Here is a 357,614-nt window from a genome sequence, read left to right on the forward strand (position 1 = left end):
CTCGACGATGGGCTGGAAGGCCGTTTCGATCACCAGCTTGGCAAGGGTGACGATCTCGCCATCCCCGAAACGGCGTAGGGCGAGCAATTCGGCGGCGGACATGGGCGGCTCCGAGGCGTGAACTTATGCCACGAAGTGTTCTCCGGGATCGCTGAAGAATCCGTTTCCGTAATGTGACAGTTCGATGAAAGTTCAATGACTACAAGGAGTTGAAAAAGGAGCGACTCATATAGGCAAAGCCAGCAGCAAGGCCCCGCCGCCGATCATGACCACAGCCAGCCAATGGGCCGGCGAAAGCTGCTCGCCGAGGAACAGAACGGCGAAGACGGCGACCAGAACGACGCTCAGCTTGTCGACAGGCGCGACCTGGGCGGCCTTGCCGATCTGCAGCGCGCGAAAATAGCAGAGCCACGAAGCGCCGGTCGCCAGGCCCGAGAGAATGAGGAAGATCCAGCTCCTTGCCGGCACCGTGCCGGGCGCTTGCCAGTTGCCCATGAGCGTCAGCATGAGGGCGAGCGCCAGCAGGATGACCACGGTGCGCACGAAGGTCGCGAAATCGGAATTGACCTCGGCAATGCCGATCTTGGCGAAGATCGCCGTCAGCGCCGCGAAGACCGCCGAGCCGAGCGCCCAGACCTGCCAGGATGTGAGAAGCGCCTTCACATTGCACCTCCTGCGAGCATATAGCGTGACAAAGCAAGCCCCGCCGCCACGGCGAGCAGCGAAAAAATCACCGAGGCGCCGACATAAAGCGCGGCCAGCCCCACCTCGCCGCGCTCCCAGAGCAGCGCCGCATCGAGCGAGAAGGCCGAAAAGGTGGTGAAGCCGCCGAGGATGCCCGTCGTCAGGAACAGCCGCAGCTCTTGCGGCAGGTGGCCGCGAAAGGCGAAGGCCCCGGCAATCAGCCCCATCACCAGGCAGCCGAGCACGTTGATGACGAGCGTGCCGGCCGGAAAGCCCGTGCCGAACAGGCGCGCCGACAGCACGTTCACCCCGTGGCGCCCGGCACCGCCGATGCCTGCGCCAAGAAAGACGATCATATAGTTCATGTCCGTTGCCCTCAAAGTCCGTTGCTGCGACATCCGGACAACAAAAAACCGCCCACGGGCGGTCGCCAAACACGCGCCCGCCATCGACGGCCATTGCTGGCCGGTTCTGGCAGGCGCTATCAGCCGGTAAACGGCGGTTGTCGGGGAGCACCATCCCCATCCCACGGTGAAATTTTTAGCGCGCTGGCGTGGCCGCTGTCAAACGGCGTTGATGTGGTCGACTGTGCCAAAAATTTTTATTGATTGATCACTCAATTAAAAATACGCTTGACGAAAATCAGGGGAACCACATGCCGAAGGTTGGAATGGAGCCGGTGCGCCGCAAGGCGCTGGTGGACGCGACGCTGAGGGCGGTCGGCGACCACGGCTCGCTGACCGTCACCATGTCGGAGATCGCCCGCCATGCCGGCGTGTCGGCGGCGCTTGCGCATCACTATTTCGGCTCCAAGGAGCAGCTCGTCATCGAGACGATCCGCAGCCTGTTGCGCCAGCTTCGTGCCGACGCCGTGGCCGCGCTGAAGGCCGCGGCGACGCCGCGGGAAAGACTGTCGGCGGTGATCCGCGTCAATTTCCAGGCGCACCAGTTCGCACCGGAGACCGTCGCCGCCTGGCTCGCCTTCTATTCGGAGGCGCAGCGCTCGGAGGAAGTGCGCCGCCTGCTCGTCGTCTATGCCCGGCGGCTGAACTCCAACCTGCTGGCGAGCCTCAAACAGCTCTGCCCCGCCGCAACCGCCTCGGACATTGCCGATGGGGCGGCGGCGATGATCGACGGGCTGTATCTGCGCCAGGGGCTGAAGTCGGCGCCGGTGAGCATCGAGTCTTCGATTGCGCTGACGGAGGGGTATGTGAATGCGCAGCTTCAGGCTTGCGGGGGAAAGCCGGCATGATCCGCGCCCGTCACACCCCCCTCTGCCCTGCCGGGCATCTCCCCCTCAAGGGGGGAGATCGAATCGCGGCAAGGTCTCGCCCATCGCAACCGCTGCCGAAAAAGCGGCGCCCTTTCGCCCATCCAATCTCCCCCCTTGAGGGGGAGATTGGATGGGCAGAGGGGGGTAGTGCCGCTATCTCCCGCATCCCATTCGAAACGCCAAGGACCCATCCGTGACCGCCAGCAAGCCGAATATCCTGATCATCATGGTCGACCAGCTCAACGGGAAGCTTTTCCCGGATGGCCCGGCGGACTGGCTGCATGCGCCGCACATGAAGGCGCTGGCCGCGCGTTCGGCGCGCTTTCGCAACAACTACACCTCCTCGCCGCTCTGCGCCCCCGCCCGCGCCTCCTTCATGGCCGGGCAATTGCCGAGCCGCACGCGGGTCTATGACAACGCGGCGGAATACGTCTCCTCCATCCCGACCTTCGCGCATCACCTGCGCCGCGCCGGCTATTACACGGCGCTGTCGGGCAAGATGCATTTCGTCGGGCCGGACCAGCTGCATGGCTTCGAGGAGCGGCTGACCACGGACATCTATCCGGCCGATTTCGGCTGGACGCCGGACTACCGCAAGCCCGGCGAGCGCATCGACTGGTGGTATCACAATATGGGTTCGGTGACGGGCGCGGGTGTCGCCGAGATTACCAACCAGATGGAATATGACGACGAGGTCGCCTTCCTCGCCAACCAGAAGCTCTACCAGCTTTCGCGCGACAATGACGACATCTACCGCCGGCCCTGGTGCGTCACCGTCTCCTTCACCCATCCGCACGATCCCTATGTGGCGCGCAAGAAGTTCTGGGACCTCTACGAGGACTGCGAACACCTGATGCCGGAAGTCGGCATGCTGGAGGAGCAGGACCCGCATTCCGCGCGCATCCTGCATTCCTGCGACTATGCCGCCTTCGCCATCAGCGGCGAGAACGTGCGCCGCTCGCGCCAGGCCTATTTCGCCAACATCTCCTATCTCGACGAGAAAGTCGGCGAGCTGGTCGACACGCTGACGCGCACGCGCATGCTGGAGAACACGCTGATCCTGTTCTGCTCCGACCATGGCGACATGCTGGGCGAGCGCGGCCTGTGGTTCAAGATGAACTTCTTCGAGGGGTCCGCCCGCGTGCCGCTGATGGTGGCCGGCCCCGGCGTCACCCCCGGCCTGCACCTCGCCCCCTCCTCCAATCTCGACGTTACGCCGACGCTCGCCGACCTCGCCGGCATCTCGATGGACGAGATAATGCCCTGGACGGACGGCGAGAGCCTGGTGCCCGTCATCAACGGCGCGGAGCGGACGTCGCCCGTGCTGATGGAATATGCGGCGGAAGCCTCCTATGCGCCGATCGTCGGCATCCGGGAGGGCAAGTGGAAATACATCCACTGCGAACTAGATCCGGAACAACTCTACGACCTCGACGCCGACCCACTAGAGCTGACCAATTTGGCGACCTCGGAAAATCCAGTCATCAAGACGACGCTGGAGGCCTTTAGACAGATGCGCGAGGCGCGCTGGGACATGGCGGCGTTCGATGCGAGCGTGCGCGAAAGCCAGGCGCGGCGCTGGGTGGTCTATGAGGCGCTGAGGAACGGTGCCTATTATCCCTGGGACCACCAGCCGCTGCAGAAGGCATCCGAACGCTACATGCGCAACCACATGAACCTCGACAATCTCGAGGAATCCAAACGCTACCCGCGGGGAGAATAAGATGAGAGCCCAACCGAAAGCCTCGCATTTCATCGATGGCGAATATGTAGAAGACGCTGCCGGCACGCCCTTCGAGAGCCTTTACCCCGCCACCGGTGAGGTGATCGCGAAGCTCCACGCCGCGACGCCCGCGATCGTCGAGAAGGCGATTGCGTCCTCCAAGCGCGCCCAGAAGGAATGGGCGGCGCTGAGCCCGACCGCGCGCGGCCGCGTGCTGAAGCGCGCCGCCGAGATCATGCGCGCGCGCAACCGCGAGCTTTCGGAACTCGAAACGCTCGATACCGGCAAGCCGATCCAGGAAACCATCGTCGCCGACCCGACCTCGGGCGCCGATGCCTTCGAATTCTTCGGCGGCATCGCGGCCGCCGGCCTCAACGGCGACTACATCCCGCTCGGCCAGGACTTCGCCTTTACGAAGCGGGTGCCGCTCGGTGTCTGCGTCGGCATCGGGGCGTGGAACTATCCGCAGCAGATTGCCTGCTGGAAGGGGGCGCCGGCGCTGATCTGCGGCAATGCGATGGTGTTCAAGCCATCCGAAAACACGCCGCTTGGCGCGCTGAAGATCGCGGAGATCCTCGTGGAGGCCGGGCTGCCGAAGGGGCTCTACAACGTCATCCAGGGGGACCGGACGACCGGGCCGCTGCTCGTCAACCATCCGGATGTCGCCAAGGTCTCGCTGACCGGCTCCGTGCCGACGGGCAAGAAGGTGGCAGGGGCTGCCGCCTCCGACCTCAAGCATGTCACGATGGAGCTCGGCGGCAAGTCGCCGCTCATCGTCTTCGACGACGCCGACCTCGAAAGCGCCATCGGCGGCGCCATGCTCGGCAACTTCTACTCGACCGGCCAGGTCTGCTCGAACGGCACCCGCGTCTTCGTGCAGAAGGGTATCAAGGACAAGTTCCTGAGCCGCCTCAAGGAGCGCACCGAAAAGATCCTGATCGGCGACCCGATGGAGGAAGCGACGCAGCTCGGGCCGATGGTCTCGAAAGCCCAGCGCGACAAGGTTCTCGACTATATCGAAAAGGGCAAGGCGGAGGGTGCGACGCTCGTGACCGGCGGCGGCATCCCGAACGACGTCTCCGGCGACGGCTACTACATCCAGCCGACCGTCTTTTCCGACGTCACCGACGAGATGACCATCGCGCGCGAAGAAATCTTCGGCCCCGTCATGTGCGTGCTCGATTTCGACCATGAGGACGAGGTGATCGCCCGCGGCAATGCCACCGAATTCGGCCTCTCCGGCGGTGTCTTCACCTCGGACATCACCCGCGCCCACCGCGTCGTCGACCAGCTCGAAGCCGGCACGCTATGGATCAACACCTACAACCTCGCCCCCGTGGAAATCCCTTTCGGCGGCTCCAAGCAATCCGGCTTCGGCCGCGAAAACTCGCTGGCGGCGCTGGAGCACTATTCGGAGCTGAAGACGGTCTACGTGTCGATGGGCAAGGTTGAAGCGCCGTATTGAGGCGTTGCCGAGCAGATGGCTGATGAAAGACTAGCTGGGGCAGCAATGCATATGACAGGCAAAATCAGTGGCGAACCCGGTTTTGAGCCATCTGCCGGCCTGCTATTCGCGGCGCTTCCAGGTGAAGAAGACATATGCCATGGCGAAAGAAGCGTACAGAAGTCGGTAACCGCCGTGGAGCATGACAAGGCAGAGCACGAGAATCCACAAGGCAAACAGGACCGGCGAGTTGTTCAGCGCCAGCAAAGCGATCAGCACGCAGACCAATATTTTTGCCCCAGCTCTAAGGTCTTGGCGCAAACTCCACAAAGCGTGGCGTCGAATGTCGCTCCATATGGCGCTTTTGGGGCGTGGCGCACTTTTCTTGCGCACAGCTTCGGCTTCCAGGCGAGCACGTTCAAGCACGCTCAACCTCAGCAGCAGCTTATCCTGGAAACCTTCGCGGATCATTCTGCGCGCGCAGCCTTGAGTGTGAACGACAATACACAGGTCGCATCGCTCTCTCGAATTTTCAACCGAGGCGTGCCATCCGGCATCAAAAACGTAAACCATGCCTAACAGAACTTAAGCGGGCCAACACCATGCAGAACGCAGACTACATCATCGTCGGCTCCGGCTCCGCCGGTTCGGCGCTCGCTTACCGGCTTTCGGAGGATGGCAAGCATACGGTCATGGTGCTGGAATATGGCGGGTCGGATATCGGGCCGTTCATCCAGATGCCGGCGGCCCTTGCCTGGCCGATGAGCATGAAGCGGTACAACTGGGGGTATCTTTCCGAACCGGAGCCGAACCTCAACAATCGGCGCATCACCGCGCCGCGCGGGAAGGTGATCGGCGGGTCGTCGTCGATCAACGGGCTGGTCTATGTGCGGGGCCATGCGGAGGATTTCAACCGCTGGGAGGCGCTTGGCGCGCGCGGCTGGGCCTATGCGGATGTGCTGCCCTATTACAAGCGCATGGAGACCTCGCATGGCGGGGAAGCCGGCTGGCGGGGCACGGACGGGCCGCTGCATGTGCAGCGCGGTCCGGTGACCAATCCGCTCTTCCACGCCTTCATCCAGGCGGGCAAGCAGGCGGGGTTCGAGCTCACCGAGGATTATAACGGCTCCAAGCAGGAAGGCTTCGGCCTGATGGAGCAGACGATCCACAATGGCCGGCGCTGGTCTGCGGCCAATGCCTATCTGCGCCCCGCCATGAAGCGGCCGAACGTTTCGCTGGTGCATTGCTTCGCGCGAAAGATCGTCATCGAGAACGGGCGGGCGACCGGCGTCGAGATCGAGCGCAACGGCAAGATCGAGGTGGTGAAGGCGAACCGCGAGGTGATCCTGTCGGCCTCCTCCTTCAATTCGCCGAAGCTCCTGATGCTGTCCGGTATCGGGCCGGCCGCTCATCTGAAGGACATGGGCATCGAGGTGAAGGCCGACCGGCCGGGCGTCGGCGCCAATCTTCAGGACCATATGGAATTCTATTTCCAGCAGGTCTCGACGAAACCCGTCTCGCTCTATTCCTGGCTGCCCTGGTTCTGGCAGGGGGTGGCGGGCGCGCAGTGGCTCTTGTCCAAGGGCGGGCTCGGCGCTTCCAACCAGTTCGAGGCCTGCGCCTTCCTGCGTTCGGCGCCGGGGCTAAAACAGCCGGACATCCAGTATCATTTCCTGCCGGTCGCGATCTCCTATGACGGCAAGGCGGCGGCGAAGAGCCATGGGTTCCAGGCGCATGTCGGCTTCAACCTGTCGAAGTCGCGCGGCAGCGTGACGCTGCGGTCCGGCGATCCGATGGCCGATCCGGTGATCCGCTTCAACTATATGAGCCATGCGGAGGACTGGGAGAAATTCCGGCATTGCGTGCGGCTCACGCGCGCGATCTTCGGCCAGAAGGCCTTCGACGAATTCCGCGGGCCGGAAATTCAGCCGGGCGCCGGCATCGAGACGGACGAGCAGATCGATGCCTTCCTGCGCGAGCATCTGGAGAGCGCCTATCACCCTTGCGGCACCTGCCGCATGGGGGCGGCGAGCGACCCGATGGCGGTGGTCGATCCGGAAACGCGCGTGATCGGCGTGGATGGGCTGCGGGTCGCCGACAGTTCGATCTTCCCGCATGTCACCTATGGCAACCTCAATGCGCCGTCGATCATGACCGGCGAGAAAGCGGCCGACCACATCCTTGGCAGGCAACCGCTGGCGCGCTCCAACCAGGAGCCGTGGACCAACCCGCGCGCTGCGGTGAGCGACCGGTAAAAACTTGGGAACCAGAACGGTTCCAAGGGGTTAAGGCGGGCAACCGTTCCAAGGGGAGCCCATGACCGTCTACCAAAAGGTTTCGCGCATCGACATCAGCAAGGAGACCGATCTCGTCGTCACCTTGATCCACGGCATCACCGGCCCCTGCGCCTTCATCACCGATCCGGCGCAGGCGCAGGACACGATTCCGCTTCCCGCCGAGGAAGCGCTGACCGACGCCCGGCGGCTGATCGCCGGCGACGTCAACCCGCGCAATCTCGTCGTCGTCGACGAGGAGGACCTGTGGGACGAGCGCTGGGGCAGGCTCGTGCCGCATCCCGATCGCGGCGTCAGATAAAGCCGATCCAGCGCCCCGCCAGGACGGCGCCAATCCAGATCACGAGAGAGAACGCTGCCTGCACGCGCAGGGCGAGCGTGGCGCTGTCCGTGGACATTGCCATGTGCCACCCGCTGCCCAGATGCAGGACCAGGGCATTGACGATGCCGAGCGCGACGAGCCCGACCTTTGCCAGGAAGGCCGGGTTTTGCGCGTATTCCTGCGGCCGGACGGAGAAGAGACAGAGGCCGGTCGCGACTGCGAAGACGATGCCTGTCGCCGCGGTGCGCGACAGTAGCGGGCCGATGGCCGCGATCGGTGCTGCGCGGGCCACGCCGATCAGGCGCAGGTCGAGCGGCAGGATCGCCCCGACGATGAGGCCGATCGACAGGATGTGGGCGGCGTTGACGACGAGATAGAGCGTGCCGGACGCCTTGAGCACCATGGCGACCGGCGTCGTCGAGAGCCAGCCGAGCGCCTCCATGCGGGCCGCCCGTCAATTCGTCTCGATGCGGTCGGGATAGATGTCGAAGACCTTGCCCGCGACGGTGATGCGCACCGCCTTCATGCGCTTCTCGTTCTGGTCGAGCGAACGGTTGCCGAGTACGACGATCTCGTCGCCGGGTTTCGCAGAGCCTTCCACGAAGCCGGAGCGTTCGGTCTGGCGCGGATTGCCGAGTTCCACTTTCCACACGCCGTCCGAGGCTGTCTCGACCTCCAGTGCGGGATGCGGCGGCGCGATCATCACGGTGCGGATGGTGCCGGTGAGTTCGGTCTGCTTTTCCTCGGCCCAGGTCCAGCCATGGTGGGCAAAGGCAGCGAAGGCGGTCATCGTCGCGGCGGCGGCGAAGGTGACGATCCGGATGGTTTCGGTTTGCACGGCTTTTTCCTCCGAGGGTCAGCCCCGAAGGCAGGATACACCAAGCCGCCGGCGAGGCCGTTCAAGGATAGTTGAACGGGTCGCGCAAACGGAAAAGGCCGGGCAAACGCCCGGCCTTCCTGTCTGCTTCCGACCGGAGGCTCAGAAGAAGAAGAAATCGTTGGCGTGCAGGTCGGCCTTGTCGACGCCGGCAAGCTTGATCGTGTTGTTGCCGTAATCGATGACGACGCCGCTGGACGAATCGTCGGCATGCGCCAGCACGTCCTTGAAGCTGGAGAGCACGGACTTGTCGAGGCGGATCACATCGCCCTTGGCGCTGCCGGCGGAGAAGTCGGTGATCGTGTCGTTGCCCTGGGCCTTCTTGAAGATGAAGGTGTCGTTGCCAGCGCCGCCGGAAAGGCGATCATTGCCGGCGCCGCCGTCGAGCGTGTCGTTGCCGGCGCCACCGGTAAGCTTGTCGTTGCCGGCATCGCCATAGAGCTTGTCATTGCCGGCACCGCCGGAAATCGCGTCGTTGCCGGCGCCGCCCTTCAGCGTGTCGTTGCCGCCGTTGCCGGAGATCTTGTCGGCCTTGCCGAAGCCGGTGAACGTGTCGCTGCCATTGCTGCCGCGATAGTCGATGGCATTGGCCTTGAGGATTTTTTCAAGGCTGGTCGTCGCGCCGCCATCGGTGTTCTTGCCGCCCATGATGTCGGCGAGGATCTGGCCGCCCACCGTCTTGTCGGTGACGTTGAGGCCGGTGATCTCGATATCGGACACCGCCTTGAAGCGCGAACCCGACAGGTCGATGGAATTGCCGAAGGTGATGGCGCTCAGCGAGCCGGTGACCTTGTGGGTCATCAGGTCGTAGTCCCACTTCGTCTTGCCGGCCGTCAAGAAGGCGCCGAAGTCCTTGGCGTTGGTGGTGGCATATTGCGTGCCGCTCATCGCCATCGGGTCGGCGCTGTTGAAGGAGCCGTAGCCATCGCGAAGGTAGGTCCTGTTGAAGCTGGCGAGATAGGCGGCGAAGTTGATGCCCTTGCCGTCGCTGTTTGCATCCTTGACCGTGATCTTGATCGCCATTTCGCTGTCCTTCCCGAAGAGCCGCACAGGCCCCATTAATAACATGACTGAGATAGTCAGCTATTAAATCTGATTTTTGCTGTCAAGTTTTTTGACGGCTTCTCTGCTACATGCATGCGTGCTGAAAGGCGGCAGGATTTCTGCGCTCGGCGTGAGTTGGAGAGATATTTGCTCCCGCGCCGACATTTCAGAAATCGGTTTTGCTGTCTTGAAGGGGGCAAGGCTGCGATAATCCCCTCAATTCTCGTAAAGGCATGGAATGGAATGACTGCTCTCACCGGAAACGGGACCGCGCAGGCCCTCAATGACAAACTCGCCGAACTCGACCTCGCCGGGCGCATCGCGCTCGTGGCGGAGCTGGGCGGCCGTGCCGTCTTCACCACCAGCCTCGGCATCGAAGACCAGGTCATCACCGCGGCGATCGGCATCGATCGCCTGCCCGTCGACGTGGTGACGCTGGAGACCGGCCGGCTCTTCAAGGAGACCGTCGACCTCATCGACGAGACCGAGGAGCAATATGGCATCACCATCACGCGCTATCGCCCGGTGCAGGACGATATCGATGCCTACGCCAAGCAATATGGCCTCAACGGCTTCTACGAAAGCGTCGAAGCTCGCCACGCCTGTTGTGGCGTGCGCAAGCTGAAGCCGCTTGCGCGCGCGCTCGAAGGGGCATCCTTCTGGATCACCGGCCTTCGCCGCGGCCAGTCCGGCAACCGTGCCGACACGCCGTTCGCGGAGTTCGATGCCGAGCGCAACCTCATCAAGATCAACCCGCTGGCCGACTGGGACATGGTGCGCATCAACGCCTATGTCGCCGACAATGCCGTGCCGGTGAACCCGATGCACAAGCGCGGTTATCCGTCGATCGGCTGCGAGCCCTGTACGCGCGCCATCAAGCCGGGCGAGCCCGAGCGGGCCGGCCGCTGGTGGTGGGAAAACGACGAGAAGCGCGAATGCGGCCTGCACGTGCCGGAATCGGCGATCCCATCCCTCGAGTCGAGCGCCCTTTGACAATCCTTCGCCTCGACCAGGCGCATCAATCCGGAGACTACCCTTTCATGTCCGATACCCGTCACGAAGCGGAAGCGAAGCAGAATGCAACGTCGAAGCCGCCGCTCGATCCGCATCTGAAGGCACTGGAAAACGAAGCGATCCACATCTTCCGCGAAGTCGCTGCCGAGTTCGAGCGTCCGGTGATGCTCTATTCGATCGGCAAGGATTCCTCCGTCCTCCTGCATCTTGCGCGAAAAGCCTTCTATCCCGGCCGCGTGCCCTTCCCGCTCCTGCACGTCAACACGGGCTGGAAGTTTGCGGAAATGATCGCGTTTCGCGACAAGGTCGTCGCAGACTACGATCTCGACCTGATCGAGCACATCAATCCGCGCGGTGCGGCGGAGAACGTCACGCCCTTCACGCATGGTTCGGCGCTCTATACCGACATCATGAAGACCGAGGCGCTGCGCCACGCGCTCGACGCCGGCAAGTTCGATGCGGCCTTCGGCGGTGCGCGCCGCGACGAGGAAGCCTCGCGCGCCAAGGAGCGCATCTATTCCTTCCGCACGCCGGACCACCGCTGGGACCCGCGCAACCAGCGCCCGGAACTGTGGAACATCTACAACGGCATGATCCGCAACGGCGAAAGCGTGCGCGCCTTCCCGCTCTCCAACTGGACCGAGGTCGATATCTGGCGCTACATCCAGGCGGAAGAGATCCCGATCGTGCCGCTCTACTTCGCGGAAAAGCGCCCCTTCGTCGAGCGCGACGGCATGATGATCCTCGCCGAGGACCCGCGCCTCGAACTGCTGCCGGGTGAAGTCAAGCAGGAAGGCGTCATCCGCTTCCGCACGCTCGGCTGCTTCCCGCTGACGGGCGCCATCCGCTCGCAGGCCACCACGCTCGACGACATCATCGCCGAGCTGGAGACCGCCACGGTCTCCGAACGCCAGGGCCGCGCGATCGACCGCGACCAGTCCGGCTCCATGGAAAAGAAGAAACGTGAAGGGTACTTCTGAGATGACCGCATCCGCCACCGCAACCGCCGAGGTTTTCACCGTGGACGAATCGGTTCTCGAAACGGCCAGCGATCAAGCGCGCGCGATCCGCGATTCCCGCCCGCTCCGCCTCATCACCTGCGGCTCGGTCGACGACGGCAAGTCGACGCTGATCGGCCGCCTGCTCTGGGACACCAAGGCGGTCAAGGAAGACCAGGCCGCGACCCTGCACCGTGACAGCGGCAAGCAGAACGATCTGGGCCTGCCCGATTTCGCGCTGCTGCTCGACGGTCTCCAGGCAGAGCGCGAACAGGGCATCACCATCGACGTCGCCTATCGCTATTTCGCGACAGACCGCCGCTCGTTCATCGTCGCCGATACGCCCGGCCACGAACAATATACCCGCAACATGGCGACCGGCGCCTCGACGGCCGACCTCGCCGTGCTGCTGATCGATGCGCGCGCCGGCATTCTCGAACAGACCCGCCGCCACGCCACGATCGCGTCGTTGATGGGCATCCGCCAGTTCGTGCTTGCGGTCAACAAGATCGACCTGACGAACTACGACCGCGCCGGCTTCGAGCAGATCGTGCACGACTTCAAGGAGTTCGCGCTGACGCTGGGTGTCAAGCAGATCACCGCCATCCCGATGTCGGCGCTGAAGGGCGAGAATGTCGTCTATGACGGCCGCGCCAACATGCCCTGGTACGAAGGCCCGACGCTGGTCGAGACGCTGGAAAAGGCCACCACCCGCTCCAACCAGACCGTCGGCTTCCGCCTGCCGGTGCAGCGTGTCTCCCGCCCCGGCGAGAGCTTCCGCGGCTATCAGGGCACAGTTGCCGGCGGTTCGGTGAAGCCGGGCGATTCCGTCGTCATCCTGCCCTCGGGCATGGTCGCCAACGTCACCAAGATCGTCACCTTCGACCTCGTGCGCAACGCCGCCGTCGCCGGTGATGCGATCACGCTGGTGCTCGACCGCCAGGTGGACGTGTCGCGCGGCGATATGATCGTCGCCATCGACAGCCAGCCGATGACCGGCCGCGGCTTCGACGCGCAGCTCGTCGCGCTCCAGCCGGAGGGCATCGAGCCGGGCAAGCGCTACTGGCTGAAGAGCGGCTCGCGCCGCCAGCGCGTCAGCATCGAGCCGGTGAGCCAGCTCGACCTCAAGACCTCGAAGTGGCATTCGGCCGAAAAACTCGGCATGAACGGCATCGGCAAGGTCCATCTCGTCTTCGACGAGCAGGCGATCTTCGATACCTACGAGCAGAACCGCACGACCGGCGCCTTCATCCTGATCGACCCCGACACCAACAACACGGTGGCCGGCGGCATGATCACGGGCCGCCGCTCGGAAATCGGCGGCATCCACAAGGACGACCAGCGCGTGCTGCTGTCGCTGCCCGCCGACCTCGCCGAAAAGATCATGGCCACCGAACTCTTCGCCAACCGCCGCCAGGACGTGGACGTGCGCCACACCAGTGCCGGCCGCGCTGCGGAAATTCTGGCCGATCTGGACGAATAGAATTGACCGAAATGAGGGATGCCGCTTCTAAGCGGCATCCTGTCTCTATTACGAATTGACAGGCACTGTGCTGCCCCTTATCGCCAATTGCAGGGGGTGAGGCGGCGATGAGAAAAATTAGGGTGGCGCTCGCGGCAATTGGGCTTTGCACTTGCGAAGCCGGTTTGGCCCTGGCGGCGGAATTCGACCACAACGGATCCCGCATGGAAATCGATTACGAGCGCGGCGCGATCACCTACAGGGTGGTGAAACCCAACCTGCGCGGCTTCGTTCAGCCGGGCTTCGTGGCATTTACCGGAAAGATCGAGAAGGGTGGTGTCGTCACCGGCACCGCATATACTTTTCGAAAGAATTGCGAGCCTGCGCCTTATCCGGTCACAGGCCGCTACGAAGCATCGTTGCCAGGTTATGTCATAACCGGCGCCGCCCCCGTTCGGGAGAAAGGCAGTTGTCGTGTATCCGGGTATTCCGTCGATAGCGGCAATGCCCGCCTTGAATTTATCGACCTTTCCCCAAATGAAAACGGCAGCGCTGCAAGCACTGCCGTTTCACCAGATTCGTATAGTCCCGCTCCCGGCCGCTAGCCGCGTTTTCGCTCAGAAGAAGAAGTACCAGAGCAGGAGAACGACGAAGAGCGGCACACCCATCAACCAGAGGATCAAAGCCCGAGCCATTGTGGTTTCCTTTCCAACATTGCGTTGATCGGGAAATGCCCGGGCGGCAAAATTGTTCCATCAGCGAATGGTAATGCGAGGCCTCAGCGCTCGCGGAACGCCTTGGCAAAATAGTCGGCGAGCGGCTTTACCAGATATTCGAGCGGCGAGCGTTCGGTGGTCTGGATGAAGGTTTCGACCGGCATGCCGGGCATGACGTGCTTGTCGCCGAGCTTCAGCATTTCGCCGACATCCGGCTTGATCTCCGCCTTGTAATAGGTCGCGCCCGTGCGCTGGTCGGCGAGCACGTCGGCAGCGACCTTCGTCACATGGCCGAAGATTTCCGGCGTCGAGCGGTGGTCGAAGGCGGCAAAGCGGATATGCGCCATCTGGCCGACATGGACCTGGTCGATCTGCGTCGGCGAAATCTGCGTCGAGATGACGAGATCGTGCTCCTGCGGGATGATGTAGAGCAGCGGATCGGCCGGGCGGATGACGGAGCGCAGTGCATGCACCTGCATGCCGAGCACGATGCCCGACATCGGCGCCGTGATGTCCATGCGGCTCAGCGTTTCAAGCTTGGCGTTGCGGTTTTCCCGGAGTTCGGCGACCTTCGCCTCGATCTCGCGCAGTGTCGTCGTCGCCTCCTCGCGCACCGTCGAGTGGATGTTGAGGATGGCGATCTCGATTTCGGCGACGCGGCCGGTGTTTTCCGCGATGTTGGCGCGGGCCTGGCTGATCGTGCCGAGGATTTCCGCCTCCTCGCGCTGAAGCGCCAGTACGCGGCTGGCATTGGTCAGCGACTGGGCGAGCAGCTTGTTCTGGGCGTCCAGTTCCTTGCCGATCAGGCCCTGCTGGGTTTGCAACGCCTTGATGCGGCTTTCGAGGCCCTCGTTCTGCTTGCCGATCTGCGCCTTCTTTTCCTGAAGCTGGCCGGCCTGCTTGCCGCGCGTTTCGGCGCGCGCTTCCATCAGCCGCTTCTGGCCGGCAACGATTTCGGCGACGTCGGGATCGCTTGCCGCCACCTTCAGCAGTTCCGGGTCGAAGGTGATCTCGGTCTTCTCGTCCTGTTCCGCCTGAAGCCGCGCGGCGGTGCCGAGCAGGCTGAAGAGCTGTCCCTCGATGACGGCGAGCTCGGAGCGATCGAAGGTGTCGTCGAGGCGCATCATCACGTCGCCCGCCTTGACCGTGTCGCCTTCCTTGACGCGGATTTCGCCGACGACGCCGCCCGTCAGGTGCTGCACGATCTGGCGGTTGCTGGCGACCTCGATGATGCCGCTGGCAACGACCGCGCCGTTGATGCGCGTCAGCGCCGCCCAGGCGCCCATGCCGCCGAGCAGCACGAAGACCGTCGCATAGCCGGCAATCGCATAGCCGCTGCTGGCCCACTTGCGGTCCCTGGGTGCCGTTTCCTTTTTCATTGGCCGATACCCCTTATTTGTTGCTGCCGCCGGTGCCGGCGACGACCTGCGTGTGGTTGCGCAGATGCGCGCGCAGCACGTCGTCGCGCGGGCCGAAGGCAAGGCGCTGGCCGTTTTCCATGATCAGGATCAGTTCGCATTCCTCGATCGCAGCCGGGCGATGCGCCATGATGACGATGGACTTGCCGTCCGCCTTCATGTTGCGGATGGCGAGGTTGAGCGCCATCGAGCCCTCGGCATCGAGGTTGGAGTTCGGCTCGTCGAGCACCAGCAGCACCGGATCGCCATAGAGCGCGCGGGCGAGGCCGACACGCTGCTTCTGGCCGCCGGAAAGCCGGCCGCCCATGGCCGGCAGCTTCGTGTCGTAGCCATCCGGCAGGCGCAGGATCATGTCATGCGCGCCGGCCTTCTTGGCCGCTTCCACCACCATCATCGGATCGGGATCGAGCGCCATGCGGGCGATGTTTTCCGCCACCGTGCCTTCGAACAGCACGACATCCTGCGGCAGGTAGCCGACATGGTCGGCAAGGCCATCCGTGCCATATTGTTCGAGCGAGGCGCCATCGAGGCGCACCTTGCCGGCGGCGGGCGGCCAGATGCCGGTGAGCACGCGCGCCAGCGTCGACTTGCCGGACGCGCTCTGGCCGATGACGCCGAGCGCCTGGCCGGGCCTGAGTTCGAAATTCAGCATGCGCAGCGTCGCGACCTGCTCGCCCGGCGGCACCACCGTCACCTGCTCGACCTCCAGCAGGGCACGGGGCTTCGGCAGCGCGGTGCGGGCGGTCTCCTCCGGCACGCGGCCGAGCAGCTCGGAAAGCTGCTTCCAGCCCTGCATGGCGCGCTGGATGAGAGACCATTGGCCGATGGCGCCCTCGATGGGGGCAAGCGCACGGCCGATGATGATGGAGCTCGCGATCATTGCGCCCGCGGTGATCTCGTTCTTCAGCACCAGATAGGCGCCGAGCGCCAGGATGGCCGATTGCAGGAAGACGCGGAACGTCTTCGAGGAGATCGAATAGAAGCCGTTGCTGTCGGAATAGTGGATGTTGGCCTCGAGCGCCCTGTCGCGCAAGAGCTGCCACCGGCCGGCGACGGCGCGGCGCATACCGAGCGCGCGCACGGTGTCGCTTTCCTTCTGCAAGGTCTGGGTCATCTCGTCGCTGAGGCGGCCCGCGATCATCGCCTTTTCCTGGTCGTCCTTCGTGCCGTTCTGGTTGAGCCAGGTGAGCGCCACGAGGATGAGGCCGCCGGCAACGCCGAGCATGCCCATCCAGGGGTGGAAGGTGAAGATGATGAAGAGGAAGAACGGCGTCCACGGAATATCGAACACCGTGAAGAGCGCCGGCGAGGACAGCACCTTCTGGATCGCGTCGAGATCGCGCATGCCGGTGACGGTGGAGACACCCTGCGCATGCAGGTTGGTGCGGTCGAGCACGGCGTTGAAGACGCGCTTGTCGAAGCGGGCCTGGAAGCGGGCGCCGATGCGCGCCGCGACACGGCTGCGGATATGGTCCAGCACGCCCATGACCATATAGAGACCGATGATCAGCCCCGTCAGCGCCACCAGCGTCGCCTCCGAGCGGGAGGACAGCACCCGATCGTAGATCTGCAGCATGAACAGCGGGCCGGTGAGCACGAGCAGGTTCACGAAGAAGCTGAAGAAGCCGATGGCGAGGAAGCCCGCGGCGCTCGATTTCAGCACGGCTCTGAGTTCTTCCACACCGGCTTTGCCCGATGGACGCATCACATTGTCTCTTTAAAGATCGACGCCGGAGGTTCGGCCGATCCCGGCCGTTGTCCGAGCGGCGAAGGGCCACTCGACCGCCCTGCCGCGAGCGGCCGGATGCGGGGGTGCTCGCAAAACGCGAGCCACCTCAATGGAAGACGGTATAGGGCGCGATTTATTCGTAAATCAACAGAATTCCGACGAACCGCCTGAAAACAAGAGTTCAACTGTCATCTTTATCGTGCCGGCCGGCCCGTTTTGTCCCGCCATCCGTCTTGATTTCAAGCTTGCCGATGATGAAAAGCACGACGAAGCAGGCAACCGTTGCGAAGACGGCAATGAACCAATAGCCGAGGCCCACGCAGAGCCCGACAGAGCCAGCGAGCCACATCCCTGCCCCTGTCGTCAGGCCTTTTACCTCGCCCCGCGAGAAGACGATCATGCCGGCCGCAAGGAAGGCAACGCCGGCGGTGACCGCTTCGATAACGCGCAGGGGATCGATCTGCACCTGCTCGTCGGCAAAGCCGACCATATGCACGCTCTCGATCGAGAGAATGGCGAAGACGCAGGCCGACAGCGCCACCAGGATATGGGTGCGCAGCCCCGCCGGATGCTCCCGGTACTCCCGCTCCGCACCGATCACCCCGCTCAGCACGATCGCTCCCACCATGCGGGCCAGAATGACCGGATAGGGCAATCGCGTCGGCGGAAAGAAGTCGGCAAGGATCTGTTCCATGGCTCGCCAAACGCAACAGCCGCATTTCGGTTCCGCCCACGCTGAGCCGACAAAGAAAAATTTCCCGGCCAGCCGGGGTTTTGCCCAAGCTCTCGAATTTTTTTGACATTTTGCGCTTGTCGAAACGAAAAGCCTGATCTATAGGAAGCGCCGCTGGTCACGGAGTGTAGCGCAGTCTGGTAGCGCACCACGTTCGGGACGTGGGGGTCGAGTGTTCGAATCACTCCACTCCGACCAGCTGAAAAGCCTCAATTTTCCGGGCTTTGACACTTTCCCGAAAAACACCGCAGAAACGAACTTCCAATCAAACGGACGGATTGCGAACCGCGAGATTAAGCGGGAACGTAGGTCAGCCTGATCACATCCTCGTCGATCCGGTCGTGCGTCACGAGGCGGAGTGGCGGGCGGGGGCCGGCGAAATAGGGTTTGCCGTGGCCGAGCACGACGGGGTGCAGGTAGATCCGATATTCGTCGATCAGGCCAAGCTCGGTGAGGCTTTTCGCCACGTCCGGGCCGGCAACTTCGATCTCGCCGTCATGCGCGGCCTTCAGCGCGCGGATCTCGCCCTCAAGATCGTCCCCGACAAGCGAAGCATTGGGGCCGACCGACGTCAACGAACGCGAGACGACCCATTTCGGCTGGGCCTGCCACGCTGCAGCGAAGGCTCGTCGATCTGCGTCCCATTCAGGATGATCGTCATCCCAGTAACGCATGATCTCATACATGCGCCGACCGTAGACACTGCCCGCCTGCCCCCGCGCCTCCTCGATGAAGTGGCGGAAGAGCGTCGGGCTCGGCCCGAAAGACATGTGGTCGACATAGCCGTCCAGGGACTGGTTCATTCCAAACACGAGCTTCGCCATGTCAGTTACTTTCCTCGTGGAGGCACATAACCAAGGTTCTGATTGCAGTATGCAACTGGTTGGAAGTTAGATCTAGTGGTTTTATATTGCAACCGGTTTTTGAAGCGCGTGAACGCTCAGGGTGGGCTGTCCGCGTAATCCGGGTTTCTGGGAACTGAACCGCCGCTTTTTCGCCATCTTGACCACGCGTTTCCACTCCCTATATTGCACTGCAACAAAGGAGCGAAACATGAACGTAGCGCCGAGAAATCCGATCACCGACCTTCGCGCAAGCACCGGCTACACCATTGAGGAGTTGTCGGTGGTTTCAGGCCTCACCGTTGTCGAGATCATGAAAATCGAGAGCGGCGAGTTGGTCGACCCCGCAAAAGTAGCCCGCCTCTTTGCGGCGGCGGGATTAAAGCAAGCTTAGTTGGCGTCTGACATCTACCACAACGCAGCTTGGTTGGACACGTAAGGGGGCTTCTGCCCCCTTTGTTCTGCGCGTTGCAGGCGATTGACTTCGAGCAGCCGCTGCCTGGCGAGCACGATCGCTACGCGCGAATGAAAAATACTCCGACAAGCAGCACCAGCGTAGCCGCCTGCAGAAACCACATTGGCCATTCTGACGACATGACAATTCCTCCTGTAACGGAAGGCGTGTAGAAGGGTTTGGTTCCGCAAGAGCGGCACTGGGCACGCAACGGGGGTAGGGAAAATGTCGGTTCATGAAATCACAGCCAAGATAAACAATAGCAGCATTCTCGGCATGGGGTCGAAGCCCGATTCGAACAGCACGAACCGGCACAACACGCTTTCGGCAACGCACCGGCTGAAAAACTCCTTTGTGCATGCCAAAGCGACGGTGAACCCCACCAGCAACCGGCTTTCCTTCGTCGATGCCGCCAGTTCGATCGATTTTAATTCGAGCTACATCCATTTCCAGGACGACTGGACGACCTGTGGAACCCTCGACGTAAACCGCCGTCTCGTTGCGAGCGGCAACTTCAGCGGCTGCACCTACAAGGTCTTCAATTCCGGATCCGGCGCCTTCACCTGCCTGCATATTGCGCGGCCGTCGGGCAAGGGTGCGGATGCCCTGGTCGGGCTCGCTGACGATTACGCGGCTCAAAAGAAGTGGACGCTGGTGCGCGAGGTCAAGACCGTCGGCCATATCGGCGTCAACGGGTGCAAGGAAATCTTCCTGATTTCCTATCTCTCGCCGAACAGGCAGATTCACACGGTCCGCGTGAACCTCAACAATATGGGCATCATCGTCGACAAGGAATTGTTTGTCGACAAGGTTTGATGGGGCGCGCCGAATCAACGGCTTTGGGCTGGCGAGCGGGGTACCCAGGCCGCCAGCGCGAAGCCCGTCCCTCTAGGTTTGACGATATCGAAAAACTCCACAAAAGCCTGGTTTTTGGCCGTGCGGTCAGTCAGTTCGCGCCTTCATGCGCAATACTGCGCCGATAAGCAGAAGTATGACCAAATTTGTTCTTCCGCGCATGAATAAGGCTTCTTGCAGGAACGTTTCCCATTCCTATGATACCAGCATTCGAGGGGCGGGAGTGCGTCCGACGCAGGCAAAATGCGTGCGGACCGGGGGAAATACTGCCTTCCAGCAGAAATCCAGACATTTTGGTCGAAGGGGCAACACGCATGACCGGCACAGGCAAGACTACAAAGACGATCGTCGCGACGGGATCGCAGTTCATTGATTCCGTCCTCAGCGGAAATGCCTGGGGCGGCACGAACATCACCTATGCATTCCCGACATCCACCAACAACTATTCCTACACGAACGAGACGAGCAACAATTTCGGCTCGGTCTCGCTCATGCAGAAGAATGCGGCCCTCTTCGCCATGGAGAAGAGTTTTGGCGGCACCGCGAATGACGGCTTTTCCGTCGAAGGCTTCACCAACATGAATTTCAGCGCGGGTGGGTCGAGCACGGCGACGCTGCGCTTCGCCCAGTCCGATGCTGCGGACCCGACAGCCTATGCCTATTATCCGGGCGGGTCGGCCGAGGCCGGCGACGTCTGGTTCAGCACGGCCTATGCCGGCACGATCAACGATTACCGCACGCCGCAGGCCGGCAACTATGCCTGGCACACGATGATCCACGAACTCGGCCACGCGCTGGGTCTCAAGCATGCGCATGAAACCGATACGTTCGGCGCCATCCAGCCCGAGTGGAACAGCCCCGAATATACCGTGATGACCTACAACGCCTTCGTCGGCGATTCGGGCGGGCCCTATCAATATGAAGAGTTCGGCGGACCACAGACCTTCATGATGGCCGACATCTACGCGCTCCAGCACATGTATGGCGCGGACTACACGACCAACAAGGGCGCGACCGTCTACAAGTGGAAGCCCGGCAGCGGCGATACGTTCGTCAACGGCAAGGTCGCGATCGATGCAGGCGGCAACCGTATTTTCGCGACGATCTGGGATGGCGGCGGCAACGACACCTACGACCTTACGGCCTACAAGACGGGTGTCGAGATCGACCTGCGCGCCGGCGCCTATTCGATGTTCAGCAAGACCCAGCTTTCGTTCCTCGGCGGCGGGCCGAACGACGGCTATTCCCGCGGCAACATCTTCAACGCGCTGCTCTTCAACGGCGACAAGCGCTCTCTCATCGAGAATGCCAAGGGCGGCTCGGGCAATGACAGCATTCTCGGAAACGAGGCCAAGAACAAGCTGTACGGCAATGGCGGCAACGATACGCTGAACGGCGGAGGCAACACCGACAGGCTCGACGGCGGCGCCGGCAACGACAAGCTGACCGGCGGTTTCGGCGCGGATATCTTCGTGTTCAAGAAGGGTTATGGTCGCGACACCATCACCGACTTCAAGAACAATATCGACGATATCGACCTGCGCTCCTACAATTTCTCCAAGATCAGCCAGGTACTGAGCAAGGCGGACCAGGTCGGCAGCGACGTGCATATCGAGCTCGGCGGCAACGACGTGCTGATCCTCAAGAAGTTCAACATCGACAATCTCGACAAGTCGGACTTCATTCTCTGAAGCCTCTCCCGGCGTGCCCTGGCCCATTCGCGGTCGAGGCACGCCCTCACGCTTGCGCGCCGTCGACGCGAACTGTTGCAAATCCGCACGTTTGACGCCTCTTCGATGGGGATGACGGGAAAGTTCGCATGGTGGCGATTCCCCTTTTGCGCGCGCTGCGCTATGGCGAATCCAGGCTCCCATTTACGGCCACACCAAAGCTCCCAAGGAACTGGCACACATGAACTCCCGCATTGCAATTCTGGCAGGCGTCGCGCTTGCCCTCGCCGGATGCACCACCGCAATCGTCGCGTCCAACCCGCTGCAGGCCCGCTGGAACGGCAAGACCGCCGGCAGCTTCTTCGCGGCCTACGGCCCGCCGATCTCCGACGTGAGCGGCGCGGGCGGCACGACGCTCTACAAGTGGCGCGGCGGCTTCTCCAAGGGCAAGTCCTGCACGGTGGAGCTGACCGTCAACGACGCCTACCGGATCAACAACATCCGCGCCGTCGCCGACCGCGTCGACCCGAAGGGCGGTCCGACCCATTGTGAAAAGGTGCTGGACGCCGCGTCGTAAAAACACGGCGCGCGATCGACATTTTCGAAGGCCGCGCATCCCTGTGCGGCCTTTTCCTTTTTGGAAGGACACCATGGACGAGGACCGCCTCTACCACGACCCGGCGCTTGCCGATTTCTACGATCTGGAAAACGGCTGGGAGCGCGCGCCGGATTTCGACTTCTGCCTAAAACTTGCAGCAGACGCCGCAAGCGTCCTCGACCTCGGTTGCGGCACCGGGGAACTCGTTGTGGCGCTTGCCGGCGGCAAGGCGGTCACCGGCGTCGATCCCGCGCCAGCCATGCTCGCCATCGCGCGGGGCAAGCCGGGTGCTGAGGCTGTCGAATTCGTCGAGGGCGATGCCCGCACGCTGCGCCTCGGGCGCCGTTTCGAGCTCGTGCTGCTGACCGGTCACGCCTTCCAGGTCTTCCTGACGAGAGAAGACCGCCAGGCAGCCCTCGCCACCATCGCCGCCCACCTCGCCCCCGGCGGCCGCTTCATCTTCGACAGCCGCAACCCCGCCTGCCGCGAATGGGAGGAATGGGGGCCGGAGGAATCCATGCGCCTCCTCTACCACCCCCGTTTCGGCCCCGTCGCCGCCTGGAACGACGTCGCCCACGACCCCGCCACCGGCATCGTGACCTACGGCACCCACTACGAAATCCGCACCACCACCCAACGCCTCTCCGCCACCTCCCACATCGCGTTTCCGGAGAAGGCGGAACTGGAGGCGCTGATCGCAGAAGCGGGCTTGCGGGTGGATCGGTGGCTAGGGGATTGGGAGGGAAATGCCTGGCAGCCGGGTGCCAAGGAGCTTGTTCCGCTGGGCGGGCTCATCTAAAGCAAAAGCCCGCCAAACCTCTTCGGCGGGCTTCTTTACTCAATCAATCCAGCAAGTCGGCCGGCACCTTGCCGCCGTTGTCGGCGAGGGCTTTCAGCAGGGCTTTGTGCAGCCAGATGTTCATGCTGGCAGAATCGTTCTTGTCACCGGTGAAGCCGAGTTCGTCGGCGAGTTCCTTGCGCTCCTGGAGACTGGCGTCCATGCCGAGGGCCTTCATCAAGTCCACGATGGAACGGCGCCAGTCGAGCTTCTGGCCATTCTTGGCAACGGCCGCGTCGAGGATCGCTGCGACGTCGACCGGCTGGCTCGGCGTTGCCGCAACCGGCTGGCTTTCCGTAGTCGTCGCCACGACCGCCTCGTTGCTGATCGTCGGCGTCGCGGAAACATCCGCCGTCGCCGGCTTTACGGCATCGGCCGTGATCGTTTCTACCGGCTTTTCTTCCTCTGCCTTGCCGAAGAGCTTTTCCTTGATGGAACTGAAGATACCCATGTGTGACTGACTCCCTGTTGATCTCTACCGGCTCTGACTCGGCGAGACGGAAAATAGAGGCGTTCCTCTTCATTTCAATGAAGGCCATGGCACAGATAAGCGCAAGCAAAACCTGGCTTTCGCCGGCGTTTAAAAACCGCTTGTATTTGTTATGGAAAAGGGCCGTGGCTGGGGCGCCAGGATTCGAACCTGGGAATGCCGGTACCAAAAACCGGTGCCTTACCGCTTGGCGACGCCCCAACATGGCGGGAGCCTGATAGCAAAGGCGGGAGGCGTGGACAATGCTTAACTTCCGCCTGGGGTGATTATTCTCCGTGCGCGGCTCTCGAATTGCGCGGGCTTCAGCCTTGGCAGGCGGGCGTGGCGGGGATAGGGTCCGGGCATTCGACCGTCCTTCCGGCGGCGGCTTGCCCATTTGACCGGGCGCACCAGCCGCGCCGATTCTCACGAGGAGCCGCCATGTCCCAGTTTCGCGCCCGCCCGCCGGCGATGCCGACCGTTCTTCTCGATGATGCGGTGGTGCGGGTCACGCGCTGGGATTTCGAGCCGGGCGCCGATACCGGCCATCATGTGCACGGGCTCGGCTATGTCGTCGTGCCGATGACGGATTGCGATTTTCTCATCGAGGAGGAGACCGGCGAGCGGCGGGTGCACAGCAAGGCGGGCGCGGTTTACCGGCGCGAGGCGGGGGTGGCGCACAATGTCGTCAATGGCGGCGACAAGCCGATGAGCTTTATCGAAATCGAATACAAGTGACAGCCGTGTCCAATTCCGCACAAGACGACAGCCAGGAAGCCCCGCATTTCGACCTGGAGTTCAAGCCGGCGCATGGCGAGGCGGTGCCGGTGGCGCGGCGCGTGCAACGCATCACCGTCAACAATCCCGGCCCCTTCACCTTCCACGGCACGAACAGCTACATCGTCGGCGACCGCTCGGTGGCGGTGATCGATCCCGGGCCGGAGGACGAGGCGCATTTCCAGGCGCTGATGACGGCGCTTGCCGGGCGCGAGGTGACGCATATCGCCGTCAGCCACACCCACCGCGACCACTCGCCGCTGACCCGCCGTCTCAAGGCGGAGACGGGCGCGATCGTCGTGGCGGAGGGACCGCACCGGGCGTCGCGACCGCTGCATGCCGGCGAGATCAATCCCTTCTCCGAAAGCTCGGACATGGATTTCGTGCCGGATATCGCGCTCGGCGACGGCGAGACGGTGGAGGGCGACGGCTGGGCGCTGACGGCGCTGCACACGCCCGGCCACACGGCCAACCACGCGGCCTTCGCGCTCGACGGGCCGGAGGGCATCGTCTTTTCCGCCGACCACGTCATGGCTTGGGCGACGACCATCGTGGCACCGCCGGATGGCGCCATGGCGGACTACATGGCCTCGCTCGACCGGCTGCTTCAGCGCGACGACCGCCTGTACTTCCCCGGCCATGGCGGGCCGGTCACCGAGCCGGCCTCGTTCCTGCGCGGGCTTCGGACCCATCGACGCATGCGCGAGCGGGCGGTGCGCGAGCGGGTGCGCGCCGGCGACCGGCTGATTGCCGACATGGTGAAGGTGATCTACCGCGAGACGGACCCGCGCCTGCATGGCGCCGCCGCCCTTTCGGTGCTGGCGCATCTGGAGGATCTTGTGGGGCGCGGCGAGGTGGTGACCGAAGGGCCGCCCGCGCTAAAGGGGCTCTACTTCCCCGCGCCCGGCCTCTGATCAATCCCCCGCGATGCCGAGCAGTTCGGCGTCGAGCGCCTTCAGGTAACCCTCCACCAGCTCGGCGCCGATGCCGAGATCGTGCGGGCCGTAGCGCGAGGCGGCGCGCATGTCGACCAGCGTCGTCTCCGCCTCTTCGCGCAGCCGGATGACCACATCGAAGCGGAAGCCGAAGAGCGGCGAGCGCCATTCGCCCTGCAACAGCACGTCGCCGGGGCCGCCGATGCGCGGGATGATCGGCGTTTCCAGCGGGCGGGCTTCGGGGATCGGCACGTCGCCGAGCGGTTCCTCGCTCGCGGAGGCCTTGTTGGGGTCGACGACGAGGTCTTCGAGGTCGGCGAGGATGTTGTCGAGCCCGTTCTCGGCGGTGATGGTGATGCCGTAGGCAGTCGCCACCTTGCGCACGCCCTGATAGACGCGGTCGAGCGCGCCGTCGTAGCGCCGGCCGGAGAGGCCGGGATAGGCTTCGAGCTGCACCGTGCGGTCGCGGGCCGTCACGATGCCGACGCGCGGCAGCCAGTCCTGCTCGGCCGAGGGTTCGGAAAGCCAGGGCGGGGCGGCGACGGTATCCGTCGTCACGTCGTAGAGCGCCGGCTTGTAGAAATAGGCGTAGGCGCTGGCGCCGGCCACGCCGAGCGGCAGGAGCGAGAAGAGCAGCGCCGTCAGCGCCGCCTTGCCGCCGCGCGCGCCGACATGCCAGAGGCGCGCCAGGCCCACGGCCGCCAGCAGCACGGCCAGCCCCGCCATCACCGCGGCAAAACCCGCCAGCACGAGGAAATGCGGCGTGGTCAGCGGGCCGAAGCGGTGCGACAACACGGCGGCGATGAACAGCAGGCAGGAAAACAGCGCCATGCGCCGCGCCCAGTGCGCCGCATGCGAAACGGGCCGTTCGTACTGGATCGTGATTGCCATGGCCTCACCGGATGCGCCTGCCGTTTCCTCTCCCTAGCGCAGTGTCGCGGATTTTTCCATCGGCTTGGTGCGGCATCTTGACCGGGGGTTTTGCGGCGCAGCTGCGGAAAATCCTTGCGTGCCGCAAATTCGCCACGCTCGTTAACGACTTTTCACACACGGGGGTTGAGAAGGAGTAAGATCATGTTGCCGATGCAGACGGCTGCCGACACGGCGATTGCCACCACCGCTGGCGAACCCGCCCTCCCCCTGGAGCTTCTGGAACTCGAACTTTCGCTCGATGGTTTTTCCGGCGACGAGGCGGGTTTTGCGGGCGCGGTGCGCGCCGCCGCCGATCAGGTCGGCGGGGATTTCCTGTTCGACCTTCCCGCTTCCGGGCTTGCGGAAGATTGCCGGCGCATCGCCGCACTGCGCGTGCCGCAGGGTGACGACGGCGCGCTTGCCGTGGTGTTCGCGCTGCTCGATGCGGAGGGTGCGGCCATCCGGGTGGAGAACCCCGACGAGAAGACCAAGGACCTGAAGCGTTTCGCGGATGCCTTCGTCGACGTGCTGGAGCGTATCTGAGGTCTTGCGAGCGCGCGCTTACGGGCCTTTTTTGCTTCTGCGCAATTCCGGACGCAAAACCGCTTCGCACTTTTGCTGGAATTGCTCTATCCATGGCGCGTTACAGATCGCCGGAGCCAGCATGTCCAAAGTGGTTATTCGCCTCGCCGCCCTTGCCGCCACCGCCCTCTTCCTTGCCGGCTGCCAGACGGCCGCCGAAGTGCGCGCCAACGACGAGAACAGGTGCCGCTCCTACGGTTTCCGCATGGGCACGGATGCCTTCGCCGAATGCCTCCAGCGCATAGACCTCGACCGCCGCGCGGATTTCCGCGCCGCGCGCATGGAATCGCCGCTGTGGGATCGCCCGACCTACATCTACGTGCGTGGACGCCGCCACTGATTCTCAGCTCTTGCTGCCGTTGAACGCCGCCTGCGCCGCCGCAAGCCTTGCGATCGGCACGCGGAAGGGCGAGCAGGAGACGTAGTCGAGGCCCGCTTCCTCGCAGAAGTGGATCGAGGCCGGATCGCCGCCATGTTCGCCGCAGATGCCGAGCTTCAGGTCGTTGCGGGTGCGCCGGCCACGCTCGGCGGCGATGCGGATCAACTCCCCCACGCCATCGAAATCGAGCTGCACGAACGGGTCCTGCTCGACGATACCCTTCTGGATATAGGTCGACAGGAACGCCGACGCGTCATCGCGCGAGATGCCGAAGGTCGTCTGCGTCAGGTCATTGGTGCCGAAGGAGAAGAACTCTGCCGATTCAGCGATGACATGGGCACGAAGGGCTGCGCGCGGCAGCTCGATCATCGTGCCGACGAGATAGTCGATCGTCACGCCGGTCTCGGCGATCACCGCCTTGGCGACCTCCTCGATGCGGGCCTTGACGTAATCGAGCTCCGCCTTGAGGCCGACGAGCGGCACCATGATTTCCGGCACGACGGCGGCCCCCGTTGTGCGCGCGGCTTCCGCCGCCGCCTCGAAGATGGCGCGGGCCTGCATTTCGGCGATCTCGGGATAGGAAATCGCCAGCCGGCAGCCGCGATGGCCGAGCATCGGGTTGAACTCGTGCAGCGTATCGACGCGGCGGCGCAGCACCGCCTCGTCGATGGCGAGTGCGGCCGCCACTTCGGCGATCTCCTCGTCGCTCTTCGGCAGGAATTCGTGCAGCGGCGGGTCGAGCAGGCGGATCGTCACCGGCAGGCCGTGCATGATCTCGAACAGTTCCACGAAGTCCGAGCGCTGCATGGGCAGGAGCTTTGCGAGCGACGCCCGGCGGCCGGCCTCGTCCTCAGCGAGGATCATCTCGCGCATCACATTGATGCGGCTGCCCTCGAAGAACATGTGCTCGGTGCGGCAAAGGCCGATGCCCTCGGCACCGAAGGAGCGCGCGGCGCGGGCATCCGCCGGCGTCTCGGCGTTGGTGCGCACCTTCATGCGGCGCGTGCGGTCGGCCCATTCCATGATCTGGCCGAAATCGCCTGAGAGTTCCGGCTGGAGCATGGGGATCTCGCCCTTCAGCACCTGGCCGGAGGAGCCGTCGATGGTGATGATGTCGCCCTTGGTGAGCGTCAGCCCCTGGGCGATCAGCAGTTCGTTGCGCAGATCGACGCGCAGCGTGCCCGCGCCGGAGACGCAGGGCGTGCCCATGCCGCGCGCGACGACCGCCGCATGGCTCGTCATGCCGCCGCGCGTCGTCAGGATGCCCTCGGCGGCATGCATGCCGTGGATGTCCTCCGGGCTCGTCTCGATGCGCACGAGGATGACCTTGCGGCCCTCTTCTTCCGCTTGGACGGCATCCTCGGAGGTGAAGACGATGGCGCCGGTCGCGGCCCCCGGCGAGGCGGGAAGCCCCGAGCCGATGACGTCGCGGCGCGCGCGCGGATCGATCGTCGGATGCAGCAGCTGGTCGAGCGAGGCGGGATCGATGCGCGCGACGGCCTCGCCCTCGCTGATCAGCCCTTCCGTCGCCATGTCGACGGCGATCTTCAGCGCCGCCTTGGCGGTGCGCTTGCCCGAGCGGGTCTGGAGCATCCAGAGCGTGCCGCGCTCTATGGTGAATTCGAGGTCCTGCATGTCGCGGTAGTGCCGCTCCAGCCGGTCGCAGATGGCGCGGAACTCGGCAAAGGCCTCCGGCATCAGCTTTTCCAGCGACGGCCGGTCGGAGCCGGACGCGATGCGTGCCTCCTCCGTGATGTTCTGCGGCGTGCGGATGCCGGCGACGACATCCTCGCCCTGCGCATTGACGAGGAACTCGCCGTAGAGCTTGTTTTCGCCCGTCGAGGGATTGCGCGTGAAGGCGACGCCGGTGGCCGAGGAGTTGCCGAGATTGCCGAACACCATGGCCTGGACATTGACGGCGGTGCCCCAGATGGCGGGAATGTTGTGCAGGTGGCGGTAGGTGACCGCGCGGGCATTCATCCAGCTCGCAAAGACCGCGCCGATGGCGCCCCAGAGCTGGACTTCCGGATCCTGCGGAAATTCCTCGCCCAGTTCTTCGCGGATGATGTCCTTGTAGCGGCCGATGACATGCTGCCATTCCACCGCGGACAGCTCGGTGTCCTGCTCGTGGCCGAGGCGGCCCTTCTCGTCCTCCAGGATTTCCTCGAAGACCTCGTGGTCGAGGCCCATGACGACATCGCCATACATCTGGATGAAGCGGCGGTAGCTGTCCCAGGCGAAGCGCGCGTCGCCGGCATCATGGCCGAGCGCCTGCACCGTGCTGTCGTTGAGGCCGAGATTGAGCACCGTATCCATCATGCCGGGCATGGAGGCGCGCGCGCCGGAGCGCACGGAGAGAAGCAGCGGCTTGGCGGTATCGCCGAAGGCGCGGCCGGTGATCGCCTCCATCTGGCGAAGCCCGGCGCGGACCTGATCCTTCAGCTCCGGCGGCAGCATGCGGCCGCTATCGTAATAATGGTTGCAGGCGGAGGTGACGATGGTGAGCCCGGGCGGCACCGGCAGGCCGAGATTGCACATTTCGGCAAGGTTCGCGCCCTTGCCGCCGAGCAGATTGCGATCGCTCGCGCTGCCTTCGGCGCGGCCTCCCCCAAAGGTATAGACCCACTTCTCCATCGACGCCTCCCCAAATGCGTTTTGACAATCTACATGAACAGCATGTCTTTGAAAACGCGGCGTGATGAGTTTTTTGCTGCATTGCATCAAAATTGCGACCGCGATGCAAAATTATAAGGATCAAATATAAAAGCCGTGCCCCTGGCGGGAACACGGCTTGCGATCGGTGCGATCCGACGGCTCAGTTTCCTTCGATGGAAAGCCCCTGGTCGTCGAGCTTTATCTCCACGCCGTCCGGCTTCTTCTCTTCCTGATAGGCATAGTAGGAAAAGCCGGCCACCACGACGATGAGCGCGCCGATGATCATGTAAAGTGCGTTTCTATTCACGTTTGGTCCCCGATTTCACAGATTGCCCACGAATGTTCGCAGGCTCTCATAAACGCACGGGGGCAGCGTTTGTTCCTGAATGTATCAGGAAGCCTCGCGAAGCTGCTCGGCCGTCTGCAAGTCCACCGAGACGAGCTGGGAGACGCCCTGTTCGGCCATGGTGACGCCGAAGAGGCGGTTCATGCGGGCCATGGTGATGGGGTTGTGGGTGATGATGATGAAGCGGGTCTCGGTGGAAGCCGCCATCTCGTCCATCAGGTTGCAGTAGCGTTCCACATTGTGGTCGTCGAGCGGGGCGTCCACCTCGTCCAGCACGCAGATCGGCGCCGGATTGGTGAGGAAGACGGCGAAGATCAGCGCCATGGCGGTCAGCGCCTGCTCGCCGCCGGAGAGCAGCGTCATGGTCTGCGGCTTCTTGCCGGGCGGGCGGGCGAGGATTTCGAGGCCGGCGTCGAGCGGGTCGTCGCTCTCGATCAGTTGCAGCTCCGCCGTGCCGCCGCCGAAGAGGTGGGTGAAGAGGCGCTGGAACTGCACGTTGACCACGTCGAAGGCGGCAAGCAGGCGCTCGCGGCCTTCGCGGTTGAGGCTCTGGATGGCGGAGCGCAGCTTGCGGATCGCCTCGATGATATCTTCGCGCTCGGCGACGAGGGCGTCGAGCTTGTCCGTCAGTTCCTTCTGCTCTTCCTCGGCGCGCAGGTTGACGGCGCCAAGCCGCTCGCGCTCGATCCGCAGGCGGTCGAGCTCCCGTTCGCGCTCGCGCGGGTCCGGCAGCGGCGAGCCGGGCGGGTGGGCGGTGAGCTTGAAGGCTTCATGCGGCGCGCAGGACAGCGCCTCGCGGATGCGCGCCTCGCCCTCGACGCGGCGTTCGCGGGCCGAGACGAGGCGTTCTTCCGCGCGGCCGCGGGTTTCGCGCGATTCGGCGAGCTGCGAGAGCGCGGTGACAGCGACGCGGTCGGCCTCGCGCTGACGGTTTTCCGCGTCCTGAAGCGCGTCGGCGGCCTCGCGGCGGGCGGCTTCGGCATTGGTGAGGCCGGTCAGGAGTTCGCGGCGCTTTTCCTCGATTTCATCCGGCGCCTCGGCGAGGCTCTCCATCTCGTCGCGCGCCTCCGCCTCGCGGTCGCGCAGCGTCGCGATGTGGTTTTCCGCATTGGCGGCGCGGCTTTTCCACGTCTCGCGCTCGGCGGAGATCGCCATCAGGCGGCGACGGCGGTCAGCCATTTCGCGGGCGAGGCCGTCATGGGCTGCGCGGGCTTCGGCGAGGGCGGCGCGGTCGGTTGCGACGTCCATCGTGTGGGTGCGCAGGCGCAATTCAAGATCGCCGAGGTCGGGCGCATCTTCCAGCGCGCCGCGGGTGTCTTCCAGGAATTCCGCGGCCTCTTCCGCCTGCGCCTCGATCTGCGCCCTCGTTTCGGAGAGCACGGCGCGGCGGCGGATGAGATCGCCGGCGGCGCGCTCGGCGGCCTCCAGCGCGTCACGCGCCTCGGCGAGCATGCGGCCGGCATTGCGCTGCGCCTCGCGCGCCGCCTGCTGGCGCTGCGTCTCGGCGCGGATGGTTTCGCCGGCGCGGGTGAGATCGGCTTGCGCATCGGCAAGGGATGCGCGGGCATCTTCCAGTTCGGCTTCGAGTTCGGCGAGGCGGTTCTTTTGTTCCAGGCGCAGGGCGGCAGCACTTGGCGCATCGGCGCCGGTCACATGGCCGTCCCAGCGGAAGACGGCGCCCTCGCGGGTGACGAGGCGCTGGCCGGTGCGCAGGTGCGGCAGGAGGGACAGCGCCTCGTCGACGCTTGCGACGACGCCGATCTGGGCAAGCCGCCGGTGCAGCACTTTCGGCGCACGGACATGGGCGGTCAGCGCGGTGACGCCGCTCGGCAGATGCGGATCGTCCGAGGTATTGCCCGATAGCCGCCAGTGGGCGGGCGCGGAAATGTCCGTCGGCGATTCGAGATCGTCGCCGAGGGCTGCGCCGAGCGCGGTCTCGTAACCGCGATCGACATGCACATCCTCGACGACAGGCGCAAACGAGCCATCGCCGGCACCGGCCTCCAGCATGCGGCGGATGGTGCGGGCTTCCGTCTCGATACCGGCAAGGCGGGCGCGGGCGGTGTCGACCGGGGCGCGCAGCGCAGATTCGGCAAAACGCGCCTCTTCCAGTGCCTCTTCCACGGCGGCGAGCATCTCGCCAGCCGCTTCCAGCGCCTCCTCGGCGGCCTGGACATCGGCGCGGCGTTCTTCCGGATCGGGAAGGGCCGCAATGCGGGCGTCCATCTCCTCAAGCTCGCGGGCCTGCGCTTCGAGCTGCTGGCCGAGCCTTAGGTGGCGTTCCGACAGGTCGCGGATCGCCTTTTCGAGCTGGTTGCGCATAGCGGACGCTTCCGCGCGCTCCGCCGTGACGGCGGCGAGCCCGGCTTCGCTTTCCGCGAGCTTCGCGGCGGCCTCGTCCATGGTTTCGCGGGCGGCCTCGGCGCGTTCGTCCGCCTCGGCGAGGATCTCCCCGATCTCCTCCTCCTCCGCGACCAGCCGCTCCAGCACGGCGGCATTGTCCGCCACCATGCGCTCTTCGCGCACGATATCCTCCGCGAGCTGCGCGAGGCGGCGGGTGAGTTCGTCGCGGCGGCGCAGCAGCCTTGCGGAATCCTCTTCGAGCTGCGCGCGGGCGATCTGCAGGCGTTGCAGCACGGCGGCGAGTTTCGCTTCGTTCTCGCGCAGTTCCGGCAGCTTCAGGCTGGCGACGGCCTGTTCCTTGGCGGCCTGCATCTGCGCATTCGCGCGTTCGGCGACGAGCGAGGTCGCCTGGTTGAGCTGGCTTTCCGCCTCGCCTTCCGCTTCCTTCGCCTGCACCCAGCGAATGTGCAGCAGCATCGCCTCGTGGCGGCGGATATCGGCGGAGAGCGCCTTGAAACGGTTCGCCTGGCGCGACTGGCGCTTCAGGCTCTCGATCTGGCTTTCGAGCTGCGACGTCACGTCATCGAGCCGCTCGAGATTGGTCTCGGCGGCGCGCAGGCGCAGTTCCGCCTCGTGGCGGCGCGAATGCAGGCCGGAAATGCCGGCAGCCTCTTCGAGAAGCTGGCGGCGCGCCTGCGGTTTGGCCTGGATCAGCTCGCCGATGCGGCCCTGGCCGACCATCGAGGGCGAGCGGGCGCCGGTGGAGGCGTCGGCGAAGAGCAGCTGCACATCCTTGGCGCGCGCTTCCTTGCCGTTGATGCGGTAGATCGAACCGTTTTCGCGCTCGATGCGGCGGGTGACCTGGATCTCGTCCTGGTCGTTGAAGGCGGCGGGCGCGGTGCGGTCGGCATTGTCGAGATAGAGGCCGACTTCGGCGGTGTTGCGCGCGGGGCGGTGTCCGGAGCCGGAGAAGATGACGTCGTCCATGCCGGACGCGCGCATGTTCTTGTAGGAATTCTCCCCCATCACCCATCGCAGCGCCTCGACAAGGTTCGACTTGCCGCAACCATTCGGCCCGACGACGCCGGTAAGGCCGCGTTCGATGATGAATTCGGTGGGTTCGACGAAGGACTTGAAGCCGAGCAGGCGGAGTTTGGTGAACCTCATGCGCTCACCCAGCCCATAACGTAAAAAGCGGGCGAGCGGCTTCCGCCGTCGCCCGCTTGAAATCCGGCCGAAGGATCAGAGCATGCTGTCGATGAGGGCCGACATGGAGTCAACCGACATGTCTCCGGAATAACGCTTGCCATTGATGAGGAAGGTCGGTGTCGCCGCGACGCCGAATTCCTTGGCACCGCGCTCACGTACCGAGTTCACATCATCCAGAAGCTTCTGGTTCGTCAAGCAGGCCTGGAAGCTCTCCTGTGTAAAACCGGCGAGTTTCGACATCTGGAGCAGCGCTTCGCGGCCATCCTGCGCCGCAGCCCAGGTTTCCTGCTGTTTCATCAGCATGGAGATCATCGGGAAATACTGCGAGGCATCCGTCAGTTCGGCGGGCGTCGCCGGCTTGCAGCGCGCCAGCATGAAGGCTGCGGCAGCGCGCGGATCGAACGGGAATTCGCGCACGATGAAACGAACCTTGCCGCTATCGACATACTTCGCCTTGATCGCGTCGAAGGTGTTGTTGTGGAAGGCCGCGCAGTGCGGGCAGGTCGTCGACATGTATTCGACGATGGTGACGGGGGCATTCGCCTCGCCGAGCGCCATTTCCGGCAGCGCGCCGGCCTTCAGCACTTCCGCCATGTCCACGTCGCCTTCGGCGGAGGGAACTTCCGCCGTCTTGGTCTCGGTGGCAGGGGTCTGCGCAGTCTCGGTGGTGGTGGTCGTCGTCGTGGTGGTCGGGGTCGTCGCGGTTTCCGTCGTCGTGCCGGTGGACGTTGCCGGTGTCGAGCTTGCGCTCTCCTCGGTCGTCGTCTGGCTGGTTTCGGGAGCCTTTGCGGTCTCCTTCTTCTCGTCGCTGCATGCGACGAGCGTCACGGCGAGCGCGGCAACGGCGACGCCGGAGAAGAGGCGCTTCATCAGGCTCATTTCGGAAAGGGACATGGTCTCTCCTGTCGGAAGGGATATGGAATTCTTTGGTCCATCGACGCAATGGCGGTCGGAAACCGGAATTGCTCTCGGCACTCCCGTTATACCTGCTTTGGGGCGGGAACAAGCGGAGTTAAGGCAAGTAACTTCAAAGAATTGTGACCGTTCGATGGTCTAACGCGACGCTTTAGCGCGCAGTTCGATCTGACTGGATCAGATCGGCGCTCTATCCTTTTTTTGAAGCGCAATCTTATCGATCCTCGTTTCACTCCGGTCGGATTGCGCTTTAGCGCGTCTTCGCGCGGCCGCCGAGCACCGCCGTGCCGAGCCGCTTCAGCGCCGCCTTCAGCGCGTCGCCCTCGATGCCGTCGACGAGGTCGTCGAGATGGCGGGCCGCCTCCCCCGTCAAGGGGCGCGGCTTCGGGCGGCCGCGCGACAGCGGGGTCACCGGTTTCTGCACGATGCGCACCTGGCTGATCGCCGGAAAGCCGAAGAAGCCGTTGATGCGCTGGATGATCTCGCCCTGCTGGTGGCTGAGGAAGAGCGCGCGCGCGCCTTCGCAGGCAATCGTCAGCACGCCCGGCTGGTGGCCACCACCCTCGCCCGTCATCTCGGAGGCGCGGCGCGGCCAGGTGATACGCTCGGGCCGCGTGCAATCGGCAAATTGCGCGCCGGCGATCTCGTCCCAGGAGCCGAGCAGCATGGTGTTGAGGCCGGCGCGCTTGGCGAGCACGGGATCGATAAGCGCATTCGCCACTTCGCTGATCTGGACGATGCCGCGCCGCTGGCCGCTCTTGTAGCCGCTCTGCGGGCTGCGCCAGGGCGCCTTGCTGGTGTTCACGTTGCCTACCCCGATCGGGAAAATATTCCTGTCTCGCCGGCGAAGCACCTTGAAGATCGCCGACCGCTCCGCCAGTTATAGGCGCTCCGACCCCGTTCAGGCAAATCATGACCCAGGCCCACCGGACCGCGGCGCCCGCCGACCTCATTCTCGACTGGTACGACCGGCACCACCGCGACCTGCCCTGGCGCGTGAGCCCGCCGATGGCCGCGCGCGGCGTGACGCCGGACCCGTACAGGATCTGGCTTTCCGAGGTCATGCTGCAGCAGACGACGGTGCAGGCGGTCAAATCCTATTTCGCGCTCTTCACCACCCGCTGGCCGACGGTCACCGATCTCGCCGAGGCCGACAACGAGGACGTCATGAAGTCCTGGGCGGGGCTCGGTTATTACGCCCGCGCCCGCAATCTGAAGAAATGCGCCGAGGCCGTCGCCTTCCAGCATGGCGGCGTGTTTCCCGATAGCGAGGACGGGTTGAAGGCGCTGCCCGGCATCGGCGATTATACCGCCGCCGCCATCGCCGCCATCGCCTTCAACCGGCAAAGCGCCGTACTCGACGGCAATGTCGAACGCGTCATCTCGCGCCTGCATGCCATCGAGACGCCGCTTCCCGCGGCAAAACCCGAGATGCGGGCGCTGGTCGCGACGATGACGCCTGAGCATCGGCCGGGCGACTTCGCCCAGGCGATGATGGACCTCGGCGCCACGATCTGCACGCCGCGCCGGCCGGCCTGCGCGCTCTGTCCCGTCAACGCGCATTGTCGCGTGCTCGGCCGCGAGGACCCGGAGCTTTTTCCGCGCAAGGCCGCCAAGAAGGAGAAGCCGGTGCGCGTTGGCGCGGCTTTCATCGCCGAGGACCAGACGGGCGCGGTTTTCCTGCGCAAGCGCATCGACAGCGGCCTGCTCGGCGGCATGACGGAGGTGCCGGGCAGCGCCTGGACCGCCCGCATCGACGGCGAGACCGGCCCTGCCGCCGCCCCCTTCCCGGCCGACTGGCAGGCCTGCGGCACCGTCACCCATGTCTTCACGCATTTCGAGTTGCGCCTCTCCATCTACCGTTCCATGGTATCCGGCGAGGTGCGGACCGGCGAAGGATGGTGGCAGCCGAAGGAGACGCTTGACGGCGAGGCGCTGCCGACCGTCATGAAGAAGGCAATAAAACAAGCGATACCGGACGCTTTCGGGCGAGTAGCGAATAGGGAGTAGTGAAGAGGAACAAGTGCTCGCGAACGTCCTTCTGGCAACTACTCCCTATTCGCTACTCGCCTATACACACGAGGAAAACATGAGCAGCATCGAAATCCGACACATCGTCTTCGACATCGGCCGGGTGCTGATCCATTACGATCCCCATATTCCCTTCACCCGCCTCATTCCAGACGATGCCGAACGCAACTGGTTCTTCGCCAATGTCTGCACGCATGACTGGAACCTGGAGCAGGACCGCGGGCGCGACTGGGCGGAGGCGGAAGCCCTGCTGATCGCCGAACATCCCGAGCGCATCGACGAGATCCGCGCCTTCCGCAAATATTGGCACGAGATGGTCTCGCACGCCTATGTGGAGAGTGTCGCGATCATGGAGGCCCTCATCGCGGAAGACCGCGACGTCACCATGCTCACCAATTTCGCTCCCGATACCTTCAAGGAAGCGCGCAAGCTCTTCCCTTTCCTCGACATGCCGCGCGGCGTGACCGTGTCCGGCGAGATCGGCCTCATCAAGCCGGACCTCGCCATCTACGAGAAGCACACGAAGGATTTCGACCTGTCGCCCGCCCACACGCTGTTCATCGACGACAGCGGGCCGAACGTGGTGGGTGCCCGCGCCGCCGGCTGGCACGCCGTGCAGTTTACCGATCCGGAAAAGCTGAAGAGCGACCTTGCCGCGCACGGCATCCTGCTCTGAACGGTGCTGGAGCCCTCGAAAACCGAAACGCCCGGAGCCTTGCGGCTCCGGGCGTTTTCGCATTTCCGGGACTGAAGGTACTAAAACCGGAAAAGCGATATCCTGCCTGCCTGACCGGTTGATCGGTCTCAGCTTTCCACAACGATTTCCGTTGCTTGGCCTGATGTATTTGCCAAACTACCCTAAGCGCCTGATGGTTAAGATCAACTGAATGCTCGAAGTGGAAAGTTTGGGTTTTTGCGGCGCGCGGCGCCTTCAAAAGCCACAGCCCCCGGTGCAGGGAACACCGGAGGCCGCAGCTGGAGAACCACTTTTTTAGGTTCGGGTATAGTCTATTCGAGGCCGGCCATGCCGCTGCGCACCACGGCGCGTAGCGCATCGATCGGCTTCAGTTCGGCACCGTCGGCATAGTGCCAGAAGGTCCAGCCGTTGCAGGCGTCGAGCCCCTGCACCTTGGCACCGACCCGGTGGATGGAGCCGGCATCGCTGCCCGAGGCGAGCGTGCCGTCGGCGCGTACGATGGCGCTGTGGCGGCGGCGGGCATCCGTCAGCACCGTGCCGGGCGCGATCAGGCCGCTTTCGATCAGCGTGTTGAAGGCGACGCGCGGCTCGGCCTTCTTGCCGCTCATGACGGAAAGCGTGCCGGAACCGAGCGGTTCGACCGCGTCGATGCGTTCGCGGGCGGCGTCGATATAGGCCTGTTCGCGCTCGATGCCGACGAAGTGGCGGCCGAGGCGCTTTGCCACCGCACCCGTCGTGCCGGAGCCGAAGAACGGATCGAGGATCACGTCGCCCGGCTTGGAGGAGGCCATCAGGATGCGGGCGAGCAGCGCTTCCGGCTTCTGGGTCGGGTGCACCTTCTTACCGTCGGCATCCTTCAGCCGTTCACCGCCGTTGCAGATCGGGAACAGCCAGTCGGAGCGCATCTGCACGTCGTCATTGGCGGCCTTCATGGCGTCGTAGTTGAAGGTATAGCCCTTGGCCTTGGCATCGCGCGTCGCCCAGATCATCGTCTCATGCGCATTCTGGAAGCGGCGACCCTTGAAGTTCGGCATCGGGTTGGTCTTGCGCCAGACGATATCGTTGAGGATCCAGAAATTGAGATCCTGCAGGGTCGCGCCGACGCGAAAGATGTTGTGGTAGGAGCCGATGACCCAGATCGTGCCGGCGGGCTTCAGCACGCGGCGGCAGGCAAGCAGCCAGGCGCGGGTGAAGGCATCATAGGCTTCGAAGGAGGCGAACTGGTCCCACTCGTCATCGACTGCATCGACCAGCGACTGGTCCGGCCGATGCAGCGTGCCGCCGAGCTGGAGGTTATACGGCGGATCGGCGAAGATGACGTCGACCGACTGGTCCGGAAGCGCCTCAAGCGCTGCGACGCAGTCCCCCTTGATGATCGTGTCGAGCCACGCACTCCGGCGGGGCGAACGGGAGACGTCTGCAAGCGAAAGAACAGATGGCATTTGATACTCGCTGATACGCTTACTCGGAACTGAACTGTCCCTTATGGTTACCGAAGATGGTTACCAAAGGCTGAAAGGATTGAAGAAAAAGCGAAGCTCGTTTCGCGGCGGGATTGTCGGCGCAATTCAAGCGGCACCGAATAGACCTCCCTTCCCGCACGTCACTAACGCAACATCGCCGAGCTCTGCCGGCGTGGGCGGGCAGGTTTTACTTAAGGGTCGAGGAGGACAAACGTGCGATTGAGAGCCGTCTTCATGCTTCTGGCGGGGCTTCTTGCCGCCACCGAGACGATTGCCGCCGACAAGACGATGATCGTGCTCGATGCCTCCGGCTCGATGTGGGGGCAGATCGGCGGGCGCGCCAAGATCGATATCGCCCGGGAGACGCTCGGCACCGTGTTGAAATCCGTTCCTGTCGGCACCGAGCTCGGTCTGATGGTCTATGGCCACCGCGAGAAGGGCTCGTGCAGCGATATCGAACTCGCCGTGCCGCCGGGCGCAGGCACCGAGGACGCGATCAATGCCTTCGTTGCCGGCCTCAATCCCAAGGGCAAGACGCCGATTTCGCATTCCGTCGAGCAAGCGGCCGACATCCTCAAATATACCGAGGACAAGGCGACGGTCGTGCTGGTGACGGACGGGCTGGAGACCTGCGAGGCGGATCCCTGCGCGCTCGCCTCGGCGCTCGAAAGCAAGGGCGTCGACTTCACCACCCATGTCGTCGGCTTCGGCCTGACGGAGGAGGAAGGCAAGCAGGTCGCATGCCTCGCTGAAAACACCGGCGGCAAATATTTCCAGGCTTCCGATGCCACCCAGCTCGTGGCGGCGCTGACGGAGACGGTGGCGGATGCGCCGATGTCGAAGCCGACGCAGGAGGTGGCGGTCGCCGAGCCGGAACCCGAACCGGTGCCGGCGATCGAGTTCAACACCGAGCTCGACAGCGTGCTTTCGGAGGGCGGGCCGTCGCTCGGCGACAACAACGACGTGTTCTGGACGATCTACAAGGCGGATGCGAATGGCGCGCCGGAAGGCGACTACATCGAAAGCCAGTACAAGGGCAAATATTCCGCCAACTACCCGCCGGGCAAATATGTGGCGGTCGCGACGCTGCAAAGCTCGATCAAGCGGCAGGTGCCCTTCGAGGTGAAGGACGGCGAGGTCGCGAAACCCTTCGTCAATTTCGATGCCGCCTATGTGACGGTCAAGCCGAAGCGGACGCCGCAGGATGCGGAGGCCGATTCGAATGCGGCCGTCGAGATCGCCTTCGGCGACTATTCGACGACCTACTATGGTACCGCAAAATTCTATGCTTCCGCCGGCGAGGTGACGCTCAATGGCGCCATCGGCCCCGCCAAGGTGTCGGAGACCTTCACGGTGAAGGCCGGCGAGACGGTCGAGCGCGACCTCGTCATCGGCTCGGGCATCGTGCTCAACAAGGCCATCTACGCCGAGGGCGGGCCGGAGGTGGATTCGGGCAACATATTCTTCGAAGTGGTCGAGGCGAAGAAAGCCATCGACGGTACGCGCAAGGCCATCGCCAACAGCTACGGCACAGGCACCAAGATCGACGTTCCCCCTGGAGACCATGTGCTGACGGCAAAACTCGGCTCGGCAACGGGCGAAATCCCCTTCACCCTGAAGGCGGGCGAAATGACCGAGGTCACCGTCAACATCAATGCCGGCGTATTGGCCGTCACCGCCCCCGGTGCCTACAGCATCGAAATCGTCAGCGCCAAGAAGGACATCCAGGGCAACCAGAAGTCCATCTCGACCAATTACGGCGCTGAGGTGCAGGACACGCTGCCGCCTGGCGATTACGTCGTGCGGGTGAAATACGAGGGCGATGTGGCGCCGAAGGAGGCCAAGACGACGATCAAGGCGGGCGAGCGTTCGGAAGTGACGGTGGAGTAGGCTAAAACAGACGCCCCACTCTCTTCCGTCATCCTCGGGCTTGACCCGAGGATGACGGAAGAAAAGGTTGAGAGTTCCATAAACGAACTGGAATGGCCTACCATGAGTGGGCCGCCCTCACGTCACGCCGCATGAAACGCCCGGCTGTCCTCCGGCGCCTCGTCCCGGTCGTTCAGGCCATAATCCCGCACCACACTCGCAATGCGCAGCCGGTAGGCGTCGAGCACGCCGTCGCGGCCCATGGCCTGGGCGGCGCGGTGTTCCTCGGTGTTGCGCCAGGCTTTAACCGCCGCCTCGTCGCGCCAGAAAGAGAGCGAGAGCAACCGCGTCGGGTCGGTGAGGCTGCGGAAGCGTTCGATGGAGAGGAAGCCGTCGATGTTGTCGAGCAGCGGGCGCAGGTCCCGTGCGGTATCGAGGTAGAGGTCGATGCGGCCGGGTGCGGGCACGACCTCGAAGATGACGGCGATCATGGCGTCACCCTGGGCGCGTGCGGCAGCGAGACGTTTTTCAGGAAGATGCGGTCCTCCTTCAGAATGAAACGCTCGCTGCGGGAGAAGTCGTAATTTTCCCGGCCGAGCGGATCGGCGGCAAGCCTTGCGCGATAGGCCTCGTAGGCAGCGAGGTTTTCGATGTTGTAGACGCCGTAGGCGGTGGTGGCGGAGCCTTCGTGCGGGCCGAAATAGCCGATCAGGTCTGCGCCGCAGCGCGGGATCGCCTGGCCCCAGTTGCGGGCATAGGTGGCGAAGGCGTCCTTCTTGAAAGGGTCGATCTCGTAGCGAATGAAACAGGTGATCATCGTGATTTCTCCTTGTTTGACGCAATCCCGGACGCAAAACCGCTTACGCACGTTTGCCGGTATTGCTTCTGTTTGCGATGACCCCTTTTCCCACATTGCCGGACGCGAATGCTTCGGCTATCATCGAAGTATGAAAGAAGGACCGGACATTTCCCAGATCGGCGCGCTGATCGGCGACCCCGCCCGCGCCAACATGCTGACCGCGCTGATGGGCGGGCAGGCGCTGACGGCGACCGAGCTTGCGGGCGTCGCCGGCATCACCCTGCAGACCGCCAGCTCACACCTTTCCAAGCTGGAGACCGGCGGGCTGATCGCGCAGCGCAAGCAGGGCCGGCACCGCTATTTCGCGCTTGCCGACGATGCGGTGGGCCTGCTGCTCGAAAACATCATGGGTTTTGCCGCAAACCGCGGCCACATGCGCACCCGGCCCGGCCCGAAGGACCCGGCGCTGCGCAAGGCGCGCGTCTGCTACAACCATCTCGCCGGCGATTTTGGCGTGCGCATGCTCGACCGGCTGGTGGGCGACGGCGATGTGACGCTCGATGGCGACGACGCCGCGCTGACGCCATCGGGCGAGACCCGCATCGCCGCCATCGGCATCGACCTTGCCGCGCTGAAGGCCCAGCGCCGCCCGGTCTGCCGCACCTGTCTCGACTGGAGCGAGCGGCGCTCGCATCTGGCGGGCTCGCTCGGCGAGGCGCTGCTCGCCCGCTTCATCGCCGATGGCTGGGCGAAGCGCGAGAAGGACAGCCGCGCCATCCGCTTCACCGCCGAGGGCGAGCGGCGGTTCATGGCGCTGTTTCCGTGAGGACGGCGCGCGCATAGCTCGTGCGCTTAATCGGCAATTGTCCGAGAGGCCCCTTTCGTGTAGGGAAGCCGCGACTTCATGGGCGCTTGCGCGCCCCTCCTGACCCCCACTTGAAAGACGGCATGTCATGGACGGTTTCGACCTCATCATCTTCGACTGCGACGGCGTTCTGGTCGATTCGGAAATCATCGCGGCGGAAGTGGAATCGCGACTCCTCACCGAGGCGGGCTACCCGATCGGCGTCGAGGAAATGGGCGAGCGTTTTGCCGGCATGACCTGGCACAACATCCTGCTCACCATCGAGCGCGAGGCATCCATCCCGCTCTCCGCCTCGCTGCTCGACAAGTCGGAAAAGCTGCTCGATGAACGGCTTGCCGCGGAGGTGCAGGTCATCGACGGCGTCAAGCTGATGCTGTCGCGCATCCGCAAACCCTATTGCATCTGCTCGAATTCGTCCCTGCACCGCCTCGACATGATGCTCTCGAAGGTCGGCCTCAAGGAGGTCTTTGCGCCGCATATCTACTCGGCCAAGGATCTCGGTCCCGATCGCGTCAAGCCGAAGCCGGACATCTTCCTGCACGGCGCAAAGCAGTTCGACGCCGATCCGGCCAACACGCTGGTGATCGAAGACTCCGTGCACGGCATTGCCGGTGCGCGCGCCGCCGGCATGCGCGTCGTCGGCTTCACCGGCGCCTCGCACACCTACCCCTCCCATGCCGACCGCCTGACGGAAGCCGGCGCCGAGACCGTGATCTCGCGCATGAGCGAACTGCCGGGCGTGATTGCCGCGCTTGCCGAGTGGCAGGAAGCTATTTAAGCGGTTCGACTTTCTGAAAACGAAAAAGGCCGCGGCAGCAATCTTCCGCGGCCTTTTTCGTCGGGTCTGCCGAACCCATTATTTCGTGTTGTACGGGCCTTCGTCGAAGCCGACATAGACCTTCGTGAAGCCGCCCGAACCGCCGGGAATCGCGACTTCGCCCTTGGTGAAGATGAACTGGCCGGCGTCCGTGTTCACCGGATACTGGATGAGTTCGGAATAGAGCGTCGTGCTGCCGTCGCTTGCGGCGACGCGGATCGGCACGTTGACGGTTCCGCCGGAGCTTGCCGGACCGGTGACCACGCGGCCCTGCACCATCACGGTCATCACGAGCTGGCTTTCGTTCAGCACGCAGCGGCGCGTCGTGTCGGCCAGCGTCACCTGGTAGAGCAGGTTCTGCGGATCGTCCTTGGCGCCCTTGGCGTAGCGGCGCAGCACCGCGGTGCCGTCACGCAGGTAGACCTGCGGGCAAGAGCCCTGCACGATGGCGGTCTGCGTCTGCTGCTGGGCGGCGGTCTGCGCGCCGGACGGGTCGCTGTTGACGCCCATGTCGGCGGGCTTGTCGGTCTGGTTGCAACCGGCAACGACGGCGAGAAGGGAGATGCCGAGAAAGCGGCGAATGGTCATTCCAAACACGTTACTGTAACCCCTGCAATCAGGCCCCGCCCCCGGCGTCCAAGCCTTTCGGAACTCTTCTGGCGGGCCTTTTCACGGCCCTAGGCGATGGTCTATAGCAGCGGCGTGGCGAAAAATCGATTGTCGAATGAATCCGCCCGCAGAATTTCGAAAAGCTCGCGCCCGCGGGCAGGAAACAACGGCATTGCCACGATCTGCCGCAAAGAGACCTGCGGTATTCGTGGCCTTTCGTTAGGGTCAAAAAAGCGCTGGTGTGGAGCGAGTGTAGGTTTTTGCGATCGACATCGCTCGACATAACCAACAATTCCAAGGACGTATGACGTGGATTATGTTTCGACGCGGGGCGAGGCCCCTTCCCTCGGTTTCTCCGATGCGCTTCTGGCGGGCCTTGCCCGCGATGGCGGCCTCTATGTGCCGCGCGAATGGCCGACCTTCTCCAAGAAGCAAATCCGGGCGCTGCGCGGAAAATCCTATGAGGAGATCGCCTTCACCGTGCTCTCCCCCTTCGTCGAGGGTGACATTCCGGCCGATAAATTCCGCGCGATGATCGACGAGGCCTACGCGACCTTCCGCCATCCGGCGATTGCGCCGCTGGTCCAGACCGGCCCGAATGCCTTCGTGCTGGAGCTTTTCCACGGCACGACGCTCGCCTTCAAGGACGTGGCGATGCAGCTTCTCGCCCGCCTGATGGACCATGCGCTGGCCGTGCGCGGTGAACGCGCCACCATCGTCGGCGCCACCTCGGGCGATACCGGGGGCGCGGCGATCGACGCCTTTGCCGGCCGCGAGCGCACCGACATCTTCATCCTCTTCCCGGAAGGCAAGGTCTCGCCGGTGCAGCAGCGCCAGATGACCACGTCGAAGGAAAAGAACGTGCACGCGCTCGCCATCAAGGGCAATTTCGACGATTGCCAGAACCTCGTGAAGGCGATGTTCAACGACGTGAAATTCCGCGACCGGGTCAAGCTCTCCGGCGTCAACTCGATCAACTGGGCGCGCATCATGGCCCAGATCGTCTATTATTTCACCAGCGCCGTGGCGCTCGGCGGGCCGGACCGGAAGATCTCCTTCACCGTGCCGACCGGCAATTTCGGCGACATCTTCGCCGGCTATGCCGCCAAGCGCATGGGCCTGCCGATCGACAAGCTGGTGATCGCCACCAACGAGAACGACATCCTCGCCCGCACGCTGAAGACCGGCCGCTACGAGATGAAGGGCGTCAAGGCCACCACCTCGCCGTCCATGGACATCCAGATCTCCTCCAACTTCGAACGCCTGCTGTTCGAGGCCAACGACCGCGATGCCGGCGCCGTGCGCCGCGCGATGGAAAGCCTCAAGCAATCCAATGCCTTCGAGATCGAAGAGGGCGCGCTGAAGACGATCCGCAAGAAGTTCCGCGCCGGCCGCGCGACGGAAAAGCAGGTGGCCCAGACGATCAAGGATACGCTGAAGAAGACCGGCTACCTGCTCGATCCGCATTCGGCGATCGGCGTCTTCGTCGCCGCCAAGCACGAGAAGCCCGGTGCGCCGATGGTTACGCTTGCCACCGCCCACCCGGCCAAATTCCCCGCCGCAGTAAAATCGGCATGCGGTATTGACCCGGCGCTTCCGTCGTGGCTTGCTGACCTCATGCAAAGGGAGGAGCGGTTCGACGTCCTCGATGCGGAGCTCGATGGGTTGGAAGACTTCATCGGGAAACAGACGCGGGTTCGAGGCTAGAAACGCAGAAAGTGCGCATGATGAAAGTTGAGTGCACCCGGCTTCCGTCCGGGTTGACCGTGGTGACCGAAAACATGCCGCATCTCGAGAGCGTCGCTCTCGGCGTGTGGATCAAGTCGGGGTCGCGCAACGAAACCACGGACGAGCACGGCATCGCCCATCTCCTCGAACACATGGCCTTCAAGGGCACGGAGCGCCGCTCCGCCCGCCAGATCGCCGAGGAAATCGAAAATGTCGGCGGCGAGGTCAACGCCGCGACATCGACGGAAACCACCTCCTACTACGCCCGTGTGCTGAAGGACCATGTCCCGCTCGCGGTCGACATCCTCGCCGACATCCTGACGGAATCCATCTTCGACGAGGAAGAGCTGCGCCGCGAAAAACACGTCATCCTGCAGGAAATCGGCGCGGCCAACGACACGCCCGACGACGTGGTCTTCGACAAGTTCTCCGAGGTCGCCTATCGCGACCAGATCATCGGCCGCGCCATTCTCGGCACGCCGGACTCGGTGCTCTCCTTCTCGCCCGGCGAGATCCGCCACTATCTAGACCGCAACTACACGACGGACCGCATGTTCGTCGTCGCGGCCGGTGCGGTCAACCACGAGGAATTCGTGCGCCAGGTCGAGGATCGTTTCTCGACGCTTCCGACCGCCCCGAAAATCTCGCCGGTCTTCGAGCCGGCCCGCTACACCGGCGGCGATATTCGCGAGACGCGCGACCTGATGGATGCGCAGGTGCTGCTCGGCTTCGAGGGCAAGGCCTATCACGCGCGCGACTTCTACTGTTCGCAGATCCTCGCCAACATCCTCGGCGGCGGCATGTCCTCGCGCCTTTTCCAGGAAGTGCGCGAGCATCGCGGCCTGTGTTATTCGATCTACGCCTTCCACTGGGGCTTTTCCGATACCGGCATCTTCGGCATCCATGCCGCGACCGGCGGCGAGAACCTGCCCGAGCTGATGCCCGTCATCTTCGACGAACTGCGCAAGTCGTCTGAAAACATCGAGCAGCAGGAAATCGAGCGCGCCCGCGCCCAGATCCGCGCTCAGCTCCTGATGGGCCAGGAAAGCCCCGCCGCCCGCGCCGGCCAGATCGCCCGCCAGATGATGCTCTACGGCCGTCCGATCCCCAACGAGGAACTGATGGAACGCCTGCAAGGCATCACCATCGAACGCCTCACCGACCTCGCCGGCCGCCTGTTCTTCGACACCGTCCCGACAATCTCGGCGATCGGCCCGCTGGAGCACCTCGTCTCGGCCGGAGATATCTCGCGCTCGCTGGCGCGTGGAACGGTGCCGGAGCGCGCGGCGAGCTGAGGGGTACTGCTCCTCCGCCTTCCGGTAACATTCGCGCTCAAATGGCTGCCGATTCAACGCGGCAGAGTTTTTTCTTGCGCCCTGAACAGTCACAAGCCGCGGCGGACTTCGGTTTCCCAACCGTCGTACTCGCCCCCGAAGATGACGGCCTTGGCGTCAAGAACCTCCGTCTCGTTGTCGATATCAATCGGAACTTGCACCTTGGAAAACACGACGCTCCAAAGCTTTGGCTGATAATCTTCATTGCCTTCGCGATTAATTTCATACCCGCGCGCCAACAGAAATTCGCGATACTGCTGTCGTGCTACGGGTGTCCCGAAATATGCGAAATGACGAATCGGTCTTGCTGTCAGGCAATCATCGCCTTCCTCGCGCAATGCCTGACGCGCTTGTTCATTTTTTGCGAAATCGCTGGCCAAAGCCACTGCTCCAGTCGCAAATATTGCTGAAAGCACACAGAGCGCTCGCCCAAATGAAATTCCTTTTCGAAGCATCCGATCCTCTTTTGTAACGGCAACGACAGGAACAAGCTGCCAAAGAACAAGGGACTGCGCAATTGGCGCGGTCCTGCCAAGGCGGGTGTTCAGGCCGAAGCAGACCAAGTCCGCGTCATGGTGTGACGATGTTGGCTTTACCTGATCTGGATGTGAATATGGTCGTCGTGGCGGGCGGCGCGGCATCCCTGAAAGCGGATCGTGTCGTGGCTTAGGCCAAGCGCACTCTTGATATGCGGCTCCAGGAAGATTTTATCCAGGCCGAACCTTTGGACACCTTCCGTGGAAAGCCAACGAAGGGCGAAGGCAGTGCGCCGCTCTTCGATTCCGTAGGCAGGAAAGAACGGCTGCAACCACGCGAAATTCCACCGCGTGGTGATCACGTCGTTCCTTCCTTTGCAAGGTTGTTCGTCACCCGCTGCCGGTTCCTCGAAGGCAAAATAGCCGATCGGGGACCGCGTTGTGCCATTGAGGAAGTCGCCGTCCGCAGCCCTGTAATAGAACGCGAGATCGAGCTTCTTGCCATCGGCATGAGAAAGATGCGGCAGCAGCGGGAAACCATCCCAAAAGGGAAAGTTGCCATCCAGTGCGACCGTGGCAGTGCCGGGGAATTCGCGGTCCATATCTTCCGCAAGCGCCGTCACGAGATCACGCATCGGCGGCGTCACGTAGTTGCGGTTCAGCAGGCAATAGATCGGCGACTTGACGAAGACACTCCCCCTCTCACCCGGAATGCAGGATAGAGGAACCCGCCCGAATATCGGCGCAACAAAATTCGCTGTAACGGCCATGGCGGCGTAGAAAAGGATGAACAGCCCGAACGTTGCCGCGAGATGCCGCTTGCCCAGAACATGGGTTGCGAGCAAAGCCAGAAGATAGGCGACGCAACCGAGCTGCGTGAGGATTGTCAGCGCGACGAAGATGAGAAACTGGCAAGAACGACGTAATAAAAGCATCTGATCTAAATATCGATTTCAATTTTTGCAGGATGTCGAAAGATACCTCACCTGGTTGCCGATGCAACGACGGCTATTGGTGCGCCCCTGCCAAGGCGGTATTCGGCCCAAAGCGGACTAAGCGCTGCTTGGGCCTTCCCTCAATCTAACGATATTATGTTATTAAGAGCCGCTCGAACTCCTTCATAGACATCGCCACCGATCAGATCGAGTGCGACTTGTATTGGAACCCAAGCGACGTCGACGTTTTCTTGCTCATCTAAGTTCGCGGGCACCGAAGCGACTTCAACAGCTGTGCAAAAATAGTAATGGCAGTCTTTGCCAGTGACAGGATGAATGCGCGACCCTATCGGTTGATGAACGACTACGGGTACTCCAGTCTCTGTCGCTACTTCAGAAAATATCGCATATCGGTCGTCTTCATAAGGAAATATCTTGGCAGAAGGGAACATCCAGCTCAGATTTTCTCCCGGTGCTCTCTTAACCAAAAGCACACTACGTGTTTTTTTATCTACAACTATACCAACTCCGACTCGGTACTTCGAAGTCTCAGACTGCGGGATCGGCAGGATTTCGCGTTCGTTCTTCCTCCGGAGTGCAAACACGTCTTCCGGGCCATAACTCTTCGCCAGCGCCACCGAACCCAAAGGATCACAAGCATAAATAGTTGACTCATAAGCCTGAATTTGTATCGCAACCGCTTTAGTAACCCAAACCTGATTTGGCTTTGTAATTGGTTCGAGCCGGGCCGCGCGGATGACATTCGGGCCGATAACAGTATCTCTGCCCGTGAATGGGTCTTTCAATGCTGAGTTTTCACCCTGATGTATGGAAGAACGAATCTGCAGGTGCGGTAGCTCGGCATCCATCCAGTCGTTATTAATAAAGAAATCACGCAACTCAAGAGCTATATTGCAAATGGACCTTAATGAATTTGACGCAATAACGATGCCATCTCCCCACGTATTCTTGTAAGAAGTCTCGTTATGCTCGATTCTGCGGCTCGCAATTGGCAAAACTTCGTTGTTTAGGCGAATAATCTGCTTATCGGTAAGATGCGAATAACCTTTGATGTCAGCGAAGAACACGTAATTTATTTGTTTTGACATAGAATTACCCGAGCATTGATGAGACTACGCACTGTATTGCATTCGCTGCGCTACCTGAAGTGGGCATCTCAAAATGACCGCTTCTGGCGCAAGCCACCCACCCACCCCCTTCCCACCAACACCATTTGACGCCGTCCCGCCCGCTGTCATACTCTCACCCGATGGCGTGCCTCAGGGCTGGCGTGCGCGGAGGTTTGAATGACAAGGTCGGTATTTCGGTTTCTGTCCCGGCAGTCCGAGACCCTCGAGCTTGCCAGCGATCGCCACCTGCTTCGCCTGCCCCGTTTCCAGGATTACCGGCAATGGTATCAGCTGCGCTCCGAGAGCCGGCGCTTTCTCGAACCGTGGGAGCCGACCTGGCGGGGGGACGAGCTGACGGAGAGTTCGTTTCGGGCGCGCGTCATTAGAAATGAACAGGAATTTTCATCGGGCCAGGCCGTGCCGCTTTTGATGTTCGAGCGGGAGGAAAAGGTGCTGCTGGGCGGGCTGACCATTGGCTATATCAGGCGTGGGGCGGCGCAATGCTGCATGATCGGCTACTGGATGGGCGAGCGCCATGCCGGCCACGGCCACATGTTCGGTGCCCTGAAACTGGCCATACCCTATATCTTTTCGAGCCTTCAGTTGCACCGTATCGAGGCAGCCTGTATTCCAGACAATACAAGAAGCATCCGTCTCCTTGAAAAGGCCGGCTTTCAACAGGAAGGCTACCTTCGGGAGTATCTGAAGATAAACGGGGAGTGGCGCGACCATGTGATGTACTCGCTTCTGGCGGCCGACAGGCGGTCTTGAGCGGCACCCGGGCGCGACAGGACTGGGCCGTACCTAAGGACAATGCAGTTTCAATGATGCCTCCATCCGTGCAGCAAACGCTGCGTGCCAGCCGGTTGCTTGCCCTCGTTCTCCTCGCCGTGACGATGCTCGTCGGCGCGCTGGGCCTGCCCGCCCATGCCGTCGAGCCCGTCAAGATCTCCCGTGACGACACCGCGCTCGACCTGACCGCCACCACCGAAATCTATACCGGCCGCGGCGAGGCCTTCCAGGTTTCCACGGCACCGGGCACGGACGGCATCGTGCGCCGCATCGAGGTGCGCGCCACCTCTGAGGATCACCAGGGCGACTGGGCCGTCTTCGCGCTCGCCAATGTCTCTGAAGAGCAGATCGACCGCGTCATCGTCGCTCCGCATTTCCGCCTCGTGCAATCCAAACTGTTCTGGCCGGACCTTGGCGCCAAACGCATCATCTCGATCACGCCGAGCGAAGGGTTTGCGCTCGACCGGCAGCCGAGCGAGGAGGCGGATGTCTTCCGCATCACGCTCAACCCCGGCTCGGTCGTTACCTTCGTCGCGGAGCTTGCGACGCCCGACCTGCCGCAGATCTACCTCTGGGAACCGGACGCCTACAAGGACACGGTCAACGCCTTCACGCTCTATCGCGGCATCGTGCTCGGCATTGCGGGCCTGCTCGCGGTGTTCCTCACCATCCTCTTCGTGGTGAAGGGCACCTCCATGCTGCCGGCGACGGCGGCGCTCGCCTGGGCGGTGCTCGGCTATATCTGCGTCGATTTCGGCTTCCTGTCGAAGCTCATCAGCATAACGGCCGGCGACGAGCGAATATGGCGCGCGGGCACGGAAGTCTTCCTGGCCGCCGGCCTCGTGGTGTTCCTGTTCACTTACCTGAACCTCAACCGCTGGCACGCGCATCTCTCCTACGCGACGCTCGCCTGGATCCTCGGCCTCGGTCTGCTGTTCGGCGTGGCGATCTATGATCCGCCGATCGCGTCCGGCATCGCCCGCCTGTCCTTCGCGCTCACCGGTTCCGTCGGCATCGTGCTCATCGCCTATCTCGGCTTCAACCGTTATGACCGGGCGATCCTGCTGGTGCCCGCCTGGGCGCTGATCCTCGTCTGGCTGTTTGGCGCCTGGCTCACGGTGACGGGGCAGCTCAACAACGATATCATCCAGCCGGCGCTTGGCGGCGGCCTCGTGCTGATCGTGCTCCTCATTGGCTTCACCGTGATGCAGCACGCCTTTGCCGGCGGCGCCTATAGCCAGGGCCTGTTTTCCGATCTCGAACGCCAGTCGCTGGCGTTGACCGGCTCCGGTGACACGGTCTGGGACTGGGACGTGGCGCGCGACCGCGTCGTCACCATTCCCGACATCTCCATCCAGCTCGGCCTTGCGCCTGGCGTCATGCATGGCCCGGCGCGCAACTGGCTGCCGCGCCTGCATCCGGATGATCGCGACCGTTTCCGCGCGACGCTAGATGTGCTGCTGGAACACCGCAAGGGCCGGCTCAACCATCAGTTCCGCGTGCGCGCCGAGGATGGCCATTACCATTGGCTGTCGATCCGCGCCCGGCCGGTGCTCGGCGCCAACGGCGAGATCATCCGCTGCGTCGGCACGATCATCGACATCACCGAACAGCGCAACTCCGTCGACCGCCTGCTCCAGGACGCGCTGCACGACAACCTCACGGGCCTGCCGAACCGCCAGGTCTTCCTCGATCGCCTGCAATCGGTCCTCGCCCTGACCGCCAGCTCGGAAAACGTCCGCCCGACCGTGCTGACCATCGACATCGACCGCTACAAGCAGGTCAACGATGCGCTCGGCATCGCGGCCGGCGACAACATCCTCATCGCGCTGACCCGCCGCCTGCGACGCCTGCTGAAACCGCAGGACACGCTGGCACGGCTGGCCGGCGACCAGTTCGGCCTGATCCTGATGTCGGAGCGCGACCCTGCCAAGGTGGCGGATTTCGCCGATGCCGTCAGCAAGGCCATCATGGTGCCGATCAATTTCGGCGGCCGCGAGATTATCCTGACCGCCTCGATAGGCCTCGTCTCCTGGGTCGACCAGCAGGAGGATGCGGCGGGCCTGCTCAACGACGCGGAACTTGCCATGTACCGGGCGAAGAAGGCCGGCGGCAACCGCGTCGAGCCGTTCCGCCCCGCCTTCCGCACCTTCGGCGCCGATCGTCTCCAGATCGAGACGGACCTGCGCCGCGCCATCGAGCGCAAGGAACTGTCGCTCGTCTACCAGCCGATCGTCCGGCTCTCGGATGCCGAGATTGCCGGCTTCGAGGCGCTGATGCGCTGGGACCACCCCAAGCGCGGCAACATCTCGCCGACAGAGTTCATCCCGATCGCGGAAGCCTCCGACCTCATCAACCAGCTCGGCCTTTTCGCCTTCGACAAGGCGGCGAGCGACCTGATGGACTGGCAGCTCCAGACCGGCGAGTTGCCGATCTTCGTCTCCGTCAACCTCTCCAGCGCCCAGCTCCTCAATAACGAGCTCTACAACGACGTGCGCGCGGCACTCGCGAAGACGCGCTGCGAGCCGCACAAGCTGAAGCTGGAACTCACCGAATCCGTCGTGATGGAGAACCCGGAACAGGCCCGCCTCATCCTCAACAAGCTCAAGGATGTCGGCCTCGGCCTCGCGCTCGACGATTTCGGCACGGGCCACTCCTCGCTTTCCTACCTCACCCGCTTCCCCTTCGACACGATCAAGCTCGACAAGGCGCTGGTGCGCGACGCCTCCGACAAGCGCCCCGTGCTGCTGCGCTCCGTCATCTCGATGGCCCGGGAACTGGAAATGCAGGTCGTCGCCGAAGGCATCGAATCCGAGGAGGACGCGATCGAACTCGGCAACATGGGCTGCGAATTCGGCCAGAGCTACCTCTTCGGCCCGCCGATCGGCTACGACTCGGTGCAGCGGCTACTCAAGGAACGGTTTCCGCTGATGAAGCGGGCGTGAGCGAATAAGGGTTTATCGCCTATTCACTCCTCCGCACCAGCCGGTTGATGAAATCGAGTTTTTCCACGACCGGCGGGGGCAGGACGAAGGGGTAGCTGTCGGGCTGGCCCATGGAGCGCTGGATGGCGTTGAGCGCCACGCTGAGGGGGATCCAGGATTCGACGAGGCGGCCGGCGTTTGGCGCGCGGTAGGGGTCGAAGGTGACTTCGGCTTCCAGTTCCTCGTGGCCCTTCGGATCGGTGTTGAGGCCGAAGGCGCGGGCGGTTTCCAGCGTATCGACAATGTGGAAGAAGTGCGCCCAGCATTCCGCGAAGTCTTCGGCCGGATGGCTGCTCGCATAGGTGCTGATGAAATAATTCTGCCAGTCGGCGGGCGGGCCCTGCTCGTAGTTGCGCTGGAGGGCGGCGGCATAGTCCTGCCGTTCATCGCCGAAGAGGCGCCTCGCCTCCTCCTGGGTCGCATCGTCGCGCACGAGCTGCGACCAGTAGAAATGGCCGATCTCGTGGCGAAAATGGCCGAGCAGCGAGCGGTAGGGTTCGCCCATGGAGACGCGTACGCTCTCGCGCACCTCGTCGTCGGCCTCGGCCGCGCGCAGGCTGATGAGGCCCGCTTCATGGCCGGTCATGGCGGCATTGACGACATTGCCGCCGGCATCGACCTCGTCGGCCAGGAAATCGAAGACCAGACCGCTGCTCGGATCTTCCTCGCGGGTCGGGTGCGGCAGCCGCCAGCGCAGGATCGAATAGAAGAGATGATGCTGCGCAAGCCCGATACGGCGCCAGCGTTCCAGCCCGTGCGGATCGGTCGTCGGCACGATGCGATTGTGCCGGCAGGCCTCGCAGAAGGCATGCGGGCTATCGGCCGGCAGCAGCCAGTTGCAGACGTCATGCACGGCATTTTCGCAGAAGCGATAGACGCCTTCGTTCGGCGCGATCTTCCAGAAACCCTCGCCTTCCGGCACCAGCGCATGCAGCGTCACATCCTGCGCCAGGAAGCCGAGCGAGGAGCCGCACCGCACGCAGACGCGGTTGTCGAAATGGATGGTCTGGCCGCAGGTCTGGCAGGTGAAGAGTTTCATGAGGTCCCCGGTATGGCATCGTAGAGAATACCCGCATCGGCCGAAGTCGATACGGGTATGCTTCAATCGCTATCGCTTGATGACACGGTCCGTGCCACCTGGCGTTCATCAGAGGCGGTCGACCGCGCCCTTGACGGCATCCTTGGCCTTGCCGACTGCCTTCTGGGTTTTGCCCTTGGCTTCCTGGCCGGCGCCTTCTGCCCGCAGCTTGGGGCTGTTCACTGCCTTGCCGGCGGCCTGCTTGGCCTTGCCTGCAACTTCGTTTGCCGTGCCCTTGATCTTGTCGCTCGTGCTACCCACCGTCGTACTCCTGTTGTTCGAGGCGTGCTCTTTCACGCGGCGAAACAACGGCGCAAAGCCGCACAAGTTCCAAAGAGATGTCTGAAATAAGCGGAAACGTCAGGCGTGGCCGGCTTCGGCCGAAAGCATGGCGGGCGAGATGCCCATCAGGCCGAGCGCGCGCTCGTATTTGCTGTCGAGATTGGTGTCGAAGATCAGCTCTTCCTGCGCCGGGCAGGACAGCCAGCCATTGGCGCCGATCTCGTTTTCGATCTGCCCCGCGCCCCAGCCGGCATAGCCGAGCATCATCAGGCCCTTCTGCGGGCCGCGGCCGCGGGAAATGGCGCGCACGATATCGAGCGTCGCCGTCAGGCAGATGTCGTCGCTGACCGGGATCGAGGATTCCGACATGTAATCATCCGAATGCAGCACGAAGCCGCGGCCGCTTTCTACCGGCCCGCCGCAGCGGATTGGGAAATCGAGCGTGGAGCCCGGCAGGCGGATCACCTCGTCCTCGCCCAGCAGATCGAGATGCAGCAGCACGTCGGAGAAGCTCAGCTGCTGCGGCCTGTTGATGACGAAGCCCATCGCGCCGTCATCGGAATGGGCGCAGATATAGACCACGGTGCGGGAGAAATTGGAGTCGGCCATGCCCGGCATGGCGATCAGGAACTGACCGTCAAGGAAGCCGCGTTCTCGTCTGTTTTTCAGAACCGACATAGCCATAATGCGGACAGCCTACCAATTCACCGCCAAATGAAAAGCGTTCTTTTTTGCTGGCGCGGCATGCCAGCCTTGCAGGAAAGTTATGGTAGGAAAGCGCGCGATCAAGCTTTTATGATTGTCCCGCACGGTTTTGTTGCTGGAAAGCCGGTGCCCCCGGCGCTAGATATCGTTTCATGAAACGCCTGCAAACCGCTGCCATCGCGCTCATTTTTCTGCATTCGCCCGCCGCCGCCGCGACCTCGCAATGGGTCGAGACGCCCGGTGGCGACGTGCGCCTTGTTGCCCTTCCGGCCGGCGCCGACGGCGTGGTGCGCGCCATGATCGATATCCGCCTGCATGACGGCTGGAAAACCTATTGGCGTGATCCGGGCGGCAGCGGCATCCCGCCGTCGATCGCCATCAGCGGGGCCGAACTGAAATCGGTCGGCTTCCCCGCGCCAAAACGGCTCGGCGACCAGGAGAACCACTATATCGGCTACGACAAGCCGGTGCGCTTTCCGCTGAAGCTCGACAAGGCAGCCGGCGGGGCGATCACCGCGACGGTGTTTCTCGGCGTGTGCAAGGATATCTGTATTCCCGTGCAGGCGGAGCTGACGTTGGATTCGATCGGCGAGAGCTTTGCCAATCCGCTGGAAGAGACGGCGATCGCCGATGCGGAAGCGACGCTGCCGGGCGGATCGGGCGACGGGTTCAAGCCGCTTTCCGGGCGTTTCGCGGCAGACGACAAGAGCCTGACGGTGCGCTTCGAGGCGCCGGCCGATGGCCAGTTGCCCGACGTCTTCCTCTCCGGTTCCTCGACCTTCGAATTCGGTGCGGCCGGCCCCGTCCGCCGCGATGGGAACGTCTTCGTCGCGGAGGTGCCGGTGCTGCACAAGCCCAAGGTCTACGATCTTGCAAAAGATCCGATCCGCCTGACGGTGCGCTCCGGCGAGAAGACGATGGAAAGCCCGCTTGCCATCGAGTGACCGTCGCCTATAGTCCCGTCACCCACATGAAGCCTACTATACAGACAGGGAGAGACCCGTGACCATTGCCGTTGGAGACAAGCTGCCCGACCTCAAGCTCAAGGAGCGCACGCCGGACGGTCCTGCCGAAATCTCGACCGAGGACCTGTTCAAAGGCAAGCGCGTCGTGCTCTTCGCCGTGCCCGGCGCCTTCACGCCGACCTGCTCGCTGAACCACCTGCCGGGCTATCTCGAAAACCGTGACGCGATCCTCGCCAAGGGCGTGGACGACATTGCCGTCGTCGCCGTCAACGACCATCACGTCATGGGCGCCTGGGCGAACTCCACCGGCGGCGCTGGCAAGCTGCGCTTCCTCGCCGATTGGGACGCCGGCTTCACCAAGGCGCTCGGCATGGAGGTCGATCTTTCCGCCGGCACGCTCGGCGTGCGTTCCAAGCGCTACTCCATGCTCGTCGAGGACGGCGTGGTGAAGAGCCTCAATGTCGAGGAAAGCCCCGGCCAGGCAACCGTTTCCGGTGCCGCCGCGATGATCGAGCAGCTCTGAATAGAGCCGGTCGCCGGACCGTCATCCTTTCAACGAGCCCAGAATGCCCGGGCAGCACCCGGGCATTTCCATGAGGGCTTGCGGAAGGGACCGTCGGATGCAGGAAAATACGTGGCGAAAGGGCAGCACGGCAGGGGTGCCTGCGGGCATTGCCATCCGGCTTGACGGCGCAATTCTGGCGCTGCGTGCGGGCAGCCTCGATGCTGGCACGCTCGATACGCTTCTCGCCGACCTCGACCCCATTTCGCCGGAAGCGTCGCAGCAGGTCGCACGCCTGTGCACGGCATCCTTCCGCTATGGCCTCCCCTCGGACCCGGCCCCGACGCTGCTGACCCGCCTGCTCGCGCTGCGCAAGAGCGCCCCGGACGCGCCGCGCCAGACCGTTTCGCCGGGAGGGGCGGCCTGGCTTCGCCTGTGCCATCCGGACGGTTTCGTGCGCGAGACCGCGCTTCAGGCGCTGGACGATGCACCCCGCACGGCCTTTCGCCTCGCTTTGCTCCTGCTGCGGGTCAACGACTGGGTGCCGGAGGTTGCCGCCGCCGGGCGCGCGGCCTTCGAGCGCCTGGCGCCCGCCATCCCGCTGTCAGCGGCCCAACGCATCGCGCCGATGATCGCCAATCATTATGTGAAGCGGCGCGGCAGGGTCGATCTCGCAGCGCCGGTCATCGCGCTGCTGACGCGCGACGAGACCTGGCCCGCGCTGCTCTGCTGGCTGACGACATCGACGGACGAGGCCGTAGCACCCGTCATGCGGCTCCTGCTGCTGTCGGATCGCCTCGACGCCGCCCTTCCAAGGCTGCTGACGGCCCGGCACTATCTGGTGCGGGCGCTTGCCGCGCGCACGCTGATGTCCGGCCAAGCCGAGGTCGTGGTCGGCAGGACGCAGAAGATCGAAGCCGGCTATTCCGGCCGCCACGCATCCTCTGTGCCGAAGCTCGTCACCCGGCCGATCGGGATTGCACCCGATGTCGAGCGCACGTTGCGGCAGGTGGCGCAAGACAGGGCCACCGCGGTGCGCAAGATCGCGGCCGACGGGCTGATCGCCCACCGGGACCGGCTCGACAATCTGGATGGCCTGCTGGCGCTTTTCGACAAGGAGCCGAACGCGGCCATCCGCGAACGCGTCGATTTCATTCGCCGACGGCGCGCTTGCCTTTGAAGGGCGCCATGCCCTGGCGGGCAAGCTCGTCGGCGCGTTCGTTTTCAGGGTGGCCGGCATGGCCCTTCACCCAGTGCCACTCGACCTTGTGGCGCAGCCGCGCCTCATCGAGCGCCTGCCAGAGATCGCCGTTCTTCACCGGCTTCTTGTCGGCGGTCTTCCAGCCGTTTTTCTTCCAGCCGAAAATCCACTTGGAAATACCGTCCATGACGTATTTCGAGTCGGTATAGAGATCGACCTCGCAGGGGGATTTCAGGGCGGACAGCGCGCTCATCGCCGCCGTCAGCTCCATGCGGTTGTTGGTCGTGTCGGCCTCGCCGCCGGACATTTCCTTCTCGACCTCGCCGTAGCGCAGCACCGCGCCCCAGCCGCCGGGGCCGGGATTGCCCGAGCAGGCGCCGTCCGTGAAGATATCGACATGTTTCATCGCAAAAGTCCGTATTCCGCAGGGTTCTGGACCTGACGATGGAAGCGCAGCTTGCGCAGATATTCGAGCGGGTCCTTCTTGACGACCAGCGCGCCCGGCGGCGTCATCAGCCAGTCGTAGAGCCGCGTCAGGAAGAAGCGCAGGGCCGAGCCGCGCGCGAGCAGCGGCAGGGCGGCCGCCTCCTCGGGCGAGAGCGGGCGCACGCTTTCATAGCCGTCGAGCAGCGCCATGCCCTTGGTGAGGTTGAAGGAACCGTCCTTCTCGAAGCACCAGGCATTGAGGCAGATCGAGACGTCGTAGGCCAGGAGGTCGTTGCAGGCGAAGTAGAAGTCGATCAGGCCCGACAGGTCCTCGCCGATGAAGAAGACGTTGTCGGGGAAAAGATCGGCGTGGATGACGCCGGCCGGCAGGTCCTTCGGCCAGTTCTTTTCAAGGAAGGCGAGTTCGCCGCCGATCTCGTCCTGCAGGCCCGTCTCCACCTCGTCGGCGCGCTCGGCGGACTTGTCCCACAGCGGCCGCCAGCCGCCGACGGAGAGCGCGTTCTCGCGGGTGATCTCGAAACCCTCGCCGGCAAGGTGCATTTCGGCGAGCGCCCGGCCCACTTCGCGGCAATGTTTCGCCGAGGGCTTCCGCAGCCACATGCCTTCGAGGAAGGAGATCATGGCGGCCGGGCGGCCGGAAAGCTCGCCAAGCTGCGCGCCGTCGTTCCTCGGCAGCGGCAGCGGGCAGGACAGGCCCCGCTCCGCCAGATGGTGCATCAGGCCAAGGAAGAACGGCAAGTCATTGCGGTCGACGCGCTTCTCGTAGAGCGTCAGGATGAAGGCGCCCTTGGTGGTGTGCAGCAGGAAATTGGAATTCTCCACGCCCTCGGCGATGCCCTTGTAGGACAGCAGCGTGCCCGCGTCATAGGCGGTCAGGAAGCGGGAAAGATCGTCTTCGGTGATATCGGTATAGACGGCCACGGGCGGGTCTCAGGCTTGCGGGGATAGGAATGATTGGGGGTGCGCCGCCCGGAAGGCCCTACTCGCCATTGACGAAGGCCATGTCGGCGGGGGTGAGTTCGATGGCGCGCAGTTCGCGGTTGACGAGGAAGTGTTCGTTTTCCTCGACCGTGTCGGCAAGCTCCACCACCGCATTGTAGCGCGCGCGGAAGGCCTCGATGATCTCGTTGACGATGACTTCGGGCGCGGAGGCGCCAGCCGACAGGCCGACGGTGCGGATGTCGCCGATCGTCTCCCAGTCGATCTCGGAGGCGCGCTGCACGAGCACGGACCTGGTGGCCCCTGCCCTCAGCGCCACTTCGACGAGGCGCTTGGAGTTGGACGAGTTCGGCGCGCCGACGATGAGGAAGAGGTCGCAGCCGGGGGCGGCCTGCTTGACGGCCTCCTGCCGGTTGGTGGTGGCGTAGCAGATCGAATCGGCGGCGGGTGCCGTGAGGTTCGGGAAACGCTCGTGCAGGCGCTTGATGACGCCGGCGGTGTCGTCGACGGACAGCGTGGTCTGCGTGACGTAGCCGAGGTTTTCCTCGTCCGGCGGCATGTAGGTCTCGGCATCCTCGACGGTCTCGACCAGCGAGACGGAGCCTTCGGGCAGTTGCCCCATCGTGCCGATGACTTCCGGGTGGCCGGCATGGCCGATCAGCACGACATGACGGCCGAGGCGCTGGTGACGCATCGCCTGCTTGTGCACTTTGGACACCAGCGGGCATGTGGCGTCGAGATAGAACAGGTTGCGCGCCTGCGCATCCTCTGGAACCGACTTCGGCACGCCATGCGCGGAAAAGACGACCGGCTGCTGGCGGTGTTCTTCGGGGATCTCGTGCAGTTCCTCGACGAAGATTGCGCCCTTGGCCTCCAGGCCTTCCACGACATAGCGGTTGTGCACGATCTCGTGGCGCACATAGACCGGCGCACCGTAGGCCTTCAGCGCCAGCACGACGATCTGGATCGCGCGATCCACGCCGGCGCAGAAGCCGCGCGGGCCGCACAGTCTGATGGTCAAGTCCGATCGGGTATCAATCATGCTCATCGGTTATCCGGCAATCAGGACGGCAACAAGGGCGACGGCCGCCGGAAGCGCCTGAATGACGAAAATCTTCCGCGAGGCCGTTGCGCCCCCATATAGGCCGGCGACCAGCACCGCGCCAAGAAAAAACAATTTGATCTGCCAGGCGAAGGCCGGATCGGGATGCAGCAACGCCCAGAACAGGCCGGCGGCGAGAAAGCCGTTATAGAGGCCCTGATTGGCGGCGAGCACTTTCGTCGCCTCTGCCTGGGCGGGCGTCATGCCGAAGGCCTTGAGGCCGCGCGGCGTCGTCCAAAGGAACATTTCGAGGATGAGGATATAGACATGTTCGATGGCCACGATCGCCACGAGGATGGTTGCAAGCGCCTGCATGTCCTCTTTCTCCCCTTTCCGGTTCCGGGGTGCGCCCCTGCTTCCTTCTATGCCATTTCAAGGCGCCGGGCGATCGCCCTTGCGGCGGAAGACGGCGTAGAGCGCGACGCCGACGAGGGCCGCGGCGAGGCCATACCAGGTGACGGCATATTGCAGGTGGTTGTTCGGCAGGTCGAACTGGGTGACCGCGCCGATGGGCAGGCCCTTCGGGTTCAGCGCATCGCCGGCATCGACGAAGAAGGGCACCAGCTTGTCGGCCGGGATGGCGACGCTCGATGCCATCACGTCGAGGTCCTTCCAGTAGAAGATGTTCTTCGCGACGTCGTTGTCCGGCACGATGGAGGAGGGTTTTTCGGCAAGCCGCGCGCGGGCGAGGCCGATGACGGTCTGCTCGCCGGTCAGCTGGCCCTGCTTGCGCATTTCCGGCTCCTTCGCCTCGAAGGGCACGAAGCCGCGATTGACGAAGAGGAAGCGGCCGTCGGCAAGCTGGAGCGGCGTGTAGACGTAATAGCCTGTCTGGCCGCGCCAGGTGGCGAAGAAGTGGCGCTCGCGGTTGTTGGCGAAGATGCCGGTGACGGTGACAGGGCGGTATTCGATGTCGTCGCCCTTCGCCGCCATCGCCTCGATATCGGCAAGCGGTGCCGGGGCCGCGATGCGGCGCTCGGCCATGTCGGCGAGGAGCTGCTCCTTCCAGGCCAGGCGCTGCATTTGCCAGGTGCCGAGCGACAGCAGGATGGCGAGTGCTACGAGGAAGGCGATGCCGGTGAGGACCGCCTTGCCCTTGCCCGGCATGCGGCTTGCCGGCACCTCAGCCACGGTCGATCTCGCCCGGGCGCGCATTGTTGCGGTATTGCAGGGTGATCAGCAGGCCCTTCAGGATGCGCGTCAGCCAGAGGCCGAGGCCGATGGCGAGCGGGATCCACAGGATGAAATGCAGCCAGAGCGGCAGGGCATAGTTCACCTCCGCCCACAGCGCGATGCCGACGACGATGAAGCCGACGATGAGCAGCACGAAGACCACCGGACCATCGCCCGAATCGGCGAAGGAATAGTCGAGGCCGCAATTCGTGCAGGCCGGCCGCACCTTCAGCAGGCCATTGAACAGCCTGCCCTGGCCGCAGCGCGGGCAACAGCCGCGCACGCCGGCGCTGAAGGGGTCGACGGGCGGAAAGAGCGCCTTGTCCTCGTCCATGATGCGGATCCAATCAAAATGCAGATGTCTGCATAGGTAGCGGCCCGCCTGCCCTGCGTCCAACTGAAAAGCTGCGACAAAGCGGCCGGGGTGTGCCCCAAAGCACAAACGGCCGCATCGCTGCGGCCGTTCGGAAGTTTTGTTCGGCCCGGATCAGCCGTGCGCGATCGGCGCGCCCCAGCCACCCCAGATGTAGATGGAGAAGAAGAGGAAGAGCCAGACGACGTCGACGAAGTGCCAGTACCAGGCGGCGGCTTCGAAGCCGAAGTGCTGCTTGGGGGTGAAATCGCCGCGAAGCGCGCGGATGAGGCAGACGATCAGGAAGATCGTGCCGACGAGGACGTGGAAGCCGTGGAAGCCGGTCGCCATGAAGAAGGTGGCGCCGTAGATCGAATCCTTGAAGGCGAACGGTGCGTGCGCGTACTCATAGGCCTGGACGAAGGAGAACAGCACGCCGAGGGCCACGGTGAGCGCCAGGCCGTTGACGAGGCCCTTGCGGTCGTTGTGCAGCAACGCGTGGTGCGCCCAGGTCACGCAGGTGCCCGAAAGCAGCAGGATGACGGTGTTGTAGAGCGGCAGGTGCCAGGGATCGAGAACCTCGATGCCCTTCGGCGGCCAGACGCCGCCGGTATAGGTGGCGCGCGCGGCCTGGATGGCTTCGCCGGGGAAGAGGCTCGCATCGAAGAAGGCCCAGAACCAAGCGACGAAGAACATCACCTCGGAGGCGATGAACATGATCATGCCGTAGCGCAGGTGCAGCGAGACGACGCGGGTGTGGTGGCCCTCATGGGCTTCCTTCACCGTGTCCGCCCACCAGGCATACATGGTGTAAAGCACGATCAAGAGGCCGATGTAGAAGATCCACGGCGTGGCGAGGTTGACGCCGAACAGGTGGAACGCGCCGCCCGAGACGTAGCGCATGTAGCCGATGCCGCCGAGCGCCATGACGAACGCACCGATGGAGGCAAGCAGCGGCCACGGGCTGGGGTCGATGATGTGGTAGTCGTGTTTCTTCTGATGCGCATCGGCCATTTGACTTATCCCCGAATGTATCGCGTTCATTCCCGGCATAGCCGGAAACGCATGTCTTTCAAAGCTTGTTCGCGTCGTCCGTCTTGATATCCGCAGACGAAACCACCGGCTTCGTCGCCTCATGCGGATAGAAGGTATAGGACAGCGTGATCGTGTGGATACCCTTGGTCTCGACCGGCTTGACGATCTCCGGATCAACGAAGAAGACCACGGGCATTTCGAGTTCCTCGCCCGGCTTCAGCGTCGTCTCGGTGAAGCAGAAGCACTGGACCTTGTTGAAATAGGCGCCGGCGGCCTGCGGCGTGACGTTGAACGTCGCCTGGCCGGTGGTCGGCGTCGAGGCGTTGTTGCGCGCCTTGTAGAGGATCTGCACGGTCTCGCCGATCTTCATCTCGACTTCGCGCTGCACCGGCTCGAAGGACCAGGCGAGGCCCGGGCCGACATTGGCGTCGAAGCGCACCTTGATGGTCTTGTCGAGGATGACGTCGGAAGCCTGCTCGACGCGCTGCGTCGTGCCGCCGTAGCCGGTGACCTTGCAGAACATTTCGTAGAGCGGCACGGCGGCATAGGCCATGCCGGCCATGCCGATGACGAAGGAACAGCAGATGGCGACGATCGTGCCGTTGCCCAATCCACTCTTTTCAGTCTGTTTCGTCTCGCTCATGTCAGCCCACCATTCCGCCGGCGAATTTCACCAGCGTGACGATGTAGAAGAGCACGACGAGGCCCAAAAGCACGATGCCGAGCGCGATGTTGCGGCCGCGGCGCGACTTCTTCTGGCTTTCCGTGAGGTTTACCGTTTCCATTATAGTACCCATCCGAATGATGCGATCAGGTGGTCGAGCATCAGCCCGGAGAAGACCGCGAACAGGTAGACGATGGAGAAGGCGAAGAGTTTCTTGGCCGGCACCATCGCGCGGTCGCCTTCCGGCATGCGCAACACGCCGACAGAATACCATACGAAGCCGAGGCCGAGCGCTGCGGCAAAGAGACCGTAGCCGAGGCTCGCAAAGCCGAGAAAACTCGGCACGACGGCGATGACGGCGGTCAGGATGGCGTAGATCAGGATCTGCACCTTCGTCGTCCACTCGCCGGCGACGTTCGGCAGCATCGGCACGCCGACGGCCTCGTAGTCGCGCATCTTGAAGAGCGCCAGCGCCCAGAAGTGTGCTGGGGTCCACAGGAAGGTGATGAGGAAGAGGACGACGCTCTCGATGGAGACGCCGCCGGTGACACAGACCCAGCCGATCATCGGCGGGAAGGCGCCGGCGGCACCGCCGATGACGATGTTCTGCGGCGTCGAGCGCTTGAGCCACATCGTGTAGATGACGGCGTAGAAGAAGATGGTGAAGGCGAGCAGGCCGGCGGCAAGCCAGTTGACCGCAAGGCCGAGGATCGCGACCGAGAAGGCGGAGAGCGTCAGGCCGAAGGCGAGCGCTTCTTCCGGGCGGATGCGGCCGGACGGGATGGGACGCTGGGCGGTGCGGGTCATGACCGCATCGATATCCGCGTCGTACCACATGTTGAGGGCACCGGAGGCTCCGGCGCCCACGGCGATACAGAGGATCGCTATGGCGCCGATGAACGGGTTGATCGTGCCGGGCGCCATGACCAGGCCGGCAAAGGCCGTGAAGACGACGAGCGACATGACGCGCGGCTTCAGGAGCTCGAAGAAATCACGCGGCGACGCTTCGGAGAGGTAGACCTCGCCGCCGCCTGCTGCTGTGTCGTGATGCTCGATGACCGCCATGTTCTTTCCGTCGCGTTCGGCCGGGTTTGCCGGCCTCTTTTAGAAATGGAGCCGCCGTTGCCGGCGGCCCCGATCGTCTGAAGACCTTACTTGATCTTCGGGAGCTGTTCCCACTGGTGGAACGGCGGCGGCGAAGAGAGCTGCCATTCCAGCGTGTTGGCGCCCTCGCCCCACGGATTGTCACCGGCGACGCGCTTCTTGGCGAAGGCTTCGACGATGCTGAAGAGGAAGATCAGCACGGCGAAGGCCGAGATGTACGAGCCGTAGGACGACACCGCGTTCCAGCCTGCGAAGGCATCCGGATAGTCGATGTAGCGGCGCGGCATGCCGGCGAGGCCGAGGAAGTGCTGCGGGAAGAAGATCAGGTTCACGCCGACGAACATGACCCAGAAGTGCAGCTTGCCGAGGAATTCCGAATACATGTAGCCGGTCATCTTCGGGAACCAGTAGTACCAGGCCGCGAAGATCGCGAAGACGGCGCCGAGCGACAGAACGTAGTGGAAGTGGGCAACCACGTAGTAGGTGTCGTGCAGGGCGCGGTCGAGGCCGGCGTTTGCGAGCTGGACGCCGGTGACGCCGCCGACGGTGAACAGGAAGATGAAGCCGATCGCCCAGACCATCGGCGTCGTGAAGCGGATCGAACCGCCCCACATCGTCGCGATCCAGGAGAAGATCTTCACGCCCGTCGGAACCGCGATGACCATCGTGGCGAAGACGAAGTAACGCTGCGTGTCGAGCGACATGCCGACCGTGTACATGTGGTGCGCCCACACGATGAAGCCGACGGCGCCGATCGCGACCATGGCGTAGGCCATGCCGAGGTAGCCGAAGATGGGCTTGCGCGAGAAAGTCGACACGATGTGGCTGACGATGCCGAAGCCGGGCAGGATCAGGATGTACACTTCCGGGTGGCCGAAGAACCAGAACAGGTGCTGGAAGAGGATCGGGTCACCGCCGTTTTCAGGCGCGAAGAAAGCCGTGCCGAAGTTGCGGTCGGTCAGCAGCATGGTGATGCCGCCCGCCAGGACCGGCAGCGAGAGCAGCAGCAAGAAGGCGGTGATCAGAACCGACCAGGCGAAGAGCGGCATCTTGTGCAGCGTCATGCCGGGAGCGCGCATGTTGAGGATCGTGGTGATGAAGTTGATCGCACCGAGGATCGACGAGGCGCCGGCGATGTGCAGGCCGAGGATGACGAAGTCCATGGCCGGACCGGGCTGTCCCGCGGTGGAGAATGGTGGATAGATCGTCCACCCGCCGCCGGCGCCATAACCACCCGCCGGCCCTTCGACGAACATCGAGAGCAGCACGAGCAGGAAGGCCGGAATGATCAGCCAGAACGAGATGTTGTTCATGCGCGGGAAGGCCATGTCCGGCGCGCCGATCATGATCGGCACCATCCAGTTGGCAAAACCGCCGATAAGGGCCGGCATGACCATGAAGAAGATCATGATGAGCGCATGTGCCGTCGTGAAGACGTTGAACATGTGCTTGCCGCCGTCGATGGCGGCGTCACCCTCGAAGCCGTAGACCATCTGGGCCAGGCCGTGGAAGATCTGGATGCCCGGCTCCTGCAGCTCCATGCGCATGAAGACCGAGAGCGTGCCGCCGATGATGCCGGCGAGGATCGCGAAGATCAGGTAGAGGGTGCCGATATCCTTGTGGTTGGTCGACAGGAACCAACGCTGAAAGAAAGTGAGCGGCTTGTGTTCGTGGTGATCGTTGTGATCGCCGTGGGCAGCGGATGTTCCGGCCATGGTCTCAACTCCCTTGGAATTACTGCGCGGCGTTCTGGGCGACGTTCACGGACTTGTCCGCTCCGTCGACAGACGCCATCAGGGCCTTGTTTGCCTCGCCGACATTCGTCGCGGCGGCAGCAAGCCAGGTATCGAACTTTTCCTGCGAGACGACGCGGATGGCGATCGGCATGAACGCGTGGTCCTTGCCGCAGAGCTCGGAACACTGGCCGTAGAACAGGCCTTCGCGATCGGCCTTGAACCAGGTTTCGTTGAGGCGGCCCGGCACGGCGTCGATCTTCACGCCGAAGGACGGCATGGCGAAGGCGTGGATCACGTCGGCAGCGGTGACGAGGACGCGCACATGCTTGCCGACCGGAACGACCAGTTCGTTGTCGACGGCGAGAAGGCGCGGATAGACGCCCTTGTCTTCCTTGCCGGCGCTAGCGCGGTCGCCGTCCTGCAGGAGAAGGCTGTCGAAGGAGAGCGGCGCTTCGCCGACCTGGTATTCATAACCCCAGTACCACTGGAAGCCGGTGGCCTTGATGGTCAGTTCCGGCTCTTCCGTGGGGGCGAGCTGCTTGGTGAGAAGCTGGAAGGACGGGATCGCCAGGAAGAGGAGAACGATGACCGGGCCGAGCGTCCAGACGACTTCGATCGCCGTGTTGTGGCTGGTCTTGGACGGAACCGGGTTCGCGCCTTCGCGGAATTTCACGACCACGAGGATGAGCAGGACGAGAACGAACAGGGTGACCGGTACGATGAACCAGAGTGTGTACTGCTCGAACCAGCGGATCTCTTCCATCATCGAGGTCGCGGCGGGCTGGAGGCCCTTCTGCCAGTCGAACGGCTGATCAGCGAAAGCGGTCGAAGCAAAGAGCAGACAGCCTAGAGCGGCCAGAACTGCAAAAGCTTTGTTTTTCACAACGTATCTCCCCAAGGCGTTTGATTGGGATCAAACAGGCGCGCAGAATCCCTGCTATACTGAGTGCTTAAAACCACAGTTTCATGCTCGCCGCAACAGCCATGGGGGACCGCCCGTGCGGCATTTTTGCGCAAAAGCAAAAGCCTTGGGCCTCTCCCCACAGTTTCTTCATAATTCCCTATAGCATGAAAGGTTTGGCCGCGGCGATCCCGACCGGAGCGCCCTTTTCGCGTGCCGCAAGCGCCTGTCCGGCAGGGCCTGGGCCACCCCTATTATAAAGTGTGCGCGGCCGGTCCAATTTCCGCCTTCAATCAATTGGAAATGAGCGCGCAGGGCTTTTCATTTCGGCCCCGTCCCTTCAAAGATACCCCGACTGATTCGAGATTCCGAGGTTTTCATGGGTTTTGCTCCCCTTTCCCGGCTGTCCCGGGCAGCATTCGGCCTTGCCGTCTTCGCGCTCGGCACGACTGCACTGGCCTCTGTTGCGACGGCCCAGCAGCCCGGCACGGTGAAATCCAACCATGGCGCCTGGTCGATCGTCTGCGATCAGCCGGCAGGTGCTTCCGGCGAGCAATGCGCGCTGATGCAGAACGTTCTCGCCGAAGACCGGCCGGAACTCGGCCTCTCCGTCGTCGTACTGAAGACCGCGGACCGCAAGGCGAAGATTCTTCGCGTGCTCGCGCCGCTCGGCGTGCTGTTGCCGAACGGGCTTGGTCTCAATGTCGACGGCAAGGATATCGGGCGGGCCTATTTCGTGCGCTGCTTTGCCGATGGCTGCTACGCCGAAGTCGTGCTGGAAGACGAACTCTTGAAGACCTTCCGCTCCGGCGCCACCGCCACCTTCATCGTCTTCCAGTCGCCGGAAGAAGGCATCGGCATCCCCGTCGACCTCAAGGGTTTTGGCGAGGGCTACGACGCGCTGCCGTAAGCCGCCCTCCGGCGGGCTTGCCGCCCGCCGCCGGGGGACTTACATGAACCCCGAGTTTAAAAGTTTGCGGAGCCTGCCATGAACACCGACCTCCTCTCCCTCTTCGATGCCGACGAGGCATCCGTGCAGGCGGTGCTGCGGGAAACGCTGAAGAGCGCCGACGACGGCGAGCTCTTCCTCGAACACGCCCAGGCGGAATCGCTCTCCTTCGACAACGGCCGCCTCAAGGGCGGCAGCTTCAACACCGACCAGGGTTTTGGCCTGCGCGCGGTAGCGGGCGAGGCCGTGGGTTATGCGCATTCGGGCGAGATGACGCTGTCGGCGCTGAAGCGCGCGGCGGATGCGGCGAGCGCCGTGACGCGCGGCTATTCCGCCGACTATTCCGAAGCGCCGCAGGGCACCAACCGGCAGCTCTACACGCAGGACAACCCGATCGGCTCGCCGACTTTCGAGCAGAAGGTGGCGTTGCTCACCGAGATCGACGGCTACCTGCGCGGCAAGGACCCAAAGGTGCGGCAGGTGACGGCGTCGATCGCCGCAAGCTGGCAGGTCGTCAACATTTTTCGCGCGGACGGGCACCGTGTCAGCGATATCCGGCCGATGACCCGCGTCAACGTCTCCGTCGTCGTCGGCGAAGGCGACCGGCAGGAGACGGGCAGCTACGGCATCGGCGGGCGCACGACCTTCGACGCTTTCCTCACCGAGGAGAGCTGGCGTTTCGGCGCCGACGAGGCGCTGCGCCAGGCGCTGGTCAATCTGGAAGCGGTGGAAGCACCGGCGGGCACGATGGACATCGTGCTCTCCTCCGGCTGGCCCGGCGTCATGCTGCACGAGGCGGTCGGCCATGGACTTGAGGGCGATTTCAACCGCAAGAAGACCTCTGCCTTTGCCGGGTTGCTCGGCGAGCAGGTGGCGGCCAAGGGCGTCACCGTTGTCGACGACGGCACGATCGACAACCGCCGCGGCTCGATCACCGTCGACGACGAGGGCACGCCGTCGGCCTATAACGTGCTGATCGAGGACGGCAAGCTGGTCGGCTACATGCAGGACCGGCAGAATGCGCGCCTGATGGGCATGAAGGCCACCGGCAACGGCCGCCGGCAGGGTTACGCCTACCGCCCCATGCCGCGCATGACCAACACCTACATGCTCTCCGGCGACAAGACGCCGGAAGAGATCATCGCCTCGGTGAAGAACGGCCTCTACGCCGTCTCCTTCGGCGGCGGACAGGTGGACATCACCTCCGGCAAATTCGTCTTCGGCTGCACGGAGGCCTATCTCATCGAGAACGGCAAGGTGACGGCCCCGGTCAAGGGCGCCATGCTGATCGGCAACGGCCCGGACGCCATGCGCCGCGTCTCGATGGTCGGCAACGACACCAAGCTCGACACCGGCATCGGCAATTGCGGCAAGGCCGGCCAATGGGTCCCGGTCGGCGTCGGCCAGCCGCATCTGCGGATGGATCAGATCACGGTGGGCGGGACGAAGACCTGATTTTCCAGGAACCGTTCGCGGTGCCCCTCATCCGCCTGCCGGCACCTTCTCCCCGCAAGCGGGGCGAAGGGACGTGTGGCAAGGTCTTTCCAGAAATTGTAACGCCGCTTGGTCATGAAGCCGGCGCATCCTCCCCTTCTCCCCGCTTGCGGGGAGAAGGTCGCGGCAGCGGGATGAGGGGCGGCGCCATCACGCGCTGCCAGGCACTGCAATCCGCCGCAACAACCACTCCCGAAACGCCCGCGCCTCCGGCGACAGGCGTTTGAAGTCGCGGGCGACGAGCCAGTAGGCGCCGTAGCGGATCGAGACGTCGAAGGGTTGCACCAGGCGGCCCGCGGCAATGTCCTCGGCGGCGAAGGACCGGTCGACCAAAGCCACGCCATGGCCGCGTATGGCAGCCTGCAGGACAAGATTGCCTTCCGTGAAGATCTGCGCACGACCCTGCGGCGCCTCGGGCAGGCCGGCGGCGGCGAACCAGCGCTGCCAGCTGCTGCGGTTCTCCTCGTGCAGCAGGGTATAGGCCAGAAGGTCGGCCGGTGTGGTGAGCGGCGGGCCGTCCTCGGCGAGGCACGGCATGATCACCGGGACCATTTCCACGTCGGCAAGATGCTCCGCCTGCGCGCGCGGCCAGGCGGTCGCGTCCGTCGAATGGCGGATGGCGATTTCGGGCTCGTGGGTGCGGAACTCGATCAGCCGCATGTCGGAATCGACCACGACGTCGATCTCGGGATGATCGGAGTGAAAATCGTCGAGATTCGGCACGAGCCAGCAGGCGGCGAAGGAGGGCTCCGCGCTGATCTCCAGCACGCCGCCGCCCCGCCTGCCACGGATTTCCGACAGGCTCGCATCCATCGCATCGAAGGCGCGCGACAGGACCTCGATCAGCGCCTGGCCGGCGGTGGTGAGCCGCACGCTGCGGTGGCGGCGCTCGAAGAGCGGCTTGCCGAGCTCGGCCTCCAGCTCCTTGACCTGCCGGCTGACGGCCGCCTGCGATACCAACAGCTCTTCCGCCGCGAGCGTAAAACTTCCGAGCCGGCCCGCCGCCTCGAAACTCCTCAGTGCCGTGAGCGGCAGCCGTCCGCGTTTCATCGCATAACCTCAAGTCATTCGAAATCGACGATAAACTCGTTTGAGCAAGGGTGGCAAGCGGGCGGACAATGCGGGCAGTTCAACAGATAGGAGGGCGCAACAATGTTTGTCCCCGTCACGCTCATTTTCATGGATGTCATCCGCATCCTCACCTTCCAGCAGGGACCGCCCCTGCCCTCGCGCCACAGGAAAGCCGTTGTTAACCACTCGGATACCGACCGGATGCGATAACGGCGGCAAGAAACAGCAAGGGAAGATACAGACGACATGCCGATCCGCAGCACAATGCGACAGGGTCTGAAGCGCGCCGTGATCACCGGCGGGCTGGAATTTGCGCATCTGGCGGAGCGGGTCGGGCTGATGGCGTCGGCGCGCGGCATGGGCGCGATCTTCACGCTGCACCATGTGCGACCGAAGGTGGCGCAGGCCTTCGATCCCAATGCGCATCTGGAGATCACCCCGGAATTCCTGGACGCGGCGATCGAGCACCTGACGGAAGAGGGCTACCAGTTCGTAGCGCTCGCCGACATGCCGGCACGCCTTGCCATCGCCCGGGCCGGCGAGCGCTTTGCCGCCTTCACGCTGGATGACGGTTACCGCAACAATGCCGTCCATGCCCAGCCGGTCTTCACCCGCCACAAGGTGCCGTTCACCGTGTTCGTCGCGCCGGGTTTCTGCTGCAAGACGCATGGCATCTGGTGGGAGACGCTGACGGAGCTTTTGCGCGTCGCGCCGCATCTGGAGTTCGATTTTGGCTCCGGCGCGGTCACCATGCCGCTCGCCACGCCCTTCCAGAAACAGGCCGCCTTCAGCCGCTTCGCCCGCTTCATCCAGGTGGAGACGGAGGAAGCGGCGGCGATCGAAAAGCTCGACGCCGCGGCGAAAGCCCATGGCATCGACCCGATGATGCTGACCGAACGGCTCGTCATGCGCGAACCCGAACTGAAGAGCCTTGTGCTCAACCCGCTGGCCTCGATCGGCGCCCATACGGTCAGCCACCGCGCACTCGCCCGCCTCAGTGACGCGGAGGCGCGCCGCGAGATGGAGCAGTCGGCCGACCGCATTGCCGCGATCATCGGCCACCGCCCGGAAACCTTCGCCTACCCCTATGGCGACCGCGCCGCCGTCTCGCCGCGCGAACACCGCCTCGCCAAGGACCTCGGCTTCCGCGTCGCCGTCACCACGGACCCCGGCACGCTCTCCACCCGCTCCTTCGACACCCCGACGACACTGCCGCGCATCTCACTGAACGGGCTCTACCAGAAGCCGAAATATGTCGGCGCGCTGGCCTCCGGCATCCCGTTCCGGCTGCTGAGGCGCTGATCCCTCACGGATACATCCGCGCCTTCGTCCAGCCCTTGCCGTCTTCCGCGTGGCGGAATTCGACGCGGTCGTGCAGGCGGAAGGGGCGGTCGTGCCAGAATTCGATCGAGACGGGTTTCAGGCGGAAGCCGGACCAGTGCGGCGGGCGGGGGATTTCACCGATCGCGTAGCGGGCGGTATATTCGGCAACCGCCTTTTCCAGCGCGAAGCGGCTTTCGAGCGGGCGCGACTGTTTCGAGGCCCAGGCGCCGATGCGGCTGCCGCGCGGGCGCGAGGCGTAATATTCGTCGGCCTCGGCATCGGTGACCACCTCGATATCGCCGCGCACCCGCACCTGGCGGCGCAGCGATTTCCAGTGGAAGCACATGGCGGCCTTGTGGGCGCCGAGAAGCTCGACGCCCTTGCGGCTTTCGAAATTCGTGTAGAAGACGAAGCCGCGCTCGTCGAAACCTTTCAAGAGGACCATGCGCACATTGGGCAGGCCGGTCTCGTCGACGGTCGCGAGCGCCAGCGCGTTCGGGTCGTTCGGCTCGGTCTTTCCGGCCTCTTCCAGCCATGTGCCGAACAGGGAATAGGGCTCGTTCTCCTGGGTGAAGTCACCGCTTGTTAACGCATTTTCGCTCATATTCGATTCAATGCCGATCTTTTTGACGATTGGGGGCAGACAGGAGTGGATGTCATAGCAAAGTCGCGACCCGAGACAAAGCCATACTGGGCGCGCTGCCTTGCTGTTGCCGGCGTGACGATGGGCTGCGCGCTTCTGCCGGGCTGCATGGGCGGCCTCGACGTCTTTTCCGACAGCAAGGTCGATACCGTGCGCACCAGCGCCGTGCCGGCCGGTGCGGAGCGGCTGACCGACGAGATCACCGTGCGCAACGCCGTCTCCTCTGCCGATATTTCGCGCACCGCCGGCAACCCGATCCCCTGGGCGAACTCCGCCTCGGGCAGTGCGGGCGTGATCAACGCGATTGCGGAAAACCGCGACGATGCCGGGCGCACCTGCCGCGATTTCGTGACGACGAAACATTCCTACCAGGGAATCGCCAATTATTCCGGCCGCACCTGCCTCGGCAGTTCCGGCGAATGGCTGCTGCTGGCCTTCGATCGCCAGGGCTGAATCGTCTCGCGCGCATGTTTGCGATTTTTCAACCCTGACCCGTAACCAGTGATTAGGACGTGCCCCCTATCATGGTCGGCAAAACGACAATGGGTGGAAGTTATGCGTGACCCCTATTCGGTGCTGGGCGTGAAAAGAAGCGCCGGGCAGGATGAAATCAAGGCGGCCTGGCGCTCGCTTGCAAAAGCAGTGCATCCCGACCAGAACCATGACGACCCCAACGCCACCGTGCGCTTCACCGAAGCCGGCCGGGCCTACGATCTTCTGCGCGATCCCGACAAACGCAGCCGCTACGACCGCCAGCAGCGCGAGGCCGAGCTTCGCCGCATGGAGCAGATGCGCCGCCAGCAGGCCGAACGCAAGGTGAGAAACGACCCGCCGCCGCGCATGGCGGACGAAGGCGCGGAAGACATGATCGCCCGCATCTTCGGCGTCGATTCCCGCGGCCAGCCGGCCGAGGGCAAGCCGCAGGCCCAATCTCAAGCGCAGGCCCAGAATCAGGGCCGCCCGCAGCCGCAGGCCGCAGCGGCGCCCGCCCAGGATGCCCGCAAGGCGACCGACGAGCCTGAAACGGACGACGCGGGCCAGGGCCGCGGCATCGCGCCGGCCGCCGCCATCATCTCCGCCATCATCCGCCGCATTCGCGGTGGCCGCCCCAAGGTCGACAAGGCGCCGGACTTCTTTGCCGACATTACCGTCACCGTCGAGGACATCCTGAACCGCGTGCGCCCGACGCTCGAAACGCCGGACGGCCAGACGCTGCGCGTGCCGATCGGTGCGGGCACGACGGATGGCCAGATCATGCGCCTCAAGGAAGCCGGATACCGCTTCGAGAACCTGAAGCGCGGCGATGCCGTCATCACCGTGCGCGTCGCGCCAGGCCGCTTCCGGATCGATGGCTTCGACCTGAAGGTCGACCTGCCGGTGACGATCGAGAATGCCGTGCTCGGCTGCGAGACGACAGTCGAGGGGCCGCTCGGCTCCTTCCCCGTGACGGTGCCGGCCTGGTCGGGTTCCGACCAGAAGATCCGCATCGAAGGCGAAGGCCTCGTCATGGAAAATGGCGAACGCGGCGATCTGATTGCCGAAATCCGCCTTCTCCTGTGGGAAAAGCCGGATGCCAAGATGATCGACCTGATGCGCAGCCTGCGCGAAGGCCTTTATCTTTAAATCGATTGTGACGCTTTCATAAAACATGCACCCATTGTTACGGATGCTAACAGTTCCTGAAGCCCCACGCGCTTGAACCGCATTGCTGCCTATGCCATAGGCACAATTGACTTAAGTATCAGGGGGCAAACCATGGTTCAGGCATCTGGTCTGATGAAGGGCAAGCGCGGCGTCATCATGGGCGTCGCCAACAACCGTTCCATCGCCTGGGGCATCGCCAAGGCTATCCATTCACAGGGCGGCGAAATTGCCCTCACCTATCAGGGCGATGCGCTGAAGAAGCGCGTCGAGCCGCTGGCGGCCGAAATCGGCGCGGTGCTGGCTGGCGATTGCGATGTGTCCGACGAAGCGTCGATCGACGCGGTCTTCGAGAATATCGAAAAGACCTGGGGCAAGATCGACTTCCTCGTGCACGCCATCGGCTTTTCCGACAAGGACGAACTGACCGGCCGCTACGTGGACACCACGCCGGCGAACTTCGCCAAGACCATGCAGATCTCGGTCTATTCCTTCACGTCGGTCGCCCGGCGCGCGGAAAAGCTGATGACCGATGGCGGCTCGATGCTGACGCTGACCTATTATGGCGCGGAAAAGGTCATGCCGAACTACAACGTCATGGGCGTTGCCAAGGCCGCACTCGAGGCAAGCGTGAAGTATCTTGCGGTCGACCTCGGCCCGAAGAACATCCGCGTCAACGCGATTTCGGCAGGCCCGATCAAGACGCTTGCCGCCTCCGGCATCGGCGATTTCCGCTACATCCTCAAGTGGAACGAGTACAACGCGCCGCTGCGCCGTACCGTCACCATCGAGGAAGTGGGCGATGTCGGCCTCTACATGCTCTCCGACCTGTCGCGCTCGGTGACCGGCGAGACGCATCATGCCGACAGCGGCTATCACGTCGTCGGCATGAAGGCCGTCGATGCGCCGGACATTTCCGTCATCAAGGACTGAGTGAACTCCAAGCAGCGGGACTGCACCTTGCCCATCTACATGATCCGACACGGCCAGACCGCGTGGAATGCAGAGGGCAGGCTGCAAGGCCAGCAGGACATCCCGCTGAACGACACCGGCCGCAAACAGGCGGCCGGTAACGGCGCCGCCCTCAAGGGCATTCTCGGGCAGACGGTTTCCGATTACGATTTCGTGGCGAGCCCGCTCGGGCGCACGCGCGAGACGATGGAAATCCTGCGCCGCGCCATGGGCCTAGACCCCCTCACCTACCGCACCGACCCGCGCCTCGTCGAAGTCTCCTTCGGCGACTGGGAGGGCCATACGCTGCCCGAACTGATGGCGAAGGTGCCGGACAGGGTCGAGGAGCGCATGCATTCCAAGTGGAACTTCATTCCGCCCGGGGAAGCCGCGGAAAGCTACGAGATCCTCTCGTGGCGCATCGCCTCCTGGCTTGCCGACGTGCGCGGCCCGACCGTCTGCGTCAGCCATGGCGGGGTTTTTCGCGCGGCGTTCCGGCTGCATGGCATGGCGGAAGAAGAAGCCGCCAACACGCCGATCCACCAGGACCGCGTGCTGCGCATCGACGCGACGGGAATGCACTGGCTTTGAGGCTTGCGCCATAGTGGCCCCTCACCTGCCTGCCGGCATCCTCTCCCCGCAAGCGGGGCGAGGAACGATGGGCTCGCCGTTCTGCCCCTTCGCCCCGCTTGCGGGGAGAAGGTCCCGGCAGGGGGATGAGGGGCAAATTTTTACTGAATGATTTCGAGATCGTTGATGACGCGCTTGCCGTCGACTTCGGTGTAGAACACCAGCACCTTCACGCCCGGCTCCAGGCCTTCGAAGTTGAACTCTTCCGGCGCCTGGTACTTCTTGCCGTCGTCGAGCGACAGGCTGAGGCTGCCGGTGTCGACGCTGGTGATCACGGCCTCGACATCGGCGCTTTCGGCCGAGGCGGCGAGCGGCGAGAGGAAAACGGCCGTAGCCAACAGCGCGGCGATCAATAGGCGCATCGTGCGAACCCCTGGGAATGAATCAGTCTTTTTGCTGGTCACGTCAGATGCCCCCCAAATATGGCGAAATTCGCCCGTCCCCACGCGCGTTTTGGAATGGATGGCCGGAAAGATCATACGAATCAAGCCGTGCCGCCGGCTCATCCCCTGGATTGTCGGACAAATGGCCTGGCCGATCTGTCGTGAAATGACACGACCCGACCGGTTAACCGCGCGGAAGTGCAAGTATTTCAGTTGCTTATAAATGCAATCTTAAGGATGCAAGCCTTACCGTTCGTCCCTCATCGGGGATCGATTCTTGCCATTGACTGCTGCCCTTCGCCGCCATCTGGCATCCATCGCAGAATGGGCGCGGCCATCGCTCGTGCCGGCGACGATCGCCGGCTGCGTCATCCTCACCGCGGGCATCATCTACGAGCGGCAGAACGAGCGCATCTATCTCAAGGAACTGGAAAGCCATGTCTCGGGCGACCTTGCGCTGGTCAGCGCGCGGCTGCAGAGCGAGGTGAACAGCAATGTGGCGGCGCTGCGCAGCGTGGCCAACATGTTCGCCGTGGCGCCGGACCAGGCGACGCTGCAATTCAACGTCTTCGCCCGCAAGCTGATGCTGCAGAACACCCATTTCCGCCGTGTCGGCGTGGCACCGGACGCCAAGGTCACGCACGCCTTCCCGCTCGACGGCAACCAGCATTATATCGGCAACGACTTCAACCGCTTCCCTTCCTTCCGCCGTGCCGCCCAGATGGATCGATCACGCGGGCGCCCGCTGATGTTCGGGCCGGTGCAGTTCGCCAAGGGCGGCCGCGGTTTCAACCTCTTCATGCCGGTTTTCACCAATGTCGACGCGCGGCACTATTTCTGGGGCTATATCGACGGGCTGATCGACGAACGGAAGCTCTTCACCGATGCCGGCCTGATCGATCCCGACCGGCCCGGCCAATATGGCATGCCGCAGCACCCGACCGATATCCAGCTCGCCATCCGCGACGTCAGCGTGCCGGACAACATCGTCGATCCGTTCTTCGGCGCAGCCGAGATCTTCGAGAACGAACCCGTCGTTCAGGTGCTCGACTTTCCCGGCGGGCGCTGGGAGCTCGCGGCCATTCCGGCGAAGGGCTGGCATCACCCGCCGGAAAACCTGACGCAGGTGCGCCTGATCATCGCCGCTGCCGCTCTCGTCATCATCGTGCCGATCTTCCTGACCGGCGGCCTCGTCAGCGAGCGCCAGCGCAACATCGCCCGCCTCCGGGCGCGCGAACGGCAGGTGAAGTCGCTGTCGCAGCGCCTCGACACCGCGCTGGACGCCTCCAAGATCGGCATCTGGGAGATCGAGCTTTCGACCGGCTCGCGCAGCTGGGATGTCCAGATGCACCGCATGCACGGCGTGCCGGAAAACGAATCGCCGAACGACCTCGACTGGGACGCCGTTCTTTCCGCCGAGGACGTCGCCACCGCGAGGGCCGAGATGGACGTGGTCCGCGCCGGCGGCAACGACTACAAGTCGCAATATTGCATCCGCCTGCCCGACGGCAGCGTGCGCCATATCCGCAATGTCGGCTCTCGCCTTGCCGGCCCGAACGGCAAGGACAAGCTGACCGGCATCAGCTGGGACGTCACCGAGGATGTGCTCCTGAACGAGGCGCTGAAGCGCGCGAAGGAACACACCGAGGTCCAGAATGCCGAGCTTGCGAAGCTGACGCAGCGCCTCGACCTGGCACTCGATTCCTATGAATGCGGCCTCTGGGAGGCCGACCTGGAGGATGGGCTGACGCTGTGGGACGACCGCATGCACCAGCTCTACGGCGTGGTGAACACCGGCGAGCGGGTCACCCACGACACCTGGGTGAACGCAATCCACCCCGACGACCGCATCGAGGCCGAGCGCAAGGCCAACGAGACGATCCGCGAGAACGTGCCCTATATACGCACCTCGCGCGTCGTGCATCCGGACGGGTCGATCCGCCATGTCCAGTCGGTCGGCAAGCTGCACATCGCCCAGGACGGCCGCCGCAAGCTTGTCGGCCTCGCCTTCGACGTCACCGAAGACGTGCAGATGACGGACAGCCTCAAGGAGGCCAAGGAGCGCTCCGACCGGCAGAACGCCGAGCTGGAACAGACGACCCGCCGCCTCGACCTCGCGCTCGATTCCTATCAGTGCGGCCTCTGGGAGGCCGATCTCGATCTCGGCCGGACCTTCTGGGACGGGCGCATGCACCAGCTCTACGGACTGACCTTCACCGACGGCATCGTTTCGCACGAGGCCTGGCTCGGCGCGGTGCATCCGGAGGACCGCAACGATATCACCGCCAATGTCGAGCGCTGCATTGCGCAGGACCTGCCCTATGTGCACGAGGCACGCGTCGTGCTGCCGGGCGGCGAAATCCGCCATGTGCGCTCCGTCGGCAAGATCCACTACGGCCACGGCGGCAGCCGCAAGCTGATCGGCCTTGCCTTCGATGTCACCGAGGACGTGATCCTGAAGGAGCACCTCAAGGCGGCGAAGACGCAGGCCGACGTCAAGAACATCGAGCTCGAACAGGCGAAGGTGCGCATCGAGCACAATGCGCTGCACGACCCGCTGACCGGGCTCGGCAACCGCCGCAAGCTCGACGACGAACTGACCGCCATCGCGGCGCTCAGCGAGACCTCCGAGGTGCGCGTCGGCATCCTGCATATCGACCTCGACCGCTTCAAGCAGATCAACGACACGCTCGGCCACGCCGCCGGCGACGCGCTGCTGGTGCACGCCTCGCAGGTGCTGCGCGCCTCCGCCCGGCCGGGCGATCTCGTCGCGCGCATCGGCGGCGACGAATTCGTCGTCGTGGTGACCGACACGACCGACCAGACCTATCTCAGCACGCTGTCGCGCCGCATCATCACCCTGATGCAGCAGCCGGTCGAATATGAGGGCCATCTCTGCCGCTTCGGGGTCAGCATCGGCGTGGCGCTGGCCGAGGGCCGCTCGATCGACACCGCGAAACTGCTCGTCAACGCCGATATCGCGCTCTACCGCGCCAAGGCGCTCGGCCGCAACCGGCACGAATTCTTCACGCAGGCGCTTCAGGCCGAGATCATCTCGAACAAGCGCATCGCAGACGATATCCTGGCGGGCATCGAGAACAACGAATTCGTACCCTATTACCAGCCGCAGATCGACGCCGGCACGCTGAAGCTCGCCGGTGCCGAAGCACTGATCCGCTGGAACCATCCGCGCGACGGGCTTTTGACGCCCGACCGCTTCCTGAAGATCGCCGAGGACCTCAACGTCATGGCGACGCTCGACCGGATCGTGCTGGAAAAGGCGCTGATCGATTGTGCCCGCTGGGCCGCACAAGGCCTGATCATGCCGAAGATTTCGGTCAACGTGTCGGCCCGCCGGCTGCGCGACGAGAGCCTGATCGACAGCCTCACCGGCCTCTCCATCCAGCCCGGCCAGATCGCCTTCGAACTGGTCGAATCGATTTTCCTCGACGAGAGCGACGACGTGGTGCTGTCCAACCTGGAACGCATCAAGGCGCTGGGCATCGATATCGAGATCGACGATTTCGGCACCGGCCATACCTCGATCGTCAGCCTTCTGAAGCTGAAGCCCAAGCGGTTGAAGATCGACCGCCAGCTCGTGGCGCCCATCCTCTCCTCGCGTGACGAGCAGGCGCTGGTACGCTCGATCATCGAGATCGGCCGCTCGCTCGGCATCGAGATCGTGGCGGAGGGCGTGGAGACGATGCAGCACGCCGAAATGCTGGGCCTGCTCGGCTGCGACCTGTTGCAGGGTTATGCCTTCGCCCGGCCGTTGTCCCGCGATGCGTTTCTGGCCTTCGGCACCGAGATGCGCTGGAAGCTGGCTTCGTAGAGAGCGGTTGGCGGCTACGACCGTTTTGCGCCAACAGCACGCCACATCCTGCCGGCGCAATAAGCATGCACCTCCCTCTCATTTCGCATCGGTGATATGAGGGAGCGATGTGGCACGCGCGACGGAGATGGGACAGGCGGAGACTTGCCTTGCTGGCTGCAGGGGCGCTGGCCTCCAGCATCCCGACGGATGCCGCGATCGCCCAGATTGAATGGCGCGCGCCGCCTTGTATTTACTCAATAGCCACCAGCACTGGAACGTTCTGCGTCCGCGAGACCAGCTTCAATCGCGACATATGCGGGGCGCTTGCCCATTTCGCCGGCGAGAACGATCTACCGCCCGATTTCTTTGCACGGCTGATCTGGACGGAAAGCCGGTTCCGTCCAGATGCCGTCAGCCCGAAGGGCGCGGAAGGAATAGCGCAATTCATTCCCTCCACCGCAAGACTGCGCGGCCTATCGAACAGTTTCGACGCTTTGGAGGCATTGAAGAAATCGGCCGAGTATCTCGATGACCTGCGAGATCGCTTCGGCAATATCGGGCTCGCCGCCGCCGCCTACAATGCCGGCGAAGGTGGACTGCAGACATTCCTCAAAAACGGAAGCCTGCCGCAGGAGACCCGCAACTACGTCCTTGATATCACGGCTCATGCGGCCGAGGACTGGCGCGACAACCCGCCTGCAGCCATCGACCTGCGCCTCGACGGGCAAAAGTCCTTCGAGGACGCCTGCATCGCGCTTGCCGACACGCGCCGCCTCAAGACCCTGGAATTCGAAGCGGAAGGCACTTGGGCACCGTGGGGCGCGCAACTGGCGGGGCATTTCCAGAAGACGGTGGCAGTCAGATTGTTCCTGTCGACCGTTCGATCCCTGCCCGCGCCGCTGAACAAAGAAAAGCCGCTGATCCAGAAGGAACGCAACCGTGCCTTCGGGACAAGGCTGCGATACACGGCCCGCATTGGCCGCCCGACCCGGCAGGAAGCCGAGGCCGTGTGCCGCGAAGTCCGCAGGAGCGGCGGCGCCTGCATCGTCTTCAGGAACTGATCGGGACCAACGGTTCGTAGATTTGACCGACGCGCTATAGGCCTTGAACTGCCGGAAAGCTGCTGTTCGGTTTTCCAGCCCCTCTCAGAGATGCTCGGATCACCCTTCCATGAACGCTTTGGGCAAAAATCAGTCGCGACCGCGACTCGCCCCAAAGAAGCAACAAACTTCCCAAAGCGGCATCTCTGCGCGAAACCCTTGTCCCTCCCCTCTCTTTTCCACTAAGAGAGGACCCACTTCCTTACAGGTCCGGTTCCGCTCATGTCGCACAATACTTTCGGTCACCTTTTCCGCGTCACCACCTGGGGCGAAAGCCATGGGGTGGCGCTTGGCTGCGTGGTGGATGGCTGCCCGCCCGGCATTCGCTTCACGCTGGCCGAACTCCAGGCCTGGCTCGACAAGCGCAAGCCCGGCCAGTCGCGCTTCGTGACGCAGCGCCGCGAGGACGACCTCGTGAAGGTGCTTTCCGGGGTGATGATGGACGCGGATGGCGAGACGATGATCACCACCGGCACGCCCGTGTCGATGATGATCGAGAACACCGATCAGCGCTCCAAGGATTACGGCGAGATCGCCAAGCGCTACCGCCCCGGCCACGCCGACTACACCTATGACGCCAAATACGGCATCCGCGATTATCGCGGCGGCGGGCGCTCTTCGGCGCGCGAGACCGCGGCCCGCGTCGCCGCCGGCGGGCTTGCCCGCAAGGTCGTGCCGGGGCTCGATGTCCGCGCCGCCCTCGTGCAGATCGGCAAACACAAGATCAACCGCGACAACTGGGACTGGAACGAGGTCAACAACAACCCGTTCTTCGCGCCCGACCCCGCGATCGTGCCTGTCTGGGAAGACTATCTCGACGGCATCCGCAAATCCGGCTCCTCCATCGGCGCCGTCGTGGAAGTCGTCGCCGAAGGCGTTCCTGCCGGCATCGGCGCGCCGATCTATGGCAAGCTCGACCAGGATATCGCCTCACTGCTGATGTCGATCAATGCCGTCAAGGGCGTCGAGATCGGCGAAGGTTTTGCCTCCGCGGAACTCACCGGCGAGGAAAATGCCGACGAGATGCGCATGGGCAATGACGGCAACCCGATCTTCCTGTCCAATCATGCCGGCGGCATTCTTGGCGGCATTTCCACCGGCCAGCCGGTGATCGCGCGTTTCGCCATCAAGCCGACCTCCTCGATCCTCACCGAGCGCCGCTCGATCGATTCGGACGGCAACAATGTCGACGTGCGCACCAAGGGCCGGCACGATCCCTGCGTGGGCATCCGCGCCGTGCCGATCGGCGAGGCGATGGTTGCCTGCGCCGTTGCCGATCACTACCTGCGCGATCGCGGCCAGACCGGCCGCCTGAAATAACCGGCTGAATAGGAGCCTGCCATGAGCTACGACCAGAAGCGTGTCGTCGATGCCATCCGCGCCTTCGAGGCCGGCGAGATCGTCGTCGTCATGGATGACGACGGCCGCGAGAACGAGGGCGACCTGATCGTCGCCGCCGTGCATTGCACGCCGGAAAAGATGGCCTTCATCGTGCGCCACACCTCCGGCATCGTCTGCACCCCCATGCCGCGCGAGGAGGCCAAGCGCCTCAACCTCAACGCCATGGTGGCGGAAAACGATTCGGCGCACACCACCGCCTTCACCGTCTCCGTCGATTTCAAGCACGGCACGACGACCGGCATTTCCGCCGACGACCGCACGCTGACGGTGCGCAACCTCGCCAATCCGAATGTCGGCCCGACGGATTTCGTGCGCCCCGGCCACATCTTCCCGCTCGTTGCCCGCGAAGGCGGTGTCTTGATGCGCTCCGGCCATACGGAAGCCGCCGTCGACCTCTGCCGGCTCGCGAGCCTGCCGCCGATCGGCGTGATCAGCGAGCTCGTCAACGACGACGGCACCGTGATGCGCGGCCCGCAGGTGGCGAGCTTCGCCGAGACGCATGGCCTCAAGCAGGTTTCCGTCGCTGATCTCATCGCCTATCGCCAGCGCAAGGAAACGCTGATCGAGCAGGTCGACAGCTTCACCATCGAGACGCCCTACGGCCGGGCGAAGGCCCTGACCTACACGCTGCCCTGGGACCCGATGCAACACCTCGCGGTGATCTTCGGCGACATCCGCGACGGCGTCGATATTCCGGTGCGCCTGCATCTGGAAAATGTCGGCGGCGACGTTTTTGGCGCGGACCGCCAGATCGACGGCATTATGAAGCGCATCGCCGAGCAGGGCCGCGGCGTCATCGTCTATCTGCGCGAAGGGTCCGTTGGCGTCGGCGCCTCGCAGACCGCCCGCCGGGGCAAACATGACGGCGAAGGCCATAACGAGGCGCAGGCGCGCGAGAGCGAATGGCTGGAAATCGGTCTTGGCGCGCAGATCCTGAAGGATCTCGGCATCACTTCGATCCGCCTGATGGCGTCGCGCGAGCGCCACTATGTCGGCCTCGAAGGGTTCGGCATCCAGATCAGTTCCACCGACCTCTGCTGACACAGAATATCCCGCATCGCCGAAACGTCTGCTCTTCACGCGACGGTTCGGGGCTGCGGGATTTTCTTTGAGGGGCGATAGGCGCATGTGGGATTTCAGCATCGGCAAGACCATCGGCATCCTTGCCAGGACCATGCCCTTCATCCTCACCCGCATGGTGATCTATTTCGTCATCACGCTCGCCTTCATCCTGGCGACCGGCGCCGGCGCCGGCATCGGTTATGGCGTCGGCTCGATCAGCGAAAGCCCGGAATCCTATGCGGTCTGGGGCGGTTTCATCGGCATGGGTTTCGTGGGCGCCGCCGTCTACTGGGCGCGCGAATGGCTGCTCTATATGGTCAAGGCCGCCCATATCGCCGTCATCGTCAAGCTGATCGACGGCGAGGCGCTGCCGGACGGCAAGGGACAGGTCGCCTATGGCCGCGAGATCGTCACGGCCCGCTTCGGCGAGGCGAACGTGCTCTTCGCGCTCGACCAGCTCATCAAGGGCGTGATCGGCGCGATCACCGGCCTGATCGGCGGCATCGCGGCCTTCCTGCCGATCCCCGGCCTCGATGCGCTGGCCCGCTTCGCCAACACGGTGATCCGCCTGTCGCTGACCTATGTCGACGAGATCATTCTCGGCTACAACATCCGCACCAACAGCGACAATGCCTGGGAAAGCTCGCGCCGCGGCCTCGTGCTCTATGCGCAGAACGGGCTGAAGATGGTGAAGAACGCCGTCTGGCTCTCGATCTTCCTGTGGATTCTCTCCATCGTCGTCTTCCTGCTGGCGCTGGCCCCCGCCGCCGCCATCCTCTATGCCTTCCCGGGCGAGATCGCCGGCTACAGCTTCATCGTCGCCATCGTCTTCGCCTGGGCCTTCAAGGCCGCCGTGCTGGAACCCTTCGCCATCACCGCGCTGATGGCCGTCTATTTCGACACGATCCGCGGCCAGGTGCCGGACCCGGAATGGGACGCGAAACTGGCCGGCGCATCGGCCAAATTCCGCGCGCTGACGGAGCAGGCCACGACCGCATTTGGCGGGCGGCCGGTGACGGCCTAGAGTTAAGCGGAATGCAGAGAATTTGAACCTTTCCGATTACCGGAAGTTGTGGATTTTTCTCTACTGTCCCCTTCAGCAATTCGCTGGGGGATGTCCATGCGTCTGTTCATCGTTCTCGTGCTGGCGACCATGCTGGCCGCACTGTCGTTCACCGATGATGCCGAGGCCCGCCGTCGCGGCTTTTCCTTCGGCAGCAGCCGCGCGAAAACCCGCTCCGTGCCCGTCATCATTCCCATATCGAGCGGCAGCGCATCCGTCGTCTTCGTCAAGGAACTGCCGAATGTCGCGACGTTCAGGTTCAAGGACAAGGGCTTCTACGATCTCGGCTACAAGTTCGACACGTTCGGCGGCGGAGAATGGGTCGGCTACTTCAAGGGCAAGTCCAGCTATGTCAGGCTCGACCAGGCGAAGGTCAAGCAGCTCGTATTGCCCATGGTGGGACTGACGGAGGCGGACGCTCCCACGCGCGGGGCCGGCGGCCAGCTGATGGTGGGCTTCGTCTGGATCATCGCAGCGCTTGTCGCCGCCGTCTTCGCCCTGCTGCGCTTCTCGGGCCTGCGCCGCGCCATTTTCGCGCCGCGGGGCCGCAAGCAAACCGAGGACGATTTCGACGATCGGCGCTTTGTCGTCAGCGCACCGGAGCCATCCTTCCAGCAGAAGCCGAACCTGGCAGTGGTGCCGCGCACGCAGTCGGCCGCACCGTCCTTCAACCGCGCCGTTCCGGCTGGCGCCTTCGGGAAAAGGCGCTAAGCTTCACCTCTCCACCCATCAAGATAGCGCACCGTTTCCACGCCCGAAAATTTTGCGAGCCGCGTTAGTTCAGCGTCCAGCTTCTCCAGTCGGCCCGCCGATGGCCGCACCTTCGGTTCCCACCAGAGCCGCTTGACGTCGAGCGTGCCGGCCTTGCGGTCGGCCTTCATGTCGATGCGGCCGACGAGGCGGTCGCCTTCGAGCAGCGGGAAGACGTAATAGCCATATTGCCGCTTCGGCTCCGGCACGAAGATCTCGATGCGATAGAAATAGCCGAACAGACGTTCAGTACGGTTGCGATCGCGGATCAGCGGATCGAAGGGCGATAGCACGCGCAGGCGCGCCGGTGGCTCGGGGATGTCGCCGAGGTTTTCCGGGAAATCGGCAAAGGCATGCGAGGCACGCGGCTTGCCGCCGTCCATCGTTTCGATCGAGACGGGCCGGAGTTCGTCGCGATGCGTTTCCACCCAGGTTTTCGCCTCTTCCGGCGTGATCAGCGCCCAGAAGGCGGCAATCTCGCCGTGGGTGGCGAAGCCCAGCCGTGTGAGCGCGCTGCGGCAGGCCCAGTCGACGAAGGCGTCGTGTTCGACGGCCGGTTCGTGGTGATGCGGCGGCAGCACGCGCTCGGCGAGGTCGTAGACCTTCTGGAAGTTCTCCCGCCGGGCAATCGCCAGCTTGCCGGTGTGCCAGAGATATTCCAGCGCCGTCTTGTTGGGATGCCAGTTCCACCAGCCGCCGGACTTGTGATCGTCCACCTTCAATTCGCGCGACAGCACCGGCCCGCTGGCGGCGATGCGCTCGTACGTCTCCTCGAAAGCCCTGTCGAAGCCCTCGCCCTGCCATTTGCGCCAGTTTTCCAGGATGGAGGCTTCCTTGCGGCGGAAACGGTGCTTCCAGTAGCGGAAGAAGGCGCTCGGGATGATCGAGGCGTCGTGCGTCCAGTGCTCGAAAAGCTCGCCATCCTTCTCCAGCAGCTCGGCGAGATGCTCGCGCCGGTAGGTCTGGTTGCGCGAGAACAGGATCTGGTGATGCGCCCGCTCGACGGTGGCGATGCTGTCCACCTGCACGAAGCCGATATCGTGGATGAGCTGCAGCAGCCCCGCCTTGCCGAGCTGGCGGCCGGGGGAAGCGCTGAGACCCTGCCGGGCGAGGAAGATGCGCCGGGCCTCGGCATTGGAAAGGAGAATCGTCATGGCGGGATGATAGGCATATATTCTTGGTTTGTTCTACTGTTTTCGTCATGCCGCAACGCACGAGGCGTTTGCGCTTTTCCCCGAATTGCTTATAGCTCCCTCACCATCCGCGAACCGGGATCCCGCTCTTGGATATCGTCTTCTCCGCCGCCACGGTGACCTATGCCGGACGCGTGGCGCTCCACCCGCTGACACTCACGCTCACCGAACGCCGCATCGGCGTCGTCGGCCTCAACGGCTCCGGCAAGACGACCATGGCGCGGATGATCAACGGCCTCGTCAAGCCGACCGCCGGCACCGTGATGGTCGGCGGGCTGGATACGGTGGCGGACGAGGTGGCCGCGCGCGGAAAAACCGGCTTCATCTTCCAGAACCCGCAGCACCAGATGATCCTGCCGATCCTCGCCGAGGACATCGCCTTCGGCCTGAAGAACCGCAAGCTCGGCAAGGCGGAGATCGCGGAAAAGACGGAGGCCGTGCTGGCGCGATTCGGCATTTCGCACCTCGCACGCCGCCGCGTGCATGAGCTTTCCGGCGGCGAGACGCAGCTCGGCGCGATTGCCAGCGTGCTCGTCACCGGTCCGGACCTGCTCATCCTCGACGAGCCGACCAACCAGCTCGACCTGAAAAACCGCGCGCTGATCGAGCGCACCATCGCCGGCCTGCCGGAACAGGTGCTCGTCATCACGCACGACCTTGCGCTGATCGAAAGTTTCGACCGCGTGCTGGTGTTCCATGAGGGCCGGCTTGCGGCCGATAGCCGGCCGGAAGAGGCGATCCGTACCTACCGGGAGATCGCCGCGTGCTGAACGGGCTCGACATCGAAGGCGATTCGCTCCTTCACCGCATGCCGGTGCGCGGCAAGCTGATCGCGCTTTTCGTGGCGGCGATCGGGCTCTTCCTTACTGCTGACCTGCGGCTTCTCGTCCCGGCGCTGGTGTTTTCGGCGGCGCTCTACCTCTCGACCGGGATCGGCCCCGGCGAAGCGTTCCGGCGCGTGCGCTTCGTGCTCTTCACGGTTCTCCTCGTCGCGGGTGCGAACTATCTTTTCCACTCGCTGCACGAGGCGCTCGCCGTCTTCTGCCGCCTCTCCACGCTGGTTCTGCTCGCCGCCGCCGTCACCGCGACGACCGGCATTTCCGCCTTTATGGACGAGATCACCCGGCTGCTCACGCCGTTGGAACGATTCGGTTTCGTGAGGGCGGCGGATGTCAGCCTGGCGGTCGGCCTCGTCATCCGCTTTGTGCCGGAAATCTTTGCCCGCTACGGCGAAATCGCCGACGCCCACAAGGCGCGCGGCCTGCCGGTGCGGCCGCTCACCACCCTCGTGCCGTTGATCATCCTGACGCTGAAGGATGCGGATACCATCGCCATGGCGATTGACGCGCGCGGATTTCGGCGGCACTAACCCATTTATGTCCATTCGGGAAAGCTGACATGACCACCAGAGACATCGTCCTCGTCGCCCTCTTCGCCGCGATCATCGTGGTGCTGGGCCTGCTCCCGCCGATCACCCTCGGCTTCATTCCGGTGCCGATCACCGCGCAGTCGCTCGGCGTCATGCTGGCCGGCTGCATTCTCGGCGCCAAGCGCGGTGCCGCCGCAGTGCTGCTCGTGCTGCTGCTGGTGGCGATCGGCCTGCCGGTTCTCTCCGGCGGTCGCGGTGGCCTTGCGGTCTTCGCAGGCCCCACCGCCGGCTATCTCGTCGGCTGGGTCTTCGGCGCCTTCGTCTGCGGCCTGATCGCCGAGCGCTTCGTCAAGGAAGAACAGGGCGAGCTCACGCAGTTCCTCGCCTTCCTGGCCGCCGCCGTCGTCGGCGGCATCGCGATCGTCTATCTCTTCGGCGTTCCGTGGCTCGCCTATATGAGCGGCAAGGCCTTCTTCGAGACGGCGCTCGCCGGCCTCGTCTTCGTGCCGGGCGATCTCATCAAGGCCTTCGTCGCCATGCTCGCCGGCCGCGCGGTGCTCGCCGGTTATCCGCTGCTTCCGCAGCGCGCCTGAGCCGATGCCGCTGGCCGGTGCCCTCGAACGACACGCCGCGCAACATCCGGAAAACCCGGCCTTCCACCTGGAGGACCGGGTTCTGTCCTACGCGACGCTCGTCGCCACCGCACGGCACCTGCATGCGACCTTCGCGGGCCTCGCCCCAACGGGCCGAAGCGCCATCGGCCCGGAAAACCGGCTGGTCGCTCTCGTTACCGGCAACCACGCCCTTTTCCCCGCCGCCTTCGCGGCCGCCACGGCCGGAAACACCTGCGCCGCGCTGATCGATCCGCATTTACCGGAAGCAGTGCGCCGGCGGCTCCTCGAAAAACTCGACCCCGATCTCATCGTCATCGCCGAAGGGGCTGAGCTTCTCGCCCACAATCCACGAAGCGGTGCGACCCTCGTCCTCGCGGAGAGTGCTGCCTTCGACGCCCCACCGCTGCCGGAAGGCCGCGACGAGGATCCGTTCCTCATCGTCTTCACCTCCGGCACCACCGCCGATCCGAAACCGATCATCCGTGACCGCCGCTCCTGGCGCATCAGCCTTGCCACCGGCGCGCCCTTCTTCGGCCTCGATGCCACAACCAGCACATATGCTCCTGGCCCCCTCGCCCACGGCCTTGCGCTCTATGCGATGACGGAGACCCTGCTTGCCGGCGGCGCCTTCCATTCCGCCCGGCATTTCGATGCGGCGCAGGCGCTGGAGACGATCCGCACCGCGGATATCCGCCGGCTCGTGCTGGTGCCGACCATGCTGCGCCGGCTCTGCGAGGGCGCGCCCGTCGACACCATCGCGGCCATCACCGTTGCCGGTGCAAAACTGACCGCGGCCGACCATGCGATCTGCGCCGCGCATTTCCCCAAGGCGGCCGTGCGCGAATATTACGGTGCCTCGGAGCTCGGCTTCGTCACGGTCACCACGCCGGGCGACCCCGCCTCCTCCACCGCCGTCGGCACGGTTTTTCCCGGCGTGCGGCTTTGCGTGCTGGACAAGGACGGCAAGGCGGTTGCCCCGGGCGAAACCGGCACGATCTTCGTCGAGAGCCCGCTTGTCGCGACCGGCTATCTGGGTGCCGGCGACGGCGCGGGTCTCGTCCGCTTCGGCACGCTCGCGACCGTCGGCGACCTCGGTTTCCTGGAGGCGGATGGCACGCTGCATCTGCTCGGCCGATCCGGCGGCATGATCCTCTCCGGCGGCAACAATATCTACCCTTCCGAAGTGGAAGCTGCCCTTCTCGGCCTTGCCGAAATCCGCGCCGCCCATGTCTTCGGCGTCGAGCACGCGGATCTCGGCAGCGAACTCATCGCGGTGGTCGAGCCGAACGGTCTGGAGCTTACGCCGGAAAGCCTGAAGGCGGCGCTGGCAAGAACGCTGCCGCGCTACAAGCTGCCGCGCCGGCTCTGGCTGTGCCGCGCCATGCCGGTGACGCCCTCCGGCAAGGTCGAGGCCAGGACGGTGCGGCAATGGGTGGCGGAGGACAGCGATGCGCTCGAACGGCTCTATTGATCCCGCCCGCATCCCTGTTATCGCGGCCGCCTTCCGCACGCCGATCGGCCGCGTCAACGGCACGCTTGCCGCCATCGAGCCGGCAAGCCTTGCCGTCCCGCTAATCCGCCGCATCCTCGCCGAGACCGGGCTTTCGCCCGCGGCGGTGGACGACGTGATCCTCGGCAATGCGGCCAACAGCGCCGGCAATCTCGCGCGTCTGGCAGCGCTGGAGGCGGGGCTTCCCGTCTCCGTGCCCGGCCTGACGGTGGACCGGCAATGCGGCTCGGGGCTGGAGGCGATCGCGCTCGCCGCCCGGCTGGTGCAGGCGGGTGCCGGGCGGTTTTATCTCGCCGGCGGCACCGAGAGCTCAAGCCGCGCCCACCTGCGTTTTCGCCCGCCCGCAACAGCCGGCGAAGAGCCGCAACCCCTGCGCCGCGCCCGCATGGCGCCCGATACAATCGGCGATCCGGACATGGGCATCGCCGCGGAAAACGTCGCCGCCCATGCCGGCGTCAGCCGCGAGCGGCAGGATGCCTTCGCGCTCGAAAGCCATGTTCGCGCGGTGGCGGCGGCGAAGGCCGGGCGCTTCGACGGCGAGATCGTGCCGGTGGAAACGCCCGCCGGGCTGGTTTCCCGCGACGAATGCCCGCGGGAAAACACATCCCTGGAAAAGCTCGCGGCGCTGAAGCCCGTCTTTCGGCCCGATGGCACGGTGACCGCGGGCAATGCCTGCCCGGTCAATGACGGCGCTTCGGTCGTGCTGGTCACCTCGCTTGCCGCGGCGCAGGCGCTCGGGCTTGAGCCCCTGCTCGAAGTGGTCGACAGCGCGGTGGCCGGCGTCGATCCGAACCTGCTCGGCCTCGGCCCCGTGCCCGCCATGGCAAAACTCGCCGCGCGCAATGCCGGGCTCGATGCGACAAGAATCCCCTTCGTCGAATTCAACGAGGCCTTTGCCTCGCAGGTGCTGGCAAGCCTCGATGCGCTCGGCATCGACCCCGCGCGTGCCAACCGCGACGGCGGGGCGCTGGCGCTCGGCCATCCCTATGGCGCGTCCGGCGCAATCCTCGTCACGCGGCTTTTTGCGCAGATGCGGGGCGTCGAGACGGGGGCGGAGGGCGTCGCCATGATGGGCATCGGCGGCGGCATGGGCATTGCGGCGCTGTTTCGAAAATTGTGAGGGTTCGAAAACTGTGAGGGTGAGATGAAGATCTATTCCGGCGGCTGCCTGTGCGGCGCCATCCGTTTCGAGGCGACGGGACCGGCTGAGAAGCCGCATACCTGCTCCTGCCGCTTCTGCCAGCAGCATACCGGCGCGCCGACCGCCGCCTGGGTGGAGTTTCCCGTCGATCGCCTCGCCTGGACGGGCGCAAAACCCGCGACCTGGCGCTCCTCGGACTATTCCAGCCGCGCCTTCTGCCCGGCCTGCGGCAGCTCCATCGGCGCGATCGACGACGAACCGGTCGTGGCGCTGCTCATCGGCGGTTTCGATGATCCGTCCGATCCGGCGCTTCAGCCCCAGTACCATTCCTTCGAGGATTGCCGGCCGGTCTGGCTGCAGGTCGAGACGGCTTCAGGCGAGGAATGATTTCAGCCAGTCGCGCACCGGCTGCGGTACGTTGACGGGCTGGCGCGTCGAGGGATCGACCGCCACCCAGACGATTTCCAGATCGGCCACCGCTGCACCTTCGGAAGAGATCGAGACGGCAAAGCTGAGCGAGGTGGCGCCGATGCGCGTGACCGACACCTTGAAGCGGGCCAGATCGTCCAGCCGCAGGCCGCGATGGAAGGTGCAGCCGGATTTGCGCACGAAATAAACTGGGTCGTCCCGCCCCTCGGGCCTATGACGCCAAAGGCCCGCGACGGCGGCCTCTGCATGGGCGTAGTAGGCGGCATTGTGCATGTGGCCGTGCATGTCTATATCGCGAAAGGGTATGCGGACCTCGCTCACCGTGATGTCTGCCGTCTGTTCCACGTCGACCCCCGGGATAAAACCATGCTTCGTGCCGTTGTTAGAGCGTTCGGCGATCCCCGGCAAGTGATCGCCCTGGAAGAGGCCGAGCGCGTGGCCCCCGGCCCGGGCGAAGTGGAAGTCCGCATCCTGCGCGCCGCCATAAACCCCTCCGACCTCATCCCCATCACCGGCGCCTACCGCAGCCGCACCACCCTGCCCTTCGTGCCCGGCTTCGAGGGGGTTGGGGAGATCGTGCGGATCGGGGGTGGTGTGGGCGGACAGCCATACCCCCCTCTGTCCTGCCGGACATCTCCCCCTCAAGGGGGGAGATCGGATGGAGCATCGTCTCGGCCATCTCAGGCGTTGCAAGCCGGGGAAGGGTCTCGACACTTGCCGATCTCCCCCCTTGAGGGGGAGATGTCCGGCAGGACAGAGGGGGGTGGGCCGTTAACCGAAGCCGCCAATGGAGTGGGCTTCGCCATCGGCCAGCGCGTGCTGCCTATTGGCGCGAGCGGTCTTTGGCAGCAATATCTTATCCGCCCGGCGGACCGGTGTTTTGCGGTGCCGGATGATCTTTCGGACGATCAGGCCGCGATGGCCTATGTGAATCCGCTGACGGCGTTCCGGCTGGTCGATGCGGTCCGTGAGCACTTCGGCTGCGCAACGGGCCAGCGCATCGGTGTGACGGCCGCAGCCTCCGCCATTGGAAAAATGCTGCTGGTGCTGCTGGCGGAGACCGGCTTCCAGCCGGTCGCCCTTGTGCGCAGCCTGGCGACGGCGCAGCGACTGGCGGAAAGCTTTTCCGGCGAGATCGTCGCGCAGGCGCCGCTGCCGCCGCTCGATGCGGTGCTCGATGCGGTCGGCGGCGAGCCCGGCAATGGGCTGTTCCGCCATCTCCGGCGCGGTGGGGCCTTCCTGCAATATGGCGCGCTGAGCGGGGCGCAGCTCGATCCGACGCTGGTCGCCGCGCGCCGCGAGGAGGTCGCCTTCTCCTTCCTGTGGCTGCGCAACTGGGTGCATTCCGCGCCACGCGCGGCGATCGAAGAGGCGTTCGCGCGCAGTTTTGCGGGCATCCGCGCCGGTTATCTCGGTTCCGCGGTGGATGGCGTCTTTGCGCTCTCGGACCTACAAGCGGCGCTTGCCCGCCAGGACGACCCGTCACGCGTCGGAAAACTGCTCCTTGCGCCATGACGGTTGAAAAGGCGTGGAGACTGGCCCATTTCCCGTGGACCTCGCCAACCGCAATAGGTAGCTTCCGGCCATGACGACGTTTCTCTTCGAGAACCCGATCTTCCTCGAGCACCACACGCCTGAGGGCCACCCGGAGCGGTCGGACCGTATCCGGGCGATCAACCTCGCGCTGGAACACGAGCGCTTCTCGCCGCTCGTGCGAGAAAAGGCGGCGCAGGCGAACGAGGATTTCGTGCTGCTCGCCCATCCCGAAAGCCACCTGCGCGCCGTCATGGACGAGATGCCCGAGGAGGGCATCAACCAGGTCGAGGCGGATACCTATGCGAGCCCGGCGAGCCTCCAGGCCGCGCTGACCGGCATCGGCGGGGCGATCGGCGCGATCGATGCGGTCTTTTCCGGCAAGGCGGACAACGCCTTCGTCGCGGCGCGCCCGCCCGGCCACCATGCCGAGCGCAACAAGGCGATGGGCTTCTGTTTCTTCAACAATGCCGCAATCGCCGCCCGTCATGCGCAGCGGGCCTATGGTGCGGAGCGCGTCGCCATCGTCGACTGGGACGTGCACCACGGCAACGGCACGCAGGACATCTTCTTCGACGACCCCTCCGTGCTGTTCTGCTCGACGCACCAGATGCCGCTTTATCCCGGTAGCGGGGCGAAGGACGAGACGGGGGCCGGCAACATCGTCAACGCGCCGCTTTCGGCCAATGATGGCAGCGACCATTTTCGCGAGGCTTTTCGCTCGCGCGTGCTGCCGCGCGTTGCCGATTTCCGGCCGGACGTGATCATCATTTCCGCCGGCTTCGACGCCCACCACCGCGATCCGCTGGCGCAGATCAATCTCGTCGCCGACGATTTCGACTGGGCGACGGCGAAGATCATGGAACTTTCCGAAAAATCGGCGAACAATCGGGTGGTCAGCCTGCTGGAAGGCGGCTACGACCTCGAAGGCCTCGCCGAATCCGCCGCCACCCATATCTACCGCCTGATGAGAGGCTGACCATGACCAACGCCGCCCCTGCCGCCGCCCCGGATGTCTCCGCCCTCACCTTCGAGCAGGCCGTCGAGGAGCTGGAAAAGATCGTTGCAGCGCTGGAGCGCGGCGACGTGCCGCTCGACCGCTCCATCGAGATCTACGAACGTGGCGAAGCGCTGAAGAAACATTGCGAGACGCTGCTTTCGGCCGCCGAAAACCGCATCGAAAAAATCCGCCTCGACCGCGCCGGCAAACCGCAGGGCACGGAGCCACTCGACGGGGCGTGAGCCTATAGCTGGTCTGCGATCGCGGCCTTGTCGATGATCGACCAGACATTGCGGATGCGCCCATCCTGAAATTCGTAGAAAACGTTTTCGCTGAACGCGACCTTCCTGCCATTGACGGGAAGGCCGAAGAGTTCGCCGATGGGCGTGCAATCGAACAGCAGCCGGCTGGCGATGCGCGGCGGGTCCGCCATCAGGAAATCGATAGTGAAGCGAAGATCGGGGATCGCCCGAAAATCGCCTTCCAGCATGGTGCGATAGCCTGACAGGCCGATGCGCTTGCCGTTGTAATGCGCGTCCTCGTGCACGAAATTGCCGAGGTTCGGCCAGTCCTGTGCGTTCAGGCAGGCGATATAGCCGCGGTAGAGCGCCGAGAGATCGTCCTTCGTCATGCATCCGTTCCTGTGTATCTGCCCTCAATATGGGGCAATGGGCGGCGAAAGCCATATGGGCGGAAAGCTTGACCACAGCGTCAACAGGATCGCGCTATCCGCCTCGCCCGCCGCCCGCTAACATCCGCCCATGAACCAATGACAGGAGGGCGTGATGAGCTTCTTTCCCGGCACGGACCCGGAGGCGGGTGACGCGGCGGCGTGTGATGCGCTGGAGCATCTTATCATTCCGCGCACCAGCGATATCGGCGGGCTTGCGGTGCGGCGCGCGCTGCCGACGGCCAAACGCCGGCTGGTGGGGCCATTCATCTTCTTCGACCGCATGGGGCCGGCGCTGTTGCGGGCGGGCGACGCGATCGACGTCAAGCCGCACCCGCATATCGGGCTTTCCACCGTCACCTATCTCTTCGACGGCGAGATCAAGCACCGCGACAGCATCGGCACCGAAATGGTGATCGCGCCCGGCGACGTGAACCTGATGACGGCGGGACGCGGCATCGTGCATTCCGAGCGATCGCCGGAAAACCTGCGCGGCAGGCCCATGTCGATTTCCGGCCTCCAGACCTGGCTCGCCCTGCCCGACAGCCATGAGGAGATGGCGCCGGTCTTTGCCCACACCACCAAGGCCGAACTTCCCTCGTTTTCGGCCGATGGCATAGCTGCGCGAACCATCATCGGCCGCTATGAAGGCCATGCCTCGCCCGTCGATGTGCCGACGGACACGCTCTATGTCGACCTGACGCTTGCGCCCGGTGCTGCTGCACCGTTGCCAGCAGAATGGGAGGAGCGCGCGGTCTATGTGCTCTCCGGCACGCTGGATGTGGCCGGCGACCTGTTCGAGGCGGACCGGCTGCTCGTCTTCCGCGCGGGCGATGCGATCACGCTGAAGGCGGGGCCGCAGGGCTGTCATATCATGCTGTTCGGTGGGGCCGCGCTCGGCTCCAAGCGCTACATCTGGTGGAACTTCGTCTCCTCCTCCAAGGAGCGCATCGAGCAGGCCAAGGAGGAATGGCGCACCGGCCGCTTCGACATCGTGCCCGGCGACGAGGAGGAATTCGTGCCGCTGCCTGCCGGGTAATGCATAGTCACAAAGGTATATGATATGATGACGCAAAGGAGCGGCATGCTCCGTTGCGCGCTCACGTCTTGGCAGATTCGCTCCTGCTTCCACCGTCATCCTCGGGCTAGACCCGAGGATCCAAGCCGCGAGCGCCAGATGGATGCTCGGGTCTAGCCCGAGCATGACGGAGGAGAGGTGGACTTGACACATCCATAGCCACGCAGCTATACGTTATTCATAGTCATTGAGGTATGGATCAAGTGGCCGAAGCGCATGACATGCTGTTCCGCACGTTGGCGGACCCGACCCGGCGCGCGCTCTTCGAGCGGCTGTGCCGCGAGGGTGAGAAGACGGTGGGGGCGCTGACGGCTAAGGCGGGCGTCTCGCAGCCAGTCGTCTCCAAACATCTGAACCTCCTCAAGCAGGCAGGCCTCGTGCGCGACCGGCACGAGGGACGCCAGACGCATTACAGCGCCCAGCTCGGCGCGCTCGCGCCGCTCATCGACTGGACCAGCCAGATGGCCCGGTTCTGGGAGACGCGCTTCGACGATCTCGAAAATTTGCTGAGGAGAATGGATCAATGAGTGACGCAACACCCGAGACGCGCGCCGTCGTCGTCGAGCGCGAGATCGCCCATCCGCCGGAAAAGCTTTGGCGTGCACTTACGCAGCCGCACCTCATCTCGGAATGGCTGATGAAGACCGATTTCGCACCCGTCGTCGGCCATGATTTCACGCTCCGCGGCGATTGGGGTAGTGTCGATTGCCGCGTCCTGACGGTCGAGCCCGGCAGGATGCTGAGCTATACGTGGGATCATGTGCACGACGATCCGGCCTTCGACCTCAGGAGCGTGGTGAGCTTCACGCTGACGCCGACGGCCACGGGAACGCATCTGCGCATGGAGCAGACCGGGTTCCGGCCGGAGCAGAAGCAGGCCTTCGGCGGCGCCCGCCATGGCTGGGAGCAGCATTTCACGAACCTGGAGCGGGTTCTGGCGGGACTGGCATAACGCGGAGCGAGGATCATGACCGGCGAGACCACCAAGAAGGCGCCCAGGAAGCAGGCCGGTCAACCGGTCCTGCTTTCGGGCGGCAATCCGCAGATTGCCAAGGGCTATGGCAACGGGCCGATCCAGGCCTACATCGCCGCCATGCCGGGCTGGAAGAGCGACATGGGCCGCCGGCTCGATGCGCTGATCGAGAAAACCGTGCCCGGCGTGTACAAGGCGGTCAAGTGGAACTCGCCGTTCTACGGCATCGAGGGTGACGGCTGGTTCCTCGGCCTGCATTGTTTCAACAAATACATCAAGCTCGCCTTCTTCCGCGGCACTGCGCTCGAACCGATGCCCCCGGTCGCTTCCAAGACTGCCGAGACGCGCTATTTCCACATCCACGAGGAAGACGTGCTCGATGAAGCCCAGCTTGCGGACTGGATCCGCCAGGCAAGCCGGCTTCCCGGCGAGCGCATGTGACGAACGAAAGGTTGGAAACCATGGACCAGGCCAAGAGTGAAACGGAATCCCCTTCCCGTCTGATCGACAAAAGGATCGAGGAGCTTGCCGACTGGCGCGGCGAAACCCTGGCCCGGCTGCGCGCCATCATCAAAAAGGCCGACCCCGACATTGTCGAGGAATGGAAATGGCGCGGCGTTCCGGTCTGGGAACATGACGGCATCATCTGCACCGGCGAGACCTACAAGGCGGCGGTGAAGATGACCTTCGCCAAGGGCGCATCGCTGCCCGACCCGGCCGGCCTGTTCAATTCCAGCCTGGAGGGCAACACGCGCCGCGCCATCGACGTGCATGAGGGCGAAGCGATCGACGAGGCCGCGCTCACCGCGCTGGTCCAGGCTGCCGTCGCCCTGAACACGGCGAAACGCCCGAAGAAGAGGTAGGAATCACGACAAATTGAGTGCGGGCGGCCGGCGTCCGCAAAATGCCCCAATTGCCCGGGAGAACTCGGGCAGTGCGTCGGTTTGTGCGGTATCAATCCGGCGAAATACGCTCTAGACTTGCCGAAACGGTTGAAATCGCGCGCCGCATTCTGCATGTGACAGGCTAACGCGGTCAAAGCCGCATGCCCGGGTCGGGCTCCACAGCGGAGTTTTCGGCACGCGGGCGAGAACACGAGGCATGAGAGTGACACAAGCACCCGCCACACCGCTGCTCGACAAGGTCCACATTCCGGCGGACCTGAAGGCCGTGGACGATCGCGACCTGCCGCAACTGGCAGCCGAACTGCGCGCCGAGATGATCGACGCCGTGTCGCGCACCGGCGGGCATCTGGGCGCGGGCCTCGGCGTGGTCGAGCTCACCATCGCCATCCACAAGGTTTTCGACACGCCCAAGGACCGGCTGATCTTCGATGTCGGCCACCAGTGCTATCCGCACAAGATCCTCACCGGCCGGCGCGACCGCATCCGCACATTGCGCCAGGAAGACGGCCTCTCCGGCTTCACGCGGCGCGCCGAGAGCGAATACGATCCCTTCGGCGCCGCCCATTCCTCGACCTCGATTTCCGCCGGCCTCGGCATGGCGGTCGCGGCCGATCTTTCCGGCGAGAACCGCAATGTCATCGCCGTCATCGGCGACGGCGCCATGTCGGCCGGCATGGCCTATGAGGCGCTGAACAATGCCGGTGCGCTGGATGCACGCCTCATCGTCATCCTCAACGACAACGACATGTCGATCGCCCCGCCGACCGGCGCCATGAGCGCCTATCTTGCGCGGCTCGCCTCCGGGCGCACCTATATGGGCTTCCGCGACCTCGGCAAGAAGCTGACGGCCTATCTCGGCAAGAAGGTCGACCGCGCGATCACCCGCGCCGTTGAACATGCACGGGGTTATGTGACCGGCGGCACGCTCTTCGAGGAGATGGGCTTCTACCATATCGGTCCGATCGACGGGCATTCCTTCGAGCACCTGCTGCCGGTGCTGCGCAATGTGCGTGACAATTCCAAGGGCCCGGTGCTGATCCACGTCGTCACCCAGAAGGGCAAGGGTTATCCGCCGGCAGAAGCCGCCGCCGACAAGTATCACGGCGTCAACACCTTCGACGTCATCACCGGCGCGCAGGCGAAGGCCAAGCCGAACGCGCCCGCCTATACCGCCGTCTTCGCCGATGCGCTGGTGCAGGAAGCCGGCTTCGACGAGAAGATCGTCGGCGTCACCGCCGCCATGCCGAACGGCACCGGCCTCGACAAGCTGGCCGCCGCCTATCCCATGCGCACCTTCGACGTGGGCATTGCCGAGCAGCATGCGGTGACCTTCGCCGCAGGCCTCGCGTCCGAAGGCTACAAGCCGTTCTGTGCGCTCTATTCCACCTTCCTGCAACGCGGCTACGACCAGGTCGTGCATGACGTGGCGATCCAGGGTCTGCCGGTGCGTTTCCCGATCGACCGCGCCGGCTTTGTCGGCGCCGATGGGCCGACCCATGCCGGCTCCTTCGACACGACCTATCTCGCGACACTGCCAGGCTTCGTGGTGATGGCGGCTGCCGACGAGGCGGAGCTGAAGCATATGGTACGCACCGCCGCCGCCTATGACGACGGCCCGATCTCCTTCCGCTATCCGCGCGGCGAAGGTGTCGGCATCGACATGCCGGCACGCGGCGAAATCCTCCAGATCGGCAAGGGCCGCGTCGTCAAGCAGGGGTCGAAGGTGGCGCTGCTCTCCTTCGGCACCCGCCTGGCCGATTGTCTGCTCGCCGCCGAGGACCTCGATGCCGCCGGCCTTTCCACGACGGTCGCCGACGCGCGTTTCGCAAAGCCGCTCGACCACGACCTCATCCGCCAACTCGCCCGCCACCACGAGGTGCTGATCACCATCGAGGAAGGCGCCGTCGGCGGCTTCGGCAGCCATGTGCTGCAATTCCTCGCCATGGAAGGCCTGCTCGATCACGGCCTGAAGGTGCGCCCGCTGGTGCTTCCGGATATCTGGATGGAACAGGCCAAGCCCGACGCGATGTACGCCAAAGCCGGCCTCGACCGCGCCGGCATCGTCTCCACCGTCTTCAAGACACTCGGCCAGAAGGCCGTGGGTGTGGGCGCAGCCGGCTGACCTTACCCTATTCGGTGAAGCCCGCGCCGCCCGGTTTCTACTGCGCGGCGCTTGGCTTCAGCAGCAGGATGTCGATCTCGTTTGCGGGCGTGAAATCCTTCGCCTTCATCTCGAAGGTTGTCGGCCCCGTCTTCTTGATGCCTTCGCCGCAGAAGCTGACGAGATTTTCCGGCGCGCCCTTGTCGATCGTCAGCGAAAAATCCTTGATCGGGCCGGACCAGTTGGCGCCGGTCGTCAGGATGTAGGAAATCCAGTTCTCGAAGAGGTAGGGTTTTCCAGCCTGCATGTCCTTTTCCGACTGCTGGGCGCGACGCACGATGTTCTCCTCGATGCAGTAGCGCTTCACATAGTCCTCATAGCGCTCACCCTTCGCCGCCCCCTCCTCCAGGAAGCTGATGCCCACCGTGCCGCCGACGCTCGGCTTGTAGCGGTGCTGGACCTTCACCTCCTTGCCCGCCGGGAAGGTCGTGCGCCACCAATAGACGGATTTCAGCGACCAGAGCGGCGTGCGGTAGTCCTTCATGCCGTTGCCGTCATTGTCGTAGGTGTCGATGAAGATCAGCCCGCGGGCGATCCAGTCGGCCGCCACCTCCTCGGGGAGCTTTTTCAGCGCGTCCTTGGTCGCGGTCGCGAAGGGAAGCAGCGGAATGCCGTTGGCCTTGAGGTCTTCGGTCACGTCGATATCCGAGGCATAGACGCGCTGCTGGAGATTGACGGCGACGGTCTTCCCGTCCTGCGATGCCGTGAAGGCGAGATAGTTGTCCGTCTCGAAATCGTCCATCGCGACATTCGCATAGGGGTCGCCGCCGATATCGGGCATCGGGAAGGCGACGAGGCCGGAGACATCCTTCTCAGACGTGTTGGTGAAGACATAGTCGACGCGGATTTCCTCCGGCGAGATGAAGAGGGCTTCGCTCGTCATCTCCACCTCCGGCGTGCGCACGAAGGTCAACCCGCCGGTCTTCAGCTCCGCCATCGTGTCGTTGGCGAGCGACGGCGCTGCAAACAGCGCGAGAAGCAGCGGAGCAAGGCGGAAAGCGGCGTTCATGGATGTCCTCGCAAGATGTCTGTCGGCCGCGATATCAGCCGAAACGACACCGTGCAGCAAGCGCGAAACGCGGTGACGCTTTCTCAACCATCCCGTTTTGCAACCGCGTAACCACATCCCTTGGGCGTTCCGAAACCTCCGGCTGCTAGCTTCCGGCTCAACGAAGAGAAAGACCGGACAGGGATTTTCCATCATGCGTTTCGCGCTGCTTGCGGCTCTCGCCGCCACGCTTTGCCATGTCTCCATCGCGGCGGCCGAGGACCGGCCGTCGCACGACCCGGCCATCGAGGCCGCGGCGCTGGCCATCCTGCAAAAGAAGCTGCCGGAGATCCGCAAATCACACGAGATCGGCCGCGATCCGGTGATCGTGCGCGCGGCGCGGCCGGAAGCGGAGCCGCAAGGTATTTCCACCCTTATCGACATCGATTCGCTGCAAAATTTCCCGGGCCGTATCATCTGGCTCTGACGGCGAAGGGCACATCAGGGCTTGCCACCTGCGGCGCGAGGCGTCATGAGAGGCGATGTCCGAACCCACAGAAACCATCCGCCTCGACCAGCTCCTGCTGAATGCCGGTCTCGTTGCCAGCCGATCGCGGGCGCGCGACGCGATTTCGCGCGGCACCGTCAAGGTGAACGGCCGCATCGTCACCAAGCCGAGCTCCACCTTCCCCGCCTCGGCCGTCATCGAGATCGACGACCCGGCGCAGGCCTATGTCTCGCGCGCGGCACTGAAGCTGAAGGCGGCGCTTGACGAATTCGGCCTTAATCCAGCGGGGCTCGATTGCCTCGACATCGGCGCCTCGACCGGCGGCTTTACAGATATCCTGCTGGAGCGCGGCGCCAGCCATGTCATCGCGGTGGATGTCGGCCACGACCAGCTTCACCCGCGGCTGAGGGCTGACGAGCGCATCACCAATTACGAGGGGCTAAACGCGCGGGTGCTCGACGAGGACCATCTCGAAGGGCGCGAAATCGGCGCCGTCGTCTCCGACGTCTCCTTCATCTCGCTGAAGCTGGCGCTGCCGCCGGCCCTTGAAATGGCCGAGCCCGGCGCCTTCTGCGTGCTGCTCGTCAAGCCGCAGTTCGAGGCCGGCCGCGAGGCGATCAGCAAGGCGGGGCTTCTGAAGGACCCGGACAGTGCGCCTGCGGTTGCGGCGGAGCTGGAGCGCTGGCTGGTGGAGGACATGGGCTGGAAGAGCCTCGGCCTCCTGCCCTCGCCGATCACCGGCGGGGACGGCAATGTCGAGTTCCTGCTCGGGGGCCGCAAGCCATGACGACGGAGACGCTGACCATCGCGCGGCTCGGCTCGGGCGGCGACGGCATTGCGGAGGCGCCGGGCGGGCCGGTCTACGTGCCCTTCACGCTGCCCGGCGAGACGGTCGCCGTGGCGCGCGTGAAGAACATCGGCACGGTCATGTCGATGTCGGTCGCCTCGCCCGAGCGCGTCGAGCCGCCCTGCGTGCATTTCGGCCCGGAGGGCAAGAACGGCACCTGCGGCGGCTGCACGCTGCAACATGCAAGCGATGCGCTCTACCACGCCTTCAAGCGCGAACTCCTCGTGAATGCGCTGAAATCCAAGGGCCTGACGCCCGAGGTGGCGCCGCTCGTCATCGCCCGGCCGGGCGAGCGGCGGCGCGTCGTCTTCACCGCGCGCAAGACGGAAAAGGCCGTGCTGCTCGGCTTCAACCAGGCCGGCAGCCACCATATCGTCTCCATCGACCACTGTCCGATCTCCAGCGATGGCATCATCTCGCGGCTTGACGCGATCCGCCGCGTCGCGGGCGCCATCGCCACCAGCAGCGAACCGTTTCGCGTGACGGTGCTGGAGACGCTCGCCGGCCTCGACCTCGCCTTCGAGGGCATCAAGAAGGTGGGCGACAAGGAACGGCGCGCCGTCACGGCCTGCGTGCTTTCACTGCCCGGCATTGCGCGGGTTTCCAGTGACGGCGAGATCCTGATCGAGCCGCAGCGGCCGGTGATCGATTTTTCCGGCGTGCGCGTTTCCCCGCCCGCCGGCGGTTTCACCCAGGCGACGAAGCCGGCCGAGGACGCGATGGCCGATCTGGTGCTGGCTGCCCTCGGCAAGGCCAAGCGCGTCGCCGACCTCTTTGCCGGCTCCGGCACCTTTGCCTTGCGTATCGCCCGGCAGGCCAAGGTGCATGCGGTGGAGGGCGAGGAGAAGGCGCTGAAGGCGCTGGACCAGGCCGCGCGCAACACGCAGGGCCTGAAGCCCGTGACGGTGGAAAAGCGCGACCTCTTCCGCCGCCCGCTGATGACCTCCGAACTGAAGGTTTTCGACGCCGTGGTCTTCGACCCGCCGCGCGCCGGCGCGGAAGACCAGTGCAAGGAACTCGCCCGCTCCGGCGTGAAAACCATCGTGGCCGTCTCGTGCAACCCCGTCAGCCTCGCGCGCGACCTCGCCATCCTCACTGCCGCCGGCTACCGCATCCGCCTGGTGACGCCGATCGACCAGTTCCTCTGGTCGGCCCATGTCGAGGCGGTGGCGGTGCTGGAGAAGTAGGCGGACTAGAGCATTTCCGGTGAACTCCGTTTCACCGGAAATGCTCTAGGTTTTTGTTTTTGCCGCATTATCCGACGCCGAAGCGATGCCGCTTCGGCTGGAAATGCTCTAGCCGGGGAACACCCCGCCATGATCCGCATCCAGCACGATGGAGAGCGACACGTTGCGCGGGCGCGTGACGGCGAACAGCACGGCCTCCACCACATCCCGGTTGGTGGCGCGCTCACTCTTGGCCCGCCCGGGCGCCTCCGCCCATGCGGGTTCGCCGGGCTGGATGTCGTCCAGATCCGGCGGGTGCACGATGATCGAGCGGACGGGTGTGCCCGACAGCATTTGCCGCAACCCTTCCGCAATCGCCGTCTGGCCGCGCTTGGCGGCGTAGAAGGGAACGGAAACACCGTCGAGCATTGCATTCGCCAGGCCGCTTACCGAGCCGATGGTCACGATATCCGGGTTGGCGGAGCGGTGGAGAAGCGGAAGAAGGCCCTGGCTGAACAGGAATGTGCCGGTGACGGCGGAGTTGATGACGCCGAGGACCGTCTCGACCGGGAGCGGTTCGTCCCGCGCCTCCAGCCACATCGCGCCGTTGTTGATCAACAGGTCGACATGCTCGTACGCGCCGGTGATCGCGTCGACCGCCTGGCGCACGTTTTCGCTCTCGGCGAGGTCCATGGCGATGCAGGCGGGGCGGCGGCCCGTGGCGCTGGCGATCGCGTCGGCCAGCGTTTCGAGCGCCGCGAGGTTGCGGGCGCATAGGACCAAGTCGCACCCGGCCTCCGCCAGAGACGTGGCGAGTGCCGCACCCAGCCCGCGTGCTGCACCCGTGACAACGACAGTTCGCCCCTGCAATTCACCCATTCTTCGCGTCCTCGTATCTGCCGTGCGGAATCGGATTGTACCCGCTAAGACCTTGACCGGAAATGCCAAAACAAAAAGGCCCGGGAATGATCCCGGGCCTTTTGTTTGCTTGAGGCTGCCGATTACGCCGCGCGGCGGGATGGCGTGGCGGCGTAGCTTGCGCCGCCACCCAGCCGGAACTGCGCCAGCAGCGCGTTGAGCGCGGCTGCCTCGGTGGCGAGGCCGTGGCTGGCGGCGGTCTGTTCTTCCACCATGGCGGCGTTCTGCTGGGTGCCCTGGTCCATGGTGTTGACGGCGGTGTTGATCTCCTGGAGGCCGGTCGATTGCTCGCGGGCGGAGAGAACGATGGCGTTGACGTGGCCGTTGATCTCCTGCACCTCGCGCACGATCGCTTCGAGCGCCGCACCGGTCTCGTCGACCAGCGCCACGCCGGAGCGCACCTGTTCGCCCGACGCGGTGATCAGCGCCTTGATTTCCTTGGCCGCATTGGCCGAGCGCTGGGCGAGTTCACGCACTTCCTGCGCTACGACGGCAAAACCCTTGCCGGCTTCACCTGCGCGGGCGGCCTCGACACCGGCATTCAGCGCCAACAGGTTGGTCTGGAAGGCGATGTCGTCGATGACGCCGATGATGTTGGAAATTTCGCCCGAGGACTTTTCGATGCCCTGCATGGCCGAGACGGCACGGCGCACCACCTCGCCCGACTTTTCAGCGCCGGCGCGGGTGCGCGAGACGAGCGAGCCGACCTCTTCCGCGCGACGCGTCGAGTCCTTGACCGTCGTGGTGATCTCTTCCAGCGCAGCGGCAGTTTCTTCCACGGAGGCGGCCTGCTGTTCCGTGCGGCGGGCGAGGTCGTCGGCGGCCGAGCGGATTTCCGTGGCACCCGCATCGATGGCGCGGGCGTTCTGGCCGACCGTCGTCATCGCGGTGTGCAGCTTGGTGACGGAGTGGTTGAAGTCGGTGCGCAGGCGATCGAGGTGGCCGGCGAAGGGCGCGTCGATGCGGTGGGCGAGATCGCCGTCGGCAAGGCGGCCGAGACCATCCGCCAGCGCCTCGACAGCGTGCTGGATTTCGGCCACTTCGCGCGCCTTCAGGGCTTCGCGGTCGCGGCGTTCGCTTTCGGAAAGCACGCGGCCCTCCTCGGCGGCGTTTTCGAGGCGGGTGCGCTCGATGGCATTGGCGCGGAAGACGGCGACGGCGGCGGCCATGCGGCCGATCTCGTCGGTGCGCTCCTGGCCGGGGATTTCGGTGGTGACGTCGCCCGAGGCGAGCTTGTCCATGGCACCCGTCATGTCCGTGACCGGACGCACGACGAGGCGCGACAGCACGGTCGCGAGGAAGCCCATCATGACGACGACGGCGAGGATGGTGGCGATGGTCGCCGCAATGCGGAACTGGTCGATCGCCGCATAGGCCATGCCGCTATCGATGGTGAAGCCGAGATACCACTCGACCGACGGCAGGCCGGTGACCGGCACGAAGGAGACGAGCACGGGCTTGCCGGCATAGTCCGTATGGGTGATGCCGCCGCCGATGGCCGGCGTCGTCTGCGGGAAGGCATCGGCGAGCGACTTGGTGACCAGCGCCTTGTCCTGGTGCACGAGGATCTGGCCGTTCTTGTTGACGAGGAAGGCGAAGCCCGTGCCGCCGAGATCGACCGAGTTGACCATGTCGACCAGCGACTTCAGCGAGAAATCGCTGCCGGCGACGCCGAGCAGCTTGCCGTCGCGCTTGACCGGGGTCGCGGCGCTGATGATCAGGTCGTTGGTGGAGGCGTCGGTATAGGGCTCAGTCAGCACGCTGCCATTCGCCTTGACGGCATCCTGATACCAGGGGCGCTGGCGCGCGTCGTAGCCTTCCGGCATGTCCGACTTCGGCCACATTGTGAAGGTGCCCGCCTCGTCGCCGACATAGGTGGTCATGAACTGGCCGACCAGCACGTCGTTCTGCAACACGGCCTCGATGCCGGCGGCGTCATTGGCCTTGCCGGCGGCGTTTCCGGCCATTTCGGTCAGCGCCACGCGGGCGTTCAGCCAGTTCGCGATGCTCTGGGCGGCCTGCTTGCCTGAACTGTCGATGCTTTCCTCGACGGAGTTCGTCAGCACGCCGCGCTGCAAGCTGTCGATATAGAGGGAGAAGCCGGTGAAGGCGGCGACGACGACGAGCGACGCGACGACAAGGATGCGCGTCATCAGATTGGAGCGCTTGGACATGGGCGCGATGTTCCTTCGGAAGCGCCTCGCCAGGACGGCGGGCGCATGGTGCTGAACGGCATGCCGGAAAGGCGAGTGTCGGGCGCATCATGCGGCCGCCGGCACGGAGCACCGGAGAATGGCCGCACCCTAGGAAAACGTGTTTAAGGCCCTCTTAAAATTGATAGACCACAAATTGCAGCCGACCCCTCCCGGCCACGGAAATCCGCTCAGCGGCGCGCCATGAAGGCCTCGAAGGCGGCGCGCGCTTCCGGGCTTTTGAGCTGTGCTGCGAAATGCCCCGCCTCCTCGTCGATGCGCGTGGCCACCGCGCCGCGGTCGCCGCGAATGAGGTTCCGGGCAATCGCGAGCGCCTTCGGCGGCTTGGCGGCAAGCCGCGCTGCGGCGGCAAGCGTCTGTTCTTCGACTGCACGCGGTTCGACGACGGCATAGACGAGGCCCGCATCGCGCGCGGCAGTCGCGGAAAAACCGTCGCCTGCGGCAAGCAGCGCGAAGGCGCGCTGGTGGCCCATCAGCCGCGGCGCCAGCAGGCTGGAGGCCGCTTCCGGCACCAGCGCCAGGTCGACGAAGGGCGTGCGGAATTCCGTGCGGATCGAGGCATAGGTGAGGTCGCAATGCAGGTGGATCGTCGTGCCGATGCCGATCGCCAGGCCATCGACGCCGGACACCAGCGGCTTGCCATGGGCGGCGAGCGCATGCAGGAAATCGATCACCTCGCGGCCCATCGTGCCGCCCATGGCGAAGGCCATGAAATCGTTGAGGTCGTTGCCGGCGGAAAAGCAGCCCTCGGAGCCGAGGAAGACGGTCGCCCGCACCGCCTCGTCCGCGTTAGCAGCCGTCAGCGCATCGGTCATCGCCTGGTACATGGCGCGCGTGATGGCGTTCTTCTTGTCGGGGCGGTTGAGACGGATCACCATGACGCCGGGGGCGTTTTCCGGGCGTTCGATCAGGATGTGGTCGGTCATTGTGTCCTCTTCTTCCGAATGATGTCCGTGCCGCCCTCGGCAGGTTTCCCCCGGGCAGACCGGGCGCGTCGTTTCGATTTGAGCAGGGTTCCAACCCCCTGCCAATCTCCCCCATCAGGGGGAACGTTGGCAGGCAGAGGGGGTAGCGGCGGCCTCAGCCCAGAACCGCCCGCGCCGCCGCGAGGCTCGCAGCACCAAACACAACGCGATCCCGCAAGGCCGCCGTTTCGCCGATGATGTTTTCCGCAGCAAACCGGCAAAGCGCGGCGCGCTCCGCGTTGCGGCCGTCGCCGCCGTCGGCGAGTGCGCCCTTGGCGAGGTAGGCGCCCGTCAGGACGAGGCCGAAGAGGCGCTGGTAGGGGGTGGCGCCGGCGAGCGCTTCGGCTTGCTTTCCTTCCGCGAGTGTCGCGAGCAGCCATTCGGTGGCGGCTTCGAGGTCGGCGATGCTGGCCTCCAGGCGGGCGCCGGTTTCGCCGAGTGCCGGCGTGTTGACGGCCCCGGCCTTGGCGGCGATGTCTCGCAGTTCCGCGATGAAGCCGCGCACATGGGCGCCGTCCGACAGCGGCAGTTTGCGCGTGACGAGGTCGATCGCCTGGATGCCGTTCGTGCCCTCATAGATCGGCGCGATGCGGGCGTCGCGGAACAGCCGGGCGGCGCCCGTCTCCTCGATGAAGCCCATGCCGCCATGCACCTGCACGCCGAGCGAGGAAACATCGACGCCGGCATCGGTGGCAAAGCTCTTGGCGATGGGCGTCAGGAGGCTGGCGCGCTCGCTCCAGTGTTTCGCCTCCTCGCCATGCGCCCGGTCGACGGCGTGGGCGCAGGCATAGGTGATGGCGCGGGCACCCTGGGTCAGCACCTTCATGGTCAGGAGCATGCGGGCGACATCCGGGTGCTCGATGATCGGGCTCATGCCCGCCCCCTGCCAGCCGGGCGCCTTGCCCTGCGTGCGGTCCTTCGCATAGGCGATCGCCTTCTGCGTCGCGGCTTCGGCGATCGCCACGCCCTGCATGCCGACAGCGAGGCGGGCATTGTTCATCATGGTGAACATGCAGGCGAGGCCGCGGTTTTCCTCGCCCACCAGCCAGCCGATCGCGCCGGCCTCCTCGCCGAAGCGGCCGTCGCCGTAGATCATCGTGCAGGTCGGCGAGGCGTGGATGCCGAGCTTGTGTTCGATCGAATGGCAATGGGCATCGTTGCGGGTACCGAGCGAGCCATCCTCGTTGACCAGGAATTTCGGCACCAGGAAGAGCGAGATGCCCCGCGTGCCGGCCGGCGCATCCGGCAGGCGGGCGAGCACGAGATGCACGATATTGTCGGTAAAGTCGTGTTCGCCATAGGTGATGAAGATCTTCTGGCCGAACAGGCGGTAGGTGCCGTCGCCGCGGCGTTCCGCGCGGGTCTTCATCACGCCGAGGTCCGAGCCGGCATGGGGCTCGGTCAGGTTCATCGAGCCCATCCACTCGCCCGAGACCATCTTCGGCAGATAGGTGGATTTCAGATGGTCGGAACCGTGCACCGTCAGTGCCTCGATCGCGCCGATCGTCAGCGTCGGGCCGATCGCGAAGGCCATCGAACCGCTGTTCCACATTTCGAGCGCCGCGACATGCAGCATGTGGGGAAGCCCCTGCCCGCCGAAATCCGGAGAGGCGGTCAGCGAGTTCCAGCCGCCTTCCGCCCAGGCCTTGTAGAGCGCCGGCCAGCCGTCGGGCATTTTCACCGCGCCGTCGGCAAAGCGGGCACCCTGCTTGTCGCCGATCTCGGCGAGCGGGGCCACCTCCTCGGTGGCGAATCGACCGGCTTCGGAGAGGATCGCGTCGACGAGGTCGTCCGTGAGATCGCCGAGATGGCCGCCCTCCAGCGCGGGTGCCAGCCCCGCCACATGTTTCAGCGTGAACGCAATCTCCTCGACCGGCGCCTTGTACATGTCTATCCTCCTCCACGACGTGCTGGCGGGCAGATTATTGATTTTTACGTAAACGTCAACTTTTCCGACGCAAATCCCCAAACGGAAACAGGCCGGCCGGTGATTAGACCGGTCAGCCTGCTTCCTGTGCCGGGGGGACCGTCCGGCACTTTAAAATCGTCCCTTAGCTATAGGGCGAGATGCACTGGCGACGCGGGCCGCCATAGGGCTGGTACGTGTTGTCGTAGGCGCGATACGAACGGTAGCGGTTTGCGCACCAGTTCACATGCGAGCCGCCACCACCGACATAGCCGCGGTCATTGGCGATCGCGCCGCCGATCACAGTGCCCACGCCGAACGCGGCGAGCGGGAACCAGAAGCCATTGTGGTAGCGATAGCCGTTGCGCTGGTAGCGGTAGCCGCGGTGGCCACGATACCATCCGTTGCGGTAGCCGCGGTCGCCACGCCAGCCGACATCACGGTCACGGCCGCGCCAGCGGCGGCTCTCACGGGAGTAGCGACGATCGTTGCCCCAGTTGCGGCCGCGGTCAAAGCGTTCAGCGCGCCAGGTGCTCCCACCGCGCCGCCAGATACGGCGATTGTGATCGCGCACGAGCTGCACCGAAGTGCCACCTTCGGTGGCAGTCGACTGAATCTTGGCGACGGGAAGCGGCATGGCGCTTGCCGGCACGACCGGCGTGGCGGCGAAAAGCGCCGACATCGCCACCGCAAGGACTTTATTGATAAACTTCATGACAATTCTCCCTAGGCGTGCCCTTCAGCATTTGCTCGAATGGCAATTTGAACGCGAAACGCACGAGAGTCCCTTTCGTTCCATATGCGGTCTTCCCGCGCGCGTTTCAATGGCTCGGGTCGTCACAAATTCGGGAGCCTTGTTCTGGAACCTTGGGCGGATTAGCGCTCCGTTAACCATGTCTCGCTCACCATGCTCGCTTGATCCGGCGCGGGATTCGAACAGGAGCGTCCATGAACCCGAAGCATCTTTCCGGCCTGGCGGCCCTTATCCTCCTGGCGGCCCTGCCCTTTTCGGCCCGCGCGGTCGATGTGGAACCGTGGAGAAAGCCGGAAAACGCCATCGTCATCGATGCCTACGAGTTGAACGAGATCGACTGGTCGGAGATGCTGTCCGACAAGCGCATCGCCGGCTTCATCTCGAAGGCCTCCGACGGCCTGCCGGAAAGCTATAGCTGCAAGGGCGAGCACAGCGGCGACACGGTGGCGCACTGCAAGACCATGTGGCGCAAATATGCGGTGAGCCGCGAACTTTACGAGACCCGCCGTCTGCTCGCGCGCGCGAAGGGCCTGCTCTGGGGCGCCTATCACCTCGCCCGGCCGGGCAACCCGGTCGACCAGGCCAACCATTTCCTAGACTATGCCAATCCGCAGGACGACGAGATGATGGTGCTGGATATCGAGGGCATCGATCCGGACACCTACATGTCGCTCGAAGATGCGCAGGTCTTTGCCGGCCATATCAAGACGCGCACGGGCCGCTATCCGGTGCTCTACACCAACCATTCGACCGCGCGCTATATCGCCGCGCACCGCGACGAATACCGCATCCTGTCGCGCCTGCCGCTCTGGTATGCCCGCTACAAGCCGGGCATCGAGGGTGCGTTCCCGATGGGCAACTGGGACAATTATGCGCTCTGGCAGTTCTCCGCCGGCGTCAACTGCTCGAAGCGCCGCTGCCCCTACCGCGTGAAGGGCGCGCTCAATGACATCGACGTCAACGTCGCGCCGATGAGCAAGGCCGCGCTCGGCAAGGCCTGGGCCTTCGGCGGCCTGGTGCCGGAAAAACCCTTCGAGCCCGTGGACCAGATGCTCACCGCCTCCATCCCCACCGGCGGCGCGCTGAAGGCGACCGTCGAGGCCGCAGCCTCCATCGGCGCCGAGGCACAGACGACCGGCGCCGTCACACTCGCCTCCGGCACGACAACGTCGTTCCCGGTGTCGGTGACGGCCGAAGTTCGCGCCGGCCTCGCCGTCAAGGGTGCCGCGACCGCGACGCTTGGGCAGCGTGTGGTCGACGTGACGCCGTTGAACTACCAGGATTTTTGAGAGGTCGCTGGGTAGATGGAGACCCGCATTTAGGTCGCGTGCTTGATCCCCTCTGCCCTGCCGGGCATCTCCCCCTCAAGGGGGGAGATTGGATGGAGCAGGCGTTTTGCCCAAAATAAAGGGTGCCTTTGAAGCAATGTCCTTGCCTCTTGCCGATCTCCCCCCTTGAGGGGGAGATGCCCGGCAGGGCAGAGGGGGGACGGCGCCACTCCGACTCACGCCTCGATCGATACATCCCCGATCGGGCGCGAGCAGCAGGCGAGGATGTAGCCTTCCTCGATTTCGTCGTCGAGGATGCCGCCGTTGTGGCGCATGTCGACTTCGCCGGAGACCTTCATGACCCGGCAGGCGCCGCACAGGCCGCCCTCGCAAGCGGCACCGATGCGCACGCCGGCTGCGCGGGCGGTTTGCAGGATCGTCTGGCCGGGCGGGCATTTGGCGTCCTTGCCGGCCATGGTGAAGGTGACGTTCGAGATCGCCTCGGCGTCCACCTCGCCCGCACCGCCGCGAATGGCGAGCTCTTCGGGCGCGGGTGCCGCAGCCGGCTGGAAGCTCTCCTCGTGGTAGCGCTCCATGTTGAAGCCGCAGACCTTCAGCATATCGCGCACGCCGCGCATGAACGGTTCCGGGCCGCAGCAGAAGACGGTGCGATCGCGGAAATCGGGTGCCAGCAGCGAGAGGCGGGCGGCATCGATGCGGCCGCGCAGGCCGTGCCAACCGTCGCGCGGATTGTGCCCCTCGACCACGAAGCCGAGCGCGAGGTTCGGCATGTGGGCGGCGAGACATTCGAGCTCCGCCTTGAACAGCAGGTCCTCCGGCTTGCGCGCGCAGGTGACGAAGGCGACATCCGACTGCGGCGCGCAATCCGACATCCAGCGCGTCATCGACATCATCGGCGTCACGCCGGAGCCGGCCGAGATGAACAGGTACTTTTCCGCCGGATAGCGGACGAAGGAAAAATCGCCGAGCGGGCCGAAGGCCTTGAGCTTCACGCCGGGGCGCAGGTTGTCGAACATCCAGCGCGTGCCGATCGAGTTCTTCTGCACCTTCACCGTCACGGAGACGGCGAAGGGGCGCGAGGGCGTCGAGGACAGCGTATAGGTGCGCATCACCGGATCGTCCGGCGCCGCCGGCAGTTCCAGCGTGACGAACTGGCCCGGCAGGTAGCGGAACCAGTTGTCGCGATCCGAACGGAACGTGAAGGTCATCACATCCGTCGTCTCCGCCGTCACGGCGATGCATTCCAAGAGGTGCTGGCGATCGTTCCACGGATGGAGTTCGTCGAAATGGTGGAAATGGCTCGCGACCGTCATGTCAGGCCACCCGCGAGAGCGGCTTTTTGGCGCCGTCGAGCCGTTCGATCATGAAGTTGGCGTACCATTCGACGAACTGCATGACGCCGCCCTCGTCCTCCGGCGAATAGGGGCCGGGCTGGTAGGCGGGCGAGCGGATGCCGAAGGCGTTTTCCTCGACGATCCGGCGGTCCTGGTCGTTGGTCTCGGTCCAGACATGGGTGAGTTCGTCGAGACGATAGTCGATGCCTTCCACCGCGTCCTTGTTGACGAGCCACTTGGTGGTGACCTGCGTCAGCTCCGGGCCAAGCGGGATGACACGGAAGGTGATGGCGTGGTCGGCCAGCACATGGTTCCACGTCGTCGGATAGTGGAAGAGCAGCAGCGTGCCGATATGGCTTTCCAGCACGTCGCTCGACAGCGGGCGCTGGACGGCGCGCGCGCCGGACATGGTGTAGCTCTCGGCGTCCTGGATGAGCGGCATGCGCGCGGCGCGGAACTGGCCCGTCGGCGACATGCGGAACTCGCTCGGCAGGCCGGCCGCCTCGCACTTCGCCCAATGCTCGGCGATGACGGGATCGTCCTTGGCGCCCTGCACGCCGGTGGCGCTGGGGGCTTCCGGATAGGTGCGGCAGAGTTCCGGATGGTTGGCGGCGCAGTGGTAGCACTCGCGGTTGTTTTCCCAGACGAGCTTCCAGTTGCCCTTTTCGATGATCGTGCTTTCGAAGGCGACCTTGGTTTCGCCGAGGCGATGGCGCGCGAGATAGGGCTCGACCAGATTGCGGAAGGCGGAGAAATCCGGGGCCTGATCTGCCAGGCAGATGAAGATGTAGCCGCCGACCGTCTCGCAGTGGATCGGCTTCAGGCTGTGCTGCGTCTTGTCGAAATCCTCCGCCATGTGGCGGGCGAAGAGCAGCGAGCCATCAAGTTCGTAGGTCCACTGGTGATAGGGACAGACGAGTTTTGCCGACGTTCCCTTCTGCTGGTTGCAGACGCGCGAGCCGCGGTGGCGACAGGAATTGTGCAGCGCGCGCACCGTGCCCTTGCGGTCGCGCGTGATGACGACGGGATAATCGCCGACCTGGACGGTGAAATAATTGCCGGCCTTGGGGATCTCGCAATCATGGCCGATGAACAGCCAGTCGCGATACCAGATCGTCTCCATGTCGAGCTTGTAATGGTCGGGGTCGATGTAGAAGGCCTGCTCGAGGCTGTAGCCATCGCGCCGGTTCTTGAGCTTGCGGAGCACGTCGCTGCGAATGTCCATGCCGGATCCTCGGATAATCTAAATTGGGGCTGAGGCGCACGGAAGAAGACGGCATCCGGACGGCAAACCGCACGGAATGCACGCTTCCCAGCCGCCCGCCGCAGCCAGTCACGATCGTTTCTCCAGGCTGGTTTCCGGGCTGAGGAGCGTTCTGCGGGGCGTGACCTTGTCGGGTCATTCCTTCCGAACCGTCGCGGCGCCTTCCCAGACCTCCCGTCCAGTGACGTATGCCGCGTCTTGCTCCAACACCGTTGCGGGGGCAGCGCCGGATTTTAACCGGCTTCCCAATTCTCCAAACTCCTTTCGGGAGCGTGGCACCTTGAGTGTGCTTATCTAACCGCAAGAATCGTCGCGCGACATGTCGAAAAACGACATGCCATCATGATTTGGCGACAGGATTTTTGCGTGGTTAAAAAGCGGGACGCCGAGATTTCTGCATATATGTCAGGGTGATATGCCTAGCTTTGCGGCAGGATGCCCATCCCCTCGGCAGTTTGCTGCCCATGATCATGCTCTTGTCATATTGCGACCCGCCGCATGTGCCTGCGAGGAATGGGGAGCGGACCGGAAAGGATTGTTTAACGTCGTTTGCATAAACTTCCCAGCGATCAAGGCGCTAGGATGGGGTGCTCGCCACGTGCAGCAGACGAAGTTCCGATATTACGACGCCGTCGCCTACAAGCGCGCGAACCCGCCCAAATCCGCCGTGCACACGGAATTCCTGCGCACCGGCCGCATCGATCGCAACCTTGACTGGCTGCCGAGCGAGAAGCGCTATCTCACCTACCAGGAGGTCGCGGAGCGCACGGGCCGCAAGCTGGAGCGGGCGGGCACGGTCACACATGACCGCATCAACGGCTTCCACCGCTCGATCCAGTTTCCCAAGCTGATCTTCCACCGCACGCTCGCCCACACGCCGCATCTCGGCTATTGCCACATAACCGTCGCCAATTCGCGCTTTGCCGAATTCGAGAGCGTGCAATGGGCCTTCTACATGGCGAACTTCTTCGCCGACATTGGTGACGAGGAGCAGTTCTTCGCCGGCATTTCGCAGAAGCCGGGCCGCATGTATTTCGCCGTCGCCATCGTGCCGGGCGAGGAGGAAGGCCGCTTGCGGATCGACCGCAAGGTGCGCGGCAACGGCGTGATTTTTCGCACGGACGACCCTGCCCTTGCCATGAAGAACGTGCTGATGCTCGGCGCGCGCGACGAGGCGCTCCGCAAGATCATCCGCGCCATTTGAAGCTAAAGCGCATGTCGTTATCGCAAAACCGCTGCACACTTTTGCGCGACATGCTTTAGGCTCTATAAAGCAGCCATTCCTTGCCCGCCGGCACTTCGTCGCCGCGGCCATAGACGATCACGAGATCACCGCCCGCGCCCTTTGCCTCCGCAAGCGCCCGCTCGCAGGCGGACGAGAGGTCGAGCGCACTGTCGGCGCGGTCCGACATGCAGACACCGGCCGAAAGCGTCAGGTGGCCGAGGTTGCGGCCTGTGCGCGGATCGCGCAGCGCCATCGTCTGGAAGGCGGCGCGCAGCAGGTCGATCAGCCGCGTCACTTCGCTTTCGTCGGCGGTGTGGAACAGGAAGCCGAAGCGCAGGCCATCGATGCGCACGGCAAGCTCGCCGGCCGGGAAAACCTGGCGGATCAAGCCGCCATAGAAGCTCACGAGATGCTCCGACAGGGCTTCGATCTGCGCGGGCGAGAAGCGGCGGTCGGCATCGACCTCGGCGACCGCGACGCCGCAGAGCATCGGCAGGTCCGGATTGGAATAGATGCGGGCGAGCGCCTTGTTGAAGGCGCGGCGGTTGCCGAGCTTGGTCGGCGGATCGACGAATTTCATCGCCTCGAACTCCGCCATCTCCTTCTGGATACCGTCCATGACGGCCGATTGCGCGGCGACCTTTTCCGCCATTTCCGCCGTGTGGGTGACACGCAGCTCGGTCGCCCGTTGCAGGGCTTCGAGCGACGAGCCGAGCGCGCCCTCGCCCGCCGCGCTGCGGATGACCTGCGAGGCCTCGCCGATCAGGCGGCCATAGTCGGACAGCGACGAGCGCTCCTGGCTGAGCAGCTCCATGAAATTGCCCATCTCGCTGCTGATCGCGCCGGCGGAGCGTTGCAGCACGCTCGCCTCATGCTGGTGCGGCAAGTATTTGCGCCCGAGTTCGTCGAGGGCTGCCTGCGTCTTGTATTTGCCGAGGGCGATAAAATCGCGCACCAGATCCGGGTTGCAGCCGGCATAGGCCTCGTAGACCAGCTCGTAATTGCGCGGCAGGCCATCGATGCCCATCTGCTTCATGGCCGTTGCAACGCGGAGCGCGATATCGGTCGTCGAGGATTTCTTGTGAGCCATCAATGCGGGACCTGTGTGCGGGACTTTTCACCCCTTCGTAACAGCGCCCGCTTTCGGTGGCTCTAATCGGGTCGCTTGCATTTTAGGCAAACCGCCGGCCCTTGGCATTTCGCGGCAAAGAACGGTAAAGGAGGCCGGGAGCGACGGAAGGGCGAGATGGCAGATATCGTGGATACGCGGACGGAACCGGAGGCGGCCCTTGCCCGCGCGTGCGAGGTGCTCGGCCGCGGCGTGCCCGTCGCCATTCCCACCGAGACGGTCTATGGCCTCGCCGCCGACGCCACCAATCCGCTCGCCATCACCCGCATCTATGAAATGAAGGGCCGGCCGCGCTTCAATCCGCTGATCTGCCACATGGCCGACCTAACCATGGCGGAACGGCATGCGGTCTTCGATCCGCTGTCGCGGCAGATCGCCGAGGCCTTCTGGCCGGGCCCGCTGACGCTGGTGCTGCCGATCCGGCCGGACAGCGCCATCCATCCGCTTGCCCGCGCCGGGCTGGACACGGTCGGCATCCGCGTGCCGACGGGGTTTTCGAGCCGGCTGCTCGCCGCCTTCGGCCGGCCGCTGGCGGCTCCGAGCGCCAATACCTCCGGCCGCATCAGCCCGACCACCGCCCGCCATGTCGCCGAGGATTTTGGCGCGAAGCTGGCGCTGGTGCTGGATGCCGGGCCGGCCGTCGTCGGGCTCGAATCCACCATCCTCAAGGTCGAGGGCGAGACGATCCGGCTGCTCCGGCCCGGCGGGCTCGATGCCGCGGAGGTCGAACGCGTCACCGGCCGCCCGGTGCTGCGCAACGACAAGGCGGGCGCGACGATCGAGGCGCCGGGCATGCTCGCCTCGCATTATGCGCCCGATGCACCCGTGCGGCTCGATGCCCGCGAGGTGCGGCCGGGCGAGGTGCTGATCCGCTTCGGCGGCACGCCGCTGCCGGGCGAAGCCGACGCGGCGCTCGTACTGGATCTGAGCCCGGACGGCGATCTCGCGGAGGCGGCCGCCAATCTCTTCGGCTATATGAAACAGGCGGATGCGACGGGTGCTGCCGCCATCGCCTTTTCGCCGATCCCCTCGACCGGCCTCGGCGAGGCGATCAACGACCGTTTGCAGCGCGCCGCCGCGCCCCGCGGATAAAGGAAACACGATGGTCCAGGCAAAGCTTTCCCCCGATCTCATCGCCCGCTTCGCCGCCATCACCGGCCCGGCCTATGCGCTTGTCGAGGACCGGGATATCGCGCCCTATCTCGTTGAAAGCCGTGGGCTTTACCATGGCACGTCGCCGCTGGTGCTGCGGCCGGGCTCCGTCGCCGAGGTTTCCGCCATCCTGGCGCTCGCCACCGAGACGCGCACGGCGATCGTGCCGCAGGGCGGCAATACCGGCCATGTCGGCGGTGCCGCGCCGCGCGAGGGGGCGGCAGATGTCGTGCTGTCGCTGTCGCGGCTCAACCGCATCCGCGATGTCGACCCCGTCGGCAATGTCATCGTCGCCGATGGCGGCGCGGTGCTGGCGGAGATCCAGAAAGCGGCCGAGGCGGTCGACCGGCTGTTTCCGCTATCGCTCGGCTCGGAGGGTTCCTGCCAGATCGGCGGCAACCTTTCCACCAATGCCGGCGGCACCGCGGTGCTCGCCTATGGCAACATGCGCCAGCTCTGCCTCGGTTTGGAAGTCGTGCTGCCGACCGGCGAAATCTGGAACGGGCTGCGCCGCCTCAAGAAGGACAATACGGGTTACGACCTGCGCGATCTCTTCATCGGCGCGGAAGGCACGCTCGGCATCATCACGGGGGCGGTTCTCAAGCTCTTTCCGCGGCCGCTCGGCCATGAGGTCGCCTTTGCCGGGGTAAAATCCGTCGCGGACGCGCTCACGCTCTTCGAACGCGCCTCCAGCCGCTGCGGCCATGCCCTTACCGGCTTCGAGCTGATGCCGCGTCTCGGTGTTGAGTTCACCACGCGCCACATTCCCGGCGTGCGCGATCCGCTCGCCAGCCCGCACGACTGGTATGTGCTGGTCGACATCTCGACCTCGGATGCCGCGGAAACGGCGACGCGCATGATGGAGGCGCTGCTGGCCGAAGGCATCGAGGCGGGGCTAGTGGAGGATGCGGTGATCGCGTCGAGCGAGGAGCAGCGCCGGGCGCTCTGGCACATGCGCGAAAACATGTCGCCGGCGCAGAAGCCCGAGGGCGGCTCGATCAAGCACGACGTCTCCGTGCCGGTCTCGGCCATTCCGGCCTTCATGGCGGAAGCCGATGCGGCGGTGATGGCGGCCATTCCGGGCGCGCGCATCTGCTCCTTCGGCCATATGGGCGACGGTAACATCCACTACAACATCTCGCAGCCGGTCGGCGCTGACAAGCAGGCGTTCCTCGACCGCTGGAGCGAGATCAACCACCTCGTGCACGGCATCGTGCTTTCCTACAACGGCTCGATTTCCGCCGAACACGGCATCGGCCAATTGAAGCGGGACGAACTGGCCGCGGTGCGCGAGCCCATCGAGATGGACCTGATGCGAAGGGTGAAGCGGTCCTTCGACCCCGCCGGCATCATGAATCCCGGCAAGGTCGTCAGGGTTTAGGAACCGCCGGTGCGCAGTTGCGCCAGCGACATCATTAGGTCGGCGCTGATGCCGGCGGAGCCGGTGCCGTTCAGCACGGAGAGCGCCGGATCGACGGTGGTCTGGTTGTCCAGGTCGTAGAGCACGGCGAACTTGACGATCATCTTGGAGACCTTTTCCGGGTCCTGCAGGTCCTCAAGCTCCAGATAGCGCTCGATCATGCTGGCCTGGGCGTCGATATCGGCACTGCCGATCTCGTCCGGCAGCTGGTAGATCGTCTTGAAGACCTCGAACAGCGCGTCGTCGGCGAGCAGGTCGTAGGGGCTTGAGATGGTTTCCGCCTTGCGCTCGAAATAGAGCGCCAGGCGCACGCCGGCATTGTCGTTGCCGGCCTCCTCTTCCAGTTTCTGGCGCACATAGCTGTCGAGCGTCTCATAGATGCCGCGGCGCGACTGGATCTGCGCGTCGTCCGGGCGCTCGACCAGGCCCTCGGCATTGAAGTTGAACGAGGCGACGAGCTTGCGGTAGTCGCGATCCGCCTGCTGGTTGACGAAGCTCTTGGGGTCGTCGAGGTCGGAGGTGAAGATCTTTGCCATGAACTCGGCGTCGACGCTTTCCGGATCGATGCCGTTGGCCGTCAGCACGAAGGCGACCAGGCGCGGATCAGCGAGGAATTCCTTGACCGATTCCACCTTCTGCATCTGCACGGAGTAATATTTCGCCTCTTCCTCGGCGAGCGTGCGGTCGTCCTCCGTTCCGAAACGGGATTTCTCCACCACATAGGCGCGCGACATCACAAGGATCTCGGCCTCGGATTGTGCCAGCTTCGGCACGGTGATGTTGCCGTCCGACCCGAAATTGAACGCCTTGGCAAGTTCGACGTAGCGCTCGTCCTTCAGCTGGTACACATAGCTCCTCGGATCGTTGAGGTCGCTTTTCAACACGTTCTTGATCGTCAGCGGCGTCACCTTGGCCGGATCGAGGCCGAAGGCTTTCAACGCGAAGTCGTAGATCGTCGCCTCGCCGACGAAATCCTGCACGGTCTTGACCGCGCCGATCTGGCTCTTGAAGCGGTTGACCGCAAGCTCGTCCGCCTCGTCGTCGACGTCGTTGTAGCGGATCATGTAGTTGTTGGCAGTCGTGGTTGTCTGCGCGGTCGTCTGCGGCGTGTCGCCGGGCGCAAGCGTGCCGTCCAGCTGGAAGTTGAACGCGGCGCGCAGCGCCTTGTACTGCTCCTTGCTGGAACCGCCGAACAGGTTGATGTAGCTCGTCGGATTGTTCGGGTCCGGATCGCTCTCGATGATGTTGCGGATCGTCAGGTTGGTGACGGCGGGCTTGTCGAGCCCGAAGGCGACCTTGAGATAGGAGACCAGGCGCGGGTCGTTGGCAATCTCGTCGGCCGTGGTGATGCTGCCGATCCGGCTTTCGAAATAGTCCCGGTGGATCAACGCCGCCGCCGTCGTCACGCGCGGATTGGAGAGCGTGTAAAGCTCCTTCGTGCTGGTCTTCTGGCTGTCGGTCTGCACCGTGCCGGCGACCGCCGTGCCATCCGTTTCGAAATTATAGGCCAAGGCGAGCACCTGGTACTTGTCGACATTGGCAAGCACGCCGTTCTGGCTGGCGATCTCCGCCTTCAGCGCGGCGATGCGCGCGGCAGCCTGCGAGCGCGGAACGAGCACCGCATCGAGATCGGCGACGGCAACCTGCTTGTCCGCAAGCTCCGTCTGGTATTCCGCGCGCCGGGTCTGGAAGAGCGTGATCTCCGCCCGTTTGCCGTCGATGATTTCCTCCAGCTCCGCAGCCGGCAGGCCGTTCGGATTGGTGGAGAGCGTGGCGATCTCGGCTTCGAGCGCGGTGATGCGCGTCTGCATGGCGGGAATGTCGGTTTGCAGCTTGGTGATACGCTTCAGGTGGCTCTCGCGCAGTTCCAGCGGCTCCAGCGCGTCGCTCGCCGCCTGGCGGGCCGCCAGGGCATCCGCCGCCCGGCCGCCGAACTGGGTGTTGAAGAAGCTGTTCGGGTCGTCGAGATCGCTCGTCAGCACGTTGCGGATCGTCTGGCGCGAATAGGTATCCGCATTGATGCCGAAGGCCGTCAGCATGTAGTTGCGCAAGCGGTCGTTGTTCAGCAGCTGGTCGACGCTCGTCACGCCGTCGATGACGGCATCGTAATAACGCGTCTCTTCCTTGATCGCCGTGCCGGCATTGGCGGCGGTCGAGGAATAGAGGCCGATGATCTCGTCGAGCTGCACTTCGGTCTGCGCCGTGGCGGCCGTCGAGGCCTCGAAGCTGAAGGCATTGGCGAAGGTGCGGTAGCGTTCGTCGGTCAGCAAGTTGACGAAGCTGTTGGCGTCGGAAAGGTCGCTTTCCAGCACCTTGCGCATGAAGGCCTTGGCGTAGGTCATCTCCTCCAGGCCGTGGGCTTTCATGGCATAGGAATAGAGCCGGTAGTCGTCGAGGAACTCGTCGACCGAGGTGACCTTGCCGATCGCCTCCTTGTAATAGGCGGTGTCGCGCGCATTGGTCGTTTCGTTGGCGGTGCGGTCCAGCGACGTCAGCATGTCGCGCGTGATGAGGTTGTAACTCGTATAGGTGGACAGCATCGAAAGCTCTCTTTTCCGGGCGCGGGCAGGCCGATCAGATGCCACTTTCGCGCGCGAGGCTTGTCCCGGCCTGTCGGGGGCGTGGCACAGATTGGCCGGCCCGCGTTCACCTCTCCTAAACCCTGCGCCGTGGAGTTTTGCTAACCATCAGGAACTGCAAAGTTTTCTTAACCGCAATTTTTAAGCGGCTCGGAAGGGGCCGCGCCTATTCTCGCCCTCAGAGGACGAAAAGTCCCGATGAGAAGACCGGACACCGGCTCTCAAGGAAAACAAGGGCGAAAGACATGCTGAATACCGTTTCCAAGCCGGCCTGGGCCGGCACCACGCTCCGGCTCGACCCCAAGCGCTTCCCGCAGCAGGTGACATTCGAGCTGCGCGCCGAGGGAACCAATGCCACGATCACGCTCGACGAACGCGGCGCGGTGCTGCGCAAGGTGCTGCCGTCGAGCGGCCTGCCGCTCTCGATAGCCCTGCCGCCCCGCGCCTTCAAGGGCGTGGCCGCCCGCGCCATCGACCACGGCAACGGCCAGGTCACCGTGACCCTCGAACTGCACCACGACGACCCGGACCTCTGCATCCCGCTGCTCGTGGCGCACGATCTCTGCGATATCGCCGCCGACTGGCGTAGCTGGGCCGAGGCCTATCGCATTCCCATGCTGATGGTCGAGGCCGACGGCATTGCCCGGCCGCTCGACGACAACCTGACGGTCGGCAGCCGCCCGGCAAAACCGCGCCGCCGCCACTCCTTCTTCGCCGACCGCCGCCCGCGCTTCCTCGTGCGCCGCACGACCGGCAAACTCGGCGTGCAGATGAAGATCAACGGCCGGGAGATCACCGCCCGCAGTTGAGCCTGCAATGAAAGAATGACCTCCGAGAAGCCGGCCGTCCCCTGCGGCCAGCTTTTTCGTGTGCCTGTTCCCCTGTTCCCTCAGGAACACTTTTCACGCCGCCATCGTGGGAAACAGCTTCCAACAGACCGGCCCAGACCGGCACCGCGAAGCAAGGGACAGATCGCCATGGCAAAGTTCATCACCACCCTCCTCGGCCGCATCCGCACCGTCGAGAGCGCCACCACCGAGCGCGCCCGCCCGCCCCGCCGCGGCTTCGAGATCGCCCCGCACCCCTCCACGCTCCGCCGCCTGGAAGATCGTCCGCAGACGGGCGCACGGGCGCCGCGGCACCGCTAAAGCAATTCCAGCAAAAGTGCGTAGCGGTTTTGCGTCCGGAATTGCGCTCTATAGCTCAGGCAAACAGGATCGCGATCGTCAGGGCCAGGAAGAGGCAGAGGCCGACGATGCCGTTGAACTTGAAGAGTGCGAGGCACTGTTCGGGGTCGTCGATGTCGAGGGTGGCGATCTGCCAGGCGAGCATAAGGGCGGCGATGGCGAGGCCGAGCCAGGCGACGAGGCCGATGCCGGCGAACCAGAAGGACAGCGCGACCAGCACGACGGTCAGGCCGTAGAGGCCGATCAGCCATTGCGCCGTGCGCTCGCCGAACAAGCGGGCGGTGGAGCGCACGCCGATCAGCGCATCGTCTTCCTTGTCCTGGTGGGCGTAGATCGTGTCGTAGCCGATCGTCCAGGCGATGGCGGCGATGTAGAGCGCGACCGAGGCGCTCGACACTTCCGCGAATTCCGCCGCCCAGCCCATCAGCGCCCCCCAGGAGAAGGCCATGCCGAGGAAGAATTGCGGCCAGTCGGTAAAGCGCTTGGCAAACGGATAGATTGCGACGATGGCGAGCGAGGCGACGCCGAGCAGGATCGTGAAAAGATTGAACTGCAGGAGCACGACGAGGCCGACGAGGGCCTGCAGGCCCATGAAGATCTTCGCCTGACGGCGCGTGACGCGGCCGGACGGCAGCGGGCGCGAGCGGGTGCGGGCGACGGCCTGGTCGATCTCGTGGTCGACGAGATCGTTATAGGTGCAGCCGGCGCCGCGCATCGCGACGGCACCGACGAAAAACAGGAAGAGATGCGTGAGGAAGCGCACCGTGTCGAAGGTGCCGATCGCGGCTGAGACATTGGCCGCTAAAGCCGTCGACCAGAGGCAGGGCAGAAGCAGGAGCTGCCAGCCGATCGGCCGGTCCCAGCGCGCGAGCTGCGCATAGGGCCAGGCGCCGCGCGGCAATACGCGGTAGACCCAGTTTCTGGACGGCGCATCGGCGACGCGGCCGGAATCGGACGGAGAGCTGATCATGTCCCTAGATCGCAAGCGGCACCGCGCCGGTCAAGCCGGCGCGGTGCCGCAGCGCTCAAGGCACAGTAAAATCGAAGCGGTAGGTGGCCGAAAGACCGATCAGCAGCTGGTCGCGGTCGCCGCGCTGCTTGACGAGGCTAGACTTGGCCGCGTCGCCGACGAGGCGCTTGTATTCGGCAAAGGCGCTCGTCTCGATCTTCTCGTTGACCTGCCAGGTGATCGCCGCGCCTGCGCCGACGGAATGGATGCCGCCGTCCGGATCGTAGGCGGCAAGGCCGGATTTGGCGACCTGATTGCGGTTCACGCCGTAATAGGTGTCCATATAGTCGTTCGAGGCGAGCGTTACGCGGGGACCCGCGGAAATGCGCACGTCCGGCCGCACATCGACGAAGGCGTCCGCCGCGATATCTGCGACGATGCCGTCATGGCTGCGGATGCCGTGGCGCACTTCGCCGCGCACGCGCAGCCAGTCGGTCGGGTAGGCTTCGGCGAAGCCGCCGAGTTCGCCGCCGAACTTCACCGGCGTCAGGCCGCGCAGATCCTTCGAATCGTCGTCGTCACGCGGCATGATGAGCTTGCCGGTGGCGCCGGCACGAAAACCGCCATTGTCGATCAGCGCGAAGGACGGGTTGTCGTTGCGCGAGGAGAAGCGCACCGTGCTGCCGGCCTTGCCGAGCGAGATCATCGGGGTGACCTGGAACAGGTATTTTTTCGCGCCCTCGTAGCGCGGCGCGGCAAAGCCGGCGGCGCCGACCTTCAGATACCAATCCCCGGACCAGAAATAACCGCCTTCGCCGGCAAGGGCGGAAACAGGCGCAAAAAGGAGAGCGGCCGCAGTCATTGCGGTCGAAACACGGATACTCAAAACACAATCCTCGCTTCACCGGCAGGCCCGCCGCGGGCCGCCGAAACCTCTGATTGCGTCAACATTAGCCCCCTTTCATTACCGTTTCGCTAACCATCCGCCGGGTCGGCCCATAGGAACGATTCGCCCAAGTCTGCGTTTTCTGCGAGACGAAACAAGGAGTTTTCCCGATGACCGTCAGCACGATGGAACTGAAGCTGCAGGCAATCCGCTCCGACGAGGGGCTCTCGCGCAAGGAGAAGATCGCCCAGCTGGAAAAGCTGCGCACAGAGGCCCGCGCCCTGCAACGCGCCGCCAGCGAAAGCGCGATGGTGGAGGATGACGGCTGGTACGAGGACGTACACCTGATCGACACCGAGCTCGAAAATCTCGGCCGGGGCACGCCGGAAAAGGGCGCGGCGACGCTCTGACGCCGCGCAACCCTTGACCTTTCAGCCCCATCCCCTTAACCCGCCAACAACCAAGGACGGATCGAGGGTATGGGCATGAAGGTTCTGTTGATCGGATCGGGCGGACGCGAGCACGCGCTGGCCTGGAAGCTGGCGCAATCCCCCCTCCTCACCACGCTCTATGCCGCCCCCGGCAATCCCGGCATCGCCGAATGCGCGACGCTCGTCTCCCTCGACATCGACGACCATGCCGCCGTCTCCGCCTTCTGCAAGGAAAACGGCGTGACCTTCGTCGTGGTCGGGCCGGAAGCGCCGCTCGTTGCGGGCATTGCCGATGCGCTTCGCGCTGACGGCATCGATGTCTTCGGTCCCTCGGCCGCCGCGGCGCAGCTTGAAGGCTCCAAGGGTTTCACCAAGGATCTTTGCGCCAAATACGACATCCCGACCGGCGCCTATCAGCGCTTCACCGATGCCGCCGCTGCCAAGGCCTATGTCGAGGCTGAGGGCGCGCCGATCGTCATCAAGGCCGACGGGCTTGCCGCCGGCAAGGGCGTGACGGTCGCCATGACGCTCGACGAGGCGCTGGCCGCCGTTGCCGATTGTTTCGACGGCGCCTTTGGTGCAGCCGGCGCGGAAGTCGTGGTGGAAGCCTTCCTCGATGGCGAGGAGGCGAGCTTCTTTTGCCTCTGCGACGGCGTGAACGCGCTGCCGCTCGCCTCCGCCCAGGACCACAAGCGTGTCGGCGATGGAGATACCGGCCCCAACACCGGCGGCATGGGCGCCTATTCGCCGGCCCCCGTCATGACGCCCGACATGGTCGCGCGCACCATGCAGGAGATCATCGAGCCGACGATCCGCGGCATGGCGGCGGATGGCCATGCGTTCCAGGGCGTGCTCTTCGCCGGGCTGATGATCACCGCCAAAGGCCCCGAGCTTATCGAATACAATGTGCGGTTCGGCGATCCGGAATGCCAGGTGCTGATGATGAGGCTCGAAAGCGACCTGCTGCCCATCCTGCATGCCGCCGCGACCGGCCGGCTCGACACGGTTTCCGCCGCTTGGCGGGACGCTCCGGCGCTCACCGTCGTGATGGCCTCAAAGGGGTATCCCGGCGCCTACGAGAAGAACACGCCGATCCGCTCGCTGCCGGCCGATGACGCTGCCACGAAAGTGTTTCATGCCGGCACAGGCCTGAAGGACGGCCAGCTCGTCGCGACCGGCGGACGCGTGCTCAATGTCACGGCCGTCGCACCGACCGTCGCCAAGGCGCAAAAGGCGGCTTACCAGGCGCTCGACCGGGTGGAATGGGAAAACGGCTTCTGTCGCCGCGACATCGGCTGGCGCGCTGTCGAGCGCGAAAACGGCTGATCCAAGCCCATAAAAAACGCGTGGTCGTTCAAAGTTTACCATTTCCCCTGACGGGACCGTAACCGGCGGGCGCTATTCTCCTCTCAACCCTGAGGGAGAACCGTTTCATGCGTACCCTGCTGCCGACCCTTGCCCTGATGCTTCTCGCCGCCCCGGCCTTTGCGGGTTCGATCGAACCGCTCGCCAGCGCCACCGCCGACGGCACCAGCGTCGCGACGATCCGCTGCGAGGATTGCCCGGCGCTGAAGCCGAAGGCCAAATCCGCCACCTACCATGTCGATGCCATCGAGCCCGGCACGCAGAAGGTGGAGATCCGCGAGCAGAACGGCGAACGCAAGATGTTCCGCACGGAAGCCTGGATGGGCGGCTCGCCCGTGCTCTTCGTGAGCAAGGCCCCGGCCGAGACTGTGCAGGCCGCCGACGCCGAAACGCCGATGGACGAGAAGGCGACAGCAACGGAAACCGTCGATGCCGGCGCCAAGACCGGCGCGCTCGACGGCACCGCCGCCCGCGACGCGGCGACGGCCTCGATGGCGACTTCACGGGAGTTTGATCCGGCAGGGTTTGAACTTCGCCTCAACTGACCGCATACTGCGGACCCCTGCCTCTCAGTCCCTCCAGGCTGACAGGAATCCGCGAAAGCGGACGTTTTGCGCCCCTGACCTCAAGCGGGGGCGCAATCGTGTCGGCCGGCCTCTCCCAAATCGCTGACGAGCCGATCGACCTCACGGTCGGAATAGACGGCGATGCCGTTGCGGCGCAAAAGCGCTGCCGTCACCCCCTGCCCCGCGTGCCTGATACCTGAAAAGCTGCCGTCATAGACGAAGCCGGAACCGCAGGACGGGCTGCCGTCGATCAGCAATGCATGCCGGCAGCCGTTTTCCCGCGCGACATCGAGCGCGATGCGCGCGCCGTCAATATAGGCCGCCGAAACATCCCCGCCGGAAACCTCAAGCACACGCGCCCGCCCTTCGAGCACGTCCTCGCCATTGAGACCCGCTTCGATCTCCGCCGGCGGACGCGGCACCTGGAAGCCGCCGGCAAGCTCCGGACAGAGCGTCACCAGCCGCCCCTCCGACCGCCAGCGATCGACGGCGTCATGCAGGAGCGGTTTCGCCGAGCCGTTGTAACGGACCGGCAGGCCGGCAAGGCAGGCGCTGATGAGGATTTTGCCCGGCATCAGCACCCTTCCCTTATCCCGTTATCTTGGAGAAATCCGCCACCGTGCCCGTTGCCGCGCGAATGGCGGCGAGGAGTGCCAGACGGTTGGCGCGGATGGCCGGGTCCTCGTCGTTGACGAGCACGTCGGTGAAGAACTGGTCGACCGGCGCGCGCAGCGCCGAGAGCGCTTCCATGGCGGAGCGGAAATCTTCGCGGGCGACGGCGGCGGCCGCCTCCTTCGAGGCGGTTTCCACGGCGGCGTAGAGCGCCTTTTCGGCGTCGAGCTTCAGCAGGTCCACCGAGACCGCGCCTTCAACGACGGTGCCCTTCTTTTCTTCGGCGGCGAGCAGCTGCGTCGCGCGCTTGGTGCCGGCGAGCAGGTTCTGGCCGTCTTCCGAGGTGATGAATGCCGTCAGCGCCTCGACGCGACGCGCGACCATCAGCAGATCGTCGGCCTCCGGCGTCAGCACAGCGTCGATCAGGTCGTGGCGCGCGCCGAGATCGCGGAGGTAGACCTTGAGGCGATCGTGGAAGAAGGCGATGAGGTCCGCGTCCTTTGCGACCGATGCCAGCGGCAGGCGGATGTTCTTTTCGAGCAGCATGCGGATGACGCCGAGGGCGGCGCGGCGCAGCGCATAGGGGTCCTTTGAGCCGGTCGGCTTCTCGTCGATCGCCCAGAAGCCGGTCAGCGTATCGAGCTTGTCGGCAAGCGCCACGGTCACGCCGATCTTGTCGCCCGGCAGGCGGTCGGAGGGGCCGTTCGGCTTCCAGTGATCCTCGATCGCCTCGGCGACCGCGGCGTCCTCGTCCTGGAGGACTGCATATTTGCGCCCCATGATGCCCTGGAGCTCGGGGAATTCGCCGACGGCTTCTGTGCGCAGGTCGGCTTTCGCGAGCACCACGGCGCGGTCGACGAGCACCGGGTCAGCGCCCGTTACCTTGGCGAGTTCGCCGGCGAGCTTGCGGATGCGTTCAACGCGCGCACCCTGCGTGCCGAGCTTGGCATGGAAGGTGACGTTCAGCGCGTCGAGCTTCGCCATGCGCTGGTCGAGCGGCTTTGCGAGATCGAGACCGAACTTTTCGGCCGATGCCTTCAGCGTGTCGAGATCGGGCAGGTCGCGCTGGTCGCGCTGCCAGAAATGTTTTGCGTCCGACAGGCGGGCGCGCACGACCTTGCCGTTGCCGTGCACGATCTCCTTGCCGCCGTCCTTCGCCTCAATGTTGGAGACGAGGATGAAGTGGTTGGAGAGGGTGTCGGCGCCCGGCTTGCGGGTGACGAAACATTTCTGGTTGGTCTTGATGGTGAGGCGGATGATTTCCGACGGGATCGCCAGGAATTCCTCCTCGAACGTGCCCATCAGCACCTGCGGCCATTCGACGAGGCCGGACACTTCTTCCAAGAGGCCCTCGTCCTCGACCAGTTCAAGGCCGTTGGCAAAGGCGATGTTGTTGGCGTCCGTCGCGATGATCTGCTTGCGGCGCTCGGCATCGAGCACGACCTTGGCCTTTTCGAGATTGGCGGAATAGTCCTCGAAGCGGCGCACGGTGATCGCCTCCGGCGCATGGAAGCGGTGGCCGTAGGTAACGTTGCCGGCCACGAGCCCGTCGACCTCGAAGGGCACGACGCGCGTCTCCTCCGTCTCCGAGCCGAAGGTGCAGACGATCGATTGCAGCGGGCGCACCCAGCGCAGCGCGCCGGGCCTTGCCGAGGCGGCACCGGAGCGCATCGACTTCGGCCAGGGGAAATTGCGGATGATGCCCGGCATCACCTCGGCGATGATCTCATCGGCCGGCCGGCCCGGCTTGACCGTGTGCGCGACGTAGAAATCGCCCTTCTTGGGATCGCTGTGCACATGGGCCTCAGCGACCGAGGCAAGGCCCGCCTTGCGCAGAAAGCCCTGGATCGCCTGCTCGGGCGCCGAGGTCGCCGGACCCTTGATATCCTCGCGCACATCGCTGGAGCGGGCATTGAGGCCGCGAATATCCAGCGTCAGGCGCCGCGGCGTCCAGTATTCGCGCGCACCCTCATAGGTCAGGCCCGCCTCCACCAGCGCATCCGTGACGAGTTTCTTCAGATCACCCGCCGCCTTGCGCTGCATGCGGGCGGGGATTTCCTCGGAGCGGAGTTCAAGCAGAAGATCGGGCATAAGGGTCACTGACTGGTGGAGTTTTCGACTGGCGGGGACTTAGCAAGCCCCATGCAAAAAGTCATCCAGTGATTGCCCGAAAAGTCGCATATCAGGCCGCGTCGTGAACGGGGATGCGCGCGATGTCGGCCTTCTTGCGTTCAGCCTCGATCTTGAGCTCGTAAGCCGTCTGCAAGTTCATCCAGAATTCCGGCGTGGTATCGAAGAATTTCGCAAGCCGCAGCGCGGTGTCGGACGTGATGCCGACACGGCCTGCAACAATGCGTTCGACACGCGTGCGCGGCACGTTCAATTTACCCGCCAATGCACCGGCGCTCATCTCCAGCGGCGCCAGATAGAGGTCATTCAGGATTTCACCCGGATGAATGGGTGGCAGTTTTACCGAAACCATGACGTCATTCCCATCTTCAGTGGTAGTCCACAATTTCGACCTCTTCCGGCCCCGCATCGGTCCAGCGAAAACAGATCCGCCATTGCTTGTTGATGCGCACCGAATGCTGGCCGTCCCGATTACCGACCAGTTTTTCCAGCCGATTTCCCGGCGGTGAACGAAGGTCGTCCAGGGTGACCGCTGCGTGCAGCACGGTGAGCAATTGCTGGGCACGTCGAACGAGTTCAGGCGGAAACCCCTTCTTCACCGTGCCGTCGGCGACCGATTCGACAAGCTTGCCCCTGTACGAGCGGATCATTTCACGGCCTTCATACTTGTATCATTGAATGATACATTCGTCCATCCGCTGTTTCTGGCAGGCTCTACCACCCGCCTCCCCCACCGCCGCCGCCGCCTCCCCCCGAGGAGCCGCCGCCGCCACCGGAGGAAAAGCCGGAGGAGGAGCTTCTTGGCGGGTCGGGGAGCGAGGAGGTCATGGTGCTGGCCATGGAACCGGCGAAGCCGCCCATCTGGTCGGAGAAGCGGCCGGAGGAGAAACTGTCGCCGTGATACCAGGCGGGCTGGTAGGCCGCAGCGGCGGCGCCGGCCGCGGCTGCAGCGAGGAGCCAGCGGTCGAAGGTTTGCGACCAGGGTTTTTCGACGCCGAGGGCCACGGCATAGGGCAGCAGTGTTTCGAAGTGGCGAGGCGACATTTCCGGCGCGCCGGCCATGTTCATGCGGTCCTTTTCGGCGAGCGTCAGGTATTGGCGCAGGCCCTCGATGCCATCCATCAGCTTGCGGCCGAGCGGCGTGGGGGCGCCCATCAGGAAGAAGAAGACGAGATTGGCAACGATGATGCCGCCGACGGCGGCAAAGAGCGGCATCTGGCCAGCGGCAGCGGTCGTCAGAACGATCGCGACGGCAATGCTGCCGAAGACGGTGAGCGACACGAAGCCGACGAAGGCGGCGATGGCGACGGCGAGGATGCGCGCGCCAAGCGAATTCGCCCGCTTGAAATTCTGCCCGAGCGCCACCGCGAAGATCGACACGAAGACCGAGGCGAAGAGCGGCAGGATGACCAGTGCGATGCTGTCCTCCGGCAGCCCGCCGAAGATCAGCAGGCTGGCAAGGCAGGCGAGCGACAGGAGAATGCCGCCGATGACCTGGGGCCAGTTGGCGAGATAATATTTACGCCGGTGCTCCTTCTCCATCGCATCGCGAAAATCGCTGCCCAGCGTCTGCACGCGCTTGCCGTTGGTCTTGTCGATGACGAGGCTGGCGCCGGGGCTTTTGAGCGCGTTGAGCAGCACCTTCTCGCCCGTCGGCAATTCGCCCTCGACGGGTTTTTCCGTGCGGGTGACGGTGAGTGAGTTCTTCAGATCCTGAAGCTCGACCAGTCCCTTGACCGCGAGATTGAGGAAGGAGGCGGAAACCGCCGTCCAGCCGCGCCCGCCAAAACCCTTCTCCTCGATATAGTTGACGAGGGCGGGCGACATGCCCTCCGGCGCATCCCAGCGCGGTACGACGACGCCCTCCGGCGGATCGCGGCCGACGGAGAGCCAGGCCCAGAGATAATAGCCGACGACGAGGACGAGGCCGCCGAAGGCGAGGATGAGGCTGCGGTTGTCCTTGAAGAACAGCGCGCGCTCCTCGGCTGCCGTCGGCTTGTCGATGCTGCCGGCCGGCATTTTCACACCGATCGTCAGGCCCTCCTGCGGCCCAAGCTCCCGCGTCGTCTCGAAGGTCGCCTGGTTGCCGCGGTTTTCGGCCCGCGCGTTCTTGTCCGTCGCGCCGAAGGGGCCGGTGAAGAAAGTCAATTCCTCCGCATTCACGCCCTGCGGCAGCGTGACCGTCGCGCTCGCCCGGTAGATCGGAAAGGCCCATTCGGTGCCGGTGACGTTCCAGAACAATTCGTCATGCTTGTCGAAAAAGCGGATCTGCCGCGTCGTCTCGTAGGTCAGGCGGTATTGGTGGAAGCCGGGATCGATGAGCACATCTGCGGAGCCGAAATAAATGCGGATGCCGCGGCGGATGCTCTCCGTGCGGTAGGGCTCCGGGCGGCCGTCGCGCTCGACGCTGAGGATCTTGAAGCCCACCTCGCGCTCGCGGCCTTCGGCGTCCACGAAGGTCAGCGGGAAATCGCGGTAGATGCCGCGGCGGATCTGGTTGCCCTCGGCATAGACGCGGATCGCCTCCGTTACCGTCAGCGTGCCGTTCTTCGCGACCGTGATATCGGAATGGTAGCGGTCGAAATATTCTTCCGCCCGGGCCGCGCCCCCGACCAGAAGGCAGAGCCACAGCGTCAGGAGGGCGGCAATCCGCATCATGGAGGACTCCAGGTCTAGAATTTCACGGTCGGCACGGCCCGGTCGGCCGGGTTCTCGATCTCGAAATAGGGCGCCTTCAGGAATTTGAAGAGGCCGGCGACGAGGTTTGACGGGAAGCTCTCGACCTTGACGTTGAGATCGCGCGCCGCACCGTTGTAGTAGCGCCGCGACATCTGGATCTCGCCCTCCAGCGTTTCCAGCGTCTGCTGCAATTCGGCAAAGTTCTGGTTGGCCTTGAGGTCCGGATAGGCCTCGGCGAGCGCGAAGATGCGGCCGAGCGCCTGGCTCAGCATGCCTTCCGCCTGGGCGCGGCCGGCGACGTCGCCGGCAGGCACGGCCTGCGCGCGGTTGCGCAGGTCCACGACGATTTCCAGCGTCTCCTTTTCGTGCGCGGCATAACCTTTCACAGTCTCGATGAGGTTGGGGATGAGGTCGGCGCGGCGTTTCAGCTGCACGTCGATGCCGGACCAGGCCTCCTCCTTCACCTGCCGTGCGCGCACGAGGCCGTTGTAGATGATGATGGCGTAGATGACGACCACCGCCGCGATTGCCAGACCGATCATGAGGTTCTCCGCTCCTTCAGTGCGTTCGGCGCGAGCTTAGCATCCGCGACGCCGCAGGAAAGCCCCGCAAGGCTGGATGAAGCGTCAATTTTCTCAAAGACATCAGCGTCCTGTCACCCCGGGAACCGCGGAAGGACGGGCTTTCATCGATAGTCGCTTCATCAACAACACGAACCCCGAAGCAACCGCCATGAAAGCCCTCGTCCTCACCATCAACGTTCTCGGTTTCACCGCCCTCTTCCTCGCCTACACGATGGGTGCAGCGGTCGACCGTCCGAAGGGTGTACGCCGGGCTCTCCAGACCTATGCCGGCCAGCTGCCCACCGGCACGTTCCCGACCCTCAAGCCCGTCTGGGAACTCGGCGTGAAGGCTTCCACGCTGGCCTAACGAAAACGCCTCCCCGGAGGAACCGGAGAGGCGAAGACAGTCGCAATGCTTGCCGTGTCAGATCGAGCGGGTGATGCCGCCGTCGACGCGGATGTTCTGGCCGGTGATATAACCGGCACCGTCGGAGGCGAGGAAGGCGACCGTGGCTGCGACCTCCTCGCTGGTGCCGTAGCGCTTCATCGGCACGCCGTCACGCCGTTCGTCCGTCGCCGGCAGGCTGTCGATCCAGCCGGGCAGCACGTTGTTCATGCGGATGTTTTCGGCCGCGTAGGTATCGGCGAAGACCTTGGTGAAGGAGGCGAGGCCGGCGCGCGCGACGGCGGATGTCGGGAACATCGCGCTCGGCTCGAAGGCCCAGGCGGTCGAGATGTTGATGATCACGCCGGATTTCTGTTTCTGCATGACCGGGGTGACAAGGCGCGTCGGACGCACGGCGTTCAGGAAATAGACGTCGATACCGGCATGCCAGTCCTCGTCAGTCAATTCGAGGATCTGCTTGCGCGGGCCGTGGCCGGCGCTGTTGACCAGCACGTCGATGCGGCCCCAGCGTTCCAGCGCGCCGTCGACGAGACGCTTCAGGTCGTCGTTCGACTGGTTGGAGCCGGTGACCCCGAGGCCGCCGAACTCTTCCGCCAGCGCCTCACCTTTGCCGGAGGAGGAGAGCACGGCGATCTTGAAGCCGTCCGTCGCCAGCCGCCGCGCCGCAGCCGCGCCCATGCCGCTGCCGCCTGCGGTGATGATTGCAACTTTTTCTACTGCCATCTTCCATCTCCCTATCGAGAACGCATGGCGGACGAACCGCCTTTCTTCGTGATGTTCCAAGTGATACCATCGGCCGGCCAGGAGCGCGAGCCAGTTCCACGCTCATCATCCAGTAGAAATTCTATCGCATGTCCGACGCCATACGCCGCCTTCCCTCGCTCAATGCCTTGCGTGTTTTCGAGGTCGTGACGCGCCATCTCAATTTCCGGCTCGCCGCCGAGGAACTCGGCGTCACCCAGGGTGCCGTCGCCCAGCAGGTGCGCGGGCTGGAGGCGGAGCTGGGGCTAAAGCTGTTCGATCGCCAGCCGCGCACGCTCGCGCTGACGGAAGCCGGGCGCAGTTATGTCGCCAATGTCCGCCGCGCCTTCGAGCTGATCGCCGAGGCGACGGAGGCCCTGCGGCCGGAGCCGCAGCATCTGACCATCAGCGTCACGCCGACCTTCGCCTCGAAATGGCTGATCCCGCGCCTGCCCGAGTTCACCGCCGCCCATCCCGATATCGACCTGCGCATCCTGGCGACCGACCGGATTTCCAACTTCCAGACGGACGCCGTCGACCTGGCGGTGCGCTACGGCCGTCCGCCCTTCGGGCCGGGGCTCGACGTCGACCTGCTGTTCGAGCAGGTGGTGGTGGCGGTCGGCAGCCCGCTCCTCATCGAAAAGCTTGGGAGCCCGGCGCAGGCGGAGGCCTTTGCACGCTATGCGCTGCTGCATGACGCGCATGATTTCTGGCCGCAGTTTCTCGAGCAGGTCTTTCCGGAAGGGGCGCCCACCGCGCCGAAGAACATCCGCTTCAACCAGACGGCGCATGCCATCGAGGCGGCTATTGCTGGCCAGGGGCTGGCGCTGGCGAGCCGGCTTTTCGTCGAGGGTGATATTCGCGATGGCCGGCTGACGCGGCTGTTTGCAGTGGAAATGCGGGTGGGGGCAGACTTCTATGCAGTCTCGCCCCGCAAGCCGCGCCATGCCGCATCTGTCGCAGCGGTGCGGACCTGGCTTGCGACCGCCGACGGCCGCAAGCGCTAGAAAACGATCAGGCCGCGTCCTTCGTCCAGTTCACGCCGCCGGCATCCGTCAGCAGGAACGCCTCGCCGCAGGCCTTGGCCAGCGTGCGCACGCGCAGGATGTAGCTCTGGCGTTCGGTGACCGAGATCACGCCGCGCGCATCGAGCAGGTTGAAGACGTGGCTCGCCTTGATGCACTGGTCGTAGGCCGGCAGCACGCATTTGTGCAGACGCTGGTTGTCGGCATCGCCCGGCGCGCCGGCAGCGAGAAGCGCAATGCACTCCTTTTCCGCATCGATGAAGTGGCGGTGCAGCATGGCGGTGTCGGCGAATTCGAAGTTGTGGCGGGAATATTCCTGCTCGGCCTGCAGGAACACGTCGCCATAGGTGATCTTCTCGTCGCCCTCGCGGCCGTTGAAGTTCAGGTCATAGACGTTGTCGACGCCCTGCACATACATGGCGAGGCGTTCGAGGCCGTAGGTCAGTTCGCCGGCCACGGGCGCGCATTCGATGCCGCAGACCTGCTGGAAATAGGTGAACTGCGAGACTTCCATGCCATCGCACCAGCATTCCCAGCCCAGGCCCCAGGCGCCGAGCGTCGGGCTTTCCCAGTCGTCTTCGACGAAGCGCACGTCATGCAGCAGCGGGTCGAGGCCGATCGCCGCCAGCGAGCCGAGATAGAGCTCCTGAAGGTTCGACGGGTTCGGCTTCAGGATGACCTGGTACTGGTAATAGTGCTGGAGGCGGTTGGGGTTTTCGCCGTAACGACCATCCGACGGGCGGCGCGAGGGCTGCACATAGGCGGCGCGCCACGGGCGGGGCCCGAGCGCGCGCAGCGTCGTTGCCGGGTGGAACGTGCCGGCGCCCACTTCCATGTCATAGGGCTGAAGCACCGCGCAGCCCTTGTCCGCCCAATAGTTGTGCAGCGTCAGGATGAGCCCCTGGAAGGAGCGTGTCGGGTTCATATGGTCAGGCAGGGCGGCTGAGGTCATCGGTTTCGTCCGGGCATTCTTTAAAAAAGCTGGCGGACTGGTGCCACGATGCGCCGGAAGGGTCAAGGGTTTCGGGCGGCTCGCCCGAAACCTCTCAGTGCCGTTCGAGCGAGCGGAACAGGCCGGAGCCTGCGGCCTGGGTGACGGCCTGCACGCGCTGGGGCGCGAGGTCCGGCACCTGATGCAACTGCCGGCGCAGGCCCGCGGGCACGCGCGCGCCATACCAGGCAGCGAGCATCGGAAGTTCGCGGCGCAGCGAGCTCTTCGCCTGCCAGCCGAGCGCCTTCAGGGCACGCGTATCGAGCGGCGGGCGGCCGACATTGTCCGGCCGGCCGGCGGTGAAGCTCACGCCGGAAACGGGATCCTGCACCGCATCGAGCACCAGGCGCGCGACGGAGAGGATGTCGTGCAGGTCATCGCCCGCGACATTGTAGGTGGCGTTTTCCGCGCCGCCGGTCACGACCGTGCGCAGGGCCGAGCAGAAATCCGTCATGGTGACGAAGGCGCGCGTCTGCATGCCGTCGCCATGCACCGGCAGCGGGCGGCCGACGGTCGCGAGCTCCAGGAAGCGCGGCAGAAGCTTTTCGGTGTTCTGCCGGGTGCCGACGATGTTGACCGGGCGCAGCACGCGGATATCGAGGCCGAAGGAGCGACGAAGCCCCGCGATCAACATTTCGGCGGCGGCCTTGGAAGCGCCGTGCGGATTGTCGGGAAGCAGCGGCGCAAGCTCGCCGACCAGCCCGCCATTGCCCGCGCCATAGACTTCCGCCGAGCTGATATGGATCATCAGCGGCACGCGGCGCCGGCCCATCGCCTCCACCAGCACCTGGGTGCCGAGCGCGTTGGCGAGCGTAAAGCGTTCCGGCACGGAAAAGGCGCGCTCGACATGGCTTTCGCCGGCCGCATGCACGACGAGGTCGGCATCCTTCAGGACCTCGGTCACGAGATCGAGATTGCCGACGTCGCCTTCCTGGAGCGTCACGCGGCCGGTGCGGAAGGCGGCGTCGAGATGCGACATATCAGCGGCATAGGTGAAGGAATCGAGCACGCGCACGCGGGCATTCGGGCAATGCTGGAGCAGGTCGTCGACGATATGCGAGCCGACGAAGCCGGCACCGCCCGTCACGACGATGGTGCGGATCCGATCGAGATCGAGCGAGGCCATGGTATACTCCGTTCATCGCAGGCGCTTTGCAGGACGCCATCATGGCGACCCTTGCCGTTAAATCGGGTTTCCTGCGCGCAGGAGCAACGCCAACCTTGGGCTGCAAAGGAATAAATGCGGCATTAACCTTACGACGCTTGGTTAATGTCCCGGCGCGGCACGGCGCGAACCGCGGGCCGCTCCCGCGACGGCACGAAAACGTGCCGAATGGCTACTCGTCGTCGCGGCGCAGGCGGTATTCGCCGGTTTCCGGATCCTTGACGAGCGTGCCGGTGGCGCCGGTGCGGCGTTCCTCCTCGCTGCGCTTGCGCAACTTGCTCAACCGCTCGGCATCCGCCACGAACTTGCGATAGCCGAACCAGGCAAGGCCGACGACCAGAAGCAGAAAGATGATCTGGGCCATCGCCCCTCCCCTATTCTTTTATTGTGCGCGCTATCAGGAAAGGCCGAAGCGGCCCCAGAGCGCCTTTTCTTCCGCGAGACTGGCCACGGCCGCCACGCCGGCAGAGCCTATACGCTCCGCCACGTCGCCGGAAAGCCCCCCGATGCCCGGCGCCTTGCGGCCAAACAGCCCCTTGGGCGCCGAAACCAGCTCCAGCCGCGTCTTCGGCCCGTAACGCCGCTTCAGTTCCGAACGCATGTCCGAGAGGCCATCGACGAGGCCAAGCGCGACACCGCGCCCGCCCGTCCAGAACAGGCCGGAAAACAGGTCCGGATCGTCGGCGAGCTTCGCGCCGCGACGGTCCTTCACCATGTCGATGAAGACCTGGTGGATTTCGAGCTGGAGGGATTTCAGATACTCGATCTCGTTTTCGCGCTCCGGCTGGAACGGGTCGAGGATCGCCTTGTTGGTGCCGGCGGTATAGACGCGCCGCTCGACGCCGATCTTCTTCAGCATTTCGGGGAAACCGAAGCCGCCCGAGACGACGCCGATCGAACCGACGATCGAGGTGGGATCGGCAAAAATCTCGTCACCGGCGAGCGCGATCATATAACCGCCGGACGCCGCGACATCCTCGACGAAGACCAGCACGCGCTTGTTCTTCTCCGCGGCAAGCTCTCGGATGCGCTGGAAGATCAGCCGCGACTGCACCGGCGAGCCGCCGGGCGAATTGATGGAGATCGCCACCGCCGGCGCGTCACGATAGGCAAAGGCCTTTTCCAGCGCCGGTGCTGCGGTCGAAAGATTGAGCGGCGGACGGAACTGGCTACCCGCCGCCATGATCGCCCCTTGCAGCCGGACAACGGGGATCGCGACCCCCTCCTTGCGGAACCTCTTCGGCACCAGCGACTTCAAAAATCCGGCCATCGCGCGATCCTGTCTCCTGTTTCGTTGCCCGGCTGATGTATGCACGACCGGGGAAAACACAAGATTCAGCGACATAAATCGTCGAAACCTATGGCGCCTCGTAATCCGCGTCGTCATCGACCGGCGGCCCGGGCTCGACCTGGCGACCGTGGCGAACAAGCAGGATCAGGACGGCATCGACCGTGAGTTCATAGTCTATGCGATAGTCGCCGAGAACGATGCGATAGATGCCTTCGAGTGGGATATCCTGCCGCAGGAACCCCGATTGCGGGAAGCGGGAGAGCTGCCTGCCGAGCCGCGCCACACTCGCGCGAAACGCCGCCGCGGCAGCGGGGTTGCGCTCGCGCAGATAGCGGATTTCCTGCTCGACGAAAGCTCTGGCCGGCGGCGCAAACAGCACGTTGCGCATCAGGCGGCATTGCCGGGAAGGTCGCGGTCCATTTCTGCAAGCAGATCGCCCAGTTCCGTCGCGCCATCGTCTGCGGCCGACTGCCTGGCCCGGTCGAGCTCGACGATTTCCCGCCCCTCGCTCGCGAGATAGGCCTTCATCGCCCGCACCATGACCCAACTGCGGGTGCGGCCGGAGATGCGCGCAATCGTCTCGATTTCAGCCAGCACGTCACTCGGCAATCGAAGCGCGATAGGATCGGAGAGGTTCTTTTGATTTTCCATGAAAAACCCCGAAATTTGTAATACAGGGTCTTCGATTATCGCAAAATTGTCAACGCCGCAGCCGCGGGTAGCTCGCGCGGCCATTGTTGAGATCGTCCACAAAGGGTGTGAAGGCGTGGTGTGGGCCGTCGTGCATGACGAGGGGCATGCGCAGGGCGAGGCGGGCGCGGGAGCCCTTGATGGCGGTGACGAGGATGCGCAGGGCGCTTTCGCCGGCGCGGGGGTGGATGGGGGTGATCTCGATGCCGCCGAAGCGGCGGCCGCAGGCGGCGATGATCTCGGCGATCGATTCCGGCCGGGCGATGAGCGAGAGCTGGCCGCCGGGCTTCAGGATGGCGCCGGCCGTGCGGATCCAGCGCTCGAAAAGGTCGTCCTCCATCGCATGCGCCTCGGCCTTCAGCGCATCCGGCGTGCGCCGGTCGGCGCCGTCGTTGAACGGCGGGTTCATGATGACGTGATCGTGCACGTCATCGGCAAGGCCGGCGGCGACGCGTGCCCTGCCGGCGAGCGCGACATCCGCTTCGAGGACAGAGACACGACCGGCGAAGGCGGCGTTCAGGTCCAGCGCCAGCGACTTGCGGGCGAAATCTGCCATCAGCGCGGAACGCTCGACGAGCAGCACCTCGGCCTTTTCGAGACGCGCGGCGACGGCGAGACCGGCGGCACCAGCGCCCGCGCCAAGATCCGCCACCCGCATCGGCCCATCGCCGGCAACGAGGGCGGCGAGCAGCATCGCGTCCATTCCGGAGCGGTGGCCGATGCCCTTCGGCTGGACGACATGGAAACGGCCGCGGTGGAAGGCATCGACGGTTTCGGCGATGCTCATAGGTGGGACGCCTCGTTGGAAACGAAGCGTGTGCCGCCTTCCCCCCTCTGCCCTGCCGGGCATCTCCCCCTCAAGGGGGGAGATTGGCAAGGGGAGAGGGCGTCGCTTCCCCCTCGACACTTGTTTGGGGCGAGACGTTGCAGCGGACCGATCTCCCCCCTTGAGGGGGAGATGCCCGGCAGGGCAGAGGGGGGTGTCGCGAATGCCGCCTCGCCCCGGAAACCCGGCCTTCTCACGGCCGCAACTCCGCCGCCAGCCCCGCGTCCTTGAGGATGCGGCGCGCCTCGTCTTCCCGGTCGGCTTCCACCAGGAAGCGGCGCGGCAGCATGCCGAGCGAGCCTTCGAGGATGCTCATCGCCTCGTCGGCGATCAGGCAGTGGATGCCGGCCTCCTTCATCAGGCTTTCCGCGAAGGAAAGCAGGACGACGTCGTTGGTGCGGATCAATTCGATCATACGGGTTCTTTTTCCAGCCATAATTGCCGAGGCGGGACAATTCGCCTCTTGCCGCAGGAAGCCCCGCTTTCTATTGTCTTTCAACAAAAATGAACAGGAGTCCGGGCATTTGGGCGTCGTGATACCGCTTGAAGAAGGCAAAAACAAACAGGCATCGGTGAAGCCGCTCGTCGATCTGACAAAGGCCGACATGGAGCGGGTGAACCAGCTTATCCTGTCGAAAGCCGGCTCCGACGTGCAGATGATCCCGGAGGTCGCCAACCACCTGATCTCTTCGGGCGGCAAGCGGCTGCGCCCCATGCTGACGCTCGCCGCCGCCTCGATGTTCGGCTATGACGGCGACCATCACATCAAGCTCGCGACCAGCGTCGAGTTCATGCACACGGCGACGCTGCTGCATGACGACGTGGTGGACGAAAGCGACCTTCGCCGCGGCAAATCCACCGCGCGCATGATCTGGGGCAACCAGGCGAGCGTGCTCGTCGGCGACTTTCTGCTCGGTCAGGCCTTCAAGATGATGGTCGAGGTCGGGTCGCTGGAAGCGCTCGACGTGCTTTCCACCGCCGCCACCGTGATCGCCGAGGGCGAGGTGCTGCAATTGTCGGTCGCCAAGAACATGGAGACGACCGAGGACGACTATCTCCAGGTCATCCGCGCCAAGACGGCGGCGCTCTTCGCGGCCGCCGCGGAAGTCGGCCCGATCATCGCCAGCACCAACCGGGCCGAGCGCAACGCGCTGAAATCCTACGGCATGAATCTCGGCCTCGCCTTCCAGCTCGTCGACGATGCGCTGGACTATGGCGGCAAGGCGGCCGACCTCGGCAAGAACACCGGCGACGATTTTCGCGAGGGCAAGATCACGCTGCCCGTCATCCTCGCCTGGCGACGCGGCACGACAGAAGACCGCGCCTTCTGGCGCGAAGCCATCGAGGGCGGGAAGAGCGACGATGCCAACCTGGAGCGGGCTTTCAACCTTATCACGCGCTATGGCGGCCTGACGGACACGATTGCCCGCGCCCAGCATTACGGCATGATCGCCCGCGACGCACTCGCCCCCCTGCCGGCGAGCCCGTGGAAGGATGCGCTGATGGAAGTCATCGACTTCTCGATTGCCCGCGTGAGCTGAGCCACGGAAGGTTGAATTCGGTCCGGCAGGATTTTCTTGCCGCACCGCGCCAAAAAAGCCATTCTCTACCGTCATGAGTCCGTGACTGATTTGGGCCTGATCGTGGCCGGATTTGGCGCGACCGGCCTCCGGGGCGAACTCTACACTTTCTGGCGAAAGGCATTTTGATGCGGCATTCCCTTCTCCTTCGGCTTCTCTCCGGCGTGGCGATAGCGGCCAGCATCGTGCTTGCCGGTCCCCTGGCCGGCCCCCAGGCGGCCTATGCGGAGGACAAGCCCGCAGCGGCAGCCGCCGAAGACACGCCGTTCGATCCCTTGAGCGTCAACACGTTCTCCGGCGCGTTCCTGGCCGCCCGCACGGCGGATTTCGACAAGGACTACGAGACTGCCGTCGCGCTCTACAAGATCGCGCTGCAGTTCGACGCGACCAACACCGACGTCAAGCAGCGCCTGATGGTGACGCAGCTGATGAACGGCGACTTCGAGGAGGGCGTGAAGCTCGCCGATGCGCTGCGCAACGACCCGGCCGTCGAGCGCATCACCGCCGTGGTGCGCGGCATGGAGGCGATCCGCAAGCGCGAATACAAGAGCGCTGAAAAGATCCTCGTCTATAACGGTCCGAACGATCTGGACCGCATGATGAACGACCTGCTGCTTGCCTGGGCCAAGTTCGGCGACGGCAAGTCGAAGGACGCCATCAAGCTGATCTCCAGCATGGACGGGCCGGAATGGCTCGCCATCTTCAAGAACTACCATGCCGGCGCGCTCGCCGCCGCAGCCGGCGACAAGGCGACGGCCCGCGCCCGCCTCAACGACGCGGTGCTCGACCGCAATGGCGCCAGCGCCGCGCCGGACACGTTCATCCGTGCCGTCATGGCGCTTGCCCGCCTGGAAGCCCATGAGGGCAACAAGCAGAAGGCGCTCGATGCGATTTCGGTCGGCGACAGCTTCATCACCAGCTATGCGCCGCTGAAGGCGCTGCGCCAGAGCATCGAGGCCGGCGAAAAGCAGGAACAGCAGGTGCGCACGGCAGCCCAAGGCGCCGCTGCGGTGTTGTTTTCGATCGGCGGGGCGCTCAACCGCGAAGGCGCGGAAGACATCGTCTCGCTCTATATGCAGGCGGCACGCGCGCTCGACCCGGATAGCGACGACATGCTGGTGCTGCTCGGTGGGCTTGCCGAAAACCAGAAGAAGCCGGAACGCGCGATCGAATATTACCGCGCCGTGCCGGAAAAGTCGCCGATGCGCCGCATTTCCGAATTGCAGCTCGGCCTGAATCTCGCCGATACCGGCAAGGTGCCGGAAGCCAAGAAGCACTTGCAGGAGCTGATCGAGGCCGACCCGTCGGACCTCCGCAGCTATCTGGCGCTCGGCAGCGTGCTGTCGGATGCCAAGGACTACAAGGACATGGCGGCGCTCTATGACCGCGCGGTCGAGGCCATCGGCCCGGTGCCGACGCGCAACCACTGGAGCGTCTTCTTCCAGCGCGCCATCGCCTATGAGCGGCTGAAGGAATGGGAAAAGGCCGAGCCGAACTTCCGCAAGGCGCTGGAGCTCAACCCGGAACAGCCGCAGGTGCTGAACTATCTCGGCTATTCCTGGGTGGACATGAACATCAACCTCGACGAGGGGCTGGACATGATCCGCCGCGCCGTCAGCATCAAGCCTGACGACGGTTACATCGTCGACTCGCTCGGCTGGGCCTATTATCGCCTCAACCGCTTTACCGACGCCGTGGCGGAGCTGGAGCGTGCGGCGGAGCTGAAGGCCGGCGACCCGACAATCAACGATCATCTGGGCGATGCCTACTGGCGCGTCGGCCGCAAGCTGGAAGCCACCTTCCAGTGGAACCGTGCGCTCGGCCTGAAGCCGGAAGAAGCGGAAATCCCGAAGATCAAGCTCAAGATCGAGAATGGCCTGCCGGAGCTCAAGAAGACCGAGCCGGCCTCGGCGGAAGCCAAGGACGAAAAGCCGGCACAAAACCCCTCGCCGGAAGGCACGGCGGTCGACCGCAAGTCCTGACCGCATGCCTGATGCCGACCCGCTCTCGGGCTTTGCCGTCCTTGAACGGGCGCCGGCCAAGATCAACCTCGCGCTCGCCGTCGTCGGCCAGCGCGAGGATGGCTATCATCTTCTCGAAAGCCTCGTGACCTTCACCGCCTATGGCGACCGCATCGGCCTGTCGCCGGCGGTGGAGGATCGCTTCACGCTGTCCGGCCGCTTTGCAGGGGCGCTTGCGGCCGATGGCGACAACCTCGTCACCCGGGCGCGCGACCGGCTGCGGGCCGCGCTGGCAAACCATGGCCACGCCGCCCCGCCGGTGCACATCCACCTCGAAAAGAACCTGCCCATCGCATCGGGCATCGGCGGCGGATCGGCGGATGCGGCAGCAACCCTGCGCGGGCTTCTGGCACTCTGGCAGGCGGACCTGCCGAAGAGCGAGCGCGACGCCATCGCCATCGGCCTCGGCGCCGACGTGCCGATGTGCCTTGTCGGCCAGCCGCTGATGGCCCGCGGTGTCGGCGACAGCATCACGCCGCTGACCATGCCGTCCATGCCGATCGTGCTCGCCAATCCCATGGTCGGCGTCTCGACACCGGCCGTCTTCAAGGCGCTCGCCTCCAAGCACAATCCACCCTTCGTTCCTATCAACGGGCGTGAAGGCTGGGTGAGCCTGCTTTCGCGGCTGCGCAACGACCTCGAACCCCCTGCCCGGCAGCTCTGCCCCGAGATTGCGTCTCTTTCGGAGAGCCTCTCGGCCACCGGCGCGGATCTCGTGCGCATGTCCGGTTCCGGCGCGACATGCTTCGCGCTATACCCATCCGATGACGCCGCACAAGCCGCAGCCGCTGATCTTCGTGGGCAGCACCCCCAGTGGTTCTTCGTGGCAACCCGCACAGTTGGAGCGACCCATGGCACGCATTGATGAGACAAGGCCCTTCATCCCGGTCGGCATCGCCGTGCTCACCGTCTCCGATACACGCACGCCGGAGACGGACCGCTCCGGCGATACGCTCGTCGCGCGCATCGCCGAGGCCGGCCATCGCCTCGCCGCCCGCGCCATCGTGACGGACGATGTCGCCAAAATCCGTACGACGGTGGAGGCCTGGACGCGCGACGAGGCGATCGACGTGGTCATCACCACCGGCGGCACGGGTTTTACCGGCCGCGACGTGACGCCGGAAGCGCTGGAGCCGATCTTCGAAAAGCGCATGGATGGCTTTTCCGAAGTCTTCCACCGCATCTCCTATGACAAGATCGGCACCTCGACGATCCAGTCGCGCGCGACCGGCGGCGTCACCAATGCCACCTTCATCTTCGTGCTGCCGGGCTCGCCGGGCGCCTGCAAGGATGCCTGGGACGGCATCCTGAAGGCGCAGCTCGACTATCGCCACATGCCCTGCAACTTCGTGGAAATCATGCCGCGGCTCGACGAGCACCTGAAGCGCACCGCCGGCTGACCTGTTCCATAGGGCACTGCGCGCGCCCGCATCGCCCCCTATCACTTTCCCAGCAATCGAAAAGTTGAGGAGAGACCAATGGGACGCACGATCAACGGCACCAACCGCGCAGACCGCTTCGTACAGGGCAGCAGCTTCAACAATGTTGAAGTGACGATTTTTGCGCGCGGTGGCAACGACACCATCATCCTCAACCGCACCGACGATTTCGGCGGCCGCAACCAGGTGGATGCCGGCGCCGGAAACGACAGCGTCGTCAACATGAAGGAAGACGGCAGCGTCATCCTGCTTGGCGCGGGCAACGACACCTATGTCGGCACCGGCTTCGGCTCCTTCGTCAACGAGCGTGCCGACATCGTCAAGGCCGGCGCCGGCAACGACAAGATCGCCGTCAGCACCTTCAAGAGCAGCTATTTCGGCGAAGGCGGCAACGACCGCTTCTTCTCCGTCGGCGAGCAGAACACCTTTCATGGCGGCTCGGGCGTCGATTCGATCAGCTACCTGCCGCGCGACGACGACAATGTGGTCGGCGGAACCGGCGTCGGCATCGATCTCGGCTCGGGCCTGGCGCAGACCGGCTCCAACCGTTTCGAGCGCCTGATCAGCATCGAGAATGCCGAGGGCACCAATGCCGGCGACATTCTCTTCGGCTCCAGCGTCTCGAACCTCCTTAAGGGCCTTGGTGGCGACGACCAGATCGCCGGGCGCGGCGGCAACGACGTGCTCGTCGGCGGCCGCGGCATGGACTTCTTGCAGGGCGACAGCGGTGCGGACCGTTTCGACTTCAACGGCGTGTTCGAATCGGCGGTGGGCGCGCGGCGCGACGTCATCCTCGATTTCGCCGGCGGCGAAGGCGACAAGATCGACCTGCGCGACATCGACGCCAATGCCGGCCGCGGCGGCAACCAGGCCTTCGCCTTCATCGGCGGCAACGATTTTTCCGGCAATGCCGGGGAGCTTCGCGTCCAGGGCGGCGTGGTGTCCGGCGATGTCAACGGCGACGGCCAGGCCGATTTCGAGATCGAGGTCCGCGGGCTGGACGGCCTCTTCCGCAGCGACTTCCTGCTTTAATCTACGCTCTCAGCCCGCATGGCCTTCACCGCCCAGGCGGGCACGATCTCGGCGACCAGCTTTCGCACGCCGGAACGGCCCGCCATGTCGGCGAGCGCCATGCCGGTGCGCACGGTCGCCGATGCCTGGCGCTTGCTGACGAGATACCCTTGTTCCAGCGGCGCGGCGCGGCGCGCAAACCGCTTGAAGAACGGCCGGCGATGGTTGCGCGAGCCGAGAAAACGCGCCGGGTTCTTGTTGATCGACACATGATCGACGATGGCATCGACCCAGCCCGCCAGCGGGCGCGCGCCCGGCTCCAGCAGCAGCAGCCAGTCGCCGCGCGCCGAGCGCACGACATCCTTCATGTCCCAGCTCGTCAGGAACCGGCAGCCAGCCGCATCCGCCACCTTGGCCGAGCCGTCGCGCGAGCCGTGGTCGAGCACGATCACGTCGCGCACGATGCCCTGCACGGCGCCCGTCACCAGCGCCGACAACGTCTGCGCAAGCTCGGCCTCGTTGTCGCGGCATTCCAGGATGATTGTCAGCATTCCTTTGCAATACCGCATTGCAGCATGGATTTCCACCGCCCCCGCCCCGCCATGTTCCGGCATGGTTAGAAAGCATGGTTAGCGGCGCGGGGAATTTTGTTCTTGCATTGTTCTCGTTTCAGCGATAGGAATATAGTCATTGGAACGGGGGCCTGCCCCGCCGGAGACAGCCATGAACGATCTTGCCGATCTCAGGCAGGGCGCCCTCGCGCCCGGCCACACGAAAGACGTTGCCGAGGCGCTGATGGCACAGACGGGCATGCGCGTCGATGGGGACCGCCGGCGCGGCCGCGGGGCCGGGCTCAACTTCACCGGCCGGTTCGAGCCGGTGACGCGCGAGAGCGTCGACGATGGCTGGCAGACGCTGGAGGAGCTTCCGCCCTTCCGCACCGAGGTGCAGGTGGAAAAGCCGCGCACGATCATCACCAGCAACGATTCACCCGATATCCCCTTCGACCGCTCGATCAATCCCTATCGCGGCTGCGAGCACGGCTGCATCTATTGTTTCGCCCGGCCGACCCATGCCTTCATGGGCCTCTCCGCCGGTCTCGATTTCGAGGCGAAGCTGTTTGCCAAGCCGGATGCGCCGAAACTGCTGGAGCGCGAGCTTTCCAAGCCCGGCTACAAGCCACGGGTCATCGCGATCGGCACCAACACCGATCCGTACCAGCCGATCGAGAAGGAATGGCGCATCATGCGCCAGATCCTCGAAGTGCTGGATGCCGCCAATCATCCGGTGTCGATCGTCACCAAGTCGGCGCTCGTCATGCGCGACATCGACATCCTCGGCCGCATGGCGGCGCGTGGGCTTGCCTGGGCAGGCATCTCGGTCACCACGCTCGACCGCAAGCTGGCGCGCACCATGGAGCCGCGCGCCGCGACCCCGCCGCGCCGGCTGGAAGCCATTCGCGCGCTGTCGGAGGCCGGCATCCCGGTCGCCATCATGATGGCGCCGATCATTCCGGGCCTCAACGACCACGAGATCGAGCGTGTGCTTGATTCGGGCAAGGCGGCCGGCGCCTGCGAGGCGAGCTATGTGCTGCTTCGCCTACCGCTGGAGGTAAGCCCGCTCTTCCGCGACTGGCTGCTACGCCACTATCCGGATCGCTACCGCCACGTCATGTCGCTGGTGCGCTCCATGCGCGGCGGCAAGGATTACGACGCGGAGTTCGGCAAGCGCATGAAGGGCGCCGGTCCCTATGCCTGGCAGATCGCCCGCCGCTTCGAAATGGCGGCCAAGCGGCTGGAGTTGACCCGCACCCGCCGCAGCCTCGCCAGCGACCAGTTCGTGCCGCCCTCGGGCAGCGGCGTGCAGCTCTCGCTGCTTTAGCTGTACCCCGGGCGTTCCCGGGTCGCGCGACAACGACATTCGACCGGGCGTTCGCGCCCGGCATCATCTTCCGGCACGTCTTCCCCGGGCGTGCCGGTTGCTCCTCCGGCATCCGCCTCCTGCCGGGGGACTTGCAGGGAATCGGACGGATGTGCGAGGTTCGCCGCATGTCCCGTCCCGCATCCTCCGATTCCCGCCTTCTTTTCGACCTGCCCGAAGGGCCGGATTTCCTGATGGAGCTTGCCGCCCGCAAGCGCGGCCTCTGGCCGGTCGCCGGCACGGACGAGGCGGGCCGCGGCCCGCTCGCCGGCCCCGTCGTCGCGGCGGCCGTGGTGCTCGATCCGGACAACATTCCGGAGGGGCTGAACGATTCCAAGCAGCTGAGCGCGGCGAAGCGCGAGCAGCTCTTCACGCTCATCATGCAATCGGCCTTCGTCTCCGTGGCCTCCAGCTGCTCGCGCCGCATCGACGTCATCGACATCCGCAAGGCGAGCCTCGATGCCATGCGCCGCGCCGTCGCCGGCCTGGAGGTCACGCCCAAGCTGGTTCTGGCGGACGGCCGCGACGTGCCGCCCGGCCTTGCCTGCGAAGGCCGCGCCGTCGTCAAGGGTGACGCCCGCTCGCTCTCCATCGCCGCCGCCTCGATCGTCGCCAAGGTCATGCGCGACCGCATGATGGCGCGTGCGGAAGCCACCTTCCCCGGCTACGGCTTCGCCCTGCACGCCGGCTATGCCACCGAGGTCCACCGCAAGGCCATCCAGGCCATCGGCCCCTGCCGGCTGCACCGCATGAGTTTTCGCCCGCTCAAGCAGGAATAGTCCCGCCCTGTTCCATCCGGAACAGCGGGCGTCCAAGCGATATGGGAAAGTCTGGTCACTGGATGAGAGAGGCTCATCCCTCACAGAGATCAGGAGAGACCCCCATGCGCAAGATCATTGTTTCCGCCACCATCGCCCTCGTCGCCGCTGTTTCCTTCGCCGCCCCTTCGCAGGCCGGCTACTACAGCTACGGCTACAAGCCGCATTGCTTCGTCAAGAAGATCCATTCCTACGACTACTACGGCAACCTGATCGTCAAGAAGATCAAGATCTGCAAGTAAGCATCACTACCGCTGACCTCCCCGAAGGCCCGGATGTTCCCCTGCATCCGGGTCTTTTGCCGTCCGGCCCAAACAGCAAAAAGGCCGGATTGCTCCGGCCTTTTTCAAATCATGCTGCGGAAGAACCTCAGTTGAGGCGGGTCTTCACTTCGCTGATGGCGTTGTCGAAGAGTGCCTTGCCGGTTGCGGCATCGGCCTTGGCGGCGATGACCTTTTCGGCGGCGGCGACTGCGAGGTCGACGGCGGCGGCGCGCACAGCGTTGATCGCGTCGGCTTCCGCCTGCTTGATCTTCTGCTCGGAGAGCACCGTGCGGCGGGCGACGTATTCCTCGGTCTTCTGCTTGGCTTCCGCGGTGAGCAAGCTCGCCTCGCGTTCAGCGGCGGCGACGATGCTGGCGGCTTCCGCCTCGGCATCCTTGCGCTTGCGCTGGTATTCCGCGAGCAGGTGCTGGGCTTCCTCGCGAAGGCGCTTGGCTTCCGCCAGCTCGTTCTGGATCTTTTCCGCGCGGGCGTCGAGGCCCTTGGCCATCATGCCCGGAACCTTGAGGTAGGCGATGAGGGCCAGGAACAGCAGGAGGCCGACAAAGGCATAGAATGTTGCGTCGAATGCCATGGGATGCTCCTTATTCGCCTGCGGCCGATTTGACGGCCGAAGCGACTTCGGCCTTGGTGGCCTTGGCGCCGATCAGCTGCTCGACCACGGCTGCCGTGGTTTCCTCGGCGATGGCGCCGACATCGGCGAGCGCCTTGGCCTTGATTTCGGCGATGCGGGTTTCGGCACCGGCGATTTTTTCCTGCAGCGAGGCTTCGATCTTGGCGCGCTCGGCGTCGGCCTTGGCCTTGGCTTCGTCGCGGGCGGTCGAGGCGATCGCATTGCCCTTGGCGCGGGCGGTGGCGAGATCCTGCTCGTAGGCAGCGATCGCGGCATCCGCTTCGGCCTTCAGGCGCGAGGCTTCGTCGAGATCCTGCGCGATGCGGTCATGGCGCGTCTCGAGGATCGAGCCGATGCGCGGGATGACGACCTTCGACATGAGAAGGTAGAACAGACCGAAGGTGATCGCCAGCCAGAGGAGCTGCGATGCGAAGGTGGTCTGGTCGAAAGGCGGGAAGACGCCGGTGGCGTGTTCGTCGCCATGGGCCACACCCGTTTCGGTGTGCGTTTCGCCTGCCGGCTGAGCCGCATGCGCGTCCGCAGGGGTCTCATGCGTTTCCGCAGAGGTTGCCGCCTGGGCGATTTCGAAAGGGGTGGACTCGGCCGATGCCAAGGTCACAGACATGCTGACCTCCAGGGGGCATTCTCAATCATGTACGAAACGTACGATGGACCACGGCCCTGTCGGGCCATGGTCCAGTCCTCGGCCGATATCAGACGGCGAAGAGGAGGAGGAGAGCGATGAGCAGCGAGAAGATGCCCAGAGCTTCCGTAACGGCGAAGCCGAATACGAGACGGCCGAACTGGCTGTCAGCGGCAGACGGATTGCGCAGAGCGCCGGCAAGGTAGTTGCCGAAGATGTTGCCGAGGCCGAGAGCCGTGCCGGCGAGACCGAACGTGGCAAGACCTGCGCCGATGAACTTTGCTGCTTCCGCTTCCATGATGAACTCCTTGAATGGGTTGTTGCGGCTTATGAGCGACGCCCGAAGGCGCCGGCGACTGTTTCCTTAGTGACCACCCGGATGCACGGCATCGTTGAGGTACATGCATGTCAGAACTGCGAAGACATAGGCCTGCAGGAACGACACGAGGAATTCGAGACCGGTCAGGGCGACGGTCATGAGAAGGGGCAGGATCGAGCCGACCACACCGACGGCGCCGAGGGCGCTGAGCGAGGTGACGAAGCCGGCGAAAACCTTCAGCGTGATGTGACCCGCCAGCATGTTGGCGAAAAGACGGATCGAGAGGCTGATCGGACGCGAGAGGAACGAGATGACCTCGATCGAGACGACCAGCGGCAGGAGCGCGCCGGGCACGCCCGATGGCACAAAGAGCTTGAGGAAGCCGAAACCGTGCTTGTAGAAGCCGTAGACGACGACCGTACCGATGACGAGCAGCGCCAGCGCAAAGGTGACGATGATCTGGCTGGTGACGGTGAAGAAGTAGGGCATCATGCCGAGCAGGTTTGCCGTCAGCACGAACATGAAGAGCGAAAAGACGAACGGGAAGAACTTCATCCCGTGGCTGCCCGCCCCTTCCCGGAGCATCGAGGCGATGAACTCGTAGGACATTTCCGAGACCGACTGCATGCGGCTCGGGACCAGGCCGCGCTGGCCGGTCGTGAAGTAGAGGAAGCCCGTGGCGACCGCGACGGTGGCGACCATGAAGAGCGAGGCATTGGTGAACGAGAAATCGATACCGCCGATTTCGATCGGAACAATCTTGTTGACCAGGAACTGATGGGTCGGATCGTTGGACACCGCTTATCTCTCTCGCTTGCCCGCCTTGCGGCGGAAGTCACCCATTAAGTGGACCGCACCCTCAGGCGCCATCCTTCGTCTCGGTTTCTTTCCGCCCGCTCCCGGCCTTGCCGGGATCGCGCCCGGCCAGCCTGTCGACCGGATGGGGCGATGCCACCATGCCAGCCGCGCGCATGACGTTCAGAACGCCGGCGCAGAAGCCGAGGAGCAGAAGAACGATCATCCCCCACGGCCCTGTACCTGCAAAATGGTCCAAAAGATAGCCCAGAAGCGCCCCGACGATGACGGCAGCGACGAACTCGCTCGAGAGCTTCATGGCCACCGCGTAGCCCTTGCGGCTCTCGGATGCCCGCGCCTCGGCGGCCTGTTCCGCCCCGTCGTCCTTGCGCCGTTCCGCGAGTTCCGCGTCCAGGCGCTTCAGCCGGTCTTCCAGACTTCCCTTTTGCTGATCGGCCATGGCGTCCTCCCGTTCGTTCCCGCCGGAGCTTTCGCCCCATTGCGGACATATTGAAGGCTAGGATTCAAGCCATATCCGACCCCTTTCGAAGTCGGCCGCAACATAGTTTTAGGTGCCAGCATAGTCAAGGCATGGCGAAGCTTTGCGCCACAGCAAATATATTGAAGAAAATCAATAAATTATCGGGAATCACGCCGGAGGCGCGACCGATCGTCCCGGGAATCGTTTCCGCTTGCGCGCGGACTCACCCTTGAGCCGCGACAGCGCGCCCCTCAGCTCCAGCCGCCGCCATAGGTGCGGTAGAAGATGTGCTGGCCGATCTTGGCGACCCGCTTCATGGTGCGCCCCCACGGCGGCTTCACATAGGTCGCGTGGTAGTGCGTGGCTGAGCCGACGTCGTCGAGCCAGATCTTGCCCGCGGTGACCGCCATGGCGATCTCCTTGGCGGTCTTCCAGTGCCAGGGGGCAAGAATCAGGTCGGGAATGCGGTCGCAGGCAAAGGAGAACTGGCAGCGGTTGCGCCAGTTTTCGTTCTGGTAGACGACGCCGCAGATGGTGTTCGGATAGGTTGGGTTGCGCACGCGGTTAAGGATGACCTGCGCCACGGCGGCCTGGCCCTTCACCTCCTCGCCGCGCGCCTCGAAATAGATGCCTTCGGCGAGGCATTTCTGTTCCTTGGCGGTGAAGACCCCGGCCGGCAGCGGGGTCGCGGCCCAGGCGTGGTCTTCCGGAGAGATATCGGGGATGAAGCGACCAAGCTCCTTGTTCGGCTTCAGGATCGAATCGAAGGGTGATTCCCGGGCGTAATCCGGCTCGACGCGGGCATAGGCGGTGGCGAGGACGTCGGCCTTGTCGCTGGTGACGAGGCTGGCGATCATCGGCGAGAGGCCCTCGTCCTTATGGACCGGCTTCTTCTTGTAGAAGGCCGTGGCGATCTCGATTTCCTTGCCCTTGATCTGCGGCTTGGCGAAGGCCATGCGCTCGCCGGTGTCGAAGACCGGCGAGAAGATCGCGCTGGTGCGCTCCAGGATGGAGCCGGCGGTAAAACCCTTCGGCGGCGTGACCGGCAGGACCGCGATGATGCGCCCCTTCTTGTCGCGGCGGTTGACGCGGTCCTCGTCGGGAATGCCGCCCTTGCCCTTGTGCTCGCTGCGCAGCGCCGCCTTGACACCGCCCGGCAGTTCCACGCCGGCACCGCTCTCGATGCCGCCGGTGGTCATGGCGTCGGCAAAGGCGATCTCGACTTCGTGGATGGAGCCGGCGGGCGAGCGGGTCAGCACCATGGTCTGGTTGCCGCCCTTGCGGTTGAGGCCGGAAAGGTAGGTGGCGAGGTCCGTATGGGCCGCCTGGGTGGGAAAGCCGGCGACGATGCCGAGGCCGACAACGAGCGGGATTTTCCATTCCCGCTTCGCAAGGGTCTCACGCAATTCCGCTGTGCATCCTTGCCGGAACTGCCGCAGGAAGGCCAGGAAGCGCCCTGCCCCTGCATGACGAATGCTACGCTTACGCAACTTTTCACTCCGCACGCATGCGCAGGCACGCCGCCACTATGCGATGGCGTGTCTTCCTGCCCGAAACTGACTGTATGGGAGCCCTGCCGCGCCGAAGCACGGGCCCGAAGCGGCTCGTTGTCAGGGTAAAATGAAGCATTAACCTTGATGGTTGGTTAATGCTGATAAACCGCATTGGGGGAGGATAGCCATATGCTCACAGCCGGCGGGGCCCGCAAACCTCTCCTCCGTCATGGTCGGGCCTGACCCGACCATCCATAAGCCGCTGAGAAATATGGATCCTCGGCTCAAGGCCGAGGATGACGTCGAGGATGTGGCAAGGTTCGCCGAGAATACGGGGAGGCCAGTCACCTCCCCTTCACATTTTCGTCAGATGACGACGTGCGAGCCAAGCTCGACGACGCGGTTGGTCGGCAGGCGGAAGTAATCGGAGGGATCGGTCGCGATATTGGCGAGGCCAATGAACAGCCGGTCCTGCCACATCGGCATGCCCGATTCGGCATCCGGCACCAGCTTGCGGCGGCCGAGATAGAACGAGGTCGACATGATGTCGAACTTGTGCCCCGCCTTTCGCATCAGGCCGAGCGCATGGGAGACATTTTGCGTCTCCATGAAGCCGAAGCGCATTTCGATTCGCGTAAAGCGCTCCGAAATCTTCTCGACCGAGAATCGTTCGGCAGGAACGACACGCGGCGTGTTGGCGGTCTTGACGGTCAGGATGAAGTTGCGCTCGTGCAGAACGTGATTGTGCTTGATATTGTGCAGCAGGGCGGCCGGTGCGAAATCCGGATCGCTGGTGAGGAAGATCGCGGTTCCCGTGACCTGCACCGGCGCATGCGCGCTCTGCTTTTCCACCGATTTGATGAAGGCCGGCAATGGCACCTCGATGCGCCGTGTCTTGTCGCGCAGGATGCGGGTGCCGCGCGTCCATGTCCACATCAGCACGACGACGCCGGCGGCGATCGTCACCGGCACATAGCCGCCGTCATGCACCTTGAGCAGGTTGGCGCCGAGGAAGGTCAGTTCGAGCAGGAAGAGCGGCAAGAGCACGGCGGTCGCGGCGAGCGGCGTCCAGCGCCAGCGCATGCGCAGAAACTCGAAGGCGAGCACGGTCGTCACCACCATCGCGCCGGTGACCGAAATGCCGTAGGCGGTCGCGAGCGCCTCGGACGAGCCGAAGATGAAGACGAGCATCATCACGCCGAACAGCAGTACCGTGTTGACCCCCGGCAGGTAGATCTGGCCGGTCTGGGTTTCCGAGGTGTGGAAGATTTCCATGCGCGGCAGGAAGCCGAGATGGATCGCCTGGCGCGTCAGCGAGAAGGCGCCGGTGATGACCGCCTGGCTGGCGATGATGGTGGCCGCCGTCGCCAGGATGACGACGGGCAGCAGCGCCCATTTCGGGAACATCAGGAAGAACGGGTTGGAGATCGTCTCGGGATGGGCAAGCACCAGCGCGCCCTGGCCGAGATAGTTCAGCGTCAGCGCCGGGAAGACCAGACAGAACCACGCCCACTGGATGGGTCGGCGGCCGAAATGGCCGAGATCGGCATAAAGCGCTTCCGCGCCGGTGACCGTCAGGAAGACGGCGCCGAGCACGACGAGACCGACATAACCTTCGCTCAGCATGAAAAGCACGGCGTAGTAGGGGTTGAAGGCCGCAAGGATGCCGAGGTCGTCGCTGATATGGTTGAGGCCGGCAATGCCCATGACGATGAACCAGATGGCCGTGATCGGACCGAAGAATTTCGACACGGCGGCCGTGCCCCAGGACTGCACGGCAAAGAGCATCACCAGGATGACGACCGATATGGGCACGACATAGTCGCCGAGCGTCGGCGTCACCAGTTTCAAACCCTCGACGGCCGACAAAACCGAGAGCGCCGGCGTGATCATCGCATCGCCGATGAAGAGGGCCGCCCCGACGGCCGCCAGGAAGAACAGCACGGCGGCGTGGTTGCCCGCGGTCTTGGTGAGCAGCGCAAGCAGGGAAAGAGTGCCGCCCTCGCCGTGGTTGTCGGCGCGCAGCAGGAAGAGCACGTATTTCAGCGTGACGATGATCGTCAGCGTCCAGATCATCAGCGAGATCAGGCCGATCACCTCGACGCGCGAAACGCCGTCGTCGGCGACCGGGCGGAGCGCCTCGCGGAAGGCGTAAAGCGGGCTCGTCCCGATATCGCCATAAACGACGCCGACGGAGCCGAGGGCGAGAAGGAACAGTGTGCGCGCCCTGTTGTGGGAATGCGGGGCGCTACCGGCGTGTTCGTGCATGGGGCGATCAGGCTCTAGAGCCAGCCTTTCCAGCGAAAGAAGAAGAACGGGAGGATTGCCGACAGCAGCATGGCCGCTAGCGTCAGCGGGTAGGCATAGGCAATGTGCAGTTCCGGCATGAATTCAAAGTTCATGCCGTAGGTGGAGGCGATCAGCGTCGGCGGAAGCAGCACGACGGAGGCGATCGAGAAGATCTTGATGATGGCGTTCTGCTCGAGATTGATGAGGCCGAGCGAGGCATCGAGCAGGAAAGTGATGTTGCCGGCGACGAAGCTTGCATGTTCGGACAGCGACTGCACGTCCCGCGTCACCGTGCGGCAGAGTTCGAGGCTCTCGCGGTCGGATTGCAGCGCCGGCACGCCGTGCAGGAAGGTCAGCATGCGCGAGAGCGACATGAGACTGTCGCGCGCCTTGGCCACAAGCCGGTGCAGCGCGGAGACCTGCACGACGCGGTCTTCCAGGTAGTGCGCCGGGCGGCGGCTGAGATGGTGGTTGCCGAAGACCTCAAGGGAGAGCTTGTCGGCACGACCGACCGCGATCTCCAGGATTTCGGCGGTGCGGTCGGCGATGGTTTCGAGGAGCCGCGTGATGAGCACGGTCGGCGAGGCGCAGCCACCCGGGATGCGGTGCATGCCGGCCTTGAACAGCGAGAACGAGCGCGGCTCGGCATACCGCACGGTCAAAAGCCTGTCTGGCGTCAGGATGAAGGCGACGTCGGTCAGGTGCGGCAGGTCGCTTTCGGCCTTCACCATCAGCGAGGCAGTCATGTAGGTCGCGTTGCCATCGGTGTAGAGGCGGCTCGACGGCTCGATGTCCTTGAGTTCGTCGCGGGTCGGCACGTCGATCCTGAGCGCCTTCTCGATCAGCGCCTCGTCCTCGCGGGTCGGCTCCGTCAGGTCCACCCACACGGCACGATCGAGAATCTCGGCGGCAGCGGAATCGCTTTCCGCCGGCAGGGTGCATGCCTCGCCGTTGGGACGGAAAACCGTGATCACCGGCGAATGGCTCCGGAACGGACCATCGCTCACACTCCTGATTGAACGCCGCCTGTGGCGGGGTTGGCCGCGCATATTGCGCGGCGCAACATAAAAATCAAGCTCACGGCGCTGAACGCGGTTGGGGACCGAAAGGTTCGCCTATTCGAAGACGATGGCCGGGGCGCCGCGCCCACCCTTGCCCTGCACCGCCTGCAGTTCCTCCCAGACCCGGGTGGCGATGGCGCGGTAGGTCTTTGCCGCCGCACCGTCCGGGTTGGAGACGACGACCGGCGTGCCGGCATCGGACGTCTCGCGGATATCCATGGTCAGCGGCACTTCGCCGAGGAAGGGCACGCCGATGCGTTCCGCCTCCTTGCGTGCGCCGCCATGGCCGAAGATGTCGTAGCGGTTGCCGGTGTCGGGCGCGATGAAATAGCTCATGTTCTCGACGATGCCGAGCACCGGCACCTCGACCTTGCTGAACATGTTGAGACCCTTTCGCGCATCGATCAGCGCGAGGTCCTGCGGCGTCGAGACGATGACGGCGCCGGCGAGCGGCACCTGCTGGGCCATGGTGAGCTGGGCGTCGCCGGTGCCCGGCGGCATGTCGACGACGAGCACATCGAGCTCGCCCCAGGCGACCTCGCGCAGCATCTGCATCAGCGCCGACTGGATCATCGGGCCGCGCCAGATCATTGCCACTTCCTCATCGACGAGGAAGCCCATCGACATGACCTTGATGCCGTAATTCTCCATCGGCTTGATGATGCGGCCGTCGATCTGCTGCGGCCGGCCGGAAATCTGGAGAAGCCGCGGCATGGAGGGACCGTAGATATCGGCATCGAGGATGCCGACCCGCAGGCCATTGACCTTGAGCCCCAGCGCCAGGTTGACCGCGGTGGTCGACTTGCCGACGCCGCCTTTGCCCGACGCAACGGCGATGATGGCGCCGACGCCCGGAATGCCGGATTTTGCGCGCTGCTGCGGCTGGGCCTGCGCGGCATGGGCGTGGTCTGCGTGGGAGTGGCCGGCATGAGAATGGCCGGCGTCACCGCGGCCCGGCGGCGGCGGAGTGGGTGCGCGCGCGGCGGCGGGGCCGGTGGCGGCGCGCTTGTCGGCGGTCAAGGCCACCATGGCGGCCTTGATGCCAGGGATTTCCTTGACGACGCGTTCGGCGGCGGCGCGCATCGGATCGAGCTCACGGGCGCGGTCGGCCGGCACGGTGATGGAGAAATAGGCCTTGCCGTCGGAGATGAAGACGTCCGAGACGAGACCGAGATCGACGATATTGCCGTCCATCTCCGGCCCGCGCACCGTGCGCAACCGTTCCAGCACCTGTTCCTTGCTTACATCCGTCATGAAACCCTCGATCGTCCTGTCGTGGCGTCAAACCACAGCCCTGCCCCCGTAGATAGTGTACGGGACGGCCATCGCCAAACGAATTTCCCTGCGACAGAAAGCTCAGGCGATCAGCCCGCGGCGGATCGCCTTGACCACGGCCTGGGTGCGGTTGACCGCTTCCAGCTTGCGGGTGACCTGGTTGAGATAGTGGTTCACCGTGTGCTCGGAAAGGCCGAGGATTTCGGCGATCTCCAGGCTCGTCTTGCCCGCCGCCGTCCAGCTCAGGCACTGGATCTCGCGTTCGGTGAGCACCACCTGGCCGGATTTCCACGCCGCACCGATCTCGGCCAGCCGGTTGAAGAGATGCACGGAAATCATCTGCAGCATCAGCCGGTCGTCGCGCGCCAGCGTCGGGCCTTCGCCGCCCCAGACGACCGCGCCGCGATTGCCGAGCGCATCGTGAACCGGGAAGAAATGGCCGACCAGCATGCCGTGATTGGTCATCACGTCGAGCAGTTCGGTAAAATCCGCCTGTTCGGAGGATTCGCCGATCCATTCGCGCATGTCATACGTAAAAGGCACCGTGGTAAGGCGCAGCTTCCGGATGCCGGCGGAGTGGCGCACCATGCGCAGGGCATCGTATTTGCCGAGAATTTCCTGCGGCCAGTTGCTGACGATGGAATAGGCCGACAGCTTTTCCGCCTCGAAGCCCGGCAGGTTGAAGACGATGAAGAATTTGAGCCCGTATTCCTCGCACTTGCGCCGCATATAGCGCACGATATCGAACTGCGTTTCGAGGGCGGCGATGTCGCTGCCCTCGTCCTGTAGCTGGTTGTCGGTGCTGCTTGTCTCGTCAGCTGTCATGGTCCCCCGCAATTTTGTTCTTGGCCTTGAGCAACTGGAGCCGAGCCGCACGTGTTCCAGAAAATCGCAAGGTTTTTTTGTGCATCAGTTCAAAAGTCCGGCGCGGATCGCTTTTGCGACCGCCTGGACCCGGTTGACGGCATCAAGCTTGCGCGTCGCCCGGTTGAGATAGTGGTTGACCGTATATTCCGACAGGCCGAGAATTTCCGACATCTCGACACTGGTTTTTCCGGCAGAAGCCCAGGAGAGGCACTCGATCTCGCGACGCGAGAGCGAGACGTTCTGCCGGCGACCGGCGCGCAGGTCGACCACCTCGGTGAAGATGAGGTTGGCGACCGCGTTGAGCTCGGCCATTTCACGCGGATTGAGGGTTTCGCGCGTGCCGCCGAAGGCAAGCGCGCCACGAAGGCCGGCCGAATTGTGCGCCGGGAAATAGGCCCCGCGCGACAGGCCGTGCCGATCGAAGAGGCCGGTCGCAATCGCCGCCTTGCCATCGATCCGCCGGCGGTTCGTGCGGTCCGAATCATAGGTGAAGGGGTTGGTGCTCTGGCGCAGGCGTTCGATGACAGGGCTGCCGAAAATCAGGCCGGCATGGTCGTAGGTCTTGAGCATCTCGTCCGGCCAGGACGTCAGCAGCACGTTGGAGGAGAAATCGGTCGACGTTTCGGAAGGAACGTTGATCAGCAGGTAGCTGCGAAAGCCATAATGCTTGGCGAGGCCATCCAGCGTCTCGGCAACATCCTCCTCCGAGCCCAGAGTCGAGGGACTGACGTCCCAGCGATGCCGAAGCTGTGCAGATGTCGTGTGAAATCGATCCGCCATATCCATTTTCCTTCAGCACGCACGCGAACGTGCGGCAAAACATGCCGACACGATGCACTGCTTGCTTCAGGAACCCCCGTATCCCAATGCAAGTATATAAGATGAACCGCGCCTCAAGTTCGCGGGTGAGCGACGCAAATCTGAGCCGGCCGAGAGGGAAGCTAATGGTGCCCCCACCCCGCGTCCAGCGCGATTTTCTAATTTACCGTAAAATGGGGGCATAAGACAACCGTGCGATCACTTACGTACCTCAAGCCTCGACCTACCGTTGCGGGCCGAGGCGAGCCGCCAGTTCCGCCGTGATGGCGCGGGCCGCATGGCTGACGCGCGGCGCCCAGCCGTCGAGCTGCTCCTGCCCGACCCGGTAGGCCGGCCCCGTCACCGAAACGCCTGCGAAAAGCGCGCGGCCGGCATCGAAGACCGGGGCTGCGACGCAGCGGATGCCGGGCTCGTGCTCCTCCCGGTCGAAGGCTATGCCGCTCGCCCGGATTTGCGAAAGTTCAGCGAGAAGCGACGCCCGGTCGGCGAGCGTCTGCGGCGTAAAGCGGCGGAATTCCAGGCCCGACAGGATGGCGTCGAGCGCTGGCGCATCGAGCACGGACAAAGCCGCCTTGCCGACGCCGGTGCAATAGACCGGCGAGGCATTGCCGATCTGCGAATTCATGCGCACGGCCTGCCGGCTCTCCACTTTGTCGAGATAGATGATTTCCCGCCCGCGCAGGACGCCGAGATGCACGGTCTCGCCGGTCTCCCGGTGCAGCGCTTCGAGAAAGGGGGCGGCGACGGCGCGGAATTCGTTGCGCGCCCAGCTGGCGGAAGCGAGTTTCAACAGGCGCAGGCCGGGTGTATAGGAATGGTCCGGGCGCAACTCCAGGAGCCCTTCCTGCAACAGATGGGAAAGCTGGCGGTGCAGCGTGCCGCGCGGCTGGCCGCTGACAGCGAGCACGTCGGTGAAGCGCATGGGGCGATCGGCCAGCGCCACCGTCTCCAGCACGGCGATCGCCTTGCCGAGCGTGCCGGTGCCCGCACCACCCTCGTCCTGCCGTTCCGGTTCCATTGTCGCAGCTCCCGCCGATCCCTTGACACGGGCGTATAGTAACGGAATAATTCCGAATAATCAAACTCAGTTCCAAATAATGGAATTTATATCGGGAGCGTGACGATGGCGGGCCGCTATCCGGACCTCGCAGGACAGGGCGTTTTCATCACCGGCGGCGGCTCGGGCATCGGGGCGGCACTGGTGGCGGGTTTTGCTGCCGAGGGTGCGCGCGTCGCCTTCGTCGACATTGCCGAGGCGGAGAGCCGCGCGCTCGTCTCCGAGCTTGACGGCAAAGTCGACCATATCCCGCATTTCATACGGGCGGACCTGCGCGATATCGCGGCCCTGCGCAGCGCGGTCACCGAGGCGGCGGCGGTGCTTGGTGGCATTCGCGTGCTCGTCAACAATGCCGCGCGCGATGACCGGCATGATTTCGACACCGTCGAACCGGACTATTGGGACGACAACCAGGCCGTCAACCTGCGCCCCCACTTCTTCGCCGCGCAGGCCGTCGCCCCGTTCATGCGCCAGGCCGGCGGCGGGGCGATCGTCAATTTCTCCTCGATCGCCTATCTGCTGAACATGGGCGAGTTTCCGGGTTATGCGGCGGCCAAGGCCGGCATCGTCGGCCTCACCAAGTCGCTTGCCGGCCGGCTCGGCCCGGAGAAAATCCGCGTCAACGCCATCCTGCCCGGCATGGTGTTGACCGAGCGCCAGAAGCGCCTGTGGATCGACGAGGCGGCGATGGCCGACGGTATCGAGCGGCAATGCCTGAAGCGATCCCTGACGGCCGACGACATGGTCGGCCCCTGTCTTTTCCTGGCGTCGGAAGCCTCCGCCGCCATCACCGCACAGACGCTTATCGTCGATGGAGGCATGCTCTGATGACCGAACCCGCTTATGTCGCGGTCGACTGGGGAACGTCCAGCTTCCGCCTCTGGCTCATCGGCCGCGATGGCGGCGTGATCGCCGAGCGCCGCAGCGGCGAAGGCATGACGACCGCCGCGCGCACCGGCTTTGCCGACGTGCTGGCAAGCCATCTTTCGGCAATCGCCGCACCCGCCGGCCTGCCCGTGCTGATCTGCGGCATGGCCGGCGCCAAGCAGGGCTGGGTCGAGGCCGGTTATCTCGATACGCCGGCGGCGCTTTCCGCCATTCCCGCTGCCGCCGTGCGCATTCCCGGAACCGAGGCCGATATCCGCATCCTGCCCGGCCTTGCCCAGCGCGATGCGGCGGCGCCCGACGTCATGCGCGGCGAGGAGACGCAGCTTCTGGGGGCGGCCGGCGAACTCGGCAGCGGCGACCACCTCGTCTGCATGCCCGGCACGCACAGCAAATGGGTGCGCCTCTCCGACGGCAAGGTGCAGGGCTTCTCCACCTTCATGACCGGCGAGCTTTTCGAGACCATCGCCAAGCACACGATCCTCAGCCACGCCATCGCCGATGCCGGCGCGATTTCGGGCGGCAGCGCTGCGTTTCGCGATGCCGTGACGCGCATGGTCGCCAACCCCGCCATCGCCACCAGCCAGCTGTTTTCCGTGCGCGCGGGCTCGCTGATCGCCGGCCTTTCGCCGGAAGACGCCAAAGCGCGGCTTTCCGGCACGCTGATCGGCCTGGAGATCGCCGGTGCCCTCTCGCTCGTCGCCGCCGGCACGCCAGTCGCGCTCGTCGTCTCGGGCGGGCTTGGCGCGCTCTACAAGGAGGCGCTTGCTGCCGCCGGCCTTTCCCCCTCCATCATCGATGCCGACAGCGCGGTGCGCAACGGCCTTGCCGCGGGCGCCAAGGCGCTCTGGTCCCTCTGAGAAAGCAAAACAAGATGTCCCGCATTCCCTTCCCCCCGATGAAGTACCCGCTGATCGCCATCCTGCGCGGCCTGAAGCCGAGCGAGACCGAGGCGGTCGTCGGCGCCCTGATCGAGACCGGCCTGACGGCGATCGAGATCCCGCTGAACTCGCCCGAACCCTTCAAGTCGATCGAGATCGCCGTGAAGATGGCGCCGGAAGGCTGCCTGATCGGCGCCGGCACGGTGCTCACCGTCGAGGATGTCGGCAAGCTTGCCTATGTCGGCGGGCGGCTGATGGTGAGCCCGAATGTCGACCCGGAGGTGATTTCCACCGCCGCCGCCCGGGGCATGGTGACGATGCCCGGCGTCTTCACGCCCACCGAGGCGCTTGCGGCCGCGCGCGCAGGTGCCACGGGCCTCAAATTCTTCCCGGCCAGCGTGCTCGGCCCTTCCGGCATCCAGGCGATCCGCGCTGTGCTGCCGGCCGAACTGGAAATCGCCGCCGTCGGCGGTGTTTCGGAGAAGAACTTTGCCGATTATGCCGCCATCGGCGTGCGCAGCTTCGGCCTCGGCTCCAGCCTCTACAAGGTGGGCATGGGCGCCGACGAGGTGCGCGCCCGGGCAAAAGCGACGATCGAGGCCTATGATGCCGTCTATGGAGGAAACCGATGACCGAGACCCATTCCTTTAACGGTCGCATCCTGTGCGACGTCGCCAGCGAACTCGGCGAAGGCCCGACCTACGATCCGGCGACCGACAAGGCGCTGTGGTTCGACATCAAGGGAAAGAAGCTGCACGAGCTGCATCTTGCGACCATGACCAAGGTCGTGCACGATCTGCCTTTCCTCGGCAGCGTGCTCGCCGTCATCGATGCGGAGCGCCAGCTGATCGTTTCCGACCAGGGCCTCTTCATCCGCGCCACCGCGGACGGCAAGCTCACTCCCTTCGCCACGCTGGAAGACAAGGCGCATAACCGCTCCAACGATGGGCGCGTGCATCCCTCCGGTTCGCTCTGGGTCGGCACGATGGGGCGCGGCGAGGAGAAGCGATCCGGCGCGATCTATCATGTGGCGCGCGACACGGTCACACGGCTCTATTCCGACATCACCGTTCCCAACGGCATTTGCTTTTCGCCGGATGGCAGCATCGGCTATTTCACGGATACGGGCGTCAATCATCTGATGCGCGTGGCGCTCGACCCGGCAACGGGCCTGCCGGTCGGCCAGCCGGAGGTGCTGAGCGACGAAACCGTCAATGCCGGCGGCATCGACGGCTCGGTCTGCGATGCGGACGGCCTCATCTGGAACGCGCGCTGGGGCGGCAATGCAGTCGAGGTCTACAAGCCCGACGGGACGAAGATCGCGCGCCATCTCGTGCCCGCGTCGCAGGCGACCTGCCCGGCCTTCATCGGCAGCAAGGCCGACCGCATGCTGGTGACATCCGCCTGGGCGGGATTCGATGCGGCGCGGCGTCTGGCCGATCCGCATGCCGGCCAGACCTTCGAACTCGGCATCGCGGTAAAGGGGCGATTCGAACCGAAATTCCTGCTCTAGACGCATAGCTGCAATCAAAAACGAGGCAATTTTTATCGGAACCAAACCGGGGGGTCGCCGTTCCTTGTCCATCAGCCGGTGCGGACGGGCACTTCAAAACCTCCGCCGCGCCTTGATGCCAACGAGACGAAAGGCAGGTTCCAAAATGACCAACAAGCTTCTTACTTCCGTTGCCGCTGGTGCAGTTTTCCTGGGCGCGGCTCTTGCTCCGGCAGCGTATGCGCAGGACACCACCCAGCCGGCCGCCGGTGAAACCCAGACCATGGAAAAGCCGGCCGTAATGCCGGGCGATGACGCGACGGGCACGACGCCTGGCGACACCGCCGCCAACCCGACGACGACCCCGACCGACGACACGGCCCAGACGCCGGCCACCGGTACGGCAACCCAGGATACGGCTGAAACGCCGGCAACCGCCACGGAAGACACCGCCCAGGCTCCAGCCGCCGGTGGGGACTACCTGACGGCCCAGTCGCCGGAACAGATCAGCGCCAACACCTATATCGGCCAGGCTGTCTATAACAGCGCGGACGAAAGCATCGGCAAGATCTCCGACCTGATCATGGAGAAGGATGGCGGTATTTCCGCAGCCATCGTCGGTGTCGGCGGCTTCCTGGGCATCGGTGAAAAGTGGGTTGCGGTTCCGTTCGAGAAGATCTCGATCGCACAGGTTCCGGACACGGATGACGTCAAGCTCACGACGACCGAAACCGCCGAAAGCCTGCAGGCCGCGCCGGAATTCAAGACCACGGCGCAGCAGGTAGCCGAACGCCAGGCCACGACCCCGGTCGACACCTCGACGACCTCGTCGACGACCGATACGGGCACGGCCCCGGCCACCACCCAGCCGGTTGAATAACCGCCCAGCCGGTTGAATAATCCGGCAGGTACTTTCTGACCTCTCCAGCCCGGTGGCGTCCCCTGCGCCACCGGGTTTTTTCGTGCGTGGCCTAGAACAACACCCCGTATCGCAGGGCATCGTAGATGCCGGCGTGGATGTTGCGGCTGTGGACGGCATCGCCGATGCGGATGAGGTCGAAGGCGCCCTCCGGGTTGCGGGCCGCGATGGGGTTTTCCTGGCGGATCAGCGCCTTGTAGTCGACGGCGCCGAGATTGCACGACAGGGGCTTCAGCTCGAAATAGAGATCGGCCATCGGCATTGTGCCGTGCTCGACCACGACCTGCGCGACGCGGCGTTCGGTCGAGGCGGTCGGCGAGAAGTCGGAACAGAGCGTCGCCACCAGCGCATTGCCGTCGCGGCGCACCGATTTCAGCCGTGTGTTGATGGTGACGCGGACATTCTTCTCCGCGAAAGCCTTGGCATAGGGAACGTGGTTCATGCCGCCGATTTCCGGCGCGAAGAAGCGTTCAGGCGAGACCACTTCGAGCTCGGCACCCGATTTGGCGATCAGTTCTGCCGCCGTCATGCCGCTATGCGCGCCGTTGTCGTCGTAGAGCAGCACCGGGCCTTCCGGCCGGACGGTACCGGCGATGATGTCCCAGCTCGACACGACCAGGTCGTCGCCCGCTTCCAGCTCCGGGTTTTGCGCGATACCGCCGGTGGCGATGACGACGAGATCGGGGTTGAGGGCGAGCACATCGTCGCCGCCGGCAAAGACGTTGTAGTGAACGGGCACGCCAAGACGTTCCAGTTCGGCAAGCCGCCAGTCGACGATGCCGACCAGTTCCTTACGGCGCGGGTTGCGGGCGGCGAGCAGGATCTGGCCGCCGGCCTCGCCGGTCGCCTCCAGCACCTCGACGGCATGGCCGCGCTCGGCGAGCACGCGGGCGGCCTCCAGCCCCGCCGGGCCGGCGCCGACCACAACGGCCTTGCGGACCGGGCCGGTCGTCTTCGAAATGACGTGAGGAATGGTCGCCTCGCGGCCGGTCGCCGCGTTGTGAATACAGAGCGCGCCGCCGCCCTCGTAGATGCGGTCGAGGCAGTAGGTGGCGCCGACGCAGGGGCGGATCTGCGCCTCCCTGCCTTCCTCGATTTTTTTCACGATATGCGGATCGGCGATGTGGGCGCGCGTCATCCCGACCATGTCGAGTTTGCCCTCGGCGATCGCGTGGCGGGCCGTCGCGACATCGGCGATGCGGGCGGCGTGGAAGACCGGGAATTTCGTTGCGGCCCGCACCTCGCCGGCAAAATCGAGATGCGGCGAGGCGGCCATGCCCTGGATCGGGATGACGTTGGTCAGGTGCGCATCGTGGTCGATATGGCCCTTGATGATGTTGAGGAAATCGACCTTGCCGGAGCCGGCAAGCCGGCGGGCGATCTCGATGCCCTCCTCTCTCGACAGGCCGATGTCCCAGTCCTCATCCGCCACCATGCGGATGCCGACGATGAAATCCGGGCCGACAGCCTTGCGCACCGCCTCCAGCACCATGTCGGAAAAGCGCAGGCGATTGTCGAGCGAACCGCCGTATTCGTCGTCGCGCCGGTTGGTGGCGGGCGACCAGAAGCCGTCCATCAGATGGCCATAGGCTTCGAACTCGATACCGTCGAGGCCCGCGGCCTGCATGCGTTGCGCGGCCGCAGCGTAATCGCCGACGATGCGCTCGATGTCCCAGTCCTCGATTTCCTTGGGGAAGGCCCGGTGGGCGGGTTCGCGCACGGAGGAAGCCGAGAGCACCGGCAGCCAGTCGCCCTTGTTCCAGCCGGTGCGGCGGCCGAGATGGGTGAGCTGGATCATCACGGCGCAGTCATGCTCATGACAGTCGTCGGCGATCTTCTTCAGCCACGGCACGATCTCGTCGCTATAGGCGTAGAGATTGCCGAAGGCGGGCGGGGAATCCTCCGAGACGATGGCCGAGCCCGCCGTCATGGTCAGCGCCATGCCGCCCTTGGCCTTTTCGGCGTGGTAGAGCCGGTAGCGGTCCTTCGGCATGCCGTCTTCGGAATAGGCCGGCTCGTGCGAGGTCGACATGATCCGGTTCTTCAGCGTCAGGTGCTTCAGCCGATAGGGCTGGAGCAGCGGGTCTTTCGATGGCGTCATTTCAAGTCTCAATACCACGCATCTGCCATGGCGGCCTTCTTGCGGTCCATATAGTCGCAGAGCGCCGCGTCGATGGCGATATCCAGCGGCGGCGCTTCATATTCGGCGAGCGTCTTTTTCCACTGCCGATTGGCGCGCGTCGCCATGTCGGTCGAGCCGCCCTCCTCGCTCCACTTCTCGAAGGGCTCGTTGTCGGACAGCATCGAATCCCAGAAGGCCGTCTGGTAGTTGCGCATCGTGTGGTCGCAGCCGAGGAAATGGCTGCCGGGGCCGACCTGCAGGAAGGCATCCATGGCAAGCGTGTTGTCGTCCACGACGACGCCCGCGAGATAGGAATGCAGCGCGCCGCAGAGATCCGCGTCCATGACGAATTTTTCATAGGACATGGCGAGCAGGCCATCCAGGAAACCGGCGGAATGCAGGATGAAGTTCGCGCCGCAATGCACGGCCGACAGCATGGACATCAGCCCTTCCTGCATGGCCTGCCCATCCGGCAGCTTGGAGTTGGAAAAATTGCCGGCGCAGCGCAGCGGCAGCTTCAGGCGGCGCGCGAGCTGGCCGACGACCATGGAGCCGATGGCGGGCTCCGGTGTGCCGAAGGTCGGCGAGCCGGAGCGCAACGACATGGACGACAGGAAGTTGCCGAAGATGACCGGGGCGCCCTTGCGCTCAAGCTGGGTCAGCGCGCAGCCCGCGAGCGTTTCGGCGAAGGATTGCGCGATGGCACCGGCATTCGTCACCGGACCCATGGCGCCGCCGAGGATGAAGGGCACGATGACGGCGGCCTGGTTGGCGCGCGCATAGGCGCGCAGCGACTTCGTCATGGTGCCGTCCCAGACGAGCGGCGAGTTGACGTTGACATTGCCGAGGATGACGCAGTTCTTATCGACGAAATCGGCGCCGAACAGGATGCGCGCCATGTCGATGGAATCCTCCGCGCGATCTTCCGCGGTGATCGAGCCCATGAAGGGCCGGTCGGAATATTTCATATGGCTGTAGACCATGTCGAGGTGGCGCTTGTTCACCGGAATGTCGACCGGCTCGCAGATCGTGCCGCCGGAATGGTGCAGCCAGGGGCTCGACTGGGCGAGCTTGATGAAGTTGCGGAAATCCTCCAGCGTGCCGTAGCGCCGGCCCTTGTCGAGATCCATCACGAAGGGCGAGCCATAGGCGGGCGAAAAGACCACCTTGTTGCCGCCGATCTGCACGTTGTTGGCGGGATTTCGCGCGTGCTGGGTGAATTCGGCGGGCGCCGAGGAGACGATCTCGCGCAGCATGCCGGGCTCGAAACGCACGAGCAGGCCTTCGACCTTGGCGCCCGCGCGCTTCCAGTGCTCGATCGTCGCGGGATCGTCGCGGAATTCGATGCCGACCTCGGCGAGGATGCGGTCCGCGGCACCCTCGATCTTCAGGAGGTTTTCCTCCGACAACACGTCATAGGTCGGGATGCCGCGCACGATATAGGGCACACCGAGCGGCTTTGCGCTGTTGTCCCGACGCGTTCCCCTCGTCCGCCGTGCCGGTGCTTCGATCGTCGCTGCCTCGCCCATGCTTGCCTCCATAATTTGAACCGAGGCTAGGCGCGAAAAATCCCGCTGTAACGCTGGAAAAAACTTACCGAGACTATAAGCTGTATTTATGGAAACGCTGCGCCGCCTACTCCCCTCCGCCTCCAGCCTCATCATCTTCGAGGCCGCCGGGCGGCACCAGAATTTCACCCGTGCCGCAAGCGAGCTCGGCATGACGCAGGCCGCCGTCTCCTATGCGGTGCGCAACCTGGAGGAACAGCTCGGCGTCGCGCTGTTTCACCGCGTCCATCGCGCGGTGGAGCTGACGGACGCCGGCGAGCGTTTCCACGCCGACGTGACGCTCGGCCTGTCGCGCATCCAGAAATCGGCGGAGGATATCCGCGCCAAGGGGCGGGAGGCGAATGTGACGCTCGCTGCCTCCACCGCCTTCACCTCGATGTGGATGCTGCCGCGGCTCGGCAAGCTGCGCGCCGACCTGCCGGATGTCGACCTGCGCATCCAGACCAGCGTGCGCGATCTCGACCTCGACGAAGAGCCGATCCCGCTCGGCATTCGCGGCGGCGATCCGGCAAAATGGCCGCGCTACCACGCCGCGCTGCTTGCGCCGGAGGTGATCACCGCCGTGGCGAGCCCCGCCTTCATCGAAAGCCGCGGGCATCCGAAGACGCCGGAGGAACTGCTGAAACTGCCGCTCATCCATCTGGAGGAGCCGGTCAGGGCCGCCTGCGACTGGCCGGAATGGTTCGCCAGCGCCGGCGTGCGCTATCCGTCACAGGCCCGGCGGCTGTCGATCAACGATTATGTGCTGGTGATCCAGGCGGTACTGGCGGGGGAAGGTGTCGCGCTCGGCTGGCAGCACCTCATCGAGGGGCAGGTGCGCTCGGGCGCGCTCGTCACCGTCGGCGGCCATGTGCTGCGGATGGAGGAAGCGTTCTATGTGGTGTGGCCGCGCTCGCGGGAATTGAACGGCCCGGCCCGGCGGGTGCGCGACTGGCTGGTTGAGGAAGGTCGGCAAAGCCGGGCCGGCGAGGCCTAGCGGCGCAGGACCGGGCGCACCTCTTCGTGGAAAAAGCGGAAATAGGAGGTGATCTGCGCCAGCGCATTGGTCGACAGCTTGTACTGGATACCAAGGCGGCCGTTGCGGAACCAGCGGATCGTGCCGCTAAGCCTGCCGAGTTCCTCGCTCTCGATGGTCACGAGCTGGCCCGGTATCGCCTGCACCGGCTTTTCCAGGTCGAGCGCCATGCCGTTTTCCGACAGATCGACCACACGGCCGCGCGTCGACTGGTGCATGACGTGCACCGTCGCGAAAATACGCACATTCGAACGGCTGGCGGCCCTGACGGGCATATCCTTGATGGTGGTCATCCGCGGCTCCACTCACGAATTCATTCAATGGAGCTCACCATAATGAGGAGTGTTTGCCGCTCCGCTAAACGAAAGCGTGCAATTTTACCGAACTGCCCTATTCGGAGACAAATCGTCAGGCGGAGGCGGCGCGGCCTTCGATGCTGACATAGCGGTCGGAAAGGTAGCGCATGGTGGCGACGGCATCGGCCGGCTTGCCGTAGAAATAGCCCTGCCCCATGCCGCAGCCGAGTGCCTTCAGCTTGAGCGCCTCGGAGAAATCCTCAATGCCCTCGGCGACCACGGCAAGGTCCAGGCCTTCGCACATGGCGACGATCGCCTTGATGATGTGCTCGGAGGCCTTGTCGTTGGAGATGCGCGAGACGAACGCGCGGTCGATCTTCACCTTGTCGAAGGTGAAATCGCGAAGCCGCCCGAGGCTCGACTGGCCGGTGCCGAAATCATCGAGCGAAATGCGAACACCGGCAGCACGCAGCTCGCCGACGATCTTCTGCGCCGTGTCGGCATCCGTCATCACCGCGGTCTCGGTGATCTCCAGCTCCAGCCGGCGCGGATCGAGCCCGACGCGGTTGAGGATCGCCAGCGTGTTGAAGGCCGTCTTCGGGTCCATCAGCTGGGCGGAGGAGAGGTTGAACGACAGGAACAGCTCGCGCGGCCAGGAAAGCGCCGCTTCCGCCGCCTTGCGCAAGAGCGTGTCCGACAAGGCATCGATGAAGCCGCGCTCTTCGGCGAGCGGCACGAAAACGGCGGGCGAGACGTAGCCGAGATCGGCATCGCACCAGCGCGCCAAGGCCTCGAAACCGACGACCGTATCGTCGCGCAGGCTGACGATCGGTTGGAAATGCACATCCACCTCGTTGGCGATGATGGCATTGCGCAGCGCCTGTTCGAGCTGCGTCGCGCGCTTCATCTCCTGAGCGATTTCCTGCGAATAGACCGTGATCTGGCCGCGGCCGCGACGCTTGGAACGGTAGAGCGCTGTATCGGCGCTCTTCAGGAGTTCGGTGAAATCCTCGCCGGCGAAGGGATAGATGGAAAAGCCGAAGGAGGCGGAGAGGCGCACGTTGCGGTCGCCGAGATCGAAGGGCGCGGACAGCACCTCGCGCAGCATCTGGCCGATCTTCTCGGCGCCCTTGCGCTCGAAGACCAGCGGCAGCACGAAGGCGAACTCGTCGCCGCCGTGGCGAGTGACGGTGGCGCCATCCGGAATGCAGGCCTTGAGCCGGTGGGCGACCTGGCAAAGGATCTCGTCGCCCGCACGCGGGCCGAACAGGTCGTTGATGGGTTTGAAGCCGTCGAGATTGGCGATGCCGACGGCGAAGGGTGCGGGATCTTCCTCGCGCTCCTTGGCGATCTGGCGGACCTTGTCACGCAGGCGATAGAGATTGCCGAGCCCGGTCAGCGGGTCGGTATAGGCCATGGCATGGAGGTCAGTCTGGGAAACATCCAGCGCCGCATGATTAGCAGACTTCATCAATGATTTCCCGTACTTGCCTCGACCTCCGACGACCGCTTCACGATGAGGCATGATCGTTAACAAAAGCATATCAAACGATCGTCACTCCTGTCCTCACGCCTCCCCAAATCTGGGGAGTTGACGCGCCTGCGTTGTATCCGGCGCGAGCGGCTTGACACGTTAGAGAGGAGATGCAATCTCTGACTTTAGAAAAATATACTTGAAAAGCCTGCAAAAAACACGAAGCGCGAAATATCGTGCGAAAAATGCTAATATTTCCCGGCGGAGGAAAGCCTATGTCAAATATACAGACTTATTCTGCAATCGGAGATTTCTCCACCGCGCGCCTTACGGAAACAGTTGCGCTTTTCGCGAAACACATCGCCGCTAACAGTGTCACGTTCAACGCCGATGGGACCGCCTCCGCCACACTGATGGTTAGCGGCCAGACCTTGACAGCGAGGTTTTTCAGTTTCTCGGAAACGATCGACGGATTGGACGTGGATTTCGACTATTTTCAGCTCCGCAACGCAAGCGGTGAGCTAATAGCTGAAATTGCTCTGGATGCGCTCTCCCTCAACGACTTCAAGCTCAACTCTACAATCGCGAAGGTGATGGACCTGCTGTTTGTCGAAGACGACTACATCAGCGGCGCCAAGGGTGACGACGTCATTCGCGGATATGATGGCGAAGACAATCTCATTGGAAACGACGGCGACGACTTTCTGGGTGGCGGCAATGACGCTGACATACTCCGGGGCGGCGACGGCAACGATTCCCTCGCCGGCGGCGCGGATGACGACAGGTTGCACGGCGACCGTGGGAAGGACGTCCTGAACGGCGAAAGTGGCGCCGACGAGATGTACGGGGATTCTGGCAACGACATCCTCAAAGGCGGCGCCGGCAGCGACACGATGCTCGGCGGTTCCGGGCAGGATACGCTGGAGGGCGGCAAGGGGGCGGACTTCATGGCTGGAGGTTCCGGCCCGGACATCTTTGTGTTCAAATCGATTACGGATTCGACCGTCAAGGAAGCCGGCCGCGACAAAATCTGGGACTTTTCCGAAGGATCGAGCGACCGCATCGACTTGTCGGCGATCGACGCCAGCACGAAATCGGGCGGCAACCAAGCGTTCAAATTCGTCGGCGACGGTGGTTTCCACAACAAGGCCGGGGAACTGCGCTTCAAGCAGTACTCGAATGAAACCTATGTCTATGGCGACGTCAATGGTGACGGCAAGGCCGACTTCGCGATCGGTTTCACCGGACTCATCGATTTCGCCAAGGCCGACTTTATCCTTTAAGAAACAACGGCGGCCGCTTCACGCGACCGCCTTCTCCCCTTGCATGGAGACATAACGCCGATAGATCACCTCGATCATGTCGGGGCTGACGGGCTTGGTGATGTAGTCGTCCATGCCGGCGTCCATGCAGTTCTGCATGTCGACATTGAGCGCCTGGGCGGTGACGGCGACGATCGGGGTGTGGGTGCCGGTCAGTTTCTCGGCGGCGCGGATTTCCATCGCCGCGTCGATGCCGTTCATCACGGGCATGGAGATGTCCATCAGCACGAGGCGCGGCTGGTGCTTGCGCCACAGCATGACCGCCTCCTCGCCGTTTTCGGCGATGCGGTGCGAAATGCCCATGCCTTCGAGGATCTGCGAGAAGACGAACTGGTTGATCTGATTGTCTTCCGCCACCAGCACCTCGATATCGCCGACGGCGCCGGGCAGCATGGTGGAGATGTCGGTGGCGATGTACCAGTCGTCGGTGAGCGAGACAGGCGTGACGATGTCGCCGAGCGGCGACTGGTTTTCCGAGAGCAGCTCGTGCTGCTCGACGAGACCGCGCATGAAATCCGGGCCGATGCCGTCCGGCGCGATCACCCGCGTGGCGATGCCGCGGCCATTGTCGATGATGGCTTCATGGTCCGGCATGTTGGCGTCGATCACCACCGCGTCAAGCGCAAGACCCTGGCGGGCGGCAAGGGCGAGGAAGGCATCGTGTTCGCTGACGCTGCGCACCGCACAACAATCGGCACCGCGCGCCTTGAACTCGCCGACGAGGATTTCCTCGATGCGCGGATTGGGCGTCGCGATCAGCACGCGCTTGCCGGAGAGGGCGCGCAGTTCCTCCGGGTTCATCTGGTCGAGCAGCAGGCGGCGTTCGGCGTCATGCACCGGGTCGAAGCAGTTCTGCGCCTCGACGAACCCGCCGGGCACGCGCAGAAATGCGTCCTCGTCGTCCGAGACGGCCTTGTCGCCCGCGACGAGCGCGCTCACGTCTTCCATGACCGTGACCAGTGCGTGGTGGCCGGGGGCGCCGATGCGGTATTTACGGGTAAGGACGTAGAGGTCGGAACCATCGGCGCGGATGACGTGCTCGGGCACGCTGAAGGGTTCGCCGGTCTCCAGCACGGCGCGGTCGCTGCGCTCGATGCGCTCGGCGTTTTCGGCATCGGCAAGATCCCAGACCGTGCGGCCGAGCACGCCGTCGGCATTGACGTCGTAGATGGCGCAGAAGGCCCGGTTCGCCGCGATATAGGCGAGGCTGCGGTCCTTGATGATCACCGGCGACGGCAGGGTCTCGAGGATCTCCTCGGTCAGCGCGATGCGCTCGAGGTCCGAGCGCCACTGCTCTTCCTGCTTCTTCTGTTCGGAAACGTCGACCAGCGTCGTGACATTGTAGCCGTTCGGCAGGCGGCGCTTGCGGAAATGGATCCACCGGTCGCGGCCGAGCCGCTCGACCGCATCATATTGCTCGCGCCAATGGGCGGAAATGCGGTTGGAGATCCACTCCTCGCGGTTGACCGCCTTGTGGCGCTGTTCGGGCGGAATGCCGTAGCGCACGCCGCTGTCGAAGATCGCGCCAAGCACGTCGCGAAGCCGCGTTCCGGACTTCAGCGTATCGGCGGGGATCGGGAAATAGCGGAGAACCTGGCGGCTGGCGAAGACGAGGCAATCGTTCTTGTCGTAGACGATCACGGCGGCGGCGAGGATATCGCACGCGGCTTCAAACATTCCCAACCGGATGTTCGCGTCTGACGACGCTACATCATTCATAGTGGCAGACCTCGCCTGTCTGGCATTCCCGGTATCATGCTGATCGGTGCATTGCACCTTCGGACGTGCGGGAATGACAGCGGCCAGCGACGCTGAAATTGTCCACCGGAGGACCCGGCCGGCTTGTGTTCATACAAGCGTCTGGGCACGTTCGCAGCATTTTATTAAAGCCTGATTAAACGATTTCAGAAGGCCCTGCGACGCAAGCCGGGATAAGGCAAGTTGGCCCTTCCAAGCCCGCGCCGAATCCGCGAAAATGGCGGCATGACCATCAGGCAGCTTTCCGAAACCCTCATCAACCAGATTGCCGCCGGCGAAGTGATCGAACGGCCGGCAAGCGCTGCCAAGGAATTGATCGAGAACGCGCTGGATGCCGGGGCGACGCGTATCGAGATCGCCACGGCCGGCGGCGGCAAGACGCTGCTTCGCGTCACCGACAATGGCAGCGGCATGGCGCCCGCCGAGCTGGAACTGGCGATCCGCCGGCACTGCACCTCCAAGCTCGAAACGGATCTCCTGGACATCCGCACGCTGGGCTTTCGCGGCGAGGCGTTGCCCTCGATCGGCTCCGTCGCGAAACTCTCGCTGCTCAGCCGCACGGCAGAGGCCGGCGAAGGCGCGGAAATCAGCGTGACCGGCGGCAAGGTGCAGCCGGTACGGCCGGCGGCGGCCAATCGCGGCACCGTGGTCGAGGTGCGCGACCTGTTCTTCGCGACGCCCGCCCGCCTCAAGTTCCTGAAAAGCGAGAAGGCTGAGGCATCGGCGATTTCCGACGTCGTGCGGCGCATGGCGATCGCCTTCCCGCAGGTGCGCTTCGTGCTGTCGGGCTCCGACCGCACGACGCTGGAATTTCCCGCGACCGGCACGGACCGGCTCGCCCGCATCGCCCAGGTGCTCGGCCGCGATTTCCGCGACAATGCCATCGAGATCGATGCGGCGCGCGAGGACGTGCGGCTCACCGGCTTTGCCGGCGTGCCGACCTTCAACCGCGGCAACAGCCTCAACCAGTTCGCCTTCGTCAACGGCCGGCCGGTGCAGGACAAGCTGATCTGGTCGGCGCTGCGTGCGGCCTATGCCGAGACCATCCCGCACGGGCGCTATCCGGTCGCCGTGCTGGCGATCGACATCGATCCCGCGCTGGTCGACGTCAATGTGCATCCGGCGAAATCCGACGTGCGCTTCCGCGATCCCGGCCTGGTGCGCGGCCTGATCATCGGCGCGATCCGCGAGGCGCTCGCCCGCGAGGGAGACCGTGCGGCGACGACGGGCGCCTACGGCCTGATGCGCGCCTTCCGGCCGGAGGCAGCACGCCCCGCCGCACCCTGGACGCCGTCCGCATCGCCTTACCGTCCCTTCGAGGCGGCGGGTGCCGCGCCGAACCATTTCCGCGAGCAGCAGGCGGGTTTTGCCGATTTCGCCGCGCCCTCGGCGCGCAGCGAGCCGGTCTTCCCCTCGCCGGCAGCCCGGGAGGAGGAGCCGCCGCAGCGCCACCCTCTGGGTGCTGCCCGCGCGCAGCTTCATGCCAACTATATTGTCGCGCAGACCGAGGACGGGCTCATCATCGTCGATCAGCATGCGGCGCATGAGCGTCTGGTCTTCGAGGAAATGCGCAATGCGCTGCATTCGCGCGCCGTGCCGGCGCAGGCGCTGCTCATTCCGGAGATCGTCGATCTCTCCGAGGACGATTGCGACCGGCTGGTCGCCCATGCCGACGAATTCGCCAAACTCGGCCTCGGCATCGAGCGCTTCGGCCCGGGTGCCGTCGCGGTGCGCGAGACGCCGGCCATGCTCGGCGAGATGGACGCGGCCGGCCTCATCCGCCAGCTTGCCGACGAACTGGCGGAATGGGACACGGCGAGCGGGCTGAAGAACAAGCTGGAATATCTCGCCGCGACCATGGCCTGCCACGGCTCGGTGCGCTCCGGCAGGCGCATGCGGCCGGAGGAGATGAACGCGCTGCTGCGCCAGATGGAAGCCACGCCCGGTTCCGGCCAGTGCAACCACGGGCGGCCGACCTATATCGAGCTGAAGCTGTCGGATATCGAGCGGCTGTTCGGGCGAAGCTGAGAGGGAAACCGCTGGAAATTTAGCCTATGCCGAGATATGGCATAGGCGTCACATGAGATGGATATTGAAATCGATGATGAACCGTTTTGAAGGCCGCGGCAGCCGCGAAGCGAAGATCCGCTATCTCGATGGCGATTTCCAGATCCTGATGCCGGGTTCGCACGTCACCTGCGCGATGACCGGCGAGACGATCCCGGTCGACGAGCTGCGCTACTGGAGCGTGCTGCGCCAGGAGCCTTACATCAGCTGCGAGGCTTCTCTGGAGGCCGAAAAGCGCGCTGGCGCGCTACCGACGCAGAAGCGCTGAACCTTATTTCTCCGCCAGCCGATGCAGCTTGCGCCGCCGTGCGCTGGCAATCGCCGCGTCGATGATCGCATCCGGCCCCTTCGGGTCGTCGAAGCGGATTTCCACCTCGATCACCCGGCTCTTCGCCTTCAGCTCCTCCGAGCGGCCATGCCCGCCGGCAAGGCGCACGCTGTCCTTTGCCGTGGTGACGAGCTGGTAGCCAAGCCCTTCGGCATGGTCGAGGATATCCGCCGCCTCGTCGTCGCTGAGGTAATGATGATCGGGGAAACCGCGCGTGACGTAGAGATGCGCGCCGGTCTCGGTGACGGTGCGGAAGAACTTTTCGTTGTCGGCAATGCCTGACCAGGCCATGACGACCTGGTCGCGCAGGTCGTCCGCGCCGACGGTAGCGAGTGTTGCGGAATGGATCGCCTTGCCGGCGCGTGCCGCCTGGCGGATCAGCCGGTCGGCCGCATTCCCGTCGCCGATCGCCAGCAGCGCATTGGCCTGCCGCATCTGCTCGGCAAGCGGCGCGCGCACCGGGCCGCTTGGCACGAGATAACCGTTGCCGATGCCGCGGCGGGTGTCGATAACCAAAAGCGCATAATCGAAGGTCAATTGCGCGCTCTGGAAGCCGTCGTCCATGATGATGAGGTCGGCGCCCTCCTCCACCAGCTTCCTCGCCCCTTTGACACGCCTGCGCGCGATCACCGTCAGCGCCTCGCGGGCGAGTAGCAGCGGCTCGTCGCCGACGGCGCGGGCGCGATGATGGTGCGGATCGACGACGGTGGTGACATCCAGCGAGCCGCCATAGCCGCGCGACAGGAAGCCGGGCTTGAGGCCGCGGGCCTTGGCGGCGCGGGCGAGCGCGATCGCCGTCGGCGTCTTGCCCGCGCCGCCGACGGTGAAATTGCCGACGCAGATGACGGGCACCGAAATCTCGGCGCGGCGCCCCTTGCGCATGCGCCGGCCGGCGATGAGCCCATAGAGGCGCGAGACGGGCCAGAGCGCATAGGCACGCCAGTCAGCCTTCGTCCACCAGAAAGGCGGCGCTTCACTTACCATTCAGTCCCCCACGGGCGTCCCGACCCGGTCGCGTCCAAGAAACGCGAGATGCTGCGGAAAATCAACCATGCGAAACGGGCCAGGCGAGCGAGCGGCGGTTTTCTCACGCCGCCGGGCGCGCGGTGGCTGCTTCGGGGAAGAGGGGCACGAGTTCGGTGATGTCGTTGAGGCAATAGTCGGAGGCGTCGGCCAGCGACTGGCGCGAGCCGGTGCCCGTCAGAACGGCGACGGTGAGGCCGGCGCCGGCGTTGCGGCCCATATGCATGTCGTGGTTGTTGTCGCCGACGACGGCGATCTGGTGCGGTTCGAGGCCCGTCGCCGCGCAGAAGCCCATCACCATGCCGGGTTCGGGCTTGGTGCCGAAACCGCTGTCGTAGCCGGCGACGTAATGCAGATAGCTATCGAAGCCAAAGCGTTTTGCCGTCGCGCGTATCGAGGCCTCGTTGTCGCTGGAGGCAACGCCGAGCCAGTAGCCGCGGGCATGCATGGTGGCGAAGAACTGGGCGAGATCCGTGACGGCGACGGCAAGCTGCGCGGAATTGGCGAAGAGCCCGTCGAAATGGGCGGCGAGCGCCTCCACCGTGAAGGGCGAGCCGGCGGCGACCATGCCTTCGGCGATCTCGACCGTGTTGCCGGCGGCCAGCAGGCTGTCGGGCGTGACATAGCCGGTGTCCGGGTTCATGCCGCCGGCCAGAAGCAGCACGCGGGCCAGGTCCTCGTCGCCGGCGGCGGCGATGCGGGCAAGCTCGTAGTTCACCGGCACCCAGCTCTTGGCATAGTCGAGCAACGTCCCGTCCTTGTCGAAAAGGATGCCGGAGATGGTCTGCGCCTTGGTCATGGCTTGCCTTTTCGTCTGGTTTTCAGGTGGTCTGGCGCGGATGCAGCCGCGCCTTCACGGTGAGCGGGTTGATATAGGGTTCCAGCCCCTTGATGGTGGCGCGCAGGGCGCCGCGCATCTCCTGCACGGTCTCCTGCCCCGCCTCGATCATCTGCTTGCGCATGTCGTCGTTCATCATGAGGTAGTGCACGCCCTTGGCCAGCATTTCCACGTCGCGCACCATCTTGGCGCTGCCGTTGCGGGCGAGCTGCTGGTAGGACTCGCGGAAATTCTGCACGTTGCCGCCGGACAGGATGGCGCAGCCGAGCATGGCCGGCTCCAGCGGGTTCTGCCCGCCCTCGGCAAAGAGCGAGCGGCCGACGAAGGCGATCTCCGTCATGCGCAGGTAGAGCCCCATCTCGCCGATCGTGTCGCCGAGGAAGATATCGGTCTCCGGCGTCAGCGGGTCATTCAGAGTGCGGCGGGCGACCTTGAGGCCGCGCGCGGTCAGCATGTCGGCAATGGCGTCGCCGCGCTCGGGATGGCGCGGCACGACGATGGTGAGCAGGCCGGTCCGCTCTTTCAGGGCGCGGTGCACGTTGCCGGCGGCGGCCTCCTCGCCCTCGAAGGTCGAGATCGCCGCCCAGGTGCGCCGGTCGCGGATCTGGTCGAGATAACCCCTGAGCACGGCGGAATCGGCCGGCGGCGCATCGGTATCGACCTTGAGATTGCCCGAGACCATGACGGGCAGCGCACCGAGCGTGCGAAACCGGTCGGCATCGAGTTCCGACTGGGCGACGACGAGGGCGAAATTCTCGAAGATCGCATCGGCGATCGACATGCGCCGCTTCCAGCGCGGGAAGGAGCGGTCCGAAATGCGGCCGTTGACCAGGACCTGCGGAATATGGCGCTTGCCGAGCTCCAGGATGGTCATCGGCCAGATCTCCGATTCCGCCATGATGGCGAGGTCGGGGTGCCAATATTCGAGGAAGCGGCTGATCGCCGGCTTCACGTCGAGCGGCACATATTGGTGGATGACATCCGGCCCCAGGCGCTCGCGCACCACCTTGGCGGAGGTAATGGTGCCGGTGGTGAGGAGGACCGCGATGCCGCGGCGGCGCACTTCCTTGATGAGCGGAATGACGGCCATCGTCTCGCCGACGCTTGCCGCATGGAACCAGACGAGCGGGCCGGTGGGGCGCGCAACGCTGGCAAAACCGTAGCGCTCGCGGCGACGGGAGCGGTCTTCCTTGCCCTTCGCGGCGCGGAAGCCGAGATAGGGGCCGACGATCGGATAGAGCGCGACGCCGCCCCAGCGATACAGCGACAGCGCGAAACGGGCGAGCCGCCTGCTCATGCGCAGGGCACCGTCGTTGTGAGCTTGGGGCTTTTCGGCATCATGGAAGGTCCGGTCTTTCTGTTCGGCGCGGCCTCGGGCCGCGCGGAACGGTGTCGGGGGAACGTGGCTCAGCCGTTCTGCGGATCCAGAAGGCGATGCATGTGGACGATGAAATAACGCATATGCGCATTGTCGACGGTGAGCTGCGCCTTGCCCTTCCAAGCGGTGAGCGCGGACGCATAATCGGGGAAGATTCCGACGATATCGAGATTGTTGAGATCACGGAACTGGGTGTCCGTGAGCGTCTTCAGCTCGCCGCCAAAGACGAGGTGGAGGAGCTGTTTCGGTTCGGTGGTTTCGGTCATGTCTTCTCTCTTTTTCTTACCGATTTCGGCAGGTGGTTTGCGGTATTCCGCACCAAAGGTCAATGGCCGGCAAGGTGCCGGGAGGCGTCCACAAGCCCGGAAAGCCGGGACAAACCGGCGGCAGCCAGCGTCTCGTGGCTGACGGTCGGGCGGTTGTAGAGGAGCGCCTCGCCATCGAGCGTCACGAGCGAGCCGCCGGCGCGCGAAAGGATGAGGTCGGCGGCCGCCAGATCCCAGTCGTGGGCGTTGCGTTTGACCAGCGTCGCATCGATGCGCCCGTCCGCCACCATGGCAAGCCGGTAGGCGAGCGACGGCACATGCGAGATGCGGTGCACGCCGCCGGAAAGGCCCCGGTGGAGATCCTGCGTCATGTCCTCTGGGATCGCCATACGCGTCGAACGGCTGGCATCCGGCTCGGTGACATGGATGGGCTCGCCGTTCTTCAGCGCCACGCCGTCGGCGGCGGCGGTGAACAGTTCATCGAGCGACGGCGCGAAGAGCACGCCCGCGACGGGGCGGCCCCGGTGCACGACGGCGGCGCTGACGCACCAGATGTGCTTGCCGGCGATGAAGGCGCGCGTGCCGTCGATCGGGTCGATGACAAAAACGGTCTCGCAGTCGAGCCGGCCGGCATCGTCGTCCGTCTCCTCCGATAGCCAGCCATAGTTCGGCCGGGCGGAGAGCAGCTCCTTCTTGAGGATGTCGTTGGCCGCGAAATCGGCAGCACTCACCGGCGAGTGGCCGCCGTTCTTCCACCAGACTTCCGGCCCCTTGCGGAAGAAATCGAGCGCGCGCGCACCCGCCAGCCGCGCCGCGCCGACGAGCAGATCGAGGTCGGCGGTCCAGGGGTTGGCGGGTTTCGGCATGGTGTCAGGTCCCGGCAAGCGTCATGCCTTCGATGGCCAGCGTCGGCGCGGCGACGCCGAACGAGCGGTCGATGTCATTTGCCGGCGTGATGCGCATGAACATGTCGACGAGGTTGGAGGCGATGGTGACTTCCGAGACCGCGAAGGTCAGCTCGCCGTTCTCGATCCAGTAGCCGGAGGCGCCGCGGCTATATTCGCCCGTCACCATGTTGACGCCCTGGCCGATCAGCTCGGTGACGTAGAAACCGGTACCGACGGAGCGGATCAGGTCTTCCGCCGAGATATCGCCGGGCTCCAGCGCGAGGTTGGTGGAAGCCGGGTTGACCGAGGTGCCGCCGCGCACGCCGCGACCGTTGGTCTTCAGGCCGAGCTCGTTGGCGGTGGAGGTGGAGAGGAACCAGTGCTGCAATACGCCGTCCTCGATCATGGCGAGGCGCTTCCCCGTGACACCCTCGCCATCGAAGGGGCGGGAGGAGGAGCCGCGCACGATAAGCGGGTCGTCGGTGACCGAAAGCCCGGCCTTCAGCACCTGCTTGCCCATGCGATCGCGCAAGAAGCTCGTCTTGCGGGCGACGGAGGCGCCGTTGATGGCGCCGGCAATGTGGCCGGTCATGCCGCGCGCCACGCGCGGATCGAAGACGACGGTGACGTTCTTGGCCGTCGGCACCTGGCGCGGGTTGAGCCGGCGCATGGCGCGCGCCGCCGCTTCGCGGCCGATCTCCTCAGCATCGCGCAGGTCGGCGAAATAGAGGCTCGAATCGTAGTCGTAGTCGCGCTCCATCTTCGTGCCTTCGCCGGCAATGACGCTGACGGAGCGGCCGAAGCGGCTGGCGCTGTAGGCGCCGGAAAAGCCGTGCGAGGTGGCGAGCACCAGGCCGCCCATGCCGGCGGACGCGCCGCCGCCGCCGGAATTGGTGATGCCGGAGACCGCCAGCGCCGCGGCTTCGGCGGCAAGTGCTGCCTCGGTCAGTTGCTCGGCGGAGACTTCGGTCGGGTCGTAAAGTTCGAGATCCGGCCAGTCGCGCGCAAGGTCGGCCTCGGCGGCGAGCGACGCATAGGGGTCTTCCGGCGAGGCCTTGGCCATGGCGACGGCGCGCTCGGCGAGCACCGTCAGGTCGAAGCCGGGATTGGCGGAAACGCTGGCGACGCGCTTGCCGACGAAGACGCGCAGCGAGAAGTCGTCGCTCTCCGAGGCTTCGGTGCCCTCGACCTTGCCGAGCCGCACGCTGACGGACGAGGAGCGGCCGCGCACGACGACGGCATCGGCCGCATCCGCCCCCGCCTGTATGGCGCGGTCGATGAGTTCGCCGGCGCGCGCGAGAAGGCTTGCGGAATCGATCGTCTCTGACATGACTTGGCCTTTCTTTGCTGACCCATTTATTGTGCAGTAGCACGAGCATCAAGGGCAGCCGCGCCTTTTTTGCCCTCGCGCCCGCGCCCCTCGAAGAAAGCCTTCCGCATGTCCTATACCCACAGCCCGTATAACGAGGTCCTGCTGATGCTCGGCGGCGCGCTTCTCGCCGCGCCGATCTTCAAGCGGCTGGGGCTCGGCACCATTCTCGGCTACCTCGCCGCCGGCGTGGTGATCGGCCCGATCCTGCACCAGATCCGCGACGGCGAGGAACTGCTGGGCGTCGCCGAACTCGGCGTCGTCTTCCTGCTCTTCCTGATCGGGCTGGAGCTGAAGCCCTCGCGCCTATGGGCGATGCGCCACGATATCTTCGGGCTCGGCCTGGCACAGGTCGTCGTCACCGGCCTGGTGCTGGCGGGGCTTACGCTGCTGTTCGGGCTTGAGGCTTGGGACGGGGCGCTGATCATCGGCTTCGGCCTGGCGCTCTCCTCCACCGCCTTCGCCATGCAGATCCTCGACGAGAAAGGCGACACCAACACGCGCTTCGGCCAGCGTGCCTTCTCCATGCTCTTGTTCCAGGACCTCGCCATCGTACCGCTGCTGGCGCTGATCCCGCTGCTCGCCGAACAGGCGCCGCAGGACACGACGACCGCCTTCCAGGACTTCCTCGTCGCCGTCGCCGCCATTGCCGCGCTCTTCGTCGCCGGCCGCTACCTGCTCAATCCGCTGTTCCAGATCATTGCGCGCACCGGTGCACGCGAGGCGATGATCGCGGCCGCCCTCTTCGTCGTGCTGGCCGCCGCCATGCTGCTGCAGATGGCGGGCCTCTCCATGGCGATGGGCGCCTTCCTTGCCGGCGTGCTGCTGGCCGATTCCTCCTATCGCCATGAATTGCAGGCGGATGTCGAACCGTTCCGCGGGATCCTGCTCGGCCTGTTCTTCATGGCCGTCGGCCTGTCGCTGCATCTCGACGTGATCTTTTCGAGCTGGCTGACCATCCTGATCGCCACGCCCGCCGTCATGCTGGTGAAGGGCTTCGTGATTTACGGCCTCTGCCGCTTCACCGGCTCCTCGCACAATGATGCCGTGCGCATCGCGCTGCTGCTGCCGCAGGGCGGCGAATTCGGCTTCGTGCTGTTCACCGCGGCCGCGGCCGCCGGCATCTTCTCCGGCGGGCTCGCCTCGCTGCTCATCGCCATCGTGACGACCTCCATGGCGCTGACGCCGATTGCGGCGGCCCTTTCCCGCTTCCTGCTGGTGGCTGACGTGGAGGAGGAGATGGAGGAGGATTTCGAGGGTGCGGGGGCGGACGTGCTGATGATCGGCTTTTCGCGCTTCGGCCAGATCGCCGCGCAGATCCTGCTTGCCGGCGGGCGCGAGGTGACGGTCATCGACCATTCGACCGACCGCGTGCGCCAGGCCGCAAACTTCGGCTTCCGCATCTATTTCGGCGACGGAACGCGCAAGGACGTGCTGCGCGCCGCCGGCATCGAGCGTGCCAAGATCGTCGCCGTCTGCACGCAGGGCAAGGCCTCGACGGACCGCATCGTCGATCTCGTACAGTCGGAATATCCCAATGCGACGATCTTCGCGCGCTCCTACGACCGGGTGCACACCCTGTCGCTGCGCGCCCGCGGCGTGCAGCACGACGTGCGCGAAACCTTCGAATCCGCCCTCGTCTTCGGCCGGGAAACGCTGGAAGCGCTCGGCGTGGAGCCCGACGACGCCCTGGCCATCGGCGACGACATCCGCCGCCGCGACGTGGCACGGCTGGAGTTGCAGGCGGCCGAAGGGATTTCCGCGGGGCGCCACATGCTGCACTCCAAGCCGGTCAAGCCGGAGCCGCTGCTGAAGCCGAAAAACGTGACCCAGGCGGACGAGGAAGAGAGCGCCTAGGCCACCGCAGACAGTTTTTCGTCGAGCGCCCGCTTCAGCTCGTCGCGGATGCCGGCAGAGGTGGCGAGGACTTCGCCGGCCTTGACGAAATCGAGCACCCGGAAGCGGCCGACATCCGGGCGGAGATAGATGTCCGGCGCGCCCTTTTCGAGTTTCAGCGTGACGATGGAGCGCATGGTGAGCTGGGTCGCGCCATAGAGGCTGTCGACGCTGTTGGGCAGTTCCGCGGTGCCGGCCGCCGGCTGGCCGATCACGTCGACGCCGATGGTGATGTCCGCATGGCCGATGAGGTGATCGAAAGGCACGGGGTTCCACAGCCCGCCGTCGATCATCACGCGGCCATTGATCATCACCGGGCGGAAGACGGCCGGGAGTGCTGCGGAGGCGGCGATCGCCGGGAACAGCGGCCCGCTCTCGCAGACGCATTCGCACTGGCCGTAATAATCCGACGTCACGACCTTCAACGGGATCGCAAGGTCCTCGAACGTCTCCGGCAGGCGATCCGGCAGGAAGGCCTTCAGCACGCGCTCCAGGTTGAACTGCCCGACGCGGAAGCCGACCTCGGAGAGCCGCGTGGGTCGCAGGCTCCAGAGCCGGTTCATGATGCGGCTCGGATGGCCGATCGCAGCGAGCGTGTGGTCGCGGATTTCTTTGCCCGACATGCCGGCCGCCATGGCCGCGCCCAGGATGGCGCCGATCGAGGCGCCCGAGATCAGCACCGGGCGGATGCCGAGTTCGTCCAGCACCTCGATGACATGGATATGGGCGAGGCCGCGCGCGCCGCCGCCGCCAAGCGCGATGGCGACCGTCGGGCCGCCTGGCCGCGATACGTCTGCGGAAACGAGGGCATCGGTCATCGCGGCGGTCTCCTGCTCGCTTTTTGTTTCCGCCGCACTATCCGACGCCGAAGCGATGCCGCTTCGGCTGGAAATGCTCTACGGTTCAGCCGGACCGGTAGCGGTAGAAATGCATGCGCGTATCGCCGAAGGTGCGGACTTCGAGAAGCTCGTAGCCATCGACGGCGGCAGGCTGAATATCGGCACGCTCTTCAAGGATGGCAAGGGCGCCATCGACAAGCCAGCCGCCGCGCGCCGCCGCATCGAGCGCGCGCTCACCAAGGCCCTTGGCGTATGGCGGATCGGCGAAGAGGAAGTCGAACGGCTCCACCGTGCCGACGCTGCCGAGCGCCGTGGCATCGCGCCGGAAAATCTTGGCGCGGCCGATGAGGCCCAGCGTTTCGATATTGGAATGCAGGAGCCCCCTGCCCTCGACGCTCTGCTCGACGAAGAGGGCTGCGCGCGCACCGCGCGACACCGCCTCCAGGCCGACGGCGCCGGTGCCCGCGAAGAGATCGAGCACGCGCGTGCCGTCGAGCGCCTCGGGATAGGCATGCGACAGGATGTTGAAGAGGCTTTCGCGCGTGCGGTCCGTCGTCGGACGAATGTCATCCGACTTCGGCGTCGCCAGCGCGCGGCCGCGAAACTCTCCGCCGACGATCCGCACGGGCGCTTACTTGCCCTTGCCGCGCGGACGGCTTCCACCGGCGGGCTTGCCGCCAGCGGGTTTTCCACCGGAGGGGCGTCCACCACCCGGCTTGCCGCCGAAGGACTTGCCGCCGGACGGCTTAGCCCCGAAAGGCTTGCCGCCATCGCGACGCGGCGGGCGATCCGAGAAGGTGCGTTCGCCCTCGGCGCGGGGCTTGCGATCCGTACGATCGCCGAAGGAGCGCTCGCCTTCCGCGCGGGGTTTGCGGTCGCCACGGGCCGGACGGTCACCGAAGGAGCGGTCGCCGCGCGGCGGGCGATCACCGAAATCGCGGGGGGCGCGGTCGTCGCCGGCGCCGGAGCGCTTGCGGCCGAAGCCGCCGCGCCCGCCGTCGTCACGATCCTGCTTTTCCGGCTCGGAGGCGCGGATCCACTCGCCGTCCTCGTCGCGGGTCTTCAGCACGCGCGGCTTGTCGGCGCGGTCGTCGCCCGGGCGGCCACGGGCCGGTCCTGCCTTGCGGTCGGGATCGAACTTCTTCGCCGTGCGGGTCGGCGCGCCATCGGCGGTGCGGCCGTAGCGCTTGGTCTTCGGCGCACCTTCCGGCCGTTCGCGCGGCTCGCGCTTCACGCCTTCGGCGGTCTCCGCCTTCTTTTCGGCGACCGGACGGGCGCCGGGCGCCATCCAGACATTCGACTTGCGGGCGCGCACGGCGGGCTCGCGCTTCGGCTTGCCTTCGAAACGATCGTCGGTGCGGTCGCGAGGGCCGCCGCGCGGCTTCTCGCCAAAGCGGTCGTCGCGCTTGGTGTCGAGGCGGGCGCGGGCCTTTTCGCGGCGGTCTTCCGGCTTTTCGCGGCGGCCGGCGGGCTTTTCGCCCCAGGCGGGCTGCGCGGCCTCGCGGGCCTTGGCGGCCGGCTTCTCGTCCGCATCGTCAACCGCATGGTCGAAGAGCGGCGCATCGAAATTCGCCTTGGCTTCCTCGATGAGGCGGGGGCCGAGCTGGTCGCGCAGCGTGCGGCCGCGGATTTCCTGGGCGTGGCCTTCCGGCAGTTCGCCGAGCTGGAACGGGCCGTAAGAGATGCGGATCAGGCGGTTCACGTCGAGGCCGAGCGCGCCGAGCACGTTCTTGATCTCGCGGTTCTTGCCTTCGCGAAGGCCCATGGTGATCCAGACATTGGTGCCTTGCACCTTGTCGAGCGTCGCGTCGATCGCGCCATAGAGCACGCCATCGACGGCGAGGCCTTCCTTCAGCTTGTCGAGGTCGGCCTGCTCGATCTTGCCGTGGGCGCGCACGCGGTAGCGGCGCAGCCAGCCGGTCGTCGGCAGTTCCAGCATGCGAGCGAGGCCGCCGTCATTGGTCAGCAGCAGCAGGCCTTCGGTGTTGATGTCGAGGCGGCCGATGGACATGACGCGCGGCAGGTCTTCGGGCAGGTTGTCGAAGACCGTCGGGCGGCCTTCCGGGTCGGCATTGGTCGTCACGAGGCCGGCCGGCTTATGGTAGAGCCAGAGGCGCGTGCGCTCAATGCCGCGGATCGGCATGCCGTCGACCTCGATGCGGTCGGCGAAGGTGGCGTTGAGCACCGGCGTGTCCAGCACCTTGCCGTTCACGCTGACGCGGCCTTCCATGATCATGCGCTCGATATCGCGGCGCGAGGCGACGCCGGCGCGGGCGAGCAGCTTGGAAATGCGCTCGGGCGCGAGGTCGGCGCTTGCCGAAGCGGCCGGCGCCGCCTTGGCGGGCTTCGCGTCGCGGGCCGGCTTTGCATCACGCGCGGGTTTTCCGTCACGCGGCGCGGATTTGCCGGCGAAGGGTTTGCCGCCCGGCTTCTTGCCTGCCGGCTTGCCGGCGGCAGAGTATGGCTTGCCCTCGGCGGCCGATGCGGCGGCACGGGGCTTGCGGTCACGGCCTGCGGGCTTGTCACCCGGCCGTTTTGGCTTGTCTTTGAATGTCATTTGTGCTGCCTGCGTTTTGGCGTGTCCTATCAGGTCACACGCCCCGGGTTAAGAGGAATTCGTGCCACTCATGACAAATCGCTTCATGGAGATCGCGCTGGCCGAGGCGCGTGCGGCTGGCGAGCGGGGCGAAGTGCCGGTCGGCGCCGTGCTGGTGCTTGACGGCGCAGTCGTCGCGCAGTCCGGCAACCGCACGCGGGCGGAGAGCGATGTCACCGCCCATGCCGAGGTCGCCGTCATCCGCGAGGCGTCCCGCAAGCTCGGCCAGGAGCGGCTGACGGGCGCCGATCTCTACGTGACGCTCGAACCCTGCACGCTCTGCGCCGCCGCCATTTCCTTCGCCCGAATCCGTAGGCTCTATTACGGTGCGGAGGACCCGAAGGGCGGCGCGGTGGACAATGGCGTGCGCTTCTTCACCCAGCCGACCTGCCACCACGCGCCCGATGTCTATTCCGGCATCGGCGGCCTGGAAGCGGCGGAAATCCTCAAGGATTTTTTCGCCGAACGGCGCTGATCAGCCTTCGGCGAACTGTTTGAGCTTGTCGCCACTCAGCCGGTAGCGGACCCATTCCGACTGCGGCTCGGCCCCGATCGCGTCATAGACGCGGATCGCCGGGGTGTTCCAGTCGAGCACGCTCCATTCGAAACGGCCGCAGCCTTCCTCGATCGCGGTACGCGCGAGGTGGCGCAGCAGCATCTTTCCGACGCCAGCGCCGCGGTGATCGGGCGTCACATAGAGGTCTTCCAGATAGAGGCCGTTCTTCGCCTGCCAGGTGGAGTAGGACAGGAACCAGACGGCGGAACCGGCGGGCTCGCCAGCCTCCGTCTCACAGATCACCGCGCGGGTGACGGAGCCTTCGCCGAACAGCGAGGAAGCAATGGTCTCCTCGGTCGCAGCAACCTCGTGCAGCGCCTTCTCGTAATCGGCAAGTTCGCGGATGAAACGCAGGATTGTGCCGACGTCGCTGACCGACGCCGGGCGAATTCTGTAAGCCGTCATCAGCTTAGAAGGGCCACCAGGCGGAACCGCTCTGCTTGGCCGCCTTCGCTTCCTTCTTGCGGCGGCGCTCCTTGGTGCGCTCCGGCTCGCCGAGATCGGCCGAGGCCTCTTCCGGAAGGCGGCGATAATCGACCGGCGGATCGCTCAGGTAACGGCGCTTGTCGGAATAGGCACCCATCTGCAGCCGGCGCGCATCGCGATAGGCAGCGGTCTGTTCAGCGGCGGAAAGCTTGCGGTTCGTCGTGCTCTGCGCGGCGAGCGGCGAACGATAGTTCCCGTCGTCGCTATTGGCCGCAGCCTCGGTACGCAGGCGCTCGCGCATCTCCTCCGGGCTTTCGATCCACTCGGGATTGTCCTTGCTGGAGACGGACTGCTGCGGCGTGGCAAGGGCGACCTCGTCCTTCGGCACCACGAGGCCACCGCGCGGCTGGTAGCGGATGTTCTTCTTTTCCGCGTCGTCGGGCCGGAGCGTCACCGCATTGCCGATATCATCCACCAGCTGCTCGCCGGCGGTCTTGCCGGTGCCGTAGGTCGGCCCCATGCAGCCGGTCAGCAGGAGGCTTCCACCGAGGAGGCCGATCAAGCCGGTACGCAGCCGAATATTTCGCGTCATTCCCATGAATACCCTTCCAGCAGAGCCGGCGCCCAAAGCCCGAACACGGCAATAGATCGCCGTGCCATGGCGGAAAAATCCGACCATTTTCAGGCAGCAATACCGGATGAAGACCGCAAGCGCAATTCATCCGGAATATTGACGGCCGGAAAGCCCCCGCCGTCAACAATGCTGTGCGTTACGCCGCGCGGCGAAAACCGATCTCGCGCAGCGCCGCCGCGTCGCGGGCCGAGACGTCCGGATAGTCCGGATCGGCGCCGACATCCGTGGTGATGCGCCAGGAGCGCGCGCACTTCCTGCCCTCGGCAAGCTGCGGCTCGACGGACACCTTAGCGACGTCCTGAAGACGGAAGGCTGCGGCCGGGCCTTCGCCGGCAACCAGCGAGATCGCCGAGGTGATGCAGATTTCCGCAAAGTCCTGGCCTTCGAGGGCTGCGAGCAGCTCCGGATCGGCGATGGAGACGACCGGGGCAGCCTCCAGGGAGGCGCCGATGCGCTTCTCGCGGCGTTCGATCTCCAACGCGCCGGTGACCACCGAGCGCACGGCGCGGATCTTCTCCCACTTGGCTTCCAGCGCATCGTTGCGCCATTCGGCCGGCACCACCGGGAACTGTTCCAGATGCACCGAAACGGCGTCCGGCTTCAGTGACAGCCAGGCTTCCTCCGTGGTGAAGGGCAGCATGGGGGCGAGCCAGGTGACGAGGCACTCGAACAGCTTGCGGATGACCGCGAGCGAGGCGCGGCGCTTCAGCGATGACGGGGCGTCGCAGTAGAGCGCATCCTTGCGGACGTCGAAGTAGAAGGCCGAGAGCTCGACATTCGAGAAGTCGATGAGCGAACGGGCGATCTTCTTGAAATCGAACGCGTCGTAGCCTTCGCGCACGACGGCGTCGAGCTCGGAGAGCCGGTGCAGCATGAGCTTTTCGAGTTCCGGCATGTCGGCATAGGCGATCTCCTCGCCCGTGTCGTGCGCCAGCGTGCCCAGCATCCAGCGCACCGTGTTGCGCAGCTTGCGGTAGGCGTCGATGTTGGTCTGGATGATCGTCTTGCCGAGGCGCTGGTCTTCCCAGTAGTCGGTCGTCATCACCCAAAGGCGCAGGATATCGGCGCCCGATTCCTTCATCACATCCTGCGGCGAGACGACGTTGCCCTTGGACTTCGACATCTTCTCGCCCTTCTCGTCCATGGTGAAACCATGGGTGATGACGGCGTTATAGGGCGCGCGGCCACGGGTCGCCGCCGATTCCAGTAGCGAAGAGTGGAACCAGCCGCGATGCTGGTCGGAGCCTTCCAGATAGACGTCGGCCGGCCATTTCAGGTCCGGGCGGTCTTCCAGCGTGAAGGTGTGCGTCGAGCCCGAGTCGAACCAGACGTCGAGGATGTCCATGACCTGCGTCCACTTGGCCGGGTCATGGTCGTTGCCGAGAAAACGCTCCTTGGCGCCTTCGGCAAACCACGCGTCGGCACCCTCCTGCTCGAAGGCTTCGAGGATGCGGGCATTGACGGCCTCGTCGATCAGCACTTCGCCCTTCTCGTCGGCGAAAACGGCGATCGGCACGCCCCAGGCGCGCTGGCGCGACAGCACCCAGTCCGGGCGGCCTTCGATCATGGCGCGCAGGCGGTTCTGGCCGGCGGCGGGCACGAAGCGGGTCTCGTCGATGGCGTTCAGCGAACGCGAGCGCAGCGTGGTGCCGTCGCCGAGTTCCTTGTCCATGTAGACGAACCATTGCGGCGTGTTGCGGAAGATGACCGGCTTCTTGGAGCGCCAGGAATGCGGATAGGAGTGCTTGATGCGGCCGCGGGCAAACAGGTTGTTGGCGGCGATCAGCGCCTTGATGACGCGCTCGTTGGCATCGCCCTTCTTGCCATTGTCGTCCATGACGCGGGCGCCGTCGAAGCCGGGGGCGTCGGCGGTGTAGAAGCCGGCGTCGTCGACGGTGAACGGGATTTTCGACGAGATGCCGCGGGCTTCGAGCGCGCGGGCCGCCGCCGTCCAGGCGTCAAAGTCCTCACGGCCGTGGCCGGGTGCGGTGTGCACGAAGCCGGTGCCGGCATCGTCGGTGACGTGGTCGCCATCGAGCAGCGGCACCTTGAAGTCGTAGCCGAGGGCGGCCAGCGGATGGGCGCAGACGACCGCCTCCAGCTCTTCCGGTGCGATGTCGCGGAGGAACTTGAAGGTGAGCTTTGCCTTGGCCGCCGATTCATCGGCAAGACGGGTGGCGAAGACGAGCTTTTCGCCCGGCTGCGGGCCGAAATCGTTCTGCGCGCTTTCCACCTCGTAGAGGCCATAGGGATAGCGCGACGAGAAGGCGATGCCGCGGTTGCCGGGGATCGTCCAGGGCGTGGTCGTCCAGATGACGACGGAATTGCCGAGCAGGTCGGCCGGACCTTCGATCACCGGGAACTTCACCCAGATTGCATCGCTCTCGACATCGGCATATTCGACTTCAGCTTCGGCCAGCGCCGTGCGCTCGACGACCGACCACATGACGGGCTTCGAGCCACGGTAAAGCTGGCCGCTCCTGGCGATCTTCAGGAGTTCGCCGGCGATGCGGGCTTCCGCGTGAAAATTCATCGTCGTGTAGGGGTTGTCGAAGTCGCCCTCGATGCCGAGGCGCTTGAACTCTTCCGCCTGGATCTTGATCCAGCCGGCGGCGAAGTCACGGCATTCCTGGCGGAATTCGTTGACCGGGACCTCGTCTTTGTTCTTGCCCTTCTCGCGGTACTTTTCCTCGATCTTCCATTCGATCGGAAGGCCGTGGCAGTCCCAGCCGGGCACGTAGTTCGAGTCATAGCCGCGCATCTGGAAGGAGCGGGTGATGACGTCCTTCAGGATCTTGTTCAGCGCGTGGCCGATATGGATGTTGCCATTGGCATAGGGCGGACCATCGTGCAGCACGAACTTCTCGCGGCCGGCGGCGGAGGCGCGCAGCTGCTTGTAGAGCCCCATCTGCTGCCAGCGGACCACCGTTTCCGGCTCCTTCGTCGGCAGGCCGGCACGCATCGGGAAATCCGTCTGCGGCAGGTAGAGGGTGGGCGAATAATCGACTTTTTCGGGCGTATCGGTCATGGATATGGCTATCGTCTTTTTTTCGCGCGCGTTTGCGCATGCGGGGATATTGTCAGGCTCCGACGGCGGGGGCGCTTTTCGAAAACGCCCAAAATCCCGGACCTTCCGGCCTCGCTCAGAGCGCGCGGAAGGCCGGGCCACTAATTCGCAGATCGATGGTCAGCCGGTTGAGCATCATGCGCGCGGTATTACGGCCTTTTCGCCATTTTGAAAAGACGCCAGAGTCGTTTGTTCCTAGAAACAGATGCGCCGGTCGATCGGCCCCAGCGGCGTGACGCCGGAAAGCAGCGCGCGCGCCTCCTCCTCGTCGCGCTTCATCTGGATGACGAGCGGGTCGAGGCCGTCGAATTTCAGCTCGTCGCGCAGGTGGCCGAAGAAGGAGACGGCGGAGATTTCGCCGTAGAGATCGCCCGAGAAATCGAAGAGGAAGGTTTCGAGCAGCGGCACGCCGTTCGACGTGACCGTCGGGCGGCGGCCGTAGCTGGCGACGCCGTCGTGCAGGCTGCCGTCAGGGCGGCGGAAGCGCACGGCGTAGATGCCGTTGCGCAGTTCCACTTCCGGGGGAAGCTGCATGTTGGCCGTCGGGTAGCCGAGCGTGCGGCCGAGCTTCTTGCCGTCGATGACCTCCGCCTCGACCGTGTAGCGGTAGCCGAGTTGGCCGGCCGCTTCCACGACCGCACCCTCGCCAAGCAGGGCACGGGTGAAGCTCGACGAGATGACCGAGGCGTTCTCGTCGCGGAAGGCATCGACCAGCGTCACACCGAAGCCATTGTCCTGGCCGGCGGCCATCAGGAAGGCCGGGCCGCCTTCCCTGCCCTTGCCGAAGTGGAAATCGAAGCCGGTAACGACCTCGGAGGCGTGCAGCCAGTCGATCAGCACCGAGCGGATGAAATCATGCGCCGACATTTCGGAGAAGCCGCGGTCGAACGGATATTCGATGACCGCGGAAAAACCCATGCCTTCGAGGATGCGCGCCTTCAGCGGCGCCGGCGTCAGGCGGAAGACCGGACGCTCGGGGCGGAAGACGGTGCGGGGATGCGGCTCGAAGGTCAGCACGAGGGCCGGGATGCCGCGGTCGCTCGCGAGATCGAGCGCGCGTTGCAGCACGGCCTGGTGGCCGCGGTGCACGCCGTCGAAATTGCCGATGGCGATGACGCCGCCGCGCAGGTGTTCCGGCAGCGGCTGCTTTGTCTCGTTCCTGTGAAATACCGTCATGACGACCGTCTCCGTCACTGCAGCCGGGGCATCCACCATTTGGGGTGGGAGCCTTCGCGCGTCAGGAAAGCCGCGAGCTTCGCCTCGTCGGTGCGGCCCGCTTCGACATATTCCTGCGCATGGATGCCGCCGGAAATATAGAGCACATCGAGGCCGAAGGCTTCCGCGCCGCGCACATCCGTCGGCATGCCGTCGCCGACCGCGATCACGCGCGACAGGTCGAAGTCGCCGCGCACGTCCTTCGCCTCGGCGATCGACTTTTCATAGATCGGCCGGTGCGGTTTGCCGGCGATCAGGCTCGTGCAGCCGAGCTCCTCGTAGAATTTCGCGAGCGCCCCGGCACATTGGATGAGCCGGTGGCCGCGCTCGACGACGAGGTCCGGATTGGCACAGATGAAGGGCAGCTTTTTCGCGGCGAGCCTTTCCAGCTCCTCGCTATAGTCCTCGACGGTTTCCGTCTCGTCGCTGCGCAGGCCCGCGCAGACCACGATGCCGGCCTCGTCGATGCCGACGGTCTCGACGCCGAGGCCATCGAGCAGCGGCAGGTCCTTTTCGGCGCCGATGAAATAGACCTTCTTCGGGCCTTCGGCGATCAGCGCGCGGGTGACGTCGCCGGAGGTGACGATGCGATCATAGGAATCGTCGGCGACGCCGAGGCCGCGGATCTGCACCTTGACGCCCGGATGCGGGCGCGGCGAATTGGTGATGAGCACGACGGTGAGGCCGGCGGCGCGGGCGTCCGCGAGCGCTTCCGAGGCGTAAGAGAAAGCTTCGACGCCATTGTGCAGGACGCCCCAGACGTCGCAGAGCACCACGTCATATTGCGAAGCGATGTCGCGGAAGGATTGGATGCGTTCAGCCATCAGGTAGTCCTGTTCGAAATCGAGCCCGGCTGACATTGCAAAGCGAGGCCAAGAAAACAAGCCTCTCCACACAATTTTGCCCCATCAACAGGCAAACTGCCGGAAATTCATGGCCCTGACTTGATGGCGTGCGATTTCACTCCCATCTGCCGGCTGCGGTAACCATCCGGGGCAAAATAATTTCCGGGCGTCGTCCTTGACTCGAAAAGCGCCGACGCCTATCTCCGGGCCGCTAGCACTCCTAACCAGTGAGTGCTAACATCCATCCATCGGGTCCATACCGGGATCCGCAATGTCATTCGATCGAGGGATAAGACAATGGCAAGCACCACCTTCCGCCCGCTTCACGATCGCGTCGTCGTACGTCGCGTCGAATCCGAAGCCAAGACCAAGGGCGGCATCATCATTCCGGACACCGCCAAGGAAAAGCCGCAGGAAGGCGAAATCGTCGCCGTCGGTTCCGGCGCCCGTGACGATTCCGGCAAGGTCGTTCCGCTGGACGTCAAGGCTGGCGACCGCGTTCTGTTCGGCAAGTGGTCGGGCACCGAAGTCAAGCTCGACGGCGAAGACCTTCTGATCATGAAGGAAGCCGACATCATGGGCATCATCGGCTGATCTAGCCGTTCATCCCCTTCCGAAATTCGCTGATACCTCTTTCAGGAGTTCACACAATGGCAGCCAAAGAAGTCAAGTTCGGCCGCACCGCGCGCGAAAAGATGCTGCGCGGCGTCGACATTCTCGCAGACGCAGTCAAGGTAACGCTCGGCCCGAAGGGTCGTAACGTCGTTATCGACAAGTCCTTCGGCGCACCGCGCATCACCAAGGACGGCGTTTCCGTCGCCAAGGAAATCGAACTGGAAGACAAGTTCGAGAACATGGGCGCCCAGCTCGTTCGCGAAGTCGCTTCCAAGACCAACGACATCGCCGGCGACGGCACGACGACCGCAACCGTTCTTGCCCAGGCCATCGTTCGCGAAGGCAACAAGGCTGTTGCAGCCGGCATGAACCCGATGGACCTGAAGCGCGGCATCGATCTCGCCGTTGCTGAAGTCGTCAAGGATCTCCAGGCCAAGGCCAAGAAGATCAACACTTCGGAAGAAGTCGCCCAGGTCGGCACGATCTCCGCAAACGGCGACAAGCAGGTCGGTCTCGACATTGCTGAAGCCATGCAGAAGGTCGGCAACGAAGGCGTCATCACGGTTGAAGAAGCCAAGACCGCCGAAACCGAACTCGAAGTCGTCGAAGGCATGCAGTTCGACCGCGGCTACCTGTCGCCCTACTTCGTGACCAACCCGGAAAAGATGGTCGCCGACCTCGAAGACGCTTTCATTCTCCTGCACGAGAAGAAGCTCTCGAACCTCCAGGCGATGCTCCCGGTTCTCGAAGCCGTCGTCCAGACCGGCAAGCCGCTCGTCATCATCGCTGAAGACGTCGAAGGCGAAGCCCTTGCTACGCTCGTCGTCAACAAGCTGCGTGGCGGCCTCAAGATCGCTGCCGTCAAGGCGCCGGGCTTCGGCGACCGCCGCAAGGCCATGCTCGAAGACATCGCCATCCTGTCGGGCGGCACCGTGATCTCCGAAGACCTCGGCATCAAGCTCGAAAACGTCACGCTCGACATGCTCGGCCGTGCGAAGAAGGTCTCGATCACCAAGGAAAACACGACGATCGTCGACGGTGCCGGCCAGAAGTCGGAAATCGAAGGCCGCGTCGCGCAGATCAAGGCCCAGATCGAAGAAACCACCTCCGACTACGACCGTGAGAAGCTGCAGGAACGTCTTGCCAAGCTCGCTGGCGGCGTTGCCGTGATCCGCGTCGGTGGCTCGACGGAAGTCGAAGTGAAGGAAAAGAAGGACCGCATCGACGACGCCCTCAACGCGACGCGCGCTGCCGTTCAGGAAGGCATCGTACCGGGCGGCGGCGTTGCCCTGCTGCGCTCCTCCGTCAAGATCACCTCCAAGGGTGAGAACGACGACCAGGAAGCCGGCATCAACATCGTTCGCAAGGCGCTGCAGTCCCTCGTTCGCCAGATCGCGGAAAACGCTGGTGACGAAGCTTCGATCGTTGTCGGCAAGATCCTCGACAAGAACGAAGACAACTACGGCTACAACGCCCAGACCGGCGAATACGGCGACCTGATCGCACTCGGCATCGTCGACCCGGTCAAGGTTGTCCGCACGGCTCTGCAGAACGCAGCTTCGGTTGCCTCGCTGCTGATCACGACGGAAGCCATGATCGCCGAACTGCCGAAGAAGGATGCACCGGGCGGCATGCCTGGCGGCATGGGCGGCATGGGCGGTATGGACATGATGTAAGACCTTCGGGTCCTACATCTGAGCCAACCGGTTCAGTTCGGAAAGGGCGGTCTTCGGGCCGCCCTTTTTGTTTTTCCGGCAAAGGGACGCATTTCAAAGAGGTTGACCGGACTGCATCGTTTCCGTGAAAAGAATTTTTCCGTTTGTACAATAATTCTCAAAAAGCCGTTGCTGGCATCAAAAAACCAATTATAAAGACGCCCCAAGTGAACTGTAAGATTCACCCGGGGTACAGGTGCTGGTTTTGGACAGGAACATGTCGATAAACCGCGCAGCCAGTTCTCCCTGAAATATATTGATAGAACCGCCGGAAGACTTGAAAGAAGGGTCAGCGGCGGTTTTCACGCGTACGTCCGATCCGATACGCATAGCAGGATCCGGACGAAGTTCAGTACATGGGAAAGTGGTTCGGCGGACTTCGAGGGTTGTCGCCGGCGCTCTCTTTTAGCGTGTCGCGTGCCCGAAACGGGGCGTGACATGTCGGCCAAATTCGAGCAACTGCCTGAGGTCGTAGGTGTTCAAGATAATCAAGACTGATCTCTCGTCGCCCTTTCTTCCGGGCTCGATGGGGTTCGACGAGACGGACAACGAACTGCTGACGCAATATTGCGTGACGGAGCGCTGGACCGGCGATCTTTCCAACGGCCTCTTCACGCTTGGCGACAAGGCGATGCAGGCGCATGGCCTGCCGCAGCGCGCCTGCGGGCTGTTGAACCTCATCCGCTGCTACGAGCCGCTCGACCGCACGCGCGTGCTCGAACTCTTCGAGCAGGCGGCCTCATCCTCCTCGTCCTTCTGCTTCTCGACGACGATCCACCTCGACGGCGCGCCGCGCCAGCCGGTGTTCTGCGTCGGGGAATCGACGGGCCTCGAGGAGAAATACGCCGGCACGATCATCGGCGTCTTCATCTTCCCCCGCTTCCAGATCGACCTCGCCGGCCGCCGCTTCAAGCGGCAGTAGGCCGCCTCAGGCGGCCTTGCTGGCCTCGACGCCGGTGCGGATGCTCTCCACCGGCATCGGCCGGCCGAGGAAGTAGCCCTGTGCCTCGTCGCAACCTTCGTCGAGCAGGATGGCGAGTTGGTTGCTCGTCTCCACGCCTTCCGCCAGGACCGGCACGCGCAGCGTCTGGCCGAGCGCCAGGATGGCGCGGATGATGGCCTTGGCCTCCGGGCTTGCCTCCACCTCGCTCATGAAACTGCGATCGAGCTTGATCTTGTCGAAGGGGAAGGCGCGCAGCGTTTCCAGCGACGAGTAGCCGGTGCCGAAATCGTCGATGGCGATGGTGACGCCGAAGGCCTTGATACGGCGCAGCGTCTGCAACGCCCGCTCCTTGTCGGCGATGATGGTCGATTCGGTGATTTCAAGCTCCAGACGGCGGGGGTTGAGGCCCGTTTCCAGGAGCACCCGGTGCACGAGGTCCGCGACATCGGCATTGCCGAGCTGGATCGGCGACAGGTTGACGGCGATCTTGTGATCGTTGTCCCAGGTCGCGGCCTCGCGGCAGGCCTCGCGCAGCACCCATTCGCCGATCGGCAGGATGGCGCCACACTCTTCGGCAATCGGGATGAATTCGCCCGGCGGAATGGTGCCGCGCAGCGGATGGTGCCAGCGCAACAGCACCTCGTAGCCGATCGTATCGCCGGAGGTGACGGCCTTCTGGACCTGGTAGTGCAGTTGCAGTTCCTTGCGCTCCACGGCCTGCCAGAGGTCGTTCGCGATGAGGCGGCGGCTGCGGGCGGCCTCGTCCATCGAGACCTCGTAGAAGCAGACCGTCTGCGTCAGCGCATCCTTGGCGCGGTACATGGCAAGGTCGGCATTGTTGATAAGCGCTTCGACCGTGTCGGCGTCCTGCGGGTAGATCGCCACGCCGAGGCTGGCGCCCGGCTTGATGTCATAGCCGTCGATGCGGATTTCCGCGTTGAGGCAGGTCTCCAGCCGCTGGATGAAGTCGGTGAGGTCAGCCACATCCGAAAAACGCTTTGCAGCCGCGAATTCGTCACCGCCGAAGCGGGCGACCGTCTCGTCGGCCTCCAGGCAGGCCTGCATGCGCCTCGACAGCGTGGTGAGCACTTCGTCGCCCGCCGCATGGCCGCGCGTGTCATTGATTTCCTTGAACTTGTCGAGGTCGATGCCAATGGCGGCGACCTTACCGCCGGAGAGGCGGGCGGAATCGAGGTCCGCTTCGAGGCGGTTGTTGAAGCTCGCGCGGTTCGGCAGGCCGGTCAGGCTGTCGTGGCGGGCGAGGAAGGAGATCTGTTCCTCGGAGCGCAGGCGCTCGGAAATATCCTCATAGGTCGCAACCCAGGCGCCATCCGGCAGCGTGCGGTAGCGCAGCTGCACCGAGGTGCCGCTCGGCAGCTTCTCGACGATCGCACCGCCGTCGTTCGCGAGAATGGCAGCCCGGCGGCGCGCATAGACGTCCCGCGCCTTCGCCTGGCGCACATCGGGATCGGCAAACAGGTGGGTGACGCCCTGGTCGACGATCTCGCGCAGCGTCATGCCCGGCTGGATGCGGCCTTCCGGGAAGCCGAAGATCTCGCTGTAGCGCTTGTTGGCGATGAGCAGGCGTTCGTCCTTGTCGAACAGGCAGAGGCCCTGCGACATGTTTTCCAGCGCGAGGTCGAGGTTCTTCGTCACCGCGGCGAGCCGGTCGGCATCGGCCTTTTCCTTCGTCACGTCCTTGGTGATCTTGGCATAACCGACGAGTACGCCGCCGGCATCGTGGATCGGATCGATGACGACATTCGCCCAGAAGCGGCCGCCGTCCTTCTTGTAGCGCCAGCCCTCGCTCTCATATTTGCCTTCCGCGCGGGCAAGCGCCAGCGCGCGCTCCGGCAGGCCGGCCGCGCGGTCTTCCTCACTGTAGAACTGCGAGAAGTGCTGGCCGACGATCTCATGGGCCTTGTAGCCCTTGTTGCGCTCGGCGCCCTCGTTCCAGTTGGCGACACGGCCTTCCGGGTCGAGCATATAGATGGCGTAGTCCTTGACGCCCTGCACGAGCATGGCGAACTGGCGCGTGCTTTCGCTGGCGGCGAGCTCCGACTGCCTGGCGAAGACGGCCGCCGTCAGCCCGGCAAAGAGCAGCGAGAAGGCGACGACGGCGATCAGCGGCACCATCAGGCTTGTGGAGATCAGCGTGTCGTCGCTGACGGGCATAAGCCCCGGCTCGATCGTCACCGCCGCCATCGCGGTGAAATGCAGCGAGACGACGCCGAGCGCCATCAGCACCGTGGCAAGGGCGCGACCCCGCGCGCCAAGCTGCGGGCGCATGCAGACGTCGAGGGCCAGCGCGCCGAAGAGGCCGGCGCAGACAACGGAAGCCGCCACATAGCTGTTGTCCCAGACGATGCTGCCTGGAAGCTCCAGCGTCGACATGCCGATATAGTGCATGGAGGTGATGCCCGCGCCGAGCAGCAGGCCGCCCGCCACGACCGCGCCGCGACCGGGAACGTAGCTTGCGAGCGCCAGCCCGATCGTCGTGACGACAATGGCGACGGCCAGCGACAGCAGCGTCGGCTCCATGTCGAAGCCCATTGCGACGCCGGGATCGTAGGCCAGCATGGCGATGAAGTGGGTGGCCCAGATGCCGAAGCCGCTCGACGTGCCGGCAGCGCCGAGCCAGAGCCCGCGCGCCCTCCCGTCGGAGACCTGTGCCCTTTGCGTCAGCGAAACTGCGACATAGCAGGACAGGAAGCATATGAACGCCGCGAGCAGCACGAGGCGGAGGTCGTGCTCGACGGCAATGCAGGTCAGAATACGAAGCATGAAGGGGCACCGGAGTGGGAGCGAAGTGGCCCCACTCAGCCGGAGAACCCTAAAAAATGAGTGAATTCAGAAAGCTTAACGCCGAGCCGCTATATTTCGCATCAGTTCATACTTAACAAAGATCAAAACAGTACAACTGTTTCATTCAGCGACGAAAATGCAGCTCAACCTTCGGGCTGTACACCCCTCAGAGCGTCAGGGCCTTGAGGTCCGTCGCCGGGTCTTCCAGTGCTTCGCGCGCAGGCGTTCGCCCCATCTCGATCAGCTTCTTGCCGACCACATAGGCCTTGGCATCGTTGACCGCATCCACCGCGATCAGCCGGCCCTCGCGGAAATACCAGACGGAGACGCTGCCCTCGCGCTGGCCGGGGCGCACGAACGTATCGTCGAAGCCCATGCAGAAGCCGGCGATCTGCAATTTTACGTCATACTGGTCGGACCAGAACCAGGGCTTCGGCTCATAGGGCGCATCGCCGCCGGCAATGACGGCGGCGGCCGCTTCCGCCTGGTCGACGGCGTTCTGCACGGATTCGAGCCGCACGCGATTGCCCTCGAAGGGCAGCACGGCGCAGTCGCCCATGGCGAAAATCGCGGGATCGGACGTGCGGGCATGGGCATCGACGACGATGCCATTGGTGACTTCGAGGCCGGCATCGCGGGCGAGCTTATCGTTCGCCGCCACGCCGATGCCGGCGATCACCACGTCGACGGGCAGCACGAAGCCGTCGGAGAGTTCCGCGCCGGTGACGCGGCCGTTCTCGCCCAACAGGCGGACGAGGCCGGTCTTTTCGCGCACGTCGACGCCGCGTGCATTGTGGATCGCTTTCAGGATAGTGGCAGTGGCGGGCGAAGCGACGCGGGCAAGGATGCGGTCGGCCATTTCGATGACCGTGACGTGCAGCCCCCTGCCCCGCGCGACGGCCGCGGCCTCCAGGCCGATATAACCCCCGCCGACGACGAGCGCGCGGCGGCCCTCCTGCATTTCGACGCCGAGGCGGTCGGCATCGCGGTAGTCGCGCACCGTGAACACGCCGTCGAGGTCGCCGCCGATCTCGGCCGGCAGGCGGCGCGGCGTCGCACCGGTGGCGAGCGCCAGATAGGCATAGTGCAGCGTCGAACCGTCGCTGAGCGTCACGCTCTTGGCCGAACGGTCGATGGCGGTGACCTCGGTCGACAGGCGGATGTCGACATGGTTGTCCGCATACCAGCTTTCCGGGCGGAACTTCAGGCGTTCGAGATCGGCCTCGCCGAGCAGGTATTTCTTGGAAAGCGGCGGTCGTTGGTAGGGGTGGCTCGCCTCGGCGGCGATGATCGTGATCGGCCGTTCGTCCTTCAATGCGCGCAATTTGGCAACGAGGGCAAATGCGGCCTGACCGCCACCCACAACAACCAGTCTTCCCGTCACGATGTTTCCCCGTCTTTGGTTTTACCGACAGGTAGCGCGCTCCGGCGGGCGGCGTCAACTCGTCGCCGCGCCGCCGGATTTTTCGTTTGCGTCAGGCTTTTGCCGGAATATCGAAGCCCTTCTGGGCAGCCGGGCGGGCCGACGCGCGCTCGACCCAGTCCACGACCGCCGGGAAGCTCGCATAGTCGAGCGCCTCGCGGCCGCCATAGAAAATGTCCGCGCCGCGGACCCACGGATAGGTCGTGATGTCGGCGATGGTGTATTCGTCGCCCATGATCCACGGACGATCCTTCAGCCGGTCTTCCAGCACGGAGAGCAGGCGCTTCGATTCGTCCCGGTAGCGCTCCGTCGGATAGGAATTGTTGGCGACCTTGTCGGCGGCGAATTTGTAGAAATGGCCGAACTGGCCGAACATCGGCCCAACGCCGCTCATCTGGAACATCACCCAGCTCAGCGTCTCGTAGCGCAGCGCCGGATCGGCGGGGATCAGTTTTCCCGTCTTTTCCGCGAGGTAGACGAGGATGGCGCCCGATTCGAAAAGACCGATCGGCTTGCCGCCAGGGCCGTTCGGATCGATGATCGCCGGTATGCGGCCATTGGGATTGAGCGAGATGAATTCCGGCGACTTCACGCCATCAGGACCGAACTCGATGCGATGCGGCTCATAGGCGAGGCCGAGCTCTTCCAGCGCGATCGACACCTTCACGCCATTCGGCGTCGGCAGCGAATAGAGCTGGATGATATCGGGGTTCTTGGCGGGCCACTTTTTGGTGATGGGGAAGGACGACAGATCTGCCATGGAGGACTCCTTGAATGGGAGCTCATAGATAGGCAGCCTCTCGGCCGATGTCAGGGTGGGGACGGGAAATTTCCCGTTGGAGCAAGTGGTCGCCCCTCATCCCGCTGCCGCGACCTTCTCCCCGCAAGCGGGGCGAAGGGGCATGCTGCATCGGCTTCGTTCCAATTCAACCGTGCGTTCCGGCAAAGCGCTTCGGCCCGGTTCCTTCTCCCCGCTTGCGGGGAGAAGGTGGCCGGCAGGCCGGATGAGGGGCAATTCTGCCCCCTCACAACGCCTTGCGAACAGCCTCGATGATTTCCGCCACCACCGCATTGCCCTCGTGCTCCGGCTTGCGGGCGCGCACGAGGCAGGCTTCGGACTTCAGGATCACGCCATCGGAGAGAATCTTCAGGTGGTTGGCGTGGAGCGTCGAGCCGGTCGAGGTAATGTCGACGATGATATCGGCGGAACCGGAGGCCGGCGCGCCTTCCGTGGCGCCGAGGCTTTCGACGATGCGGTAGAGCTGGATGCCGTGGTTGCCGGAGAAGAACTGCTGGGTCAGCCGCCAGTATTTCGTGGCGATGGTGAGCCTGCGGCGGTGGCGGGCGCGGAAATCCGCGGCGACATCGCCGAGATCGGCCATGGTATCGACATCGAGCCAGATTTGCGGCACGGCGACCACGACATCCGCATGGCCGAAGCCGAGGCGGGCGCAGAATTCGACGCGGGCATCCGCCTCCGCCAGCCCCTCGCGCACGAGATCCTCGCCGGTCACGCCGAAATCGACGGTGCCGTTGGCGATCTCGCGGGAGATTTCGGAGGCCGACAGGAAGGCGATCTCGATATCGTCGCGCCCTTCGACGCGGCCGCGATAGGAGCGGTCATTGCCGACGGCGACGACGGAAAAGCCGGCGCGGGCAAGCACGGCGGAGGAATCCTCCTTCATGCGGCCCTTGGAGGGCAGGCCGATGGTGATGGTCATGCGGCGGCTCCCTTCACGCTCGCGATACGGTCGAGCCAGAGCGAGAAGCCCACCGCCGGAATGCGTTCCTTCGCGCCGAGCAGCGTCAGCAGCCGGTCGAAACGGCCGCCGCCGGCGAGCACCAGCGCGTCGCCGTCCGGCGTGATTTCGAAGACGAGGCCAGTATAATAATCGAGCGGACGGCCGAAGGCGGCGCGATAGGTAATCGTCGCCGGATCGACGCCGATGTCGCGCAGTGCGGCAACCCGGCTTTCGAAGCGGGCCAGTGCCTCGCCGAGCGAAAGGCCGGCCTTTTGTGCGAAGGCGGCGAGCGCCTGGGGCGCGTCCGCAAGGCAGAGTTCGAGGGCCAGGAATTCGCGCAGCAGCGCCAGCGTGCGCTCGTCGAGCCGCGTGTTGGCGAGTTCCATTTTTTCGCGAAGCCGCCTTGCGATATCGGCCGGGCTGCGGCTGGCATTGGTGGAGTAGCCGGTCGCTTCCATGGTCTGGTCGATATGGGCGACCAGCGTCGCCTCGTCGTCGAGTTTTCCCAGAATGGCGAGGCGCTCGACCTCGGGACCGAAGACGCCGGAGGGGGCGGGATCGGACAGATCGGCCATCAGCTTCTGCAATTGCGCCTGGTTGCCGAAGGCGTGCACCAGCCGCTTCTGCCAGCCGGCCGGCAGGCCGCAGGCGGCAACGACCGCCTCGAACACCGACTGGTCGCCGAGCACGACCGAAAGGCCGACGCCCGGCAGGCGGCTCTTCAGCACGGAAAGCGCATCGCAGACGGCGCGCGCATCGGCGCGGGCGACATCCTGCTCGCCGAGATCCTCGATGCCGGCCTGGTAGAACTCGTTCGAGCCCTCGCGGCGCTGGCGGAAGACTTCGCCGAGATAGGCGTAGCGCTTCGGCGTGCCGGTCGCCGTCTCGATGTGGCGCAGGCAGACGGGAATGGTGAATTCGGGGCGCAGGCACAGGCTCTTGCCCGTCTCGCTCTCCGTCATGAAGATGCGCCGCCGCAGATCCTCGCCCGCCATGTCGAGGAAGGGTTCGGCCGGCTGGATGACCGGCGTATCGACGCGCTCCGTGCCGAGTTTTTCCAGATCGGCGATGAGGTCGGGGGCGAAGGCGGGGAGGTTGACGAGAGGCATCTTAGCCAGCCCGTGCCCGGTCTTCGGCCTGCGCATCAAGAATTTCGCGGACCTTTGCGACGAGCTCGGCTTCCGGCACGGAAACCTGCGCCACGCGGGCCTCGCGCCAGGAAGTGTTGTCCTCGATCTCGCCGGAAAGGCGCTTGCCCTCGATCAAGTCCTTGATCTGCACGAGGCCTTCGGCGCGTTCGTCGCCGCCCTGGATGATCGCGACGGGGGCGCCGCGGCGGTCGGCATATTTTAGCTGGTTGCCGAACTTCTTCCAGTTGCCCTGGTACATTTCGGCGCGGATGCCGGCTTTGCGCAGTTCTTGCGTGAAACGCTGGTAGCGGCCCATGCTCTCGATATCGCCGTCCATAACGGTGACGAGCACGGGGGCGACCACTTCGTTCTGGCCGAGCTTGCCGAGGTTCTTCAGCGCCGTCATCAGGCGCGAGACCCCTATGGAAAAGCCCGTCGCCGGCACCGGCTGGCCCATGAAGCGCGAGACGAGGCCATCATACCGCCCGCCACCGCCGACCGAACCGAAGACGACCTTTTCGCCCTTCTCGTTGGTGACGGCGAACTGCAACTCGGCTTCGAAGACGGGGCCGGTGTAATATTCGAGGCCGCGGACGACGGAAGGGTCGATCCTGATGCGACCATCATTATACCCAGCTGCCTTAACCAACTGGGCAATCAAATCGAGTTCTTTAATGCCATCACTCGCGGTCGCATTGTGACCGAACATCCCAAGCAAATTTCTGATCAAACCATCGTGCGAGTAGGCGATTGGGACGGGTTTCCCGACCTCAGTTCCACCAACATCGACGTCAGAAACCTCTGGCAAAGCTCGAGGTAACGACATCATGAAGACGAAACTCATGACCATATCGATCTGTGTCGCATCCAGTCCCGCACCCTTTGTGTAATCCCCGGACTCGTCCTTTCGGCCAGGGCCGAGGAGAAGTCGCACGCCCTCGGGGCCGAACTTGTCGAGCTTGTCGATGGCGCGCAGCACGTTCAGGCGGGCGCCCGCCTTGTCCTCGCCGCCAAGCCCGATCGCTTCCAGCACGCCGTCCAGAACCTTGCGGTTGTTCACCCGGATGACGTAGTCGCCGCGGGCGATGCCGAGGGCTTCCATCGTGTCGGCCATCATCATGCACATCTCGGCATCCGCCTGCACACCGGCAGCGCCCACCGTATCGGCGTCGAACTGCATGAACTGGCGGAAGCGGCCCGGGCCGGGCTTCTCGTTGCGGAAGACGTAGCCGGCGCGATAGGTGCGGTAGGGAAGCTGGATCTCGTTGAAGTTTTCCGCGACATGGCGGGCGAGCGGCGCCGTCAGGTCGTAGCGCAGGCTCATCCACTGCTCGTCGTCGTCCTGCAGCGAGAAGACGCCCTCGTTCGGGCGGTCGGCATCCGGCAGGAACTTTCCGAGCGCGTCGGTATATTCGAAAAGCGGCGTTTCCACCGGATCGAAGCCGTAATGCTCGTAGACCTCGCGGATCTTCGCGGTCATTTCGTTGACGGCGCGGATATCCGCGGCATCACGATCGACGAAGCCACGCGGCAGGCGGGCTTTCAGCTTCTGCGGTTTTTTCTGCTTTTCGCTCATCGGGATACCCGAAATTCCTGTATTTCCGTTGCGGTTTCCCTAGCGGATTGGACGGGCAGCGGCAAGGGCGAGATCACGGCCGATATAAGCGCGGCCCAGTATCAAGGCGCAGTATCAAGGCCGCCGCAGCAGCGTATCCCAGCTGTGCACGATGACGGCGGAAGCGGTCGGGGCTTCCGTGGCAGGAATGAGCACCGAATGGGTATCGCCGCGGATGATGCCGCGCATCTCCGACTGGAAGGAGAGCCGCTTCATCTGCACGGTGCCGTCGGGGATCGACGTCGTAGAGAGGGCGGTGCCGCCATAGATCTGGATGCTGGCGATCTCGCGGGCATAGAGGCTGGCGACCAGCGCCTTGTCTTCCAGGCAATCGCGATAGTGGCCGGTGAGATAACCGCGGATGCTGGTGCCGACGACGGCGCGCATTTCCGGGCTCTCGCGATATTCTTGCTGCGAGCCGCCGAGATAGCGGATGTCGCGGCCTTCCCAGAGGTTGCGGCTGTCGCGCGCCGTCAGGATCGCCTTCAGGAGGCGCCGTTCGGTCTGCGCGTCGGCGCGGCGCAGGAAATCGACGATGGCGCCGGTGGCGCGCAGGTCGGGTGCCGCGACGCCGCGCTCCCAGCGCGAGACGGTGGTGGGGGAAAAGCCGAGTTTCCAGGCGATGTCGTCCTGCGTCAGCCCGACCTTGAGGCGGTAGGCCCGGAGCTGGTCGACGAGGTCATGGCCGGTGGTGAGGACGAAATGGGGCAAATTCAACCCTGCGGAGTGAGAAAGATCAGTTCCACGCCCTGTGGTCGAGTAAACGACCAGTTGCCTCGCTTTCAGCCGCCCGCGATGTCGGCTACCTTTGAGCTCAGCTAACCTTGGGTAGCTGTACTTGGATAAGCGGGAACGTAAACCCGTACTTTTACCGATTGGCGACAGCCGAAAATGGCTGATAAATACGCGCCGCGACCGTGCCGGGCAGGGTTGGTCGAACGCTCTCGGACACCACCGAATGGCATTGAAATCGACAATGACATCCAACCGTCTCGCCTCCGTGGCGCAGTTCATCGGTATCGATCCCCGCGAGTTGGAAAATCTCTTCGTCTGCGAGGAATGGAGCGCGGAACTGGCAACGGGCCTCGTGTGGCTGGGGCCGCAGGCGGCAAGCCTGCACGGCACCGCCAACACGCCCTGCGGCATCATGGACCTCATCCATCTCTACGACCCGGCCGACTGGCAGAAGGTGTTGCAGGCGCTGGAGGATGCTGCCACCGCCTCCACCACCTTCAGCTTCGCGACCACCATCCGGCCGGGGCCGGGCCTGCATCGGCCGGTCTTCTGTTTCGGCCAGTCGGAGACGATCGACGGTTCCGACGGCACGATCCAAGGCACCTTCGCCATCGCCCGCGTCTGCATGGAGACGGTGCCGGATCGGCGCGGCAGGCTGAACTGACCCTTTTCTTTTCGGCTTCGAGCGCCTATCTCTCGGAGCATGAGACAGATCCTCTTCGTCTTCGCCATTCTGGGCGCCGTTCTTTCCGGCTGGGTGCCGGTGGTCGCGGCGACGCTGAATGCCGGGCAAACGGCCGGCATGCATGCGATGCACCAGATGGCCGGAGACGACGGCGGCAGCGAGCACGGCAAGGCGAAACCCGCCGCCCATCCGCTTGCCTGTTCCGCCTGTTTCGCGATCGAGGCCGCGCGGCTGGAACCGATGAACCGCACGCTCGACATTTCGGGCCGCGTATCGGCCGCCACGCCGCAGCTTGCCGGCCTGGCGCTTCCCCCGCTCGATCCGCCTCCCCGGGCCTGAACAACGCTTGAGTGAACAACCGGGCACGCAGCGCCCGGCCATCAACCGTTTTCAGAACTGGAAAAGACAATGAACGCAAAAACCCTGTTTTTCGGCGCAGCGCTGGCGCTCGCCTTCACCCTGCCCGCTTTCGCCCAGGAGGCCGACCATTCCGCCCATCAGGCCATGACGATGAGCGGCCCCAAGGGCGACCAGAGCGCGCCCAGCAAGGCCTTCGTCGAGGCCAATGCGAAAATGCATGCGGAAATGGACATCGAGTTCACCGGCAATGCCGATGTGGACTTCGTGCGCGGCATGATCGCCCATCACCAGGGCGCCATCGACATGGCGAAGATCGAGCTGGAATACGGCAAGGATGAAGGGATGCGCAAAGTCGCGGAAGACATCATCACCGCCCAGGAAGGCGAGATCAAGATGATGCAGGAGTGGCTGACGCAGAACGCTAAGTAACCACGGCAAAACGAGGAGGCCCGCCGGCTGCCCGGCGGGCCTTCCGGATGTCTATTCGCCGGCCGGCTGTGCCCGGTGGGCCGCCGAGGCCTCGACCAGCGAGGCCGCGATGACACGGGCCATCAGGAGGCTCGTTTCGCGAATTTCGGTGTTGCTGCCGTTGCGGGCCGACCGGATGAGGCGAAAACCTTCCCGGAGCATGATCTCCTGGGCCTTGTCGCAGGCCCAGACCTCAAGTGGAGATTCATCGAATGCAGGTGCGTTTGGCGTCATGTTTCCCCTCATGCCAAATCATTCAGCACAAAGCGGCACGCCGCGACTACCCCCGCGCACGTCGACCCCAGACTACCGATGTATGATTTTGCCGCTTTATAATAAGCTACATGATTCGTTGTAGAATCAAAGATATATTTGTGACGGCAATACCGGAATTATGGCCTTTCAAGGTCTTTCCTCTCCGCTTCCACTTCAGCGCGGCAGAAACATCCCTCAATATGGTCGTTGACGAGGCCCATCGCCTGCATGAAGGCGTAGACCGTCGTCGGGCCGACGAAAGTCCAGCCGCGTTTCTTCAGGTCCTTTGACAGGCGCACGGAGGTGGGCGTCGTCGGGTTGGCGGCGATCGTCTCCCAGTCCACCAGCGCCGGCCGCTCCTCCGGTCCCGGCTCGAAACTCCAGAAATAGCGGGCGAGCGTGCCGAACTCGTCGCGCAGCGCCTGCGCGCGCCGCGCATTGTTGATCGTCGAGACGATCTTGCCGCGGTGGCGCACGATGCCGGGATCGGCAAGGCACCGGGCGATGTCTTCCTCGCCGAACGCCGCGACCTTGTCGAAATCGAAGCCGGCGAAGGCGGCGCGGAAGGCCTCGCGCTTGCGCAGGATGGTGAGCCAGGACAGGCCCGACTGAAAGCCTTCGAGGCAGATCTTCTCGAAGAGGCGCAGGTCGCTGACGACCGGATGGCCCCATTCGCCGTCATGGTAGCGGCGATAGTCCTCCAGATTGCCGTGCCACGCACAGCGCACGCGCCCGTCGTCGCCTTCCACAAGTCCCCGTGCCGTCATCGCCGTCTCCGTTGCCTTTTTGTTCCGGTTTACCACTCATCAACCACATTTGGAAAGCCGGCAATAACCCTACTCAAAGCTTTATCGGCATCGTGCATATTGAATGAACGGCCGTTTACCATTCGCTTCATTGGACAGTGCAAGCATTCTTTCCGAACCGGCGCCGCATCCTTCAATCGTGGCGGCGCATCCCGGCGACGATCAGTAGCGAGTACGTCCGATGTTGTTGATACGAACCCTTCTTGCAGCGACCCTTTTGTGCACCACCACGGTGGCGCAGGCGAACGACCGGTACATGAGCCGCCCGCCGATCGTCATCAGCCCCGATCTCACCGCGCCCTGGGTGATGCAGCTTACCGGCGAAGGCGTGCAGCCCGCCGTCAACACGCGCCGCATCCTCCAGCGCCAGAAGGTGCAGCAGCGCCGCGTCATCCGCCGCGATGGCGCCGCCCGCATCGAGCAGGCTTCGGTGACGACGCATGCGAAGAACCCGATCAAGTCGAAGTTCGACCCGATGTACCTGCCGCAGGTCGTCTCCTACGAGAGTGAGCACAAGGCGGGCACCATCGTTATCGATACCAACAACCGCTTCCTCTATCTCGTGATGGGCGACGGCAAGGCGCGGCGTTACGGCGTCGGCGTCGGCAAGCCTGGCTTCGAATGGGCGGGCGCCCACACGATCACCCGCAAGGCCGAATGGCCGAGCTGGACGCCGCCGAAGGAGATGGTCGCCCGCGAGGCGGAAAAGGGCCACTACCTGCCGGCCTTCATGGAGGGCGGCCCGGAAAACCCGCTCGGCTCGCGCGCCATGTATCTCGGCTCGACGCTCTACCGCATCCACGGCACCAACGCGCCCTGGACGATCGGTTACGCGGTCTCCTCCGGCTGCATCCGCATGCGCAACGAGGACGTCGTCGACCTCTACGAGCGCGTGAATGTCGGCACCAAGGTCATCGTGATCTGAGGCGAGCCACCGTACAGACAGACGCCGATCGAGCATCTCCGGTCGCCCCGCGGCCGGAGATCTTTGCTTTTCTGGCAAGACTTCGTGCAACAACCCGAAGAAATCCGCCTTCACAATCGTCTTACTGCGCGTGGGCTGGCTTGAATTCGGTCAGGACTCGGCTAGCCTCTCGGAATTGAGGATTGAGAGGGAATACACCATGCGGAAATACGCATCGATCTTGCTGGCGGCCGCCGTCGCGGCCACGGCGATCATGCCGGCCACCTCGGCGGGCGCCTTCCCTGTCGCCCGTCAAGGCGGCCAGGTCGAGACCACGTCGGACGTCACGCTCGTACAGCAGTACCAGAGCAAGAAGCAGGTCGCGGCGAAATTCAAGCGCACCAAGGTGCGTTTCGTCACCGACCAGGCGCGCGGCACCGTGATCGTCGATACCAACAACAAGTTCCTCTACTATGTCGAGGGCAACAACAAGGCGACACGCTATGGCATCGGCGTCGGCCGCGACGGCTTCGGCTGGTCGGGCGTGGTGAAGGTCGGCCGCAAGGCCGAATGGCCGAGCTGGACCCCGCCGGCCGAAATGCGACGCCGCGAGGCCAAGAAGGGCCGCATCCTGCCCGTCACCCAGGCCGGCGGCGAGGACAACCCGCTCGGCGCACGCGCGCTCTACCTCTTCAAGGGCGGCCGCGACACGATCTTCCGCATCCACGGCACGAACCAGCCCTGGACGATCGGCCAGAACATGTCTTCCGGCTGCATCCGCATGATGAACAAGGACGTGGAGCATCTCTACGCCCGCGCCGACATCGGCACCAAGGTCATCGTCGTCGGCCCCGGCAACCGCCAGGGCAGCGTCAGCTACAACGACCGCGGCGTCGATTTCTTCGGCAACCTGTTCGGCTTCGGCGGCTGATCTCGCCACCCCATTTGAACGCCTCGATGCCGGCCTCGCGCCGGCATCGTCGTTTCAGCCGACCGAGCAGGAGACCTTGCCGGTGCGCTCGACGCTGTCGGCGTCCGCCCTATGCAGGATCAGCTTGTAGTCGCCGTCATAGGTGGTCTCGTCATCCGTCATCGTCGTCCTGACGATGATATCGACCGAGCCGAACGGCAGGTCGCCTTCGGTTTCCGCGTGCAGGAGAAGGCGGAGCTCGCCGTCGTAGAGCCAGTCATGCGCCAGATGCGACGGCGTGAGTGCCACCCGCTCCAGCCCCTTCGGCGCAAGCTTCTTCGGCAGCTCGACAGCGCCGCGAAAATTCAGGAGGCCGCCGCCGATGCTGTAGCTGAAACCGGCTTCCGCATCGAGCGTAAGGTTCTTGTCCTTCACCGCGCAGCTGAAGCCGCCGGTGGCGAAGGCGGGCGAGGACAGGGCCGCAAGGGCGGTGAGCGAAAGCAGGAAGCGGCGCATGGCGATCTCCGGACGGGTTTGCACGCCGCTGCTCTAGCCGTTTACCAAAAAATTGGCTGTTTCGCGCGTGACAGGATCAGGAAAGCACGGCCGGCTTTTTCCCGCCATAGGCCCAGTCGAGCAATTCCACCGTGTGCAGGATCGGGATCTGCGTGCCGGTCGCGATCTGCGTGATGCAGCCGATGTTGCCGGTGGCGATGAGATCGGCCTTCGTCGCCTCGATGTTCTTCACCTTGCGCGCCTTCAGCTTGGCGGAGATTTCCGACTGGAGGATGTTGTAGGTGCCGGCCGAGCCGCAGCAGAGGTGCCCCTCGGCCGGATCGCGCACCACGAAGCCCGCCTTCTTCAGCAGCGTCTTCGGCGCCATGGTGATCTTCTGGCCGTGCTGCATGGAGCAGGCGGAATGATAGGCGACGGTCAGCCCCCGCGCCTCCTGTTGCGGCAGGTCGAGGGTCGACAGATATTCCGTGACGTCCTTGGCAAGCGCGGAGACGCGCGCCGCCTTGTCCGCATAGGCGGGGTCGAGGCGCAGCATGAAGCCGTAGTCCTTGATCGTCGTGCCGCAGCCGGACGCGGTGATGATGATGGCATCGAGCCCGCCCTTCTCCACCTCGCCGAGCCAGATGTCGACATTGCGCCGCGCGGCCTCCAGCGCCTGCGCCTCCCGGCCCATATGGTGGACCAGCGAACCGCAGCAGACCTCGCCCGCCGGCGCCACGACCTCGACGCCGAGGCGGGTCAGCAGGCGGATCGTCGCCTCGTTGATTTCCGGCTTCAACACCGGCTGGGCGCAGCCCGACAGGATCGCCACCCGGCCACGGCGCGGGCCTGCCGCCGGGTGCGTGCCGGGCTTTGCGCTGTCGGAAGCCTTCGGCAGGGTGCGTGGCGCCAGTTCCAGCATTGCGCCGAAGGGTTCCAGCACCTTGACGCGCTTGAGGAGGCCCGCGAAAGGCCGGCCGAGCGCGGCGGCCTTCAACGCCAGGCGGAAACGGCCCGGATAGGGCAGCACGGCGGCGAGCACGTTGCGCGTCAGGCGGTTCCAGAATGGGCGCTTGTAGGTCTCCTCTATGTGCACGCGCGCATGATCGACGAGGTGCATGTAATCGACGCCGGAGGGACAGGTGGTGGTGCAGGCGAGGCAGGAGAGGCAGCGGTCGATATGGGTCACCACCTCCGCATCCGCCGGCCGGCCGTTTTCCAGCATGTCCTTGATGAGATAGATGCGGCCGCGCGGGCTATCGAGTTCGTTGCCGAGCGTCACATAGGTGGGACAGGTGGCGGTGCAGAAGCCGCAATGCACGCATTTGCGCAGGATCTTCTCAGACGTCGCGACATGCGGGTCGGCCAGCTGCTCGGCGGTGAAATTGGTCTGCACGTCGATACTCCCTAGCGCAGCATGCCGTTCTTGCGGGCTGCGATGATGTAGTTCTTCTCGGCTTCGGTGACGTGCGCGGTCGCCAGCGCCTGTTGCCCGGCCGGCGTGATCGTGAGCACATTGTCGCGCCGCAGGAGATTGGCGGGCATGTAGCTGCCGTGGCGCGCCAGCTTGAGATAGCCCTTCCTGATCAGGACGCGCATATCCGGCGTCAAAGGCGGCATCCCTCGCGCGCCCACGGTCGCCGAGGGGCCGGTGTCGCCGCACAACCACCAGAGCAGCGCCATCTGGCGACGCGACGCGCCGAGCACGGCGAGCGGCGCAGCCGGCAGGCCTCCCCAAGCGGCCTTGTCCTCGCGCGCCTGCCTGACGCGCTCCTTCCATGTCCGCCTCTGCTGCCGCGCAATCGAATCGCCTGCCAGCCGTCCCATCCTCATGCCCCCTGTTTGCGGTCGATCAAGGGAGAGACGTAGAGGCCGGCCGGATCGAAGCTCGCCTTGACGCGCGCCGAGAGTGCCGCGACCGCATCGGCCTGCGGCTCGAAGGTTTCCGTCGCGGCCATCACTTCCGGCCGGGCGCGCAGCAGCGTCGCATGCCCGCCGCCGATGGCCTTGACGTAGCGGCGCAGCAGCGCGGCCTCGGGATCGGCTTCCATGCGCAGCCAGACGAGGCCGCCCTGCCAGTCGTAATAGGCGTCGACGCCGGTTTCGAGGCGAAGTGCGGCGACAAGCTGGTGGCCGGTGGTGGGGGCGACGGAGACGCGCCAGAGCGGGCGCGGCGTGCCGTCGGCATAGGGTGCGGCGTCGCGGATTTCGCGCCAGAGGCGGGCGGTGAAATCGGCATCGAGGCGCGCGACGGGGCCGAAGCCGGCCATACTTGCTGCCAGCTTTTCCGCGCGCACGGCGACGGAGGCAGCGAGGCCTTCGAGGCGGAGCACGGTCGCGGCGCCATCCGGCAGGACGCCGCCGGCGAAACGGCCGCGCACGCTTTCCGGCAGGTGGGCAGCGCCCGAAACTTCAACAGACATCGACATGGCGGTCGCCATGGCCGCAACAGCTTCGGCGTCGTTGAGGTTGGAGATGACGATGGTGACGGCGGTTTCCGGCACCGGCAGGACGCGGAAGGTAACTTCCGTCATGAGCGCCAGCGAACCATGCGAGCCGGCGAGCACCTTTGCGAGGTCGAGGCCGGTGACGTTCTTCATCACCCGGCCGCCGGCCTTCACCACCTCGCCCTTGCCATTGACGAAACGCACGCCGAGCAGGCTGTCGCGCGCGGCACCCGCCACGAAACGGCGCGGGCCGGAGGCATTGGTGGCGAAGACGCCGCCGATGGTGGGGATGCCGGAGGAGCCCAGCGCACCGCGCAGGTCGCAGGGTTCGAAGGCGAGCATCTGGCGGTTTTCGGCAAGCGCCGCTTCCACCACTTCCAGCGGCGTGCCGGCGCGGGCGGTCATGGTCATCTCGGCCGGGTTATAGGCGACGATGCCGGTGAGGCCGCGGGTGGAGAGGATGTCGGCGCCATCGGGTGCTGCGGAGAGGCCACGCGTGCCGCCGCCGCGGATGGCAAGCGACGACCGCGACAGGGCGGCGACCTGGACGAGGCGGGCGGCGGCCTCTTCGGAGAGCGGTTCGTGGATCGGCGTCATGCGGCGGGGCGCCCTTCGAGCGGGAAGACTTTTGACGGGTTGAGCAGCCATTGCGCATCGAAGGCGGCGCGCACGGCCATCTGCTGGTCGAGGTCGACTTCGGCATATTGATGGCGCATCAGGTCGCGCTTCTCGATGCCCACACCATGTTCGCCGGTCAGGCACCCGCCGGCATCGACGCAGAGCCGCAGGATATCGTTGCCGGCAGCCTCCGCGCGCGCGGCATCCTCCGGGTCGTTGGCGTTGAAGAGGATGAGCGGGTGCATATTGCCATCGCCGGCGTGGAAGACATTGGCGACGCGCAACCCGTATTTCGCGACGATCTCCGCCGTGCCGCGCAGCACATGCGGCAGCTGGCCGAGCGGCACGGTGCCGTCCATGCAGATATAGTCGGCGATGCGGCCGGTGGCGCCGAAGGCCGATTTGCGGCCCTTCCAGATCAGCGCCGCTTCCGTCGCCGACTGGCTTTCCTTGACGACCTTCACGCCGTGGCGGCCGGCGATTTCGATGATGCTGGCGAGCATCGCGTCCATTTCCGCCTCGGAGCCCTCGACCTCGACGATCAACAGCGCCTCGACATCCATCGGATAGCCGGCATGCGCAAAGGCTTCGCAGATCTCGATCGCCGGCTTGTCCATGAACTCGATGGCGACGGGGATGATGCCGGCGCCGATGACGTCGGCGACGCAGGCGCCCGCCTCCTCCGATGTGTCGAAGCCGAAGAGCACGGGGCGCGCGCCTTCGGGCTTGGCGATCAGCCGCACCGTCGCCTCGGTGACGATGCCGAGCTGGCCCTCGCCGCCGCAGACGAGACCGAGCAGATCGAGCCCGCCGGCATCGAGCCCCTTGCCGCCGAGATCGACGATCGTGCCGTCGATCAGCACGAGTTTCACGCCCAGCAGGTTGTTGGTGGTGACGCCATATTTCAGACAGTGCGCACCGCCGGAATTCATGCCGATATTGCCGCCGATCGTGCAGGCGAGCTGCGAACTCGGATCGGGCGCGTAGAAATAACCGTCGGCGGAGACGGCATCGGAAATGTTGAGATTGGTGACGCCGGCCTGCACGGTCGCCGTGCGGTTGGCGTAATCGACCTCCAGAATACGCGACATCTTGGAAAGGCCGATGACGACCGCGTCCTCCTGCGGGATCGCGCCGCCGGAGAGCGAGGTGCCTGCACCGCGCGGCACGACGGGAACGCCGTAACGGTTGCAGTATTTCAGCACGGCGGCGACCTGCGCCGTCGTTTCCGGCAGCGCAACGGCGAGCGGCAGGCGGCGATAGGAAACGAAGGCATCCGTCTCGAAAGGCACGAGCTCGCGCTGCTCGTGCACCAGGCAGCCCGGCGGCAGCAGATCGAGCAGATCGGCGACGATCTCCCGGCGGCGGGCAATCACCGCCGGCCGCGGCTCCAGAAACCCGATCTGATCCATGCTTCACCCCCTTTACGTCAAGTGGTCTGTTTTCTTTACCACTTCCTATTGCAAGGCGCAAATGCTAAGCATTTTCTCCGCTTCGGCAACAATGGAATGCGATGGAATGACCAATCTCGGCGACCTCGAAATCTTCTCCCGCGTCATTGCAATGGGCAGCATGTCGGCCGCGGGGCGGGCCTTGGGACTGTCGCCGGCCGTGGTCTCCAAGCGTGTGAAAAGACTGGAAGAACGCCTCGGCACGAGGCTCTTCCAGCGCACCACGCGGCAGATTTCGCTGACGGAAGCCGGCCAGGGTTTTTATGATCGCATCGTCGGCATCCTTGCCGGCATCGAGGAGGCGGAAGCCTTCGTCTCCGGCCGCTCCGGCGCCGTGCGCGGCACGCTCCGCATTTCCGCGCCCACCTCCTTCGGCCGCATGCATATCGCGCCCAATCTCAAGGGCTTCATGGACACCTATCCGGAGCTCATCGTCAACCTGATGCTGACCGACGATTTTTCCGACATTGTCGGCGGCGGGTTCGACCTGGCGATCCGCATCGGCGAATTGTCGGATTCCTCGCTCGTCGCGCGCAGGCTGGCCTCGGTCCGGCGCGTTCTCTGCGCCTCGCCGGATTACATCGCCCGCCACGGCATGCCGACCTCGCTCGAAGACCTGAACAACCATATCTGCCTGCCGCCGCATACGCAGGATGTCTGGCGGCTGGAGGGACCGGAGGGCAGCGTCAACTATCGCCCGCAGGGGCCGCTCTACACCAATTCCAGCGAGGTGGTGCGCGAGGCGGTGTTTTCGGGCCTCGGCGTCGCGCTGCGCTCCACCTGGGATGTCGGGCTGGCGCTGAAGAGCGGCGAGCTGAAACAGGTGCTGCCAGACTATGAGGGCTCGCGCAACGTCGTGCTCTCGGCGGTCTATCCGAGCCGGCAGTTCCTGCCGGTCAAGGTGCGGCTGTTCATCGATTATCTCGCGGATCTCTACGGCCCCCTGCCCTATTGGGAGCGCTGAGGGCAATTGGCGCGGCAAAGACCTTGCGCTAGGCTGCGGTCTCAAGCGGAGGGCGCGCGATGATCGGCAGGACGACGGTGATCCTATTGGGACTGATGCTTCCGACGGCGGCATTTGCCCAACCGCTCGATCCGCTGCTCGATGGTTTCGACGATGCCTGCGACTATAGCGATGCGCTCGGCGCCCTGCTCCAATCGAGCTACGCCTTCGCCCGCAAGGAGGGTGAGATCGCGCTTCCGGCCGGTTACGAGGCGGTCTTCGGCGCCCCGACCGTCAAGCCCGACAACGAATATCTCCAGGTGACGCTACCTGTGGTGGATGGCACCTGGCGCGGCGTGCCAGTCAAGGAGATCGAGATCTATATCACCGAACTCGCGAGCGGCTTCAGCTACCAGGCCGTGATCTTCCCGACGGAGGCGCTGAAGGAAGCTGAGGCCGCTTTCAAAGAACGCGGCATTGCGGCACAGAAGAAACTCGCGGCCCAGGATGATTCCGGTTTCGGCTGGGACACCGGCTTTGCCGTGATCGAGGGCGCACCGCGCTACCAGTGCGACCTCTCCACCTGAGCTAGTGCTTGTCCTCTTCGGCATGTTTATGCCGGATGGCGCGAACCAGCAGCCACATGCCGACGATGACGAAGGGCACCGCGATGCCGGTCAGCGTTTCCGGCTTTACCGGCACGCCGAGCCCATGCGCCGCCTTCGCCACGTAGCCGAACAGCCCCACGACATAATAGGAGATCGCCGCGACCGACAGGCCTTCGACGGTCTGCTGCAGGCGGAGCTGCAATTTCGCGCGGCGGTCCATGGAGTTGAGAAGCGTCGTGTTGAGCTGTTCCAGCTCGACGTCGATCCAGCTTCTGAGCAGTGCGGTGGCGCGGGCAAGTTTGCGCGACAGGTTCGCCTGCCGCTCCTCGACGGACTGACAGGTGCGCATCGCGGGCGCGAGCCGGCGTTCCAGGAAGAAGCCGAGCGTTTCGTAGCCGGGCACTGCGGTTTCGGCCAGCGTGCGGATGCGCTCCTGTACGATGCCGTAATAGGCGCGGCTGGCGCCGAAACGGTAGAGGCTGAGGGCGGCGTTTGCTTCCAGTTCGGCGGCAAGGCGGGTGATCTCGGTGAGCAGTTCGTCCGCCTTGTCGCGGGCGTGCTGCTTCATGGCATTGGTGATGCCGGTCAGCCCGTCCTCGATGCGGCGGATGTCCGGCGAGAGCGACTGGGCGAGCGGCAGGCCCATCATGGCGAGCGTGCGATAGGTCTCGATGTCGAGCAGGCGCTGCACGACCGCGCCGCGCCCGGCCTCGTTCATGCCGCGGTCGATGACGAGGATCTGCGTCAGCCCGTCGCCGTTCTGGCGGAAGTCGGTCAGGATCATCGCCTGGCCGTTCTTGATCTCGCTATAACAGAGGCTCGTCGGATCGAAGCTGGCAATGGCCTCTCTCGTTTCCGGCGAATCAGGCCGGATTTCCAGCCGGATGCCGGAGATCAGCGTGCCGGGCGGCGAAAAGCTGTCGCCGAACGGATGCACCGCCACCTCGGCGCCGAACTTGTCCGGCACCGGGCCATCCCAGAAATAGGTCGAGAATTCCGTGTGCCGCTCCCAGCGCAGCGTGCCCTGCCCCCAGCTCAGCGCATGGTGGCTGGAATCGCGCCCCGGCGGCGAGATGCCGCGCGAACGCGAAAGCTCCGCCATCACGGCATGATCGACCGCCGAGCCGCCCTCCGTCAGGAAGGCGAGCTGGAAGATGACGCGCGGCACCGGCACCAGCGCGTATGGTCTTGCGTGAATTTCCCCGAGCGCCTGCGCACGCGCGGTCGCCTGCGGAAAGGCGAAGCTGCCATTTGCCATGTCTGCACCGTCCCCTCATGTGCAACAGTTCTTTCTTAACAAATGTCAGGGGCCGAGAGATAGGACGCATTGACGCAGGCTGAAGACTCAAGCGTTGCGCAATTCCGGACGGAAAACCGGTTCCCACTTTTCCTGGAATTGCTTTGGACTGGACAAGATTGTTGACCAGTTTCCGGCCGCGTTGATACTATCGCGGCCGTGACCGACACCGCCTTCGACCTTTTCGCCCGCATCAGCCACAGCCGCACCGCCGACGAGGTCGTGCGGCAGATCGAGTTGTTGCTGCTCGAAGGCATCCTGCGCGACGGCGACCGGCTGCCCGGCGAGCGGGAGCTTTCCAAGCGGCTGGACGTGTCGCGGCCGATCCTGCGCGAGGCGCTGAAGGAGTTGGAGAACCGCGGGCTGCTCATCAGCCAGCACGGCGGCGGCACCTATGTGGCCGATATTATCGGCCAGGTCTTTTCGCGTCCCGTCGTCGATCTCATCGCCCGCCACCAGCGGGCGACGGAGGACTATATCGAGTATCGTCGCGAACTCGAAGGCATCACCGCCGAACTCGCCGCCCGCCGCGCCACCGCCTACGACCGGCAGATGCTGACGCGCATCATGGAGGCGATGCGCGCGGCGCACGCAACCGGCTCCTTCGATGCCGAGCTTGAAACCGATGTCGAACTGCACAACGCCATCGGCGAGGCCGCGCACAATATCGTGCTGCTGCACACGCTGCGCGCCTGCTACCGGCTGCTGGCGCAAGGGATCTTTTTCCACCGTCATCTCGTTTTCTCGTCCGAAGAGGCACGCGGGCAGCTGCTCGCCCAGCACGAGGCGATCTACGCGGCCATCATGGCGGGTGACGGAAATGCAGCAAGAAATGCCGCACAGGCGCATATGGACTATATTGCTGTCGCAATCCGCGATGCCGAACGCAGCGGCGAATGGCAAAGGATCTCACAACTTCGCATGCAAAAGCGAGGCCAATCCCCACAAGCCTGACTTGCGCCGTAAATCTCGCGCAAGCATGATAGAATATAACGACTCAATGAGCCGTTCCCCATGAAAGGAATCAGGAAGACCTTGAACATTCTCGACCGCATCGTCAGCGACGTCCATCTCATGTTCCGTCGGCCCGCCCGGGAGCAATATGGTGCGCTGTGCTACCGCGTGAAGAAGAAGCGTTCGGGCGTCGAGGTTCTTCTCATCACCAGCCGCGACACCGGTCGGTGGGTTATCCCCAAGGGCTGGCCGATGGACGGCAAGAGCGCCGCCGGAGCAGCCGCGCGCGAGGCCTGGGAAGAGGCCGGCGTGAAGGGCAAGATCGGCGAGGAGCCGATCGGCAGCTACCACTATATGAAAGGCCTTCCCGAAGGCCTGAAGGTCGATTGCCGGGTGCGCGTCTTCGCGCTCGCCGTCGATGACATCTGCAAGAATTTTCCGGAAAAGGGCGAGCGGCGCGCCGAATGGGTCGATTGCACGGAAGCGGCAAACCGCGTGCAGGAACCGGGCCTGAAGAGCCTCCTCCTCGCCTTCGAGGAAAAGATGCTCGCCGAGCTCGCGCCCAAGCCGAAAAACGGCACGACGGGCGCCTGATCCATCATTGCCATATTGCCGCCGATGCCTTGAAGCGATAGTGCGTCTGGGCAAAACGGAGCAGCTTGAATGGCCAATTCACAGGTCCAGCGCGGCAAGCCCACGCTGGACAAGGACCTCGAAAAATTCACCTTCACCGAACAGGCGACGCACTTCGTGCTGAAGTCCTGGACGGGTGTGGGCATTTCGCTGGTCTTCCTGCTGATCACCATGGCCGTCGCCGATCGTTTCGCCACCGGCACGCCGGGCGTGCTGGTGATTGCCGTCACCGCCGCCCTTGCCGCTTACATGGCCATGAACATCGGCGCCAACGACGTGACGAACAATGTGGGTGCCGCCGTCGGCGCGCGCGCCATGAGCATGGGCACCGCCCTCGTCATCGCCGCCATTTTCGAGATCGCGGGCGCCCTTCTGGCCGGCCAGGGCGTCGCCGAGACTGTCGCCTCCGGCATCGTCGACCGGGCGATCTTCCCGAGCCCCGAGGTCTTCGCCTGGGCGATGATGGCGGCGCTGGTCTCCGCCGCGCTCTGGATCAATATCGCGACGCTCGCCAATGCGCCGATCTCCACGACCCACTCCATCATCGGCGGCGTGATCGGCGCGGGTGCGGCGGCGAGCGGCTTTCACAGTGTGCAATGGGACGCCATCGCCGTCATCGTGGTGAGCTGGACCGTCTCGCCGATCCTCGGCGGCATCATCGCGGCCTTGTTTCTCTATTTCATCAAGGAATTCATTATCTACCGCGAGGACAAGATCGCCGCGGCCAAGACCTGGGTTCCCGTGCTCGTCGCCCTCATGGCCGGCGCCTTTGCCGCCTTCATCGCCAATGGCGGCACCAACGGCTTCTATTATGTGCCGATCGGCCGGGCGCTCGTCGTCGGCCTCGTCTTCGGCATCGTCACCTATGTCGTCACGCGGCCGATCATCCGCCGCCATGCGGAAGGCCTCGACAACCGCAACCAGTCGCTGCGCACGCTCTTTCGCATTCCGCTGATCTGTTCCGCCGCGTTGCTTTCCTTTGCGCACGGCGCCAACGACGTGTCGAACGCCGTCGGGCCGCTCTATGGCGTGGTGTCGGCTCTGCGCGCCGGCAGCGCCGACGGCCAGAACGTGATCCCGCTCTGGGTGATGGTGATCGGTGCCTTCGGCATTTCGCTCGGCCTGCTGCTTTTCGGCCCGCGCCTCATCCGCATCGTCGGCAACGAGATCACCAAGCTCAACCCGATGCGCGCCTTCTGCGTGGCCCTCTCCTCGGCCGTCGCCGTGCTCACCGCTTCCGCCTTCGCCATTCCGGTCTCCTCGACCCATATCGCCGTCGGCGCGGTCTTCGGGGTCGGGCTGTTTCGCGAATGGTACACGCGCAATTCGCAGCGCCGCATCGACTATATCCGCAACCGCGGCAACGGCATCGCGCCGGAAGAACCGACGGCCAATCCCGACGAGACGCGCCGGCGCTATCTCGTGCGCCGCTCGCATTTCATGACGATCGTTTCGGCCTGGATCGTGACCCTGCCCGTTTCGGCCATCCTGTCGGCCATCGTCTTCCTCGTGTTCAACGCGCTCTTTACTTGAGAGACAAGCCATGCGTGCCAATTACCGGATGCAGCGCCTTTTCGTCGGCGACGCCCTTGTTTCAGGCCATGCCATCGAGGCATCGAAGGAGCATTTTCACTATCTGAGCAACGTGCTGCGCATGGCGGATGGCGATGCCGTTCTGCTGTTCAACGGGCGCGACGGCGAATGGCAGGCGACGCTTTCGCTGCCGACGCGCAAGCGCCTGCTGCTGATCCCCGTCGAGCAGACCCGCCCGCAACCGGCACCGTCGGATTTGCACTATCTCTTCGCCCCCCTGAAGGTCGGCCGGCTGGATTATCTCGTGCAGAAGGCCGTGGAAATGGGCGCCGGCGTGCTCCAGCCCGTCATGACCCAGCATGTGCAGGGCAAGATCACCAGCATCGAGCGGCTGGAGGCCAATGCGGTCGAGGCGGCCGAACAGTGCGGCATCCTGGCGATCCCCACCGTCGCCGCGCCCCGCAAGCTCGACGATCTCCTCGCCAACTGGCCACGCGAGCGCCGCATCATCTTCTGCGACGAGAGCCATGGCAGCCAGAACCCGCTGCCGGCGCTGCAGGCGATCGAGGAGCGCAAGCTCGCCTTGCTGGTCGGCCCGGAGGGCGGATTTTCCGACGAGGAGCGTGCGCTCCTGCGCAGCCTCGATTTCGTGACGGCCATTCCGCTCGGCCCCCGCATCCTACGCGCCGACACCGCGGCCGTCGCGGCGATGGCCGTCATCCAGGCGGCGATCGGCGACTGGAGCTAAATTCGGCCGAAAAGTCGATTGGGTTTTTTTGAATCTGCCTTGAAAGGAATTCGCTTGCACCGCATCTAATTCCGGTCCAAGCACCCTCCTATGCCCAGCGGCTCCGCCGGGCGCATCCATTCAGAAGAAGACGCCCATGGCCCGTGATACCACCGACCAGACGCCGGTCCGCACCGTTCAAGACATGGCGGAATACCTCGCCGACGGCAACAAGCCGAAGGAGAAGTTCCGTATCGGCACCGAGCATGAGAAATTCGTCTTCTTTACGGCCGACAACAGTCCGGTGCCCTATTTCGGCGAAGCCAGCATTTCGGCGCTTCTGAACGGCATGCAGGCCAAGACCGGCTGGGAGCCGATCGTGGATGCCGGCAACATCATCGGCCTTGCCGAACCCACCGGCATGGGCGCGATCTCGCTGGAGCCCGGCGGCCAGTTCGAGCTTTCCGGCGCGCCGCTGGAAAACCTGCACCAGACCTGCAAGGAATCGAACCAGCATCTGGCGACGCTCCGCGAAATCGCCGAGCCGCTCGGCATCCGCTTCCTCGGCATGGGCGGCAGCCCGAAATGGACGGCCGCTGAGACGCCGCGCATGCCCAAAAGCCGCTACGACATCATGACCCGCTACATGCCGAAGGTCGGCAGCCAGGGTCTCGACATGATGTACCGCACCTGCACCATCCAGGTGAACCTCGACTTCTCCTCCGAGGTCGACATGCGCCGCAAGATGCAGGTGTCGCTGAAGCTGCAATCGATGGCGACCGCCCTCTTCGCCTCCTCGCCCTTCACCGAGGGAAAGCCGAACGGCCTGCTCTCCTGGCGCGGCGATATCTGGCGCGACACGGACAACAACCGCGCCGGCCTCATCCCCTTCGCCTTCAAGCCGGATTTCGGCTTTATCGATTACGTGGAGTGGGCGCTCGACGTGCCGATGTATTTCGTCGTGCGCAACGGCAAGTACCACGACTGCACGCATATCACCTTCCGCCAGTTCATGGCCGGTGCGCTGAAGGGCGAGCTTGCCGACTGGGAGCCAAACCTCGGCGACTGGACGAACCATCTCTCGACGCTCTTCCCCGATGTGCGCCTGAAGCGCTTCCTCGAAATGCGCGGCGCCGACGGCGGCCCGTGGCGGCGCATCTGTGCGCTGCCCGCCTTCTGGGTCGGCCTGCTCTATGACGACGGCGCGCTCGATGCCGCCGAGGCGCTCACCCGCGACTGGGCGGTGGACGAAGTCCAGGCGCTGCGCGATGCGGTGCCGGCACAGGGCCTCCGGGCCGATTTCCGCGGCAAGCCGCTGCTCGATGTCGCGCGCGAAGTCGTGTCGATCTCCCGAGAGGGCCTGAAGGCCCGCGCCCGCCTCAATGGCGACGGCGTCGACGAGACGATCTTCCTCGCACCGCTCGATGAGGTGCTGGCGAAGAAGGCGACGCTCGCGGAAGACATGCTGGCGCTCTACAACGGCCGCTGGAACGGCTCGGTCGAGCCGGTCTTCACAGACTACCAGTACTGAGCCCTGCGTCCTGAAAAAGCGGTTTGCGCGGCCGAAATTCCCGTTATAGTGCAGGGACATGCCTGCTAACGGGAAGGGGTCTGCCCATGCTTTCGCTCTACGACATGATGATGCAGGCGCAGAACGGCAATGCCGTGGAGATCATGGCGCGGCAGTTCGGGCTGGCGCAGGAACAGGCGGCGAAAGCCGTCGCCGCGCTGATGCCGGCCTTTTCCGAGGGCTTCAAGCGCAACGCCGCCAATCCCTATGATCTCGCCGCCTTCATGACGGCGGTTACCTCCGGCGAGCACGCCAAATATTTCGAGGATGTCAGCAAGGCCTTCACGCCGCAGGGCATGGCCGAGGGCAACGGCATTCTCGGCCATCTCTTCGGCAACAAGGACGTGTCGCGCGCCATCGCCGCGCAGGCCGCGCAGATGACCGGCATCGGCCAGGAAATCTACAAGCAGATGCTGCCCGTGATGGCGAGCACGCTGATGGGCGGTATCTTCAAGCAGTCCTTCGCCCCCTTCATGCCCGGCGGCACGACGCAGGCCAATCCCTTTGCCGACATGATGCAGCAATGGGCGGAGGCGACGGGTTTCGCCAAGAAGCCGACGCCGGCCAACCCCTTCGACAATCCCTTCACCCAGGCCGCGCAGGAATTCTTCGGCGGCGGCCAGAAGAAGGACGCGCCGGCCGCCAACCCCTTCACCGACAATCCTTTCGCCAAGGCGTTCCAGGACATGATGGCGAATATGGGCGGCCAGCCGGCGGCGACCGCCAAGCCGAGCGAACCGGCCGCCTCACCGGCGGATTCGCTGACGAGCTTCGTCAACACGATGTTCGATGCCGGCCTCGACATGCAGAAGGATTACCAGCGCAACATCGAGTCGATCTTCGAGACCATGCGCAACGGCATGGACACGGACGGCAGCAAGAAGCCCTGACATTTCGGCGGGAAAATTGAAAAAGCCCGACGCGGACCTTGGGAGTCGCACGCCGGGCAAGCGGCAGGGTTATTGGCTCTCACCCTGCGGGGAAGTGCGGCGCCGTCCCGGGAGCGGGGACGACACCAAGGGAAATCAATCCATGCGGCCATTGCGCAGATGACGGCGGGCGCGCTCGCGCGCCGCGATCGTCAGGTAGAGGCCGGCATCGGAGAAGAACGAGGAGGTCATGACCTCCCGGACGTCGCTGCGGCGCAGCCCCATGTCGAGGAGCTGGTGGTCGTCGAGTTCGCTCAACCGGTTGATCACGCGGCGATTCTGCCAGGCGCGAGCAAAGCTGTAGGCGGCATTGCGGACACGGACGAGGACGCTCGGGGCCTGACGGCGCTTCGCGAGAATATCGATTTCCAGTCTGCGGTCGATCATGCGCATGGCATTTCTCCTTTCCGGCTCGGCGATCCATCGTCCTTCAATGGGGTTTCGCGCGGCGCCTGTGATCATTCACCGCCAGCAGGGGCCGGGCGGCGGTTCAAATATCCGGTTTCCAAGAAGAGCCCTTTGCCGGGAGGTCGTGGCGAAAGCGGCAGATCCTGCCAAGCGACTGATCGGCTACGGCGTCAATCGTTCAACAATTGCTTTTTCGCAGAAAGCCATTGATCAGTCCAACGAATGTTTCTAATAGTATCAATCAAACAATCTTATGGGTGTATCCATGTCCGCTCCCTTAGACATCGACCAGCTCCAGACCTTCGTCGCGATTGCCGATACCGGAAGCTTCACCCGCGCCGCCGAGCGGGTCTTCAAGACGCAGTCGGCCGTGTCCATGCAGATGCGACGTCTCGAAGAGCGCATCGGCAAGCAGCTCTTCATGAAGGACGGCCGCGGCAACCGGCTGACCGCGGAAGGCGACCGGCTGCTCAACTTCGCGCGCCGCATGCTCCGCCTCAACAACGAGGCCATCGCCGCCTTCGACGACAACCGCCTGGAAGGCATGCTGCGCATCGGCACGCCGGACGATTATGCCGACCGCTACATGCCGGAAATCATCATGCGGTTTGCCAAGACGCATCCGAATGTCGAGCTCTACATCGTCTGCGAACCCTCGGTGGACCTTGCGGAAAAGATGGCCAAGGGCGAGCTCGACATCGCACTCGTCACCCACAATCCGCGCCAGCGCCAGTCGGACGTGGTGCGCACCGAGCCGCTCTGCTGGGTCATGTCGGCCAACCATCCGCTGCCCGAAAACGCGCCGGTGCCGCTCGCTGTCGGCCGGCGGGATTGCCAATGGCGGCAGATTGCCTGCGCGGCGCTCGATTCCGTCGGGCGCGATTACCAGGTCCTGTTCACCAGCTGGTCGTCGACCGTCGTCGCCGCCGCCGTCATGGCGGGCATGGCGGTCTCCGTGCTGCCGGAATCGGCGCTGCGCCCCGGCATGAAGGTGCTGACGCAGGCGGACGGCTTCCCGCCGCTCGCCCCCGTGCAGATCGGCATCATGCGGCGGCCGGGCCTCTCGCCCTCGCTCTCCAATGCCATCACCAGCCACATCACGGCCTGTCTCGATAACATCACGCCGCTTTCGGCCGCAGACGACCTGCCGGAAGCCGAAGTGAAGGTGTTTCCGCGCATGCCGCGGGCGCGGCAGGGCAATATCCTGCCGGGATGGTGACGCAGCTCCCCCTCGACGGCATTCCCGCTGGCAAGGCCGGGCCGTCGAAGGTGACGATCCGGCTTGCCCGCGCAGATGAAGTCGAGACGCTCCGGCAGATCGAACGCTCCGCCGCGCAGGCTTTCAAGCTGATCGAAGCCTTCTCCTGGCTTGCCGTCGGCGAGGTGCAGAGCGCCGAACGGCACCAGGAGATGATCGCGCAGGGAACGAACTTCGTGGCCGCGGCCGACGGCGACTACCCCGTCGGCTTTTTGAGTGCGGAGGTGGCCGATGGCGAGTTGCATATCGAAGAGATTTCCGTCGATCACTTGCACCAGGGTTTCGGCATCGGCCGCAAGCTGATCCGGCGCGCCATCGACGAGGCGGCCGCGCGCGGGCTTGCCGCCGTGACGCTCACCACCTTCCGCACCATCCCCTGGAACTGCCCCTATTACGAGCGGCTCGGTTTCCGCACGCTGGACGAGGCCGACCTCTCGCCGCGCCTTGACAGCTTGCTCACGCTGGAAGCCGAACACGGGCTGGCGCGCGACACGCGCTGTGCCATGCGGCTCACCATCCCCGAATAAACCCCAAGAAAAAGCCCCGGTGCGTTGCCTCACCGGGGCTGCCGTTCCTCACGATACGCGAGCGATCAGTCGTAGGTGGCTTCCTTGCCATCGAAATAGATGGTGCTGGCCTCGCAGATGTTGATCGTCGTCTCGTCACCCTTGATGCTGGAGCCGTCCTCGGCTTCCCAGGTCACGTAGAATTCGATGTCGCAGGGGCCGTCATAGTTGAACTCCATGTTCGCCGTTTCGTTGGCGCTGAGCTTGAAGTTCATCCAGTTGGCGCTCCATTCGCCGCCCTCGCCGGTGTAGAAACCGTCGATGATGTAGCCGGAGTCGTTCTTGATATCGAATTTCATGCCGGCGGCGAAGGCGACCGGCGCAGAGATGAACAGCGCCGCCGCTGCAAGCGCGGCGATCGATTTGGTAGCGATAAACTTCACGGGAATGATCCTGTTCGAGTGATGATGAAATCGCTGACCTGATGCCGCAATCTTTTGCTTGGCCGCATGCGCGCGATGGTTCTGTTGCCCCTAAAGAAACGGGGCCGGGCTCGCTAGAGCCTGGCCCCGTTTTCTCAAACGGATCAGTTATTTGCTTTATTCGAGGCGAGCAACCGTCAGGCGAGATTCTTCTTCAGGAAGTCCACGGTGCGCTGCCAGGCGAGGTCCGCTGCCGCCTTGTCGTAGCGGGCGGCGGAAGTGTCGTTGTTGAAGGCGTGGTTGACGCCGTCATACATGTGGATCTCGAAGGTCTTGCCGTCCGCTTCCAGCGCCGCGCGATAGGCGTCGATGCCGGCATTGATGCGCTCGTCGAGCCCGGCATAGTGCATCATCATCGCCGCCTTGATGGCCGGCACGTCTTCCGCCGGCGGCTGCGCGCCGTAATAGGCGACGCCGGCCTTCAGTTCCGGCGACTTGGTGGCGAAGCGATTGACGAGGCCGCCGCCCCAGCAGAAGCCGATCGCGCCGACATTGCCGCTGGCGCCCTCGAGCTCGGCCAGGAATTTCAGGCTCGCCTCGGCATTGGCCACCGTCACCGCCGGATCGAGCTTGCCGATCAGTTCGCGCGCCTGGTCCTCATTGTCCGGCGTGCCGCCGGATGGCGACAGGAAATCCGGGGCGAGCGAGATGAACCCTTCGAGCGCCATGCGGCGCGCGACATCGCGGGTATGGGCGTTGAGGCCGCGGTTCTCGTGGATGACGATGACGCTGCCGAGCGGACCAGTCGCCTCCGTCGGGCGCACGACATAGCCCTTCATCTCGCCGCTGCTGCCGCCATAGACGACATCCTTGGCGGTGAGGCGCTGGTCGTCCGCGGCGATCATCTCGGCGCTCGCCGAATTGGCCGCAAGCAGCGGCGCGATGGCGGCTGCGGCAGCGCCCGAGCCCGCAAGCGCCGTCAGGCGTTCCATGAAGCGGCGGCGGTCGAGCGTCAGGTGGGTATATTCGTCATAGGCATTGATCATTGCCTGCGTGATCTTCGGCTTGTCCATGGCGGATCCTCCGGTTGACTTTTCGGAAGATAAGATAGGCCGCCGAGGCGCTGCCGCGGAACACAACTGCGTTACCGTAAGGTCAGGTCAAGGCGAGCCAGGTGGCAAGCCAGATCCACAGCAGGCCGACGACGGCGAGGCCCGCGATGAACAGCGGCCGGCGGTAGCGGATGCGGTTGCTGGTGACATGCACATACGCATGCGCATAGCGCAGCGCCACGAACAGCCAGCCGCCCGCCACCGTCACCGGATTATCGGCATCAACCAGGTAAAGCAGGATGCTGACCGCATAGAACAGCACGGGCAGCTCGAACTGGTTGGCGAGGCAGTTCTTGACGATGAGGCTTTCGGCCGGCTCCTCGCGGTTCTCGCGAAACTGGGAGACACTCGCGCGCCCATCCTTGACGGCGCTGACGCGGCGGAGCGAGAGCAGCAAATAGAGGCAGAAGACGAGCGCGACATGCGCGATCATCGGCCAGATCGTGGCTTCCGTGGGAGACATGAGGATCCTTCGGCTTGTCGTTGCGACCGATGCATAGGGGTTTCCGGCCGAAGCCTCAACCGGAAAGGGCCATTCCGACAAGCCGAAGGGGAAAGCGTGTTATTGCGGGGTCAGGACTTCCGTGCCGGAGCCGTCCTGTCCGCTGATCGTCCAGGCGCCATGCAGCGACCCGTCGCCCTGGACGTTATAGACGATGAGGCCGACGGCATCGCCGAGCACGTAGCCGGCAGCGAAGGCGTCACCGTAGAGCATGCAGATGCCGTTCGAGGTGGTCGAGCCGGTATGCCATTCGATCGAGCAGGTCGTTTCGCTCGTCAGCTCGATCGTCGCCGTTCCGTTATAGGCGGAGCCGTCGAGGTTGGTGCCTTCCACATTGTAGGTGCCGGCATTGACCGTCTGCGCGTGTGCAGGCGCGACCAGCGCAAGGCCCAGAAGGGCGCCAGCCAGTATCTTCTTCATGATGTCCCCCAGATGAAGCCGGCGAGATTGCCGGTGCCCGATCCTAGCAGGAATCACAAGTCCGTGAAGACGGAAATGCCCGGCAAGGCCGGGCATTTTCAGGCTTATCAGCAGATGCCGAACAATCAGACGGCGCCCGGATAATTCGGGCTTTCGCGGGTGATCGTCACGTCATGGGCGTGGCTTTCGCGAAGGCCAGCGCCGGAGATGCGCACGAAGGTCGCCTTCTCCTGGTAGTCCTTGATGTCGTGGCCGCCGACATAGCCCATCGAGGCCTTGAGGCCGCCGGCGAGCTGGTGCAGCACGCCCGAAACCGGACCCTTGTAAGGCACCTGGCCTTCGATGCCTTCCGGCACCAGCTTCAGCGTGTCGCGCACTTCCGCCTGGAAGTAGCGGTCTGCCGAGCCGCGCGCCATGGCGCCGACGGAGCCCATGCCGCGATAGGCCTTGAAGGAGCGGCCCTGGTAAAGGAACACTTCGCCCGGGCTTTCATCCGTGCCGGCGAGCAGCGAGCCGATCATGACGGCCGAGGAGCCGGCAGCGATGGCCTTCGCGAGGTCGCCGGAGAACTTGATGCCGCCGTCGGCGATGACCGGAATGTCCTGGGCATGCGCCGCCTCGACCGAGGCCATGATGGCGGCAAGCTGCGGCACGCCGACGCCGGCGACGATGCGGGTGGTGCAGATCGAGCCCGGGCCGATGCCAACCTTGACGGCGTCGGCGCCCGCATCGATCAGCGCCTTGGTGCCGCTCGATGTCGCGACGTTGCCGGCCATGATGCGAACGGAGTTGGAGAGCTTCTTGACGCGGCCTACGGCGTCGAGGACGCGCTGCGAATGGCCGTGCGCGGTATCGACGACGATGAGATCGACGCCGGCATCGATGAGGCGCTCGGCGCGTTCGAAACCGTCGTCGCCGACGGAGATGGCGGCGGCGGCGCGCAGGCGCCCCTGCGCATCCTTCGAGGCATTGGGGTTGAGCTGCGACTTCTCGATGTCCTTGACCGTGATGAGACCGACGCAGCGGCCGTCGCCGTCGACGACCAGCAGCTTCTCGATGCGGTGCGAGTGCAGCAGGCGCTTGGCCTCCTGCTGGTCGACGCTTTCCTTCACCGTGACGAGGTTTTCACGGGTCATCAGTTCGTAGATCTTCTGGTTCGGATCGGAGGCGAAGCGCACGTCGCGGTTCGTCAGGATGCCGACGAGGCGGCCGGCCTTGCCGTTGCCGCCGTTTTCGACGACCGGGATGCCGGAAATGCCATGCGCCTTCATCAGCGAGAGCGCGTCGGCGAGCGTGGCGTCGGGGCCGATCGTCACCGGATTGACGACCATGCCGCTTTCGAACTTCTTGACCTGGCGGACTTCCTCGGCCTGTTCGGCGGGCGTCAGGTTGCGGTGGATGACGCCGAGGCCGCCGGCCTGCGCCATGGCGATGGCGAGACGGCTTTCCGTCACGGTATCCATGGCGGAAGAGAGGATCGGCAGGTTGAGCTCGAAATCGTGGGCGATGCGGGTCGCGATGTTCGTCTGGCCCGGCATGACCTCGGAGTGACCGGGCTGCAGGAGAACGTCGTCGAAAGTGAGAGCTTCGAGACCGGTTGCGGTTTCTATGATGCGCGCCATGGGCCAAGTTCCTTTAAGGGTAAAGCTTACGCACCAAGGGGAACATTGGGAGTTGTCCGCCTCGGTCGCTTGCAAGAAATTCTTGGAAGTTGGCGAGGGCTGGTAACACGTTCATGACGGGTTGGGAATAGCAAAAGCGGCCCGGTGGCGCGCATTGCCGCGTTGACGATTTTTTAGCCGTGCCTGCTGGCGTTCTTTTAAATCTTCGCATGTATAACCGTTTTCGTGGCCAGGACAGAAAGGCCAACAGCAAGAAACAACCAGAGAAAACGGGGAATAACAATGTCTGCACTGAAGAAGAGAGCACGCGCACTCGAAGACGAATTCGCCTATCAGCAGGAATTTCAGTTCAAGGCTCAGGCCCGCCGCAATGCTCTCATCGGCCTGTGGGCCGCCAATACCATGCGCCGTCCCGATGGTGAGCAATATGCCCGCGAACTGGCCGTGGCCGATGTCGCAGCACCCGACGGCGCCTTCAACCGTATTCGCGCAGACTTGCGCTCGGCGGGCGTCAACTGTCCCGACGAAGAATTGCGCGACCGCATGGTCGTGATGCTGAAGGATGTAGCCCGCGAGATGCGCGGCGGCTACTGATCGGTTTTTTGACGAAACGGCCCGCCCATGATGAGGCGGGCCGTTTTGATTCAAAAGCAATTCCAGCAAAAGTGTGAAGCGGTTTTGCGTTCGGAATTGCGAGAAATAAATCAGATATCGAACTGGTAGCTGACAGGCACGAAGCGATAGCCCTCGCCGGCCTTCTCGACAAAACCGGCTGCCGGGAACGGCATGTGGTAGCCGATGAAGGCGAGCTTGTCGGTCGCGATCATGTCGAAGACCTTCTTCCGGGTGGCCGCCGCCTGCGCCTTGTCCATGTCGAAACGCACTTCCCAATCCGGCCGCTGGAGCGACAGCACGTAGTGGTTCGCCGTGTCGGCCGTCAGGATGATCGCCCTGCCCTCCGATTCGACGCGGAAGATCATGTGGCCCGGCGAATGGCCGAAGGCATCCAGCCCGGTGATGCCGGGCACGACCGCGCCGCCATCCTCGATGAAGGTGAGCTTTTCGGCGAGCGGCTGCACCTTGGCGAGCACACCCTGGTGACCCTGTTCGGCCGGCGTGCCCATGCGCTCGGGATTGACCCAGAAATCATATTCCGTGCGACCGGCGACATAGCGCGCATTCGGGAAGGCCGGCTTTCCGCCCTCCATCAGCCCGCCGATATGGTCCCCATGCATATGGGTGATGACCACCACGGAAACCTGGTCCGGCGTGTAGCCGGCATATTTCAAGCCTTCGAGCAGGCGCCCCATGCCGGCCTCCCGGCCGCCCTCGCCCATGCCCGTATCGAACAGCACGACTTCGCTGCCGGTATCGACGAGCGTCGGCGCGAAGCTGTTGACGAAGCGGTCAGCCGGCAGGAAGTTTTCCGCCAGCAGCGCGCCCACGGCATCGGCCGACTGGTTGATGCCGAAGGTTTCGTTCGGCGCGCCGGAGGGGCGCATGCCGTCGCGCACGACGAGCACGCGGAAGCTGCCGAGCTTGAAGCTGCGTGTTTCGAGGGGGCTTACTCTCATGTCGGTGGCATCCGTGTCGGATTGGGCGAAGGCCGCCCCGCGGTTGAGCAGCAGCGGTGCGGCCAATGTGCTGACGCCGGCGGCCAGAAACAAGGAGCGGCGCGAAATTGTCGAAGTGTCTCCCATGGAGTGTCCTCTTTTTGTGAAAAGCTGTTCGTGAAAAATCTGCATGGCCGGTTGTAGGGCACGGCATCGGCATGAAGATGACATGCGTCCATCTAGGGCGCTGTCACGATCCGGGCACGCCCCATCACGGCCTTGTGAAGCGAGCGATTTGACAGACGGCAACAAGGGGCGCAGAAGACGGGCGGGCCTGCACGAGGGCCTCAAACCCGATTGCCTGATGAACCGTATCGTCCCCCTCATCCTCGCCGTCGCGCTCTTCATGGAGCAGATGGACTCCACCGTCATCTCCACGTCGCTGCCGGCGATCGCCGCGGATCTGGGGGTGGGACCGATCACGCTCAAGCTCGCGCTCACCTCCTACATGGTGTCGCTCGCGACCTTCATTCCCTTGAGCGGCTGGATGGCCGACCGGTTCGGCGCCAAACGCATCTTTCGCCTGGCGATCCTCGTCTTCGTCGGCGGCTCCATCCTCTGTGCCGTCGCCGACAGCCTCGTCGCCTTCGTCGTCTCGCGCTTCCTGCAGGGCATGGGTGGCGCGATGATGACGCCGGTCGCCCGCCTCGTTCTGGTGCGCAGCACGTCGCGCTCCGAGCTCGTCTCGGCCATGGCGCTGCTCACCATTCCGGCCCTCGTCGGCCCGCTTGCCGGCCCGCCGCTCGGCGGCTTCATCACCACCTATTTCTCCTGGCACTGGATCTTCCTGATCAACGTGCCGGTCGGCATCGTCGGCTATATCCTCTCCGGCATCTACCTGCCGGAAATCCGCGCCGCAGCACCCCCGCCGCTCGACTGGCTCGGCTTCTTCCTCAGTGCCGTCGCCGCCTCCGGCACTATGTTCGGCCTGTCGGTCGTCAGCCTTCCGGCGCTGCCGCCGATCATCGGCATCGTCTCGACCCTCGTCGGGCTTCTCTGCGGCGTGCTCTATGTGCGCCACGCGCGGCGCCATCCCGCTCCGCTGCTCGACCTGAAACTCTTCCGCGACAGCGCGTTTCGCGCGGCCTCCGTCGGCGGCACGCTGTTTCGCATCTCCGTCGGCGCGGTGCCCTTCCTGATGCCGCTGATGTTGCAGGTGGGCTTCGGCCTATCGCCGTTCCAGTCCGGCCTCGTCACCTTCACCGGCGCGGTCGGTGCGCTCACCACAAAATTCCTCGCCAAGCGCGTGCTGACCTTCGCCGGCTTCCGCACGACCCTGATCATCGCCTGCCTCTGCGGCACGGCGCTGACCTTCGTCAACGGCCTCTTCACGCCCGCGACACCCTTCTGGTTCATGGCGCTGGTGCTGCTCGTCGCAGGCTTTGCGCGCTCCTTCTTCTTCACCAGCGTGAACGCGCTCTCCTTCGCCGACATTCCGGACGAGGACGCCAGCAAGGCAACCTCGATGAGCGCCGTGCTTCAGCAGATCAGCCTTGCCATGGGCGTCGCGGTGGCCGGCGCGATCCTCGAAATCGAGACCTCGCTTACCGGCTCGGCGCTGGAGCTGCGCGATTTCCAGATTGCCTTCATGGTCATATCGGCGATCACGCTCACTGCCGTCATCCCCTTCATCGCCATGGCCAAGAACGCCGGCGCCACGGTCTCCGGCCATCGGCTGGAGGCAGAGGAAACGGCGGCGGTGAAGTAGGGCCGGTTATTCCGGCTGTTCGCAAACGGCGGCGAGCTTGTTGCCGTCGTGGTCGCGGATGAAGGCGGCGTAGAAATTCGCATGGAACGGGCGCAGGCCTGGCGCACCCTCATCGGTGCCGCCCTGCGCAAGGGCGGCGGCATGGAAGGCATCGACCGCCGCGCGGGTCGGGGCGACGAGCGCGATGGTCACGCCGTTGCCGAAGGTTGCCGGTTCGCGGTTGAACGGCTCCACGACCCAGAAGCGGGCGCGCACGTCCTCGTCGGCCGCATAACCGATCTCGTCCACCCCTTCCTTCTGCCTGCGATAGCCGATGAGCGGCAGGATGGCGTCATAGAAGCGGCCGGCGCGTTGCAGGTCGTTGGTGCCGACGGTGGTGTAGAGCAGCATCAGGCGTCTTCTTCCGTCGCCGCCGCCTCGTCGTCCCTTGCCTTGCGGCCCTTGAACCCCTTGGCGAGCAGGAACATTTCCACCGATTCGGCGCGCGAAGCGCCGGGCTTCACATGGATGACCTGCTTGAAATTCTGCTTCAGCAGGTTGAGCAGGTCGCGCTCCGTGCCGCCCTGGAAGGTCTTCGCCAGGAAGTGCCCGCCCTCGGCCAGCACCTCGATTGCGAAGTGGGCTGCGACCTCGCACAGATGCATGGTGCGGATATGGTCCGTCTGGCGATGGCCGGTGGTCGGCGCCGCCATGTCCGAGATCACCAGGTTCGGCGTGCCGCCGACCGCCTCGATGAGTTTTTCAGGCGCATCGGGCTCCAGAAAGTCCATCTGGAGGATGCGCACGCCCGGAAGCGGGTCCATCTCCAGAAAGTCGATCGCCGCGACGCGCGGGTCGGCATCGGTCGAATCCGTCACCTTGGCGGCGATCTGCGACCAACTTCCGGGCGCCGCACCAAGGTCGATGATGCGCCGGGCGCCGGCGAGGATATGGTGCTTCTCGTCGATCTCCAGCAGCTTGAAGGCCGCGCGCGCGCGATAGCCTTCGAGCTTGGCGCGCTGCACATAGGGATCGTTGATATGGCGCTCGATCCAGCGGCGGGACGACGCCTTGAGCTTGCCCTTCTTGACCTTCTGGCCGAGCTTGCGGCCGATCGGGGGCTTGGTCATGACGCCTGTCCTTCGGGCTTTGCCGGGTTGCGGGGGCCGCCGCGATGGTTGCGGCGGTGGCGGCCGCGGCGCCAGACGCCGTCATCGGCCATCATGTCGGTGAGCAGGCCTTCGCGCAGGCCCCGGTCGGCGACGCGCATGCGGCGCGACGGCCAGCGCTTGCGGATCGCTTCCAGAATGGCGCAGCCGGCGAGCACGAGATCCGCCCGGTCCGGGCCGATGCAGGGATTGGCCGCGCGGGCGGAAAAATCCCAGGAGAGCAGCCGCGCCTGCATTGCGGTCACTTCGTCGTCGGACAGCCAGACGCCATCCACCCGGCGGCGATCGTAGCGCGGCAGGTCGAGATGCACGCCGGCCAGCGTCGTGACCGTGCCGGACGTGCCGATAAGGTGGAAATCCTCGGGTGCGACGCGCGCGACATCGCCCGGGCAATCGAAATTCGCCAGCATGCCCTCGACTTCCGAGACCATGCCCGCAAAACTCTCGGGCGTCACGTCGCGCCCGCCATGGCGTTCGGAAAGCGTGACGACGCCGACCGGCAGCGAGGTCCAGTGCGTGATGTGGTTGGCAAGCCGGCTGGAGCGGTTGTCACCGATGCGGATGACCGCGATTTCGGAAGACCCGCCGCCGATATCGAACAGCACGACCGACTTCGCCTCCCGCCCGACGAGCGAGGAGCAGCCGGACACCGCCAGCCGCGCTTCGGTCTCGCGGTTGATGATCTCCAGGTCGAGCCCGGTTTCTTCCAGCACCCGCTCCAGAAACGCTTCGCCGTTCACCGCCGCCCGGCAGGCTTCGGTGGCGATGAGGCGTGCGCGGCGGATGTTGCGGTTCTTCAGTTTCGCGGCGCAGATCTTCAGCGCCTCGACGGAACGGTCCATCGCCTCGTCGGAAAGCTGGCCGCTCGCAGCCAGGCCCTCGCCGAGCCGCACGATGCGCGAAAAGGCATCGACGACGCGGAACTGGCCGGGCCGGGTCGGCTGGGCGATGAGCAGGCGGCAATTGTTGGTGCCGAGGTCGAGTGCCGCATAAAGCGGCGCATCGTAGACGTCGCGATCGGCCGGCCGGTGGGCCGCCGAATCGCGCCGCGGTTCCGGCATGTGGAAGGCGGGCCGCTCTCCGTTGGCCTGCTCGACCGCCGGGTGCTGCACGATGGCCGCTTCGGCAACGAGCGGCACGGCGCGCGGCGCCTTCTTGCCACGGTTCTTGCGCCGGTTGCGGCGGCCTTCGGCCGTACCCTGATCGGGAAGTTCTCGCTGGCCGACGGGCGCGAGCGGGCGCACGTTTTCGCTGCCGGCAGTTTTACTGCGTCGGCGGCGCTTGTTCCTGCGCGTGGAATCACCGGCCTCATTGGCCTTGGGGCGCTCAGCCGATCCGGATACACCGGTCGCCTGGCCTGCGGACAGGGAAACGGCAGAGGGACTTGTTGCGCCCTTCTGTTTTCCCTTGCGACGGCGCGACCGCTTCGGACGCCCCGTATCTTCCGCATCTCGCGCCCCGGAAACGGACGGCTTCACGCCGCTGTCGGGGTCGTTCACGTTGCTGCCTATGGCGCCGCGCAAAGCTCATAAAGCTGCAAGCAGGCGCTCTCTCGATCTTCGTTGGCGCGACATTACCAGCGCCCGGCCCGTTCGCCAAATTCTTTTTATGACGGACCGACGACACCTGCGGCCCGAACCCGCCCACGAAAGCCCAGCAACGATTTTCCCAAAAAAACCATTTGCATCTCCCCGCCTTTTGTTTATAAGCCCGCCTCACAGGCGCCGGCCCAGCCGGAACCGTTGCTGGGGAATAGTTCAACGGTAGAACGACGGACTCTGACTCCGTTAATCTTGGTTCGAATCCAGGTTCCCCAGCCAAAAACTTCCGAGAGAAATCCAAAGCGTTCGGCCACCCTCTTTGAGGCTGGCCTGGATTTTCATATTGCGCCAGTCCCCGCATTTCCAACGGCTCCCTGTTACGTAACGACAGGGGTGCAGCGTGAAACCGTCGCGCGCGACGCTGGACCTTTTTCCGGAAAATGCTGAAGACCTGCGAGAGCATATCGCCGCCGCGCCGAGCTCTCAATTATCGAGTGAAGACCCGGGCAGAGTGGCTAAGTCGGACAATTTTGACATTCGACGGGCGCGCGCTTCTCATCGTGTGCATCCGCTGGTAGCACCGTGATTCACACATGTTTCGAAAGGGTTAGTTATGAGTGCCACAGGATTTGAAGGGTCGACACTCGAATATCGGTTCGTTTCTCCGGTTATGCCAGGATCCGACGCGATAACGCTTTTCACTGAGCAGCCCGGCCAAGACGCAGAGTTTCTGATCTCGGGCGACTTTGATGTGGGAGCCTTCAACGTCGACAACAAGACCATACGATTCGACATGAATTCGTCGTTTGGCATCTCGTTCGCCCCTGGTGACGCATTCACGATCAGCGATATTGGCATCGATGACGTGCCGGATATCGTCGGCTTTACGCTGTCGACCAATGTCGCAGGGTTAACAGCTGCAAATATCACCTATACGGCACAGTCCTTTACCATCACGATGCCTGGTTCGCTCGATTGGCTCCCTGGACAATACCTGGAAATCACCGCTCAGTTCATCACAGACACGCAAACCCCCGATCCCGATCCGCGTCCCGACCCACAGCCAACAAAGGTTACAGGCACGGATGGCGATGACTTCCTGCGCGGCTCGGGCGGGCAAGACATCATGGCGGGCGGTGGCGGCAACGACGCCCTCTTCGCCGGCGGCGGCAACGATACCGTCAACGGTGGCACTGGCGATGACACGATCGGGGGCGGCAATCACGCCGATGTTCTTTATGGCGAGCAGGGCAACGACATAATCTATGCAGGCGAAGGAAATGACGCCGCGTATGGAGGCATCGGCAATGACGCTTTGTTTGGCGGCGGCGGTCATGACTCGCTCTATGGAGGCGATGGGCGAGACACGGTCTGGGGCGGCAGTGGCAATGATTTGCTGAAGGGCGCGAATGGCGATGACGTCTTGGGCGGCGGTGCTGGAAACGACGAGGTTTTCGGTGGCGCTGGCAATGACACCGTTTCAGGTGGCGACGGCAACGATCAGTTGTTCGGCAATATGGGCAACGACGTGCTCTTTGGCGGGGCTGGTAAAGACATTCTCGATGGCGGCCTGGGAAATGACAACCTGTATGGCGGTGCCGGGGCGGACACGTTTGTCTTCGGCAAGGCCGAGGGCAACGACGTGATCCGCGACTTCGAGGCCGACCGCGATTTCATCAAGCTCAGTGGGCAAACCTATACCGTCGGTGAGAGCGCCAATGGCGACGCGATCCTCGAGCTCTCTGGCGGCGGCACCGTGACGTTGATCGGAGTTGCGATCGGAGACGTTAACTCCGATTGGTTCCTGACAGCGTAAAGTAGAGCGAGTACGGCCGACCAGGCTCGTTTCAGGTCGGCCCCTTCTCGCGCGGCTTGCTGGCTTCGTCATGGACGAGCGAAGCCGCTAGCTTGGCGGCGTGATCAAGCTGGCGACCCTCTGGTGAGCTGGTCGGCGGCTCGAAACGTGCGGAATGAACTGCCGAGCCAGGTTCCCCAGCCAATCTCTTTTCCCGTATATTTTCCCTTCGATTGCCGGAATGCTGTTAGCATTCGCGGGGAGTCGTACCGGATTCCGGTTGCAATCGGGGGCCGAGTCACTAGTTGGGTCAGAAAAGAGCGGATCTGCGCCGAGAGTGTTGTCTATGATGTGCATGCGCCGGTGGTTTGCCGATAGATTTGGCGGGGCTTTCGCTTGAGCGACGTGGGGGCGCCACGGCAGGGGTTTCGCGGCGAAAGCGATGGGCGGCCGGCGGCCTCAAGGGCGTTTTTGCGGCGGCTTCGGCTTTGGACCGGGCTGGTCCTGTTTCTCTATGCGACGATGCATCTTCTGAACCAGGCGTTCGGCATTCGCTCCGTGGAGGCCATGGACATGGCGAGCCTAGTGCTTTTCGACCCGTGGCAGAGCGCGCCGGGGCGGGTGCTGCTCTACGGCTCGATGAGCATTCATGCCGCGCTCGGCTTGCGCGCGCTCTATCGGCGGCGGCATCTGCGGTTGCCGCCAGTCGATGCGGTGCAGCTGATCCTCGGCCTGGCCATACCCGCCGTGCTCTTCGCCCATGCCGGTTCGATCGCCTATCTGAAAAGCGTCTATGACGCCCGGGTCGGTTTCGACAAGATCATCTATGCGCTGTGGGTCGCCAACCCCCAGATCGGCCTGCCGCGGCAGTTGCTGCTGATCCTTGCCGTGTGGATTCACGGCTGTCTTGGCGTGCGGGCGTGGCTTCGAACCAAACAATGGTATGCGCGCCATGTTCCGGTCCTGATGTCGCTTGCGACGCTGGTGCCCGTGCTGGCGATCCTCGGTTTCGTCAATGCCGGGCTCGACATGCGCGAGCTTGCCGCCCTGGGCGTGGACTATCTGTCGCCGGGTGCTTACGACGCCCCGGGTTCGGCCGCCGCCGATGCGACGGCGCAGGCCAATGCGATCGCCGACCGCATTACGCTTGGCTACCTCGCGCTGCTCGGCGGCATCCTCGTGCTGCGCATGGCACGCGACTGGCATTCCTCGCGGTTCAGCTCGGTCAAGATCACCTATCCCGGCCCGCGCACCGTCTCCGTCCCGGTCGGCTTCAGCGTGCTGGAGGCGAGCCGCTGGTGTGGTATCCCGCATGCTTCCGTCTGCGGCGGCCGCGGCCGGTGCTCGACCTGTCGCGTCGAGATCGTCGCCGGCGGCGAGGCCTTGCCGGCAGCGGCGGGCGACGAGGAGCGCCTGTTGCGGCGGATCGGGGCGCCGCCATCGATCCGGCTCGCCTGCCAGATCCGGCCCAAACACGACCTCGCCGTCGTGCCGCTGGTGCATTCCGCCACCGCGGCGCAGACGAAGGGCGGCGCGTTCGCGCAGGTTGCCTCGGCCCGCCGGGAAACCGAAGTGGCAGCACTTTTCGTCGATCTGCGCCAGTCCACCCGGCTTGCCGACGACCGCCTGCCGTACGACACCTTTTTCATCGTCGAGCGCTACATCAAGGCGGTCTCCACGGCCGTGCGGGAAAGCGGCGGCCATGTCACCAACATTGCCGGCGATGGCGTCATGAGCGTCTTCGACACGGACGGCCCGACGCATGATGCGGCGCGCGACGCCTTTCGCGCGGCGCTTCGACTGTGGGAGGGCATCGATGCCCTGAACGAGGACCTGCAGCAGGAGCTGAACGAGCCGTTGCGGGTCGGCATCGGCCTGCATGTCGGGGTCGCGGTCGTCGGCACGGAATGGACGGGCGGGCTGGAGGGCATGCCCTTCCTCGGCGATACCGGCAATGTCGCGGCGCGCCTGGAGGCGCAGACCAAGCGGCTGGAAGCCACGATGGTGGCCTCCCGGGAGGCGATCCTGATGGCGGCCGGTCCGGAGCAGGTTTTCGACTTTGCGCCCGTGCTGCTGGCCGGCAAACAGGAGCCGATCGAGGTCGCGTGTTTTCGCGAAAGCGAGGAGCTTCGTTTGCTTCTCGCTGCTCCTGTGGCCGGCTAACTCTCCACCACAGAAATCTACGGCACTCTTGTCAGCGGTTTGCCCGACTGGCAGGTTGCACATGTCGATTCACACCTGCACGGAGGGGACAACCTATGGCGCACAAGTTCGAGATCTACAAGGACAAGGCTGGCGAGTTTCGCGTTCGCTTCAAGTATAACAGCGAAGTGATGTTCTCCACGGAAGGCTATTCCAGCAAGGCGAGCGCCCAGAACGCCATCGATTCGATCAAGAAGAACGGCCCCAGCGCGCCCGTCGAAGACACGACGACAGCGCAGGCCTGATCAGGTCTAACCCTCGAAAAGCCCGCCACCGGCGGGCTTTTTGCCGTTCAGAAGGTCGGCGGCGTGCAGGCGCTGATGACCTCGCAGGGCACCGGGCCGACACAGCGGAAGCGGTGCGGCCGGCGGCTTTCGAAATAATAGGCGTCGCCCGGGCCGAGGATGCGGCGCTCGTCGTCGACGGTCACTTCCAGCCGGCCGGAGAGCACGATGCCGCCCTCCTCGCCGTCGTGCACCAGCGGCACCTTTCCGGTGTCGGCGCCGGGCTGGTAACACTCCTTCAGGATCTGCAGGCTGCGGCCGAAGAGATTGTCGCCGACCTGGCGGAAGGAGATCGGGCCCTTGCCGATCTCGACCAGTTCGTCCGCCCGGTAGAACGCCTTTTTCGGCCGGTCCGGCTCGAAGGCGAAGAATTCCGCAAGGCCGATGGGGATGCCGTCGAGAATGCGCTTCAGCGCGCCGACGGACGGGTTGGAGGCATTCGATTCGATCAGCGAGATCGTCGAATTGGTGACGCCGGCGCGTTTGGCGAGCTCGCGCTGCGACAGATTGTGGGCGAGACGCAGATGGCGCAGCCTGCCCCCGATATCGACCGACATGATCTTTCCTGTTCTAGATGTTCGGAATATCGCAATTCCCGACTTTCATATCCTTTCTTTTCAATAGCTTGACGTCAACCAGAAAAGGACTTGTTCGGCATCGCAAATCATGGCGTCTATCGCTCCAGCCAGAGGAGATCTGCCATGAACGCCCACAACAAGCCCAATGCACCGGTGCTCGACAGCTACTGGATGCCGTTTACCGCCAACCGCCAGTTCAAGGCGGCACCGCGCCTGCTCGCTGCCGCCAAAGGCATGTATTATACGAGCGCCGACGGGCGCCGCGTGCTGGACGGCACGGCCGGCCTCTGGTGCGTCAATGCCGGCCACGGCCGCCGGCAGATCGCCGCCGCCGTCGAGCGCCAGCTCACCCAGATGGATTTTGCGCCCTCCTTTCAGATGGGCCATCCGATCGCCTTCGATTTTGCCGAGCGGCTGGCCGAAATCGCGCCCGGCCCGGAAGGCGCCAAGCTCGACCGCATCTTCTATACCGGTTCCGGTTCCGAATCGGTCGACACCGCGCTGAAGATCGCCATCGCCTACCAGCGGGCGATCGGCCAGGGCACGCGCACGCGCCTCATCGGCCGCGAGCGCGGCTATCATGGCGTCGGTTTCGGCGGCATTTCGGTCGGCGGCATCATCAACAATCGCCGCGTCTTCCCGCAGCTTCCGGGCTCCGACCACCTGCGCCACACCCATGACCTGGCGAAGAACGCCTTCGTGAAGGGCCAGCCGGAGCACGGCGCCGAGCTTGCCGACGACCTGGAGCGACTGGTGGCGCTGCATGGCGCGGAAACCATCGCGGCCTGCATCGTCGAGCCTGTCGCCGGCTCCACCGGCGTGCTGATCCCGCCGAAGGGTTACCTCGAAAGACTGCGCGCGATCTGCGACAAGCACGGCATCCTCCTGATCTTCGACGAAGTCATCACCGGTTTCGGCCGTCTCGGCGCATCCTTCGCCACGAACTATTTCGGCGTGACGCCGGATTTGGTGACGACCGCCAAGGGCCTCACCAACGGCGCGATCCCGATGGGCGCGGTCTTCTCCAGCCGCAAGGTGCACGATGCGCTGATGCATGGGCCGGAGAACGCCATCGAGATCTTCCATGGCTATACCTATTCCGGCCATCCGGCGGCCTGCGCCGCGGGTATCGCGACGCTCGACATCTACCGCGACGAGGGCCTGCTCACCCGCGCCGCCGAGCTTGAGGACGACTGGCAGACTGCGATGCATTCGCTGAGGGGCCTGCCGCATGTCATCGACATCCGCACGATCGGCCTGATCGCCGGCATCGAGCTTGCCTCGCGCGACGGGGCACCCGGCACGCGCGCCTATGACGTCTTCGTCGATTGCTTCGAAAAGGGCCTGCTCATCCGCGTGACCGGCGACATCATCGCCTTCTCGCCGCCGCTGATCGCGGAAAAGCAGCACTTCGAGGATATCGTCTCGATCCTCGGCGATGCGTTGAAGCGCGCGGCTTAAGTATTTTACGCAATTCCGGGCGGAAAACCGCTTCACACTTTTCCTGGAATTGCTTCGACTGCAATTTGCGAAAAACGCTGTTATAGCTGGGCCCGTAGCAGTACGGGCCCACATTCATGTCAGCATCCGCCAAGACCGAACCGAAAATCATCTTCCGTCTCCAGTTCGAGCCGGAGGGGCGCCTCGGCCGGGGCAAGATCCAGCTTCTCTCGCATATCAAGGATACCGGCTCGATTTCGGCCGGTGGGCGCGCGATGGACATGTCCTATCGCCGGGCCTGGCTGCTCGTCGACGAGATGAACCGGCTGTTTCGCGCGCCGGTGGTGGAATCGCAGCGCGGCGGAAAACAGGGCGGCGGCGCTGTGCTGACCCCCTTCGGCGAGGCGCTGATCGCGCATTACCAGGCGATGGAGGAGAAGGCGCGCGCAGCCCTTGCCGACGATATCGACTGGATCGTCGGGCAGCTCGCCGACTGACGAGAGCGTTTCCGCTTTTCTTCGAATCGCGAAAACCCTCTATCTTTTTGTTTTTACGCAATTCCGGACGCAAAACCGCTACGCACTTTTCCTGGAATTGCTCTATTCCAGCGCCACCGTCTTGATGACGGCGTGTACGGAGAGGCCCGGCACGAGGCCCAGGCGCTCGACGGAAAATGCGGTGATGCGGGCACGGACGGGATTGCCGCCGCAGGCGATGCGCAGGCTCGCCATGCCCTCGCCGTCCGGCTCGATCGCCTCCACGATGCCCTCCAGAATGTTGAGCGCGCTGAGGCCTTCCGGGCGCACGGTCGCGACCATGACGTCGCGAGCAGGGATGCGCAGCCGCACCGTCTCGCCGGGCGAAACGGCAGCACCCGGCACGAGGATGGTCGCGCCGCCATCGAGGCGGATGGTGGCAAGGCCGTGGGCGGCATCACGCGCCTCGACGTGGCCGGAAAGCACGCTGCCGGCCTCGCGGCGATCGGCGGCAGACGACAGGCGCGGGCCGCCGAGCACGTCGGAGGCGACACCGACCGCCTCGATGCGCCCGCCCGCCATGAGCACCACCCGGTCGGCCAACCGCGCGACTTCTGCCACCGAATGGCTGACATAGACGATGGGAATGCCGACCTCGTCGCGCAGGCGCTCCAGATAGGGCAGGATTTCCGCCTTGCGCTCCTCGTCGAGGGCGGCGAGCGGCTCGTCCATCAGGAGCAGGCGGGGCGAAGCGAGCAGCGCGCGGCCGATGGCGACGCGCTGCTTTTCCCCGCCGGAAAGGTTGCCCGGCTGGCGATCGAGCAGGTCGGCGATGCCGAGCAGGTCGACGATGCGCTCCGGATTTTCGGCGCGTGCGCCTTTCGGCGAGAACCAGCGGCCGTAATGGAGGTTCTGGCGGACCGTGAGGTGCGGGAAGAGGCGCGCCTCCTGAAAAACATAGCCGAAGCGGCGGCGGTGGGCGGGAACGAAGATGCGCCGCGCGGTATCGACCAACACCTCGTCGCCGAGCAGCACGCGGCCTTCCGCCGGGCGCGTCAGGCCGGCGATGATGCGGACCAGCGAGGTCTTTCCCGAGCCGGAGCGGCCGAACAGCGCGGTGACGCCGCCATCGGCGCTGAAGGCGGCATCCAGCGAAAAATCGCCGAGCCGGTGGCAGGCTTCGACGACGAGGCTCATTCGAGGTTCACCTTGCGGCCGATGCGTTGCGCCAGCACTTCGGAGGCGAGCAGCGCGACCATGGAAATAGCGATCGCGACGAGGGTGAGCCGCATGGCGCCTGCGTCTCCGCCCGGCACCTGGGTGAAGGTGTAGATGGCGGCCGACAGGGTCTGGGTTTCGCCGGGAATGTTGGAGACGAAGGTGATGGTCGCACCGAACTCGCCCATGGCCTTGGCGAAGGCGAGGATCATGCCGGCGATGACGCCCGGGAGAATCAGCGGCAAGGTGACGGTGAGGAAGACCCAAAGGGGACTTGCACCCAGCGTGCCGGCCGCCTCCTCCAGCTTGCGATCGACGGCTTCGATGGACAGCCGGATCGAGCGCACCATCAGCGGAAAGCCCATGACGCCGCAGGCAAGCGCCGCCCCCGTCCAGCGGAAGGACAGCACGATGCCGAACCATTCGTCGAGCAAAGAACCGATGGCACCACGCCGGCCGAACAGCACGAGCAGCAGGAAGCCGGTGACGACCGGCGGCAGGATGAGCGGCATGTGCACGATGCCGTTCAGGATCGACTTGCCCCAGAAGCGGCCACGCGCCAACGCCAGCGCCACCAGAATGCCGAGCGGCAGGCTGACGAGAACCGCAACCGCCGAGACCCTGAGGCTCAGCCGGATCGCCGTCCATTCCTCATCGCTCAAGGCAAGCCAGTCCACGTCGGTTCCTTCGAAATGCCGGACGAAATGCCGGAAGCCCCGGAGATTGAACCGGGGCCGGACCGTCGACAAGACCCAAAACCTCACCTTAGTCATGGTCGGGCCTGACCCGACCATCCATGTCACGGGTGTCGTGTGCGGGGTTTGGGACTTCCCGACAAACAAAGCCCCGGGTTTAACGCCCGGGGCTGTCGCGAGGCTCGTCTTACTTCAGGATCGAGAAGCCCTGTTCGGTGAAGAAGGGGGCGGCCTTTTCGGACTTCAGGAAGTCGAGATAGGCGGCCGCGGCGGCGCTCTTCGATTCGTTCAGGATGGCGACCGGGTAGATGATCGGCGGATGGCTGTCTTCCGGGAAGGTGCCGACGACGGCGACGCCCGGATCGGCAGCGGCATCCGTCTGGTAGACGATGCCGTAGGGCGCCTCGCCGCGCGAGACGAGGGCGAGCGCCGCACGCACGCTTTCGGCACCGGCAACCTTGCCTTCGACCGACGACCAGACGCCGAGCTTTTCCAGCGCCGCCTTGCCGTATTTGCCGGCCGGCACGGTTTCGACCGCGCCCATGGCGAGCTTGCCGTCACCGACGAGGCCGGCGAGGTCGAAGCCTTCCTTGATCTCGACGGTGGACGCCTTGTCCTTCGGCGCGACGAGCACGATGCGGTTGCCGAGCAGGTTGACACGGGTGTCGTCCTTGATCAGCTTCTTTTCGGCAACGTAATCCATCCAAGCAAGGTCGGCCGAGATGAAGAGATCGGCGGGCGCTGCGGCCTCGATCTGCTTCGCGAGCGCCGAGCTGGCGGCATAGGAGACCGTCGTCTCGTTGCCGGTTTCCTTCGACCAGGCGGCGTTCGCCGCATCGAGCGCGTTCTTCAGGCTCGCAGCGGCGAAAACCGTGACCTTTTCCGCGGCGGCTGCCGGCAGGGCAAGCGGGAACGCCGCGAAGGCGGCGACGACGAGTTTCAGAAGCAGACGACGGTTCATTCCTGTTCTCCCTTATTCCTGCCTTCGGGCAGCGTGATATCCCCTTGAATATATCGGCGCTTCCGGCTTTGCCAGCGCTATATTTTCAAAAATACAGGGAAACAGACCACCGCCAAACGGCCGTAAAGACCGTCCGGCGAAGTCGCGCGATTCACAGGGAAATTTGACCGCCTAGAACAGCGCGTCGTCGAAGAGTTCGTCGTCGGTCTTCGCCGCCGCCGGCGCGGCGGGCGCTTCCATCGGCGTGCCGAAGATGCGGGCATGCACCTCGCGTTCGGAAACCATGGTGTAGGTGCGGGAAATCCGGCTGCCGAGATCGGCAAGCGCCTCGTCGAGGCCGGACAGGTCGGGAAGCTCGTGGCCGATGAGATCGCCGGCGCGTGCCGAGCAATCGGCGAGCACGTCGCCGAGTTCGGCGTTGAAATCGAGGTCTGCGATCGTCCGGCCCGCCTTGGCGGAAACGTCCGCGCCGCAGGCCCGCAGCGCCGTCATGTCCTCCTCCATGCGGTCGCCCGCACGGCGGATATGGTCGAGCGCCTCTTCCAGATGCGCATCCAGCGAGCCGCCGGCGCTGGCGCCCGCCTCGCTCAGCCTGCCGGCATCGTCTTCCAGCGATTGCAGAGCGACGAGGATGTGTTCGGCCGTCTCGTCGAGCCGCGTGGAGAAGGTGCGCAGTTCCGCCGTCACGACGTTGATCGCGCGTCCCTCCTCGCAGAGCTTGCTGCAGCGCAAGTTGGTATTGAGCGCCATGTACTGGATGTCGGTGCGCACCAGCTTGATCGTCTCGACGCCCTTCAAAAGTTCGCGCACGGTCTCGACCGTGCTGTGTCCGAGCGCATTGGCCTTGTCGGCCGCCTGTTCGATGTCGCGCACGACGGCGCGCGCCGCGGCAATATCGGCCTCCAGGATGCGCATGGCGCGGTCGGCCGACTTGCCGTCGGCGGCGTCCATGTCGCCGTATAGCATCATCAAGCCGTCGATATCGGCGCCGAAACTGCGGATCGTGCTAACGACCGTCTTGCACTCGCGGGTGAAATCGCGGGCGATCTCGCCGAGCTGCGCATGGACGAGATGGCGCACGAGCGCGGTCAGCCGGCCGGCGGCCTCCGCGTCGAGCGTTCCGGCGGCGAGATAGTCGTCCAGGAAGGCGAAGGCGGACTGGCAATGTTCGATGCGCTGGCGGGTAATGTCGCCGATCTGCATGGCCGACAGCGTGGTCGCGACCTTGGTCTGCACATGGCGCGCCGACGCGCCGACCTTGGCGGCGAGCTGCGAAAGATGGCGGCGCTGGGCCGTGAGGTCGCCGGCATTGCGCGAGAGGTTGCCGGCAATATCCGGCACGCTGCGGCGGAACCGTTCGAGTGCCTCCCCGCCCCCGGTCGAGGCGGAGCCGATCACGCTGCTCAGCGTGCCGATCTTGGTGCCGAGCGCGTCGACCTGGGTCCTGCCGTATTGAATGCGCTCGAGAATTTCTTCGGCAAAGCCGGAAAAGTCCGGAATGGCGGCGCCGGTGATCTTGGCGGTCGTGGCGAAGGTGCGGAGGTAGCGCAGCGTCTCCTGCATGTCGGCAATATAGGCGCCGAGCGACTTTTCCGTCACCGCGACATTGCCGAGGCGCTGCTGGCGCATCTCCTCGATGCCGGGAAGCGCTGTGAGCTGGTCGACGGTCGCCACGAGCTGGCCGATCGTCGCCTCGGCGGCCTCGTCGCCCAGCGAGCCTGAGAGCTTCTCCAGCGATGCAACCAGACGGTTAAGGACATCGAGCACGTTGAGCAGGACGACGCCGCCATCGAGGAACCGCTGCTCGATGCGCGAGCGGGCTCCTTCAAGGCGCGATACGAGTTCAACCTCAGCCGTCTGTCGCTCCGCGCGCTTTGCGCTTGTTATTCCTGACACGCCATACCCCACTCACAAGAACCCGTAAGCGGCACCCTAGGCTGAAGATTGTAACGCGCAGTAAATTCGCTTTCCCTTATCTAGCTGAGTCCCGCCCTCGCAGGTCCATTTCGGCACCACTACCCGAGGATGCAGGCATCCCTAGAATTAGGGATTGATAAATAATATTACTTATATCTAATTTTCTGCCTTATTATTATAAAACAGATAGTTAAGTCGATTTTCTGCCCTAGCGTGAGGCGGTGTAGACGCACCCCGATATCTACCAATGGATGAAATTAGCAACCGAACTTTACCCTTCATTAAGCGTGACTTGGGAATCTGGCGCGGGAAATACTCTGTTCCAAAACGATTATCGAGGCGTCCATGTCATCAACCCTGCCGGGTGATACGTCGTTAACCTTACCGGCGACGCTCACCATCAAGAATATATTGGCAGTTCAAGAGTTGATCTTGGACTTCTTGAGTAGAAACACGTCCGCAGTTCTGGATATCGACGAGGAGGCGCAGGTCGACCTCAGCTTCGTGCAGCTCGTTACGGCGGCGCGCAAACAGGCAGAGATGAAGGCGGGGCGCGTTCTACTTGCCCGGCCCGCTGCCGGAGACCTCTACGACGTGCTGAAGCGTGGCGGCTTCCTCGATGACATGACGCCGGACGCCGCACATTTCTGGTTGCATCAGGAGAAGAATTGATGACCGCGAAGATCTTGACCGTTGACGATTCCGCCAGCATCCGGCTGACGACGCGCGTCACCCTCTCCAATGCCGGCTACACCGTGACCGAGGCGGTCGACGGCCTCGACGGCCTGAACAAGCTGAGGGGCGGCGAATACGACCTCGTCGTCACCGACCTGAACATGCCGAATATGGACGGCCTGACGATGATCCGGGAGCTGCGCAAGCTGCCCGCCCATACCGGCGTGCCGGTCATCTTCCTCACCACCGAATCCGACGGCGAGCTGAAGGCCCAGGCGAAAGCCGCCGGCGCCACCGGCTGGCTCACCAAGCCGTTCGATCCGGAAAGCCTCGTCAAGATCGCCAAGAAGGTGCTGGGCAAATGAGCAACCCGGACCCGATCTCAGTCTTCCGGACAGAAGCCGCCGAACTGCTGGAACAGATCGAGTCCGGCCTTCTGGATTTGACACGCAGCCTCGACGACCGCGACCAGATCGACGCCGTCTTCCGCGGCCTTCACACGCTGAAGGGGTCGGGCGCGATGTTCGGCTTCGACGCGCTCGCCGCCTTTACCCACCATTGCGAGACCGCCTTCGACCGGGTGCGCAAGGGCGACGTGCCGGCAACGCACGAACTGGTCTCGGCCGTGCTTTCGGCGCAGGACCACATGCGCGCGCTCTTGGAAACGCCGAACGGCGACCACGACGCGATGAGCGCCAGCCTGCTCGACAACCTGCATCGCGCCGTCAACGGCGCCGGCTCCCCTGCCCCGGTGGCGGTTGCCGCCGCAGCTGCCACGCCCGTCAAGGAAGATGCCGGCGGCATGCGCGAATGGCGCATCCGCTTCCGCCTGCCGGCCAATGCCATGGCGAACGGCACCAATCCGCTCGGCCTGCTCGACGAAATGCGCGACCTCGGCGATTGCAAGATCGTCGCCGACATTTCGCAGGTGCCGGACCTCGCGACGCTCGAGCCGCGCGACATGCATCTCGGCTGGGACGTGACGCTGAAAACCGAGCGGCCGCGCGCCGATATCGAGGACGTCTTCATCTTCGTGATGGACGACATGGAACTGGAGATCGCGGAAATCGCCGGCGAAAAGCCGGCCACGGCACCGAAGCCCGCCGAAGCGCCGGCTGCCAAGGCCGTGGTCGTTGCCGAGCGCGAGGCGCCGGCGATCCAGGCGGCCAACGATTCCAAGCAGAACAAGTCCGCCGAAAACGTCCGCGTTCCGGCCGAACGGCTCGACGAGATGATGGACCGCGTCGGCGAGCTCGTCATCGCCCAGTCCCGCCTCACCCAGCTTGCCGGCACCGCGGCCGATCTCGGCCTGCGCTCGGTCTCGGAAGAAATCGAACGGCTTTCCGGCGAGTTGCGCGACACGATGATGGTGCTGCGCATGATGCCGGTTGCGAGCCTCTTCAGCCGCTTCCGCCGCCTCGTGCACGACCTTTCGCGTGAGACCGGCAAGGAAATCGAACTCATCACCGAGGGCGAGACCACCGAGGTCGACAAGACGGTCATCGACCGGCTCGCCGATCCGCTCGTCCACCTCGTGCGCAACTCGATCGACCATGGCCTGGAAAAGCCGGAAGAGCGAATTGCCGCGGGCAAGGAGGCGAAGGGCCAGGTCATCCTTTCCGCGCACCAGACGGGCGGCGAGGTCATCATCACCATCAAGGACGACGGTCGCGGCATCAACCGCGAGCGGGTGCGCGCCAAGGCGGAATCCTCCGGCATCATCCAGCCGGGCGCCACCCTCACCGACCAGGACCTGCTCCAGCTGATCTTCCAGCCCGGCTTCTCCACAGCCCAGGCGGTCACCAACCTTTCCGGCCGCGGCGTCGGCATGGACGTGGTGAAGAAGACGGTGGAGGCGCTGCGCGGCACGATCGACATCACCAGCAAGCCGGGCGAAGGCTCGACCGTGTCGCTGCGCATTCCGCTGACGCTCGCCATCATCGAGGGTCTTCTCGTGCGTGTCGGCCAGGGCTGCTACGTCATCCCGCTTTCGGCAGTGGAAGAGTGCCTCGAACTGTCGCTCGAAGACGATCTTCGCTCGCGCGGGCGCAGCTTCATCTCGCTGCGCGACAGCCTCGTACCCTTTCTTCGGCTGCGGGAACTGTTCAGAACCGGCACCGAACCCGATCAGCACCAGAAGGTCGTCGTCATCTCGACGGGCTCGGAGCGCGTCGGCCTCGTCGTCGACCAGATCATCGGCGACCACCAGACGGTCATCAAATCCATGTCCAAACTGCACCATGACGTCGTCACCTTCTCGGGCGCGACCATCCTTGGGGATGGCAGCGTCGCCCTGATCCTCGACGTCACGCACCTCATCGCAGTCGGACAACATCAGGAGGCGCAATTGCGGGCGGCAGGATGAGTGAAGCGGCACGAAAACTCGACTACGAGACGATCTGGGGCGAGGAGGACGAACTCTCGGTCCTCACCTTCAACCTGAACGGCGAGACCTTTGCCATCGAGGCGATCGTCGTGCAGGAAATCCTCGATCTCCTGCCGGAAACCCATGTCCCCGGCAGCAAATCCTTCGTTTCCAGCGTCATCAACTTCCGCGGCAAGGTCATTCCGCTTGCCGACATCCGCCTTGCCTTCGGCATGGATGCTACGGAAACCACCATCGACAGCCGCATCGTCGTCATCGAGCTCGATCTCGACGACGAGGCGACGCTGATCGGTCTGCGCACCGACAAGGTCAACGAAGTCACGACCCTGCCGAAACTGGCCAGCGAGCCGCCGCCGAGCGTCGGCATGCGGTGGCGCGCCGATTACATCAACTGCCTCGTCAAGCGGGGCGGAGAATTCATCATCGTCCCGAACCTGCACGCGATCTTTGCCCCCCGCAAAGACCGGCCGGCGCCCGCGCCGAACTAGGACATCAGGAGAGACCCATGCGCTTCACCATTAAACTCAAGTTATTCCTGGCCTTCGGTTTCATGCTCGCGGTGCTCGTCGGTACGGCGGCCTATGGCATCATGAGCCTCGGCGGCCTCAACACCACACTCGGCGACGTGCTCAGTGGCCCCGCCGAACGCCTGAAACTTGCCCAGACGCTGAACAATCTGCAACTCCAGCAGATTCGTCAGCAGAAGAACATGCTGTCTTCCACAAGCGTCACCGAGACAAACCGCTACATCGCCCTCAGCGACGAGGCGCGCAAGAGCTTCGATACGACCTTCGAACAGGTCCTCGCCAAGGCGACGGAGCAGGGTAAGGTGCTCTGGAGCAAACTTGATGGCATGTCCACCGATTTCCGTCGCGATGACGACCGCATCCGCGCTCTGGCGCTGGCGGGTGACATGGACGGCGCAACCCGCGTTTCGAACACGGACGCCCGCACGACCACCAACGAAATCGATACCTTGCTGAAGGAAGTCGTTACGCTGGAAAGCAGTCGTCTGGACGAAGCGGAAGTTGCTGCCGACGCGCAATACCAGAGCACACGCACGATCATGGTAACGATTGCTGCCATCGCACTGCTCGTTGCGACCAGCGCTGCCGTCTGGATCGTCTTCTCCATCAACCGGGGCATTTCCCGCGCCGTCGGTGTCGTGCAGAACGTTGCGGATGGCGACCTGACCCGCTTCGCCGAGATTTCCACCAGGGACGAACTCGGCGATCTGCTCGGCCACGTCAACACGATGATCGAGCGCCTGCGCGGCGTCGTTGCCGATGCGCTTTCGGCCTCCGACAATGTCTCGTCGGGCAGCCAGGAACTGTCGGCCAGCTCGGAAGCCCTCTCGCAGGGCGCCACCGAACAGGCATCGTCCGCCGAAGAGGCCTCTGCCTCCATGGAAGAGATGGCGTCCAACATCAAGCAGAACGCCGACAACGCTGCCCAGACGGAAAAGATCGCCCGCCAGTCCTCCAAGGATGCGGAAGCCTCCGGCCAGGCCGTCGGCCGCGCCGTCGGCGCGATGCGCACGATTGCGGAGAAGATTTCCATCGTGCAGGAAATCGCCCGCCAGACCGACCTGCTCGCGCTGAACGCGGCTGTCGAAGCAGCCCGTGCCGGCGAACATGGCAAGGGTTTTGCCGTCGTCGCCTCGGAAGTGCGCAAGCTCGCCGAGCGCAGCCAGGCGGCGGCAGCCGAAATCAGCGCCCTTTCCGGCGAGACCGTTTCGGTCGCGACGGAGGCCGGCGAGATGCTGACCCGACTGGTTCCCGATATCCGCAAGACCGCGGAACTGATCTCCGAAATCTCGGCTGCCTGCCGCGAACAGGATATCGGTGCCTCGCAGATCAACGAAGCGATCCAGCAGCTCGACAAGGTGACGCAGCAGAATGCCGGCGCCTCGGAAGAAATGTCGGCAACCTCGGAAGAACTCGCCGCCCAGGCGGAAGAGCTTCAGGCCTCCATTGCCTTCTTCCGCGTCGACAATGCCTCCCGCAAGGAACCGAACCACGCCGGCAAGCTGCGGGCAACCGCAGCGAAGATGGCAGCACCTGCCAAGCGCCCGTCCAACACCGCGGCCCACCGCCCGGCACCGGTTGGCACTAAAGGCCGCGGTAACGGCTTTGCCCTCGACATGTCGATGGGCGGCCCAGACGCCGACGACGCGGACTTCCGCGAAAGCGCTTGATCTGGAAATGACGGCGGCACGCCCGGCGACGGGCGTGCCGCAAATTCGACCCGGCGCGTGTAGGCGACGGCAAAAGGGCCGCTTTCCCCGGCCCGCGGAAGGGTGAGTGTATCGGTCTTCTCGCATTAGGGCGTCCGCAATCGCGGCGCCCCTGCCCTGAACACGGCATCTGCGACCAAAGGAGCCCGCCGAAATGCGCCTTACAATCAAACTCAAACTAGTTATCGCCTTCAGCCTACTCGTTCTTCTATCGACCGGTATGTCGATCATGGCGATCGTCAACCTGTCATCGCTGAATTCTGCCATTACCGGCATCATCCAAGGCCCCGCGGCGAGTCTTCGCAGCTCCAGCGATCTTTCCGACGCCGTGCAGAGCGCAATCCGCAATGAGAAGAACGCGATCCTCAACACCAACCCACAACTCATTGACGATTTCGTCAACCAGATACACGCGGATCAGGCGAAGATTGCGGATCTTGTAGAAGCGATCAAAAAGTCTGAAAGCCTTGGGGTCCAATCCAAGATCGAAGCCTTTTCAGTCAATCTTCCGGCTTGGCTGAAATTGCAGGAGGATGCCCTCAAGCTGGCAGCCGAGAATACCGATGACAGCAACCGCAGGGCTGCTCAGATTTCGATGACACAGGGACGAGATGCGGCTACCGCAATTCTCACGTCTCTGACCGCACTGAATGACCAGATTGCAGCAGATCTGGACAGCACTGATCGGGAAACGAACGATCAATACGCCAACTCGCGCAATCTGCTGATCGCCTCACTCGTCATCATGGTCGTGCTGTCGGTGGTTATCGCCTTCTGGATCGCACTTGGTATCAACAACGGCCTGCGAAAGATCCAATCCGTCGCAGAAGCTGTTGCCATCGGCGACCTCAACCAGAATATCGAGATCAAGACGAACGACGAGATCAAAGACCTGGTCGACACGATCAACGTGATGACCGGCAACCTGCGCAACACGGCGACGATCGCCGACCAGATCGCCAATGGCGATCTCACCGTCACGCCAAAGCCGCTCTCCGACAAGGATACGCTCGGCATCTCGCTGGAAAGCATGGTCGAGCGCCTGCGCGGCGTCGTCTCCGATGCGCTTTCGGCCGCCAACAACGTCTCGTCGGGCAGCCAGGAACTGTCGGCAAGCTCCGAGCAGCTGTCTCAGGGTGCAACCGAACAGGCATCGTCTGCCGAAGAGGCATCTGCCTCGATGGAAGAAATGGCGTCGAACATCAAGCAGAACGCCGACAACGCCGCCCAGACGGAAAAGATCGCCCGCCAGTCCGCGAAGGACGCCGAGGCCTCGGGCGAAGCCGTGAGCCGCGCCGTCGGCGCCATGCGCACCATCGCGGAAAAGATCTCCATCGTCCAAGAAATCGCCCGCCAGACAGACCTGCTCGCCCTGAACGCTGCCGTGGAAGCGGCCCGTGCCGGCGAACATGGCAAGGGTTTTGCGGTCGTCGCCTCGGAAGTGCGCAAGCTTGCCGAGCGCAGCCAGGCGGCAGCTTCCGAAATCAGCGCGCTGTCCGGCACGACCGTCTCGGTTGCCACCGAGGCCGGCGAGATGCTGACCCGCCTGGTGCCGGATATCCGCAAGACCGCCGAACTGATTTCCGAAATCTCGGCCGCCTGCCGCGAGCAGGATATCGGCGCCTCGCAGATCAATGAAGCGATCCAGCAACTCGACAAGGTGACCCAGCAGAATGCCGGTGCCTCGGAAGAAATGTCCGGCACCTCGGAAGAGCTTGCCGCCCAGGCGGAGGAACTCCAGACCTCGATCGCCTTCTTCCGCGTCGACCGCGCCTCCAACGCGCCGTCGGTCGCGCAGCGCCGCCCGGCGCCGGTAACCCGCGCCGCCGCCAAGCCCGTCATGGCGTCGGTTCGCAAGCCCGACAACAGCGTCAACGCCCAGCAGGCCCGCGCCCGCGGCTTTGCCCTCGACATGTCGATGGGCGGCCCGGATGCCGACGACGCAGACTTCAGGGAAAGCGCTTGATCATGGCCGGCACATCCTCCGAATCCCAGTACGTCACCTTCAGTCTCGACAACGAGGTCTTTGCCGTGCCGGTCTCGGTCGTCCGGGAAATCCTCGACCATGAGGATGCCTTCAAGATCCCGCATGGGCCGGAGTACCTGCTTGGGCTCCGCGACGTGCGGGGCCAGGGTGTGCCGGTCATCGATCTTCGTCTCCGCCTCGGCATGACGAAGACCGAGAAGACGCCGCACACGCGGGCACTCGTTCTCGACGTGCCGATGGGGGAGAAGACCCTCACCCTCGGCCTCGTCGCCGACCGGGTCTTCGAGGTCATCCCCTTCCGCAAGGAGGAGATCGAGGGCGCGCCGGACATCGGCGTGCGCTGGCCGTCCGACTACATTGCCGGCGTGGTGCGCCGCAACGGCGCCTTCGTCGTCATCGTGGATCTCGCGCGCCTGTTTTCCGGCGCCGAGGTCGCGATGATGGGCACGGCAAACCGCCTAGCCGCCACGGCATAATTCAGGAGTACGGGCGTGGGAGCAGCATTGCGGGCGCAAGGGACTGAGGACGGGCTGAGCAGCCGGAACTTCGACGCCCTGTCGCGCTACATCTATGATTATAGCGGCATCAAGATGCCGGTTTCGAAGCTGACGATGCTGGAGGGCCGCCTGCGGCGGCGCCTTCGGGCAACCGGCATTTCCAACTTCAACGACTATTGCGACTATCTCTTCAAGCGTGGCGGCATCGAGAAGGAAGCGATCTTCCTGATCGATGCCGTGACGACCAACAAGACGGATTTCTTCCGCGAGCCGAAGCATTTCGAATACATGTCGAGGACCGGCCTGCCGGAAATGGTGGCGGCCGGGCACAAGCGGCTCCGGCTGTGGAGTGCGGCCTGCTCGATCGGCGCCGAGCCCTATACGATGGCGATGGTGCTGCAGGATTTCGCCGACGCGACATCCGGCATCGACTACCGCATCCTCGCCACGGATCTTTCGACGGACGTGCTGCAGGCGGCGCGGCGCGGCGTCTATCCACGCGACATGATCCAGCCCGTCTCGGCCGAGATGCAGCGGCGCTACGTGATGACGTCACGCGATGCCGCGCGCGGCGAGGTGCGCATCCATCCGCGCCTGCGCTCGACGGTCGGCTTCGCCCGCATGAACCTCATGGACAGCGCCTACAAGGTGGGCGATCCGATGCATATGATTTTCTGCCGCAACGTGCTGATCTATTTCGATAAACCGACGCAGGCGAAGGTGCTGTCCCGGCTCTGCGACTGCCTTGTGCCCGGCGGCTACCTCTATGTGGGCCATTCCGAAACGGTCACCGGCATCACCCTGCCGGTGCGCCAGGTCGCCAACACGGTTTTCAAGAAGATCTGATGCCCCTTCCGGTGAAGAAAATCCGCGTTCTCATCATCGACGACTCAGCGAGCGTGCGTCAGGCACTGACCCATGTGCTGGAGCAGGATCCGGAGATCGAGGTGATGGGGGCCGCCTCCGACCCCTTCATGGCGGCCAAGAAAATCCAGGAGGAAATGCCCGACGTCATCACGCTGGACGTGGAAATGCCGCGCATGGACGGCATCACCTTCCTGCGCAAGCTGATGTCGCAGCGGCCGATCCCGGTCGTCATGTGCTCATCGCTGACGGAAGAGGGCTCGGAAACCTTGATGCAGGCACTGGAGGCCGGCGCCGTCGACATCATCCTGAAGCCGAAGATCGGCGCGGCCGACCACCTCGCCGAATCCGGCACGCGCATCCGCGAGGCCGTGAAGGGTGCCGCCGTCGCCCGCATCGGCTCCCACCGCCGCGCGGCCGTGCCGACAGGCCCGACGGCGAAACTCACCGCCGATGCCGTGCTGCCGCCGCCTTCGGGCCGCGCCATGGCGAAGACGACGGAAATGGTCGCCTGCGTCGGCGCGTCCACCGGCGGCACCGAGGCGCTGCGCGTCATGCTCGAACAATTGCCGGCCAATTCCCCCGGCCTCGTCATCGTGCAGCACATGCCGGAAAAATTCACCGCAGCCTTCGCCAAGCGGCTGAACAGTCTCTGCGAAGTCGAGGTCAAGGAGGCCGTGCATGGCGATCCCGTGTTGCGCGGCCATGTGCTGATCGCGCCCGGCGACCGGCACATGATGCTGGAGCGTCAGGGCGCGCGCTACCATGTGGCGGTGCGCGAAGGCCCCCTCGTCTCGCGCCACCGGCCCTCCGTCGACGTGCTGTTCCGCTCCGCCGCGCGTTCGGCCGGCGGCAACGCCATGGGCGTCATCATGACCGGCATGGGCGACGACGGCGCGCGCGGCATGGCCGAGATGCACCAGGCCGGCGCCTATACGGTGGCGCAGGACGAGGCGACGTCCGTCGTCTTCGGCATGCCGAAGGAGGCTGTCGCGCATGGCGGCGTCGACCGCATCCTGCCGCTCGACCAGATCGCCCGCGAAATCCTCGCTGCCGACCGGCGCCGGTAAGCGATTTTCACCTTCCGTTAACCATAAATGGCGAGGATGACGAAGCACCATGCAAGGTGTTTCTTCAGGAGCGATGACCGGCTCACGAACCGATCCGGGGACCATCATGCCTGTCATCACCTTCGCCAACACCAAGGGCGGCGCCGGCAAGACCACCGCCGTACTGCTGCTTGCGACCGAACTCGCCCGCCTCGGCTACCGCGTCTCGGTGCTGGATGCCGATCCGCAGCACTGGATCACCCGCTGGTTCGAGAATTCCGAAGGCGCGCTGGGCAACCGCCTGAACGTCGTGCCCTATGTCACCATGAGCTCGATCGACCGGCAGCTCAGCGACGAGAAGGCGCGCGCCGATTTCGTGCTGATCGACCTGCCGGGCTCGCGCAGCTCGCTGCTCGCCAAGGCCGTTGGTTATTCCGATTACGTGCTGATCCCCGTGCAGGGCTCCGCCATGGACGCGCAGGGCGGCGCCAATGTCATCGAGCTGCTGCAATATCTGGAAGACAAGGCGAATATTCGCATCCGCCATTCCGTCGTGCTCACCCGCGTGAATTCCATGGTGACGACGCGCGCGATGAATGCGGTGAAGGACCTGCTCGCCGCGCGCCGCGTGCACCTGCTCGAAACGCCGATCATCGAGCGCTCCGCCTTCCGCGACATGTTCGGCTGCGGTGGCACGCTCTATTCGATGGACGCCAAGCGCGTCAGCAATCTCGACAAGGCACAGGAAAATGCCCGCGCGCTGGCACTCGAAGTGCTCCAGCAGATCCCGGCCGCCCGCCAGACCCAAGCGCCGAGCCTTCGCAGCGTCGCCTGACGGCGGCTCCCTCCCCTTCGTCATGGTCGGGCCTGACCCGACCATCCCTCCACGCCGCGAATGATGGATCCTCGGGTCGAGCCCGAGGATGACGCAAGAATGTGCGGCACGCGGCTTGCCGGCATGCCAATTGCGTCAGCGATTTCAATATTTTGGGAAAAGCAGGGTCCAGAATTGGAAAAGCCTGCCGCGGGAGGAGGTGCGGCAGGCTTTCCGATAGAACCGAATGACGACTGGGAGGAGGAGTGTCGCCATTCCCGCAGTCGGCCCTGGGAGGAGGAGTGGGCCTTCTGCAACATCGAAGCTTCGTGGGAGGAGGTACGTTGCTTCGATAAGTATGACTATACGCGATTCTTGCTCAATTGATAGGCATTGTTTTGCAAGGCAGCTATGCGCTATGCGCTTAACGGGTACCTCAACTGAGTTGAATTATCCCCGCGGCGGGCACGGCCTTCGCAGATGCAAAAACGCCCGCCGGAGGCGAGCGTCTTCGAAATTCTGCTATTTTTCGGCGTGTTTATCAGAAGCCGACGGCAGCGCGGGCGACTGCCTTGATTTCCGAACGCTCGATGCCGAGATCGCGCAGTTCGCGGGCGGTCATGCGGTCGAGTTCGGTTACGGTCTGACGGTACTTGCGCCAATTGTTGAAGGAACGTGCCATGTTCATGATGATCCCCTTTCGTGAGGCTCTCTGTTCGGCACCGGTCCGTGGCGCCGCGTCTTTCGATGGCCTCTTTATAGGCTTATGCTGCACTGCGGAACAGCGCTAAGCTGGCAGGCCACCCATGCAGATCGCGCATGGGTCTGGTAAGCCTCCGTTAACGAAAACAGCCCGCCGAGAGGTTTCAGGCCGCCAAAACGGCCTGTTCCTCCCGCAAAAACGCGGAAATTCGCCCCAAACCTTCGCGCAACACCGCTTCGCCGTTCGTGTAGCCGATGCGCAGGTGGCCTTCCATGTCCATGGCGCTGCCGGGTGTCAGCATGACGCCGGTACGCTCCAGCAGCTTGATGCAGAAGGCCTCCGAGGTGAGCGGCAGGTCGTATTTCAGGAGCGCCGTCGTGCCCGATTTGGGCTTGACCCAGGAGATCAGCGGCTCGCTTTCCACCCATTCGGCGAGGATGGCGAGGTTCGTCCGGGTGATCGCCTGGCTGCGGGCGAGAATCTTGTCGCGGTTTTCCAGCGCAATCGCCGCGAAATGATCGTCCAGCATGCCGACGCTGATCGTGTTGTAGTCGCGGTGGATCGAGACAGCATGGAGCAGGTCCCTCGGGCCGACGATCCAGCCGAGGCGAAGTCCGGCCAGCGAATAGGTCTTCGACATGCTGCCGGTGCTGATGCCCTTTTCATAGAGGTCGGCGATCGAGGCCGTCATGCCGTCGCCCTCTTGGTCCGTGCCGCGATAGACCTCGTCGCAGAGGATCCAGGCGCCGCAGGCCCGCGCGATCTCGACAACCTCGATCAGGAAATCCCGGTCCATCAGCGATCCGGTCGGATTGTTCGGGTTGTTGAGACAGATGAGCTTGGTGCCCGGCGTCGCGAGGCGGCGCAGTTCCGCGAGGTCCGGCAGGAAGCCGTGTTCGGCGGTGAGCTTCAGGATCTGCACGTCCGCGCCAAAACTTTCCGGAATGGAATAGTGCTGCTGGTAGGTGGGCAGGACCGAGATGACGCGGTCGCCGGGCTCCACCAGCGTCTCATGCACCAGCGCATTGGCGCCGATCGCGCCGTGCGTGACGACGACGTTTTCCATCATCTGCTTATTATACATGGCGGCGATGAGGCGGCGCAGGCGCTCGCTGCCCTCGATTGCGCCATAGGTGAGCTTCATCGGCAGGAGTTCGGCGAGGATCGTGTCCTTCTTGCCGGCCATGTCGAGCAGTTCTTCCACCGTCAACGATTCGACGCAGGTCTCCGCGAGGTTCAGTTCGCAGCGGTTCTCGTAGCGGTTCATCCAGATCTCGACGCCGAAATCGCGTATCTTCATGGCGGGGTCCTTTCGGGTTAGAAGGCGGCAGGCGGACAGGCCGCCCTTTTGATGACGGAACGATATGAGCAATATATTGCACAGTCAAGAACGCGGCGGCGTGCTCGCCCATGTCTCCGGCAATCTGCGCCGCTTGCGCCAGCAGGCCGGCCTCAGCCAGGCGGCGCTGGCGGAGGCCTCCGGCATCAGCCGGCGCATGATCGTGGCGGTCGAGGGCGGCGATGCGAATATCAGCCTGTCGAGCCTCGACAAGCTTGCCGCCGCGATCGGTGTCGGCTTCGTCGATCTCGTGCGCGACCCGGCCCGCGCGCCGTCGGCCGAGATCAACGAGGTGACGTGGCGCGGAAGCAATGCTGAGAGCACCGCGGTGCTGCTTGGCTCGGCACCGGCGACAACGGAGGCGCAGATGTGGCTCTGGTCGCTCGGCCCCGGCGAACGCTACGATGCCGAACCGGACCCCGCCGGCTGGCACGAAATGGTTTTCGTGACCGAGGGCACGCTGCGGCTCGAACTCTCCGGCACAGCGAAGGATTTTCCGGCCGGCAGCTTCGCAGTCTACGGCACCGACCAGGCCTATGCCTATGTAAACCCCGGCGAAACGCCGGTGCGTTTCGTGCGAAACGTGGTCAGCTGACAGCCAGCGTCCAGGCCATGCCGGCCAGCGCCGACAGGCCGAGCGTCAGCAGCACGGAGGCCTTGAGGCGGAAGAGCGCGAAGGCGGAGGCGGCCGCGAGCAGCGCCGAGGGCAGGATGAGCGTTGCTGGCACCGGCAGTTCGAGGTGCAAAGGCCCGGCGGCAAAGACCGTCACGTCGCGAAACAGCGTGTGCACGGCAAACCAGACCGCGAGGTTGAGGATGACGCCGACGACGGCGGCTGTTATCGCCGACATGGCGCCGGAGAGCGCCGCATTGCCGCGCAGCTTTTCGATGAAGGGCGCGCCGAGGAAAATCCACAGGAAGCAAGGCACGAAGGTGACCCAGGTGGTGAGGATCGCGGCGAGCGTCGCCGCCGTCAGCGGGTTCAGGCTGCCGGGATCGCGCCAGGCGGCGAGGAAGCCGACGAATTGCAGCACCATGATCAGTGGCCCCGGCGTCGTCTCCGCCATGCCGAGACCGTCGAGCATTTCGCCCGGCTTCAGCCAGCCATAGTGCTGCACGGCCTCCTGCGCGACATAGACGAGCGCTGCATAGGCGCCGCCGAAGGTGACGACCGCCATCTGGCTGAAAAAGATGCCGACCTCGGCAAACACGCTGTTGCCACCGGCGATGAACCAGATCAGCGCCACCGGCCCGAGCCAGAGACAGGTGAGCGCGCCCGAGATTTTCAGCGACCAGCCCAGCGCCGGTCTCGCATGGGCGGGCGTCGCCTCGCCGAGCAGCGAATCGCGATCCTGCAACACCCTGCCGTTGGCCGCGGCATGGCCGCTTGACGTGCGGAACAGGCGGGAGCCGGATTTCGAGCCGAGATAGCCGACGACGGCGGCCACCAGGATGATCAGCGGGAACGGCACCTTGAAGGCGAAGATGGCGATGAAGGCGGCGGCGGCGATCGTGATCATCGCCGGATTGGTGAGCGCCCGGCTGCCGATGCGGAACACCGCCTGCACGACAACCGCCAGCACCGCCGCCTTCAGGCCGAAGAACAGGCCCTCGACGAGGCTCGCATCGCCGAAGAGCACGTAGATGTAGCTGAGCGCCAGGATCGACAGGAAACCGGGCAGGATGAAGAGCAGGCCGGCGACGAGGCCGCCCAGCGTGCGATGCATCAGCCAGCCGATATAGACGGCAAGCTGCTGGGCCTCCGGGCCGGGCAGCAGCATGCAATAGTTCAGCGCATGCAGGAAACGGCTCTCGCCGATCCAGCGTTTTTCATCGACGACGATGCGGTGCATCAGCGCGATCTGCCCGGCCGGGCCGCCGAAACTCAACGCCGCCACGCGCGCCCAGACTTTGAGCGCCTCGCCGAAGGGCACGCCATGGCCGTGCGCCTCGGGCGGATGGCCGGGCTCGGCCGCTCGTTCTGTCATTTGCATGGTTCTCCCCGTTGCCGTCGCGATCGATCGCAGCGGCACCCTGCCCTGTCAAGGCAACGGGGGCTTGACGGACGATGTGGATGGCACTATTAAACCGATAAGTTAATTAACTGAATGGATAAATACGTGAGCGACCCGCTGAGCCTGACCTTCGCCGCCCTTGCGGATCCCACGCGCCGCGCGATCCTCGCCCGGCTTTCCGAAGGGGACGCGACGGTGAACGACATCGCCGCCCCCTTCGAGATGAGCCTGCCGGCCGTCTCCAAGCACCTGAAGGTGCTGGAGGGCTCCGGGCTGATCACCCGCAGCCGCAGCGCCCAATGGCGCCCGTGCCATCTGGAAGCAGCACCCCTGAAGGATGCCGACGGCTGGATTGCCCGCTACCGCCGCTTCTGGGAGGCGAGCTTCGACCGGCTCGACGACTATCTCCGGGAATTGCAGGCCGGCGATCCGGACAAAAAGAGCTGAGGAGACAAACCATGCAGCAGACCGCCGAACCCATTGGCCTTTTCATCGAACGGCTGATCGATGCGCCCTGCCCGCTCGTGTTCAAGGTCTGGACGACGCCCGAACACATGGCCCGCTGGCTCGGGCCGAAGGATTTTTCGGCCCATGCGATCCGCCTGGATTTCCGCCCCGGCGGCGCCTGGTCGGCGGTCATTCGCTCGCCGGAGGGCAAGGATTATCCGATGGGCGGCACCTATCGCGAGATCGAGGAAAACCGCCGCATCGTCTTCACCTTCCGCTGGACCGGGGAGGATGACCCGGACACGCTGGTGACCGTGACCTTCGAAGACAGGGACGGCAAGACGCGGCTCACCTTCGCCCAGACACCGTTCGACACCGTCGAATCCCGCGACAGCCATGCCGAGGGCTGGGGCGAATGCCTCGACCGGCTGGTCGCCTATATCCTGCAAGCCCGAGGAGAAGGACGATGAAGAAGACCTATCACGGCCGCTGCCATTGCGGCGCCATCCGCTACGAAGCGGTCCTCGATCTCGACGAGGGCCTGCGCCGCTGCAACTGCTCCTTCTGCCGGCGCACGCGCATGCTGAAGACCTTCACCCCGCGCGAGGATTTCAAGCTGCTGTCCGGCGAGGACCATCTCGTCAGCTATCGCGCCGACAAATCCGGCTGGCCGGTGGGCGATGTCGACCACTATTTCTGCAAACGCTGCGGCATCCGCCCCTTCTCGCGCGGCTACCTCAAGGACTTCATGGGGCACTTCTACTGCATCAACGCGGGCACCCTTGAGGACGTCTCCGAGGAGGAGATGAGCGCCGCACCGGTGATCTATGAAAACGGCCTGGCGAACGATTTCTTCAACCCACCGCCCTATACGGCGCATCTTTAAGATAGCCGGCCATCGCCTCCAGCATGGCCCGCCAGCCTTCGCGGTGGTCGTCGGCCCTGTCGCGACCATCGAAATAGAGGCCCTGCTCGACGAGCCGCATGCGCGTGCCGCCGTCCGCCGGCTCGAAGGTTACCACCACCGTGCCGGAAAAGCCGAGAATGCCGGCCTCCCGCAGGGTGCTGGCATAGACGATGCGCCTGTCCGGGGTGATCTCCAGATAGCGGTTTTCGTTGAGATAGGTCGGCCTGTCTTTCGGGCCGAAGCGGCAGAGGTCGCTTTCGCCGACCGTGAAACGGAAGCGCTCGAAGCCCATCTGCCAGCCCGGGCCGGGATCGCCCCAGGCCAGTTGCGCCGCCTCCTGCGACCAGGCGGCAAAGACCGCCGCGATGGGTGCGGTGAAGGTTTTGGTGATGTCGACGGTTCCCTGTTCGATGCTCATGGCTTTCTCCTAGCCCGGTTGCTGACGATGAAACCATGGTGGAGATTGCCGCCCTTTCGTAGAGACGTTCTCGACAGATTCGGGGCAAATGTGCCAAACTCGCCCCATGCCGCCCCGCCCGAAGCCCACAAGCCCGCTGACCATCGCCATTCTCTCGCTGCCGGAAAGCGGCACCATGGCACCCTATGGGCTGCATGAGGTGCTGGGCGAAGCCGGCCGCGGACCCAACGCGCAGCGCAGCCTGCGCCCGACGCTCGTCGCGGCGGAGACCGGCGCCTACGAGACGGGCAGCGGCGTGCGGGTGACGCCACAGCAGGGGTTTGAGGGCGGCACGGCGGATATCGTCATCGTCTGCGACATCCATCTCGAACCCGGCCTGTCGCCGGAAGGGCGTTGGGGCCAGGAGATCGCCTGGGTCCACCGGCATATCGCGGCGGATGCGCTGGTCTGCTCGGCCTGCAGCGGCGCGGTGCTGCTGGCGGAAGCCGGCCTGCTCGATGGCGCGGACGCGGCGTCGCACTGGATCATGGCTGACCTGTTTCGCGACCGTTATCCGAACGTGAAATTCCGGCCGGAACGCATTCTCTGCGACAGCGGGCGTGCCGGCCGGCTGATCACCACGGGCGGCGCGTCGTCCTGGCAGGATCTGGCGCTCTACCTGATCGGCCGGTTCTGCGGGGCGGAGGAAGCCGCCCGCATCGCGAGGCTCTTCCTGCTCGGCGACCGGGGTTACGGCCAGCTTCCCTTCGCCTCCATGACCCGGCCGCGCCAGCACGACAATGCCGCGATCGCCGATGTTCAGACCTGGCTTGCCGACCACTATGCGAGCAGCAATCCGGTGACGGCGATGGTCGCGCGTTCGGGCCTGGCGGAGCGCACCTTCAAGCGGCAGTTCAAGGCGGCGACGGGCTATGCGCCGGTGGACTATGTTCAGGCCATGCGCATCGAAGAGGCCAAGCAGATGCTGGAGACCGAGCCCATGGCGATCGAAGAGATTGCAGTCGCTGTCGGCTACGAGGATCCGACCTTCTTTCGCAAGCTCTTCCGCCGCCGCGTCGGCGTCACACCCGCGCAATACCGCCAGCGCAACCGCCTTCGCACCCTGGGCGACTAGTGGCGTATTTGCCCCGAAGGCAGCCTGTTTGCCTCTGACCCCGTCGGACCATTGCCTCCACACTCGGCTCATCGAAAACGAGGAGACGAGAGATGGACTTCTATTACACCCCCACCGCTTGCAGCCAGGCCGCCCATATCCTGCTGGTCGAGACCGGCCTGCCCTTCCGGCCGCACAAGGTCGATATCTTCCGGCATGTGCTGGAGGATGGCAGCCCTTATGAGGCGGTCAATCCGAACGGCTACGTGCCCGCCCTCGTCTTCGACGACGGCACGCTCCTGACGGAAAACGTCGCGCTCCTCGACTGGATCGCCACGCAGGATGACGGCCTCATCCCCGGCGGGCCGCTTGGCCGCACGCGCCACCTGCAAATGCTCGCCTTCCTCTCCACCGAGGTGCAAAAACCCTTCGTGCGCCTGTTCTTCACGGACAGTGCCGAGGAGAAGGCATGGCTGGGCGAGACTCTTGCGCGGCGCTTCGACTGGATCGCCTCCCGCGTCGAAGGCGACTTTCTGTTCGGCCGGCGTTTTGCGGCGGCCGATGCCTTCCTCTATGTCATGCTGCGCTGGGCGGCCATGTGCGGCATCGCCGTGCCGGACACGCTTCGCGCGCTGGGCACTCGCGTGGAGGCGCGGCCCTCGGTGCGGGCGGTGCTTTCGCGTGAGGCTGCCGCGCCGCTTGACGCGGCGGCGTGAACCCCACCGAAAAGCATTGCGCCGGCCCGATGATCGGCTAGGGTCTGCCGGCCGGCGCAGAGGCCTTGCGACACGACCAGTTCCCGCGACTGTCGGAACTGGTCGCTGGCCCGTCGCAGACAGGCTGCACTGGCACCGAACGAGGCCCTAAAATCGGCTTCAATATTTCATCGGGGTCCAGAAAATGGCAGAGTTTCCGCAAAAGGCGAAGGTCGTCATCATCGGTTTGGGTGGCATCGTGGGCGCGTCGATCGCCCACCATCTCATCGAGCGCGGATGGGACGATATCGTGGGCATCGACAAGTCGGGTGTCCCGACCGATATCGGTTCGACGGCGCATGCCTCGGACTTCTGCTACACGACGAGCCATGACTATCTTTCGGTCTGGACCACCCAGTATTCGATCGATTTCTTCGAGAAGATGGGCCATTACGCCCGCATCGGCGGCCTGGAAGTGGCGCGCACCGGCGACGACACCTGGATGGAGGAGATCAAGCGCAAGCTGTCCTCCGCCAAGGCTTTCGGCACGCGCGCGCATTATGTCTCGCCGGCCGAGATCAAGAAGATGTTCCCGCTGATCGAGGAAGATCAGGTGATGGGCGGCATGTTCGATCCCGACGCCGGCCTCGTCGTGCCGCGCTCGCAGACGGTTGCCGGCAAGCTGGTGGATGCGGCTGAAAAATCCGGCAAGCTCCAGGTCTATGGCAACACGCCGGCCCAGTCGCTGATCGTCGAGGGCGGCCGCATCAAGGGCGTCGTCACGCATCGCGGCACTATCATGGCCGACCATGTCATCGTCTGCGCCGGTATCTGGGGGCGTCTCATCGCCGAAATGGTGGGGGAAGATCTGCCGGTCATGCCGGTCGACCATCCGCTGACCTTCTTCGGCCCGTACAACGAATTCGAAAACACCGGCAAGGATATCGGCTTCCCGCTTTTGCGCGACCAGGGCAACTCCGCCTATATGCGCGACACCGGCGACCCGAAGACCACCGAAGGCGGCCAGATCGAGTGGGGCTATTACGAGACCACCAATCCGCGCCTCTGCCACCCGCGCAACATCCTGGAAAAACACGAGGCGCGCCTTTCGCCCTCGCAGCGCGATCTGGAAATGGAACAGATCATCGAGCCGCTGGAACGCGCCATGGAGCTGACGCCGATCCTCGGCGAACTCGGCTACAATGAGAGCCATTCCTTCAATGGTCTGCTCCAGGTTTCTGCCGCCGGCGGCCCGTCCTGCGGCGAAAGCCAGAAGGTGCGCGGCCTGTGGTACTGCGTCGCCATCTGGGTGAAGGACGGCCCCGGCTACGGCAAGCTGATCGCCGACTGGATGACGGACGGGCGCACCGAGATCGACCACAACTCGATCGACTATGCCCGCTTCTACCCGCACCAGCTGACGGAAGAGTTCATCGAGGGCCGCTGCTTCGAGGCCGCCCAGAAGATCTATTTCCCGGCCGTGCACACTCGCGAACCCTATGCCTCCGGTCGCGGCGCCAAGCGCTCGCCCTTCCATGAGCGCGAAAAGGAACTTGGCGGCTACTTCATGGAGCTGGGTGGCTGGGAGCGTGCGCATGGCTACAAGGCCAACGAGCACCTGTTGGAAAAATACGCCGACAAGATTCCGGTGCGCGAGAACGAATGGGACAGCCGCCACTTCTGGCGCGTCTCGAATGCCGAGCATCTGGCGATGAGCGAGGATTGCGGCATCGTCAACCTCTCGCACTTCCACATGGTGGACATCGAGGGGCCGGATCATGTCGCACTGCTGGAATGGCTCTGCGCCGCAAAGATCGGCGGCGATGGCAATATCGGCAAGGGCATCTACACCCACTTCCTCGACGACGAGGGCATGGTGCGCGCCGACTTCACCGTCATCCGCATGGCGGACCGTTGCCGGCTGATCAACGGTGCAGACGCCGGCCCGCGCGACTTCCACTACATGAAGCGCGTTGCGGAAGACCGCGGCCTCGACGTCACCATCACAGATGTGACGGAGAAATTCATCACCATCGGCATCTGGGGGCCGAATGCCCGCGATACGCTGAAGAAGGCCGTGTCCGACCCCGCCGCCCTCGATCCGGAAAATTTTGCCTTCGCCCAGATCAAGCAGATCGAGATCGGCGGCAAAAACGTCACCGCCTTCCGCATCTCCTATGTCGGCGAGCAGGGTTGGGAACTGCACATGAAATACGAGGACGGCCTGGCCGTCTGGGATGCGCTGCGCGCCACCGGCGTCATGGCCTTCGGCGTCGAGACCTATGCGAACTCGCGCCGCATGGAAAAGAGCCTGCGCCTGCAGAACGCCGACCTGCTCACCCAGTACAACCTCATCGAGGCCGACCTCGCCCGCCCGAAGGTCAAGGAAGCGGACTTCCGCGGCAAGGCGAAGCACCTGGAATACAAGGCGCGCGAGCACCAGCCCGCCATGCTCTGCACGCTCGTCATGACGGAGAACACCGACAAGGCCGGCGTTAAGCGCTACCCCGTCGGCACGCTGCCGGTCATGGACCCGGAGACCGGCGAAGTGCTGGTCGACGAACTCGGCCGCCGCTCCTACACGACCTCCATCGCCTTCGGCCCGACGATCGGCAAGAACATCGCCCTCGCCTACCTGCCCTGGGCCTACTGCCAGGAAGGCCGCAAGCTGAATGTGGAATATTTCGCCGAGACCTATCCGGTCGAGGTGGTCAGCATCGGGTATAAGCCGTTGTATGACCCTGAAAACCTGAAGCCGCGGACGTAAGATTTCTGCCTACCCGAAATGAAGGGCGTGCCAGCATCGCAGGCGCGCCCTCTTTTTTCGCGCACCACTCTGCTTTCTTCTCCTTCGCACTAACCTCTCCTCCGTCATCCTCGGGCTTGACCCGAGGATCCATGCGGCGGGTGTGGCGTGGATCCTCGGGTCAAGCCCGAGGATGACGGAGGAGAGGTTGGGAGGGCTTTACCAGCATGATACGGTCTGGTGTTGACGGCCATCGCTGCTACCTCGCCACCATCCCATTCTCCGCCACAAGCCGCCCCGCCTTGAACACCCGACGCGGCTTCGGCACGGCCACCACGGCCTCTGGCACATGTTCAGCAGCGAGCGTCAGGAAATCAGCCTTGGCGCCGAGAGCGATGCCGTAGCCTTCGAGGCCGAGGGCCTTGGCGCCGGCGGTGGTGACCACGTCGAAGGCGGCGGTGAGTTCGTCGTCGGTGTAGAAGCCGGAGCGGTAGCCGATCATCATGGCGCGGCTCAGCATGTCGCCGTCACCATAGGGCCACCAGGAATCGCGGATATTGTCGCTGCCGCTGAAGACGGTGACGCCTTCCGAACGCAGCAGGGCGACGGGTGGGAAGACGTGGTCGCCGGGGGCGTTCGTCATGATGGAGACGCCGGCCTTGGCGATTTTTCCGCCGATGCGGCGGGCGGAATCGGGGTCGAGATCGCCGAGGCCGTAGGCGTGGCTGATCGCCACTTTGCCCTCCATGCCGAGCGCCGCCGTGCGGGCGCAGATTTCCTCGACGGTGAAGGCGCCGAGCGAGCCGAAATCGTGCAGGTGGATATCGACGCCGACACCGTGCTTTTCCGCCACGCCGAAGACGACGTCGAGATGGCCTTGCAGATCGCGATCGAAGCTTGCCGGGTCGAGCCCGCCGACGAGATCGGCACCGAGTGCAATCGCCTCATCGAGGAGTTCCGGCGTGCCGGGGCTTTTCAGGATGCCGTTCTGCGGGAAGGCGACGAGCTGAATGTCGATGATATCGCGGTATTCCTCGCGGATCTTCAGGATCGTTTCCAGCGACTTCAGCCCGACCGAGCCATCCACCATGACGTGGCTGCGCATCTGCAGGGAGCCGTTGACGACGCAGAGTTCGAGCTGTTTTCGCGCGCGTTCGTCCATGGGTGCAGCCTGCGCCATGTTCTGCGCCTGGAAGGCGACGCGCTCGTGCACGTCAAAACCATTGGTGCAGGCTTTGTGAGGGATCCATTTGTCGCCGTAGAAGCTGGTATCGAGGTGGATATGGCCCTCGACGAAGGCCGGCACCAGCAGGGCGCCGGCAATATCGACCGTTGAGAAGCCAGCCGACGTCTTGCCGGCCGGCTCGATTGCGACGATGCGGCCGCCGGCAACGCCGATATCCTTCAGCGATCTATCCGCCAGTTTCGCATTGGTGAAAAGCGTTTCGATCCCGGCCATGATATCGCATCTCCGTTTGCGCAAAGCTCGATCCGCCGCCTGAAGGGCGGATCAAGAATTGTGCGCAATAACGCGCGAAAATCGTATGCAGTCAATAGGCAGCGGCGACCGCGGCATTGCCGAGCACGAGGATGGGCGTGCCGTTCTGCACGCGGTTGAAGAGATCGACCACGTCCTGGTTCATCATGCGCACGCAGCCCGACGAGACGGACTTGCCGATCGTCCACCATTCCGGCGAACCGTGGATACGGTAAAGCGTGTCCTCGTCGTTCTGGAAAATGTAGAGCGCGCGGGCGCCGAGCGGGTTCTTGAGGCCCGGCTCCATGCCGCCATTGGCGATGCTGTAGGGTTCCAGCTCCGGCTGGCGGGCGACCATTTCGTCCGGCGGGGTCCAGCGCGGCCATTGGCGCTTGTACTGGATGACACCGCGGCCGGCCCATTCGAAGCCGGCGCGGCCGAGGCCGACGCCGTAGCGCATCGCCTGGCCGTTCTCATAGGTGAGATAGAGGAAGTGGCTTGCCGTATCGACGACGAGCACGCCGGGGCGCTCGCCCGTCGGGTTCGGCACCATCTGGCGATAGAAGCGCCGATCGATCTTCTGGTACGGAATAGCCGGCAGCTCGTACTGGCCGTCGAACTGCGCGCCGTACATGCCGGCATAGATGCTGGTATCGACCGGCTCCGGCTCTATCGCGACCCGTTCGCGCACCGGCGTGGTGCAGCCGGCCAGAACCGTGGTTGCCAATCCGGCGCTGCCGAGCAGGAAGGAACGGCGGCTTACGCTTTCACCCGTCAATGCGTGTCCTCACACTTCAATCGTCATAGGGGTCGGCCAAGGCCGCATCGGGCCGGCTGACCGGATATTTCGTGCGCGAGATCTGGGCCGCCAGGCCCTTCGCGCCCTGCTTCTTCAGAAGCGTGCGGAAGCTCGGATGCATGCCGCCGTCCACATAGGCGAAGCTGGAAACCGGTGTGGCGCCGGCAAAAGCCGCATCCAGCTTCTTTTGTTCCGCGCCGATCTTCGCCATCAGATCATTTTCTCCGGCAGCCGCCGGGCATTGCGCCAGCGGGTCGCTCGGCTCGCCATCCACGAACTCCCTGTTAAAGACGTAGCGGCCGCCGCAGACCGAGACCTTCGGCTGGCTGCGGGTGAAGGCGAAGGCGTCATACCCCTCCTTCAGCGTGCGCCAGAAGGGCATGTTCGGATCGCCCTTGTGCTTGGCCATGTTCTGCGTCGTCATGCGGAAGGGATAGGCCTGCACCTGGAAGCGCTGCTGGCCGCCATCGAGCGCCTTCTGCACGATGGCATAGATTTCGCCCACGCCCTGGTCGGTCATCGCGTAGCAGCCCGACGACGAGCAGGCGCCGTGCACCATCAACGCTTCGCCCGTATAGCCGAGCGCCGATTCCAGCCGGTTCGGATAACCGAGGTTGAACGAGACATAATATTGCGAATTCGGGTTCAGCATGCCCTCGGAGACATGGTAAAATCCTTCCGGCGCCTGGCGGTCGCCGCTCTTCGTCTTCGGACCGAGCTTTCCGGACCAGCGGCACATCGGATAGGTCTTGAAGAGCGCATATTTGCCGCTCGCATCGACCTTCCAGACTTCCAGCTCGCTTTCCTGCTTGAAGATGCGCACCAGCACGGGGCTTTCCGGCCGCATCTTCTTCTTCGACATTTCAGCCTTCACCTTGTTGGAAAGCTGCGGCGCTTCGGCCAGCGACGCGACATCCATGGCCATGCAGCCGGCAAGCAGGCCGCCGGCGATGGTCGCGGCGGCAAGCCGCGCGAGGAGCGAAAGACGCGGACGGGCGGTTTCAAGAGAAAAGCGATTGCGAAACATGGTGCGTTTTCGGTTGTTAGGGATCCGGGGGGCGCCAAACAGGGACGGCGCATCTCGGGCTTAGACTCCAAGCGATTGCTTAGAACTTCGTTAATCTTAAGGCCCCTTTGGCCTCACTCGTCGCTTTGGCGCCCCGAATCCGGGGCAAATCCGATTTTCGCGAGCATAAAACCTCAAGCCGCTGGAGCATCAAGACCCTTATCGCCGCTTTCTTGCGCGAAGCGATCACGAAGGCACACGCGGCGAACAACAATTCGTCAGTGGCCCTATTCGAAGTCACCGATGCCGTGGTGATGCGCCGTGCGCACCCCACCGGGCGGGTGCAGCGTCACCGGCGCCACCAGCACGCTGCCATCGTCGAAGGCAACGGAGATCATACGCTCGCCTTCCACATCCAGTGTCTCGTCGAGTTCCAGAAACAGCGCGCCCGGCGCCATGAACAGTTCGGCCTGCCGCGGGATGACCAGGAAGGCATCGGCTACGGTGAGGCTTTCATCCTGCCGCTTCACCATCGGCACGCCAAAACCGTCGACGGAGACATCCAGGATGCGCTTGTCGGCGGTGCCGGCATTGTAGAGCGTCAGATAGGCCCGCGCCGGCTCGCCACCCGCGCCCGCGACGATATCCGCATGTTCGATGACGAGGCCCGATAGCACCGTCTCATGCGGCACGATACGGCCCGAAGCGCTCATCGGCGCGGCAATGGCGGCGCTGGCGGTCAACATCGAGAGCAGCGACAGAAGGCATGCTTGATTTGGCACGATTCTCCTCACATTTGTGTGGGATCACTGTAAGGCCATTGCGCGCGGCTTCTCTTCAGGATTTCGTGAAGGTCGAAAATGTCGCGGGTGGCGGGTTAGGAGACGAGCATGCTGACGATCGGGGATCTTTCCAAGGCGACGGGCGTCAAGGTTCCGACCATCCGCTATTATGAGCAGATGGGGCTGCTCTCCCATGCCGAACGTTCGGAGGGCAACCAGCGGCGCTATTCGAACGGCGAGCGCGAGCGCCTCGCCTTCATCCGCCATGCGCGCGATCTCGGCCTCACCATCGACGCCATTCGCGCGCTGATCGAGCTCAGCCAGCACCCGGAACGCCCCTGCCAGGATGCCGACCGCATCGCGGCCGAGCAGCTTGCGACCGTGCGGCAGAAGATCGCCCGCCTGCGCAAGCTGGAGGCCGAGCTTGAGCGCATCACCACCCATTGCCATACCAACCAGGTGCGCGACTGCTACGTCATCCGCGCGCTCGCCAACCACGATCTCTGCCACGACGAGCACGACTAGGTGCCGGCGAGCAGCTTCAGCTTCTGGAGCTGCGTTTCGCGCGGCTCGTGCATGTCCAGCATGCCCTGGAGCCGGCCATCGGCGCGGATGAGGAAGAGGCCGGCGGTGTGGTCCATCGTGTAGCTGTCCGATGCTGTCGGCACCTTCTTGTAGAAGGCCGAGAAGGCGTCTGCCGCCGTTTTGGTGTCGGCTGCATCGCCGCGCAAGGCGATGATGCGCGGGTCGAAGGAGGTCATGTAGAGCTTTAGAAGCTCCGCCGTGTCGCGCTCGGGATCGATCGAGATGAAAAGCGGCGTGATGCGGTCTGCGGCAGGACCGATGTCCTTCAACAGGCCCGTCAGCTCGAAGAGTGCGGTCGGGCAGACATCCGGGCAATGGGTGAAGCCGAAGAAGACGAGGTAGGGTTTTCCCGCCAGATCAGCCGAGCGGAAGGGTTTTCCGTCGACCGTCTGCAAGGCGAAGACCCGCTCTTTCGCCCCGCCGCCGACCGGCGCCTTTGCCGCGACCGTCGCTCCGACGATCGCGGCAAGCACGGCAAGGCCTATGACTGCCCTGCGCTTCATTTGATCGGCCGGAGCAGGCGCAGCGCGTTCAGCGTGACGAGCACGGTGGCGCCGGTATCGGCGAGGATCGCCGGCCAGAGGCCGGTGATGCCGACGATCGTCGTCACCAGGAACACGCCCTTGAGGCCGAGCGAGAGCACGATGTTCTGCACGATGTTGCGCATGGTGCGCTTCGACAGGTCCGTCATGAGCGCGACGTCGCCGACGCGACCGTGCAGGATGGCGGCGTCCGCCGTCTCCAGCGCCACATCGGTGCCGCCGCCCATGGCGATGCCGACATTGGCGGCGGCGAGTGCCGGAGCGTCGTTGATGCCGTCGCCGATCTTGCCGACGACATACCCTTCGCGCTGCAGCTCGCCGACGATGCGCTGCTTGTCCTCCGGCATCAGCTCGGCGCGCACCTCGATGCCGAGTTCGGCGCCGACGGCCTTTGCCGTGCGGGCATTGTCGCCGGTGAGCATGATGGTCTTGATGCCGGCATCCTTCAGCGCCTTGAGGCCGGCGGCGGCGTCCGCGCGCGGCTCGTCGCGCATGGCGATGGCGCCGGCGAGCACGCCGTTGACGACCAGCATGGAGACGGTCTTGCCGTCATCGTTGAGCGTTGCGGTGGTGGCCTTCACCTCGTCGGAAAGCGAAACCCGGTCGGCCGTGGCCTTGGGCGAGCCGAGGAAGATCTCCTTGCCCTCGACGGTGGCGGTGACGCCCTTGCCGCCGAGTGCTTTCGAACCGCTTGCCATCGGGGCGACGATGCCGTCTTCGGCCGCCTTGCCGAGAATGGCGAGCGCCAGCGGGTGGCTGGAGCCGGCTTCGAGCGCTGCGGCGAGGCGCAGCACTTCATCGGCCGGCGTGGCGAAGGCGACGATGTCGGTGACCTTCGGCTTGCCTTCCGTCAGCGTGCCGGTCTTGTCGAAGGCGATGGCGGTGAGCTTGCCGAGGCCTTCCAGCACCGCACCGCCCTTCATCAAGAGGCCTCGGCGGGCACCGGCGGACAGCGAGGCGGCAATGGCGGCAGGCGTCGAGATGACCAGCGCGCAGGGGCAGCCGATCAGCAGCACGGCGAGGCCCTTGTAGACCCACTCGCTCCAGATGCCGCCGAGGAAGAGCGGCGGAATGATCGCGACGAGCGCCGCAACGACGACCACGCCGGGCGTGTAATATTTCGAGAAGCGGTCGATGAAGCGCTCGGTCGGGGCCTTGGATTCCTGCGCTTCCTCGACCAGCTTGACGACGCGGGCAATGGTATTGTCGGCCGCCGCCGCGGTGACGCGCACGCGCAGCGCTGCATCGCCATTCACCGTGCCGGCGAAGACGGTGTCGCCGACCTCCTTGCGCACGGGCGTGCTTTCGCCGGTGACGGGCGCCTCGTCGATGGCGCTGTCGCCGTCGATGATCGTGCCGTCGGCAGAGATGCGGTCGCCCGGGCGCACGAGGATGACGGCGCCGACAGCGAGCGATTCGGCCGCGACTTCGCGGGTCTTTCCGTTCTCTTCAAGCAGCGCCGTCTTCGGCACGAGGGCGGAGAGCGAGCGGATGCTATCGCGCGCCTTGCCGGCGGCGACCCCTTCCAGAAGCTCGCCGACGAGGAAGAGGAAGACCACTGCGGCGGCCTCCTCCGTCGCATTGATGATCACCGCGCCGACGGCGGCGATGGTCATCAGCATCTCGATGGAGAAGGGCGTGCCGGCGAGCGCGGCCATGATGGCGCGACGCGCGATCGGCACGAGGCCGATGAACATGGCGATGACGAAAGCGTAGGTTTCGATCGCCGGGAAGAGATGGCCGATGCCGTAAGCGACGACCAGCGCCGCGCCGGCGAGAATGGTGAGCCGCCCCTTCTTGCCCTTCCACCAGGGACCTTCGGTCGGGCCGTGGTCATGGCCGTGCAGGCCCGCGACGGCCACCGCCTTCGGCTTGTGGTCGTGGCCGGCATGGTCGTGATCGTGGTCATGGCCGTGCGAATGATCGTGGTCGTGTCCGCCGCAGCAGCCGGCGCCGTGCTCGTGTTTCGCGGCCGGCTTTTCCGCGATGGCTGCCGCCGGCGTCACCGCATAACCGAGGCCGGTGACCTTGCGGGCGATCGCTTCCAGGTCACTTGCCGCATCGTGCTGCACGCGCATCGTGCCGGCGGTCACGGAAACGGACACATCGGAAACGCCCGGCATGCGGCGCACGGCGGTGTCGATCTTGCTGGCGCAGGAGGCGCAATCCATGCCGCCAACCCGGAAACGCGTCTCTTTCACATCGGACATCGTACAATCCTCTTTATTCTGTCGCGGATGTTCTACGACCTCTAGCGACTAGAGGTGCAAGAGGGAAATTCACAAATTTCGAGACAAAGAGGCGCATTGAAATTCGCCGCGCGCCCATGGTAGAGAGCCGCCACTGAATGCAGGTTTCATCTGCTGGTTGGGGAGGACGCCATGTCTTGCGACGCCCTCTTCCAATCGGGGATGGGCGCTCTCGATGCCCCCCGAACGGAAGAACGCTTTTTGATCGGTGCCCTTGCGGCACAGTCGGGCTTTTGTACCGTTTTACCGCTCAAGCACCGCCACCGGGGTAACAGCGCGAAAGCGCTGACCCATCGTCGTGCCCGCACGACGATACCGTAACATCGGCTTTTCCCATTTCTGATCAGCGTTAAGCAGGACGTTTTCGCCCCCGCTCCGCGCGTTCTATCGATACCCCCCGCAGAAGAGGTCCCTCCATGTCCCTCACCACGCCCTATTACCTGATCGACAAGTCGAAGCTTCTCGCCAACATGGAGAAGGTCGCGCGCCTGCGCGAACTTTCCGGCGCCAAGGCGCTGCTGGCGCTGAAATGCTTCGCCACCTGGTCGGTCTTCGATTTCATGCGCGACTATATGGACGGCACGACCTCCTCGTCGCTCAACGAGGTGCGCCTCGGCCACGAGCGCTTCGGCAAGGAAACGCACGCCTATTCCGTCGCCTATGCGGATTACGAGATCGACGAGGTCGTGTCGCACGCCGACAAGATCATCTTTAACTCGATCGGCCAGCTCGACCGTTTCGCCGACAAGGCGGCCGGCATCGTGCGGGGCCTGCGGCTCAATCCCGGCATCTCCTCCTCCAGCTTCGATCTTGCCGACCCCGCCCGCCCCTTCTCGCGGCTGGGTGAATGGGACGTGCGGCAGGTGGAGGCCGTGATGGACCGGATTTCCGGCTTCATGATCCACAACAATTGCGAAAACGGCGATTTCGACCTGTTCGACCGCATGCTCGGCACGATCGAGGAGAAATTCGCGCCGCTTTTGAAAAAGGCGGAATGGGTGAGCCTCGGCGGCGGCATTCATTTTACGGGCGAGAACTACCCGCTGGAAAAATTCGCCGAGCGGCTGAAGCGGTTCTCCGGCGCGTTTGGCGTTCAGGTCTATCTGGAGCCGGGCGAGGCCTCGATCACCAAGTCCACCACGCTGGAAGTGACGGTGCTCGACACGCTCGACAACGGCAAGCACCTCGCCATCGTCGATAGCTCGATCGAGGCGCATATGCTCGACCTGCTGATCTACCGCGAGAGCGCCAAGATTTCCCCCAACACCGGGCCGCACCGCACAATGGTCTGCGGCAAGTCCTGCCTCGCCGGCGATATTTTCGGCGAATTCAATTTCGAGACCGAGCTGAAGGTCGGCGACCGCATCTCCATCCAGGATGCGGCCGGTTACACCATGGTCAAGAAGAACTGGTTCAACGGCGTGAAAATGCCGGCGATCGCCATCCGCGAGCTGGATGGCAGCATCAGAACGGTCCGCGAATTCACCTACGCGGACTACGAAGAAAGCCTCTCCTGAGGCTGTACCGGGTAGAAGGAGATATCCCCCGACATGAAAAAGAACGTGCTCATCATCGGCGCCGGCGGCGTCGCACAGGTCGTGGCGCACAAATGCGCCCAGAACAACGACGTGCTCGGCGATATCCATATCGCATCGCGCACCAAGGCGAAGTGCGACAGGATCATCGCGTCGGTCCATGAGAAAAAGGCGATGAAGCAGCCGGGCGTGCTGGAAGGCCATGCGCTCGACGCGCTCGACATCGAGGCGACCAAGGCGCTCATCACGTCCACCAAATCCCAGATCGTCATCAATGTCGGCACCGCCTTCCTCAACATGTCGGTGCTGCGCGCCTGCATGGATACCGGCGTTGCCTATATCGACACCGCGATCCACGAGGAACCGGGCAAGATCTGCGAGACGCCGCCGTGGTATGGCAATTACGAGTGGAAGCGCGCGGCCGAATGCGCGGAGAAGGGCGTCACCGCCATCCTCGGCGCCGGCTTCGATCCGGGCGTCGTCAACGCCTATGCGAAGCTCGCCAAGGACGAATACCTCGACACGGTGACGGACGTCGACATCGTCGACATCAATGCCGGCAGCCATGGCAAATATTTCGCCACCAACTTCGACCCGGAGATCAATTTCCGCGAATTCACCGGCGTCGTCTATTCCTGGCAGAACGGCCAGTGGCAGACCAACAAAATGTTCGAGATCGGCAAGGACTATGACCTGCCCGTCGTCGGCACGCGCCGCGCCTATCTCTGCGGCCATGACGAGGTGCATTCGCTGGCGAAGAACATGGACGGCGCGAATGTGCGTTTCTGGATGGGTTTCGGCGATCACTACATCAACGTCTTCACCGTGCTGAAGAACCTCGGCCTGCTCTCCGAGCAGCCGGTCAAGACGGCCGAAGGGCTGGAGGTCGTGCCGCTCAAGGTCGTCAAGGCGGTGCTGCCGGATCCGTCGTCGCTGGCGCCGAACTATGAGGGCAAGACCTGCATCGGCGACTATGTGAAGGGTTTGAAGGACGGCAAGGAAAAGACCGTCTTCATCTACAACGTGGCCGACCACAAGGAAGCTTACGAAGAGGTCGGTTCGCAGGGCATCTCCTACACTGCCGGCGTGCCGCCGGTCGCCGCCGCTATGCTGGTCGCAACGGGCGAATGGGACGTGAAGACGATGGCGAATGTCGAGGAACTGCCGCCGAAGCCGTTCATCAATCTGCTCAACCGCATCGGCCTGCCGACGCGCATCCAGGACGAGGACGGCGACCGCGCCGTCAGCTTTTAAACCTGACAATGCCGGCCGCGCCTTGCGTGCGGCCGGCCCCTTGGAAGCGACCTCCGCATTCACTACAACAAGCGACCGCCAACACTTGGGCAGCGGACGATGAATCGGTATCCCATGTTCAGCCCGCAGCTTCTGGTCAGCTTCGTGGCCGTCGCAGAAACCAGCAGTTTTACCCGCGCGGCGGACCGGGTGTCACTGTCGCAATCGACCGTCAGCCAGCAGGTGCGCCGGCTGGAGGAACTGCTCGGCAAGGCGCTGTTCGAGCGCACCTCGCATGAGGTGCGGCTCACCGAAGAGGGCATCAAGCTGCTCGGTTATGCGCGGCGCATCATTGCGCTCAACGAGGAGGCGCATGATGCACTGACGGGGCCGTGGCGCGACGGCGTGCTGCGGCTCGGCATGCCGGAGGATTTTACGGTGCCGACGGTCGACCTGCTGGCGGCCTTCAAGCGGGAGCATCCACATCTGAGGCTCGACGTCACCAGCGGGCTCAGCCCGGACCTGCATCGCGCCTATCTTCAGGAAGAGCTCGATTTGGTGCTCGTCAAGCAGCGCCGCGTGCACCTGCCGCGCGCCGCCCGGCCGGAGCCACTGCTGTGGCTGGACAGCCAGGAACATCCGGCGATCGAACAATCCCCGGTGCCGCTCGCCGTCTTTCCGGTAAACGGGCTCTACCGCGAAGAACTGTGCCAAACGCTGGACGGGCTCGGCATGCGCTGGCGTGTCAGCTATAGTGGCGCGGGGCTGGCGGCCATTGCCGCGGCCTCTGCGGCAGGGCTCGGCGTCAGCCTGCTGCCGGCAAGTTGCCGCCTGCCCGCGCATCGGGTGCTGGGGGCGGCCGAACACCTGCCGCCGGTCGACGATTTCGAGCTTGCCCTGTTTTACCGCGATACGGCGTCCGCGGTGGCGCTGGATCTCGCGGAGCGGCTGATCGCCTTCTGCGGGCTCTCGCGCTGAACATTGGCGAATCGAATAGCCAGCATTGCCAAATGTCGCTGCCATGCGGCAGCCCCGTCTCCTAGAATGCGTCATCCCTTCCATGCTTGACCAGGAGACGATGTTGCAACATGCCATATCGCAGAGCCGCCGGGCTTTTCTGAGCCGCACCGGCCAGTTCACCACCGCCGCCGCCGTCGCCGGCTTGACCGGCGGCATGAGCCGCGAGGCCGCGGCGCAGACGACCGATTGTGCCCCGGAGAATGCCGTGACCGCCGTGAAAGACAGCCATTACCTGCTCGCCGACGTGCGCCTCGAAGAGGGTTTCGAGCGGGACGGCGATGTCGTCATCGCCACCCGCACGGCGCTCCACACGCTGGAAATCAAGGACGGCAAGATCGCCGCGCTGCATGGCGCCGGCGCGACGCTGCCGACAGGCCTGACGACCTATCAGGCGAACGGCCAGCTTGCGCTGCCCACCATGCGCGACATGCACATCCACCTCGACAAGACCTTCTACGGTGGCCCCTGGCAGGCGCCGCGTCCGCGCCAGGGCAAGACGATCATGGACATGATCGCACTGGAGGAGAAGCTGCTGCCGCAATTGCTGCCGACCTCCGTCGAGCGTGCGGAGGGCCTGATCGCGCTCCTGCAGTCCAAGGGCAGCACGATCGCGCGCAGCCATTGCAACATCGATCCGGTAAGCGGGCTGAAGAGCCTGGAACACCTGAAGCTGGCGCTGGAGAAGCACAAGGACGACTTCGTCTGCGAGATCGTCGCCTTCCCGCAGCACGGCCTCTTGCATTCCAAGGTCGACGGGCTGATGCGCGAGGCCATGCAGATGGGCGTGGAGTATGTCGGCGGCCTCGACCCGACCAATGTCGACAGCGCCATGGAAAAGTCGCTCGACGCGATGTTCCAGATCGCGCTCGGTACCGGCAAGGGCGTCGATATCCACCTGCATGAGACGAGCCCGGCCGGTGTTGCGGCGGTCAACTACATGATCGATACGGTCGAGAAGAACCCGGCGCTGAAGGGCAAGGTGACGATCAGCCATGCTTTCGCGCTGACGACGCTGGCGCCTGAGCAGCTTGAAGAGACGGCGGCGCGACTGGCAGCAAACGGCATGACGATCGCCTCCACCGTGCCGATCGGCGGACTGATGATGCCGCTGCCGCAGCTCAGCAAGGCCGGCGTCTTCGTGATGACCGGCACCGACAGCGTCATCGACCACTGGTCGCCCTTCGGCAGCGGCGACATGCTGGAAAAGGCCTATCTCTACGCCCAGCTTTACCGCGGCTCGGACGAGTTCCACCTGTCCCGCTCGCTCGCCATTTCGACAGGCGGCGTGCTGCCGCTCGACGATGACGGCAACCGCGCCTGGCCGAAGGCCGGCGACGAGGCGGGCTTCACGCTTGCCGCCGCAAGCTGCTCGGCGGAAGCCGTCGCCCGCGTGGCGCCCCGCAGCGCGACGTTCCACAAGGGGCGGCTGGTCGCCGGTCGCGTCGGCAAGGCCTGATCGCCAAGACTGAATGCAGAAAGGCCGGCTTGAAGCCGGCCTTTTTGTTATTCGGCGAAGAGTTTCCAGCGTGTCGGCTTGAAGCGGATGGTGGTTCCGGTCGCGGCCTGGGCATCGAGGGGAATTTCGATCTCGACATGGTGGGATTCACCCTGCCTGGAGATGTCGAGGTCGGCGATGCGGGTGCCGGCAAGGCGACGGGAGGTGGCGACCCGGCCTTCCAGCGCCGGTGTCGCGGGGTCCGTGACGAGGGTGACGTCCTGCGGGCGGAAGAACAGGGTGCCGCTGCCGCTCTGGATGTCGTTCGCCTTCGGGGCGATGCCGATCGGCTCGCCCTGGAAGCGCACGGCATTGTCCGCGACCGTGACCGGCAGGCTGGCGCTGTCGCCGATGAAGGAGAAGACGAAGGGCGAGTTCGGCCGGTCGTAGACATCGTCCGACGAGCCGACCTGCTCGATCTGGCCCTGGCTCATCACCACCACGCGGTCGGCGAGCTCAAGGGCTTCTTCCTGGTCGTGCGTGACGAAGACGGTGGTGTGGCCGGTGCGGTCGTGGAATTCGCGCAGCCAGCGGCGCAGTTCCTTGCGCACCTTGGCGTCCAGCGCGCCGAACGGTTCGTCGAGCAGCAGCACCTTCGGCTCGATCGCCATGGCGCGGGCGAGCGCCACGCGCTGGCGCTGGCCGCCGGAGAGCTGGTTGGGATAGCGCTTTTCGAGGCCGGAGAGCTGCACCATGTCGAGAAGATCGCTGACCCGGCGACGGATTTCCGTCTTGGGCGGGCGTTCACCGCGCGGGCGCACGGTCAGGCCGAAGGCGATGTTGTCGGCGACCGTCATGTGGCGGAACAGCGCGTAGTGCTGGAAGACGAAGCCGACATGGCGCTCCTGCACGGTGCGATGCGAGGCGTCCTCGTTGCCGAAGAAGATCTTCCCGAGGGTGGGCTGTTCGAGACCGGCAATGAGGCGGAGCAGCGTCGTCTTGCCGGAGCCGGAGGGGCCGAGCAGCGCGATCAGTTCGCCGGAACGGATGTCGAGCGAGACATCGTTGAGTGCCGGGTAGCGGTCGAATTCCTTGCGGATGTTGGAAACCCTGACGTCCATGGAGGGCTTTAGCCTTTCAATGCTTGCGGCCGGCAGCGATTTCCGCGCCGTAGTGAAGTTCAAGGACCGTCTTGACGACGAGCGTGACGAGAGCGAGTGCCGCGAGCAGCGACGCCACCGCGAAGGCGGCGACGAAATTATACTCGTTGTAGAGGATCTCGACATGCAGCGGCATGGTGTTGGTAAGACCACGGATATGGCCCGACACCACCGAGACCGCGCCGAACTCGCCCATGGCGCGCGCATTACAGAGCAGCACGCCGTAGAGCAGGCCCCATTTGATATTGGGCAGCGTCACGTACCAGAAGGTCTGCCAGCCCGAAGCGCCGAGCGAAAGCGCCGCCTCCTCGTCGCCCGTGCCCTGCTCCTGCATCAGCGGGATCAACTCGCGCGCGACGAAGGGGAAGGTGACGAAGACGGTGGCGAGCACGATGCCGGGCACGGCAAAGAGCACCTCGATGCCATGGCTCTTCAGCCATGGTCCGAGCACGCTGCCCGCGCCGAACAAGAGCACGTAGACGAGGCCGGAAATGACCGGCGAGACCGAGAACGGCAGGTCGATCAGCGTCGTGAGGAACGCCTTGCCCTTGAACTCGAACTTGGCGATCGCCCAGGCCGCCGCCACGCCGAAGACGAGGTTGAGCGGCACGGCGATGACGGCGACGAGCAGCGTCAGCCGGATGGCGGCGAGCGTATCCGGGTCGTTCATCGAGGCGAAGAATTCGCCCGGCCCCTTGCGGAAGGCCTCGATGAAGACGGCGGCAAGCGGCAGCAGCAGGAAGAGCGCCAGGAACAGGAAGGCGGCCGTCATCAGCGCGTAGCGGGCGAAGGGCGCTTCCGTCGTCGGCGAGCGCAGGCGGCGGGATGAATTAGGCGCCATGACCATACCTCCTGCGGCTCCAGGCCTGGATGAGGTTGATGACCAGCAGCATGGCGAAGGACATGCTCAGCATGATCGTGGCGATGGCCGTCGCCGCACCATAATTGAACTCCTCCAGCCGGATGACGATGAGGAGCGGCGCGATTTCGGACACATAGGGAATGTTGCCGGCGATGAAGATGACCGAGCCGTATTCGCCCACGCCGCGGGCGAAGGCGAGCGCGAAGCCCGTCAGGATCGCAGGAGACAGGCCGGGCAGCAGCACGCGATAGACGGTCTGGAAGCGGTTGGCGCCCAGCGTCGCGGCCGCCTCCTCCACCTCGCGGTCGATCTCTTCCATGATCGGCTGCACCGTGCGCACCACGAAGGGCAGGCCGATGAAGACGAGCGCGATGACGATGCCGGTCGGGTTGAAGGCCGCCTTGATGCCGAAGACGTTCAGCACCTGGCCTACCCAGCCGTTCGGCGCATAGAGCGCGGCAAGCGCAATGCCCGCCACGGCCGTCGGCAGCGCGAAGGGCAAGTCCACCACCGCATCGACGATGCGCCGGCCGGGGAATTCGTAGCGCACGATGACCCAGGCGACGATGACGCCGAAGACGACATTGACGAGCGCCGCGATGAAGGCCGTGCCGAAGGACACTTCCAGCGCGTTGATCGTGCGCTGATCGGTGAGGATAGCCAAAAACTCCGCCCCGGAAAGCGAGGCGGAGCGCCAGACGAGGCCGGCGAGCGGGATGAGGATAATGAGGGTCAGATAAGCGAGCGAAAAGCCGAGCGTCAGTCCGAAACCCGGAATGACACTCGGCTGTCTCAGTCGCCACCGCACCGAAGCAGCAGCAGATGTCGTCAAAGGTATTAGTTCCCCGGCTTGTAGATCTGGTCGAAGACGCCGCCGTCACCGAAATGCTCGGGCTGTGCCTTCACCCAGCCGCCGAAGATCGGATCGTCGATCGTCACCAGCTTAATGTCCGGAAGCTGTTGCAGCAACTCAGGCTTCACCAATTCGCGCTTCGACGGACGGTAGAAGTGTTTTGCCGCAAGATTCTGGCCTTCCTCGGAGTAGAGGTATTGCAGGTAGGCTTCCGCCTGCTTGCGCGTGCCCTTGGCGTCGACATTGCCGTCAACGACAGCGACCGGCGGTTCTGCGAGGATCGAGATCGGCGGAGCGACGATGTCGAAGGCATCCGCACCGAACTCGGCACCGGCCAGGTAGGCCTCGTTTTCCCAGGCGAGCAGCACGTCGCCGATCTGGCGCTGCGCAAAGGTGGTCAGCGAACCGCGGGCACCCGTGTCGAGAACCGGCGCGCGCTTGAAGAGCTCGGCGATGTAAGCCTTGATCTTGTCCTGGTCGCCGCCGTATTCCTGGTTTGCCCAGGCCCAGGCAGCGAGGTAGTTCCAGCGTGCACCGCCCGAGGTCTTCGGGTTCGGGGTGACGATCTGCACGTCGCCCTTTACCAGGTCGCCCCAGTTATGAATGCCCTTCGGGTTGCCCTTGCGCACCAGGAAGACGATGGTCGAGGTGTAGGGCGAGGAATTGTTTGGCAGACGGCCGCGCCAGTCCTTGGCGATCTTGTTGGTGTTTTCGGCAATCGCGTTGATGTCGCTTTCGAGCGCCAGCGTCACCACGTCCGCTTCCAGCCCGTCGATCACCGAACGCGCCTGCTTGCCGGAGCCGCCATGCGACTGCTGCACCGTCACGTCTTCGCCGGTCTCAGCCTTCCAATGTTTTGCGAAGGCTTCGTTATATTCCTTGTAGAGTTCGCGCGTCGGGTCATAGGAGACGTTGAGCAGCGTCGTCTGTGCAAACGCCCCCGTCACCCCGCCGAGCACAAGCCCGACACCCACCACAAGAGCCCCAAACCGTTTAGCCAATATCGACATTCTCCAACCTCCTGGATCGTTATCCCTCATAAACCCTAGTGAATTAGTAGAGTTAGTCAACAACGCCCCAGCAACTCGCAAAACGGGTTCCAAACGAGCCGTAAAGGCGCAATGGAAGACCTGCGGAGTCCCGCCGCAGGCGAACGGTTCATCCCACGATGCCGACGACCACGCAAAATGCATCCGCGGAAAACCGCTGTTTTTGCCGCGCCGCCCAAACTTTTTTCAGCAGAGAGGCTTCAGCGGTGCGAGACGCGGGCAAGGCCCTGCGGCGCGATGTCGAGCACGGCCCGGTAGGTCTGCCGCACGGTTTCGGCGAAGGTGAACGGGCCGGGGCGCAGGCTGGAGGCGATGGCGCCGACCACCGACAGCCCGCAGAGCGCTTCGCCATGGCTGAGCAGGCGGCCGCAATCGTCGACCGTCAGCGTCGCGGCATCGCGGCCGATGAGCCCAGCCAGCGCGCGGGCGGACGGCATCTCGCGGCAATCGATGGTGTTCTCGTCGGCGGATCTGGGATCGCAGGGCGGCACGAAACGGGTGCGGCCGGTCTCGAATTCGGCGCCGAGGCGGCGGTGTACGTCACGGGCGATGCGGACGGAGAAGTGCCGGTGCAGGCGCAGGAGATGGCGGCGATAGTGGTTGCGCTCGGCCTGGGGCAGGTTGCGCCAGACGACGGACAGGCGGGCGGAGGCTGCATCGACGACGGTTTGCCACTGGCCGCCGTCGCGCGCCTCCGCGGCGCTACACTCGTTGCGGATATAGCGGAAGGCGTCCTTCAGCGAGCGGGTGGCCGGCGGTTCGCCGAAGGCCATGCCCTCATGCCCGCGGCCATGCGGCTGCGGCAGGCGGCCGGAAGCGGCGGCGACATGGATCTCGCCGGCAAAACCGCGCGCGCGCAGGTCGAGAAGGATGGCGGCAAGGCGCGGGCCATTGCCGACCAGCGTCAGCGGAGGCGGGTCTGCCTGCTGCGACAGCCGCTCGGCGGCGGCGGCGGCGCCTCGCCAGGAGGCGGCCTCGCGCTCGGCTATGCCGAAACCGGTGGCGACGACGACATGGTCGAATTCGGCGCTCTCGCCATCGCGGAAGCAGACGCGAGGACCCGTTCCCGCCACGCCGATATGGCGCACCGCGCCGCGGAAGGTGCGGATGCGCACGTCGCGGCGCAGGCTCAGCGCCTCGCCGAAGCGGGCCATCACATAATCCCGGAAGACCGCGCGCGGCACATGCAGATCCTGCGGCCCGCGCAGTGCCGCAACGGCGCCGCCCGCAAGCAGGCTACCCTTCAGCCACTCGGCGAAATCATCCGGGCGATCCGGCAGGACGGAGAGGTCGCGGGCCGGCTCGGTGGTCAGGGCCTTGCCTGCAGGGCCATCCCCGAAAGCGCCCGGCGCATCCTCGGCGTCGATCAGCCAGGCCTCGAAGGGGCGATGAACCCGCCGCATCAGCGCGATCGTCGTAGCAAGGCCCGACGGCCCGGCACCGATGACCGCAATGCGCATCGCCGGCACCGACGAAGCCCCTTCTTCCCTCACGGCCCTTTCGAAGAACATGCCCTGTCCTTTCCCTCACGGTGAACGAGAAGCCAGACCACCATGATAGCGCGGCTCGATATAATTTTCTACCTTTTTAGTAGAATAATGGAAGCCCGCTTGCTGCCGGGCGAATCCGGCGTGCCGGCGGCGGTTTCCGGCGGTTCATGCAGGAAATCCGCCAGCGTCGTGCCGTCGAGGATTTCACCGGAGGCGGCGGCGACCTTGGCAAAGACCCGGCGCACGGCGCAGAAGCGGTCGTCGCGGCAATCGGCGCAACGCTGGTCGCCATCATTGGCAAGGCAGGCGAGCGGCACGAACGGGCCTTCCAGGATGCGCAGCACCTCGCCAAAAGCGATATCCTCCGGGCGCCGCAGCAGCCGGTAGCCGCCGTGCTGGCCGCGCCGGCTCACCACGAGGCCGGCATGTTTGAGGTCGAGCAGGATCTGTTCGAGGAATTTTTTGGGGATCGCCTCACGCGCCGCGATCGTGCCGATCTGCACGGTTTCGCCGGGACCGGCCCGGGCGAGCGCCAGGAGCGCGCGCAGGGCATATTTGGATTTCTGTGCGATCATGGCGGGGTGCCACGCGTTGCAGGCGCGGAACCGGCTTGCCATTCCTGGCGCCGGCGCCGCCTGCTCATCCGGCCGCGACCAATGCGCCGATGCGGGTGGCAACCGCGCGGGCCTGGACGCGGATATCGGGAACGGCGGTGATCTCCCAATGGCGGCCGGCGGTGAGCGGCCCGAGCGCGAAGAAACGCGCGTTGCTGGTGTCATCGGCGGCAAGAACGCTGTCCTCATCGTCGACCGCGATGCCGAGGCCGTGCGGATCGGCCCGCACGAGGCCCCTTTCCGCGAGGCTCTTCAGCAGGGGCGAGGCGCTGACCGTACATCGGTCCAGCCCGGTGCAGTTGACCACCAGGTCGGCCGTCACGGACGCGCCCCCGCGCAGATCGACGGCCAGCCGGCCGTCTTCCCGGCGCAGCGTCTCCAGCCGTCCGCGGTGGATGACGAGCTGCCCGGAGCGGCGAAGGTCGTCGATCTCCTGCGCAACGGCGGGCGCCATGCGGTGGCGGTGGACATTCCAGAAGGAGGCGGCATGGCGCAGGAAGCGGCTGCGCTGCGCCTCGCTCAAGGCCTGCCAGAATTCATGCGTCGTGTGGCGCAGGCCATCCATGACGGCCCGCCAGTCCGGCGCGGCGGTGGCCTGGGCGCGCAATGCCGCGAGCATGGCGCTGATTTCACTTTCCCCCGGGACAAGCACGGTTTCCACCGGATCGGCACGGTGCGCGAGGTGCGCCTGCGGCAGCAGGCCATGCCGCGACACGGCATGCAGGGTGCCGCGGAAACCGCGACGCTTCAAAAGCAGCAACTGGTCGACCGTGGTAAGGCCGGTGCCGACGAAGAGCACGTCCGCATCCGCCGGCAAGCGCTCCCACCAGGCATCGGCCCAGGGATCATGCACGACGGACCCGCGCACCGCGGGCGACAGCACCTCTTCCGGCAAAGGCAGGCGGCGCGTGCCCGCGCCCGTACACAGCGCCGAAGCGCGCGCGGAAAGGCGCGTGCCATCCGACAGCGCGAAACACAGCCCGCCATCCTGCTCCGCTTCGGCGCTGAGCGCTTCTGCGTCGACAAGGGTGAGGGCCGCGCGATTGCCGGTGCGCTTCAGCGCAGCATCAAGGCAGTCGCGGACGTAGTTGCCGTAGATCCGGCGCGGCACGAAATCGTCAGCCGACCAGGGATAGCCCTCTTCGGCCAGCCAGGACAGGAAGTGATTCGGGCGGTCGGCGAAGAGGCTCATGCGGCCGGCCGGTACGTTCAGAAGGTGGCACTCGGCCTTGGTGGCGTAAGCGATGCCCCGGCCCTGCGCGGCGGTTTTCCCGACAAGGCTGACCTTTGCGGTCGGCGGCAGCTGGTCGATGAGGTTGAGTGTCAGCGCAACGGCCGAAAGGCCGGAGCCGATGACGGCCACATCCGTTTTGAGCGTCATGCATTCCCTCCTGCGAAGACCGTGGCGGGCAGTCTAATCAGATTTATCCAGTAAATCTATAGACTATTATCGGCCAAAATCTGCAAGGGAAACGATGCAGGCGAGGAGCGGGTTCCGTGAAGTTCCCGCCCGCTTTTTTAGCGACTGCCGACCAGCATGCGGTAGCGCAACTGGTCGATGACGACCGCGAGCACCAGCAGGCTGCCGAGCAGGACCATCTGCATGTAGGAGCCGATCTGCATGATGTTCATGCCGTTCTGCACGAGCACGATGAAGAAGGCGCCGAGCACCACGCTTTCGACGCGGCCGATGCCGCCGCGCAGGGACACGCCGGCGATGACGCAGGCGGCGATCGATTCGAGCGCGATGGTGCCGCCGAGATTGGTCTCGCCGCTTTCGACGCGTGCCGTCAGCAGGATGCCGGCCAGCGAAGCGAGCAGCGCGCAAACGACATAGGCGATGAACAGCGTGCGCCGCGTGTTGATGCCGGACAGATGCGCCGCCTTGATATTGCCGCCGACGGCATAGATCTGCGCGCCGGTGCGGGTGCGGTTCATCAGGATCCACATGGCGGCGATCGCCAGCAGCGCGACGAGCACGGGAACGGGCACGCCAAAAATGCGGCCGAAGCCGAAGAATTCACCGAACTCATAGGGCAGGCCCGAGACTGGAACGCCGCCGGTGATGAACAGCGCGATGCCGGCGCCGACCGACTGCACGCCGAGTGTCATGATGAAGGGCGAGACGCTGAAGCCGGCAATGCCGATGCTGTTGAGCGTGCCGATCAGCAGCGCCGAGCCGAAGCCAGCGGCAAGGCCGAGCGCGATGACGAGCCAGACGGCATCCGGGAACATGCCGGACGCGGCGACCATCGCCGTCGCCGACACCACGGAGGTCAGCGCGATTGCCGTGCCGACGGAAAGGTCGAAGCCGCCGGTGATGAGCACCAGCATCTGCCCGAGCGACACGAGGATCAGGTAGACCGACTGGCGCGCGACGTTCGTCAGGTTCTGCACCGACAGGAATTGTGTCGAGGCGAGCGTGAAGATGATGAGGGCGGCGACGAGGAAGAACGGCAGGACGCCGGCGCGCACGAAGACGGTGCGCAGGAAGGCGAGGATCGGCGAGCCGGCCGAAGCCTGTGTCTCCGCCACCGGTTGGGCGCTGGTGTTCATGCGTCTGGCCTTTCATGGGAGAAGAAGGAGGCGAGGATGGTCTCCTCGTTGATGGCGTCGCCCTCAAGCTCTGCCGAGATACGGCCGGCCGAGAAGACGACGAGGCGGTGGGCGAGGTTCATGGCTTCGGGCAGATCCGAGGAGATGACGACGACGGCCTTGCCGGCCTCCGCCAGTTCCTTGATCAACCGGTAGAGGGCGGCGCGCGTGCCCATGTCGACGCCGACGGTCGGTTCGTCGAAGATGTAGAGGTCGTAGTCGCGGCCGAAACCCTTGCCGAACAGCGCCTTCTGCTGGTTGCCGCCCGAGAGCGTCGAGATGGCGCGGCCCATGTAGTTTTCGGGAATATCGACGCGGCGCGCGATGCCATCGGTGATGGTGCGCAGTTTTGCCGGCGACAGCGCGCCGAGGAAGCCGGAGGCCTCATCGCGTTCAAGCGCGCCGAGATCGATGTTGCGGCGGGTCGTTGCGGAGAGCATCAGCCCTTCGGACTTGCGGTCCGGCGGCAGATAGAAGACGCCGTCGCCGACGAAGCGGCGGGTCGGCGCGTGGGTCACGTCCTTGCCCTTCAGCGTCACGGAGCCGGCCTTGATCGGCAGCAGCCCGACGGCGGCCCGCCAAGTGCGCGACTTGCCGCTACCGACCAGGCCGGCGACGCCGAGCACCTCGCCTGCGCGCACATCGATATCCACGCCGCCGACACCCCAGGCCTTCAAGCCGCGGATCGACAGCAGCACGTCGCCATCCGGCTTGCGGGCGATCGTCGGGTAAATCTCGTCGATGGCGCGGCCGGTCATCATCTCGACGAGCGCCTTGGGAGAGAGCGCATCGACGCCGACCGTGCCGATCAGCTTGCCATCGCGCAGCACCGTGATGCGGTCGGCGATCTGTGAGAATTCCTGGATGCGGTGGGAGATATAGACGATGCCGACGCCGCGGGCCTTCGCCTCGCGCACGATGCGAAACAGCGTTTCCGTCTCGCGTTCGGTCAAGGAGGCGGTCGGCTCGTCGAGGATCAGGATGCGCGCCTCGGAATGGATCGCCTTGGCGATCTCCGTCATCTGCTGCTCGGCGCGCGAGAGGCTGACGACGGAGCGGCGCACGTCGATCGGGAAGCCGAGATCGGCGAAAAGCTTTTCGGCACCGCGGCGCATGGCGCCCTTGTCGGTGAAGGGGCCGCGCTTCGGCTCGCTGCCGAGATAAATGTTTTCCGCCACGCTCATGGTCGGCACGAGCGAAAATTCCTGGAAGACGGCGGCGACGCCGTTCTTCTTGGCGTCACCCACCGAGGCAAAGGATACCGCGTCACCACTGAGCACCAGCGTGCCTGCGGTCTGCGGGTAGACGCCGGACAGGATGGAAATCAGCGTCGACTTGCCCGCACCGTTCTCGCCGAACAGCACATGCACTTCGCCCGGCATCAGCGTGAAGGAGACGCCGTCCAGCGCCTTCACACCCGGAAATGTCTTGGTAATGCCCGTCATCTCGACGAGCGGCATCGCGGAACCGGTCACCCTCGTCCCTCCTCAATGGCGACCCCGGCGAATGCCGGGGCCGCATGCGGCCGTCTTGGGTTCGCTTAGTTCACGCCGAAGACCGGCTTGAAGCCATCCGGCGGCAGGATGTTCGTCTGCGGCACGGTCTCGACATTCGACGGATCGACGACGAAGATCTTCGGGCCGACATGCTTGGTAAGTTCCTTGCCTTCCAGCGCACGCACCGCCTGGTCGATGGCGATACGGCCCTGGATGACCATGGAATCGGCGGGAGCGGCGAGAATGAAGCCGCGCTTGATGCCCTCGTAGACGCCAGGCGTCATGTAGAAGGCAAGAAGCTCGACCTGGCCCTTGAGGCCGCGTTCGCGGATGAGGCCCTGGGCGGCTTCCGCCGTCACCGCCGTGCCGGCGATGTAGCGCACGTCGGGCTCGGCCTGCAGCACGTCCTCGACGAGCTTCAGCTGGGCTTCCTTTCCGGTATCGCCGAATTTCGGATCGAGCACCTGCACGGCGGAGCCGGCAACGGCCTCCATGAAGCCCTTGTTGGCGGCTTCCACCCAGCCGGCACCGGCCGGGCCGGGGAACCAGCCGACCTTGACCGGATCGCTGCCCGCCGGGTGCTTCTTGGCGAGGTAGGCGCCAGTCTCGTGGCCCATCGTGTAGAAGGAGACGAGCGATTTGGCCGTCACGTCCGGCGAGGAAATGCCGTTGATGACGTCGATGACCGGAATGCCCTTCTTGGTGACTTCCGAGACGAGGTTGTTGAGGCCATCGAAGGAGATGGCGCCGATCACCACGGCCTGCGCGCCGCCGGCGACGCAATCCTCGATCTGGCTGATCTGTTTGGCGAGTTCGGTATAGCCGCCGGCATCGACGAGGTTCATCTTGACGCCGAGGTCCTTCGCCTGTTCGGCGACGCCGTAATCGACGCCAAGCCAGTAGGCATCCTTCATGTGCGGGAAGGAGACGCAGATGTTCCAGGGCTTTTCCGCCTTGGCGAGCGGTTCGTATTTCACGTCGACCGGCTTGCCGTCGGCTGCGAACGGCGGTTCGATCGCCTGGGCATCATAGGGATACCAGGTCTCGGCCATGGCCGCGCCGTTGAGCGCGAAGGCCAGGGCCGTGGTGGCGAGTGCAGTTCTGACGAGCTTATTCATTATCGTTCCCTCTCTTGTTTTGATGCATGCGTTTGGTGTCAGTTGAAGGTCGCGCGCAGCCTCCCGAGAAGGGCGGCGCGGTCCTTGCGGGCGGCGAGCGCTTCTTCCATCGTCACCTTGACGAAGCGGGTGGGCGTGTGCGGCTGAAGCTGGCCGATCAGGTCCATGTCGGCGGAGATGACAGTGCCGACCATGAAATAGCCGCCGCCGGAGACGGCATCCCGGTGCAGGATGATCGGTTCCGTGCCGCCCGGCACCTGGATCGAGCCATAGGGGTAGCAGCTATCGACGATGTTCGACGGGTCGGAGCCGGCGCCGAAGGGCTGTTCGCGCTCGACGAAATCGAGCTTGCGGCCGCCCTTGAAACGATAACCCATGCGGTCCGCCTCGTTCGCCACCTTCCATTCGTCGGCGAAGAAATTCTGCTGCGATTCCTCGGTTACCCGGTGCCAGTAGAGGCCCGGCAGAACGCGCAGGTCCGCCGGCATGCCCGGCTTGCGGCGCAGCTCATCGGCAACCGTCTTGCCCTCGTTGGCAAGGCTGCCCTTGCCGACCGGCAGTTCGTCGCCCGCGGCAATCGGCCGGCCCTTGAAGCCGCCGAGCGCGCCGATCGGATAGGTCGAGCGGCTGCCGAGCGCTTCCGGCACGTCGATGCCGCCGGAGACGGCGATGCAGATGCGGGCGCCGGACTTCAGGAAGTCGAAAGTCAGCGTCTGGCCGGCCTTGACCTTGAAGGCGGTCCAGCCAGGCTGTGCCACGCCATCCACCTTGGCCGGCATGTCGGCACCGGTAATAGCGACGAGCACGTCTTCGGTGAATTCGAGCTTCGGGCCGATGAAGACGGCTTCGAGGCCAGCGGCACCCTCGTCATTGCCGACGAGCAGGTTTGCCGCGCGCATTGCATAGCGGTCCATCGCGCCGCCGACGGGGATGCCGAGGTGGAAATAGCCGGGGCGGCCGAGATCCTGGACGGTGGTCGCGAGACCGTGGTGGAGAACCTTAATGGCCATAGAGCATGCCCTCCAGCTTGGCGTTTGTGCCGTCGATATCCTTCTGGAATTCCCGGAGGTCGAAGCTCACCTCGCGGATCGGCGGGGCGAAGCGGCCCTTGTCGACATCCTCGACCGCCTGGTCGTAGGCATCGCGGTCGATCGGCTTGAACTTCACGATGTCGCCGGGGCGGAAGAACACCATGAAATCGCGCAGGTAACTGGTCGTCTGGGTCGGGTCGAAGATCGGCATCGGCGTGATGCCGAACATCTGGTAGCCGCCGGCACCACGCACCGAATAGATGCAGCCGAAGCAGCCGCCATGGCCGACCGTGAGTTTTGGCGTGTCGGTACGGGGGCGCAGGTACTTTGGCACCTGGATCTGCCGCTGGCGCTCGACCATCTGGTACATGAAGGGCAGGCCCGCGACGAAACCGACCATCGAGACGAACCAGGGCGAGCCGGAATGCGCACTCACGAAATCGTCGACCGAACCGTAATCGTTGATGCGGGCGGCGTAGTCGAGGTCGGTGCCCGTCGGGTCCTGATGGCGCTCTCGAAAGCGCATCAGCGTCTCGTGCGTCCAGGGATCGTTGTAGAAGACGGGGATTTCGACGATTCGGGTCTTCAGCACCGGCTCGGCCTTGGCGGCCGCCCCCTCGATCGACTTCACTTCCTTCAGGATATCGTCGGGGTGGATGATGTCGGGGTTGAACTTGATCTGGAACGAGGCATTGGCCGGGCAGATTTCCGTGACACCCTTGATGCCGCTTTCGCGCACGCCCTTGGCCATGGAGAGGCTCTTGAAGAAGGCTTCGAGCGACATGTCCTCGCTGCATTCGACGAAGAGGTGCTCATCGCCCCCGAATGTGTATCTGATGCTCATCAGGCAACCTCCGCAGTCGCGCCGGCTTTCGCGGCGAATTCGGTTTCAAGCCATGTTTCGAGGAAGCGCGTGTCAAAGGCGCCGCGCCGGACGCTGTCGTCCTCAGCGAGTGCCAGATGCAGCGGCACCGTCGTTTTGATTCCCTCGATCGTCAGGCCTTCCAGCGCGCCCTTCAACTTCTTGAGGCAGGCATCGCGCGTCTCGGCCCAGACGATCAGCTTGCCGACGAGCGAGTCGTAGAAGGGCGGGATCGTGTAGCCTTCGTAGAGCATCGTATCGAAGCGGATGCCCTCGCCCTGCGGCACGACGAGTTTGGTGATGGTGCCCGGCGCCGGCAGAAAGCCCTTGGCCGGGTCTTCGGCATTGATGCGGCACTCGATGGCATGGCCTTCGGCCTGCACATCCTCCTGGCGGATCGACAGCGGTGCACCGCCGGCAATGCGGATCATCTCTTCCACGAGGTCGATGCCGGTGATCATCTCGGTGACCGGGTGCTCGACCTGGATGCGGGTGTTGACCTCGATGAAGTAGAACTCGTTCGTCACTTCATCGAAGAGATATTCGACGGTGCCCGCGCCGCGGTAGCCGACCTCGCGGGCAAGCGCTACCGCGCTGTCGCAAAGCCGGGTGCGCACATCGGCGGGCAGCAGGAAGGACGGGGCCTCCTCCCAGACCTTCTGGCGGCGGCGCTGAAGCGAGCATTCCCGCTCGAAACAATGGATGAAGTTCTTTCCGTCGCCGAGGATCTGCACCTCGACATGGCGCGCCTTGGTAATGACCTTTTCCAGATAAAGGCCGCCGTCGCCGAACGAAGCCAATGCTTCGGCGGAGGCCTGCGGGAAATGGCGCTCCAGGTCGGCGAGGTCGGCGGCGATGCGGATACCGCGACCGCCGCCGCCTGCCGCCGCCTTGATCATGATCGGAAAGCCGGTCTTCGCCGCCACGGCCAGGGCTTCCTCGATCGTTGCAAGGCGTCCAGCGCTGCCCGGCACGGTGGGAACACCCGCCTTGGCAGCAACCTCGCGGGCCGCGACCTTGTCGCCGAGCAGGCGGATCGCGTCGCCCTTCGGACCGATGAAGATCAGCCCCGCTGCTTCCACCGCATCGGCGAAATCGGCGTTTTCCGACAGGAAGCCGTAACCCGGATGCACGGCATCGACGCCGGCCGCCTTGGCTGCGTTCACCACCGCCTCGATGTTGAGATAGGATTTCTTCGGCGCCGGCGAGCCGATGTCGACGGCCGCATCGGCGAGCTTGACCGCCAGCATGTCGGCGTCCGCGGCGCTGTGGACCTGCACGGTGCGAATGCCGAGCGCCTTCGCCGCCTTGATGATGCGCACCGCGATCTCGCCGCGGTTGGCAACGAGGAGCGAGCGGATCGTCATGCCTCCACCTCGGCGATGACCTGGCCGGCCATGACCGGCTCTTCATTGTCGACGAGGAAGGTGATGTTCTTGCCGTCGACGCCCGCCGGCACTTCCTGGAAGGTCTTCATGACCTCGATGAGCCCGATCGCATCGCCGCTCGCCACGCTGGCGCCATCCGCCTTGAACGGCGGCACATCCGGCGAGGAGGCCCGGTAGAAGGTGCCCGGCAGGGGCGATCTGATCTCGATCTTGCTCATGTCTCTCTCCACTGAAGATGTTAGTGTCCGGCCACATCAGAAACGGGCGTTATGCGAATGCCTTCGGCAACGAGCGCCTCGCGCATCTGGCGCACGATGTCGAGCGCGCCGAGCGTGTCGGAATGGAAGCAGATGGATTCGAAGTCGATGGCGATGTCGTTGCCCTTGACGGTCTTGACTTTGCCTTCCTTGCAGGCGCGCACGACTTTGCGGGCGATGGCCGCGGGGTCCGGCCGGCCGGCATCGCGGGTGAAGACGATGGAGCCGCTGTCGTCATAGTCGCGGTCGGCGTAGAATTCGCGCACGACCGGCTGGCCGACCTCCATCGCCGCGCGCCAGGTGGCGGAACCGCCCATGCAGAAAATGTAGGCGTTCGGCTCCACGGTGCGCATGTACTGCACGAAGATCTGCGACAGTTCCGGATTGACCGCCAGTTCCATGTAGAGCGCGCCATGGGGCTTCACATGCTGGAGGCGGGCGCTGTGGCGGTGGGCGAATTCCTTGATGGCGCCGACCTGGTAGACCATGTCGTTGACGAGTTCCTTGGCGGTGCCGGCGATCTTGCGGCGGCCGAAACCCTGGAGGTCGTTATAGCCCGGATGGGCGCCGATGCCGACGCCATGCTGGGTGGCAAGCCGGACGGTCTGGTCCATCAGGCTCGGATCGCCGGCATGGAAGCCGGCGGCGATATTGGCCGAGCTGATCAGCGGCATGAGGGATGCGTCGTCGGTATCACCGACGCGCCAGCGGCCGAAGGCCTCGCCCATGTCGCAGTTGATGTCGACTACCTCACGCAATGTCTCTTCCCTCACATGCTTTTGTCGGACGAGGGAAACGCTAGGCCATCTATCTTCATTTGAAAAATTCTATTTTTACATATATGAATTCTGATAATCAGAACACGATGCCCATTTTTATTGCGCTGCAAAAACAAGATAAAACAGATGGATAGACAGAGAATGCCCAGGATAGAGCGGCTTCGTGCCCATTTCGATATCGTCTGTTCTGATTTTTTGATACCACTTCGCGAGAAACCAGATAGGGGCACACAGCCTTGACGATCAGCCTCAGACAGATCCGCTACTTTGTCGCGACCGCCGAGCTCGGCCAGATCTCGCAGGCCGCCGTCGACCTGTCGATTTCGCAATCCGCGGTGACCACGGCGATCAAGGAACTGGAGCGCACCGTCGGCGTCAGCCTGTTCCTGCGCACGCCGCACGGCATGGACCTGACATCCGCCGGCCGGCAGTTTCTGTCGCATGCCTATGAGATCCTGAAGAAGGTCGACGAGGCAACGCATTTGAACGTCGTCAGCAGCGAGATCGAGGGCACGCTGACCGTGGCGGCGACCTATACCGTTATCGGCTATTTCCTGCCGCTGCATATCGAGCGGCTGCGCCGGCTGTTCCCGAAGCTGGAAATCCAGCTTTTTGAGCTCAATCGCGAGTCGATCGAGGAAGGGCTTTTGAGCAACCGCTACGACATGTCGGTGCTGCTTACCTCCAACATCCTCAATCCGGCGCTCATCACGGAAAAGGTGCTGAGTTCGACGCGCCGTCTCTGGCTGCCGGCGCAGCATCCATTGCTACAGGCCGAGACGGTGGGGCTTCGAGAGATCGCGGAAGAGCCCTACATCATGCTGACGGTGGACGAGGCGGCGCATTCGGCGCTGAAATACTGGAGCGCCACGCCCTACCAGCCGCGCGTCATCCTGCGCACCTCGTCGGTCGAGGCGACGCGTTCGCTCGTCGCCAACGGCCAGGGCGTGGCGATCCTCTCCGACATGGTGCACCGGCCCTGGTCGCTGGAGGGCCGGCGCATCGAAACGGTCAATATCAGCGATCCGGTGCCCGCCATGGATGTCGGCCTCGCCTGGCGCCGCAACATGGAACTCTCGCCCCCCATGCTCGCCTTCCGCTCCTATTTCCAGCAGGCCTTCCACCTGCCCGAGCGGTAAAACTTAGCGGCGAACGCGCGGATAGCTGGACGAGAAGATCTCCTCGACCGGCGGATGGCCGTAGGTGCGCTCGGGATAGCGCGCGACGAGGCCGTCGAACTGGCGCTGCGCCCTCTCCTGCTCCGCCTTGGCATCGAAGCCCGGGATCTTGCCATCGACCATGACGAAGCGGCCGTCGATGATGACATTGGTCACGTCGCGGCCGGAGCCCGACATCATCAGCGTCTGGATCGGGTCGATGACATGGCCGATGCGGTCATGGCCCATGTCGATGACGATGATATCCGCCTTGGCGCCGGGCTGCAGCCGGCCGAGATCGGGCCGCCGCAGCGCATCCGCGCCGCCGATCGTGCCGGCGTCGAAATAGTGTTCCGAGCGTACGCTGTCGATCGAGCCGTCCATGACGCGCGACAGCAGGATGCCGACCTGCATGTTCTGGATGAAATCAGACGGCCAGGTATCCGTGCCGAGGCCGATGCGCACGCCCATGGCGCGGAATTTCGAAAAGCTGTCCATGAAGCCGGCGTGGCGGGCCGAGACGATCGGGCAATGCACCAGCGTCGCGCCGGCATTCTTCAGGATATCGAGGTCGCGGCCGGCGCGGTCGACATTGCGCGTGCCGGCGACGAGTTCGCCATGCGGCAGCAGCATACGCTCGTTGAGCACGCCGAGCGATTCCAGCCATTCGAGCGGCGTCATGCCATAGGCACTCGTGATGCGGTCGAATTCGAGTTCCGACTGGCAGCAATGCTGGCGGATCGGGATATCGAGGTCGCGGCCGGCATCCGCCGTGCGGCGCAGCAGCTCGGGCGTGCAGGTCTCGATACGGTCGGGTGCCAGCATGGCGCGCACCAGCGGCGAGGCTCCAGCCTCGATGCGCTCGGCAAAGGCGAGCGAGGCGGCAAAGCTCTGGAAGCCGCGCTCCTCGTCATAGTGGAAGGCGATCTTGCCGTTTTCGTCGACATAGCTGTTGCCGGTACGATAGGCCGGGCCGAGATAGACGCGCAGACCCAGGTCGTGCGCCGCATCGGCGGCAGCGGAGAATTCGGCATCCGTCTCGCCCCATTCACGGTAGAACAGCGAGGCAATCGGCAGCGCGGTGGTGACGCCATTGCGGATGAGCTGGGCGAAGGCATAGCGCTTCTGGAAGGCCAGTTCTTCCTGCGTGTACATCTCGTAGGCGCGGTCCATGTAGCTCTTCGGCCAGACCCGGCCCTTCTTCCAGGACGGCTGGTTGTCGAAGGCGAGCACCGTCGTGTCGAGGTCGGACAGCGCGTCGAGATCGATGAAGCCCGGCGAGAGGATGGCATTGCCATAGTCGATGCGCGTCGCCACTTCGCCGGGATAATTATGCCCGACAAAGACGACCGTGTCGCCTTCGAAGACCACGACGCCATCATCGAAGATGACGTGGCGACCGTCGCGGTGGCCGACGACCCAGCGGGCGGTGAGAAGAACCGGGCCGTCGATGCGGCCGGGTGCGGGAAGTGTCGTCATGATGCTCGTTTCATCCTTCTAGCCTTCGGGGCCATTTCCGCCGTCGGGGCACGCATGCAATGGCTTTAATCTATGGGATGCAATTATTGTATGCATATCTTCGCGAAGCAAGCCGCATTTCTTCGAGTGTAAAGAGGCGTCGCCATTGGCGAGAAGGAGTATGCGCCGGATACCGGTCTTCGGCCCCATACGATCCCGCGCGCGGCGCGCGAACCGGTGGACAGAATCGGCCTTTGTGTGCAATTTGCGCGATATATTTTATGACTATGGAGACTGCCGCATGGCGAAGAAAGTTGACGATCTGGGCCGCGGTCGCTCGCAGGCCGTTCATCGTGCGCTGAAGCGCGCCATCCTCGACCAGGCGCTCTCGCCCGGCTCGAAGCTGCCCGAGGATTCGATCGGCGAACGGCTCGGCGTCAGCCGCACCCTCGTGCGTGAGGCGCTGGTGCGGCTCAGCGAAGAAGGCCTTGTCGATCTGCGCCCCAACAAGGGTGCGACGGTGGCGCGCCCGACGCTGGAAGAGGGCCGAAACCTGTTCCTGACGCGCATGGCGCTGGAGCGCCTCGTCGTCGAGACGCTTGCCGGCAAGCTCACCAAGGAGCAGATCGACATCCTCGCCGCTCACATCGCGGCGGAGGATGCCGAGAAGGAACATGCGACCTCGATCCGGCTCGCCGGCGAGTTCCATACGATGCTGGCACAGATGACCAACAATGCCAGCCTCATCCGCTATGTGAACGAGCTCGTCGCGCGCAGTTCGCTGATCCTGGCGCTCTACGGCCGGCCGCATTCCTCGGACTGCGCCGTGTCGGAACACCAGGAGCTGCTCGACAGCCTGATCGCCGGCAAGGCCGAGGACGCCTCGAAGCTGATGGCCCACCATCTCGATTCGATCACCACGCGCGCGCTGCTGCCGCGGGAAGACGATCGCAACATCAAGGACGTGCTCACCGCCTATGCGGCGGCGGAAGGCCTCGCCTGACGGCCTCGCCGTTCAGGCGCCGTTCGGCACGCTCAAGCGTTCGGCCGGCGCATCGACGACCATGCGCCGCACCCAATTCACGAAGTTGCGGATATCGGGCTCGTTGCGGCGGGCGTGCTTGACGTTGAGATAATAGGCGCGGCCCGACGGCATGCGCGCGTCGTTCCAAACCTGGAGCCCTCCCTCCGAAACCCTCTGCTCGGCCAGGAAATGCGGCACCAGTGCGATGCCGAGGCCCTGCTCGGCCATTTCCACGGCGAAGAGATAATGGCTCGCGCCGAGCACGGCGGCATTGTCCAGCAGATCCTTGCGATCGACGAGTTCGAGATACCCCTGCCAGTCCGCCATGAAACCGCGCTCCTCAACCTCCGTCGTGATGAGCGCATAACCGCGCTTGCGATCCGGCGGGATCTGCTCGGCCGTGCCCACGGCAACCAGATCCTCGGGCAGCAGCTTGACGCTCCAGAAACCGTCCTTGATCGGCGTGGTCGTGAAGAAGATGTCGGCGATCGCGTCGCTGAGATCCGGCTGGTAGGCCTGCAACTTGATCTGCATGCGACAGTCGGCGGCATGCGCATAGAGTTTCACGCGGGGGATCAGCCAGCCGGAGCCGAAGGACGTACACACCGCCACGCGAAGCGCCGGTGTCGTCTCGCTGATGCTCTTCTGAATGGAGTGCTCGATCTGGGCGAAGGCGAACGACAGGGACTTTGCAAGCTTGGTGCCGCGCTCTGTAAAGGACAGGTCGCGGCCGGTCTTCTCGATCAGGTCCTCGCCGATCTGGGTGCGCAGGTAGCGCAACTGATGGCTGATCGCACTGCGGGTAATCGCCAGCTCATCGGCCGCCTTGGCAATGGAACGGTGGCGAAACACACATTCGAACACCTGTAAGGCCCTGATATTGCATTGCATTATTACATCACCTCATCCCTTGGCGTTCCGGGTCGCGTTGGGCGTGGGAAGGCGCTTGCCATCTCATATGAGCCCGCCGGCCACAGCCTTCCCTCTTAAATTGATAAATTAGAATCCCGTTCAAGAGTACCTACGCAAACGCTGAGATAGAGCGCAATTCACCGCACAAGAGGGATGGAACCGTGAATTCTCCTCATCAAGGTGAAAAACCGTCACAAATCGACCACCGCACCCGTGCGTTGTGCGCATCAAGGCAGGATTAAACTTGGCGTGTCGTTGCAGCTTGGGATGCCACGCCGCCTGTCAGGCGACGGGTTCATGCATGAAGAACTCAGCCGAGTACCGTGGGCGAGGTTAGAAGACCGTCAGGGACGGAACCGCGCATAGCCGTCGCAGCCGCTTTCGGCCTGACGGCAGCCCTTCTGGCGGTAGAGCCGGCGGTAGTTGCCCTCTTCGTAGCGGATGCGCTGCTTTCGCTGGTGCTCTCTCAGCGCCGGCGAGACCGAACCGGAATAGCCGGGGCGGATGTCCGGGGCGCTCTGGGTGGTGCAGCCCGCGAGGACGAAGCCGGCGGCCAGCGCGATCATCAGCAATTTGGGAATGGCCGGGATAGAATGCATCTCACCTCTCCTTGCCCGCGTGCCACGGTTTTGCCTTCGAATGGCACCTTTGCGAACAATTTTCTTTAAAACGCTGTTAACTGCGTACCGTACAGATTGCCATGGGCCGGATGACTCCAGAATGAACGTCGTGCTCAGCGATGGTTCAGGTCACGGCAGTCATATCTTCAGACGAACACCAGGTTCGTTTCGAAATCGAGGAAAAATCATGAAAACCGTTGGTATCGTGCTCGCATCCCTCTTTCTTGCCACGGCCGCCTATGCGGACGACATTTCGCTCGGCACGCCCGGTTATGGCGGCAGCGGATGCCCGGCAGACAGCGTTTCGGCGACGCTGAGCCCGGATGGCAAGGCGCTCAGCCTGCTGTTCGACGAATATGTCGTGGAAGCCGGCGGCGAGACGGGCAAGTCCTTCGACCGCAAGACCTGCAACGTCGCGATCCCGGTCCACGTACCGCAGGGCCGCAGCGTCTCGGTGCTGGCGATCGACTATCGCGGCTTCAACCAGCTGCCGCGCGGCGCGCGCTCGCAGTTCAACGTCGAATATTTCTTCGCCGGCACACGCGGCCCGGCCTTCCGCCAGACGTTCACCGGCCCGAAGGAAAAGGACTACCTGATCTCCAACAAGCTGACGGCGGAATCGCTGATCTGGTCGGCCTGCGGCGAGGACGTCAACCTGCGCACCAATTCCAGCATTCGCGTCAACACGACGCGCGGCCAGGAAGCCATGGCGACGGTCGATACGCAGGACGTCAAGGCAGCGATCATCTACCAGCTGCAGTGGCGCACCTGCCGCTAAAGCATTTCCGCTTTTCTCCGAATCACGAAAACGCTTTATCGATTGTTTTCTTACGCAATTCCGGACGCAAAACCGCTTCGCACTTTTGCTGGAATTGCTTCTAATCTTGCAGAAAGCCGGGCGGCGTTGATCGCTGCCCGGTCGTTTTCAGGGAATCTTTTGCATGCGTGTTGCGTTTCGTTTTGCCCTTCTCGCCGCCGCTTCGGTCCAGCTTCCGGGGCTCGCGCTCGCGGCAAACGGCTGCGCGGACGGCACGTTTTCGTCCACGCAATCGCCGGACGGCAACGCGACCAGCATCCTGTTCGACGATTTTTCCGTGATGGCGGGCGGGGCTTCGGGCGCGCGGCGCGCCACCAGTTCCTGCAAGCTCAGCGTGCCCGTGACCCAGAAGGACGGGCACTCGGTCTATAACGTGGACTATCGCGGTTTCGCCTCGACGGAGGACGGCCAGACCGCCTCCCTTCGCACGACGCAGGATGGCAAGCAGATCCTGAAATACGAGATCAAGGGGTCGTTGCAAGACGACGTCGCCATCTCCGACAGGGTGGGCGTTTCGGGATCCGATACGCTCGACCTCGCCGTGATCCTCGATGCGACGGGGCCCCTCGAGGAAAACGGCTTCGAATCCACCCTCTCGATCGACTCGATCGATTTCGCGCGCATCGGCTTCACCACCACGGCCTCGGTCGTCGGCTCCATGAACCAGATCGCGCGCCAGCGCCAATCCATCGCGCTCGACCTGATGGACACCGCACAGAACCTGCTCGGCCAGACGAGCCGCTTCGACGAGGGAAGCTACCTCGCCGCCTTCGCCAGCTCGGATGCGGCCGCGGGCTTCAACGGGCGCTGGGAGGCCGGCAATGGCGTGAGCCTTCTCGGCGGTGCCGCCATCGTCAACCCCAACCGTACCGAGGTCGCGCTCGACACGCTGGCGCTGCTTGCCGGCGCCGTGCGCTACACCACGCCCGCCACCACCTGGCGCGCCTTCGGCGAGGCCGGCGCCTGGGGATCGCCCGATGTTTCGGCCTCTCTTTCGCGCAGCTACGTGAACCTCGATTCGCTGGTCTTCGCCAGCGGCACCGCCTCCGGCTCGCTGTTCAGCGCCTATGGGCGGCTCGGCGTGATCTATGCGCCGGACGACGCCAACGAGATCGCGCTTTCCACCCGCTTCACCCGCTCCTGGCTCGACCTCGACGGCTATGACGAGGACGCCTCCGGCAAGAACCTGTTCGCGGCGCATATCAAGGGCGGCCGCTCGCACTCCGACACCGTGAGCGCCGAACTCGCCTGGAGCCGCAGGCTGGATGACAGGCTCGACTATACCCTGCTCGGCGCGGTCGGCCGGACCTTTGCCGGCAGCAACGGCGTCAAAGCGTCCGTCGACTGGGTCGGCGATGTGAAGGGCAAGGCCGAAGACCAGAACTTTGCGACGGTCGGCGGGCGCGTCGGCTGGAAATTCGACCAGCGCTGGCAGCTCGACACCGCCGTTTCCGCCACCTTCCGCGAAAACGACAAGCCGGACTGGAACATCGGCGGGCAGCTGAAGGCGTCGTTCTGACGCCTTCCCGTCCGGGGCTGTTTTCCGCCCCTTGAAAATATATAGGACTCCTATATATTAACGGCATGGAAACGCCGAAGAACCCCCTTTCGATCGACACCCGCATTCGCGAAGGCCTTTCGCGCGTGGGCATGGTCCTGCGCGTCGACGAGTGGAACCGGGCGAAGGCCGCTGGCCTCAACCCGACGCAGCTTGCAATCCTGACATTGCTGGAAGGGCGCGAGAAGGACGGGCTTGGCGTCAAGGAGATCGCCGCCCATCTCGGCGTCTCGCAGCCGACCGCGACGGATTCGATCAATGCGCTGGAGCGCAAGGGTTTTCTCGCAAAGCGGCAGGGCGCGGCCGACAAGCGCGCGGTCAGCGTTGTGCTGACGGCCGAAGGTGCTTCGGCGCTGCGCACATCGGACACGGAGGATGGCCTCGCCGCCCAGGCGATCGGCGCCCTCGACGACGGCGAGCAGGAAGACCTGCTCGTCACCCTGATCAAGATGATCCGGCGCCTCCAGGAGGCCGACGCGATCCCCGTCCAGCGCATGTGCGTGACCTGTCGCTATTTCGCGCCCTTCGCCCATGCGGATGCGGCGCGGCCCCACCATTGCAAATTCGTCGACGCGGCCTTCGGCCAGCGGGAACTCCGCATCGATTGCCGCGATCACGTCGAAGCCGATCCCGCCTCCCGGGCTGCCACCTGGGATGCATTTCAAACGGGATAATCCAACCCCCTCCAGGCAACGAAAGGAAATTTCGCATGTTCGGCAGATTTTTAACCGGCGCAGTCATCGCCGGAACGGCATCGCTATGGCTGGCGACGGCCTCCGCCCATTCCATCAAGGCGGAGCCCGCTGAAGCGGTCCAGGCCTCTTTCGACATCATCGAGACGACGATCGCCACGAAGGGCGACAGCGCGATCTTCACCACCCGCGTGCGCGGCGAGGCCGGCAAAGACAAGCCCGATGCGACGGGCACGTTCGAAGGCTCCAGCGTCTATGCCTATGTCTGGCCGACGAGCCTCGATAGCGGCGAGATCGGCTTCGACAAGGGCCAGGGCATCGTCGCGCTCGCCGTCACCTTCCATCCGGATTTCGACGATGCGGCCTTTGGCGGCAAGAACCGCCATGTCTGGCATCCGCACTGGGTGGTTCTGGCCGAGGACAAGGCCTGCGGCGGCGGCCTCAAGGTCATCGACATTCCGGAAGGCGCAAAGCCCAAGGTGCCGGAGACGTGGCCCGGCGTACCGCTTCTGATCGACAGCCCGGACTATCCGACCAGCTTCAAGGGCGACACGGTCGACGTCGCCATTCCGCTGTCGCTGATCGGCGGCATCAAGGGTGCTTCCTATGACGGCGTGACCGCCGGCCTCAAGGTCAACGGCAACCTGCATGCGCCGCTGCTCTGCGTCAGCAACGTCTTCAAGGTGGCGTCCGGCAATCTGAGCCTGCCCGGCAAGGTCGCGCCCACCGAATGATTTAGAGCGCAGCTCGATCTGATTAAATCAGATCGGCGCTCTAAATCCTTCTTTTTGAAGCATAATCTTGTCGATCCTCGTTTCACTCCGGTCGGATTATGCTCTCGCGTCGGTCCGGCGACTGCCATCGCCGGACCGACAATTCCTCCCCTCCAGGCAATGGAAAGAAAGAACATGACAAGGATTACCCGTATCGACCCCCGCCAGCAAGGAGGCGACCATGTCCCAGCCTGATGCCCGGCCTCTTGCCCCGGAACTGGCCGTCAGCGCCTGGTTCAACACGCCCGGTCCGCTGACGCTGCAAGGGCTGCGCGGCCGGCCGGTTTTCCTGCACAGTTTCCAGCTGCTCTGCCCCGGCTGCGTGGCGCAGGCCATTCCGCAGGTGCAGCGCATCGAGCGCGTCTTCGCCCATACCGACCTGCAGGTGATCGGCATCCACACGGTCTTCGAGCATCATGCGGCCATGTCGCCGGTAACGCTGCAGGCGTTCCTGCACGAATACCGGCTGAAATCGCCCGTCGCCGTCGACCTTGCGGAAGAGGGTTCCGACATTCCCGTGACGATGCGGCGCTTCGGGCTGCGCGGCACGCCGTCTTCCGTGCTGATCGGGCGCGATGGCACCATCCTGCACCAAGTTTTTGGCGTGGAGGACGACATCGCCGTGGGTGCGCGGATCGCCATGGCGCTCGCCGACCCCGTTCCGGTGCGGGCTGGCGAGACGGCGGATGCGGACGATGGGTGCGCCGACGGCCGCTGCGCGGCGCCGTTGTTCTCATGACGGGCGTTGCCCTGCTCAGCCTTCGCGTCGGTGCAGTGGCGCCGCTTGGCGCCCGCGGCGTGCCGAGCGGCATCGCGAAATCGGCGGTGGCGGGGCCGCTTGCTCTCTCGTTGACCGGCTTCCGGGGTGACGCGCAGGGCGATACGGTGCGGCATGGCGGGCCGGAAAAGGCCGTGCACCACTATCCCTTCGAGCATTATGCCGCCTGGGCGCGCGATCTCGGCGCGCATCCGTTGCTGACCTTTCCCGGCGCCTTCGGCGAGAACATTTCGACCGCCGGGCTCACCGAAGACACCGTGGCGATCGGCGATGTCTTTGCGCTTGGCACGGCCGTCGTCGAGGTGAGCCAGGGCCGGCAGCCGTGCTGGAAGCTGAACGAGCGTTTCGGCCGGGCCGATATGGCGCGCACGGTTCAATCGACCGGGCGCACGGGCTGGTATTATCGCGTGCTCCAGCCCGGCACCGTCACGCCCGCGGACCGCCTGACCCTGCTCGACCGCGCGGCACCGGAATGGACGCTCGCGCGCATCTGGCGCGCCTTCTATATCGACACGCTCAACCGCGAAGAGCTTGCCGGCATCGCCGCGCTGAAGCCGCTTGCCGCCGGCTGGCAGGCCCATGCCGCCCGGAGGCTGGAAAGCAACCGGATCGAGGACTGGACAAGGCGCCTCACCGGCTCCACCTAGGCTCTGCGACGCTATCGCCCTTTCGGCCGGATGCGGCGCGGGTTAAGACTGATCTTCACCGTCCAGTCGCCGGGAGACGCTGCATGACCGACGCCCAGCCCATCATTCTCAGCCGTGACGAAGCGGGCGAATTCCTGCTGCCGGCGGAAATGCTGGCCGCGCGTTTCGGCTGGCCGACACAGACGCTGCGCGACATGATGCGGCGCGGCTTCGTCGCATCGCGCGTCGAGCGTGGCGAGGGGGAGGATGCGGGCCGCTGGCGGCTGACCGTGCGCTGCGGCAACCGGCGCTGGCAGGCGATCGTCGAGGCGGACGGCACCGTCGGCACGCAGCGCATCGAAGTCATCCCCTCCGCGCCGCCGCGCACGGGGCGCTGACATTCAGTCGCCGAGAAGCTGGCGGTCGTCGCCGTCGCGGCGGCTCACCAGTTCCTCCTTGATGCTGCGCAGCGTCTTCAGCGCCTTGGCCCTATCGGTATAGGCGACGAGATTGGCCAGCATGTCGATGACCGCCAGATAGGCATAACGCGTCGAGGTTGGCCGAAAAATGTTCTTGCCCTCCGGCAGGTCGACGGAGATGACCACGTCCGCCGCGGTCGCGACCGGCGAGCCGCTCTGGGTGACGACGATGGTGGGGATGGCGCGCTTGCGCAGCAGGCCCAGGCAATGCACCAGCGCCGGATCGCGCCCAGTAAAGGACGATCCGAACACCACCGTGCCCGGCAGGGCGGCTGCGGAAATCATCGCGTTCATATTGTGGTCGTTCGAGGCATTGACGCGGCAGCCGAGCCGGAAGAGCCGGTTGTGCAGCTCGTTGACGATCATCGCCGAATTGCCGCTGGCGCCGAAGGCCTGGATGAAATCCGCGCCGCGCAGCAGGCGGGCCGCCGTATCGAGGGCTGCGAAATCGAGCTGGCGGTGCAACTGGAACAGTGCGTTCTGTGCCTTGGCGATGATGTCCTCGGCCACCTCGTCCGCCGTCTCGGTCGGGACTTCCGGCTTGACGTAGCGCAGGCCGACATAGGTGAGCCGGGCGAGTTGCACCTTGAAATCCGGATAGCCCTTGCAACCGAGCCGGCGGCAGAAGCGGGTGACCGTCGGCGGCGACACGCCGGCGCGCTCGGCAAGCTCGCCGATCGACGAATTGACGACGAAATCCACGTCCTCCAGGGCGAGTTGCGCGAGCTTGCGATCCAGCCCGGAAAGCCGGCCGTCCTCATCCGACAATGCGTGAAAAAGGTCCATCGGCTCTCCGCCCTTGCGCGATGCGTGAAAACGAATTTCTTATGCGTCAGTCATAACACAGTGCCGCTTCGCATCAATGGGTTTGGCATGAGGCTTCGCGGGCGGGGCCTTGCTTTTCTCAGGCGAAACGCCGGTATGGCAGACTTTGTGGCCATCCTCGCCTCGCTCCAGAGGTTGCGGTGTGTCCGATTTTTACAAGCGCAGGAGAAATATTTTTTCATAATTTCACCTCGAACGGCTGCAACGCCGAGGCGACGGCAGACGGCGCTGAAATTCCGACCCTCTTCGCCACCTTGCATTTTCAGGCCATTTTCACCGCTCGCACGCAGCGAAACCAAGGGTTGGCTTCGGAACGACTTGATATTCATAGAGGATTCGAAGTGCTCGCTCTGCGGCTGACCTCTCTGCGAAATTTTGCTGCGTGAAAATTCCTCTCTTTTCCGATCAACAAGAAAACAGATTACATTACTAGCGGTCCAAAGTGCACTCGATCTTGACTTTCTATGAAATTATCGCACTATCAGGAAAATAAATTACACCGCAGAAGCGGTGAAACAAGCAACGGGAACATTATCGGAAAGCCTCACGGCCGGACATGTCAGCGCCCTCACCGGCGGCTGATGGCGGCTGGGCATGTCTACGAGCTTCAACCCATTCGGACGGATCAACATGCGCATCTTCACGGCCTCGCTGGCGACCGAGACCAATACATTCTCCCCCGTTCCGACGGACATGAACGCCTTCAAGGCCGCCTTCTATGCGGGGCCGGGCGAACATCCCGACACGCCGACGCTCTGCTCCTCCGTCGTGCCGATCCTGCGCCGGCGCGGACGCGCCGAGGGCTTTACCGTCATCGAAGGCACTTCCTGCTGGGCGGAGCCGGCGGGGCTCATCCAGCGCAGGACCTATGAGACGCTGCGCGACCAGATTCTTGACGAACTGAAGGTTGCGCTGCCTGTGGATGCCGTCGTGCTCGGCCTGCATGGCGCGATGGTGGCGCAGGGTTATGACGACCCGGAGGGCGACCTGCTGTCGCGTGTCCGCGCCATCGTCGGCCCGAAGGTGCTGGTCGCCGCAGAGTTCGATCCGCACAGCCACCTGACGGCGCTGCGCGTCGCCAATCTCGACCTCATGGCGACCTTCCTCGAATTCCCGCACACGGATTTCGAGGAGCGCGGCGAACATGTCGTCGACCTTGCCTTGCGCACGCTGCGTGGCGAAATCCGCCCGGTCATCTCGACCTTCGACTGCCGCATGATTACCCTCTACCCGACCAGCCGCGAGCCGATGCGCTCCTTCGTCGACCGGCTGAAGGCGATGGAGGGCCGCGACGGTATCCTGTCGATCTCCGTCATCCACGGCTTCATGGCCGGCGACGTGCCGGACATGGGCACCCGCATCCTCGTCGTGACCGATGGCGACAAGGCCAAAGGCGAGGCGCTGGCGAAGGCGCTCGGCCACGAGCTCTACGCCCTGCGCCGGCAGGCAGCGATGCCGATGCTCGACACCGAGGGCGGGCTCGACCGGGCCTTGGCGGTGCGCACCGAGCGGCCGGATGTGCCGGTCGTCATCGCCGATGTCTGGGACAATCCGGGCGGCGGGGTGGCGGGGGATGCGACCCATATCCTGCGCCGGATGATCGAGCGCGGTTTTGAAAACGTCGCGGTGGCGACGATCTGGGATCCGATCGCCGTATCCTTCTGCCATGCGGCAGGCGAAGGGGCTGAGCTTGCCTTGCGCTTCGGCGGAAAATCCGGCCCGGAGGGCGGCGAGCCGCTCGACCTGCGGGTGACGGTGCAGGCGGTGTTCGATGCCGGCTGGCAAAGTTTTCGCAACAGCCGCGTGACGCTCGGCGCCGCCGCGGTGGTGCGCCCACTCGGCACGACCATCGACATCGTGCTCATCACCAGCCGCACCCAGACCTACCAGCCCGACATCTTCGCCAACCAGGGCATCGACTTCACGCGGAAAGCCTTCCTGCTGGTGAAATCGACCAATCATTTCCATGCCGGTTTCCAGCCGGTCTCCTCCGAGATCGTCTATGTCGCCGCGCCGACCTCCTACCCGACGGACCCGGCCACGACGGCCTATCGCAAGGCGAGTCTTACGCTCTGGCCGCGTGTCGCCGATCCGCTCGGACTGGAAAGCTGAACCACCTGCCGGACGGGAGCCGGCGTCAACGTTGAAAAAAGAGAGGGTTACACGATGAAAAGTGCATTGGTTCTCATGACATTGGCCGCACTTGCCGGCACCAGCAGCCTGGCGATCGCCCAGACCACCGACGGCGTGCTCACCGTCGCGACCATCGGCGAGCCGCCGACGCTCGACGCCATGCAGACGCCGACCGACATCGTGCTGACCATCGACCAGCACATTTTCGAGACGCTCTATACCTATGACACCGAATGGCGCTCCGTGCCGCTGCTCGCGGCCGCCATGCCGGAGATTTCCGAGGACGGCCTCACCTATCGCATCGCGCTTCGTGAAGGCATCAAGTTCCATGACGGCAGCGATCTCGACGCCAAGGACGTGACCGCCTCGCTGACGCGCTGGATGGCGGTGAATTCCAAGGGCAAGCAGGTCGCCGAAGTCATCGAGAGCCTTTCGGAAGACGGCGCGAACGCGGTCGTCGTCAAGCTGAAGTCGCGGTATGCGCCGCTGCTCGCCACCTTCTCGCAGGCCTCCATCATCATGCCGTCGGAGAAGATCGCCGATACGCTGACCGACTTCATCGGCACCGGCCCCTATGCGCTGAAGGAGCGCAAGCCCGACCAATATACCCAGCTCGTGCGCTTCGACGGCTACAAGTCACCGGAGGGCGAGCCCAGCAACTATGCGGGAAAACGCGAGGCGATCGCCAAGGAAATCCGCTTCGTGCCGGTGCCGGACGCCAATACCCGCGTCGAGGGACTGATCTCCGGCCAGTTCGATTTTGCGGATTCCCTGCCGGTCAGCGCCTATGAGCGCGTCGAGGCGAGCGGCAATGCCAAGCCGGTCATCTATGAAAACACCGGCTGGGCTTCGCTCAACATGAACATGAAGGAGGGCCTGCTCACCAAGAAGCCGCTGCGCCAGGCCGTGCAGGCAGCACTCAACCCGAACGACATGATGCTTGCCGCCTTCTCCGACGAGCGCTTCTTCAGCGTCGACGGCTCGATCTTCCCGAAGGGTTCGCTCTGGCACACGGAATCCGGCGTCGCGCGTTATGGCGAGGGCGATCCGGAGGCCGCCGCGAAACTGCTCGAAGAGGCCGGCTACGACGGCACGCCGCTGCGCCTGATGACCAGCCGCCAGTACGAATTCCACTACAAGATCGGCGAGGTCGCCAAGGCCTATCTCGAAGCCGCGGGCTTCAAGGTCGACATGCAGGTGGTGGACTGGGCAACGCTGACCACGCGGCGTGCCGACCCGAAGGAATGGGACATCTTCATCACCCATTCCAACTTCCCGGGCGACCCGACCACGATCAACACGATCACCGACAGCTATCCCGGCTGGTACGTCTCGCCGGAGAAGGCCAAGGTCGTCGCGACCTACATGGACGCCGTCTCCGACGCGGACAAGCAGAAGGCCTGGGAGGGAATCCAGGCGGTGATCTACGACGACGCGCCGCTCTTCAAGGCCGGCAATTTCAACGCGGTCACGGGGGTTTCCACCGGGGTTTCCGGCTACACGCCCACCTACTGGCCGCATTTCTGGAACGTAACCCCGAAGAAGTGAGGCCCTAGATCATGGTTCGGATCGCTCAGGCACTGTTGAAACGGCTGGGAGGCATGGCCATCGTGCTCGCCCTGGTCGTGACGGTGGTTTTCGTCATCGTCCGCGTGACGCCGGGCGATCCGGCCGCCGTGATGCTGGGGTCGGATGCGACCCCGGAGGACATCGCGCAACTGCGCACCAAGATGGGGCTCGATGCGCCGCTGATCGCCCAGTACGGCCAGTTCGTGCTGGGCATTCTCAAGGGCGATCTCGGCCAGTCGATCTTCCTCGACCAGCCGGTGACGACGGCGCTTGCGGCGCGCGCCGAGCCAACCTTCTTCCTCACGCTGTTCTCGATCCTCATTGCGGTGGGGATCGCGCTGCCGGTCGGCATCTTCTCCGCCGTCAAGCGGGGCACGCTGTTCGACCAGGTCGTCGTGACGCTCACCATGGTGGCGGCGAGCGTGCCGAGCTTCTGGCTCGGCCTCATCCTCATCCAGGTCTTCGCCGTCGGCCAGGGCTGGTTTCCGGCCTCCGGTTATGGCGGGCCGGACACGTCCTTCCTTGAGCGGCTGCATCATCTCGTGCTGCCGGCCGTGGCGCTCGGCATCGTCAATTCGGCGCTGATCACCCGCTTCACCCGCGCCGCGATGCTGGACGTGCTCGGCGACGACTATGTGCGCACGGCGCGCGCCAAGGGGGCGAGCGAACGGCGCGTGATCCTGAAACACGCATTGAAGAACGCCCTGATCCCGATCATCACCGTCATCGGCCTTTCCATCGCCATGCTGGTGGCGGGCGCGGTGGTGACGGAAACCGTCTTCGGCCTGCCGGGCGTCGGCAATCTCGTGGTCTCGGCCGTGCTGCGGCGTGATTACCCCGTCATCCAGGGCGCGCTGCTGGTCGTCGCGGCGATCTACGTGCTCATCAACTTCATCGTGGACATGCTCTACATCCTCGTCGACCCGCGGGTGCGCCTATGACGACCGCCTCCCTCCCCCTGCCCTTCACCGCCAGCCTGCGCCGGCTTTTCCGCAACCGTGCCATCCTCTTCGGTGCGATCATCCTCGCGGTGGTGCTCTTGGCGGCGATCCTCGCCCCTTGGATCGCGCCCTATGCGCCGAACAAGCTGTCGATCGTCAACAAGCTGAAGGCGCCGTCCTTCGCCCATGTCTTCGGCACCGACGAATTCGGCCGTGACATCTTTTCCCGCGCCATCTTTGCCGGCCGCATCTCGCTGCTCGTCAGCCTCGGCGTGGTCTCCATCTCCACCGTGCTCGGTGTACTCTTGGGGGTGACCGCCGGCTTCTTCCGCAAGCTCGACGCGCCGATCTCGCGGCTGCTCGATGCCATGATGTCCTTTCCGGATATCCTGCTCGCCATCGCGCTCGTCGCCGCCCTCGGCCCGTCGCTCACGACCGTCATCCTGGCGCTCGGCATCACCTATGCGCCGCGGCTCGCCCGCATCGTGCGCGGTTCCACGCTGGTGCTGCGCGAACTGCCCTATATCGAGGCCGCCGTCGCCATGGGCCTGCCGACCTGGCAGATCCTGACGCGCCATGTGCTGCTCAACCTCGCCTCGCCCATCCTCGTGCAGGCGACCTTCGTCTTCGCCTCGGCCATGCTGGCGGAAGCGAGCCTTTCCTTCCTCGGTGTGGGCGTTTCCACCGACATGCCGACCTGGGGCACCATGCTCGCCTCCGGCCGCGAATATATGAACAACGCGCCCTGGCTGATGGTGTTTCCGGGGCTGGCCATCGTCTTCTCCGTACTCGCCCTGCAACTGCTCGGCGACGGGCTGCGCGATCTGGTCGATCCGCGCCTTGCGAAGGAAAGCTGACATGACGGACACCGTGCTTTCGGTCGAGAACCTGACGACCTCGTTCAAGACCGCGGAGGGATGGCGCGCCGTCATCCGCAACATCAACCTGACGGTCGATGCCGGCGAAACCGTCGCCATCGTCGGCGAATCCGGCTCGGGCAAGAGCGTCACCGCGCTCTCCACCATGCGCCTGCTGCCGCCCGGCCGGGCGCGCTGCGAGGGCCGCATCCTGCTCGAAGGCCGCGATCTTTTGCAGGCAAGCGAGGCGGAGATGCGCGCGGTGCGCGGCGGCGTCATCGGCATGATCTTTCAGGAGCCGATGACCTCGCTCAACCCGGTCTTTACCATCGGCAACCAGGTCGCCGAGGCGCTGGTGCTGCACCGCGACCTCTCGTGGAAGGCGGCCGAGGCGGAGGCCCTGCGCCTGATGGAGCGCGTGCGCATCCCCGCGGCGAAATCCCGCCTGCACGAATATCCGCACAAGTTCTCCGGCGGCATGCGCCAGCGCGTGATGATCGCCATGGCGCTCGCCTGCCGGCCGAAACTACTCATCGCCGACGAGCCGACGACGGCGCTCGACGTGACCGTACAGGCGGAAATCCTCCATCTGCTGCGCGAATTGCAGCGCGAGGAGAACATGGGCGTGCTCTTCATCACCCATGACATGGGCGTGGTGGCCGAAGTCGCCGACCGCACCGTGGTGATGTTCCGCGGCGACATGATCGAAACCGGCCCGACACAGGACATCTTCGCCGCGCCGAAGGCGATCTACACGAAGGCGCTGCTCGCCTCCATTCCGCGCCTCGGCACGATGGGCGATGCGGCGGCGCCGCGCCGCTTTCCGGATGTCGATCCCGCGACGGGTCTCGCGACCGACGGCCGCGTCACGCAACCCGTTTCGGCAGACGCCAAGCCGATCCTGACGGTCGACAAACTCTCCGTGCGCTTCGCCCTGCCGCAGGGACAGATCCACGCCGTCGAGGACGTCTCCTTCGATCTTCGGCCGGGCGAGACGCTGTCGCTCGTCGGCGAATCCGGCTGTGGCAAGTCGACCACCGGCCGGGCGATCATGCGCCTCGTCGATCCGAGCGCCGGCTCCGTCGTCATCGACGGGCAGGACGTCACCAAGGCGGGCTCCGGCGTGCTGCGCGCCATGCGCCGCACCTCGCAGATGATCTTTCAGGACCCCTTCGCCTCGCTCAATCCGCGCATCACCATCGGCTCGGCCATCGCCGAACCCATGTTGGCACACGGCCTGCTGGGCCGACGCGAGGCGAAGGAGCGCGTCGCCGAACTGTTGGAACAGGTCGGCCTCTCGGGAGCGATGGCCGAACGGCACCCGCATGAATTTTCCGGCGGCCAGCGCCAGCGCATCTCGATTGCCCGCGCGCTGGCGCTCCAGCCGAAATTCATCGTTGCGGACGAGGCGGTCTCGGCACTCGACGTGACGGTGAAGGCGCAGGTGTCCAACCTGCTGCTCGACCTTCAGGAAAAGCACCGCCTCGCCTACCTCTTCATCTCGCACGACATGGCGGTGGTCGAGCGGGTCAGCCACCGCGTGGCGGTGATGTTCCTGGGCGAGATCGTCGAGATCGGCCCGCGCGCCGCGATCTTCGACAATCCGCAGCACGCCTATACCCGCCGCCTCATCGCCGCCGTGCCGATGCCCGACCCCACCCGCCGCGGCCACCAGCCGCCGCCGCTCAACGAGGAGATCAAGAGCCCGCTGCGCCCGCACGGCTACGTGCCGCCGAAGCGGGCCTATCGCGAGGTTTCGCCGGGGCATTTCGTGCAGGAAGCAGCCTAGAACAGCCGCATCGCTGCGGTGCCGGTGATGACGAGGGAGACGGCGATCATCAGCGGTTTCGTCGGCAGCCGCTTGACGATGAGGGCACCGAAGGGGGCCGCGAGCACGCCGCCGATGATCAGGCCGACCGCCGAGGAAAGCTCCGACCAGCCGAGCGCCAGGATGAAGGTGATGGATATCACCACCGTCACGGCGAACTCTGTGAGGTTGGTGGAGCCGATGACCTTTTTCAGGTCGAGACCGCGCCCCAGCAGGGTGCTGGTGACGATCGGCCCCCAGCCCCCGCCGCCCATCGCATCGAGCAGGCCGCCCGCGCCGCCGACATAGGGGGTGATCCAGTCGCGCACATCGCGCGGCCAGGAGGGGCTGAACGCCTTGTAGAGGATAAAGACGCCGACGGCGATGAGATAGACGGAAACGAAGGGCTCGATCGCCTTGGCATCGATGCTGGAGAGCAGATAGGCGCCGATCGCCCCGCCGATCATGCCCGCCGGCGCCAGCCGCGCCACCAGCCGCCAATCGACATTGCGGTGATAGGCATGCGACAGGCCGGAGGCCGCGGTGGTGAAACATTCCGTCGCATGCGTCATGGCGCTGGCGGTTGCCGGCGGAACGCCGACAGCCAGCAGGCTCGTGGTGGTCAGCACGCCGAAGGCGAGACCGAGCGCGCCATCCACGATCTGGGCGAAAAAGCCTATCACGACAAAGAGCAGCAGGTCCGCGGTCAGGTAATCCAGCATCGGCCTCTCCTCGCCTATCACGCGAAACGCTAGACGCCTTTTCGACCGTTTTGGTTCCACTACGGAACTTTTTGCACCATCTGCGATTGTAGGAGGAGAACAAGCACAAGGCAGGTTTCGATATGGACAGCGATCACAACTGGCAGATGCCCGTCGTTCTGGCCAATCCGGAAGCGCAAGCCTTCGTCATCGTGCGAAGCTCCGTCGAGGCGGCGGCCTATCTGCTGCAATTCTGGCCGAAACAGCATGGCATCGCCTTCTACAAGGCAATCCGCCTCTGTGCGGACGCGCTCGACGGCGACGTCGAGGACAACGAGGCGCGCGACGCCTTTCTGGAAGCCGCGCACGAGGCGAAGATCGCCATCACCCTGCACTGAGTAGCAGGCGGCAATTTCAGCGGCGGAAAATCTCAAACAGGACGGTGCGCGCGCCCATTCACATGTTTCGGCGGCTGATCATTCTCGTCCGGATTGGGGTCGGGATTTTCGTCCGGCAGCCGGTCGGGCTCCGGTTCCTCGATGGGCGGGCTGGGATTGTCGATCGGCGGCAGGTCGGGAATTGGGACCGGACCGGGCGTGGGCTCGTTGGGGATGATGGCCATGATGCCCTCCTGTTCACCCAACAAATCGGTGACAGCGGCAATTGTTCCCCTCGATGCGCCTCGCGAAAAGCCGAGCCCCTATGCCCGCTCGGCCGTCGCCTGCCACGCGGTCTGCAATGCCTCGAAAAGCTGGGCATATTGCGAGGCACTGCGCTCCCAGGAGAAATCGGCCTTCATGGCCTGGCGTTGCAGGCTGCTCCAGGCCTCGCGGTCCTCGAATGCCTCGCAGGCCCGGCGCACCGCCTCGCGAAAACTGTGCGGATCGACCGGGTGGAACTGAAAACCGGTGGCGACCGCCCGTGCCATCGCCGCCTCGTTGGCGTCGATGATGGTTTCCGAAAGCCCACCGGTCCGCCCGACAAGCGGGATTGCGCCGTAGCGCATGGCATAAAGCTGCGTCAGGCCGCAGGGTTCGAAACGCGATGGCTGCATCAGCACGTCGCAGCCCGAAACGATGAGATGCGCGAGTTCTTCGCTATAGCCGATATGGACGCTCACGCGGTCGGGATAGCGCCAGGCGCAGTCCCGGAGCGCCGCTTCGATCGCCGCATCGCCCTGCCCGCAGACGACAAGCTGGCCGCCGTGCTGGACGATTTCCTCGGCGACCTCGGCAAACATATCCGCCCCCTTCTGCCAGGTCAGCCGCGTCAGCGCCGCAAAGAGCGGGCCATTCGCATGCGGCAGGCCGAAATGCTGGAGCACGGCCGCGCGGTTCTCCTGCCGGCGCGCCAGCGATCGCACATCGTAGGGCCTGGGGATGAGAGGATCGGTCGCCGGATTCCAGATATCGGCATCGATGCCGTTGACGATGCCGTAAAGGGCTGCGCGCCGCGTCTGCAACACGCCGTCGAGCCCCATGCCGAGCTCCGTCGAGAGGACTTCGCGCGCATAGGTGGGGCTGACCGTCGTCACGATATCCGAGCAGACGAGGCCACCCTTCAGGTAGCCGATGCCGCCGTAATATTCGAGGCAATCCATGCCAAGGGCTGCGTCCGGCAATTCGAGGCGGGGCGCGATATCGATGGAAAACTGCCCCTGGAAGGCGAGATTGTGGACCGTACAGACCACGGGAAGCGAACTCTGGAACCGATACCGCAGATAGACCGGCACGAGCGATGTCTGCCAGTCATGCACATGGACGATATCGGCGCGGCCCACCGGCAGGTGTCCAAGCGCGATCCGCGCACCGGCCAGCGACAAGGCGGCGAAACGCAACCAGTTGTCCGGATGGTCGTAACCGGCGCCATCGAGATAAGGCCCGCCGGTGCGCTGGTAGAGTTCGGGGATCTCCAGGACCAGCAGGTCGAGCCCCTCCGTGGTCGCGCGGGAAACGACGGCCCGGTGCCCGAGCAGGCCCTCAAGGCACCCGATTTCCACCCGCTCCAGCAGGCGGTCCAGCACCTGCGGATAACCCGGAACCAGGGTCAGGACGTCGATACCCAGCGGGCGCAGGGCCTTCGGAAGGGCGCCCGCCACGTCTGCCAATCCCCCGGTCTTGATGAGAGGAAAAACCTCCGAAACAATCGACAGAACGTTCATGGCCTGTCAGATACCACTCCGCTGACGGGATCGAAAGCCCCCGCCGGGTGGCGAGGCGCTAAGCGACGGCATAGCGAAACGGTCAAGCGGACGCGCGAAAGGTTTCCGCCGGCTGCGGCTTGCGCGTCGAACGCGCCAAGAGCGCCACGCGCTGGAGGGGAAGCGGCTTGACCGGCGCCACGGTCTTCAAGGTCTTTACGGGCATTCTCGACCGAACGCGTTCGGTCGCCATCTCCCAATGCCGCGCATCCTGCCCATGCGGCCGCCCTTCCGATTGCCAGATGAGGTAGGCCTCGGTGCGAACCAGATCATCAAAATCAGCCATCTGAATGCCCCTTTCTGAAAAGACCGCCCATCGCGCCACCACCCGTTTTCTTTCAAAGGAAGGTCAAAATGACCCCTTTCGGGTTTGATGCTCGCAACTCTGACAGCCGTATTTTGAAACCGGATGACGGGCTGTTTGTTCCCAAGAAAATAGACGTTTTGCCGCGGCTGTTTGATGGTGTGGGGCGTGAGAAAAGGGCCATTATAAACGACAAAATCCGCAGCATTCCTGCTACGGGTTTCGACTTGATTTTGGTTGCAGGTGTCCGCCCCTAACGCGCACAGCGGATGGAAACATGCAAGCGCTCGCCATCGCAATAGCACCACCTGTTCCCATTCAGGTGCGCTTTGATTGTCTCCTTGGCCGTGTCGCGAGCACGTTGCGGATTGCGAAGCTTGAATGGATCCGCGAGACCCCTGGCATGGCCGAGAGGATTTCCTTGTGGATGCGCTCGAACTCGCCGGCATTGGCGACCTCAACACGCAGCAGGTAGTCCGAGCCACCCGTCATCAGGAAGCACTCCCGAATTTCCGGATATTTCCGCACGGCTGCCTCAAAGCGATCAAGGTAGTCTTCCGTTTGCCGTTCCAGCGTGACGTTGATGATGACCGCGATTGTGGACTCGACATTTCCCGCGTCTACGAGGGCGGTATAACCGCGGATGACGCCCGTCTGCTCCATCAGCTTGATGCGCCGCAGACAGGCCGAAGGCGAAAGACCCACTTCGACGGCGAGGCTCGCATTGCTCATGCGCGCATCCAGCCGGAGGAGCCTCAGGATATTGCGGTCGATTGCATCCAGAGCCATCATCGCAGATCATTCCAAATCTTCGTCGTTTCATTCAAAAATCGCGACATAACACAATAATCAAGCGCCATTTAGTGCCTAATTTCGTGATCGTTTCAATAGGCTCCGCTGAAGTCGGGGGCTGGACATGCATATCGGAATTCACGAAGACGGGCAGAGCGAGACGATCTGCACGGGCGGCGCAACGGGCTATCTGACCATTGATCTTGCCGCACTTGCCCGCAACTACGAAAAGCTGGCGACGGAGGTAGCGCCGGCGCGCGCGGCGGCGGTCGTCAAGGCGGATGCCTATGGCCTCGGCGCCGATCGGGTCGCACCCAGGCTCTACGCGCAGGGCTGCCGCCATTTCTTCGTCGCCCAGTTTGTCGAAGCCCTTCGCCTGCGGCCGCTTCTTGCCGCGGACGCCGCGGTCTTCGTGCTGAACGGCCTGCAGCCCGAAAACGAGTTCGCCTGCGCACGCAACGGCATCGTGCCGGTGATCAATTCCTTGGACCAGTGGCGGCAATGGTCTGCCGCCGCAAAGACGCTCGGCCGCACGCTGCCGGCCGTGCTGCAATTCGACACCGGCATGTCGCGCCTCGGCGTGCCACGGAAAGACCGGGCGACGCTTTCAGATCTGGTGAAGGCAGACAGTCGGATCGAGGTCCTCTTCATCATGAGTCACCTCGCCTCCGCCGACGATGTCGACAGCGACCAAAACGATGACCAACGTGCCGAGATGGAGTGCATCTCGGTCGAGTTTCCTGAATTCGACGTTTGCTTTGCCAATTCGGGCGGCATCTTTCTCGGCAAGGTCTACCACGGCGCGCTCGCCCGTCCCGGCATCGCGCTCTATGGCGGCGCCCCAACCGCCGGGCGTGACAACCCAATGGAGCCGGTCGTGCGCCTCGATGTCGCCGTCGTGCAGACACGCACCGTGCCCGCTGGCACGCGCGTCGGTTATGCCGCCAGCCATGTCACGACGGGCGAAGTGCGGCTTGCCACCATTGCCGCCGGTTATGCAGACGGTCTGCCGCGCAGTCTCAGTGGCCGGGGCGCGGTCTATTGCGACGGTATCCGCCTGCCAATCATCGGGCGCGTCTCGATGGACAGCATCATCATCGATGTCTCCGCCCTGCCGGCAGGTCGTCTGACATGCGGCAGTCTCGTGGAGGTGCTCGGACCCCACCAGCCCCTTGAGGACATCGCACGAGACGCCGGCACCATTTCCTATGAAATTCTGACCGGTCTCGGCCGTCGATACGAGCGGCAATATTGCTGCCCCCCCCTTCTTTCCAAGTGAGGATCCATGAAAGTCATCGTTCTGGGCGCCGGCATTATCGGCGTCACGTCGGCCTATCAACTTGCCAGGGCCGGACACGAGGTCACGGTTGTCGACCGCCAGCCGGCCCCGGCGCTGGAGACGAGTTTCGCCAATGCCGGCGAAGTCTCTTTCGGCTACTGCTCACCCTGGGCCGCTCCCGGCATACCCATGAAGGCGATGAAATGGCTGTTCATGCAGCACGCGCCGCTCATCCTGCGGCCCAAGATCGATGCCGCCATGCTTTCCTGGATGGCGCAGATGCTCGCCAACTGCACCTCGCGACGCTACGCCATCAACAAGAGCCGCATGTTGCGGCTGGCCGACTACAGCCGCATCGCGCTCGCCGTTTTGCGCGAGGAAACCGGCATTGCCTATGACGAACGCATGCAGGGTACGTTGCAGCTCTTCCGTACCGAGGCGCAGCTCGATGCCTCCGCCAAGGACGTCAAGGCGCTCGCCGCCGACGGCATTCCCTATGAGGTGCTCGACCCCGAGGGCTGCATCCGCGTGGAGCCGGCGCTCAGGCATGTGCGCGAAAAAATTGTCGGCGGCCTGCTGACGCCGAAGGACGAGACGGGCGATTGCTTCAAGTTCGCCAATGCGTTGGCGGCAAAGGCAGAGGCGCTCGGCGTTCGCTTTGTCTGGAACACCGCAATCAATGCCCTCGACGTTGACGCAGGAAGGGTGCGTGGCGTTGCGACCGGCACGGGAAAGCTGTCAGCCGACGCGGTGGTTGTGGCCCTCGGCAGCTATTCGCCGCTGCTGGTACGTCCCCTCGGCATTCGCCTGCCGGTCTATCCGGTCAAGGGCTATTCGCTGACCATTCCGATCACCGACGCGGCGCGGGCGCCGGAATCGACCGTGATGGACGAGACCTACAAGATCGCGATCACCCGCCTTGGCGATCGCATCCGCGTCGGCGGCATGGCAGAAATATCAGGCTACACCAACGATCTCGGCCTGACCCGTCGCCGCACACTGGAACATTCCGTCATGGATCTGTTCCCTAGCGGGGACACCGGCAAGGCCACCTTCTGGTCAGGCCTTCGGCCAATGACGCCGGACGGCACGCCGGTCATCGGTGCGACGAAGATCGCCGGCCTCTTCCTCAACACAGGCCACGGTACGCTCGGCTGGACGATGAGCTCGGGTTCCGCCCGCGTCATTGCCGACATCGTCTCCGGCAGGAAACCGGATATTGATGCCACAGACCTTGCCGTTGCGCGATACGCCTGACGGCTGCTGGAACGGAGTGAACGCCGATCGCGACCATTTCCATGTCGCGATCAGCTATTCGTTCAACCGCTGATGAGCTTGACCTCAAGGTAGTCCTCAAGGCCCCATCTGCCGCCTTCGCGCCCGTTTCCGGATTGCTTGTAGCCACCGAACGGGCTGCCGGCCGCCTTGGGCGTGCCGTTGATCTGGACCATGCCGACGCGCAATTGTCGCGCCACCCGCTGCGCCCGGTCGAGGTCCGCGGTTTCGACGAATGCGGCAAGGCCGAAGCGAGTGTCGTTGGCTATGGCGATGGCCTCGTCTTCGCCAGAAAACGGAATGATCGTCAGGACAGGGCCGAACACTTCCTCCTGGGCGATCGTCATGGTGTTGTCCACATCGGCAAAGACCGTCGGCCGGACAAAGCTTCCCTTATCGAAACCATTGGGACGGCCAAGTCCTCCGACGACGACACGCGCGCCTTCCCTTATGCCGACGTCGATCAGGTCCTGGACCCGTGCATAGTGGCCGTGCGAGGCGAGTGGCCCCAGATGATCGCCCGGTTCGTCCGGCTGGCCGATGGCAACGGCTTCGGCCGTCGCCTTTGCGACCGCGACGGCTTCTTCATACACCGTTCTGTCGACGAGCATCCTCGTCGGGGCGTTGCAGGATTGCCCGGTATTGTTGAAACATTGCATGACGCCGCGTGCTACGGCGGTCTGCACATCCGCGTCGGCAAAGACGATGAACGGCGACTTGCCTCCCAGTTCCAGCGACACACGCTTCACGGTTGCCGCCGCGGCGCGCGACACTGCCGCGCCACCACGGGTGGAGCCCGTGAAGGATATCATGTCGACGTCGCGATGGCGGCTCAGCGCCTCGCCGACGATCGCTCCCTCCCCGTTGACGAGATTGAAGACGCCGGCGGGAAGCCCGGCAGCGTCGACGAATTCGGCAAACAGCATGGAGGAAATCGGCGCGATTTCGGAGGGTTTCAAAACAACAGTGCAGCCCGTCGCGATTGCCGGTATGACTTTCAGCGCCAACTGGTTCATGGGCCAGTTCCACGGCGTGATGAGGCCGCAGACGCCAATGGGTTCGTGAAGAATCCTCTGGTCGGGCAGCTCCGGCCGCAAGAGCTCCTCAAAACGATACTCGTCGAGCGCCGCCAGAAAGGCCCTTGCGTGGTAGAGACCGGCTTCGGCCTGGGAGTGGGTCGCGAAGTCGAGCGGCGCGCCCATTTCCTGCGAGATGGCCTTCCCCATTTCGGCAAGGCGGGACTGGTAGATATCGACGATCCGGCGGATATAGCCGAGCCGTTCCGCCAGTCCGACCTTGCCCCAGAACGCAAAGGCGGACCGGGCAGCGGTGACGGCCCGGTCGACGTCCTGCTCCGAGCCGGAGGAAATGACGGCAAAGGGCTCGTCCGTCGCCGGGTTGAGCACCTCCATCGTCCTTTCCTGCGCAGGCGCACACCACTTTCCGTCGATATAGAATTGTCTTCTGTCCAGCATCCCGTCCGCCCTCTCCGCACACTTCCCGTTTGCGGGGTTCAAGGTCACGCCTTGATCCCCATCTCCTCCATGTCGCGAAAGCGGTCGCCGATGCGTGCATGCGGCCTGCCGCCATCGGACGCGCCGATCGCGATGAGGATCTCGTTTTCCCGGGGCGCATCCGCCACCTGCAGGTTCAGGGTCAGGAAATGCGAGCGGGTGCCCGTAACGCTTTTGTGCGTCATCGGCAGCGAGAGCAGCGCGCCGGCAGCATTGCGCGTGTTGGCGAAGCTCAAATAGCTGCTGCCCTGCGCCGCGTGACGGAAGATATTGCCGAACCGCAGGGTGTGGATGAGCGCCGAGCCGTGCTCGACCTCGCCATTCAGCCCCACGGCCGCGCATTTGCCATAGGCCTCGATGCGCTCCGCCGGCAGCAGGGCAACGAGACGGTGTGTCATCTCCTCGCCGAGAATGGGAGCATAGGCATTGATGATCGGGCTGAGATCGTCGACGAAGGGCTGGTTCGCCCAGGGGTTTTCCAGAATGGCGACAACGCCGACGGCGGTGACGGGCCGGTCTGAATGTCGTCCCCCTTCAATGAAAGTCTCCTCGATAAACGTCACGAACTTTCGAATTGCGGGCGCCATCACACAACCTCCATGCCTGGCTTTCGGATGGCCAAAGACTAGGGAAACAGGGCGCTTGATCTTCCTCGAAAAAGAGGAAGCTTGCGATGACCTGCTATAGAATAATAGGAGCTTCTGGAGCCCGGAGGAGAGACATGGACGTAAGCCAGCTTATCGCGTCGTTGAGCGATATCGCGACGTCGATCAATGCCGAGCAGGATACCGACACCATCCTCAGGCAATTGATCCGCGCGGCATGCCACCATCTCAACTGGTATCGCGGGACGATCATGAGCATCGACCTGGCGAGCGGTTACGCCTATGTCACGGTCCGCTACGACCCGGCACTGGTGCCGAACGACGGGGCGACGAACTGGGCACTGGCAACGAGCCCCTCCCTGGTCGCCCTGCGCTACAACGAACCGGTCTTCATTCCCAACGCCAAGACATCCGCCGAGTTTCCGGGCTTCCAGCGGGAATCGATCGAGAAGGACTACAGCAGCGTCCTCGTGACGCCCATGGCCTGCACCGATCTGCTGGGGCGCCCGATCGTCCTCACCCTCGTCTCACGCGAGATCAAGGAACTCAAGCAGGATGACCTGTCCCTCATCAAGCTGATCGTGCAGCTGGGAACCGCAGCACTGGAGAAACAGAAGCACATTCTGGCCCAGAAGACTGCCGCGGAGCAGAAGGAGGAGGTTCTAGGACGACACATACAGTGGATGAACCAGGCGCTCTCCGACGATTCCGTGCGCAATCTCGCTGCCACGATCGATCCGATCTTCAAGCAGCCGCTTCTTGTCGTCGACTGGACGACGAACACCATCCTCCCGAGCAAAAGCCCGGACCCGCGCTTCTACGACGATGAGGAATGGCGGCATTATGTCGAGAGCGAACTGGGCGACAGGATCCTCACCCTCGCCTCGGAAAGCCTCGCCGGTGGCGCGACCGCCAATGTCGATTTCCACTATACGAAGGGGACGCAGACCGTCACGGCGGTCGCCCGCATGCACGGCCTCACTGTAGACGGAAAGGCGGTCGGGGCGCTGATCTTCATCGGCGACGAAGAAATTCCGGAAATCGACCTGCTGCTCATCGAAAGCGCCAAGCAGGCCCTCAGTGTTCAATTGATGCGCAACCAGATCCGTTTCCAGTTCGAACAGCGCTCCCTCGATGCACTGTTCATCGAACTGATCGAAGGCAGCTGGAAAAGCGAAAATGACATCGCGCAGCGCTCCTTGAAGTTCGGCATCAGGACCGGCGCGCGCCACAGGCTTCTCTACGTATCCTACATCAATGCCGACGCCATCCGGAGCCAGGTGCGGGACGGGATCCTGCGCGGCCTTTCCTTTCTGGCGGAACATTTCGAGCCGCGCGCGGCGGTCATCGCCAGGCAGAATGGCATCGTCGTCTGGCTGCCGGAGCCCGAGGCGCCGAGCCCCACCTACCTCAAAACAGTCACCGCCAGGATCATGCAGGAGGTGATGCGCCACCATCGCGACATGCCGACGATTGCGATCAGCGATCCGTGCGAGCGGCTTGCCGACTATGCGCTGCAGTTCGAACGGCTGTCCTGCGTCATGGACATCGCCCTCTCGCTTGCAAAACGCGGCGTCGTCTCCGCCTCGATGCTTGGCCCGCTGAGCATGCTTCTGGTCACCGCCGATCTGCAGCAGATCCGAACGCATATCAACGCTTCATTGGGCCCGATCATTCTCCATGACCGCGAGCACGATACGAAATTCTACGAGACGCTTTCGAGCTTCGTGGATGCGGGTTATCGCAACCAGCAGTGCGCGGACCAGCTGGCCATCCATGTCACCACGCTGCGTTACCGGCTCTCGCGGATCGTCGACCTGTTCGGCCTCGATCTTGAATCGTCGCAGAAGCGTTTTGAATTCGAGCTGGCGTTGAGGATTTCAAAGCTTCTCGACGAATAGGAAACCGCCACCGCGCCCATGGCGCGGCGGCGGCGTTTTTCAGATCCGGCCCTCGACCCGAAGCTCTTTCGTGACCTTTTCGATGCTGCGCCGGAGGATGCCGACGATCGTGTCGATCTCCTCACGCGTGATGATGAGCGGCGGGGAGAGCACGCACATGTTCGAGATCGGCCGCACGATAAGACCGGCCTCGTAGCATTCGCGGTCAACACGAAGGGCCATTTCGGCGTCGAGCTTGGTCGCTTGCTCGGAAGAAGGATCGGTCACACATTCCACGCATCCGAGCAGCCCTGTTCCGCGCGTATCGCCGATAAGCGGCAGGTCCCGCAGCGACCCGATTCTTTCCTGGAAGTATGGCGCTGTCTCGCGCACATGCTCAAGTATGCGGTCGCGGGAAATGACATCGATATTGGCGAGTGCCGCGGCGCAGCTCACCGGATGGCCGCTATAGGTATAGCCGTTTGTGAAGAAGCTGCCCTTCGCATTTTCTCCGCTGATGCGACCAAGGACGGCATCCGAAATCACGAGGCCGCCGAGCGGCAGGTAGCCTGACGTGACACCCTTGGCGAAGGTGATGATGTCGGGAACGATATCGAAGACATCCTCGGACGCGAACCAATGGCCGCACCGTCCGAAGGCCGTGACCACCTCGTCGGAAATATAGAGGATGTCGTGCTGGCGGCAGATGTCGAGGATTCGCTTGTGGTAGCCCTTCGGCGGCACGATGACGCCGCCGGACGCCAGAAGCGGTTCGGCGAGGAAAGCGCCGACATTTTCCGGTCCGAGCTCGGCGACCTTGGATCGGAATTCCTCCACGAGGAAATCGAGAAAGGCCGCCTCCGACATGCCGCGCGGCCGGCGGAAGGTGTTGGGCGCGGAGATGAAGGCGATCTGGTCGGAGGCGAGGTCGAAGTTCGGCCGGTTCCAGGCGCGGCCGGAACAGGCCGCCGTCAACTGGGTGCTGCCGTGGTAGCCGTCAATGCGGCAGATGATCGCCTTCTTGTTCGCGCGCCCGAGCACATTGTTGTAGAACTGCATGAAGCGGAGCGCGGAATCGACGGCAGACGATCCGCCGGTCGTGAAGAACACATGGTTCAGGTCGCCCGGCGCCAGCTCGGCGATGCGGCGCGCAAGCTCCGCCGCCGGCTCGTTCACGAAATACCAGGGCGAATTGTAGCTGAGCGTCATCGCCTGGTCGCGGATGGCGTCGGCGATTTCCCGGCGGGCATAACCGATCTGGGTGCACCACATGCCGCCAGGCCCGTCGATCAGCTTGCGCCCGGCGTCGTCCCACACATAGATGCCGTCCGCATGCGTGAAAAGCGGCCGGTCAGACCGGCCGAGCTTGGCCATCTCTTCCGACGGATTGATCAGGTGCTGGCGCGCGGCGTCTTTCGGGCCTTCGTCGCCAAGCTCGTGCCGTACCTCGATGTTCATTTCCGATCTCCCTTTCACTCCTTCGGGTGGAGGTCTCGACGAGCCCTCCACCGGGATTGCCACATTCGCAGAGCATTTCCGCCATTCTTCGAATGGTGAAAACGCTCTACCTCTTTGTTTTTACGTAATTCCGGACGCAAAACCGCTTCGCACTTTTGCTGGAATTTCTCTAGTCGACGGCCTTCGCCGCAGCTTCGACCCACGCGTCGAACTGCGCCTGATTCTTCGCAATCCACCCGTCGGCGATCGTCTTGATCGCACGGTCGGACGTGTCCTTGTTGAGTTCCGATTCCCACTCCGCCCAGGTGGAGGTCGGCCACTTCGCCTCGGCAAGGAAAGCGCGCACCGCTGGGTTTTCCGCAATGAAGTCACGATTGGCGGCGGACATCCAGTTCCACGAGCCTGTTACCATACGGCACGGATCCTGCCCGCCCGCGCAACCAACGACGCCCTTCACGAGGTGCCCGTTCGTGGCATGGATATTGTCGGGCATGGCGTCGTAGGGAATCGGCAGCCAGACGGTTTCAGTGCCGGGTTTCAGCGTGTCCGTGACCCACGACGGCTGCCATGTGTAGACGAGGGTCGGTTCGCCGCGCTTGAAGCGCGCAAAGGTCTCGGCGAGCAGGACCTCGTATTTGCCGCGGACGGTCTTCACCGTGTCGGCGAGGCCGAACTTCTCCACCTGGTAGTCGACGACGTCGCCGCATTGCCAGCCCGGATCGCAGTTGACGAGATCGGCCTTGCCGTCGCCGTTCGCGTCGAAGAGCGCTGCGATCTTCGGGTCCTTGAGTTGGTCGAAATTCGTGAGATTGTAGGTTTCCGCCGTCTTCTTATCGACGAGATAGCCGTTCGTTCCCCCGCCGACGATGTTGCCGTCGCCGACAAGCTCGACCGTGTCCTTCACCGGCTCGTAGGCGGCGATCTCTTGCGGGATGTTGATGTCCGCAGCCACGTCGAGGTCGCCCTGCGAGGCGGCCTGGAAGAACGCGATCGTGCTGACCGTCGTCAGCTTGACGTCATAGCCAAGCTTCTCCAGGCCCTGGATGAGGATGTCGTCCTGGATATAGTTCGCGCCGAGGCTGTCGCCGCGGGCAAACCGTATGGTTTTGCCCTCGCCTGGCAGGCTCTGCGCAAAGGCCCCATGAGTGATCGCGACGCAGCACGCCGTGGCCGTCAGCATCTTGTAAAGCTTATGCATTTTCGTTCCCCTTTTTAGCGGTTTTCAGGTTTTCTCGTTGTGGTGACGATGAAGTGGTCCTTAGGTCTTGATCTCCTCCAGCTTGTGCGGGAAGAAGAGCCGGGCCCAAAAGCCGGCCTTCGCAGCCGATCGGTTCGGCCGCCCGCTCCTGGAGGCCATGCCCTGGGTGACGCGGTCGAGGATCATCGCAAGCAGCACGATCGCGATGCCGCCGATGGCTGCATGGCCCACGTCAAGCCGGCCAAGCCCTTGCATCACGACCAGGCCAAGCCCTTCGGCACCGATCATCGCAATGACCACGGACATGACCATGGCGGTCAGAACGGTCTGGTTCAGGCCACCGAGAATGGTTGGCACCGCCAGCGGAAGCTGGATTTCCCAGAGCAACTGGCGCGAGTCGGCACCGAAGGCATGCCCGGCCTCGACGATCTCCTTGTCGACCTGGCGGATGCCGATATTGGTGAAGCGGATCAGCGGGGGGACGGCAGTCACGATCACCGCGACCTCGCCGGGAACCGTGCCCACCCCAAAGAGCATGACGACGGGGATCAGATAGACGAAGGTGGGCGTCGTCTGCATGATGTCGAGGATCGGACGCACGACATTCCACACCCGGTCGTTGCGCGCCGACCAGATGCCGACCGGGATACCGATCACCGCGCACACGACGATGGCGGTCGCAATCAGCGCGAGCGTCGTCATGGCCTCCGACCAGACGCCGAGGGCAGCGATCACGACCAGCGAAACAGCCGTGAAGAGCGCGGTCGACCGACCGGCCAGCTTCCATGCAACCGCTGAGAAAAGCAGCACCGTGATCGGGAACGGCACCGATTGCAGTGCCGCATCGGTCAGCGCAAGCCCGTTCTCGATCGGCCATTTGATGGCGATGAAGACCGGCCGAAAATTGTAGGAAAGCCACTCCACGCCGGCCTGGATCCAGCGGGCGACCGGCAGGACTGCGAGATCGTTTGCGTCAAACATGTGCTTTTTCCTTGCTTTTCGGCGCGGCGGGAGAGGAGGACAGCTGCCGCAGAACCGCTTCCGGCGAAACAGTGCCGATGATGCAATCGTCATCATCCAGGACGGCGACAGGCTGGCCCGCCGTGAAGACGCGGGAGACATCGAGCAGCTTGGCGTCTGCGGAGATGGCGCTGAAGCTCGACGCCATGAGAGGCGCGATGTCGGCGCCGGCACGCAGGTCGTCGATCCTTGCGCGGGCGATGTGCCCCTTCACGCGGCCGTCTCCATCGATCGCAAAACCACCGTTTGCGCAGAGCACCACGCGATGCCCACCGATGAGGTCGGCGGCCGCGGCAGCCGACATGGCCGAGCGGACGTCGAACACCCGGGACCGATCGACGTCGCGCGTGAACTCCGCGACATAGTTGCTTTGCGGATCGAGCACGATGTCCTGCGGTTCGCCTTCCCGCACGACCTCCCCATCGGCCATGATGGCGATGCGCGTGCCGAGTTTCAGCGCCTCCTGGAAATCGTGCGTGATGAAGAGGATGGTCTTCTGGAGCGTGCGCTGGAGGCGCAGCAGTTCGTCCTGCATTTCAGCACGGATCAGCGGATCGAGCGCGCTGAAGGCTTCGTCCATGATGAGCACGTCGGCATCGGTCGCCAGCGCACGGGCAAGCCCCACGCGCTGGCGCATGCCGCCGCTCAGTTCGTGCGGCATCCGCTCCCCCCAGGCCGCGAGGCCCACGACGGCGAGAATCTCCTCCGCCTTGCGGCGGCGCACGGCCGGCGCGATACGGCGCAGCTTCAGGCCGAACTCGACATTCTCCCGGACGGTCCGGTTGGGCAGCAGGGCGAAGTGCTGGAACACCATCGAGACCCGCGTGCGCCGCACCTCACGCAAAGCCTGTTCGTCGAGCGCCACGAGGTCGCGCCCATCGAGCAGGATCTTGCCGGCGCTCGGCTCGTTCAGCCGGTTGACGCAGCGCGCAAGGGTGGATTTTCCCGAGCCGGACAGGCCCATGATCATGTAGATCGAGCCCGATTCGATCGAGAGGCTGACATTGTTCAGCCCCACCACGAGCCCGGTTTCGGCCAGGACCCTGTCCTTCGTCGCCCCGTTGCGGAGGCGGGAAATCGCGGGCTCGGGGGCGCCGCCATATATCTTGTAGAGATTGTCTATCTTTAGCCGCTCGCTCATGTTCCCTATCCCAGTTCGATGCCCGCCAGAGGTTCCCGTCTCCGGCATTTGCCTTCACCGCCCGACCGGGCGCCCTATTTCATCGGCGAAAATGCGGTCGGAATGAGTATCCTGTTGTCCATCTGCTCGATGCAGGCCGAAAGCCGCGGCGTGAACGCCTGCCATCGTTCATCATCGGCAAGGCGCTTGCGGCGCCGCGTCCGATCCTCCAGGTCCTGATATCGCCAGAGATGCACGACCTGATTGAGCGGGCCGATGTCGGTGACGAAATAGCCGACGAGGTCGCCCAGGATCGGCTGCTGGATGGCCAACCCCTCGTCTTCGACCAAACGAAGGTAGGCGCCCATCATTCCGCCGCGAATCCGGTAGCTGCGCTCCTCGACGATCATCGCGCGCGCTCCTCCCGCAACGCATCGGACGTCCGTCGGCGGACCGTCTTGCCGCTTACGAAGGTCCCGATGAGGCTTGCGACGACATCCGGCGCCTCGACGAGGATCGAATGCCGAAGGCCCTCCAGAATGGCCAATTCCGAGCCGACGATCGCTTCATGCATGGTACGCGCCATGCTCGGATTGGACCCGATGTCATGCTCGCCGGTGGCAATCAGCGTCGGGCAGCGAATCTGATCGAGCAGGCCGCCGAAATCGGTTTCCGCCAGCACGCGATAGGCAGCGGCGTAGCTTTCCGGGTCGTTTTTGGCGTTCTGCGCACGCAGTTGCGCCATGAGCTCGGGGTTTGCCGTGCGAAACCCGTCGGAAAACCAGCGGGACATGGACGCATCGTAGTGCGATCCGCGCTCGGTCGTCCTCAGCGCGTGCAACCGCGCCAGGACCCTCTCGCGCTCCTCCTCGGTCCGGTTCGCTACCGTCGAAAACAGGAACAGGCGGCGCACCCGGGAGGCTTGCGTCAGCGCCATGCGCTGGGCGATCAGCCCTCCGAGGGAAAATCCGGCGAGGTTGAAATCGGAAAACCCGACATGGTCGGCAAGCGAGAGCGCATCGTCGACGAAATCGTCAATTTCATAACGCCCCTTCACCTTCGTCGACCGCCCGTGTCCCCTCAGGTCAAACGTCACGATCGTGAAGCGATCCGACAGGCGCGCGGCGACGTCATCCCAGGATTCACCGGACGCGCCGACCCCGTGGATGCACAGCAGCGGCTCCGGGCCGTCGCCGTGGATCCTGTAGCGGATCGCCACATCGTTCGTGACGTGTTCGAGATCGCTCATTGCGCGGCTTCCAACGCGGACCGGCTTTCCCTTGCGGCGAAGAACGGGATGATCTCCCTGGCGAAGAGCTCTATCGTCTTCTTCTGCAGTTCGAACGGAACGTTGAAGTTTATGCCGAGGCTCACCTGGTCCACGCCAGCGGCCTCGTAGTCGAGCAGTTTCTCGATCACCTCGTCGGGCGTGCCGAAGAGGAAATTCCGCTCGATGTTCTCCGGATCGTAGTTCTCCTTGCCGGCGACGGCCTCGTAAGGCACCGCTTCGGGAAAACCGTTGGTGACCGCGCCGAGGTTCTGGAAGAGGTTTTCGAAGAGCCGGCCGTATTCCATGCTGCAACGGATCGCAGTCTCCCGCTCGTCGGGCTTCGTGTAGAGGCAGGCGCGGCGCTGCATCATGAACCGCGGACGCGGCATTTCCGGATGGTCGGCGCAGGCCTTCCTGAACTTCTGGCCGAGCACCGCGATTTCGGAATTCGGCGCGGCGAGCGGGGTCGACAGAATGTTGGCCCCTTGCGCGATTGCCCAGTCGAACGTCCCCGGATCGCGCGCAGCCACCCAGATGCGCGGATGCGGCTGCTGGAGTGGCTTGGGCACGGATGTCGCCGTCGGGAAATTCCAGATCTCGCCGGCATGCGCATAATCGCCTTCCCACAGCTTCCTCACTGCGGGAACCAGCTCCTTCATGTAGGCGACGCCCTGCTGCTGCGGGATGCCGCCGGCCATGCGGTCGAACTCGTACTGGTAGGCCCCACGCGCGATACCCAGTTCCAGACGCCCGCCCGTGAGATGGTCGCAGAGCGCCGCCTCGCCGGCCAGCCGGATGGGGCTCCAGTAGGGGGCGACGACCGTCGCCGTGCCAAGGCGGATCTGCTCGGTATGCTGGCCGATCCAAGTGAGGAAGGTGAACGGATTGGGCGCGACCGTCAGTTCGATCGTGTGGTGCTCGGCGGTCCAGATCATCTCGAAACCGCCCTGATCGGACAGCTTGGCAAGCGCAAGCGCATTCTGCGCCACCTCGGTCATAAGCATGTCGGGCGATTTGCGCTCGAGATAGAGAGAGACTGAGAATTTCATGTTCAACTCCGAAGAAACCGCGCTCAGCGCAGGCGAATGACAAAGGGGTCCTGCATCGCGCCCGAATAATCGAGCACCACGTTTTTCACGCGCGAGAACTCCCGCATGACGTCGAAGCCGCCGCGTCGGCCGTAGCCGCTTTCCTTGAAGCCCCCCATCGGCGACATGAAGGAGGCGGACCGGTAGGTGTTGATCCACACCGTTCCCGCATCGACGGCGCGGGCGAAGCGCATCGCGCGGTCGATGTCCTTGGTCCAAATGCCGGAGGCGAGCCCGTAGCGCGTGTCGTTCGCCAGCGCGATCATCTCGCTTTCCGAGGAAAAGGGCATGACGCCGACGACCGGCCCAAATAGCTCGTCGCGCATGAATCCCATGTCGTTGCTGGCATCGGTCAGCACGGTTGGCTCGAAATACCAGCCATCCGCGAGATCCTCGCGCCGGGGCTGTTTGCCGCCGGCCGCGACCCGCGCGCCCTCGGCGAGCCCAGAGGCGACATAGGTCTTCACCTTCGTGACCTGTTCCGAAAGCGCGAGCGGCCCGATGTCGGACGTCTCGCTCATCGGATGGCCGATCGCGATGCGGTTCGTGCGCTCGACCAGCGCTTCGACGAAACGGTCGTAGATCGACCGTTCGACGAAACAACGCGAGCCGGCGACGCAGGTCTGTCCCGCCGCGGCGAAGACGCCGGCCACGACGCCATTGACGGCCCGCTCGATATCCACGTCACTGAAAACGACATGCGGCGACTTGCCGCCAAGCTCCATCTGACAGGGCACGAGATTGGCCGCCGCATTCGCGGCGATCTTGCGCCCCGTTTCCGTACTGCCGGTAAAGACGACCTTGGCAAGCCCCGGATGGCGCACCAGCGCCTCGCCCGCCGTGCGGCCCGCGCCGGTGACGACATTGACGACGCCGGGCGGAAAGCCCGCCTCCTCGATAAGCCCCATCAGCGCCAGCGTCGAAGCGGAAGTGTGTTCGGACGGCTTGATGACGACGGTGTTGCCGATCGCGAGGCACGGCGCCAGCGTGCCCGTCAGCATCATCAGCGGCGAATTCCAAGGCGTAATCATGCCCACCACGCCGATGGGCTCGCGCATCGTGAAGTTCAGCATGTCGAGCTTGTTCACAGGCACGGTATCGCCTTGGAGCTTGTCGGCCATGCCGGAAAAATAGGTGTAGGAGTCCGGCAGGGCGCGCATTTGCGCACGCATTTCCTTGATCAGCTTGCCATTGTCGCGGGTCTCGATTTCCGCAAGCGTATCGGCGTTTTCCAGGAACAGTTCCGCCAGCCGACGGACCAGCTTGCCGCGATCCGTCTGCGTCATGCGCCGCCATTTCGGATCGACGAAGGCGTACTGGGCGGCCCGCACGGCCGCGTTGACATCGTCCGCACCGGCATCGGCGAACTCGTACCATTGCCGGCCGGTGGTTGGATCGTAGCTGGGCAGATATTCGCCGCTCTTCGGCTCAAGCCACTTTCCGCCGATATAAAGTCCCTGACGGGATCCTTCGAGAGAGCTTACGGCTCGCTTCATGGCAGTCTCGCAATCATGGTTGGAAGGAATTCGAAGGGGTTTCGGCCTCGAGCATCGCGATGCGACCGCCCTCGGGATGCCCGACATAGATGCCGAAGCGATGGTCGAGGCGTTCACGGGCATAGCGCCGCAGGACGGCCCTCAACTCCTGGCTCGCCACCCGGTCATCCGGGAGATCGTCAAGCGGGAAGAATTGCAGTTCCGGCGGCAGGTCCTGAGGGCTGAAGCCCGGCGCCAGGGCTGCGCGATAGACGAGGTAACCGGGATCGCTGTCGGCGACGTCGAACACCGAATAGAGGAAAGCCGTGTCCGGCAGGATTTCGATCTCCCGCCCATCGGCCAGCTCCAGCCGGCTTCCAGGCTTGCGCTTGCTCGCCACCGGAAGAAGAAGCCGACCCTCGGCATCGCGGCGCAGGAGCACGCTGCCCTCCTTTTCGATGAGGTAACCGGTGATCATGCCGCGCGAGGGAAGCCAGCCATCCGGCAGCGCGTTCTGGATATGCGCATAACGTCCCCGGCAGAACGCCAGCGGCGCTGCGGGACTGGCCCCGAAGGCCTGGACCTGACCAATCAGGATAAGATGATCACCGGCGACATGCTTGTCATAGACCGTGCAGTCGAACCAGGAGAGGTTGTCCGTCAGCACCGGGGCTCCGGTGTGCACGGCGCAATAATCGACATTGCTGAATTTGTCGGCGGACTTCGAAGCGAAGACGCCGGAAACGCCGGCCTGCCGCTCGTGCAGGATATTGACCGCGAAAGAGCCGCTTTTCTCGAAAGCCGCGCAGCTCGATGCCGATTTTCCAACACAGATCAGCACCAATGGAGGATCAAGCGAAACCGAAGTGAACGAATTCGCCGTCATGCCCCTGGGCGTACCGTCTTCGCCCAGGGTCGTTATGATGGTTACGCCGGTGGCAAAGGTGCCAAATGCACGACGCAATTCGACAGGGTCGATAGGCTGGTTCGCCGGTACTGTTTCCGCCTTTCGCACGATCGCTCCTCCTCGCTCTGTACGAGGTGGAGGATACGCCGGGCCGGCGCCTTATCTTCCTTTGAATTGAGTATGGAAGTTAGGTATTATCCTCGCAATGAGGAACGAGCTTCGTTTCGAGAAAGCTCTGGAAGGCTAAATTACGCCTGCTTATGGCGCGCGACCTCAACGTCCAACTGGGGTCTCGGTTAGAGGACGCTGGCCGCCGGGTCTTTGCCGCCCATAAGGATAACCTCTCTAAACATATCCGCAGGTTTCCAACGGATTGAGGGTTGGCATGCCAATTGACGCGATTTACACGGCTGGAAAGCAGCGGGTTCTTTGAAAGGCTTCGCTCCAGGATGCGCTGTCGAATACAATCTGCCCCTCCTTGTCGAGAAGCCTGTAGGCGACATCGCTATTGATTGCCATTGAGAAATAGCCAGGCATTTCCACCGAGATTCGGCTTTGACGCCTATTTGTTGACTTTCAGCAACCCTATGCGCCGATGAACCACGCGTGCAGCGGATCGAGCTTGTCTCTTCCCTACATCTGGCATTTGATGAGCTTCAACCCTGTGATCTGACCTTCCGTTTGCCCATTTGACCACGGTGAGATGATTGCGTTTCTTGCAGCGACAAGGTCCTTTTCAACGTCCCGGGCGAACGATCCGACCAGGCTGTCCTTAGCAGTTTCAAGCCATTCCTCGAGCTATCCTGCGGTCTTCGAGCCGATCATGGATTGGAAGTCACCAACGGCCAGGCGGGCGACAACAAGCTCTGGGACGTTCACGTCGATCACCGCCACGAGGATCGCTTCGAATTTTGCGAGGTCATCGCGTGCGGTAGTCATCAGTGCCGCAACGAGTCGTTGCTCACCGAAATAATCGCGCAATCGGTAAAGGCTGCGGCAGACCTGCCGCCGAGCACCAAACCAACGTGATGGACGATCGTCTCGAGGCGCCGAGTGTGGCGACCGCAGCGAGCTAGCACATGCAAGGCGATATCGGCCACCATGCCACGCTGGACGAAGTGTCGCCCGACGAAATCGCGCACCAGTTCCAACCGCTGCGCCGCATCCAGTTCATGCGGCGGGGCAATATTGAATTCACGGGCAAGCTGCACATCGCGCCGCTTTTCTATCACCTCCACCGTGTTCCAAAGAAGCTCCCGGTTTTCCAACCATGGCGCGCTGCCGGGCGGCGCCATGATCTCTTCATGCACCACGCCCCGCCGCTGGCTGTAATCATGCACGCGCGCACTTTCTCTATCGGTCAACCTCTGGCCGGAACGATAGGCCGACGCTGCAACGGCATTCGACGGCGGACGCCGTGTGCCGTCTGGATTGGCTTTGACGGCGCGGCCAAGTACTTGCCCAGAGAGGTGGTGAATAGCCATCCGCGTCCTCCACGGCAGACCCCTTCCTTGACTCTTCGGCAACACATATAAGTATGCCCGTAAGGGCATTCTATGCGGCCACCGGCCACGTCCCCTTGGGGCCGGGCCACGTATGTTGCGAAGCAATGTATAAGTGCACTATTGCCTTGGTCTACTGTCAGCTGTTTCCGCCTCTGTGGCTTCCTATCTACACCCCGGTATCTGCTTCACCTGACGGCTCTCATGTCTTCGCGGCTCTCTCTTCCACGCCTTTTCGGCAATCTTGCCGCACTCATTGGATCGGTACTTGTAGCCGCCTACCTGTTCGACCTCGCAGCCAGTACATTGGGTTACGCCCCGCTGGCGTTCTGCATTCTGCTCCGCCCCATGCTCGCCATAGCCTACGGCGTCGGCGTGTTGCTCGTCTGTGTGGGCATCATCGTGTGGGCTGTTTCAATGGGTAAAAGCGAGGCAGGTATCGGCCTCGCGCTCGGCGGAGTGATGTTATTCATCCTGCCGCTGGTGCTGCCGCGCTATCTGGGCGCAGAGTGTATACCGCTATAAAAAATCGCCGCGAACCGCGCTTCGCGCGGTTATTCCTTTTCACTGCCCTTGGCATCAAGGGCGGCAAGGTCATCCCTAAGGCGCACCGGCAAATCCATCTTCTCATGGAGAATGCTCATGACACCGAGGTCTCCATTAGCCAGTTCGCGGAAGAACAAGAAATGGCGCTCGTAGCGGCTAAAATATGCCTTGCGCTTAATGTCGGACAGAACGGCAAGTTTTTGCGGAAGACGACGCCAGATAAGGCGGTTTTCGCAAAAACGCTGCAAATGCGCGTGAAGACCACGGATATAGGTATCGGCTTGCGTCTCACCCCATGTGTCCGAGGTGTCGCGCCAAATCTTGTCCTGCGCGGCATCCGCGCGCGGATAAAAGCGATAAGCTGCCATGTTCAGCGGTGCTTGTTACGGCGAATAACGTCCTCTGCGGATACGGCGACAAAGTCGCTATCGTCCGCGCGCATGGCAGGAGCCAGTTCTTTTTGCAGGGCATCCCATGCTTCGTCACGGGTCTGCAAATCACGGCGGATAAGCGCGCGGATGTATTCGCTCGCGTTCTCATAAAGGCCCTCGTCGCCAATCTGCTGCTGGATGTGGTCTTGCAGCGCACCGCTGACCTTCACATGAATGCTACCTGGCGACATAAGCCATACCCTTTCGTTGTCCCTAGATTATGGGAAGCGTGACAAATATTGTCAATATTCATCACCTGACACCACAAAGCCGCTTGGTGAACCAAGCGGCCTATGAAGGGCCGAACCCTTCTTTTGCACCCGCCAAGCGGGTGCTTGCGAACCGGCAAGCGGTTCGTGTTGACGCCCCTTCGGGCGTCTTATCGGGCCGTAGGGCCTCGATGTTCCCGATAGGACGGCGCTCCTGCCGCCTTCGGAACCCGTCGCCCGCGAGGTACCATTTTCGGCTTGCGGGAATTGATGGCCGACGCATCAAGGGTCGTCTTGATGTGCGCGGCATAAAACTTCTCAATCATCTCGACGCTGGTGCAGCAGTTTTTTTGGCAATGGCGTAAACGTCTGCCCCTTCCATGAGCCGCAGGCAGATATAGGTATGACGTAGGCTGTATGCTGTGCGGGGCTTGCCATCCCGATCCAGCTTGAGGTTTTGGTCGTCCAGCAGGTTGTTGAACATCTTGAGATAGCTGGACGGGAACACAGGGTCGGTAGGCTTGGGCTTGACGCCCTCCCCCGCTTTGTCCTTATCACGAACCGGCCTCAGCCGGTCACGCAGCCGCTCGTAAGGCTTCACCGCGCCGACCATTGACTTGCACCAACCGATGCCGCGCTTGCCACGCACCTTAATCTCAAGAATGCGCTCGCGCGTATCGGCGTCTACAACGATTGCCACGTCACGGTGCTGCAACTGCTTGGCTTCATCGGGTCGCAGTCCGGTATTGGCCATGAACAGCACGAAGTCGTGAAGCTGCTCCGCTTCCCAACGGAAGTGAGGGTTCTTCGGCTCCTTGGCGTTCTGGCGCGTAGCCTCGTAAAGCTGCTTGTATTCGGCAGGGCTGAACCAAGGGCGGCGCACGATTTTCCCTTGCGTTTTGTAGGGCGGCGACAGGTCGGGAAGGTGTTGCAACCATTTATGCCGGATGGCGGTTTTGAGAAGCTGCCGCAGCGTACCCACCTCGTCATGCAGGGTGCTGCGCGCGGGTGCCCGCCCCGTCGTAGAGGTGGCAATGCGGTGCACGCGGTAATCCTGAACAGTACCGGCATTGATTTCCGAAAGGCCCATCTTGCCAAAGAACGGCACCAGATGAAGCAGCAGGCGAATACTATCACCTTCCACCCATTTGGGGCTGCGCTCCCCTTCGGTAATGGCCGAATACTCCTGCTCGACCTTCTTGGCGGCTTCCGCGCAGGTGGTTTCGGTCTTCAAAATCCCTTCCGCCAGCTTGCCGCGCAAGCCGAGAAGCCAGTCTTCGGCAAACGCCTTCGCTTGGCTCCAAGCCGGTTTCCTTGGTGCTCGTGCGGTACTGGCGGCCCTTTAGAGGCGTGGAGCAATGCCAGACGGCCCCCGCGCCGGTAGATTTGCCCCAATCCTCCGAGGATTTCATGAGTTGGCATGCCGCCCGCCCACTTCGCTTATTGCTCGATATGGGAAGAGGGAATCACACCATCAAGCCTCCCGTCGAACGGGTGGGGTGTGTTTGTGCTGACCGTGTGCTAGGCCTCAAACGCAAGAAAGCCCTCTCGTGGGAGAGGGCTTTCTACTTGATAAATCACTAAGATTCTGGTTGCGGGGGCAGGATTTCATCTTAACTTGCGATTATCGCCATCATCCTATGTCTTTCTAAAATCACTTTCTATAGGCAATCACAGCGGATTATTTCGTACCGTTGCGTAATTGTAAGTTGATCTCTAATGGGCGCAGCGGGCGCTGGAACCCGCACCGACAAGACGCAAGCGAAGCACGTATGCCATTCATCCACCGTCAGAGACGAAGGGAGTGGCTATACCTATTAGCTTGATCACGCCGGTAAAGGTGGCGGTCCTCCGATGGCCATAAAGTACACCAGCACGACAGCGTTCGCCCTAAGAAGCACGGCCCTGTAGTCGCTAGGCCAGTCTCATCAGATCACCGGTTGGAGATCGGCTTGGCTGTCGAATCAAGAGCAGCGAAGTTTCAGGATATCGGGACGATACCTCCGTTAAGTGGACCTTGAAATAGCGGAAAGCAAACTCGTTGCATCACAATCGTTACACGGACGCGCTCCAATCATTCCATTCTCGGGAAACCCGTGTTGCAAACAGCACATCTTCCGATTCTGGCACTTCCCTGCTATTCACTTGCGCCGTTAATTGCCGCGGTTCAAAAAAGACCGTTAATGGCATTCAGGTTGGCATCAATATACTCGCCGTAATAGATGCCCGAGCTATCCTTGTAACCCTGCTTGAATTTCTTCGTCGGCATGTCCTTCTTCGTGCGCTTTGCTCCGCGATTGTATGCGATGCCCAGGTAGACCTGCTCATCATGAGTCAGACTGGTTTTCCCGCTGCCATAGAGCTCGGACAGCTTGGACTTCAGCTCTGAGACGCCACGCTTAAGTGTTCCTTCCCAGGTGGCCCAAGTGCCGTTGAGGAAGTAGGCGGTATCATTGGGAAAGAACTGAATATCGTATTGGAACATGCCGAAGCCATGACAAAACTTGTCGGGATTCTTTGCAGGTTTCACGTAGCCTGAATTGATCTTTGCTATCCTTTCAAGCGCGTCTCGGGCTACTTTAAACATAGATTTTCCCTTGGGATGGGCTTCCAGTTCCGCGCGGTTCTTCGGCCAAGCGGAACTGCGCGTCGGGTAGTCGATCGTATCGCCGACGCAAACGGCTAGTACCTCGTCCGGGGCCGCCGTCTTGTACATCTTCGCCCAGATATAGAATGTTTCCTGGATGCCAATGGCTATCACGAGCTTCTTCGTGATCGGCGTCCCCGCCAGGACCGTGTCGATGTCCGACCCGAAGGTATTGTTCATCCATATCATGGCATCCTGCTTTGCGGTGGTCATCAAGGCCTCCTGAAGAGTTGAACAAACGCGCACTGTTTGATTTTGTACTAGGACGCAGGATCGCCGGAGAGATCCACCGAAAAGTCAATCAGAGCGCGAGGTGCAAATTTTCCCCGGAAGATCCCGACAGACTTCGGCTTGCCCTCGCTGAGCCATGTTGCGGTGATCCGATAGGGTTTGTCAGCAGAAACCGTACGCCCGCCATAGCTGGGAAAACGACTGGCGTCGGCGGAAAAGGCCGCCTTTACTCGTTGCCAGATCGTTCGCGAGTCGATCGAGCCGGCAAGCGGCGGCTGGTCCACATGGTCGAAAAAGTAGGACAGGCTGTCGTCTGTGGCCTTATATGTGCTGCCGAGTTCCTCGATACCGATTTGAACGGGCTGCGGCTCGGTCACTCCCGTCGCGCGGATCGAAACCCATGCTTGGTCGCTTTTGAGAGCCTTGGCTGCAGCCTCATCCTGGCTTGTCTCAGGTGAGCGAATGCCGAGCTTCTTGAGAAGCTGGAAGATGCCTGCGCTTCCGCCCGCGATAATCATGGCAGACAATATCGTGGTCAAAGCACTCTGGAAGAACAATGACCAGCTTTTCGCCACCGCGAGCGGAATCCCGCCCGCCGCAATGATCGCCCTCATCGGATCATAGGTTGTAACGAGAACGAGCAGCAGACCGACGCCGAACATGATAGGTGTCTTGAACGCCCTGGCATTGAATGCGATCCGGAAGACACGCCAATTGAAAAGCGCCGCCAACGCGGATTCCACGACGATCACGACGGCCAGCAATTGCATCAAGGTCCCGCTCAAGGCGTTCCAGGTACCCTCCCCTGATCCGCCCGGCTGCGCGGGCGGCGCTGCGCCTTGCGCTTGGGCATCCGTGAACGCCAGGATTGCGATCATGACACCGGTCAGTGCCACCAATGCATATCGACCCGTTTTCATGATCTCGTTCTCCAGCGCGGCTGAGGGAGATTTCCTTCAGGCGGCAGTTTTGGGTAAAATCTTGATGCGGGGATGACCGGGCGCGGTCTCCCGGCTTCAAAGCATGTTCTTCATGATCATGAACCTGTCCCCTGTCAGCATCACGTAGCCGTTAGAATCCAACTCGTAGGATACGCGCGATACGCTGTTCGAATTGTTCGCACCGATTGCCCAGAGGCTTCCCGGGTTGATCTCGCATACGATGTCTGTGTGAGACTCGAAGCCCGTGATGGTGTTCATGATCGCCTTGACTTGCGCATAGGTTTTCACCGAACCGCGCCACCGCACGACCAGATCGCCAACACGTGGTTTATGTTTATCCAATTCATAGCCCCAGAACGGACAGGATGGGTTTCCGGCCTCCCGCTGCTTTACGCTATCCTTGATGTACGAATGGTGCCCACTACTGAACTTGAATCCGGTATAGCCACCGGCACGACGCACGAAAGCGGACATTCCCGCCGCCGACCACGGCCAATTCTTGTGGTCCGTGTTGTCTCCGGGAGGACGACCAACACCAAGATCGTCCCACATCTTTAAGACCTTTTGCTTGTAGCTCTTGCCGAGAGGGCTCTTTCCGTTCGTGTCATCGTCTTCCTTGCCCTTCCCCCGGCCGAATTCCTCCCAGTAAAAAGCAGCGGCCTGGATCAGGCGTCCTGCGGCGTCGCTATGGAGAATGCTGAGGTTGCGATCTGAGACATGCCCAATCTTGCCCGCAAAAGAACCCTCGGCGATTTTGACATGCTTCCACTTAGTAGGTGACACCGTCACCTCCTCAACGATTGTTGAAAAGGGAAGATTGCCGATTAGTGTAGCCTTGTCGGACGGTGCAGCGCGCAGATTGGCCCCGACATCCATGCGTGTGACAATGTATTTCGTCATTTATGCCCCCAAGATTAGGCCCGCATCTCCTCGCAAACCGGCCTCACGGCGGAACAATTAATATAGCCCGAGTCGCCCCCTAAGCACCTAGTGCGTTCCGTATGCGAGTAATCAATACTGGGTTAGTATACATTTTTTGTCGAGTGGGCCCACAGCCATACAACCAAAATATATCTGATACAGAGCCCTGAACTCACGACCGTCCGTCCATATGAGGGGAGTTTCGCACTAGTCCTACAGTCGCGTTTACCTCGAAATTGTGATTCACTTCCGATGTTTGACGGGAGAGATTTAGATGTCTGTCGCGGGTTGGTCCGGTTCAGTGGTGGCATGGCAGCAGGAACTCGATACACTGAAGCAGCGACTAGGTCCGGTCTTTGGTCGATGTGAACTCCGAGTATCCGTTACGCGCTGTCGCGCTGGGATGGGTTGACCCGCTTCATTGACGACGGTCGCGTCGAGATCGACTCCAATACCGTCGAACGTTCAATCAGGCCAATTGCTCTGAATCGGGAAAACGCACTCTTTGCCGGCTCTGACGCCGGAGCTAAACATTGGGCGACAATCGCTTCTCTGATTAAAACGGCGAAGCTAAACGGCGTCGGGCCTATGACCTATCTGACGGACGTCATAACCAAGATCGTCAACGACCATCCCAACAGCAAGATCGATGATCTGCTACCTTGGGCCTATGCTGAGAAGCCGCAAGCTCAAGACGTGGCCTGAAAACACCGCTTACTGACGGCCTCGTCCATATGCCATTTGTCATTCGGCCTTGGCCGGTCCCTGCGAATGCAGGCGGTAAAATGCTGACCAAAGCGATTGATCCAAAGGCGAACAGTTTCCCGGCTGACGATCACCCCGCGCGCGCGGCAAGCAGATCTTCCACATCGGCCGTGCTCAACGCAAACCGGTAATAGACCCATACCGCATAAGCGACAATCTCACGCGGAAAACGGAAGCCCTTCAAACGGGGAAAAGCGCTTGGTAATCTCACTGCTCCTAGATACCGGAGACGCGAGCATCAAACAACTTGGCAATACCTCTTGAACAGACCCTAAGCGAAAAGATCACGACCTGCTGGCGCTTGATTTAAGATCAGACTCTCGCCCCTATTGCGTGTCACGATTTCAGGATACTGCTCGATATTCGACGTATTCCATCGGACGTACTGTTTCCTCACATATCGATCAAGATCATCCACGGTCACGTTCCCGTTTTCACCTGAAGCCCGGCCTCGTAGTCCATCGAGAAGTATCGACGTATAGGACCGTTTCGTTTCCTCCATTCGCGTCATAATCATCAAGACCGACCGCTGCGAAGGTCGGCTGGGACTGACTGGATAGGAAAATGTCTGCGTTACTTGGCTGTCGGGCGGGATCTGCAACTGTCGCACAGCGTCAACGATCATCACCAGTTCTTCAAACTGGTCAAAATACAAGCCGATCTCAGCGAGGTCCAATTTACCGGAATTCGAGCCGACCGACGCATCGGAGGCTAAAATTGAAAGGGAATCCGCGCCGCGTGCGAAATGAGATGAGATGTAAACATATGCACGTCTAAGTCGGCCACCAGACTTCGAGAATTCATCGAAATCAGACCTGAAATATGCCAAGCGCTCGAGAATTCGATCTCTTTCCACTTCTCCCGAGAGCAAATAACATTTTTCCTCGTCGATTGCACCACCTCTCGAGTCAGCCATCCAATCGCGAAATACGTGCGCATCTTCAGCCGATTGTTGAATCGATGGAAAATGACGGAAAGTATTGATCCCTATTGCCAGACCCAAATCGTACACGCGAGGGGCATCGAAATAGTTCGAGTTTGTGCGGCGCATATTCGATATGAATGAAAGCAGTTCTGCTAACTGGCCGTCGCGCAAGGCGCCTGAACGGACGATGGTCTCAAGCTGCGCGATGTGTCCTCGCAACAGAGCCTCGCCTTGGACAAACGCTGTAAAATATTGAACGAAGTTGGAAAATCCGTCTCCCCGGGTCAACGCTTTCACAATGGCTGCGGGGATACTCATGTCCCGCGGCCGCTCTAGATCCAAGAGCGGGAGATCAAAGTAAATGGCGGCAAGTGTCCGCGGCCTTTGTCTGGCGAATTCTTCGAGCGCCTGAGCTGCTTGATCGACAGTGGCGAGGTCAATCGGGCGTGGCCCGTATGCATCTGTTCGTTCCGGAAGGGCTTCCAATAGGGAAAGAAGATGATTGGCGATTGGAGAGTTGACCTCTCCATGCTTTGGTGGACTGCTCCCGTCCGATAAAGCGAGCAAGGTGGCGATCATCCAGCGATAACGCTCTTGCGCAGCAGGATCGGTGAAACGTTTGAGACGATCGACAACAGAATCGATCACAATTTTGGAGCGAATATCGTTATCCACTGCCATGGACAAGAAGCCTGTAGCCACGCCGAGGTTGAGCTGTCCGAGAGATTCGAGTTCTTGTGCAGCCTTGGCAGCATCGCCGCCAGAGCCCGCGATCGGAACGACAGGTTTTGACTTTGCCAACGCCGCCTTATAGATTTCGTAAGTGCCGCCAACGCCACCGATCATTACGAGGGCGTCTGCCTGTTTGATCGAATCGACTGCCCAATCGTGCACGACAACGGTGCTAGCACCGTCAATCGTGAAGTCACTTTTTTTGCCAGGCTCGAGAAGTTGGGTGAAATGGTCTCTGGGGCTTTTTCCCAACTCCACCATCCTGTCGGTGAAGCTACGACTAACGACATGGTCCACACCTGGCCAGCCACCAGCGACAAGGTGCATATCATTCTCGGCGAGAAAAACGCCCAACTCGTTGGCCAACAACTGTACTGACACCGGTAGCGCGAAAGTGCCGGTCCCCGCCACCAGAATACGCGGGGGCTTCAATGAGGCGCGCGGGCTCTCTTCAGCATGCGGATTGGCCCCAGGAAATGGAAATGAATTGATGAAATCGGAAAGCCAATTTATCTGGACCTCCGAATATGCATTGGACACTGCTCGCTCAATATTGATGACAAACGTGTCGCTTCCGACTGTTCTCGGAATGACAAGTTCTGACTTGGTTGATCGCTCAGCATTGATATAGTTGCCTTGTTTGGAGACGTCTGGAGCCCAGACGAGCTGTCCGGTCTTGGCCGCTTTCCCAATTAGACCATCGAAAGATGCGGCCTTGTAGTTGGTAAACCCGGACGCGACTACTGAAGCGACCAAGGGAAGGCGGTCGGGTGCGAGTGTAAACAATTGGACGTATTCGCTCTGTGAGATCGCGCTGACAAACTCAACCAGAGCCTGAGGGATTTCATCTTCATCTACACCGAGTTCAAAGCTCGAAATCCGCGCTGCAGCTTCCTCGGGCGATAACTGCAGAAAATTAAGATATTTCAGTCGGAAGATATCCGAGTCAGCGAGTACCCTGACATAGTGTCGAATGAAGGTGCGTGCTTCCGAGGGTTGGGAAGCCTCAAGTACCAACCTGAATAGCTCCTCGCCATCGTTAGTCGTTCCGAAAAATCCGGCGTCGTGCGCGCGCTTCCTGTTTCTCGCGCTCGTGACCCACCGTGCGGCGCAAATGATGACGGGTATGCCGATCCCCATCTTTCGTATTGCGGCGAACAGATCCATGCCTGCCTCGTCGCCTTCCGGTCGCCCCATATCTGTAATTATGACGTCAAACTCTACTGTGCCGGACAAAAGTTCGAGCGCTTCTGCTGTACTCACAGCGATTGTACACTCGGCACCTAGCTCCTTTTGGAACCGGTCCTTTGCGTAGATGTTGTTGGAGGGAATATCGTCGACCCATAGTATCTTTACTACAGCGGGCAGGTCAGAAAGGTCTGACAGCGATGCAAATGTGTAGAGCAAAGAGCGGTTCGGGCGTTTGGTTTCATTGAGTCCATCGGGTTCCGGCACAGTATCGAAAGAACCAGGGAATTCCGGTGGTGGCCAAGAGGTGTTTTCTTCTGGGTGTCGCTCGACCAGCCCGCCGTGCAGCGCTTCACGAGACACTGTCCCAAATGGCAGGCTCCATTCAGTCAACCGTTGTCGGCCGGTAGGGGAAGGAAAATAAGCCGCAAAGCTGGAGCCTTCCGCATTCTCGAGATACTCGCCGACCGCGCGAAGCTGCGTGCTGATTTTTGTCTCCTCGCTATATCGGAGGGACCGCGTGAGTTCCTCGCGCACACCGCTCGCAAGGCGATAGACCGCTTCTCCGACATTGCCGTCTCCTGATTGCTTCTCGATTAGCCCTCCAAGGAAAAACTCTGCAAGTTCCTGAATACCGGTATCCGGCAACATCACCCGCTGGACGAGACGCATCACCGGCACGGTGAGAGGATCCGGAACAGACATGAAGACCGCAAGGTCATACGCGCTACGTGACGCCATGTGGCGATAACGAGCAACTCTGGCCTTCGCAGAGATTTTCGCTTCTCCCAACGCGCCGCGAGCGTCAGATGCCGCATCTGAAATCGACGGCACCGCGGCAAGCGAAGCGGGGATGGCCAAGCCGGGTATGGCAGTGCCGCCACGGGCGGTCATCATCCTCGCCCATTGTCCCAATGTTGCCGTATCCAGCCCAATCACCGGCACGAACATTAAGTCCACGACATCAGTGTCGTCCAGCTCGTCACGGGCGACGACTTTCAAACGCGCATTGGTATCGCCCGGACGTTCGGCGAATATCTCAAGTTCTGGCTCGCCCACCGAGCTATGGCGCCAGGAACGGCGCGGAAGCAGTTGAATAATGCTGACCGCTGCGGAATGTCCAAGCTCCCGAATGAAGTCCTGCGCCGAGCCGTCGCGCCAGCGGAAACCTGTTCCGTCGGTTATAAAAAAGACGACATGCTGCTGATTGCGATCCAAACGACGGGCGATTGAATCACTGCCTCTCCTACCGGAAGGAGACACGGCTACACCCGGCCGTTCGGGGAGGCGGTACTCGGTGATGCTCTTGAAACCGCCCTGGCTGCGTAGCTGCCGTTTAAAATCGTCTAGGGTCTCAGCCCAGAGATCCATCGATGGAGATCCGTCAACGACAAGGCTGAGATCGAGCCATCGCTCACGCATTGGGCGATAAAAGGGGTACCAAATCCCGGTTTCAGCAGCGCGGGCGGCGGTTTCCTCTTCGTCAAGCGTGCGCCTCCAGCGGGAGGGCACTCGGCGTGACAAAGGTCGCAATGCGCGCCGCAAGCCGTTGAGGTCCGAGATCGCGGTGACTCCCGGTACCTGTAAGACCGATGCGGACACGCTGCCTTGCGTCTGCGCCGAAAACAATGGGGTCGACGCAAATTTGGGTATGTCCACATTTTTTTCGTAGGGGCTCACCTGGACAGGCGCGTCGGACCGACGTCCCTCCGTCGGGCTGCGGGCCTCGTCCAATGGATTGACTGGATGCTTCTCAACAGCAAGCACATTGCCACCACGACTGGCAGGTAGACGCTCGGCGAGCCAAAGGATTTGTTCAACGTCCTCGATCGTGGCGGCAAGTCCGGCGGCCCGCAATGCGCTTACCAGGGTGGCAATCATTAGGCCTTCCTACCCAATCCAGCAGTAAGGCGTTTGACGATCGCTTCCCGGTCATTTTCGTCCATCGCATAGGCCCCCAAAACCAGCTGGATAGCGTTCAATAACTGGTCGGTCGCGAGCACCTCACCAGTTGCGGCGCGCCCGACAAACTCCTCGATCAATCTGGTCGCTTTCTCCGTTTTTTCCTGACCCAGATGGGCGGTGACAATTGCTTTCAAGCGCGCAGGGTCATCGCATGGATCCGGCATCCTCAACTGCACACATCGCCGCAGGAAGGCCGGCGGAAAGTCGCGCTCGCCATTGCTCGTCATTACAACGAAGGGAAACTCGTAGCTCGAAACCCTGCCATCTACGATTTCTACGCGATCCTGGCCGCCGAAAATCCGCACATGCATGCTTGCCTTACCCAGTCTGCTGAGTTCGGGGATGTGAAAACTGCCCTCCTCGATCACGTTGAGCAAATCGTTTGGCAGATCGATATCGGCCTTGTCGATCTCATCGATGAGCAGCGCGCGCGGTCGCATCGCTGGTAGCATCGCTGTGCCAAGAGGACCCAGTTCAATGAAGTCACCGATATCGAGATCCTTATCTGCTCCCTTAGTGTCCCCGCCACGCTGGACGCGGCCGATCGCATCGTAACTATAAAGCGCTTCGCGGAGGGTGCTGCGTGACGTCACTGGCCACCGTAATGGCTCTCCGAGTTGAAGCTCGAGTGCTACTGCATCGATGAGTGAGGACTTTCCCGTTCCGGGGCCTCCGGTGATCAGAAGTGGACGTCGAAGGTGCAATGCGGCATTTACGGTTTGCCGTACGTCGGGGTCCGCTTGATATGTTTTCCCCTTCGCGCGAGTTGCCGCCGAAAGAGGCGCTCTGAGCTCATCACCTGAACGGGCTAACGGCTCGGTGGAGCGTCGGGGGCGCCATGGAGGCGGTTCGGGCATCTTCAGGTCCGAGCGCTCTTCATGGTCCCCAAGGTAGATTTGCCAATTCGCTTTAGAAACCTCTTTCATATACACTCCGTCAAAATGGGGACTCGAGGAATTGCGCCGCAGGCAGATGGTCCGGCATGTCCCAGACAATATGGATCGAAGAAACGAGATCGCTGTTCTTTGCCGCCTTGCGCAGCTTGCCGATACGCATGGGCGCATCGCTGGCTTTTAAGACCTTGAATAATTCATAAATGTGGCTACGGATATCGGCATCGATGGGTGGCGATTGCGAAAGCCAGAAGAAACATGGTACCCCCGCTCGTAGACAGCCGACGACCTCGGCGGCAGCTCGATCCATGTTCATGTCGATATGGCCAAGGCCGACCCAGACCGCGGTGCCATGCGCCAAAAGCAATCTGTCCGTCACTTCGACGAAACGCTGATAGCTATCCTCGCATTCGGATTTCTCCAGCCATTCGACGATCGCGCTCCCTCCGGCTTCGATCCGGGGTATGAGAGTCGTAAGGGCCCTCTTCCAGGAATTGATCGGCCCGCCCGCGCCTCCCGCTTTCGCTTTCGCACGCCGGCTCCAATGCAGCGTAACGGGATATCGGCTATTCAGAGGCATGGGATCTCCCACCAATCCATCCTCTTCAAGCTCGATTTTCACGGATTCAAGGTCGCTGGACAACAGCCTGTCGGGCACGACAAGACTGACGACCAACTCATATCGATGACCCACCTTTCGTTCGGCTTCCTCGAGAATCGAGGGTAACAGCTTGGCAACGCTGGCGCTCAGATCGCCGTTTACCACAGCGACGTCTCTTGTTGAGCACAGGTCCGGATCAGGGGCTTGGATCCACCAGCTTAGCTCCGTGGTGCCGTCGATTTTCGTATCGCCGAACTCGAGAAAAAGCGCAGCCTTGGGGCGCTGGGCCAGTTGTTCCGCGTCCAAGACGGCAAAGAGAGATGCGCGTTCGTTAAGGGCGTTACTTGTCGCGTCGCATACCCAGTTTTTGAGCTTCAGGTTATTCAGTTCCCGCGCCAAGCGCTCGCCGAACTCAATCAGCGGACTGGGGGAAGACTCCGTCCTCCCTCGGCTATCACCTAAGTCTTGCAGCCAACGTTCTATCGAAACATCTCCCACTTCTCGCGTCGGGTCCGGCAGCGATCGCAGATAGACCCGGTAGAGGAGGGCGTTATGGACACTTATTTTTTTCAGCAATCCAAGCAGGCTCGCTGCCAGCGGAGTCAAACTGGAGACCGACTTTCGATCCGACGGCGAAGTTGTCTCTACAAAGTGGTCTTCAGCCGAGCGCGATTCCTGCACGATATCGCGGACTTTCTTTGCGAACTCGTCGAAGAATTTCCGTCTATTGAGAAATGGCTCGGCCTTGTAGGCAGCGTTCTTCAGCCACTGTTCGAGCGGCAAAACTCCATCAACAAGCGGCTCAATGGTCGAGTTCATCGCAAGGAGATCGAGGTGGAGCTGATTGAGCGGCGAGTCATGTTTCACTAGAGCCGCGACATACTGAGGCGCGATACCCGCCATCAGCATGGTACGTTTGTCTTCCAAACCGGCTTTAATCGCCTGTCTATGAATTTTCTCGATATCCTCAAGGTGTAAGATCATTGACCGTACTTGAACCCCCATCCATTATGCCCGCTCAAAACACTGCCTCCACGGTCACTTCGGCGGTCGCGGGCTGCGGTAGAATGATTTGCAGACATGGTTCGCCACTGTCCTACACGAGAATTGCGCCGATCTCGGCCCAAAGACCGGGATTGTTGGTCCTCAGGTCATCGACGATCCGGTGCATCATAGTGCCGATATTCACCCACACAGTTTCCTTGCCTTGATAGTTGAATTTCCCGAGCGACATGGTCGCGGCCTTGTGAAGTGCAATCACCTGCCAATTATCGTTACACACTGGTGCGCCTGAAGACCCGCCGTCAGTATCCGTAAAGTAGGCAAGATCGCCTTTCTGCATCGCGGCCGCGAGATTGTTGCGGATCGCCAACTGCTTTGGCGCGCCGGCCGGGTGTTGGATAATGTTCACCGGCAGCCGCTCGGCTCCTACAAACTCCAAGGGATTTCCCCAAAGTGGCAGCACCGAACGATTCACCATGCTGCGTTCGAGTTCAAGCACAGCGTAGTCGAGCATTGCGTTCGATGCTTTCACGCCAAGCGTCTTTACCTTCTCACCCTGTACGTTGTCTTGATCGTAGTCGAACAGAACTTCCAGTCTTTGTCCCTGTAACTCAAAATCAGCCTTCGCCGCACGCTCCTCTCCTTGGCTGCGGGCGTCAACCACATGATAATTCGTAATGAGGTGTTTGGGGCCAAGTAGCCACGCAGTTCCGAAATATTGCATTTGCTCGTTTGAATACGGTTGCTTTCGCGCTTCGCCGTCCTCAAACCGGGTGACAGTCAGCCTGGCAACTGCGGCTGATGTCCGCAACGCTCCGGCAAGAAAACCCACCGGCAAGAGTTCGCTGTCAAAAAGAACGCGTTCGGCTACCGTCGCCGGCGGCGTGGGGTCGACCTGCTCAACTTTATGCTTTTCAACGCGATCAGCGCGTTCGCGAAAGAATTTTTGTCTCGTCGGGAACATGCTCGTTGCGAAGGCCGCGTTGCGGAGCCACCGCTCCAACGGAACGACCCCACCAACTATGGGCTCAGGGTCGTTCATGATCTGAAGATCAAGAAGGACCTGCTCACTTGGTCGATCTGATATTTCGAGCATAGCGACATATTCTGGCAGAATACCGGCCATCAATAAGCTGCGCTTGTTATGAAGACCAGCCTGAACAGCTTGTCGTTGGATCTCATGCAGTTCCTCAATATCAAAAAACACGATCACCACCCATTGGTAATGCTTCCCGATATCCGTTTCGACGCAGAGGCGAACAGTCCATTGTCGCCACCGAGTGTAATCTAGCCTCGTCAGTACTCGTTTCAGACTTCGAATACTGGACAGTCAGCATAAGACATATTGCTGATTCCCAAGCTTGTTGCGCAAGAGTCTATTTGCGCTCAAAGATAGATTTATTGTAATTTGTTCGCGGTATTCGCGCAACATGGTCGGCGGCATTAGGGGAACAAGATGAGCACGTTGCTGGAGCAGTTAGAGCGCCTGCGCCGCTTTAGAGAGTCGGTTAAAATTGGCGACCCGAGGATTGCCGAGGAGAGCGCCGACCGCGACACCTATACGGAAGGGTTCGCCAAGCCTCCATCAACCGAAGCGATCGAAGCAGCTTTCGAGAATGAAAGCATCGCAATGCGGCGCGAGCGCCCTGTTCTAGCGATCCAGGAAAATGTCACGCAATTAGACTTTGTCGATCAAGCTGACAGCGAAATCTGGCGAGACCGGCTGAGTAATGCTCGGTCGCTGCTCGACGCGGCGATCCCAGCTGTTGGTCGCATAAACCTCGTCGGCGCAGGATTGGACTGGATCGGAACGGGGTGGCTGGTTGCCGAGAATGTCTTGGTCACCAATCGTCACGTCGCGTCTGAATTTGTGGTCCGCAAAGGCGAGACCTTCGACTTCGCTATGGGCGCCTTGGGACGCATTTCCGCGAACACCGACTTCCTTCAGGAAATTGGCAATAGCAGAGCGCTTGTCTTCCGGCTGACGAGGCCGCTGCACGTTGAGGGCAAGGAAGGACCCGACATTGCGTTTTTTGAAATCGAGAGGATTTCAGGCGATCAAAAGCTCGCCAGACCGATACGATTGGCGACAAAGATCGAACCGACAGAGAGCGTCGCGGTCATTGGCTACCCGGCCTATGACAGCCGTATATCTGAGCCGGATCTGATGGAGCGCATCTACGGCAAAGTCTACAATAAGAAGCGGCTTGCCCCCGGAAATGTGACACGGGTCGAGCCCACCCGCTTATGGCACAATTGCACGACGCTCGGTGGCAATTCCGGTTCGGTTGTCTTGGATCTTACCGAGGGGACTGCGTTAGGGCTACACTTCAGTGGAAGCTTCCTGAAGTCGAATTATGCGGTGCGCGCTGATGTCGTCGAAAAGCTTCTCCGCGAGGTGCTCGGAGGACGCGCCACGCCGCAATCCCCGAGGTCGCGACGGGAAAAACGCCCGGATGTTTCTCGCACGACCATGAATATGCCGCAGAGAGTGGCGGCCCCCAGTATGACCGTCACCATACCGCTCACCGTCACCGTATCGCTCGGAAACTTGCATGCGAACTCGGCCTCCGTGGTGGTCAACGCTCCGACCAGCGATCCCGTCGCTCAGGACGACGAGACGAGCGACTATGATGAGGCAAGGGCATCAGACTATACCGACCGCAAGGGATATGTGCCCGCATTTCTCGGTGACGAATTCGCCGTCGATTTGCCCGGTGTGCAGCGCCACGCGGATGATGTCCTCGTAGTCGATTCAGAGGATGAATCGCAGGGCGAGCTTCGCTACCAGCATTTCTCAGTCATCATGAGCCGGTCCCGTCGCATGTGTTTCTTGAGTGCCTGCAACATCGACGGTGAACAGTCCAGGAAAGGCCCCCGCGCGCCGTGGAAGTGGGATCCACGCATCCCGCGCGAATGGCAAATCATGGGAGAATGCTACGGCACTCCTCCTAAGTTTAGCAGAGGCCACATGACGCGGCGAGAGGATCCCTGCTGGGGGAACGTAACGCTCGCTCAACGAGGCAACGAGGATTCGATGCATGTGACAAACGCCGTCCCGCAAATGCAGGCTTTCAACTCCCCCATTTGGCTTGCGCTTGAGGATTATGCCTTGCAGCATGCGCGCGAGGACGACATGAAAATCTCGGTATTTACGGGCCCGTACTTCGCCGATACCGATCCTGAAATGTACGGCGTGCGAATCCCTATCGCATTCTGGAAGGTAATCGCGTTTGTTCACGACGACACCAACCTGCTTTGCGCAACCGGCTATGAGATGGATCAAACACAAAGTCTGCCGTCAGAGGAGGAATTCACCTTTGGCGCCTTCAGATCGCCGCAATTAGGCACCGCTGTCCAGGTTCCCATCCATCGGATCCAAATGCGCAGCGGTCTAGATTTTGGAGCGCTCATTGATGCAGATCCGTTAACGGAGGAAGAAAGCATTCCAAACAGCACATATCCTCCGTTGCTCGCCTTGCAACAGGTGCGGTTTGTGAACCGATGACAATTGATCGAGCATTTCAGTTCCGGGCCGACAGCGGTCGGCCCGCTGATTGAATTGACACTCGGAAAGCAGGCGCAGCCACCCCTGCTTTGCACCCGCTGATTTTGGGGATTTGTGTTTTGCGCTGGGGATTTAGCCTGTTTGATCGTAGCGTTTTGGCGTACTGGATCGTGGTTCTGGGCTATTGTTGGATAGTGTAGCGTAAGAAACTGGTTGCGGGGGCAGGATTTGAACCTGCGGCCTTCAGGTTATGAGCCTGACGAGCTACCGGGCTGCTCCACCCCG

The 357,614-nt window shown here is 64.0% G+C and carries 352 protein-coding genes, 3 tRNA genes, 3 pseudogenes and 2 riboswitches (1 of these 360 only partly in view); of the genes and pseudogenes, 165 read left to right on the forward strand and 193 right to left on the reverse strand.

Annotation, left to right across the window (positions count from 1 at the left end; translation table 11 throughout):
* The 3 genes from AC1RWL_RS23670 to crcB form a co-directional block, all read right to left on the reverse strand.
* Nucleotides 1-102, reverse strand: the 5' portion of a protein-coding gene (locus AC1RWL_RS23670) for an EAL domain-containing protein (protein WP_493095668.1). 1,713 nt of this gene lie to the left of the window's left edge; only the first 102 of its 1,815 coding nucleotides appear in the window; it begins with the start codon at nucleotides 100-102; the stop codon falls past the left edge of the window.
* A 123-nt stretch (nucleotides 103-225) separates the two neighbouring features.
* Nucleotides 226-663 carry an EamA family transporter gene (locus tag AC1RWL_RS23675; RefSeq protein ID WP_435267255.1) on the reverse strand — a complete coding sequence of 146 codons (438 nt, stop codon included), beginning with the start codon at nucleotides 661-663 and terminating at the stop codon, nucleotides 226-228.
* A complete protein-coding gene (crcB, locus tag AC1RWL_RS23680; RefSeq protein ID WP_493095669.1) occupies nucleotides 660-1,049 on the reverse strand; it encodes a fluoride efflux transporter CrcB in 390 nt (129 codons plus the stop codon). The genes AC1RWL_RS23675 and crcB overlap by 4 nt, the downstream gene beginning before the upstream one ends.
* Nucleotides 1,050-1,152: 103 nt before the next feature.
* Nucleotides 1,153-1,216, reverse strand: a riboswitch (Fluoride riboswitch).
* A gap of 123 nt (nucleotides 1,217-1,339) precedes the next feature.
* On the opposite strand from crcB, the gene betI reads away from it, so the two are divergent.
* From betI to AC1RWL_RS23710, 6 genes are all read left to right on the forward strand, one after another.
* Nucleotides 1,340-1,936 carry a transcriptional regulator BetI gene (betI, locus tag AC1RWL_RS23685; RefSeq protein WP_493095670.1) on the forward strand — a complete coding sequence of 199 codons (597 nt, stop codon included), beginning with the start codon at nucleotides 1,340-1,342 and terminating at the stop codon, nucleotides 1,934-1,936.
* 214 nt (nucleotides 1,937-2,150) lie between these two features.
* Nucleotides 2,151-3,680, forward strand: coding sequence for a choline-sulfatase (betC, locus tag AC1RWL_RS23690; protein ID WP_493095671.1), 1,530 nt, complete (start codon nucleotides 2,151-2,153; stop codon nucleotides 3,678-3,680).
* A gap of 1 nt (nucleotide 3,681) precedes the next feature.
* Nucleotides 3,682-5,145: a betaine-aldehyde dehydrogenase gene (gene betB, locus AC1RWL_RS23695; protein WP_493095672.1), complete on the forward strand. Its 1,464-nt coding sequence runs from the start codon at nucleotides 3,682-3,684 to the stop codon at nucleotides 5,143-5,145.
* A gap of 51 nt (nucleotides 5,146-5,196) precedes the next feature.
* Nucleotides 5,197-5,703 (forward strand): hypothetical protein, encoded by a 507-nt coding sequence (locus AC1RWL_RS23700; RefSeq protein WP_493158495.1) that lies wholly within the window; start codon nucleotides 5,197-5,199, stop codon nucleotides 5,701-5,703.
* Nucleotides 5,704-5,726: 23 nt separating this feature from the next.
* The gene (gene betA, locus AC1RWL_RS23705; RefSeq protein WP_493095674.1) at nucleotides 5,727-7,379 is read left to right on the forward strand and encodes a choline dehydrogenase; all 1,653 of its coding nucleotides are present in this window, start codon (nucleotides 5,727-5,729) and stop codon (nucleotides 7,377-7,379) included.
* 61 nt (nucleotides 7,380-7,440) lie between these two features.
* Entirely contained in the window at nucleotides 7,441-7,719 is a 279-nt protein-coding gene (locus tag AC1RWL_RS23710; RefSeq protein ID WP_435267262.1) for a hypothetical protein, read from the forward strand.
* On the opposite strand, the gene AC1RWL_RS23715 is transcribed toward AC1RWL_RS23710, so the two are convergent.
* The 3 genes from AC1RWL_RS23715 to AC1RWL_RS23725 all read right to left on the reverse strand — a co-directional run bounded on the left by AC1RWL_RS23715 (nucleotide 7,712) and on the right by AC1RWL_RS23725 (nucleotide 9,640).
* Nucleotides 7,712-8,182, reverse strand: a complete 471-nt coding sequence (locus AC1RWL_RS23715; RefSeq protein WP_493095675.1) for a DUF6644 family protein — start codon at nucleotides 8,180-8,182, stop codon at nucleotides 7,712-7,714. The two genes, AC1RWL_RS23710 and AC1RWL_RS23715, sit on opposite strands and share 8 nt — an antisense overlap.
* Before the next feature lie 12 nt (nucleotides 8,183-8,194).
* Nucleotides 8,195-8,530 (reverse strand): DUF6152 family protein, encoded by a 336-nt coding sequence (locus AC1RWL_RS23720; protein WP_493095907.1) that lies wholly within the window; start codon nucleotides 8,528-8,530, stop codon nucleotides 8,195-8,197.
* Nucleotides 8,531-8,719: 189 nt separating this feature from the next.
* The gene (locus AC1RWL_RS23725; RefSeq protein WP_493095676.1) at nucleotides 8,720-9,640 is read right to left on the reverse strand and encodes a calcium-binding protein; all 921 of its coding nucleotides are present in this window, start codon (nucleotides 9,638-9,640) and stop codon (nucleotides 8,720-8,722) included.
* A 264-nt stretch (nucleotides 9,641-9,904) separates the two neighbouring features.
* Between AC1RWL_RS23725 and AC1RWL_RS23730 the strand changes: the two genes are divergently transcribed.
* The 4 genes from AC1RWL_RS23730 (at nucleotide 9,905) to AC1RWL_RS23745 (ending at nucleotide 13,740) form a co-directional block, all read left to right on the forward strand.
* Complete coding sequence (locus tag AC1RWL_RS23730) at nucleotides 9,905-10,654, forward strand: phosphoadenylyl-sulfate reductase (RefSeq protein WP_439631673.1); 750 nt, start codon at nucleotides 9,905-9,907, stop codon at nucleotides 10,652-10,654.
* A 47-nt stretch (nucleotides 10,655-10,701) separates the two neighbouring features.
* Nucleotides 10,702-11,655 (forward strand): sulfate adenylyltransferase subunit CysD, encoded by a 954-nt coding sequence (cysD, locus tag AC1RWL_RS23735; protein ID WP_435267266.1) that lies wholly within the window; start codon nucleotides 10,702-10,704, stop codon nucleotides 11,653-11,655.
* 1 nt (nucleotide 11,656) lies between these two features.
* Nucleotides 11,657-13,156, forward strand: coding sequence for a sulfate adenylyltransferase subunit CysN (gene cysN, locus AC1RWL_RS23740; protein WP_493095677.1), 1,500 nt, complete (start codon nucleotides 11,657-11,659; stop codon nucleotides 13,154-13,156).
* A 203-nt stretch (nucleotides 13,157-13,359) separates the two neighbouring features.
* Nucleotides 13,360-13,740 carry a hypothetical protein gene (locus AC1RWL_RS23745; protein ID WP_493095678.1) on the forward strand — a complete coding sequence of 127 codons (381 nt, stop codon included), beginning with the start codon at nucleotides 13,360-13,362 and terminating at the stop codon, nucleotides 13,738-13,740.
* Between the two features lie 173 nt (nucleotides 13,741-13,913).
* Here the strand turns inward: AC1RWL_RS23745 and AC1RWL_RS23750 are convergent, their stop codons facing one another.
* The 3 genes from AC1RWL_RS23750 to AC1RWL_RS23760 form a co-directional block, all read right to left on the reverse strand.
* Nucleotides 13,914-15,230, reverse strand: a complete 1,317-nt coding sequence (locus AC1RWL_RS23750; RefSeq protein ID WP_256118671.1) for an HlyD family type I secretion periplasmic adaptor subunit — start codon at nucleotides 15,228-15,230, stop codon at nucleotides 13,914-13,916.
* Nucleotides 15,231-15,243: 13 nt separating this feature from the next.
* Nucleotides 15,244-16,950 carry a type I secretion system permease/ATPase gene (locus AC1RWL_RS23755; RefSeq protein WP_493095679.1) on the reverse strand — a complete coding sequence of 569 codons (1,707 nt, stop codon included), beginning with the start codon at nucleotides 16,948-16,950 and terminating at the stop codon, nucleotides 15,244-15,246.
* 229 nt (nucleotides 16,951-17,179) lie between these two features.
* Complete coding sequence (locus AC1RWL_RS23760) at nucleotides 17,180-17,692, reverse strand: MgtC/SapB family protein (RefSeq protein ID WP_493095680.1); 513 nt, start codon at nucleotides 17,690-17,692, stop codon at nucleotides 17,180-17,182.
* Nucleotides 17,693-17,852: 160 nt separating this feature from the next.
* On the opposite strand from AC1RWL_RS23760, the gene AC1RWL_RS23765 reads away from it, so the two are divergent.
* Nucleotides 17,853-17,929 (forward strand) — tRNA-Pro (locus tag AC1RWL_RS23765).
* A gap of 95 nt (nucleotides 17,930-18,024) precedes the next feature.
* Here AC1RWL_RS23765 and AC1RWL_RS23770 read toward each other — a convergent pair.
* The gene (locus tag AC1RWL_RS23770) at nucleotides 18,025-18,555 is read right to left on the reverse strand and encodes a dihydrofolate reductase family protein (RefSeq protein WP_493095681.1); all 531 of its coding nucleotides are present in this window, start codon (nucleotides 18,553-18,555) and stop codon (nucleotides 18,025-18,027) included.
* 229 nt (nucleotides 18,556-18,784) lie between these two features.
* Between AC1RWL_RS23770 and AC1RWL_RS23775 the strand changes: the two genes are divergently transcribed.
* From AC1RWL_RS23775 to AC1RWL_RS23795, 5 genes are all read left to right on the forward strand, one after another.
* The gene (locus tag AC1RWL_RS23775; RefSeq protein ID WP_439631689.1) at nucleotides 18,785-18,967 is read left to right on the forward strand and encodes a helix-turn-helix domain-containing protein; all 183 of its coding nucleotides are present in this window, start codon (nucleotides 18,785-18,787) and stop codon (nucleotides 18,965-18,967) included.
* A 414-nt stretch (nucleotides 18,968-19,381) separates the two neighbouring features.
* Entirely contained in the window at nucleotides 19,382-19,843 is a 462-nt protein-coding gene (locus AC1RWL_RS23780) for a hypothetical protein (protein WP_493158497.1), read from the forward strand.
* Nucleotides 19,844-20,196: 353 nt separating this feature from the next.
* A complete protein-coding gene (locus AC1RWL_RS23785) occupies nucleotides 20,197-21,573 on the forward strand; it encodes a M10 family metallopeptidase (protein ID WP_493095682.1) in 1,377 nt (458 codons plus the stop codon).
* A gap of 220 nt (nucleotides 21,574-21,793) precedes the next feature.
* On the forward strand, nucleotides 21,794-22,129 hold the full coding sequence (locus AC1RWL_RS23790; protein WP_256118660.1) for a hypothetical protein: 336 nt from the start codon (nucleotides 21,794-21,796) through the stop codon (nucleotides 22,127-22,129).
* 73 nt (nucleotides 22,130-22,202) lie between these two features.
* On the forward strand, nucleotides 22,203-22,949 hold the full coding sequence (locus tag AC1RWL_RS23795; protein ID WP_493095683.1) for a class I SAM-dependent methyltransferase: 747 nt from the start codon (nucleotides 22,203-22,205) through the stop codon (nucleotides 22,947-22,949).
* Between the two features lie 43 nt (nucleotides 22,950-22,992).
* Here the strand turns inward: AC1RWL_RS23795 and AC1RWL_RS23800 are convergent, their stop codons facing one another.
* A complete protein-coding gene (locus tag AC1RWL_RS23800) occupies nucleotides 22,993-23,439 on the reverse strand; it encodes a DUF3597 domain-containing protein (protein ID WP_439631697.1) in 447 nt (148 codons plus the stop codon).
* Between the two features lie 165 nt (nucleotides 23,440-23,604).
* Nucleotides 23,605-23,679 (reverse strand) — tRNA-Gln (locus tag AC1RWL_RS23805).
* Nucleotides 23,680-23,898: 219 nt separating this feature from the next.
* On the opposite strand from AC1RWL_RS23805, the gene AC1RWL_RS23810 reads away from it, so the two are divergent.
* Both AC1RWL_RS23810 and AC1RWL_RS23815 read left to right on the forward strand, forming a co-directional pair.
* Nucleotides 23,899-24,195, forward strand: a complete 297-nt coding sequence (locus tag AC1RWL_RS23810; RefSeq protein ID WP_439616645.1) for a cupin domain-containing protein — start codon at nucleotides 23,899-23,901, stop codon at nucleotides 24,193-24,195.
* Nucleotides 24,196-24,200: 5 nt separating this feature from the next.
* On the forward strand, nucleotides 24,201-25,148 hold the full coding sequence (locus AC1RWL_RS23815; RefSeq protein WP_493095684.1) for an MBL fold metallo-hydrolase: 948 nt from the start codon (nucleotides 24,201-24,203) through the stop codon (nucleotides 25,146-25,148).
* Here AC1RWL_RS23815 and AC1RWL_RS23820 read toward each other — a convergent pair whose 3' ends face one another.
* Nucleotides 25,149-26,054, reverse strand: coding sequence for a DUF1499 domain-containing protein (locus AC1RWL_RS23820; protein WP_493095908.1), 906 nt, complete (start codon nucleotides 26,052-26,054; stop codon nucleotides 25,149-25,151). It lies immediately after the preceding gene.
* 189 nt (nucleotides 26,055-26,243) lie between these two features.
* Here AC1RWL_RS23820 and AC1RWL_RS23825 point away from each other — a divergent pair, with 189 nt between their 5' ends.
* Together AC1RWL_RS23825 and AC1RWL_RS23830 are read left to right on the forward strand one after the other, a co-directional pair.
* A complete protein-coding gene (locus AC1RWL_RS23825; protein WP_439631705.1) occupies nucleotides 26,244-26,624 on the forward strand; it encodes a hypothetical protein in 381 nt (126 codons plus the stop codon).
* 121 nt (nucleotides 26,625-26,745) lie between these two features.
* On the forward strand, nucleotides 26,746-27,003 hold the full coding sequence (locus AC1RWL_RS23830) for a hypothetical protein (RefSeq protein WP_256118653.1): 258 nt from the start codon (nucleotides 26,746-26,748) through the stop codon (nucleotides 27,001-27,003).
* A 3-nt stretch (nucleotides 27,004-27,006) separates the two neighbouring features.
* Here AC1RWL_RS23830 and ppdK read toward each other — a convergent pair whose 3' ends face one another.
* The 5 genes from ppdK to AC1RWL_RS23855 all read right to left on the reverse strand — a co-directional run bounded on the left by ppdK (nucleotide 27,007) and on the right by AC1RWL_RS23855 (nucleotide 35,315).
* Nucleotides 27,007-29,676 (reverse strand): pyruvate, phosphate dikinase, encoded by a 2,670-nt coding sequence (gene ppdK, locus AC1RWL_RS23835; RefSeq protein WP_493095685.1) that lies wholly within the window; start codon nucleotides 29,674-29,676, stop codon nucleotides 27,007-27,009.
* Between the two features lie 181 nt (nucleotides 29,677-29,857).
* Nucleotides 29,858-30,004, reverse strand: coding sequence for a hypothetical protein (locus tag AC1RWL_RS23840; RefSeq protein ID WP_256118651.1), 147 nt, complete (start codon nucleotides 30,002-30,004; stop codon nucleotides 29,858-29,860).
* Nucleotides 30,005-30,088: 84 nt separating this feature from the next.
* Nucleotides 30,089-33,553, reverse strand: coding sequence for a chromosome segregation protein SMC (gene smc, locus AC1RWL_RS23845; RefSeq protein WP_493095686.1), 3,465 nt, complete (start codon nucleotides 33,551-33,553; stop codon nucleotides 30,089-30,091).
* A gap of 75 nt (nucleotides 33,554-33,628) precedes the next feature.
* Nucleotides 33,629-34,489 (reverse strand): DsbA family protein, encoded by an 861-nt coding sequence (locus AC1RWL_RS23850; protein WP_492649170.1) that lies wholly within the window; start codon nucleotides 34,487-34,489, stop codon nucleotides 33,629-33,631.
* A 271-nt stretch (nucleotides 34,490-34,760) separates the two neighbouring features.
* Nucleotides 34,761-35,315, reverse strand: a complete 555-nt coding sequence (locus AC1RWL_RS23855) for a DUF721 domain-containing protein (protein WP_493095687.1) — start codon at nucleotides 35,313-35,315, stop codon at nucleotides 34,761-34,763.
* 107 nt (nucleotides 35,316-35,422) lie between these two features.
* Here AC1RWL_RS23855 and mutY point away from each other — a divergent pair, with 107 nt between their 5' ends.
* Both mutY and AC1RWL_RS23865 read left to right on the forward strand, forming a co-directional pair.
* Nucleotides 35,423-36,520: an A/G-specific adenine glycosylase gene (gene mutY / locus AC1RWL_RS23860; RefSeq protein ID WP_493095688.1), complete on the forward strand. Its 1,098-nt coding sequence runs from the start codon at nucleotides 35,423-35,425 to the stop codon at nucleotides 36,518-36,520.
* 79 nt (nucleotides 36,521-36,599) lie between these two features.
* A complete protein-coding gene (locus AC1RWL_RS23865) occupies nucleotides 36,600-37,217 on the forward strand; it encodes an HAD family hydrolase (RefSeq protein WP_493095689.1) in 618 nt (205 codons plus the stop codon).
* Between the two features lie 332 nt (nucleotides 37,218-37,549).
* Here AC1RWL_RS23865 and AC1RWL_RS23870 read toward each other — a convergent pair whose 3' ends face one another.
* Entirely contained in the window at nucleotides 37,550-38,680 is a 1,131-nt protein-coding gene (locus AC1RWL_RS23870) for a site-specific DNA-methyltransferase (RefSeq protein WP_256118643.1), read from the reverse strand.
* Between the two features lie 234 nt (nucleotides 38,681-38,914).
* Between AC1RWL_RS23870 and AC1RWL_RS23875 the strand changes: the two genes are divergently transcribed.
* A complete protein-coding gene (locus AC1RWL_RS23875) occupies nucleotides 38,915-40,591 on the forward strand; it encodes a vWA domain-containing protein (RefSeq protein WP_493095690.1) in 1,677 nt (558 codons plus the stop codon).
* Nucleotides 40,592-40,713: 122 nt separating this feature from the next.
* Here the strand turns inward: AC1RWL_RS23875 and AC1RWL_RS23880 are convergent, their stop codons facing one another.
* Together AC1RWL_RS23880 and AC1RWL_RS23885 are read right to left on the reverse strand one after the other, a co-directional pair.
* Nucleotides 40,714-41,061: an antibiotic biosynthesis monooxygenase family protein gene (locus AC1RWL_RS23880; protein ID WP_493095691.1), complete on the reverse strand. Its 348-nt coding sequence runs from the start codon at nucleotides 41,059-41,061 to the stop codon at nucleotides 40,714-40,716.
* Nucleotides 41,058-41,387, reverse strand: coding sequence for an NIPSNAP family protein (locus AC1RWL_RS23885; protein WP_493095692.1), 330 nt, complete (start codon nucleotides 41,385-41,387; stop codon nucleotides 41,058-41,060). The genes AC1RWL_RS23880 and AC1RWL_RS23885 overlap by 4 nt, the downstream gene beginning before the upstream one ends.
* Before the next feature lie 130 nt (nucleotides 41,388-41,517).
* Here AC1RWL_RS23885 and AC1RWL_RS23890 point away from each other — a divergent pair, with 130 nt between their 5' ends.
* Together AC1RWL_RS23890 and AC1RWL_RS23895 are read left to right on the forward strand one after the other, a co-directional pair.
* On the forward strand, nucleotides 41,518-42,195 hold the full coding sequence (locus tag AC1RWL_RS23890; protein ID WP_493095693.1) for an ArsR/SmtB family transcription factor: 678 nt from the start codon (nucleotides 41,518-41,520) through the stop codon (nucleotides 42,193-42,195).
* A 127-nt stretch (nucleotides 42,196-42,322) separates the two neighbouring features.
* A complete protein-coding gene (locus AC1RWL_RS23895; protein ID WP_256118636.1) occupies nucleotides 42,323-43,012 on the forward strand; it encodes an HAD family hydrolase in 690 nt (229 codons plus the stop codon).
* A 78-nt stretch (nucleotides 43,013-43,090) separates the two neighbouring features.
* On the opposite strand, the gene AC1RWL_RS23900 is transcribed toward AC1RWL_RS23895, so the two are convergent.
* On the reverse strand, nucleotides 43,091-43,648 hold the full coding sequence (locus AC1RWL_RS23900; protein ID WP_439655510.1) for a hypothetical protein: 558 nt from the start codon (nucleotides 43,646-43,648) through the stop codon (nucleotides 43,091-43,093).
* A 321-nt stretch (nucleotides 43,649-43,969) separates the two neighbouring features.
* Between AC1RWL_RS23900 and thrC the strand changes: the two genes are divergently transcribed.
* Both thrC and AC1RWL_RS23910 read left to right on the forward strand, forming a co-directional pair.
* Nucleotides 43,970-45,367 carry a threonine synthase gene (gene thrC, locus AC1RWL_RS23905; RefSeq protein WP_439626661.1) on the forward strand — a complete coding sequence of 466 codons (1,398 nt, stop codon included), beginning with the start codon at nucleotides 43,970-43,972 and terminating at the stop codon, nucleotides 45,365-45,367.
* 17 nt (nucleotides 45,368-45,384) lie between these two features.
* Nucleotides 45,385-46,683, forward strand: a complete 1,299-nt coding sequence (locus tag AC1RWL_RS23910; RefSeq protein WP_493095694.1) for a M16 family metallopeptidase — start codon at nucleotides 45,385-45,387, stop codon at nucleotides 46,681-46,683.
* Between the two features lie 89 nt (nucleotides 46,684-46,772).
* Here AC1RWL_RS23910 and AC1RWL_RS23915 read toward each other — a convergent pair whose 3' ends face one another.
* The 3 genes from AC1RWL_RS23915 to AC1RWL_RS23925 all read right to left on the reverse strand — a co-directional run bounded on the left by AC1RWL_RS23915 (nucleotide 46,773) and on the right by AC1RWL_RS23925 (nucleotide 49,221).
* Complete coding sequence (locus AC1RWL_RS23915) at nucleotides 46,773-47,285, reverse strand: ribonuclease E inhibitor RraB (protein ID WP_493095695.1); 513 nt, start codon at nucleotides 47,283-47,285, stop codon at nucleotides 46,773-46,775.
* Between the two features lie 29 nt (nucleotides 47,286-47,314).
* Nucleotides 47,315-48,133 (reverse strand): hypothetical protein, encoded by an 819-nt coding sequence (locus tag AC1RWL_RS23920; protein WP_493095696.1) that lies wholly within the window; start codon nucleotides 48,131-48,133, stop codon nucleotides 47,315-47,317.
* A 140-nt stretch (nucleotides 48,134-48,273) separates the two neighbouring features.
* Nucleotides 48,274-49,221, reverse strand: coding sequence for an NUDIX domain-containing protein (locus AC1RWL_RS23925; protein ID WP_493158499.1), 948 nt, complete (start codon nucleotides 49,219-49,221; stop codon nucleotides 48,274-48,276).
* A gap of 219 nt (nucleotides 49,222-49,440) precedes the next feature.
* Between AC1RWL_RS23925 and AC1RWL_RS23930 the strand changes: the two genes are divergently transcribed.
* Both AC1RWL_RS23930 and AC1RWL_RS23935 read left to right on the forward strand, forming a co-directional pair.
* On the forward strand, nucleotides 49,441-50,034 hold the full coding sequence (locus AC1RWL_RS23930; RefSeq protein ID WP_256118630.1) for a GNAT family N-acetyltransferase: 594 nt from the start codon (nucleotides 49,441-49,443) through the stop codon (nucleotides 50,032-50,034).
* Nucleotides 50,035-50,087: 53 nt separating this feature from the next.
* Nucleotides 50,088-53,000 carry an EAL domain-containing protein gene (locus tag AC1RWL_RS23935; RefSeq protein WP_439616629.1) on the forward strand — a complete coding sequence of 971 codons (2,913 nt, stop codon included), beginning with the start codon at nucleotides 50,088-50,090 and terminating at the stop codon, nucleotides 52,998-53,000.
* Between the two features lie 19 nt (nucleotides 53,001-53,019).
* Here AC1RWL_RS23935 and AC1RWL_RS23940 read toward each other — a convergent pair whose 3' ends face one another.
* From AC1RWL_RS23940 to AC1RWL_RS23950, 3 genes are all read right to left on the reverse strand, one after another.
* On the reverse strand, nucleotides 53,020-54,078 hold the full coding sequence (locus tag AC1RWL_RS23940; RefSeq protein WP_493095698.1) for a zinc-binding metallopeptidase family protein: 1,059 nt from the start codon (nucleotides 54,076-54,078) through the stop codon (nucleotides 53,020-53,022).
* A gap of 108 nt (nucleotides 54,079-54,186) precedes the next feature.
* Nucleotides 54,187-54,378: a CsbD family protein gene (locus tag AC1RWL_RS23945; RefSeq protein WP_256118628.1), complete on the reverse strand. Its 192-nt coding sequence runs from the start codon at nucleotides 54,376-54,378 to the stop codon at nucleotides 54,187-54,189.
* Between the two features lie 99 nt (nucleotides 54,379-54,477).
* Entirely contained in the window at nucleotides 54,478-55,083 is a 606-nt protein-coding gene (locus tag AC1RWL_RS23950; RefSeq protein ID WP_256118627.1) for a YqgE/AlgH family protein, read from the reverse strand.
* A 173-nt stretch (nucleotides 55,084-55,256) separates the two neighbouring features.
* Between AC1RWL_RS23950 and AC1RWL_RS23955 the strand changes: the two genes are divergently transcribed.
* The 3 genes from AC1RWL_RS23955 (at nucleotide 55,257) to AC1RWL_RS23965 (ending at nucleotide 57,751) form a co-directional block, all read left to right on the forward strand.
* Complete coding sequence (locus tag AC1RWL_RS23955) at nucleotides 55,257-56,048, forward strand: protein-disulfide reductase DsbD domain-containing protein (RefSeq protein WP_493095699.1); 792 nt, start codon at nucleotides 55,257-55,259, stop codon at nucleotides 56,046-56,048.
* Nucleotides 56,049-56,106: 58 nt separating this feature from the next.
* The gene (locus AC1RWL_RS23960) at nucleotides 56,107-56,592 is read left to right on the forward strand and encodes a peroxiredoxin (RefSeq protein WP_256118625.1); all 486 of its coding nucleotides are present in this window, start codon (nucleotides 56,107-56,109) and stop codon (nucleotides 56,590-56,592) included.
* Between the two features lie 97 nt (nucleotides 56,593-56,689).
* Nucleotides 56,690-57,751: a hypothetical protein gene (locus AC1RWL_RS23965; protein WP_493095700.1), complete on the forward strand. Its 1,062-nt coding sequence runs from the start codon at nucleotides 56,690-56,692 to the stop codon at nucleotides 57,749-57,751.
* On the opposite strand, the gene rnhA is transcribed toward AC1RWL_RS23965, so the two are convergent.
* The 12 genes from rnhA to coxB all read right to left on the reverse strand — a co-directional run bounded on the left by rnhA (nucleotide 57,723) and on the right by coxB (nucleotide 67,207).
* Complete coding sequence (rnhA, locus tag AC1RWL_RS23970; protein ID WP_256118623.1) at nucleotides 57,723-58,178, reverse strand: ribonuclease HI; 456 nt, start codon at nucleotides 58,176-58,178, stop codon at nucleotides 57,723-57,725. The two genes, AC1RWL_RS23965 and rnhA, sit on opposite strands and share 29 nt — an antisense overlap.
* The gene (locus tag AC1RWL_RS23975; protein WP_493095701.1) at nucleotides 58,175-59,140 is read right to left on the reverse strand and encodes a homoserine kinase; all 966 of its coding nucleotides are present in this window, start codon (nucleotides 59,138-59,140) and stop codon (nucleotides 58,175-58,177) included. Before AC1RWL_RS23975 ends, rnhA begins: the two co-directional genes overlap by 4 nt.
* Nucleotides 59,141-59,198: 58 nt before the next feature.
* Nucleotides 59,199-60,206, reverse strand: coding sequence for a 4-hydroxy-3-methylbut-2-enyl diphosphate reductase (ispH, locus tag AC1RWL_RS23980; protein WP_493095702.1), 1,008 nt, complete (start codon nucleotides 60,204-60,206; stop codon nucleotides 59,199-59,201).
* A 3-nt stretch (nucleotides 60,207-60,209) separates the two neighbouring features.
* Nucleotides 60,210-60,575, reverse strand: coding sequence for a DUF1304 domain-containing protein (locus AC1RWL_RS23985; RefSeq protein ID WP_493095703.1), 366 nt, complete (start codon nucleotides 60,573-60,575; stop codon nucleotides 60,210-60,212).
* 57 nt (nucleotides 60,576-60,632) lie between these two features.
* Entirely contained in the window at nucleotides 60,633-61,367 is a 735-nt protein-coding gene (locus tag AC1RWL_RS23990) for an SURF1 family protein (RefSeq protein WP_493095909.1), read from the reverse strand.
* 16 nt (nucleotides 61,368-61,383) lie between these two features.
* On the reverse strand, nucleotides 61,384-61,767 hold the full coding sequence (locus AC1RWL_RS23995; RefSeq protein WP_256118619.1) for a DUF983 domain-containing protein: 384 nt from the start codon (nucleotides 61,765-61,767) through the stop codon (nucleotides 61,384-61,386).
* Between the two features lie 153 nt (nucleotides 61,768-61,920).
* Nucleotides 61,921-62,799 carry a cytochrome c oxidase subunit 3 gene (locus AC1RWL_RS24000; RefSeq protein ID WP_435267393.1) on the reverse strand — a complete coding sequence of 293 codons (879 nt, stop codon included), beginning with the start codon at nucleotides 62,797-62,799 and terminating at the stop codon, nucleotides 61,921-61,923.
* Nucleotides 62,800-62,857: 58 nt separating this feature from the next.
* Nucleotides 62,858-63,463, reverse strand: a complete 606-nt coding sequence (locus tag AC1RWL_RS24005) for a cytochrome c oxidase assembly protein (RefSeq protein WP_256118617.1) — start codon at nucleotides 63,461-63,463, stop codon at nucleotides 62,858-62,860.
* Between the two features lies 1 nt (nucleotide 63,464).
* Nucleotides 63,465-63,605 carry a cytochrome c oxidase system small membrane protein gene (locus AC1RWL_RS24010; protein WP_256118616.1) on the reverse strand — a complete coding sequence of 47 codons (141 nt, stop codon included), beginning with the start codon at nucleotides 63,603-63,605 and terminating at the stop codon, nucleotides 63,465-63,467.
* On the reverse strand, nucleotides 63,605-64,549 hold the full coding sequence (locus tag AC1RWL_RS24015; protein ID WP_493095704.1) for a heme o synthase: 945 nt from the start codon (nucleotides 64,547-64,549) through the stop codon (nucleotides 63,605-63,607). Before AC1RWL_RS24015 ends, AC1RWL_RS24010 begins: the two co-directional genes overlap by 1 nt.
* A gap of 86 nt (nucleotides 64,550-64,635) precedes the next feature.
* Nucleotides 64,636-66,303 carry a cytochrome c oxidase subunit I gene (ctaD, locus tag AC1RWL_RS24020; protein ID WP_256118614.1) on the reverse strand — a complete coding sequence of 556 codons (1,668 nt, stop codon included), beginning with the start codon at nucleotides 66,301-66,303 and terminating at the stop codon, nucleotides 64,636-64,638.
* A gap of 19 nt (nucleotides 66,304-66,322) precedes the next feature.
* Complete coding sequence (gene coxB, locus AC1RWL_RS24025; RefSeq protein ID WP_493095705.1) at nucleotides 66,323-67,207, reverse strand: cytochrome c oxidase subunit II; 885 nt, start codon at nucleotides 67,205-67,207, stop codon at nucleotides 66,323-66,325.
* 397 nt (nucleotides 67,208-67,604) lie between these two features.
* Between coxB and AC1RWL_RS24030 the strand changes: the two genes are divergently transcribed.
* On the forward strand, nucleotides 67,605-68,135 hold the full coding sequence (locus tag AC1RWL_RS24030; RefSeq protein ID WP_435267396.1) for an invasion associated locus B family protein: 531 nt from the start codon (nucleotides 67,605-67,607) through the stop codon (nucleotides 68,133-68,135).
* 78 nt (nucleotides 68,136-68,213) lie between these two features.
* Entirely contained in the window at nucleotides 68,214-69,629 is a 1,416-nt protein-coding gene (tldD, locus tag AC1RWL_RS24035) for a metalloprotease TldD (protein ID WP_493095706.1), read from the forward strand.
* Nucleotides 69,630-69,818: 189 nt separating this feature from the next.
* Here the strand turns inward: tldD and AC1RWL_RS24040 are convergent, their stop codons facing one another.
* Nucleotides 69,819-70,718, reverse strand: coding sequence for a LysR substrate-binding domain-containing protein (locus AC1RWL_RS24040; protein ID WP_493095707.1), 900 nt, complete (start codon nucleotides 70,716-70,718; stop codon nucleotides 69,819-69,821).
* Between the two features lie 285 nt (nucleotides 70,719-71,003).
* Here AC1RWL_RS24040 and AC1RWL_RS24045 point away from each other — a divergent pair, with 285 nt between their 5' ends.
* Entirely contained in the window at nucleotides 71,004-72,041 is a 1,038-nt protein-coding gene (locus AC1RWL_RS24045; RefSeq protein WP_493158501.1) for a polysaccharide deacetylase family protein, read from the forward strand.
* Between the two features lie 4 nt (nucleotides 72,042-72,045).
* Here AC1RWL_RS24045 and pdxH read toward each other — a convergent pair whose 3' ends face one another.
* Entirely contained in the window at nucleotides 72,046-72,666 is a 621-nt protein-coding gene (gene pdxH, locus AC1RWL_RS24050) for a pyridoxamine 5'-phosphate oxidase (RefSeq protein WP_493095709.1), read from the reverse strand.
* A 45-nt stretch (nucleotides 72,667-72,711) separates the two neighbouring features.
* Between pdxH and AC1RWL_RS24055 the strand changes: the two genes are divergently transcribed.
* The 4 genes from AC1RWL_RS24055 to AC1RWL_RS24070 all read left to right on the forward strand — a co-directional run bounded on the left by AC1RWL_RS24055 (nucleotide 72,712) and on the right by AC1RWL_RS24070 (nucleotide 75,888).
* A complete protein-coding gene (locus AC1RWL_RS24055; protein ID WP_493095710.1) occupies nucleotides 72,712-73,158 on the forward strand; it encodes an RT0821/Lpp0805 family surface protein in 447 nt (148 codons plus the stop codon).
* Nucleotides 73,159-73,260: 102 nt separating this feature from the next.
* Nucleotides 73,261-74,328 carry a DnaJ C-terminal domain-containing protein gene (locus AC1RWL_RS24060; RefSeq protein WP_493095711.1) on the forward strand — a complete coding sequence of 356 codons (1,068 nt, stop codon included), beginning with the start codon at nucleotides 73,261-73,263 and terminating at the stop codon, nucleotides 74,326-74,328.
* A gap of 132 nt (nucleotides 74,329-74,460) precedes the next feature.
* A complete protein-coding gene (fabI, locus tag AC1RWL_RS24065; RefSeq protein WP_256118605.1) occupies nucleotides 74,461-75,279 on the forward strand; it encodes an enoyl-ACP reductase FabI in 819 nt (272 codons plus the stop codon).
* A gap of 27 nt (nucleotides 75,280-75,306) precedes the next feature.
* Nucleotides 75,307-75,888, forward strand: coding sequence for a histidine phosphatase family protein (locus tag AC1RWL_RS24070; RefSeq protein WP_493095712.1), 582 nt, complete (start codon nucleotides 75,307-75,309; stop codon nucleotides 75,886-75,888).
* A gap of 140 nt (nucleotides 75,889-76,028) precedes the next feature.
* On the opposite strand, the gene AC1RWL_RS24075 is transcribed toward AC1RWL_RS24070, so the two are convergent.
* A complete protein-coding gene (locus AC1RWL_RS24075) occupies nucleotides 76,029-76,289 on the reverse strand; it encodes a DUF1344 domain-containing protein (RefSeq protein ID WP_256118603.1) in 261 nt (86 codons plus the stop codon).
* A 298-nt stretch (nucleotides 76,290-76,587) separates the two neighbouring features.
* On the opposite strand from AC1RWL_RS24075, the gene AC1RWL_RS24080 reads away from it, so the two are divergent.
* The 6 genes from AC1RWL_RS24080 to AC1RWL_RS24105 all read left to right on the forward strand — a co-directional run bounded on the left by AC1RWL_RS24080 (nucleotide 76,588) and on the right by AC1RWL_RS24105 (nucleotide 85,461).
* Nucleotides 76,588-80,142 (forward strand): bifunctional diguanylate cyclase/phosphodiesterase, encoded by a 3,555-nt coding sequence (locus AC1RWL_RS24080; RefSeq protein ID WP_493095713.1) that lies wholly within the window; start codon nucleotides 76,588-76,590, stop codon nucleotides 80,140-80,142.
* A gap of 107 nt (nucleotides 80,143-80,249) precedes the next feature.
* Entirely contained in the window at nucleotides 80,250-81,185 is a 936-nt protein-coding gene (locus AC1RWL_RS24085) for a lytic transglycosylase domain-containing protein (RefSeq protein WP_493095714.1), read from the forward strand.
* A gap of 261 nt (nucleotides 81,186-81,446) precedes the next feature.
* The gene (gene aroC, locus AC1RWL_RS24090; protein WP_493095715.1) at nucleotides 81,447-82,544 is read left to right on the forward strand and encodes a chorismate synthase; all 1,098 of its coding nucleotides are present in this window, start codon (nucleotides 81,447-81,449) and stop codon (nucleotides 82,542-82,544) included.
* 21 nt (nucleotides 82,545-82,565) lie between these two features.
* Nucleotides 82,566-83,666, forward strand: a complete 1,101-nt coding sequence (gene ribB / locus AC1RWL_RS24095) for a 3,4-dihydroxy-2-butanone-4-phosphate synthase (RefSeq protein WP_493095716.1) — start codon at nucleotides 82,566-82,568, stop codon at nucleotides 83,664-83,666.
* Between the two features lie 85 nt (nucleotides 83,667-83,751).
* The gene (locus tag AC1RWL_RS24100) at nucleotides 83,752-84,711 is read left to right on the forward strand and encodes a hypothetical protein (RefSeq protein WP_439616607.1); all 960 of its coding nucleotides are present in this window, start codon (nucleotides 83,752-83,754) and stop codon (nucleotides 84,709-84,711) included.
* Between the two features lie 96 nt (nucleotides 84,712-84,807).
* Entirely contained in the window at nucleotides 84,808-85,461 is a 654-nt protein-coding gene (locus AC1RWL_RS24105; protein ID WP_493095717.1) for a hypothetical protein, read from the forward strand.
* On the opposite strand, the gene AC1RWL_RS24110 is transcribed toward AC1RWL_RS24105, so the two are convergent.
* Nucleotides 85,458-86,654 (reverse strand): winged helix-turn-helix domain-containing protein, encoded by a 1,197-nt coding sequence (locus tag AC1RWL_RS24110; protein WP_493095718.1) that lies wholly within the window; start codon nucleotides 86,652-86,654, stop codon nucleotides 85,458-85,460. The genes AC1RWL_RS24105 and AC1RWL_RS24110 overlap by 4 nt on opposite strands.
* Before the next feature lie 128 nt (nucleotides 86,655-86,782).
* Between AC1RWL_RS24110 and AC1RWL_RS24115 the strand changes: the two genes are divergently transcribed.
* The 6 genes from AC1RWL_RS24115 to AC1RWL_RS24140 are packed head-to-tail and all read left to right on the forward strand — an operon-like array spanning nucleotide 86,783 to nucleotide 91,714.
* Nucleotides 86,783-87,463 carry an energy-coupling factor ABC transporter ATP-binding protein gene (locus AC1RWL_RS24115; RefSeq protein WP_493095719.1) on the forward strand — a complete coding sequence of 227 codons (681 nt, stop codon included), beginning with the start codon at nucleotides 86,783-86,785 and terminating at the stop codon, nucleotides 87,461-87,463.
* A complete protein-coding gene (locus AC1RWL_RS24120; protein WP_493095720.1) occupies nucleotides 87,457-88,062 on the forward strand; it encodes an energy-coupling factor transporter transmembrane component T family protein in 606 nt (201 codons plus the stop codon). The genes AC1RWL_RS24115 and AC1RWL_RS24120 overlap by 7 nt, the downstream gene beginning before the upstream one ends.
* Nucleotides 88,063-88,091: 29 nt before the next feature.
* On the forward strand, nucleotides 88,092-88,655 hold the full coding sequence (locus AC1RWL_RS24125) for a biotin transporter BioY (protein WP_493095721.1): 564 nt from the start codon (nucleotides 88,092-88,094) through the stop codon (nucleotides 88,653-88,655).
* Between the two features lie 4 nt (nucleotides 88,656-88,659).
* A complete protein-coding gene (locus AC1RWL_RS24130) occupies nucleotides 88,660-90,147 on the forward strand; it encodes a class I adenylate-forming enzyme family protein (protein WP_493095722.1) in 1,488 nt (495 codons plus the stop codon).
* Nucleotides 90,125-91,306, forward strand: coding sequence for a thiolase family protein (locus AC1RWL_RS24135; RefSeq protein WP_493095723.1), 1,182 nt, complete (start codon nucleotides 90,125-90,127; stop codon nucleotides 91,304-91,306). The genes AC1RWL_RS24130 and AC1RWL_RS24135 overlap by 23 nt, the downstream gene beginning before the upstream one ends.
* 24 nt (nucleotides 91,307-91,330) lie before the next feature.
* On the forward strand, nucleotides 91,331-91,714 hold the full coding sequence (locus AC1RWL_RS24140; protein WP_493095724.1) for a GFA family protein: 384 nt from the start codon (nucleotides 91,331-91,333) through the stop codon (nucleotides 91,712-91,714).
* Here the strand turns inward: AC1RWL_RS24140 and AC1RWL_RS24145 are convergent.
* Nucleotides 91,700-92,101, reverse strand: a complete 402-nt coding sequence (locus AC1RWL_RS24145; RefSeq protein ID WP_493095725.1) for an acyl-CoA thioesterase — start codon at nucleotides 92,099-92,101, stop codon at nucleotides 91,700-91,702. The two genes, AC1RWL_RS24140 and AC1RWL_RS24145, sit on opposite strands and share 15 nt — an antisense overlap.
* Before the next feature lie 21 nt (nucleotides 92,102-92,122).
* Between AC1RWL_RS24145 and AC1RWL_RS24150 the strand changes: the two are divergent.
* The 4 genes and pseudogenes from AC1RWL_RS24150 to AC1RWL_RS24165 all read left to right on the forward strand — a co-directional run.
* Nucleotides 92,123-92,353 (forward strand): annotated as a pseudogene (locus tag AC1RWL_RS24150) (alcohol dehydrogenase catalytic domain-containing protein); the annotation flags it as partial.
* A gap of 144 nt (nucleotides 92,354-92,497) precedes the next feature.
* Nucleotides 92,498-93,271: a zinc-binding dehydrogenase gene (locus tag AC1RWL_RS24155; protein WP_493095910.1), complete on the forward strand. Its 774-nt coding sequence runs from the start codon at nucleotides 92,498-92,500 to the stop codon at nucleotides 93,269-93,271.
* A 70-nt stretch (nucleotides 93,272-93,341) separates the two neighbouring features.
* Nucleotides 93,342-94,268: a histone deacetylase family protein gene (locus AC1RWL_RS24160; protein WP_493095726.1), complete on the forward strand. Its 927-nt coding sequence runs from the start codon at nucleotides 93,342-93,344 to the stop codon at nucleotides 94,266-94,268.
* Between the two features lie 2 nt (nucleotides 94,269-94,270).
* Nucleotides 94,271-94,531 carry an exodeoxyribonuclease VII small subunit gene (locus AC1RWL_RS24165; protein WP_493095727.1) on the forward strand — a complete coding sequence of 87 codons (261 nt, stop codon included), beginning with the start codon at nucleotides 94,271-94,273 and terminating at the stop codon, nucleotides 94,529-94,531.
* Between the two features lie 2 nt (nucleotides 94,532-94,533).
* Here AC1RWL_RS24165 and AC1RWL_RS24170 read toward each other — a convergent pair whose 3' ends face one another.
* Nucleotides 94,534-94,920, reverse strand: coding sequence for an ester cyclase (locus AC1RWL_RS24170; RefSeq protein ID WP_493095728.1), 387 nt, complete (start codon nucleotides 94,918-94,920; stop codon nucleotides 94,534-94,536).
* Nucleotides 94,921-95,074: 154 nt separating this feature from the next.
* Between AC1RWL_RS24170 and AC1RWL_RS24175 the strand changes: the two genes are divergently transcribed.
* The 6 genes from AC1RWL_RS24175 (at nucleotide 95,075) to dxs (ending at nucleotide 100,037) form a co-directional block, all read left to right on the forward strand.
* Nucleotides 95,075-95,998: a pirin family protein gene (locus AC1RWL_RS24175; RefSeq protein WP_493095729.1), complete on the forward strand. Its 924-nt coding sequence runs from the start codon at nucleotides 95,075-95,077 to the stop codon at nucleotides 95,996-95,998.
* 233 nt (nucleotides 95,999-96,231) lie between these two features.
* Nucleotides 96,232-96,564 (forward strand): ArsR/SmtB family transcription factor, encoded by a 333-nt coding sequence (locus AC1RWL_RS24180; RefSeq protein WP_305111820.1) that lies wholly within the window; start codon nucleotides 96,232-96,234, stop codon nucleotides 96,562-96,564.
* Nucleotides 96,561-96,989 (forward strand): SRPBCC family protein, encoded by a 429-nt coding sequence (locus AC1RWL_RS24185; RefSeq protein ID WP_493095730.1) that lies wholly within the window; start codon nucleotides 96,561-96,563, stop codon nucleotides 96,987-96,989. The genes AC1RWL_RS24180 and AC1RWL_RS24185 overlap by 4 nt, the downstream gene beginning before the upstream one ends.
* Before the next feature lie 15 nt (nucleotides 96,990-97,004).
* Nucleotides 97,005-97,451: a DUF1801 domain-containing protein gene (locus tag AC1RWL_RS24190; RefSeq protein WP_493095731.1), complete on the forward strand. Its 447-nt coding sequence runs from the start codon at nucleotides 97,005-97,007 to the stop codon at nucleotides 97,449-97,451.
* 20 nt (nucleotides 97,452-97,471) lie between these two features.
* Complete coding sequence (locus tag AC1RWL_RS24195; protein ID WP_493095732.1) at nucleotides 97,472-97,873, forward strand: DUF1801 domain-containing protein; 402 nt, start codon at nucleotides 97,472-97,474, stop codon at nucleotides 97,871-97,873.
* Between the two features lie 238 nt (nucleotides 97,874-98,111).
* Nucleotides 98,112-100,037, forward strand: a complete 1,926-nt coding sequence (gene dxs / locus AC1RWL_RS24200) for a 1-deoxy-D-xylulose-5-phosphate synthase (RefSeq protein ID WP_435267424.1) — start codon at nucleotides 98,112-98,114, stop codon at nucleotides 100,035-100,037.
* A 37-nt stretch (nucleotides 100,038-100,074) separates the two neighbouring features.
* Here dxs and AC1RWL_RS24205 read toward each other — a convergent pair whose 3' ends face one another.
* Complete coding sequence (locus tag AC1RWL_RS24205; protein ID WP_493095733.1) at nucleotides 100,075-101,085, reverse strand: DUF4424 domain-containing protein; 1,011 nt, start codon at nucleotides 101,083-101,085, stop codon at nucleotides 100,075-100,077.
* A 193-nt stretch (nucleotides 101,086-101,278) separates the two neighbouring features.
* On the opposite strand from AC1RWL_RS24205, the gene AC1RWL_RS24210 reads away from it, so the two are divergent.
* From AC1RWL_RS24210 to AC1RWL_RS24220, 3 genes are read left to right on the forward strand one after another with little or no spacing between them, the layout of a single operon-like run.
* Nucleotides 101,279-101,551: a hypothetical protein gene (locus AC1RWL_RS24210; protein WP_493095734.1), complete on the forward strand. Its 273-nt coding sequence runs from the start codon at nucleotides 101,279-101,281 to the stop codon at nucleotides 101,549-101,551.
* A 55-nt stretch (nucleotides 101,552-101,606) separates the two neighbouring features.
* Complete coding sequence (locus AC1RWL_RS24215) at nucleotides 101,607-102,359, forward strand: TlyA family RNA methyltransferase (RefSeq protein ID WP_493095735.1); 753 nt, start codon at nucleotides 101,607-101,609, stop codon at nucleotides 102,357-102,359.
* Nucleotides 102,356-103,606: a class I SAM-dependent RNA methyltransferase gene (locus AC1RWL_RS24220; RefSeq protein ID WP_493095736.1), complete on the forward strand. Its 1,251-nt coding sequence runs from the start codon at nucleotides 102,356-102,358 to the stop codon at nucleotides 103,604-103,606. Before AC1RWL_RS24215 ends, AC1RWL_RS24220 begins: the two co-directional genes overlap by 4 nt.
* A gap of 108 nt (nucleotides 103,607-103,714) precedes the next feature.
* Here the strand turns inward: AC1RWL_RS24220 and AC1RWL_RS24225 are convergent, their stop codons facing one another.
* The 5 genes from AC1RWL_RS24225 to AC1RWL_RS24245 all read right to left on the reverse strand — a co-directional run bounded on the left by AC1RWL_RS24225 (nucleotide 103,715) and on the right by AC1RWL_RS24245 (nucleotide 110,302).
* Nucleotides 103,715-104,464, reverse strand: coding sequence for an SDR family oxidoreductase (locus AC1RWL_RS24225; protein ID WP_493095737.1), 750 nt, complete (start codon nucleotides 104,462-104,464; stop codon nucleotides 103,715-103,717).
* Between the two features lie 122 nt (nucleotides 104,465-104,586).
* Nucleotides 104,587-106,677, reverse strand: a complete 2,091-nt coding sequence (gene mcpU / locus AC1RWL_RS24230) for a methyl-accepting chemotaxis protein McpU (protein ID WP_493095738.1) — start codon at nucleotides 106,675-106,677, stop codon at nucleotides 104,587-104,589.
* Between the two features lie 209 nt (nucleotides 106,678-106,886).
* Entirely contained in the window at nucleotides 106,887-107,642 is a 756-nt protein-coding gene (locus AC1RWL_RS24235; RefSeq protein ID WP_493095739.1) for a crotonase/enoyl-CoA hydratase family protein, read from the reverse strand.
* A 154-nt stretch (nucleotides 107,643-107,796) separates the two neighbouring features.
* Entirely contained in the window at nucleotides 107,797-109,569 is a 1,773-nt protein-coding gene (locus tag AC1RWL_RS24240; protein WP_493095740.1) for an acyl-CoA dehydrogenase family protein, read from the reverse strand.
* A 163-nt stretch (nucleotides 109,570-109,732) separates the two neighbouring features.
* A complete protein-coding gene (locus AC1RWL_RS24245; protein WP_493095741.1) occupies nucleotides 109,733-110,302 on the reverse strand; it encodes a BA14K family protein in 570 nt (189 codons plus the stop codon).
* A gap of 233 nt (nucleotides 110,303-110,535) precedes the next feature.
* Between AC1RWL_RS24245 and AC1RWL_RS24250 the strand changes: the two genes are divergently transcribed.
* Nucleotides 110,536-111,630 (forward strand): glycoside hydrolase family 25 protein, encoded by a 1,095-nt coding sequence (locus AC1RWL_RS24250; protein WP_493095742.1) that lies wholly within the window; start codon nucleotides 110,536-110,538, stop codon nucleotides 111,628-111,630.
* Between the two features lie 215 nt (nucleotides 111,631-111,845).
* On the opposite strand, the gene AC1RWL_RS24255 is transcribed toward AC1RWL_RS24250, so the two are convergent.
* Together AC1RWL_RS24255 and AC1RWL_RS24260 are read right to left on the reverse strand one after the other, a co-directional pair.
* Nucleotides 111,846-112,943: an FAD-binding oxidoreductase gene (locus AC1RWL_RS24255; protein ID WP_493095743.1), complete on the reverse strand. Its 1,098-nt coding sequence runs from the start codon at nucleotides 112,941-112,943 to the stop codon at nucleotides 111,846-111,848.
* Nucleotide 112,944: 1 nt separating this feature from the next.
* Nucleotides 112,945-114,189 (reverse strand): aromatic ring-hydroxylating oxygenase subunit alpha, encoded by a 1,245-nt coding sequence (locus AC1RWL_RS24260; protein WP_439629851.1) that lies wholly within the window; start codon nucleotides 114,187-114,189, stop codon nucleotides 112,945-112,947.
* A 108-nt stretch (nucleotides 114,190-114,297) separates the two neighbouring features.
* A riboswitch (cobalamin riboswitch) is annotated at nucleotides 114,298-114,526 on the reverse strand.
* Between the two features lie 300 nt (nucleotides 114,527-114,826).
* Here AC1RWL_RS24260 and AC1RWL_RS24265 point away from each other — a divergent pair.
* Nucleotides 114,827-115,432, forward strand: coding sequence for a DUF6656 family protein (locus AC1RWL_RS24265; protein ID WP_493095744.1), 606 nt, complete (start codon nucleotides 114,827-114,829; stop codon nucleotides 115,430-115,432).
* Nucleotides 115,433-115,487: 55 nt separating this feature from the next.
* On the opposite strand, the gene AC1RWL_RS24270 is transcribed toward AC1RWL_RS24265, so the two are convergent.
* Complete coding sequence (locus AC1RWL_RS24270; protein ID WP_439629849.1) at nucleotides 115,488-116,543, reverse strand: diguanylate cyclase domain-containing protein; 1,056 nt, start codon at nucleotides 116,541-116,543, stop codon at nucleotides 115,488-115,490.
* Nucleotides 116,544-116,699: 156 nt separating this feature from the next.
* On the opposite strand from AC1RWL_RS24270, the gene AC1RWL_RS24275 reads away from it, so the two are divergent.
* Together AC1RWL_RS24275 and AC1RWL_RS24280 are read left to right on the forward strand one after the other, a co-directional pair.
* Nucleotides 116,700-117,674, forward strand: coding sequence for an L-threonylcarbamoyladenylate synthase (locus AC1RWL_RS24275; RefSeq protein WP_493095745.1), 975 nt, complete (start codon nucleotides 116,700-116,702; stop codon nucleotides 117,672-117,674).
* A 10-nt stretch (nucleotides 117,675-117,684) separates the two neighbouring features.
* Complete coding sequence (locus tag AC1RWL_RS24280; protein WP_493095746.1) at nucleotides 117,685-119,115, forward strand: FAD-binding oxidoreductase; 1,431 nt, start codon at nucleotides 117,685-117,687, stop codon at nucleotides 119,113-119,115.
* On the opposite strand, the gene AC1RWL_RS24285 is transcribed toward AC1RWL_RS24280, so the two are convergent.
* Nucleotides 119,112-121,694, reverse strand: coding sequence for a DUF1217 domain-containing protein (locus tag AC1RWL_RS24285; protein ID WP_493095747.1), 2,583 nt, complete (start codon nucleotides 121,692-121,694; stop codon nucleotides 119,112-119,114). The two genes, AC1RWL_RS24280 and AC1RWL_RS24285, sit on opposite strands and share 4 nt — an antisense overlap.
* A 284-nt stretch (nucleotides 121,695-121,978) precedes the next feature.
* Here AC1RWL_RS24285 and AC1RWL_RS24290 point away from each other — a divergent pair, with 284 nt between their 5' ends.
* Together AC1RWL_RS24290 and AC1RWL_RS24295 are read left to right on the forward strand one after the other, a co-directional pair.
* Nucleotides 121,979-122,542 carry a DUF6101 family protein gene (locus AC1RWL_RS24290; RefSeq protein WP_256118560.1) on the forward strand — a complete coding sequence of 188 codons (564 nt, stop codon included), beginning with the start codon at nucleotides 121,979-121,981 and terminating at the stop codon, nucleotides 122,540-122,542.
* Nucleotides 122,543-122,710: 168 nt separating this feature from the next.
* A complete protein-coding gene (locus AC1RWL_RS24295; RefSeq protein ID WP_493095748.1) occupies nucleotides 122,711-122,881 on the forward strand; it encodes a hypothetical protein in 171 nt (56 codons plus the stop codon).
* Between the two features lie 55 nt (nucleotides 122,882-122,936).
* On the opposite strand, the gene ubiA is transcribed toward AC1RWL_RS24295, so the two are convergent.
* Both ubiA and AC1RWL_RS24305 read right to left on the reverse strand, forming a co-directional pair.
* The gene (gene ubiA / locus AC1RWL_RS24300; RefSeq protein WP_493095749.1) at nucleotides 122,937-123,890 is read right to left on the reverse strand and encodes a 4-hydroxybenzoate octaprenyltransferase; all 954 of its coding nucleotides are present in this window, start codon (nucleotides 123,888-123,890) and stop codon (nucleotides 122,937-122,939) included.
* Nucleotides 123,891-123,945: 55 nt separating this feature from the next.
* Nucleotides 123,946-124,731 (reverse strand): MipA/OmpV family protein, encoded by a 786-nt coding sequence (locus AC1RWL_RS24305; RefSeq protein WP_493095911.1) that lies wholly within the window; start codon nucleotides 124,729-124,731, stop codon nucleotides 123,946-123,948.
* 194 nt (nucleotides 124,732-124,925) lie between these two features.
* On the opposite strand from AC1RWL_RS24305, the gene AC1RWL_RS24310 reads away from it, so the two are divergent.
* The 3 genes from AC1RWL_RS24310 to AC1RWL_RS24320 all read left to right on the forward strand — a co-directional run bounded on the left by AC1RWL_RS24310 (nucleotide 124,926) and on the right by AC1RWL_RS24320 (nucleotide 127,096).
* Nucleotides 124,926-125,165 carry a hypothetical protein gene (locus AC1RWL_RS24310; RefSeq protein ID WP_256118557.1) on the forward strand — a complete coding sequence of 80 codons (240 nt, stop codon included), beginning with the start codon at nucleotides 124,926-124,928 and terminating at the stop codon, nucleotides 125,163-125,165.
* Nucleotides 125,166-125,240: 75 nt separating this feature from the next.
* Nucleotides 125,241-126,512, forward strand: a complete 1,272-nt coding sequence (gene purD, locus AC1RWL_RS24315; RefSeq protein WP_493095750.1) for a phosphoribosylamine--glycine ligase — start codon at nucleotides 125,241-125,243, stop codon at nucleotides 126,510-126,512.
* 107 nt (nucleotides 126,513-126,619) lie between these two features.
* Nucleotides 126,620-127,096: a plant virulence effector HPE1-like domain-containing protein gene (locus tag AC1RWL_RS24320; RefSeq protein ID WP_493095751.1), complete on the forward strand. Its 477-nt coding sequence runs from the start codon at nucleotides 126,620-126,622 to the stop codon at nucleotides 127,094-127,096.
* A gap of 80 nt (nucleotides 127,097-127,176) precedes the next feature.
* On the opposite strand, the gene AC1RWL_RS24325 is transcribed toward AC1RWL_RS24320, so the two are convergent.
* The 6 genes from AC1RWL_RS24325 to AC1RWL_RS24350 all read right to left on the reverse strand — a co-directional run bounded on the left by AC1RWL_RS24325 (nucleotide 127,177) and on the right by AC1RWL_RS24350 (nucleotide 133,080).
* On the reverse strand, nucleotides 127,177-127,692 hold the full coding sequence (locus AC1RWL_RS24325) for a 2-thiouracil desulfurase family protein (protein ID WP_493095752.1): 516 nt from the start codon (nucleotides 127,690-127,692) through the stop codon (nucleotides 127,177-127,179).
* A 13-nt stretch (nucleotides 127,693-127,705) separates the two neighbouring features.
* Nucleotides 127,706-129,820, reverse strand: a complete 2,115-nt coding sequence (gene glyS, locus AC1RWL_RS24330) for a glycine--tRNA ligase subunit beta (protein ID WP_493095753.1) — start codon at nucleotides 129,818-129,820, stop codon at nucleotides 127,706-127,708.
* A 91-nt stretch (nucleotides 129,821-129,911) separates the two neighbouring features.
* Nucleotides 129,912-130,211 carry a HigA family addiction module antitoxin gene (locus tag AC1RWL_RS24335; RefSeq protein ID WP_319310510.1) on the reverse strand — a complete coding sequence of 100 codons (300 nt, stop codon included), beginning with the start codon at nucleotides 130,209-130,211 and terminating at the stop codon, nucleotides 129,912-129,914.
* A gap of 16 nt (nucleotides 130,212-130,227) precedes the next feature.
* The gene (locus AC1RWL_RS24340) at nucleotides 130,228-130,509 is read right to left on the reverse strand and encodes a type II toxin-antitoxin system RelE/ParE family toxin (protein WP_493095754.1); all 282 of its coding nucleotides are present in this window, start codon (nucleotides 130,507-130,509) and stop codon (nucleotides 130,228-130,230) included.
* A 64-nt stretch (nucleotides 130,510-130,573) separates the two neighbouring features.
* On the reverse strand, nucleotides 130,574-132,517 hold the full coding sequence (locus AC1RWL_RS24345) for a DUF2207 domain-containing protein (protein ID WP_493095755.1): 1,944 nt from the start codon (nucleotides 132,515-132,517) through the stop codon (nucleotides 130,574-130,576).
* A gap of 14 nt (nucleotides 132,518-132,531) precedes the next feature.
* On the reverse strand, nucleotides 132,532-133,080 hold the full coding sequence (locus AC1RWL_RS24350; RefSeq protein ID WP_493095756.1) for a LemA family protein: 549 nt from the start codon (nucleotides 133,078-133,080) through the stop codon (nucleotides 132,532-132,534).
* Nucleotides 133,081-133,270: 190 nt separating this feature from the next.
* On the opposite strand from AC1RWL_RS24350, the gene AC1RWL_RS24355 reads away from it, so the two are divergent.
* Nucleotides 133,271-133,468, forward strand: a complete 198-nt coding sequence (locus AC1RWL_RS24355; RefSeq protein ID WP_256118548.1) for a hypothetical protein — start codon at nucleotides 133,271-133,273, stop codon at nucleotides 133,466-133,468.
* Between the two features lie 57 nt (nucleotides 133,469-133,525).
* Here AC1RWL_RS24355 and AC1RWL_RS24360 read toward each other — a convergent pair whose 3' ends face one another.
* On the reverse strand, nucleotides 133,526-134,230 hold the full coding sequence (locus AC1RWL_RS24360; protein WP_256118547.1) for an SDR family oxidoreductase: 705 nt from the start codon (nucleotides 134,228-134,230) through the stop codon (nucleotides 133,526-133,528).
* A 128-nt stretch (nucleotides 134,231-134,358) separates the two neighbouring features.
* On the opposite strand from AC1RWL_RS24360, the gene gcvA reads away from it, so the two are divergent.
* Nucleotides 134,359-135,255 carry a transcriptional regulator GcvA gene (gene gcvA / locus AC1RWL_RS24365; protein WP_493095757.1) on the forward strand — a complete coding sequence of 299 codons (897 nt, stop codon included), beginning with the start codon at nucleotides 134,359-134,361 and terminating at the stop codon, nucleotides 135,253-135,255.
* 7 nt (nucleotides 135,256-135,262) lie between these two features.
* Here gcvA and AC1RWL_RS24370 read toward each other — a convergent pair whose 3' ends face one another.
* From AC1RWL_RS24370 to AC1RWL_RS24405, 8 genes are all read right to left on the reverse strand, one after another.
* Nucleotides 135,263-136,225 (reverse strand): glycine--tRNA ligase subunit alpha, encoded by a 963-nt coding sequence (locus AC1RWL_RS24370; protein ID WP_493095758.1) that lies wholly within the window; start codon nucleotides 136,223-136,225, stop codon nucleotides 135,263-135,265.
* Nucleotides 136,226-136,319: 94 nt separating this feature from the next.
* Nucleotides 136,320-137,390 (reverse strand): dTDP-glucose 4,6-dehydratase, encoded by a 1,071-nt coding sequence (locus AC1RWL_RS24375; protein WP_493095759.1) that lies wholly within the window; start codon nucleotides 137,388-137,390, stop codon nucleotides 136,320-136,322.
* Between the two features lie 211 nt (nucleotides 137,391-137,601).
* Nucleotides 137,602-137,793: a hypothetical protein gene (locus AC1RWL_RS24380; RefSeq protein ID WP_064329246.1), complete on the reverse strand. Its 192-nt coding sequence runs from the start codon at nucleotides 137,791-137,793 to the stop codon at nucleotides 137,602-137,604.
* A gap of 33 nt (nucleotides 137,794-137,826) precedes the next feature.
* Nucleotides 137,827-138,699 (reverse strand): S49 family peptidase, encoded by an 873-nt coding sequence (locus tag AC1RWL_RS24385; RefSeq protein ID WP_256118543.1) that lies wholly within the window; start codon nucleotides 138,697-138,699, stop codon nucleotides 137,827-137,829.
* A gap of 88 nt (nucleotides 138,700-138,787) precedes the next feature.
* On the reverse strand, nucleotides 138,788-139,108 hold the full coding sequence (locus tag AC1RWL_RS24390) for a type II toxin-antitoxin system RelE/ParE family toxin (RefSeq protein ID WP_493095760.1): 321 nt from the start codon (nucleotides 139,106-139,108) through the stop codon (nucleotides 138,788-138,790).
* Complete coding sequence (locus AC1RWL_RS24395) at nucleotides 139,108-139,371, reverse strand: CopG family ribbon-helix-helix protein (RefSeq protein WP_493095761.1); 264 nt, start codon at nucleotides 139,369-139,371, stop codon at nucleotides 139,108-139,110. The genes AC1RWL_RS24390 and AC1RWL_RS24395 overlap by 1 nt, the downstream gene beginning before the upstream one ends.
* Before the next feature lie 49 nt (nucleotides 139,372-139,420).
* On the reverse strand, nucleotides 139,421-140,197 hold the full coding sequence (locus tag AC1RWL_RS24400) for a tRNA1(Val) (adenine(37)-N6)-methyltransferase (protein WP_493095762.1): 777 nt from the start codon (nucleotides 140,195-140,197) through the stop codon (nucleotides 139,421-139,423).
* 232 nt (nucleotides 140,198-140,429) lie between these two features.
* Complete coding sequence (locus AC1RWL_RS24405; RefSeq protein WP_435267457.1) at nucleotides 140,430-140,651, reverse strand: putative signal transducing protein; 222 nt, start codon at nucleotides 140,649-140,651, stop codon at nucleotides 140,430-140,432.
* 109 nt (nucleotides 140,652-140,760) lie between these two features.
* On the opposite strand from AC1RWL_RS24405, the gene AC1RWL_RS24410 reads away from it, so the two are divergent.
* From AC1RWL_RS24410 to AC1RWL_RS24430, 5 genes are all read left to right on the forward strand, one after another.
* On the forward strand, nucleotides 140,761-141,777 hold the full coding sequence (locus AC1RWL_RS24410; protein WP_493095763.1) for a polyprenyl synthetase family protein: 1,017 nt from the start codon (nucleotides 140,761-140,763) through the stop codon (nucleotides 141,775-141,777).
* A gap of 167 nt (nucleotides 141,778-141,944) precedes the next feature.
* Nucleotides 141,945-143,798 (forward strand): tetratricopeptide repeat protein, encoded by a 1,854-nt coding sequence (locus tag AC1RWL_RS24415; protein ID WP_493095764.1) that lies wholly within the window; start codon nucleotides 141,945-141,947, stop codon nucleotides 143,796-143,798.
* A gap of 4 nt (nucleotides 143,799-143,802) precedes the next feature.
* The gene (locus AC1RWL_RS24420; RefSeq protein WP_493095765.1) at nucleotides 143,803-144,702 is read left to right on the forward strand and encodes a 4-(cytidine 5'-diphospho)-2-C-methyl-D-erythritol kinase; all 900 of its coding nucleotides are present in this window, start codon (nucleotides 143,803-143,805) and stop codon (nucleotides 144,700-144,702) included.
* Nucleotides 144,689-145,237, forward strand: coding sequence for a molybdenum cofactor biosynthesis protein B (gene moaB / locus AC1RWL_RS24425; protein WP_493095766.1), 549 nt, complete (start codon nucleotides 144,689-144,691; stop codon nucleotides 145,235-145,237). The genes AC1RWL_RS24420 and moaB overlap by 14 nt, the downstream gene beginning before the upstream one ends.
* Nucleotides 145,238-145,315: 78 nt before the next feature.
* Entirely contained in the window at nucleotides 145,316-146,308 is a 993-nt protein-coding gene (locus AC1RWL_RS24430) for a calcium-binding protein (protein WP_493095767.1), read from the forward strand.
* Here AC1RWL_RS24430 and AC1RWL_RS24435 read toward each other — a convergent pair.
* On the reverse strand, nucleotides 146,305-146,838 hold the full coding sequence (locus AC1RWL_RS24435; RefSeq protein WP_492649242.1) for a glycosyltransferase family protein: 534 nt from the start codon (nucleotides 146,836-146,838) through the stop codon (nucleotides 146,305-146,307). The genes AC1RWL_RS24430 and AC1RWL_RS24435 overlap by 4 nt on opposite strands.
* Before the next feature lie 172 nt (nucleotides 146,839-147,010).
* On the opposite strand from AC1RWL_RS24435, the gene AC1RWL_RS24440 reads away from it, so the two are divergent.
* The 3 genes from AC1RWL_RS24440 to AC1RWL_RS24450 all read left to right on the forward strand — a co-directional run bounded on the left by AC1RWL_RS24440 (nucleotide 147,011) and on the right by AC1RWL_RS24450 (nucleotide 149,267).
* Nucleotides 147,011-148,168, forward strand: a complete 1,158-nt coding sequence (locus AC1RWL_RS24440) for a PA0069 family radical SAM protein (RefSeq protein WP_493095768.1) — start codon at nucleotides 147,011-147,013, stop codon at nucleotides 148,166-148,168.
* Nucleotides 148,169-148,335: 167 nt separating this feature from the next.
* Nucleotides 148,336-148,986, forward strand: a complete 651-nt coding sequence (gene rnhB / locus AC1RWL_RS24445; protein WP_493095769.1) for a ribonuclease HII — start codon at nucleotides 148,336-148,338, stop codon at nucleotides 148,984-148,986.
* 104 nt (nucleotides 148,987-149,090) lie between these two features.
* A complete protein-coding gene (locus AC1RWL_RS24450) occupies nucleotides 149,091-149,267 on the forward strand; it encodes a hypothetical protein (protein WP_256118222.1) in 177 nt (58 codons plus the stop codon).
* A 127-nt stretch (nucleotides 149,268-149,394) separates the two neighbouring features.
* Here the strand turns inward: AC1RWL_RS24450 and AC1RWL_RS24455 are convergent, their stop codons facing one another.
* The 12 genes from AC1RWL_RS24455 to AC1RWL_RS24510 form a co-directional block, all read right to left on the reverse strand.
* Nucleotides 149,395-149,880, reverse strand: a complete 486-nt coding sequence (locus AC1RWL_RS24455; protein WP_256118531.1) for a F0F1 ATP synthase subunit B — start codon at nucleotides 149,878-149,880, stop codon at nucleotides 149,395-149,397.
* Nucleotides 149,881-149,890: 10 nt separating this feature from the next.
* Complete coding sequence (locus tag AC1RWL_RS24460) at nucleotides 149,891-150,544, reverse strand: F0F1 ATP synthase subunit B (RefSeq protein ID WP_256118530.1); 654 nt, start codon at nucleotides 150,542-150,544, stop codon at nucleotides 149,891-149,893.
* Nucleotides 150,545-150,632: 88 nt separating this feature from the next.
* Nucleotides 150,633-150,860 (reverse strand): F0F1 ATP synthase subunit C, encoded by a 228-nt coding sequence (locus AC1RWL_RS24465; RefSeq protein WP_024270186.1) that lies wholly within the window; start codon nucleotides 150,858-150,860, stop codon nucleotides 150,633-150,635.
* Between the two features lie 66 nt (nucleotides 150,861-150,926).
* Nucleotides 150,927-151,679 carry a F0F1 ATP synthase subunit A gene (locus tag AC1RWL_RS24470; protein WP_256118529.1) on the reverse strand — a complete coding sequence of 251 codons (753 nt, stop codon included), beginning with the start codon at nucleotides 151,677-151,679 and terminating at the stop codon, nucleotides 150,927-150,929.
* A gap of 61 nt (nucleotides 151,680-151,740) precedes the next feature.
* Nucleotides 151,741-152,136, reverse strand: a complete 396-nt coding sequence (locus AC1RWL_RS24475) for an AtpZ/AtpI family protein (RefSeq protein ID WP_493095770.1) — start codon at nucleotides 152,134-152,136, stop codon at nucleotides 151,741-151,743.
* Between the two features lie 272 nt (nucleotides 152,137-152,408).
* Nucleotides 152,409-153,563: a cell wall hydrolase gene (locus AC1RWL_RS24480; RefSeq protein WP_493095771.1), complete on the reverse strand. Its 1,155-nt coding sequence runs from the start codon at nucleotides 153,561-153,563 to the stop codon at nucleotides 152,409-152,411.
* 453 nt (nucleotides 153,564-154,016) lie between these two features.
* On the reverse strand, nucleotides 154,017-155,918 hold the full coding sequence (locus AC1RWL_RS24485; RefSeq protein ID WP_439629800.1) for a potassium transporter Kup: 1,902 nt from the start codon (nucleotides 155,916-155,918) through the stop codon (nucleotides 154,017-154,019).
* A 14-nt stretch (nucleotides 155,919-155,932) separates the two neighbouring features.
* Nucleotides 155,933-156,913 carry a magnesium transporter CorA family protein gene (locus AC1RWL_RS24490; RefSeq protein WP_439629798.1) on the reverse strand — a complete coding sequence of 327 codons (981 nt, stop codon included), beginning with the start codon at nucleotides 156,911-156,913 and terminating at the stop codon, nucleotides 155,933-155,935.
* 141 nt (nucleotides 156,914-157,054) lie between these two features.
* Complete coding sequence (locus AC1RWL_RS24495) at nucleotides 157,055-158,254, reverse strand: Mrp/NBP35 family ATP-binding protein (protein ID WP_493095772.1); 1,200 nt, start codon at nucleotides 158,252-158,254, stop codon at nucleotides 157,055-157,057.
* A gap of 102 nt (nucleotides 158,255-158,356) precedes the next feature.
* Nucleotides 158,357-159,100, reverse strand: coding sequence for a helix-turn-helix transcriptional regulator (locus AC1RWL_RS24500; protein ID WP_439629794.1), 744 nt, complete (start codon nucleotides 159,098-159,100; stop codon nucleotides 158,357-158,359).
* Nucleotides 159,101-159,184: 84 nt separating this feature from the next.
* On the reverse strand, nucleotides 159,185-159,922 hold the full coding sequence (locus tag AC1RWL_RS24505; RefSeq protein WP_439629792.1) for a helix-turn-helix transcriptional regulator: 738 nt from the start codon (nucleotides 159,920-159,922) through the stop codon (nucleotides 159,185-159,187).
* A gap of 262 nt (nucleotides 159,923-160,184) precedes the next feature.
* The gene (locus AC1RWL_RS24510) at nucleotides 160,185-160,979 is read right to left on the reverse strand and encodes an IclR family transcriptional regulator (protein ID WP_493095773.1); all 795 of its coding nucleotides are present in this window, start codon (nucleotides 160,977-160,979) and stop codon (nucleotides 160,185-160,187) included.
* 105 nt (nucleotides 160,980-161,084) lie between these two features.
* On the opposite strand from AC1RWL_RS24510, the gene AC1RWL_RS24515 reads away from it, so the two are divergent.
* From AC1RWL_RS24515 to AC1RWL_RS24535, 5 genes are all read left to right on the forward strand, one after another.
* A complete protein-coding gene (locus tag AC1RWL_RS24515) occupies nucleotides 161,085-161,846 on the forward strand; it encodes an SDR family NAD(P)-dependent oxidoreductase (RefSeq protein WP_493095774.1) in 762 nt (253 codons plus the stop codon).
* The gene (locus tag AC1RWL_RS24520; protein ID WP_493095775.1) at nucleotides 161,846-162,763 is read left to right on the forward strand and encodes a 2-dehydro-3-deoxygalactonokinase; all 918 of its coding nucleotides are present in this window, start codon (nucleotides 161,846-161,848) and stop codon (nucleotides 162,761-162,763) included. The genes AC1RWL_RS24515 and AC1RWL_RS24520 overlap by 1 nt, the downstream gene beginning before the upstream one ends.
* Nucleotides 162,764-162,777: 14 nt before the next feature.
* On the forward strand, nucleotides 162,778-163,416 hold the full coding sequence (locus AC1RWL_RS24525; RefSeq protein ID WP_256118519.1) for a 2-dehydro-3-deoxy-6-phosphogalactonate aldolase: 639 nt from the start codon (nucleotides 162,778-162,780) through the stop codon (nucleotides 163,414-163,416).
* On the forward strand, nucleotides 163,413-164,297 hold the full coding sequence (locus tag AC1RWL_RS24530; protein ID WP_493095776.1) for an SMP-30/gluconolactonase/LRE family protein: 885 nt from the start codon (nucleotides 163,413-163,415) through the stop codon (nucleotides 164,295-164,297). Before AC1RWL_RS24525 ends, AC1RWL_RS24530 begins: the two co-directional genes overlap by 4 nt.
* Before the next feature lie 145 nt (nucleotides 164,298-164,442).
* A complete protein-coding gene (locus AC1RWL_RS24535) occupies nucleotides 164,443-165,156 on the forward strand; it encodes a PRC-barrel domain-containing protein (protein WP_256118517.1) in 714 nt (237 codons plus the stop codon).
* 91 nt (nucleotides 165,157-165,247) lie between these two features.
* Here the strand turns inward: AC1RWL_RS24535 and AC1RWL_RS24540 are convergent, their stop codons facing one another.
* Both AC1RWL_RS24540 and AC1RWL_RS24545 read right to left on the reverse strand, forming a co-directional pair.
* Complete coding sequence (locus tag AC1RWL_RS24540; protein WP_493095777.1) at nucleotides 165,248-167,296, reverse strand: oxidoreductase; 2,049 nt, start codon at nucleotides 167,294-167,296, stop codon at nucleotides 165,248-165,250.
* 8 nt (nucleotides 167,297-167,304) lie between these two features.
* On the reverse strand, nucleotides 167,305-168,846 hold the full coding sequence (locus AC1RWL_RS24545; protein ID WP_493095778.1) for a trimethylamine methyltransferase family protein: 1,542 nt from the start codon (nucleotides 168,844-168,846) through the stop codon (nucleotides 167,305-167,307).
* A gap of 88 nt (nucleotides 168,847-168,934) precedes the next feature.
* Here AC1RWL_RS24545 and AC1RWL_RS24550 point away from each other — a divergent pair, with 88 nt between their 5' ends.
* Nucleotides 168,935-169,861 carry a LysR substrate-binding domain-containing protein gene (locus tag AC1RWL_RS24550; RefSeq protein ID WP_256118514.1) on the forward strand — a complete coding sequence of 309 codons (927 nt, stop codon included), beginning with the start codon at nucleotides 168,935-168,937 and terminating at the stop codon, nucleotides 169,859-169,861.
* On the opposite strand, the gene AC1RWL_RS24555 is transcribed toward AC1RWL_RS24550, so the two are convergent.
* Both AC1RWL_RS24555 and AC1RWL_RS24560 read right to left on the reverse strand, forming a co-directional pair.
* Nucleotides 169,858-170,193 carry a PilZ domain-containing protein gene (locus tag AC1RWL_RS24555; RefSeq protein ID WP_256118513.1) on the reverse strand — a complete coding sequence of 112 codons (336 nt, stop codon included), beginning with the start codon at nucleotides 170,191-170,193 and terminating at the stop codon, nucleotides 169,858-169,860. The two genes, AC1RWL_RS24550 and AC1RWL_RS24555, sit on opposite strands and share 4 nt — an antisense overlap.
* A 115-nt stretch (nucleotides 170,194-170,308) precedes the next feature.
* The gene (locus tag AC1RWL_RS24560; RefSeq protein ID WP_256118512.1) at nucleotides 170,309-171,667 is read right to left on the reverse strand and encodes a putative bifunctional diguanylate cyclase/phosphodiesterase; all 1,359 of its coding nucleotides are present in this window, start codon (nucleotides 171,665-171,667) and stop codon (nucleotides 170,309-170,311) included.
* Nucleotides 171,668-171,945: 278 nt separating this feature from the next.
* Here AC1RWL_RS24560 and AC1RWL_RS24565 point away from each other — a divergent pair, with 278 nt between their 5' ends.
* On the forward strand, nucleotides 171,946-172,953 hold the full coding sequence (locus tag AC1RWL_RS24565; RefSeq protein ID WP_493095779.1) for a calcium-binding protein: 1,008 nt from the start codon (nucleotides 171,946-171,948) through the stop codon (nucleotides 172,951-172,953).
* An 18-nt stretch (nucleotides 172,954-172,971) separates the two neighbouring features.
* On the opposite strand, the gene AC1RWL_RS24570 is transcribed toward AC1RWL_RS24565, so the two are convergent.
* The gene (locus AC1RWL_RS24570; protein WP_493095780.1) at nucleotides 172,972-174,669 is read right to left on the reverse strand and encodes a response regulator; all 1,698 of its coding nucleotides are present in this window, start codon (nucleotides 174,667-174,669) and stop codon (nucleotides 172,972-172,974) included.
* 306 nt (nucleotides 174,670-174,975) lie between these two features.
* Here AC1RWL_RS24570 and mutL point away from each other — a divergent pair, with 306 nt between their 5' ends.
* Nucleotides 174,976-176,778 (forward strand): DNA mismatch repair endonuclease MutL, encoded by a 1,803-nt coding sequence (gene mutL / locus AC1RWL_RS24575; RefSeq protein ID WP_493095781.1) that lies wholly within the window; start codon nucleotides 174,976-174,978, stop codon nucleotides 176,776-176,778.
* Nucleotides 176,779-176,854: 76 nt separating this feature from the next.
* Nucleotides 176,855-177,085, forward strand: coding sequence for a DUF2093 domain-containing protein (locus tag AC1RWL_RS24580; RefSeq protein WP_256118739.1), 231 nt, complete (start codon nucleotides 176,855-176,857; stop codon nucleotides 177,083-177,085).
* Between the two features lie 3 nt (nucleotides 177,086-177,088).
* Here AC1RWL_RS24580 and lpxK read toward each other — a convergent pair whose 3' ends face one another.
* From lpxK to AC1RWL_RS24610, 6 genes are all read right to left on the reverse strand, one after another.
* Entirely contained in the window at nucleotides 177,089-178,129 is a 1,041-nt protein-coding gene (gene lpxK / locus AC1RWL_RS24585; protein ID WP_435267481.1) for a tetraacyldisaccharide 4'-kinase, read from the reverse strand.
* A 103-nt stretch (nucleotides 178,130-178,232) separates the two neighbouring features.
* Nucleotides 178,233-178,967, reverse strand: coding sequence for an HAD family hydrolase (locus AC1RWL_RS24590; protein WP_435267482.1), 735 nt, complete (start codon nucleotides 178,965-178,967; stop codon nucleotides 178,233-178,235).
* A 22-nt stretch (nucleotides 178,968-178,989) separates the two neighbouring features.
* Nucleotides 178,990-180,303 (reverse strand): lipid IV(A) 3-deoxy-D-manno-octulosonic acid transferase, encoded by a 1,314-nt coding sequence (gene waaA, locus AC1RWL_RS24595; protein WP_435267483.1) that lies wholly within the window; start codon nucleotides 180,301-180,303, stop codon nucleotides 178,990-178,992.
* Between the two features lie 110 nt (nucleotides 180,304-180,413).
* Nucleotides 180,414-180,650: a DUF4170 domain-containing protein gene (locus AC1RWL_RS24600; protein ID WP_256118506.1), complete on the reverse strand. Its 237-nt coding sequence runs from the start codon at nucleotides 180,648-180,650 to the stop codon at nucleotides 180,414-180,416.
* Nucleotides 180,651-180,709: 59 nt separating this feature from the next.
* Entirely contained in the window at nucleotides 180,710-181,516 is an 807-nt protein-coding gene (locus tag AC1RWL_RS24605; RefSeq protein ID WP_493095782.1) for a 3'(2'),5'-bisphosphate nucleotidase CysQ, read from the reverse strand.
* A gap of 4 nt (nucleotides 181,517-181,520) precedes the next feature.
* Nucleotides 181,521-182,867 carry a TldD/PmbA family protein gene (locus AC1RWL_RS24610; protein ID WP_493095783.1) on the reverse strand — a complete coding sequence of 449 codons (1,347 nt, stop codon included), beginning with the start codon at nucleotides 182,865-182,867 and terminating at the stop codon, nucleotides 181,521-181,523.
* Nucleotides 182,868-182,975: 108 nt separating this feature from the next.
* On the opposite strand from AC1RWL_RS24610, the gene AC1RWL_RS24615 reads away from it, so the two are divergent.
* On the forward strand, nucleotides 182,976-184,763 hold the full coding sequence (locus AC1RWL_RS24615) for a monovalent cation:proton antiporter-2 (CPA2) family protein (RefSeq protein ID WP_493095784.1): 1,788 nt from the start codon (nucleotides 182,976-182,978) through the stop codon (nucleotides 184,761-184,763).
* On the opposite strand, the gene AC1RWL_RS24620 is transcribed toward AC1RWL_RS24615, so the two are convergent.
* The 3 genes from AC1RWL_RS24620 to AC1RWL_RS24630 form a co-directional block, all read right to left on the reverse strand.
* Complete coding sequence (locus AC1RWL_RS24620; protein WP_493095785.1) at nucleotides 184,760-185,620, reverse strand: patatin-like phospholipase family protein; 861 nt, start codon at nucleotides 185,618-185,620, stop codon at nucleotides 184,760-184,762. The genes AC1RWL_RS24615 and AC1RWL_RS24620 overlap by 4 nt on opposite strands.
* Before the next feature lie 85 nt (nucleotides 185,621-185,705).
* Nucleotides 185,706-186,266 (reverse strand): 16S rRNA (guanine(966)-N(2))-methyltransferase RsmD, encoded by a 561-nt coding sequence (gene rsmD / locus AC1RWL_RS24625; RefSeq protein WP_256118501.1) that lies wholly within the window; start codon nucleotides 186,264-186,266, stop codon nucleotides 185,706-185,708.
* 6 nt (nucleotides 186,267-186,272) lie between these two features.
* On the reverse strand, nucleotides 186,273-188,198 hold the full coding sequence (locus AC1RWL_RS24630; protein ID WP_493095786.1) for a pseudouridine synthase: 1,926 nt from the start codon (nucleotides 188,196-188,198) through the stop codon (nucleotides 186,273-186,275).
* A gap of 85 nt (nucleotides 188,199-188,283) precedes the next feature.
* Here AC1RWL_RS24630 and AC1RWL_RS24635 point away from each other — a divergent pair, with 85 nt between their 5' ends.
* Nucleotides 188,284-188,712 (forward strand): nucleoside deaminase, encoded by a 429-nt coding sequence (locus AC1RWL_RS24635; protein ID WP_493095912.1) that lies wholly within the window; start codon nucleotides 188,284-188,286, stop codon nucleotides 188,710-188,712.
* Here the strand turns inward: AC1RWL_RS24635 and AC1RWL_RS24640 are convergent, their stop codons facing one another.
* The 5 genes from AC1RWL_RS24640 to AC1RWL_RS24660 all read right to left on the reverse strand — a co-directional run bounded on the left by AC1RWL_RS24640 (nucleotide 188,713) and on the right by AC1RWL_RS24660 (nucleotide 194,959).
* Nucleotides 188,713-189,198: a GNAT family N-acetyltransferase gene (locus tag AC1RWL_RS24640; protein WP_493095787.1), complete on the reverse strand. Its 486-nt coding sequence runs from the start codon at nucleotides 189,196-189,198 to the stop codon at nucleotides 188,713-188,715. It abuts the gene before it with no gap.
* 4 nt (nucleotides 189,199-189,202) lie between these two features.
* Nucleotides 189,203-189,817, reverse strand: coding sequence for a hypothetical protein (locus tag AC1RWL_RS24645; RefSeq protein ID WP_256118497.1), 615 nt, complete (start codon nucleotides 189,815-189,817; stop codon nucleotides 189,203-189,205).
* Between the two features lie 172 nt (nucleotides 189,818-189,989).
* Nucleotides 189,990-192,881, reverse strand: a complete 2,892-nt coding sequence (gene ileS / locus AC1RWL_RS24650) for an isoleucine--tRNA ligase (protein ID WP_493095788.1) — start codon at nucleotides 192,879-192,881, stop codon at nucleotides 189,990-189,992.
* 234 nt (nucleotides 192,882-193,115) lie between these two features.
* Nucleotides 193,116-194,096: a bifunctional riboflavin kinase/FAD synthetase gene (locus tag AC1RWL_RS24655; RefSeq protein WP_493095789.1), complete on the reverse strand. Its 981-nt coding sequence runs from the start codon at nucleotides 194,094-194,096 to the stop codon at nucleotides 193,116-193,118.
* A gap of 14 nt (nucleotides 194,097-194,110) precedes the next feature.
* A complete protein-coding gene (locus tag AC1RWL_RS24660) occupies nucleotides 194,111-194,959 on the reverse strand; it encodes a TIGR01459 family HAD-type hydrolase (RefSeq protein WP_493095790.1) in 849 nt (282 codons plus the stop codon).
* Nucleotides 194,960-195,277: 318 nt separating this feature from the next.
* On the opposite strand from AC1RWL_RS24660, the gene groES reads away from it, so the two are divergent.
* From groES to AC1RWL_RS24675, 3 genes are all read left to right on the forward strand, one after another.
* Complete coding sequence (gene groES, locus AC1RWL_RS24665) at nucleotides 195,278-195,574, forward strand: co-chaperone GroES (RefSeq protein WP_256118493.1); 297 nt, start codon at nucleotides 195,278-195,280, stop codon at nucleotides 195,572-195,574.
* 56 nt (nucleotides 195,575-195,630) lie between these two features.
* Nucleotides 195,631-197,271 carry a chaperonin GroEL gene (groL, locus tag AC1RWL_RS24670; protein WP_256118492.1) on the forward strand — a complete coding sequence of 547 codons (1,641 nt, stop codon included), beginning with the start codon at nucleotides 195,631-195,633 and terminating at the stop codon, nucleotides 197,269-197,271.
* A 514-nt stretch (nucleotides 197,272-197,785) separates the two neighbouring features.
* Complete coding sequence (locus AC1RWL_RS24675; protein ID WP_256118491.1) at nucleotides 197,786-198,232, forward strand: hypothetical protein; 447 nt, start codon at nucleotides 197,786-197,788, stop codon at nucleotides 198,230-198,232.
* A gap of 6 nt (nucleotides 198,233-198,238) precedes the next feature.
* Here the strand turns inward: AC1RWL_RS24675 and AC1RWL_RS24680 are convergent, their stop codons facing one another.
* The 7 genes from AC1RWL_RS24680 to AC1RWL_RS24710 form a co-directional block, all read right to left on the reverse strand.
* Nucleotides 198,239-201,037: a bifunctional diguanylate cyclase/phosphodiesterase gene (locus AC1RWL_RS24680; RefSeq protein ID WP_493095791.1), complete on the reverse strand. Its 2,799-nt coding sequence runs from the start codon at nucleotides 201,035-201,037 to the stop codon at nucleotides 198,239-198,241.
* A gap of 187 nt (nucleotides 201,038-201,224) precedes the next feature.
* Complete coding sequence (locus AC1RWL_RS24685; protein ID WP_493095792.1) at nucleotides 201,225-202,442, reverse strand: NAD(P)/FAD-dependent oxidoreductase; 1,218 nt, start codon at nucleotides 202,440-202,442, stop codon at nucleotides 201,225-201,227.
* Nucleotides 202,443-202,533: 91 nt separating this feature from the next.
* Nucleotides 202,534-203,241 (reverse strand): glutathione binding-like protein, encoded by a 708-nt coding sequence (locus AC1RWL_RS24690; RefSeq protein ID WP_493095793.1) that lies wholly within the window; start codon nucleotides 203,239-203,241, stop codon nucleotides 202,534-202,536.
* Nucleotides 203,242-203,506: 265 nt separating this feature from the next.
* Nucleotides 203,507-204,202: an ATP phosphoribosyltransferase gene (gene hisG, locus AC1RWL_RS24695; protein ID WP_493095794.1), complete on the reverse strand. Its 696-nt coding sequence runs from the start codon at nucleotides 204,200-204,202 to the stop codon at nucleotides 203,507-203,509.
* On the reverse strand, nucleotides 204,199-205,332 hold the full coding sequence (locus AC1RWL_RS24700; RefSeq protein ID WP_493095795.1) for an ATP phosphoribosyltransferase regulatory subunit: 1,134 nt from the start codon (nucleotides 205,330-205,332) through the stop codon (nucleotides 204,199-204,201). Before AC1RWL_RS24700 ends, hisG begins: the two co-directional genes overlap by 4 nt.
* 1 nt (nucleotide 205,333) lies before the next feature.
* Nucleotides 205,334-206,929, reverse strand: a complete 1,596-nt coding sequence (gene hisS / locus AC1RWL_RS24705; RefSeq protein WP_493095796.1) for a histidine--tRNA ligase — start codon at nucleotides 206,927-206,929, stop codon at nucleotides 205,334-205,336.
* A gap of 114 nt (nucleotides 206,930-207,043) precedes the next feature.
* Nucleotides 207,044-207,679 carry a helix-turn-helix domain-containing protein gene (locus tag AC1RWL_RS24710; protein ID WP_439616527.1) on the reverse strand — a complete coding sequence of 212 codons (636 nt, stop codon included), beginning with the start codon at nucleotides 207,677-207,679 and terminating at the stop codon, nucleotides 207,044-207,046.
* A 265-nt stretch (nucleotides 207,680-207,944) separates the two neighbouring features.
* On the opposite strand from AC1RWL_RS24710, the gene AC1RWL_RS24715 reads away from it, so the two are divergent.
* The 3 genes from AC1RWL_RS24715 (at nucleotide 207,945) to copM (ending at nucleotide 209,177) form a co-directional block, all read left to right on the forward strand.
* On the forward strand, nucleotides 207,945-208,367 hold the full coding sequence (locus tag AC1RWL_RS24715; protein WP_493095797.1) for a hypothetical protein: 423 nt from the start codon (nucleotides 207,945-207,947) through the stop codon (nucleotides 208,365-208,367).
* Between the two features lie 39 nt (nucleotides 208,368-208,406).
* Nucleotides 208,407-208,727: a hypothetical protein gene (locus tag AC1RWL_RS24720; protein WP_256118481.1), complete on the forward strand. Its 321-nt coding sequence runs from the start codon at nucleotides 208,407-208,409 to the stop codon at nucleotides 208,725-208,727.
* A 69-nt stretch (nucleotides 208,728-208,796) separates the two neighbouring features.
* The gene (copM, locus tag AC1RWL_RS24725) at nucleotides 208,797-209,177 is read left to right on the forward strand and encodes a CopM family metallochaperone (protein WP_493095798.1); all 381 of its coding nucleotides are present in this window, start codon (nucleotides 208,797-208,799) and stop codon (nucleotides 209,175-209,177) included.
* A gap of 51 nt (nucleotides 209,178-209,228) precedes the next feature.
* On the opposite strand, the gene AC1RWL_RS24730 is transcribed toward copM, so the two are convergent.
* Together AC1RWL_RS24730 and AC1RWL_RS24735 are read right to left on the reverse strand one after the other, a co-directional pair.
* Nucleotides 209,229-209,450 (reverse strand): hypothetical protein, encoded by a 222-nt coding sequence (locus AC1RWL_RS24730; protein WP_256118479.1) that lies wholly within the window; start codon nucleotides 209,448-209,450, stop codon nucleotides 209,229-209,231.
* A gap of 158 nt (nucleotides 209,451-209,608) precedes the next feature.
* Nucleotides 209,609-210,238, reverse strand: a complete 630-nt coding sequence (locus AC1RWL_RS24735) for a DNA-3-methyladenine glycosylase I (RefSeq protein WP_493095799.1) — start codon at nucleotides 210,236-210,238, stop codon at nucleotides 209,609-209,611.
* Nucleotides 210,239-210,458: 220 nt separating this feature from the next.
* Here AC1RWL_RS24735 and AC1RWL_RS24740 point away from each other — a divergent pair, with 220 nt between their 5' ends.
* Nucleotides 210,459-211,202 (forward strand): L,D-transpeptidase, encoded by a 744-nt coding sequence (locus AC1RWL_RS24740; protein ID WP_493095800.1) that lies wholly within the window; start codon nucleotides 210,459-210,461, stop codon nucleotides 211,200-211,202.
* A gap of 199 nt (nucleotides 211,203-211,401) precedes the next feature.
* Entirely contained in the window at nucleotides 211,402-212,112 is a 711-nt protein-coding gene (locus AC1RWL_RS24745) for a L,D-transpeptidase (protein ID WP_493095801.1), read from the forward strand.
* A 54-nt stretch (nucleotides 212,113-212,166) separates the two neighbouring features.
* Here AC1RWL_RS24745 and AC1RWL_RS24750 read toward each other — a convergent pair whose 3' ends face one another.
* Genes AC1RWL_RS24750 through AC1RWL_RS24770 form a run of 5 tightly spaced genes read right to left on the reverse strand, consistent with a single transcriptional unit; the run spans nucleotide 212,167 to nucleotide 217,063 of the window.
* Nucleotides 212,167-212,631, reverse strand: a complete 465-nt coding sequence (locus AC1RWL_RS24750) for a hypothetical protein (RefSeq protein WP_493095802.1) — start codon at nucleotides 212,629-212,631, stop codon at nucleotides 212,167-212,169.
* 52 nt (nucleotides 212,632-212,683) lie between these two features.
* Complete coding sequence (glcF, locus tag AC1RWL_RS24755) at nucleotides 212,684-213,982, reverse strand: glycolate oxidase subunit GlcF (RefSeq protein ID WP_493095803.1); 1,299 nt, start codon at nucleotides 213,980-213,982, stop codon at nucleotides 212,684-212,686.
* A gap of 11 nt (nucleotides 213,983-213,993) precedes the next feature.
* Nucleotides 213,994-214,419 (reverse strand): hypothetical protein, encoded by a 426-nt coding sequence (locus tag AC1RWL_RS24760; protein ID WP_493158506.1) that lies wholly within the window; start codon nucleotides 214,417-214,419, stop codon nucleotides 213,994-213,996.
* The gene (locus AC1RWL_RS24765) at nucleotides 214,416-215,630 is read right to left on the reverse strand and encodes an FAD-binding protein (protein ID WP_493095805.1); all 1,215 of its coding nucleotides are present in this window, start codon (nucleotides 215,628-215,630) and stop codon (nucleotides 214,416-214,418) included. Before AC1RWL_RS24765 ends, AC1RWL_RS24760 begins: the two co-directional genes overlap by 4 nt.
* Nucleotides 215,627-217,063, reverse strand: coding sequence for an FAD-linked oxidase C-terminal domain-containing protein (locus tag AC1RWL_RS24770; RefSeq protein WP_493095806.1), 1,437 nt, complete (start codon nucleotides 217,061-217,063; stop codon nucleotides 215,627-215,629). The genes AC1RWL_RS24765 and AC1RWL_RS24770 overlap by 4 nt, the downstream gene beginning before the upstream one ends.
* Before the next feature lie 106 nt (nucleotides 217,064-217,169).
* Between AC1RWL_RS24770 and AC1RWL_RS24775 the strand changes: the two genes are divergently transcribed.
* Complete coding sequence (locus tag AC1RWL_RS24775; RefSeq protein ID WP_435268617.1) at nucleotides 217,170-218,066, forward strand: LysR family transcriptional regulator; 897 nt, start codon at nucleotides 217,170-217,172, stop codon at nucleotides 218,064-218,066.
* 59 nt (nucleotides 218,067-218,125) lie between these two features.
* Nucleotides 218,126-218,632 (forward strand): hypothetical protein, encoded by a 507-nt coding sequence (locus AC1RWL_RS24780; protein ID WP_493095807.1) that lies wholly within the window; start codon nucleotides 218,126-218,128, stop codon nucleotides 218,630-218,632.
* A 1-nt stretch (nucleotide 218,633) separates the two neighbouring features.
* On the opposite strand, the gene AC1RWL_RS24785 is transcribed toward AC1RWL_RS24780, so the two are convergent.
* Nucleotides 218,634-219,911, reverse strand: a complete 1,278-nt coding sequence (locus AC1RWL_RS24785) for a DUF3422 family protein (RefSeq protein WP_256118468.1) — start codon at nucleotides 219,909-219,911, stop codon at nucleotides 218,634-218,636.
* A gap of 198 nt (nucleotides 219,912-220,109) precedes the next feature.
* Between AC1RWL_RS24785 and AC1RWL_RS24790 the strand changes: the two genes are divergently transcribed.
* From AC1RWL_RS24790 to AC1RWL_RS24815, 6 genes are all read left to right on the forward strand, one after another.
* The gene (locus AC1RWL_RS24790) at nucleotides 220,110-220,904 is read left to right on the forward strand and encodes a FadR/GntR family transcriptional regulator (protein ID WP_492649286.1); all 795 of its coding nucleotides are present in this window, start codon (nucleotides 220,110-220,112) and stop codon (nucleotides 220,902-220,904) included.
* A gap of 81 nt (nucleotides 220,905-220,985) precedes the next feature.
* Complete coding sequence (locus AC1RWL_RS24795; RefSeq protein ID WP_493095913.1) at nucleotides 220,986-221,498, forward strand: NUDIX hydrolase; 513 nt, start codon at nucleotides 220,986-220,988, stop codon at nucleotides 221,496-221,498.
* A gap of 69 nt (nucleotides 221,499-221,567) precedes the next feature.
* On the forward strand, nucleotides 221,568-223,070 hold the full coding sequence (locus tag AC1RWL_RS24800) for an inorganic phosphate transporter (RefSeq protein ID WP_493095808.1): 1,503 nt from the start codon (nucleotides 221,568-221,570) through the stop codon (nucleotides 223,068-223,070).
* A gap of 10 nt (nucleotides 223,071-223,080) precedes the next feature.
* A complete protein-coding gene (locus AC1RWL_RS24805; RefSeq protein ID WP_493095809.1) occupies nucleotides 223,081-223,818 on the forward strand; it encodes a 16S rRNA (uracil(1498)-N(3))-methyltransferase in 738 nt (245 codons plus the stop codon).
* A gap of 136 nt (nucleotides 223,819-223,954) precedes the next feature.
* Nucleotides 223,955-225,328 carry a glutamate--cysteine ligase gene (locus AC1RWL_RS24810; RefSeq protein WP_493095810.1) on the forward strand — a complete coding sequence of 458 codons (1,374 nt, stop codon included), beginning with the start codon at nucleotides 223,955-223,957 and terminating at the stop codon, nucleotides 225,326-225,328.
* A gap of 86 nt (nucleotides 225,329-225,414) precedes the next feature.
* Nucleotides 225,415-226,257 (forward strand): DUF937 domain-containing protein, encoded by an 843-nt coding sequence (locus AC1RWL_RS24815; protein WP_493095811.1) that lies wholly within the window; start codon nucleotides 225,415-225,417, stop codon nucleotides 226,255-226,257.
* Nucleotides 226,258-226,392: 135 nt separating this feature from the next.
* Here the strand turns inward: AC1RWL_RS24815 and AC1RWL_RS24820 are convergent, their stop codons facing one another.
* On the reverse strand, nucleotides 226,393-226,689 hold the full coding sequence (locus AC1RWL_RS24820; RefSeq protein WP_439616512.1) for a DUF1127 domain-containing protein: 297 nt from the start codon (nucleotides 226,687-226,689) through the stop codon (nucleotides 226,393-226,395).
* Between AC1RWL_RS24820 and AC1RWL_RS24825 the strand changes: the two genes are divergently transcribed.
* From AC1RWL_RS24825 to AC1RWL_RS24835, 3 genes are read left to right on the forward strand one after another with little or no spacing between them, the layout of a single operon-like run.
* The gene (locus AC1RWL_RS24825) at nucleotides 226,688-226,936 is read left to right on the forward strand and encodes a hypothetical protein (protein WP_439616511.1); all 249 of its coding nucleotides are present in this window, start codon (nucleotides 226,688-226,690) and stop codon (nucleotides 226,934-226,936) included. The two genes, AC1RWL_RS24820 and AC1RWL_RS24825, sit on opposite strands and share 2 nt — an antisense overlap.
* A 33-nt stretch (nucleotides 226,937-226,969) precedes the next feature.
* Entirely contained in the window at nucleotides 226,970-227,923 is a 954-nt protein-coding gene (locus tag AC1RWL_RS24830; RefSeq protein ID WP_256118460.1) for a LysR substrate-binding domain-containing protein, read from the forward strand.
* Nucleotides 227,920-228,489 (forward strand): GNAT family N-acetyltransferase, encoded by a 570-nt coding sequence (locus AC1RWL_RS24835; RefSeq protein ID WP_493095812.1) that lies wholly within the window; start codon nucleotides 227,920-227,922, stop codon nucleotides 228,487-228,489. The genes AC1RWL_RS24830 and AC1RWL_RS24835 overlap by 4 nt, the downstream gene beginning before the upstream one ends.
* A gap of 65 nt (nucleotides 228,490-228,554) precedes the next feature.
* Here the strand turns inward: AC1RWL_RS24835 and AC1RWL_RS24840 are convergent, their stop codons facing one another.
* The 5 genes from AC1RWL_RS24840 to guaB all read right to left on the reverse strand — a co-directional run bounded on the left by AC1RWL_RS24840 (nucleotide 228,555) and on the right by guaB (nucleotide 232,546).
* Nucleotides 228,555-228,911 carry a hypothetical protein gene (locus AC1RWL_RS24840; RefSeq protein WP_435268608.1) on the reverse strand — a complete coding sequence of 119 codons (357 nt, stop codon included), beginning with the start codon at nucleotides 228,909-228,911 and terminating at the stop codon, nucleotides 228,555-228,557.
* 176 nt (nucleotides 228,912-229,087) lie between these two features.
* Complete coding sequence (locus tag AC1RWL_RS24845; protein WP_493095813.1) at nucleotides 229,088-229,963, reverse strand: dienelactone hydrolase family protein; 876 nt, start codon at nucleotides 229,961-229,963, stop codon at nucleotides 229,088-229,090.
* Between the two features lie 82 nt (nucleotides 229,964-230,045).
* Nucleotides 230,046-230,465, reverse strand: coding sequence for an MAPEG family protein (locus tag AC1RWL_RS24850; protein ID WP_493095814.1), 420 nt, complete (start codon nucleotides 230,463-230,465; stop codon nucleotides 230,046-230,048).
* Between the two features lie 99 nt (nucleotides 230,466-230,564).
* Nucleotides 230,565-230,924 (reverse strand): hypothetical protein, encoded by a 360-nt coding sequence (locus AC1RWL_RS24855; RefSeq protein WP_305111764.1) that lies wholly within the window; start codon nucleotides 230,922-230,924, stop codon nucleotides 230,565-230,567.
* A gap of 125 nt (nucleotides 230,925-231,049) precedes the next feature.
* Entirely contained in the window at nucleotides 231,050-232,546 is a 1,497-nt protein-coding gene (gene guaB / locus AC1RWL_RS24860; protein ID WP_493095815.1) for an IMP dehydrogenase, read from the reverse strand.
* A gap of 282 nt (nucleotides 232,547-232,828) precedes the next feature.
* Between guaB and AC1RWL_RS24865 the strand changes: the two genes are divergently transcribed.
* Nucleotides 232,829-233,140, forward strand: coding sequence for a DUF1476 domain-containing protein (locus AC1RWL_RS24865; RefSeq protein ID WP_256118454.1), 312 nt, complete (start codon nucleotides 232,829-232,831; stop codon nucleotides 233,138-233,140).
* Nucleotides 233,141-233,250: 110 nt separating this feature from the next.
* Here AC1RWL_RS24865 and AC1RWL_RS24870 read toward each other — a convergent pair whose 3' ends face one another.
* Nucleotides 233,251-234,246, reverse strand: coding sequence for an MBL fold metallo-hydrolase (locus AC1RWL_RS24870; RefSeq protein WP_493095816.1), 996 nt, complete (start codon nucleotides 234,244-234,246; stop codon nucleotides 233,251-233,253).
* A 217-nt stretch (nucleotides 234,247-234,463) separates the two neighbouring features.
* Between AC1RWL_RS24870 and AC1RWL_RS24875 the strand changes: the two genes are divergently transcribed.
* On the forward strand, nucleotides 234,464-235,867 hold the full coding sequence (locus AC1RWL_RS24875) for a DHA2 family efflux MFS transporter permease subunit (RefSeq protein ID WP_256118452.1): 1,404 nt from the start codon (nucleotides 234,464-234,466) through the stop codon (nucleotides 235,865-235,867).
* 6 nt (nucleotides 235,868-235,873) lie between these two features.
* On the opposite strand, the gene AC1RWL_RS24880 is transcribed toward AC1RWL_RS24875, so the two are convergent.
* The 3 genes from AC1RWL_RS24880 to AC1RWL_RS24890 are packed head-to-tail and all read right to left on the reverse strand — an operon-like array spanning nucleotide 235,874 to nucleotide 238,514.
* The gene (locus AC1RWL_RS24880; RefSeq protein WP_493095817.1) at nucleotides 235,874-236,257 is read right to left on the reverse strand and encodes a VOC family protein; all 384 of its coding nucleotides are present in this window, start codon (nucleotides 236,255-236,257) and stop codon (nucleotides 235,874-235,876) included.
* Complete coding sequence (locus AC1RWL_RS24885; RefSeq protein WP_435268599.1) at nucleotides 236,257-236,976, reverse strand: RlmE family RNA methyltransferase; 720 nt, start codon at nucleotides 236,974-236,976, stop codon at nucleotides 236,257-236,259. The genes AC1RWL_RS24880 and AC1RWL_RS24885 overlap by 1 nt, the downstream gene beginning before the upstream one ends.
* Complete coding sequence (locus AC1RWL_RS24890; RefSeq protein ID WP_493095818.1) at nucleotides 236,973-238,514, reverse strand: Ppx/GppA phosphatase family protein; 1,542 nt, start codon at nucleotides 238,512-238,514, stop codon at nucleotides 236,973-236,975. The genes AC1RWL_RS24885 and AC1RWL_RS24890 overlap by 4 nt, the downstream gene beginning before the upstream one ends.
* A gap of 247 nt (nucleotides 238,515-238,761) precedes the next feature.
* Here AC1RWL_RS24890 and AC1RWL_RS24895 point away from each other — a divergent pair.
* The 4 genes from AC1RWL_RS24895 (at nucleotide 238,762) to AC1RWL_RS24910 (ending at nucleotide 242,798) form a co-directional block, all read left to right on the forward strand.
* Nucleotides 238,762-238,835, forward strand: a tRNA-Gln gene (locus tag AC1RWL_RS24895).
* Between the two features lie 334 nt (nucleotides 238,836-239,169).
* Nucleotides 239,170-240,372 (forward strand): calcium-binding protein, encoded by a 1,203-nt coding sequence (locus AC1RWL_RS24900; RefSeq protein ID WP_493095819.1) that lies wholly within the window; start codon nucleotides 239,170-239,172, stop codon nucleotides 240,370-240,372.
* Nucleotides 240,373-240,873: 501 nt separating this feature from the next.
* Nucleotides 240,874-242,514 (forward strand): adenylate/guanylate cyclase domain-containing protein, encoded by a 1,641-nt coding sequence (locus AC1RWL_RS24905; RefSeq protein WP_493158508.1) that lies wholly within the window; start codon nucleotides 240,874-240,876, stop codon nucleotides 242,512-242,514.
* Nucleotides 242,515-242,609: 95 nt separating this feature from the next.
* Nucleotides 242,610-242,798, forward strand: coding sequence for a YegP family protein (locus tag AC1RWL_RS24910; protein ID WP_493095820.1), 189 nt, complete (start codon nucleotides 242,610-242,612; stop codon nucleotides 242,796-242,798).
* Between the two features lie 47 nt (nucleotides 242,799-242,845).
* Here AC1RWL_RS24910 and AC1RWL_RS24915 read toward each other — a convergent pair whose 3' ends face one another.
* The gene (locus AC1RWL_RS24915; RefSeq protein ID WP_492650294.1) at nucleotides 242,846-243,394 is read right to left on the reverse strand and encodes a cupin domain-containing protein; all 549 of its coding nucleotides are present in this window, start codon (nucleotides 243,392-243,394) and stop codon (nucleotides 242,846-242,848) included.
* A 144-nt stretch (nucleotides 243,395-243,538) separates the two neighbouring features.
* Here AC1RWL_RS24915 and aptA point away from each other — a divergent pair, with 144 nt between their 5' ends.
* Together aptA and AC1RWL_RS24925 are read left to right on the forward strand one after the other, a co-directional pair.
* Nucleotides 243,539-244,876: an omega-aminotransferase AptA gene (gene aptA, locus AC1RWL_RS24920; protein WP_493095821.1), complete on the forward strand. Its 1,338-nt coding sequence runs from the start codon at nucleotides 243,539-243,541 to the stop codon at nucleotides 244,874-244,876.
* Between the two features lie 116 nt (nucleotides 244,877-244,992).
* Nucleotides 244,993-245,352, forward strand: coding sequence for a winged helix-turn-helix domain-containing protein (locus AC1RWL_RS24925; protein WP_256118445.1), 360 nt, complete (start codon nucleotides 244,993-244,995; stop codon nucleotides 245,350-245,352).
* A gap of 102 nt (nucleotides 245,353-245,454) precedes the next feature.
* Here the strand turns inward: AC1RWL_RS24925 and modC are convergent, their stop codons facing one another.
* From modC to AC1RWL_RS24945, 4 genes are all read right to left on the reverse strand, one after another.
* Nucleotides 245,455-246,528, reverse strand: coding sequence for a molybdenum ABC transporter ATP-binding protein (gene modC / locus AC1RWL_RS24930; protein WP_493095822.1), 1,074 nt, complete (start codon nucleotides 246,526-246,528; stop codon nucleotides 245,455-245,457).
* Nucleotides 246,525-247,226 carry a molybdate ABC transporter permease subunit gene (gene modB, locus AC1RWL_RS24935; protein WP_493095823.1) on the reverse strand — a complete coding sequence of 234 codons (702 nt, stop codon included), beginning with the start codon at nucleotides 247,224-247,226 and terminating at the stop codon, nucleotides 246,525-246,527. The genes modC and modB overlap by 4 nt, the downstream gene beginning before the upstream one ends.
* Before the next feature lie 205 nt (nucleotides 247,227-247,431).
* Entirely contained in the window at nucleotides 247,432-248,205 is a 774-nt protein-coding gene (gene modA, locus AC1RWL_RS24940; protein WP_439629673.1) for a molybdate ABC transporter substrate-binding protein, read from the reverse strand.
* Between the two features lie 171 nt (nucleotides 248,206-248,376).
* The gene (locus AC1RWL_RS24945) at nucleotides 248,377-250,101 is read right to left on the reverse strand and encodes a chemotaxis protein (RefSeq protein WP_493095824.1); all 1,725 of its coding nucleotides are present in this window, start codon (nucleotides 250,099-250,101) and stop codon (nucleotides 248,377-248,379) included.
* 366 nt (nucleotides 250,102-250,467) lie between these two features.
* On the opposite strand from AC1RWL_RS24945, the gene AC1RWL_RS24950 reads away from it, so the two are divergent.
* From AC1RWL_RS24950 to AC1RWL_RS24995, 10 genes are all read left to right on the forward strand, one after another.
* Complete coding sequence (locus tag AC1RWL_RS24950) at nucleotides 250,468-250,794, forward strand: STAS domain-containing protein (RefSeq protein WP_493095825.1); 327 nt, start codon at nucleotides 250,468-250,470, stop codon at nucleotides 250,792-250,794.
* Nucleotides 250,794-251,162 (forward strand): response regulator, encoded by a 369-nt coding sequence (locus AC1RWL_RS24955; RefSeq protein WP_493095826.1) that lies wholly within the window; start codon nucleotides 250,794-250,796, stop codon nucleotides 251,160-251,162. Before AC1RWL_RS24950 ends, AC1RWL_RS24955 begins: the two co-directional genes overlap by 1 nt.
* Complete coding sequence (locus AC1RWL_RS24960) at nucleotides 251,159-253,162, forward strand: chemotaxis protein CheA (protein WP_493095827.1); 2,004 nt, start codon at nucleotides 251,159-251,161, stop codon at nucleotides 253,160-253,162. Before AC1RWL_RS24955 ends, AC1RWL_RS24960 begins: the two co-directional genes overlap by 4 nt.
* Nucleotides 253,159-253,671, forward strand: a complete 513-nt coding sequence (locus AC1RWL_RS24965; RefSeq protein WP_439629663.1) for a chemotaxis protein CheW — start codon at nucleotides 253,159-253,161, stop codon at nucleotides 253,669-253,671. Before AC1RWL_RS24960 ends, AC1RWL_RS24965 begins: the two co-directional genes overlap by 4 nt.
* Nucleotides 253,672-253,688: 17 nt before the next feature.
* Nucleotides 253,689-255,380: a methyl-accepting chemotaxis protein gene (locus AC1RWL_RS24970; RefSeq protein ID WP_493095828.1), complete on the forward strand. Its 1,692-nt coding sequence runs from the start codon at nucleotides 253,689-253,691 to the stop codon at nucleotides 255,378-255,380.
* Between the two features lie 193 nt (nucleotides 255,381-255,573).
* Nucleotides 255,574-257,385 (forward strand): methyl-accepting chemotaxis protein, encoded by a 1,812-nt coding sequence (locus tag AC1RWL_RS24975; RefSeq protein ID WP_493095829.1) that lies wholly within the window; start codon nucleotides 255,574-255,576, stop codon nucleotides 257,383-257,385.
* A gap of 2 nt (nucleotides 257,386-257,387) precedes the next feature.
* Nucleotides 257,388-257,882, forward strand: coding sequence for a chemotaxis protein CheW (locus AC1RWL_RS24980; protein ID WP_493095830.1), 495 nt, complete (start codon nucleotides 257,388-257,390; stop codon nucleotides 257,880-257,882).
* 15 nt (nucleotides 257,883-257,897) lie between these two features.
* On the forward strand, nucleotides 257,898-258,749 hold the full coding sequence (locus tag AC1RWL_RS24985; protein ID WP_493095831.1) for a CheR family methyltransferase: 852 nt from the start codon (nucleotides 257,898-257,900) through the stop codon (nucleotides 258,747-258,749).
* The gene (locus tag AC1RWL_RS24990; protein WP_493095832.1) at nucleotides 258,749-259,837 is read left to right on the forward strand and encodes a protein-glutamate methylesterase/protein-glutamine glutaminase; all 1,089 of its coding nucleotides are present in this window, start codon (nucleotides 258,749-258,751) and stop codon (nucleotides 259,835-259,837) included. Before AC1RWL_RS24985 ends, AC1RWL_RS24990 begins: the two co-directional genes overlap by 1 nt.
* 106 nt (nucleotides 259,838-259,943) lie before the next feature.
* The gene (locus AC1RWL_RS24995; RefSeq protein ID WP_493095833.1) at nucleotides 259,944-260,651 is read left to right on the forward strand and encodes a ParA family protein; all 708 of its coding nucleotides are present in this window, start codon (nucleotides 259,944-259,946) and stop codon (nucleotides 260,649-260,651) included.
* A 520-nt stretch (nucleotides 260,652-261,171) separates the two neighbouring features.
* On the opposite strand, the gene AC1RWL_RS25000 is transcribed toward AC1RWL_RS24995, so the two are convergent.
* Together AC1RWL_RS25000 and AC1RWL_RS25005 are read right to left on the reverse strand one after the other, a co-directional pair.
* A complete protein-coding gene (locus tag AC1RWL_RS25000) occupies nucleotides 261,172-261,318 on the reverse strand; it encodes a DUF1127 domain-containing protein (protein WP_256118430.1) in 147 nt (48 codons plus the stop codon).
* A 178-nt stretch (nucleotides 261,319-261,496) separates the two neighbouring features.
* Nucleotides 261,497-262,633 carry an aminotransferase gene (locus AC1RWL_RS25005; protein WP_493095834.1) on the reverse strand — a complete coding sequence of 379 codons (1,137 nt, stop codon included), beginning with the start codon at nucleotides 262,631-262,633 and terminating at the stop codon, nucleotides 261,497-261,499.
* A gap of 64 nt (nucleotides 262,634-262,697) precedes the next feature.
* On the opposite strand from AC1RWL_RS25005, the gene AC1RWL_RS25010 reads away from it, so the two are divergent.
* Nucleotides 262,698-263,267 (forward strand): helix-turn-helix domain-containing protein, encoded by a 570-nt coding sequence (locus AC1RWL_RS25010; protein WP_493095835.1) that lies wholly within the window; start codon nucleotides 262,698-262,700, stop codon nucleotides 263,265-263,267.
* On the opposite strand, the gene chrA is transcribed toward AC1RWL_RS25010, so the two are convergent.
* Nucleotides 263,260-264,666, reverse strand: coding sequence for a chromate efflux transporter (gene chrA / locus AC1RWL_RS25015; protein WP_493095836.1), 1,407 nt, complete (start codon nucleotides 264,664-264,666; stop codon nucleotides 263,260-263,262). The genes AC1RWL_RS25010 and chrA overlap by 8 nt on opposite strands.
* Nucleotides 264,667-264,780: 114 nt before the next feature.
* Here chrA and AC1RWL_RS25020 point away from each other — a divergent pair, with 114 nt between their 5' ends.
* From AC1RWL_RS25020 to AC1RWL_RS25030, 3 genes are read left to right on the forward strand one after another with little or no spacing between them, the layout of a single operon-like run.
* Nucleotides 264,781-265,134 carry an ArsR/SmtB family transcription factor gene (locus AC1RWL_RS25020; RefSeq protein WP_493095837.1) on the forward strand — a complete coding sequence of 118 codons (354 nt, stop codon included), beginning with the start codon at nucleotides 264,781-264,783 and terminating at the stop codon, nucleotides 265,132-265,134.
* Between the two features lie 11 nt (nucleotides 265,135-265,145).
* A complete protein-coding gene (locus AC1RWL_RS25025) occupies nucleotides 265,146-265,604 on the forward strand; it encodes an SRPBCC family protein (RefSeq protein ID WP_493095838.1) in 459 nt (152 codons plus the stop codon).
* The gene (locus AC1RWL_RS25030) at nucleotides 265,601-266,020 is read left to right on the forward strand and encodes a GFA family protein (protein ID WP_493095839.1); all 420 of its coding nucleotides are present in this window, start codon (nucleotides 265,601-265,603) and stop codon (nucleotides 266,018-266,020) included. Before AC1RWL_RS25025 ends, AC1RWL_RS25030 begins: the two co-directional genes overlap by 4 nt.
* Here AC1RWL_RS25030 and AC1RWL_RS25035 read toward each other — a convergent pair.
* Complete coding sequence (locus AC1RWL_RS25035) at nucleotides 265,989-266,459, reverse strand: SRPBCC domain-containing protein (protein WP_493095840.1); 471 nt, start codon at nucleotides 266,457-266,459, stop codon at nucleotides 265,989-265,991. The two genes, AC1RWL_RS25030 and AC1RWL_RS25035, sit on opposite strands and share 32 nt — an antisense overlap.
* 106 nt (nucleotides 266,460-266,565) lie before the next feature.
* On the opposite strand from AC1RWL_RS25035, the gene AC1RWL_RS25040 reads away from it, so the two are divergent.
* The 3 genes from AC1RWL_RS25040 to AC1RWL_RS25050 all read left to right on the forward strand — a co-directional run bounded on the left by AC1RWL_RS25040 (nucleotide 266,566) and on the right by AC1RWL_RS25050 (nucleotide 271,014).
* Nucleotides 266,566-267,573 carry a GlxA family transcriptional regulator gene (locus AC1RWL_RS25040; protein WP_493095841.1) on the forward strand — a complete coding sequence of 336 codons (1,008 nt, stop codon included), beginning with the start codon at nucleotides 266,566-266,568 and terminating at the stop codon, nucleotides 267,571-267,573.
* 92 nt (nucleotides 267,574-267,665) lie between these two features.
* Nucleotides 267,666-268,268 carry a glutathione S-transferase N-terminal domain-containing protein gene (locus AC1RWL_RS25045; RefSeq protein ID WP_493095842.1) on the forward strand — a complete coding sequence of 201 codons (603 nt, stop codon included), beginning with the start codon at nucleotides 267,666-267,668 and terminating at the stop codon, nucleotides 268,266-268,268.
* A gap of 184 nt (nucleotides 268,269-268,452) precedes the next feature.
* Nucleotides 268,453-271,014: a GcvT family protein gene (locus AC1RWL_RS25050; protein ID WP_493095843.1), complete on the forward strand. Its 2,562-nt coding sequence runs from the start codon at nucleotides 268,453-268,455 to the stop codon at nucleotides 271,012-271,014.
* A gap of 238 nt (nucleotides 271,015-271,252) precedes the next feature.
* Here the strand turns inward: AC1RWL_RS25050 and AC1RWL_RS25055 are convergent, their stop codons facing one another.
* The 4 genes from AC1RWL_RS25055 to AC1RWL_RS25070 form a co-directional block, all read right to left on the reverse strand.
* The gene (locus AC1RWL_RS25055; protein ID WP_493095844.1) at nucleotides 271,253-272,452 is read right to left on the reverse strand and encodes an amidohydrolase family protein; all 1,200 of its coding nucleotides are present in this window, start codon (nucleotides 272,450-272,452) and stop codon (nucleotides 271,253-271,255) included.
* Between the two features lie 91 nt (nucleotides 272,453-272,543).
* Nucleotides 272,544-273,248, reverse strand: coding sequence for a L,D-transpeptidase family protein (locus tag AC1RWL_RS25060; protein WP_439616476.1), 705 nt, complete (start codon nucleotides 273,246-273,248; stop codon nucleotides 272,544-272,546).
* Between the two features lie 16 nt (nucleotides 273,249-273,264).
* Nucleotides 273,265-274,296, reverse strand: a complete 1,032-nt coding sequence (locus AC1RWL_RS25065) for a L,D-transpeptidase family protein (protein WP_435268550.1) — start codon at nucleotides 274,294-274,296, stop codon at nucleotides 273,265-273,267.
* Nucleotides 274,297-274,562: 266 nt separating this feature from the next.
* The gene (locus AC1RWL_RS25070) at nucleotides 274,563-275,057 is read right to left on the reverse strand and encodes a hypothetical protein (protein ID WP_493095845.1); all 495 of its coding nucleotides are present in this window, start codon (nucleotides 275,055-275,057) and stop codon (nucleotides 274,563-274,565) included.
* A 108-nt stretch (nucleotides 275,058-275,165) separates the two neighbouring features.
* Here AC1RWL_RS25070 and AC1RWL_RS25075 point away from each other — a divergent pair, with 108 nt between their 5' ends.
* Entirely contained in the window at nucleotides 275,166-275,582 is a 417-nt protein-coding gene (locus AC1RWL_RS25075; protein ID WP_256118415.1) for a MerR family transcriptional regulator, read from the forward strand.
* Here AC1RWL_RS25075 and AC1RWL_RS25080 read toward each other — a convergent pair.
* Nucleotides 275,579-276,145 carry an SCO family protein gene (locus AC1RWL_RS25080; RefSeq protein ID WP_493095846.1) on the reverse strand — a complete coding sequence of 189 codons (567 nt, stop codon included), beginning with the start codon at nucleotides 276,143-276,145 and terminating at the stop codon, nucleotides 275,579-275,581. The two genes, AC1RWL_RS25075 and AC1RWL_RS25080, sit on opposite strands and share 4 nt — an antisense overlap.
* Nucleotides 276,142-278,394, reverse strand: coding sequence for a heavy metal translocating P-type ATPase (locus AC1RWL_RS25085; protein WP_493095847.1), 2,253 nt, complete (start codon nucleotides 278,392-278,394; stop codon nucleotides 276,142-276,144). The genes AC1RWL_RS25080 and AC1RWL_RS25085 overlap by 4 nt, the downstream gene beginning before the upstream one ends.
* Before the next feature lie 455 nt (nucleotides 278,395-278,849).
* Here AC1RWL_RS25085 and AC1RWL_RS25090 point away from each other — a divergent pair, with 455 nt between their 5' ends.
* The 4 genes from AC1RWL_RS25090 (at nucleotide 278,850) to AC1RWL_RS25105 (ending at nucleotide 283,677) form a co-directional block, all read left to right on the forward strand.
* Nucleotides 278,850-279,950: a carboxynorspermidine decarboxylase gene (locus AC1RWL_RS25090; protein WP_493095848.1), complete on the forward strand. Its 1,101-nt coding sequence runs from the start codon at nucleotides 278,850-278,852 to the stop codon at nucleotides 279,948-279,950.
* A 33-nt stretch (nucleotides 279,951-279,983) separates the two neighbouring features.
* A complete protein-coding gene (locus tag AC1RWL_RS25095; protein WP_493095849.1) occupies nucleotides 279,984-281,222 on the forward strand; it encodes a saccharopine dehydrogenase family protein in 1,239 nt (412 codons plus the stop codon).
* A gap of 114 nt (nucleotides 281,223-281,336) precedes the next feature.
* Nucleotides 281,337-282,179: a LysR family transcriptional regulator gene (locus tag AC1RWL_RS25100; protein WP_493158511.1), complete on the forward strand. Its 843-nt coding sequence runs from the start codon at nucleotides 281,337-281,339 to the stop codon at nucleotides 282,177-282,179.
* A gap of 103 nt (nucleotides 282,180-282,282) precedes the next feature.
* Nucleotides 282,283-283,677 (forward strand): amidohydrolase family protein, encoded by a 1,395-nt coding sequence (locus tag AC1RWL_RS25105; RefSeq protein WP_493095850.1) that lies wholly within the window; start codon nucleotides 282,283-282,285, stop codon nucleotides 283,675-283,677.
* A 47-nt stretch (nucleotides 283,678-283,724) separates the two neighbouring features.
* Here the strand turns inward: AC1RWL_RS25105 and AC1RWL_RS25110 are convergent, their stop codons facing one another.
* The 15 genes from AC1RWL_RS25110 to AC1RWL_RS25180 form a co-directional block, all read right to left on the reverse strand.
* Nucleotides 283,725-284,777 (reverse strand): sulfate/molybdate ABC transporter ATP-binding protein, encoded by a 1,053-nt coding sequence (locus AC1RWL_RS25110; protein ID WP_493095851.1) that lies wholly within the window; start codon nucleotides 284,775-284,777, stop codon nucleotides 283,725-283,727.
* Between the two features lie 16 nt (nucleotides 284,778-284,793).
* Entirely contained in the window at nucleotides 284,794-285,663 is an 870-nt protein-coding gene (gene cysW, locus AC1RWL_RS25115; protein WP_493095852.1) for a sulfate ABC transporter permease subunit CysW, read from the reverse strand.
* On the reverse strand, nucleotides 285,647-286,510 hold the full coding sequence (gene cysT, locus AC1RWL_RS25120) for a sulfate ABC transporter permease subunit CysT (RefSeq protein WP_439629624.1): 864 nt from the start codon (nucleotides 286,508-286,510) through the stop codon (nucleotides 285,647-285,649). Before cysT ends, cysW begins: the two co-directional genes overlap by 17 nt.
* A gap of 5 nt (nucleotides 286,511-286,515) precedes the next feature.
* Nucleotides 286,516-287,541, reverse strand: coding sequence for a sulfate ABC transporter substrate-binding protein (locus AC1RWL_RS25125; RefSeq protein WP_439616465.1), 1,026 nt, complete (start codon nucleotides 287,539-287,541; stop codon nucleotides 286,516-286,518).
* A 239-nt stretch (nucleotides 287,542-287,780) separates the two neighbouring features.
* Nucleotides 287,781-289,091: an FAD/NAD(P)-binding protein gene (locus tag AC1RWL_RS25130; protein WP_493095853.1), complete on the reverse strand. Its 1,311-nt coding sequence runs from the start codon at nucleotides 289,089-289,091 to the stop codon at nucleotides 287,781-287,783.
* A 68-nt stretch (nucleotides 289,092-289,159) separates the two neighbouring features.
* Nucleotides 289,160-289,645 carry an RrF2 family transcriptional regulator gene (locus AC1RWL_RS25135; protein WP_435268644.1) on the reverse strand — a complete coding sequence of 162 codons (486 nt, stop codon included), beginning with the start codon at nucleotides 289,643-289,645 and terminating at the stop codon, nucleotides 289,160-289,162.
* Nucleotides 289,646-289,709: 64 nt separating this feature from the next.
* A complete protein-coding gene (locus AC1RWL_RS25140) occupies nucleotides 289,710-291,065 on the reverse strand; it encodes an FAD/NAD(P)-binding protein (protein WP_493095854.1) in 1,356 nt (451 codons plus the stop codon).
* Between the two features lie 137 nt (nucleotides 291,066-291,202).
* Nucleotides 291,203-292,240, reverse strand: coding sequence for an ABC transporter permease (locus AC1RWL_RS25145; protein WP_256118401.1), 1,038 nt, complete (start codon nucleotides 292,238-292,240; stop codon nucleotides 291,203-291,205).
* Nucleotides 292,237-293,754, reverse strand: coding sequence for a sugar ABC transporter ATP-binding protein (locus AC1RWL_RS25150; RefSeq protein ID WP_493095855.1), 1,518 nt, complete (start codon nucleotides 293,752-293,754; stop codon nucleotides 292,237-292,239). Before AC1RWL_RS25150 ends, AC1RWL_RS25145 begins: the two co-directional genes overlap by 4 nt.
* 65 nt (nucleotides 293,755-293,819) lie before the next feature.
* On the reverse strand, nucleotides 293,820-294,893 hold the full coding sequence (torT, locus tag AC1RWL_RS25155; protein ID WP_435268536.1) for a TMAO reductase system periplasmic protein TorT: 1,074 nt from the start codon (nucleotides 294,891-294,893) through the stop codon (nucleotides 293,820-293,822).
* A gap of 38 nt (nucleotides 294,894-294,931) precedes the next feature.
* On the reverse strand, nucleotides 294,932-295,903 hold the full coding sequence (locus tag AC1RWL_RS25160; RefSeq protein ID WP_493095856.1) for a 5-oxoprolinase subunit C family protein: 972 nt from the start codon (nucleotides 295,901-295,903) through the stop codon (nucleotides 294,932-294,934).
* Entirely contained in the window at nucleotides 295,893-296,768 is an 876-nt protein-coding gene (locus AC1RWL_RS25165; protein WP_493095857.1) for a 5-oxoprolinase subunit B family protein, read from the reverse strand. Before AC1RWL_RS25165 ends, AC1RWL_RS25160 begins: the two co-directional genes overlap by 11 nt.
* Nucleotides 296,768-298,153, reverse strand: coding sequence for an acetyl-CoA carboxylase biotin carboxylase subunit (locus AC1RWL_RS25170; protein ID WP_493095858.1), 1,386 nt, complete (start codon nucleotides 298,151-298,153; stop codon nucleotides 296,768-296,770). The genes AC1RWL_RS25165 and AC1RWL_RS25170 overlap by 1 nt, the downstream gene beginning before the upstream one ends.
* Nucleotides 298,150-298,392 carry an acetyl-CoA carboxylase gene (locus AC1RWL_RS25175; protein WP_256118395.1) on the reverse strand — a complete coding sequence of 81 codons (243 nt, stop codon included), beginning with the start codon at nucleotides 298,390-298,392 and terminating at the stop codon, nucleotides 298,150-298,152. The genes AC1RWL_RS25170 and AC1RWL_RS25175 overlap by 4 nt, the downstream gene beginning before the upstream one ends.
* 20 nt (nucleotides 298,393-298,412) lie before the next feature.
* Nucleotides 298,413-299,189 carry a 5-oxoprolinase subunit PxpA gene (locus AC1RWL_RS25180; RefSeq protein ID WP_256118394.1) on the reverse strand — a complete coding sequence of 259 codons (777 nt, stop codon included), beginning with the start codon at nucleotides 299,187-299,189 and terminating at the stop codon, nucleotides 298,413-298,415.
* Between the two features lie 257 nt (nucleotides 299,190-299,446).
* On the opposite strand from AC1RWL_RS25180, the gene AC1RWL_RS25185 reads away from it, so the two are divergent.
* A complete protein-coding gene (locus AC1RWL_RS25185) occupies nucleotides 299,447-300,349 on the forward strand; it encodes a LysR family transcriptional regulator (protein WP_435268533.1) in 903 nt (300 codons plus the stop codon).
* A gap of 3 nt (nucleotides 300,350-300,352) precedes the next feature.
* Here the strand turns inward: AC1RWL_RS25185 and AC1RWL_RS25190 are convergent, their stop codons facing one another.
* The gene (locus tag AC1RWL_RS25190) at nucleotides 300,353-301,846 is read right to left on the reverse strand and encodes an amidohydrolase family protein (RefSeq protein ID WP_493095859.1); all 1,494 of its coding nucleotides are present in this window, start codon (nucleotides 301,844-301,846) and stop codon (nucleotides 300,353-300,355) included.
* A 280-nt stretch (nucleotides 301,847-302,126) separates the two neighbouring features.
* Between AC1RWL_RS25190 and AC1RWL_RS25195 the strand changes: the two genes are divergently transcribed.
* Nucleotides 302,127-302,828 (forward strand): GntR family transcriptional regulator, encoded by a 702-nt coding sequence (locus AC1RWL_RS25195; protein ID WP_256118391.1) that lies wholly within the window; start codon nucleotides 302,127-302,129, stop codon nucleotides 302,826-302,828.
* Nucleotides 302,829-302,840: 12 nt separating this feature from the next.
* Here AC1RWL_RS25195 and AC1RWL_RS25200 read toward each other — a convergent pair whose 3' ends face one another.
* The gene (locus AC1RWL_RS25200) at nucleotides 302,841-303,740 is read right to left on the reverse strand and encodes a LysR family transcriptional regulator (protein ID WP_256118390.1); all 900 of its coding nucleotides are present in this window, start codon (nucleotides 303,738-303,740) and stop codon (nucleotides 302,841-302,843) included.
* 365 nt (nucleotides 303,741-304,105) lie between these two features.
* Nucleotides 304,106-304,360, reverse strand: coding sequence for a hypothetical protein (locus AC1RWL_RS25205; protein WP_493095860.1), 255 nt, complete (start codon nucleotides 304,358-304,360; stop codon nucleotides 304,106-304,108).
* Nucleotides 304,361-304,568: 208 nt separating this feature from the next.
* On the opposite strand from AC1RWL_RS25205, the gene AC1RWL_RS25210 reads away from it, so the two are divergent.
* The 7 genes from AC1RWL_RS25210 to AC1RWL_RS25240 all read left to right on the forward strand — a co-directional run bounded on the left by AC1RWL_RS25210 (nucleotide 304,569) and on the right by AC1RWL_RS25240 (nucleotide 310,023).
* Nucleotides 304,569-305,159 carry a DUF4360 domain-containing protein gene (locus AC1RWL_RS25210; RefSeq protein ID WP_256118388.1) on the forward strand — a complete coding sequence of 197 codons (591 nt, stop codon included), beginning with the start codon at nucleotides 304,569-304,571 and terminating at the stop codon, nucleotides 305,157-305,159.
* 163 nt (nucleotides 305,160-305,322) lie between these two features.
* A complete protein-coding gene (locus AC1RWL_RS25215; RefSeq protein ID WP_493095861.1) occupies nucleotides 305,323-306,717 on the forward strand; it encodes a DUF4360 domain-containing protein in 1,395 nt (464 codons plus the stop codon).
* A 65-nt stretch (nucleotides 306,718-306,782) separates the two neighbouring features.
* Nucleotides 306,783-307,430 (forward strand): MarR family winged helix-turn-helix transcriptional regulator, encoded by a 648-nt coding sequence (locus tag AC1RWL_RS25220; RefSeq protein WP_493095862.1) that lies wholly within the window; start codon nucleotides 306,783-306,785, stop codon nucleotides 307,428-307,430.
* A gap of 35 nt (nucleotides 307,431-307,465) precedes the next feature.
* The gene (locus tag AC1RWL_RS25225; RefSeq protein WP_493095863.1) at nucleotides 307,466-308,182 is read left to right on the forward strand and encodes a hypothetical protein; all 717 of its coding nucleotides are present in this window, start codon (nucleotides 307,466-307,468) and stop codon (nucleotides 308,180-308,182) included.
* Between the two features lie 220 nt (nucleotides 308,183-308,402).
* Nucleotides 308,403-308,960 carry a redoxin family protein gene (locus AC1RWL_RS25230; protein ID WP_493095864.1) on the forward strand — a complete coding sequence of 186 codons (558 nt, stop codon included), beginning with the start codon at nucleotides 308,403-308,405 and terminating at the stop codon, nucleotides 308,958-308,960.
* The gene (locus AC1RWL_RS25235) at nucleotides 308,957-309,646 is read left to right on the forward strand and encodes an MOSC domain-containing protein (RefSeq protein ID WP_493095865.1); all 690 of its coding nucleotides are present in this window, start codon (nucleotides 308,957-308,959) and stop codon (nucleotides 309,644-309,646) included. Before AC1RWL_RS25230 ends, AC1RWL_RS25235 begins: the two co-directional genes overlap by 4 nt.
* An 83-nt stretch (nucleotides 309,647-309,729) precedes the next feature.
* The gene (locus AC1RWL_RS25240; RefSeq protein ID WP_493095866.1) at nucleotides 309,730-310,023 is read left to right on the forward strand and encodes a DUF6522 family protein; all 294 of its coding nucleotides are present in this window, start codon (nucleotides 309,730-309,732) and stop codon (nucleotides 310,021-310,023) included.
* 3 nt (nucleotides 310,024-310,026) lie between these two features.
* On the opposite strand, the gene AC1RWL_RS25245 is transcribed toward AC1RWL_RS25240, so the two are convergent.
* Nucleotides 310,027-310,890, reverse strand: a complete 864-nt coding sequence (locus tag AC1RWL_RS25245; RefSeq protein ID WP_319310186.1) for a MurR/RpiR family transcriptional regulator — start codon at nucleotides 310,888-310,890, stop codon at nucleotides 310,027-310,029.
* Between the two features lie 669 nt (nucleotides 310,891-311,559).
* On the opposite strand from AC1RWL_RS25245, the gene AC1RWL_RS25250 reads away from it, so the two are divergent.
* The 5 genes from AC1RWL_RS25250 (at nucleotide 311,560) to AC1RWL_RS25270 (ending at nucleotide 318,218) form a co-directional block, all read left to right on the forward strand.
* A complete protein-coding gene (locus tag AC1RWL_RS25250; protein ID WP_493095867.1) occupies nucleotides 311,560-313,041 on the forward strand; it encodes a M81 family metallopeptidase in 1,482 nt (493 codons plus the stop codon).
* 75 nt (nucleotides 313,042-313,116) lie between these two features.
* On the forward strand, nucleotides 313,117-314,610 hold the full coding sequence (locus AC1RWL_RS25255) for an ABC transporter substrate-binding protein (RefSeq protein ID WP_493158514.1): 1,494 nt from the start codon (nucleotides 313,117-313,119) through the stop codon (nucleotides 314,608-314,610).
* A 20-nt stretch (nucleotides 314,611-314,630) separates the two neighbouring features.
* A complete protein-coding gene (locus tag AC1RWL_RS25260) occupies nucleotides 314,631-315,572 on the forward strand; it encodes an ABC transporter permease (protein ID WP_493095915.1) in 942 nt (313 codons plus the stop codon).
* Complete coding sequence (locus tag AC1RWL_RS25265) at nucleotides 315,569-316,429, forward strand: ABC transporter permease (RefSeq protein ID WP_493095869.1); 861 nt, start codon at nucleotides 315,569-315,571, stop codon at nucleotides 316,427-316,429. The genes AC1RWL_RS25260 and AC1RWL_RS25265 overlap by 4 nt, the downstream gene beginning before the upstream one ends.
* A gap of 1 nt (nucleotide 316,430) precedes the next feature.
* On the forward strand, nucleotides 316,431-318,218 hold the full coding sequence (locus tag AC1RWL_RS25270) for an ABC transporter ATP-binding protein (protein ID WP_493095870.1): 1,788 nt from the start codon (nucleotides 316,431-316,433) through the stop codon (nucleotides 318,216-318,218).
* Here the strand turns inward: AC1RWL_RS25270 and AC1RWL_RS25275 are convergent.
* Nucleotides 318,215-318,958 (reverse strand): sulfite exporter TauE/SafE family protein, encoded by a 744-nt coding sequence (locus AC1RWL_RS25275; RefSeq protein ID WP_493095871.1) that lies wholly within the window; start codon nucleotides 318,956-318,958, stop codon nucleotides 318,215-318,217. The two genes, AC1RWL_RS25270 and AC1RWL_RS25275, sit on opposite strands and share 4 nt — an antisense overlap.
* A 122-nt stretch (nucleotides 318,959-319,080) precedes the next feature.
* Between AC1RWL_RS25275 and AC1RWL_RS25280 the strand changes: the two genes are divergently transcribed.
* Complete coding sequence (locus AC1RWL_RS25280) at nucleotides 319,081-319,335, forward strand: DUF982 domain-containing protein (protein WP_369431682.1); 255 nt, start codon at nucleotides 319,081-319,083, stop codon at nucleotides 319,333-319,335.
* 32 nt (nucleotides 319,336-319,367) lie between these two features.
* Here AC1RWL_RS25280 and AC1RWL_RS25285 read toward each other — a convergent pair whose 3' ends face one another.
* The 3 genes from AC1RWL_RS25285 to AC1RWL_RS25295 all read right to left on the reverse strand — a co-directional run bounded on the left by AC1RWL_RS25285 (nucleotide 319,368) and on the right by AC1RWL_RS25295 (nucleotide 321,423).
* Nucleotides 319,368-319,559, reverse strand: coding sequence for a hypothetical protein (locus AC1RWL_RS25285; protein WP_493095872.1), 192 nt, complete (start codon nucleotides 319,557-319,559; stop codon nucleotides 319,368-319,370).
* A gap of 78 nt (nucleotides 319,560-319,637) precedes the next feature.
* Nucleotides 319,638-321,098, reverse strand: coding sequence for a glycogen synthase GlgA (glgA, locus tag AC1RWL_RS25290; RefSeq protein WP_493095873.1), 1,461 nt, complete (start codon nucleotides 321,096-321,098; stop codon nucleotides 319,638-319,640).
* 82 nt (nucleotides 321,099-321,180) lie between these two features.
* Nucleotides 321,181-321,423: a DUF2934 domain-containing protein gene (locus AC1RWL_RS25295; RefSeq protein ID WP_493095874.1), complete on the reverse strand. Its 243-nt coding sequence runs from the start codon at nucleotides 321,421-321,423 to the stop codon at nucleotides 321,181-321,183.
* Between the two features lie 68 nt (nucleotides 321,424-321,491).
* On the opposite strand from AC1RWL_RS25295, the gene AC1RWL_RS25300 reads away from it, so the two are divergent.
* Complete coding sequence (locus AC1RWL_RS25300) at nucleotides 321,492-321,698, forward strand: hypothetical protein (protein ID WP_493095875.1); 207 nt, start codon at nucleotides 321,492-321,494, stop codon at nucleotides 321,696-321,698.
* Between the two features lie 61 nt (nucleotides 321,699-321,759).
* Here AC1RWL_RS25300 and AC1RWL_RS25305 read toward each other — a convergent pair whose 3' ends face one another.
* On the reverse strand, nucleotides 321,760-322,233 hold the full coding sequence (locus AC1RWL_RS25305; RefSeq protein WP_493095876.1) for an Lrp/AsnC family transcriptional regulator: 474 nt from the start codon (nucleotides 322,231-322,233) through the stop codon (nucleotides 321,760-321,762).
* A 124-nt stretch (nucleotides 322,234-322,357) separates the two neighbouring features.
* On the opposite strand from AC1RWL_RS25305, the gene alr reads away from it, so the two are divergent.
* The gene (alr, locus tag AC1RWL_RS25310; protein ID WP_493095877.1) at nucleotides 322,358-323,512 is read left to right on the forward strand and encodes an alanine racemase; all 1,155 of its coding nucleotides are present in this window, start codon (nucleotides 322,358-322,360) and stop codon (nucleotides 323,510-323,512) included.
* Between the two features lie 6 nt (nucleotides 323,513-323,518).
* The gene (locus tag AC1RWL_RS25315) at nucleotides 323,519-324,769 is read left to right on the forward strand and encodes a D-amino acid dehydrogenase (RefSeq protein ID WP_493095878.1); all 1,251 of its coding nucleotides are present in this window, start codon (nucleotides 323,519-323,521) and stop codon (nucleotides 324,767-324,769) included.
* 62 nt (nucleotides 324,770-324,831) lie between these two features.
* Here the strand turns inward: AC1RWL_RS25315 and AC1RWL_RS25320 are convergent, their stop codons facing one another.
* Together AC1RWL_RS25320 and AC1RWL_RS25325 are read right to left on the reverse strand one after the other, a co-directional pair.
* Nucleotides 324,832-326,262 carry an aldehyde dehydrogenase family protein gene (locus AC1RWL_RS25320; RefSeq protein WP_493095879.1) on the reverse strand — a complete coding sequence of 477 codons (1,431 nt, stop codon included), beginning with the start codon at nucleotides 326,260-326,262 and terminating at the stop codon, nucleotides 324,832-324,834.
* A gap of 44 nt (nucleotides 326,263-326,306) precedes the next feature.
* Nucleotides 326,307-326,888, reverse strand: a complete 582-nt coding sequence (locus AC1RWL_RS25325) for an amino acid synthesis family protein (protein ID WP_493095880.1) — start codon at nucleotides 326,886-326,888, stop codon at nucleotides 326,307-326,309.
* Between the two features lie 134 nt (nucleotides 326,889-327,022).
* Between AC1RWL_RS25325 and AC1RWL_RS25330 the strand changes: the two genes are divergently transcribed.
* Nucleotides 327,023-328,807 (forward strand): helix-turn-helix domain-containing protein, encoded by a 1,785-nt coding sequence (locus AC1RWL_RS25330; protein ID WP_493095881.1) that lies wholly within the window; start codon nucleotides 327,023-327,025, stop codon nucleotides 328,805-328,807.
* A 39-nt stretch (nucleotides 328,808-328,846) separates the two neighbouring features.
* On the opposite strand, the gene AC1RWL_RS25335 is transcribed toward AC1RWL_RS25330, so the two are convergent.
* From AC1RWL_RS25335 to AC1RWL_RS25385, 11 genes are all read right to left on the reverse strand, one after another.
* Nucleotides 328,847-330,244 carry an aminotransferase gene (locus AC1RWL_RS25335; protein WP_493095882.1) on the reverse strand — a complete coding sequence of 466 codons (1,398 nt, stop codon included), beginning with the start codon at nucleotides 330,242-330,244 and terminating at the stop codon, nucleotides 328,847-328,849.
* Nucleotides 330,245-330,413: 169 nt separating this feature from the next.
* On the reverse strand, nucleotides 330,414-331,442 hold the full coding sequence (gene proX / locus AC1RWL_RS25340; protein ID WP_493095883.1) for a glycine betaine/L-proline ABC transporter substrate-binding protein ProX: 1,029 nt from the start codon (nucleotides 331,440-331,442) through the stop codon (nucleotides 330,414-330,416).
* 60 nt (nucleotides 331,443-331,502) lie between these two features.
* Complete coding sequence (locus AC1RWL_RS25345; protein WP_492649813.1) at nucleotides 331,503-332,423, reverse strand: ABC transporter permease; 921 nt, start codon at nucleotides 332,421-332,423, stop codon at nucleotides 331,503-331,505.
* Complete coding sequence (locus tag AC1RWL_RS25350) at nucleotides 332,416-333,603, reverse strand: quaternary amine ABC transporter ATP-binding protein (protein WP_493095884.1); 1,188 nt, start codon at nucleotides 333,601-333,603, stop codon at nucleotides 332,416-332,418. The genes AC1RWL_RS25345 and AC1RWL_RS25350 overlap by 8 nt, the downstream gene beginning before the upstream one ends.
* A gap of 74 nt (nucleotides 333,604-333,677) precedes the next feature.
* Nucleotides 333,678-333,992, reverse strand: coding sequence for an NIPSNAP family protein (locus AC1RWL_RS25355; RefSeq protein ID WP_493095885.1), 315 nt, complete (start codon nucleotides 333,990-333,992; stop codon nucleotides 333,678-333,680).
* Nucleotides 333,989-334,831: an alpha/beta fold hydrolase gene (locus AC1RWL_RS25360; protein WP_493095886.1), complete on the reverse strand. Its 843-nt coding sequence runs from the start codon at nucleotides 334,829-334,831 to the stop codon at nucleotides 333,989-333,991. The genes AC1RWL_RS25355 and AC1RWL_RS25360 overlap by 4 nt, the downstream gene beginning before the upstream one ends.
* Nucleotides 334,828-335,901: an LLM class flavin-dependent oxidoreductase gene (locus AC1RWL_RS25365; protein ID WP_493095887.1), complete on the reverse strand. Its 1,074-nt coding sequence runs from the start codon at nucleotides 335,899-335,901 to the stop codon at nucleotides 334,828-334,830. Before AC1RWL_RS25365 ends, AC1RWL_RS25360 begins: the two co-directional genes overlap by 4 nt.
* Before the next feature lie 23 nt (nucleotides 335,902-335,924).
* Nucleotides 335,925-337,436, reverse strand: a complete 1,512-nt coding sequence (locus AC1RWL_RS25370) for an aldehyde dehydrogenase (protein WP_493095888.1) — start codon at nucleotides 337,434-337,436, stop codon at nucleotides 335,925-335,927.
* Between the two features lie 13 nt (nucleotides 337,437-337,449).
* Complete coding sequence (locus AC1RWL_RS25375; protein WP_493095889.1) at nucleotides 337,450-338,430, reverse strand: flavin reductase; 981 nt, start codon at nucleotides 338,428-338,430, stop codon at nucleotides 337,450-337,452.
* Between the two features lie 690 nt (nucleotides 338,431-339,120).
* On the reverse strand, nucleotides 339,121-339,261 hold the full coding sequence (locus AC1RWL_RS25380) for a hypothetical protein (RefSeq protein ID WP_493095890.1): 141 nt from the start codon (nucleotides 339,259-339,261) through the stop codon (nucleotides 339,121-339,123).
* Nucleotides 339,261-339,806: a MobA/MobL family protein gene (locus AC1RWL_RS25385; RefSeq protein WP_493095891.1), complete on the reverse strand. Its 546-nt coding sequence runs from the start codon at nucleotides 339,804-339,806 to the stop codon at nucleotides 339,261-339,263. Before AC1RWL_RS25385 ends, AC1RWL_RS25380 begins: the two co-directional genes overlap by 1 nt.
* Nucleotides 339,807-340,028: 222 nt before the next feature.
* Here AC1RWL_RS25385 and AC1RWL_RS25390 point away from each other — a divergent pair, with 222 nt between their 5' ends.
* Entirely contained in the window at nucleotides 340,029-340,349 is a 321-nt protein-coding gene (locus AC1RWL_RS25390; protein WP_493095892.1) for a hypothetical protein, read from the forward strand.
* Between the two features lie 29 nt (nucleotides 340,350-340,378).
* Here AC1RWL_RS25390 and AC1RWL_RS25395 read toward each other — a convergent pair whose 3' ends face one another.
* The 6 genes from AC1RWL_RS25395 to AC1RWL_RS25420 form a co-directional block, all read right to left on the reverse strand.
* Nucleotides 340,379-340,738: a type II toxin-antitoxin system RelE/ParE family toxin gene (locus AC1RWL_RS25395; RefSeq protein ID WP_493095893.1), complete on the reverse strand. Its 360-nt coding sequence runs from the start codon at nucleotides 340,736-340,738 to the stop codon at nucleotides 340,379-340,381.
* A 2-nt stretch (nucleotides 340,739-340,740) separates the two neighbouring features.
* A complete protein-coding gene (locus AC1RWL_RS25400; protein WP_493095894.1) occupies nucleotides 340,741-340,992 on the reverse strand; it encodes a ribbon-helix-helix domain-containing protein in 252 nt (83 codons plus the stop codon).
* A 340-nt stretch (nucleotides 340,993-341,332) separates the two neighbouring features.
* Nucleotides 341,333-342,271, reverse strand: a complete 939-nt coding sequence (locus tag AC1RWL_RS25405; RefSeq protein ID WP_493095895.1) for a tyrosine-type recombinase/integrase — start codon at nucleotides 342,269-342,271, stop codon at nucleotides 341,333-341,335.
* 906 nt (nucleotides 342,272-343,177) lie between these two features.
* Nucleotides 343,178-343,870: a hypothetical protein gene (locus AC1RWL_RS25410; protein ID WP_493095896.1), complete on the reverse strand. Its 693-nt coding sequence runs from the start codon at nucleotides 343,868-343,870 to the stop codon at nucleotides 343,178-343,180.
* Between the two features lie 47 nt (nucleotides 343,871-343,917).
* Nucleotides 343,918-344,808: a hypothetical protein gene (locus tag AC1RWL_RS25415; RefSeq protein ID WP_493095897.1), complete on the reverse strand. Its 891-nt coding sequence runs from the start codon at nucleotides 344,806-344,808 to the stop codon at nucleotides 343,918-343,920.
* Between the two features lie 96 nt (nucleotides 344,809-344,904).
* Nucleotides 344,905-345,729 carry a DUF2272 domain-containing protein gene (locus AC1RWL_RS25420; RefSeq protein ID WP_493095898.1) on the reverse strand — a complete coding sequence of 275 codons (825 nt, stop codon included), beginning with the start codon at nucleotides 345,727-345,729 and terminating at the stop codon, nucleotides 344,905-344,907.
* Between the two features lie 396 nt (nucleotides 345,730-346,125).
* Here AC1RWL_RS25420 and AC1RWL_RS25425 point away from each other — a divergent pair.
* Nucleotides 346,126-346,455, forward strand: a pseudogene (locus AC1RWL_RS25425) (IS66 family transposase); the annotation flags it as partial.
* A gap of 14 nt (nucleotides 346,456-346,469) precedes the next feature.
* On the opposite strand, the pseudogene AC1RWL_RS25430 reads toward AC1RWL_RS25425, so the two are convergent.
* The 5 genes and pseudogenes from AC1RWL_RS25430 to AC1RWL_RS25450 form a co-directional block, all read right to left on the reverse strand.
* Nucleotides 346,470-346,726 (reverse strand): annotated as a pseudogene (locus tag AC1RWL_RS25430) (IS6 family transposase); the annotation flags it as partial.
* 60 nt (nucleotides 346,727-346,786) lie between these two features.
* Nucleotides 346,787-351,241: an SAV_2336 N-terminal domain-related protein gene (locus AC1RWL_RS25435; protein ID WP_493095899.1), complete on the reverse strand. Its 4,455-nt coding sequence runs from the start codon at nucleotides 351,239-351,241 to the stop codon at nucleotides 346,787-346,789.
* Nucleotides 351,241-352,251, reverse strand: a complete 1,011-nt coding sequence (locus AC1RWL_RS25440; protein WP_493095900.1) for an AAA family ATPase — start codon at nucleotides 352,249-352,251, stop codon at nucleotides 351,241-351,243. Before AC1RWL_RS25440 ends, AC1RWL_RS25435 begins: the two co-directional genes overlap by 1 nt.
* 10 nt (nucleotides 352,252-352,261) lie before the next feature.
* Complete coding sequence (locus AC1RWL_RS25445) at nucleotides 352,262-353,803, reverse strand: VMAP-C domain-containing protein (protein WP_493095901.1); 1,542 nt, start codon at nucleotides 353,801-353,803, stop codon at nucleotides 352,262-352,264.
* Nucleotides 353,804-353,915: 112 nt separating this feature from the next.
* Nucleotides 353,916-355,037, reverse strand: coding sequence for a trypsin-like peptidase domain-containing protein (locus AC1RWL_RS25450; RefSeq protein WP_493095902.1), 1,122 nt, complete (start codon nucleotides 355,035-355,037; stop codon nucleotides 353,916-353,918).
* 240 nt (nucleotides 355,038-355,277) lie between these two features.
* Between AC1RWL_RS25450 and AC1RWL_RS25455 the strand changes: the two genes are divergently transcribed.
* The gene (locus AC1RWL_RS25455; RefSeq protein WP_493095903.1) at nucleotides 355,278-357,329 is read left to right on the forward strand and encodes a DNA/RNA non-specific endonuclease; all 2,052 of its coding nucleotides are present in this window, start codon (nucleotides 355,278-355,280) and stop codon (nucleotides 357,327-357,329) included.
* The last annotated feature ends 285 nt before the right edge of the window (nucleotides 357,330-357,614 follow it).

The sequence above is a fragment of the Shinella sp. GW821-FHT10F02 genome (assembly GCF_058809275.1).

Excerpts from the sequence above, each read along its gene's own strand:
- crcB (WP_493095669.1), bottom strand. The coding sequence starts at position 1,049 with ATGAACTATATGATCGTCTTTCTTGGCGCAGGCATCGGCGGTGCCGGG.
- betI (WP_493095670.1), top strand. The coding sequence starts at position 1,340 with ATGCCGAAGGTTGGAATGGAGCCGGTGCGCCGCAAGGCGCTGGTGGAC.
- betB (WP_493095672.1), top strand. The coding sequence starts at position 3,682 with ATGAGAGCCCAACCGAAAGCCTCGCATTTCATCGATGGCGAATATGTA.
- AC1RWL_RS23700 (WP_493158495.1), top strand. The coding sequence starts at position 5,197 with ATGACAGGCAAAATCAGTGGCGAACCCGGTTTTGAGCCATCTGCCGGC.
- betA (WP_493095674.1), top strand. The coding sequence starts at position 5,727 with ATGCAGAACGCAGACTACATCATCGTCGGCTCCGGCTCCGCCGGTTCG.
- AC1RWL_RS23710 (WP_435267262.1), top strand. The coding sequence starts at position 7,441 with ATGACCGTCTACCAAAAGGTTTCGCGCATCGACATCAGCAAGGAGACC.
- AC1RWL_RS23715 (WP_493095675.1), bottom strand. The coding sequence starts at position 8,182 with ATGGAGGCGCTCGGCTGGCTCTCGACGACGCCGGTCGCCATGGTGCTC.
- AC1RWL_RS23720 (WP_493095907.1), bottom strand. The coding sequence starts at position 8,530 with ATGACCGCCTTCGCTGCCTTTGCCCACCATGGCTGGACCTGGGCCGAG.
- AC1RWL_RS23725 (WP_493095676.1), bottom strand. The coding sequence starts at position 9,640 with ATGGCGATCAAGATCACGGTCAAGGATGCAAACAGCGACGGCAAGGGC.
- AC1RWL_RS23730 (WP_439631673.1), top strand. The coding sequence starts at position 9,905 with ATGACTGCTCTCACCGGAAACGGGACCGCGCAGGCCCTCAATGACAAA.
- cysD (WP_435267266.1), top strand. The coding sequence starts at position 10,702 with ATGTCCGATACCCGTCACGAAGCGGAAGCGAAGCAGAATGCAACGTCG.
- cysN (WP_493095677.1), top strand. The coding sequence starts at position 11,657 with ATGACCGCATCCGCCACCGCAACCGCCGAGGTTTTCACCGTGGACGAA.
- AC1RWL_RS23745 (WP_493095678.1), top strand. The coding sequence starts at position 13,360 with ATGGAAATCGATTACGAGCGCGGCGCGATCACCTACAGGGTGGTGAAA.
- AC1RWL_RS23750 (WP_256118671.1), bottom strand. The coding sequence starts at position 15,230 with ATGAAAAAGGAAACGGCACCCAGGGACCGCAAGTGGGCCAGCAGCGGC.
- AC1RWL_RS23760 (WP_493095680.1), bottom strand. The coding sequence starts at position 17,692 with ATGGAACAGATCCTTGCCGACTTCTTTCCGCCGACGCGATTGCCCTAT.
- AC1RWL_RS23770 (WP_493095681.1), bottom strand. The coding sequence starts at position 18,555 with ATGGCGAAGCTCGTGTTTGGAATGAACCAGTCCCTGGACGGCTATGTC.
- AC1RWL_RS23775 (WP_439631689.1), top strand. The coding sequence starts at position 18,785 with ATGAACGTAGCGCCGAGAAATCCGATCACCGACCTTCGCGCAAGCACC.
- AC1RWL_RS23785 (WP_493095682.1), top strand. The coding sequence starts at position 20,197 with ATGACCGGCACAGGCAAGACTACAAAGACGATCGTCGCGACGGGATCG.
- AC1RWL_RS23790 (WP_256118660.1), top strand. The coding sequence starts at position 21,794 with ATGAACTCCCGCATTGCAATTCTGGCAGGCGTCGCGCTTGCCCTCGCC.
- AC1RWL_RS23795 (WP_493095683.1), top strand. The coding sequence starts at position 22,203 with ATGGACGAGGACCGCCTCTACCACGACCCGGCGCTTGCCGATTTCTAC.
- AC1RWL_RS23800 (WP_439631697.1), bottom strand. The coding sequence starts at position 23,439 with ATGGGTATCTTCAGTTCCATCAAGGAAAAGCTCTTCGGCAAGGCAGAG.
- AC1RWL_RS23810 (WP_439616645.1), top strand. The coding sequence starts at position 23,899 with ATGTCCCAGTTTCGCGCCCGCCCGCCGGCGATGCCGACCGTTCTTCTC.
- AC1RWL_RS23825 (WP_439631705.1), top strand. The coding sequence starts at position 26,244 with ATGTTGCCGATGCAGACGGCTGCCGACACGGCGATTGCCACCACCGCT.
- AC1RWL_RS23830 (WP_256118653.1), top strand. The coding sequence starts at position 26,746 with ATGTCCAAAGTGGTTATTCGCCTCGCCGCCCTTGCCGCCACCGCCCTC.
- ppdK (WP_493095685.1), bottom strand. The coding sequence starts at position 29,676 with ATGGAGAAGTGGGTCTATACCTTTGGGGGAGGCCGCGCCGAAGGCAGC.
- smc (WP_493095686.1), bottom strand. The coding sequence starts at position 33,553 with ATGAGGTTCACCAAACTCCGCCTGCTCGGCTTCAAGTCCTTCGTCGAA.
- AC1RWL_RS23850 (WP_492649170.1), bottom strand. The coding sequence starts at position 34,489 with ATGTCCCTTTCCGAAATGAGCCTGATGAAGCGCCTCTTCTCCGGCGTC.
- mutY (WP_493095688.1), top strand. The coding sequence starts at position 35,423 with ATGACCCAGGCCCACCGGACCGCGGCGCCCGCCGACCTCATTCTCGAC.
- AC1RWL_RS23865 (WP_493095689.1), top strand. The coding sequence starts at position 36,600 with ATGAGCAGCATCGAAATCCGACACATCGTCTTCGACATCGGCCGGGTG.
- AC1RWL_RS23870 (WP_256118643.1), bottom strand. The coding sequence starts at position 38,680 with ATGCCATCTGTTCTTTCGCTTGCAGACGTCTCCCGTTCGCCCCGCCGG.
- AC1RWL_RS23880 (WP_493095691.1), bottom strand. The coding sequence starts at position 41,061 with ATGATCGCCGTCATCTTCGAGGTCGTGCCCGCACCCGGCCGCATCGAC.
- AC1RWL_RS23885 (WP_493095692.1), bottom strand. The coding sequence starts at position 41,387 with ATGATCACCTGTTTCATTCGCTACGAGATCGACCCTTTCAAGAAGGAC.
- AC1RWL_RS23890 (WP_493095693.1), top strand. The coding sequence starts at position 41,518 with ATGAAAGAAGGACCGGACATTTCCCAGATCGGCGCGCTGATCGGCGAC.
- AC1RWL_RS23895 (WP_256118636.1), top strand. The coding sequence starts at position 42,323 with ATGGACGGTTTCGACCTCATCATCTTCGACTGCGACGGCGTTCTGGTC.
- AC1RWL_RS23910 (WP_493095694.1), top strand. The coding sequence starts at position 45,385 with ATGATGAAAGTTGAGTGCACCCGGCTTCCGTCCGGGTTGACCGTGGTG.
- AC1RWL_RS23920 (WP_493095696.1), bottom strand. The coding sequence starts at position 48,133 with ATGCTTTTATTACGTCGTTCTTGCCAGTTTCTCATCTTCGTCGCGCTG.
- AC1RWL_RS23930 (WP_256118630.1), top strand. The coding sequence starts at position 49,441 with ATGACAAGGTCGGTATTTCGGTTTCTGTCCCGGCAGTCCGAGACCCTC.
- AC1RWL_RS23935 (WP_439616629.1), top strand. The coding sequence starts at position 50,088 with ATGATGCCTCCATCCGTGCAGCAAACGCTGCGTGCCAGCCGGTTGCTT.
- AC1RWL_RS23940 (WP_493095698.1), bottom strand. The coding sequence starts at position 54,078 with ATGAAACTCTTCACCTGCCAGACCTGCGGCCAGACCATCCATTTCGAC.
- AC1RWL_RS23950 (WP_256118627.1), bottom strand. The coding sequence starts at position 55,083 with ATGGCTATGTCGGTTCTGAAAAACAGACGAGAACGCGGCTTCCTTGAC.
- AC1RWL_RS23955 (WP_493095699.1), top strand. The coding sequence starts at position 55,257 with ATGAAACGCCTGCAAACCGCTGCCATCGCGCTCATTTTTCTGCATTCG.
- AC1RWL_RS23965 (WP_493095700.1), top strand. The coding sequence starts at position 56,690 with ATGCAGGAAAATACGTGGCGAAAGGGCAGCACGGCAGGGGTGCCTGCG.
- rnhA (WP_256118623.1), bottom strand. The coding sequence starts at position 58,178 with ATGAAACATGTCGATATCTTCACGGACGGCGCCTGCTCGGGCAATCCC.
- ispH (WP_493095702.1), bottom strand. The coding sequence starts at position 60,206 with ATGAGCATGATTGATACCCGATCGGACTTGACCATCAGACTGTGCGGC.
- AC1RWL_RS23985 (WP_493095703.1), bottom strand. The coding sequence starts at position 60,575 with ATGCAGGCGCTTGCAACCATCCTCGTGGCGATCGTGGCCATCGAACAT.
- AC1RWL_RS23990 (WP_493095909.1), bottom strand. The coding sequence starts at position 61,367 with ATGCCGGGCAAGGGCAAGGCGGTCCTCACCGGCATCGCCTTCCTCGTA.
- AC1RWL_RS23995 (WP_256118619.1), bottom strand. The coding sequence starts at position 61,767 with ATGGACGAGGACAAGGCGCTCTTTCCGCCCGTCGACCCCTTCAGCGCC.
- AC1RWL_RS24000 (WP_435267393.1), bottom strand. The coding sequence starts at position 62,799 with ATGGCCGATGCGCATCAGAAGAAACACGACTACCACATCATCGACCCC.
- AC1RWL_RS24005 (WP_256118617.1), bottom strand. The coding sequence starts at position 63,463 with ATGAGCGAGACGAAACAGACTGAAAAGAGTGGATTGGGCAACGGCACG.
- AC1RWL_RS24010 (WP_256118616.1), bottom strand. The coding sequence starts at position 63,605 with ATGGAAACGGTAAACCTCACGGAAAGCCAGAAGAAGTCGCGCCGCGGC.
- AC1RWL_RS24015 (WP_493095704.1), bottom strand. The coding sequence starts at position 64,549 with ATGGCGGTCATCGAGCATCACGACACAGCAGCAGGCGGCGGCGAGGTC.
- ctaD (WP_256118614.1), bottom strand. The coding sequence starts at position 66,303 with ATGGCCGGAACATCCGCTGCCCACGGCGATCACAACGATCACCACGAA.
- AC1RWL_RS24030 (WP_435267396.1), top strand. The coding sequence starts at position 67,605 with ATGGGTTTTGCTCCCCTTTCCCGGCTGTCCCGGGCAGCATTCGGCCTT.
- tldD (WP_493095706.1), top strand. The coding sequence starts at position 68,214 with ATGAACACCGACCTCCTCTCCCTCTTCGATGCCGACGAGGCATCCGTG.
- AC1RWL_RS24040 (WP_493095707.1), bottom strand. The coding sequence starts at position 70,718 with ATGAAACGCGGACGGCTGCCGCTCACGGCACTGAGGAGTTTCGAGGCG.
- AC1RWL_RS24045 (WP_493158501.1), top strand. The coding sequence starts at position 71,004 with ATGCGACAGGGTCTGAAGCGCGCCGTGATCACCGGCGGGCTGGAATTT.
- pdxH (WP_493095709.1), bottom strand. The coding sequence starts at position 72,666 with ATGAGCGAAAATGCGTTAACAAGCGGTGACTTCACCCAGGAGAACGAG.
- AC1RWL_RS24060 (WP_493095711.1), top strand. The coding sequence starts at position 73,261 with ATGCGTGACCCCTATTCGGTGCTGGGCGTGAAAAGAAGCGCCGGGCAG.
- fabI (WP_256118605.1), top strand. The coding sequence starts at position 74,461 with ATGGTTCAGGCATCTGGTCTGATGAAGGGCAAGCGCGGCGTCATCATG.
- AC1RWL_RS24075 (WP_256118603.1), bottom strand. The coding sequence starts at position 76,289 with ATGCGCCTATTGATCGCCGCGCTGTTGGCTACGGCCGTTTTCCTCTCG.
- AC1RWL_RS24085 (WP_493095714.1), top strand. The coding sequence starts at position 80,250 with ATGTGGCACGCGCGACGGAGATGGGACAGGCGGAGACTTGCCTTGCTG.
- aroC (WP_493095715.1), top strand. The coding sequence starts at position 81,447 with ATGTCGCACAATACTTTCGGTCACCTTTTCCGCGTCACCACCTGGGGC.
- ribB (WP_493095716.1), top strand. The coding sequence starts at position 82,566 with ATGAGCTACGACCAGAAGCGTGTCGTCGATGCCATCCGCGCCTTCGAG.
- AC1RWL_RS24100 (WP_439616607.1), top strand. The coding sequence starts at position 83,752 with ATGTGGGATTTCAGCATCGGCAAGACCATCGGCATCCTTGCCAGGACC.
- AC1RWL_RS24105 (WP_493095717.1), top strand. The coding sequence starts at position 84,808 with ATGCGTCTGTTCATCGTTCTCGTGCTGGCGACCATGCTGGCCGCACTG.
- AC1RWL_RS24110 (WP_493095718.1), bottom strand. The coding sequence starts at position 86,654 with ATGACGATTCTCCTTTCCAATGCCGAGGCCCGGCGCATCTTCCTCGCC.
- AC1RWL_RS24125 (WP_493095721.1), top strand. The coding sequence starts at position 88,092 with ATGACCACCAGAGACATCGTCCTCGTCGCCCTCTTCGCCGCGATCATC.
- AC1RWL_RS24130 (WP_493095722.1), top strand. The coding sequence starts at position 88,660 with ATGCCGCTGGCCGGTGCCCTCGAACGACACGCCGCGCAACATCCGGAA.
- AC1RWL_RS24135 (WP_493095723.1), top strand. The coding sequence starts at position 90,125 with ATGCGCTCGAACGGCTCTATTGATCCCGCCCGCATCCCTGTTATCGCG.
- AC1RWL_RS24140 (WP_493095724.1), top strand. The coding sequence starts at position 91,331 with ATGAAGATCTATTCCGGCGGCTGCCTGTGCGGCGCCATCCGTTTCGAG.
- AC1RWL_RS24155 (WP_493095910.1), top strand. The coding sequence starts at position 92,498 with ATGTCCGGCAGGACAGAGGGGGGTGGGCCGTTAACCGAAGCCGCCAAT.
- AC1RWL_RS24160 (WP_493095726.1), top strand. The coding sequence starts at position 93,342 with ATGACGACGTTTCTCTTCGAGAACCCGATCTTCCTCGAGCACCACACG.
- AC1RWL_RS24165 (WP_493095727.1), top strand. The coding sequence starts at position 94,271 with ATGACCAACGCCGCCCCTGCCGCCGCCCCGGATGTCTCCGCCCTCACC.
- AC1RWL_RS24170 (WP_493095728.1), bottom strand. The coding sequence starts at position 94,920 with ATGACGAAGGACGATCTCTCGGCGCTCTACCGCGGCTATATCGCCTGC.
- AC1RWL_RS24175 (WP_493095729.1), top strand. The coding sequence starts at position 95,075 with ATGAGCTTCTTTCCCGGCACGGACCCGGAGGCGGGTGACGCGGCGGCG.
- AC1RWL_RS24180 (WP_305111820.1), top strand. The coding sequence starts at position 96,232 with ATGGATCAAGTGGCCGAAGCGCATGACATGCTGTTCCGCACGTTGGCG.
- AC1RWL_RS24185 (WP_493095730.1), top strand. The coding sequence starts at position 96,561 with ATGAGTGACGCAACACCCGAGACGCGCGCCGTCGTCGTCGAGCGCGAG.
- AC1RWL_RS24190 (WP_493095731.1), top strand. The coding sequence starts at position 97,005 with ATGACCGGCGAGACCACCAAGAAGGCGCCCAGGAAGCAGGCCGGTCAA.
- AC1RWL_RS24195 (WP_493095732.1), top strand. The coding sequence starts at position 97,472 with ATGGACCAGGCCAAGAGTGAAACGGAATCCCCTTCCCGTCTGATCGAC.
- dxs (WP_435267424.1), top strand. The coding sequence starts at position 98,112 with ATGAGAGTGACACAAGCACCCGCCACACCGCTGCTCGACAAGGTCCAC.
- AC1RWL_RS24205 (WP_493095733.1), bottom strand. The coding sequence starts at position 101,085 with ATGAACGCCGCTTTCCGCCTTGCTCCGCTGCTTCTCGCGCTGTTTGCA.
- AC1RWL_RS24210 (WP_493095734.1), top strand. The coding sequence starts at position 101,279 with ATGCGTTTCGCGCTGCTTGCGGCTCTCGCCGCCACGCTTTGCCATGTC.
- AC1RWL_RS24215 (WP_493095735.1), top strand. The coding sequence starts at position 101,607 with ATGTCCGAACCCACAGAAACCATCCGCCTCGACCAGCTCCTGCTGAAT.
- AC1RWL_RS24220 (WP_493095736.1), top strand. The coding sequence starts at position 102,356 with ATGACGACGGAGACGCTGACCATCGCGCGGCTCGGCTCGGGCGGCGAC.
- AC1RWL_RS24225 (WP_493095737.1), bottom strand. The coding sequence starts at position 104,464 with ATGGGTGAATTGCAGGGGCGAACTGTCGTTGTCACGGGTGCAGCACGC.
- mcpU (WP_493095738.1), bottom strand. The coding sequence starts at position 106,677 with ATGTCCAAGCGCTCCAATCTGATGACGCGCATCCTTGTCGTCGCGTCG.
- AC1RWL_RS24235 (WP_493095739.1), bottom strand. The coding sequence starts at position 107,642 with ATGACCGACCACATCCTGATCGAACGCCCGGAAAACGCCCCCGGCGTC.
- AC1RWL_RS24240 (WP_493095740.1), bottom strand. The coding sequence starts at position 109,569 with ATGTACAAGGCGCCGGTCGAGGAGATTGCGTTCACGCTGAAACATGTG.
- AC1RWL_RS24245 (WP_493095741.1), bottom strand. The coding sequence starts at position 110,302 with ATGAAGTTTATCAATAAAGTCCTTGCGGTGGCGATGTCGGCGCTTTTC.
- AC1RWL_RS24250 (WP_493095742.1), top strand. The coding sequence starts at position 110,536 with ATGAACCCGAAGCATCTTTCCGGCCTGGCGGCCCTTATCCTCCTGGCG.
- AC1RWL_RS24255 (WP_493095743.1), bottom strand. The coding sequence starts at position 112,943 with ATGACGGTCGCGAGCCATTTCCACCATTTCGACGAACTCCATCCGTGG.
- AC1RWL_RS24260 (WP_439629851.1), bottom strand. The coding sequence starts at position 114,189 with ATGGACATTCGCAGCGACGTGCTCCGCAAGCTCAAGAACCGGCGCGAT.
- AC1RWL_RS24270 (WP_439629849.1), bottom strand. The coding sequence starts at position 116,543 with ATGGCTCACAAGAAATCCTCGACGACCGATATCGCGCTCCGCGTTGCA.
- AC1RWL_RS24275 (WP_493095745.1), top strand. The coding sequence starts at position 116,700 with ATGGCAGATATCGTGGATACGCGGACGGAACCGGAGGCGGCCCTTGCC.
- AC1RWL_RS24280 (WP_493095746.1), top strand. The coding sequence starts at position 117,685 with ATGGTCCAGGCAAAGCTTTCCCCCGATCTCATCGCCCGCTTCGCCGCC.
- AC1RWL_RS24285 (WP_493095747.1), bottom strand. The coding sequence starts at position 121,694 with ATGCTGTCCACCTATACGAGTTACAACCTCATCACGCGCGACATGCTG.
- AC1RWL_RS24290 (WP_256118560.1), top strand. The coding sequence starts at position 121,979 with ATGCTGAATACCGTTTCCAAGCCGGCCTGGGCCGGCACCACGCTCCGG.
- AC1RWL_RS24295 (WP_493095748.1), top strand. The coding sequence starts at position 122,711 with ATGGCAAAGTTCATCACCACCCTCCTCGGCCGCATCCGCACCGTCGAG.
- ubiA (WP_493095749.1), bottom strand. The coding sequence starts at position 123,890 with ATGATCAGCTCTCCGTCCGATTCCGGCCGCGTCGCCGATGCGCCGTCC.
- AC1RWL_RS24305 (WP_493095911.1), bottom strand. The coding sequence starts at position 124,731 with ATGACTGCGGCCGCTCTCCTTTTTGCGCCTGTTTCCGCCCTTGCCGGC.
- AC1RWL_RS24310 (WP_256118557.1), top strand. The coding sequence starts at position 124,926 with ATGACCGTCAGCACGATGGAACTGAAGCTGCAGGCAATCCGCTCCGAC.
- purD (WP_493095750.1), top strand. The coding sequence starts at position 125,241 with ATGAAGGTTCTGTTGATCGGATCGGGCGGACGCGAGCACGCGCTGGCC.
- AC1RWL_RS24320 (WP_493095751.1), top strand. The coding sequence starts at position 126,620 with ATGCGTACCCTGCTGCCGACCCTTGCCCTGATGCTTCTCGCCGCCCCG.
- AC1RWL_RS24325 (WP_493095752.1), bottom strand. The coding sequence starts at position 127,692 with ATGCCGGGCAAAATCCTCATCAGCGCCTGCCTTGCCGGCCTGCCGGTC.
- glyS (WP_493095753.1), bottom strand. The coding sequence starts at position 129,820 with ATGCCCGATCTTCTGCTTGAACTCCGCTCCGAGGAAATCCCCGCCCGC.
- AC1RWL_RS24335 (WP_319310510.1), bottom strand. The coding sequence starts at position 130,211 with ATGGTTTCGGTAAAACTGCCACCCATTCATCCGGGTGAAATCCTGAAT.
- AC1RWL_RS24340 (WP_493095754.1), bottom strand. The coding sequence starts at position 130,509 with ATGATCCGCTCGTACAGGGGCAAGCTTGTCGAATCGGTCGCCGACGGC.
- AC1RWL_RS24345 (WP_493095755.1), bottom strand. The coding sequence starts at position 132,517 with ATGATGCGGATTGCCGCCCTCCTGACGCTGTGGCTCTGCCTTCTGGTC.
- AC1RWL_RS24350 (WP_493095756.1), bottom strand. The coding sequence starts at position 133,080 with ATGATCGGTCTGGCAATCGCGGCGGTGGTCGTCATCTACGCCATCATC.
- AC1RWL_RS24355 (WP_256118548.1), top strand. The coding sequence starts at position 133,271 with ATGAAAGCCCTCGTCCTCACCATCAACGTTCTCGGTTTCACCGCCCTC.
- AC1RWL_RS24360 (WP_256118547.1), bottom strand. The coding sequence starts at position 134,230 with ATGGCAGTAGAAAAAGTTGCAATCATCACCGCAGGCGGCAGCGGCATG.
- gcvA (WP_493095757.1), top strand. The coding sequence starts at position 134,359 with ATGTCCGACGCCATACGCCGCCTTCCCTCGCTCAATGCCTTGCGTGTT.
- AC1RWL_RS24370 (WP_493095758.1), bottom strand. The coding sequence starts at position 136,225 with ATGACCTCAGCCGCCCTGCCTGACCATATGAACCCGACACGCTCCTTC.
- AC1RWL_RS24375 (WP_493095759.1), bottom strand. The coding sequence starts at position 137,390 with ATGGCCTCGCTCGATCTCGATCGGATCCGCACCATCGTCGTGACGGGC.
- AC1RWL_RS24380 (WP_064329246.1), bottom strand. The coding sequence starts at position 137,793 with ATGGCCCAGATCATCTTTCTGCTTCTGGTCGTCGGCCTTGCCTGGTTC.
- AC1RWL_RS24385 (WP_256118543.1), bottom strand. The coding sequence starts at position 138,699 with ATGGCCGGATTTTTGAAGTCGCTGGTGCCGAAGAGGTTCCGCAAGGAG.
- AC1RWL_RS24390 (WP_493095760.1), bottom strand. The coding sequence starts at position 139,108 with ATGCGCAACGTGCTGTTTGCGCCGCCGGCCAGAGCTTTCGTCGAGCAG.
- AC1RWL_RS24395 (WP_493095761.1), bottom strand. The coding sequence starts at position 139,371 with ATGGAAAATCAAAAGAACCTCTCCGATCCTATCGCGCTTCGATTGCCG.
- AC1RWL_RS24400 (WP_493095762.1), bottom strand. The coding sequence starts at position 140,197 with ATGAGCATCGCCGAAACCGTCGATGCCTTCCACCGCGGCCGTTTCCAT.
- AC1RWL_RS24405 (WP_435267457.1), bottom strand. The coding sequence starts at position 140,651 with ATGATCGAATTGATCCGCACCAACGACGTCGTCCTGCTTTCCTTCGCG.
- AC1RWL_RS24415 (WP_493095764.1), top strand. The coding sequence starts at position 141,945 with ATGCGGCATTCCCTTCTCCTTCGGCTTCTCTCCGGCGTGGCGATAGCG.
- AC1RWL_RS24420 (WP_493095765.1), top strand. The coding sequence starts at position 143,803 with ATGCCTGATGCCGACCCGCTCTCGGGCTTTGCCGTCCTTGAACGGGCG.
- moaB (WP_493095766.1), top strand. The coding sequence starts at position 144,689 with ATGGCACGCATTGATGAGACAAGGCCCTTCATCCCGGTCGGCATCGCC.
- AC1RWL_RS24430 (WP_493095767.1), top strand. The coding sequence starts at position 145,316 with ATGGGACGCACGATCAACGGCACCAACCGCGCAGACCGCTTCGTACAG.
- AC1RWL_RS24435 (WP_492649242.1), bottom strand. The coding sequence starts at position 146,838 with ATGCTGACAATCATCCTGGAATGCCGCGACAACGAGGCCGAGCTTGCG.
- AC1RWL_RS24440 (WP_493095768.1), top strand. The coding sequence starts at position 147,011 with ATGAACGATCTTGCCGATCTCAGGCAGGGCGCCCTCGCGCCCGGCCAC.
- rnhB (WP_493095769.1), top strand. The coding sequence starts at position 148,336 with ATGTCCCGTCCCGCATCCTCCGATTCCCGCCTTCTTTTCGACCTGCCC.
- AC1RWL_RS24450 (WP_256118222.1), top strand. The coding sequence starts at position 149,091 with ATGCGCAAGATCATTGTTTCCGCCACCATCGCCCTCGTCGCCGCTGTT.
- AC1RWL_RS24455 (WP_256118531.1), bottom strand. The coding sequence starts at position 149,880 with ATGGCATTCGACGCAACATTCTATGCCTTTGTCGGCCTCCTGCTGTTC.
- AC1RWL_RS24460 (WP_256118530.1), bottom strand. The coding sequence starts at position 150,544 with ATGTCTGTGACCTTGGCATCGGCCGAGTCCACCCCTTTCGAAATCGCC.
- AC1RWL_RS24465 (WP_024270186.1), bottom strand. The coding sequence starts at position 150,860 with ATGGAAGCGGAAGCAGCAAAGTTCATCGGCGCAGGTCTTGCCACGTTC.
- AC1RWL_RS24475 (WP_493095770.1), bottom strand. The coding sequence starts at position 152,136 with ATGGCCGATCAGCAAAAGGGAAGTCTGGAAGACCGGCTGAAGCGCCTG.
- AC1RWL_RS24485 (WP_439629800.1), bottom strand. The coding sequence starts at position 155,918 with ATGCACGAACACGCCGGTAGCGCCCCGCATTCCCACAACAGGGCGCGC.
- AC1RWL_RS24495 (WP_493095772.1), bottom strand. The coding sequence starts at position 158,254 with ATGACGGATGTAAGCAAGGAACAGGTGCTGGAACGGTTGCGCACGGTG.
- AC1RWL_RS24500 (WP_439629794.1), bottom strand. The coding sequence starts at position 159,100 with ATGACAGCTGACGAGACAAGCAGCACCGACAACCAGCTACAGGACGAG.
- AC1RWL_RS24505 (WP_439629792.1), bottom strand. The coding sequence starts at position 159,922 with ATGGCGGATCGATTTCACACGACATCTGCACAGCTTCGGCATCGCTGG.
- AC1RWL_RS24510 (WP_493095773.1), bottom strand. The coding sequence starts at position 160,979 with ATGGAACCGGAACGGCAGGACGAGGGTGGTGCGGGCACCGGCACGCTC.
- AC1RWL_RS24515 (WP_493095774.1), top strand. The coding sequence starts at position 161,085 with ATGGCGGGCCGCTATCCGGACCTCGCAGGACAGGGCGTTTTCATCACC.
- AC1RWL_RS24520 (WP_493095775.1), top strand. The coding sequence starts at position 161,846 with ATGACCGAACCCGCTTATGTCGCGGTCGACTGGGGAACGTCCAGCTTC.
- AC1RWL_RS24525 (WP_256118519.1), top strand. The coding sequence starts at position 162,778 with ATGTCCCGCATTCCCTTCCCCCCGATGAAGTACCCGCTGATCGCCATC.
- AC1RWL_RS24530 (WP_493095776.1), top strand. The coding sequence starts at position 163,413 with ATGACCGAGACCCATTCCTTTAACGGTCGCATCCTGTGCGACGTCGCC.
- AC1RWL_RS24535 (WP_256118517.1), top strand. The coding sequence starts at position 164,443 with ATGACCAACAAGCTTCTTACTTCCGTTGCCGCTGGTGCAGTTTTCCTG.
- AC1RWL_RS24540 (WP_493095777.1), bottom strand. The coding sequence starts at position 167,296 with ATGACGCCATCGAAAGACCCGCTGCTCCAGCCCTATCGGCTGAAGCAC.
- AC1RWL_RS24545 (WP_493095778.1), bottom strand. The coding sequence starts at position 168,846 with ATGGGCGAGGCAGCGACGATCGAAGCACCGGCACGGCGGACGAGGGGA.
- AC1RWL_RS24550 (WP_256118514.1), top strand. The coding sequence starts at position 168,935 with ATGGAAACGCTGCGCCGCCTACTCCCCTCCGCCTCCAGCCTCATCATC.
- AC1RWL_RS24555 (WP_256118513.1), bottom strand. The coding sequence starts at position 170,193 with ATGACCACCATCAAGGATATGCCCGTCAGGGCCGCCAGCCGTTCGAAT.
- AC1RWL_RS24560 (WP_256118512.1), bottom strand. The coding sequence starts at position 171,667 with ATGAAGTCTGCTAATCATGCGGCGCTGGATGTTTCCCAGACTGACCTC.
- AC1RWL_RS24565 (WP_493095779.1), top strand. The coding sequence starts at position 171,946 with ATGTCAAATATACAGACTTATTCTGCAATCGGAGATTTCTCCACCGCG.
- AC1RWL_RS24570 (WP_493095780.1), bottom strand. The coding sequence starts at position 174,669 with ATGTTTGAAGCCGCGTGCGATATCCTCGCCGCCGCCGTGATCGTCTAC.
- mutL (WP_493095781.1), top strand. The coding sequence starts at position 174,976 with ATGACCATCAGGCAGCTTTCCGAAACCCTCATCAACCAGATTGCCGCC.
- AC1RWL_RS24580 (WP_256118739.1), top strand. The coding sequence starts at position 176,855 with ATGAACCGTTTTGAAGGCCGCGGCAGCCGCGAAGCGAAGATCCGCTAT.
- lpxK (WP_435267481.1), bottom strand. The coding sequence starts at position 178,129 with ATGGTAAGTGAAGCGCCGCCTTTCTGGTGGACGAAGGCTGACTGGCGT.
- AC1RWL_RS24590 (WP_435267482.1), bottom strand. The coding sequence starts at position 178,967 with ATGACCAAGGCGCAGACCATCTCCGGCATCCTTTTCGACAAGGACGGG.
- waaA (WP_435267483.1), bottom strand. The coding sequence starts at position 180,303 with ATGAGCAGGCGGCTCGCCCGTTTCGCGCTGTCGCTGTATCGCTGGGGC.
- AC1RWL_RS24600 (WP_256118506.1), bottom strand. The coding sequence starts at position 180,650 with ATGACCGAAACCACCGAACCGAAACAGCTCCTCCACCTCGTCTTTGGC.
- AC1RWL_RS24605 (WP_493095782.1), bottom strand. The coding sequence starts at position 181,516 with ATGCCGAAACCCGCCAACCCCTGGACCGCCGACCTCGATCTGCTCGTC.
- AC1RWL_RS24610 (WP_493095783.1), bottom strand. The coding sequence starts at position 182,867 with ATGTCAGAGACGATCGATTCCGCAAGCCTTCTCGCGCGCGCCGGCGAA.
- AC1RWL_RS24615 (WP_493095784.1), top strand. The coding sequence starts at position 182,976 with ATGTCCTATACCCACAGCCCGTATAACGAGGTCCTGCTGATGCTCGGC.
- AC1RWL_RS24620 (WP_493095785.1), bottom strand. The coding sequence starts at position 185,620 with ATGACCGATGCCCTCGTTTCCGCAGACGTATCGCGGCCAGGCGGCCCG.
- AC1RWL_RS24630 (WP_493095786.1), bottom strand. The coding sequence starts at position 188,198 with ATGACATTCAAAGACAAGCCAAAACGGCCGGGTGACAAGCCCGCAGGC.
- AC1RWL_RS24635 (WP_493095912.1), top strand. The coding sequence starts at position 188,284 with ATGGAGATCGCGCTGGCCGAGGCGCGTGCGGCTGGCGAGCGGGGCGAA.
- AC1RWL_RS24640 (WP_493095787.1), bottom strand. The coding sequence starts at position 189,198 with ATGACGGCTTACAGAATTCGCCCGGCGTCGGTCAGCGACGTCGGCACA.
- AC1RWL_RS24645 (WP_256118497.1), bottom strand. The coding sequence starts at position 189,817 with ATGGGAATGACGCGAAATATTCGGCTGCGTACCGGCTTGATCGGCCTC.
- ileS (WP_493095788.1), bottom strand. The coding sequence starts at position 192,881 with ATGACCGATACGCCCGAAAAAGTCGATTATTCGCCCACCCTCTACCTG.
- AC1RWL_RS24655 (WP_493095789.1), bottom strand. The coding sequence starts at position 194,096 with ATGACGGTATTTCACAGGAACGAGACAAAGCAGCCGCTGCCGGAACAC.
- AC1RWL_RS24660 (WP_493095790.1), bottom strand. The coding sequence starts at position 194,959 with ATGGCTGAACGCATCCAATCCTTCCGCGACATCGCTTCGCAATATGAC.
- groES (WP_256118493.1), top strand. The coding sequence starts at position 195,278 with ATGGCAAGCACCACCTTCCGCCCGCTTCACGATCGCGTCGTCGTACGT.
- groL (WP_256118492.1), top strand. The coding sequence starts at position 195,631 with ATGGCAGCCAAAGAAGTCAAGTTCGGCCGCACCGCGCGCGAAAAGATG.
- AC1RWL_RS24680 (WP_493095791.1), bottom strand. The coding sequence starts at position 201,037 with ATGCTTCGTATTCTGACCTGCATTGCCGTCGAGCACGACCTCCGCCTC.
- AC1RWL_RS24690 (WP_493095793.1), bottom strand. The coding sequence starts at position 203,241 with ATGGCAGATCTGTCGTCCTTCCCCATCACCAAAAAGTGGCCCGCCAAG.
- hisG (WP_493095794.1), bottom strand. The coding sequence starts at position 204,202 with ATGACCATCACCATCGGCCTGCCCTCCAAGGGCCGCATGAAGGAGGAT.
- AC1RWL_RS24700 (WP_493095795.1), bottom strand. The coding sequence starts at position 205,332 with ATGCCTCTCGTCAACCTCCCCGCCTTCGCCCCCGACCTCATCGCCGAT.
- hisS (WP_493095796.1), bottom strand. The coding sequence starts at position 206,929 with ATGAGCGAAAAGCAGAAAAAACCGCAGAAGCTGAAAGCCCGCCTGCCG.
- AC1RWL_RS24715 (WP_493095797.1), top strand. The coding sequence starts at position 207,945 with ATGACATCCAACCGTCTCGCCTCCGTGGCGCAGTTCATCGGTATCGAT.
- AC1RWL_RS24720 (WP_256118481.1), top strand. The coding sequence starts at position 208,407 with ATGAGACAGATCCTCTTCGTCTTCGCCATTCTGGGCGCCGTTCTTTCC.
- copM (WP_493095798.1), top strand. The coding sequence starts at position 208,797 with ATGAACGCAAAAACCCTGTTTTTCGGCGCAGCGCTGGCGCTCGCCTTC.
- AC1RWL_RS24730 (WP_256118479.1), bottom strand. The coding sequence starts at position 209,450 with ATGACGCCAAACGCACCTGCATTCGATGAATCTCCACTTGAGGTCTGG.
- AC1RWL_RS24735 (WP_493095799.1), bottom strand. The coding sequence starts at position 210,238 with ATGACGGCACGGGGACTTGTGGAAGGCGACGACGGGCGCGTGCGCTGT.
- AC1RWL_RS24740 (WP_493095800.1), top strand. The coding sequence starts at position 210,459 with ATGTTGTTGATACGAACCCTTCTTGCAGCGACCCTTTTGTGCACCACC.
- AC1RWL_RS24745 (WP_493095801.1), top strand. The coding sequence starts at position 211,402 with ATGCGGAAATACGCATCGATCTTGCTGGCGGCCGCCGTCGCGGCCACG.
- AC1RWL_RS24760 (WP_493158506.1), bottom strand. The coding sequence starts at position 214,419 with ATGAGGATGGGACGGCTGGCAGGCGATTCGATTGCGCGGCAGCAGAGG.
- AC1RWL_RS24765 (WP_493095805.1), bottom strand. The coding sequence starts at position 215,630 with ATGACGCCGATCCACGAACCGCTCTCCGAAGAGGCCGCCGCCCGCCTC.
- AC1RWL_RS24770 (WP_493095806.1), bottom strand. The coding sequence starts at position 217,063 with ATGGATCAGATCGGGTTTCTGGAGCCGCGGCCGGCGGTGATTGCCCGC.
- AC1RWL_RS24775 (WP_435268617.1), top strand. The coding sequence starts at position 217,170 with ATGACCAATCTCGGCGACCTCGAAATCTTCTCCCGCGTCATTGCAATG.
- AC1RWL_RS24780 (WP_493095807.1), top strand. The coding sequence starts at position 218,126 with ATGATCGGCAGGACGACGGTGATCCTATTGGGACTGATGCTTCCGACG.
- AC1RWL_RS24785 (WP_256118468.1), bottom strand. The coding sequence starts at position 219,911 with ATGGCAAATGGCAGCTTCGCCTTTCCGCAGGCGACCGCGCGTGCGCAG.
- AC1RWL_RS24800 (WP_493095808.1), top strand. The coding sequence starts at position 221,568 with ATGGCCAATTCACAGGTCCAGCGCGGCAAGCCCACGCTGGACAAGGAC.
- AC1RWL_RS24805 (WP_493095809.1), top strand. The coding sequence starts at position 223,081 with ATGCGTGCCAATTACCGGATGCAGCGCCTTTTCGTCGGCGACGCCCTT.
- AC1RWL_RS24810 (WP_493095810.1), top strand. The coding sequence starts at position 223,955 with ATGGCCCGTGATACCACCGACCAGACGCCGGTCCGCACCGTTCAAGAC.
- AC1RWL_RS24815 (WP_493095811.1), top strand. The coding sequence starts at position 225,415 with ATGCTTTCGCTCTACGACATGATGATGCAGGCGCAGAACGGCAATGCC.
- AC1RWL_RS24825 (WP_439616511.1), top strand. The coding sequence starts at position 226,688 with ATGGCATTTCTCCTTTCCGGCTCGGCGATCCATCGTCCTTCAATGGGG.
- AC1RWL_RS24820 (WP_439616512.1), bottom strand. The coding sequence starts at position 226,689 with ATGCGCATGATCGACCGCAGACTGGAAATCGATATTCTCGCGAAGCGC.
- AC1RWL_RS24830 (WP_256118460.1), top strand. The coding sequence starts at position 226,970 with ATGTCCGCTCCCTTAGACATCGACCAGCTCCAGACCTTCGTCGCGATT.
- AC1RWL_RS24845 (WP_493095813.1), bottom strand. The coding sequence starts at position 229,963 with ATGGACAAGCCGAAGATCACGCAGGCAATGATCAATGCCTATGACGAA.
- AC1RWL_RS24850 (WP_493095814.1), bottom strand. The coding sequence starts at position 230,465 with ATGTCTCCCACGGAAGCCACGATCTGGCCGATGATCGCGCATGTCGCG.
- AC1RWL_RS24855 (WP_305111764.1), bottom strand. The coding sequence starts at position 230,924 with ATGAAGAAGATACTGGCTGGCGCCCTTCTGGGCCTTGCGCTGGTCGCG.
- guaB (WP_493095815.1), bottom strand. The coding sequence starts at position 232,546 with ATGGCGCGCATCATAGAAACCGCAACCGGTCTCGAAGCTCTCACTTTC.
- AC1RWL_RS24865 (WP_256118454.1), top strand. The coding sequence starts at position 232,829 with ATGTCTGCACTGAAGAAGAGAGCACGCGCACTCGAAGACGAATTCGCC.
- AC1RWL_RS24870 (WP_493095816.1), bottom strand. The coding sequence starts at position 234,246 with ATGGGAGACACTTCGACAATTTCGCGCCGCTCCTTGTTTCTGGCCGCC.
- AC1RWL_RS24875 (WP_256118452.1), top strand. The coding sequence starts at position 234,464 with ATGAACCGTATCGTCCCCCTCATCCTCGCCGTCGCGCTCTTCATGGAG.
- AC1RWL_RS24880 (WP_493095817.1), bottom strand. The coding sequence starts at position 236,257 with ATGCTGCTCTACACCACCGTCGGCACCAACGACCTGCAACGCGCCGGC.
- AC1RWL_RS24885 (WP_435268599.1), bottom strand. The coding sequence starts at position 236,976 with ATGACCAAGCCCCCGATCGGCCGCAAGCTCGGCCAGAAGGTCAAGAAG.
- AC1RWL_RS24900 (WP_493095819.1), top strand. The coding sequence starts at position 239,170 with ATGAGTGCCACAGGATTTGAAGGGTCGACACTCGAATATCGGTTCGTT.
- AC1RWL_RS24905 (WP_493158508.1), top strand. The coding sequence starts at position 240,874 with ATGCATCTTCTGAACCAGGCGTTCGGCATTCGCTCCGTGGAGGCCATG.
- AC1RWL_RS24910 (WP_493095820.1), top strand. The coding sequence starts at position 242,610 with ATGGCGCACAAGTTCGAGATCTACAAGGACAAGGCTGGCGAGTTTCGC.
- AC1RWL_RS24915 (WP_492650294.1), bottom strand. The coding sequence starts at position 243,394 with ATGTCGGTCGATATCGGGGGCAGGCTGCGCCATCTGCGTCTCGCCCAC.
- aptA (WP_493095821.1), top strand. The coding sequence starts at position 243,539 with ATGAACGCCCACAACAAGCCCAATGCACCGGTGCTCGACAGCTACTGG.
- AC1RWL_RS24925 (WP_256118445.1), top strand. The coding sequence starts at position 244,993 with ATGTCAGCATCCGCCAAGACCGAACCGAAAATCATCTTCCGTCTCCAG.
- modC (WP_493095822.1), bottom strand. The coding sequence starts at position 246,528 with ATGAGCCTCGTCGTCGAAGCCTGCCACCGGCTCGGCGATTTTTCGCTG.
- modA (WP_439629673.1), bottom strand. The coding sequence starts at position 248,205 with ATGAACCGTCGTCTGCTTCTGAAACTCGTCGTCGCCGCCTTCGCGGCG.
- AC1RWL_RS24950 (WP_493095825.1), top strand. The coding sequence starts at position 250,468 with ATGTCATCAACCCTGCCGGGTGATACGTCGTTAACCTTACCGGCGACG.
- AC1RWL_RS24955 (WP_493095826.1), top strand. The coding sequence starts at position 250,794 with ATGACCGCGAAGATCTTGACCGTTGACGATTCCGCCAGCATCCGGCTG.
- AC1RWL_RS24960 (WP_493095827.1), top strand. The coding sequence starts at position 251,159 with ATGAGCAACCCGGACCCGATCTCAGTCTTCCGGACAGAAGCCGCCGAA.
- AC1RWL_RS24965 (WP_439629663.1), top strand. The coding sequence starts at position 253,159 with ATGAGTGAAGCGGCACGAAAACTCGACTACGAGACGATCTGGGGCGAG.
- AC1RWL_RS24970 (WP_493095828.1), top strand. The coding sequence starts at position 253,689 with ATGCGCTTCACCATTAAACTCAAGTTATTCCTGGCCTTCGGTTTCATG.
- AC1RWL_RS24975 (WP_493095829.1), top strand. The coding sequence starts at position 255,574 with ATGCGCCTTACAATCAAACTCAAACTAGTTATCGCCTTCAGCCTACTC.
- AC1RWL_RS24980 (WP_493095830.1), top strand. The coding sequence starts at position 257,388 with ATGGCCGGCACATCCTCCGAATCCCAGTACGTCACCTTCAGTCTCGAC.
- AC1RWL_RS24990 (WP_493095832.1), top strand. The coding sequence starts at position 258,749 with ATGCCCCTTCCGGTGAAGAAAATCCGCGTTCTCATCATCGACGACTCA.
- AC1RWL_RS24995 (WP_493095833.1), top strand. The coding sequence starts at position 259,944 with ATGCCTGTCATCACCTTCGCCAACACCAAGGGCGGCGCCGGCAAGACC.
- AC1RWL_RS25000 (WP_256118430.1), bottom strand. The coding sequence starts at position 261,318 with ATGAACATGGCACGTTCCTTCAACAATTGGCGCAAGTACCGTCAGACC.
- AC1RWL_RS25005 (WP_493095834.1), bottom strand. The coding sequence starts at position 262,633 with ATGAAGATACGCGATTTCGGCGTCGAGATCTGGATGAACCGCTACGAG.
- AC1RWL_RS25010 (WP_493095835.1), top strand. The coding sequence starts at position 262,698 with ATGAGCAATATATTGCACAGTCAAGAACGCGGCGGCGTGCTCGCCCAT.
- chrA (WP_493095836.1), bottom strand. The coding sequence starts at position 264,666 with ATGCAAATGACAGAACGAGCGGCCGAGCCCGGCCATCCGCCCGAGGCG.
- AC1RWL_RS25020 (WP_493095837.1), top strand. The coding sequence starts at position 264,781 with ATGGATAAATACGTGAGCGACCCGCTGAGCCTGACCTTCGCCGCCCTT.
- AC1RWL_RS25025 (WP_493095838.1), top strand. The coding sequence starts at position 265,146 with ATGCAGCAGACCGCCGAACCCATTGGCCTTTTCATCGAACGGCTGATC.
- AC1RWL_RS25030 (WP_493095839.1), top strand. The coding sequence starts at position 265,601 with ATGAAGAAGACCTATCACGGCCGCTGCCATTGCGGCGCCATCCGCTAC.
- AC1RWL_RS25035 (WP_493095840.1), bottom strand. The coding sequence starts at position 266,459 with ATGAGCATCGAACAGGGAACCGTCGACATCACCAAAACCTTCACCGCA.
- AC1RWL_RS25040 (WP_493095841.1), top strand. The coding sequence starts at position 266,566 with ATGCCGCCCCGCCCGAAGCCCACAAGCCCGCTGACCATCGCCATTCTC.
- AC1RWL_RS25045 (WP_493095842.1), top strand. The coding sequence starts at position 267,666 with ATGGACTTCTATTACACCCCCACCGCTTGCAGCCAGGCCGCCCATATC.
- AC1RWL_RS25050 (WP_493095843.1), top strand. The coding sequence starts at position 268,453 with ATGGCAGAGTTTCCGCAAAAGGCGAAGGTCGTCATCATCGGTTTGGGT.
- AC1RWL_RS25055 (WP_493095844.1), bottom strand. The coding sequence starts at position 272,452 with ATGGCCGGGATCGAAACGCTTTTCACCAATGCGAAACTGGCGGATAGA.
- AC1RWL_RS25065 (WP_435268550.1), bottom strand. The coding sequence starts at position 274,296 with ATGTTTCGCAATCGCTTTTCTCTTGAAACCGCCCGTCCGCGTCTTTCG.
- AC1RWL_RS25075 (WP_256118415.1), top strand. The coding sequence starts at position 275,166 with ATGCTGACGATCGGGGATCTTTCCAAGGCGACGGGCGTCAAGGTTCCG.
- AC1RWL_RS25080 (WP_493095846.1), bottom strand. The coding sequence starts at position 276,145 with ATGAAGCGCAGGGCAGTCATAGGCCTTGCCGTGCTTGCCGCGATCGTC.
- AC1RWL_RS25085 (WP_493095847.1), bottom strand. The coding sequence starts at position 278,394 with ATGTCCGATGTGAAAGAGACGCGTTTCCGGGTTGGCGGCATGGATTGC.
- AC1RWL_RS25090 (WP_493095848.1), top strand. The coding sequence starts at position 278,850 with ATGTCCCTCACCACGCCCTATTACCTGATCGACAAGTCGAAGCTTCTC.
- AC1RWL_RS25095 (WP_493095849.1), top strand. The coding sequence starts at position 279,984 with ATGAAAAAGAACGTGCTCATCATCGGCGCCGGCGGCGTCGCACAGGTC.
- AC1RWL_RS25100 (WP_493158511.1), top strand. The coding sequence starts at position 281,337 with ATGTTCAGCCCGCAGCTTCTGGTCAGCTTCGTGGCCGTCGCAGAAACC.
- AC1RWL_RS25110 (WP_493095851.1), bottom strand. The coding sequence starts at position 284,777 with ATGGACGTCAGGGTTTCCAACATCCGCAAGGAATTCGACCGCTACCCG.
- cysW (WP_493095852.1), bottom strand. The coding sequence starts at position 285,663 with ATGGTCATGGCGCCTAATTCATCCCGCCGCCTGCGCTCGCCGACGACG.
- AC1RWL_RS25125 (WP_439616465.1), bottom strand. The coding sequence starts at position 287,541 with ATGTCGATATTGGCTAAACGGTTTGGGGCTCTTGTGGTGGGTGTCGGG.
- AC1RWL_RS25130 (WP_493095853.1), bottom strand. The coding sequence starts at position 289,091 with ATGTTCTTCGAAAGGGCCGTGAGGGAAGAAGGGGCTTCGTCGGTGCCG.
- AC1RWL_RS25135 (WP_435268644.1), bottom strand. The coding sequence starts at position 289,645 with ATGATCGCACAGAAATCCAAATATGCCCTGCGCGCGCTCCTGGCGCTC.
- AC1RWL_RS25140 (WP_493095854.1), bottom strand. The coding sequence starts at position 291,065 with ATGACGCTCAAAACGGATGTGGCCGTCATCGGCTCCGGCCTTTCGGCC.
- AC1RWL_RS25145 (WP_256118401.1), bottom strand. The coding sequence starts at position 292,240 with ATGAACACCAGCGCCCAACCGGTGGCGGAGACACAGGCTTCGGCCGGC.
- torT (WP_435268536.1), bottom strand. The coding sequence starts at position 294,893 with ATGAATAAGCTCGTCAGAACTGCACTCGCCACCACGGCCCTGGCCTTC.
- AC1RWL_RS25160 (WP_493095856.1), bottom strand. The coding sequence starts at position 295,903 with ATGGCCATTAAGGTTCTCCACCACGGTCTCGCGACCACCGTCCAGGAT.
- AC1RWL_RS25165 (WP_493095857.1), bottom strand. The coding sequence starts at position 296,768 with ATGAGCATCAGATACACATTCGGGGGCGATGAGCACCTCTTCGTCGAA.
- AC1RWL_RS25170 (WP_493095858.1), bottom strand. The coding sequence starts at position 298,153 with ATGACGATCCGCTCGCTCCTCGTTGCCAACCGCGGCGAGATCGCGGTG.
- AC1RWL_RS25175 (WP_256118395.1), bottom strand. The coding sequence starts at position 298,392 with ATGAGCAAGATCGAGATCAGATCGCCCCTGCCGGGCACCTTCTACCGG.
- AC1RWL_RS25190 (WP_493095859.1), bottom strand. The coding sequence starts at position 301,846 with ATGACGACACTTCCCGCACCCGGCCGCATCGACGGCCCGGTTCTTCTC.
- AC1RWL_RS25195 (WP_256118391.1), top strand. The coding sequence starts at position 302,127 with ATGGCGAAGAAAGTTGACGATCTGGGCCGCGGTCGCTCGCAGGCCGTT.
- AC1RWL_RS25200 (WP_256118390.1), bottom strand. The coding sequence starts at position 303,740 with ATGCAATGCAATATCAGGGCCTTACAGGTGTTCGAATGTGTGTTTCGC.
- AC1RWL_RS25205 (WP_493095860.1), bottom strand. The coding sequence starts at position 304,360 with ATGCATTCTATCCCGGCCATTCCCAAATTGCTGATGATCGCGCTGGCC.
- AC1RWL_RS25210 (WP_256118388.1), top strand. The coding sequence starts at position 304,569 with ATGAAAACCGTTGGTATCGTGCTCGCATCCCTCTTTCTTGCCACGGCC.
- AC1RWL_RS25215 (WP_493095861.1), top strand. The coding sequence starts at position 305,323 with ATGCGTGTTGCGTTTCGTTTTGCCCTTCTCGCCGCCGCTTCGGTCCAG.
- AC1RWL_RS25220 (WP_493095862.1), top strand. The coding sequence starts at position 306,783 with ATGGAAACGCCGAAGAACCCCCTTTCGATCGACACCCGCATTCGCGAA.
- AC1RWL_RS25225 (WP_493095863.1), top strand. The coding sequence starts at position 307,466 with ATGTTCGGCAGATTTTTAACCGGCGCAGTCATCGCCGGAACGGCATCG.
- AC1RWL_RS25230 (WP_493095864.1), top strand. The coding sequence starts at position 308,403 with ATGTCCCAGCCTGATGCCCGGCCTCTTGCCCCGGAACTGGCCGTCAGC.
- AC1RWL_RS25235 (WP_493095865.1), top strand. The coding sequence starts at position 308,957 with ATGACGGGCGTTGCCCTGCTCAGCCTTCGCGTCGGTGCAGTGGCGCCG.
- AC1RWL_RS25240 (WP_493095866.1), top strand. The coding sequence starts at position 309,730 with ATGACCGACGCCCAGCCCATCATTCTCAGCCGTGACGAAGCGGGCGAA.
- AC1RWL_RS25245 (WP_319310186.1), bottom strand. The coding sequence starts at position 310,890 with ATGGACCTTTTTCACGCATTGTCGGATGAGGACGGCCGGCTTTCCGGG.
- AC1RWL_RS25250 (WP_493095867.1), top strand. The coding sequence starts at position 311,560 with ATGCGCATCTTCACGGCCTCGCTGGCGACCGAGACCAATACATTCTCC.
- AC1RWL_RS25255 (WP_493158514.1), top strand. The coding sequence starts at position 313,117 with ATGACATTGGCCGCACTTGCCGGCACCAGCAGCCTGGCGATCGCCCAG.
- AC1RWL_RS25265 (WP_493095869.1), top strand. The coding sequence starts at position 315,569 with ATGACGACCGCCTCCCTCCCCCTGCCCTTCACCGCCAGCCTGCGCCGG.
- AC1RWL_RS25270 (WP_493095870.1), top strand. The coding sequence starts at position 316,431 with ATGACGGACACCGTGCTTTCGGTCGAGAACCTGACGACCTCGTTCAAG.
- AC1RWL_RS25275 (WP_493095871.1), bottom strand. The coding sequence starts at position 318,958 with ATGCTGGATTACCTGACCGCGGACCTGCTGCTCTTTGTCGTGATAGGC.
- AC1RWL_RS25280 (WP_369431682.1), top strand. The coding sequence starts at position 319,081 with ATGGACAGCGATCACAACTGGCAGATGCCCGTCGTTCTGGCCAATCCG.
- AC1RWL_RS25285 (WP_493095872.1), bottom strand. The coding sequence starts at position 319,559 with ATGGCCATCATCCCCAACGAGCCCACGCCCGGTCCGGTCCCAATTCCC.
- glgA (WP_493095873.1), bottom strand. The coding sequence starts at position 321,098 with ATGAACGTTCTGTCGATTGTTTCGGAGGTTTTTCCTCTCATCAAGACC.
- AC1RWL_RS25295 (WP_493095874.1), bottom strand. The coding sequence starts at position 321,423 with ATGGCTGATTTTGATGATCTGGTTCGCACCGAGGCCTACCTCATCTGG.
- AC1RWL_RS25300 (WP_493095875.1), top strand. The coding sequence starts at position 321,492 with ATGACCCCTTTCGGGTTTGATGCTCGCAACTCTGACAGCCGTATTTTG.
- AC1RWL_RS25305 (WP_493095876.1), bottom strand. The coding sequence starts at position 322,233 with ATGATGGCTCTGGATGCAATCGACCGCAATATCCTGAGGCTCCTCCGG.
- alr (WP_493095877.1), top strand. The coding sequence starts at position 322,358 with ATGCATATCGGAATTCACGAAGACGGGCAGAGCGAGACGATCTGCACG.
- AC1RWL_RS25315 (WP_493095878.1), top strand. The coding sequence starts at position 323,519 with ATGAAAGTCATCGTTCTGGGCGCCGGCATTATCGGCGTCACGTCGGCC.
- AC1RWL_RS25320 (WP_493095879.1), bottom strand. The coding sequence starts at position 326,262 with ATGCTGGACAGAAGACAATTCTATATCGACGGAAAGTGGTGTGCGCCT.
- AC1RWL_RS25325 (WP_493095880.1), bottom strand. The coding sequence starts at position 326,888 with ATGGCGCCCGCAATTCGAAAGTTCGTGACGTTTATCGAGGAGACTTTC.
- AC1RWL_RS25330 (WP_493095881.1), top strand. The coding sequence starts at position 327,023 with ATGGACGTAAGCCAGCTTATCGCGTCGTTGAGCGATATCGCGACGTCG.
- AC1RWL_RS25335 (WP_493095882.1), bottom strand. The coding sequence starts at position 330,244 with ATGAACATCGAGGTACGGCACGAGCTTGGCGACGAAGGCCCGAAAGAC.
- proX (WP_493095883.1), bottom strand. The coding sequence starts at position 331,442 with ATGCATAAGCTTTACAAGATGCTGACGGCCACGGCGTGCTGCGTCGCG.
- AC1RWL_RS25345 (WP_492649813.1), bottom strand. The coding sequence starts at position 332,423 with ATGTTTGACGCAAACGATCTCGCAGTCCTGCCGGTCGCCCGCTGGATC.
- AC1RWL_RS25350 (WP_493095884.1), bottom strand. The coding sequence starts at position 333,603 with ATGAGCGAGCGGCTAAAGATAGACAATCTCTACAAGATATATGGCGGC.
- AC1RWL_RS25355 (WP_493095885.1), bottom strand. The coding sequence starts at position 333,992 with ATGATCGTCGAGGAGCGCAGCTACCGGATTCGCGGCGGAATGATGGGC.
- AC1RWL_RS25360 (WP_493095886.1), bottom strand. The coding sequence starts at position 334,831 with ATGAGCGATCTCGAACACGTCACGAACGATGTGGCGATCCGCTACAGG.
- AC1RWL_RS25365 (WP_493095887.1), bottom strand. The coding sequence starts at position 335,901 with ATGAAATTCTCAGTCTCTCTCTATCTCGAGCGCAAATCGCCCGACATG.
- AC1RWL_RS25370 (WP_493095888.1), bottom strand. The coding sequence starts at position 337,436 with ATGAAGCGAGCCGTAAGCTCTCTCGAAGGATCCCGTCAGGGACTTTAT.
- AC1RWL_RS25380 (WP_493095890.1), bottom strand. The coding sequence starts at position 339,261 with ATGACTACCGCACGCGATGACCTCGCAAAATTCGAAGCGATCCTCGTG.
- AC1RWL_RS25385 (WP_493095891.1), bottom strand. The coding sequence starts at position 339,806 with ATGGCTATTCACCACCTCTCTGGGCAAGTACTTGGCCGCGCCGTCAAA.
- AC1RWL_RS25390 (WP_493095892.1), top strand. The coding sequence starts at position 340,029 with ATGTCTTCGCGGCTCTCTCTTCCACGCCTTTTCGGCAATCTTGCCGCA.
- AC1RWL_RS25395 (WP_493095893.1), bottom strand. The coding sequence starts at position 340,738 with ATGGCAGCTTATCGCTTTTATCCGCGCGCGGATGCCGCGCAGGACAAG.
- AC1RWL_RS25400 (WP_493095894.1), bottom strand. The coding sequence starts at position 340,992 with ATGTCGCCAGGTAGCATTCATGTGAAGGTCAGCGGTGCGCTGCAAGAC.
- AC1RWL_RS25410 (WP_493095896.1), bottom strand. The coding sequence starts at position 343,870 with ATGACCACCGCAAAGCAGGATGCCATGATATGGATGAACAATACCTTC.
- AC1RWL_RS25415 (WP_493095897.1), bottom strand. The coding sequence starts at position 344,808 with ATGAAAACGGGTCGATATGCATTGGTGGCACTGACCGGTGTCATGATC.
- AC1RWL_RS25420 (WP_493095898.1), bottom strand. The coding sequence starts at position 345,729 with ATGACGAAATACATTGTCACACGCATGGATGTCGGGGCCAATCTGCGC.
- AC1RWL_RS25435 (WP_493095899.1), bottom strand. The coding sequence starts at position 351,241 with ATGATTGCCACCCTGGTAAGCGCATTGCGGGCCGCCGGACTTGCCGCC.
- AC1RWL_RS25440 (WP_493095900.1), bottom strand. The coding sequence starts at position 352,251 with ATGAAAGAGGTTTCTAAAGCGAATTGGCAAATCTACCTTGGGGACCAT.
- AC1RWL_RS25445 (WP_493095901.1), bottom strand. The coding sequence starts at position 353,803 with ATGATCTTACACCTTGAGGATATCGAGAAAATTCATAGACAGGCGATT.
- AC1RWL_RS25455 (WP_493095903.1), top strand. The coding sequence starts at position 355,278 with ATGAGCACGTTGCTGGAGCAGTTAGAGCGCCTGCGCCGCTTTAGAGAG.